Origin of the sequence: Chitinophaga barathri (genome assembly GCF_003807585.1) — a bacterium.
GTDB lineage: Bacteria > Bacteroidota > Bacteroidia > Chitinophagales > Chitinophagaceae > Chitinophaga > Chitinophaga barathri.
The window spans coordinates 57,672-519,044 of record NZ_RMBX01000003.1; the positions used below are offsets into that span (position 1 = coordinate 57,672).

Annotated in this window: 381 protein-coding genes, 4 tRNA genes, 1 pseudogene and 1 riboswitch (2 of these 387 running past the window's edge); of the genes and pseudogenes, 192 read left to right on the top strand and 194 right to left on the bottom strand. The window is 52.9% G+C overall.

The features are described from left to right. Positions 1-14, bottom strand: the 5' portion of a protein-coding gene (locus EG028_RS05980) for a bestrophin family protein (RefSeq protein WP_120514670.1). It extends 904 nt beyond the left edge of the window; the window shows 14 of its 918 coding nt (coding positions 1-14); the start codon lies at positions 12-14; the stop codon falls past the left edge of the window. Positions 15-32: 18 nt separating this feature from the next. Continuing rightward, positions 33-515: a hypothetical protein gene (locus EG028_RS05985; protein WP_120514671.1), complete on the bottom strand. Its 483-nt coding sequence runs from the start codon at positions 513-515 to the stop codon at positions 33-35. Between the two features lie 171 nt (positions 516-686). Here EG028_RS05985 and EG028_RS05990 point away from each other — a divergent pair, with 171 nt between their 5' ends. Continuing rightward, a complete protein-coding gene (locus tag EG028_RS05990; RefSeq protein WP_120514672.1) occupies positions 687-1,388 on the top strand; it encodes a response regulator transcription factor in 702 nt (233 codons plus the stop codon). Next, positions 1,375-2,754, top strand: coding sequence for a sensor histidine kinase (locus EG028_RS05995; protein ID WP_120514673.1), 1,380 nt, complete (start codon positions 1,375-1,377; stop codon positions 2,752-2,754). Before EG028_RS05990 ends, EG028_RS05995 begins: the two co-directional genes overlap by 14 nt. 48 nt (positions 2,755-2,802) lie before the next feature. On the opposite strand, the gene EG028_RS06000 is transcribed toward EG028_RS05995, so the two are convergent. Continuing rightward, positions 2,803-3,555: a YqjF family protein gene (locus tag EG028_RS06000; protein ID WP_123864582.1), complete on the bottom strand. Its 753-nt coding sequence runs from the start codon at positions 3,553-3,555 to the stop codon at positions 2,803-2,805. A gap of 73 nt (positions 3,556-3,628) precedes the next feature. On the opposite strand from EG028_RS06000, the gene EG028_RS06005 reads away from it, so the two are divergent. After that, a complete protein-coding gene (locus tag EG028_RS06005; RefSeq protein ID WP_174235416.1) occupies positions 3,629-4,732 on the top strand; it encodes a glycoside hydrolase family protein in 1,104 nt (367 codons plus the stop codon). Positions 4,733-4,765: 33 nt separating this feature from the next. Here EG028_RS06005 and EG028_RS06010 read toward each other — a convergent pair whose 3' ends face one another. Continuing rightward, positions 4,766-5,365 (bottom strand): hypothetical protein, encoded by a 600-nt coding sequence (locus EG028_RS06010; RefSeq protein WP_120514675.1) that lies wholly within the window; start codon positions 5,363-5,365, stop codon positions 4,766-4,768. A 93-nt stretch (positions 5,366-5,458) separates the two neighbouring features. Here EG028_RS06010 and EG028_RS06015 point away from each other — a divergent pair, with 93 nt between their 5' ends. Next, on the top strand, positions 5,459-6,178 hold the full coding sequence (locus EG028_RS06015) for a hypothetical protein (RefSeq protein ID WP_120514676.1): 720 nt from the start codon (positions 5,459-5,461) through the stop codon (positions 6,176-6,178). 153 nt (positions 6,179-6,331) lie between these two features. Here EG028_RS06015 and EG028_RS06020 read toward each other — a convergent pair whose 3' ends face one another. From EG028_RS06020 to EG028_RS06030, 3 genes are all read right to left on the bottom strand, one after another. After that, positions 6,332-6,796: a glycine zipper domain-containing protein gene (locus tag EG028_RS06020; protein ID WP_120514677.1), complete on the bottom strand. Its 465-nt coding sequence runs from the start codon at positions 6,794-6,796 to the stop codon at positions 6,332-6,334. Between the two features lie 153 nt (positions 6,797-6,949). Further along, on the bottom strand, positions 6,950-8,215 hold the full coding sequence (locus tag EG028_RS06025) for a voltage-gated chloride channel family protein (RefSeq protein WP_120514678.1): 1,266 nt from the start codon (positions 8,213-8,215) through the stop codon (positions 6,950-6,952). Positions 8,216-8,251: 36 nt separating this feature from the next. Continuing rightward, a riboswitch (Fluoride riboswitch) is annotated at positions 8,252-8,318 on the bottom strand. Positions 8,319-8,344: 26 nt separating this feature from the next. Further along, positions 8,345-9,574, bottom strand: a complete 1,230-nt coding sequence (locus EG028_RS06030) for an MFS transporter (RefSeq protein WP_206614346.1) — start codon at positions 9,572-9,574, stop codon at positions 8,345-8,347. A 96-nt stretch (positions 9,575-9,670) separates the two neighbouring features. Here EG028_RS06030 and EG028_RS06035 point away from each other — a divergent pair, with 96 nt between their 5' ends. Next, entirely contained in the window at positions 9,671-10,576 is a 906-nt protein-coding gene (locus EG028_RS06035; RefSeq protein ID WP_120514679.1) for a LysR family transcriptional regulator, read from the top strand. 36 nt (positions 10,577-10,612) lie between these two features. Here EG028_RS06035 and EG028_RS06040 read toward each other — a convergent pair whose 3' ends face one another. The 3 genes from EG028_RS06040 to EG028_RS06050 form a co-directional block, all read right to left on the bottom strand. Beyond that, positions 10,613-11,644 (bottom strand): LLM class flavin-dependent oxidoreductase, encoded by a 1,032-nt coding sequence (locus EG028_RS06040; RefSeq protein ID WP_120514680.1) that lies wholly within the window; start codon positions 11,642-11,644, stop codon positions 10,613-10,615. Between the two features lie 108 nt (positions 11,645-11,752). Then, positions 11,753-12,184 carry a VOC family protein gene (locus tag EG028_RS06045; RefSeq protein ID WP_120514681.1) on the bottom strand — a complete coding sequence of 144 codons (432 nt, stop codon included), beginning with the start codon at positions 12,182-12,184 and terminating at the stop codon, positions 11,753-11,755. Between the two features lie 33 nt (positions 12,185-12,217). After that, positions 12,218-12,493, bottom strand: a complete 276-nt coding sequence (locus EG028_RS06050) for a hypothetical protein (RefSeq protein ID WP_120514682.1) — start codon at positions 12,491-12,493, stop codon at positions 12,218-12,220. Between the two features lie 126 nt (positions 12,494-12,619). Between EG028_RS06050 and EG028_RS06055 the strand changes: the two genes are divergently transcribed. Continuing rightward, on the top strand, positions 12,620-13,606 hold the full coding sequence (locus EG028_RS06055; protein ID WP_120514683.1) for a GlxA family transcriptional regulator: 987 nt from the start codon (positions 12,620-12,622) through the stop codon (positions 13,604-13,606). A 3-nt stretch (positions 13,607-13,609) separates the two neighbouring features. Here the strand turns inward: EG028_RS06055 and EG028_RS06060 are convergent, their stop codons facing one another. Further along, positions 13,610-14,071, bottom strand: coding sequence for a GNAT family N-acetyltransferase (locus tag EG028_RS06060; RefSeq protein WP_120514684.1), 462 nt, complete (start codon positions 14,069-14,071; stop codon positions 13,610-13,612). Between the two features lie 240 nt (positions 14,072-14,311). Here EG028_RS06060 and EG028_RS06065 point away from each other — a divergent pair, with 240 nt between their 5' ends. Further along, a complete protein-coding gene (locus tag EG028_RS06065; RefSeq protein WP_120514685.1) occupies positions 14,312-15,223 on the top strand; it encodes an EamA family transporter in 912 nt (303 codons plus the stop codon). A 934-nt stretch (positions 15,224-16,157) separates the two neighbouring features. Here the strand turns inward: EG028_RS06065 and EG028_RS06070 are convergent. The 4 genes from EG028_RS06070 to EG028_RS06085 all read right to left on the bottom strand — a co-directional run bounded on the left by EG028_RS06070 (position 16,158) and on the right by EG028_RS06085 (position 19,988). Then, positions 16,158-17,186 carry an MlaD family protein gene (locus EG028_RS06070; RefSeq protein ID WP_120514688.1) on the bottom strand — a complete coding sequence of 343 codons (1,029 nt, stop codon included), beginning with the start codon at positions 17,184-17,186 and terminating at the stop codon, positions 16,158-16,160. Positions 17,187-17,189: 3 nt separating this feature from the next. Then, positions 17,190-17,963: an ABC transporter ATP-binding protein gene (locus EG028_RS06075; protein ID WP_120514689.1), complete on the bottom strand. Its 774-nt coding sequence runs from the start codon at positions 17,961-17,963 to the stop codon at positions 17,190-17,192. Between the two features lie 6 nt (positions 17,964-17,969). Beyond that, positions 17,970-18,761: an MlaE family ABC transporter permease gene (locus tag EG028_RS06080; protein ID WP_120514690.1), complete on the bottom strand. Its 792-nt coding sequence runs from the start codon at positions 18,759-18,761 to the stop codon at positions 17,970-17,972. A 144-nt stretch (positions 18,762-18,905) separates the two neighbouring features. Then, positions 18,906-19,988 (bottom strand): Gfo/Idh/MocA family protein, encoded by a 1,083-nt coding sequence (locus tag EG028_RS06085; RefSeq protein WP_120514691.1) that lies wholly within the window; start codon positions 19,986-19,988, stop codon positions 18,906-18,908. A gap of 115 nt (positions 19,989-20,103) precedes the next feature. Between EG028_RS06085 and EG028_RS06090 the strand changes: the two genes are divergently transcribed. The 3 genes from EG028_RS06090 to EG028_RS06100 are packed head-to-tail and all read left to right on the top strand — an operon-like array spanning position 20,104 to position 22,167. Further along, positions 20,104-20,772: a peptidase associated/transthyretin-like domain-containing protein gene (locus tag EG028_RS06090; RefSeq protein ID WP_120514692.1), complete on the top strand. Its 669-nt coding sequence runs from the start codon at positions 20,104-20,106 to the stop codon at positions 20,770-20,772. 18 nt (positions 20,773-20,790) lie between these two features. Further along, the gene (locus tag EG028_RS06095; RefSeq protein ID WP_120514693.1) at positions 20,791-21,456 is read left to right on the top strand and encodes a peptidase associated/transthyretin-like domain-containing protein; all 666 of its coding nucleotides are present in this window, start codon (positions 20,791-20,793) and stop codon (positions 21,454-21,456) included. A gap of 27 nt (positions 21,457-21,483) precedes the next feature. Further along, the gene (locus EG028_RS06100; protein ID WP_120514694.1) at positions 21,484-22,167 is read left to right on the top strand and encodes a hypothetical protein; all 684 of its coding nucleotides are present in this window, start codon (positions 21,484-21,486) and stop codon (positions 22,165-22,167) included. 72 nt (positions 22,168-22,239) lie between these two features. Here EG028_RS06100 and EG028_RS06105 read toward each other — a convergent pair whose 3' ends face one another. Further along, positions 22,240-22,755, bottom strand: coding sequence for a DinB family protein (locus EG028_RS06105; protein ID WP_120514695.1), 516 nt, complete (start codon positions 22,753-22,755; stop codon positions 22,240-22,242). Positions 22,756-23,007: 252 nt separating this feature from the next. Further along, positions 23,008-25,356 carry an ABC transporter permease gene (locus EG028_RS06110; protein ID WP_120514696.1) on the bottom strand — a complete coding sequence of 783 codons (2,349 nt, stop codon included), beginning with the start codon at positions 25,354-25,356 and terminating at the stop codon, positions 23,008-23,010. 369 nt (positions 25,357-25,725) lie between these two features. Here EG028_RS06110 and EG028_RS06115 point away from each other — a divergent pair, with 369 nt between their 5' ends. Next, positions 25,726-26,706 (top strand): GlxA family transcriptional regulator, encoded by a 981-nt coding sequence (locus EG028_RS06115; RefSeq protein ID WP_120514697.1) that lies wholly within the window; start codon positions 25,726-25,728, stop codon positions 26,704-26,706. 75 nt (positions 26,707-26,781) lie between these two features. Here EG028_RS06115 and EG028_RS06120 read toward each other — a convergent pair whose 3' ends face one another. Further along, the gene (locus EG028_RS06120) at positions 26,782-27,429 is read right to left on the bottom strand and encodes an HD domain-containing protein (RefSeq protein ID WP_120515141.1); all 648 of its coding nucleotides are present in this window, start codon (positions 27,427-27,429) and stop codon (positions 26,782-26,784) included. A 126-nt stretch (positions 27,430-27,555) separates the two neighbouring features. Here EG028_RS06120 and EG028_RS06125 point away from each other — a divergent pair, with 126 nt between their 5' ends. The 4 genes from EG028_RS06125 (at position 27,556) to EG028_RS06140 (ending at position 31,262) form a co-directional block, all read left to right on the top strand. After that, the gene (locus tag EG028_RS06125; protein ID WP_120514698.1) at positions 27,556-28,122 is read left to right on the top strand and encodes an adenylate kinase family protein; all 567 of its coding nucleotides are present in this window, start codon (positions 27,556-27,558) and stop codon (positions 28,120-28,122) included. 128 nt (positions 28,123-28,250) lie between these two features. Continuing rightward, the gene (locus tag EG028_RS06130) at positions 28,251-28,586 is read left to right on the top strand and encodes a heavy-metal-associated domain-containing protein (protein WP_120514699.1); all 336 of its coding nucleotides are present in this window, start codon (positions 28,251-28,253) and stop codon (positions 28,584-28,586) included. Positions 28,587-28,715: 129 nt separating this feature from the next. Continuing rightward, entirely contained in the window at positions 28,716-29,126 is a 411-nt protein-coding gene (locus EG028_RS06135) for a hypothetical protein (protein ID WP_120514700.1), read from the top strand. A 60-nt stretch (positions 29,127-29,186) separates the two neighbouring features. Then, complete coding sequence (locus tag EG028_RS06140) at positions 29,187-31,262, top strand: CehA/McbA family metallohydrolase domain-containing protein (protein WP_120514701.1); 2,076 nt, start codon at positions 29,187-29,189, stop codon at positions 31,260-31,262. Between the two features lie 66 nt (positions 31,263-31,328). Here EG028_RS06140 and EG028_RS06145 read toward each other — a convergent pair whose 3' ends face one another. From EG028_RS06145 to EG028_RS06180, 8 genes are all read right to left on the bottom strand, one after another. Then, positions 31,329-31,757 carry an SRPBCC family protein gene (locus EG028_RS06145; protein ID WP_120514702.1) on the bottom strand — a complete coding sequence of 143 codons (429 nt, stop codon included), beginning with the start codon at positions 31,755-31,757 and terminating at the stop codon, positions 31,329-31,331. 24 nt (positions 31,758-31,781) lie between these two features. Continuing rightward, positions 31,782-32,114, bottom strand: coding sequence for an ArsR/SmtB family transcription factor (locus tag EG028_RS06150; protein WP_120515142.1), 333 nt, complete (start codon positions 32,112-32,114; stop codon positions 31,782-31,784). Between the two features lie 72 nt (positions 32,115-32,186). After that, positions 32,187-34,445 (bottom strand): ATP-binding cassette domain-containing protein, encoded by a 2,259-nt coding sequence (locus EG028_RS06155; RefSeq protein ID WP_120514703.1) that lies wholly within the window; start codon positions 34,443-34,445, stop codon positions 32,187-32,189. 62 nt (positions 34,446-34,507) lie between these two features. Beyond that, a complete protein-coding gene (locus tag EG028_RS06160) occupies positions 34,508-34,741 on the bottom strand; it encodes a hypothetical protein (protein WP_120514704.1) in 234 nt (77 codons plus the stop codon). 25 nt (positions 34,742-34,766) lie between these two features. Beyond that, positions 34,767-35,570 (bottom strand): outer membrane beta-barrel protein, encoded by an 804-nt coding sequence (locus tag EG028_RS06165; RefSeq protein WP_162946228.1) that lies wholly within the window; start codon positions 35,568-35,570, stop codon positions 34,767-34,769. 10 nt (positions 35,571-35,580) lie between these two features. After that, entirely contained in the window at positions 35,581-36,636 is a 1,056-nt protein-coding gene (locus tag EG028_RS06170) for a PCMD domain-containing protein (RefSeq protein ID WP_120514706.1), read from the bottom strand. Positions 36,637-36,768: 132 nt separating this feature from the next. After that, complete coding sequence (locus EG028_RS06175; RefSeq protein WP_120514707.1) at positions 36,769-36,963, bottom strand: YwbE family protein; 195 nt, start codon at positions 36,961-36,963, stop codon at positions 36,769-36,771. A 42-nt stretch (positions 36,964-37,005) separates the two neighbouring features. Next, positions 37,006-37,389 (bottom strand): DUF779 domain-containing protein, encoded by a 384-nt coding sequence (locus tag EG028_RS06180; RefSeq protein ID WP_120514708.1) that lies wholly within the window; start codon positions 37,387-37,389, stop codon positions 37,006-37,008. A gap of 234 nt (positions 37,390-37,623) precedes the next feature. Between EG028_RS06180 and EG028_RS06185 the strand changes: the two genes are divergently transcribed. Beyond that, entirely contained in the window at positions 37,624-38,577 is a 954-nt protein-coding gene (locus tag EG028_RS06185) for an AraC family transcriptional regulator (protein WP_120514709.1), read from the top strand. Between the two features lie 103 nt (positions 38,578-38,680). Continuing rightward, complete coding sequence (locus tag EG028_RS06190) at positions 38,681-38,896, top strand: hypothetical protein (RefSeq protein ID WP_120514710.1); 216 nt, start codon at positions 38,681-38,683, stop codon at positions 38,894-38,896. Positions 38,897-38,955: 59 nt separating this feature from the next. Here EG028_RS06190 and EG028_RS06195 read toward each other — a convergent pair whose 3' ends face one another. The 4 genes from EG028_RS06195 to EG028_RS06205 all read right to left on the bottom strand — a co-directional run bounded on the left by EG028_RS06195 (position 38,956) and on the right by EG028_RS06205 (position 40,710). Continuing rightward, positions 38,956-39,174: a hypothetical protein gene (locus EG028_RS06195; protein ID WP_120514711.1), complete on the bottom strand. Its 219-nt coding sequence runs from the start codon at positions 39,172-39,174 to the stop codon at positions 38,956-38,958. A gap of 54 nt (positions 39,175-39,228) precedes the next feature. Beyond that, positions 39,229-39,375, bottom strand: coding sequence for a hypothetical protein (locus EG028_RS27640; RefSeq protein ID WP_162946229.1), 147 nt, complete (start codon positions 39,373-39,375; stop codon positions 39,229-39,231). A 203-nt stretch (positions 39,376-39,578) separates the two neighbouring features. After that, positions 39,579-40,244 (bottom strand): hypothetical protein, encoded by a 666-nt coding sequence (locus tag EG028_RS06200; RefSeq protein ID WP_120514712.1) that lies wholly within the window; start codon positions 40,242-40,244, stop codon positions 39,579-39,581. 1 nt (position 40,245) lies between these two features. Beyond that, on the bottom strand, positions 40,246-40,710 hold the full coding sequence (locus tag EG028_RS06205; protein ID WP_162946230.1) for a LexA family protein: 465 nt from the start codon (positions 40,708-40,710) through the stop codon (positions 40,246-40,248). Between the two features lie 159 nt (positions 40,711-40,869). On the opposite strand from EG028_RS06205, the gene EG028_RS06210 reads away from it, so the two are divergent. The 6 genes from EG028_RS06210 to EG028_RS06235 all read left to right on the top strand — a co-directional run bounded on the left by EG028_RS06210 (position 40,870) and on the right by EG028_RS06235 (position 47,190). Continuing rightward, on the top strand, positions 40,870-41,136 hold the full coding sequence (locus EG028_RS06210; protein WP_120514714.1) for a hypothetical protein: 267 nt from the start codon (positions 40,870-40,872) through the stop codon (positions 41,134-41,136). Positions 41,137-41,188: 52 nt separating this feature from the next. Further along, positions 41,189-42,229, top strand: a complete 1,041-nt coding sequence (gene proB / locus EG028_RS06215; protein ID WP_120514715.1) for a glutamate 5-kinase — start codon at positions 41,189-41,191, stop codon at positions 42,227-42,229. Between the two features lie 12 nt (positions 42,230-42,241). Further along, positions 42,242-43,489, top strand: a complete 1,248-nt coding sequence (locus EG028_RS06220) for a glutamate-5-semialdehyde dehydrogenase (protein ID WP_120514716.1) — start codon at positions 42,242-42,244, stop codon at positions 43,487-43,489. Positions 43,490-44,462: 973 nt separating this feature from the next. Next, on the top strand, positions 44,463-44,765 hold the full coding sequence (locus EG028_RS06225; protein WP_120514718.1) for a hypothetical protein: 303 nt from the start codon (positions 44,463-44,465) through the stop codon (positions 44,763-44,765). 178 nt (positions 44,766-44,943) lie between these two features. After that, entirely contained in the window at positions 44,944-45,612 is a 669-nt protein-coding gene (locus EG028_RS06230) for a hypothetical protein (RefSeq protein WP_120514719.1), read from the top strand. A 111-nt stretch (positions 45,613-45,723) separates the two neighbouring features. Next, positions 45,724-47,190, top strand: a complete 1,467-nt coding sequence (locus EG028_RS06235) for a capsule assembly Wzi family protein (protein ID WP_120514720.1) — start codon at positions 45,724-45,726, stop codon at positions 47,188-47,190. A gap of 93 nt (positions 47,191-47,283) precedes the next feature. On the opposite strand, the gene EG028_RS06240 is transcribed toward EG028_RS06235, so the two are convergent. Both EG028_RS06240 and EG028_RS06245 read right to left on the bottom strand, forming a co-directional pair. Beyond that, entirely contained in the window at positions 47,284-47,649 is a 366-nt protein-coding gene (locus tag EG028_RS06240) for a response regulator (RefSeq protein WP_120514721.1), read from the bottom strand. After that, entirely contained in the window at positions 47,646-48,662 is a 1,017-nt protein-coding gene (locus EG028_RS06245; RefSeq protein WP_120514722.1) for a sensor histidine kinase, read from the bottom strand. Before EG028_RS06245 ends, EG028_RS06240 begins: the two co-directional genes overlap by 4 nt. Before the next feature lie 342 nt (positions 48,663-49,004). Here EG028_RS06245 and EG028_RS06250 point away from each other — a divergent pair, with 342 nt between their 5' ends. The 20 genes and pseudogenes from EG028_RS06250 (at position 49,005) to EG028_RS06345 (ending at position 69,984) form a co-directional block, all read left to right on the top strand. Beyond that, positions 49,005-49,637 carry a response regulator gene (locus tag EG028_RS06250; protein ID WP_120514723.1) on the top strand — a complete coding sequence of 211 codons (633 nt, stop codon included), beginning with the start codon at positions 49,005-49,007 and terminating at the stop codon, positions 49,635-49,637. A 132-nt stretch (positions 49,638-49,769) separates the two neighbouring features. Next, positions 49,770-50,600, top strand: a complete 831-nt coding sequence (locus tag EG028_RS06255; protein WP_120514724.1) for a polysaccharide biosynthesis/export family protein — start codon at positions 49,770-49,772, stop codon at positions 50,598-50,600. Between the two features lie 10 nt (positions 50,601-50,610). Continuing rightward, complete coding sequence (locus EG028_RS06260) at positions 50,611-52,986, top strand: GumC family protein (RefSeq protein WP_120514725.1); 2,376 nt, start codon at positions 50,611-50,613, stop codon at positions 52,984-52,986. Positions 52,987-53,325: 339 nt separating this feature from the next. After that, positions 53,326-53,835: a UpxY family transcription antiterminator gene (locus tag EG028_RS06265; protein ID WP_120514726.1), complete on the top strand. Its 510-nt coding sequence runs from the start codon at positions 53,326-53,328 to the stop codon at positions 53,833-53,835. Between the two features lie 27 nt (positions 53,836-53,862). Continuing rightward, entirely contained in the window at positions 53,863-54,882 is a 1,020-nt protein-coding gene (locus tag EG028_RS06270) for a mannose-1-phosphate guanylyltransferase (protein WP_120514727.1), read from the top strand. Positions 54,883-54,900: 18 nt separating this feature from the next. Beyond that, the gene (gene fcl, locus EG028_RS06275) at positions 54,901-55,848 is read left to right on the top strand and encodes a GDP-L-fucose synthase (protein WP_120514728.1); all 948 of its coding nucleotides are present in this window, start codon (positions 54,901-54,903) and stop codon (positions 55,846-55,848) included. A gap of 21 nt (positions 55,849-55,869) precedes the next feature. After that, the gene (gmd, locus tag EG028_RS06280; RefSeq protein ID WP_120514729.1) at positions 55,870-56,967 is read left to right on the top strand and encodes a GDP-mannose 4,6-dehydratase; all 1,098 of its coding nucleotides are present in this window, start codon (positions 55,870-55,872) and stop codon (positions 56,965-56,967) included. A 2-nt stretch (positions 56,968-56,969) separates the two neighbouring features. Next, on the top strand, positions 56,970-58,520 hold the full coding sequence (locus EG028_RS06285; RefSeq protein WP_120514730.1) for an oligosaccharide flippase family protein: 1,551 nt from the start codon (positions 56,970-56,972) through the stop codon (positions 58,518-58,520). A 2-nt stretch (positions 58,521-58,522) separates the two neighbouring features. Then, a complete protein-coding gene (locus EG028_RS06290) occupies positions 58,523-59,692 on the top strand; it encodes a glycosyltransferase (protein ID WP_120514731.1) in 1,170 nt (389 codons plus the stop codon). Next, the gene (locus EG028_RS06295) at positions 59,689-60,930 is read left to right on the top strand and encodes a hypothetical protein (RefSeq protein ID WP_120514732.1); all 1,242 of its coding nucleotides are present in this window, start codon (positions 59,689-59,691) and stop codon (positions 60,928-60,930) included. The genes EG028_RS06290 and EG028_RS06295 overlap by 4 nt, the downstream gene beginning before the upstream one ends. Positions 60,931-61,405: 475 nt before the next feature. Further along, positions 61,406-61,540, top strand: a pseudogene (locus EG028_RS28055) (DapH/DapD/GlmU-related protein); the annotation flags it as partial. Positions 61,541-61,585: 45 nt separating this feature from the next. Next, the gene (locus EG028_RS06305; RefSeq protein ID WP_120514734.1) at positions 61,586-62,371 is read left to right on the top strand and encodes a glycosyltransferase family 2 protein; all 786 of its coding nucleotides are present in this window, start codon (positions 61,586-61,588) and stop codon (positions 62,369-62,371) included. Between the two features lies 1 nt (position 62,372). Further along, complete coding sequence (locus EG028_RS06310; protein ID WP_120514735.1) at positions 62,373-63,518, top strand: XrtY-associated glycosyltransferase XYAG1; 1,146 nt, start codon at positions 62,373-62,375, stop codon at positions 63,516-63,518. Continuing rightward, positions 63,515-64,414 (top strand): glycosyltransferase family 2 protein, encoded by a 900-nt coding sequence (locus EG028_RS06315; RefSeq protein WP_206614348.1) that lies wholly within the window; start codon positions 63,515-63,517, stop codon positions 64,412-64,414. The genes EG028_RS06310 and EG028_RS06315 overlap by 4 nt, the downstream gene beginning before the upstream one ends. Further along, the gene (locus EG028_RS06320; RefSeq protein WP_206614349.1) at positions 64,414-64,974 is read left to right on the top strand and encodes a WcaF family extracellular polysaccharide biosynthesis acetyltransferase; all 561 of its coding nucleotides are present in this window, start codon (positions 64,414-64,416) and stop codon (positions 64,972-64,974) included. The genes EG028_RS06315 and EG028_RS06320 overlap by 1 nt, the downstream gene beginning before the upstream one ends. After that, complete coding sequence (locus EG028_RS06325) at positions 64,967-66,217, top strand: WcaI family glycosyltransferase (protein WP_120514737.1); 1,251 nt, start codon at positions 64,967-64,969, stop codon at positions 66,215-66,217. The genes EG028_RS06320 and EG028_RS06325 overlap by 8 nt, the downstream gene beginning before the upstream one ends. Then, positions 66,211-67,596 carry an undecaprenyl-phosphate glucose phosphotransferase gene (locus tag EG028_RS06330; RefSeq protein ID WP_120514738.1) on the top strand — a complete coding sequence of 462 codons (1,386 nt, stop codon included), beginning with the start codon at positions 66,211-66,213 and terminating at the stop codon, positions 67,594-67,596. The genes EG028_RS06325 and EG028_RS06330 overlap by 7 nt, the downstream gene beginning before the upstream one ends. After that, a complete protein-coding gene (locus EG028_RS06335; protein ID WP_120514739.1) occupies positions 67,586-68,287 on the top strand; it encodes a tyrosine-protein phosphatase in 702 nt (233 codons plus the stop codon). Before EG028_RS06330 ends, EG028_RS06335 begins: the two co-directional genes overlap by 11 nt. 181 nt (positions 68,288-68,468) lie before the next feature. Beyond that, positions 68,469-69,092, top strand: a complete 624-nt coding sequence (locus EG028_RS06340) for a hypothetical protein (protein WP_123864583.1) — start codon at positions 68,469-68,471, stop codon at positions 69,090-69,092. 22 nt (positions 69,093-69,114) lie between these two features. Continuing rightward, a complete protein-coding gene (locus EG028_RS06345) occupies positions 69,115-69,984 on the top strand; it encodes an MBL fold metallo-hydrolase (protein WP_120514741.1) in 870 nt (289 codons plus the stop codon). 57 nt (positions 69,985-70,041) lie between these two features. Here EG028_RS06345 and EG028_RS06350 read toward each other — a convergent pair whose 3' ends face one another. Further along, positions 70,042-70,509: a YqhA family protein gene (locus tag EG028_RS06350; RefSeq protein ID WP_120514742.1), complete on the bottom strand. Its 468-nt coding sequence runs from the start codon at positions 70,507-70,509 to the stop codon at positions 70,042-70,044. A gap of 192 nt (positions 70,510-70,701) precedes the next feature. Here EG028_RS06350 and EG028_RS06355 point away from each other — a divergent pair, with 192 nt between their 5' ends. Together EG028_RS06355 and EG028_RS06360 are read left to right on the top strand one after the other, a co-directional pair. Continuing rightward, positions 70,702-71,841 (top strand): DUF3472 domain-containing protein, encoded by a 1,140-nt coding sequence (locus EG028_RS06355; RefSeq protein WP_120514743.1) that lies wholly within the window; start codon positions 70,702-70,704, stop codon positions 71,839-71,841. Between the two features lie 360 nt (positions 71,842-72,201). Then, the gene (locus EG028_RS06360; RefSeq protein WP_206614350.1) at positions 72,202-72,741 is read left to right on the top strand and encodes a GNAT family N-acetyltransferase; all 540 of its coding nucleotides are present in this window, start codon (positions 72,202-72,204) and stop codon (positions 72,739-72,741) included. A 6-nt stretch (positions 72,742-72,747) separates the two neighbouring features. Here EG028_RS06360 and EG028_RS06365 read toward each other — a convergent pair whose 3' ends face one another. From EG028_RS06365 to EG028_RS06375, 3 genes are all read right to left on the bottom strand, one after another. Next, a complete protein-coding gene (locus EG028_RS06365) occupies positions 72,748-74,862 on the bottom strand; it encodes a type IA DNA topoisomerase (protein WP_120514745.1) in 2,115 nt (704 codons plus the stop codon). A 103-nt stretch (positions 74,863-74,965) separates the two neighbouring features. Beyond that, positions 74,966-75,532 (bottom strand): DUF4256 domain-containing protein, encoded by a 567-nt coding sequence (locus EG028_RS06370; protein ID WP_120514746.1) that lies wholly within the window; start codon positions 75,530-75,532, stop codon positions 74,966-74,968. Between the two features lie 153 nt (positions 75,533-75,685). Then, positions 75,686-76,402: an EcsC family protein gene (locus tag EG028_RS06375; protein ID WP_120514747.1), complete on the bottom strand. Its 717-nt coding sequence runs from the start codon at positions 76,400-76,402 to the stop codon at positions 75,686-75,688. A 46-nt stretch (positions 76,403-76,448) separates the two neighbouring features. Between EG028_RS06375 and EG028_RS06380 the strand changes: the two genes are divergently transcribed. Continuing rightward, positions 76,449-77,069 carry a murein L,D-transpeptidase catalytic domain-containing protein gene (locus EG028_RS06380; protein WP_120514748.1) on the top strand — a complete coding sequence of 207 codons (621 nt, stop codon included), beginning with the start codon at positions 76,449-76,451 and terminating at the stop codon, positions 77,067-77,069. 9 nt (positions 77,070-77,078) lie between these two features. Here the strand turns inward: EG028_RS06380 and EG028_RS06385 are convergent, their stop codons facing one another. Continuing rightward, complete coding sequence (locus EG028_RS06385; RefSeq protein WP_120514749.1) at positions 77,079-78,119, bottom strand: LacI family DNA-binding transcriptional regulator; 1,041 nt, start codon at positions 78,117-78,119, stop codon at positions 77,079-77,081. A gap of 310 nt (positions 78,120-78,429) precedes the next feature. Here EG028_RS06385 and EG028_RS06390 point away from each other — a divergent pair, with 310 nt between their 5' ends. From EG028_RS06390 to EG028_RS06405, 4 genes are all read left to right on the top strand, one after another. Then, complete coding sequence (locus tag EG028_RS06390; protein ID WP_206614351.1) at positions 78,430-81,588, top strand: SusC/RagA family TonB-linked outer membrane protein; 3,159 nt, start codon at positions 78,430-78,432, stop codon at positions 81,586-81,588. 23 nt (positions 81,589-81,611) lie between these two features. Beyond that, complete coding sequence (locus EG028_RS06395; protein ID WP_241559042.1) at positions 81,612-83,429, top strand: RagB/SusD family nutrient uptake outer membrane protein; 1,818 nt, start codon at positions 81,612-81,614, stop codon at positions 83,427-83,429. Between the two features lie 366 nt (positions 83,430-83,795). Next, a complete protein-coding gene (locus EG028_RS06400) occupies positions 83,796-84,278 on the top strand; it encodes a hypothetical protein (RefSeq protein ID WP_120514751.1) in 483 nt (160 codons plus the stop codon). Between the two features lie 59 nt (positions 84,279-84,337). Beyond that, on the top strand, positions 84,338-85,711 hold the full coding sequence (locus tag EG028_RS06405; protein WP_120514752.1) for a Gfo/Idh/MocA family oxidoreductase: 1,374 nt from the start codon (positions 84,338-84,340) through the stop codon (positions 85,709-85,711). Between the two features lie 493 nt (positions 85,712-86,204). Here the strand turns inward: EG028_RS06405 and EG028_RS06410 are convergent, their stop codons facing one another. From EG028_RS06410 to EG028_RS06420, 3 genes are all read right to left on the bottom strand, one after another. Then, positions 86,205-86,594: a VOC family protein gene (locus EG028_RS06410; RefSeq protein WP_120514753.1), complete on the bottom strand. Its 390-nt coding sequence runs from the start codon at positions 86,592-86,594 to the stop codon at positions 86,205-86,207. 72 nt (positions 86,595-86,666) lie between these two features. Next, positions 86,667-88,223, bottom strand: coding sequence for an arylsulfatase (locus EG028_RS06415; RefSeq protein WP_120514754.1), 1,557 nt, complete (start codon positions 88,221-88,223; stop codon positions 86,667-86,669). A gap of 138 nt (positions 88,224-88,361) precedes the next feature. Continuing rightward, entirely contained in the window at positions 88,362-90,335 is a 1,974-nt protein-coding gene (locus EG028_RS06420) for a lectin-like domain-containing protein (RefSeq protein WP_123864584.1), read from the bottom strand. A gap of 51 nt (positions 90,336-90,386) precedes the next feature. Between EG028_RS06420 and EG028_RS06425 the strand changes: the two genes are divergently transcribed. From EG028_RS06425 to EG028_RS06450, 6 genes are all read left to right on the top strand, one after another. Beyond that, entirely contained in the window at positions 90,387-91,535 is a 1,149-nt protein-coding gene (locus EG028_RS06425; protein WP_174235417.1) for a putative sensor domain DACNV-containing protein, read from the top strand. A gap of 291 nt (positions 91,536-91,826) precedes the next feature. Beyond that, a complete protein-coding gene (locus tag EG028_RS06430) occupies positions 91,827-93,143 on the top strand; it encodes an AAA family ATPase (protein WP_120514756.1) in 1,317 nt (438 codons plus the stop codon). Between the two features lies 1 nt (position 93,144). After that, the gene (locus EG028_RS06435) at positions 93,145-94,395 is read left to right on the top strand and encodes a tetratricopeptide repeat protein (protein ID WP_120514757.1); all 1,251 of its coding nucleotides are present in this window, start codon (positions 93,145-93,147) and stop codon (positions 94,393-94,395) included. Beyond that, positions 94,392-94,715 (top strand): cupin domain-containing protein, encoded by a 324-nt coding sequence (locus EG028_RS06440; protein WP_120514758.1) that lies wholly within the window; start codon positions 94,392-94,394, stop codon positions 94,713-94,715. Before EG028_RS06435 ends, EG028_RS06440 begins: the two co-directional genes overlap by 4 nt. A 116-nt stretch (positions 94,716-94,831) precedes the next feature. Continuing rightward, positions 94,832-96,679: an outer membrane protein assembly factor BamB family protein gene (locus EG028_RS06445; RefSeq protein WP_120514759.1), complete on the top strand. Its 1,848-nt coding sequence runs from the start codon at positions 94,832-94,834 to the stop codon at positions 96,677-96,679. A 39-nt stretch (positions 96,680-96,718) separates the two neighbouring features. Next, a complete protein-coding gene (locus tag EG028_RS06450) occupies positions 96,719-97,312 on the top strand; it encodes a hypothetical protein (protein ID WP_120514760.1) in 594 nt (197 codons plus the stop codon). Positions 97,313-97,394: 82 nt separating this feature from the next. On the opposite strand, the gene EG028_RS06455 is transcribed toward EG028_RS06450, so the two are convergent. Beyond that, positions 97,395-97,907 carry a GNAT family N-acetyltransferase gene (locus EG028_RS06455; RefSeq protein ID WP_244939846.1) on the bottom strand — a complete coding sequence of 171 codons (513 nt, stop codon included), beginning with the start codon at positions 97,905-97,907 and terminating at the stop codon, positions 97,395-97,397. Positions 97,908-97,991: 84 nt separating this feature from the next. Between EG028_RS06455 and EG028_RS06460 the strand changes: the two genes are divergently transcribed. After that, positions 97,992-98,585, top strand: a complete 594-nt coding sequence (locus EG028_RS06460; RefSeq protein ID WP_120514762.1) for a hypothetical protein — start codon at positions 97,992-97,994, stop codon at positions 98,583-98,585. Between the two features lie 33 nt (positions 98,586-98,618). On the opposite strand, the gene EG028_RS06465 is transcribed toward EG028_RS06460, so the two are convergent. Continuing rightward, on the bottom strand, positions 98,619-100,253 hold the full coding sequence (locus EG028_RS06465) for a DUF4139 domain-containing protein (protein WP_120515146.1): 1,635 nt from the start codon (positions 100,251-100,253) through the stop codon (positions 98,619-98,621). Positions 100,254-101,022: 769 nt separating this feature from the next. Between EG028_RS06465 and EG028_RS06470 the strand changes: the two genes are divergently transcribed. Then, positions 101,023-103,113 (top strand): carbohydrate binding family 9 domain-containing protein, encoded by a 2,091-nt coding sequence (locus EG028_RS06470; RefSeq protein WP_120515147.1) that lies wholly within the window; start codon positions 101,023-101,025, stop codon positions 103,111-103,113. A 230-nt stretch (positions 103,114-103,343) separates the two neighbouring features. On the opposite strand, the gene EG028_RS06475 is transcribed toward EG028_RS06470, so the two are convergent. The 7 genes from EG028_RS06475 to EG028_RS06505 form a co-directional block, all read right to left on the bottom strand. Next, positions 103,344-104,777 carry a glycoside hydrolase family 30 protein gene (locus EG028_RS06475; protein ID WP_120514763.1) on the bottom strand — a complete coding sequence of 478 codons (1,434 nt, stop codon included), beginning with the start codon at positions 104,775-104,777 and terminating at the stop codon, positions 103,344-103,346. Then, positions 104,774-105,628 (bottom strand): glycoside hydrolase family 16 protein, encoded by an 855-nt coding sequence (locus EG028_RS06480; protein WP_120514764.1) that lies wholly within the window; start codon positions 105,626-105,628, stop codon positions 104,774-104,776. Before EG028_RS06480 ends, EG028_RS06475 begins: the two co-directional genes overlap by 4 nt. A 49-nt stretch (positions 105,629-105,677) precedes the next feature. Continuing rightward, entirely contained in the window at positions 105,678-106,517 is an 840-nt protein-coding gene (locus tag EG028_RS06485; RefSeq protein ID WP_120514765.1) for a PKD domain-containing protein, read from the bottom strand. Between the two features lie 21 nt (positions 106,518-106,538). Then, positions 106,539-108,086: a RagB/SusD family nutrient uptake outer membrane protein gene (locus EG028_RS06490; protein WP_120515148.1), complete on the bottom strand. Its 1,548-nt coding sequence runs from the start codon at positions 108,084-108,086 to the stop codon at positions 106,539-106,541. A gap of 24 nt (positions 108,087-108,110) precedes the next feature. Continuing rightward, on the bottom strand, positions 108,111-111,479 hold the full coding sequence (locus tag EG028_RS06495) for a TonB-dependent receptor (protein WP_120515149.1): 3,369 nt from the start codon (positions 111,477-111,479) through the stop codon (positions 108,111-108,113). 335 nt (positions 111,480-111,814) lie between these two features. Further along, positions 111,815-112,975 (bottom strand): FecR domain-containing protein, encoded by a 1,161-nt coding sequence (locus EG028_RS06500; protein ID WP_120514766.1) that lies wholly within the window; start codon positions 112,973-112,975, stop codon positions 111,815-111,817. Positions 112,976-113,042: 67 nt separating this feature from the next. After that, positions 113,043-113,633 carry an RNA polymerase sigma factor gene (locus EG028_RS06505; RefSeq protein ID WP_120514767.1) on the bottom strand — a complete coding sequence of 197 codons (591 nt, stop codon included), beginning with the start codon at positions 113,631-113,633 and terminating at the stop codon, positions 113,043-113,045. Between the two features lie 132 nt (positions 113,634-113,765). Here EG028_RS06505 and EG028_RS06510 point away from each other — a divergent pair, with 132 nt between their 5' ends. Together EG028_RS06510 and EG028_RS06515 are read left to right on the top strand one after the other, a co-directional pair. Then, on the top strand, positions 113,766-114,788 hold the full coding sequence (locus EG028_RS06510) for an LLM class flavin-dependent oxidoreductase (RefSeq protein ID WP_120514768.1): 1,023 nt from the start codon (positions 113,766-113,768) through the stop codon (positions 114,786-114,788). Positions 114,789-114,843: 55 nt separating this feature from the next. Continuing rightward, a complete protein-coding gene (locus tag EG028_RS06515) occupies positions 114,844-115,722 on the top strand; it encodes a DUF4349 domain-containing protein (RefSeq protein ID WP_120514769.1) in 879 nt (292 codons plus the stop codon). 60 nt (positions 115,723-115,782) lie between these two features. Here EG028_RS06515 and EG028_RS06520 read toward each other — a convergent pair whose 3' ends face one another. Further along, complete coding sequence (locus EG028_RS06520; RefSeq protein WP_120514770.1) at positions 115,783-118,065, bottom strand: glycosyl hydrolase family 95 catalytic domain-containing protein; 2,283 nt, start codon at positions 118,063-118,065, stop codon at positions 115,783-115,785. A 152-nt stretch (positions 118,066-118,217) separates the two neighbouring features. Here EG028_RS06520 and EG028_RS06525 point away from each other — a divergent pair, with 152 nt between their 5' ends. Together EG028_RS06525 and EG028_RS06530 are read left to right on the top strand one after the other, a co-directional pair. Then, a complete protein-coding gene (locus EG028_RS06525; RefSeq protein ID WP_120514771.1) occupies positions 118,218-119,312 on the top strand; it encodes an aromatic ring-hydroxylating oxygenase subunit alpha in 1,095 nt (364 codons plus the stop codon). Next, positions 119,302-120,723, top strand: coding sequence for an APC family permease (locus EG028_RS06530; protein WP_120514772.1), 1,422 nt, complete (start codon positions 119,302-119,304; stop codon positions 120,721-120,723). Before EG028_RS06525 ends, EG028_RS06530 begins: the two co-directional genes overlap by 11 nt. Positions 120,724-120,743: 20 nt before the next feature. On the opposite strand, the gene EG028_RS06535 is transcribed toward EG028_RS06530, so the two are convergent. Then, positions 120,744-122,453: an OmpA family protein gene (locus EG028_RS06535; RefSeq protein WP_120514773.1), complete on the bottom strand. Its 1,710-nt coding sequence runs from the start codon at positions 122,451-122,453 to the stop codon at positions 120,744-120,746. 10 nt (positions 122,454-122,463) lie between these two features. Further along, a complete protein-coding gene (locus EG028_RS06540) occupies positions 122,464-123,462 on the bottom strand; it encodes a PorP/SprF family type IX secretion system membrane protein (RefSeq protein ID WP_120514774.1) in 999 nt (332 codons plus the stop codon). Positions 123,463-123,713: 251 nt separating this feature from the next. Here EG028_RS06540 and EG028_RS06545 point away from each other — a divergent pair, with 251 nt between their 5' ends. After that, positions 123,714-124,514, top strand: a complete 801-nt coding sequence (locus EG028_RS06545) for a hypothetical protein (RefSeq protein ID WP_120514775.1) — start codon at positions 123,714-123,716, stop codon at positions 124,512-124,514. Between the two features lie 209 nt (positions 124,515-124,723). Here EG028_RS06545 and EG028_RS06550 read toward each other — a convergent pair whose 3' ends face one another. The 5 genes from EG028_RS06550 to EG028_RS06570 form a co-directional block, all read right to left on the bottom strand. Then, complete coding sequence (locus EG028_RS06550; protein ID WP_120514776.1) at positions 124,724-125,719, bottom strand: helix-turn-helix transcriptional regulator; 996 nt, start codon at positions 125,717-125,719, stop codon at positions 124,724-124,726. A gap of 260 nt (positions 125,720-125,979) precedes the next feature. Continuing rightward, positions 125,980-127,953: a hypothetical protein gene (locus EG028_RS06555; RefSeq protein ID WP_206614352.1), complete on the bottom strand. Its 1,974-nt coding sequence runs from the start codon at positions 127,951-127,953 to the stop codon at positions 125,980-125,982. Positions 127,954-127,975: 22 nt separating this feature from the next. Then, positions 127,976-129,814 (bottom strand): 3-keto-disaccharide hydrolase, encoded by a 1,839-nt coding sequence (locus EG028_RS27875; RefSeq protein WP_120514777.1) that lies wholly within the window; start codon positions 129,812-129,814, stop codon positions 127,976-127,978. A 477-nt stretch (positions 129,815-130,291) separates the two neighbouring features. Beyond that, on the bottom strand, positions 130,292-131,383 hold the full coding sequence (locus EG028_RS06565) for a FecR family protein (RefSeq protein WP_162946234.1): 1,092 nt from the start codon (positions 131,381-131,383) through the stop codon (positions 130,292-130,294). 34 nt (positions 131,384-131,417) lie between these two features. Further along, positions 131,418-131,951 carry an RNA polymerase sigma-70 factor gene (locus tag EG028_RS06570; protein ID WP_162946235.1) on the bottom strand — a complete coding sequence of 178 codons (534 nt, stop codon included), beginning with the start codon at positions 131,949-131,951 and terminating at the stop codon, positions 131,418-131,420. 717 nt (positions 131,952-132,668) lie between these two features. On the opposite strand from EG028_RS06570, the gene EG028_RS06575 reads away from it, so the two are divergent. From EG028_RS06575 to EG028_RS06610, 8 genes are all read left to right on the top strand, one after another. After that, positions 132,669-136,052 carry a SusC/RagA family TonB-linked outer membrane protein gene (locus tag EG028_RS06575; RefSeq protein ID WP_120514781.1) on the top strand — a complete coding sequence of 1,128 codons (3,384 nt, stop codon included), beginning with the start codon at positions 132,669-132,671 and terminating at the stop codon, positions 136,050-136,052. An 11-nt stretch (positions 136,053-136,063) separates the two neighbouring features. Next, positions 136,064-137,509 (top strand): RagB/SusD family nutrient uptake outer membrane protein, encoded by a 1,446-nt coding sequence (locus EG028_RS06580; RefSeq protein ID WP_120514782.1) that lies wholly within the window; start codon positions 136,064-136,066, stop codon positions 137,507-137,509. Between the two features lie 17 nt (positions 137,510-137,526). Further along, positions 137,527-140,022 (top strand): metallophosphoesterase, encoded by a 2,496-nt coding sequence (locus tag EG028_RS06585; RefSeq protein ID WP_185096811.1) that lies wholly within the window; start codon positions 137,527-137,529, stop codon positions 140,020-140,022. 132 nt (positions 140,023-140,154) lie between these two features. After that, entirely contained in the window at positions 140,155-140,466 is a 312-nt protein-coding gene (locus tag EG028_RS06590; protein ID WP_123864585.1) for a hypothetical protein, read from the top strand. Between the two features lie 37 nt (positions 140,467-140,503). Continuing rightward, on the top strand, positions 140,504-141,697 hold the full coding sequence (locus EG028_RS06595; protein ID WP_120514785.1) for a DUF4221 family protein: 1,194 nt from the start codon (positions 140,504-140,506) through the stop codon (positions 141,695-141,697). Between the two features lies 1 nt (position 141,698). Beyond that, entirely contained in the window at positions 141,699-142,226 is a 528-nt protein-coding gene (locus tag EG028_RS06600; protein ID WP_123864586.1) for a hypothetical protein, read from the top strand. A gap of 1 nt (position 142,227) precedes the next feature. Then, on the top strand, positions 142,228-143,022 hold the full coding sequence (locus EG028_RS06605; RefSeq protein WP_120514787.1) for a metallophosphoesterase family protein: 795 nt from the start codon (positions 142,228-142,230) through the stop codon (positions 143,020-143,022). A gap of 47 nt (positions 143,023-143,069) precedes the next feature. Then, the gene (locus EG028_RS06610; protein ID WP_123864587.1) at positions 143,070-143,393 is read left to right on the top strand and encodes a hypothetical protein; all 324 of its coding nucleotides are present in this window, start codon (positions 143,070-143,072) and stop codon (positions 143,391-143,393) included. Here the strand turns inward: EG028_RS06610 and EG028_RS06615 are convergent, their stop codons facing one another. From EG028_RS06615 to EG028_RS06625, 3 genes are all read right to left on the bottom strand, one after another. After that, complete coding sequence (locus EG028_RS06615; protein ID WP_120514788.1) at positions 143,394-145,499, bottom strand: protein kinase/lanthionine synthetase C family protein; 2,106 nt, start codon at positions 145,497-145,499, stop codon at positions 143,394-143,396. Between the two features lie 5 nt (positions 145,500-145,504). Beyond that, positions 145,505-145,780 (bottom strand): helix-turn-helix domain-containing protein, encoded by a 276-nt coding sequence (locus EG028_RS06620; protein WP_120514789.1) that lies wholly within the window; start codon positions 145,778-145,780, stop codon positions 145,505-145,507. 185 nt (positions 145,781-145,965) lie between these two features. Beyond that, on the bottom strand, positions 145,966-146,925 hold the full coding sequence (locus EG028_RS06625; protein WP_162946236.1) for a helix-turn-helix domain-containing protein: 960 nt from the start codon (positions 146,923-146,925) through the stop codon (positions 145,966-145,968). Positions 146,926-147,075: 150 nt separating this feature from the next. Here EG028_RS06625 and EG028_RS06630 point away from each other — a divergent pair, with 150 nt between their 5' ends. Further along, positions 147,076-147,693 (top strand): pseudouridine synthase, encoded by a 618-nt coding sequence (locus EG028_RS06630; protein ID WP_120514791.1) that lies wholly within the window; start codon positions 147,076-147,078, stop codon positions 147,691-147,693. On the opposite strand, the gene EG028_RS06635 is transcribed toward EG028_RS06630, so the two are convergent. Together EG028_RS06635 and EG028_RS06640 are read right to left on the bottom strand one after the other, a co-directional pair. After that, positions 147,644-148,786, bottom strand: coding sequence for an MFS transporter (locus tag EG028_RS06635; protein WP_120514792.1), 1,143 nt, complete (start codon positions 148,784-148,786; stop codon positions 147,644-147,646). The two genes, EG028_RS06630 and EG028_RS06635, sit on opposite strands and share 50 nt — an antisense overlap. Before the next feature lie 7 nt (positions 148,787-148,793). After that, the gene (locus EG028_RS06640) at positions 148,794-149,957 is read right to left on the bottom strand and encodes an MFS transporter (protein WP_120514793.1); all 1,164 of its coding nucleotides are present in this window, start codon (positions 149,955-149,957) and stop codon (positions 148,794-148,796) included. A 97-nt stretch (positions 149,958-150,054) separates the two neighbouring features. Between EG028_RS06640 and EG028_RS06645 the strand changes: the two genes are divergently transcribed. After that, a complete protein-coding gene (locus tag EG028_RS06645; RefSeq protein WP_120514794.1) occupies positions 150,055-150,891 on the top strand; it encodes a helix-turn-helix domain-containing protein in 837 nt (278 codons plus the stop codon). Between the two features lie 9 nt (positions 150,892-150,900). Here EG028_RS06645 and EG028_RS06650 read toward each other — a convergent pair whose 3' ends face one another. Both EG028_RS06650 and EG028_RS06655 read right to left on the bottom strand, forming a co-directional pair. Next, positions 150,901-151,761 carry an SDR family oxidoreductase gene (locus EG028_RS06650; RefSeq protein ID WP_206614353.1) on the bottom strand — a complete coding sequence of 287 codons (861 nt, stop codon included), beginning with the start codon at positions 151,759-151,761 and terminating at the stop codon, positions 150,901-150,903. 54 nt (positions 151,762-151,815) lie between these two features. Beyond that, positions 151,816-153,324 carry an arylsulfatase gene (locus EG028_RS06655; RefSeq protein WP_120514796.1) on the bottom strand — a complete coding sequence of 503 codons (1,509 nt, stop codon included), beginning with the start codon at positions 153,322-153,324 and terminating at the stop codon, positions 151,816-151,818. A 302-nt stretch (positions 153,325-153,626) separates the two neighbouring features. Between EG028_RS06655 and EG028_RS06660 the strand changes: the two genes are divergently transcribed. Genes EG028_RS06660 through dusB form a run of 5 tightly spaced genes read left to right on the top strand, consistent with a single transcriptional unit; the run spans position 153,627 to position 157,481 of the window. After that, a complete protein-coding gene (locus tag EG028_RS06660) occupies positions 153,627-154,442 on the top strand; it encodes an AraC family transcriptional regulator (protein ID WP_120514797.1) in 816 nt (271 codons plus the stop codon). 18 nt (positions 154,443-154,460) lie between these two features. Then, on the top strand, positions 154,461-155,015 hold the full coding sequence (locus EG028_RS06665) for a GNAT family N-acetyltransferase (protein ID WP_120514798.1): 555 nt from the start codon (positions 154,461-154,463) through the stop codon (positions 155,013-155,015). Positions 155,016-155,019: 4 nt separating this feature from the next. Beyond that, complete coding sequence (locus EG028_RS06670) at positions 155,020-155,652, top strand: hypothetical protein (RefSeq protein ID WP_120514799.1); 633 nt, start codon at positions 155,020-155,022, stop codon at positions 155,650-155,652. 16 nt (positions 155,653-155,668) lie between these two features. Further along, positions 155,669-156,403, top strand: coding sequence for a metallophosphoesterase family protein (locus tag EG028_RS06675; RefSeq protein ID WP_120514800.1), 735 nt, complete (start codon positions 155,669-155,671; stop codon positions 156,401-156,403). A gap of 40 nt (positions 156,404-156,443) precedes the next feature. Next, positions 156,444-157,481 carry a tRNA dihydrouridine synthase DusB gene (dusB, locus tag EG028_RS06680; protein WP_120514801.1) on the top strand — a complete coding sequence of 346 codons (1,038 nt, stop codon included), beginning with the start codon at positions 156,444-156,446 and terminating at the stop codon, positions 157,479-157,481. A gap of 2 nt (positions 157,482-157,483) precedes the next feature. Here dusB and EG028_RS06685 read toward each other — a convergent pair whose 3' ends face one another. Further along, positions 157,484-157,942, bottom strand: a complete 459-nt coding sequence (locus tag EG028_RS06685; protein ID WP_120514802.1) for a hypothetical protein — start codon at positions 157,940-157,942, stop codon at positions 157,484-157,486. Positions 157,943-158,048: 106 nt separating this feature from the next. Here EG028_RS06685 and EG028_RS06690 point away from each other — a divergent pair, with 106 nt between their 5' ends. Then, entirely contained in the window at positions 158,049-158,561 is a 513-nt protein-coding gene (locus EG028_RS06690; protein ID WP_120514803.1) for a DinB family protein, read from the top strand. Here the strand turns inward: EG028_RS06690 and EG028_RS06695 are convergent. The 6 genes from EG028_RS06695 to EG028_RS06720 all read right to left on the bottom strand — a co-directional run bounded on the left by EG028_RS06695 (position 158,558) and on the right by EG028_RS06720 (position 164,426). Further along, positions 158,558-159,316, bottom strand: coding sequence for an LVIVD repeat-containing protein (locus EG028_RS06695; protein WP_162946237.1), 759 nt, complete (start codon positions 159,314-159,316; stop codon positions 158,558-158,560). The genes EG028_RS06690 and EG028_RS06695 overlap by 4 nt on opposite strands. Beyond that, the gene (locus EG028_RS06700) at positions 159,316-159,885 is read right to left on the bottom strand and encodes an LVIVD repeat-containing protein (protein ID WP_123864588.1); all 570 of its coding nucleotides are present in this window, start codon (positions 159,883-159,885) and stop codon (positions 159,316-159,318) included. Before EG028_RS06700 ends, EG028_RS06695 begins: the two co-directional genes overlap by 1 nt. A 79-nt stretch (positions 159,886-159,964) precedes the next feature. Further along, positions 159,965-160,264, bottom strand: coding sequence for a DUF3817 domain-containing protein (locus EG028_RS06705; RefSeq protein ID WP_120514806.1), 300 nt, complete (start codon positions 160,262-160,264; stop codon positions 159,965-159,967). A 421-nt stretch (positions 160,265-160,685) separates the two neighbouring features. Beyond that, a complete protein-coding gene (locus EG028_RS06710) occupies positions 160,686-161,402 on the bottom strand; it encodes a 3-ketoacyl-ACP reductase (RefSeq protein WP_120514807.1) in 717 nt (238 codons plus the stop codon). Between the two features lie 136 nt (positions 161,403-161,538). Further along, entirely contained in the window at positions 161,539-163,374 is a 1,836-nt protein-coding gene (locus EG028_RS06715; protein ID WP_120514808.1) for an ABC transporter ATP-binding protein, read from the bottom strand. A 287-nt stretch (positions 163,375-163,661) separates the two neighbouring features. Next, a complete protein-coding gene (locus tag EG028_RS06720; protein WP_120514809.1) occupies positions 163,662-164,426 on the bottom strand; it encodes a DeoR/GlpR family DNA-binding transcription regulator in 765 nt (254 codons plus the stop codon). A 221-nt stretch (positions 164,427-164,647) separates the two neighbouring features. On the opposite strand from EG028_RS06720, the gene EG028_RS06725 reads away from it, so the two are divergent. From EG028_RS06725 to EG028_RS06750, 6 genes are all read left to right on the top strand, one after another. Continuing rightward, positions 164,648-165,907, top strand: coding sequence for an MFS transporter (locus EG028_RS06725; protein WP_120514810.1), 1,260 nt, complete (start codon positions 164,648-164,650; stop codon positions 165,905-165,907). Between the two features lies 1 nt (position 165,908). After that, entirely contained in the window at positions 165,909-166,916 is a 1,008-nt protein-coding gene (locus tag EG028_RS06730) for an NAD(P)-dependent oxidoreductase (RefSeq protein ID WP_120514811.1), read from the top strand. Then, complete coding sequence (locus EG028_RS06735) at positions 166,909-168,354, top strand: FGGY-family carbohydrate kinase (RefSeq protein ID WP_120514812.1); 1,446 nt, start codon at positions 166,909-166,911, stop codon at positions 168,352-168,354. The genes EG028_RS06730 and EG028_RS06735 overlap by 8 nt, the downstream gene beginning before the upstream one ends. 130 nt (positions 168,355-168,484) lie before the next feature. Continuing rightward, a complete protein-coding gene (locus tag EG028_RS06740) occupies positions 168,485-169,897 on the top strand; it encodes an FGGY-family carbohydrate kinase (protein WP_120515151.1) in 1,413 nt (470 codons plus the stop codon). After that, a complete protein-coding gene (locus EG028_RS06745) occupies positions 169,890-170,489 on the top strand; it encodes a histidine phosphatase family protein (RefSeq protein ID WP_120514813.1) in 600 nt (199 codons plus the stop codon). The genes EG028_RS06740 and EG028_RS06745 overlap by 8 nt, the downstream gene beginning before the upstream one ends. A gap of 6 nt (positions 170,490-170,495) precedes the next feature. Beyond that, complete coding sequence (locus EG028_RS06750) at positions 170,496-171,425, top strand: glycerophosphodiester phosphodiesterase family protein (RefSeq protein ID WP_120514814.1); 930 nt, start codon at positions 170,496-170,498, stop codon at positions 171,423-171,425. Positions 171,426-171,526: 101 nt separating this feature from the next. Here EG028_RS06750 and EG028_RS06755 read toward each other — a convergent pair whose 3' ends face one another. Beyond that, positions 171,527-173,950, bottom strand: a complete 2,424-nt coding sequence (locus EG028_RS06755) for an ABC transporter permease (protein ID WP_120514815.1) — start codon at positions 173,948-173,950, stop codon at positions 171,527-171,529. A gap of 188 nt (positions 173,951-174,138) precedes the next feature. On the opposite strand from EG028_RS06755, the gene EG028_RS06760 reads away from it, so the two are divergent. Next, positions 174,139-174,501: a DUF1304 domain-containing protein gene (locus tag EG028_RS06760; RefSeq protein WP_120514816.1), complete on the top strand. Its 363-nt coding sequence runs from the start codon at positions 174,139-174,141 to the stop codon at positions 174,499-174,501. Here EG028_RS06760 and EG028_RS06765 read toward each other — a convergent pair. Next, a complete protein-coding gene (locus tag EG028_RS06765; RefSeq protein ID WP_241559044.1) occupies positions 174,478-175,749 on the bottom strand; it encodes a DUF5690 family protein in 1,272 nt (423 codons plus the stop codon). The genes EG028_RS06760 and EG028_RS06765 overlap by 24 nt on opposite strands. A 95-nt stretch (positions 175,750-175,844) precedes the next feature. Further along, on the bottom strand, positions 175,845-178,184 hold the full coding sequence (locus EG028_RS06770) for a family 10 glycosylhydrolase (protein ID WP_120514817.1): 2,340 nt from the start codon (positions 178,182-178,184) through the stop codon (positions 175,845-175,847). Positions 178,185-178,350: 166 nt separating this feature from the next. Between EG028_RS06770 and EG028_RS06775 the strand changes: the two genes are divergently transcribed. The 3 genes from EG028_RS06775 (at position 178,351) to EG028_RS06785 (ending at position 180,693) form a co-directional block, all read left to right on the top strand. After that, positions 178,351-178,704, top strand: a complete 354-nt coding sequence (locus EG028_RS06775; RefSeq protein WP_120514818.1) for a hypothetical protein — start codon at positions 178,351-178,353, stop codon at positions 178,702-178,704. Positions 178,705-178,714: 10 nt separating this feature from the next. Then, complete coding sequence (locus EG028_RS06780; protein WP_120514819.1) at positions 178,715-179,113, top strand: hypothetical protein; 399 nt, start codon at positions 178,715-178,717, stop codon at positions 179,111-179,113. A gap of 296 nt (positions 179,114-179,409) precedes the next feature. Continuing rightward, positions 179,410-180,693 (top strand): DEAD/DEAH box helicase, encoded by a 1,284-nt coding sequence (locus tag EG028_RS06785; RefSeq protein ID WP_120514820.1) that lies wholly within the window; start codon positions 179,410-179,412, stop codon positions 180,691-180,693. 28 nt (positions 180,694-180,721) lie between these two features. Here EG028_RS06785 and EG028_RS06790 read toward each other — a convergent pair whose 3' ends face one another. Further along, on the bottom strand, positions 180,722-180,964 hold the full coding sequence (locus EG028_RS06790) for a hypothetical protein (RefSeq protein WP_120514821.1): 243 nt from the start codon (positions 180,962-180,964) through the stop codon (positions 180,722-180,724). 150 nt (positions 180,965-181,114) lie between these two features. On the opposite strand from EG028_RS06790, the gene EG028_RS06795 reads away from it, so the two are divergent. Both EG028_RS06795 and EG028_RS06800 read left to right on the top strand, forming a co-directional pair. Beyond that, positions 181,115-181,459 carry a YciI family protein gene (locus EG028_RS06795; RefSeq protein WP_162946238.1) on the top strand — a complete coding sequence of 115 codons (345 nt, stop codon included), beginning with the start codon at positions 181,115-181,117 and terminating at the stop codon, positions 181,457-181,459. After that, positions 181,452-182,681 (top strand): RNA polymerase sigma factor, encoded by a 1,230-nt coding sequence (locus EG028_RS06800; RefSeq protein ID WP_120514823.1) that lies wholly within the window; start codon positions 181,452-181,454, stop codon positions 182,679-182,681. The genes EG028_RS06795 and EG028_RS06800 overlap by 8 nt, the downstream gene beginning before the upstream one ends. Positions 182,682-182,696: 15 nt before the next feature. Here EG028_RS06800 and EG028_RS06805 read toward each other — a convergent pair whose 3' ends face one another. Further along, complete coding sequence (locus tag EG028_RS06805; protein ID WP_120514824.1) at positions 182,697-183,134, bottom strand: SRPBCC family protein; 438 nt, start codon at positions 183,132-183,134, stop codon at positions 182,697-182,699. 108 nt (positions 183,135-183,242) lie between these two features. Between EG028_RS06805 and EG028_RS06810 the strand changes: the two genes are divergently transcribed. From EG028_RS06810 to EG028_RS06840, 7 genes are all read left to right on the top strand, one after another. Beyond that, positions 183,243-183,560 (top strand): DUF6660 family protein, encoded by a 318-nt coding sequence (locus tag EG028_RS06810; RefSeq protein WP_120514825.1) that lies wholly within the window; start codon positions 183,243-183,245, stop codon positions 183,558-183,560. 88 nt (positions 183,561-183,648) lie between these two features. Continuing rightward, positions 183,649-188,013, top strand: coding sequence for a CusA/CzcA family heavy metal efflux RND transporter (locus tag EG028_RS06815; protein WP_120514826.1), 4,365 nt, complete (start codon positions 183,649-183,651; stop codon positions 188,011-188,013). A 2-nt stretch (positions 188,014-188,015) separates the two neighbouring features. After that, positions 188,016-189,185 carry an efflux RND transporter periplasmic adaptor subunit gene (locus EG028_RS06820; RefSeq protein WP_120514827.1) on the top strand — a complete coding sequence of 390 codons (1,170 nt, stop codon included), beginning with the start codon at positions 188,016-188,018 and terminating at the stop codon, positions 189,183-189,185. 77 nt (positions 189,186-189,262) lie between these two features. Then, a complete protein-coding gene (locus EG028_RS06825) occupies positions 189,263-190,078 on the top strand; it encodes an SDR family oxidoreductase (protein WP_120514828.1) in 816 nt (271 codons plus the stop codon). Between the two features lie 129 nt (positions 190,079-190,207). Then, on the top strand, positions 190,208-191,032 hold the full coding sequence (locus EG028_RS06830) for an SAM hydrolase/SAM-dependent halogenase family protein (protein WP_120514829.1): 825 nt from the start codon (positions 190,208-190,210) through the stop codon (positions 191,030-191,032). Then, entirely contained in the window at positions 191,032-191,328 is a 297-nt protein-coding gene (locus tag EG028_RS06835) for a putative quinol monooxygenase (protein ID WP_120514830.1), read from the top strand. Before EG028_RS06830 ends, EG028_RS06835 begins: the two co-directional genes overlap by 1 nt. 117 nt (positions 191,329-191,445) lie before the next feature. After that, a complete protein-coding gene (locus EG028_RS06840) occupies positions 191,446-194,691 on the top strand; it encodes a DUF2723 domain-containing protein (protein WP_120514831.1) in 3,246 nt (1,081 codons plus the stop codon). A gap of 490 nt (positions 194,692-195,181) precedes the next feature. On the opposite strand, the gene EG028_RS06845 is transcribed toward EG028_RS06840, so the two are convergent. Then, the gene (locus tag EG028_RS06845; protein ID WP_120514832.1) at positions 195,182-196,024 is read right to left on the bottom strand and encodes a sugar phosphate isomerase/epimerase family protein; all 843 of its coding nucleotides are present in this window, start codon (positions 196,022-196,024) and stop codon (positions 195,182-195,184) included. Between the two features lie 129 nt (positions 196,025-196,153). On the opposite strand from EG028_RS06845, the gene EG028_RS06850 reads away from it, so the two are divergent. The 4 genes from EG028_RS06850 to EG028_RS06865 all read left to right on the top strand — a co-directional run bounded on the left by EG028_RS06850 (position 196,154) and on the right by EG028_RS06865 (position 200,986). After that, complete coding sequence (locus EG028_RS06850; protein WP_120514833.1) at positions 196,154-197,248, top strand: vWA domain-containing protein; 1,095 nt, start codon at positions 196,154-196,156, stop codon at positions 197,246-197,248. Between the two features lie 3 nt (positions 197,249-197,251). Then, positions 197,252-198,754 (top strand): sigma 54-interacting transcriptional regulator, encoded by a 1,503-nt coding sequence (locus EG028_RS06855; RefSeq protein WP_120514834.1) that lies wholly within the window; start codon positions 197,252-197,254, stop codon positions 198,752-198,754. Positions 198,755-198,949: 195 nt separating this feature from the next. Then, positions 198,950-200,233: a Gfo/Idh/MocA family protein gene (locus tag EG028_RS06860; RefSeq protein ID WP_120514835.1), complete on the top strand. Its 1,284-nt coding sequence runs from the start codon at positions 198,950-198,952 to the stop codon at positions 200,231-200,233. Between the two features lie 9 nt (positions 200,234-200,242). Then, on the top strand, positions 200,243-200,986 hold the full coding sequence (locus tag EG028_RS06865) for a 3-keto-disaccharide hydrolase (RefSeq protein WP_120514836.1): 744 nt from the start codon (positions 200,243-200,245) through the stop codon (positions 200,984-200,986). 57 nt (positions 200,987-201,043) lie between these two features. Here the strand turns inward: EG028_RS06865 and EG028_RS06870 are convergent, their stop codons facing one another. Together EG028_RS06870 and EG028_RS06875 are read right to left on the bottom strand one after the other, a co-directional pair. Continuing rightward, positions 201,044-201,298, bottom strand: a complete 255-nt coding sequence (locus tag EG028_RS06870) for a hypothetical protein (RefSeq protein WP_120514837.1) — start codon at positions 201,296-201,298, stop codon at positions 201,044-201,046. 10 nt (positions 201,299-201,308) lie between these two features. After that, complete coding sequence (locus tag EG028_RS06875) at positions 201,309-201,773, bottom strand: hypothetical protein (protein ID WP_120514838.1); 465 nt, start codon at positions 201,771-201,773, stop codon at positions 201,309-201,311. A gap of 106 nt (positions 201,774-201,879) precedes the next feature. Here EG028_RS06875 and EG028_RS06880 point away from each other — a divergent pair, with 106 nt between their 5' ends. Further along, on the top strand, positions 201,880-202,158 hold the full coding sequence (locus tag EG028_RS06880) for a hypothetical protein (RefSeq protein WP_120514839.1): 279 nt from the start codon (positions 201,880-201,882) through the stop codon (positions 202,156-202,158). Here EG028_RS06880 and EG028_RS06885 read toward each other — a convergent pair whose 3' ends face one another. The 3 genes from EG028_RS06885 to EG028_RS06895 all read right to left on the bottom strand — a co-directional run bounded on the left by EG028_RS06885 (position 202,159) and on the right by EG028_RS06895 (position 204,541). Next, entirely contained in the window at positions 202,159-203,559 is a 1,401-nt protein-coding gene (locus tag EG028_RS06885) for an autotransporter outer membrane beta-barrel domain-containing protein (protein WP_162946239.1), read from the bottom strand. Continuing rightward, positions 203,486-204,082: a hypothetical protein gene (locus EG028_RS06890; protein WP_123864590.1), complete on the bottom strand. Its 597-nt coding sequence runs from the start codon at positions 204,080-204,082 to the stop codon at positions 203,486-203,488. Before EG028_RS06890 ends, EG028_RS06885 begins: the two co-directional genes overlap by 74 nt. Before the next feature lie 385 nt (positions 204,083-204,467). Next, positions 204,468-204,541, bottom strand: a tRNA-Cys gene (locus EG028_RS06895). Positions 204,542-204,648: 107 nt separating this feature from the next. Here EG028_RS06895 and EG028_RS06900 point away from each other — a divergent pair. Genes EG028_RS06900 through EG028_RS06910 form a run of 3 tightly spaced genes read left to right on the top strand, consistent with a single transcriptional unit; the run spans position 204,649 to position 207,318 of the window. Continuing rightward, the gene (locus EG028_RS06900; RefSeq protein WP_120514842.1) at positions 204,649-205,524 is read left to right on the top strand and encodes a nucleoside phosphorylase; all 876 of its coding nucleotides are present in this window, start codon (positions 204,649-204,651) and stop codon (positions 205,522-205,524) included. 31 nt (positions 205,525-205,555) lie between these two features. Then, the gene (gene dapF, locus EG028_RS06905) at positions 205,556-206,335 is read left to right on the top strand and encodes a diaminopimelate epimerase (protein WP_120514843.1); all 780 of its coding nucleotides are present in this window, start codon (positions 205,556-205,558) and stop codon (positions 206,333-206,335) included. A 44-nt stretch (positions 206,336-206,379) separates the two neighbouring features. Then, positions 206,380-207,318, top strand: a complete 939-nt coding sequence (locus EG028_RS06910; RefSeq protein WP_120514844.1) for a magnesium transporter CorA family protein — start codon at positions 206,380-206,382, stop codon at positions 207,316-207,318. On the opposite strand, the gene EG028_RS06915 is transcribed toward EG028_RS06910, so the two are convergent. From EG028_RS06915 to EG028_RS06925, 3 genes are all read right to left on the bottom strand, one after another. Further along, positions 207,315-207,764: an NUDIX domain-containing protein gene (locus EG028_RS06915; RefSeq protein WP_120514845.1), complete on the bottom strand. Its 450-nt coding sequence runs from the start codon at positions 207,762-207,764 to the stop codon at positions 207,315-207,317. The genes EG028_RS06910 and EG028_RS06915 overlap by 4 nt on opposite strands. 172 nt (positions 207,765-207,936) lie before the next feature. Next, the gene (locus tag EG028_RS06920; protein WP_120514846.1) at positions 207,937-208,734 is read right to left on the bottom strand and encodes a queuosine precursor transporter; all 798 of its coding nucleotides are present in this window, start codon (positions 208,732-208,734) and stop codon (positions 207,937-207,939) included. Beyond that, complete coding sequence (locus EG028_RS06925) at positions 208,731-209,012, bottom strand: hypothetical protein (protein WP_120514847.1); 282 nt, start codon at positions 209,010-209,012, stop codon at positions 208,731-208,733. Before EG028_RS06925 ends, EG028_RS06920 begins: the two co-directional genes overlap by 4 nt. 63 nt (positions 209,013-209,075) lie before the next feature. Between EG028_RS06925 and EG028_RS06930 the strand changes: the two genes are divergently transcribed. Then, positions 209,076-211,559: a YfhO family protein gene (locus EG028_RS06930; protein WP_120514848.1), complete on the top strand. Its 2,484-nt coding sequence runs from the start codon at positions 209,076-209,078 to the stop codon at positions 211,557-211,559. Between the two features lie 63 nt (positions 211,560-211,622). Here the strand turns inward: EG028_RS06930 and EG028_RS06935 are convergent, their stop codons facing one another. From EG028_RS06935 to EG028_RS06955, 5 genes are read right to left on the bottom strand one after another with little or no spacing between them, the layout of a single operon-like run. Beyond that, positions 211,623-212,534, bottom strand: coding sequence for a glycosyltransferase family 2 protein (locus EG028_RS06935; RefSeq protein WP_120514849.1), 912 nt, complete (start codon positions 212,532-212,534; stop codon positions 211,623-211,625). Next, on the bottom strand, positions 212,531-213,697 hold the full coding sequence (locus tag EG028_RS06940; RefSeq protein ID WP_120514850.1) for a glycosyltransferase family 4 protein: 1,167 nt from the start codon (positions 213,695-213,697) through the stop codon (positions 212,531-212,533). The genes EG028_RS06935 and EG028_RS06940 overlap by 4 nt, the downstream gene beginning before the upstream one ends. Then, the gene (locus EG028_RS06945; protein ID WP_120514851.1) at positions 213,694-214,506 is read right to left on the bottom strand and encodes a glycosyltransferase family 2 protein; all 813 of its coding nucleotides are present in this window, start codon (positions 214,504-214,506) and stop codon (positions 213,694-213,696) included. Before EG028_RS06945 ends, EG028_RS06940 begins: the two co-directional genes overlap by 4 nt. A 12-nt stretch (positions 214,507-214,518) precedes the next feature. Further along, the gene (locus tag EG028_RS06950; RefSeq protein ID WP_123864591.1) at positions 214,519-215,355 is read right to left on the bottom strand and encodes an alpha-1,2-fucosyltransferase; all 837 of its coding nucleotides are present in this window, start codon (positions 215,353-215,355) and stop codon (positions 214,519-214,521) included. A 50-nt stretch (positions 215,356-215,405) separates the two neighbouring features. Continuing rightward, a complete protein-coding gene (locus EG028_RS06955) occupies positions 215,406-217,607 on the bottom strand; it encodes a CshA/CshB family fibrillar adhesin-related protein (RefSeq protein ID WP_120514853.1) in 2,202 nt (733 codons plus the stop codon). A gap of 120 nt (positions 217,608-217,727) precedes the next feature. Between EG028_RS06955 and EG028_RS06960 the strand changes: the two genes are divergently transcribed. Next, positions 217,728-219,212: a lipopolysaccharide biosynthesis protein gene (locus EG028_RS06960; RefSeq protein WP_120514855.1), complete on the top strand. Its 1,485-nt coding sequence runs from the start codon at positions 217,728-217,730 to the stop codon at positions 219,210-219,212. Here the strand turns inward: EG028_RS06960 and EG028_RS06965 are convergent. Then, complete coding sequence (locus EG028_RS06965; RefSeq protein ID WP_120514857.1) at positions 219,198-220,136, bottom strand: glycosyltransferase family 2 protein; 939 nt, start codon at positions 220,134-220,136, stop codon at positions 219,198-219,200. The genes EG028_RS06960 and EG028_RS06965 overlap by 15 nt on opposite strands. A gap of 58 nt (positions 220,137-220,194) precedes the next feature. On the opposite strand from EG028_RS06965, the gene EG028_RS06970 reads away from it, so the two are divergent. After that, complete coding sequence (locus EG028_RS06970; RefSeq protein WP_162946240.1) at positions 220,195-221,013, top strand: FkbM family methyltransferase; 819 nt, start codon at positions 220,195-220,197, stop codon at positions 221,011-221,013. Positions 221,014-221,019: 6 nt separating this feature from the next. Here EG028_RS06970 and EG028_RS06975 read toward each other — a convergent pair whose 3' ends face one another. Then, on the bottom strand, positions 221,020-221,688 hold the full coding sequence (locus EG028_RS06975; protein ID WP_120514861.1) for a C40 family peptidase: 669 nt from the start codon (positions 221,686-221,688) through the stop codon (positions 221,020-221,022). A 90-nt stretch (positions 221,689-221,778) separates the two neighbouring features. Here EG028_RS06975 and dnaE point away from each other — a divergent pair, with 90 nt between their 5' ends. The 6 genes from dnaE (at position 221,779) to EG028_RS07010 (ending at position 231,736) form a co-directional block, all read left to right on the top strand. Continuing rightward, positions 221,779-225,411 carry a DNA polymerase III subunit alpha gene (dnaE, locus tag EG028_RS06980; protein ID WP_120514863.1) on the top strand — a complete coding sequence of 1,211 codons (3,633 nt, stop codon included), beginning with the start codon at positions 221,779-221,781 and terminating at the stop codon, positions 225,409-225,411. 135 nt (positions 225,412-225,546) lie between these two features. Next, complete coding sequence (gene trxA / locus EG028_RS06985) at positions 225,547-225,864, top strand: thioredoxin (protein WP_120514865.1); 318 nt, start codon at positions 225,547-225,549, stop codon at positions 225,862-225,864. 114 nt (positions 225,865-225,978) lie between these two features. After that, a complete protein-coding gene (locus EG028_RS06995; protein ID WP_206614354.1) occupies positions 225,979-227,613 on the top strand; it encodes a NupC/NupG family nucleoside CNT transporter in 1,635 nt (544 codons plus the stop codon). Positions 227,614-227,810: 197 nt separating this feature from the next. Continuing rightward, positions 227,811-229,937 carry a M43 family zinc metalloprotease gene (locus EG028_RS07000; RefSeq protein ID WP_120514867.1) on the top strand — a complete coding sequence of 709 codons (2,127 nt, stop codon included), beginning with the start codon at positions 227,811-227,813 and terminating at the stop codon, positions 229,935-229,937. Then, positions 229,934-231,118: an aminofutalosine synthase MqnE gene (mqnE, locus tag EG028_RS07005; RefSeq protein WP_120514869.1), complete on the top strand. Its 1,185-nt coding sequence runs from the start codon at positions 229,934-229,936 to the stop codon at positions 231,116-231,118. Before EG028_RS07000 ends, mqnE begins: the two co-directional genes overlap by 4 nt. A gap of 90 nt (positions 231,119-231,208) precedes the next feature. Further along, positions 231,209-231,736, top strand: coding sequence for a DUF192 domain-containing protein (locus EG028_RS07010; RefSeq protein WP_206614355.1), 528 nt, complete (start codon positions 231,209-231,211; stop codon positions 231,734-231,736). 228 nt (positions 231,737-231,964) lie between these two features. On the opposite strand, the gene EG028_RS07015 is transcribed toward EG028_RS07010, so the two are convergent. Beyond that, positions 231,965-234,259, bottom strand: a complete 2,295-nt coding sequence (locus EG028_RS07015) for a DUF7133 domain-containing protein (RefSeq protein ID WP_241559045.1) — start codon at positions 234,257-234,259, stop codon at positions 231,965-231,967. 219 nt (positions 234,260-234,478) lie between these two features. Between EG028_RS07015 and EG028_RS07020 the strand changes: the two genes are divergently transcribed. Both EG028_RS07020 and EG028_RS28060 read left to right on the top strand, forming a co-directional pair. After that, on the top strand, positions 234,479-234,709 hold the full coding sequence (locus tag EG028_RS07020; protein ID WP_120514873.1) for a hypothetical protein: 231 nt from the start codon (positions 234,479-234,481) through the stop codon (positions 234,707-234,709). Next, complete coding sequence (locus EG028_RS28060; protein ID WP_120514875.1) at positions 234,703-235,008, top strand: type II toxin-antitoxin system RelE/ParE family toxin; 306 nt, start codon at positions 234,703-234,705, stop codon at positions 235,006-235,008. Before EG028_RS07020 ends, EG028_RS28060 begins: the two co-directional genes overlap by 7 nt. 4 nt (positions 235,009-235,012) lie before the next feature. On the opposite strand, the gene EG028_RS07030 is transcribed toward EG028_RS28060, so the two are convergent. Both EG028_RS07030 and smc read right to left on the bottom strand, forming a co-directional pair. Continuing rightward, on the bottom strand, positions 235,013-236,578 hold the full coding sequence (locus EG028_RS07030; protein ID WP_241559046.1) for an MFS transporter: 1,566 nt from the start codon (positions 236,576-236,578) through the stop codon (positions 235,013-235,015). 81 nt (positions 236,579-236,659) lie between these two features. Beyond that, entirely contained in the window at positions 236,660-240,190 is a 3,531-nt protein-coding gene (gene smc / locus EG028_RS07035) for a chromosome segregation protein SMC (protein ID WP_120514877.1), read from the bottom strand. A 294-nt stretch (positions 240,191-240,484) separates the two neighbouring features. On the opposite strand from smc, the gene EG028_RS07040 reads away from it, so the two are divergent. Continuing rightward, complete coding sequence (locus EG028_RS07040; protein ID WP_120514879.1) at positions 240,485-242,719, top strand: FUSC family protein; 2,235 nt, start codon at positions 240,485-240,487, stop codon at positions 242,717-242,719. Positions 242,720-242,781: 62 nt separating this feature from the next. Here EG028_RS07040 and bshC read toward each other — a convergent pair whose 3' ends face one another. After that, positions 242,782-244,395, bottom strand: coding sequence for a bacillithiol biosynthesis cysteine-adding enzyme BshC (bshC, locus tag EG028_RS07045; protein WP_162946241.1), 1,614 nt, complete (start codon positions 244,393-244,395; stop codon positions 242,782-242,784). Between the two features lie 225 nt (positions 244,396-244,620). On the opposite strand from bshC, the gene EG028_RS07050 reads away from it, so the two are divergent. Beyond that, positions 244,621-246,906, top strand: a complete 2,286-nt coding sequence (locus tag EG028_RS07050) for a glycosyltransferase family 4 protein (RefSeq protein ID WP_120514883.1) — start codon at positions 244,621-244,623, stop codon at positions 246,904-246,906. 5 nt (positions 246,907-246,911) lie between these two features. Continuing rightward, positions 246,912-247,937, top strand: coding sequence for a glycosyltransferase family 4 protein (locus tag EG028_RS07055; protein ID WP_120514885.1), 1,026 nt, complete (start codon positions 246,912-246,914; stop codon positions 247,935-247,937). Between the two features lie 96 nt (positions 247,938-248,033). Here EG028_RS07055 and EG028_RS07060 read toward each other — a convergent pair whose 3' ends face one another. Genes EG028_RS07060 through EG028_RS07070 form a run of 3 tightly spaced genes read right to left on the bottom strand, consistent with a single transcriptional unit; the run spans position 248,034 to position 252,251 of the window. After that, a complete protein-coding gene (locus tag EG028_RS07060; protein ID WP_120514887.1) occupies positions 248,034-249,497 on the bottom strand; it encodes a glycoside hydrolase family 130 protein in 1,464 nt (487 codons plus the stop codon). A gap of 45 nt (positions 249,498-249,542) precedes the next feature. Continuing rightward, positions 249,543-250,820 carry a glucose-1-phosphate adenylyltransferase gene (locus tag EG028_RS07065; RefSeq protein ID WP_120514889.1) on the bottom strand — a complete coding sequence of 426 codons (1,278 nt, stop codon included), beginning with the start codon at positions 250,818-250,820 and terminating at the stop codon, positions 249,543-249,545. 9 nt (positions 250,821-250,829) lie between these two features. Continuing rightward, complete coding sequence (locus tag EG028_RS07070) at positions 250,830-252,251, bottom strand: glycogen synthase (RefSeq protein WP_120514891.1); 1,422 nt, start codon at positions 252,249-252,251, stop codon at positions 250,830-250,832. Positions 252,252-252,575: 324 nt separating this feature from the next. Between EG028_RS07070 and EG028_RS07075 the strand changes: the two genes are divergently transcribed. The 3 genes from EG028_RS07075 (at position 252,576) to EG028_RS07085 (ending at position 257,846) form a co-directional block, all read left to right on the top strand. Then, positions 252,576-253,481, top strand: coding sequence for a DUF72 domain-containing protein (locus tag EG028_RS07075; protein ID WP_120514893.1), 906 nt, complete (start codon positions 252,576-252,578; stop codon positions 253,479-253,481). A gap of 42 nt (positions 253,482-253,523) precedes the next feature. Further along, a complete protein-coding gene (locus EG028_RS07080) occupies positions 253,524-256,445 on the top strand; it encodes an FAD-binding and (Fe-S)-binding domain-containing protein (RefSeq protein ID WP_120514895.1) in 2,922 nt (973 codons plus the stop codon). 123 nt (positions 256,446-256,568) lie between these two features. Beyond that, positions 256,569-257,846 carry a PQQ-dependent sugar dehydrogenase gene (locus EG028_RS07085; protein ID WP_120514896.1) on the top strand — a complete coding sequence of 426 codons (1,278 nt, stop codon included), beginning with the start codon at positions 256,569-256,571 and terminating at the stop codon, positions 257,844-257,846. A gap of 50 nt (positions 257,847-257,896) precedes the next feature. Here the strand turns inward: EG028_RS07085 and EG028_RS07090 are convergent, their stop codons facing one another. Next, positions 257,897-258,325 (bottom strand): hypothetical protein, encoded by a 429-nt coding sequence (locus tag EG028_RS07090; RefSeq protein WP_120514897.1) that lies wholly within the window; start codon positions 258,323-258,325, stop codon positions 257,897-257,899. Positions 258,326-258,435: 110 nt separating this feature from the next. Between EG028_RS07090 and EG028_RS07095 the strand changes: the two genes are divergently transcribed. From EG028_RS07095 to EG028_RS27645, 8 genes are all read left to right on the top strand, one after another. Further along, positions 258,436-259,896, top strand: coding sequence for a TolC family protein (locus EG028_RS07095; protein WP_206614356.1), 1,461 nt, complete (start codon positions 258,436-258,438; stop codon positions 259,894-259,896). Next, positions 259,893-260,882: an HlyD family secretion protein gene (locus tag EG028_RS07100; protein ID WP_120514899.1), complete on the top strand. Its 990-nt coding sequence runs from the start codon at positions 259,893-259,895 to the stop codon at positions 260,880-260,882. Before EG028_RS07095 ends, EG028_RS07100 begins: the two co-directional genes overlap by 4 nt. Next, a complete protein-coding gene (locus EG028_RS07105) occupies positions 260,879-262,084 on the top strand; it encodes an ABC transporter permease (RefSeq protein ID WP_120514901.1) in 1,206 nt (401 codons plus the stop codon). The genes EG028_RS07100 and EG028_RS07105 overlap by 4 nt, the downstream gene beginning before the upstream one ends. Then, positions 262,038-263,201 carry an ABC transporter permease gene (locus tag EG028_RS07110; RefSeq protein WP_120514902.1) on the top strand — a complete coding sequence of 388 codons (1,164 nt, stop codon included), beginning with the start codon at positions 262,038-262,040 and terminating at the stop codon, positions 263,199-263,201. The genes EG028_RS07105 and EG028_RS07110 overlap by 47 nt, the downstream gene beginning before the upstream one ends. Further along, positions 263,188-264,597: a DHA2 family efflux MFS transporter permease subunit gene (locus tag EG028_RS07115; RefSeq protein ID WP_120514904.1), complete on the top strand. Its 1,410-nt coding sequence runs from the start codon at positions 263,188-263,190 to the stop codon at positions 264,595-264,597. Before EG028_RS07110 ends, EG028_RS07115 begins: the two co-directional genes overlap by 14 nt. 93 nt (positions 264,598-264,690) lie before the next feature. Continuing rightward, positions 264,691-265,518 carry a glutamate racemase gene (murI, locus tag EG028_RS07120; protein WP_120514906.1) on the top strand — a complete coding sequence of 276 codons (828 nt, stop codon included), beginning with the start codon at positions 264,691-264,693 and terminating at the stop codon, positions 265,516-265,518. 48 nt (positions 265,519-265,566) lie between these two features. Then, positions 265,567-266,100: a ferritin gene (locus EG028_RS07125; protein ID WP_120514908.1), complete on the top strand. Its 534-nt coding sequence runs from the start codon at positions 265,567-265,569 to the stop codon at positions 266,098-266,100. Positions 266,101-266,196: 96 nt separating this feature from the next. Further along, positions 266,197-266,346, top strand: a complete 150-nt coding sequence (locus tag EG028_RS27645) for a response regulator (protein ID WP_162946242.1) — start codon at positions 266,197-266,199, stop codon at positions 266,344-266,346. A gap of 201 nt (positions 266,347-266,547) precedes the next feature. On the opposite strand, the gene EG028_RS07130 is transcribed toward EG028_RS27645, so the two are convergent. The 6 genes from EG028_RS07130 to EG028_RS07155 form a co-directional block, all read right to left on the bottom strand. Beyond that, a complete protein-coding gene (locus tag EG028_RS07130; RefSeq protein ID WP_120514909.1) occupies positions 266,548-267,774 on the bottom strand; it encodes an MFS transporter in 1,227 nt (408 codons plus the stop codon). A 15-nt stretch (positions 267,775-267,789) separates the two neighbouring features. Further along, entirely contained in the window at positions 267,790-268,551 is a 762-nt protein-coding gene (locus EG028_RS07135) for a 3-ketoacyl-ACP reductase (RefSeq protein ID WP_120514911.1), read from the bottom strand. Then, positions 268,548-269,708, bottom strand: a complete 1,161-nt coding sequence (locus EG028_RS07140; RefSeq protein WP_162946243.1) for a Gfo/Idh/MocA family protein — start codon at positions 269,706-269,708, stop codon at positions 268,548-268,550. Before EG028_RS07140 ends, EG028_RS07135 begins: the two co-directional genes overlap by 4 nt. A gap of 105 nt (positions 269,709-269,813) precedes the next feature. Continuing rightward, positions 269,814-270,623: a sugar phosphate isomerase/epimerase family protein gene (locus tag EG028_RS07145; RefSeq protein ID WP_120514913.1), complete on the bottom strand. Its 810-nt coding sequence runs from the start codon at positions 270,621-270,623 to the stop codon at positions 269,814-269,816. Then, positions 270,620-271,969 carry a glycoside hydrolase family 88 protein gene (locus tag EG028_RS07150; RefSeq protein WP_120514915.1) on the bottom strand — a complete coding sequence of 450 codons (1,350 nt, stop codon included), beginning with the start codon at positions 271,967-271,969 and terminating at the stop codon, positions 270,620-270,622. The genes EG028_RS07145 and EG028_RS07150 overlap by 4 nt, the downstream gene beginning before the upstream one ends. Positions 271,970-272,164: 195 nt before the next feature. Then, positions 272,165-273,016, bottom strand: coding sequence for a chromate resistance protein ChrB domain-containing protein (locus tag EG028_RS07155; protein ID WP_120514917.1), 852 nt, complete (start codon positions 273,014-273,016; stop codon positions 272,165-272,167). 576 nt (positions 273,017-273,592) lie between these two features. Here EG028_RS07155 and EG028_RS07160 point away from each other — a divergent pair. Genes EG028_RS07160 through EG028_RS07175 form a run of 4 tightly spaced genes read left to right on the top strand, consistent with a single transcriptional unit; the run spans position 273,593 to position 283,206 of the window. Then, on the top strand, positions 273,593-276,634 hold the full coding sequence (locus tag EG028_RS07160; protein WP_120514918.1) for a SusC/RagA family TonB-linked outer membrane protein: 3,042 nt from the start codon (positions 273,593-273,595) through the stop codon (positions 276,632-276,634). 11 nt (positions 276,635-276,645) lie between these two features. Next, positions 276,646-278,334, top strand: coding sequence for a RagB/SusD family nutrient uptake outer membrane protein (locus EG028_RS07165; protein WP_162946244.1), 1,689 nt, complete (start codon positions 276,646-276,648; stop codon positions 278,332-278,334). 21 nt (positions 278,335-278,355) lie between these two features. Continuing rightward, complete coding sequence (locus EG028_RS07170; RefSeq protein ID WP_120514922.1) at positions 278,356-281,427, top strand: SusC/RagA family TonB-linked outer membrane protein; 3,072 nt, start codon at positions 278,356-278,358, stop codon at positions 281,425-281,427. A 15-nt stretch (positions 281,428-281,442) separates the two neighbouring features. Then, positions 281,443-283,206 (top strand): RagB/SusD family nutrient uptake outer membrane protein, encoded by a 1,764-nt coding sequence (locus tag EG028_RS07175; protein ID WP_162946245.1) that lies wholly within the window; start codon positions 281,443-281,445, stop codon positions 283,204-283,206. 171 nt (positions 283,207-283,377) lie between these two features. Here EG028_RS07175 and EG028_RS07180 read toward each other — a convergent pair whose 3' ends face one another. Next, positions 283,378-283,815, bottom strand: coding sequence for a nuclear transport factor 2 family protein (locus tag EG028_RS07180; RefSeq protein ID WP_120515158.1), 438 nt, complete (start codon positions 283,813-283,815; stop codon positions 283,378-283,380). Between the two features lie 93 nt (positions 283,816-283,908). Further along, positions 283,909-285,429, bottom strand: a complete 1,521-nt coding sequence (locus EG028_RS07185) for a M60 family metallopeptidase (RefSeq protein ID WP_162946246.1) — start codon at positions 285,427-285,429, stop codon at positions 283,909-283,911. 99 nt (positions 285,430-285,528) lie between these two features. Between EG028_RS07185 and EG028_RS07190 the strand changes: the two genes are divergently transcribed. Then, the gene (locus EG028_RS07190; RefSeq protein WP_120514927.1) at positions 285,529-286,482 is read left to right on the top strand and encodes a nitrilase family protein; all 954 of its coding nucleotides are present in this window, start codon (positions 285,529-285,531) and stop codon (positions 286,480-286,482) included. Here EG028_RS07190 and EG028_RS07195 read toward each other — a convergent pair. The 7 genes from EG028_RS07195 to EG028_RS07225 form a co-directional block, all read right to left on the bottom strand. Further along, positions 286,479-287,090: an RloB family protein gene (locus EG028_RS07195; RefSeq protein ID WP_120514929.1), complete on the bottom strand. Its 612-nt coding sequence runs from the start codon at positions 287,088-287,090 to the stop codon at positions 286,479-286,481. The genes EG028_RS07190 and EG028_RS07195 overlap by 4 nt on opposite strands. Then, positions 287,074-288,402 (bottom strand): AAA family ATPase, encoded by a 1,329-nt coding sequence (locus EG028_RS07200; RefSeq protein WP_120514931.1) that lies wholly within the window; start codon positions 288,400-288,402, stop codon positions 287,074-287,076. The genes EG028_RS07195 and EG028_RS07200 overlap by 17 nt, the downstream gene beginning before the upstream one ends. A gap of 591 nt (positions 288,403-288,993) precedes the next feature. After that, complete coding sequence (locus EG028_RS07205) at positions 288,994-289,470, bottom strand: hypothetical protein (RefSeq protein WP_120514932.1); 477 nt, start codon at positions 289,468-289,470, stop codon at positions 288,994-288,996. A gap of 57 nt (positions 289,471-289,527) precedes the next feature. Further along, positions 289,528-290,127 carry a Crp/Fnr family transcriptional regulator gene (locus EG028_RS07210; protein ID WP_120514933.1) on the bottom strand — a complete coding sequence of 200 codons (600 nt, stop codon included), beginning with the start codon at positions 290,125-290,127 and terminating at the stop codon, positions 289,528-289,530. Positions 290,128-290,376: 249 nt separating this feature from the next. After that, positions 290,377-291,678, bottom strand: a complete 1,302-nt coding sequence (locus EG028_RS07215) for an O-acetylhomoserine aminocarboxypropyltransferase/cysteine synthase family protein (protein ID WP_120514934.1) — start codon at positions 291,676-291,678, stop codon at positions 290,377-290,379. Between the two features lie 206 nt (positions 291,679-291,884). Further along, entirely contained in the window at positions 291,885-292,754 is an 870-nt protein-coding gene (locus EG028_RS07220; RefSeq protein WP_120514935.1) for a polysaccharide lyase, read from the bottom strand. A 54-nt stretch (positions 292,755-292,808) separates the two neighbouring features. Then, positions 292,809-294,029: a family 16 glycosylhydrolase gene (locus EG028_RS07225; protein WP_120514936.1), complete on the bottom strand. Its 1,221-nt coding sequence runs from the start codon at positions 294,027-294,029 to the stop codon at positions 292,809-292,811. Positions 294,030-294,275: 246 nt separating this feature from the next. Between EG028_RS07225 and EG028_RS07230 the strand changes: the two genes are divergently transcribed. The 6 genes from EG028_RS07230 to EG028_RS07255 all read left to right on the top strand — a co-directional run bounded on the left by EG028_RS07230 (position 294,276) and on the right by EG028_RS07255 (position 301,859). After that, entirely contained in the window at positions 294,276-297,326 is a 3,051-nt protein-coding gene (locus EG028_RS07230) for a helix-turn-helix and ligand-binding sensor domain-containing protein (protein WP_120514937.1), read from the top strand. A gap of 111 nt (positions 297,327-297,437) precedes the next feature. Further along, positions 297,438-297,920, top strand: a complete 483-nt coding sequence (locus EG028_RS07235) for a hypothetical protein (RefSeq protein WP_120514938.1) — start codon at positions 297,438-297,440, stop codon at positions 297,918-297,920. 121 nt (positions 297,921-298,041) lie between these two features. After that, entirely contained in the window at positions 298,042-298,518 is a 477-nt protein-coding gene (locus EG028_RS07240; protein WP_120514939.1) for an SRPBCC family protein, read from the top strand. 20 nt (positions 298,519-298,538) lie between these two features. Further along, the gene (locus EG028_RS07245; protein ID WP_120514940.1) at positions 298,539-299,132 is read left to right on the top strand and encodes a hypothetical protein; all 594 of its coding nucleotides are present in this window, start codon (positions 298,539-298,541) and stop codon (positions 299,130-299,132) included. A 6-nt stretch (positions 299,133-299,138) separates the two neighbouring features. Further along, positions 299,139-300,692, top strand: a complete 1,554-nt coding sequence (locus EG028_RS07250; protein ID WP_120514941.1) for a flotillin family protein — start codon at positions 299,139-299,141, stop codon at positions 300,690-300,692. Between the two features lie 78 nt (positions 300,693-300,770). After that, positions 300,771-301,859 (top strand): sialidase family protein, encoded by a 1,089-nt coding sequence (locus EG028_RS07255; protein ID WP_120514942.1) that lies wholly within the window; start codon positions 300,771-300,773, stop codon positions 301,857-301,859. Here EG028_RS07255 and EG028_RS07260 read toward each other — a convergent pair. The 5 genes from EG028_RS07260 to EG028_RS07280 are packed head-to-tail and all read right to left on the bottom strand — an operon-like array spanning position 301,804 to position 304,638. Further along, positions 301,804-302,277 (bottom strand): hypothetical protein, encoded by a 474-nt coding sequence (locus EG028_RS07260; protein ID WP_120514943.1) that lies wholly within the window; start codon positions 302,275-302,277, stop codon positions 301,804-301,806. The genes EG028_RS07255 and EG028_RS07260 overlap by 56 nt on opposite strands. Positions 302,278-302,310: 33 nt before the next feature. Beyond that, complete coding sequence (locus tag EG028_RS07265; protein WP_120514944.1) at positions 302,311-302,823, bottom strand: hypothetical protein; 513 nt, start codon at positions 302,821-302,823, stop codon at positions 302,311-302,313. 24 nt (positions 302,824-302,847) lie between these two features. After that, entirely contained in the window at positions 302,848-303,348 is a 501-nt protein-coding gene (locus EG028_RS07270; RefSeq protein ID WP_120514945.1) for a hypothetical protein, read from the bottom strand. Positions 303,349-303,360: 12 nt separating this feature from the next. Beyond that, complete coding sequence (locus tag EG028_RS07275; protein WP_120514946.1) at positions 303,361-303,843, bottom strand: hypothetical protein; 483 nt, start codon at positions 303,841-303,843, stop codon at positions 303,361-303,363. A 30-nt stretch (positions 303,844-303,873) separates the two neighbouring features. Beyond that, on the bottom strand, positions 303,874-304,638 hold the full coding sequence (locus EG028_RS07280) for a DeoR/GlpR family DNA-binding transcription regulator (RefSeq protein ID WP_120514947.1): 765 nt from the start codon (positions 304,636-304,638) through the stop codon (positions 303,874-303,876). Between the two features lie 571 nt (positions 304,639-305,209). Here EG028_RS07280 and EG028_RS07285 point away from each other — a divergent pair. Both EG028_RS07285 and EG028_RS07290 read left to right on the top strand, forming a co-directional pair. Beyond that, positions 305,210-308,266, top strand: a complete 3,057-nt coding sequence (locus EG028_RS07285) for a SusC/RagA family TonB-linked outer membrane protein (protein WP_206614357.1) — start codon at positions 305,210-305,212, stop codon at positions 308,264-308,266. Positions 308,267-308,284: 18 nt separating this feature from the next. Further along, positions 308,285-309,877: a RagB/SusD family nutrient uptake outer membrane protein gene (locus EG028_RS07290; protein ID WP_120515159.1), complete on the top strand. Its 1,593-nt coding sequence runs from the start codon at positions 308,285-308,287 to the stop codon at positions 309,875-309,877. A gap of 78 nt (positions 309,878-309,955) precedes the next feature. Here the strand turns inward: EG028_RS07290 and EG028_RS07295 are convergent, their stop codons facing one another. Next, positions 309,956-310,777: an N-acetylmuramoyl-L-alanine amidase gene (locus tag EG028_RS07295; protein ID WP_120514949.1), complete on the bottom strand. Its 822-nt coding sequence runs from the start codon at positions 310,775-310,777 to the stop codon at positions 309,956-309,958. Between the two features lie 99 nt (positions 310,778-310,876). On the opposite strand from EG028_RS07295, the gene EG028_RS07300 reads away from it, so the two are divergent. After that, positions 310,877-311,527, top strand: a complete 651-nt coding sequence (locus tag EG028_RS07300) for a hypothetical protein (protein WP_120514950.1) — start codon at positions 310,877-310,879, stop codon at positions 311,525-311,527. 12 nt (positions 311,528-311,539) lie between these two features. Here EG028_RS07300 and EG028_RS07305 read toward each other — a convergent pair whose 3' ends face one another. Beyond that, complete coding sequence (locus EG028_RS07305) at positions 311,540-312,634, bottom strand: Gfo/Idh/MocA family protein (protein WP_120514951.1); 1,095 nt, start codon at positions 312,632-312,634, stop codon at positions 311,540-311,542. A gap of 119 nt (positions 312,635-312,753) precedes the next feature. Between EG028_RS07305 and EG028_RS07310 the strand changes: the two genes are divergently transcribed. Beyond that, positions 312,754-314,304 carry a PAS domain-containing protein gene (locus EG028_RS07310; protein WP_162946247.1) on the top strand — a complete coding sequence of 517 codons (1,551 nt, stop codon included), beginning with the start codon at positions 312,754-312,756 and terminating at the stop codon, positions 314,302-314,304. 74 nt (positions 314,305-314,378) lie between these two features. On the opposite strand, the gene EG028_RS07315 is transcribed toward EG028_RS07310, so the two are convergent. The 5 genes from EG028_RS07315 to EG028_RS27650 form a co-directional block, all read right to left on the bottom strand. Then, a complete protein-coding gene (locus EG028_RS07315) occupies positions 314,379-314,807 on the bottom strand; it encodes a DUF983 domain-containing protein (protein ID WP_120514953.1) in 429 nt (142 codons plus the stop codon). Between the two features lie 6 nt (positions 314,808-314,813). Next, complete coding sequence (locus EG028_RS07320; protein WP_120514954.1) at positions 314,814-315,683, bottom strand: AraC family transcriptional regulator; 870 nt, start codon at positions 315,681-315,683, stop codon at positions 314,814-314,816. Positions 315,684-315,902: 219 nt separating this feature from the next. Next, positions 315,903-316,304 (bottom strand): GreA/GreB family elongation factor, encoded by a 402-nt coding sequence (locus tag EG028_RS07325; protein ID WP_120514955.1) that lies wholly within the window; start codon positions 316,302-316,304, stop codon positions 315,903-315,905. A gap of 162 nt (positions 316,305-316,466) precedes the next feature. Beyond that, on the bottom strand, positions 316,467-316,700 hold the full coding sequence (locus tag EG028_RS07330; RefSeq protein ID WP_120514956.1) for a hypothetical protein: 234 nt from the start codon (positions 316,698-316,700) through the stop codon (positions 316,467-316,469). A 56-nt stretch (positions 316,701-316,756) separates the two neighbouring features. Beyond that, complete coding sequence (locus EG028_RS27650; protein ID WP_162946248.1) at positions 316,757-316,930, bottom strand: hypothetical protein; 174 nt, start codon at positions 316,928-316,930, stop codon at positions 316,757-316,759. 211 nt (positions 316,931-317,141) lie between these two features. Between EG028_RS27650 and EG028_RS07335 the strand changes: the two genes are divergently transcribed. Genes EG028_RS07335 through EG028_RS07350 form a run of 4 tightly spaced genes read left to right on the top strand, consistent with a single transcriptional unit; the run spans position 317,142 to position 321,104 of the window. Beyond that, positions 317,142-317,882, top strand: coding sequence for a ferritin-like domain-containing protein (locus tag EG028_RS07335; protein ID WP_120515160.1), 741 nt, complete (start codon positions 317,142-317,144; stop codon positions 317,880-317,882). A gap of 39 nt (positions 317,883-317,921) precedes the next feature. After that, positions 317,922-318,554 carry a DUF1361 domain-containing protein gene (locus tag EG028_RS07340; protein ID WP_120514957.1) on the top strand — a complete coding sequence of 211 codons (633 nt, stop codon included), beginning with the start codon at positions 317,922-317,924 and terminating at the stop codon, positions 318,552-318,554. Between the two features lie 46 nt (positions 318,555-318,600). After that, positions 318,601-319,155, top strand: coding sequence for a LemA family protein (locus tag EG028_RS07345; RefSeq protein WP_120514958.1), 555 nt, complete (start codon positions 318,601-318,603; stop codon positions 319,153-319,155). Next, positions 319,155-321,104 carry a DUF2207 domain-containing protein gene (locus EG028_RS07350; RefSeq protein WP_120514959.1) on the top strand — a complete coding sequence of 650 codons (1,950 nt, stop codon included), beginning with the start codon at positions 319,155-319,157 and terminating at the stop codon, positions 321,102-321,104. The genes EG028_RS07345 and EG028_RS07350 overlap by 1 nt, the downstream gene beginning before the upstream one ends. Positions 321,105-321,322: 218 nt before the next feature. Here EG028_RS07350 and EG028_RS07355 read toward each other — a convergent pair whose 3' ends face one another. After that, positions 321,323-322,318 (bottom strand): outer membrane beta-barrel protein, encoded by a 996-nt coding sequence (locus EG028_RS07355; RefSeq protein WP_120514960.1) that lies wholly within the window; start codon positions 322,316-322,318, stop codon positions 321,323-321,325. A 102-nt stretch (positions 322,319-322,420) separates the two neighbouring features. Here EG028_RS07355 and EG028_RS27655 point away from each other — a divergent pair, with 102 nt between their 5' ends. Beyond that, positions 322,421-322,558, top strand: a complete 138-nt coding sequence (locus EG028_RS27655; protein WP_162946249.1) for a hypothetical protein — start codon at positions 322,421-322,423, stop codon at positions 322,556-322,558. Positions 322,559-322,576: 18 nt separating this feature from the next. After that, positions 322,577-323,470: an EamA family transporter gene (locus tag EG028_RS07360; protein ID WP_120514961.1), complete on the top strand. Its 894-nt coding sequence runs from the start codon at positions 322,577-322,579 to the stop codon at positions 323,468-323,470. Positions 323,471-323,524: 54 nt separating this feature from the next. On the opposite strand, the gene EG028_RS07365 is transcribed toward EG028_RS07360, so the two are convergent. From EG028_RS07365 to EG028_RS07380, 4 genes are all read right to left on the bottom strand, one after another. Beyond that, positions 323,525-324,694, bottom strand: coding sequence for a glycosyltransferase family 87 protein (locus EG028_RS07365; RefSeq protein ID WP_120514962.1), 1,170 nt, complete (start codon positions 324,692-324,694; stop codon positions 323,525-323,527). A gap of 222 nt (positions 324,695-324,916) precedes the next feature. Beyond that, entirely contained in the window at positions 324,917-326,047 is a 1,131-nt protein-coding gene (locus tag EG028_RS07370; protein ID WP_120514963.1) for a Gfo/Idh/MocA family protein, read from the bottom strand. 6 nt (positions 326,048-326,053) lie between these two features. After that, positions 326,054-326,911 carry a sugar phosphate isomerase/epimerase family protein gene (locus EG028_RS07375; RefSeq protein WP_120514964.1) on the bottom strand — a complete coding sequence of 286 codons (858 nt, stop codon included), beginning with the start codon at positions 326,909-326,911 and terminating at the stop codon, positions 326,054-326,056. 45 nt (positions 326,912-326,956) lie between these two features. Then, positions 326,957-330,400: a PVC-type heme-binding CxxCH protein gene (locus EG028_RS07380; RefSeq protein WP_120514965.1), complete on the bottom strand. Its 3,444-nt coding sequence runs from the start codon at positions 330,398-330,400 to the stop codon at positions 326,957-326,959. A gap of 130 nt (positions 330,401-330,530) precedes the next feature. Between EG028_RS07380 and EG028_RS07385 the strand changes: the two genes are divergently transcribed. The 5 genes from EG028_RS07385 (at position 330,531) to EG028_RS07405 (ending at position 339,576) form a co-directional block, all read left to right on the top strand. Then, positions 330,531-331,412, top strand: a complete 882-nt coding sequence (locus EG028_RS07385) for an AraC family transcriptional regulator (RefSeq protein WP_120514966.1) — start codon at positions 330,531-330,533, stop codon at positions 331,410-331,412. Between the two features lie 399 nt (positions 331,413-331,811). Then, positions 331,812-335,729 (top strand): RICIN domain-containing protein, encoded by a 3,918-nt coding sequence (locus EG028_RS07390; RefSeq protein ID WP_120514967.1) that lies wholly within the window; start codon positions 331,812-331,814, stop codon positions 335,727-335,729. A gap of 117 nt (positions 335,730-335,846) precedes the next feature. Beyond that, the gene (locus tag EG028_RS07395) at positions 335,847-338,042 is read left to right on the top strand and encodes a TonB-dependent receptor (protein WP_123864592.1); all 2,196 of its coding nucleotides are present in this window, start codon (positions 335,847-335,849) and stop codon (positions 338,040-338,042) included. Between the two features lie 27 nt (positions 338,043-338,069). Then, positions 338,070-338,876 carry a helix-turn-helix domain-containing protein gene (locus EG028_RS07400; protein ID WP_120514969.1) on the top strand — a complete coding sequence of 269 codons (807 nt, stop codon included), beginning with the start codon at positions 338,070-338,072 and terminating at the stop codon, positions 338,874-338,876. A 70-nt stretch (positions 338,877-338,946) separates the two neighbouring features. Then, entirely contained in the window at positions 338,947-339,576 is a 630-nt protein-coding gene (locus EG028_RS07405; RefSeq protein WP_120514970.1) for an NAD(P)H-dependent oxidoreductase, read from the top strand. Here the strand turns inward: EG028_RS07405 and EG028_RS07410 are convergent. Next, the gene (locus EG028_RS07410) at positions 339,573-340,508 is read right to left on the bottom strand and encodes a sugar phosphate isomerase/epimerase family protein (RefSeq protein ID WP_120514971.1); all 936 of its coding nucleotides are present in this window, start codon (positions 340,506-340,508) and stop codon (positions 339,573-339,575) included. The genes EG028_RS07405 and EG028_RS07410 overlap by 4 nt on opposite strands. A 108-nt stretch (positions 340,509-340,616) precedes the next feature. Beyond that, the gene (locus EG028_RS07415; RefSeq protein WP_120514972.1) at positions 340,617-341,495 is read right to left on the bottom strand and encodes an NAD(P)-dependent oxidoreductase; all 879 of its coding nucleotides are present in this window, start codon (positions 341,493-341,495) and stop codon (positions 340,617-340,619) included. 138 nt (positions 341,496-341,633) lie between these two features. Here EG028_RS07415 and EG028_RS07420 point away from each other — a divergent pair, with 138 nt between their 5' ends. Further along, a complete protein-coding gene (locus EG028_RS07420; RefSeq protein ID WP_120514973.1) occupies positions 341,634-341,999 on the top strand; it encodes a winged helix-turn-helix transcriptional regulator in 366 nt (121 codons plus the stop codon). A gap of 51 nt (positions 342,000-342,050) precedes the next feature. Here the strand turns inward: EG028_RS07420 and EG028_RS07425 are convergent, their stop codons facing one another. The 9 genes from EG028_RS07425 to sufB form a co-directional block, all read right to left on the bottom strand. Then, the gene (locus EG028_RS07425; RefSeq protein WP_120514974.1) at positions 342,051-343,202 is read right to left on the bottom strand and encodes a hypothetical protein; all 1,152 of its coding nucleotides are present in this window, start codon (positions 343,200-343,202) and stop codon (positions 342,051-342,053) included. Positions 343,203-343,386: 184 nt separating this feature from the next. Further along, a complete protein-coding gene (locus EG028_RS07430; protein ID WP_120514975.1) occupies positions 343,387-343,839 on the bottom strand; it encodes a YciI family protein in 453 nt (150 codons plus the stop codon). Between the two features lie 52 nt (positions 343,840-343,891). Then, complete coding sequence (locus EG028_RS07435; protein ID WP_120514976.1) at positions 343,892-344,362, bottom strand: GAF domain-containing protein; 471 nt, start codon at positions 344,360-344,362, stop codon at positions 343,892-343,894. 44 nt (positions 344,363-344,406) lie between these two features. Further along, complete coding sequence (locus EG028_RS07440) at positions 344,407-344,715, bottom strand: DUF59 domain-containing protein (protein ID WP_120514977.1); 309 nt, start codon at positions 344,713-344,715, stop codon at positions 344,407-344,409. 6 nt (positions 344,716-344,721) lie between these two features. Further along, positions 344,722-345,153 carry a SufE family protein gene (locus EG028_RS07445; protein WP_241559047.1) on the bottom strand — a complete coding sequence of 144 codons (432 nt, stop codon included), beginning with the start codon at positions 345,151-345,153 and terminating at the stop codon, positions 344,722-344,724. A gap of 13 nt (positions 345,154-345,166) precedes the next feature. Next, complete coding sequence (locus tag EG028_RS07450; RefSeq protein ID WP_120514978.1) at positions 345,167-346,411, bottom strand: aminotransferase class V-fold PLP-dependent enzyme; 1,245 nt, start codon at positions 346,409-346,411, stop codon at positions 345,167-345,169. Positions 346,412-346,423: 12 nt separating this feature from the next. Next, on the bottom strand, positions 346,424-347,743 hold the full coding sequence (gene sufD / locus EG028_RS07455) for a Fe-S cluster assembly protein SufD (protein ID WP_120514979.1): 1,320 nt from the start codon (positions 347,741-347,743) through the stop codon (positions 346,424-346,426). Positions 347,744-347,746: 3 nt separating this feature from the next. Then, positions 347,747-348,514 (bottom strand): Fe-S cluster assembly ATPase SufC, encoded by a 768-nt coding sequence (gene sufC / locus EG028_RS07460; RefSeq protein ID WP_120514980.1) that lies wholly within the window; start codon positions 348,512-348,514, stop codon positions 347,747-347,749. 17 nt (positions 348,515-348,531) lie between these two features. After that, positions 348,532-349,977 (bottom strand): Fe-S cluster assembly protein SufB, encoded by a 1,446-nt coding sequence (gene sufB, locus EG028_RS07465; RefSeq protein ID WP_120514981.1) that lies wholly within the window; start codon positions 349,975-349,977, stop codon positions 348,532-348,534. Positions 349,978-350,186: 209 nt separating this feature from the next. Between sufB and EG028_RS07470 the strand changes: the two genes are divergently transcribed. Next, positions 350,187-350,828, top strand: a complete 642-nt coding sequence (locus tag EG028_RS07470; RefSeq protein WP_206614358.1) for a helix-turn-helix transcriptional regulator — start codon at positions 350,187-350,189, stop codon at positions 350,826-350,828. 65 nt (positions 350,829-350,893) lie between these two features. Continuing rightward, positions 350,894-350,967: transfer RNA gene (locus tag EG028_RS07475), tRNA-Lys, on the top strand. A gap of 62 nt (positions 350,968-351,029) precedes the next feature. Here EG028_RS07475 and EG028_RS07480 read toward each other — a convergent pair. The 5 genes from EG028_RS07480 to EG028_RS07510 all read right to left on the bottom strand — a co-directional run bounded on the left by EG028_RS07480 (position 351,030) and on the right by EG028_RS07510 (position 354,068). After that, positions 351,030-352,019, bottom strand: a complete 990-nt coding sequence (locus EG028_RS07480; protein ID WP_120514982.1) for an erythromycin esterase family protein — start codon at positions 352,017-352,019, stop codon at positions 351,030-351,032. 164 nt (positions 352,020-352,183) lie between these two features. Next, positions 352,184-352,256, bottom strand: a tRNA-Ile gene (locus EG028_RS07490). Between the two features lie 173 nt (positions 352,257-352,429). Beyond that, positions 352,430-352,503, bottom strand: a tRNA-Pro gene (locus tag EG028_RS07500). 497 nt (positions 352,504-353,000) lie between these two features. Further along, a complete protein-coding gene (locus EG028_RS07505) occupies positions 353,001-353,555 on the bottom strand; it encodes a hypothetical protein (protein ID WP_120514983.1) in 555 nt (184 codons plus the stop codon). A 6-nt stretch (positions 353,556-353,561) separates the two neighbouring features. Beyond that, positions 353,562-354,068 carry a hypothetical protein gene (locus EG028_RS07510; RefSeq protein ID WP_123864593.1) on the bottom strand — a complete coding sequence of 169 codons (507 nt, stop codon included), beginning with the start codon at positions 354,066-354,068 and terminating at the stop codon, positions 353,562-353,564. Between the two features lie 342 nt (positions 354,069-354,410). Here EG028_RS07510 and EG028_RS07515 point away from each other — a divergent pair, with 342 nt between their 5' ends. Further along, positions 354,411-354,662: a hypothetical protein gene (locus EG028_RS07515; protein WP_120514987.1), complete on the top strand. Its 252-nt coding sequence runs from the start codon at positions 354,411-354,413 to the stop codon at positions 354,660-354,662. Positions 354,663-354,719: 57 nt separating this feature from the next. Here the strand turns inward: EG028_RS07515 and EG028_RS07520 are convergent, their stop codons facing one another. After that, positions 354,720-355,967: a PQQ-dependent sugar dehydrogenase gene (locus EG028_RS07520; protein WP_120514988.1), complete on the bottom strand. Its 1,248-nt coding sequence runs from the start codon at positions 355,965-355,967 to the stop codon at positions 354,720-354,722. Between the two features lie 261 nt (positions 355,968-356,228). Between EG028_RS07520 and EG028_RS07525 the strand changes: the two genes are divergently transcribed. From EG028_RS07525 to EG028_RS07545, 5 genes are all read left to right on the top strand, one after another. Next, a complete protein-coding gene (locus EG028_RS07525) occupies positions 356,229-357,029 on the top strand; it encodes a hypothetical protein (RefSeq protein ID WP_120514989.1) in 801 nt (266 codons plus the stop codon). 203 nt (positions 357,030-357,232) lie between these two features. Beyond that, entirely contained in the window at positions 357,233-357,751 is a 519-nt protein-coding gene (locus EG028_RS07530; protein WP_120514990.1) for a hypothetical protein, read from the top strand. Between the two features lie 81 nt (positions 357,752-357,832). Continuing rightward, positions 357,833-358,345, top strand: a complete 513-nt coding sequence (locus EG028_RS07535; protein ID WP_120514991.1) for a hypothetical protein — start codon at positions 357,833-357,835, stop codon at positions 358,343-358,345. A 210-nt stretch (positions 358,346-358,555) separates the two neighbouring features. Beyond that, positions 358,556-359,599 carry an MBL fold metallo-hydrolase gene (locus EG028_RS07540; protein WP_241559048.1) on the top strand — a complete coding sequence of 348 codons (1,044 nt, stop codon included), beginning with the start codon at positions 358,556-358,558 and terminating at the stop codon, positions 359,597-359,599. A 65-nt stretch (positions 359,600-359,664) separates the two neighbouring features. After that, positions 359,665-360,054 (top strand): DoxX family protein, encoded by a 390-nt coding sequence (locus tag EG028_RS07545; RefSeq protein ID WP_120514992.1) that lies wholly within the window; start codon positions 359,665-359,667, stop codon positions 360,052-360,054. Between the two features lie 136 nt (positions 360,055-360,190). Here EG028_RS07545 and EG028_RS27815 read toward each other — a convergent pair whose 3' ends face one another. The 4 genes from EG028_RS27815 to EG028_RS07560 form a co-directional block, all read right to left on the bottom strand. Next, positions 360,191-360,565 (bottom strand): ABC transporter permease, encoded by a 375-nt coding sequence (locus EG028_RS27815; RefSeq protein ID WP_317127230.1) that lies wholly within the window; start codon positions 360,563-360,565, stop codon positions 360,191-360,193. 21 nt (positions 360,566-360,586) lie between these two features. After that, positions 360,587-362,608, bottom strand: coding sequence for an ABC transporter permease (locus EG028_RS07550; RefSeq protein WP_206614360.1), 2,022 nt, complete (start codon positions 362,606-362,608; stop codon positions 360,587-360,589). A gap of 119 nt (positions 362,609-362,727) precedes the next feature. After that, on the bottom strand, positions 362,728-363,492 hold the full coding sequence (locus EG028_RS07555; RefSeq protein WP_120514993.1) for a nuclear transport factor 2 family protein: 765 nt from the start codon (positions 363,490-363,492) through the stop codon (positions 362,728-362,730). A 450-nt stretch (positions 363,493-363,942) separates the two neighbouring features. Beyond that, a complete protein-coding gene (locus EG028_RS07560; RefSeq protein ID WP_120514994.1) occupies positions 363,943-364,356 on the bottom strand; it encodes a hypothetical protein in 414 nt (137 codons plus the stop codon). Positions 364,357-364,542: 186 nt separating this feature from the next. On the opposite strand from EG028_RS07560, the gene EG028_RS07565 reads away from it, so the two are divergent. The 3 genes from EG028_RS07565 to EG028_RS07575 all read left to right on the top strand — a co-directional run bounded on the left by EG028_RS07565 (position 364,543) and on the right by EG028_RS07575 (position 368,214). Next, a complete protein-coding gene (locus EG028_RS07565; RefSeq protein WP_120514995.1) occupies positions 364,543-366,528 on the top strand; it encodes a sensor histidine kinase in 1,986 nt (661 codons plus the stop codon). Beyond that, positions 366,515-367,153 (top strand): response regulator transcription factor, encoded by a 639-nt coding sequence (locus EG028_RS07570; RefSeq protein WP_120514996.1) that lies wholly within the window; start codon positions 366,515-366,517, stop codon positions 367,151-367,153. Before EG028_RS07565 ends, EG028_RS07570 begins: the two co-directional genes overlap by 14 nt. Before the next feature lie 272 nt (positions 367,154-367,425). Continuing rightward, a complete protein-coding gene (locus EG028_RS07575; protein ID WP_120514997.1) occupies positions 367,426-368,214 on the top strand; it encodes an alpha/beta fold hydrolase in 789 nt (262 codons plus the stop codon). Positions 368,215-368,347: 133 nt separating this feature from the next. Here the strand turns inward: EG028_RS07575 and EG028_RS07580 are convergent, their stop codons facing one another. From EG028_RS07580 to EG028_RS07590, 3 genes are all read right to left on the bottom strand, one after another. Next, positions 368,348-369,580 (bottom strand): multiheme c-type cytochrome, encoded by a 1,233-nt coding sequence (locus EG028_RS07580; RefSeq protein ID WP_120514998.1) that lies wholly within the window; start codon positions 369,578-369,580, stop codon positions 368,348-368,350. 34 nt (positions 369,581-369,614) lie between these two features. Next, positions 369,615-370,382, bottom strand: a complete 768-nt coding sequence (locus tag EG028_RS07585; RefSeq protein WP_123864594.1) for a hypothetical protein — start codon at positions 370,380-370,382, stop codon at positions 369,615-369,617. Positions 370,383-370,459: 77 nt separating this feature from the next. After that, positions 370,460-371,779, bottom strand: coding sequence for a hypothetical protein (locus EG028_RS07590; protein WP_120515000.1), 1,320 nt, complete (start codon positions 371,777-371,779; stop codon positions 370,460-370,462). Positions 371,780-371,913: 134 nt separating this feature from the next. On the opposite strand from EG028_RS07590, the gene EG028_RS07595 reads away from it, so the two are divergent. Next, complete coding sequence (locus EG028_RS07595) at positions 371,914-373,038, top strand: hypothetical protein (RefSeq protein WP_120515001.1); 1,125 nt, start codon at positions 371,914-371,916, stop codon at positions 373,036-373,038. Between the two features lie 87 nt (positions 373,039-373,125). Here EG028_RS07595 and EG028_RS07600 read toward each other — a convergent pair whose 3' ends face one another. The 11 genes from EG028_RS07600 to EG028_RS07650 form a co-directional block, all read right to left on the bottom strand. Then, a complete protein-coding gene (locus EG028_RS07600) occupies positions 373,126-373,527 on the bottom strand; it encodes a RidA family protein (RefSeq protein WP_120515002.1) in 402 nt (133 codons plus the stop codon). A gap of 99 nt (positions 373,528-373,626) precedes the next feature. Continuing rightward, positions 373,627-374,220: a Crp/Fnr family transcriptional regulator gene (locus EG028_RS07605; RefSeq protein WP_120515003.1), complete on the bottom strand. Its 594-nt coding sequence runs from the start codon at positions 374,218-374,220 to the stop codon at positions 373,627-373,629. Between the two features lie 28 nt (positions 374,221-374,248). Beyond that, entirely contained in the window at positions 374,249-375,289 is a 1,041-nt protein-coding gene (locus tag EG028_RS07610) for an adenylate/guanylate cyclase domain-containing protein (RefSeq protein ID WP_120515004.1), read from the bottom strand. A gap of 735 nt (positions 375,290-376,024) precedes the next feature. Further along, a complete protein-coding gene (locus tag EG028_RS07615; RefSeq protein ID WP_120515005.1) occupies positions 376,025-377,773 on the bottom strand; it encodes an alpha-L-arabinofuranosidase in 1,749 nt (582 codons plus the stop codon). A gap of 2 nt (positions 377,774-377,775) precedes the next feature. After that, positions 377,776-378,999 (bottom strand): glycan-binding surface protein, encoded by a 1,224-nt coding sequence (locus EG028_RS07620; RefSeq protein WP_120515006.1) that lies wholly within the window; start codon positions 378,997-378,999, stop codon positions 377,776-377,778. A gap of 17 nt (positions 379,000-379,016) precedes the next feature. Beyond that, entirely contained in the window at positions 379,017-380,660 is a 1,644-nt protein-coding gene (locus EG028_RS07625) for a RagB/SusD family nutrient uptake outer membrane protein (protein WP_120515007.1), read from the bottom strand. An 18-nt stretch (positions 380,661-380,678) separates the two neighbouring features. Beyond that, positions 380,679-383,891 carry a SusC/RagA family TonB-linked outer membrane protein gene (locus EG028_RS07630; RefSeq protein WP_120515008.1) on the bottom strand — a complete coding sequence of 1,071 codons (3,213 nt, stop codon included), beginning with the start codon at positions 383,889-383,891 and terminating at the stop codon, positions 380,679-380,681. A 332-nt stretch (positions 383,892-384,223) separates the two neighbouring features. Further along, entirely contained in the window at positions 384,224-388,276 is a 4,053-nt protein-coding gene (locus tag EG028_RS07635) for a hybrid sensor histidine kinase/response regulator transcription factor (RefSeq protein WP_120515010.1), read from the bottom strand. 124 nt (positions 388,277-388,400) lie between these two features. After that, complete coding sequence (locus EG028_RS07640; RefSeq protein WP_241559049.1) at positions 388,401-390,359, bottom strand: M1 family metallopeptidase; 1,959 nt, start codon at positions 390,357-390,359, stop codon at positions 388,401-388,403. A gap of 82 nt (positions 390,360-390,441) precedes the next feature. Beyond that, complete coding sequence (locus EG028_RS07645; RefSeq protein WP_123864595.1) at positions 390,442-391,023, bottom strand: ASCH domain-containing protein; 582 nt, start codon at positions 391,021-391,023, stop codon at positions 390,442-390,444. A gap of 23 nt (positions 391,024-391,046) precedes the next feature. Then, positions 391,047-393,434 (bottom strand): ABC transporter permease, encoded by a 2,388-nt coding sequence (locus EG028_RS07650; protein WP_120515012.1) that lies wholly within the window; start codon positions 393,432-393,434, stop codon positions 391,047-391,049. 172 nt (positions 393,435-393,606) lie between these two features. On the opposite strand from EG028_RS07650, the gene EG028_RS07655 reads away from it, so the two are divergent. Further along, on the top strand, positions 393,607-394,815 hold the full coding sequence (locus tag EG028_RS07655; protein ID WP_120515013.1) for an NAD(P)/FAD-dependent oxidoreductase: 1,209 nt from the start codon (positions 393,607-393,609) through the stop codon (positions 394,813-394,815). Positions 394,816-394,948: 133 nt separating this feature from the next. Continuing rightward, positions 394,949-395,641, top strand: coding sequence for a DsbA family oxidoreductase (locus EG028_RS07660; RefSeq protein ID WP_120515014.1), 693 nt, complete (start codon positions 394,949-394,951; stop codon positions 395,639-395,641). Between the two features lie 82 nt (positions 395,642-395,723). On the opposite strand, the gene EG028_RS07665 is transcribed toward EG028_RS07660, so the two are convergent. Then, a complete protein-coding gene (locus tag EG028_RS07665; RefSeq protein WP_120515015.1) occupies positions 395,724-396,221 on the bottom strand; it encodes an outer membrane beta-barrel protein in 498 nt (165 codons plus the stop codon). Between the two features lie 237 nt (positions 396,222-396,458). Here EG028_RS07665 and EG028_RS07670 point away from each other — a divergent pair, with 237 nt between their 5' ends. Continuing rightward, positions 396,459-397,622 carry a DUF2341 domain-containing protein gene (locus EG028_RS07670; RefSeq protein ID WP_162946250.1) on the top strand — a complete coding sequence of 388 codons (1,164 nt, stop codon included), beginning with the start codon at positions 396,459-396,461 and terminating at the stop codon, positions 397,620-397,622. Here EG028_RS07670 and kstD read toward each other — a convergent pair whose 3' ends face one another. Both kstD and EG028_RS07680 read right to left on the bottom strand, forming a co-directional pair. Continuing rightward, a complete protein-coding gene (gene kstD, locus EG028_RS07675; RefSeq protein WP_120515017.1) occupies positions 397,623-399,281 on the bottom strand; it encodes a 3-oxosteroid 1-dehydrogenase in 1,659 nt (552 codons plus the stop codon). A 72-nt stretch (positions 399,282-399,353) separates the two neighbouring features. After that, positions 399,354-399,860, bottom strand: a complete 507-nt coding sequence (locus EG028_RS07680; RefSeq protein ID WP_162946251.1) for a DUF4251 domain-containing protein — start codon at positions 399,858-399,860, stop codon at positions 399,354-399,356. Positions 399,861-400,022: 162 nt separating this feature from the next. Between EG028_RS07680 and EG028_RS07685 the strand changes: the two genes are divergently transcribed. Further along, a complete protein-coding gene (locus EG028_RS07685; protein WP_123864596.1) occupies positions 400,023-400,337 on the top strand; it encodes a hypothetical protein in 315 nt (104 codons plus the stop codon). 45 nt (positions 400,338-400,382) lie between these two features. Then, a complete protein-coding gene (dinB, locus tag EG028_RS07690; protein ID WP_120515020.1) occupies positions 400,383-401,453 on the top strand; it encodes a DNA polymerase IV in 1,071 nt (356 codons plus the stop codon). Positions 401,454-401,788: 335 nt separating this feature from the next. Here dinB and EG028_RS07695 read toward each other — a convergent pair whose 3' ends face one another. Beyond that, positions 401,789-403,303 carry a S10 family peptidase gene (locus EG028_RS07695; protein WP_120515021.1) on the bottom strand — a complete coding sequence of 505 codons (1,515 nt, stop codon included), beginning with the start codon at positions 403,301-403,303 and terminating at the stop codon, positions 401,789-401,791. 187 nt (positions 403,304-403,490) lie between these two features. Between EG028_RS07695 and EG028_RS07700 the strand changes: the two genes are divergently transcribed. Next, positions 403,491-403,838, top strand: a complete 348-nt coding sequence (locus tag EG028_RS07700) for a hypothetical protein (RefSeq protein ID WP_120515022.1) — start codon at positions 403,491-403,493, stop codon at positions 403,836-403,838. Between the two features lie 158 nt (positions 403,839-403,996). Here EG028_RS07700 and EG028_RS07705 read toward each other — a convergent pair whose 3' ends face one another. The 5 genes from EG028_RS07705 to EG028_RS07725 are packed head-to-tail and all read right to left on the bottom strand — an operon-like array spanning position 403,997 to position 408,770. Further along, a complete protein-coding gene (locus tag EG028_RS07705) occupies positions 403,997-406,120 on the bottom strand; it encodes a TIM-barrel domain-containing protein (RefSeq protein WP_120515165.1) in 2,124 nt (707 codons plus the stop codon). A gap of 60 nt (positions 406,121-406,180) precedes the next feature. Beyond that, on the bottom strand, positions 406,181-407,038 hold the full coding sequence (locus EG028_RS07710) for a metallophosphoesterase family protein (protein WP_120515023.1): 858 nt from the start codon (positions 407,036-407,038) through the stop codon (positions 406,181-406,183). Positions 407,039-407,051: 13 nt separating this feature from the next. Then, positions 407,052-407,531, bottom strand: coding sequence for a hypothetical protein (locus EG028_RS07715; protein ID WP_120515024.1), 480 nt, complete (start codon positions 407,529-407,531; stop codon positions 407,052-407,054). A 6-nt stretch (positions 407,532-407,537) separates the two neighbouring features. Next, positions 407,538-407,918, bottom strand: a complete 381-nt coding sequence (locus EG028_RS07720) for an SRPBCC domain-containing protein (RefSeq protein WP_120515025.1) — start codon at positions 407,916-407,918, stop codon at positions 407,538-407,540. Between the two features lie 12 nt (positions 407,919-407,930). Next, complete coding sequence (locus tag EG028_RS07725; protein WP_120515026.1) at positions 407,931-408,770, bottom strand: CvfB family protein; 840 nt, start codon at positions 408,768-408,770, stop codon at positions 407,931-407,933. 192 nt (positions 408,771-408,962) lie between these two features. Between EG028_RS07725 and EG028_RS07730 the strand changes: the two genes are divergently transcribed. Then, positions 408,963-409,166, top strand: a complete 204-nt coding sequence (locus EG028_RS07730; RefSeq protein WP_120515027.1) for a cold-shock protein — start codon at positions 408,963-408,965, stop codon at positions 409,164-409,166. A 561-nt stretch (positions 409,167-409,727) separates the two neighbouring features. Here the strand turns inward: EG028_RS07730 and EG028_RS07735 are convergent. Continuing rightward, entirely contained in the window at positions 409,728-410,474 is a 747-nt protein-coding gene (locus tag EG028_RS07735) for a DUF4846 domain-containing protein (protein WP_162946252.1), read from the bottom strand. A 136-nt stretch (positions 410,475-410,610) separates the two neighbouring features. Here EG028_RS07735 and EG028_RS07740 point away from each other — a divergent pair, with 136 nt between their 5' ends. The 4 genes from EG028_RS07740 (at position 410,611) to EG028_RS07755 (ending at position 416,749) form a co-directional block, all read left to right on the top strand. Further along, complete coding sequence (locus tag EG028_RS07740; RefSeq protein ID WP_120515029.1) at positions 410,611-411,504, top strand: LytR/AlgR family response regulator transcription factor; 894 nt, start codon at positions 410,611-410,613, stop codon at positions 411,502-411,504. 207 nt (positions 411,505-411,711) lie between these two features. After that, a complete protein-coding gene (locus EG028_RS07745; protein WP_120515030.1) occupies positions 411,712-414,462 on the top strand; it encodes a carboxypeptidase-like regulatory domain-containing protein in 2,751 nt (916 codons plus the stop codon). A gap of 12 nt (positions 414,463-414,474) precedes the next feature. Then, positions 414,475-415,713, top strand: coding sequence for a parallel beta-helix domain-containing protein (locus tag EG028_RS07750; RefSeq protein WP_162946253.1), 1,239 nt, complete (start codon positions 414,475-414,477; stop codon positions 415,711-415,713). Positions 415,714-415,723: 10 nt separating this feature from the next. Beyond that, positions 415,724-416,749, top strand: coding sequence for an SO2930 family diheme c-type cytochrome (locus tag EG028_RS07755; protein ID WP_120515032.1), 1,026 nt, complete (start codon positions 415,724-415,726; stop codon positions 416,747-416,749). A 299-nt stretch (positions 416,750-417,048) separates the two neighbouring features. Here EG028_RS07755 and EG028_RS07760 read toward each other — a convergent pair whose 3' ends face one another. The 10 genes from EG028_RS07760 to EG028_RS07805 form a co-directional block, all read right to left on the bottom strand. Continuing rightward, positions 417,049-417,339: a GIY-YIG nuclease family protein gene (locus EG028_RS07760; RefSeq protein WP_120515033.1), complete on the bottom strand. Its 291-nt coding sequence runs from the start codon at positions 417,337-417,339 to the stop codon at positions 417,049-417,051. A gap of 249 nt (positions 417,340-417,588) precedes the next feature. After that, on the bottom strand, positions 417,589-420,432 hold the full coding sequence (locus EG028_RS07765; protein ID WP_120515034.1) for a M16 family metallopeptidase: 2,844 nt from the start codon (positions 420,430-420,432) through the stop codon (positions 417,589-417,591). Positions 420,433-420,578: 146 nt separating this feature from the next. Then, the gene (porV, locus tag EG028_RS07770; RefSeq protein WP_123864597.1) at positions 420,579-421,676 is read right to left on the bottom strand and encodes a type IX secretion system outer membrane channel protein PorV; all 1,098 of its coding nucleotides are present in this window, start codon (positions 421,674-421,676) and stop codon (positions 420,579-420,581) included. 73 nt (positions 421,677-421,749) lie between these two features. Beyond that, positions 421,750-425,181: an MBG domain-containing protein gene (locus tag EG028_RS07775; protein WP_120515036.1), complete on the bottom strand. Its 3,432-nt coding sequence runs from the start codon at positions 425,179-425,181 to the stop codon at positions 421,750-421,752. A gap of 82 nt (positions 425,182-425,263) precedes the next feature. Beyond that, the gene (locus tag EG028_RS07780; RefSeq protein ID WP_120515037.1) at positions 425,264-426,184 is read right to left on the bottom strand and encodes a DUF4397 domain-containing protein; all 921 of its coding nucleotides are present in this window, start codon (positions 426,182-426,184) and stop codon (positions 425,264-425,266) included. A gap of 34 nt (positions 426,185-426,218) precedes the next feature. Next, complete coding sequence (locus EG028_RS07785) at positions 426,219-427,787, bottom strand: hypothetical protein (RefSeq protein ID WP_123864598.1); 1,569 nt, start codon at positions 427,785-427,787, stop codon at positions 426,219-426,221. Between the two features lie 17 nt (positions 427,788-427,804). After that, positions 427,805-431,185, bottom strand: a complete 3,381-nt coding sequence (locus EG028_RS07790; protein ID WP_120515039.1) for a TonB-dependent receptor — start codon at positions 431,183-431,185, stop codon at positions 427,805-427,807. Positions 431,186-431,359: 174 nt separating this feature from the next. Further along, on the bottom strand, positions 431,360-432,394 hold the full coding sequence (locus EG028_RS07795; RefSeq protein WP_120515040.1) for a FecR family protein: 1,035 nt from the start codon (positions 432,392-432,394) through the stop codon (positions 431,360-431,362). A gap of 132 nt (positions 432,395-432,526) precedes the next feature. Further along, the gene (locus EG028_RS07800) at positions 432,527-433,123 is read right to left on the bottom strand and encodes an RNA polymerase sigma-70 factor (protein WP_120515041.1); all 597 of its coding nucleotides are present in this window, start codon (positions 433,121-433,123) and stop codon (positions 432,527-432,529) included. 138 nt (positions 433,124-433,261) lie between these two features. Then, positions 433,262-435,094, bottom strand: coding sequence for a glycoside hydrolase family 2 protein (locus EG028_RS07805; RefSeq protein ID WP_120515042.1), 1,833 nt, complete (start codon positions 435,092-435,094; stop codon positions 433,262-433,264). Between the two features lie 69 nt (positions 435,095-435,163). On the opposite strand from EG028_RS07805, the gene EG028_RS07810 reads away from it, so the two are divergent. From EG028_RS07810 to EG028_RS07820, 3 genes are all read left to right on the top strand, one after another. Next, positions 435,164-435,853 (top strand): 3-keto-disaccharide hydrolase, encoded by a 690-nt coding sequence (locus EG028_RS07810; RefSeq protein WP_120515043.1) that lies wholly within the window; start codon positions 435,164-435,166, stop codon positions 435,851-435,853. A gap of 93 nt (positions 435,854-435,946) precedes the next feature. Continuing rightward, positions 435,947-436,417, top strand: coding sequence for an RNA polymerase sigma factor (locus EG028_RS07815; protein WP_120515166.1), 471 nt, complete (start codon positions 435,947-435,949; stop codon positions 436,415-436,417). Continuing rightward, positions 436,405-436,935: a hypothetical protein gene (locus EG028_RS07820; RefSeq protein ID WP_120515044.1), complete on the top strand. Its 531-nt coding sequence runs from the start codon at positions 436,405-436,407 to the stop codon at positions 436,933-436,935. Before EG028_RS07815 ends, EG028_RS07820 begins: the two co-directional genes overlap by 13 nt. 428 nt (positions 436,936-437,363) lie before the next feature. On the opposite strand, the gene EG028_RS07825 is transcribed toward EG028_RS07820, so the two are convergent. Beyond that, the gene (locus EG028_RS07825) at positions 437,364-437,819 is read right to left on the bottom strand and encodes a YhcH/YjgK/YiaL family protein (RefSeq protein ID WP_120515045.1); all 456 of its coding nucleotides are present in this window, start codon (positions 437,817-437,819) and stop codon (positions 437,364-437,366) included. A 148-nt stretch (positions 437,820-437,967) separates the two neighbouring features. Between EG028_RS07825 and EG028_RS07830 the strand changes: the two genes are divergently transcribed. Further along, positions 437,968-438,741 (top strand): hypothetical protein, encoded by a 774-nt coding sequence (locus EG028_RS07830; protein ID WP_120515046.1) that lies wholly within the window; start codon positions 437,968-437,970, stop codon positions 438,739-438,741. A gap of 59 nt (positions 438,742-438,800) precedes the next feature. Here EG028_RS07830 and EG028_RS07835 read toward each other — a convergent pair whose 3' ends face one another. Continuing rightward, positions 438,801-439,685 carry an AraC family transcriptional regulator gene (locus EG028_RS07835; RefSeq protein ID WP_241559050.1) on the bottom strand — a complete coding sequence of 295 codons (885 nt, stop codon included), beginning with the start codon at positions 439,683-439,685 and terminating at the stop codon, positions 438,801-438,803. A gap of 182 nt (positions 439,686-439,867) precedes the next feature. Here EG028_RS07835 and EG028_RS07840 point away from each other — a divergent pair, with 182 nt between their 5' ends. From EG028_RS07840 to EG028_RS07870, 7 genes are read left to right on the top strand one after another with little or no spacing between them, the layout of a single operon-like run. Further along, positions 439,868-442,987 carry a SusC/RagA family TonB-linked outer membrane protein gene (locus EG028_RS07840; RefSeq protein ID WP_120515048.1) on the top strand — a complete coding sequence of 1,040 codons (3,120 nt, stop codon included), beginning with the start codon at positions 439,868-439,870 and terminating at the stop codon, positions 442,985-442,987. 20 nt (positions 442,988-443,007) lie between these two features. Beyond that, the gene (locus EG028_RS07845; RefSeq protein WP_162946254.1) at positions 443,008-444,585 is read left to right on the top strand and encodes a RagB/SusD family nutrient uptake outer membrane protein; all 1,578 of its coding nucleotides are present in this window, start codon (positions 443,008-443,010) and stop codon (positions 444,583-444,585) included. Between the two features lie 10 nt (positions 444,586-444,595). Continuing rightward, the gene (locus EG028_RS07850; RefSeq protein WP_120515050.1) at positions 444,596-446,212 is read left to right on the top strand and encodes a glycoside hydrolase; all 1,617 of its coding nucleotides are present in this window, start codon (positions 444,596-444,598) and stop codon (positions 446,210-446,212) included. A 9-nt stretch (positions 446,213-446,221) separates the two neighbouring features. Then, on the top strand, positions 446,222-446,905 hold the full coding sequence (locus EG028_RS07855) for an SGNH/GDSL hydrolase family protein (protein WP_241559051.1): 684 nt from the start codon (positions 446,222-446,224) through the stop codon (positions 446,903-446,905). After that, positions 446,877-448,259 (top strand): sugar porter family MFS transporter, encoded by a 1,383-nt coding sequence (locus EG028_RS07860; protein ID WP_262707100.1) that lies wholly within the window; start codon positions 446,877-446,879, stop codon positions 448,257-448,259. The genes EG028_RS07855 and EG028_RS07860 overlap by 29 nt, the downstream gene beginning before the upstream one ends. A gap of 11 nt (positions 448,260-448,270) precedes the next feature. Beyond that, entirely contained in the window at positions 448,271-451,621 is a 3,351-nt protein-coding gene (locus EG028_RS07865; RefSeq protein WP_120515052.1) for a tetratricopeptide repeat protein, read from the top strand. A gap of 4 nt (positions 451,622-451,625) precedes the next feature. Further along, positions 451,626-454,337 (top strand): sugar-binding domain-containing protein, encoded by a 2,712-nt coding sequence (locus EG028_RS07870; RefSeq protein WP_206614363.1) that lies wholly within the window; start codon positions 451,626-451,628, stop codon positions 454,335-454,337. A gap of 217 nt (positions 454,338-454,554) precedes the next feature. On the opposite strand, the gene EG028_RS07875 is transcribed toward EG028_RS07870, so the two are convergent. The 5 genes from EG028_RS07875 to EG028_RS07895 form a co-directional block, all read right to left on the bottom strand. After that, on the bottom strand, positions 454,555-455,286 hold the full coding sequence (locus EG028_RS07875) for a flavin reductase family protein (protein WP_120515054.1): 732 nt from the start codon (positions 455,284-455,286) through the stop codon (positions 454,555-454,557). A 112-nt stretch (positions 455,287-455,398) separates the two neighbouring features. After that, complete coding sequence (locus EG028_RS07880; RefSeq protein ID WP_241559052.1) at positions 455,399-456,847, bottom strand: SusD/RagB family nutrient-binding outer membrane lipoprotein; 1,449 nt, start codon at positions 456,845-456,847, stop codon at positions 455,399-455,401. Between the two features lie 41 nt (positions 456,848-456,888). Continuing rightward, entirely contained in the window at positions 456,889-460,092 is a 3,204-nt protein-coding gene (locus EG028_RS07885) for a SusC/RagA family TonB-linked outer membrane protein (RefSeq protein ID WP_120515056.1), read from the bottom strand. A 237-nt stretch (positions 460,093-460,329) separates the two neighbouring features. Further along, positions 460,330-460,608 carry a hypothetical protein gene (locus tag EG028_RS07890; protein ID WP_123864599.1) on the bottom strand — a complete coding sequence of 93 codons (279 nt, stop codon included), beginning with the start codon at positions 460,606-460,608 and terminating at the stop codon, positions 460,330-460,332. A 9-nt stretch (positions 460,609-460,617) separates the two neighbouring features. Further along, a protein-coding gene (locus EG028_RS07895; RefSeq protein ID WP_120515058.1) for a RagB/SusD family nutrient uptake outer membrane protein crosses the window boundary here: on the bottom strand, positions 460,618-461,373 show its end. 921 nt of this gene lie beyond the right edge of the window; the window shows 756 of its 1,677 coding nt (coding positions 922-1,677); its start codon lies off the right edge, out of view — the gene reads right to left on this strand; it ends in the stop codon at positions 460,618-460,620.

Sequence of the window (461,373 nt, forward strand, 5' to 3'; positions counted from 1 at the left end):
TTCTTCAACAACATAAGCGGTACAATTAATGGTTAATAATTCGCGCCGAGCAGCTCCGAAATGGAGGCCGGGGCAGTCACTACACGTCTCGGCAGGGTGATCTTCAGCTGCGTAACCGGCAGCTTGATGTAACGCATCAGCGCGGCGGGGTTATAGCTGCTTTTGCTGGCTTTCTCGCATTCCAGCTGCTCCGGCAGTGCGATGGCGCTGATATTGTGCGCGTGTATGAAATTGCGCAGGGCCGGCACCGTGCTGCCATAGAAAAATTCCACCTGCACAGATTTCACGAGGTTCGCATAACGGTTTTTCATTACCTCGCAGGCCTCGCGGAAATCGTCCGAAATAGCCGCATGATGTTTGCTGCGGGTAAAGGCCCATCCGTCCAGCAGGTTGTCCGGCAGGCGCTGTGCGTGCATGAGCACGATATTGCAGGGGCTTTCCAGCTTTTCAGCCAGGTTGTGCAGATAACTGAGGGAATGAATGGAAAGATCGGTGGGGATCATGATGTTTTGCATATGCTTGTTTTTTTAAAAGCAAAACTACCTGCACACGGTAAAGAACCGGTAAGGGCTGGTTAAGAGAGCTGTACGAAAACAGTAAGAATCCGGACGCAAGCAGGTAAGAATCCGGTTAGAGAATCGGCCCGGCGATCTTTTTCAGGCCCGGAGGCCGTAAATTTGAATGGTATGAGAATATTATTGGTGGAAGATGAGCCGGCCGTAGTGTCGGTAATTTCGCGCGGCCTGGGAGAATCCGGCTACGAAGTGAGCGTGGCCCCTGACGGGTTGCTGGGGCTGGAAATGAGCCGCAGCAATGATTTCAGCCTGCTGATCCTGGACGTAATGTTGCCCGGCATGAATGGCATTGACGTATGCAGGCAATTGCGCGCGGAAAAAAACCGCACGCCCATCCTGATGCTCACCGCCCTTTCCACCACCGAAAATGTAGTGATGGGGCTGGACAGCGGGGCGGACGATTATCTTACCAAACCTTTCAAATTCCAGGAACTGGAAGCCCGCATCCGCTCGCTGATCCGCCGCCAGACCGGCGCCACGCAGCAGCCGCAGAATCACCTGCTCTCCTTCAGCGACCTCCAGCTGAACACCGATACACGCCAGGCCAGCCGCGCCGGGCGGGTATTCGCCCTTACCTCCACGGAATACCGCCTGCTGGAATACCTGCTGGGCAATCCCCGGAGGGTCTTGTCCCGCGCTGATATACTGGAGCAGGTATGGGGCATCGACTTCAACATGAACACCAAGGTGGTGGACGTATACATCAACTATCTCCGCAAAAAGGTTAACAAAGGCGGCTCTCCCGAACTGATACACACCGTGGTGGGCCATGGTTACATGTTAAAAGAAACACAGACCGATGAAGATCAGTAACAAAATCATGCTGCTGTTTTCGGTGATCACGGTGTCCATCATTTTCCTGATGAGCTTCTTTGTGTATTACCTGACCAACCGTTATTCTTTCGGGGATTTTTACAAGCGGCTTGAGATCAGGGCATACCTTACCGCCAGCGCGGCTTTCCCGCCCGTGGGTACCGATACGCTGGCTTACAATTATATCCGCGACCAGCACCTGGAAAAACTTCCCGCCGAAGAAGAATTCGTATTTCCCGTACAATATGCCGCGGGCAGGCTTGTAGTGCCCAAGCCACCCGGCCTGCCGCTGTCTTTTTACGAAGACGTGTTGCAGAAAGGCCAGGAAACTTTCCGCAGGGGCGAACGTTTTTACACCGGCATCGCCTACCCGCGCGAAGGCGGCAAAAGCATCGTGGTGGTATCCGCCGTGAACGAATACCGGGGCCTGTATATGGCCGAGCTGCGCCGCATCCTGTTCATCTGTTTTATCATTGCCGCCGCGGTCATTATCGGCGCGGGACTGTTTTTCTCGCATTACATTCTCCAGCCCGTGCACCAGATCATGCACCAGGTAAAAAATATCAGTTCCAGCAATCTCCACCTCCGTGTGAGCACGGGCGCCGGGCAGGACGAAATGGCTGAACTGGCCGCCACGTTCAACAATATGCTCGACCGGCTGGAAACCGCTTTTGAAACGCAGAACAACTTCGTCAGCAATGCCTCCCACGAGCTGGGCACACCTCTTACCGCCATTATCGGCGAAGGCGAGCTGGCGCTGAGCCGCGAACGCGATGCTGCCAGCTATCGCGCTTCCATCTCCAGCATGCTCCACCAGGCGGAACATCTCAGCCATATCACCCGCAGCCTGCTGCACCTCGCCCAGTTGGGCTTCAACGGCAAAAAACAACATTGGGAAATGGTACGGACGGACGAATTGCTTTTTGCCGTCAAACAAAGCATCGACCGCATTATGCCAGGCAACAAAGTGGAGATAGACCACAGCCTGTTCCCTGAAGAAGAGGAAAAAATGTGCATTACGGGCAACTTCCAGCTGCTGGAACTCGCCATCAGCAATATCGTGAACAATGCCGTGAAATATTCCAGCAACCAACCTGTATCCCTTGCACTCGCAGCTACGGACACCAAAAACATCATCATCGTGAAAGACCACGGCATCGGCATTCCCCAGCGGGACATGCCTTACATCTTCTCTCCTTTTTTCCGCGCGTCGAACACGGAAAGGTTCGAAGGCTATGGCATCGGCCTGCCGCTCACGAATACCGTGATAAGGATGCATAAGGGCGAGATACTGGTGGACAGCCGTATGAACGAAGGCACGGAGATCCGGGTGGTATTGCCGTCTGTGAATCCTTCCGCTGTTTGATATTTTATCCCGGCGCCGCCGGAACATTTACAATACGCACGACGGCCCTTAAAGGCCCGCGGCAAGTTCCGCCCGGGGCCAGGCGATCACTTTCACGCCATCAGAATAATGAACGGCAGCAAGGTTGGTGTGATGGAGATTAAAAGGGCCTGTATTGTAGCTGATCCGCAAAGCACTGAACTCAGGCGCGTACAGGCGCCATTCCGCGTGATGGATCGCGTATTTGTACCATCTTCCTCCTTTGTCAAGGAACAAATAATACCGCTCGGTGAGCCATTTGTCCAGCGGTGTTTTCGCGGCCAGTTCCGGGCCGGTGGTATAATCCGCTTCCAGGATGTTACCGGTGCGTTTGTTCACCGACCGGTAAAAATGCCTTTCGCCATATTTCCTTTCCATCCCGGCCGTTTCATAAGGCAGGCCGGACAATGAGCGGGAAAGTTTTACGGAAAGATATTTCTGTGCTTCGATGGACAGGAAATACACACCTGCCTCCTCTCCTGACTTTACATAAGTCCTTACATTGATCTCATGAAAATCGGATAACATAGCGATGGCCGGGAGATAACGGGGACGGATATTTTCCATGGTGAACGCTACCACCGAGATCCAGGCGTGGCCGTCAAGGATATCCGGTTCAAGGCCGGCGGGGATCAGCTGTTTCATCAGTTCCGCATCCACCTTCCAGTGAAAGAACAGGGCGCGGTTCCACTCCTGGTACCATATCCAGTTCCCTGCAGGCATCTCCGCGGATGCGCGGTGGGCGGTGTGTTGAAGCAACTGGCTGGCCTGGCGGTCGTTCATGGAGGAAGGGATTATGATGATAAAGATATGGATCAATTTGTAAAACCGTTCCTGATGATTATATTGGCATTATATGGAAAGAAGGGATTTTCTCCGCACGTTATCCGCAGGGTTGTTGTTGCCTGCAATATCTACCGCCGCCTCATTTGCGCGGGATGGCGCTTTTGCTGACAAGCTGCTGCCCGCTCCTGTAAAAGGCGGATTTATGATGGATGGGTACTGGGTGTGGGACCCCAGCGTGGTGAAGGGCGAAGACGGGCGTTACCATATGTTCGCCTCCCGCTGGTCCAAAGAACTGGGCTTTGGCAACTGGGTCACTAATTCGCAGATCGTCCGCGCCGTATCCGATACGCCCGCCGGGCCTTACACCTTTGAAGAAGTAGTGCTGCCCGCGCGCGGCAAAGGCTTCTTCGATGGTTATACCACGCACAATCCGAGGATCCTGCAATATGGCAAACAATATCTTTTGTATTACATGGGCACCGTGTACGACTTCCCCGTTCCTGCTAACCTGGACGATGTATGGGCGGACGGCAGGGGCCAGCGGGCATGGATGAATAAACGCGCGGGACTTGCCGTGGCGGATTCTGTATACGGTCCCTGGAAAAGGATGGACCATCCCGTGATTGAGCCCCGCCCCGGCAAGTGGGACGCTTCCATTACCTCCAATCCCTCTCCCGTTGCATTACCGGACGGCAGCATTTACCTCATGTACAAATCCTCTTCAAAGAATTACGAACCGCCGCTATTGCTGGGCGCCGCCATGAGCAGGAAAAGTTACAAAGGCCCCTATGAACGCCTTTCGGACTCGCCCGTGTTTTCATTTCACAGCAGCAATAAGATGGACAATGATGTGGAAGACCCCTTTGTATGGTATGCCGGCGATCATTACGAGCTGATCATGAAAGACCGCTTCGGGCACATCTGCGGTGAAGAAGGCGGCGGCATACACGCTACATCAAAAGACGGCGTGGACTGGAAATTGTCCAACCCCGTGAAGGCCTATTCCCGCATCATCAAATGGGACGATGGCACCACCACCAAACAGGCCAACTTCGAAAGGCCTTTCCTCCTGTTTGAAAACGGCCGGCCCACTCACCTGTTTGCAGCCACCGGCTCAGGCCCGCGGCCTTACCAGGTGGATAAAACATGGAATATGGTCGTACCGCTGAAGTAGCCGCTCTTCTTTAACTTTTGTAGCAGTCCTCTTTTAAGGAAGTTTTTTCCATCCCGCATGGATCGTGAGGTACGTAGCCGCCACCGGCTCATCGGCGGGGTGGATCGTAACGGCGGTGCATAACAGCTGGCCGTCTTTTTTCCTGAAATCAAATGCAATGCCGGAGGCCTCCGCGTCATATACCCAGAGAGTATCGCCGCCGGGGTCGCTCACGTAAGTGGCGGCGGGTTGTAACGCGGGATAACTTTCGCGGATAGTTTCAAGCGGCGTATTGCTGCCGAGGCCGTTCTCCGTGCGGTAACCTTCGCCCGATACGACTATCTGGCGCGCGGTCCGGCGGCTCATCGTGCTGTCCGCATAAGTGGAATAAACAGCGAGGGTATCCTGCCCATGCCAGATGCCCCAGGCTTTTCCCATCGCAGCATCTCCATCGTCGGGTTTGCCCAGGAGAGAGAACACCGAATCCATATCCTGGCCCAGGTGAAACTTGCCGGCGCTTTCCCCGGCTACCAGCAATGCTTCCGGCGGGGTGTGTGCGGCGTTGTCTTCTTCAGCGGCCTTTTGCGTGGCGGGCGGGGCGCAGGCGGCCAGTATACAAAGGCCCAGGGCTATACGGAGGATGGACGTTTTCATAAGCCTGTCCGCAGAAAATAACGTGCCAGAATAATGCTCTATATTGTACGCGTAAATCTACATCCCTGCTTTAACAACGGAATTCAACAACTCATGGAACATTTAGCCCGCCAGGTAAAGATCCTGAAACTCTATGCTGTATTTATCAGTATCCTGCTGACCGTATTCATTTTTATGTCCTTCCGGCCGGACCAGTCCCGCCAGCGTTTTACCGAAATTGATGTGGAGCGTATCAACGTCATCGAAAAAGACGGTACGTTGAAACTGGTGATCAGCAACAAAGAAAGACAACACCCCGGCATGGCCGAAGGCAAAAACTTCCCGCAACGTGAACGCGATGCCGGGATGATCTTTTTTAATTCCTACGGAGACGAATGCGGTGGCCTCGTATATGACGGCGATACCCGCTCCGCCGGGATGGTATATTCCGTAGACCAGTTCCGCAACGACCAGGTAATGCAGCTCCGGTACACGGAAACGCCGGGCAGCAACCCTACCAATCCCAGCTACGGCCTCAAACTCTGGGACCAGCCTTCCCACGAACTGTTTCCCCTGCACGAACGCGCACGTTTCTTCGACTCGCTGAAAAAACTGAACGACCCGGCCGTCATGGACCGTGAAATAAAAAGACTGAACGAAGAAGGCAAACTGTCCAAAGAAAGGATGTTCGCCGGAAAACAGGGCAACGGCGATGTGGGCCTGTTCATCCGCGATGAAAAAGGCAACCCGCGTATAAAGATTTATGTAGGCAAAGACAACCAGGTGCACCTCGAAACAATGGATGAAAAGAGCCAGGCAGCCCCTTTTAAATAACAAAAACGGGCGCTTCATCATGAAGCGCCCGTGGTATTTTTGATGTATAAAACGACCGGTATTAAAGGCCGTTAAGTGTGGCTGGTTATGTAACGGTATACTGCCGGCATCATACCGGGCTTTACCCGGATGTTGGGGTAATTACCCTGTTATTTACTGCGCGGACTGTTTTTTCTTCTTCTGGTGGTCCACAATAGCGCCGGTACCGGCTCCTACGCCGGCCCCGATGATCGTACCGATCGCGGCGCCTTTCAGACGGTCTTTATTCACGATAGCGCCTGTAATGGCGCCAGCGCCCGCACCTACTACCGCGCCTTTGGCGGTATGGCTCCAGCCTTTCTTTTTGGCAGGCGCCGGTGTGGCGGTTGTATTGTTAACCGGAGCTGCGGCTACATCATTTCCCCCGGAGGAAACATTGCGGCCCGCACGGGAAGCTTTGGCGTTTACTGCTTTCATGGAATCAATCACATGCTGCCTGGCTATATTCACCTGGTTCACTGTATTCATGGAATCGATCGCCGCTTTACGGGCGCTCTGGATGGCGGCTGCGTTGTCCGCCCTGCTCTGACAGGCAAAGAGTACTACACTTGTTGCTACTGCTGCTAATAACTGTTTCATGATTCAAAAATTTAGATTGGACTATTTCCGGAGGGGGTATTGCCAAAACTATGCCAGCATGTAGGAAACAGGGCACTATTGAATGATAATCAAATATTTAAGAAATAAGTCAGGGCTTGCAACAGCCGTACCATGGAAGGTAAACAGGAACATTTATGATTCTTTTCCCAGCTTCGAAACAGCTGTACGCTGCGCGGCGTAAATGCCGGAATGCCCGCTGAAATAATACGCCGTAAAACAGGCCACCGCAAAATACAACACATGATCAGGCCCGAAAAGCTCCACGCCCATGAGCGTGCAGGCAATCGGCGTATTGGTGGCGCCCGCGAATACGGCGATAAAGCCAAGACCGGCGAACAGGTCGATGGGAGCACCGGTATACACGGCAATGGTATGCCCCAGGGCGGCGCCTATGAAGAACAGCGGCGTCACCTCTCCGCCTTTGAAGCCCATGCCCAAAGTAACCGCGGTGAATACCAGTTTCCACAGCCAGCTCCAGTCATCGACGCCCTGCGCGTGAAAAGCGTTGACGATGGAAATACCGCCCGGATCTTTGGATGTAACCCCTAAACCAAGATAATCGCCCGTTCCCGCCGCGAAAGTCAGTAAGATGACCGCCAGGCCTCCCGCCACCGGGATCAGCCATTTATGCGTCTTAAAAACGCCGTTCCCCAGTTTTTTCACCTGGTGCGTGGCCGCTGCGAACAAATTGCCCGCCAGCCCGAATGCCACCCCGGCCAGTATCACTTTCAGCAGCAGCCAGTAATCCAGCGCGGCGGTAAGTGAAATAACATACTGCGTATGATGAATGCCCCAGGCGCTGCAAACGATGTCCGCAAACAGGCTCGCCATCAGGCAGGGCAACAATGCGTTGTATTTGATGCGGCCGATGGCCAGTACTTCCAGCGCGAACACGGCCCCGGTAAGCGGTGTGCCGAACACCGCCCCAAAACCCGCTGCTATACCCATCATGAGGATAATACGGATATCTTCCGGCTTCAGCCTGAACCAGCGGCCGAGCAATTGTGCAATGCTCCCGCCCATCTGCACCGCTGTGCCTTCCCTGCCCGCCGAACCTCCGAAAAGATGGGTGATCAGCGTAGTGACCAGCACCAGCGGCGCCATTCTTACCGGCACGCCGCCACCCGGCTGATGGATCTCATCCATGATGAGATTGTTGCCGGCTTCGGCGTTTTTTCCCGCGGACCTATACAGGAAATAAATGCCCACGCCTGCCAGCGGCAGGAAGTACAGCAGCCATTCATGCTGCCAGCGGAACCTTGTGACCACGTCCAGCAGCCAGAGGAATAAAGCAACGGCGGAGCCTGCGGTCAGCGCTACAGGCACGGCTATCAGCGTCCAGAAGAGCAGGTGTTTTGTTACAAAGATTTGTTCGAAGTTGCGGAGGAGATTTTTCATACCTACAAATAACTGTTCACCGGCATTTCACCGTTAGAATTTGCAGGCGCCATCAGCTTGTTCAGAGCGGTTGGGTCAGGAAGACACCATTTCCTGTTTGAGACGGCAAGTTATAAAAAATCTCCCTGCTTACAAATCTCCCCTGTTCCGGCGGTAGCTCCATACGGTAAGGCCCACGCCCAGCAACACGAACAAAGCACCTACCCATGGCGTGGAAACCAGCCCCAGCGGACTGTCCACCACCATACCGCCCACATACGCGCCGATCGCGATGCCCAGGTTAAAAGCGGATATATTCAGCGAGGAAGCAATGCCTTCCGTGCCCGGCAGGTATTTCTGCGCCAGCTGCACCACATACAGCTGAAGCCCCGGCACTGTCGCGAAGGACAATCCGCCGATAAGACACAGCGTGACCACGGCGGGCACCTGGTAATTAGCCGTGAGGGTGAACAAAGCCAGTGCCGCCGCCTGTGCGATGAACATCCTGATCAGGACCTTCGCGGGATTGTGATTGCTTACTTTCCCGCCCCATAGGTTCCCCAAAGCGATCGCCACGCCGTAGACCAGCAACAGCAGGCTCACGGAAGCGGCGGAAAAACCGGTGATGTGTTCCAGCAGGCTGGCGAGATAAGTGAATACCACAAAGGTGCCGCCATAACCAAACGCCGTGATAGCGAGCACCAGCAGCACCTCCGGGTTGCGGATCACTTTCAGCTGTTCTTTCAAAGGCAATATCGGCCCGCTGCTGATCCTGTTCGGGATCAGCGCCCAGGTGGCCGCAAACGCGATCAGCCCCAATATGGCCACGCCGCCGAAAGTGGCCCTCCAGCCGAAATGCTGGCCGATAAACGTGCCCAGCGGCACTCCCACAATAATAGCGACAGTAAGCCCGGCAAACATGATCGCGATAGCGGATGCCTTTTTATCCGGCGCCACCAGCGTGGCGGCAATAGTAGCGCCTACACCAAAGAACACGGCGTGGGCAAAACCGGATATAAACCGCGAGATCAGCAGCGATATAAAGTCCGGCGCCAGCGCGGAAGCGACGTGCCCGGCAATGAATAACAGCATCATACTTACCAGCAGCTGCTTACGCGGCGCTTTGCTGGTGAGCACAGTGAGGATTGGCCCGCCAATGGCCACGCCCAGGGCATAAATGCTGACCAGGAGGCCGGAAACGGACACGCTTACGTGCAGGCTTTCGGCAATGGTGGGTAAAATGCCTACGGCAACAAATTCCGTAGTACCGATGGCGAAGGCGCTGATGGTGAGCGCCCATAATGCCGCCGGCAACCCTTTGCCGGAGCGCGTTTGAGAGGGAAGGGCAATAGCCGCCGCTTCCGTTTGTACTTGTTGCATGATCCGATCTTTAATTTTCTTATGCAAAAGTACCCCGGCTACTACTATTACCATAATAACTTAAATCATACCTTTGTATAATTAAAATGATAGATCATGGCACTTAACCTGGAGTGGTTCCGCACCTTCAAAACCATTTACGAAACCGGCTCGCTCACCACCACGGCGCAACGGCTGTTCATCTCCCAGCCCGGTGTGAGCCTGCATTTAAATTCCTTGGAATCGTATGTGGGTTACAAACTCTTTGACCGGGCGGCACGCAAAATGGTGCCCACGGAGCGGGCCAAGATGCTGTACAACTATATCCTGGAAGCAATCAATAAACTGGAGGCGGCGGAAGAACACTTTTTCAAAAGCTCCGATACACATAAACCCACCGTGAGCATCGGTATGTGCCTGGAAACTTACCAGTTTACGCTGGAGCAGCATATTGCCTCCCTCCCGTTCAACCTCAGCATCAAGTTCGGCGAGTACCCGGATATGCAGCACGACCTGGACAACGGCCTGCTGGACCTGATCATCACACCGCAGAAAGGCAGCCAGCCGAACCTGGAATACCAGCCGTTCTCAAAAGAAAGGATCGTGCTGGTAGGCGGCGGGCGGCAGGACTGTGCGGAGTTCAAACGCCTGCTGAAGAAAAAAGATATGGAGGGAGCGGAAAACTGGTTGAAAGAACAAACCTGGTACAGCACCGCCGCGGATATGGAGAATCTGCGCAAGTTCTGGCATTTGAACTTTAACCGTCACCCCGATTTCAGGCCTAATTATATCGTACCCAATAAATGTTCCATCGTGCGCTGCATGAGCGATGGCACGGGGTTCGCCGTAATACCGGATTTCCTTTGCAGGCAGGAGTTGCAGACCGGCCAGCTGAAACTGGTATGGGAAGGGGAAAACACGATCGAGAATACGTTGTATTTCGGGAAACGCAAAAAGACGATGTTCGCGAAAGAGATCAGTATGATCGAAGGATTTTTTATGGAAGAAGCAGTGGAAGTGTAACCTGCTAACGTAACCGGCTGTACGCATTTTTTTTGTTTACCCTATCGCCTCCCTCACCGCCGGCGCTACCTGCCTGCCAAACAGTTCTATGGCGCGCAACACCTTGTCATGATGGATGTACCCTTTTACGATCTGCGCCAGAAATCGGGTGTGATTAAACAGTTGATGCTGGTAAATGATCTTGTCCGTGATCTCCTGCACGCTGCCTACGAACAGCGGCCCGTCCGGCATACGGAGGTATTCGAACTGTTCGCGCGTCATCGGCTGCCAGCCGCGCTCCCGGCCCACACGGTTCATGAGTATTTCGTAAGAAGGATAAAACTCGTCCGCTGCCTGGTCCGAATCTTCCGCCACGTAAAACTGCGAGTTGATGCCCAGCTGAAGCGTTGAAGGATCGTGCCCTGCTTCGGCGGCGGCTTCGCGGTACAGGTTGATGAAGGGTAAATACTGTGCTGGTTTTCCGCCCAATATCGCCAGGGTGAGCGGGAGGTTCAGCCTGCCCGCGCGTTTGGCGGATGCGGGCGTGCCGCCGGCCGCCAGCCAGATGGGCAGCGTGGGTTGCAAAGGCCTTGGGTAAATGCCCCGGTTGCTGAACGGCGCGCGGTATTTTCCTTTCCAGCTCATGATTTCCTGCCGGTTGATCTCCAGCAGCATGGTGAGTTTTTCTATGAACAGGGCGTCGTAATCGCCCAGGCTGTAGCCGAACAAAGGAAAGGATTCCGTGAAGCTCCCTCGCCCTGCCATGATCTCCGCGCGGCCGTTGCTAAGCAGGTCCAGCGTGGCGAAGTTCTGGAACGTGCGCACAGGGTCCGCCGAACTGAGCACCGTTACGCTGCTGCTGAGGCGGATATTTTTGGTGATGGTGGCAATGCCCGCCAGCGCCACTTCCGGGGCAGATATGATGAAATCAGGGCGATGATGTTCCCCCAGCGCAAACACATCCAGGCCGGTCTCGTCCGCCAGCTTTGCCTCGGCCAGTAATTCCTGCATCCTGAGATGTGATTCAGTCGCTCCGCCCGCCACGCTTTCCGGTCTTACTTCGCCGAAGGTGCTGATACCTAATTCCATAAAAAGCTTGTTTGAATGTTACAACACAATATTAAGCATATAAAATAACAAAGGCTCCCGGGCATGCCGGGAGCCTTGTTGATGAAGGATCATGTTGTAACAGCTTCTTTAGCTCTGGGGTACTGTCTCGTACTGGTAGTTCACCGCCCATGAAATGCCAAACTTGTCTTTCAGCTGGCCATACAGTGCGCCCCAGGGAGCTTTATCCAGCGGCATTTCCACAACGCCGCCTTCGCCCAGTGCGCTGAACAGCTTTTTGGCTTCTGCTTCGGATTCCGCGGCGATGGCCAGGGAGAAATCGTTTCCTTTCTTAAACTCACCAAAGGAATCCGGGAAATCGCTGCCCATGATGGTAGTGCCGCCGGGGATGGTAAGCGCCACGTGCATCACCAGGTTTTCGTCACCGGGCTTGCAATGATCAGGCATGTTGCTGAAACGCATGATGCCGTTCATGAATTCGCCGCCGAACACGGATTTGTAGAAGAGGAAAGCTTCTTCGCAGGTGCGCTGGAAATTCAGATAAGGACTTACTTGTGCCATTTGTTAAGTTTTTATGATGAAGTTAAACGAGCGTTATTGAACCAGGCTACGGGCGTATGCCATGCAGTAAAACCGTTGGGTGATCGGCGCCTGGTCTTCCAGTATCTCCGCCTGGCAGCCGAAACCGGATAATAATTCAATGATGCGGCCGGATTGAACATCTCCCTGGGTGCAAACCACGCGGAGGATGCGGTCACAATCCTCCAGGTCAAAATTGGCCCTGTGCCCGGGCATTTCCCCATTGATCATGCCCACCAGCAGTTTAGCCAGCAGGGGCCTGGTTACATTCGTTTTAAATACTTCCACCATTGTAACAGTTTTTTTCTTTATTTCGGTTTGCTATACAAATGTAATCCTGCCAACATTAAAAGACCGGGTGCAAAAACGGCAAAATGCAGGGGATGTTGCGACAAATTTTTATTATACTTTTGAAACATGAAACACATCTCAATTCTGATACCGCGGGGCGCTGCCGCTTTAGGGTGTATAGAAGGCGCCTACAGGATGTTCACGCAATGTAACGATTTCCTGTTACGCCGGGACAGGCCGGCGCTTTTTAATGTCCAGATGGTGGGTATTTCCGAAGAGGGACAGGTGTACGACAAAGCCTTTACCGTACGCCCCGATACCGTTGTATCGGATGTGCCCAAAACGGACCTGATCATTATCCCCGCTGTGAACGGAGTGATGGAAGAGGTGATCGACATTAACAAAGATTTCCTGCCCTGGATCAGCGGGCAATACCAGAAAGGCTCCGAGGTGGCCAGTTTGTGCGTGGGGGCGTTTATCCTCGCATCCACCGGTTTGTTAAAAGGCCGGCAGATCGCCACCCACTGGCTGTCCGTAAACGACTTCCGGAGAATGTTCCCGGACGTGAACCTGGTGAGCGACCAGATCATTACAGACGAGCAGGGCATCTATTCCAGCGGCGGCGCCAATTCCTTCTGGAACCTGCTGCTGCATCTCGTGGAAAAATATACGGACCGGGAAATGGCCATTCTCTGCGCGAAATATTTCGCTATCGAGATCGACCGAAGCAACCAGTCTTCTTTCCTCATGTTCAAAGGCCAGAAAGACCACGACGATGACCCGATCCGCGAGATACAAACCTTTATCGAAGAAAATTACCAGGAAAAGATCACGGTGGACCAGCTGACGGCCCAGTTTGCCATCAGCCGCCGCAGCCTTGAACGCCGTTTCAAAAAGGCCACCTGCAACACCGTGTCCGAATACATCCAGCGGGTGAAGGTGGAAGCTGCCAAAAAAGGCTTTGAAACCAGCCGTAAGAACATCACGGAGATCATGTACGATGTAGGGTATTCGGACAACAAAGCGTTCCGCACCGTATTCAAAAAAACCACCGGGCTCTCCCCCGTTGAATACCGCAATAAATACAACAAAACGGCCGTGACCGTGGAATAAAAGCTATATCGGCATCCGCATTTCCAGCAGGTGCCTGGTAAAGCCGACCTTTTCATACGCACGCATGGCGGGCTCATTGTCCGCGTACACTTCCAGGCGCATTTCGGTCAGGCCGCGCCCGCGCGCCCATTCCTTCAGGTTCTCCGTGATCAGGCGGTTCACGCCTTTCCCCCTGAACTCCGGCGCTACGTACATAAAGCCGAGATATGCATATTGTGCATGTTTCAGGTACGGTTTCGCGTCATCTATGCGGGCATATCCCGAACCGATGATCTTGCCCCCCAGCTCTGCCACCACCACGGAAATATGCGGCTCATAAATCATGGCTGCGATGTCGTAATAATGTATTTCGCCGTCTTTAAGGGTACTGTCAAACGGCCGCTCCGCCGCCACAATGCCCTGCTCGAACGTGAGCAATATATCCAGGTCGTTTACCGTGGCTTCCCTGATCTTTATCTCTTCCATAATCCTTTTATTTATGACTGTAATATCCTAAATTGTGTGGAATAATCTTTTCGCCATGTATACCATGCTTACCAGCACACCTCCTCCTGCTGTTATCCTGCAAGCCAGATAACCAGCGGATCATTCCCCTCACAGGATAATTTTTTCCCCGGGCCGGCAGCGGCCCCTGGTTGTTTGCGCCTGCATTTCATTGTCTTCAACATCAATGTTTCAAGCGTTTAAAAAACAACCGGACTCTCAATGACCCGATATATTCTCATGGTATTTGCCGGAGCGTGCAGCTACGGCGTGCTTTCTACTATTGTCAAACTTGCCTACCGTGAAGGGTACGGCGCGGCTGAAATCTCTTTTACACAGGCCCTGCTGGGCATGGCCGTACTGTGGCTGCTGGTGCTGTCCCGCGAAAAAGTGCGTTTCCGGGTGAACTGGCCGCTGTTATGGACCGGCGTGGCCATCGGCATGACTTCTTTTGTGTATTATCTATCTGTCCGTTACATCCCCGCATCGCTGGCCATCGTGCTGCTGATGCAGTTTGTATGGATGGGCATCCTGCTGGACTGGCTGCTGTTCCGGCAACGGCCGGGCTGGTTGCAGATCGTGTCCACGGTGCTGATATTGGCGGGATCGGTATTGTCCGGCGGAATACTGAAAGAGGCGCCTGCCGCTACTACTCCTATCCCCGGCACGGACGGGCAAACCATCGGCATATTACTGGCGCTGGCATCTGCCTTCCTGTATGCCATTTACATTGTGGCAAACAGCCGTTATGGCAAAGAGCTGAATCCTCTGCGCAAAAGCGCCGTGATCATGACGGGCTCCACGCTGGGCATCGGCCTGGTGAACCTGCACAGCCTCCTTAGCCAGCCGCATACGGATGCCGGCCTCTGGAAATGGACGGTGTTGCTGGCGCTGTTTGGCACCATCATTCCCCCGGTATTATTTGCGAAAGGAATGCCGCGTATCGGCGCTGGCATCAGCGCGGTGGTAATGACGGTGGAGTTGCCCGTGGCCATGATTGCATCCGGCATATTGCTGGGCGAGCAATTGGATGGTGTACAGTGGTGCGGGGTGGTGCTGATACTGGCGGCCATTGTCTGGCTGAAGGTGGGGAAAGGGGCAAAAGCCAAAGAAGACCTGGAAAGCACAGCTTGAGTAAGGTAACTGTAGGTATCACAGGCAGAAAAAAGCCGCTTCTTTGCTTCAGAAGTCATCTCTTGATGGAAAATAAACAAACTTGCTCTTTAAAGCTAAAAAAATCAGGTTAAAAGTATCAAATACTCCTTCAAAGTGAGCTATTCGACGTAAAAACCATCAAGCTCGATACAAAAAGTATTGGCTTTGTACTTCCGAAGTACCTTTTTGTACTTCAAACACCTAACGTCGATGTAAAAAGTATCGAGCTCGATGTAAAAAGTATCGGCTTTGTACTTCCGAAGTACCTTTTTGTACTTCAAACACCTAACGTCGATGTAAAAAGTATCGAGCTCGATGTAAAAAGTATCGGCTTTGTACTTCCGAAGTACCTTTTTGTACTTCAAACACTCGACGCTGATGTAAAAAGTATCGACTTTGTACTTCGGAAGTACCTTTTTCTCCTTCCGAAGGACCTTTTTGTTTCTTTTGGATTGAAATTGCTCTTCCGAACGAGAACTTTCTCCTTCCGAAGGACCTTTTTGTTTCTTTTGGATTGAAATTGCCCTTCCGAACGAGAACTTTCTCCTTCCGAAGGACCTTTTTGTTTCTTTTCAATTGAAATTGCCCTTCCGAACGAGAACTTTCTCCTTCCGAAGGACCTTTTTGTTTCTTTTGAATTGAAATTGCCCTTCCGAACGAGAACTTTCTCCTTCCGAAGGACCTTTTTCTCGGTTGGAAGTACCTTTTTGATCTTTGAAGAATACAATCACCGTTTTAGGGGAGTATTATTAAACTCCAAATACTCTTCATTGCGCCAAAAGACAACCAACTTCCGGTTTGTGTCCCTGGAAGAGCCGAGGAATTCTAAAATATGGATCAAAGCATCGGCTTAAACAACAAAGACCGCCCCCAAACTGGGACAGCCTTTGTTAATATCCTTCATGCCGGCTGATCAGGGCAATGTTTGTTTCTTCGCTTCTTTCTCCAGCCTCTCCTTTTCTTTCGCCTCCGCTTTTGCTTTCCTTCTGAAATACCCGCGGAAGAGGAAGTTATGTTTCAAGGCTTCCAGGTTCTCGTCCAGCTTCTGGGAACTGGTTTCAAGGTTGCCGATGGTATGTTTGAGGGAATTGGCCGTTTTTTCGTCGTTCAGGATCACGCCTGCGGGCGTATTGCTGCTGCGCAGGTTTTCGCTGATGCCCTGGCTGGCCCCTTTCAGGTTCAGCACCACGCTGTCCATACCCTGCGATACGGTTTCCAGCTGCGTCATGGTCGAACGGAGTTTGGCGAACACGACGGTATCCGTCACCAGGTCGTTCGCCAGCGTGCCTTCATTTTTCAGCTGCGCGGTATATGCGGCAAGCCCTTCCGTGAGGCGCTGGGTATTGGCCGCCGTTTTTTGCAGGGTGGCCAGTGTGCCTTCCAGGTTGTTGTATACGGCGTCATCGGCAATCAGTTTGCCAAGCGTGCCCTGACCATTGCGGATGTTTTTGGTGATCTCTTTCAGGTTGCCCGTGATCTCCACCAGGCTTTTATTGTTCACCTGCAGGGTGTTCATAATTTCATCTGTACTGATAGCGGTTTCTACGATGACAGTATCCCCGTCTTCCACCGCGGGCACACCGGTAGTGCCGCCGCTCAGCGCAATGATCTTGTTGCCTACCAGCCCGTCAGAACTGATCTTGGCACGCACGTCCTTATGAATAAATTCACGGCTCTTTTTATCGATGTCCATTTTTACCGCGATGGCATGGGAACCGCTGAACGTGATGCTTTTGATAGTACCCACCTTTACGCCGGAATACCAAACGTTATCCCCTTTGGCAAGGCCGCCGATATCCTGGAAGATGGCTACTACCTGGAGAGACGACATAAAACTCTTTTTCTGGCCGCCCAGCACCAGTATGCCCGCGGCAAATATGATCATGCCCACGAATACGAAAATGCCCACTATCACGGCTCTTTTGTTGCTTTGATCTTTCATGGTTTACTGAGTAAAGTTATAATCGTAAAATTCCCGGATCAGCTCATCGTTATCCGTAAATACTTCGTCGAATTTCCCCTGTTTGATGAACTTTCCTTCTTTCATTACTGCAATTTCATCGCCGGTGGCCCTTGCACAGGTAAGGTCGTGGGTGATGATGATGGAGCTGGTCTTGAACCTGCGCTGCACTTCATTGATCAGGTTGTTGATCTCCGTGCAGGTAATAGGGTCCAGGCCGGCGGTAGGCTCGTCGTACAGCATGATCTCCGGGCGCAGGATGAGCGTGCGGCCGATGCCGATTCGCTTGCGTTGCCCGCCGGAAAGCTCCGCCGGCATCTGGTCTATGGTATGCGAAAGACCTACCGCATCCAGTACGATATCCACCAGTTTGTTCCTTTGTTCGGCTTTCATATTGGGCTCGTTGCGTTTCAGCGGAAAAGCGAGGTTCTCCCCTACGGTCATGCTGTCGTACAGCGCGCCGTTCTGGAAACAGAAACCTACTTTCATACGCAGTTCGCGCAGGGCTATGGGCCCCAGCTGCGGCACTTCCTCTCCCAGTACGTTCACCGTGCCGGCGTCTGGCTTCAGCAGCCCGGCAATTATCTTGATGAGCACGCTTTTGCCCGTGCCGGAACGGCCGAGCACCACGATATTTTCCCCTTTATGTAGCTTCAGGTCCACACCCCGCAGCACATGGTTGGTGCCAAAGGATTTGTAGAGGTCCCCGATGGAGATCACGGTATTGTCGTAGTCTATTTCCGGTGTAAATGATTTCATAATGTTCTAACGGATCGAATTGACGATCTGCACGATGATGATCTCTTCTATGAATATCAGGAACATGCTTACCACAACGGACACGTTTGCCGCCTTTCCCACGCCGGTAGTGCCTTGTGTGGCATTATACCCGAGGTAACAACTCACCACGCCTATCGTAAAACCATAGGTCAGGGCTTTGGTAAGCGAGGCGAACAGGTCCAGGAAAGCGATATCGTTAAATGCTTTGTTAAAAAATGCCGTAATACTGGTCTGCTCGTTCAGGTGAATGTCCAGGTAAGACCCCATCATGCCCACCAGGGCTGTATAAGCCATCAGCAGCGGCAGGCACACGGTGCAGGCCATAATACGGGTGACCACGAGGTATTTGAAAGGGTTGATGGCGGATACTTCCATTGCGTCTATCTGCTCCGTCACTTTCATGGAGGCCAGCTCCGCACCAATGCCGGAGCCTACCTTACCCGCGCAGATGAGCGCGGTCACCAGCGGCGCCAATGCCCTTATCACGGCAATCGATATGAGGGAAGGCAGCCAGGATGTAGCGCCGAATTCGGCCAGGGAAGGCCTGCTCTGCTTGGTGAATACAAGACCGGTAATGAAGCCCGTGAGGGTTATCAGCGCCAGTGATTTGTAGCCTATCATATAACACTGGCGGATAAACTCCTTTACTTCCAGCGGCGGGCGCAGCACTTCCCTGAAAAAGCGGGCGATAAACCTGAATATGTCGTGAACGCTGATAAAAAAGGCATCTACTCCCTTCGAGATGACGTATTTCTCCGGTTGATCGTTGGATTCCATTGGCTGCATTTTATCCTTAACTATTACAATTTCAGGCGGTGAATTGTTAATATCCGGACATTAGCCTTCAAATCCCGTGCCCTTACAGGACCGGGTTGCCGCATTCCATGCCCGGATATCCTATCCGGCCGTTTTTTTCCTGCTTTATTTGATCTCTACCGTTTTGCCGCTGCGGGCGGATTCACGGGCCGCTTCCAGGATGCGCACTACCATCAGGTTGTTTTCCTGGGAGTACACGCCGTAAGGCGGTATGGTTTCCTTCCCCCGTACTACCGCTGCCAGGTATACGAAAGGGTCTTCAAATACTTTGATGTCCGCCGCGGTCACTTTCCTGGTCTGGGCTTCATTCTTCGTGGAGTTGCGCGTAGTGAGGGTTTTGGCGTCGGGCGCAAAGATATATCCTTTGTCCCCGTACACTTCCATGTCCTTCCTGTTAAAAGGCCAGTTCCATGATGCCTGGATGATACATTGCGCATCCGCGTAATCCACGATAATGGTAGCATCGTCGTCCACCTTTGGGTATACGGAAGGTTTATACTGCCTCGTCACGGCGGTCACCGCCAGTGGTTTCTGGCCTTTCATGAGGGTGGTCATGATATTGGCGCCATAACACCCGAAGTCTATCAGGGCTCCGCCGCCGTTCAGCACGGGGTCGGTAAGCCACGCCAGGAACTCGGGGCTGCAGCCTATTTCTTTCGGGCCCTGGTGGCCGTCGTGTATCACCACTTTGCGGATGGTGCCGGCAAAGGCGCTGTCCTGCACGAGCTGGAAGGTTTTGGCCACGGAAGGGTACCAGCTGGTCTCGTAATTGGTGAGCAGGCGGATGTTATGTTTTGTAGCCAGCGAATCCATGCGCAATGCCTGCGCAAGCGTGGTGGCCATCGGTTTTTCCACCATAACGTGAATACCGCGCGGGGCGCAGGCTTCCACCACTTCAAGGTGGCTGTATACGGAACCGAATGCCAGTACCGCTTCCGGTTTTACGGCATCCAGCATGGTATTAAGGTTGGTGTAGAAGAGTTTTTCCGGCAGCTTGTAACGGCGGACCGTCTGACGTATAAGCGCAGTGTCCGGTTCGTAGATGCCCGCCAGCTCAATGTCCCCTTTATTGGCGCGACCCAGGATCCAGCCTGAATGGCCATGGGAAATACCGGCAACGGCCACTTTCACCGGCTGAGCCTGGATGTGCAGGCTGAGTAAAAGGAATATGGATAATAACAGACGCATAAATTAGTCTTGTTTTATTGGTCAACGGCAGTTAATGTACAACTTAAAACGAAGTTGCACAAGGCTGTAACCTTTGGGGAGGTTTAAACGCTTAATGCAATAAATCTGTTGCCTGATGAAGTTTTTTCCCTTATCCCTTTTAATTGCCTTACTGTTAACTACCGGCTGCAAAAAAGAAAAGAACGTCCCCCATGGTTTGATGATCGCCGTAGAAGGCACGCTGACCAGTGTCAGTACCGGTAAACCCCTTGAGGGAATATACATTGCCATCTCCGGTTCCATGAATGGCGAATTCAACAATTCGGTGATGTACGACAACGATGGGGCGGTCACAGACCGTAACGGTTATTTTTATATTAAATTCAAATCAAAGGGCGATGCGCGGTACTACTACACGCACATTAGCTCACCGGATGGCATGGAAGAAAAGGTGTTCAACGGCACCGCAGTGCGGCTGGATTCACGGAAATTCAATAGCATACAGCTTACTGCCGAACTAAAAAAGGTGCTGAAGCTGCATCTCCAGGTGTTACAAAATCCACTGGACTCGATCCTGGTAAGAACTTCACCCTTCCGGAATCCTTTTGTCATGAGAGGCAGACAGGCGGATACTACCATTTATACCCGTTTTGAACATCAGTCGAGCATTCCCTTTTACATACTGGCGAATGACCGGGCCGCGGGCAAACAAAGGATGTATGGCGAAGTGATCAATTATCCCCAGGGGGATACGCTGGATCACACCATCACCATCAACAATACCGCCGACCTGCCTTTCAGATAGTCCTTTAAATCCTTGTTTATGAAACGATTCCCCCTTATCCTGTTCGTTTACCTGGCTTTGTGTACAAGCTGCGAGAAGAATATTCCCGAAGGCCTGACCGTGTCCGTGGGCGGCACGCTGGTGGATGAGAATACAGGCCGGCCGATCCCTTACATCTGGATGCAGGTCAATGGAAACAATTACCCCGCTCACCCCCCGCTTGATAATAGTATTGTGGCTGTACAGACTGACAAGGACGGTTATTTTTCCGCCAGCTTCAAAACAGACGGGAGATACAGACAGTACACGCTTTCTAAAGGAACCATTGAGAACCGTGTATATAAGGCTGAAAGACTGGCGCTGGACCCGCGTAAGTATAACAATATACTGATCAAGGCCAAAAACTGGAACATTCTGCAGGTGAACCTGAAGGTGCTTCAAAACCCCTATGATACACTCAGCTACGAAGCTCAGATGTTCAATACGAACAATTACGAGTATCTGCTTAAAGGCCGGCAACTGGATACGGTCGTGTATTTCCGTTATGCTGCCGGGCACCCGCTGGAGCTGAGGGCCCGGGTAATCGACCGCGTTGCCGGCCGCCAAAGAGTGCACACGCAGGCGATCGAAACACCCCTTCGTGATACTTTTATCCAGAATATCACTATCAACAACACCGCCGATTTTCCAATATTCAATCCCTGATAATACAATAACCCTCAACCGAATCTAATGACAAGATTCCTGCTTTCACTTTCCGCCATCCTGCTTATAGGTATTTCCTGCCGGAAAGAAAAACTGATACCCGGGCACGTGACCTCCACGGTAGATGGCATTGTGCGGCACACTGTCACCGGCGAACCTTTGCAGGGTGTAACCGTCCGGATCTACGGCTGCCGCGGCCCACGCGGATTCATGCCCCTGGCGACCGTAGGCGAGAAATGCCACCCGATGGAAGATTTCGCCATCACAGACGTCAATGGTTATTTTAATATCCGGTTCAATGCGGACGGAGAGAGCGAATACTTCAGTGCGCAGGTGGACCCCGAAAGCCCCATGTCCTATGAGGGCACCTCGGAAATATTAAATACAGGGAGATATTCCAACGTGGCGCTGAATGCAAAAAATACCAAAGTGCTAAAGCTCCACGTCAGCATACAGCAGAATCCATTCGACACGCTTTTCATAAGTGGCGGATGGAGATCCAACGGGTTCAATGTCTACAAGAGGCAGGTGGACACAACGGTTTATTGCCGGTACACCGATGCCGAAGCGTACATTCATCTTTCTGTTTTTGACAGGTCTGTCGGCCGCAGCCGTACCTTCCGGGAAACGTTCCGGGCACCACAGCCCGCCGCGGATACAGTGGAACATGAAGTACTCGCGGAAAACACCCGGGACTGGCCGACCAACTAAGAACAGGCAGATTTCCCTTCCAATACATAAAAAAGTCCCGGCGCCTGCCGGGACTTTTTTATACATCAGCTATTATTCCCTGTCCCAGAAACCGGGAGGCTCAATGCCCAGCGTACGCAGGTATACGTAACCCTGCCCGCGGTGATGGATATCGTTGTCGATAAAATAATGCAGGATGGCATGGCCCGGCCCGCCCCAGTATTCCACACCGAAGGGCACGATGTGATTTACGAAGTTTTCCGCAGGGATGCCCGGCCAGTAAGTATTCATTTCTTCCGTCACATCGTCCCATGCTTTCAGCAGGTCTTCTTTCGTGGTGATATCACCACCGTCTTCTTCCTTATACCATTTGAAGGGAGCATTCCAGTCCCCTTCCGCAAAACCACGGACGCCGCCGGCCGCCATGCGGAGCATTTCCATTGCCAGGCCCGCAAAAGTGCGCATGCCACCTAAAGAATAGGAAAACAGTTCGTTTTCGGGGAAAGCCTCGATCACTTTACGGGTGAGCCTGCGGTGGCCCTGCCAGTGTTCGAGCATCTGGTCTGCGTTAATAACGGGGATTGCGAAGGTTGAGGTGTTGTTTGCCATGTGATGAAGTTTTTTGTTTTGATATCACAAAGAAACGACCGGGGTTTGACAGCCCTATGTCAGCAGCCCCCGGAAAAATTTATCATCATCTCAAAAAGACAGGATACCGGCATAAAAAGACATTAATAACCGGGGCTGAGCGGCAGTAAATGCCTGTGCCGCTCCTCAGGGGCCATATTAAACGGCACCTGGAAGTTTCCCCTGGCGGAGAAAGGCAAATAAGGGGAAAACGTGTGGCGGGAGGATATGTTTTTATTCTGCTCTCAGCGACTCCACCGGGTTCCTGAAAGCGGCTTTCAGCCCCTGCCAGCTCACCGTGGCCAAGGCCACGATAAAAGCTAAGCCGCCGGCCAGCGCAAACATCCACCAGCTGAGGGTGATGCGGTATTCCATTTGTTGCAGCCCCTGCTGCAGCACCCAGGCCGCAAGCGGCACGGCCAGCAAAAAGGCGGTGATGACCGGTTTCATAAAATCAGTGGAGAGCATGGCCCAGATGCCGGATTCGCTGGCGCCCATTACTTTCCGGATGCCGATCTCACGGGTGCGCCTTTCCACGACGAACATGCTCAGGGCAAACAGGCCCATACAGGCAATGAAGATGGCCATGCCGCCAAACACGCCTGCCAGCTTACCCATCATCCGGAAGCCTTCAAACTTCCGCTGGTATTCTTCTTTTACAAAACTGAATTCGAAGGGGTATCCGGGATGGCTTTTTTTCACGGCCGCTTCTATCCGGGCAAGGCGCTGTTTCCATTCCCCGTCGTCTTTCATACGTACGAGAATATTTGCCATGCTGCCTTTGCTGAGAAAGATGATCATCGGGTCCGGAAGCTCGGAGGGATTGTTGTACACAAAATCTTTCACGACGCCCACCAGTACATGATCGCCCAGTTTGGTGCCGATGAGCGGCTCTTTCAGCCCCATTTTTCTCACGGCGGTTTCGTTCAGCATACAACTGAGGGAATCGCTGCCGAATGAAGGATTAAAGTCGCGGCCGGCCGTGAGCGTAAGACCGGAGGTTTTTACCCAGTCGTACTGCACATTCGTAACGGTAATGCTAAAATCCTGGTCCGCCGTTTTCCCCGGCCATTGTATGCCGGTGCTGTGACTGCCGAACTGCAAAAGATTATTGCCCCCGCCGGATACGGACAATACGCCCGGCACATCCAGCAGGTCGTGTTTTACAATATCAAAATGCTCCGCCAGCGGGCCTTTGGCTGGTATTACCACCAGGTTGTCCGCACTGTAGCCCATAGGCCGCTGCTGCATATGTTTGATCTGCCGGGTGGTCACGATGATGCCCATGATCAGGAAAATAGCGACCAGGAACTGGAAGGTAACAAGACTTTTACGCAGCCATGAACCACCGTGCTGGCTTTTGCCGATACCTTTCAGCACTTTTACCGGCTGGAAACGGCTGAGGAACAAAGCGGGGTAACTGCCGGCCACAATGCCCGTAAACAGGCCCAATGCAAGCATAGACAGCAATATTTTCCAGTTGGACAGGTTAAATGTTACGCTTTTCTGCATGAAGCGGTTGAATCCCGGCAACGCCACTTTGGCCAGCAGTGCGCCCAGCACCAGGGCGATAAAAGCCATCAGCACCGCCTCGAAAAGGAATTGTATCGCGATACGGCCGCGGGATGCGCCCATCGTCTTGCGCACGCCCACTTCTTTCGCGCGTTTTTCGGACTGCGCGGTAGCCAGGTTCATAAAATTGACGCAGGCGATCAGCAATACAAATACCCCGATCACCCCCAGCATAATGAGGGCATAGATCAGGCCGCCTTCCGCCTTTCCGTTCCTGAATTCGGCATACAGCCGTTTGTTCTTTATGGGGAAAGCAAAAAACTCGGCCGTACTGCCGGCCGCTACAGCGGGTGCAAAATGCCTGAGCTTGGCCTGTACCGCCTCTTTATTCACACCCGGCTGAAAGGCCAGCCAGGTTTGCATCCGGCAGGTGTTCCAGGTGGAGATCCAGTCTTTGTTATCCTGTTCATACACGCGGAAAGGCATGACGATATCAAACTGCAGTGAGCTGTTCGGCGGCAGGTCGCGGATAACGGCGCCTACCTTGAAGGAATACTGGTTATTTTGTGAAAAGAGTTTGCCGGTGGCGTCCGCCGTCCCGAACAGTTTGACGGCCGTTCTTTCCGTGATCACCGCCGTGCCGGTGCCGCTGAGCGATGCCACAGGATCACCGGACAGCGCGGGAAAAGTCATGATCCGGAAAAGATCCGGGTCTGCGTACATCCCGTCTTCGTAAGTGCTTTTATTACCGGCGGTCACGATCTGCCGATCCGCGGAAGCAGTGCGGGCGGCATATTTTATCTCCGGCACCTGTTCTTTGAGGGCGCCCGCCATAGGGCCGGGCACGGACTGCGAAGTGACGATCTCCCCGCCCTGCACCTGGTTGCGCATCAGCTGGTGAATATTCTCAAAGTCTGTATGAAAATGGTCAAAGCTCATTTCATAGCCGGTATACAACAAAATAAGCATACCAATGGCCAGCCCGAGGGCCAGCCCGGTAATATTGATGAAAGAGGATACCTTGTTGCGCAACAGGGTACGCCAGGCCATGATAAGATCGCTTTTCAGCATGGGATAAATTTTGGTTGTCAGGTTTCCCGCATAGCCCCAATTGGAATGCCAGAAAGAGACTACCTTATGAATCAATCAATTATGCATTTGGCAGCCCGGGAAGATGTCCGTTTTTAATACAGCCGCTGTCCGCTTGCGCAAATCCACCGCTTACACAAACTTATTTGGCACAATCACCCCCTTCCCAACCAGCCCGCACATCTTCCCTGATGCAGGCCCACAGCGGGAAAAGGCCTCAAAAACCAGCTTTAAAATGCCCGTGGGGGCGGGTTTGCACACCTCCCGCCCGCTGGGAAAACGTGCCACGAAAAGGGGTGTTTTGTGCCAGTGCATTAAGCTATATTTACAGTAATCAATGCACAAACCACCATGAAAGTAGTATCTCTGGTAATTTATGAAGAAGCTATTCTTTCAGCTGTAGCCGGCGTTCTGGATGTATTCGAAGGGGCCAATCAATTGCTCAGGATGGCGGGAAAGGAGCCGGCATTTAAAGTGGAGCTGGTCAGTGAAAAGGTCAAACACATCCAGCTGAATGTCCCCGCGCTGTTTTTCTGTTACAAGTCCATGGACGAAGTAAAACAGACGGACCTCATCATTGTGCCTGCATTCCACGGCCAGCCGGATATGGTACTGCAAAAAAACCGCGGTATCATAGAATGGATCAGCGAAATGCAGCAGATGGGCACCGAAGTGGCCAGTCTTTGCCTGGGCAGCTACTTCCTCGCGGAAGCCGGCATGTTCAACGGTAAAACCTGCACTTCCCACTGGATGGCCATCCCCGACATGCAGCAACGTTACCCCAAGGCCAGCGTGCTTAGCGACAGGGTGATCACGGACGATGACGGTATTTATTCCAGCGGCGGCGCATTTTCCTCCCTGAACCTTGTGCTGTACCTCGTGGAGAAATTCGTGAGCCGCGACATCGGTATCCAGATCAGCAAGATGTTCTCCATAGACATCGACCGGATGAACCAGAGCCACTTCCTGGTATTCCAGGGGCAGCGCCGTCACGAGGACGATGAGATCCTCCGCGCACAGTCCTATATAGAACAGAATTTTCACCTTCCCATATCCATCGAACAGATCGCCGGGCAAACCAGCATGAGCAAGCGGAACTTCATCCGCCGGTTCAAAAACGCGACCCATAATACACCGCTGGAGTACCTCCAGCGCGTGAAGATCGAGTCCGCCAAAAAGGCGCTGGAGCAAAACGCCCAGAACATCAGCACGCTGATGTACGACGTGGGTTACAACGATCTGAAGACCTTCCGAAGCGTGTTCAAAAAAGTGACCGGGCTGACGCCGCAGGAGTACCGTAAAAAGTATTGCCGGCAGATGGCGCAGGCTTAGTAACCGGAAATCATCTTTAACCTGCATATCTTGCCCGTGCTAAAGCCGGTGGCAGGTATGCAGGTTTGTTTTTTATTACACCTCCCCGTTCCACTCCTTGTAAAACTGCGCCAGGTATGCTTCCATAAACGCATGCCGTTCTTCGGCCAGCATTTTGCCCGTTTCTGTGTTCATGCGGTCTTTCAGCAGCAGCAGCTTTTCATAAAAGTGATTGATGGTTGGCGCGGCGGAATGTTTGTATTCCTCCTTCGTCATATTCAGCTGCGGCGTGATCGCGGGGTCGTACAGCGCACGGTTCTTAAAACCGCCGTAGTTAAAAGCGCGTGCGATGCCTACCGCGCCTAACGCGTCCAGCCGGTCCGCATCCTGCACCACCGCCAGCTCCGGGGAATAAAACCCGCCGTTGTTATGGCCGCCTTTGAAGGAAATATGTTTGATGATGCTCACTACATGATCGATAATATGCTGAGGGACCGGCTGGGTTTGCAGGAATGCTTCCGCTTTCGCGGGGCCCACCTGCTCGTCCCCGTTATGGAATTTGGAATCGGCAATGTCGTGCAGCAGGGCGGCCAGCTCTACCACCAGCATGTCCACCTGTTCTTTGGAAGCGATGTGCCTTGACTGCTGCCATACCCGGTATATATGCCACCAGTCGTGGCCGCCTTCCGCGCCTGCAAGTTCCTGTTTTACAAATAATTCCGTAGCGTCTATAATTTCCTGCATGATGAGATGATTTGATGCGGGAAAGCAGGTGTCGCTCCCCGCATAATGTGTTATGTTTTCCGCGACCAGGTCACGGTCTGCAATATTGCACAATTTCCCTTTGAAAATAAAAGGTAAATTTAGCACATGGAAATCCTTCTTATCACCGGCCCTCCCTACTCAGGCAAAGGCACACAATGCGAAATCCTCGAAACCGAACTGGGATACAAACACATCTCCACCGGGGACTGGATCAGGGCGGAAAAAGCACAGCAGACGCACCTGGGCAAACTCATGCAGCAATACGAGGAAAGAGGAGAGCTGGTGCCGGACGAGGTGATGGAAGTTCTGCTGGAACACATTATACAGGATCATAGACAGGAAAAGGGCATCATACTGGACGGTTACCCCCGCACCATCCCGCAGGTGGACACGCTGCTCAGGATACTCCGGCGGAACACCATGCACATTTCCCATATCATCAACATCGACGTGCCACAGGACGTGCTGCTGGAACGCGCCCGGAAAAGAGCGGAAACCTCCGCCCGGCTGGACGATCAGGACATCAACACACATCTCAAAAGGCTCGGAATATTTGAAGAGGAAACCAGGCCCGCCATCAGTTATCTTGAAAAACTGGTGCCCGTAAACCATATAGACGGCCTGGGCTCCATCCCCGAGATCACGGCGAAGATGCTGGATATTGTGCATTAGCCTGCCTGCAAAAGCCTCGAATTGCTGTAAAACAAATACAAAATTATGTAACACTTTATCCGCACCGCCCCCTACTTTTGTATCATCAGTACTGCCAAACAAATCATCTCAACTTAATTCATCATCAAATGAAAAAGATATTCTCTTTTATAGCCCTTTCCATGCCCTTACTCGCCGCCACCGGCGCTTTTGCACAGGCAAAACAGACAGACAACTTTAAAGTATACGGCAACTGCGAGATGTGCAAGGAACGGATAGAACAGGCCGCCACGCTGCCCGGCGTAAGAACAGCCGTGTGGGACGTAAAAACAAAACAGATCAAAGTAACGTACGACCCGGCGAAGGTCAAAAATGAAACCATCCAGCAGAAGATCGCCGCCATAGGTCACGATACCGAAAAACAGAAAGCGCCGGACGCAGTGTACAACAAACTGCCGGAATGCTGCCTGTACGAAAGGAAATAACAGCGGAGAAAACCAACCATCAAAAAAGAACGCTGTTCCGGAACGGTCCGGGGCAGCGTCTTTTTCCTGTTTCCCCCTGCATAGCCGGCACGGAATTATAACGTATACTTACAGTATAATTTAGCTGTCATGATGGACGAAACAGACATCCGCATCGGTAATATGGTATGGTACTATGATTACAACATGATCGAAACGCCTTTCCGCATAGAAGGCATCCTGGATGGGCATATTTACAATTCATTGCTGCCCCGCAGCAGGCTGCCGCTGGAAAAGGTACACCCCATCACGCTGGAAGCGGATCACCTGCTGCAATTCGGATTCCTGCCCGGCGAAAAGGAATATGGAGAAGACCCGGACATTTATACTTACAAATACACCCACAAAGACAGCGTTTATATCCGCGATATGGCCGGCGTTTTCCAGCCGGTGACCGTTTCCGAAAACGGCACAATACCCTACGGCAGGCCACTGCTGCATCTGCATCAACTGCAAAACCTCTTCTACGATCTCACCCGCGACAACGTGTTTACCAATTAAGCCTGAAAAAAACAGAATATTAATATTATTTTCAGCAATCCTATCAGACACAACCACTGTATGAAAAAACACGTCTACCTGCTTTTACTGGTATTCAGCCAGGTACTGCAAGCACAAACCCCGGTGGATCTTAGCGGCTTCAAAAAAAATGGCGCAACGGTCACCGTCAGTAAACAGCTCATTACCATCCACTGGCCCGCCGGTGCCGCCGGTACGGGCAAAATGGTCCTCAACCTGGACGGCGCCCAACCGTTGTTCAACAGTATTCAGCTCAGCCGCACCAACGCATCCGCGGAAGTTGCGGCGAACCTGGACCCGGTATTTATCCTGAGGACCGGCAAAAGAACATTAAGCCCTTCCAGCGGCGGATGGGACGTGTTTTTTGACAGGGTGCCCACCCGGCCATACACCACGGAACTGGTGGAATTCAGCAAACGAAAAGCCGGTGTATCCAGCGAAGGCACGCATACCATCATCAGGGTCGGTGAAATGAAAACGCCACTGTTCACCGGCCACCTTGAAATCACGCTGTACAACGGCAGCCCTTTATTTAACATCGCCGCCGTCCTTTCAACGCAGAAAGACTCTACCGCCATATTGTACGACGCCGGCCTCATCAGCCGGAAAGACAACTGGAAAAACATCGCCTGGTCCGACGTGAAAAATGAAATGCAGCACGTAAAGCCCGCCCCGGACATGGCCGCGAACGATCTTGAAGTAAAGTACAGGACGATCATCGGGGAGAACGAAACCGGCAGCCTGGCTGTGTTTCCCGCTCCGCACCAGTATTTTTACCCGCTGGATGAAGCGTTTAATTTAAAGTTCACCTGGTACGGCAATAACTACCTGAACCTGGTGCCCGGTTTTGCAATCGGCATCCGGCAGGACCCTATCGGCGACAAACGGTATGTACCCTGGTTCAACGCCCCGCCCGGCACCGCGCAGCGCCTGAATTTTTTCTGCCTGCTGAGCGCGGATAAAGCTGCGGGCGCTTTGGCGGAAGTAAAGAAATTTACACACAACGACAGTTATGCTCCCCTGCCGGGATATAAAACCATGGCCAGTCATTTCCACAATGAATTTATTTCCTCGGTGGTGCTCAGCGGCAAACCGGTGCCGGAAAAACCGGAGTTTGTGGACGTGCTCAAAAAAGCAGGGCTGGACATTGTAAAGCTGGCGGAATTCCACGGCCCCGGCCACCCCAAAGGTCCCGACTCGCCGAGGCTGAAAGAGCTGCATGCATTGTTCGATCAAACCCGGCGCCTGTCCGATACCAGTTTCCTGCTGCTTCCCGGGGAAGAAGCCAATAACTTTTATGGCGGGCATTGGCTCGCGTTTTTTCCCAAACCGGTGTACTGGGTCATGTCCAGGAAGCCTGATGAACCCTTTGTGACAGAAACGGCTGAGTATGGCAAGGTGTATCACGTAGGCGATAAACAGGAAATGCTGAAACTGCTGGAGCTGGAAAACGGCCTTGCCTGGGTGGCGCATGCCAGAACGAAGGCTTCCACCGGCTTCCCGGACAAATACCGCAACGAAACGTTCTTTACCTCGGACACCTATTTGGGTGCAGCCTGGAAAGCCATACCGGCGGACCTTTCATGGCAGACCCTGAGCAAAAGGGTTTTAAACTTAATGGATGACATGGCCAATTGGGGATTAAAAAAACATGTCATTGCCGAAGCCGATATTTTTACGATCACCCATCAAAACGAAATGTACGCTCACCTGAATGTGAACTATCTGCAGCTGGACAAACTGCCCGATTACAACGAGGGCTGGCAGCCTGTTTTGGACGCTGTCAGGAAAGGAAAGTTCTTCGTATCCACAGGAGAAGTACTGATCCCCTCGTTTGACGTCAATGGGAAAAAAGCCGGGGAAACGCTGGCAGTACCGGCGTCCGGGAAAACAACCGTTACCATGCAGCTGAACTGGACCTTCCCGCTCAGCTTTGCGGAGATCGTCTCCGGAGATGGCGATAAGGTATACCGCCACCGGATCAACCTGGTGCAGACAAAAGCCTTCGGGGCACAAACGTTCCGCTGGCCTGTGAACCTGGCCGGCAGAAAATGGGTACGGGTGGAAGTGTGGGATATTGCCGCCAATGGGGCGTTTACGCAGATGGTGTGGCTGTAGCAGCAATTTTTTTGCATAAGAAAGGCCGTCCCGGTAAATGGGACGGCCTTTTGTATGTTGCTGTATTTATTTCTCCACGAACTCTTTGAGGTTCTTGCCCAGTATCTCCGTCCAGCCGCCGGTGAAGCTTTCGCGGGAGAAGTTCCGGTCACCCTGCGGGAATGTTTCCAGGCCTGCGTGCGTTAGTTTCACGCGGGTGCCGTTGCCTTCGGGGAACAATTCCCAGGTGAGCACCGATTCGCCGGGGTACTCCTGGTATTTCCAGGTGTGTACCAGCTTTTTGCCCGGCACTACTTCCGTGATCTTGCAGAGATGCAGGAAGTCTTTGCCGTCGTGCCCCTGGCCGGGGAAGGTGAATTCAAAACCCACTTCCGGCCTGAAATCCGACATATCAAAATACCATTCCTTCATTTTTGCATGGTTCGTGATAGCATCCCATACTCTGTCTGGCGGCGCATTATACGTGCGTTCCATTACAAGCGGTTCATGTTTCATATGAGCAAGTTTTAATTAAGCGGATCACTTTTTCTTTTTACGCGGAGCCTGCTCTTCCTTTTCGAGGAAAGCGCCCAGCGCATCCAGTTTTTTGTTCCAGAAGGCGCGGTACTGGTCCGTCCATTCGGATACCTGTTTCAGCGTTTTCAGCTCCGCATGGCAGAAGCGTTCCCTCCCCTGCTGCCTGATCACGACCAGCCCGCATTCCGTGAGTATACGGATGTGTTTGGATACGGCCGGGCGGCTGATGTCAAAGTTCTCAGCCACGGCATTAAGATTCATCGGCTGTGCTGCCAGCAGGTGAATGATCTCCCGCCTCGTGGGGTCCGCGATGGCCTGGAATACGTCCCTTCTCATGATAACATGGGTCATTAAGTAACCCTTCGGTTACAAATGTAATAGAAACCTTTCGGTTACACAAATATATTTCTACTGTTCTTCCATGGCCAGGAACCTACCTGTCAGTGAATGATCCGCCTTCAGCAGTTCCGCCGGCGTGCCCTGGAAAATGACCTGCCCGCCTTTATGCCCCGCTTCCGGCCCCATATCTATCACCCAGTCCGCATTCCGCACCACATCCAGGTTGTGTTCTATCACGATCACCGTATTGCCGGTGTCTACCAGTCGGTTGATCATTTTCAGCAGGTGTTCTATATCCGACATATGCAGGCCGGTGGTAGGCTCGTCCATCACATATACGCTGCCTTTTTTGTGCAGTTCCCCCGCCAGCTTCAGGCGCTGGCATTCACCGCCGGAAAGCGTGCTGAGCGGCTGCCCCAGCGTGAGATATTCCAGGCCCACATCATGCAGCGCCTGCAAAGTGTTCCGCAGTTCTTTTTTGGTAAAGAACGACAGTGCTTCGGCAATGGTCATCATGAGCACATTGCTGATGGTTTTGCCATTGTAGGTGTATTGCAGCACGTCGTCATGAAAGCGCCTGCCTTCGCATTTTTCACAGACGGTTTTGATGCCTTCCATAAAAGCGAGATCGGTGTAGATGACGCCCTGCCCGTTACAGTTCTCGCAGGCCCCTTCGGAGTTGAAACTGAATAGCGATGCGCTTACATTGTTTGCGGCGCTGAACAGTTTCCGGATGGCATCCATCATACCGGAATAAGTGGCGGGGTTCGAACGGGAATTGGCGCCTACGGCGCTCTGGTCTATCATCACCACATCGGGATATTGCCTGGGAAGCAGTTTATTGATCAGTGTGCTTTTGCCGGAGCCCGCCACGCCTGTTACCGCCGTGAGCACACCGGTGGGGATATTCACCGTAAGGTTTTTCACATTATGCAGCGAAGCCGGCCCGATGGTGATATGCCCTGACGGTTTCCTGAATGCCGTTTTCACGGGCAGCTGGTATTTCATAAACCGGCCGGTAAGTGTGGGAGCCTGCAACAGTCCCTCAAAATCGCCTTCGTACATGATCGTGCCGCCATGCGCGCCCGCTTTGGGGCCTACGTCCACGATATGGTCCGCGATGCGGATCACCGAGGGATCATGCTCTACTACTATCACGGTATTGCCTTTGTCGCGCAGCAGGCGCAGCAGGTTGTTCAGCCGGTGCACGTCCCGCGGGTGCAGGCCGATGCTGGGCTCGTCGAAGATATACATCATGTCCACCAGGCTGCTGCTGAGATGGCGGACCATTTTCACACGCTGGCTTTCCCCGCCGGATAAGGTGGCCGTTTCCCGGTCCAGGCTTACGTAATCCAGCCCGATGTCTATCAGGTGCTGCAGGCGCTCCAGCAGGCCGGCCGCCACGGGCATACCCACCGGGTCGTCTATCGTGCGCAGCAGCTCCGCCAGCTCATCTACCTGCATGGAAGCCATTTCGGCAATGTTGTAATCCAGTACTTTCGAGGAAAGCGAGGCCTGGTTCAGCCTTGCGCCTTTACAGGCGGGGCATATCACGTCTGTAATAAAAGGCTGTACACGTTTGGCGGTTATATCCGCCATAGTGCCTTCTTTTTTGATGTAGAGCCGGTCGAACTTCACGGCCAGCCCTTCATAACTCATATTCAGCGGCCCCGAGGCTGTATCCAGTTCCATTTTTTCAGGAAGCGCGTACACCAGCCTGTCCCATTCTTCGGGGCTGTAGTCTTCCAGCTTTTTGTCCACGTCAAAAAATCCCGAGAAGGCATAACTTTTCCAGTACCAGGTGCCTACGGCAAATACGGGAAACAGGATGGCGCCTTCGTTCAGCGATTTCGAGCGGTCCAGGAACTTGTCGAGATCGAGCCCGAGTTTGCGGCCTACGCCCTGGCATTCGGGGCACATGCCGGTGGGATCGTTGAAGGAAAAGACGTTGGAAGCGGTGCCTATTCTGGGCTCTCCGTAGCGGGAGAACAGCAGGCGGAGCAGCGGGCTGATGTCTGTAATAGTACCCAGTGTGGAGCGGGAATTGCCGCCGATCCGTTTCTGATCCACCACAATGGCGGTGGACAGGCCGGTAATGGCGTCCGCGTCCGGCTGGCCGTAATGGGGCAGGAAGTTGCGGATAAAAGCAGTAAAGGTTTCGTGAAGTTGCCGTTTGGCTTCGGTGGCGATGGTTTCGAAAACGATGGAAGATTTCCCGGAGCCGGATACGCCGGTGAAAATAGTGATCTTCCGCTTGGGAATGCGCAGGGAAACATTCTTAAGGTTGTTTTCCCTGGCACCCTCAATGGTGATAAATTCTAAAGGCATATGTGAGTGGATTATCCCGCAAAGATGCCCCCATTCCGGAAAGGCCGGTGGTGCGAAACGGATTATTTTCCGTTCTCAACGGAGCCCATCACGGCCTGCTCAATGGCAATGCCGATTTCCTTTGTTTCGGGCGTTTCGTTGTCGGACCCTTCTTCGAACCAATGAGCGGCTCCTTCGTTATCTTCTCTCCGCAAAAGGTAGAGCGTTTTCCCCGGCAGTGTCACCACGTAAAGGTCTTCCTCCTCCCTGTACACGGGAACGTTCATATTGCTGTATGTGATCTGGAATGTGTTCATAATAATCGTCCTGCAATTGTTGTGCCTAGATGCGGTAGCTGACACCCAATGTCAGGTAAATATTATACATCGGAAAGTCCATGCCTTTGAAATCATCCGGGAACACCGGCCTGAGCCCCCAGTTGAGCGCGCCGAGGATGCTGAGGTGTTTTCCCACGCGCCTTTCGGCACTGCCTTGCAGCCCTGCGTCAAAACGGCGGATTTCGTTGCCAAAGTCGAACGTGGCTTCGTCTATGATCACTTTTTCACCCAGCGGCCCGCCATTCCGGATGTACCCGTCGGACACATTGCCATAGAAGTTTGAGCTGAACAGCCAGGCAGCATAACCACCGAGATTAAACCGCCATTTATTGTTCGGCGTGTACACTGCGCTTAACGGAAAGGTAACATAGGCATTGCGCACGGTTGTTTCATTTTTCCCGGAAAAGGTACCTTCAAACTCTCCTTTGTTCGCCCCATCATTCACCGTGATCATAGTGGGAAAATAGATCACTTCGTCTTTTGTGTACATCCCCTTGTAATCCATTTTCACGGCCAGCGCGGCGCCCCATTTGGGGGTATGCCGGTAAGACAATTCATATCCCAGCACCGGGCAGAATTCAGGCCGGTAGCTCTCTATTTTCCGGATAGTGTTCGGCAAGCCCACCGGCGCCGTGCCGCCGATGTTCAACCCCGCTATGATGCGGTGCTCCAGCTTATGCGTCTGCGCCTGCGAGGTAAACGCGGCTGAGAGGAAAAACAACGTGATGACATACCGGATGTGACAGGTATGCCGCATTCCCCTGAAAGAGGCGCCTGATAAATTCATGGATATATTCCTGGTGCTCATGTTCTTCATTTTACTGTGTGATTTCTAAACTGTCCAGCACCAGCCTGCTACCGATCGCGCCGCGGTACGTATCCCCGTCTTTGCTGGAAGATGCCACAATGGCCATCATCATATCCCCACGCGGGATCTTCCCCGGCAGGAAAGTGAACGGGATATCAAATCGTGTGAAGTTGCCCCGTCCGGAACCATCGGGCAATTTGGCAGTGGCAATGATGCGGTCCGATGTATGGATGTTCGTCGCATCCAGCCTGGTGGTGCCGGAATACAATACCGCATAAATGGCGCAGGAGTCATGCATGCCGGGAATGATATTACCGGCTTTGTCCTGGTAACTGGCGCCAGGCGCATATTTGTACCAGCCGGTGAAGCTGCGGGGCCGCCCCTGGTAAGGCTGCCCGAACTGTGTAGCTTTCAGCGGCTCCAGGAATGCGCTCTGGGAATCGAAGTTGCCGAGGAACAGCGAGCCTGCGAACAATTTGATGCCCACGAGATTTGAAAGCGCCGTGCCGGGCATCGTAAGCAGCTCTGCCGCGTATGTGCCTTCGTATTTATCGGTAGTTGCGCGCAGCGGGTAACCTTCCGGGTTCTTCGGCACGCCGGACAAGGCTACGCCCGGGTTCCCGGAGGACCATACCAGGTTACCATCATTCTCTACCAGGTACTGGTATTTATCTTTATCATTGATCTCCCATTTCTCAAATGCCCATTTCCATTCACCGATCGCGACTACTTCCACCAGGTAAGTTTTTTTGTTCTCACCGCTGGCGGACGTTACCGTGTATTCGGGCACGTTACCATTGTCAAAAAAGATGGAATCGCCCGAAGCCGGCGTCACGCTTGCACCCGCGGACAGTGTGAGCACGGGGGCTACGCCCTTGTCAAATGCATCGGGTTTGAGGTACAGCATTACTTTACGGTTCACCTGGTCTATGAACACATCGCTGGTGAGCTGGGATCTGTCTATGGTAAAAGTTTCGATGTCGGCTTCCGGGTTGAGCGGCGCATCTTTGATGCATCCATACAGGCAGCAGATGGCAATAGTGGAGAGCAGGATTTTTCTAAGCATGACGTGTCAGATTATCAGCGAGTTATATTCTTACAACAGGCTAAGGGCGGAAATGTTTTATATTAATAGAAAAGCCGCCAGCATCCTGACGGCTTTCCGGTCACAGAACAATGAAAGAGAATTAATTTCCGTTTAACCGATAATTTCGGCTACCCTGCCCACCTGCCCGTCTTCCAGCCTCACTTTGATGCCGCGGGAATGATAGGCCGCGGAGGTGAGCAGATCCTTTACAATTCCATACGTCTTTTTGCCGCTACGCTGGTCCTTTTTCAGGATAATGCCCACTTCCAGGCCAGGGTAAATATCTTTACGGTATTGTCCGTCCATTTTGTTCCTTTTTTGCTGAAGGGCGCAATGTACGCAAAATCCTCAGCCCCAGCTTTCCCTGTAACCAAACAGGTAGCTGAACATCCTTACATTCACCGCACTTTCCGATGGCAGCAGTTCCGTGCTCACACGGAAAATCGCTTCTTCCAGCGAAGCCCCCGTGGCGCCTTTCGCGGCGCGGAGAATATAAAGGGAACGGCCGTGATGGTTATCTTCTCCGGGGCTGACGTAACAGGGGCAGCCCTCCACTTCTCCAAGATACACCTCGTCCCCTGGCGGAAACCTGTTGTTGTCCGGAACACACTGCGGGGTAAAACCTACCTCACTATTGCCGTGAATCTGAAATGTAAGGGGTCCATAACGTGCAGACAGTTGCCGGATCAAATCTATAGCGCGCTTTTCTGCTACGATTCGGGATTCTATCATACATTTGATTTACCGGGCAGCAGCTATCACCCCACTGCCCGGATCGTTAACACTTAATTAATCCGAGCGCCTGGTTCCTCATAGGTTTATCACATCGTCGAACATCTTCTTATGCTAAATTCACCAGATTTATATTAACAACTATAAACATTCGTACTTTTTTATAGCACAATTGTACCTGACTTCGTGCCAAAGACAATAGAAATACCTTAATTTGTAATATGTAATCCACTTATGGCCCGTAAAAGTTTCCTGGAACCGATTGAGCTCACGCCTCCGAAGCACCTGCGCACGCTGGTAGAGAACCGTCGCGTATTTAACCTGAACAACTGTGAGCTGAATGTATTTGAATGTTATGAACAGTCCTTTAAAGTGCCGCTTACATTCAATGATTTCCTCATTACAAGTATGGTGCGCGGCAGAAAAGTGATGCATATGCCCGGCAGCCCCGCATTTGATTACCTGCCCGGCGAAACCGTCGTGTTCCCCGCAAACCAGCCCATGGAAATAGACTTCCCCGATGCGAACATGGACAGTCCCACCCAGTGCATCGCCCTGGCCGTGGACGGTCTGTATGTACGGGAAACGGTGAATTATCTCAACAACTTTTACCAGAACCCGGACGAGCACAGCACCTGGAGGCTTCAGTTCAACACTTATCACTTCGAGAACGACGACGAGATATCCAGCCTGATCAACAAACTCATCCGCATCTGCAGCAGCGGGGATACCACCAAGAACATCTTTGCGGACCTCAATCTGAAAGAACTGCTCATCCGTCTCATGCAGAGCCAGCACCTTCAGCAGGTGATCTCAGAGGCCCGCACCAGCAACAACCACAGCCGACAGCATTTTGTGCTGAATTATATCCGCGAGCACCTCACGGAGAAAATAGCCGTGGATACATTAAGCAAACAAGCCTACCTCAGCCGGAACATCTTCTTCAAATGGTTCCGCGAACAATTCGGCATCACCCCGCTGGAATACATCAACCGCGAGCGGGTGAACCTTGCCAAACAACTGCTGAGCCAGACCGGCCACAGCGTGAGCCGCGTGAGCGATATGTGCGGGTTTGCGGATGTGAACTACTTCATCAGGGTGTTCAAAAAAACTGAAGGCATCACGCCCCGCACCTACCAGATCATCAGTTCGGACCACAACCGCATCATTAAAGGCATCACCGGGTAATACCTGTTTTTCCTGTTTGTATACGAAACGGGAGCATTCTCCCCAATTATCCGCAAAACAGCGGTGGCATATTAATTGTCGCTGATAGGGTAAACTTACGCATATGAAAACACTGGGCATTATCCTGATCGTGATCGGTATCATCATGGTATTGATCAGGGGTTTCTCTGTTACGACCGAAAAAGAAGTGCTGGACGTGGGGCCTGTGGAGATCAACAAAAAGGAAAACAAATGGATAGGCTGGCCAACCTATGCGGGAGGTATTATTGCGGTGGTAGGCGTAGTGCTGCTGATATCAGGAAAAAAACAGAACGGATAAACGAAAAGAGGCTGAACGGAATGTTCAGCCTCTTTTAAACTATGTTCAGGCATACATGCCTATTGTTTCTTTTTCTTTAGGAATAAAAAGACCTGCACGCCTATCGCCAGCATGAACCCCGGAAGCAGGAACCAGTCGATACCGGAAAACCGGTGGCCGTTATCGAAAAGATATACCAGGTAGATGATCGCCCCTAAATTTACGAATGTAAAGATCCCCGGCTTCCCCGATTCACCCGGTTTGGGCTCCCTGTATATGATATCCGTGAGTGTTTTCATGTTGAATGCGATTTAGTAAGGCGGACTGCTTACCTAATATACTACAATTTCCGTTTACAGCGACAGCGTAGCCGTGGGTATACCGTCGCTGCTCACCGCCGCCACGTTTTTCCCTTTCTTCAGGTCCACCCTGATGATGGCCCGGCCGTTGTACAGCTGCACATAACGGGAGCCGGAAGAGGTGCCGAGATTGTCGATCAACCTGCCGTCAGTTTCAAGGTCTGGCCTGGCGGCGGTGCCTGTATTTTCTGCTATTCAAGGGCCGCAATGTACCCGAAGCATATCAAAAGCATATCAAGAGCACACCAAAAGCATATCAAAAGCATACTTACCCCCACCCGCTGCCATTTTGATCCTCTTATTAAGCAAAAATGGCAGCCTCTTCCCGGTCTGCGCCCCCTTTCTCATCCCCGCTCCTCCAGGTAACCTTTCAGCCATTTCCCGGCCTTTATCCGCTCTTCCTCGGTAGCTGTGCCGGACAGCAGCGTCAGCCCCCAATTGCGCCCCGCATAGGTGAATAAAGGGCTCTTTTCGTCCACCCGCCACGCCGCCACCTGCCCCGTGCGGAACAGTATCCGGCAGTCCCAGGTGAAATAATAAGGCTGGTCCGATGGCGGCGTGATGGTGGTCTCGTATCTTTTATAGTGCGAAATAGCATGGTCCTTCACCAGCCTGCGGCTGACGTCCGCCTCGGGGATCACATGCCGTTGCCGCACCCTGGCCTGCGGCGGCTGAAACAGGTGCTCCTGGAACAGGTCGAACCAAAGCCGCTGCACCTGGTGGATATATTGTACAAACCCCGCTTTGGGAATGCCCTCAAACTGCACCAGCCATCGGTTCAGCGTAGCCGGCCGCAGGTACAGCCGTACGCCCTGCCAGTCCTTGTAACTCACGCCCGTATTCACATACCGGCTGAACCCCAGCTTCCAGAGCCGCTGCGGGTCTATCGGGATAGGCTCCAGCCGGGGAAGCAACGGCAGCAGGTCGCCGAAATGCTCCTCCCGTATCTGCATCACTTTTTTGTCGCGGTAAAACAAACCGCCCAGTGCGATTTCTTCCAGCTGTATCATATCAGTAACGTTTACGCATTTCGCGCCGGTCTATCACCACCTGCGCTACTACGCCCCATACATAAAAATTATCCCCCTCCTTTACGAGAATAGGGTCATACATCGCGTTTTCAGGATAAAGCATCCAGCCGGCGGTGGCCTTCACCAGGGTCTTTACCGTAAACTCCCCGTTCAGCACGGCTACCACAATGTCGTTCGGCATCGGTTTGAGGGAACGGTCCACCACGAGGTAACTCTTATCCGGCACATGGGCGTCCGTCATGGAATTACCGTCCACCCGCACGACAAACACAGAGGGTTTGTCCATCCCCAGGAGGTATACAAGATCAATGTCTTCTTCGATATAGTCCTGCGCGGGCGACGGGAAGCCCGCTTTTACAGGGGTGGAAATGTAGGGCAGGGTCTTTTCTCCGGTCTCACGAATGGCATAAAACGTAAGGCCATTCTGTTGGTTAACAGCTTTCATTTTACTAATATTTTTAGCAAATCTAACCCTCGCCTTCAGCATAAATGTTGGGTACTAACCCAGCAGCTCCAAAAGTCTTAAAGGAATGTTAATCTATTGCAGTTTCTCACACGAAAGTGTTACCTTTTCGGCTCTTCTTTACGTGAAAAACCAAAAATCATGGCTTCCAGACTTGTGTATTTTACGCCAAAAGGGCCCCTGTGCTTTATTGACTATCTGACCGTCCGGGACGGCCTTGCTGTACTGGAACAGATCAGGAAAACCGTGCGCGGCTCCCGCCTGCCAAGGCTTTATGAGTTCAGGCTGTTTGAAAAGATCAAAAACGGGCTGGTGCGGATAGATGCGCTAGTGTTGCCGAAATTTGACAGCAAAAGCGTTTCCATTTTCCTTGACAGCCTCGAAGGCAGGTCCCTCCAACTCTCCTAGCATATACTTCCCGCTTGCAGAAGCGGTTTGGTTTGAATATTTTTATGGCTGCATGAAACATTCGACCAAACCCATCCTCGTTATAAAATTCGGAACGGCATCTATTACACGTGACAACGGCGAGCTGAACGAAAATGTGATCGCGGAGATCGCACAGCAGGTATCCGCGGTGCATGAGCAATACAACATCGTACTCGTATCCTCCGGCGCCGTAGCCGCCGGCAAACGTTACCTGAAAGATTACAGCGGCACCATCAGCGAACGCAAAGCCGCGGCCGCCATCGGCAACCCGATACTTCTCAACCGTTATTCCCATTACTTCTCAGCATACGGCATCCCCATCGCGCAAAGCCTCTGCGAAAGGCGGCACTTTTCCAGCCGCAACCAGTTCCTGCAACTCAAAAAAACATATGAAGAACTCTGGGAAAGCGGCATCATCCCCATTGCAAATGAAAACGATGTGGTGAGCGACCTGGAACTGAAGTTTTCGGACAACGACGAGCTGGCCACGCTCATCGCCGTGGGTTTTGGCGCCACACAGCTGCTGTTCAGCACTTCCGTGGGCGGCGTGCTGGACAAAGAAGGCAAAATAGTGCCGGAGATACCGGTGATAGATGAAAACGCGCTGGGCCTGGCGGACACCAAAAAGTCATCGCTCGGCCTTGGCGGCATGGTATCCAAACTCACTTTTACACGCCTGGCCACCCGCATGGGCATCGAAGTGGTGATCTTCGGCATCAGCACACCGGACGGTATTGCGCTGGCCACAGCCGGCAAAACCGGCACCCGCTGCCTGCCCCAGCCCTGCAGCATGCCCGCCCGCAAAAAGTGGCTGGCCAGCGGCAGCCTCGTTACCGGCAGGCTGCTGGTGGACGAAGGCGCGCACAAAGCCCTGGAGAAACGGCACAGCCTGCTGGCCGTAGGCGTAAAACAGGTGCTGGAGAAATTTGAATGCGGCGAAGTATTCGAAATTGTAACGGAGAATGAACAGGTGATAGCCGTGGCAAGAGCAAAAGTCTCTTCGGACGCGCTGGGCGGTGGCCGCACCCAAAACCTGGAAGTGGCGCATGCGGACGATATCGTTTTACTCTAAAACAAAGACATTATGAATTCCATCATACCCCTGCTTGAAAAAGCACAGCTGGCCACCCGCTCCGTAAAAGCGCTGGAAGATACCCGCAAACAGGAGCTGCTGCGCACGCTGGGCCGGCGCCTTCTGACCAGTACAGACGAGATCATCCGCGAGAACAAAAAAGACCTGGACCGCATGGCGGATACAGATTCCAAAAAAGACCGCCTGCTGCTCAACGCCGCGCGTATACAGTCGCTGGCGGACAGCCTGGAAGATATCGCCCGCCTCCCGGACCCGGCAAACCAGGTATTATCTGAAAAAACATTGGAGAACGGCCTGCTGGTGCGCAAACAATCCGTGCCCCTGGGCGTGGTGGGCGTCATTTACGAATCCCGCCCCAATGTGACCGTGGACGTTGCCGCGCTGTGCATCCGCTCCGGAAACGCCTGTGTACTCCGCGGCGGCACCGATGCATTTGATACCAACATGATACTCGTGTCGCTCATCCGCGATACCCTGAAGGAATTTGGCGTGGCGGAAGACGCCGTGGTACTGCTTCCCGCGGACCGCGCGCTGATCACCGAAATGCTCACCGCCGTAAAATACATCGACATCATCATCCCCAGGGGCTCACAGCAGCTGATAGACCATGTACGCGAACATTCCCGTGTACCCGTGATCGAAACGGGCGCCGGCGTATGCCACACCTACGTGGAAAGCAGCGCGGACCTCGATAAAGCCGTGCGTATCGTGACCAATGCGAAGGTATCCCGCCCGAGCGTGTGCAACGCGCTGGATACGGTGATCGTGGACAAAGCCGTGGCTGAAAAGTTCCTCACGCAGCTCTCCCCTTCCCTTTCCGCGTACAACGTGGAAGTGTTTGCGGACGAGCTGGCCTATCCCATCCTGCAGGCAGCCGGATACCCGCAGCTGCAACACGCACAGCCGGAAGATTTCGGGCGCGAGTTCCTGGATTTTAAATGTTCCGTAAAAGTGGTGAACAATGCGGAAGAAGCCCTGGATCACATCCTTGAATTTTCTTCCAGACACTCCGAAGCGATCATCAGCCAGAACGAAACCATCAGCGGCCGTTTCCTCCGTGAAGTAGACGCAGCGGCCGTGTATGTGAATGCATCCACGCGGTTCACAGACGGCGGCGTGTTTGGCCTGGGCGCGGAGATCGGCATCTCCACGCAGAAGCTGCACGCACGCGGGCCCTTTGCGCTGGAGAAACTGGTGACGGAGAAATGGGTCGTATACGGGGACGGGCAGGTGAGGTAAACGATCCTCAAAAAGTACAATTTATAAGGCGGTGTTTTGCTTTTCAGCGAATACCGCTTTTTTTATTCATTTCTAATTGTCATACTGGTTCCGGGCCTTATCACAAATCAGCACATCATATTGTTTATCAAACAATTACAAAGATCCATCCCATAACCTGGCATCTTCCCTCCTTTGGTCATTTTTCGCCAATTGTCCGACCATCCTCCGACCGTGTTCGGTCGTGGCAAGGGTTTGAGGTACTTTCATCGGAGGATGGGCGGAGGTTCGTCGGAGGATGGTCGGAGGATGGGTGGAGAAAAGTACAATGCTGAACTTATGGACATTTTGTTGTTCCGGGTTTTGTACCATCCGGGATATCCGCGTTTCTTCCGGAAAAAAGGAGATGCCGTAAAAGGATGATACCGGCAGACACAACCCACTAAAATTTCTCTGGAATCCGGATTGCTTCGTGCTGATCCTCCACATTAGTGCCCCAGGCTGGCGCAAAAGCCGTCATTGAGGAGCAGCAGCGCTAAAGTGGGTGGGGCGACGAAGCAATCTCCTGCGCCGAAGGGATGTACTCCAGGATATGGAGATTGCTTCGTCGCAGCTCCTGCACAGATCCCCCGCGGCTCCTCGCAACGACGGCCTTTTCACAACGACGCCCCGAACAAGGCCAGTTCTGTGTTTGATTTTTCCCATTACTAAAGCCATTCCGCTAAAGTGCATAGTTTTAACTAACGGCCGGGGCCAATAAAAAAGGGTGTATCCGTAGATACACCCTTTGACGCGTCTGCGTCTAAAACAGTTTTCTTGTATGGAGCAACCCGGTTAGGCGATACCAACCGAAGGTTTCCACGAATATCCTGTAGATTGCATGAATACCTCCTTTTTATTTGATGAAGATTAAATTTACCCCCTTATGCCGGAAATAAAATGTTAAAATTAAACGGCTGTAATTACTACCGCAACAATTGAATATTTTTGCCCGATGGATATTTATTTCGACGAAGAACAGCTCTCCGTAAAATACGATGAGGACATTGACAATACCCTGCTATGGGATGATGTGACGCGGATCGCCGCGTACAAAGTATACGCTTATCCCGGTGAGGTCACCTTCCTGGTGTTTGACACCATCGGCGGCGAAACCATCGAAGCTTCCGATGAAATGAGCGGCTGGCTGGAACTGCTGGGCGGGCTTCCGAATATATTCGGGCTGGCGCAGGACTGGCTGGACCAGGTGATAGACGCCGAAGCCGGCGGAGACGATGTAGTATTGTACCAGAAGTAATGTAATGCGGAGCCCCTGATACCTGAGCGTGATTGTTTGCACTATACCTGTAAAACCCAAAATAAAAAAGTTCATGTTATCCTTGTCCCGATCCCTGTGCAGATATGTTTCTGCCCTTACCATACTTACGATCGCCAGTAATGCCTTTTCACAACAAAAACCACCGAGAACCCGCCATATGATCGAGGTCAGCGCCTATGGCCGGCACGATCAGTATTACCAGGGTTATTACACCCTCTACGGCATCGAACGTCCTTATCAATACACCGTGCGTGGCGTGGGCACCGGCATGAGCCTCAGCTACAGGTACCCGGTGATCCGCAATGTCTACCTGAAACTGGGCGGAGGCTTTTTCAAACAGAACTTCAACAAACTGCAAACCATCCCCCCGGACGGCCGGGCACAAAACACGATGGATTACCTGTACCCGGAGCTGCTGGCACCCGTGCAGGCGAGGGAATACCGGACGGATTCATACACCGCCACCATCGGCCTGGAATATGCCTATCCCGCCACGCCGGGCCTCCTGCTGGTGGCGGGCGTGGACTTCAGCAATTATTTCGGGCGGGAAAGCGTGGTGCAGCTGGAACCGGACCGCCGCCTCCCGGAGATCCCCGGCAATCAGCTGAAAAGAGACGTTAGCGGCCTTACCGGCCAGTCGTTTTACCTGCACGCCGGCATCCTGAAGATGCTCGGGCCGGTGGGCGTAGGCCCTTACATCATGCTGCCGGTAATAGATAAATGGGCCATGACGGACCCGAACCTGGCGGGAGACGGCCCGGGGAAACGCCGGTCGAAGGCGCTGGAAGGCATCGGGCTGGGCTTCAGGGTGGCGGTTGCCTTCTGATCTTCGCGCCTTATCCCCCTTTTCAGTAACAAATCCGGGCTTCATGCCCGCATAAGTACTCGTTTAAGTATCCCCGGGCCGTTGCATTCCAGCTAATTTGCAGGGTAACTTATGCGACTTGTCAAAACCATATTCTTTATAGGCCTTTCCATGCCCGTATTTGCCCAACAGAGCCCTGAAAACCCTTTCAGCGGCCCTCCGCGCTTTACGGACTCCCTGCAGGTACAGGCCGGCGTCACGGGCACCGTGGCATCGAAAGACTACCAACCGCTCTGGCTCACCGCCAAACGGTTCGGCACCATCAGCGACCGCAAATCCGATCTGTCTTCGCACATCATGCTGCGCAACAGCCATGCGCTGGACGCTAATGGTGACTTTTATCTCCGTTACGGGTTTAACCTTTACAACAACAATCATTTTTCCGAAACCTTTTTCGAGGAAGGATATGTAAAGGCGGGATACCGCAACTGGGAGCTGCGCGCGGGCCGGTACGAGGAGATCAGCGGAGAAGCGGACCCGGACCTGTCTTCCGGCGCCTGGGGCATCAGCGGCAATGCGCTGCCGATACCCAAAGTGAGCATCGCGCTGAAAGACTACGTGAATGTGCCCTTCACCAACGGCTGGCTGCAGGTCAAGGGCCAGTTCAGCCACGGCTGGATGGGCGACCAGCAATATATCAAAGGATCGTATCTGCATGAAAAGATGCTGTACCTGCGTATCGGGAAAGAACGCCTGCGCGTATACGGCGGCATCCAGCATTATGCGCTCTGGGGCGGCAACCGCTTTGACCTGCCGCCGATCAAGAGCAGTTTTTCCAATTACTGGGATGTGCTCATCGGCAAAGTGTCCGACGACGGCACGGTGATCAATACCGAGATAGCGCCCAACCGCCCCGGCGACCACCGCGGCGTGCTGGAAGGCGGCATCCAGTGGGAAACGGACAATATCAAACTGCTGCTGTACAACCAAAGTATGTTTGAAACCGGCCAGAACATCGATCTTAAAAACACGGACCGCCTGCTGGGCCTCAGTTACGTGAACAAAAAAGAGGAGCCTTTCCTGGAAAAGGCCACCATCGAGTTCATCAACACCAAAAAGATGAACGACTGGCTGCCTTTGCGGGTGCGGGAAAGTTATTATAACAACGGCGTGTACCTCACCGGCTGGGAATACCGCGGCAATATCATTGGCACCCCGCTGTTCATCAACCGGAACCGTGGCAGCAAATATTTTGACAACGTGGAGCCTTTCGACTGGAATGCGCCGAAGGATTCCATCGTCAAAAAGGGTTGGAACATCATCAACAACCGGGTGACCGGCCTGCACCTGGGCGCGAAATACAATATCGCGAACGTGCTGAAAGCCCGTACCCTGGTCACTTTCACGCGCAATTTCGGGAACTACCATACAGAGCCCATTACAACGGCCATGACACAATGGTATACGCTGCAGGAGATCATCTGGCCCACGCCGGTAAAGGGAATAACAGTGAATGCCGGGCTTGCCTTTGACTGGGGAGACTTTGGCGGCAATACCGGCGGTATGTTGGGCATACAATGGGACCTGAACGGATTGTAAGATCAGTTTTACGATCCTGGCGTGCAGATTCCGGAGAAAGAAAGGTTTGGTCATGTAAACACGCCGCGCCTTACTTTACGGAATCTGAACGGGCTATAAGATCAGTTTGATGATCTTGGCGTGCAGGTTCCGGAAAAGAAAAGGTTTGGTCACATAACCCGCCGCGCCCTTTTTCATGGCGAGGTTGATCTCGTCGATGGCCGTTTTGGCCGTGAGCATCAATACGGGGATGTGGCGCAGCTGGCTGTCTTTTTTGAAGATCTCCAGCAATTCGTAGCCGTTAATGACCGGCATAAAAATGTCGCTGATCACAAGATCGGGGCGGTGTTCCCTGGCATGGGCCACGCCCTCTTCGCCGTTGCTGGCAGTGAGTACATTAAATTCGTGCAGTTCCAGCAAGGTTTTCAGCGTGTCGGTTAAAGCGGGTTTGTCTTCAATCAATAGAATGGTTCTGTTCATGCATACCTGAATGTAAGTGAGAATTTCGTGCCTTTGTCCTTTTCGCTGGTAACCTTAATTTCCCCGTCGTTCATTTCTGTAAAGGTTTTGACAATAGCCAGTCCAAGACCCGTGCCATCTATACCGTCCACATTGCTGCCGCGGTAAAATGAGTTGAACAGGTGAGGAATGTCTTTTTGCGGGATGCCGATACCATTGTCCGACACGGAGATTACCAGTTTCTGGGCGTGATAGTGCAGTTTCACCTGCGGGTTTTCATGAGTGGAATACTTAAAGGCATTACTGATCAGGTTAGTCAGTATTTTGTAGAACTGGTCCTTGTCCACCGGTATTTTGCGCGGCTCTCCCACCACCTTCACTTCCAGCTTGCGTTCATCCTTCCTTTCGGAGAAATACTGGAACTTCAGATAGTCGATCACCTTCACCACATTTACCGGTGTCTTTTTTACTTCATAGTTGTTGGAAACGATTTTGCTGAGTGTGAGGATCTCGTCCAGCATGGTATTCAGGTTAAATACCTCGGTGGAGATCTTGGCGATGTTTTTCTGGTAAAACGCGTTCATCATATGGTCCATCTTAATGCGCGTCTCCAGGAGGTCCACAGCCGCTGCGATGGCTGTAAGCGGGGTCCTGAACTCATGTGAGGTCATGGAGATGAAGCTGGTCTTCATTTCCTGGAGGTTCTTCTCCTGCTCCAGGTTCTTCAGCTGCATACGGAGCTGTCGCTCGCCGTCGGAGGTTTTGCCGATGGCCAGTACATATTCTTTTTGTGCAATATTGATACGGCTGGAAGAGAAGTCTATACAGGTTGATTCCGTACCATTATCGGATACGAGCATAAATGTTTCGCTGAACGGCATGTCCAGTGTTTTGCCGGTAACGGAAAGGCCGAGTTTGTCGATCGCCGCTTTGTTTGCCTTCTCAATGATTCCTTCAGTTGGCTCAATGATCAGGACCGGTTCTTTAATCCCGTTGAGCAAATGGGTTACTTTTATATAGTGCTGTGGCTTCATGTCTTTCAATATAGGTTTTCATCAGCCTTCCGGATGTTGCCCTCCGGGGGCCAAGATATGGTAACTGCACACAGGTGTATGGATAAGCAAGATAGGAATTGCTTCCCGCACTTCAACAAGAATACCCCACTTTTATTGAAAGTGTGGAAAAATCCCGATACATAAATCTACAACTAATATGATTTTTATTTATTACTTACTTAAGTAAGTAATGTATAGTACTGTTGTTATTAGATGCTTGTTAATAATTTAATGCTGTTTTTAAATACATCGCAAGAAAATTGGAATTATATTTGATATAGAGACCCTGTTTAGACCATATCGCATAATGTTACCCGTAATATGATATCGATCGGAATTATTGAAGACAACCATTTCCAGCTTAACAACTACAAGGAATTCCTGGAGGATTTCCAGGAGTGCAAAGTCGTTTTTGCGTGCCGTTCCATGGAGGAGTTCAAAGCGCTGCCGTATAAAGACCCGGACGTAAAAGCTATATTACTGGACATTTCACTGCCCGGCGAATCAGGTATTTCAGGAATGGAAGAACTGAAGCGCATTTACCCGGAAGCCAAGATCATCGTGCTTTCCGGGCATGACGGCAAACAATATGTAATAGAGTCCATCATGAAAGGCGCCGCCGGTTATATCATCAAAACGAGCCGCCTGATGGAGATCTATCATTCCATTCTCGACGCCATCAACCAGGGCGGCACGCTTTCACCCAAAGCGGCGCATTTGCTGATAGACCATGTGAGTAAAGACCCGCTGGAATATGTAAAAGACAAACTCACCAAACGCGAATACGAACTGCTGCATCTTCTCAAAGAAGGGTACACTTACAAGGAAATGGCTGAAAAGCTCTTTGTGACTGTATTTACGGTGAACCAGCATCTCAAAAAAATTTACCAGAAACTCAATGTACAATCCAAGAGCGAGCTGATCTCCAAGATATGGAGCAACAGCCTGTATTGATCCACTACTTTAATGAGTAGTGCGATTCACCTGCATTGTTCTATTTATACTATAGTGAGTAGTTCTTAAAAAGCGCATCTGAATTAGTTTTGTAATGTGATCATATCACATGTTTTAACGAAACCCGATCAGATGACAGAGAGACCGAAACCATACTTTAGAAGAACGACCTTTTTATTCGCCCTGCTGGGCTGTTTGTTTGCCTCATGCGTCAGTACGAAAAAAGCCGCCTACTTCAATAACCTGAACGATACAACGTTCACGTCCGCCAAGGTGGACTTTGAACCGGTGATACAAAAGAACGACATCCTCCAGGTGAATGTAAGCGCGGCAAACCCGCAGGAGGCGATGATGTTCAACCTGCCGAACACGTATTCTCCGGGCGCCGCGCCGGCAGCCGCGGGCAACGTAACCGTACAGCCGGGCACCGGCAACCCTGTAGCGGGTTACCTGGTGAACCAGCAGGGCACTATCGAATTTCCGGTGCTGGGCACCATCAAAGCGGAAGGGCTCTCCAAGACCGCCCTTACGGATACTATCCGCGCACAGCTCGTGAACCGCAAGCTGCTGGTAGATCCTGTAGTAAGCATCCGTTTCCTGAACTACCGCGTAACCGTGCTCGGCGAAGTGGCCCGGCCCACCGTTGTGAATGTTTCCAGCGAGAAGATATCTATCCTTGAAGCGCTGGGCATGGCGGGCGATATTACCATTTACGGCAAAAAAGAAAACGTATTGCTGATCCGCGAACAGGACGGCGTAAGAACCACGCGCAGGCTCAATCTGAACGACGCCGGTACGCTGGGCTCCCCCTATTTTTACCTGAAACCTAATGATATCGTATATGTGGAACCTTCCAAATCCAAAGTAGCCACCACCAGCAAAGCAAACACAGTGATCCCGATCGTGCTCAGCGCGCTGAGCCTTGTCGTGATCCTGGTGGACAGGCTTGTAGTGAACAATTAACGCGAGAGACATGAACAACAACGTGCACATTACACGGCCGAACGGCCAGCAACCCGGCATACAGAAACGTATGCAGCCGCAGGAACAGGTGGACCTGCTGGCGCTCATCAGGTACCGTTACCTGTCGCACTGGCCCTTGTTCCTGATCGCGATCATTCTCGCCGTGGGCGCCGCTTTTGCTTACCTGCGTTATGCCACGCCCGTTTATAAGGTATCCGCCACGCTGCTGGTAAAAGAAGAATCCAAACAGCTGGGCGGCGAGCAAAACCTGCTCACTTCACTGGATCTTTTCGGCTCGGAAAAAAACATCGAGAACGAAATGCAGATCCTCAGCTCCCGCACCCTGGCGAACCAGGTGGCGCGCAACCTGCAGCTGTTCGGCGAAGTGTACCAGAAAGGACAACTGCGCGATATACTCGACTACGAATACGCACCGCTGGAATTTGTATTCCTCCAGCCCGAAAAAATAAAAGAAGGCATCCCGGAACAGGTGGACCTGCATTATGATTCAGCCCGCCGCACCGTATTGCTCGACCATACCGCCTACCCGATCTTTGACACGATAAACACCCGCTGGGGCAAAATGGTGATCAAACCGAAGCCCGGCATGCGCATGCCAAGAACGCCGGTGTATCTCCAGATCACCAGCGAAAAACAGATGACGCAGATCGTGCTGAAACGCCTGGCCGTAACGCCCGTTTCAAAAATGGCCACCGTGATCAAACTCGATTACAGTGATGTGAGCCCCGCCCGTGGCGAAGCCATCATCAACGAACTGGTGGGCGTGTACAACCATGCCGCCATTGAAGATAAGAACCGTGTAGCCGCCAGCACCATGAGTTTTGTGGAGGAACGCCTCCGCATCGTGACCCGGGAGCTGAACCAGGTGGAAAAAGAAGTGGAGCAGTTCAAATCCACCGCCGGCATCGTGGACATCGGCGAGCAAAGCAAACTTTTCCTTGCCAGCGTGCAGGAGAACGACGCCAAGATGAACGAGGCCAATATGCAGCTCTCCGTACTGGAGTCCATCGAAAAGTACGTAAGCGGCAGAGCCGAAGGCGAGAATGTAGTGCCCGCCACCCTGGGCCTTACAGACCCGGTGCTGCTGGAACTGATCGGCAGGCTGAACGAGGCGCAGATGGAACGCGAGAAACTGAAAAAGACCACCGCGGAAAACAGTCCCGTGCTCACCGCGCTGGACCGCCAGATAGCCAAGCTGAAGCCCGCTGTGCTCGAAAACATCCAAAGCCTGCGCTCCAACCTGGAAGTGGGCAAGGAAAAACTGGACAATGCGAACAGCCGCTTTATGGGCATGCTGCACAGCGTACCCGGTAAAGAAAGAGCCCTGCTGGAAGTAAGCCGCCAGCAGATCATCAAAAATAACATCTACACCTTCCTGCTGCAAAAGCGGGAGGAAACAGCGCTGGCCTATGCCGCCGCGATATCGGACAGCCGGATAGTGGATGCCGCACAGTCGGCCGCCCTGCCCTTCAGCCCGAAAAGAATGACCGTGCTGGCCCTCGCCATCGGCCTGGGCGTAGCTTTTGTAGCGGCCATGATCACTATCAAAGACCTGATGAACCGCGAGATAGAACAACGCGCGGATATAGAAAAGGTCACAGACGCGCCGATCGTGGCGGAGATCATGCACGACGACAACAAAGAGTCCGTGGTGATCGCCGATGGCAGGCGGAGCTTGGTAGCGGAGCAGTTCCGCTCGCTCAGGACCTCCCTCTCCTACCTTGGCGTGAACGGTGACAATAAAACGCTGCTGGTGACCTCGTCCATTTCAGGGGAAGGCAAAAGTTTTATCTCCATCAACCTGGCCATCAGTCTTTCGCTGATCCGCAAAAAGGTAGTGCTGCTGGAATTTGACCTGCGCAAACCGATGATCAGCAAAATGCTGGGCATTCCCAGGGAGCCGGGCATCACGAACTTCCTGGTAGGCAAAACGGCCTTGCCTGAAATGCTGCGGCCCGTGCCCGGAAACGACCACCTGTTCATCCTCCCGGCCGGCGTAATACCGCCGAACCCGACGGAGCTGATACTGAACGGGCGCCTGCAGGAGATGCTGACCACTTTAAAAACAATGTTCGATTATGTGATCATAGATACCGCCCCCGTGGGCATCGTGACGGACGCAAGGCTGCTGGCCCCGTTCACCGACGCGACGCTGTACGTGGTAAGGCAACAGGTAACGCCAAGGCTGCACCTGAAAATGATAGACGAGCTGTACCGCAACCGCGAAGCCGGCAAGCTGAACATCGTGTTCAACGGCGTGAAACCGCGCGGCGTGAATACCCATGGCTACGGTTATGGTTACGTGGAAGACCTGGACAAACAGCAGAAGAAAAAGAGGTTTATCAAAAGCATATTTAAGGTGTAACATATGATCTGGGCACCGGGAAATGTTTCGTTCATTTCCCGGCTTTTAAAAGGCCCAGGATCCGGACAAAGAGATGTGAAGAGAACCCGGGAATGCGAAACCATAAAAAGCTGAAGGAAAAAAACAAAGCAAAGGTGTGAGAAGAGAATGCAAATGGTGAAAACAGGCATACCTGCGCCCGGATATATTAAATGTGAAAAGAAATTATTGAAAAACCGAATAACACTGGCAGTCCATTATGTGACTGAGCTGGCGAAGCCATGCCAAACTAACCCGCCCGCCTTTAACGTTCCGCGCTATGAAAACCGATTGATTCGTTAACCAGTAAAAATTAACCGTATGCAACACGAAACAAACTCCTGGTATGCCGTTTACACCAGGCCGCGATGGGAAAAGAAAGTAGCCGCCAACCTTGAAAAAAGGCAGATTGAAAGTTACTGCCCGTTGAACCAGGTGGCCCGCCAATGGAGCGACCGGCGTAAAGTGGTGGAAGAGCCGCTCTTCTCCTCTTATGTTTTTGTGCGCGTGCCAGAAAGCAAAAAAAGCCTGGTGCGTGAAACGGAAGGGATCATCAACTTTGTGTACTGGCTGGGCAAACCCGCCCTTATCCCTGATCATGAAATAGAGCTGATCCAGCGTTTCCTCCGTCATTACAAGGACATTGCACTGGAAAAATTCCCGCTGCGGCACAACGCCCTCGTAGAGGTAACCGCCGGCCCGCTGATGAACCAGCGCGGGCGTATTATAGAACTGGGCAAGAACCGTGTAAAAGCGGTGCTGAGCAGCCTGGGGTATAATATGGTGGCGAGTATCGCGGCAGACGAAGTAATGATGGTACCAGCTATCTGACATTAACCCGAACCAATTCAACAAAGAATGCATCATATCCTGTTATGCGGCGGTGCGGGCACACGCCTGTGGCCCCTCTCGAACCGCCGTACGCCCAAACAGCTGCTACCCCTCTTCAATGGCCGGAGCCTGCTGCAAATCACCTGGCTCCGCAATACATTTGCCTGCACGGAAGTTACGGCCATCGTCAATGAAGAACAGTCCGCCGACATTATAACACAACTAACCGGCGCGGGCGCAAGCGGCCCGGCCATACTTGCGGAACCTGTCGGCCGTAACACCGCCGCGGCGATTGCCCTCGCGGCCTTCGTGGCGGACCCGGACGAAATACTACTCATCACCCCGGCCGATCATCTCATCGGTACGCCCGAACGGTACGAGGAAACCATCAAAGCGGCGTATACGCTCGCCGCGCAGAACAACCTCGTTACCATTGGCCTGCAGCCCGCTTACCCCGAGACGGGCTATGGCTACATCCAGTACAAGGGCAACGATGTAGTACGTTTTGTTGAAAAACCGGACGCGGCCAATGCCGAAAAGATGCTGCAAAGCGGCGATTACCTCTGGAACAGCGGCATCTTCTGCGCCCGTGCGGCCGTGATGCTCGAAGAACTGGAGCAATACGCCCCCGACATCTACGCCACCGCCGCTGTAGCCGCCAAAGAATGGCTGGACACCGGCCGCCTCTCCCTGGAAAACATGCAGGCCATCCCCTCCAACAGTATAGACTATGCGGTGATGGAAAAAAGCAGCCGCGTAAAAGTGGTGCCCAGCGATATGGACTGGAGCGACGTAGGCAGCTACGAAGCCCTCACCCAGGCGCTTGCCCAGCATTACCAGTACAGCAACGAGCAGGCCGTGTACATCAACAGCAACCCGGACACCAGCATGGTGATCGGTAAAGAAAAGCTGGTGGCCCTCGTAGGCGTGGAAAATGTAGTAGTGGTGGATACACCCGGCGCCATTCTCGTGATGCAGAAAGGGAAAGGACAGGATGTGAAACAGCTGCACCAGTGGGTTAAAGAAAACCGCCCCGAACTATTGTAAAAGCATAAAATCAAACGGATGCAACTAACCGATAAGATCTATATCGCCGGCCACCGTGGAATGGTAGGTGGCGCCATCAAAAAAAAGCTCATATCCCTCGGATACCAGAACCTGCTGCTGCGCACCTCCGGTGAGCTGGACCTCCGCAACCAGCAGGCCGTGAATGAGTTCTTCAGGACCGAAAAACCCGATTACGTATTCCTGGCCGCCGCCAAAGTGGGCGGCATCCATGCGAACAATACCTACCGCGCGGAATTCCTGTACGACAATCTCATGATCGCCGCCAACATCATTCACGCCGCGCACGAAAACAAAGTGACCAAACTGATGTTCCTCGGCAGCTCCTGCATCTATCCGCGTATGGCCACACAGCCCATCACGGAAGACAGCCTGCTCACCGGCCCGCTGGAAGCCACGAACGAACCGTATGCCATTGCCAAGATCACCGGCATCAAACTCTGTGAGTCTTACCGTCACCAGTACGGCAGCAACTTCATCAGCGTAATGCCCACGAACCTGTACGGTATCGGCGACAATTATCACCCGGAGAACTCACATGTGCTGCCCGCGCTCATCCGCCGCTTCCATGAAGCGCGCACCGCCCGCAAGCCGTCCGTGACCGTCTGGGGCACCGGCACTCCCCGTCGCGAATTCCTGTTTGCGGACGACCTGGCAGACGCCTGCGTGTACCTCATGCATCATTACGACGGCGCGGAAACCGTAAACGTAGGCACCGGCGAAGACCTCAGCATCCGTGAGCTGGCCGAAACCGTAAAAGCGGTAACGAACTACGAAGGGGACATCCTCTTTGACAGTTCCAAACCAGACGGCACGCCCCGCAAACTGCTGGACGTAAGCCGCCTGCACGGCCTCGGCTGGAAACACAGCGTGGACCTGCATACCGGCATCCACCTGGCTTACAGCGATTTTGTAAAAAAACAATTCTCCCTCATCAACGCGATATAAATAACTAAAACAGCATATTATATGAAAGTAGCTTTAATAACAGGTGTGAACGGGCAGGACGGTGCCTACCTGGCAGAACTGCTCCTCGAGAAAGGATACATGGTACACGGCATCAAACGCCGCGCTTCCCTCATCAATACCGAAAGGATCGATCACCTTTACCAGGACCCGCACAACCAGGACGTGCGTCTCCGCCTTCACTACGGCGATATGACGGACAGCACCAACCTCATCCGCATCATCCAGGAAACCCAGCCCGATGAGATCTACAATCTCGCCGCCATGAGCCATGTGCGTGTGAGTTTTGATACACCCGAATACACCGCGAACGCGGACGGCATCGGCACGCTCCGCATCCTGGAAGCGCTGCGCATCCTGAAAATGGAAAACAAATGCCGCGTTTACCAGGCCAGCACCTCCGAGCTGTACGGCCTGGTACAGGAAGTGCCCCAGAAAGAAACCACGCCTTTCTATCCCCGCAGCCCGTATGCGGTAGCCAAACTCTACGCCTACTGGATCACGGTGAACTACCGCGAAGCCTACGGCATGTACGCCTGCAACGGCATCCTCTTCAACCACGAAAGCCCGCTGCGCGGCGAAACCTTCGTGACGCGCAAGATCACCCGCGCGGCAGCAGCCATCGTGCTGGGCCTGCAGGATAAATTATACCTCGGCAACCTGGACGCACGCCGCGACTGGGGCCACGCCAAAGATTACGTAGAAGCCATGTGGCGCATCCTCCAGCAGGACCAGCCGGATGACTACGTGATCGCTACCGGCATCACCACTCCCGTGCGCGACTTCGTACGCATGGCGTTTGACGAGCTGGGCATCGAGCTGGAATTTACCGGCGAAGGCGTGAACGAAACCGCTGTAGTCACTGCCTGCCGCAACAAGGATTACATCCTGCCGATCGGTAAGGAAGTAGTGGCGGTGGATGCGAAATATTTCCGCCCCACGGAAGTGGACCTGCTCATTGGCGACCCGACGAAGTCCAAAACCAAACTGGGCTGGGAACCGAAATACGATCTCCAGGAACTGGTACGCGAAATGGTCGCTTCCGATGTGGAACTTTTCCGTAAAAAAGATATTGCACAATTTGAACACCTGATGGGTTAATAATGCAGGCAGCAAACAGAGTAGTTTTAAATACAGGGTTCCTGTACGGCAAAATGCTGATAACAATGCTGATCGCATTGTATGCAACGCGCCTTGTATTAAATGGCCTGGGAGCCGTGGATTACGGGATATTCAACCTGGTGGCGGGCATTGTGGCCATGCTCAGTTTTCTGAACAGTTCCATGACGCTCAGCACCCAACGGTACATGTCCTTTTTCCTCGGCTCCGGCAACCTGCTGCAACTCCGAAAAGCTTTTAACTCCGGCATCTGGCTGCACATCTTCATAAGCGTAATCGTGGTCGGATTGCTGGAGTTATCAGGTATTTACCTGTTCAATCATGTATTGAACATTCCCGCGGACCGGCTGGCCACCGCCCATACCATTTTTCATTTTATGACGGCCAGCGCGTTTTTCACGATCGTATCCGTGCCTTACGACGCGATGATCAACACCCATGAGAACATGCTGCTGCTGGCGATATTAGGTATCGTAGAGTCCCTGATCAAACTGGCGCTGGCGGTGAGCCTGGCATACCTCGGCGGGGACAAACTGGTGGTCTATTCCGCCGGCCTGGCCCTGCTGCTGGTAGCGCTGCTGCTGTTCAAATGGAGCTACTGCACTGTGCGTTACCCCGAAAGCCGCATCAGCACGAAATACTTTGACCGGGGCCTGCTGAAGGAAATGTTTTCCTACTCAGGCTGGGCCATGGTAGGCGCTTCCGGCGTAATCGCCAAAACGCAGGGCATTGCCATGGTGCTGAATGTATTTTTCGGCACAGTGATCAACGCGGCGTTTGCCATTGCGAACCAGGTGAACGCACAACTGAGTTATTTTGCCGTGACCATGCTGCAGGCGCTGAACCCGCAGCTGGTGAAAAGCGAAGGCAGCGGCAACCGGGAACGTATGATGATGCTGAGCCTTATGGCCTGCAAATTTGCGTTTTACCTGCTGAGCTTCTTCGCCATACCGGCCATTATCGAAATGCCTTATATCCTTCATATCTGGTTAAAAAATTACCCGGAGCATACGGTGGCATTCTGCCGCCTAATCATCGCGGGCTCGCTGGTGTACCAGCTTTCCGGCGGCCTGCAAATGGCCGTGCAGGCGGTAGGCAGGATCAAAACCTTCCAGCTTGTGCTTTTCAGCCTGCTGCTGCTGAACATACCCGGCGCTTATTTCCTGCTGAAAGCCGGCTTCCCTCCCGCCGCCGTGCTCACGCTGAGCCTGTTCATCGAATGTGTGATAGCAGCCTACCGCGCGCTGGCGGCCAAACGGCTCACCGGCATCCCGGTACGCAGCTTTATGGTGAACGTGGTGTGGCATTCGCTGCTGCCCGTATCCGTAGCCACCTGCATCGCGCTCATTCCCTCCTACACCATGCAGGAAGGATTTGTACGCCTGCTGGCCACAGGCTGCCTGGCGGTGGTATCGCTGGGTGTGATGATCCGCTTCTTCGGCCTTTCGCCATATGAGTTACAGAAACTGGTTGAAATGATGAGCAAAGTACTGGCAAAGATCAACCGGAAAAGCCCGGTATTAAACACAAACTGACCATGAACATTCTCTTTTACACCACCATATCTCCCTTCCCGCAAAACGGCGGGGAAAAGATCAGGAGCTGTTACCTGCTCAAAGCGCTGGCCTCTCTCGGGCACAGCGTTCACGCTATTATCGGCAATAAGGAAAAAACAGACCTGGAGGAATACGCCATTCCCGGCGTCACCTTCCACACGCACAACCAGCCGCCGCTCACACTGGCGGAGCGGCTCACGGGAAAGTTCTACTTCCGGCAGGACCCTTCCCTCATCCGCCTGTTCGCCGAAATCTGCGGCACGGTGGACATTGATGTGGCCATCCTCGACTATGGTTTTGTAGGCCAGTACATCCCCTGGTTCAACGCCGGGAGGATACCCGTGATACTCGGCACGCACAACTCACAGGCCCTTCACACCCTGCAAAAGCCCGCCAATGGCATCGTGCAGAAACTGCGCCGCAGCCAGCTGGTGAACCTCGAAAAAACACACGAACAACGTTATTTCCCCCAGGCCGCCGCCGTGATGACCGTCAGCGACCCGGACAAACAATACCACGCCGCCTTCATCGACCCGAAAAAAATATTCGTGGTACCGAACTTCCTGGACGAAACGGACTACAACATCAAAGAAGAAAGAAACCCCCGCCTGCTGGCCATGACGGCGAACTTCTCCATGTATATGAACTTCGAGGGGCTGAAATGGCTGGTGGAACAGGTATGGAACGACGAGCTGGCGGATAAATTCGAGCTGTGGCTCGTGGGCCGTCATTCCATAGAAGCCCTGCAGCAGCTTAAGGGCAGCGCCGAATGGAAAAACATCAAAGCCATCGGCAAGGTGGCGGACATCAAACCTTATATCGCGCAGTCCGCCGGGGTGCTCATCCCCCTGCTGCACGGCAGCGGCACCCGCCTGAAATGCCTGGAAGCCATGGCGCTGGGCACACCGGTGATCGGCACGTCCAAAGGCGTGGAAGGCGTGGTGAGCGATAATTTTATCGTGGCCAATACACCCGAATCGTTCCGCAAAGCAGTGTCTTCCTTCTCGGGGAAAGGCCAGCTGGGCGGGCTGCTGCGGGAAGACTTTATGAAAGAATACAGCGCCGGCGTGAACCGCGACCGGCTGGATCATATACTTCAATTTGCCGCGCGGAAAGCGCCGGTGGTCACCCATCAAATGGCAGCGGAATGAATATAAAAAAGGCAGGCGTGTTCCTGTACACCATGCTCAGCACCATGAAGGTGAACCTCGTGGGGCAGCTCTGGCTCAGCGAACTGCTGGTAGTGATCGCCGCGCCGTTCACCTTCCGGCCGGATGACCTGAAGACCTACCCGTATCTCAAAAAGATACTGGTGGCATTGCTGGTGCTGCTGGTGTTCCAGATGGTGACGGACCTGCTGGCCGTGGGGAACAGCCCGCAGAATTACCTGCGCGGATGGGCCGCGACCGTCATCGCCCTGCTGTCATTCGTCGTGCTCTTCAAAACATTGAACGACACCACCACCATCCTGTTCTTTTTGTTCATGACCATGATCAAAAACATCATTTACACGGATGACATCGTGGATTCCGACATGAGTTATTTTAAATTCAAAATAGCCCCCATCCTCACCATGGCCATGTACCTGGTACTGTACCAGCTGTACAAAAGAGGCGAGTTGAAAATGGCGCTCACCGTGCTGATCGGGTGCAGCCTGCTTTGTTTTGCATTCGACAGCCGGTCCACCGGGGTGATCTTTTTCATCGGCGCGGTGATCACGTATTTTATGAACAACAACGTGCATATTTCCCGGCAGAAGGTGATCCTCTTCTCCGTGATGGCGGCGGTACTGTTCCAGGTGGCGTATGTATTTTATGTACGTTCAGTACTTGCCGGGGAAATAGGCGGGGAACATTCCCGCACGCAGATAGGCAGGCTGGCCAATCCTTACAACCCGCTGGAACTGCTGATCACCGGCCGCGCTGAAACCTTTGCCGCCGGTGCCGCCATTGCGGATGCACCATTGTTCGGCCACGGCAGCTGGGCGGAAGACAAGTCCCTGAAATACTACATGATATTACTGATGTATCACAACGAAGACCTGAACACCCAGCGTGCGAAAGAAGACACCCACCTGGTGCCCAGCCACTCCGTACTGATGGGCGCCTGGGTGAACTGGGGCATCGGCGGTTTCCTCGCTGTGCTGTACCTCTTCTGGATGATCGTCAAAATGGGGCTTTACATTATCCGCAACGGGCAGGAACTGGCTTTGTACCCCGTGCTGGTGCTGATCTTTATCGGGCTGATCTGGACATTCCTTTTCTCCCCCTTCCAGCACCTGCGCCTGTACATACCGGGCCTCGCGGCCATTATCATGAATAACTATTACGCTTTGGTAATGGAGACGGAAGAAGAAGAGCCGCCTTACGGAATACCTATACATGCATAAACTTTTGAAGAACATGACAACAGAACAGTTATTCCAGGAAAAAGTAGACACCAAAACAGGAAAAGTAAAAATGTACCGGGATAACCCGCTGTATTTCCTCCGGCGTTCCAACACCTCCCTGTACAAAAGTTTCCTGCTGTACCTCTACTACAGCGTCGCCAGCTGGCTGCCGGACCCGCCGCGGCCGCTGGGCGTGATAGCCCTGCCTTTGCGCACCTGGCTGGCTTCCAGGATATTCCTCAGCGCGGGCAAAAACATCAAGGTAAGCCGCAACGTGCGCTTCGGCAGCGGCGCAAACGTGGTGATCGGCAATTACACCGGCCTGAACGTAGACTGCTGGATCGGGAACGATACCATCATCGGGGACGATGTGATGTTCGGCCCGGAAGTGACGATCCTTTCCGGCGGGCACAATTTTGAGCGCACGGACATCCCGATGCGCGAGCAGGGCAATACCCCGCGCAGGCCGGTAGTGATCGGCAGCGATGTATGGATCGGCACGAGAGTGATCATCCTCCCCGGCATCCGCATAGGCTCACATTCTATTATCGCGGCGGGATCGGTGGTGACGAAAGACGTGCCGGAATACGCCATCGTGGCGGGCAATCCGGCTACCATCAAAAAATTCAGGACAATTACTCATTAAAGAAAATATATGTCAGGACTGGTTTCAATAGTTATACCGGTATACAACGGGCAGGAATACATCAAAGAAACGCTGGACAGCATCTTTAACCAGAGCTACCGGAACTTCGAAATCATCGTGGTGGACGGCGCAAGCACGGACAGTACCATGGAGATCGTGGCGCAGCACCGCGGGCTGATAGACGTGATCATCTCCGAAAAGGACGAAGGCATGTACGATGCGCTGCGCAAAGGCATGGACAAAGCCACCGGCGAATATCTCTGTTACATCAACGCGGACGACCGGCTGCTGCCTTACACACTCGAAAAAGTAGTGGAGACCTTTGAAAAGAAAAACTGCGACCTCGTATTTGGTGACGTGAATTACATCAACGAAGACGGGGCGGTGATCTTTTCCTACAAAGCGCTCCCGCTCGGCTACCAGGCCATCCGCCAGCTTCGCAGGGTACCATTTGCCCAGCAAAGCTCCTTCTGGACAAGGCGTATCTACGACAAACACCATGGCTTCGATAAAAAACTGAAATACTCGGCCGATTCCAAATTCCTCCTCTCCGTGTGCCTGGACCCTGCCGTGAAAAAGGGTTATGTACCCCGGCCGCTCGGGGAATACCGGCTGCACGGCGGTTCGTTTTCCGTATCGGTGACGGGCAAAATGCAGGCGGAGCACCATAAAATGCTGCAGGAGCTGAACCTTCCCGCCGCCAGTTTCCGCAAATACATGTACGAGCTGTACGCAAAAGCCCGCAATTTTAAAGGCATCTATAAAAAGTTAACCTATAAAGGAAATAAATTCTGACATGAAAATTCTGTTTATCGTCCCTTCTTACAAACCAGCCTATATCTACGGCGGCCCCATCATCAGCGTATCGAAGCTGGCGGAAGGGCTGGCCAACCTGGGCCACCGCGTGATGGTGTACACCACCACGGCAAACGGCGAGCAGGAGCTGGATGTACCGCTCAAAGAAACACAGATGGTGAACGGCGTGGAAGTGAAATACTTTTCCCGCATCACCAAAGACCATACGCATGTGTCCCCCAGCCTGTGGGGCAGCACCTGGGCCACAGCCGGCGATTATGACGTGGTGCACATTCACAGCTGGTGGAACTTCCTGGTGATGGGCGCCTCGCTCATCTGCACCATGAGAGGCATCCGCCCGGTACTGAGCCCCCGCGGCGTGCTCTGCGATTTTGTATTTAACCACCGGAACAAACTCTCCAAAAAGATACTGCACAATGTGCTGGGCAAATACCTGCTGAGCCGCACCTACCTGCATACCACCTCCGACATGGAGCGGGATGACTGCCTGCGCATCAACGGCAAGTGGGACAACGAGATCATTTACAACCTCGTAAGCCTCCCCGAAGGCAGCTACGAACGGAAAAAGAACGAGGTGTTCACCATCAGTTTCTTTTCCCGCATCCACCCCAAAAAAGGGCTGGACATCCTGCTGCTGGCGCTCTCCAAAGTGGAGTTCCCCTTCCGGCTGCAAATTGCCGGTGACGGAGACGCCGCTTACCTCGCAGAACTTCGCGCCCTCATCACCAAACTGGGCCTGGACGATAAAGTGGAATGGGCCGGCTGGAAAGACAAAGAAGAAAAGTTCGTTTTCCTCGCAGGCTCGGACCTGTTCGCCCTCACCTCCCATAACGAAAACTTCGCGATGGTGGTGCTGGAAAGCCTGGCCGTGGGCACGCCCGTGCTGGTGAGCGAACATGTGGGGCTGGCGCCATACGTAAAAAGAAATGACCTGGGATGGGTGACCGGTATAGACGATGTGGAAGAAGTGCGGAACAAACTTATCGCCGCATATAATAACCACGAAGCCCGCACCCGCATCAACGAAGCGGCTATCCTCAAAGTGCAGGAAGACTTTAACGAAACAAGGCTGGCCACAGATTATGTGTCCATGTACCGGCAGTCCGGCAAAAAGAAAGCATCATGAAGATCACGGTGATCATTTTGACATACAACGAACAGAAACACATCACCCGCTGCCTCGAAAGCATGCGCCAGGTGAGCGATGACATCTGCATCATAGACGCGGGGTCCACAGACGGCACCGTGGCCATCGCGGAGTCCTTCGGCGCCCGTGTGTTCCATAACAAATGGGTGAACTACGCCGTGCAATTCCAGTGGGCGCTGGACAACTGCGATATCCGGAATCCCTGGGTAATGCGCATGGACGCGGACGAATACCTGGAGCCCGCGCTTATCAGGGAGATCAACGAAGCCACCATAGCGGACAATATCACCGGCATCTACATCCGCCGCAAGGTATTGTTCAAAGACAAATGGATCCGTTACGGCGGCTTTTACCCGCACACCCTGCTGCGCATCTGGCGAAACGGCGCCGGCAGCATAGAGCAGCGCTGGATGGACGAGCACATCGTGCTTTCCGGCGACGGCACCACCATGCTCCGCGAGCATATCGTGGACCACAACCTGAACTCCATCCACTGGTGGGTGAACAAACATAACAACTACGCCATCCGCGAAATGGTGGACCTGCTGAACATCAAATACCGCTTCCTGGAAAGCGACGGCCGCCTGCTGGAAAACGAAAGCTCGCAGGCAAAGCGCAAACGTTACCTGAAAGAAAAGGTCTACGCTTCGCTGTCTCCCGGCGCCAGGGCCAGCCTGTATTTCTTTTTCCGGTACTTCGTCCGCTTCGGTTTCCTGGACGGCTACAAAGGCTTCATTTTCCACTTTATGCAGGGCTACTGGTACCGCCTGCTGGTGGACGTGAACATGAAAGAATTCGAGGAAAAACTGAAGGGTGACACCCGGAAAGAAACACTCATAGAACTGTTAAGAACCGATTATAACATTGCCATCTGATGGAAATGACGACCGACCTGTCCGCATTTAACACCGGCGCTTACAAAGCCGGCCCGAAATGGAAAGTGCTCAGCTGGTATTTCGTGAACTATTATATCATGAACAGCGCCTTTCCCTGGCCCTATGGCTTTAAGTCCGGCCTGCTGCGCCTCTTTGGCGCAAAGGTGGGCAAAGGCCTCGTGATCAAGACCAAGGTGCGGATCAAAAATCCCTGGCGCCTCACGGTCGGCGATCACTGCTGGATCGGTGAGTCCGTGTGGATAGACAACCTGGAAGACGTGCACATCGGCAGCCACGTATGCGTATCGCAGGGCGCGCTGCTGCTCACGGGCAACCACGACTATACACAGGCGGACTTTCCGTACCGCCTCGGCAAGATCAGGCTGGAAGACGGCGTGTGGATAGGCGCTGAATCCATTGTATGCCCGGGCGTGAGCTGCGGCACGCACTCCATCCTTACTGTAAAATCCGTCGCAACAAAAGACCTGGAGCCCTGGCAGATCTATGCCGGCAACCCGGCTGCTTTTGTGCGAAAAAGAACGATGAAAACAAATGTCTAAAAGAGTATTGCTGATTGGTGGGAACTTTTCCCCGGAGCCCACCGGGATCGGGAAATATAACGGGGAAATGATCCGCTGGCTGGTGGAGAACGGTTACGAATGTACCGTGATCACCTCCTACCCGTACTACCCGCAATGGGAAGTACAGGAACCGTACGGCCGCAGCAAACGCTGGTATAAAAAAGAAGTGAGCCACGGCGGCAAACTGAAAGTGTACCGCTGCCCGCAGTACGTACCGGCGCAGCCTACCGGCAAAAAACGGATGCTGCTGGACCTGTCATTTTCCATGTCCGCATTTTTTAAATTATTACAGATCATCCCCGCCAGGAAACACGACCTGGTGATCACGGTGGCGCCTTCCTTCCAGCTGGGGCTGCTGGCGGTGCTGTACAAAAAACTCCGCGGCGCGCAGTTCCTCTATCACATCCAGGACCTCCAGATAGAAGCCGCCCGCGACCTGCAGATGATCCGTTCAGACCGCCTGATCAAAATGCTGTTTGGCGTGGAGCGCTACATCCTTCGCCGCGCGGACGTGGTGAGCAGTATTTCCGACGGCATGATGCACCGCATCGGCGAAAAAGTTCAGAAACACGTACAGTTTTTCCCGAACTGGGTGGACACTTCGCTGTTTTACCCCGTGGATGAAAAAGAGACGCTGAAACAGGAATACGGGTTCGCGCCCGAAGACAAAGTGATCCTTTACTCCGGCGCCATCGGCGAAAAACAGGGGCTGGAAGCCATCCTGCATACGGCAAAAGCCATGCTGAACCGGCCGGACCTGAAGTTTGTCATATGCGGCTCCGGCCCTTACAAATCCAAACTGGAAGCCATGGCAGCGGAGATGTCTTTGCAGAATATCATCTTTTACCCCATCCAGCCATTTGAAAAATTCAACCGTTTCCTCAATATGGCGGATGTGCATTTAGTGATCCAGAAAGCAGGCGCATCGGACCTGGTGATGCCTTCCAAACTCAGCACCATCCTGGCCGTGGGAGGCCTGGCGCTGGTGACGGCCAACCGGGGATCGGGGCTGCACAGCCTGGTGGATAAATACCAGATGGGCATCCTGGTGAACGCGGAGGACCAGCAGGCGCTGAACGAAGGCGTGGCACAGGCCGTGAGCGAAAGCAGCGCCGGCATCACCGGCAACGCGCGCGCCTATGCCGCGGAGCATCTGGCCATTTCCGGCGTAATGGGCCGGTTCGAAGAAATTGTCGTTAACCGTAATCAGCAACTATGTTAAGCCGTTATCTCAAAATCAGTCTCATACAGATCATCGTGCTGGATTTTATCTGGCTCAACGCTATATTTTTTGTGGCAGGTTTCGGCCTGCGCCAGTACGACCTGCAAATACACACCGGGGCGGATGCCTTCCTCCTTGTGGCCAACGTGGCCTGGGCCATATCGTTGTACACCACCGGCATCTACGGCCTCACGCAGCAGCTGAGTTATGAAAAGATGGCGCGCAAGACCGTGCAGGCCATCGTGTTTTTCCTGCTCATGCTGCTCCTGTTCCTTTTCCTGTACGGGGAACTGTACTCGCGCTTTTTTGTGATCATGTATTGTATCCTCTTTTCCGTGCTGGTGGTGCTGAACAGGCTGGTATTTTTCTGGGTGACCAACTCCATCCTGAAAAGCAAGGACGTGGAAAGGAAAATGGTGATACTCGGGTACAATGAAATGTCCAAGAAACTGGCGGACAACCTGGTGACGGAAAAAAGTAACCTGAAGTTCGAGGGGTATTTTGAAGAATACAACAAAGTGAACGAGCTGTCCTACTACCCCGTTATCGGCAACCTGAAGGAATGTGTGCCGTATGCGAAAGACAACAACATCCGCGAGATATACTCCACCCTTTCACCGGAAGAGAACCCTTATCTCTACACGCTGGCCTACGAAGCGGAGCAGCATTTTATCCATTTCCGTTTTGTGCCGGACTTCAAGATGTTCGTGAACCGGCAGATCTACGTGGATTATTTTAACAATATCCCCATCATCTCCCTGCGTTCCGAACCGCTGGACGACCTGGCGAACCAGATCCGCAAACGCCTGTTCGACCTGGTTTTCAGCGGCCTGGTCGCCATCTTCCTGCTCAGCTGGCTGATACCTTTACTGGCCATCATGATCAAACTGGAATCCAGGGGGCCGGTGTTTTTTGTCCAGCACCGCACGGGGCGGAACAACCAGACTTTCCGCTGCCTGAAACTACGCAGTATGTATGTGAACAAAGATGCGAATGACAAACAGGCCACGCGGAACGACCGCCGGTTTACCCGCATCGGCCGCATCCTGCGCAAGACCAACCTAGATGAGATCCCGCAGTTCCTCAACGTACTGGCGGGCGATATGTCCATCATCGGCCCGCGGCCGCATATGCTGAAACATACCGAGGAATATTCCCGCATCATTCAGCAGTATATGATCCGCCACTACCTGAAACCCGGCATCAGCGGCTGGGCGCAGGTGAACGGGTTCAGGGGGGAGATCACCGAAGACAGTCAGCTGCGCAAACGCGTAGAACACGATATCTGGTACATGGAGCACTGGTCCGTTTACCTGGACCTGCGCATCATATTCTTAACGGTGGCCAACACCATAAAAGGAGAAAAAAATGCATTTTGATCTGAACCGACAGGACATGCATTCGCACCTGCTGCCCGGCCTAGACGACGGCGCCAAAGACATGAACGATTCGATTTCCCTTATCCGGCAGCTGCATGCGCTGGGATATACGAAACTGATCACCACACCGCACATTATGTCCGGCATCTGGTACAACGATGCCGACACCATCCTGCCCGCGCTGGACGCCCTGCGCGCGGAAGTGGAAAAAGAAGGCATCAACGTGGAGCTGGATGCCGCCGCCGAATACCTGATGGACGATTATTTTGAATCGCTCCTGGATGACAAAACGCCGCTGCTCACCATCAACGGCAAATACGTGCTGGTGGAATTCCCGTTCATCGCGTTGCCGGTGAACTACCGTTCCGTGTTCTTCAACATGAAAATGGCGGGATACGAGCCCATACTCGCGCACCCGGAAAGGTATATGTACCAGCACGGCCAGCTGGATTTTTATCATGAGCTACAGGAAGCAGGCGTACTTTTGCAGGTGAATATTTTGTCGCTGCACGGATACTACGGCACACGGGTGCAGAAGATGGCCCTGCAGCTGGTAAACGCAGGGCTGGTACAGTTTACAGGCACGGACGCGCATCATCAGCGCCACCTCGATGTGCTTTGCCGTCCATTGCCGGATGCATCCGTTCTTACTAAATTGGGAGAAGCAGTGATAAAAAATGAACTGTTATAATCAAAATATTGTAATTTTAAAAAACACGTTAACCGCCGTATAATAGCGGCTTATTTAAAAACTGAATACATAAAACAAGGGTTGCATAATGATTTCTTCTACGGGAGCTAGCAAATTTCCTGAAAATAAGGGTCTTATCGAAGATGTATTCCATGAAATCCGATCCATTCTTTCCGGTATTTTGTCCAGCGTTGAATTGATTGAGTTGTATGGATCGGGCCAGTTTAGCCTGGAAAAGAGCGGGGAAAAGATCAACAGACAGGCCGGTGCGATTAAACTGCAGGTGATCGAGCTGGAATTCCTGTTGCAGAATGTGCGCATCATCCAGCACATCCTCAACAAATCCCTCACTTCCAAACGCGCGCCCACACAAATCGTGCGGCTGCTCAAAAACCAGGTGGAAGACGACCGGTACGCTCCCATGTTCGCAAAATGGGTGAACTTCTACACGAACAGCAACCGCGAGGTGGCCTATGTGGATGAATTCCTGGTAAAACAATTACTGCTCAACATGCTTTTCCGCATGCACCGCAATGCGGATATGAAAGAAATGCCCCGGCTGGATATCATTTTTGAGCCGGAGGCCGTGATACTCAAAGGAGTGTACCTTGCCAATGCAAACGACCGATCCCTGTCCTCCTCCATTTCCAGCATCGACCAGGAAAGTCTCCAGGCTTTCCTCGACCAGCGCATCTGCAGCCTGATTGCCTATGTGGCGGAGCTGCACGAAGGCCGGTTTGACCTTACCGCCCTCCCGGAAGGCCGGATAGAAATGCTGGTATCCATCCCCTACGATGTGAATTAAAATCTGTTTCTTTGCAGATCACATGTCGTTGTTCATCACATCATTAAATTCAGGCAGTAACGGTAACTGTTATTATATCGGCAACGCCGAAGAGGCGGTACTGGTAGACGTCGGCATTTCCTGCCGCGAAGTGGAGCGCCGTATGCGCCGCCTCGGCCTGACGATGGACAAGGTAAAAGCTATATTCATCTCCCACGAACATACGGACCACATCAGCGGCGTGCCGGTACTGGCCAAAAAATACCGCCTTCCCGTTTACATCACCGGGCAAACGCTCCAGCACAGCCGGATGCAGCTTTCCGGCATTCCTTTCCGCCCGCAGGAGCCTGTCACCATCGGGCAGCTCCAGGTCACCGCATTTGTAAAATACCACGACGCCTGCGACCCGCATAGTTTCCTTATCAGCGGCAACGGCGTTACCATCGGCGTGTTCACGGACATCGGGCAGTGCTGCGACCAGCTGGTGCTTCATTTCCGCCAGTGCCACGCGGCCTTCCTGGAAGCGAACTATGATACAGATATGCTGGAGAAAGGCAGGTATCCCGTTTTCCTGAAAAACCGTATCCGTGGCGGCCACGGGCACCTTTCCAACCAGCAGGCGCTGGACCTCTTCACGCAGCACAAGCCGGAAGGCATGCAGGTGCTGCTCCTCTCCCATCTTTCCCGCGACAACAACGATCCCACGCTCGTGCAGGAGATCTTCTCCCGGCACGCGGGCGCCGTGGAGGTAGCCGTCGCTTCCCGTTATGTAGAATCGAAAGTATACGAAGTATTCCCGGGGCAGCTAGTGGCCGCCCCCTTCGCGCCCATGCCCATACCCATTGTACACGAAATGCCGAAGAAAAAGAAAAGGTCCGCGATACCTTCAGCAGTGCAGAGTACCTTATTCTGAGGAGACGCCCGCAATCATGTGACGGAAGATCCTTCCGCTAAAGTGGCCGCCGCCGGCTTATTTCTCGGCCCTTTTCATCAGGAAATAACTCAGCGCCACCATCAGGATAATACCGGGCAGTATCAGGAAGTGCCAGCCCAGTTCCAGCCGGTGTGAATTCATATAAGAAATGGAGAATATCAGCATGATCACCAGGATAGCTTCCCAGAGCATCAGTTTCAGGTCACGGAGGGTTTTCACTTCCCGCAGCCAGGCGGGCATATCTTCTTCCAGCCGCATATCCACAAATATCCGGTAAATGCCGAACGCGAAGATCAGCAGCACCAGCGCCATCAGGAAATTGTCGAGCGATTGCAGGAGCAGCATGGCCGGCTCATGCGGCGTTTCGGAGAAAAACTCTTTGGAGAAAGTGATATATGCATGCACGGCTTTCACCACGCCCATCATTACAAACACCAGGGCGTTCAGCGCGCAGAAAACGCTGATGATGATATAAAGGACCCGGTAACGGAGCAGCCTTTTCATACCTGCAATGGTAGAGCATTACAAGATGAGCGGTTAGCCGGAAAGGACTTTATTTTGTCCGGATCGGTTACGATTGACCGGACAATCCCCCGCGTGCCCATTATCCCCTTCATCACCGGACTGTCAAAATACACCGCCGGATTGGAAAAAGCAGGCTTCCGGCTATAGCTTGGAACGCAAATCTCCGAAACGATGCGTTTATTCAACTCTTTATTGTTCCTTGCCTTTACCTTTTGTACCACCGCCGCGCAGGCGCAGAAAAGCAATGCCGCACCCTCGCAGCACCTGCGGTACAACTTCCCGTCAGACGCGCAGCTGAAGATGCAGAAAGTAAAGATCACCCACTCGGCTTACACTACCTACTTCTCTGTATTTAACTGGACCGGCGGGTACGCGGGCCTGCAACAAACGCCGGACAGCTCTTCCGGCGCTTCCAAAATACTGATCGCTTCCCAATGGGATCCGAATACGGCCGGCGGCGTTTTTGCCAAACTGGCTTATGCGGGTGAAAAAACAAAATACAGCCGCTTCGGCGGGGAAGGCGACGGCGCCAAGACCATCAACCCTTTTAACTGGGAGCTGAACACCTGGTACAACTTCGTGATCAAATGCTGGAAACAGGGCAATGAACAATACATCGCCACCTTTGTGCAGAACCTGGGCACCGGCGTATGGTTCCATACCTCCACCCTCCTGATACCCACCCGCGAGATTTACCTGGGCGCGCGCTCCGGCGCGTTCCTGGAAAACTGGGTGGGCGAAGACCCTCGCTGGGACGGCCGCTTTGTACGCAAAGCCTGGTTTAAGGACTGCTGGAACATGAACCCCAAAGGCGAATGGGAAAAATCCACCGCCCGCTGGTTCAGCGCGAACGACAACGACGCCCGCCGCAACGGCCGCTACGACCGTGCCTTCAACGCGGGATACAGTGCAAAAGAAGACGCCTATTTCATGGAACACGGCGGGGACGTACAGCCCGGCCCCGACTTTGGCACCGGCCGCCGTGTGGACCTTCCCGCGCAGGCGGGCCAGGGGGACAAACCCCAGCTCACCATCGGCGCCGTGGCTTCCCGGGAGGCAAAATACGAGGCGGGCGCGGTGAACGTAAGCTGGCTGCCCAACCCGTCCAAAAGCCCGCAATTCGCTTCTAAAGTGGAGATAACCGGCAAAGACGGCGTGGTGATACAGACCACGGAGGAAACGCTCCCGCAGAAACGCAGCGCGCAGATCAAAACTGAGCTGGCGAAAGGGGAATACAGCGCCAGGGTAACCATCACGGATATATTCGGCGGGATTTCCAAACCGCTGGCCGTGAAGTTTTCCGTTAAATAAAATTCTATGCACTGAAAGTACAGAGGATTGGAATCCGGACTGCTTCGGTGCTGATCCTCAACATTAGTGACCCAGGCAGGCGCAAAGCCCGTCATTGCGAGGAGCAGCAGCGCTAAAGTGGGTGGGGCGACGAAGCAATCTCCTCCATCGAATGGATGCACGCCAGGATATGGAGATTGCTTCGTCGCAGCTCCTGCGCAAATCCCCCGCGGCTCCTCGCAATGACGGCCTTTTCACAACGACGCCACAAACAAGGCCGGTTCTGTGGTAGATTTTCCCGCATGACTAAAAGCCCTTGCACTAAAGTGCATCGTTTTACCCCCTCCACGTTCCCGAATCATCCAGACAATCCCTAACTTAGTGACAGGAACAGATCACATGAACCCGGACATCCGCATCACCGCTCTCAACAGCCAGTCGCACGTCATTTCAGCGCTGGCGGACCTTATCATCGAAACAGTCGCCCATGGCGGCTCCGTAAGTTTTATGCACCCGCTTTCGCGAGACAAAGCCGTTGTTTTCTGGGAAGGTTCCCTGGCCGCCGCAACGCGGGGGGAACGCGTAGTACTGGGCGCTTACGAAGGAGATGAACTGACAGGAACGGTCACGCTGCTGCTGGACTGCCCGGACAACCAACCACACCGCGCGGAAATAGCAAAGATGATGACGCGTGTAAACCGCCGTGGCCAGGGGATTGCACGTTCGCTGCTGCAAGCCGCCGAAAAGATCGCCGTTGAGCGCGGTAAAACGCTGCTTACGCTGGATACCGCCGAAGACGAAGGCGCGGCGGGGTTATATGAAAAAATGAATTATCAGAAGGCTGGCCTGATACCTGATTTCGCACTCAAACCGCATGGCGGACTGACGGGGACCATCCTGTATTATAAGCGGATCGGGTAACGGCGGTTACTTCTCCACGACGATATTAAACGTTTCATTCAGCACGATCTTCCCTTCCACATCGCCGCCATCCACCTTCAGGCCTTTGATCTTTCCCGTTTTGCCTTTGGTAAGCAGGTTTGCGAGTTGTTTATCGCTGAGTTTTTTGCCGAACACTTCAAAAGGTACCTTGAATCCGCATACGGAGAAATTGCCGCAGCCATAGGCCGTGTTGCCTTTTTTTACCGGGTGGGTTTTGCATTTGGGGCATAAGAGGCTGTCCAGCTCAACGGCTTTCTTCGGTGCGCGGGGTTTCGGCTCCTCTTCTTTCACAGGCGGGGCCTCCGGGGCGATGGTGATCGATCTGCCGGTATTGTTTTTTACTTCCTGCGTGAGGTCCACCACCATCTGGATCAGCTCCTGCTTGAAGGTCTCCATCGCGTATTCGCCCTTTTCGATCAGGCGCAGCTTTCGTTCCCAGTTGCCGGTCAGCTCCGGACTTTTCAGCAATTCGTTCTGGATCGTATCTATCAGGTCCATGCCCGTCTGCGTGGCAAAGATGTTTTTCTTTTTTTTCTCGATGTATTTCCTGCGGAACAGCGTTTCGATAATATTGGCGCGCGTGGAGGGCCGGCCGATACCGTTGTCTTTCAGCAGCTCCCGCATTTCCTCGTCCTCCACCTGTTTGCCCGCCGTTTCCATGGCGCGCAGCAAAGTGGCTTCCGTGTAGGGTTTGGGCGGGGAGGTTTTGCCTTTGTGGATACGCGGCTCATGCGGGCCGCTTTCCCCCACTTCAAACACCGGCAGTATCTTTTCCGCTTCTTCCTGCTCCTCGCCTTCTTTTTGCGTGGGAGCGTCGTTCGCATACACTTCTTTCCAGCCGGGCTCCAGTATCTGCTTGCCTGTGGCTTTAAATTCCACCTGGCCTACTTTCCCCAGCACGGTGGTATTGGATATTTTACATTCCGGGTAAAAGGCCGCGATAAAACGGCGCGCCACCAGGTCGTAGATTCGTTTTTCGTCCAGGTGCAGGTTTTCCGGGTATATGCCGGTAGGGATGATGGCATGGTGATCCGTTACTTTTTTATCGTCAAATACGGATTTCAATTTGGGGATGGGCTTTTGCAGGATGGGCGCGATCAGGTTCGCGTAAGGCGTCATGTCTTTGAGGATACCTTCGATCTTCGGGTGAAGGTCTTCCGAGAGGTACGTCGTATCCACACGCGGGTAAGTGACCAGTTTTTTTTCGTAGAGGTTCTGGATGTGTTTGAGCGTATCGTCCGCGGAGTAACCGTATTTTTTATTGGCCTCCACCTGCAGGGCGGTAAGGTCGAAGAGGCGGGGATTGCCTTCTTTGCCTTCTTTCCGTTCGAAGGAAGTGATCTCGAAAGGATGTTCCTTCAGGTACACCAGGCCTTTCTCCGCGCGTTCCACCTGCACGATGCGGTCGATGGTGGCGGTGAACTCCACTTTTTTATACAAGGTTTTCAGCTCCCAGTATTCGGCGGACACAAATGCGTTGATCTCTTTCTGCCGTGCCACGATCATGGCCAGCGTGGGCGTTTGCACCCGGCCGATGGACAGCACCACTTTTCCCTGCGCGAATTTTTTGGTGAACAGCCGCGTGGCGTTCATGCCCAGCAGCCAGTCGCCAATGGCCCGGGCGCTGCCGGCGGCATAGAGGTTATCATACTGACTGCTTTCGCGGAGCTGGCTGAAACCATTGCGGATGGCTTCTTCCGTGAGGGAGGATATCCAGAGCCTTTTTACGGGCGCGGCGCATTTGGCTTTGAGCAGTACCCATCGCTGGATAAGCTCGCCTTCCTGCCCGGCGTCCCCGCAATTGATCACTTCTTCTGACTGCCCCACCAGTTGTTCGATCACTTTAAACTGCTTCTGCACTCCTGAGTTGTCTATCAGCTTGATACCGAAGTGCGGCGGGATCATGGGCAGATCTTCCAGCCGCCAGTATTTCCAGTATTCGTAATAATCATGCGGTTCTTTCAGCGTACAGAAATGCCCGAACGTCCAGGTGACCTGGAAGCCGTTACCTTCATAATAGCCGTCTTTTCTTTGTTTAGCGCCCAGCACTTCTGCAATATCCCTTGCCACACTGGGCTTTTCCGCAATACAAACTTTCATACCTGCGCCAAAGGTCGCGCATCCGGGGGAATTTTTAAAACGGGAGGTTGTTTATCGCTGAATTCATTCATACCGCGTCTGTCTGCCGCAACCGGATCTATTCCTAAACACTCAGCACACCCCGGAACCCCCTGACGGCATAATAAGACTGCGCGCCGTTATGATAAGTAAAGACCCTGCCGTAGCGGCGGTCGCAGAAAAGTGCCCCGCCCAGCTCCCTGACATCATCCGGCGTATGCACCCAGCTGGACGTTTTTATATCGAATTCTCCCAGTTCCTGCAACGCACGGTATTGTTCTTCCGTCAGGAGCTCAACACCCATATCAGCGGCCATTTCCGTAGCGGTATTTTCGGGCTTATGTTCTTTCCGGGATTCCTTCCCTTCGTAGTCGTAACAAGTACTTCTGCGGCCTTTGGGGCTTTCCGCCGAACAATCATAGAAGATATATTCTCCCGTCTTTTTATCATGGCCTACCACATCCGGTTCGCCCCCTGTTATCTCCATTTCATTGAGCGACCAGAGTTTTGCGGGATGGGCTTCCAGCCTCGCCTGTACTTTGATCCATTCAATACCTTTATGGCGGCTCTTGTTCTTCTCAAAACGTTTCTGTAATATTTTGAGCAGTTCGTCCCGCAGTTCCGCCGACAGCTTTTTGTTTACTTTGGTCATTTTAGTCGCTTTGAATTACTGAAATGAGTTTTCTATTCGCTGCCCTGAAGCACCAGGATCAGCTATAACATCCACCCTTCGTTCCATTACGCAGCTACATGACTGCAATATAATGCAGTTATCTGACTGCGCAAACTTTTCCCTGGTATTTTACTATTTGTCCAATACCCTCATCCTGTACGCATTCATCGCCGTCACCCCCAGCCTGTCCACCAGCCGGTAATTCACCACCACGCCCACCGCCGCTCCCACCACGGGCAGCAGCTGCCCCAGCTTCGCCAGGTCTATATGGTCGCGGTATTCCTGCTGAAAACTCAGCCAGTCGAATGCGTTGATGTCCTCCGGCATATCTTTGCTTTTCCGGTCCCAGTCCCTGATCTGCTCAAATACTTTCTGGCGGTGCTGCTGGCTGCTGAACGCCAGTTGGAATATATTAAGGATGTACACTCTTTCTTTGTAATCATTCACGTCGAACCCGTAAAAGGCGGCGATATCGAACAGCAGTTTCAGTTTCATACCCAGCAGTATCGGGAAGTCCGCCAGGCCCAGCAGGATGCCGCCCGCGCCGGTAACGCCACCCTCGGCGGCCGCGGTCTTTTTGTAGAAGTCCACCCGCCTGCGCACCGCCTCTTCCAGTTCAAAAAAAGAAGGGAACTCCGGCGCACGGGGTGCCGTATAGGCGGAACCGTACAGCACGCCCCGCACCATCTGTTTGATTGTGGCGGTGATGGCATTGTGCACCTTGTCCGGTATCAGTTTGTTGATGCGGACCTGCACCCGTTTGGACAGCCTGTCTGTGAAAGAGGGCGCTTTCTGCATTTTCCACTGCCAGGTTTCCATTTCCGCTCTTGCCTGTGCTTCGTATAACATGCCTGTTTTTATTTATGGAAAGAAAAGTAATTTGCATCAATAAGCCATGCGCCTCTGCCATTATATTTTCCCTGTATTGCTCATCATGCTCGCCGCCTGTGAAGAAAAAAAGCCGGTGCGGGAGCAGCCTTCCGTTCCCGCCGTGGTAAAAACGCCACCTATGAGCATGCAAAAACTCAGCCGTAAAGTGAAGGAGCTCCGTGAATACGCCCGCCGCAAGGGATATAATACGCGTTATGCCTGTTTTATAGATTTCGGGGTGTTTTCGGGCAATAAACGGTTCGTGTTTTTTGATCTTGAAAAGGACAAACCTGTCAGCTCCGCGCTCGTCTGCCATGGCCAGGGGCCGGACTACCGGATGGAGACGGTGCCTTTTTCCAACACACCGGGCAGCCTGTGTTCCTCTCCCGGCAGGTACCGCATCGGCGGGAAATACAGCGGCCGCTTCGGTACGGCTTATAAGCTGCACGGGCTGGACGAAAGTAATTCCAATGCGTTTGAAAGATTTGTGGTATTACACGGCCATTCCTGCGTGCCGATGGTGGAATCGGAAGGGGGCATCTGCCGCAGCGACGGCTGCCCCACGCTGAACCCGCGTTATTTCAGTACGATACAGCCTTACCTGGATAAAGCATCAAAACCGGTGCTGCTGTGGGTCTACCGCTAACGGCCGTTCCTACGCGTCTTTTTCTTCATCATCCTCATGTACCACCAGCCGGCAAGGTAGCTGGCTGCTGCGGTACACCGTTTCCGCGCCCTCGTCCGCATCTTCCTCCCCGATCCTTTCAAATAATATACGCGCAGCTTCTTCTCCCATTTCAAAGGAACTCTCCTCGATGGAAGCCAGCGGCTTGTGATCCAGGTGGTGCAGGATAGGCAGGTTGCCAAAGCCGGTGAACTGTACCTTGTCTACCAGGGCGGGGTAATATTTTTTCAGGTAATCTATGGCGTCGAGGGTAACGTAGTTTTTGAAAGTGACAATGGCGGTGGGCGGCTCCGGCAGTTGCATGAGACGCTTCATGGCGCTGAAAGTGCCGGCCCGCGTAAGGTCCACGCTCTCTGTAAGCTCCTCCCTGAAAGGAATATGGTGATTGGCCAATGCCTGTTTGTATCCTTCAAAACGCGCCTGGCTGGTGCGCATGCCCGCCGGGCCCATCAGGTGGGCGATATGCCGGTGGCCTTTCCCGATGAGGAATTCTGTGGCCATCACCGCGCCGTCATGGTTGTTGGACGATACGTAGTCGAACTGGCCGGACTTCGGCTCGCGCCCGATACATACCACGGGAATGCCGATGGACAGCAGCTTCTGGAAGGGCAACATGTCCACCCGGTTCTTGGTAATGGATACGATCACGCCGTCCACCCGGTTGCGTATCATCACGTCCACGATCTTTTCTTCCTTCTGTTCGTCTTCATGCGACTGCGTGAGGATCACGTTATAACCGTGTTTTTCAGCCGTTTCCTCCACCCCGTTTGCCGCCACAGCATAATACTGGTCCAGGATGTCCGGGATGATAAGGCCGAGGGTGAAAGACTTATTCAGTTTGAAGTGCCTTGCGGCCTCGTTCGGGATATAGTTCAGCTCTTTTGCGAGCGCTTTTACCCGCTCGCTGGTGTAAATACTGATGGACGCATCATTATTTAATGCCTTCGATACGGTCGAAACCGACATATTCAGCTTTTTGGCAATATCTTTTATAGTGACCCCTCTTTTCATGAAACCTGAATTGTGCCTGGCATGATACGAAATCTATTTCAAACGTTGTAAATCTATTTTTCTCATGATCGCCCGGATTAAATCGATTGCAATTACTAAATTGGTTGCAGGATTTAACAGTTGAACAGTGATCAATTTCTTTTTTCGGGACTAAACTTAACTTAACCACGGGACAGACAATCCTTTTAAAGTAACAGCTAACACAATTATTTCACGTTAAAAATTCACTTAGATTCCGCGTTCTGTAGATTCTCAGATTCCACACACTCACATATCGTTTCCATTTTCTAAATCCACAAACTGATCCACAATGACAATTAGTATCAGGAGCAAGCTTGTATTGCTATCCTCGGGCTGTTGTGCGCTTACCTTTATGCTGTTTATGGCCGGTAATCCCGCTTTTGCCAAAATTCATACCACTCACCGCCTTCTCGATGCCCGCTTCGCCAAAACGGTGAAAGGCACCATCAAAGATCAGACAGGCCGCGCTTTACCGGGCGTCACCGTGCAAGTGGAAGGCACCAGCAAAGGAACATCCTCGGACGAGAACGGGAATTTTGAACTGAAAGACGTGCCGGACAACGGCGTGCTGGTATTTTCCTTCATCGGTTACCAGACCCTCAAAGCGCCCGTGGCATCCACCGCTTCATGGAATATTATTTTAAAGGACAATGCCACCGAGCTGGACCAACTGGTGGTAGTAGGTTATGGTACGCGTAAAAAAGCGGACGTGACCGGCGCCATAGCCCAGGTGAAAGTAACACAACTGGAAAATGAAAATCCTTCCAACGTGCAGGATGCGCTTCGCGGAAACATTCCCGGCCTGAACGTTACGTCTTCCAACTCCGCCAAAGGCGGCGGCGACCTCGTAGTGCGCGGCCGTTCTTCCGTGAGCGCCGGTTATTCCCCGCTCATCGTACTGGACGGGGTGATCTACCCCGGTGCGCTCAGCGACATCAACCCGAATGACATACAGACCATAGACGTACTGAAAGACGCCAGCGCCGCGGCCGTTTACGGCGCCAAGTCCGCCAAAGGCGTAGTGCTCATCAGCACCAAACGCGGTACCAAAGCAAAACCCACCATCACGCTGAACTCAAACATCGGCCTTTCAACCATTGCGATGGACCAGCCGCTGTACGACGGCCCCGGCTTCGTAAAGTGGAGAACGGACGTGATGAAAAGCGTCAACGCCGGCGCGCAGCCCTACCGCTTCGACGATCCGCGCAACCTGCCCTCGAACATCACCATCGATCAGTGGAAGGCGTACGACAACTCGCAGGGCGACCCGGTGGACATCTGGCTGAACCGCCTGAAGATACTCCCCGTGGAAGTACGCAATTACAAAGCGGGTAAACAAACGAACTGGTACGACATGATGTTCCAGGACGGCCTTCGCAACGACCATACCATCAGCGTGGGCGGCCGTGGCGACAGGGTGACCTATTACATCTCCGCCGGGTATACGAACAACGAAGGTTTTATCGTAGGCGATAAATTCTCCACCTTCAGGACCCGCATCAACCTCGAAGCCAAAGCGGCGGACTGGGCTACCGTAGGCATCAATATGCAGTTTGCGGACCGCGACGAAAGCCAGGTGCCGGTAGACTGGGCCCAGATGGTGAACGCATCCCCCTGGGGCGAAGTGTACAAAGACGATGGCGTGACCCTGCGCGACAGCCCGAACGACGACGTGGGCAACAATACCAATCCTTTCCTCAACAACGTATACCAGGACCGTCTTCAGAAGTTCAACACCCTCTTCGGCTCGCTGTACCTGAAGGGCAACCTGGGGTATGGATTTTCCTACCAGGTGAACTTCACGCCCAACTTCGAATTCGCCCGTTATTTCAACGCGAACCTCGCGAAAGACTTCCGCTACGCCGCCCGCAGGGGCTACGCCGTACGCAGGCAGGAGAACCTTTACAACTGGCAGCTGGACAATATCCTCAGCTGGGTAAAATCTTACGGTGAACACGACTTTGACGTAACACTGCTGTTCAACGCCGAGAAGTTCCAGAGCTGGCGCAACCAGATGGAGAACGAAGGTTTTGACCCGAACGACAACCTTACCTGGCACAACATCGGCGCGGGCATCAAACCCGTGATCTCCAGCTTCGACTCCGTGTCCACCGGCGATGCGATGATGGCCCGCCTGAACTATGGCTTTAAACAAAAATACCTGCTCACCGCTTCCATCCGTAGGGACGGTTACTCCGCCTTCGGCGCTTCCAACCCGCGCGCGAACTTCCCCGCGGTTGGTTTAGGCTGGGTATTCTCCAAAGAAAGTTTTGTACAGATACCCTGGATGGATTTTGGTAAACTGCGTATATCCTGGGGCGTGAACGGCAACCGCGAGATCGGCCGCTACCAGGCGCTGGGCGACCTTGCCACCGGCAAATACCAGTACGTAACACCTGCCGGTCAGCTGGTACTCGTATCGCAGCTGTACGGCAACCGCATGCCGAACCCTAACCTGAAATGGGAAAAAAGCACTTCTTATAACCTTGGCCTCGACTTTGGATTACTTAAAAACCGCCTGAGCGGTTCCGTGGATGTGTACGACAAACGCACCAAAGACCTCCTGGTACTGAAGACCATCTCCGACGTAACCGGGTATTTCAACGTAATGGACAACCTCGGCGAGGTGCAGAACAAAGGTTTTGAACTGAGCCTGAACAGTGTGAACATTGACCAGGCCGGCTTCCGCTGGAGAAGCAACCTGAATTTCTCGCTGAACCGCAACAAGATCATCAGCCTCTACGGCCCGGTGGACATCAAAGACGCAAGCGGTAAAGTAATAGACCGCCGCGAGCTGGACGACCGCGCGAACCGCTGGTTCATCGGCCACGAGCTGGACGAGATCTGGGACATGCGCATCCTGGGCGTATGGAAAACCAGTGAGGCCGCCGAAGCCGCGAAGTACGGCGTAAAACCCGGCGACTTCAAACTGGAAGACAAAAACGGCGACGGCAAATTCACGGACGATGACCGCCAGTTCCTCGGCTACCGCACTCCCCGCTTCCAGTGGACATTAAGGAACGAGTTCTCCTATAAGAACTTCGACTTCTCCTTTATGTTCTACTCCAGCTGGGGCCAGCAGGCTTCGTACAACATGGCTAAAAACAACAGCGGATTCATCGACCGTCAAAACTCCTACGTGCTCCCTTACTGGACGCCCGAGAACCAGATCGACAACGCGGCAAGGCTCTTCTCCAACAATGGCAGCCTGAGCTTTGACGTGTACCGCAAAGCGTCATTCATCCGCCTGAGCACCGTAGCCCTGGCATACACCATTCCCCCCAGGCTGATCAACAAATACGGCATTGAAAGCTTCAAGCTGTTCGCCAACGTGAGCAACGCCGGTATTTACAAGCCTAACTGGGGCTTCTGGGATCCTGAATACGTGTATGGCAGCAACAATCCGCCCGCGCGTAACTGGTCATTCGGTTTGAACGTAACGCTTTAATTGATTTCACAAAAACCTGAGTTATGCTTTTTCGATCAAAACATATCACCTTCTTTACGATAATGACCGCCGCCGTGCTGGTAGCCAGCAGCTGCGGTAAGGACTGGCTGAAGCCGGAGCCTTTATCTTTTTACGAGCCTGACCTCACGTATGTGGACGCCGCCGCTATGCGAGCCGCGCTGGTAGCCTGCGCCCGCAATGCCAGGATCGAATATTACGGGGACAATCCGCCCATCCTCACCGAAATGTTGTTTTCCGAAGTAACCGTGGAAGGCGTAACGGACAAGTCCGGCCCGCCGCAGGACCTGAACCTGCTTATCACGCCGGACCTGGCGAATGAGAACAATGCGGACCGCGCGAGGATCTTCCATTACTGGAGCGAAGGCTACAAAGGCATCAAATACGCGAATACGATAATTTCGAGGATAGACAATGCCAAATACGCCAGCGCCGCGGAAAGGAACGCCATTCTCGGCTCCGCCTACTTCCACCGCGCCATGCGTTATTACCGCCTCTGCATGCAGTTTGGTGATGTACCGGCCGTCATGAAAGAACACACCGCGCCCAAAACGGACTTCTTTTCCACCAAACGCGACGTGATCCTCGAATACATCAAAAAAGACCTGGACTCCGCCAAAGGCTGGGTAGGCGACAACGTAAACCGTGGTGAAGTGACCAAAGGCGCCATCCTGCACCTGCTCACCAAAGTGAACCTCGCACTTGGAAAATTCGATGACGCCATCGCCTCCGCTACCGCGGTGATCAACGGCGGGCAGTATTCCCTGATGCGCCAGCCTTTCGGCGCCACCAAAAAGAACGTGATCTGGGACCTTCACCGCCCGGAGAACAAAGCGCTGGGTGAAAACAAAGAAGGCCTGTTCCTCATCATCGACCGCTTCGGCGACGGCGGCTACGACGGCGGTATGCGTATCATGCGCCAGGCAGTACCGTTATGGGGGTCTAACATCAACAGCCCTTCCGGTAAAAAAGGCACGAACGACAATACCAACCAGGAATATGTGCAGAGCAATTTCTACGGAAGGGGCATCGGCCGCTGCCGGCCCACGCCCTACAGCCAGTACGATATCTGGTCGGACACCAGCGATCTGCGTCACAAAAAAGGCAACTGGATGAGCATGGAAGACCTCGTGTACAACGATATAGGCCTGAAAAACTCCAACGACACCTGGTACATGAAGAACCTCCAGCTGCGCAACAGTACCGGCGGCCTGCTGTGCACAGACACGATCCGCTGCTGGTTCGGCTGGCCTCACTACAAGATATTCATCCCGGACACGGAGAACTCACCCATGCAGGGCGGCCACACTGACTGGTACATTTTCCGCCTCGCGGAAACGTACCTGTTGCGCGCCGAAGCATACTATTGGAAAAATGAATTGGGACTGGCCGCCAACGACATCAACGAGGTGAGGACCCGCGCACAGGCCAAGCCCATAGATGGCGCGCAGGTCACCATCGGCACCATCCTGGACGAGCGCGCCCGCGAGCTGTTCTTCGAAGAACCGCGTAAAACAGAGCTGACACGCATCGCACTGCTGTTTGCAAAGACCGGTAAACCGGCCTACAATGGCAAAACCTACCAGCTGGACAACTTCTCCGAGAACAACTTCTGGTACGACCGCGTGATCGAAAACAACGTGTTTTACCGCACCGGCATCGTGACCAACCACGGTGACAAATACACGGTGAGCCCGTACCATGTGTTCTGGCCCGTGCCCTCCCGATCCCTCCAGTCGAACCCGAACGGGGTGATCAACCAAAACAAGGGATACGCCGGCTTTGAGAAAAATGTCCCCGCATCAGATCAGATTGTCGATTAGCATACACTTTAGCACAATGGAAAACAGGGCCGCCCTCTCGCAGGGCGGCCTTTTTTTTATTGATCCCAGCGTTAGCTAAAACTATGCACTTTAGTGCAAGGGCTTTAGTCATGCGGGAAAATCTACCACAGAACTGACCTTGTTTGTGGCGTCGTTGTGAAAAGGTCGTCATTGCGAGGAGCAGCGGGGGATCTGTGCAGGAGCTGCGACGAAGCAATCTCCATATCCTGGAGTACATCCATTCAATGGAGGAGATTGCTTCGTCGCCCCACTCACGTTAGCGCTGCTGCTCCTCGCAATGACGGACTTTGTGGTATTTTAGTTTTGAATATATTGCAGCTATTAATCCTTTTTTCAGCTAAAGCTATGACCCACGCGAACCCACATACGATCATGCGCAGCGTACTGCTGATCATCACCGGTTTCTTTTACATGATGCCGGGGCTCCGCGGCCAGGTAAAAGACACTATAACGGTCAGCCAAGCAGGGGACTTTGATGCAGCCCAATATAAACCCATAGCCGTGTATAAGGGAGACATGAAGGAACTGGCCAAAGCAGTTGAAAAAAAGTATGCTGCAAAGCAGTATCCGCCGGCGGCCGATTCCGCCCTCATATTCAGAGCCTTTGTAGATAAACACCCTTTGAATGCGCTGGAGAAGCTCGAATTACTCGAAGGAAGAAGATCCGCATTTTCGGATCTTATCAGCCAGTCGCTCAGGGAATCCGGAAGGTCCTGGCGGCCCATGCTCCAGGGAGGCCGCAGCGTGAAGAGTTATATCTGGGTGATTGCCCGGTTAAATGGCGACGGGAGTATTACTTTGTCCACCGGTAATGATAATGATATGTAGTAAATAGCATTTTTATTTTCTATTTTTAGACTATCCGAAAACCATCTTATTCCACAGTTATGTCACAGTTCTCCATCAACCGCCGCCACTTCCTGAAAGGCGCCACCGCAACACTCGTATTGTCCGCCCTCGGCGCGGACGCGCTGGATGTGCTGCATCCGCCTAAAACATACCGCGTGGGCCTGATAGGCACAGGCTGGTACGGTAAAAGCGACCTGTTCCGCCTCATCCAGGTAGCTCCTGTGAACGTGGTGGCCCTCTGCGATGCGGACAACCAGCTGCTCACAGAAGCGGGCGCCATGGTGGCCCAACGGCAGAAAAGCGGCGCAGTGCCCAAATTGTACCGGGATTACCGCAAACTGCTGGGGGAAAACGAACTGGACATTGTGCTCATCGGCACACCGGACCACTGGCATGCATTGCAGACCATCGATGCGCTGAAAGCAGGCGCGAATGTGTACGTACAGAAACCCATCAGCGTGGACGTGCTGGAAGGTGAAGCCATGGTGGCCGCCGCCCGGAAATACGGCAAAGTGGTGCAGGTGGGCACGCAGCGCAAAAGCACCCCGCACCTGATAGACGCGAAGAAAAATATCGTAGATGCGGGACTGTTAGGAAAGGTATCGCATGTGGAAATGTGTTGTTATTATCACATGCGGAACAATGGCAACCCGCCGCTGCAGGCCGTGCCGGATTACTTCGACTACGAAATGTGGACCGGCCCCGCTCCCCTCCGCCCCTTTGACGGCATGCCGCACACCCGCTGGTGGCGCACCTTCATGGAATACGGGAACGGTATCATGGGCGACATGTGCATTCATATGCTGGACACCGTGCGCTGGATGCTCCAGCTCGGCTGGCCAAACCGCATAAGCTCCACCGGCGGCATCTATGTACAGAAAGAAGGCAAATCGAACATACCCGATACACAAACCGCCATCTTTGAATACGACGACCTCAACTGCGTATGGCAGCACCGTACCTGGGGCACGCCCGCCGACCCGAAGTATCCCTGGGCCTTTACCCTCTACGGCGAAAAAGGCACGCTCAAAGCCAGCACCATGAGTTACGACTTCATCCCGCAGGGCAAGGGCGAGCCCATTCATAAGGATGTAGTGTACGAAAAAGAAAAGTATCCCGAAGATGTGACCGAAAAAGCGATCGAGCTGAATGCCGCTCCCGCCACGCGCCTGCATATGGTCAACTTCCTGGAAGCGATCGCCAGCAAAGGCAGACCTGTGGCGGACATTGAAGAAGGGCATATTTCCACCGCCAGCTGCATACTCGCCAATATCTCCCTGCAAACCGGCAGGCCCGTCGTATACGACCCGCGCAACCGGATCATCGTAAATGACCGCGAAGCCACCGGGCTGCTGCAAAGGCCTTACCGCCAGCCATGGGAACATCCGGCAGCGGGGCTCTTAAAGGCTTGATACCCCACTCTCATTTTTGCGCACAACTTGTCAATTTTTATATTGACTACCGGCCATCAGGGCCCGGAAATTTCCAGGCCCTGATTTTTTTCGCGGCAAAAATTACCCGCTTTTTCGTTTGTATTTGTTTTTCAATGCTTTAGGAAATCCGCACCGTATGGCAAGGCTACCTCCATCCACCTGCAATCCTTCGGTGATCCTTCGGCCGTGTTCGGTCGCGGTACGGGTTTGAGGGTGTTTCACCGAAGGATGACCGGAGGATGACCGGAGGATCACCGAAGGATCGCCGAAGGAAGACCGTTCAATAAAAACAGGGATACATGCATATGGGTGGAGCGCCCCGATAAAGCCTTTTTTAGCCCCCTGGCTGAATGATTTGCCCTTTCACATACCTACCAGCCGGGCGCCCCGGGATCGCCCGGATCCGGTCAATTTCGCATGGCGGTATTTTTAAAGGATCAGTTTTGTGAAAGGAATATAAACAACTGTTTTTTCAACGCTGGTAAAGCTCCAGCGGCAGCCCGTCAGGGTCTGTGAAGAAAGTGAACTTCTTCCCGGTGAATTCATCGGTGCGGATCGGTTCTGCCACTACGCCCTTTTCCAGCAGAGCGGTGGCCGCTGTTTCCACATCATCCACTTCAAACGCGAGATGCCGTAAGCCGCGGGCTTCGGGGCCGGATGGGCGGGGCGGCGGGGATGGAAAGGAAAACAGTTCGATGAGGTAACTCCCGTTCAGGGCCAGGTCCAGCTTCCAGGAATCGCGGGCGGCGCGGTAGGTTTCCGCCTGGATGGTAAAGCCGAGCACATCTGTGTAAAAGGTTTTGGAGCGTTCGTAATCCGAGCAGATGATGGCGATATGGTGCACTTTGTTGAGTGAAAGCATATCACAAATGTAAAGAGGCTGCATCGTTAATGACGCAGCCTCTCAGGGTTTTCAGGGAATTGCTATATATTTTTAATTTTTTGGGGACATTGATTCCATCTCTTTCAGGCGTTTTAATGCGTCCTGCTGTTTCAGCAGTCCGTAGCCAATGCCGCTCGGGTTGAGCGTACTGCCTGTCTGGTAGGGGTATTTATCAAAGTCGCTGAAGAAAGCTTTGATCCTTCCCTGGATGGGTACCAGCAGCCACATCTGGTCGGCCATAAAACGTATCCATCCACCGGCTTCTTCCTGCGCTCTTTCATATGGGTCCATACGAAGGTTGGTGATTGCCGCCCAGGACGTTACTTTTCTTGAACCGGTGGCAATATTGCCGTCAACAACGGCGAAAGACAGTTTCCAGTCGTTCCAGCGAACGGCATTCAGGTTACCTCCCTGGTCAAAATAAAATAGTTCCTCACGCGGGCCTTTTTTTTCTTTTCCTTCAAAATAAGGCATGAAGTTATAGCCGTCCAGTTTTACCTTGAAACTTTTCCCGGCGCCCGACCATCCGTTAGCCATGCGCTGCTTAATGTCGGGAATGCCTGCTGCCGCGGAAAACGTGGGGAACCAGTCTATGGTGCTGATGATATCGTTGATGACCGTTCCTGGTTTTACGACACCGGGCCAACGCACCATCATCGGCACCCGCAAGCCGCCTTCCCAGGTAGTGCCTTTTTCGCCTTTGAACGGTATCATGCCGCCGTCAGGCCAGCTGCCTACTTCAGCGCCGTTATCTGTCGTATACAGTACGATGGTGTTATCCGCAATGCCAAGGTCATCCAGCTGTTTGAGCAGCTCTCCCACCATCAGGTCATGTTCGGCCATGCCGTCCGCTTCGAGTCCTTTACCTGTAACCCCTACGGACGCAGGTTTCAGGTGCGTCCATACGTGCATGCGGGTGGCGTTGAACCATACAAAGAAAGGCTTGTCCTGTTTCACCTGGTCGCCAATATATTGTTTCGCGGCGGAAAGGAATTCTTCATCGACTGTTTCCATTCTTTTGGTGTTCAGCGGGCCGGTGTCTTCAATTTTGCCGTCGGCAGTAGATTTTATCACACCGCGCGGCCCGTATTTCTTTTTGAATTCGGGGTCTTTCGGATAGAAATATCCTTCGGGTTCTTCTTCAGCATTGAGATGGTAAAGGTTACCGAAGAACATATCAAAGCCGTGCCTGGTGGGCAGGTGCTTATCCTGGTCGCCCAGGTGGTTCTTGCCGAACTGAGCCGTGCCGTATCCCTGCGCCTTCATCACATTGGCGATGGTGGGCATCCAGTCTGCGATCCCGTGTGGGTCTCCGGGCATACCGATGGTAAGCAGTCCGGTGCGGAAGGGCTCCATGCCAAGGATAAACGAAGCACGTCCGGCTGTACAGCTCTGCTGTGCATAGGCGTCTGTGAAAAAGGCACCTTCCCTGGCGATGCGGTCAATATTGGGTGTGCGATATCCCATCATACCATGAGTGTAGGTGCTTATCTGGCTCTGGCCGATATCGTCACCAAAAATGACAAGAATGTTTGGTTTCTTTTGTGCGTACAGGCAACCGGCACCCAGCAACATGCATTGCGTAAAAAATAGGAATTTCCTGATCATACTATTATGATTTAAAAGTTCAGACCGATAACATTGATGAGAGAGCTTGTATGCCAGGAGCTGTACAGGAACTAAAATTAACGCATATAAAAAAGCATGGCAGGCACAAAAGGGCAAATTATTGGCGGGAAAAGTTTTCTAGCGGATGAGGGTGACCGTACCCCTGCGGCTGAACAGGCGGCCGTTGTAATCAGTGCCCTGCACCATCCACACGTAAGTACCAGCGGCGGCGGGATCGCCCTTAATAGTGCCGTCCCAGGGAGCGGACAGGGCGGAGGTTTCAAATACAAGGTGACCCCAGCGGTCCCAGACCTTGAAGAAATCCAGCTTCGGCACGCCCGGCGCGATGACTTTAAAATAATCATTCACCCCGTCGTGGTTCGGCGTGAAGCCGGTGGGCACATAAAACTCCGGCCCTGTATATACTTTTACAAATAGCTGGTCTTCTTCGCGGCAGCCTTCCGGTGAAGTGACCACCAGGTTGAACAGCTGATCTTTTTGCAGCACCGCCACGGGATCGCTGATATAAGGATTATCGAGGCCGGCGGCGGGCGTCCACTGGTAATGAAGGTCCTCTCCGTCCGCCTGCGCGTTCAGCTGTAAAGGCTGGCCTTTGGCGATGAGCGTATCACGGCCGGCGCGTACATTGATGTCCGTTACGCCCACCTGCATGTTCACCGGTTTGGCGGCGCATCCGTCCTGCGAAATGGCATGTACCCTCGCGGAATATTTACCGCCCGCCGGGAAACGGTACGCCACATCTTTCTGCCAGAGCGTATCCTCTCCGATGCTCCAGTACCACCGCGCGATGTTGATCGCCGGGGTGTTATTGGTACCCGTGAAAATATTATCCTGCCCGATGCAGGCGTTCCTGCCGATGCCGCCGATCTCCGGCGTGGGGAATACGGACATCGTTTGCGTCGCATCGCTGGCGCAGCCTTCGGCGCTTACCACTTCGAGATGTATGGGATAACTGCCGGGGGCGGTGTAAGGCGCGATTGGATGTTGTGCGGACGAGGTGCGCCCGCCCCCGAAATCCCACGACCATTTGGCCGCTGTGCCCACTTTTATTGCCGTTTCATCTTTCATCTGCAAAGGATCGCCAAGGCAGAGGGGTTGCGGCCCGAACTTCACCTCCGGGTAAGACCCGATGGTAACGGTATTGCGCAGCGTATCGGAGATGCAACCGCTGTTATCTTCTATCACGAGTTTGACGGCATATTTACCGGCTTCAGCATAGAGGTGCGGCGGAGGCGCGGGCACGGTGAGTTTGGTGCCGTCCCCGAGGTCCCAGTACCAGCGGGTGATGCTGCCGAAGGAGCTGGAATTGTCTTTGAAAGTAACGGGTGTACCGTCGCAGAATATCTGCCCGCCGTTGAAATTAAACGAAGGATGCAATGCGGCGCAGAATTGCTGCACATTCGAGGAACCGCCGGTGGAGCCGGCAAACCCCCAGTACACCATCGGGTTGCTTCCGAATATGTCCGCCACGAGGTCTTTATTGATCGTGATCCGCACATTGTTGTCCACGCTTACCCGCATGGTATGCGTCGCGGCATTCCATTCAATGCGGAAAAGGTGCCAGCCGCAGTCTTCGATATTTTCATTCCCATCCGCCAGCATCACGGGCGGGGCGAGATCGCCGCCGGGCAGCAGGTGATCGCTTACACCGTTCATCTGGATGGCGAGGTGGTCCCAGGGCGGATCGTTCTCCTCTAAGTTCTGGTAGGTATCCACCAGCACGCCCAGCGAGGGGGAAATACCTTTGAACCCCAGCCCCTGACCGGTAGCGCCGAGGTTGGTGCCTTTGGTCTGGAGGATAAAACCGATACCGTCCGCACCCGGCCCGTCCTTACAGCCCAGGTTGATCTCAAAAACGTAATTAAAGGATTGCCTGAGATCGATCAGGTTCTTGTTCCAGATAGTGCCGCTCTGGTTTGGCACGTCTTCCGTAAGCACATAACAATTACAATTCCGCTGTGTAGCGGAGCCGTTCAGGATATACGGCTGCTGCAACTGAGCATAAGCCCCTGTAAACGCGTGGAGTAAGATTATATAGAGAATAAGTGATCTCGTCATGGGCGTGGCACGGCCGTGAACAAGATATAACAAATCCCGTACTTGCGTCGAAAAAGTCTAAATTAGCAACGAAATGAGAAGTACATGGACCTGAAGAACGGAACTACTTATAAAGCCGCCATCAACGTGGCGGGAACGATAGAAGCGCATTTCCAGAAACACCTTGTTGCCGCCAAAGCAAACAGTGAAGATGAGCTGGCCGCCGTGCCATGCAGAGCGGTGGTTGAGAAACTGATAGACGTGTCTTTCTGGGCCAGCCTCCGTCGTGAAGAAGGCGTGGCTACCCGCATATCCCTTGCTTATTTACATCCTTCGCAGGCAATCAAACCTTTACTGTTCGAACAACGCCTTCCCCTCACGCCCAAAGTGCTGGCCAAACTTGCACCGGGGGTGGAACGCGCGGGCGTACACGTGGGCGTGTGGCAGGATGGTGAAGAATTATATATCTGGGGCACCACGATCAATCTGCCGAATTACTGTTTTGTGCTGGACGTGAGCGAGCCGGGCCTGCTGGTCGTAAAACACCGCCGCGTGGCCGGGCTGGGCAAATTCATCAATGTGGCCGTATTGCAGGGAGACAGTGTGAAAGTGGTGGACGAAGCCAGCGGTACGAACGATGACTGCCCGGACATGCTCTCTTCGCTGCTGGGGCTCAATTCTTCGCCGTTGTGGAACGATCCCACCAATGTACTGATACAGATCGCCGTAAGCATGCGGGCGCATAAACGCGGCGGCATATTGCTCGTCACCCCCTCCGGCAACGACCGCTGGAAGGAATCCGTGATACACCCGCTGCAATACCCGGTAAGCCCCGCGTTTTCCGGCGTGGCGGACCTGATAAAGCTGGACAGTAATGTCACCAGCGAGATCTACTGGCAAAACGCGCTGCGCCGCGAAGTGGAAAACATTACCGGCCTCACGGCGGTGGATGGCGCCACGGTGATCAACAACCAGCAGGAGCTGCTGGCTTTCGGCGCGAAGATCAGCCGGGCGGTCCGCTCCACCTCGGTGGAAGAAGTGCTGATGACGGAGCCGGTAGTAGGCGGCACTCCCCTGCTGATGCACCCTTCCCGCATCGGGGGCACGCGGCATCTTTCCGCGGCACAGTTCGTGCACGACCAGCGGGACGCACAGGCACTGGTAGCCTCCCAGGACGGGTACTTTACCGTCTTTTCCTGGTCGGACACCTCGCAGATCGTGATGGCGCACAGGATTGATGTGTTGCTGATCTAACAGTTTGGCTTTCAGTTAATAATAACCGCCAACTATAATTTTTATTACCCACGCGCCAGCTTGTTTTTGCATAGCCTTCACGTCATTGCGAGGAGCCGCGCGGGGAGTGCGCAGGAGCCGCGACGAAGCAATCTCCCAATAATGGAGCACTTCACTTCAATGAAGGAGATTGCTTCGTCGCTCCCTCCCTCTTTGGCCCCGCGCGGCTCCTCGCAATGACGGGGCTTTGCCTTTATCGGGCAGGAGCAAGCGGATAATCATTATAATTAATTTGATATCTTAGTAGTTGCCATGACACAAAGTACTATCGACAGCTTAAGGGAAGCCCTCAGGTTTTCCCCGGAAAACATCCCTTTGAGACTGCATCTCGCGGAAACTCTTTTTAACCTGAACCGGCTGGAAGAAGCGGAAAAAGAATACCTCGCGGCATTGGGCATTGAGCAGAACGAAAAGGCGCTGATCGGACTTGCCAAAGTATATTACCGCAAAGAAGCATACGCCACCTGCAACGTGATACTGGAAGACCTGATGAAGTCCCAGCCGGACAACCTGGACGTGCTGGTGCTCTACACACGCTCTTCCCTGAAAGAAAACGCATGGGATAATGCCCGGGAAACCTACCAACGCCTGCTGGAACATTACCCGAACTTTACCGACGAAGAACTGGACGCACAGCTGCGCGTACGCGGGCAGCAGTCCGCCGGACATGATGAAGATGCGGAGGAAGACGAGATCTCGCTTTTTATGCAAAAGCCGGATATCAACTTCACCGACGTGAGCGGTATGGAACAGGTGAAAAAAGAGATCGAGATAAAGATCATCCAGCCGCTGCGCCATCCTGAGCTATATAAGGCTTACGGCAAAAAGATCGGCGGGAGCATTTTGCTGTACGGCCCTCCGGGTTGCGGCAAGACCATGATTGCCAAAGCCACGGCGGGACAGGTGAACGCCAAGTTCATCAACGTAGGGCTGAACGATATCCTGGACATGTGGCTGGGCAACAGCGAAAAGAACCTGCACCGCATATTTGAATACGCACGCAAAAACACGCCCTGCGTACTTTTCTTCGACGAGATCGATGCGCTGGGCGCCAGCCGCGCGGATATGAAACAGTCGGCCGGCCGCAACCTCATCAACCAGTTCCTCCAGGAGCTGGACGGCGTGGAAAATGACAACACCGGCATCCTGATCCTTGGCGCCACGAATATTCCCTGGCACCTGGACCCGGCCTTCCGGCGTCCCGGCCGCTTTGACCGGATGATCTTTGTGCCGCCGCCGGACCAGGAAGCGCGTACGGCGATGCTCCGTATCAAATTAAAAGATAAACCGACTGAAAATATTGATTACGAGAGTATTAGTAAAGTTACTCCCGAGTTCTCCGGGGCGGATATTGCAGCAGTGATAGACATGGCAATTGAAGAAAAACTGGAAGCCTCTTTCCTGGAAGGCATGCCTTTACCGCTTAAGACAAAAGACCTGCAGAACGCCGCCAAAAAACATAAGGCCAGCACCCGCGAATGGTTTTCCATTGCAAAAAACTTTGCACTGTATGCCAATGACGCCGGCCTGTATGACGACATCCTTCATTACCTGAAAATCAAAAAATAGCATGCACGACCAGTTGCTCCAACGCGCCATCCTCCTGATGCAGCAAAAAAAATACAGGGAGGCGCAAACCATATTAAGCAGCATGCTGGAGCAGGACCCGCAGAACCCGGACATCCTGAGCCTGTTTTGTGAAGTAAAGATCCAGCTGGACGACTTTCAGTCCGCCATGCAGCTGGTGAACCATGCCATCGGTATTTCCCCGGCGGAAGACCGCCTGTTTTACCAGCGCGCCCGCATTTACCTGCAGCAGGGAGAATACGACCTGGCTGAAAAAGACCTTACCCAGGCCATCAACCTCGACCCCTACGACGCCGATTATTTCGCTTTGTTCGCCATGATGCAGAACAGCCGCAAACGTTTTGAACAGGCGCTGGAGCTGTCCGAAAAAGCCCTTGAAATAGACCCGGAGAACATTTACGCGCTGAATGCCCGCAGCACCGCACTGCTGAAGCTCGGCCGCAAGGAAGAATCCTTTGCCGGCATCGAAGGCGCCTTCAGGCACGACCCGGACAATGCCTATACACACGCTAACTACGGCTGGGGCCTGCTGGAAAAAGGTTCGGCCAAAGACGCGCTGAAACACTTCCGCGAAGCGCTCCGCATCGATCCTACGCTGCACCTGGCGCAGGCCGGCATGATGGAGGCGCTGAAAGCCCGTTACTGGGTATACCGGATGTTCCTCAAATACGCCTTTTTTATGGGCAACCTCACGGCCAAGTACCAATGGGGCGTGATCATTGGCCTGTACCTGCTGATCAGGCTGCTGAACACGCTGGGGAACAATAACCCGGCGCTGCAGCCTTACGTGATGCCCATCGTCATCCTGCTCTCCGCCTTTGCGTTCTCCACCTGGATCATTACACCGGTGAGCAACCTCTTCCTTCGTTTTAATCCGTACGGCAAACACCTGCTGGATGAAAATGAAATAGCAGCCTCCAATCATGTGGCTATCAGCCTATTAGTCGGCCTTGCCGGCATCGCCGGATTCCTGCTCACCTGGCAGGAGCCCTGGGTGCTGGTAGCCATTGTGGGCATCACCATGATGATACCGCTGAGCGTGCGGCTGATACCTTCGCGCAATCCCCGGGTGATGAACCTGTATACCCTGGGGCTGGGCATTGCCGCCATCCTGGCCGTCGCCTCCGCGTTTATGGGAGACACCATGAATATGTTTGCGGGCGTGTATGTGGTGGGGCTGCTGATATTCCAGTGGGTAGTGAATTATATGTCCATCAAACAAAACAACAAATGAGCAATCCGCAATCCTTCCAGGACCTGCCCGCCCGCGAAGTGGTGCCCGGTTTTACCGGCCGCTTCCTGCATGGTGAAAAACATACGCTCGGCTACTGGGAAGCCAAAGCCGGCAGCACGGTGCCCGTACATCAGCACCCGCACGAGCAGATGTCTTACGTACTGTCAGGCACCCTCGAAATGGAACTGGACGGGGTGAAACACACCCTCCACGCGCACGACGTGCTGCAGATCCCTTCCAATGCGCCGCACGGAGCCTATGCGGTAACGGATTGCCGGCTGATCGATTCATTCAGCCCGGTAAGGGAAGACTATAAATAATCCCCGGGGCATGGAGCAGGACCTATACCGCCGCGCCGCAGTAGACAATCACCCATCCCGCAACCGTTACCCGTTCCCCCGTTTTATTTCCCGGATGTAACCGGTATCTTGGCCGTATGAAAAAGCTGCCAGCTCTCCTCCCTGCCCTCCTGCTTGTATTACAAAGCCATGCCCAGGACACCCTTTTCCGGTTTGCCCTGGTAACGGACACGCATATAGGTGTACAAACCGCGCAGGAAGACCTCGAAAGGACCGTCAACGATATCAATAACCAGCCGCAGGTGGAGTTTGTCGTATTCTCCGGGGACGTCACCGAGTTTGGCTCGGATGAGGAACTGAAGCTGGCCAAAAGCATCCTCGACAAACTCAACAAACCCTGGCATATCATCCCGGGCAACCACGATACCAAGTGGTCCGAAAGCGGTTGCAATTCTTTCCGCACCGTGTTCGGCAATGAAACTTTCAGCTTTGAACACAAAGGATACCGCTTCCTGGGCACCAACTGCGGCCCCAATATGCGCATGGGCCCGGGGCAGGTACCCAGGGAAAATATCGTATGGCTGGATGAACAACTGAAAAAACAAAAGGACAAACAGCAGCCACTGATCTACATCAATCATTACCCGCAGGACGAAGGGCTGAACAACTGGTACGACGTGCTGGACCGCCTGCGCGGCTACAATGTGAAAGTGATGATCTGCGGGCATGGCCATGCCAACAATAAATATACATGGGAAGGCATCCCCGGTGTGATGTGCCGGTCCAACCTGCGCGCCAAAGCAGCCATTGGCGGCTACAATATCGTCAGCGTGACCGGCCGGTCCATCACCTTCAACGAACGGACGCCCGGCAGGGAAACGCTTCCCGCATGGCATACCGTGGCATTGAACGGACATGCCTGGACCCAAAATCCGCCCCGTCCCTCCTATGCGGTGAATGATTCCTTCCCATCCGTGAAAGTAAAATGGAGCATCCAGGAAACGGGCGATATGGGCAGCGCTGTGGCCGTAGCCAATGACATGGTGATCTACACCACCACAAACGGCGACGTAAAAGCGGCCGCTCTCCACACCGGCAAAAGCCGCTGGAAATTCACTACCGGCGGGAAAATATACGCCACACCCCTCGTGTACGGCGAATACGTGGTAGTCCCATCCACAGACGGATACGTGTACTGCCTGCGCCTGAAAAACGGCAAACAGGCCTGGAAACAACAGACGAATAAAGCCATTGTATCGTCCGCCGCGGTGTATGGCGAGCTGGCCATCATAGCGGGTTCTGACGGGCACTGCCGCGCCTGGCATATCCCCACGGGCAAACAGGTATGGGACTATGCAAAGGTGAAAGGATTTGTGGAAACCAAACCGTTTGTATACGAAGGCAAAGTGTTCTTCGGCTCCTGGGGCAACGAGTTTTACGCACTGGATGCCGCTACCGGCCGGGAAGCCTGGATATGGAACAACGGCGCCAGCAACCGCATGTTCTCCCCCGCCGCCGTGTGGCCGGTGGCATACGATCACAAAGCCTGGATCGTGTCCCCGGATAAATACATGACCGTGCTGGACACAGACAGCGGCAAAGAAATATGGCGCTACCGCGATTCGCTGAACTCCGTGCGCGAGTCCATGGGTATTTCCGCGGACAGCCAGCGCATCTATGCCAAAACCATGCAGGGCAATATCATTGCGCTGAGCACCCGGGGCGGGCAAAGGGAGATCGCCTGGAAGTCGCCGGTGGAGATGGGCTACGAGATCTGCCCCAGCCCGGTGAACGAAAGGAAAAACATACTCTACGCGGCAGGCCAGTCTGGCGTGGTATACGCGCTCAGCGCCGCGGACGGGCGGCTGGTATGGAAACATAAATTCTCCAACTGCCTGGTGAATACGGTACAGCCGGTGGGCGACAAACTCGTGCTGGCCTCGTCCATGGATGGCAAACTCGTATGTATAGAAGCGGTGCAATAAAAATATATCGTATCTTTTTGCGGCCAAACCATACCCTGAATGATGAAAAACATTTTCTGCGCCATGCTGATGGCTGCGATCCTGTATGCCTGTAAGATTCCCGACTGCAAAGAATACCAGTTACTCGGCGAAGAAGCCAAAGCTGCTATCCGCGGCTATGACAGCACTTTCCCCTACACGGTCATCAGCGTACCCGATTCGCTGCTGGAAACCGGCACCCGCGACGTGGAGCCGCTGCTGGACTCTATGGCGCAGATGAGGCTGCTCACCTGGTCGCTGGCGGACAGCGCCGTACATTCCCCGGCAGGCACAGCAACCCCTTACCGTTACACCATCCGCTGGACAGATTCGCTGGACCGCTACCGGGTAACGGCGCAGGTGGCACATGGCGAAGTGTATGTTTTGATGAACCGCAGGTATCCGAAAGGGTTCCATTACAGCAACCGGTATTATCTCGCCGGCAACGTCTCCATCCTGGACGATGATTCGCTGTATGTACGCAGGAGTTGCGTGTGGGTGCAGTATAAATATTTCTACAAACTCGATTCGCTGAATGCGCTGGGTGAACTGACAGGCCTCAAAAGATATGGTAAATTCCTGCGGGCCTCATCCTTTGAGATCAAACCCAAATGACAACCCCGGCTAAGATCATCTTCAAGCCGGCAACCGGCCGTAACAACGAACGTACGGCAGGGCGCGCCGCTAAACCTTCCGGTTATACTTCATCAAACTCCCTGGAATATATCACCGTGCCGGCTCTGCCTTCCAGTGCGCCGGGTTTCAGTTCAATGGCCATAAACGCTTCGTCCGGCACTTCGTAGGTGGTGCGGATGCCCCAGCGCGAGGCGGGCACAAAGCCGAACTTCGGGTAATATTTCGGGTGCCCCAGTACGATCACCGAGCCGTACCCCAGCTCCGCCGCTCGTTTCAAGCCCTCGCGTATCAGCTGCGACCCGATGCCCGACTGTTGTAAAGACGGCAGCACCGCCATGGGCGCAAGCGCAAGGGTGTTGTAGATCACGCCTTCAGGGCCGGCTATTGTCAGTTTTGTAAAAAGGATGTGACCCACCACGCCTGTGTCCGCCCTGGCCACCAGGCTCAGTCCGGGAATAAAATGTTCGCTGTCCCGCAGGAGGTCTATGAGCCTGCTTTCGTTCTCCTGCTCAAATGCGGCCGCGTTCAGGGAATAGATCGCGGATTTGTCTTCCGGTGTTTCCGGAGTGATCATAAGCTTCATCGTGGTTCAAATATGGGGGATTATCGCTAAATCGTCTTAAAATTCTTAATATTGAATACACAATCCTTATTGTCTATGGGAAGAAGAGGCCGGGCAATTAAGGCCAGGCGCCTGGTGATTCAGGCCGAAAAAGAACAGGAAAAAGCAGCCGGTAACAAAGTCCGCAATTACATGACCGCGTGGGCCTTGTTCATAGTCATTATCTTTTACATCGGCCTTTACCTTTTGCAACGAACCATCATCCCGGAATCTGTCCTCTACATTGCCGCCGGCATTGGTTGTCTTTTAGGAGCGGTCATACTGCGCTTCACCATCCGTCTCCCGTTTTGGGCCATATTATTTTTGTCCGCCGTTACCAGCGCCGGCCTCGCCCCCTGCTCCCTTATGGTGGTGAACTATGCCTTTACCAGCAGCACCTTCGAGCGTTTCCAGCTTCCCGTGGCGGACTACCATTTCGAGCGTGCGGCAAGGCACAGCACGCGCAGGCCCATGGGTGAGTTTTACCTGGACGGGATCAAACATTCGCTGTTTATCCCCGAAGGCATGGAAGATAACTATCGTTCCTGCCGCTCTGTTACAGTATGGGTTTACAAGGGATGCCTGGGATATTATGTGGTGAACAGTTACGAGTTCAGCACTACCAACCTGGAGGCAGCGGGAAAAGGATGACCGGATGTCCTTTTAACACCCGGCCATGTATACTTATAAATTCGCGATCACTTTATCTTTCGGGTACTTCACGGTATAACTCAGTCTTACTTTTCTCGTTTCACCAGGCGCCACGCTCAGCTTCCAGGTGAGCACGCCGGTTTCGGTGTTCACTGCGGCGCCGTCGCTTTCTACCAATTCCACTTCCATACTTTTATCCGTAGTGACGGGGTATTGATCTTTCAGCAGCAGGTTCACCGGTTCCTTTTTGGCGTTGCGCACCCTGATCTCGTAGGTGAAGGTTTGGCGTTTCTGGTTGCCCAGGAATTTCACGCCGGACATATCCGTTACCTTCTCCCGTTTGATGATCACTTTTTTATCGCGGCCCACGCTGAGGTTCAGGGTGTCCGAAGTGGCATTCGGGTCGATGAAGGATTTGCCTACGTACATGTCCTCGAAAATGATATTGGCTTCGCCGGGCAGGAGGCTTAGTTTCTCATAATCCGTGATCTCCGCCATCAGGAAAGCGTCCGGGTCTGCTTTGGGCACGGCGTAATATTTATAGAATGCGGGCAGGGAAAACTCTTTCAGTGTAACACTGTGCTGTTTGCCGGTGCTGGCCACATCGTAAGGAATGTCTATCTCGAAAGTGGCGCTGAGCTGGTTTTCGTTCTGGCTGGTGTATTCATCCACACCGGAGGCGTCGGCTTCCATAGCCGGCGGAGCGGGCGGGGCGGCGGCAAGAGGCGCCCTTCTTTCCAGCGTCTGCAACCTGTTCTGCGTGGCGCCATATATTGCAGTTTTGGCGTAATCTGATAGCTGCGGTATTGCGTATGAGAGGAACCATGCACCCAGCACAGGTGCGGTGCCGCTTTGACTGGGATTGCCGGTGCTCAGTGTCAGCTTCACTTTTTTCCAGTCTATGCCGGTGTTCTGCACCACGTTCGCCTTGTACAACAATTGCAGCGGGCTGCTGGTGTTGGTGGCTTTCAGATCGTAATACACTCCCCAGCGCGCAGCGGGGGTAAGGTAGCTGACGGTGAGGTCTGTAGGGCCGCCGGTTTCCGACATTACCTGCAATACCAGCTGGCCGCCGCTCGCATTCGGGTCGTTGCTCATTTCCTGAAGCTGCTTCTCCAGCTTTTGTACGGCCGCCTGCTGCAAGGTTTCTTTTTCCTGCAGGAGGGCGATATTGTTACGTAATTCCACCTGTTGCTTTTTATAATAATCGGCCAGCTTCATGAGTTCGGCTACGCTAGGCCCACCGGCCGTGCCGCCGCTGAGGCTCTGATTTTTGTCCAGCAGCACCAGGGTATTTTCATCTGCCACGCGTGTATTGCGCGTGCGCGTCACTTCCCTGCGGGCGGCTTGCAGGCTGTCTTCCAGTTTGAGATAAGCAGGGCTTTTCAGGTCCGCTTCTTTCAGGAAGTCCTCCGCAAAACCGGCGGACATCACCGTCACCTTATTGCTGGCGCTCACCTGGATGCTGTTTACATCAATGGCGTTGGCCACCTGCTGGATCACTACCTGGCTGCCGCCTTTGGGAAGGGTCACGCGGGCTTTGTGGTTCAGCTCCGCGCCAATGCGGTAAACCGTCACGGATTCAAGCCCGGCGCGGGTATAAACTGGCTGCTGTGCCGCTGCCGCTATCGTAAGGAACATAGCCGCGGACAAACTGATAACTTTCATGGTAACGCTGTTTTGCATCTGGATGCATTTAAATCGGGATTTGCATAATTGCAGAACACGAATTAAGCCCTGAAAGACCTAATAAAATGTTAAAACAACTTTCTCCCCTGATATTAGAAATATGCTATTATGATAGATGTTGCAACACTTAAGCACCCGTACCATTGACAATCAGGCCTCAGTGCAGTGCTTATCATGATAGAAATATTCATAATAATTAATAAAGTGTGTAATTGACACGAAAATATCCGTTTTACCTGCTTTGTTTTTCATATGATGATATTTCACAAAACACAGGGATGATATTTATCATAGATCACCTTTCCGCACCGCATTAAATTTGTGTTATCAAAGAAGGAACAATGACACTTTATATAGAACCATTGATCCGAAGAAGAACCAGGGCAAACAAACTTAAGTATACAGCAATCGGAATTTTAGTAAGGAAAGTAGTGTTGACAGATTGAAATGAGAAGTGGCAGAGAGGTTGTGTGAGTGTTATCAGTAAGGAGCCCGCAAGGGCATGTGAAGTAATGGTCAGGCCGGTAAATTAACAAAGGGAGGTGCGTAAGCATCGTGCGGAGAAGCTCCCCTGTTAGTTGACCGGCCTTTTGTTTTCCCAAAGTATTACAACCGGGCCCATTTTTTTGTATTTTAACCCGCCTAACCCGGAAACTACTCTAAAGTGCGAATTATTCCATGTTTACTTTTATGCCTGTTCACCTTTTCCGTAACGGCACAGAAAAAAAACGATGCTTACCAGCTCCATATGCGCAAAGCCACGTCCGCCATCAAAATAGACGGCATCGTGGACGAACAGGCCTGGCAGGATGCGGACTCCGCTTCTGACTTTTACATGATCCTCCCCATGGATACGAGTTTTGCCAAAGTACGCACAGACGTGAAAATGACGTACGACCAGCAGAACATCTACCTGCTCGTGATCAATTACAACGGCGCCCCCGGCCCTTACATGGTGGAATCGCTGCGCCGGGATTTTGCCTTTCTCAAAAACGACAACTTCCTTCTTTTTATGGACCCCTTCGACGACCAGACGAACGGCTTTTCCTTTGGCGCCAACGCAGCCGGCGCGCAGTGGGACGGGCTGATGTACGATGGCGGGAAGGTGGACCTCAGCTGGGACAACAAATGGCGGTCCGTCGTAAAGAACTACCCGGACCGCTGGGTGTTTGAAGCCGTGATCCCTTTCAAAACCATCCGGTACAAAAAAGGTATTACCAGGTGGGGGATCAACTTTGGGCGGAACGACCTGAAGACCACCGAAAAAAGCAGCTGGGCGCCCGTGCCCCGGCAGTTCCCCTCCGCTTCGCTGGCCTATACCGGTTCGCTGGTATGGGATGTGCCACCGCCGGACCCCGGTACGAATATTTCGCTGATCCCTTATGTACTTGGTGGTCTCAACAAAGATTATACAAACGGCAAACCCGAAAAATGGCGCGGAGACGCAGGCCTGGACGCCAAGATAGCCGTCACCTCCTCGCTGAACCTGGACCTTACCGTAAACCCTGACTTCTCGCAGGTGGACGTAGACAAACAAGTGACGAACCTGGACCGCTTTGAATTGTTTTTCCCGGAGAGAAGACAATTTTTCCTTGAAAACGGCGACCAGTTCACCAACTTCGGGTATGCCACCATCCGCCCGTTCTTCTCGCGGCGTATAGGCCTGGGCGTGCCCATTCATTTCGGGGCGCGGCTCAGCGGCAAACTCGATAAAAACTGGCGGCTGGGGCTGATGAACATGCAGACGGGCAGCCAGTCCGAAACCGCGCTGCCGGCGCAGAACTTCACCGTGGCGGCCCTGCAGCGAAAAGTGTTCGCCCGGTCCAACTTCGGTTTTATTTTTATCAATAAAGAATCCATCAATTACGACCCGGACAAAGTGGAAGCAGGCGATCCCGTGTATTCCCGTTTCAACCGGAATTTCGGGCTGGAATATAACCTCGCTTCCGCGAATAATTTCTGGACCGGGAAAGCCATGCTGCTCAAATCCTTCAGCCCTGGCACCAGCGGCAAGGACTGGGTGCACGCGGCGAACCTGCAATACACCAGCCGCACCTGGAACGTTGGCTGGCAGCACGAATACGTAGGCAGCAACTACAAAGCCGAAGTAGGGTACGTGCCGCGCACGGGGTATATCAAATTCGCGCCGCAGGTCACCCGGCTCTTTTTCCCCAAAAGCGGCCCCCTGCTGAGCCATGGCCCGCAGCTGACCACCACGAACTTCTTCACGGAAAAGATGGACCGCACGGACAATGAGCTGATGCTCAATTACGGCCTCGTGTTCCGCGCCCGCAATACCCTGAACGTATGGGCCAGCACCACGTACATCAAACTCCTCCAGCCCTTCGATCCGCTGAACTACAACGTCCATACCCTGGCCACCGGCACGGAGCACAGCTGGAGCACGGTAGGCGCGGATTATGTGTCCAAACCGCAAAGCCTGTTCACCTACTCGCTTTCTGCCCGTTACGGCGGCTATTATGCGGACGGGCAGCGGCTTACGCTGGGCGGCGAATTCGGTTACCGCTTTCAGCCTTATGTGAGCATTGCGCTAAGCTCCACCTACAATAATCTCCAGCTGCCCAAACCATGGGGCAATGAAGATTTCTGGCTGGTAGGCCCCCGCCTGGACGTGACTATGACCAACACGCTGTTTTTCACGGGGTTTATGCAGTACAACGAACAACTGAAAAACATCAATCTCAATACCCGTTTCCAGTGGCGTTACCGCCCCGCCTCCGATCTTTTTATCGTGTATACGGACAACTACCTGCCTGAGCCTTATTATGTCAAAAACAGGGCCCTGGTTGTGAAGCTGGTATATTGGCTGAACCTTTGATAATAAGTGCGGGCTGGAAACAAAAATGCCGGCCGCAGAAGCAACCGGCCTCGTTACAAAACCATGGTAAAACGATGAAAGCAGGCAAAACCAGGGGTAGCAGCCAACCTGGCATCTGCCCTTTTTTATCAATCAAAGGAAAGTACAGGAGGAGAAAAAACCGGGAGCAGATGCTGCCCGGCTTTCGTTACCATTTATTGAACCTACTAAACACGCATGTTTGTTCAGCATCACCATACAAAGGTGCCTACCGCGCCCGGGGCAAGTTGCGGGGTCACGGTTTTGCCGTTGTATTTGATGTTGAAAGATTGCGCCGCAGTACCGCTATTCAGTACGATCAGCACCTTTTTGCCGTCCGGCGTTTTGAACGCCACATTCTCCAGCGGGGCCTCTATGTTGGAATCGATCCGCACAGAGCCGGGCCTTACGAACTTCGCCGCGTGCGCAATGATGTAATAAGCCACGTTGCGCGAATAATCCGTGCCGATCGTAACGGCGCCCAGGCAGGAAGTGCAGCCGCCTACGGTATGCGGCTTGTAGTCAGCCGTGGCGGCAAGGTTCCACTCAAGTACATTACGGCACCAATTGCGTGTAGCCCCGATGATTAACTGGCTGGTATGCCACGACAGATCTGCCGGGAAATTTCCCGGGCCGCCTACCCATTGCTCCGTGAAATACAGGTGCTTGTCCGGGTAAGCGTTATGCAGGGGCGTTAACGCGGTGATGCTGCCGCCGTACAGGTGGAACGCAGAGCCGTCCACGTATTTGCTGGCTTCAGGATCGTTGAGGATTGTAACGGGATAATCAGGACGGTCCGCATTATGATCGTAGATGATGATCTTCGTGGTAATGTTCGCCGCTTTAAAGGCCGGCCCCAGGTGGTTCTTAATAAAGTCCGCCTGTTCGGCCGCCTGCATTTCCATGCTGGGATTGTTGCCCGGGTGCAGCGGCTCGTTCTGGATAGTGATGGCGTCTATAGTAATGCCTTCGGCCTTCATGGCCTGCACGTATTTCACGAAGTACTGTGCGTAAACGCTGTAATACTCCGGTTTCAGTTTCCCACCTTTTGAGTTGTTGTTTGTCTTCATCCAGGTGGGCGGGCTCCAGGGCGAGCCCATGATCTTGATGGACGGGTTGATGGCCACGATCTTTTTCAACACAGGCACCAGGTCCGTCTTCTCCATATCTATGCTGAACTGTTGCAGCGTAAGATCCGTTTGCCCGTCCGGCAGATCGTTGTAGCTGAAGGGCGCCGCGCTCAGGTCGGACGCGCCGATGCTGATGCGGAGATAACTCACGCCGATGAAGGTACTGTCCCAGCGGAACAGCTCGTTCAGCAAAGCTTCTTTTTTATCCGCCGCCAGCCCGTTGATAAGCGTCGCGCTGCCGCCGGTGAGGGTATAACCGAAGCCGTCTATCCCCTGGAAGGTTTTGGTATCGTCCACCGTGATGGTGGGGAAAGCGTTCAGCGCATCGGAGAACACGAGCGGGGTCTGCTGCTGTTTGAACAGTACGGATTTGTCGCCGTTGGTGAGCCAGAAAGCAACATCGGATTTCACCTGCGGTTTTGGTTCTTCAGGGCCGGGATTGTCCCCGCCGCTGCCTTTGCAACTGATGATCCCCAGCACACAGGCCAGGGCGGTCAATTTTATGCTATGTATCATTTGTCGATCATTTTATACACCCGCACGTAGTCGATCTCGAATTTAGCAGGGAATACGGTTTCGTCTACGCCTTGCACGCCGCCCCAGTTACCGCCCACAGCGATGTTCAGCAGGAAATGGAAACGTTTGTCGAAAGGCCATGCGGGCCCGCCGGTGCCTTCGTTTGTGAAGGTGAACAGCAACAGGCCGTCTATATAACCACGGATGGCATAAGGCGTCCAGTCCACGCGGTAGACGTGGAACTCTTCCATTGCTTTTTCCACGGTGCGTTTCGCGCTTTTCTGGGTGTTGATGGAGTGATTGTAAGATTCGGTATGCACGCTGATATGCACCATGTTCGGGTCGTAGCCCACATGTTCCATGATGTCTATTTCGCCTGATTTGGGCCATCCGCCGTAAGCCCAGTCCGTGGGCAACATCCAGATGGCGGGCCAGGTGCCCCTTCCTTTCGGCAGTTTGGCTTTTACTTCAAAACGGCCGTAGAGGAAGTCGCCCTTGCCTTTGGAAACGAGGCGGGCGCTGGTGTATCCCCTGTTCTGGAAAGTTTCCTTGATGGCTGTAATGGTCAGCAGGCCGTTGCCTACGGAAGCGTTCTCACTGCGGGTGGTGTAGTATTGCAGTTCATTATTGCCCCAGCCGTCCCCGCCGGTATCGTAACCCCATTTGGTATTGTCCGGCAGGCCGGTGTAGCCGAACTCGTCCGCCCATGTGGGATTGGTTTCGAATGTCCAGCCTTTGTCCACCTGCGTGGGCGGAATGTATGGCGGCGGTTGCGGATCGTTGGTTTTCCCGCCACAGGCGAGAATATTGATCCCCATCAGGAGAACCGGGATATAGTGTATTGCTTTCATATCGGAACGAGAAATATGCAGGGCCGAACGGACGGCCCTGCATGGTTAACTATTGTATAGCTTCGACAAATTTCACATCGTCGATAGTGACACCGTTGGGGCCGAAGGTGCCGGCGCCGCCGCATCCGCCTTTGATGAGCAGGTATATTTTTCCTGCCGTGGCAAAGGTGATCTTCCCGTCTTTATGGAGGCCATCGCATCCAACCGCGGCCAGTTCCCCGTCAAAATCCGCAATGCCGCAGCCGGCCCAGGTGTTGATAGAATTCATTTTAGTGCCGGAATAATCGGAGCCTTGCGCAGGGGCCGTGGTGCCGATAATCACTTCAAACCAGGTTTCGTTCGCGCCACCGCCTTTTAAATTGGCGGAAAGTGTGTATCCAACATCCTTTTTTACAGTCAGCTCCTGGTAAATGCCGCCATTGCTGCCACCGGCCTGGTTCACAAATTTCAGCTTGCCGCCAGTGAAGGTGATGGCGGTTTGCGGACCGCCTGTGTTGAGCACCGTCCAGTGCGCTTCGGAGCCTGCTTCCATGTTACCGCCTTTCAGGATGTCTACCCCGGGCATGTCCTGAGCGATGGTTACTTTCTGCGAAACGGAAGAAGAACCGCCGGCGCCGTAAGCCACCAGCGAAACCGTGTACTCTCCCTTTTTAGTAAAGGTAAGGGTATCTGTCTTTTTATATGATACGGGGCTTGCGCCACCGTTGAACCAAGTGTAAGCGAATGCCCCGGTAGTTGTGTTCTGCAATGCCACCTTATTAGGATTGGTGGGAAGCAATGCAGCCGTAAAACTCACGGTGGGTTTGGCTCCCAGCGTCAGGTCCTCTGAATCAGGGCTGCATGCGGCAAATAATACTGAGGCGGCGGCGATATAAACGATTGATTTCATTGGTATAATTTTTTTGATGAATTACTTGTTGCCTCCCCATTCTTTGTTCTGTTCCATTTTGGTGCTTTGCAGCTCGTGGAACGGGATAGGGAACACATAATGCCTGTTCGGATCGAAACCGCGGCCGCCCAATGCGGCAGCTGCCCTTCCGGTGCGGATCAGGTCGAAGAACCTGATGCCTTCGCCGGCGAACTCAAGCCTTCTTTCGTCAAAAATATTATCAATGGTCGCAACTATCGGCCCAAGCCCTACCCTGGCACGCACGGCGTTCAGCAACGCATAAGCGCGCGAGCCTACGGCGCCGCTCTGGCCGGCCATTACGAGCGCTTCTGCTTCCATCAGGTACGTGTCCGCCAGGCGAATGTCGTATTTGTTCTGCGGGAAGTTCAGCTCCATGGTGCCGGTACCGGGCCTGTTAGACTGGCGGCCGGCGAATTTCTCAAGGAAAAAGCCGGTGTTGTCATGACCTTTTTCATAAGTGGCGAAACCGTTCCTTTCAAGGCTGTCCACATCTGCCACGGTGTATTTAAAGCGGGGGTCGAAATGTATGAAATCGTAAAAATCTTTTGTAAACACGAGGAAGCTCCAGCCGGAAACATAATCGGGCGCACCGGGTTTCGGGTTGTAGCCGCGGGGGCCGACGAGAATGTTGAGCACATTGCCTTCCGTGCAGGAGACGCAACCCCATCCGCCGTTTGACTGGGAAGAATACCCGATTTCGAAGACTGATTCGCTGTTGTATTTAAACTCTGGTTTTGACTTGAAGAGGTCCGCGAAATTAGGCAGCAGCTGGTAACCGTAGGTCGGGTTGGGCTGGCCGGGTGTGGTACCGTTTACAAGTGCGAATTCGGCGGCGGCTTCCTGCCATTTTTTCTGGTAGAGGTATACTTTGCCGAGCATCGCATGTGCGGTGCCTTTGGTTACACGGCCTTTGTCATCGGTGGATGAGATGCGGTCCGGCAAATTGGGCTCTGCCAGTGCGGCTTTAATATCGTCTTCGATCTGTTTCCAAACGGATGCCGGATCGGCTTGCGGCACATCGCGCATTTCGGAAGTGGTAAGCGGTTTGGTAACCAGCGGGATGTTTTTGAACATACGCAACAGGTCGAAATAAAAATACCCGCGCAGGAACTTTGCTTCGGCTGCAAAACGAGCTTTATTGACTTCGCTCATGGGCACTTCGGTCAGTTTTTCCAGCAGTTTGTTAGCACGGAAAATACCAGCGTAACCTTTGCGCCAGAGCTCGTTGTGCGGGCCGATCTCGGGCGTGAGTGTCCATTTGGTCACTACCTGCAGATCGTTGATGTCGCTGGGGCCGCCACCGCCGGCGCGCTGGTCGTCGCTTGCTGCGTTGGCCATGCCTTCGCGGGTGACGTAACCATTGCCCTGCCAGCCAACTACGTCGTATATCGCCACCAGACCCTGTCTTGCCTGCGTTTCGTTTTTATAGAAGGCGGATTCGAGGTCGGTACCTTTCAGGTCCGCTTCCAGAAAATCCTCCGAACAGCTGCTGAACAGTGCAATGCCACCAGCCAGCGCAAATATGATCGGGAAATATTTTTGTTTCATTTTCATCAGCTTTTAAATCATTCATTAATAAGTGAAATTCAAACCAACCATGAAGGTGCGCGCCTGTGGATAGATGCCACGGTCGATGCTGAGCACGCCGCCACCGATCTCGGGATCGTAGCCGGTATATTTGGTGAAGGTGATGAGGTTTTCGCTCATAACGTGCACACGTACACGCTCAAACCCTGCTTTGTTCACAAGACTTGCAGGAAGGGTGTAACCGATCTGCAATACTTTCAGGCGCCAGTAGTCACCGTCTTCAAGGTAGAACTCGGAAGGGTTGGTGAAGTTCTTGTTGTCGTCTTTGATGGAAAGACGCGGATAGCTGTTGGTGGAACCTTCGCCGGTCCATCGGCCAAGCGATTTACGCTGCCAGTTGGCATTCATGATGTCAAGCCTGCGCAGGCCCTGGAAGATCTGGTTGCCCGCCGCGCCCTGTGCAAACACCACGATATCAAAACCTTTGTAAGCGGCGTTGAGTGTCATGCCATACGTCCAGTTGGGCGTGGGGTTGCCGATGTAGTCGCGGTCGTCATCGGAAATGACGCCGTCGCCGTTTTTATCGAACCAGCGGAAGTCGCCGGGTTTGGCGTTCGGCTGGATCTTCTGGCCGCTTTTACCTACATACGAGTCGATCTCCGCCTGGTTCTGGAACACGCCCATTTGTTTGAACATATAGAAGGCATTGAACGGCTGGCCAACCTCTGTACGGGTAATGGCATTCATGGTCTGGAAAGAGGCCTGGCCAACTGTGATGAATTTCACGCCATCGCCGATGAAGGTCACTTTGTTTTTGATATAGCTCACGTTACCACCCAGGTTGAATTCAAAGTCCCCGATGTTTTTACGGTAGGTCAGCGCAAGTTCCACACCTTTGTTCTCCATGCTGCCCACGTTGTCTGCCGGGTTGCCCGCAGCGCCCATATACCACGGAATGTCCGGATACATCAGGATGTCTTTGGACAGTTTTTTGAACCAGTCGAACTCAACAGTGAAGTCTTTGAAGAGCAGTGCTTCAAAACCAATGTTTGACTGAACGGTGGTTTCCCATTTCAGATCTGGGTTGGCCGGGGCGTTGGGGCTGGAGCCGGGATATGCGAGATCTGAATTAGTAAGGGTGTAGTTGCGGCCGCTGCCGATGGTGGGCAGGTACGCACCGTCGCCGATGTTGTCGTTACCTACTTCGCCGTATCCGCCACGGAACTTCAGCATGTCCACCACGTTGTTCTGCGGCCAGAATGATTCACGGGAGGGAACCCAGCCGAGTGAGAATGACGGAAAGACGCCGTATTTTTTGTTCGGGCCGAAGCGGCTGGAACCATCGCGACGGATGATCGCTTCCAGGAGATATTTTTCATCGTACGCATAGTTCACACGGGCGAACAGCGAAGCGATCGTGTGTTCTACGCCTTCGCCACCGTCTGAAACGCGGTTGGGAGCAGTCACTTTATAGTTCATGGACGCTTCTTTGAAAGTAACCGCCGGCACGTTCTGGAAAGTTACGGAAGTATTGCGGCTGCGGTTGTCCATGTAAGCGCCCTGGCCGAGCAGCACGGTGAAGCTGTGTGCGTTGATGTCTTTTGAATAAGACAGCGTGTTTTCAAAGTTCCACGCAAAGGTAGAGTTGTTCGTACGCTGGAAGGAATTGTTCGCCGGGTTGTTGGAGCTGTTCAGGAAAAACAGCGGGGTGAAGTTTTCGGAACCCCAGAAAGCTACCTTGGAACCCAGTGTGGAACGTACGCGGAGTCCTTTTATAGGCTCGGCTTCGAGGTATACGTTGCCTACTGCGTTGTGGCTCCAGCCATAGTTGCCCAGGCGGGTGGATATGAAAGCCAGCGGGTTGGTCATTTCCTGCGCCACGATGGTGGAAACGCCGTACGCGCGGCCCTGTGCGTCTCTCCTCAGTTTGGCTTCGTTGCCTGCATAAGGTACAGCGGACAGTTTGGCCGGATCGGTTTCGATCACCGGAGTGATGGGATCGAGGTTGATGGCGGAGCTGAGAGGGCCGCCGAATTCGCTATTGGTATTACCGAGGCCTACCGATCTGTCATAAGCGTAACCGATGTTTTCGCCGAAAGTGAGCCAGGGAGTGATCTTGTAAGTGGAGTTGATGCGGAAGTTGAAACGTTTGTAGCGGGAAATTTCCGTGGCTACGATACCTTCCTGGTCGAGGTAACCGAAGGAAGTATAGAAGGTGGATTTTTCGCCGCCGCCGCTAACGCTCAGTTCATGGTTCATGCGTTTGGCGCTGTTGTTGAAGATGGTAGACTGCCAGTCTGTGCCTTTCCCGTAAGAGGCGGGATCGGCAAACACCGGAGCGCTGCCGCCGTTTACGGCCTGCTCGTTGCGCAGTGTTGCATATTCAGTGGCGTTGAGCATGTCCAGCTTGCGGGCAGGCTGAGAGGTGCCGTAGTAGCCGTTGTAGCTGATGGTCAGTTTGCCGGCCTTGCCTTTTTTAGTAGTTACCAGGATTACGCCGGAAGCTGCGCGGGCGCCGTAGATGGCTTGTGATGCCGCGTCTTTCAGTACCTGGATGGATTCGATGTCGTTCTGGTTCAGGTAACCAATGCCGCCGTTGTCCACTACTACACCGTCCACTACCCAAAGCGGATCGTTGTTGTTGAAGGAAGTGATGCCGCGGACGCGTACGGTAGCCGCGGAACCGGGCTGGCCCGAGTTGGAGGCGATGGTAACGCCGGCAGTGCGGCCCTGCAGCGCCTGCTCAATGCGGTTGATGGGCATGCCTTCGAGGTCTTTGGCGCGAACGCTGGAGATGGCGCCGGTCACAACCGCTTTTTTCTGCGTGCCGTAACCTACCACCACCGTTTCGGTGAGGGCGGTTTCAGACAGCGAGAGCTGTACGTTCAATGAAGAACCGCTGAATGCCAGGGTTTTGGAAGTGTAACCGAGGATGCTGAATACCAGTGTTGAATTTTTGCCGGGCACTTTGAGGCTGTAGCGGCCGTCTCCGTCTGTGGAAGTACCAGTATTGGTGCCGTTGACGCGTACGGTAGCGCCGGGAAGGGCCTCGCCTGTTTCCGTGGTGACGCGGCCCGAGACGGTGATAACGGTATCCGCCGCGACGGGCCTGATATCCGCGGCCATGGGCTGGATCACGATCTTCTGGCCTTCGATGGAGAAAGACACAGGCTGGTTCAGGAGAAGCATATTCATCGCCTGTTTTACCGGCATGTCTTTGATATCAATATTTACCCTGCTTGTTCTGGCCAGCAGGCTTTCGTCGTATACAATGGAGATACCTGCCTGGCGGGCAATTTCTTTCAGCACCTTTTTCAGGGGAGCATTCCTTTCCTTAAGCGTGATCTGCTGCGAGAAGCCTTTTGCGCTGATTTGCAGGCAGGCCACGAGCAGCAAAAAGGTGGTGAGTTTCATAACCAAGTAGAATTTACTGAATGCGTCCCGCTTAGTACCGATCCGGAAAAAATCGATGAAAGCGTGGTAAAACGGGGCTGAGTTCCAGGCAAAGGAATCTCCGCCACTAAAGTTAAATTTCATACTTTTGTAGTGTTTGGGAATTACGAGATATAAGTTCTGAAGACTGATGTCGGATAACCCATCCTATTTCCGGAGGTGTTGCAAGCGCTTCCGGTTTTTTTATGGGTTAAAGCCGGTTAGCTTGTAGTGGATTTTTTCATAACGAGTGTGTTTAGTTTAGTTTATGGTACGTGGATAATCTCTTGTTGTCAAAACGCCTGTCTGCTGCTAATCTATTCTACGATCAGTTTGCGTCCCTGAAGGTTAAACCTGGCCCCGTTGGCCTCAAGCATATGTAAAAGTTCAGAAAGCGGAAGATTGCGGCTGATGCGCCCGCCGAAGGCTTTATCTTTCCCCGTGGTATTCATCACGATATCAATGTCGTACCAGCGGGATGCCTGGCGCATGATTTCAGCCAGGTTTGCATCATCAAATTCAAAGAACCCGGTTTTCCAGGCTATCACCTGCTGTATATCCGCGGGCTCCACGTAAATGCAGCCGGTAGAATATTCCATCCTCGCCTGCTGCCCGGGTTTCAGCATCACGTCCTTTACTCTCACGGCGCCTTCTACCAGGGTGGTATTGATGGACTTCTCGTCCGGGTACGCCATTACGTCGAAACCGGTGCCCAGTACTTCCACGTCCAGGCTTTTTGTTTTCACGATAAAGGGATGTTCCGCGTCTTTTTGCACTTCAAAATACCCCTGCCCTTCCAGTTCCACCAGCCGTTTTTCGCCGGTGAACGCGGTGGGGTAACGGAGTTTCGAAGCGGAATTGAGCCATACGCGACTGCCGTCCGGCAGTACGATGGTGAACTGGCCGCCACGCGGTACGGCCAGCATGTTGTAACCTACAGCCTGGCCAATATTGTCGGTATCATATTCCAGCCGGCCATTGTTCAGCTGCACGAGCGTCTGCCCCTGGTGGATCACCTGGTTTCCCGCGCTGTCCAGCGTGATGGTGCTGCCGTCCGTCAGGGTGAGTACGGCTTTGGAGCTGCCGGGAGCAATATCTTTGGGTGCTGTTATATCGGGTGTGGAAGCCAGTTTGGGAACTTCGGTATTGTCCGCTGTAAACAGGTACAGGCCGCCGGCTGCCAGCAATACCAGTATAGATGCGGCGGCCAGCCAGGTGCGGCGGCGGCGCAAGTGTACTACTTTGGGCGCGCCGATCTGCTGCAGGAGGCGCGCTTCTATGCGGTCGCTGATCTCCTGGTCTATAGCTGGCTGACTGGTAAGGACTTGTGAGAATTCTTCCTGCATTTTCTGCAGGAGTGCTTTGTGATTGCCATTGGCCTGAAGCCAGGCCATCAACGCCTCCGCTTCACCGGGCGTGCATTTGCCGTCCAGGTACTGTTGAAGCAGTTTCTCGTGTGGATCCGTGGAATGTGACATACTAACCGGCACAGTTTCATGTGTACCTGATTATAATATCCCGGAATAATGATTTAGGGTACCCCTGTCAGAAAATATTTTTTCCGAGGAACATAATGGCGAGGGTGACGCCTCCGTAACGGAACACGTAATCGTGGATAAAACGCATGCTGAGCACCATGTGTTTTTTGACGGCATTGCGGGAAATGCCGAGGATCTCCGCGGCTTCGTCATAACTGCGGCCTTCCTGGCGGCAGAGGCGGAATACGTTCAGCCGCTGGGGCGGCATATGGTTGAGAGCTTCGTGGAAAAGACGGTCGTACTCCTTTGTATCCACCCGCTCCTCGGAAAGGGCTTCCCCAACATTCAGCCGGGCCAGCACCTGTTCGCGCAATACGCGGTCCGTGGCGACTTTCTGGAGGGTTTTAAAAACGTGGTTGCGGGCTATTTTGTAAAGGTATGCGGTGAAAGGACGTTCGGGGTCAATTCTCCCCCTGATCTCCCATATTTTGAGAAAGACATCATGCACAAGGTCCTCCGCCAGGGAAGGTATCTTGCAATAACGTAGAATGTAGACATAAAGCGAAGGGTGATACTGACGGTAAACCGAGGTGAATGCGTCTTCGTCTCCCCGTTTCATCCGTTCCAGCAGTTCCTTGCCGGATAGATTACTACCCATAACGATCCTTTGATTTTGGTTTGTCCTGTCTTTTTACAACGTGTGTTATAACTGTAAATCTAATTAAATTCATGAAACCGACAAATCAAGTGGCATTTATACGTTTATTCCCCCTTTAGTATCTTTATAGTGATGAGTAAGATAAAATTAAGTGTGCTGGACCAGTCTGTAGTAAGAACCGGCAGCAACACACGGGAAACCCTGCTGGAAACAAAAGCCCTCGCTCAGCTGGCGGACAGCCTTGGTTATGAGCGCTTCTGGGTATCGGAACACCATAATATCGCCAATATAGCCGGCACCACGCCGGAAGTACTGATGGCCTTCCTGGGTGCGGAAACGCGGCATATACGCCTCGGGGCGGCCGGCATCATGCTCCCGAACCACAGTTCACTCAAAGTGGCGGAGAATTTCAGGATGCTGGAAGCGCTGTTCCCGGGGAGGATAGACCTCGGTATCGGGCGCGCCCCGGGCGGCGACCGCCTCACGGCCCGCCTGCTGAACCCGCAGAATACTTTCAGCGAGCAGGATTTTGTACAGCAGATCGTTGATTTACAACATTTCCTGACGGACGCGGCGCCGCCGGGCAGCATTTATGAAAAAGTAAAAGCCTTTCCGCAGGCCTCTACCGCGCCGCCCATGTGGCTGCTCACTTCCAGCGGCGGCAGCGCGACCATCGCAGCGCATTTTGGCGCGGCGCTGTCTTTCGCCCAGTTCATCAACCCGAACGGCGGCCCTGAAGCCGTAGCGCATTACCGCGAACGTTTCAGGCCATCTCCTACACTGGACGCGCCACTGGCGAACGTCGGCATTTTCGGGTTCTGCTCTGAAAGCGAAGAGATCGTGGACAGGTGGCAGACCATCATGGATTACCGCATTCTCCACATCGAGCGCGGGCGCGATACGCCCCTGCCCTCTTATGAAGAGATCGCGGAAACGGAATACATGCCGGACGAACAGCTGCGCGTGAACTATAACCGCGGAAGGATGATCGCGGGAACACCGGAGCAGATGAAGGAGAAGATCGGGAAGATGTGCGCCGAATACGGTGTGGATGAAATCGTGATCAGTACCATGGCGGAAAACGAGGAAGAAAGAATGGAATCTTTCCGGCTGCTTGCCAAAACATTTGATCTGAAACCGCGCGCCACACTTTAACATTTTGCTAAGGTTACTTTTAAGGGAACTGCGTATAAACAGGAAATCTATTCTTATGCGCAGTTCCTCCATGCTGTGGGTAATCATCCCCATACTGACCCTCTATGCCTGTTCCAACGCAGGTAAATACAGTAATGAAACTTCAACTGTCAACAAAGAAGAAACCACCACGGACAGCACCGGCAGCGCGTTACCGGAGCTTCCCGGCGCACGCAAACGTATTAAGACGGCGGACATCCGATGCCGGGTAAACGATGTGGTGAGCGCCACCTCTGATCTTGAAAGGCTCGTCACTTCCGTGCACGGCATCGTGGTGGAAAGCAATTTCAGGAGCGAACAAAACGCTTCGCACGAGTTCTCCTATTCCATCGATTCGCTGAAACGCGTCACGCGGTACACGCCCGTGGCAAGCCTTACACTGAAGGTGCCTGCCCCTTACCTGGACACCGTCGTGCGCACGCTCACCGGCATGTCCGGCTTCATCAGCCACCGGGTGCTGAAAGACACGGACGTTACACTGGACTATCTCCGCAACCAGCTGCACAACAAGGCCAACGAAACAAACGAACGGAATCTGGCGCACACCAAAAAAGAAAAAGAACTGGACATCACACGTTATGAAGACGCCAGGCAAACACAGGTGATAGACCGGATGATCAACAACTTGAGCATCGATGAACAGGTGGTGTATTCCACTATCGCCGTGGAACTGTTCCAGCCCGAAGTAGCGGACATACAAGTGGTGCTGAACCCCGAACGTTTAGAACGCGCACCGCTGAGCACTGCGGCCGTTTCCGCGCTGCACGGGGGGGCTGAGTTTTTCCGTGCTTTATTCCTTTTCCTGCTGATGGTCTGGCCCGCCTTTGTGATCGGAGCGCTGGCCTGGTTCCTTTACAGGAGACTTAATTTGAAGAAACTGCATACAAAGCAGTAATCAGAAAGGCCGGAATGTTATGTATTCCGGCCTTTCTATTTTCCACAATACTGTCTCCTTCTATCTCACCGCAAGTAACTCAAATGCATCATTTTCTTTCGTGGAGATCCGCAGCACTTTCCCTGAAAGTATTACCGGCACTTCGTTTTTCCTCACCAGCTGTACACTGCGGCCCGGCCATGGATTTTCCATTTCACAGTTCCTTCCTTTTTCGCTGAACACTTTCACATACTGTACTTCATTATTTTTCACTGCGCTGCTCACCAAGAAAGCGCCGTATGCGCGAAGGTTTTCAAAATGCGCATCACGATTGTGATTCCAGTTGGGAAAAATGCGTACGCGGCCTTCGTAACTCTGCATCAGCATTTCATTGATGGTGAGCGGAACGGCCGCCAGCGTCTCTATGCCGCCTCCCGCCTGTGTGATCCAGCCGTTCGGGAAGGTTTGCAGTTTGATGCGGTCCTTCAACTGCCGGATGATCTCATCGCTATCGTACCCTACGCGTACCGCACCGGGGAAACTTGTTTCCAGCCCGTTACCCAGCGTATTACCCCATTCTCCCGGTGCCTGCATCTTGTCTTTCCAATGGCTCACGTCACTGAGCAGGATGGCGTTGAATGCGGAATCTGTCACCGGGCCGCATACTTCGCCCGGCAGTATCAGGCCGTGGATGGATACGCGCGCCAGCCCCCTCGGCTGCATCTGGCCGGCAACGGGACTTTTCTCCACGTTCTTCAGCGCGGTCCTGCCATCCGTTTCGCCCGTCGGGAACCGGCTGAGATGTGTGAGGATATGCTGCCATTTTTCGCGGCGGCTGCTATCCTGTCCCGTAAAACGGGATACTTCCAGCATGCCTTTGAACAACATCTTTACCAGGCCCAGCGAGAGATTTGAATTATAGTCACCGAGCATTTGTTTCCACTGGCCTTTGTTGCGGAGGTTGGGCATCACTTCGTTGAAGTGGTCCATTTTAATTACGTAGCGGCCGTTTTCCCATTCCAGGTAATCTTCCCAGAAATCGGCATTGGCTAACAGGAAAGGATATACTTTTTTTGCATAGGCCATATCGTAGGTGCTGTAAAAACGCATGAACATATTCGCGGCGCCGAATACGGCATTTATTTTCTGGCCGAGGAATTTGTACCCGCTGTCTATGGTGTTATCAGTAGTGCCGTAACGGGCCAGCATTTCCGTTGGCGTAAGCGGCCAGCGCGTGGTGCACAAGCCTTTCGGGCCAATGCCCACCGGGTAATACACACCCCGTTTGTTCAGCAGCTGTTTCGCGTGCACCCGGCCCCGGTCCATGTAATCCAGCAGGGGCTGGTCGTAATTATCGGTGAGGTCTATGTAATTGCTGGAATAAGCTGCCCAGTAAGGGCCCTGGTAGTTATAGTTGAGGTGGTAGTCGCCGCCCCAGGCAGTGGAATCTTTGGTAATAAAAGGCCCCCAGATGCCTGGCGCAAACTTCCCGGGACGTGATGACGCTGCAAAAAGATACTGGGAATTATAATAATACCGCTCCAGCACGCTATCGCCGATTTCCACATGTGAGCGGTCCCAGAATCCACGCCACCACGCCGCGTGGTCTTTCGCCATCCCCGCCAGTTTTTCATTGTTCATGCCTGCTGCTTCGCGGATGGCGGCAGCCTTCCAGTCCGGCCTGTCCTGGTTGGTAAACAGTGTAACCGTGATCGTTGTTTTTTTGCCGGGCTGAAGGGTGATATGATTGTCCGCTGATAGCTCCGCGCCGTTTACATTCAGGGCTATCGCTACATGACAGGGCCATTCCAGCAGCGGGGTGTTTTCAAACGAACGCGTTACCCAGATCACTTTCCCTTCCCGGCCTTTAGCCGTTACGCTGGTATTGCCTTCCGGCGTCCAGAGCTTCAGCTGCATGTCCAGCGGTTTGTTTACGCTCAGCTCCATCACCACAGAATTATTCATGGCTGTTACCCATGAATTCATTTCTACCTTATGGTTGTTCTTTTCGAAAGTGCTGAAGATACCCGCGTTCTGCGGCCGTTGTTCGGCATAATAACTCCCGCCTTCCATCAGTGGCGTGATGATCTCCAGTCCGCCGGGCAAAGCGATCCCTCCGCCGGGGTATACCGGGTAAGCCCGCCACAAATCGTTTTTACCGAAATAAAGCCGCAGATGGCCGGGCGTGCCGCCGAAAGTAAGACCGATATCCCCGTTGCCGCTCAGCGGCGCATCCGGCACCTTGGCGGTGGGCACTTCCTTTGGAGGAGCCGTAAAAACAGAAGTGTAACGGCCCGCATAGATATCCTGTGCAGCCGCCGCATTTGCCAGTAACAGACAGGCAAACAAAGCCGTAATTTTCATACCGTGGGAATTTACAGGAAAATTATACAAAAATCGCAGCGTAGTGTAATAGGAAGATGATCATCCATAATGGCATTTTACCGGGCAGGGCTGCGCAAAATATTCCGGCAACTGAACGGAGAATTTCTTAAATTCCTGTGTAAATAGGCGTTATGTCAATCTTTTTTGTTGATCAGGATATATCACAAGCCAGGACATTACACACGGATTTTTACAATAACCCCGATGTTTTTGAATTCACCCGGGAAAGGATATTCGGGCCTTCCTGGCAATATACGGGCGATGCGGGCCTGCTCCGGGAGCCGGGCCACTGCCACCCTTTCACGTTCATGGAACAGTTCCTCGAAGAGCCACTGGTACTTACGAAAGACCAGGAGTCCGTCATCCGCTGCCTCAGCAATGTATGCACACACCGCGGCGCTATTATCGTCAATGAGCCCTGCAAACTCTCCCAGCTGCGCTGCCGTTACCATGGCCGTGTATTCCGCCTCAACGGCCGGTTCCAGAGTATGCCTGAGTTCAAAGAAGTACAAAACTTCCCGGCATCGCAGGACAACCTTACGGAACTCCCGCTCTTCCGCTGGGGCTCCATGCTGTTCACCTCCCTGCAAACCGGCAACAATCATCTCCCTTATTTCCGCGATATGATGGAAAGGGTGAGCTGGATGCCGCTGGATGAATTTGTGTACCGCCCCGAGCTCACCAAACATTATTTTATCAAGGCAAACTGGGCGCTGTATTGCGAAAATTACCTCGAAGGTTTTCATATTCCTTTTGTGCACGCGGGCTTAAACGCCGTGATCGATTACGGCAATTACACCACGGAGCTGTTCCCCTGGAGCAGTCTCCAGCTGGGTATGGCGAAAGAGGAAGACGATTGTTTCGACCTGCCTCCCTCCTCGCCCGACTACGGTAAAAAGGTCGCGGCTTATTATTTCTACGTCTTTCCAAATATGATGTTCAATTTCTACCCCTGGGGCCTGAGCATCAATATCGTGAAACCGTTGACGATCGGCACCTGCAAGGTGACGTTCCTGACGTATGTGTGGAAAGACAAACTGTACAACACCGGTGCGGGCTCCAACCTGCATACCGTTGAAATGGAGGACGAAGCGGTGGTGGAAGCGGTGCAGAAAGGCGTGCGCTCCAGGTTTTACGGGCATGGAAGATATTCCGTCACCCGCGAGCAGGGCACACATCATTTCCACCGCATGCTGAGCACATTGCTGCAAGACTATGCCGGCTGAACGCCATCAAATAAACTACCTCGCCGCCACGGCTATTGTCGTAGGCAGCATCATCGGTTCCGGGATCTTTATGAAGCCCGCCACCATGGCCGCACAATTGCAATCACCCATCTGGCTGACGCTGGTGTGGATGGTGGGCGGTGTCTTTTCACTTGCCGGGGCGCTCGTATTTGCCGAAATCGGCGCGATGTTCCCCAGCACCGGCGGGCTGTATGTGTATTACCGCCGTATGTTCGGGGACTTTTTTGGTTTCCTGTACGGATGGGCCGGGTTCACCGTGCTGAACACCGCTTCCGTGGCCGCCATCGCTTTTGTATGTGCGCAATACCTGAATTATTTCCTCCGGCTGCCCGGCCTGCCGCCCGAAACGGCCGGTTCGGTCGCGTTGCATATTCCATTCCTCGGCACCCTATATCCTTTGCAGAACGCCGGCGTCAAACTGCTGGCGGTGAGCCTTGTACTGGGCCTTACCCTCCTCAATTACCTCAGCCTGAAAGCGGGCAGCCTGCTCCAGGTGCTCAGCACCGTGCTCAAGATCGTGGTGGTGGCATTGCTGGTGTTCGGGATATTTTTTTCCGGCAAAGGCGACCTGCAAAATTTCGTGACCGGCACACCTGCTCCCGGCACGCTGTTCAGCGGATTTATCGCCGCGCTTACGGGGGCTTTTATGGCATACGACGGGTGGATCAACGTCACGTTCGTAGCCGGGGAAATGAAAGACCCGCAAAGGAACATCCCGCGCAGCCTCTTCACCGGCGTGGTGATCTGTATGTTCGTGTACCTGTTGGTGAACCAGGCTTATCTCTACGTACTGCCCGTCGATGTTATGGCAGGCTCCCCGCTGGTGGCGGCGGATGCCATTGCCGTGGCGCTTGGCGCCACCGGCAGCAGCATTGTGGCAGCGCTGATCGTGATCTGCACTATCGGGGCTATCAACGGCAATACCATGGCGGTATGCAGGGTCACTTACGCGATGGGGAAAGACGGCTTGTTTTTTCACTGGGCGGGCCGGGAGCACCCGAGGTATCTCACACCCGGCAATGCGCTCTGGCTGCATGGCATCTGGGGCTCGCTGCTGGTCATCAGCGGCTCGTTCGATATGCTGGCGGATATGTTCACCTTTATTGCCTGGGTGGCCTATCTATTCGGCGCCCTGGGCCTCTTCCTGCTGCGTTTCAGGATGCCGGAGCATCCCCGGCCCTACAAAGCCTGGGGTTACCCGGTGCTGCCCGCGCTGTTTGTTTGTTTCGCGGGGTTTTATGTAGTGAGCACGGTCTGGAATGATGTAACGGGATATGTGTCCGGAAGGACGCCGGTGATCAATTCATTGCTGGGGCTTGCCATTACGGCATTGGGCGCGCCGGTGTACGGTTATTTTATATGGAAGAAAAAGCGGTATCTACGCCTATAAACAACCCTCTACACGCCTTATCACTTCTGCAAGATTTTCACTTCCGTCCGCCTGTTCGCCTGGTGTTCTTCTTCGGAGCATTTCACACCGTTCACACAATGATTCACCGGGCGGCTTTCCCCGTAACCCTGCGGTACCATTCTGTCTGCGCTGATGCCTTTGCTGACGAGGTAGTTCACCGCCGCTTCGGCGCGTTCTTTGGAAAGGCGCATATTATACGCGTCATTGCCACGGCTGTCCGTATGCGACTGCAATTCTATCCGCATCGTGGGATGCTCCTGCAGGATGACGAACAGTGAATCCAATACGCGGCCGGCATCCGTACGGATGAAATATTTGTTGAAGTCGTAATAAAGATCTTTCAGCACAAAACTCTTCCCGACCTCATACGGACTTTCCGGCTTCACGGGAGGCGGTGGCGGCGGAGGAACCGGCGGTGGCGGCGGTATCATCGCGTAGGTATAAATGTCATCGCTGCCTTTGCCGCCCGGGCGGTTGGAGGCGAAGTAACCGCTTAAAGTATCGCTGGTGACGAGATAAAAATCGTCATGACTGGAATTGTAAGGTACCCGCAGGTTCATGGGCGCAGTCCATTGCGTTTCGGAGCCTGTGGCGGCGAACATATCCAGCCCGCCCATACCCGCATGACCATCGCTGGCGAAATACAGCACACCGTCCGCATCCATTACCGGAAACATTTCATCGTCCGCGGTATTGATCACCGGGCCGCAGTTCACTGGCTGCTGCCAGCTGCCGTCCACATTCCGTTTGCTGAACCAGATGTCTGTATGACCGTGCCCACCGGGCCTGTCCGAAATAAAATACAACACGCTGCCGTCCCCGTTCAGGGCCGCATGACCGGTTGAAAATGCCCGGGCGTCGTTGTAGGCGAAGGGTTTTACGCTGTCTTTCGTCACTTCGTACAGCTCCAGCCGCCAGGTGCGCACGCGGATGGAATGTTTGTACCCATCCTTTTCAAGGCCCGGTTTGTCCCGCTGGCTCACCGTTACGAAGGAAGTGCCTTCCACGGGGCTGTAACATACAGGCCCCGTATGGTAATTACTCAGGTCTATGATCTTCGATAGTTTGTCGATATTCAGCCTGCCGGGAGACGATCCGTCATCGAGCCGGTAAAGGCTGAAATAAGGCTCATTGGTCTGTCTTGAAATGCGTTGGCCGGAATAATCCAGCCGGTTGAAATTAGAGGTGTAAATGAGCATATCCTGCTGTCTGAAAGCACCCCAGTCCGAAAAGGTGGTGTTGATCCGGTCTTCATTATGCAGGATCACCGGAGCAGGATCTTTCAGCCACAGTTCCGCTGAATCGCAGCCCGCCATGCGTTGTTTGATCCTTTCGGCATCCGCTCCGGCGGCGGGGTATTTTGTGTAGGCGGTTTTTGCTTCGCCATACTGCCCGTTCATTTTCTGAAGATCGCCGATGCGTATCCAGAGGCTGTCCGCCTTCGGGTCTTTGCCTATACAGGCGGCGTAAGCCGCAATAGCTTCCGTGGTATTGCCCAGTGCTTCCTGGCTGAAGCCCAGCCTGTAGAGCACCAATGGCCCGGCGTTTTTCTTCCTGCCCAGCCTTTCATATACGGAAGCCGCCTTGTCATAGCGGCCGGTCACGAAGTATTTATCGCCCAGCTGGTCGTACGAAGGCTGTTCCTGTGCCGGCGCGGCGAAGGGAAACAATACGACCAGGTAAAGCAAAAGAAGATGTCGGTTATTCATGCGGGATCATTTAAAAATACCGGGGTGATATCTCTTTCCTGTTTTTAGTGGGGAAGAACAGGCTTACGGAAATTTCGTGTGTACCGTTCTGGTAAGTATTCAGGCCGGACACGGTGAAGTCATAGGCATAACCCAGCCTCAGCCACTTGGTGGCAAACACTTCCAGGATGCCGGACACCGCGTCTTTCCTTTCCAGCCCTGACTGGAGATTGTTTTTATCCCACAGCGCAAAACCCGTCCTGTACGATGCGCCTATCCATACCAGCTCCTGGATGAGCAGGAAGGCATTGAGGTCCAGGTTCGAGGGGCCTTTAAAATCTTCTTTCCATAAAAAAGAAGGTTTCAGTTTCAGTCCCTGGCTGAGGTTAAACACAGCGCCCGCTCCCACGTACATATGCGGCGCGCGAACGATGCTGGTGAAAAATTCGTTGTTCCAGTTGTAGGATTTTACGCTGGTGGTATTCAGCAGGTTCAGCACGGAAGCCGTTACGTAATATTTCGGGGTGTAATAATAAACGCCGAAGCTGGCATCCGGCTCGATGGTGGATGGCCGGCCCACGGGAATGTGATTGTCATTGGCATCCGTATATTCCAGTACGGAACCGTCTATACGGTATTGCGTGACGCCGCCGGCTATACCGAAACAAAGTCTTTTATAACCGTCCGGGTCCAGGGGGATGCGGTAAGAAACGCCGATGTTCCCGGAGATAGTCTTTTGCGCGCCCAGCTCATCCATGAGGAAAGTGGCGCCCAGGGCCAGTCTTTCTTCGCGGGCGTTTGTGAGCCAGTCCACGCTTGCGGCGGTGGTGACCGGGGCGCCGTCTATGCCCGTCCATTGCTGGCGGTGGATGGCGTTGAAGCTGGTGCCTCCCCGGTATCCCGCATAGGCGGGGTTGAGGTTAAGCATGTTAAATACGTACTGGCTGAATTGTACTTCCTGTTGCGCTTTGGCAGGAAGCAGGGCTGCAATACAAACGATCAGAATAACGCCTGTGTATAAAATTCTCATAAACGAGGTTTTACATAGTAATACGCATGAGTTTTATATAGCTTGGACAGTTGGAGTGTTGAACATTCGCCGATTGACTGATATACATACAGTTAAATGCCGCTGATTGTTCAATTTGGCGGAGAAACTATGGCCCTTTATTCTTTCACGTAATCGGAATCATTCATATGATCCAATTAACTCATACCAAGATATTATATGCATTCTCTATTGTTGTTTTGTTTTAAATTCCATGTTCTCAAAAATTTTCTATGGCAAGGAATAAAAACGGGAAAATGAGCGGTAAGCTGGGTGATGAGGTGAAGATCGTGATGAGGAACGGAGAGCAGCGCACGCGCAAATATCAGTCTGAGATCAATCAATCCGAGCGTTCCATCAAAGCACGGGCAGACCTTGGTACGGCTAGCAGGGCCAGTACGCTGATCCGAAAAAGCTTAAAACCGGTATTGATCATCCCGGAATACAGCGAGCTTTACATCCGCCTTAACAAAACGATGATCACGATCGTGCAGGCGGATAAAAAGAGCGACACCGGAAGTAAAAAGATATTACCAGAACATCTTTTTCATCTCCAGGATTTTTATTTCGCGGAACTGGCAAAAGTGGAAGGATTATTGCTGAAAAAACCTACAGTAGAATGGGACGTACGCGGAAACGTAACGGTGACGATCCCGGAGCTGTACGGCGTCAGCCTGTTGTATCCTAAAAAGGTCGCCACCCACATAAAGTTATGCGCCGTCACTTTGTCCGTTAACTTTGATAAAGAGACCGTTGATGCTCGTAAGTCGGAAGAAATAATGCAGCCTGCGGGAGTTGCCAGCAAAGCTTTTTCATTTAAAGTAAAAACCACGCCGGGCCTGCCGGTATTGGTTGTCCTTCAGATCGCCCCGCAGACGCTGGAAGGCAAAAGATACTATCACTCGGTTGATAAAAGATTTAATGCAGCTTCTGTCATCGATGTATTGATTCCCCCGGCCCCGCAGCAGGAAAATGCGGCAGAAGCCAAAAAAACTGCAAAAAAGCCCCAAAAAACACCCCCCAAGTCCGGGTAAAGTCCAAGTAAAGTCCAAGTAAAGTCCAGGTAAAGTCCAGGTATGCCAGTACTATACTGGTAATATACAGTTATCATACTAGCCTCATACCTTATTCATACCTGCGTCATAACCGCTTCATAACCCATTCCATCCCATATGACGGGTACAACAAAGCCCTGTACAACGTACAAGGCTTTGGGTCCATCAACCAATTTTATATCAACTTCTTACTGCGCCCTCACCAGCCATACAGGATCGCACTTATAATACCTCCTGAATGAGATCCGGAAGCTCCGCGCGCTTTTAAATCCTGACAACTCAGCGATCGTTTCAAACGAGGCTTTTGTTTCCATCATTGCTTTATAAGCCAGCCACATCCGCCGGTCGAACTGGAACTGGCCGGGCGTGCAGCCGAATACCGCTTCAAAACCTTCATGCAATACCCGGGCATTGATGCCGAACATGGCAGCCAGTTGTTTTACGGAATGCTGGCCTACATAATACATCTTCAGGAAAGAAAAACATTCATTGATCTTCTGGAGATTGTTTTCGGAAAGGCCATGCGCCGGTTTATCCATCAGTTTGTGAAACACTGCCAGTATATTGACAGATTGCCGGAGGAGATAAAAATGCGCGGCGTCCCCGATGTAACGGCAGGTGATGATATCGCGGATAGCCATCAGGCATACATCGTTGATGAGTTGGGAATCCATATTCACCTGCCCGTTTGTCTGCATGACTTTTTTATCCTTCAGCCAGGCCACTTCCGGGTACATTTTTACCAGTTCCTTTACCTTTTTGGGTTGTATGTTCAGGTGAAAGCTGGTGAAGTCCTGGTCTTTCTGCAGGGGCGCTTCGTTCGGATAACTGGTCAGGTTAAAGAGATCCATAAAGCCGCTGCCCAGCAATACGGGCCTATCTTCTTTGATGAGCGCGATCACGTCACTGCCCATCATAAAGTGAAGGATCAGGTTCCGGAAAGGCGTTTGCGGCCGCAGCTTCATATCTTTTTTCGGATGTACTTTCTGATACCAGACAGAAAGCGGGCCCAGCGGGATCTGCTGGGTGATGATCCGGTGGCACTCATCTTCTTTGTAGTCCACAATAGCGCATTTGAGTAATTCCGCGAGAAATTCGCCGGGTATGGTGGCTACGGGGAGCGCTTCGCTGGTTTCCTCCCTGTCTATCCACATGTCCCGTACGGGCAATGGTTGGTTTTCCATCTTGTTTGATTTAGATGTAAATAATCCTATTCAAATACTGTCTGCCAAGTGGAGAAAAAATCAAAACATGGGTTATCCGGATAAACAAATAAAAGACGTTACATTAAAGACATCGAATCCCTTAAAGAGGGTGAAGTTTTTCAAAATTATTTTACGCTTTTTCAGCAGGCGGAAACGTTGCAACGGAGCGGGATGCGCGGGAATAAAAAAATCCCGGCCGCTGGTACGGCCGGGATTTGTATAAAACGGTCTGCAAAAAACTACTTCAGCGAATTGATCCATCCCGCAATTTTCATGGCGTCGGCTTTCGGCACCTGTGGCATGGGCGGCATTTCTGTCGCATAACCCGGCCAGTTTTCAGGATTGGGGTTATAGATCAGTTTCACCATCATTTCGTTTGTGTATCTCTTTTTGGCGATGTCCTTAAAAGCGGGGCCTACCTGTTTTTTCTCCGCATTATGACAAGCGGCGCAGGTATATTTTGCGAGCAGCGGCTTCACTTCCTCGAAGGTAGCCACTTTGGCTACAGGTTTCACGGTTGCGTCCGCGGGTTTGGCCGCGGCGGTTTTACCGGCAGCGGTCTTTGTTTTGGCGGCAGCTGCTTTGGCCGCGGCTTCTTCCGCTGCTTTTGTTTCAGCGGCGGAATTGCGGGTGCTCACTTCGCTCATGGCCAGCTTTGCCCCTTCGGGGATATTGTTCAGCGTATAATAACCCGTGGGATGTACCAGTGAAAAGAACTGGTCACGCGCGCGCACGCCTTCCAACGTGATATTGTGAATGTAATACTGGCGCAGGTTGTCCACGATGATGCGCACTTTCATGCCATCTTCGGATACTTTCACGCCTTTTACATTGCATTTCTCCATGTTCACGGTAGGGCTGCCGTACACCGGGTGGTATTTGTAAATGAAACTTTCCACGGCATAAGAGGCCAGGTCTTCAGCAGATCTTTTATCGACGGGCAGGGTGAACTCGATCTCAAAACCGTCAGGCATTGCCTTTACCGTCTGCATTTCAAATGGCACGCGGTTGTTCCACACCAGGCGTTGCAAACCTTCGTTCGCGTCACCGGCGGAGCCCCATCCACGATTGGTTTCGCCTACGAACAGGGAACCGTCCTGACCCCAGGCCATGCGCAATACGCCGCTCTGGAAGCCGCCACGGAAGTCGAATGCCACGCCCTGGTATTCACCGTTCACTTTTTCCATCACCACGCGCATGATCTTACTTTGTCCCTGGTCGCCTACCAGCACCTGGCCGGCAAAGGGGCCGAATGCGCCTTCGGGGATAGGCAGTATTTCTGAATTGGAGATACCCAGCACACCGTGCGGCAACCATACCGCGGGCGTTTTCAGCTGCGGGATCGCTTTTTTCACTTCGAACAGGGTTTTGAATTGTTCATCCACCACGTTTTCGGGTTTCACGGCCCGGCCTTCGGCGTTGCGCGTTCTGCGCTGGTCCACCTGGGCGTATATCTGTTCTTCGGTAAGTTTCAGCGGGGAATTGGGCATGTTTGTCCAACGGAGACCTGCCGGGTGGCCCACGAAGTCGCCTTTTTTTACCTGCCATACACCGCCCGAGCCCATCCAGTCACCCTGGTTCTCGGAGTAAAACAATTCTCCGTTTATCATGCCAAGGCCGCAGGGAGAGCGCATACCGGTAGCCCAGGGCTCCATGCTGCTGCCGTCCGCCGCAATGTGCATCATCCATCCGCGCCAGGGCACGCGGCTTTCACCGCGCCACCATTCTTCATTGCCAAAAGCAACGTTGCCGGATACAAAAAACGAACCGTCCGGCGCCAGTTTAGGGCCGAAGCTGTATTCGTGGTAGTGACCGGAGATAGGCCATGCGTATACGGTTTCATATACGTCCGCTTTACCGTCCATGTTAGTATCTTCCAAACGGGTAAGCTCGCCGCGCTGCGCGCAGTAAAGAGAACCGTTCTTGTAAGCAAGGCCGAGTATTTCGTGCAGGCCGCTGGCAAACTTGCGGAAGAAAGGCCTGCGGCTGGTGGGATTTTCCACGATGAACACATCGCCGCGGCGGGTGGCCACGCCCAGGTCGCCGTTTGGCAGGAGGGTAAGCCCTCCTACTTCCAGCAGGGTGCCTTCCGGCGCGCTCATCTTCATGATCCTGAAATAATCTTCTTCCTTGGGCGTTTCCTGTGCCTGTGCGGGTAGTTGTGTGATCAGCGGCAACAGGTACATCGCCGCTTTCCTGATAATATTTTTCATGCTGGTGTCTGTCTAGAGTTGGTTAGAAAAGGATGGAATAGCTCAGCCGGCCCTTTACGGGGATGATCAGCTCTTTTTTGCCTGCTGCATCGCGCACGAAGGGTTTGGCCCCTCCGGCGTCCTGTAATTGCAGATACCAGGCTTTTCCATCCACCAGGTACAGGTCTTTGCCCAGCGCTTCGATCTGCGCGCCTTCGGCGAGTTTGGCATAGAGGTCCGCCGCCGGCGCGGATACGTTCAGCTCGCGGCTGATGCCGTGGCCGTCTTCAGATACGCGGATGGCGTCCGTAACGGTGCTGCCGTGGATCTGGTAACGGAAAGTGGGCCGGTCTTTTTCATCCAGCACATAACCTTTGGGGCGGTAGCCGCTGCCCGTGGTGTCCGCGCTCCAGGCATCCTGCTGGGTAGCCAGCCTGCCGAGGGTAAAGAACGGCAGTCCTAAACGCTGGATGGCACCTTGCGGACGGGCGGTACCATTGCCGCGTTCATGCCACATGGGGGTCGTTTCCAGGAAAGCGCCGCGCCACACCTGTACCAGCATACCACGGTCCATATCGTAGGTATAATGTACGTTCAGGGGGCTGCCTACAGACACTGCGTGTACGATCTTCTGCTGCTGGCCCGGCACATCGATGAAGCTGCGGAGGATCGTGTTCTGATCCGCGTTTACCATGATGGGATCGGTATCGTCCGGTGTGATGGCGTCCCCGATATAGGAATCGCGCAGACCGGGGCCGGAGATCACCAGGCCCAGCGTGGGGGTGCCCCAATCGCCTGAGCGGCTGTAAATGACCTCGATGGGCGTTTCTCCCGCGGGTAATTGTATTTTTTCACGGTTACGGCCGGAACCGGTGATGTCCCTGCCGTTTACGCGGATAAATCCGCCGCCGCCCTGTGAAGCAAGCGCCATGTTATAATCGCCGGCTTCCCGGACGTTCAGTTTGCCGGTATAATGCAGTACATATTCTTTGGATAAAGGGCCGGCGTTTGCGGTCAGTATGGGAGAAGAACCTGTTGCCACCGGTTTGGCGGTGTCCAGGCGTTCTTTTTTAAACTGGCCGTTGAACACGCGGTATTGCAGGCCGGAGAGTACGGGCGCCGGTGTTTTGAATTCGCGTACGGAGATGTTGCGGAAAGCAACCGCTCCATGATCGCCCTGGATACGGAGCGGGCCGGTGGCTTTTTCGTCGCCGCCGATGGCTCCGCGGGTAGGCCCTTGCAGTTCAACGTTTTCGTGAATGAGCACGCCGTTCAGTTCCGCGCGGATGATGCGGGCATTGGCGGTCTTTTTGCCGGATGCGTCGAAGCGGGGCGCCTGGAAAGAAACTTTCAGATGTTGCCACAGGCCGGGCGCCTTGCTGGCGTTCTGGCGGGGGGCGTAGCCCTGGTAGCCTTTCTGGCCTTCGGGTTTGCTGTCGTCCCAGCGTTCGTAGATTCCGCCGTTGTCTCCGGGGCGGGGGCTGGTAGTACCCCAGCTGTCGAGGAGCTGCAATTCATAACGTCCCTGGAGATAGATGCCGGAGTTGGAACCTTCCGCCATCATGTAATCCAGTTCAAGGTCTATGTCCCCGAATTCCTTGTTGGAGAAGAGGTCTTCCCCGTGTTGTTTTTTACCGGGCAGGTTGACGAGGATGCCGGCGCCATTGGAGGTTTCGAGCACATTTGGTTTACCGAGGCGTGCATGAACGTCAGAAGCCAGCTGCCAGCTGCTGCCGGGCTGCCTGAAGGCGGATAAATCCTGCAGGGGCCATTGGGCGGACTGTGCCGCCACGGGCTGGCTGAGAGCCAGGCCTGCGCCGCATGCATACAAAAAGCCGATCCATGACCGGCCGGGTTTACTGTTTTTCGATCTGTGTACCATAGTTGCGGTAAAATATAAAATGTTTTGTTTGCTAAAACGATTTTGTTACGGATGGTAAAAATAAACGGCAGTGCAAACCTTTGCACAGCATCAGTTACAGGCGTTTACGCCGAAAAGTACTTATACAGACGGGATGAATGGCGGGGATTTACCAATAAAAGGACATCTATTTATAAAAAAATGACAACGGACCGGGCGGGCGGGCATGTTTTTTCCGGAGTAACGCTTTGGTTTGCAGGCTTGAAGGAAAAGCGGCCGGGGAAGGGAATTTAACCGGGAAAGCTGGCGGCGGGAATGCCCTGTTCAGGTTTCGCCTGGCCTGTAAGGCTGGCCATGGAATGATGGTGGTTTATCGATTAAGCAGATGGCATTGATTGGGTGCTCACCATCCCGAAGTAAGGCGGCTTAGGGGTAGTTCTTAATATAAAAAGACGGGCCACATCGCTGCGGCCCCGCCAGGAGTTATCATAAGGGAACTTATTTAAAATGAAGGGAGCCTGCGTTATCGAAATAATAATCGATCACCTTGGTGGACTTCAGCTGTTTGAGGAAAACGTCCAGCGCGGTGGTTTTGTCCAGCCGGCCGGTGAACACCTGCCTGGTTACGTTTTCATCGTCCATTTTTACTGTTACGCCATACCAGCGGGTGATGACACCGGCGATTTCAGTAAGATGAGTGTCCTCAAACCAGAACCATCCCTTGCGCCAGCTGAGGGTTTGTTCCTCGGCGAAGGCCGTTTCGCGGATGGCGGCTGTATTGGTCACCACTGCCTGGCGGCCGGGCTTCAGGAGCATGGCCTGTTCTCCCTGATGCACCTGTACGGCGCCGCTAAGGAGGGAAATTTTCACCTGGCTGCTGTCATAACTGTTTACGTTGAAACTGGTGCCCAGTACTTCTACCCTGCCGTTGGGCGTTTCCACGATAAAAGGATGGGTGTGATCCGGGGTTACTTCAAAAAACGCTTCCCCGCTTACGGTCACTTTTCTTTCAGGGCCGGTAAATGCGAAGGGGAAGGTAAGTTTTGACGCCGCGTTCAGCCATACGATAGAGCCGTCGGGCAACACAACGCGGTAGTCCATGCCTGTGGGCACTTCCAGTTCGTTGTAACCACCGGGGGCCGGGGTACCGGCGTCTACGAGGAGACTGTCTTTTTGCAGGCTGAATCCTTTCTGCGGAGAAGCAGCGGGCTGGCCGGGGCTTAGCTGCCGCCCGTCCGCCAGGGTGAGGCGGATACCTTCGGTATGGGCCGACGTGGCGGGGGCGGGTTCCTTACCGGGCAATAAAACGAATATACCGATGGCGATGGCTGCCGCGGCGGCGGCGTATTGCCAGCGGAATATCTTCCTGCGCGGGGGAAGCGGTTTCCAGTTGATCTGGTCTGCCGCGGCGAACTGGTTGTCCAGGTGCTCCTGGGGGAACCGTGAACGGTATTCTTCCCAGGCCGCCCTGGTCTGCGGGTCCGTTTCGATCAGGTTACAAAGATGGGCGTCATCTTCCGGCGAAATAATGCCGGCCAGCTTTTCACTCATCAGTTGGGAGATATATCCTTCTTCCGGAATATTAGTCATAATATAATCTAAACAAGATTTTTGCTGATTCGGGTTAATGCTCATCCCGGTTTTTAAGAGAAAGTCTCAGATCCTTCAGTGCGAGGATCATGTGTTTTTTAACGGTTTCTTCACTGACATTCAATGCGGCCGCTATTTGTTTGCGGGTATAATTGAAGAGGTATCCCATCTTAAAGACGCGGGAGCGGATGGGGGGAAGTTTGTCAATAGCTTCTCTCAGTTGTTGTTGAAGTTCTGAATTTTCCAGCTGGTTGTAAGGCGCCGTAAAATCTGTGAGTTGCAACATCTGTTCATTACGTTTCCGTGTGACTTTGTCGCGTTGCAGTTTATTGAGGCAGCGGTTGCGGACGCTGATAAAGAGATAGTTCTTAAGGTGGTTGACGTCGTTGAACTGCCGTTGTTCCATCCGTTGCCAGAATTCGATAAAAAATTCCTGCACCACTTCTTCGGCATCGGCTTCGTGCTGGAGGATACCGAGGGCGGCGATCCAGAGCCATTTGCGGTAAGAGGTGTAAACGTAGTCGAAAGCCTCGCTATCGCCGGCTTTCAGCCTTTCCAATAAGTCCATTTGTTGATCTGATGATGTCATGCCAAGTATGAATCAACCCTGCCGGCAAAGTAACTTCAACCCGAACATATAAAACGCCGCCAGGAAAATAATAATTATAACTTAATATTTAAATGCTGGAGAAAAAGGTTAGCTAAACCGGGGATGATCTGATGCTGCGACGAAGATAATACTTTAATTGAAAAAACAACCGTCTGTTCTTTCCACTTTTAGTATACCCATGGGCTACTGTAGCATAACAATTTCTTTACCTGGGGGATTCAGCCTGTTTGGGTTATTTTTGTCTTTTAACAGCGGTCTGATTTTCTAATAAGGCTGTGCTTACCTGAAATTACTCTATACCCTGCATGCTCTCTTTTCTAAATTCCCTAAGATGCTATAAAAATGCTTTTCTATGGTAGAAATCGATCCCTTCTCCCGGCTATCCCTTTAAATTCAGGGCATCCCTCCTCTCCCAATCCCCGCATTACGACAACTATCCTGTCTTTTAATACGAGCATCACTTTCATTCTGAGACTTTCTCTAAACCTGATAACAATTCCTTTACATAGGGGATTCACCCATCAGGAAATTTATTGTGTCTTTAAATAGATAAAGCGTTAGCGACATGTGAATGTAATTCTATTCGACCCTGAGTAATGTAATTGTATTTGACTGTAATCGCAATCGTGACTAGCTATAAAAAAACAACCTTAACTAACGTTTAACAAAAAACTTATGAGACAGTCTCCTGTTCTATCATTGCGAGGGCTCGCAATGTTGTGCATGGTGTTATTCCTACACCTGGCCACAAGAGCAAATGTTCATCAATTTGATTTTAAAGTGACATTGAAAGCGGAGCAGGTAGCCTTAAAAAATGTGATGAAGGATATTGAGAAGCAGACGGGGTTGTACTTCATGTACAGCGCAACCGGCGGTCTGAAAATAAATGACCCGGTGAGCATCCATGTGACCAATGCAAAACTGGAAGATGTATTGGAAACATTGCTCGAAGTACGCGGCATCAGCTGGTCTATTATCGACAAGGCGATTGTGCTGAAATCGGGTGCCGTGAAAAATAAAGAAAACAAGGAAACGAAGGAAGCCATGTTCCGAACGGTAAGCGGGTCCGTTCTTGATAAAGACGGGCAGCCGTTGCCGGGAGCGACGGTGCAGATCAAAGGGACGAATATCGGAACGACTACGGCCGTTACCGGTATTTTTTCTTTAGCGAATGTGCCTACGAAGCAGTTGGTTATTCAGGCCAGGTATACGGGGTATGAATCGCAGGAAAAAGTTCTTACTGAGGGGAACATTGTTTTTAATTTAAATCCTAGTGTCAGTAACCTTGATGAGACGGTTGTAGTGGCTTACGGCACTTCGACAAAGCGTTCTGTAACAGGCGCTGTCAGTGTAGTTAAAGGAGAGGAGATCAGGACATTACCTAACCGTTCGTTTGATAAAAGTTTGCAAGGTCTTGTGCCGGGCTTAAGAATATCAAACGGTACAGGTCAGCCTGGTGGCGGTGTTAGCAATATGATTGTCAGAGGAATCTCTACCGGCACAGAAGCACTCGGTGGGTCTACAGTGCGAAATCCGTTAATAGTAATAGATGGCATGCAGGTTACCCAAGACATATTTAACAGAATGGGGCCCAGTGATCCATTTACACCACTGACAAACCCACTCGCACAAATTAACCCAGACGACATTGCTGAGATTTCGGTTCTGAAAGATGCAGCCGCCATAGCATTATACGGATCCAAAGCTAGCAATGGCGTCATAATGGTGACAACAAAAAGAGGACGGTCGGGCAAAACCAAATTCAACTTCAGTCATCAAACTGATGCATCTATGCGACCAGCCTCTATACCTAAAATGCTCAACCAATCACAGTATCTTGAGTTGCTATACGAAACATATCGTAATACAGATCCCACCACCTGGACAGATGAAGCCATCCGCGCAGATCTCTTCAAAAAATTTCCTTACCAGACTATAGGAAATGATACTTCTTTTTACCCTCAGGCTGAATGGGATAATGAGATTTACAACCATCCAGCCATTACCTTATCCAACAACCTCTCTGTTTCCGGCGGCACTCCGAATCAAACCTTCTACCTGAATTTCGAGTATACCAAACAAAATGGAATCATAAAAAGTACGGGATATGAAAGAGCATCACTCCGTGTGAATCTCGACAATAGGATAACAGACTGGCTCAAATTTGGGATCAGTTCGACCTTCTCATATAATCTTCAAAAAGCGGGTTATCAAAGTGAAGGGCCATATGCAGGAGCTCCCTCTACGGATATCCTGTCACCCTTACTTCCTATCAGAACGTCCGACGGCAGCTATATAAAAGAATTCACCTGGGGAACCCTCTTAAATACAGTATACCCCAACCCAATATTCGAAAGAGACTACAATCTGAACAAAACCAGTGCCTTTCGTGGTCTTACAACAATGAATGCCGATGTTTCATTTCTGCGTCATTTCAATTTTACAACGTCACTAGGCGTAGATTATATGCAAACGGAAAATAAACAAAAAATAGATCCGAGGTTATCAAACTCCGGCGGAGGATACATCAGAGACTATGATACAAGAAATGCAAATCTGCTTTGGATGAGTATATTGAAATATCAGACCCAGATAGGTAGACATCATCACATTGATGTACTGGCTGGACAGGAAGCTCAAATTCAGAATAATAAGAATCTATATTTATCTGTTAAAGGAAGTTTTGGACAGCAAACCAATCCATATTATACTGATGTCGTAAATCCAGAGTACGTAATGGATGTTTTTCTAGGAGGGACTTTAAAACGAACCAGCCTATCGCAATTTGTACATCTAAACTACGATTACAGAAAAAAATACAATATATCAGGTAGCTGGCGGCGCGATGGCGCCTCGGTATTTGGTGATTCCAATCCATTTGGCAACTATTGGTCCCTAGGAGGTGCATGGATCATCAGTGAAGAAAACTTTATGCAACCGATAAAAAATGTAATACCATTTCTTAAACTCAGAGGCAGTATAGGCCTTGCAGGGAATGCCGGAGCAGTAAACCACTTATTGCGCTACCATCTGCTATCTAGGCAACTGTTCATGAAAGATCCTGCTGTAATGCCAGGTACTTCACCTGGCAATCCAACTATTAAATGGGAAAAAACTAGTCAGTGGAATGGCGGTCTGCAGGCAGGGCTTCTTAACAATCGTCTTACAGCAGATGTCGATCTCTACTATAAATTCACAAAAAATCTTATCTATCAAACTATTCTACCAAGCTTCACTGGATACGCAAGCGTAATGGACAATATTGGGGATATCCGAAATAGCGGTATTGAACTTAGTTTGTCTGGTGACATTATTCGAAGAAAAGACCTGCGTGTTGCTCTACGTGGTAATTGGAGCAAAAACAGCAACAAACTTTTGAAAGCCAACAAAAATATCTATTCTGTTTCGAACATAATGTCGAATGAAGAGGGCCGCGAAATGAATAGTTACTTCATGCCAGTTTGGGCCGGCGTGAACCCTGCAAATGGAATGCCACAGTGGTTAGATTCCAGTATGAAGCCAACACAACAATACAACTTAGCTCTCAAACAATTTGTAGGTAGATCTCAACCGGATGCATTTGGTAGCATAACCAGTACTGTAACTTGGAAAAATTTAGAATTACAGGCAATGTTTTACTATCAATATGGAGGGCTCTTCTATAATGAAGTCAATAGTCTGCTCTTAACAGACGGATTAAGAGCCTATCATAATGTACCGGTGACGGCCTTAAATAGATGGCAGAAACCAGGAGATATAGCCGAAAACCCAGTCAGACTGTTAAGCAATAATAATTCGGGAGCAGAGAACTCCACCCGATATCTACAGAAATCAGATTATATACGTTTTCAAAACCTGAAACTCACATGGCGTATTCCCAGAAAATGGCTATCGCCTGCCCGGGTTCAAGATTTGAGTATCGACGGACAAGTTAATAATCTCGCTTTATGGGCTACAGCTGATGATGTAGACCCTGATAATGTAAATCTTGGAGGACGAGGAGGTTTTGCCTATCCTAATTCAAGAACATATTCTATCCGGTTGAATGTTTCATTTTAAATGAATTATCCATGAAATCAAGAAATATCTACTCCTTAATAATAGCAGTGGGAATAATAATGACAGCATGCGGAAAATCATTCCTCGATGCCCCACCTCAGAATGTCCTTCCTAAAGAAGCGTATGTCAATAATCTTCAGGCCTGCGAGCAATTAATGAAGAGCTTGTATCTTTCATTGAGCAATGCTTATGGAAGCTATTCTGAAATTTATCCAGAACTGGCTGCTGATAATATAAAGCCTGTAACGGGGGCGACCAACTTCATCCAAATTTATTCTTGGAAACAGATTACCAACAGCAGCACAGAAAATACCGTACCTCAGTCTGTTAATCTCAATGGCCTTTCATATGCCTTTTATAATCTAATACTTTCAAGCAATTTTTTGCTTGAAAGAGCTCCTGATTTCAGGCATGAGAACTCAGCATCTACGGATAACATTATGGGAGTTGCTTATACAATGAGAGCATATGCTTATTTCATGCTGGTAAATTTCTTTGCTCAACCATACGAATATACAAGTGGCGCCCAACACCCGGGAGTTGTATTTATACCAGGGGCTGACTGGACTAAACCAGAAGTAGGAAGAGCCACAGTAAATAAAATCTACCAACATATAACAGAGGATCTTCAACAGGCACTTCGCCTCCTACCAGAAACCTCTTCAAACTTAATGCTGCTCAATAAAAAAGTAGCATCAGCTCTCCTTTCTCGGGTATATCTATTCCAAAGTGACTACGAACAATCATTGCGGCATGCACAATTGAGTATAAAAAATACGCCCTTGCTGAGCATTTCGATGGGTTATCCTGATGAAATATTCAAAAAAACAGATCCCAACGCCAACGAATCCTTTTTTGTCCTGGCACCTAAAAGTGTAAGCCAAATAGGCAATAGTACCGGAGGAATATTTTCAAATAATTACTATCAATATCGCAAGCACTTTATAGCAACGGCCGATATGGCTTCACTGCTTCAAGTGAGCAATACCGACATCAGGAAAAATTGGGTCTCCCAATTAAGCGGAAATTGGGAGGTTCTAAAGTTCCCTTCAGGAGTGATAAGCGATGTCAATCCCAGCCAAGCTGCTTATTATAAGCCGTTGATCCGGTCATCAGAGATGTATCTAAATGCAGCGGAAGCCTGCTTCCAACTTCACAAAGAGGACAGTGCACTATACTACATAAATCAGATCGTACAGCGTGCTGACCCAATGGCTACACCATTACAAGTCACCGGTAATGATATATTTGAGGCTATACAGAAAGAGCGAAGAAAAGAACTCGCCTTCGAGGGCCTACGGCTATTTGACCTACTTCGCTGGAAACAGGATATTGTCAGGACAGATCCCCTCTTCCCGGATGCTGTGAGGCTTTCATATCCTAGCGACAAAGCTATTGCGCCACTACCCCAAATTGACGCCAGCAGGCCTGGTGTAGTGCAAAATCCCGGCTATTAAACCATAATATGACTAAAATGAAGATACCCAAGCTATTAATTTGCTTACTAATTGTCAGCCAGGAGTTACTTGCGTCCGAAACTGCGCCGGCCAAAATACTGGTAAAACTGGAAGCCTTGGCGACGAGTAATGATGATACCTTAAGTATTCAATACTATGACCCTTTTAACTACAATATGTTCCCGGGGCCAACGGGACGAACTGAATACTATGATCTTCCAGCTAAAAGAGATATCGAAATTTCAGCCACCAGCGCAATTGTGGTAGTTATAAATCAAAAAAAGGGAAACCAGACCAGACATATGTTTCTACTACCAGGAAACAATATCACACTTCAGCTTAATCAAAATAAAATTGATGTATCTGGAGACGGTAGTCAAACATATGACTTCCTTTACAAAGACCTATATCCGAAATTCAATCAGCTTCATCCTCCCGGAACAGCGGGAAGTGCCGCCCCAACCGACCTCAAGGACTTCACAGCCTGGAATACATATCTGGATAAAAAATCTGAGATATTACATCATACACTCACAGAATATTCAACACTGTACCCGTCCCCAATATGGAATATAATCAAAGCAACGTTTTTAAGTTCGATTGAAAATACTCGGCAGGGAAAATTTTACCTAATTTGTGTTGATAAAAAAAAATACAGGCTTGATCAGTCGGATATAAGGAACCTTTATGATTCTCTGATACATAACAATAACCTGAAATGGTTACTAAGTCAGACGGAAGAAATGCCTATCCCCGAACAGTATTACCGTTTCCTTGTATTGAAACAACATGTCCTGTATGATGTGAACGATCCCGAAAATATGCGCATCTTTGCTAATCCTAAAAATAAATACCTAAATTATTTCCAGCTGATAGAAGCTAATACGCAAGGAAGATTTAAGGATCAATTGCTCACCTACCTACTGCTTAGCCGGGTAGCCAAAGGTGGTAACACTCCCCTAGCAAACGAGTTGGCGGAGAGTGTTTACCCCAAGTTGGATCATGATGGGTATAAGCAGGTCATTAAGCAGGGGCTATCAGCCTATGCACTTGCAGCCTCCAATAGCGGAGAATTCTGGGATTTTTTGATTCTGGACAAAGATGGCAACCGTGTATCTGATTTCAAGAACAAGGTAATTATCCTTCATCTGAATAAAAGAGGGAATATCAACCAAAACATTTTCTTTCAATCTGCGTATAAAAAATTCTCCAATAATCCAAACATACTGTTCGCAATAGTGTCAGGCGAAAATGAGAAAGCCTCAACAAAACAACAAAAAACAATAATAGAACATCCAAATAACAAAGTCCATCGCTGGTATGCTCCCCACAGCAACGACTATCTTGATTTCAATCTATTAAATCTGGGACCAGATAATGTTCAGACTCTTGTTCTTTGCCCTACTGTAAACTACCATATCAGTATTTATCACCCTTATATCAGAAAAAAGCTACGCATTTCAGACACAGACTCCGCTCGTTTGGACTATATCGAAAAACAAGTCACCAAAACAGATGGACCATTTGTGTACTATAGCGGTGACACATGTTTCGTTCATAACATCAGGAATACGACCCCTTTTACAGATACCATTTACGACAAACACGTAAGTGAACAAAACGTATATACTGATTCACAAGGAAGCCATTTTAAGGTATCCATTATGGGTAAGGCACAGCCAACACCGTCAATATACCCGCAACCGGAAAAAATGCTCGTACTTTCCGACCTTGAAGGAAATTACAAAACTCTTCGTGAATTCTTGTTAAATCATCATGTAATTGATAAAAATTACAATTGGACATTTGGCAAAGCTCATTTAGTCATTGCTGGGGATATTTTTGACAGAGGAACCCAGGTAACCGCATGTCTTTGGTTAATCTATTCTCTTGAAGAAAAGGCTAAAGCTGCTGGCGGATTTGTTCACTTTATACTTGGCAATCATGAAGTAATGAATCTGACCGGAAAGTTATCATATGTTCATAAAGATTATTTCCAGTTCGCAACTATGCTTGGACGCTCCTATGAAGACCTCCTCGGGCTTAATAGCGTATTGGGTCAATGGCTTCGAAGTAAAAACATTATAGAAGTTATTGGGGAAAATCTCGTGACACATGGTGGTATAAGTCCACAGGTAAACCGGTTAAAACTTCCTATCAAAAAAATAAACGACCTCCACTTTTCTTATCTGAATAAGGCGACCATGAATACTAAAGATAGTATCATCTTACAAACTATTATTAATAGTAAAGTATCTCCTTACTGGTACAGAGAGTATTATACTACTGGCAATACCTTTAACCCTAAGGTTATAGATACCACTCTTCAAACCTATAAAGTATCCCGGATTATCACAGGACATACCATAGTGCCGGATGTTATAAGCTACTACGGAGGAAAAGTAATCAATACAGATACTCACCATGCATCAGGAGACAGTGAAGGTCTTATGATTGAAAATGGTCTTTTATACCGAGTTATGTTGAATGGAAATAAAGAGCTACTGCCATAGTTTAGCAGTATAACTATATTTTATTGAGGAAGAGCCCACTGTACGAAATGTACAGTGGGCTCTTCTATTTTCGTATAACAAATAACAATGGCCATTGATTCATAATATTTCCAACACCCAAAACTATTAATCATGAAAAAGTATTCAATCCTCGGGTTGGCACTGATGGCTGTTTCCGCAATCACTGCCGCCTTCGTTCCTTCAAAACAATCACTTGCTGCCGGCCAGGTAGTTGACGACGGCCACATCACTTTGTCATCAGGAGCCGGTCCTGAAAATACCTGTCGTACTGCATTGACTGGAGATGCTATCGATTGTTCTCATACACAAACCGGGAACAATGTAGCTAACAATGCATTGTCATCTACCAGTGCCAATGTACAGTTCAGCAACTCAATCAGTGATGATGCTGGCGCCGAAACCGGAACCAGCACAGAACCTTGATAGGTTTGAACCTTCATAACAGGAATAACGTCTCAATATGAGACGTTATTCCCTATTATTACCGCCATACACCATTACCTCCGATATGAAAAATTATATTATTACTTTGTTTCTGGCTGTGGCGACATTATCATGCCAGCAAGGGAAAAATCCATCTCCAAAGCATCACCATGCTGGAGCAGCCTATAATACCGTGGATATTATTCCAACGTCGGATACGATACGTTTTCTTTTAGATGAGGAATCGTTTAGTGACTTGGAATCATGGAGTGTCCGTGAGATTTCAGGCAAAACATATATAACGTTTTTTGACCAAGTATCTGAAAGTATTAATATCTATAGTTATCCCGACAACAGTCATATCAACAAAATTGAATTACAGCGGTTCTTTAAACCGACAACCGTCAACTCCGCCTATTTTCATAACTACGATAGCATTTTCTTAACCACACGGGAAGCGCTTTATATGATAGATAGTTCGGGAAAAAATGTCAAGAAATTTACATTTGATCGGGAAAGCAGACAAGGACGAGGTCGTATTTCACCTGAAAATCCTCTATACCTCCAACACAACACTGCATTCCTGGCAGTAAGTCCTTCAATAGATAATAGTTCGAAATCGTCTATCCGTTCCTGGAAAATGCTATGGACGGTAAACTTAGAAAACAACAAAACCAGCAGATATTATCATCTGCCAGAAATATATACTGAAAACTATTACGTAGGAAAATTAATAAAATATAGCTATTGTATGAATGATGCTGGACGTTTTGTAGTTAGTTTCGCAGCTGACACGATGTTATATGAAACCGACCTGAAAGACTACCATCATTCATATTTCGCAAAAAGCCAATATCAGTTACAACCTATTAAATACTCAAGCAGGGATAAACTACGGGAGATTAAGGAAGAAGCAAAAGTCTATATGACATCAGACTCGTACGGCTCAGTCTATTATGATCCTTATCATCACCGATATCTACGTGTTGCTAAGCCTCCAATTTCTGAAGACGATTTTGACGCCAAAAGATATCAGCGCCCATACAGGTTGATAATCTTTGATAAACATTTCAAAATTATAGGGGAATCAGATTTTGAAGAGGGCATAGATCTACGAAGGATGTTCTTCACCCCAGATGGAAAGATTTATGCAGAAGTCACTTCTCCTACGGATTATCAATTCAATTTTCTTCGCTTAGAATACAAAACAAACCAGGTAACCGATAAATAACATGAAGTACTTTTTTATATATATGGCATTTATTTTATACGCCTGTAATACCAAAACAACTAATCCATCGAGAGACAGTCTTATTGAGTCCAAACAACAGCAACAAATGTTGTATGAACAACTGGCTCAACTTGTGCCTGGCTCTTTACCTGGCAATGATTCTATCTCATTTATGGTACTTCCTCTTGAAGCATCCTGCCCCTCTTGTAGAGACAAATCTCTAGATAGTATTGTCCGATTTAAAAATAGCATTCCATCAAATCATTATATCATCCTGTCTTTAAAAGGCGGAAGGAAATATGTCCGACAGTACTTTAAAAATGCAGGTCACAAACAAATACCAGATATTCCCGGTGTTTTATTCATAGACAGCATAGACAAAGCCGGTGAATTTCAGTTATATCATAACAATCCTTCGTTTTACTATGCAGTTGCTGGAAATACTTATCGAAAAATTGATGCCTTGCCACACACAGTAAAAGAGGATCTGAGAGAATTTTTTAGAGGATATCGATTAAAATCTGAATAAAATGCCCCCACATGTTAAAATAGCATTGCATACACCCATACCGGAAACCCTAAAACCGACGTTTTCGATCCGGTTGAAAAAAGAACTGGTGAAAGAGATTGGCATCTATTATCCGCAATCCGATATTTTGTTGATTAATAGCCGTTCGGGGAGTTTTGGGGATATGATGGAAACAATGATGCGTTGTGGCATCGTAGATGAATCCTTTAATTGGCTATTCGGTGATGGCCATGTTATAATTACCGGAAATTGTCTTGATGGTTCAGAAGAAAGCGTAAGGCTCCTTTGGCTGATTTATGCACTTGAATCGAAAGCCATACGTCGTGGCGGATATCTTCATTTTCTCCCGGGTTCTTCCGAATTGCGAAATTCTATGGGACCATGGCGTCATAACCAACCTCCATATGCCCCTCGTAGTGCCAGATCCACCCATCGTTATGCAATTTTGTTTGATGGCAATAATGAATTATATCGATGGCTAAAGACTAAAAACGTATTAGAAAAAATAGGTAAAATAGCCATTTTTCAGTGCAACATGCCAGAAAACAGTAACCAATTCCTGCCCAAATTTCCTGGTAAAAAGTTTCCTGACAGTTTAAAAAGATTCCTTCTATGGCGGCTGGATGATTTCTGTCAGAGCGATCTCCAGTGCATGCTCGACACTCTGCAGGTTTCCATATTGATTGTCGTAGACTCGGACAGTGGAAGAATAATTGTATCCGAACTTGGCAAATATCACTTTCGTTATTCCGATATGCCGCTTTTTATTGGAAGAAATGAATACGATAATCTATAGATGAGGAGTCATTGAGCGGATTTCAGAATAACGCTAAGTGCTTACACATGAAAAAAAACTATGCCCTCGATTGGATACTTATGGCCGCATCAATGGGTACGGCTCTTTTTGTCCCCATCAAAAATTCCCTGGCAGGCGGTGGAATTGTATACCAAGGACATCTGACATTGTCAACAAATTGGGAAGGATTTCAACCGGACCAAACCTGCCGAACCGCAATTGGCGGAGATGAGCTCAATTGCCATCACACAGAAACAGCCAATGATAATTACGATTTTTTGTGGTCATCTACCAGTGCCAATGTATTATTTAGCAACTCAGTATCTTATGACAGTCCTCAATATACAGAAACCGGTACTGAACCATATTGATTAAAGTCCCGGAAAACCGAAAAGCTCTACATTTTTATACCGGACCAAAAAATGCAAAATACCAGCATTCCCCAACATAATATTGGCCACAGGTTTTCTTTCTTTCTCGACAAACCAATAGGCTCCTCCTTTCGCCGTCAGTCTACGAGAATGTAGTACTACTTGCAGGCAATCGCCGGCCCTTTTTATGAAATGTTCCTCTTTTAATACTCTTCCTGCCTCTAAGTAAACTTCGCCCAATCCGGATACTCCATGGCACAGACTAAGTCCACCCCAGATGCTCCTTTCATCATGGTATTTCAGGGCCTCCCCAATCCATTGATGGTAAATAGTATCTCCGGTAATCTCATATGCCTTGAGAAACATAAGGGCCATTCCCGGAGTACCTTCGCACCACGAATGATCGAAAAAATGTTTACGACTAATTTTTTTCCATGTAAGTCCTCCTGGGCAATATCCCGCTTTCGATATTAGATACTTAAGGCTTCTTTCTGCACATTCAATTGCTTCATGACGACCCGATTTCGCTCCATAAGACAATAAAAAGTAGGTTATTCCTGCCTGTCCATTGGCAAAATGATATGCCCCTCCCTTTTGCCGGATACTCCAACTGCCGTCGGGGTGCTGCGCATTGATAAGCTGGTTCGCAATATACTCCTCTCTTGTTCCTTCAAGCATATCCGAACAGTGAAGATTTGCAATTCCCTGACCCGCTAAACCATCCATCAATCCTAATTTATCTGAATCACGGGACAGCATGGAAGACCAACTTTCTATAATGGCATTCTCTTTTGTAAGCAATCCCCACCGGCAACATTCCGCCAACGCCAATGCGACCCCATCGGATCCAAAGTGCAATCCTCGGTTCGACAACTCAAAATTGTTTACATATTTGTTGCGGATAAGATCTAGTGCCTGACCAATCGGAACTGCTATATTCGAAACATTATATCCGGCCCCTCTGGCCCTTGAAAGAAAATAAAGCACACCTGCGGCTCCACGGTTAAAACTGGCGTACCAAGCTTTCTTTATATCATTAGTTTGATCAGAAGATTGACTCATATGCTCGGCAAACCAGCCTTTCTCTTTGTCCGCCAGAACGGACTCGCCCAAAGTCTGTATTCCTCTTTCAATAGTCTCTGTGATAAAACTAGAAGACAATGACTGCACCGCCTTCAACGGACGAGGTATGTTATTCGCTTTGTCTCTGTAAGTTTGCTGCAATACTTTCGCAATCATATCAGTGGTTGGTCGTAAATCTGCTTCTTTTTTCAGACATTGTTGAATTATACTAGCAATATTTACCTCTTCCACATAGAAAAGTACAGCTCTTTGCAACTCTTCCTCTGACATTCCCGAAAATTTGTAAGGTGATATTCCTGTCCATGCATGTAGCATAATTGCACCTATAGCATAGATATCCTCCTTAATAGTTGGCAACGCTGTCCTTTCTTGTTCAGGGGACATATATCCATACGTTCCTAACGTAAAAGGAGGGTCAGGATAATGTCCGCTGATAGAATAACTAAGTTCCATATCTATCACTGCTACTTTTCCGTTAGGCATAATCATAAAGTTATTTACAGTTACATCACGATGGACTACATCATTGTGATGCAGGACTTCCAATATCCGGACAATCTGTTCAAGATATTCCAACATACGCATTCCTGAGTTATTACCGTCAAGCAAGGATTGGCGAAGTTCATGATCTTTCCGAATAATACTTTGCAACGGCTTCCCCTTAATATACTCCATCACCAGATAATAATTTCCATTCTCCTGAAAACTCCCTAGCAACTTCGGCATACGTACCTTACCCGCAAGCCGCTCATGCAATTCCCGTTGCCATTTCAGCCGGTCCTGAATATCTCGCCCGTATTTATCCTTTGTATCCCCCTGCGAGCCCTCTTTGATCACACAAAGCCCGAAATTGGTAAGGCCTTTAATGTAAATGCACTTCACCACATCATTCTTCTTACTCTCCTTCAGACTTTTCAAAATAATATAATAATATCCAATCCTCTTCCCACTCTTCTTCTCCGCCTTCTGGGGAATAACGGCTACTGAGCCTTCATGAAGGCTTACACTTTGTTCTGCTGCCATAAGTCTTAAGCATTAAAAATGAAGAAAAACGCGACCACGGAACTGGCCGCTTTTCTGAAAGAAAAATTTACTATGAACGATCCGTCTTCGTCGTAATAATAACTCTGGCGCGCATTCGAAAATTTAATCGGCGCGCCGAAATCCTTCATCAGGTTCAGATATTTATAGATGCAGCGCTCGGAAATTCCAAGTCTCTCTGCCAGCCTGGAGGGGGTTCCGGTGGACTTTGTACGGATGAGGTAGTCAAGGCGCTGCAGGCGCTCCAGCGTGTCTGTGGTCATGGATTGGCAATGGTTTTAAAAGTAAAAAGGGTTGATCAATAGCTCACCCTTTACGCAGCGCGGCAAAACTGCATATCGGGAACGGGATTTGTCACTGCTTTCCGGCTCTTCGGGTTAAACTCTCTGTGTCTTCTCTATAAAATTCCTACAATTAACAATAAGATAAAATAGCGGTTCAGACATTTTTATTGTCTCTTTAGCTCACTTGGAGGATGACCGAAATATGCATGATATCTTCTGGAGAAATTTCCATAGTCAGGATACCCAACCATTTGTGCCACCCGCTGCAAAGGCAGCGCAGTGGTGCTTATCAGCTCCTTCGCTCTTTCAAGCCTGGAACGTTTTACGAACGCCTGCAGCGATTCGTTATAGATTCTTTTGAACCCGTATTTCAGCTTGGAAACGCTGATGCAATAATCTGAAGCCAGCTCCCTGTTGCCTAATTCCTTTCCCAAATTATTCTGTATGTAAGCCCTGATAGCGGCAAACAGCGTATGATCGTCATCACGCTGCTGCGGTATATCTTCAGTTTTTAATGTGCCGGTCAATAATAATGTAATGTACGCGGGAATATCAAAGTCCCTGAAAGGCTCCGCCGGCGGCATTCCGCGGATCTCCTGCACATGTCCGTAAATACGGTTCGTCATAATACAGGGAGATGGCTGAAAGTATCCCGCTTTGTTTTCCTCCGCCCGCAGCAACAGCTCTCCCACCAATGGCGAATCCCCCAGGCGGCCCAGTTGCTCCCCGCTCAGGTAAATATGAAATATCTCATACACCGCCCCTTTCTCCAGCCAGCCCCTGAACTGGTGATTGAGAATATGAAAATAACCAAACTGCCCCGCCCTGAACCAGGCCATGCCTTTGCCCGCCAGCTGCCAGCGGATACTGCCCTTCATCATAAACTGCAAAACTGTAACAGCCTCCGGCACATGCGGCTCAATCACCGTATCTTCCTTCGGGAAAAACACGCTGTTGCATATTACAAACCCGTCCGTCTGTAATATCTGGTATAATATATCCACGCCGGGTGTTTCTTCTAACACAGCCGTGGTAAAGGGATACACATATGTCCGATACTGCGGTGGGATCTCAGTGGTGGTGCGGATGTTTTCCAACGGTTCGCCCGCAACGAGGAACCGCATATGAAATTTAGCCGGCAATGGGTTATTGAGCATAAAATGGAGTTCGCAATGGTTAGTGAAACCGGTTGCAATTAAGCTATATTAACGATACGGCGTTTTTTGTTAATATAGAATTGATAATAAATTAACATTAGTGATTACATTGCGCTTATGAACCGTTATTTTGTGCTTAACAAACCTTACAATATGCTTTCCCAGTTCAAAGGCAACGAACAGGAAATTCGGATGTTGGGCGAACTGGATTTTGATTTCCCGGAAGGTATTCATGCGGTAGGCAGGTTGGATGCGACTTCTGAAGGGCTGCTGCTGCTTACCACCAATAAAAGGGTGACTAACCTCCTTTTCCAGGGCAAGGAGCCACATAGCCGAACATATCACGTAATGGTGAGAAATAACGTCAGTGATGAAAAATTGCAGCAGCTGCGCAACGGCGTACGCATCCGCATCTCAGGAGATGAATACTACACCACCCCGCCCTGCGAGGCGAATATCATTCCCGCGCCGGTTGGATTAGTAAAAAGAGAAGGAGATATCACCCGCGAAGTACCGCACACCTGGCTCAGTATTACCATATTCGAAGGAAAGTTCCGCCAGGTGAGAAAAATGGTGCAGGCCATCGGCCATCCCTGTAAACGGCTGATCCGCGTGTCGATCGAAGATATTCACCTGGGGAGCCTCGAAGCCGGCGGAGTAAAAGAAATGGATGAAACGGAGTTTTTCAGGCTGCTGAAGATTGTGTTTGTTCCGCCCGCAGTATCAGGTAAGTGATCAGTATACCAAAACCCGCCATCAGCCCAAACGCCCACCGAAGGCTCAATGCTTCCGCCAGGAAACCGATCACCGGCGGCACTAGCAGGAAACCTAAATAACCAACCGTGCTTACCGCCGCAATAGCCGGCCCGTTTGCCATCGTTTTGGATTTTCCGGCCATGCTGAACACCAGCGGCACCACGCAGCTAACCCCCACGCCTATCATCATAAACCCGATCCCCGCGGCTACCGGCTGCGGCCATAGCGCGGCCAGCAGCAGGCCACAGCAGATCAGCATCCCGCTGTATTTGATCATGTTCATCACGCCGAACTTATGCACTACCCTGTCCCCGCTGAACCGCCCGGCCGCCATCGCCACCATATACGCCACAAAACCCGCCGTCACCACTTCCCGCGACGCCTGCACCGCTTTCTGGAAATAGATACCGCTCCAGTCGTACATCGTACCCTCGCAACTCATCACCGCAAAACAGATCAGGCCGTATTTCAGGAGATGTTTGTCCGGCAGCGCAAACCTTCTGCCCGTAGGCGCGGGCGGCTGCTCCAGCACACCGGGATAAGCAAAAAAACCGAGTATCACCAGCAGTACTCCCACCACCAGGAAGTGCCAGGACGTGCCCACCTGGAAATACACCATCACCCCGCCCAGCGCCGCGCCGCTGAATCCCGCCACGCTCCATATGCCGTGAAAGGTGGTGATAATGGACCGTTCGTATAAAGCCTGTACACCTACAGATTGCGCATTCATGGAAATATTGAGCAGGTTGCGCGAAGCGCCGAAACAGAACAACCCGATCACCAGCTGCCATACCGCCGTTACAAAACCAAGACAGCTCAGCATGCCATTAAACGCCAGCGCGCCGATGAACATGATCCGGCTGCTGCTGTACCGTTGTAAAAGAAAACCGGTAATGGGCATGGTCACCATCAACCCCAGCGGCAATGCAAACAATACGCTGCCCAGCTCCGCTTCGTTCAGCCGCAGGCGGTGTTGTATATCCGGAATACGGGAAGCCCATGTGGAAAATCCAAAACCTGAAATGAAGAAAAATAATGCAATAGCAATTCGTGCTCTCCTGGCCTGGTTCATGTGTCTTTTATTCTTCTGTTTTAATCCTGCCGGCCAGCAATGTGGTACCCAGCCCTAAAATAGCGATCACGGCAAATGACCACCGCAGCCCGAACGCTTCCGCGATAAACCCGATCAGCGGCGGCCCCAGCAGGAATCCGAAGAACCCGATGGACGATACCATGGCCAGCGCCACACCGGGCGGGATGGTCCTGGACCTGCCGGCAAGACTGAAAGATAAGGGAACTACCGCCGCAACTCCAAGCCCCGTGATCAAAAATCCTATGGTGGAAGGGATCAGCATGGGAAGGATCACCGCCGTCATCAGGCCGGTGAGGATGATCACGCCGCTGGCCTGCAGCATCCGTTTTACGCCGAACTTCGTGATAAAATAATCCGCCGTGAACCTTCCGCCCGCCATCGTGCTCATAAATGCTATAAACCCAAGCCTGCTGTACTCCACCGGCGCATGTACCACCTGGTTGAAATAAACGCCCGTCCATTCGAACATCGTGCCTTCGCAGATCATACAGGCAAATGTGATCATGCCGAGCAGGATGATATTCCTGTCCGGCTTCACCCAGATATTGTTTTTGCCGGTTTTGCGGGGCGCATCGCGCGGCAGCAGGAATGAACCGGTCAGTATCGCCAGGATGATCGCAAGGCTGAAAATGACGCAGAAATGCACGAAAGGGCTCTGCTCCTGCGCCACCATCCAGCCGCCGATAAGCCCGCCGGCAAAACCCGCCAGGCTCCACAAACCGTGAAAACTCGCCATAATACTGCGCCTGTAAAGCATTTCAACGCCCACGGCCTGCGTGTTCGCCGAAATATTCATCAGGTTCGCGCATAGTCCGAATATGACCAGCGCAGCCGCCAGCAACATAATACCGGGCGCAAGCCCCAACAGCAGTAAGGAGGAAGGATACAGGAAAGCCGCGACCATCAGTACACCCCGGCTGCCGAAACGGCTCACGAGGTAACCGGAAAGCGCCATCCCGGCCAGTTGCCCCGCCGGCAGCGCAAATAAAAGCCCGCCCAGCTGGGCATCGCTCAGTTGTAATTTGATCTTGACGTCCGGGATACGGCTGGCCCAGCTCGCAAATACGATGCCCTGGATGAAAAAAAAGATGCTCAGTGCAATACGGTAAACTCTTTGCGGCCGCAGCGGAATGGAATAAGCTATCTGCATGGCATGCAAAATTATTATATCCCCATACACCCTTTTTGGTCTGGAATGATCAATATTTGTACTGTATTGATCCGGATTACTGTAATTTTGTACCGTCATGAACAATCTGCAACTGGAAGAGATCCACCCGGACTCGGGTAAATCCTTCAAACTGAACGCCTCCTGTTTTAAGAAAAACTTCTACTGGCACTTCCACCCGGAATACGAGATCGTATACGTGGAAGGCGGCTCCGGTACACGCCACGTAGGCCAGCATATCTCCAACTACATAGACAGCGACCTGATATTTATCGGCCCCGATGTGCCGCATCTGAACTTCGACTACGGCCTCGGCCATGAGATCAACCAGATAGTTGTACAGTTGAAGGAGGATTTCCTGGGAGACGCATTCCTCAACGCCCCCGAACTCTCCGCCATACGGGAACTGTTCGGCCGCGCCAGATTCGGACTCTCCTTCTCCGGGCAAACGAAAAATATTATTGCCGGCAAACTTAAGCAGATGCAGCAGATGGAACATTTTGCACAACTGATATGCCTGCTGGAAGTATTCCAGATCATGGCCACCAGCCAGGACGTGGTGCAGCTGAACAACCGGGTGGACCTCCAGCACAAGGACAGCCGCATGGAAACGATCTACCGCTACATCGACGCGAACTTCCATCTCAAACCGGATGTGAACGAGATTGCCCGGCAGGTGCACATGACCACCGCCGCCTTCTGCCGTTACTTTAAAAAACAGACCGGCATGACGTTCACCGATTTCGTCAATCACTGCCGCATCAACCAGGCGAAGAACCTGCTGCTGCAGGACAGGTCCGTGAGCGAAGCATGTTTTGCCACGGGGTTTGAACAACTGTCTTACTTCACGAAACTGTTCACAAAAATGAACGGGGAAAATCCCCGCGAGTTCAAGAAAAGATATCTTACGAACTAAAACTGCTGATCATTTCCCGTACACACCCCGCAGATATTCTTCCGCGCTCACAGGCGCGTGCCCCAGCAGCTTTTCCAGCTCTGTACCCGGTGTGTCGAACTCGCCCGCTTTAATGGCCAGGGCAAAGGCCGCGGCTGAATCCACCACTTCATCGGGCAGGCCCTCGTGCAGCATCGAAGTTTTAAACTCCGCCGCAGTGGGCGATACATGGGTGATCTTTTTACCGGATACCTCGGTTAGTATCTTTGCAATGTCGCTGTAAGACCAGGACCGTGTGTTGGAAAAATCATAGGTTTTATTTTCATGTCCCGGAGAGGTAAGGACGTTCACCCCGGCTTCTGCCATGTCGTTCCGGGCCGCATACGCTACTTTCCCTTTGCCCGCCGGCTGGTAGATCACGCCTCTTTCGATCACATGTTCGCCGATATAGATGGGTACATAATCCAGGTAAAGATTGTGGCGGAGAATGGTATACAGAAAGCCCGCGTTGATGATCGCAGCTTCTGTATCAATGTGGGCTTTGGTGACAAATGCTATCGGAGAATCGGGGTTATCTTTTTTCCGCTGGAAGCTGGTATAGATCACATGCCTTACGCCCGCTTCCGCGGCGGCTTTCACTACATTCATATGTTGTAGCTCCCTGCGTGTTACATCGGAGGCGGATATAAAATACAACTGGTCCACGCCTTTAAAAGCGGTCAGCAGCGAGCCATATTCGTTGTAATCACCCGGGCGTATAGCCACATGCAGTTCTTTTGCTCTCCCGGGATCCCTCGCCATCACGGAGATGCCCGCCGCATGCCTTCTTTTTAAAAGAAAATCCACTACCAGTCCGCCTAAATGTCCCGTTGCGCCAGTGATCAGTATCATATTGATGGTTTTAACTGATACAACAACCGTTCCGGGGAAAGAGTTGCGGCGGCTTTACATCTTCTCCTTTTCCGTCAGTTTTGAATCCAGGAATTCCCATTCTTTGATATGCGCGGGCCGGTGTTCTTTTTTGACGATCGCATCCAGCTGTCGCAGTATATCCGGATGTTGCGCGGCGAGATCTTTGCTTTCGGAAGGGTCCGCGGAGAGATCGTACAGCTCCCAGGTTTTGTGCAGGTTTTGTTTCAGACCGGTTTTTACGCCTTTCCATTTCCCCATGCGGATAGCCAGCTGGCCGCCCTTTTCGGGGTATTCAAAATAAATGTAAGGTCTTTGCGCCTGGCTTCCGCGATTGCCGGTCATTTCAGGAAGCAGCGAAATACCGTCGTTCTCCGGCGCGGCGATGCCCGCAATGGCGGCAAAGGTGGCCATCATATCGTATTGCACCGCTACGAGGGCGGATTGTGTATTAGCGGGAATTTTGCCCGGCCAGCGCGCGATAAAAGGCTCGCGGATACCGCCTTCGTACACATCCATTTTCAGGCCGCGCAGGCCGCTTACGCTGTTAAAGAACTTTGCATCTACCCCGCCGTTGAACGTGGCGCCATTGTCCGAAGAAAACATGATCACGGTGTTCTCATCCAGCCCCAACTTTTTGACCTGCTCCATGATAATACCCACCTGCGCATCCAGGTAAGTGATCATTGCGGCGTAGGTGGATAAAGGATATTTGGCGGCGGCATAAGACTGCTGCCCGTAATAAGGTTTCTCAGGGAATTGCCCGATATATTGTTGCACCGCCGCATCGGGCACCTGCAGCGATACGTGCGGGATGGTGTAAGGGAGGTACAGGAAAAAAGGCTGCGCCTGGTTCTCTTTGATAAAGTTCACCGCTTTGCCGGTCATGGCATCCACGGCATATTCTTTTCCTTTGAAGTAGTTAAAATCCTCGTCTGTGGCGGTAGCGGGGTCCAGGCGTTTGTGCACGTACATGGGCGGATTGTTCAGCGTGTCCCAGCGGGAATTTTCCCAGAGATGCGAGGGGTAAAAGTTATGCGCCTGTTTCTGGTCCAGGTAACCGTAGAAATAATCGAACCCCTGTTTGTTCGGGCTGCCGGTGGAATAATACATCCCCAGCCCCCATTTGCCGATAGCGCCCGTTTTATAACCCGCCTGTTTCAGCATTCGCGCAACGGTCATGGTGCCTTCCGGCAGCGGCATCTGCCCGGCTTCCAGCGAATCGGAAAAACCACCCAGCTCATAATTCCCCCGGATATAGGAATGCCCGCCATGACGGCCGGTCATCAGCATACAACGCGCGGGCGCGCATACCGGGGTACTGGTATAAAACTGGTTGAACTTCACGCCTTCCCTGGCAAGTTTGTCCAGGTGCGGGGTTTTGATCTTCTGCTGGCCATAGGCGCCCAACTCTCCCACCCCCAGGTCATCCGCATAAATGAAGATGATATTCGGGCGGCGCTGTTTCGCCTTCTGTTGTGCGGATGCGGTGCCGGCGCCCACCGTGGCGGCCAGCAAACCAAAGAGCATAAAAACGTTCTTCATGTTACAAATAAACAGTCCGGGCTATGATTATTCTCCATACCAGGACAATAACTGACTGAAAGATGACAGCCGGGCGCTGATCAATCGTTTGCGCAGCAAACAAAGCGGCATCCGGGGTTCCTCCTCTCGCGAAAACCCTGCCCGATTCCCGTCATTTCGTTGCTAACCCCGAAATATCGTTGTTTTTCCGTGGGGCCCGGGCATCCCCTGATCCCCGCTTTATCTTGCCTGTATTGAATTACAGCTGCTCCGGCGCGGTATGGCATGCGGATAGCATGGTATAGGGCATAAAAACCAGTATTATGTACCAGATGAACAATGTACCATTCCGGATCCAGTCCATCCGCTCCGCTTACGCCGTGCCCCAGAAGGATCACGAGCTGAGGATCATTTACCTCGCCAATGGCACGGGAGCGTTTTACGAACAGAACAAACTCGTGGAGACCAGCGGCGACAGCCTGTTTTTCCTCCACAATGCCCTGGCCGGCAGGGTGGAGATCTCCCGGGAGTCGCAGGGCCAGGTCTACTCCTTCACCCATGAATTTATCCAGCACATTCCGCTCGTGCACGAACTGTCCATGTTCGAGGCGGAGCACACAACGTCTGCCATTCTCGTCAAAAACCCGGTGAAACAGGAAGTGGAGATGATCCTGCAAAAGATCAGCAGCGAATACGAATCCGCCAAACATTACAGCCTGGACAACATCCGCGATTATCTGAAGATCATCGTGCGGCAGATCAGCCGTTCCGTGAGCAACCACCAGCAGAGCTGGTCCTCTTCCCGTAAAACAGGCCTGGTGCGCCAGTTTCTCCAGCTGCTGGACCAGCAATATACCGCTCTTAAAAAAGTAACGCACTACGCTGAAAAACTGCACGTTACGGCAAACCACCTGAACACCACGCTGAAGGACATCACCGGCATCACCGCCAGTGAGCACATCCGCCAGCGCGTGATCTCCGAAGCCAAACTGCTGGCCATCCGCCGGGAAAATTATTCGATGAAGGAAATCGCTTATCACCTTGGATTTGAAGACAAATCACACTTCTCCAAGTACTTCAAAAACGCTTCCGGGAAAAACTTTACCAACTATAAAAAAGAGCTTGCCATGGACGCATGATTACGTTATTTTCGGTACATGCTTACATTTCAGTTTTCCCCTTTCCCGGAGATAACGACCAACCGGCTGGTATTAAGACAATTGCGTACATCAGACGCCGAAGACATGCGATACCTCCGCTCCCATCCGGAGCTGATGCGGTACATCCCCCGCCCGCGGGCAGGTTCACTTGAGGAAGCTGTATCCCTCATCAAACGTTACAATGCCTCCATTGAGCGCAACGAGTCCATTAACTGGGCGATGGCCGATAAGGAAACAGATAAACAGATCGGCGCGATCGGCTTCGTGCGTTTCAAACCGGAGCATTACCGCGGCGAAGTAGGTTACCTGCTGCACGATGGCTGGCATGGGAAGGGCATTATGTCCGAAGCGCTGGCTGCGGTGTTGCATTACGGCTTTCATACGCTGGGGCTGCATTCTGTGGAAGCGGTCATAGACCCGGAGAATATTGCTTCGGAAAAGCTCCTGCAAAAACTGGACTTTGTGAAAGAGGCGCACTTCCGCGAAGCGGAGTATTATGAAGGCAGCTGGCTGGATTCCATCGTGTATTCATTACTCACTCCCTTAAAATAAACCTATGTTGCTCCGCATCCTGTTCCTTTGCTGCCTCTCCCTGCCTGCACTGGCAGAGGATTCCACGACCATCAAAGTTTTATTCCTCTATGGCTCCAAACCCTCGCCCGCTTACAAAAAGACAGAGCCTAAATGGTTTGGCGGCATCCTGGGCGGTCATGTAGGCATCGAGATCGCGCCGGACCGCGTGCTGAGTTTTATGCCGCAGGGCCAGCTGCATATCGTGGACAAAGGCCCGAACCGCCACAGCCGCTTTGGCCTGCACACCGAACGCCAGTTCTGGGGCATCATGGGCTATCCCGGCGAAGAAGTAAAAAAGATGACCATCGAAATACCTATCGCCAGCTGGCAGAAACAGCGGCTGGACAGTCTTGCCGCCGAATACCTGCGCCAGACGCCTTATGATTATGCGGTAGTGGGCATGCGCTGCGGGTCCGCCGCGCACGAGATACTGTCGCGCATCGGTGTGGTGGAAAAGGGTTATGAGGGAAGGAATTCCAAGATCGATGTGTTCTACCCCAAGATACTGCGCACCTCCCTGCTGCGGTATGCCGAAAAAAGGAACTGGGCCGTGCGGGAATATCCCGGTACTGAAAGAAGGATTTGGGAAGGAGATGAGACTTCTTTCATTAAATGATTAATTTCACGCCGTCATGGCAAGAACATATGTGATCGGCGATATTCACGGCGCACTGCTTGCGCTGCAACAGATAATTGCGAAGATAAAACCACAGCCGGAAGACAGGCTGATATTCCTGGGAGACTACGTGGACGGATGGAGCCAGTCCTCCGCTGTGATCAGCTACCTGATGGAGCTGGAACAACAATGCCGCTGCCTGTTCCTGAAAGGCAATCACGACGCCTGGTGCGAATCCTGGCTGGCCGGTGAAAAACCGGACAGTGTCTGGCTCTTTCACGGCGGCATTTCCACCGTGGAAAGTTACGAACCGCTGAGCGAACCGGAAAAAAAACAACACCTCGCGTTTTACCAGCGCATGCTCCACTATCATACCGACGCGGAGAACAGGCTTTTTATCCACGCGGGCTTCGCGTCGCTGCATGGCCCTGACTTTGACCGGTACGAAAAGAACTTCATGTGGGACCGTACCCTTTGGGAAATGGCCCTGTCACTGAACCCCCGCATCCGGCAAAACGATCTCCGTTACCCCAAAAGGCTCCGCCTTTTTTCCGAAATATTCATCGGCCACACGCCTACCATCAACTACGGCGTGTCCGAACCCATGAAAGCCGCCAACGTGTGGAATGTGGACACCGGGGCCGCCTTCACCGGCAGGCTGTCCGCGCTGAACATAGACACCAAAAAGTACTTCCAGAGCGACGTGGTGCGCACCCTTTACCCCCGGGAAAAAGGCCGGAACCAGTACTAGGCCCCGATCCTGCCAATTTTCCGTACCTTTGCCACCGCAAATGGTAAAAATCGATCAGATATCACTGCCGGACTTCCCGCTGCTGCTGGCGCCCATGGAGGATGTAAGCGATCCCCCGTTCAGGGTCGTGTGTAAAGCAAACGGGGCGGACCTCATGTATACGGAATTCATTTCCAGCGAGGGCCTGATCCGCGATGCCATCAAATGCCGCAAAAAACTGGACATCTTCGACGAAGAAAGACCGGTAGGCATCCAGATATTCGGCGGCGATGAAGAACGTATGGCCATGGCCGCTAAAATCGTGGACGTCACCCAGCCGGAACTGCTGGATATCAACTTTGGCTGCCCCGTAAAAGGCATCGTAGCCAAAGGCGCCGGCTCCGGCGTGCTGAAAAACATACAGCTGATGACGCGCCTCACGGATGCCTGCGTAAAAAGCACCAGCCTGCCCGTAACGGTCAAAACCCGTCTGGGCTGGGACGAGGATACCAAAAACATCGAAGAAGTAGCGGAAAGGCTGCAGGACGTAGGCGTAAAAGCCCTCACCATCCATGGCCGCACCCGCTGCCAGATGTACAAGGGTGAAGCGGACTGGAGCCTCATCGCCAAAGTGAAGAACAATCCCCGCATACATATTCCCATCTTCGGGAACGGCGATATAGACAGCCCGCAAAAGGCGCTGGAATACAAAAACAGGTATGGTGTGGACGGTATTATGATCGGCCGCGCCGCTATCGGTTACCCCTGGATATTCCGCGAGATCCGTCACTTCCTCGAAACCGGCGAAATGATGGCGGCTCCCACCGTGGCGGAACGGGTGGAAGTGTGCAAACAGCACCTGCAAAAGTCCCTGCAATGGAAAGGCCCGCATGGCGGCATTTACGCGATGCGCAGGCATTACCTGAATTACCTGAAAGGATTACCGGGCATCAAAGAGTTCCGCTCCCGGCTGGTGACACTGGATGTGCCTGATGAGATCAATGCGGTACTGGATGAAGTACTGCGCACCTATGATGGTTTTGAAATGGAATATACTCCCATCCATCTCGTGAATTATCATGAAAACTGCCCGCTGTAAGGCTATTTACAATCTACTTTATTATACGGCTGCAATTCGAATTTCAACCTGCTGTTATCGGCGTTGAACACCGGCACGCCGTTCGTATCAATGCTGTCCGCCAGGGCTTCGTACACCTGGTCGTTCATTACCTTGAACACCACCGGCCGGTCACTGTTCTGCCCCTCGCTCTGGAAATGATACGTGGCGCGCAGGATGTTGTCGCTGATGGAGCCGTCTATCAGTCCCGTGTTCTTATCTTTCTCAAAAAAATTATAATCCAGTACCCCGTTCGCTTTGTCTTTCTCTACGATCAGCTGTAACAGAAAAGTATCCTTTCCCACCACTTTGCGGTAACAGGCCGCGCCCTCCTGTGCTTCCGCCTTCTTCAGGCTGTCCTCCTGCTGTTTGTTCGTACTGGAAGAATTACAGGCCGTTACCAGTGCCGCTCCGGCTAAAAAAACAAAGGCGATGGTTCTCATTGTCAGGTATTTCTTTAAATCTACGGAATATTTTCTAACCCTGCTGACATAAGGCTGTCAAACCCCGCTCCCATCTTTGTACCGTCAAACCAAAAAACTTACTATCATGGCAACTATCACTGAATTACTCAAAGAAATGGAATTCGAAGCGCAAACCACCCGCAAGATGCTGGCGCAGATACCGGACGACAAGCTGGACTTCCGCCCGCACCCCAAAAGCATGGACATCAGGGCCCTGGCAATACATATTGCCGAGATACCGGGATGGATATCCATTATCGTTGAAAAAGACGAGCTCGACTTTGCCGGAGAACCTTATGTGGCACCCCCGGTGAACAGTTCCAAAGACCTCCTGGAGCTGTTCGAAAAATCTTACCAGGAAGGTTATAACGCCCTCAGGAACGCAGATGAGAAGCAGTTCTCCAAACCCTGGACCATGCGCGCCGGCGACCAGATCTTCAGCACGCTTCCCAAGTCAGAGAACATCAGGCATACCTATTGCCAGACCGTTCACCACCGCGCGCAACTGGGCGTGTTCCTCCGCCTGCTGGATGTGCCCATCCCGGGCAGCTACGGCCCCAGCGCGGATGAAATGGAACAGTTTAACCAGGCTAACTAGTTGAGCATTTCAGATAACAATACAGGATTTTGCGGCGTGCTGATATCAAAAAATCGCACGCCGCCCTTTACGTATACGATCAGTACATCGTTGTACGGGATCACGTCCAGGAAGGTGCTGCCATCTTTGATCGTTTTTACCGTTTTCGGGTACAGCGGGATGGTCACATCATACACCACCAGGCCGTCCGCACCGTCGCATACATACAATGCATTGCTATGAACGCCCAGGCCATAAGGGCCTTTCAGGTTCAGCTGGTTTTTTAGTATCGGCTGGGTCGGGTTGGTGACGTCGTACACCATCAGTGAATTGTTCGGGCTGCCGCAGGTGCCGTTGCCTCTTAAAGTAAGGTAGGCGGTATTGCCCTGCGTAACCACCGGGTCGCAGGCGCGGAAGTGCTGCACGGCGCCCAGCCTGTTAGGATGCTCCGGGTCTTTTAATTCAAAAATAAAAAGGCCGGTGGTGGAGCCGATGAAGAGCTTATCGTCATAAGGGAATATCGTTTCGATCTCCCAGCCTACGGCCACGGTGGATTTCGGAACGGCCATCGCGGGATCGCTGATATCATATACCAGCAGGCTGTTGCTGTTCACCACATACAGGTAATTGCCCGATATGGCGAAGCGAGCCATGGAGCCGCCTTTACCGGAACCACTGTTTTCACTGGCGTAGTTATTGTTGCTGCCATCCTGCTTTGAGCAGCCGGCAAACAGTACGGCTACCAGGCCGCATATAAGGAGTATACGTGTTTTCATTAGTTCGCGCATTGGGGGTTAAGAACGGTTTCCTGTTTCCAGCGGATTACCCTGCCCTTCGAAACGTCCGGGCAAACGTAATATCCGCCTCTGCCGGGCGGACGGGGATACTTCAGTTCGGGGAATACATTGGGCAGCGTGGCTTTGACCTTTACGTCAGGGAAAGCGGAGAGGTCCAGTACCAGCATGTTCTCAAAAGAGTTCGTGTACACGGCGCTGCCTTTCAGCGCTACTTCCTGGCATCCGGGCACGTTCAGGAAACCTACCTTCACGGGTTTCGTTTTGTCCGAATAATCGATGATGTGAAGGCCCACGCCGGTTTCCACCTGGAAAAGTTTGTTGCCCAGCGCGAATATCTTTCCGCCTTCCTGGGTGGGGCGTTTGTCTTTCAGGGCTACGCCCGAAACGTCGTCCGGCTCCGCATATACAGGCACCCAGGCCTGCACTTCGCCTGTTTCGCGGTAACCCACGCGGTCCGCATTACGGCCGGAAAAACCAAAATCAAAAAGGTCGCCGCAGGAGGTACATACAGTGACGACAAGTAGCAAGAGGGTAGACAGTCGCAGCATAAGGATTACAGTTTAGGGTATGGGAGTTAAACGGCGCTGCGCGGCCGGAAGTTACAAGGGGTTAAAAAAAACTGATATATTATTTACGGGTGATCCATTTATCGTTAATGTAAAAGGTACCGAAAGGCACCAGGGATGCGGCTAATGCAATGGCCGTCTTGCGGAAAGACCAGTCCAGCACGATCTTCACTTCAATAACCAGTATCACGTACAGTACAAACAGCAGGCCATGGGCCATCCCTACCTGTTTGGTCATCCAGGGCAGGTCCGCGAAATATTTCAGCGGCATGGCGATGAACAGCAGCACCAGGAAGGAAATGCCTTCCAGCAGGGCGATGATCTTCAGTCTTTTGATGGCGGGCGCAGGATTTTTTTCCATGGTGCAATACTACGGCGGAAAAATCTTCCGCAAAATGATCCTCGTCAGGCAACGGGATTTTACCGGCCAGTGACAGAAACGGACAATCGTACTGCCGGGAAGAGTTTTGCCAGGCGCACTAAACCCGTCATTGCGAGGAGCAGCAGCGCTAAAGTGGGTGGGGCGACGAAGCAATCTCCTCCATCGAATGGAGGTACGTCAGGATATGGAGATTGCTTCGTCGCGGCTCCCGCACAGATCCCCCGCTGCTCCTCAATGACGACCTTTTCACAACGACGCCCCAAACAAGGCCAGTTCTGTAGTAGATTTCCCCCATTACTAAGCCCTCGCGCTAAAGTGCATCATTTTAACTAACGGCCAGGGCCATAAAAAAGCCGTTCCGGTTTACGGAACGGCCTATATCCTGGCAAAATAACCTGTATTAAGGATTGGTGGACCAGAGCCCGGCGGACTTTATCACCACTCTCCTGTTCAGCTTCAGCTGCGCTACTACAAATTCGGCGATGTCTTCCGATTGCATCACCTTTTCGGGATTGCCGTCCGTCAGTTTCAGCTCGATCGCCATATCCGTGGCCACGGTGCTGGGTGCAAGGGCGCTCACGCGGATGTTGTGCTTGCGCACTTCCAGCATCAGCGATTCCGTAAGCCCCAGCAGGCCAAACTTGGAGGCGCTGTACGCACTGGTGAGCGGGGCGCCGCGCTGGCCGGCGGTGGAAGAGATATTGATGATATCGCCGGTCTTTCTTTCGATCATACCGGGCAATACGGCGCGGGTCACGTAATAAACACCCAGCAGGTTCACCCGGATCATTTCCTCCCACACAGAAGGGTCCAGCTCCAGGAAACCGCCGAATGAGGCGACGCCCGCGTTGTTGATCAGGATGTCTATCTCCCCGAAAGCGGCCAGTATTTCTTCCACGGCGGCATTCACTTCAAATATATTGCCCACATCCGCGGTGGCGAAAGCAGTTTTTACGCCCAGCGGGCTGATCTCTTTCACCACCGCTTCCAGCGAAGCGGCGGTACGGCCTATCAGCGCCACATCCGCCCCTTCTTTGGCCAGCGCAACCGCCAGCGCCTGGCCGATGCCTTTACCGCCACCGGTGATCAGCACTTTTTTTCCTTTGATCGATTCCATCTTATATCGTTTTTTATGGTTCTTGTTCAATAAGCAAAGTAACCGGTTCTTCCCGGGATTTCGCCCGGTACTGCTTTTGCATTTCCTGTTTTATGATGCAAATTATCGCTCCGGCGGTTATATCCGGCTGCTTAACTTACCGGTAACCCTGCGCCTGTAAATGGAACAGTTCGGCATACCGGCCGTTTTTCGCCAGCAGTTCTTCATGGCTGCCGATCTCCAGCAGTTCCCCTTTTTCCAGCACCAGTATGCGGTCCGCCATCCTCACCGTGGAAAAACGGTGGGATATGAGCACGGCGGATTTACCGCGGGTGAGGTCGGCAAAACGCAGGAACACTTCATATTCCGCCCGGGCGTCCAGCGCGGCGGTGGGCTCGTCCAGGATCAGGAGCTGCGCGTTTTTCATATAAGCGCGTGCCAGCGCGATCTTCTGCCATTCGCCGCCAGAAAGTTCTATCCCGTTGTTGAAGCGGCGGCCCAGCATCTGCTCGTACCTGCCGGGCAGGCGGTCCGTCAGCTCATCCGCCATGCTTTTCCGTGCGGCATTTTCGATGAGCGTGGGATTGCTGATCTCCCCGATATTTCCCACGGCAATGTTCTGGCTCAACGTCATCTGGTAACGCTGGAAGTCCTGGAAAATAACACCCACCTGCATTCTCAGCTCGGCCAGGTCGTATTCCCGCAGGTCGTGCCCATCCAGCAGGATGCGGCCTTCCGTGGGGTCGTACAGGCGGGCCAGGAGTTTTACCAGCGTGGTTTTACCGGCCCCGTTCTCCCCTACCAGCGCAAGTTTTTCTCCGGCGTGCAGGGTGAAGTTGAGGTGCCGGTTGGCCCATCTTTCCGCGTGTAAATATTTAAACCCGACATTCTCGAATGTAAACCCTTCGCGGATCGGCTTAGGGAAAGGCCTTGCCTTTTCCGGCTGCGTGATGCGCGGTTCTATTTCAAAAAACTCGAACAGGTCGCGGAGATAGATAGCGCCCTGCGTGACGCTGGTGAAACGCATCAGCACGCCTTCCAGCAGGCCGCGCAGCTGGCGGAAAGAACCGCCCAGGAAAGCGAGGTCGCCGATGGACAGCTGGCCCTGTACCGTGCGCAGGATGATGATCACATAAGCGGCGTAATAACCGGCGCTGCCAACGATGGCAAACAGTACCGCCCAGCTGTTGTAGCGAATGGAAAGGTCGCGTTTGTCTTTATAGAATTTATCCGAAAGGCGTTTGAACCTTTCCACGAGGTAATTGCTGAGGTTGAATATTTTCACCTCTTTCACGGATTCGTCGGAAGCGCCAAGGAAACGGATGTAATCCAGTTCCCGCCTGTCCGAGGTCTGGCCCCAGGCCAGGGCGTAGAACTTATCGTTGAAGTGTGTTTCTGATAAAAATGCGGGGATGACCGCTACCAGCAGCAGGAGTATCAGCCAGGGGCTGAAAGTGAGCAGGCCGGCGGCGAGGAAAATCATGGTCACGATGTCCTGCACCTGCGTCATTACCTGGCTGAGCAGTATAGTACGGCCAACGGTCTGCGTGCGGGCCCTTTCCAGCTTGTCGTAAAAATTAGAATCCTCGAACTGGTCCAGGTCCAGGGTGGCGGCGTGCTGCATGATGCGGACGGAGGTATGGTTCGCCACCTGTTCGCCCAGCATATTGTCCAGCAGGGAAATGGCGCGGCCCAATGCGCCGGAAATGATCACCAGGCCAAATTCCAGGCCTACCAGTTCCCAGAGGTACTGGTAACTGAGGTCGCCTTTCTGCTGGGTCATTTTCACCACTTCGTCTATGATCAGTTTGCTCACGTACAGCAGTGCCAGGGGCGTGGCGGATTGTGCGGCGCGGAGGAAGATATTCGACACGGCCAGCCAGGGGCTCGTTTGCCATACCAGTTTAAAAAAAGCGGGCAGGTTGCGGAGGGCGGCCATCCGTTCTTTAAAACTCACATCTGGCTCTCCGGGTTTTCTGTTGGGTCGTTTCATACTCATACGGGTCATGAAGGTACAGAATGTTGGGATACGGATGGAGGGGGCCGGAATGGCGCAAATACCCGGATGAAATGACGGTATACTTGCCCAAAACCCACCTTATACGATCGCTATAGGATCGCTATGAGATCGCTATAGGATCGGTATAGGAGAAGAAATGGTAAAATAGTACAAAAGTGATGGTATATTCTCCCTACGCCTGGTCGAACGATAGAGCAAGGATCGTCGAAGGAGAGAGCAAGGAGAGAGCAAGGAGAAGAGTGGGTAAAATAGTACCAGGATCACTCCGCGATGATCACCTTCACCCCTCTTTCGGTCAGCATTTTAACCGTATCGGCATTGATAAGATTGTCCGTAATGATATAATCCACCTGTTCGAGGCTGCAGATGCGGCCGATGCCCCGGCGGTCGAATTTGGAGCTGTCTGCCATCACCACCACCGTCTGCGCAAGGCTGATCATTTTCATGTTCAGGCTGGCTTCCGCAAGATTCGTGATAGAAAGGCCGAATTCCGGGTCTATGCCGTCCACCCCTACAAAGAGTACCCCGCAGGAGATATCGTCCAGCAAACGCTCTGCAAACGAGCCTGCTGCGGCAGATGAACTCTGGTGTATAAGCCCGCCGATCTGGAGCACGTCTATATGCGGACGGTTGCACAGCTCCAGCGCTACCTTCAGTGCGGGGGTGATCACCGTAAGGTGTTTGTTCGGGTGCAGTACGCGGGTAAGCTCAAAAACCGTGGTACCGGAGCCGATAATAATGGAATCGTTGTGCCCGATGAGCTCCACGGCCGCTTTGGCGATCCGCTTTTTCTCCTCCATTTTAATGAACTCCTTTTCATTGATAGGGCGCTCAATGGTATAGGGGTTCTGGGTGCTGCCACCGCCTTTGGTACGGTACAGGAGCTTTTTTTCTTCCAGCAGCTTCAGATCTTTCCGGATAGTAACCCCCGAAACCTGCAGGGAATCACTCAGCTCCTGTATATCCACCTTTCCGTTCTCCTGCAGCTTCTGCAGGATCAATTGGTGCCTCTCTGTAATATTCATGTGGAATTAACTTTACTATTGTTTAAATACCTTTCATCAAAAGTAGTACTTTATGCCGGAGAACCTATGCCCTGGAAAGCAAAAAACAGCGTTTAAGGCCTTGGCAGGCAAGTTTAACACTAAATTAATACTGACTTAACTTTAATTAAATTTTGTTTAATAAAGTTTAATTTCTACTTTTATTTCAGCTTCATTTCATTCCACGAATTAACAATTTCAACATGACCACCTTCGAAAAAGCAGGAATTCCACGCCAGTTATTATGGGGATACATCGGCGTTATGATCTTTATGATGGGCGATGGGATTGAACAAGGCTGGCTCAGCCCTTACCTCGTAGATCACGGCATGACCGTGCAACAATCCGCAACCTTATTTACCGTTTACGGTATCACCATCGCCATCTCCGCCTGGTTTTCCGGTGTGCTCGCGGAAGGCCTTGGCGTAAAACGCACCATGGCCCTGGGCCTCCTCCTCTATTGCCTCGGCACCGTGGGTTTTGTAGGCTTCGGCATGCCGGAGCTGAACGTACCCGTGATGCTGGCTACTTATGCGCTCCGCGGCTTCGGGTATCCTTTGTTCGCCTACACCTTCCTTGTATGGATTGCCTACAGCAGCCCGCAGCAGCAGCTCGGCCGCGCCGTGGGATGGTTCTGGTTCGTATTCACCGGCGGGCTCAATGTACTGGGCGCTTATTATTCCAGCTGGGCCATTACGGAATTCGGGCACCTCAATACATTATGGACCTCGCTGTTCTGGGCCCTGCTGGGCGCAGTGTTCGCCCTCCTGCTGAACCGCAGCAAGGCGGAAAGTCAAAGTACCGGCGGGTCTAAAGTGCAGGAACTGGTCAAAGGCCTCACGATCGTAAAGGAAGAACCGAAGGTATTGCTCGGCGGCATCGTGCGCATCATCAACACCACCGCACAGTTCGCCTTTCCCGTGTTCCTGCCTATGTACATGGCCAGCCACGGCTTCGACACCACGGAGTGGCTCACCATCTGGGGCACCATCTTCACCTCGAACATCATCTTTAACCTCATCTTCGGTTTTGTAGGCGACCGCTTCGGCTGGCGCAATACCATTATGTGGTTCGGCGGCGTGGGCTGTGCACTCAGCACCCTGTTGTTTTATTACGCCCCGCAGATCTGGCCGGACAGCTATTGGATGGTGATGAGCGCGGGCATCCTCTGGGGCGCCCTGCTGGCAGGTTATGTACCGCTCACGGCGCTCGTGCCCTCACTGGTGAAAAAAGATAAAGGGGCGGCCATGGCCATCCTCAACCTGGGCGCAGGCCTGCCTGTATTTGTTGGCCCGGCCATCGTGGGCCTGTTCATCGGCGCGGTGGGAGACGAAGGCGTGATCTGGATACTGGCGGTATTGTATGTAATCAGCGCCATCATCACGAAGTTCATCACGCTGCCGGACAATGCAAAAACCTTACACCACCATACCCAATCCACAGAGAAATTACAAACCATTTAGCATGAGAATATTGATCACAGCTCCCTACAACGAGAAAGGGATCAGGGAAATTGAAAAATTGTTTGGAGAGGTCATTTACAGGCCTTGGAAGCCGCATGGCAGGGCTTATTTCGAAAGCGAGCTGGTAGCCCTGCTGGAAGAATCCGCGGCGGAAGCGCTCATCACGGAGCATGACCACGTAACAGCGAAAGTGATTGAAACCTGCCCGCAACTGCAATTCATCGGCGTATGCCGCGGCACGCCGTCGAACGTAGCATTGAGCAAAGCGACGGAACTGGGCATCCCCGTATTTTTTACGCCCGCCCGCAACGCCCAGGCAGTCGCTGAAATGTTCATCTCCACCGTCATCATGCTGCTGCGCAACACCATCCCTGGCATCAACTGGCTGAAAGGCCGCAACTGGCAGGAAGGCGCGCATGATTCTTACCTGCATTTCAAAGGCGGCGAACTGGCCGGCAAAACCATCGGCATGGTGGGCTTTGGCGCCATCGGGCAGCTGATCGCGGGCATGGTGCGCAACTATCCCTGTGAGATCCGTTTTTATGACCCGTATGTACAGGAGCACGACCCGGCTTATAAACAATGCAGCATCGAAGAGATATTTTCCGAATGTGATATCGTATCCGTTCACCTCCCCGTGACGCCGGAAACGACCGGTATGGTAAACAGCGGTCTTTTGAAAAAGATGAAAAAAGACGCCATCTTCGTAAATACGGCACGCGCGGCGGTGGTGAAGCGGGAAGACCTGCTGGAAGTACTGGAAACAAACGCCATCCGCGGCGCCATCCTGGACGTATTTGACCATGAGCCGCCCGATGAAGTGGATTACCGCATCATAGACCAGCCGCATGTGATCGCCACGCCGCATATCGCGGGCGCTACATTTGAAGTGGAAGACCACCATGTGGAGATCATGAACAAAGCGCTCCACGCATGGTTTGCCGAAGGAGATAAAAAAGTCAGGGAACTGGCCAACAGGGACATACTCACAATGCATGTAAATGACTGATCAACACGCTTATATTATAGTGGACATTGGCACGGGAAACGTACGCGTGGCCGCTGCTTCCACCCATGGACAGGTGCTGGGCGTGGCCCGGGAAGACATCCTCTACCACAAAGACACACTTTACCCGGACGCCCTGTATTTTGATCCCGCCCAGCTCTGGCAACAGGTGCTGCGCCTCGCGCGGGAAGTGCTCGGGAAAGTACCCGCCGCTTCCATCAAAGCCGTGACCGCCACCAGCCAACGCGAAGGGATCGTATTGCTGGGCAAGAATGGTGAATCGCTCATCGGCCTGCCAAACATTGACCATCGCGGAAGAGAATGGGAACACATCATGCAGGACAAAAGCCGCATTTACCAGCTCACCGGACGGTATCCCACCTCGCTGTTCTCCGCCATGAAACTCGTGGGCATCCGCGAGCGCAGGCCGGACGTATGGGCGCAGACCGCATCCTTCCTCAGCATCAGCAACTGGATAGAATATCAATTCAGCGGCGTGGCCCGTTATGAGCATTCGCAGGCTTCGGAAACGTTGCTGTACGATGTGGACAGCATGGCCTGGTCCGAAGAACTGTGCGCCGCATTTGACCTGCCCGCTTCCCTCCTGCCGCCCGTCGCGGCATCCGGCACGGTGCTGGGCAATGTGAGCGTGGAAACGGCCGGCGGGCTGGGCATCCCCGCGGACGCCAAAGTGATCGTGGGCGGCGGCGATACACAGCTGGCCATCAAAAGCACCCGCCCCGCCGTGGACGATATGGTGATCGTATCAGGCACCACCACGCCGATCGTAAAACTAACCGGCACATATACACTCGATGGTGAGGAAAGAACATGGACCAGCCGAGACATTGAGCCCGGACGGTTTGTATTTGAAGCGAACGCGGGCGTGACGGGCCTCAATTACCAGCGCCTCAAGGAAATATTTTACCCGAACGAAGGATACGATATCATTGAAAAAGAGCTGGCCGAAAACAAACATACTTTCTGTATGGCTTCGCTGGGCTCGCTGCTGGCGGATGAAGAAGTGTCCCTTACAAGGGGCGGCTTCATTTTCCCCGCGCCTGTGTCCCACCTGCTCACGCGTGGCTCGTTCGTATGGGCCACCATCCTGGACATAGCCTGCTCTATCGCGAAAAACTACCGTATACTGGCTGAAGTGGCCGGCCATAAGCCGGATTACATCTGGGGTTGCGGCGGCGGCCTTCAAAGCAGGGTATTGCGACAGCTCATTGCGAACCTCACCGGCAAAAAGGTGAAGCTGCGGCATGAGTTCCAGCAATCCTCCGCCGTGGGCGGCGCGCTCATCTGCAACCAGGCTTTACAGCTGGAGGTACAGATGAACGACGATACGGAAACCGTATACCCGCAGGATGAAGAACATTTTGCGGCGCTCTATGCGGAATGGGAGAAAACGCGGAGTTATTTCCGCAATATGAACTGACCATCGAACCACCGGGCTTTATACCACGGGCATTTGTAATATGCCCCGCATACAAACTGAACGCCGCGCCACCGGTATACACCGGCCGGCACAAACGCTGCATTACCGGAATATGAGCCAAACAAACCACATGCATACTTTTATAGGCCTGGACGTAGGCACACAAGGCGCACGCGCCGTGCTGGCGGACGCTTCGGGCAATGTACTGGCCTCCGCAGAAGAACACTTCCCGCTCAGTGCGCATTCCCGCGAAGAGCAGTCGCCGGATACCTGGTGGCTGGCCTGCACCCGCGTGCTGGAGCAGGTACTGGAAAACGGTGCGGCGGCAAACCTGCGCGCTATATCCGTCACCTCCACCTCCGGCACCGTCATCCCCATCAACAAAAACAATGAACCGCTCCACCCCGCCATCATGTACAGCGACGGCAGGCAGGCGGAAGAAGGGGCCCTCTGCAAAACCACCGCATCCATTTATAACCCGGAAGGGTACACGGCCTTCAACACTACCAGCGGCCTGCCCAAAATGCTCTGGTACCTGCGGCAGTTCCCGGAAAAGGCGGGTGACATACACCTGTTTATCCACGCGGCGGACTATATTATCGGGAAACTTTCAGGGCGATACGACGTCACCGACTTTACCAATGTGTTAAAATCCGGTTACGATGTACGAACGGAACGCTGGCCGGGATATATTTGGGAAAAGTTACCGCTCCGCAGGGAGTGGCTACAGGCCGTAGTGCCTTCCGGTACGCCCATCGGACCTGTGACGGCAGAGATCAGGGGCCTGGGTAAACAGGTGACCGTAGTAGCGGGCATGACGGACGGATGCGCTTCGCAGATAGCTTCCGGCGCTGTGAGCCCCGGCACCTGGAACACTACCATCGGCACCACCCTTGTGATCAAGGGCGTTACACAAAATGCAGTGAAAGACCCACAGGGGCGGCTTTATAACCACCGCCACCCGGAAGGTTTCTGGATGCCCGGCGGCGCCAGCAATACAGGGGCGGACTGGGTAACCCGGCTGTTTGGCAACGATCTTGCAGCGCTCAATGAAGCCGCGGCAAAGCTCCTTCCCACACAGCACCTGTTTTATCCCCTGATGCAGCAGGGCGAACGTTTTCCTTTTATCGCGCCGCAGGCAGAGCGGTTTGAATCACCCGGCCTCACGGACGCGGAGCGGTTCACCGCCGGAATGGAAGGCGTAGCGTATGTGGAGCGGCTGGCTTACGAAGTAATAGAACAGCTCTCCGGCGAAACAGTAACAGCCGTATACACCGCCGGCGGCGCCAGCAACAGCGATGCCTGGCTCACCATCCGGGCAAACGTGCTGAACAGGCCGGTGCATAAAATGAAAGAAGTAACGGGCGCCACCGGCGCGGCTATACTCGCTGCTTCCGGCACGCACTTTACATCGCTGCGCGAAGCGGCCGCGGCCATGACGCAGATAGAAAAGACCATATCGCCGCAACCCATGCTGGTTGCAGCCTATGAGAACAATTACCACCGTTTCATCCATGCATTGAAAGAAAAAGGATATGCTTAATATTTATTTACTCCGCCACGGACAAACCGCCTGGAATGCAGATAACAACCGCTATTGCGGCCGCTCGGACATTCCTTTGACCGCCAAAGGCATCCAGCAGGCAGAGCTGGTAAAAGACCAGTTGCAGAGCATTACTTTCGACGGGGTGTACTCCTCCCCGCTCGAGCGCGCTTTTATGACGGCCAATATTGCTTCAGGCGTGCACGTGATAAAAGACCAGCGGCTCATCGAAGCGGATTTCGGCAGCTGGGAAAAGAAAACAAAAGAAGAATTTATCGCGGAGAATGCGCAGCTCTGGAACAACTGGATGAACGATCCCTCCGCGCACAAAGCCGGCGGCACCGGCGAGTCCGGCAAAGAGATCGTCACCCGCGTGGACGCATTTTTTTCCGACATCGCCCGCAAACACCGCAACGGCAATATACTCGTAGCCGCGCATAACGGCGTGAACAGGCTGTACCTCGCCTACAAGCTGGGGATGCCGTTGAAAAACTACCGGATGCTCGTGCAGGACAACGCCGCCATCACCATGTTCACCATCGACGAACAAGGTGGCCAATTCACCTTACAACACCTGAACTCAAAATTCTGATCCACGATGAAAAAGATATTCCTCTGCGGCGCCCTGCTCGGTGGCGCCTTGCTCGCTAATGCACAAAACACTATCAACGTACTGAACATCAAAAGCGCCAAAGACCTGCGCGGCTTTTTTGCCTGGACCGGCAAGGACATGCCTTTCATCAGCGGCCACCGCGGCGGGGTGAACAAAGGTTTTCCCGAAAACAGTATCGAAGCCTTTGAGAACACGCTGCGCCATACACCCGCCACGTTCGAGATAGACCCGAGGCTTACCAAAGACAGCGCCATCGTGCTGATGCACGACGCCACCCTGGAGCGCACCACCACCGGCAAAGGCAAAGTAGGCGATTACACCCTCGCCGAACTGAAACAACTGTACCTCAAAGACGTGGAAGGCAAGGTGACCAGCTTCCGCATTCCCACCCTGGAAGAAGCCATCCGGTGGGCGAAAGGCAAAACCGTGCTGATACTGGATAAAAAAGACGTGCCTTTTGAAATGACCGCCGCCATCATCAAAAAACATAAAGCGGAAAGCCATGTGATGGTGACCGTACACAGCGCCAAAGAAGCGAAATGGTACCACGACCGCAATCCCGAGATCGTGTTTGAAGCCTTTGTAAAAACGCAGCAGGCGCTGGAAGAATACGAAGCGGCGAACATCCCCTGGACGCACATCATGGCGTACGTGGGCCCGGACAACAAACCGGAGCTGGCCCCGCTGTATGCGAACCTGAACAAACGCGGCGTGATGTGTATGATATCCACCGCGCCTACTTACGACAAACTGCCGGGCGCCGAAGAAAGAGCCGCCGCCTATAGATCCATCATCGAAAAAGGCGCGAGCCTGATTGAAGCGGACCGGTCCATAGAAGCGGCGGACGCCATTGCTTCGCTGGTGCCGGCGGAGAGTCCGAAGAAAAAGTTTTTTGGTAAAAAAGCGATAAAGTAACCCCTGTACCTGTGACTGAGTATCGTCAAATGAGCGGCCGGCCCTGAACAGGGCCGGCCTTTTTTATTCGTTATGGTTCATCCAAAAAATCTGATCTGTAGTTATTCCGAGCGGAGGCTTTTCACCGGGTTCGCCAGGGCCGCGCGAAGCGCTTTGTACCCCACCGAAGTCCATGCAATGACGATGGAAAACGCCACCGCCAGTGCAAATACTCCCCAGCTTATCGTAATGTGATAGTGAAACCCTTCGAGCCAGGCATTCATAAAATAATACCCCAGCGGCGCAGCGATGAGGAATGCGATGCCGATCAGCAGCGTAAATTCTTTCGAGAACAATATCAAAATACTTTGTACGGAGGCGCCCAGTACTTTGCGGATGCCTACTTCTTTTTGTTTCTGCACCGCCATAAAAGACACGAGGCCGTACAACCCAAGGCAGGATATAAAAATGGCGAGTATGGCGAAGATGCGGAACAGCAGGGCCGTCTGGGCTTCCGCTGCATAATAGTTGCCGATGCGCTGGTCCAGGAACCGGGCGTCGTACAGGTAGGTAGGGTAAATGTCCGCAAATTCCTTTTCTATACGTGACAGCGTTTGCTGCATATTGGCGGCGTTCAGCCGCATTGCGAGGAAAGCGACCATTTTATTTTCCGGTGTGATCACTACGGGGAGAATGGCGTCCCGGAGGGTTTGATTGGAGTAGTCTTTTACGACGCCTACTATTTCAAGATCCTTTTGCTGATGAAAGGAAAGCCGTTTGCCCAGTACCGCCTCGTTCCCGGGCAGCCCGAGCTTCTTCACGAACATTTCATTCACCAGCACTTCCCTGACCGTATCGCTTGCAAAAGGCTTCCGTCCCGCGGCCATCCTGATGCCGAAAGTGGAAACAAATCCTGTATCGCCAAACTGGCGGGCTACCGTAAAAGGCTGTATTTCCGGCTTATTGTCGAAGAAAAACTCCGCGTCCCAGTTCCATGAAGCAGAAGGCGCTTCAAGGCAGAACGCTGCCGCATCCACGCCGGGAATACCCGTCATGCGCGTGCGCAGCATCGGGTATCTTACAGCGAGAGAACTGTCGCTGGGTAGCTCCACCATCAGCAAAGCGTCCTTATCAAATCCCATAGGCATTTCACGGAATAATTTCATTTGCTGCAACGCCACGAGCGTACCGATCACCAGCAGTTGCGCAATAACGAACTGGAACACCACCAGGCCCCTGCGCAGGGATATACCGCCCACGGATCGGCTGCTGACCCTGTTCTTCAGCGCTGCCAGGGGATTAAAGCCGGCCACTACCATAGCGGGATAAAATCCTGCCAGCAGCGTTACCACTACGGCCAGCAAAAACAGGAACGCTAATGTCGTCCACACAGGCACTACCAGCTGTTTCCCTGTCAGGTTTTCCAGCCCCGGCAGCAGGAGGGCCGCCAGCCCCACGCCCAGTATCACGGAGAAGAGGGTGATGAATGCCGTTTCGTTCAGGAACTGGCGCATCAGCTGCCAGCGGTTGCTGCCCATTACCTTGCGTACCCCTATTTCCTTCGCCCTGTTCACAGACAAAGCGGTGGCCAGGTTGATAAAATTGATACAGGCCACGATCAGCAGGAACAGGCCCACCATCCCCAGCGTGATCAATTCCCTGGCATTGAACTTATTGCCATAGAAAGGCCCGAAGTCTTTGCTGAGATGAATATCCCTTAACGGTTGCAATACCAGCGAAGTCGTATTGGGTGTATTCCTGGCGTCTTCATTATAATATTTTTTCACAAATGCGGGCAATTGTTTTTCCAGCGCCGATGCCTGTATATCTTTCCGCAGCTGTACATAAAACGCGGTGCTGACGCTGAGGTTCTTCCAGTCTTCGGAAGTAAATTGTACCCGCCGGATGAAGGTCGGGTAAGAAAACGCGATCTTCATGGACATGTCCGAGTTACCGGGCTGGTCTTTGTAAACCCCCACCACTTCAAAAGGTATGCGGAAAGAAAACAGCTGGATGGTTTTCCCGATGGCCTCCTGCGCATTCCCGAAATATTTCGCCGCAATACTGGCTGCCAACACAGCGGTATTGGGCTTTGTCATCCCTTCCGCGCTGCCTGCCAGCCATGTGTAATCAAATACACTGAAAATACCGGCATCCACCCATGCCAGGTCGCGCGGTTCCAGGAAACGTTTTTCTTTTTCATTGCCTTTGCCCGGGATATAGATCTGCCCCTGCCCGAGGTGGAACATTACCCCCATCTTTTCTATCTGCGGAAAGTCCGCCCTGAACGTTTCCGGCAAGATCAGCGGCACCCCTCCGCTCCTGGACACCGTCTCGCCGTTACTGCGGCTGATGGCTTTGGAAGCCACGCGGTAGATGCGGTCTTTATTCCGGTGAAAATTATCATAACTCAGCTCATGCCTGATGACCACAAATATCAGCAACGCAGCGGCTATGCCCACGGCCAGCCCGGTAACGTTGAGGATTGTGAAGGAGGGTTTCCTCCGGAGGGAACGTAAGGCGATCTTCAGATAGTTATAGAACATACGCGGAAGGATTTTATACAGTCAGTTCTACTTATCAAAAAACAGGTCAGAAATATAAATGATTGATATTGAAGGAAAATAAGGATTAACAGGAGGCCGGTTTGTCCGTTTACAATACAGCCCGTGTCCGGTTTTGAACAATTACGGCCAGTTTCCATTATATTTCAGGAAAGATTAAACCTCAGACTATGGCCGCCATTAACCTTGCCCTTATCGGGCTCATCGCCCTGCTGCATTTTTACTTTTTATACCTTGAGATGTTCGCCTGGACCACCCGCGCGCCGAAGGTTTTTAAGACCATCCCCCCGGAGATGTTCAAACCTACCAAAGTACTGGCGGCCAACCAGGGCCTTTACAACGGCTTCCTGGCGGCAGGCCTGGTATGGAGCCTCCTTATCGGCAATCCCGCCTGGCAGGAACATGTAGCGGTGTTTTTCCTGGCATGTGTGGCCATTGCCGGTATTTACGGAGCTTTTACCGCCAGCAAAAAGATCTTCATTGTGCAGGCCTTGCCCGCGCTGATCGTTTTATTGCTGATCTGGGTGTTGTAAAAAGCCCCGGTGTTTCCTCCTGAAGTAGATCATGCTCAGGATGGTGCCTGCCAGACCCGTAAAGCCTGTTATCAGCACCAGTTGCATATAGAAGTCCAGCCAGTTCGTTTTCACCTGGAAAACGGATTTGGCGAGCATAACGCCCACACTGCCCAGGTAACCGAATGAATCCGCAAGATATATCAGGAAACCTACGTTGCCCGCAAAACGGAACGCGGCGATAAACCGGTCGAACAGTATGCTGTTGAAAGGAATGTATACCATGTACAGGCCAAGGCCGGTGAGCAGCATCCAGGTGAACATTTCAGTTTGCCCCCGGCCATGTAATATCGTAACGGTCAACGCCAGCGCAAACCCCGCCAGCATGATCCACTGCGTGAGCATAAATGCCGTGAAGTTATGCTGCAGCCAGATCATGGCGGCTATCACCACCAGTATCACCAGCGAAATGATCGTCTCCGTCTGTGCAAATACGCCCGGCTCAAATACCGCTCCTGAATCCCGCCACATATCCGCCATAAAACTGTCCCGCACTTCGCGCAGGATGGTGACGAGGATGTAGATCAGCACCAGCATGGAAAGGCCCGGCCAGAAACGTTTCAGCAAGGCGCGGCGCTCCACGCCCGTCATCGGCTGCCGGTCCATACGCTGTAGTTTGTCCGCTTCCGTGGGCGGCGGTATTTTTTCAAGGAGGAATACAAAAATGAGCAACGCGGGCATAAACACACAGCCTACCACAAAAGGCATCTGGTACTCGCTCACGCCCCAGGCGTTCATCACCCATTGCGCGGTGGTCTTGGCCAGGCCGGAGGCGAATATAAAACTCACCGCCAGCGCCGCGCTGATCAGGTCGGTGGTCCTGCGGCCCTCTACGTATGAGAACACCACGCCCCACAACATGCCCAGCGGGAAGCCGTTCAGGAACAGGCACCAGAAATTATAAGGAGGAGGAACCAAAGCGAATAAAAGCCACGCGACCCAGGAAACACCTACCAGCGCCAGTATCAGCCAGTGCCTGTTCACCCGTTTCATGCCGGAGATAAACCGGATGCCGTAGAACTTACTGAGCATATACCCGAATACCTGCGTGGCTACCAGCACCGTCTTATAATCCAGCCCGAAAAGCGTATGCCCTCCAAAAGCCCCTACGTTGAAGGCTTTGCGGAAGGCAAAGATGGCGGTATAAGCGGAGAAACTGGTGAAGGCGGCAAACAGGGCCACGCCTATTTCACGACGGGTAAAGCGCATACTTCGGAAGATACGTTGTTAAATCCGTAATTAAAACAGGGCCGCCGCATACGCGGACAGCCCTGTGGTGTTGAGTTGGCAAATGGTCTTTGTTTTTAGTGCCCTACTTTCATCACTTTCAGTATCTGCCGTTTGTTGCCCTGTATGATTTCCAGGTAGTAGATACCGGCGTTGTAGCTGCCGCCCAGCAGTATCGTGCTGTTCGGTGTAATATTGTTGCGGGTTTCCACGAGCGCGCCGCTGTTGTTGTACACTCTCAGCATGATCGGCTGCGGGTCTTTGCTGGCCATTACGACCACGAACTGGTGGAAGGTCGGGTTCGGCAATGCGGTAACCGCGAGGCCGTCTCCATGCGTCCAGGGTTTGTTGCCCGGCACGAGTACCTGCGCAACCGCGGTGCTGGTATTGCCGGATGCGTCTGTGGAAGTAACGGTAATGGTGTAGAACCTGCCGTTGCCCAGCGGGTTACGTGTAGCGCGCAGTTTCACGGTATGATCGTTTACGATCTCCCAGTCCGGCGCCCCGTAATCAGGTTCGTTGCTGGTGATGCTGATCACATTGCTCACGGCGCTGCAATCCGTTACGCTGTATTGCAGGTTCACGGTATGCAGCCTGTTGTCCGGCACGGTAAGGATGGCCGGGCTCAGTGCGATATCCGATATCTGCGGCGCGATGGTGTCGCGCAGTTGTATGCTGAAGGTGCAAGTATCTGATTTGCCGCCTGCATTAAACGCGACGATATGTACCAGGCTGTTGTGCTGCACCCTGCTGCCCGGCGCCGGGTGTTGTACCATCGTCACACCTGTTGGGTTGCTGATGATGGCCAGGGAGCGGTAATCCGGTATCTGGGCGGAGCAGTCCGCATCCCCGTTCAGCTGCTGATCGCCGGGGCACAGTATTTCCGGGGGCAGGTTTGCGGAGAGGTTGGAAACCATGCTTTCGTTGTGAAACCGGTCCAATGCGGTCACCGTGTAGTAGTAAGTAGTATTGGGCAAAGCGGAAGTATCGGTGAATGTATTCGCCGCTGTATCCGTCAGCGCCAGGATGTTTTCCACGGCTTCCGTATTTATCAGGGGGTCTTCCGAGCGATAGATCACGTATTGCCTGGCGCGGTTCATCTGGTCCGCCGGGTCGCCGGGGTGCGACCAGCTCAGCTGTACGTGTTCTCCGAGAGGCGCCGCATTAACACCTTCCGGCGCCAGGGGCGCGATGCTGTCCCTCCATTGCATCACCGGCAGCAGCGCGGGGCGTGCGTAAAAGTGCCGGCGCAGGGAGTCTCGGAAGTTTTTGCGGTTGCTGCGCAGGCTGTTTGTATTATAAACGGCCTGGCCGAAAATATTCTGATGTACGCTGTCACGGTTCATCCTCACCTGCCGGGGTATCTGCGTGGAATCCTGCCAGGCGGCGCCCTGGGCGAGGTCACCTACTTTATAACCGGCCATGCCGATATAGATATGCCTGCCGTTCGCCTGGTTGTTCCACCAGGGCACGATAGCGCCGTAGTTCGCACCGGGCTGGCCTATCCACCAGTATACCTGCGGCATGATATAATCCACCCATCCTTCCTGGAGCCACCTGCGCGTGTCCGCAAACAATGTGGTGTAATGTTCCAGCCCGGATGTGGGCGTACCGATGGCGGGGTTGGTGCTGTTCCGGTAGATGCCGGAAGGGCTTACGCCAAACTTCACCCACGGTTTGATGGTTTTGATGCTGTCGTACACGCGCCGGATGAGCAGGTTCACATTGTCCCTGCGCCAGTCCGCCTTTACGGTAAAGCCGCGCGGGTAAGCCGCAAAAGTGGTGTCGTCGTTATAAGGCGTAGTGCCCGCGGGAGCACTGGGCGGGTAAAAATAATCGTCGAAGTGAATGCCGTCCACATCATACCGGTGCACAATATCCGTGATCACGCTCATGATATGATCGCGGACTTCAGGCAGGCCGGGGTCCAGCACGCGCAGGATGCCCTGGCTCAGCAGCCATTCGGGATGCGCCCGGGTCACATGATTTTCAGCGAAGTTGGGAATATTCGCGCTGTTGCTGGTGGCGCGGTAAGGGTTCAGCCAGGCGTGGAATTCCATGCCGCGTTTATGGCATTCTTCGATGGCAAAGGCCATGGGGTCCCAGGGTGTGGAAGGCGCGGTGCCCTGTCTGCCCGTGAGGTCCGCGCTCCAGGGCTCTATATCACTGGGATACATGGCGTCGCACTGGCTGCGCATCTGTACGAACAAGACGTTCATGCCGGTGGCCTTGTGATGGTCCGCTATGGTGATAAAGGCGGCCCTTTGCTGGGCGGGGGTTTGTGTTCTGTTGGGCCAGTCTATGCCGGTGAAAGTGGCTATCCATGCGCCGCGCAGTTCTCTTTTCAGGGTCTTCTGCGCGAAGCCGGCCATTGGTAAAAAGCTGCAAAGCAGCAGGATACGTAGAATTCGAGGCATCGGGGTAAGGATTTTGGTTGAATAAACAGGATTGTTATTAGTATAAGAGCAATTCACGGGCGCTTACCGTTATCCTGCCGGAGAGTATTATTTAGAATATTTATCTTTCAGAATGTTTTGAAAATTCAAAACTTCAGAATAACTTTGTACTATCAAACAGCAGCCTATGAACACGCTGGCTTATCTCATCTATTTTATCATCACCGGTTTTATTACCATCTGGGTGGGCCGGCGTTTTTTCCGCAACGGCAGGCTGTTTATCCTCGGTCTCCTGCGGCAGGACGAATCCCTGACGGACGCCATCAACCGCATCCTGCTCATCGGGTATTACCTGCTCAACCTCGGGTATGCCGCGCTCATGATCAGCACCTGGGAAACCATCACTACCTACACGGAACTACTGGAAAGCATCACCGAAATGACGGCCAGGATCATCCTCACGCTTTCGCTGATCCATTATTGCAACATGGCCGGCATTTACGTGATCAGTAAAAGGAAAAATACATTCACTCATTCATAAATGCAGTATTATGCAAACCACATTCAATTTCCTCGCCTATCTCATTTACCTCCCCGTTGTCATTGTGCTCACCTGGTATGTAGCGCATATCCTTTTTCGGAACAGCAAGGTGTTCATGCTGGACATTTTCGGTGGCAAAACCGATATAGCCGGGGCTACCAACCGGCTGTTCGAAACAGGGTTTTACCTGCTCAATCTCGGTTGTGCGTTTTATATCATGGAGATCAGTACAGACATCACAGAAACGCGTACCATGCTGGAGCTGCTGAGCACCAAGATCGGCGGCTTTTGTATATACCTCGGCATCATGCTTTTCCTGAACCTGTATCTCTTTTTCCGGGGAAGAAGGATCGCAAAACAGAAAAGCAGGCTGGCTGAAGCAGCTGCCCAACTGAGGCCACAGGCTTAAAAAAGAAGCCGGCCGCGGGTGTGCGCGGCCGGCTTTATCATTTCTTTAACAGTTTGCGGGACCCTGTTACGATGGTTTTCCCGCTTCTTCCGCCCGGCCCCTCCATTGGCCCCATTCTATCAAACCCCTTCCCCTGAAGGGTTACAAGCCTCCGGTACAACCATTCGCTGTAGCCGTTTTATCACGTAAAAGCCTACACGAACACCGTTCATCCCTGAAAATCAAGGAAACCTCCCCGCAGTGCGAGATTATCGTTATCTTTACATATTACCTATATTAACAAAAGTATATATACATTGTATTTTCACGAATTTGACTTTGACGACGATTTACTGGATGGTATAGATGCGATGGGTTATACAACCGCCACACCGGTCCAGGAGCAAGTAATCCCCATAATTTTATCCGGCAGGGACCTCATAGCCTCGGCGCAAACGGGCACCGGCAAAACTGCCGCTTTCCTGCTCCCCACCATTCAGAACCTCCTCACGCATACGCACGACGCGCACCAGATCAATTCCATGATCATCGTTCCCACCAGGGAGCTGGCCGTACAGATCGCACAGGCGCTGGAAGGCATGTCCTACTTCACCAATATCAGCTCCATAGCTGTTTATGGCGGTGGGGACGGCGCTTCTTTCGCCGCCGAGAAAAAGGCGCTCTCTTCCGGGGCGGACATTGTGATATGCACGCCCGGCCGCATGATAGCCCATCTGAACATGGGTTATGTAAAGCTGGAAGGCCTTAAATACCTCGTGCTGGACGAAGCGGACCGTATGCTGGACATGGGTTTCCATGATGACATAGAAAAGATCATCTCCTTCCTTCCCAAAGACCGCCAGACGCTCCTCTTTTCGGCCACCATGCCGGACAAGATGCGCAAGCTGGCCCTCAAGATCCTCAACAACCCGGAACAGGTGAACATCGCCATTTCCAAACCGCCTGAGAAGATCAAACAGGAAGCATTTGTGGTGCATGAGGACCAGAAAGTGCCGCTGGCCAAATACATCCTGACCAGCAGGCAGAAAGAAAGCGTGATCATTTTCTGTTCCCGCAAGCAGAACGTAAAGCAGCTCACCCATGTGTTGAAACGCGCCAGGTTCTCCGTGGACGAGATCCACTCTGACCTGGAGCAGGCCGAGCGCGAGCAGACGCTGCTGAACTTCAAGAATAAAAAACTGAACTGCCTGGTGGCTACGGACATCCTGAGCCGCGGTATCGATATCGAGGACATTGACCTGGTGATCAACTACGACGTGCCGAACGACGGGGAAGATTATATCCACCGCATCGGGCGTACCGCAAGGGCCGCCACGGACGGTACGGCCTACACCTTCATCAGCCCGAAAGAACAGGGCCGTTTTGCCCGCATCGAACAGCTGCTGGGCCATGCGGTAACCAAAGCGCCCGTGCCAGAAGAACTGGGCCCGGCACCGGAATACCAGCCGAAATTCCGCGGCGGCGGCGGTGGCAATGGCCACGGCGGTCACGGCGGCGGTGGTGGTAGAAAAGGGAAGCCGAAGAACGGGAGCAGCAGGAATTACAGACCGAATCCAAACAAACAGAATAAAAGGCCATAAGATCATCTCTTATGGTTTTTTTTATGCCCTAATGCCCGAATATGCGGTACAGGCCCCATACCAGCCAGAAGGTGAACAGGTAATAGATGAGCGGGATAATCAGTTCATAGCGCACCGCCTTCCACTTCGGGAAGTCAGGAAACAGCCCCCACATCACCAGCACAGTATATACAAAGGAAATCACAAACTGTATCAGCCCCGTGATATTGTAAGGCATGCCAAATGCCCGGGCCAGCGCATGCATAAAGATGAAAAAGAAAACCACCATCATGGACAATAGCTACCTTCGAAAGGGGTCTGGCAGTTCTTACAATGGGTCATATTAGAGAAATATACAGAATATTGGCAACGGAAAAAAAATTGGGCCCCGCTGTCCGGATTTATGAAGCGGATGGTACTATATTTAAAAAACAGACACACCATGAAAAAATTCCTGTTATTGATCCGGGAAGACCTGGAACGCGTGAAGAACATGACCGAAGCCGAACTGCAGGCGGATATTGTCAAGATGACCAGCTGGGCTGAGCAGCTGGCCGGCTCCGGCAACCTGTTGGGCGGCGAGCCGCTGGATGCGGACGTGCGGTATGTAAAAAAGGCGCACATCGCTACAGACGGGCCTTTTGCTGAATCCCGCGAGAGCGTGACCGGTTATATGCTGATACAGGCGGAGAGCCTGGACGAAGCCGCGGCGCTGGCTGCCGGCTGCCCTTCTGTAATTGACAACGAAATAGGGATAGAAGTAAGACCTTTGCTGGTACATGAGTGATCGTGACGTTATGCAATTGACCGGGCTCCTGCAAAAGCTCTACCGCGCACATTTCGGGAAAATGGTGAGCCACCTGCTGCTGCGCTACACCAGCCTGCAATTGTCAGACGCGGAAGACCTGGTGCAGGAAGCCTTTACCGCCGCCGCTGCCGCCTGGCCCAAAAACCTGCCGGACAAACCGGATGCATGGCTGTACGCCACCATCCGCAACCAGGCCTCCCGTTTCAGGGTACGCAGGCAGTTCCACGTACCCCTCGAACACCTGCCCGCCGATCCTGTAATGCCTGTAAACAGTGAGGACGGCGACCTTCATCTGCTCCGGCTTCTTTTTGCCTGCATGCACACCCGTTTTGCCGCAAAGGTGCAGCTGGTGACCGCGCTGCGTTATGTGTTCGGCCTCCAGGTGCAGCAGATCGCTGAGCTGCTGGGCTCGGAAGCGGATAGCATCTCCAAGATCATCTACCGCCAGCGGCAGCAGCTGAAAAGCGGCGACATTGCTTTCAGGAGCGGGTTTGTATGGTGGAGCGAAGGCAAGGTGGACCTTGCGTTGAAAGTACTCTACGTGGTGTTCACCGAAGGATGGAAAATAAGAGAGGAACGTTTGTGCGAGGATGCGCTGAGCCTCACCCGCGAAGTGATCCGCCGCGCAAGGGTGTCCGTGCCTGATGCAAAGGCCCTGTATGCCCTCATGCTGTTCCAGCTTTCACGCTGGGAAACGCGGATGAACGAAGCCGGGGAATTGCTGGAGCTGGAAAAACAACAAAGGAACCTCTGGAACCGCGATATGATCAGGGTGGCTACGGATTACCTGAAGCAGGCCAGCACCGTGCCCGCACCTTCCACCTACATCCTGGAGGCATCCATCGCTTACCTGCACGCCACCGCGCCGGGCTTTGCGGAAACGCCCTGGCAGCAGATAGCCAACTTGTATGAACAGTTAAACACGATGGCCCCCTCTCCTTTTGTGCAGCTGAACCAGGCTGTGGCGCTGCATTTCGCGGGGCAGTCCAGGAGGGCGCTGCATATGCTGGAAGAGCTGGAGCGGCAACCGTTTATGGAACATCATCACCTGCTGCATTGCAGCATGGCGAGAATATATGCGGACGGGGATAATAATCATCTCGCCCTGCGGCATTACCGCAAAGCATTGTGGGGCAAGCCTTCGCCGGAAGAAGAAACATTTATCCACGGGAAGATCAAAGCCTGCCTGCAGGCGCCGTGACGCCGCACCGGGTGTTTATGTATGCTCCGCTTCGGTTTTATCCTTGATGATGTCCAGCGCCAGGTCCCAGTGTTTTTCATTATTCTGGTAGGCCGTTTCCGAGGGGAAGTTGCTGTGTTTTACCGACAGGCGCGTACCCGTTTCTATCGGTTCCAGCTCCATACGCACCAGCGTATAATTCTCCGCCTGGTCCGGCACCCCGCTGAAGGAGCTGTAATAGGTATACTCAAATACCTTTTCATTTTCTAATACTTCTATCGTGCCTTTGTCTTCATAAGGTTTTCCTTCCCACTCCCCTGTAAACCGGATGAGGCTGCCCACTTTCCAGTCGCTGTGGGCATGGGTGCCAAAAAGGTATTCTTTCATACCTGCGGGTGTGGTGATGAATTTCCACACTTTATTGACCGGGGCGGCAATGTCAATGGTCTGATTCACAACAAAGTCCTGTAACATATTGTTTTGGTTTTATACCCTTACACTCCAACAAAAACCGCTCCTTTTTGCAACCACCTTGTAAAAATACTTTATGCCACACCCGGCGGTTTACCTACTTTTGTCATCATGAAAGCGCTCTGCTTCCTGTTAAGCATATGGATCATTTTCTGCTCAGCCTCGCCCTGCGCAGATGCCTACGCCCGCGGCTCCGCCGGGGACGCGGCAGTCGTTTTCCATGAGCACGGGGAAGAAGATCACCAGGACGTTGCCGATCTTTGTTCCCCCTTCTGCGCCTGTTATTGCTGCGCGGTGACCACCACCCTTCCCGCTTCCACCGCATTCTTTTCCCGGCCCCAGCCGCTGGCTGTGATCCCGGATAGTTATATCTGCCCGCCCGTGCACGACTTCACCGGCGTACCCTGGCAGCCTCCCCGATTTTCCTGATCATTATTAACGCGGACCAACCCTTTTTAACGTATAGGCCATACGCCGTATTCCCGTGCGTATGCGCCGTTAAACCCAGCTTTGAATAATGCTCAATAAGATTATCCGGTTTTCAATACAAAATAAATTGATCATCGGGCTGATGACCCTGGCATTGATCGCCTGGGGTGTGTATTCCCTCAGCCGTCTGCCGGTAGACGCTGTGCCTGACATTACGAACAACCAGGTGCAGGTGATCACACAAAGCCCGTCCCTGGCGCCCCAGGAAGTAGAGCGGCTCATCACCTTTCCCGTGGAGCAGACCATGGCGGTGATCCCCAAACTGAAAGAGATACGCTCTATCTCCCGCTTCGGCCTGTCCGTAGTCACCATCATCTTTCACGACGATGTGGACATTTACTGGGCCCGCCAGCAGGTGAACGAAAAACTGGGCGAAGCCCTCGCCCGCATCCCCGCCGGCATTGGCAATCCCGAGATCTCGCCGATATCCACCGGCCTGGGTGAAATATACCAGTATGTATTGCATCCGAAGCCCGGCTATGAATCGAAATACGATGCCATGGAGCTGCGCAGCATACAGGACTGGCTGGTACGCCAGCAGTTGCTGGGCACGCCCGGCGTGGCGGAGGTGAACAGTTTTGGCGGCAAACTCAAACAATACGAAATAGCGCTCGACCCGGACAAACTATCCAGCTACCGCATCGGCATCAACGATGTGTTCACCGCGCTGGAAAACAATAACCAGAACACCGGCGGCGCTTACATCGACAAAAAGCCCAACGCTTATTTTATCCGCAGCGAAGGCCTCATCGGCTCGCTGGAAGACATCGGCGCCATCGTCGTATCCCGTACCTCGCAGGGGTTCCCGGTACTGGTACGCGATATTGCGGAAGTACGTTACGGCGAAGCGATAAGGTATGGCGCGCTCACGCATGCGGACGGCAAAAAGTTCGGGGAAGCCGTAGGAGGCATCGTGATGATGCTCAAAAATGAAAACGCCAGCGTGGTGGTGAAAAGCGTGGAAAAAAGGATAGACCAGATCCGGAAGTCCCTGCCCGAAGGCGTGGAGCTGGAAGTGTACCTGAACCGCAGCGACCTGGTAGGCCGCGCGCTGGGCACCGTGAGTAAAAACCTCATCGAAGGAGCGCTGATCGTGATCTTTGTGCTGGTACTGTTCCTCGGCAACCTGCGCGCCGGGCTGATCGTAGCCTCCGTGATCCCGCTGGCCATGCTTTTTGCCATCAGCCTGATGAACGTATTCGGCGTATCGGGCAACCTGATGAGCCTCGGCGCAATCGACTTCGGGCTGATCGTGGACGGCGCGGTGATCATCGTGGAAGCCACCATGCATCACCTCGGGCTAAGCCCGCTGAAACGGCTCACGCGGCCGCAGATGGATGAAGAAGTATATACCTCAGCGAGTAAGATCAGGAATGCCGCGGCTTTCGGCGAGATCATCATTCTCATCGTATACCTGCCCATCCTGGCGCTGACAGGCATCGAAGGAAAAATGTTCAGGCCCATGGCGCAAACCGTGAGCTTCGCCATCCTTGGCGCGTTCATTCTTTCACTGACCTATGTGCCTATGATGAGCGCCTTATTCCTCAGCAGGAACGTGGAGCACAAAAGGAATTTCTCCGACAGGATGATGGACTGGTTTCAGCGGATGTACAGCCCGGTGATCAACAGCGCATTAAAACATAAAGTGATCGTGACCGTTATTGCCGTATTGCTTTTCGCGGCCAGCCTCATCACTTTCCTGCGCCTGGGCGGGGAGTTTATCCCCACGCTGGAAGAAGGAGACCTGGCCATTGAAATGCGGCTGAGCACCGGCCGCTCTTTATCAGAATCCATCGATAAGATCAATCTCGCTTCCAAACTGCTGATGAAAGAATACCCCGAGGTAAAAGAGGTGGTGGGTAGGATCGGCTCCGCTGAAATACCCACAGACCCCATGCCGATGGAAGCGGTGGACGTAATGGTGCTGATGAAGAACAAAAAAGAATGGACGTCCGCTTCCACCCGCGAAGAGATGGTGAATAAAATGCAGGAAACGCTGGAAACCATCCCCGGCGTCAGTTTTGGTTTCTCCCAGCCGATCCAGCTGCGTTTTAATGAACTGATATCAGGGGTAAGACAGGATGTGGGCGTGAAAATATTCGGCGAAGACCTGCAAACCCTTACCACGCTCAGCGAGCAGGTAGGCAGGATCGTGAGCGGCACGGAAGGCGCCAAAGACCTGTATCTCGAAAAGATCACCGGCCTGCCGCAGATCGTGGTGCGCCTGAACCGCGACCAGCTGGCCAAACACGGCCTCAGCATCGCCACTGCGAACCAGGCGCTGAACGCCGCATTTGCCGGGCAAAGCGCGGGACTGGTGTACGAAGGCGAAAAAAGATACGACCTGGTGGTACGGTTTAACCAGGCCAGCCGCGAAAATATCAGCGATGTAAAAAACATATTCGTCAGCACACCGGACGGCCACCAGGTGCCGCTGGACCAGCTGGCGGAGATCACCTATTCCCCCGGCCCCAACCAGATACAGCGCGAGGCCGCCAAACGCAGGATCATTACCGGCTTCAACGTGCGCGGCAGGGATATCGCCAGCGTGGTAGAAGAAGTGCAGGAAAAGATAGAACGGGACATCAAACTTCCGCCCGGTTATTTTATCACTTACGGCGGGCAGTTCGAGAACCTGCGGGAAGCGCAGCAACGTTTGTCCGTAGCCGTACCCATCGCGCTGGCGCTCATTTTCCTGCTGCTTTATTTCACCTTCCGCTCCGTCAAACATTCCCTGCTCATATTCACCGCCATCCCCATGGCGGCCATCGGCGGGGTGTTTGCCCTGGTGCTGAGAGGCATGCCTTTCAGCATATCGGCGGGCGTGGGTTTTATCGCGCTGTTTGGCGTGGCGGTGCTGAACGGGATCGTGCTCATCGCGGAGTTCAACCGGTTGAAGAACGACGGCATGACGGACCTCCGGCAGATCGTGCTGGAAGGCACCAGGCTCAGGCTGCGGCCCGTGCTCATGACGGCTTCCGTGGCCTCGCTGGGTTTCCTGCCCATGGCGCTTTCCGGAAGCGCGGGCGCCGAAGTGCAGAAGCCGCTGGCCACCGTCGTGATCGGCGGGCTGCTGACCTCCACCCTGTTAACCTTACTGGTGCTGCCGGTGTTTTATATCTACTTTGAAAAGATCAGGACAAAAACAGGAACTATGAACAAGTTAATGTTATTGCCGCTGCTGGTGTTGCCATTCACCGCGGGAGCACAGGAAAAACCGCTGAGCCTGCCCGAATGCATCAGCACGGCGGTACAGCAAAACCGCGGCATACAGGCCGCGCAGATGGACGTGAACGCAGGCAGGCACCTGCGCGCCGCCGCCCCGGAGATCGGGAAGGCGGACGTGACGCTGCAATACGGCCAGTACAACAGCTACGTTAAAAACGATAACAACATCAGCATCTCGCAGAAGATACCCTTCCCCACCCTCCTGGGCGCGCAAAGCAGCCTGGCCGGCGAAGGCATCAAAAGCAGTGAGCTGCAGCTGGCATCCGATAAAAACAATCTCGTGTTCCAGGTAAAAAGCACCTGGTATCAATTGCAATATTTGCTGGCGCTGCAACATCAGCTGGAAGCGCAGGACACGGTGTACGCCCGGTTCGTAAAAGCCGCGGGCGTAAAACTCCGCACCGGCGAAAGCAACCTGCTGGAGCAGACCGCCGCGCAGAACCAGCAGCAGCAGCTTCGTACAAAATTGCAGCAAACCAAAGCGGACATCCGGCTGTACCTCACCCGCCTGCAAACGCTGATGAACAGCGGCCCATCCGTGGCCGTACAGGAAGAGCCGCTGCGCGCGCTGGATATGACGGCCGCGGACTCCGCCGCCGTGGCGCAAAACCCCGGTCTGCTCTGGTACCACCAGCAAGCCGTGATAGCGGACAAACAGCAGAAAGTAGAAAAGAACCGCCTGCTGCCCGATATCACGCTCGGATTTTTCACGCAAACGCTCAACGGCACGCCATTGAATGCATCAGGCACACCGCTCGCCACTTCCGGCAACCGCTTCAACGGGCTGGAGGCCGGCCTTTCCATTCCATTGTGGTTCAAACCCCAGGCCGCGAAGATCAAAGCAGCCGGCCTGCACCGGCAGGCAGCGTCCTTCCGCTACGAGCAGCAGCAGAAGAACTACTCCGGCATGTACAACGAAAGCCTGCAGGAAACCCTCAAATACCAGGAATCCCTCCAGTACTACGAAACCTCCCTGCTGCCGCAGACGGACCTGATGATCAGTCATGCCGGCAAAGCATACAACAACGGGGAGATCGGCTACGTGGAATATCTCCAGAACCTGCGCACTTCCATGGACGTGCAGCAGACGCACCTGGAAACGATCAACAATTACAACCAGCGTATCCTGCACCTGCAATATCTCGCTGGCAACAAACCTGAATAAACATGCAAAAATTACTGATCATATTTTTCGCCGCCGCGCTTATATCCTGCGGCAATTCCTCCAAACCTTCCGGGAAAGACAGCACCGGGAAGGAAGAACATACGGACGGACACGGGCATGAAGAAGACATAGTGGAGATTACCGCAGCGCAGGCCCGCACCATCGGCCTGCAAACGGCGGAGGTGCAGAAACGCTCCCTCAGCGGCGCCATCAAGGTGAACGGTATGCTGGACGTACCCCCGCAGCAGATGCTCAGCATTTCCACGCCGTTTGGCGGCATCCTGCGCAATACCCAATTGCTCGAGGGGTACTGGGTGCGCAAAGGCCAGGTGATCGCGGAAATGGAGCATCCCGATTATATCCAGCTGCAACAGGATTACCTGGAAACAAAAGCCCAGTACGGCTTCCTGGAGCAGGAGCTGGAAAGGCAGCAGGAGCTTAGCAAAGAAAACGTGACCGCCCGGAAGACCCTTCAGAAAACAGAAGCGGACCACCGCACCCTGAAAGTGCGGATGGAAGGCCTGCGTCAAAAACTGATCCTGATGAACATCAGCATACCGAACCTGGAAAAAGGCACGATCATCCGGGCTATACCGGTGGTGGCGCCTATCAGCGGCTACGTCACGAAGGTGAACGCGAACATCGGGAAGTTTGTGAACGCGAACGAGCCCATGTTCGAGATCGTGGACACGGAGCACCTGCACGCGGAGCTTACCGTGTTTGAAAAAGACATTCCCCGCCTGAAGATCGGGCGTAAGGTACGGTTCGTACTCTCCAACGAAACAGAAGAGCGCACCGCTACCGTCCATCTCATTGGCCGGGAAATAGACGCGGACCGCACCATCCGAGTACATTGCCACCTGGACCGGGAAGACCGGGAAATGATGCCCGGCACTTACCTGAAGGCCTGGGTGGAAACCGGCGCCATGGAAGTGCCTTCCCTTCCCGATGAGGCCATTGTGATGGAAGGCGACAAATACTACGTGTTCATCGCGGAGGAAGAAGCCAATCATTTTAAAAGACAGGAAATCACCACCGGGGTGAGCGGCAACGGATATACGGAAGTGCGGCTGCCGGACGGCACGCCCGCCAATGCAAGGTTTGCCGTAAAAGGCGCCGGCGATCTGATGGCCGCGATGATGAACAGTGGCGAGGCCGGGCATGCTCATTGATACACTTTATTGCGGGCGAACAGGCGTTCGCCCGCAATAAATTTTTCTTTTGGGGTGCTACCCATTATTTTTGCTGGATGCAAAGCGTATTCCAGCATAACTCTGTCGTAATCACCGGCGCTTCTTCCGGCATAGGAAGAGCCCTTGCCGTTGCCTTCCTGCAGGCGGGCGCCAACGTTTCCGTTTGCGCGCGCAACCGGGAGGCCCTCGAGGCCCTGGTGGCGGAGACAGGCACCGATGCGCTGCATATCTTCCCGGCGGACGTAAGCCGCGAGGAGGAATGCAAAGCCTTCATAAACAGTGCGCTGAACCGCTTTGGCAAGATCGATATACTGGTGAACAATGCCGGGATCAGCATGCGCGCGCTTTTTAAGGATACCGGCCCCGATGTGCTCAAATCCCTGATGGACATCAATTTCTGGGGCACCGTCTATTGCACGAAATACGCCCTTCCTTCCATTACCGAAAACCAGGGCACCATCGTAGGCGTTTCTTCCATAGCGGGTTACCGCGGCCTGCCGGGCCGTACCGGGTATTCCGCTTCCAAGTTCGCCATGCAGGGTTTCCTGGAAGCTCTCCGCACCGAAAATCTCCATACAGGCGTCAACGTGATGTGGGTATGCCCCGGCTTCACCGCCTCCAATATCCGTAATACCGCGCTGGACAAATCCGGGCAATCACAAAAAGAAACCCCGCTGAAAGAAGACCAGCTCATGAGCGCCGAAGATGTGGCCCGCCACACGCTGCGCGCCATTATCCAGCGGAAACGCACGCTGATACTCACTACACAGGGCAGGCTCACCGTATTGCTCAGCAGGCTGGTGCCCGCCTGGGCGGACCGCCTGGTGTTCAACCATTTCAGGAAAGAGCCCGGCTCCCCCCTCGAAGCCTGAAAACTGGTCCTCATTTTGTTATACATCCTTTTTTTATCGCTCTTTTGAACGTTTGCACTGAATAATTGATTTTCTTTGCACAGGATTTTACAACACCCCTGTGTTTCATAAGCCACGGCTTTATTACATATGCCCATCATCACACTGACATCTGACATTGGTTTGCAGGATTACCTGACAGGCGCCATCAAAGGGCTGTTGCTGCAACACTGCGCGGATGCACAGGTAGTGGACATTTCCCATCACATTTCCCCCTTCAACCTGCCGCAGGCCACCTATATCTGCCGCAGCGCCTTCCGTTATTTCCCGGACGGCACTTATCACCTCGTGCTGAACAACCTGTTCGACCGCAAAACGGATTACCTCCTGCTGGGCCGTCACAACAACCAGTTTATCCTTTGCGCGGACAATGGCCTGCTCACCATGATCGCCGGGGAAATGCCCGCGGAAGTATACCGCATCCCGCTGGACCCCGGGGAAAACCGCAATACGCTGAATATGGTGGCCGTCATGGCCAAAGCGCTTTCCAGGCTCACCAAAGGCGCCTCCCTCGCGGATACCGGCACCCTCACCAGCGAGATCACCGTCAAAAACAACCTGCAGCCCCTCACCGGGGAAGATTATATCGAAGGACAGATCCTTCACATCGATAATTTTGAGAACGTAGTGGTGAACATCACCCGCGAACAGTTTGAGGAACAGCGCAAAAGCCGCAAATTTGCCATTATGTTCCGCCGGGATGAAATGATCACCCAGATCAGCGAAACGTATGCGGACGTACCCGAAGGGCAGAAACTGGCCCTTTTTAACTCCGCCGGGTACCTGGAGATAGCTGTGAACAAAGGAAACGCCGCCGGCCTCTTCGGCCTGCAGGGCTTCAAAAGGGACCAGTTGCAACAGGGCACCTACCAGCAGCTTTCTTTCTATCAAACCGTCAGAATCCTGTTCGAATAATGATCCGTATCGTGAAACTAACCATGGACCCCGCGCGGTCCGCCGAATTTGAAGCCCTTTTTGCCACCAGGCAGGAAGCCATCCGCCATTACCCCGGCTGCAGCCACCTGGAACTATGGAAAGACCGCAGCCACATCGGCGTGTATTTCACCTACAGCATCTGGGACGGGCAGGATTCCCTGGACGATTACCGCCACTCTCCCCTGTTTGCGGACGTATGGGCCGCCATCAAAGGCTGGTTCACCGGCAAACCCGAAGCCTGGAGCCTGGATGACCGGACGCCCCACCTGCCGTAAATGCGCAGTTCAAAAGTTAAAATATTTGTAAATATTTATAAAAAGTTAAAACTGTTGCACACATTAGCTTAATTGGTTACTTTTTCTATTTTTGTCGGAATTATCTAAAACAACCTTATGAAGTTTAACCGGATGAATAACATTACGGGCTGGATTGTGTGTATTGTAGCCTGTACTGTTTATTTAATGACCATGGAAGCCACGGGAAGCCTGTGGGATTGCGGGGAGTTTATCTCCGCGGCCTATAAAGTACAGGTGCCCCACCCCCCCGGAGCCCCCCTCTTCGTGTTGCTGGGCCGCATCTTTACCCTGCCTTTCAGCCCCTCCGAAGCATCCCTGGGCATCAATATCATGAGCGCCCTGGCCAGCGGTTTCACTATCCTGTTCTTATTCTGGACAATTACCCACTTCGCCCGCCGCATTTATAGCAAAAACGGCGAAGAGCCCACCCAAAAACAGATACATGTTGTAATGGGCGCCGGCGTTGTTGGCGCGCTTGCTTATACTTTCTCCGATTCTTTCTGGTTCTCCGCTGTGGAAGGCGAGGTGTACGCCATGTCGTCCCTCTTTACTGCCCTCGTATTCTGGGCAATGCTGAAGTGGGAACACGAAGCGGATACCAAATACGGCGACCGCTGGATCATTTTCATCGCTTACATGATGGGCCTCTCCATCGGCGTCCATCTGCTGAACCTGCTCACCATCCCCGCGATGGTGCTTATCTATTACTTCAAACGCGGTAAAAACGTGACCGGCAAAAGCGCCTTCTGGGTGTTTATCCTCGGCTGCGTGATCACCGGGCTGGTACAGAAGTTCATCATCCAGGACACCATCAAGGTATCCGGCATGATGGACGTGTTCTTCGTGAACAGCCTCGGCCTGCCTTTCTTCAGCGGCTTCACTTTCTACTTCCTGGCCATCATCGGCCTGCTGATATACGGATACTTCAAACCCGGCAAGATCGGTCTTTACGCGCCGCTCATTATCGTGGCTTCGCTGATCATCTTCCCCGCCTTTGCGGACGGCGACAGCGGCGGCATGCGCGTGCTGCGTTTTGTACTCGGCGCCGGCGTGCTGTTCATCCCCTACTTCCTGAAACTATTCGGCGTAGAACTGGCGGGCGCAGGCATGAAACGTGCGGTGCAGCTGATCAACTCCTGTATCTTTTTCCTGCTGATGGGTTATTCCACCTACGTGACCACCATGATCCGTTCCTCCGCGAACCCCACCGTGGATATGTACAATGTGGACAACCCGGTATCACTCGTAGGTTACCTCGGCCGTGAACAATACGGCGACTTCCCGCTCATTTACGGCCAGGTGTTCACCGCCCGCCCGGAGCGTTATGAAGAAAAAGGCAACATCTACGCCCGCGGCAACAAAGAATATATCGTGGTAGGCAAAAAACAGGTGCCTGTTTATGCCCCGAAAGACATGATGCTGTTCCCCCGCGTGTGGGACGCCAGCAACGACCAGGGCCACGCGGATTATTATAAAGCCCGCCTGGGCCTGAGGGACGGCGAAGCGCCCACCTTTGGCGACAATATCCGTTTCTTCGTCGATTACCAGGTATGGTACATGTACATCCGTTATTTCGGCTGGAACTTCTGGGGCCGTCAGAACGATACCCAGGGCTTCGGAAACCCCAGGGACGGCAACACCATTTCCGGTATTCCCTTCATCGACAATCTCTTTTACGGCGACCAGAGCATGATGCCGGACAGCCTGAAGAACAACAAGGCGCACAACACCTTCTTCTTCCTGCCGTTTATCCTCGGCCTCTTTGGTTTCTTCTTCCATTACAACCGCCACAAAAAAGACGCCCTCATCGTAGGCCTGCTGTTTTTCTTTACCGGTTTTGCCATCGTATTATACCTCAACCAGGCCGGCAACCAGCCGCGTGAACGTGACTACGCTTATGTAGGCTCCTTCTACGCCTTCGCTATCTGGATCGGCCTCGGCGCACTCAGCCTGTTTGAATTTTTCAAGAAACGCGCTCCCAAACTTCCCAAACCGGGCGTGATAGCCGTGGCGCTGGCCCTGCTGGGCGGCCCCGTACTGATGGCGCAGCAAGGCTGGGATGACCACGACCGTTCCAAAAAGGTACTGGCAAGGGACGTGGCCCGCGACTACCTGGAATCCTGCGCGCCGAACGCCATCCTGTTCACCGTGGGTGACAACGATACTTACCCGCTCTGGTACGCCCAGGAAGTGGAAGGCATCCGCCCGGACATCAGGGTGATCAACCTCAGCCTGCTGGGTGTGGACTGGTATATCGAACAGCAGACCAAAGCCACCAACCAGAGCCCGGCCGTTGCCATGACGCTGAGCGCGGACAAATACCGCGGCGAGAACCGCAACTACGTGATGCACTACGACAATGGTAAAGTGCCGCAGGACCGCTTCTACAACCTGAAAGAAGTGATCAACTTCCTCGGTGAAGACAACCCGGCCGCCAAAGTACAGCTGCAGAACGGCGAAATGGTGAACTACCTGCCTTCCAAACGCCTCTTTATACCGGTAGACGCCGCTGAAGCGGTGAAAACCGGCACGGTGGACATCCGGGACAGCGGCCGCATTGCGCTCCAGGTAGCGTTTGAGATCAACAAAGACGTGATCTACAAAAACGACCTGGCGGTATATGACATCATCGCCACCAATGCGTTCAAACGCCCGATATACTTTACCGGACCGGTGGACCTCGGCTTCAACGAATTCCTTTCCATGGAAGGCCTCACCTACCGCCTGGTGCCTACCCGCAGGCTGCCTTCAGACGAAATGCTGCCCGGCCTGAACGACCAGGTGAACACCCGCCGCATGTATGAGAACCTGATGAACAAGTTCGTATACGGCAGCGTGAACATCGAAGGCGTGTACTTCGACGAGCCTAACCGCCGCATGCTGCAGACCGTGCGCAACGCTTACACCAAAGCGAGCGTGGCGCTGGTAAAAGAAGGCGACAAAGAAAAGGCGCTGAAACTGCTCCACCGCCAGGATTCCGTATTCCTGCCCGGCAATATGCCTTACGCCATGACCTCTCCGGGCAATATGCACAACCTCTGGAGCATGGAACTGGTATATGCCTATTACATCGCGGGCGATTCCAAAAAAGCGAACGAGATCTCCGACCAGATCACCAAAGACCTGGAGCAGCAGATGCGTTATTACCGCGCCCTGCCTGCGAACAAGTTCACCAACGATCTGCAGGACGATGCACAACGCGCGGAACGTTTCTCCATGATGCTGAAACAGTGGAAAACAGACCTTGGCGGTGATTCCAGCCGCCGCGGCGAAGTAGGCAACGGTCAGTTCAACAACATACCGCCTCCGCCTCCCCCGGCAGACAGCAACAAAAAACCATAAGCTTCAGGCTTACAGTATATAAAAAGCTCCCGGTCATTCCGGGAGCTTTTTTTGATCAAATCCTTTCCTGGCGCGGAAATTGCGTTATTAAAGTATCTCTCACACATTTCCCCCACCATGGTAATCTCCGGTTCAAAACGAGGAAATATCCCTTTCTAAGTCCAAGGTAAGTCCAAGGTAAGTCCAGGGTAAGTCCGGGTATACTCCTATGACCACCCTATGATACTTCCCTTATGCTTCCCTCATACTTCCCTCATACCGGCCTGATATGGCCTCTAATCCCATGATCCTCTACCTGTATTCACCGCTCTCCCCTCTCCTTATTTTCCCGGCAGATGGCAGCATATGCACGAGGATATAAACAATGAAGGGTATAGTAAGCCTGTCATGGATTTTGAAGCAAACCTGATCCAATTATGAAGTAACACTGATACTCCATAAAAAAAACGCCGGAAGTTTCCTCCCGGCGTTTTTTACCATGTTAAGTTTCTTATAACTTTTCGATCATCGCCCGCACGTTTTTCACGCTTTCGGTGATTTCAGGCACGCTGTTGAGCCAGTTGTGCTCGTACTCAGCGGAGATCATGCCCTGGAATTTCTGGGCTTTCATTTCCTTCAGCACCCCTTCCACGTTGCTGACGCCGGTACCCCAGATCACGTCGTGCGCCCTGGGGCTCTTTTCGTTCAGGTCTTTGAAGTGCATGCTGTAAATACGGCCGTCCAGCATTTTCATACACTCCACAGGATCGAGGCCGGAACGCACCCAGTGGCCGATGTCCGCGCAGGCGCCCAGGTACTTGCTACGGCCTTTGATAGCCGCAAGAACGCTGTCAGGGTGCCAGTAATGGCTCGGTTTCGGGTGGTCGTGGATGGCCACCTTGATCTTGTACTCGTCCGCCAGGCGGGACACGATGTCCAGGTCCTGCACGCGCGGCTCTGACGTAATGATCTTGATACCCATGGCTTTGGCGAACTCAAACAGCTGTTTCCAATCCTCTTCCGAGCGGCCGCTCACCACGCCAAAGGCTACGAGGGTCTTTTTCTTGGATTTCAGCAGGTCCAGCACCTGTTTTTGTTTGGCGGCATCCATTTTGAAGTCCATAGTGCCTTCAATTCCACCCCCGATCTTTTGCCCCGGGTAGCATTCCACATACTGCAAGCCGCATGAATCCAGCTTGTCCAGCGCTTCCGCCAGGGTAAAACGATTGAATGAATAGGCCTGTGCGCCCAGCTTCCAGCCGAGTTTTACTTCCTTTTGCTGCGCCGTGGCAGGCATTGCGTACACCAACGCAGCCATGCCCAGTGACAGCAGGCCTTTCCGTAATGTTCTCATAGACGTGATATTTTAAGATTTGCTTTAGAATGTATTTCTGACACGAAAAATAACAGCCTTTTCCGGATTTTGCAACACAGTCGTGACAAACGGTGCTGTATTTACTTTTTACGTAATTTCGAAGAAGATATGAAAGGCTTTATTTTCTCCAGGTATGATCCTTCCGAAAACAGTCAGTCGCCGTTTGACAAGTTACTGGACATTTTCACACAATTGCTCACATATACCAGCGGTGATGTGGCGGAAGCGCTGCAGTGGCTTACCGAGCTGGACAAAGAGTACCAGCTTAGCAACAACGAATATGGCATCGGGGATTTTATACAGGACCTGAAAGACAAGGGATACATCCGTGAAAACGAGGAAAAGGGCAGCTTCGCCATTACTTCCAAAACGGAACAATCCATCCGCAAACGCGCGCTGGAAGAGATCTTCGGCAAACTCAAAAAATCCGGCGTGGGCGACCACAACATCCGAAAATCCGGGCAGGGAGACGAACTGAACGCTGAAACGCGGCCGTACGCATTTGGGGACGCGCTGGAGCAGATCGATATGACCGCTTCCATCCGCAACGCCCAGATCAACCACGGCATCGATTCGTTCAGCATGCAGCAGGATGACCTGGAAATCCGGGAAACGGATTATAAAACACAGACCTCCACCGCCCTGATGATAGACATCTCGCATTCCATGATCCTCTACGGGGAAGACCGCATCACGCCCGCCAAAAAAGTGGCCATGGCGCTCAGCGAGCTCATCACCACCCGTTACCCCAAGGATACGCTGGATATCATCGTGTTCGGCAACGATGCCTGGCAGATCGAGATCAAAGACCTGCCCTATCTCCAGGTGGGACCTTTCCACACCAATACGGTGGCGGGGCTGGAACTGGCGATGGACCTCCTCCGGAGACGCCGCAACCCGAACAAACAGATCTTTATGATCACGGACGGCAAACCCACCTGCCTCAAACAGGGCAAACAATATTACAAGAACAGCTTCGGGCTGGACAGGAAGATACTCAGCCGTACGCTGAACCTGGCCGCGCAATGCAAAAAGCTGAAAATACCCATCACCACTTTTATGGTTGCGACAGACCCATGGCTGCAGCAATTTGTCAACGAATTCACAGAAACCAATAACGGTAAAGCATTTTTTTCAGGCACGGATAATCTGGGACAATTCCTGTTCCATGATTTTGAAAGCGGAAAAAGGAAAAAGTTATAAGTAATGGAAAAGATCAGGACGCTCGGCGAACTTAAGAAAAGCGGTTATGTACACAGGTCTGTAAAGGAAGAGCTCCGGCAGAACCTTATTGCCAAACTGAAAAAGAAAGAAACCACCTTCCCCGGTATTATCGGCTACGACGATACCGTGATCCCGGATACGGAGAGGGCGCTGCTCTCCCGTCATAATATCCTCTTCCTGGGCCTCCGCGGCCAGGCCAAAACGCGGATGGCCCGGCAGATGACCGATCTGCTGGATGAATTTATCCCCATCGTGGCGGGCTCCGAAGTGAATGACAATCCTTTTGCGCCGCTCAGCCGCTACGGGCGTGACCTGGTGGAGCAGATGGGAGATGAAACACCTATTGAATGGATCAACCGCGAAGCGCGGTACGGCGAAAAACTCGCCACACCCGATGTGTCCGTGGCAGACCTGATCGGCGACGTGGACCCGATCAAAGCGGCAAATGAAAAACTGAGTTATGCGGACGAAAGGGTGATCCACTTCGGCATCATCCCACGATCCAACCGCGGCATATTCGTGATCAACGAGCTGCCTGACCTCCAGGCGCGCATCCAGGTGGCGCTGTTTAATATTTTGCAGGAAGGAGACATACAAATACGCGGGTTTAAAGTGAGGATGCCGCTGGATATGCTGTTCGTATTCACCGCAAACCCCGAAGACTACACCAACCGCGGCGCGATCGTAACACCGCTGAAGGACCGTATAGAAAGCCAGATCATCACCCACTATCCCAAGACGCTGGAAAACTCCCTGCTCATCACCGAACAGGAAGCCGCCATCCACGCGGAGCAGCAGGATGCGGTGAAAATGCCCGATATCGTTAAACGGATCATCGAGCAGGTGGCTTTTGAAGCCAGGACCAGCGAATACGTGGACAAAAAGAGCGGCGTATCCGCCCGTCTCACCATCGCCGCGTTCGAGAACGCCGTGAGCGCCGCGGAGCGCAGGGCTATCCTCAACAAGGAGAAGAGCACCTTTGTACGCATCAACGACTTGCAGGGCATTATTCCCGGCATTACGGGCAAAATAGAGCTGGTATACGAAGGCGAGCAGGAAGGGCCGCTGCAGGTAGCGGTGAACCTGCTGGAAAAAAGCCTCCGCACCCTCTTCGCACAATATTTCCCGAACCCGGATACCTTCAAAAAACGCAAGGTGGGCGCGGCGGACACCAATCCCTACCGCCCCGTGATCCAGTGGTTCGACGCGGGCAATTCCCTCCAGCTTTTGCAGGACACGACGGACAAACAATACGAAGCCGCGCTCACCAAAGTGACCGGCCTGCCTGAGCTGGTAAAGCAGCTTTTCCCCAAAGGGAACAAACAGGAGCAGCTGCTGATGATGGAAATGGTGCTGCACGGGCTTTCCGCCTACAGCCTGCTCAGCAAAAAGACGCTGGAAAAAGAAACCCGTTTTTCAGACCTGCTGGGCACCATGATGAATTTCACTTCCAGCCCGGACCCGGAGGAGGAAGATGAACTGTAAACATTGATAAACAAGGACTTTATCATAAAAGGGAGCGGGCCGTCCGCTCCCTTTCCGTTTTTGAAGCACCCGCCACCGAAGGACGTTTCGTTCGCCCCTTTCCTTTTTCCGTAAAGGAGTTGCACTATAACAAGAATTTTTTATCTTGTCAGAGTAACACTTATTACTCCACGTCTCAAAAACTGATGAAAACTTATGCACAGAAGGAACTTCCTCCAAAACACCTCCGCCTTCCTGGCCGGTTCCGCCCTGTTTCCCTCCGCGCTACGCGCCATGGCTCCCAGCGACCGGGTGAATGTAGCCGTGATCGGTGTGAATGGAATGGGTTTCAGTGACCTGAACGGGCTGCTGAACCACCCGGAAACCAATTGCGTTGCCCTCTGCGACGTAGACGAAAACGTACTGAACAAACGCGCCGCGGAGCTGGCCAAAAAGAACATCAAGGTGCAGCTGTATTCCGATTACCGGAAACTGCTGGAAAATAAAGATATAGACGCCGTGGTGATCGGTACGCCGGACCACTGGCATTGCCTCCAGATGACGGACGCCTGCTCCGCCGGGAAGGATGTATATGTTGAAAAACCCATCGGCAATTCCATCGCGGAATGCCGTGCCATGATGGAAGCGCAGCAGCGCCACAACCGCGTGGTACAGGTAGGCCAGTGGCAGCGCAGTATGCAGCACTTCAACGACGCGATCGCCTTCGTGCATTCCGGCAAACTAGGGAACGTGCGGCTGGTAAAAGTTTGGGCATATATGGGCTGGATGAAACCTGTTGAAAAACAAAACATCACCACCCCTCCCGCCGGCGTGAATTACGATGCCTGGCTCGGCCCCGCCACCAAACGCCCCTTTGACCCGAACCGCTTCCACTTCAATTTCCGCTGGTACTGGGATTATGCAGGCGGCCTGATGACAGACTGGGGCGTGCACCTGATCGACTACGCACTCTACGGCATGAAAGCTTCCAATCCTGTGTCTGTAGTAGCCTCCGGCGGCAAATTCGCCTATCCTGACGATGCAGCCGAAACACCAGATACCCTTACGGCCATTTACCAGTTCGAGGGTTTCAACATGCAGTGGGAACACGCTACCGGCATAGACGGCGGACCCTACGGGCGTACGCACGGCATTGCTTTCATCGGCAACAACGGCACGCTGGTGCTGGATCGCGGCGGATGGGAGGTGATTCCCGAAAAAGGCAAGATGGAAGCCATCCCCTACACCAAAGCATCGGACAACGGGCTGGTGAAACATACCAGGAACTTCCTGGACGTGATCAAAAGCAGGAACATGGCCGATCTCAAATGCGATATCAAAACAGGCGCGAACGTGGCCATCAACGCACAGATGGGCAACATCGCGTTCCGCACGGGAGAAAAAGTGTACTGGAATGCGGGAGAGGGTAAGTTCACCAGCAAAGACGCGAACAAATACATCACACCGGAGTATCACAATAACTATAAACTACCAAAATAAAACTGAAACATGCATCGCATCAAATCACTGCTGATCTGCACGGCACTGGCCGCGCCCACATTCCACGCATCCGCCCAGCAAGCCAAACCCGCAGACACTGAAGTATGGGAACCCGTACCCGCCGTGATCACACCCGGCACCGCGACGAACACCGCACCCTCAGACGCCATCGTACTGTTCGACGGCCAGAGCCTTTCCGGCTGGGTGTCTGACAAAGACGGCAGCGCCGCCCCCTGGGTGATCAAAGACGGCGCTATGACCGTTGCCCCCGGCAAAGGCGGCATCAAAACGAAAGAATCCTTCGAAGACTTCCAGCTGCACATCGAATGGAGATCGCCGGAAGTAGTGAAAGGCGAAAGCCAGGGCCGTGGCAACAGCGGCATCTTCCTGCAATCAAATTATGAATTGCAGGTGCTGGACAACTACAACAACAAAACGTACGTGAACGGCCAGGCCGGCAGCCTTTACAAACAGGCCATCCCGCTCGTGAACGCCTGCAAAAAGCCCGGAGAATGGCAGGCCTACGACGTGATCTGGACTGCGCCCCGTTTTAACGAAGACGGCAGCGTGAAATCTCCCGCGCACATCACCGTGCTGCACAACGGCGTGCTGGTACAGAACAATACCGAACTGAAAGGCAAAACCCTGTATATCGGAAAGCCGTTTTATGAAAAACATGGCGCATTGCCGCTGGCTTTACAGGATCATGGGGACCTGGTGAGTTATAGGAATATTTGGATCAGGAAACTGTAACAAATAACACAGGACTAAAATAAAAAAGGGAGCAATTTTGTATTGCTCCCTTTTTTATTATTCTGCCATTTTCTTTAATTCATCGACCGTTTCCTGGTCCGCGCAGGCATGTTTCAGCTCCTCCCACACTCTCACAGCATATGCTTCGGATGCAAGTCCTTTACTGACCAGCATGATATCCTGTAAGAGGTTGCCGATGACGAACCAGTCATGGGCGGTAATAGTATCTTTTTCAGTGCTGTTCGTCTGCCGCAGGGCATTCAGGTCGCCGGAGTAGTGTTTGAAGATTTTCAGTTTTTCCTGCGTAATCATTACTTGCAATTTAGATATCAACAGGCGCTTGATCCATCAGAAAAAACAGCAGCAGGTAAAAATTTATGTCTTCCTCTGCCTGGAAGAATACATTAAATGTATATGGAAGTTTCATCGAAAAAGTAGCTGTATTGACATAACCTTTAACCTCATCATTTGACAGAAAGGTATAGCAAGGGTTTTTTAAAAACGCTCGCTTTATTGATAATACTTTGTCTGCAATATGAAGACTGTATTTTCCTTTCTTACTACGGACCAGTTCGATATGTTCGGGTAAATCCTGGTTATCAATTCTTAAGGACAACCCAATAGTAACCCGGCGCCTCGTATTTAATATTTCTTTTCCCTTATAGAAGTAGGATGCCAACAGCCAGCCTCCCCAATTAAATTTTCGTTTGACCCTAATGTATTCCACGCCATTACGATATACAATCAGATCGTCCGAATACTGTTCTACCAAATATTCCACCACCATATGTCGTCAAAGTTTGATCCCGGATAAATTACAGCGGTTATTCTTTTTTTGGGCCGCTTATCACCTTACGTTACTGGTCCACTTATATTTCCCTAAATTGTGCGCTATGGCAACTTTTTTGGGTATCGTTTTGTTTATCACCTTCATCGTCCATATCCTTCTGAATCTTATCATCCAGAACAACGTGCTTAAAGACGAGATCGAATATGCGGAATCACTGCCAAGGGGCAGTATCTTCGCCTTGTTCACTGCTATCATCACCCTGTGGTGGAAACCCTCGGGGCACCCGGAGGAAGATAAAAAGACGCTGAAACTCATGAAAGTCAGCAACTATATACGTCTTGGAGCCATAGCGGTTATACTGCTGTATGTGTTTACAGGATAATCAATCTTTTTTATCTTTCAACTCCTTCACTTCTTTCTTCAACTCCTTCATCTCCTTATTCATCTCGATGATATACAACATCTGCTCTTCGATCTTTTGCAACAGCAGTTTGTTCATCTCCCCTACGTCTATCCCGTCTTTTATTATTTCTTTTTCAGAGGGAATACCGGGCAGGTGTTTGTTCGCCTGGATAAACGCTTCCGTTTCCGCGATCGTGGGCATTTTGTAACCTGCTTTGAACACATAATCCGCCCAGGTTTCCTGGGTGACTTTTACTTTACGCGCACCAACGGTTCCATTCACAGATAATTTATATGCAGCCTGGGGGTTCACGCCCATGCCGATGTTTCCGGAGCCGTTTACAGAGAAGGCATTTGCAGAAACGATAGTGCCGGCGGTGTTATATACAAGCAGATCCAGCCTGTCTGAACCGGGTGTAGTGGATGAAGTGTGATTGAACTGGTAAGCGTGGCCGGTAGCGGAGAAAATTGCACCGGTATTTACATCCCTGTTAAAGCTGAGGGCATTGGACTTCGCCGCCAGCCGCTCGGATCCCGTGGCGGGCCCTACGCGAAATGAATTGATGGTTTCAAAGTTGCCAACGCCATCCAGCCGGGCTACCTGTGTAGTGCCGCCGTACCATTTAAAACCGTATATGGTGCCTGAAACAGCTACACTATTCCAGATATTGCCATCTTCGATACCCGTAGCGTAATCTGCCTGCGTGGCTGTCACTGAGGGAAACCAGACTGCCTTGGTGCCAAGGCTTCTTGTGGTCATGGAAGGAGCTGCCATACCAACGTTTCTGTACAGCAGCATATTGGAAGTATTACCATAAATACTCACCACACCATTCGCAGGCGTCAATGTAACGCCTCCCACGTCGGCAGTAATGTAAATATCACTATTACCACTGGCGGCATCTCCGATATACCCGACCCGGGTAGTATTATCAAGCTCATAAAAGCTTATTCCGCCACCGTTCGTTATGCCCGATGCGGTTCCTTTAATTCTTAAATTACTCGCTACAGTGGAATTTCCACCCATGTTCACAATACCTGGCATAGTGATATCGCCGGTTGCGCGGGCAATCGAAAATGGTAAATCAATGCTGATCCCCGCATCGTTACGCCGGTTGATAACAAAGTCAAATCCACTATTACTACCAGCTTCAGTGTTATTTCCCCGGATAAGCCACCTCAGTGTCCCGGAATTGTTCAGGAGGTGAAAACCACCCAGCCCCGGCGCCGCATTGCTTTCCAGGCTCGTATTCGCTCTCAGGCGGCCGGTTACCCAGGCTTCGGCGGTCTGGGCAGATGTAAACTGGTTAAGAATCTGGGAAAACGCACTGCCGGAGATCATCAACATCGGCAGGGATAACAGAATGTGCCTTAATTTCATAGATAAGAGGGATATGTGTGTTATTTCGCCGTAAATGTATTGGCATTTTTTTAAAATTCCGTCCCTTTTTCTTCACCTTATCATCATTAATTTCCATCCTGCCCCGTTCATTCACATAAAAAACCGCGGCTACTGATCGCTGTGTATGCGGAACCGGTGTTTCCTTCACATCGGGCGGTACAATCTCCGCCGCCGCAGGCAGGAATATCTCCCTCAATGCCTCTTCCAGCTGCTCTTCCGCACACCCCGCCTTCAGCAGGCGCAGGCCTTCGCTCACCATTTTGCGGTAAAAGGTGACATCCTGCTCTCCTATCCGCAGGGAACGGTAAATTCTACCCGCCGCACCGGACGCGCAGGCCATCCGCCGGGAATACACCCTTAAACGCGCGAACTCCGGCGCTGTCTTCACCCGTTTGCGGCTGAGCGAACTTTTGCCACGGGCGTAATATTCTCCTTTCATTTTGTAAAATGTGATGTTACCGATCGTGCCGGTTATTTTAATCACGCTCATTTGTTTTGCCATAAAAAGATTGTTTTGGTGAATACATCTGTTTTTTATGGCAATTTAACCGGGCAGGCCGCTCCTTCCAAACCAACGTGCCGCTTTTGTATGTTTTCGCCGTTTTTGTTGTTTTAACGGTTTTTACCTGTTTTTGTCGTTTTCCGTCATTTAGGTATGTTTGGGTATATTCAGGAAGATATTGGTACATTCAGGCAGCTTACTGTAGCCGTACCGTAGTGTAAGTGCAGTGATACAGTAGTAATAAAGTAACCGCGCAGTAGTGATGAAGCAGGGTTAAAGCGTTCCTGAAGCTGGGTTAAAGCGTTCCCGGAGTAAGGTAAAAGCGTTGGAACAGTATCAGCGGAGCAGCGTCAAAGCAAAAAAGGACCACGAATGTGATCCTTTTTGGAGGTACCGAGCGGATTCGAACCGCTGTACGAGGTTTTGCAGACCTCTGCCTAGCCACTCGGCCACGGTACCCTTTGTAAAACCATCAAATTTTGATGGACTGCAAAAGTAGTAAATTTTAGATATTTGCCAAATCTGATTACAAGATATTCGATTACGGATTAAAAAAAAAGCAAGGTATGACCACTCCAATAGCCGAATCAGAACTGATACTCAATGCCCGCGGCGCCATTTACCACCTGGACCTCCGGCCGGAAGACCTGGCCCCCACCATCATCACCGTGGGCGATCCGGACCGCGTAAAAGCCGTCAGCAAACACTTCGACGAAATCGAAGGCCGCTTCCAGCACCGGGAATTTGTGACCCACACCGGCAGGATCGGCCAGAAACGGCTGTCTGTCGTGTCCACCGGCATTGGTACGGACAATATAGACATCGTGCTGAACGAACTGGACGCCCTGGCCAATATCGATTTTGAGACCCGCCTTGCCAAAGAAGAGCCCGTGAGCCTGCGCATCATCCGCCTGGGCACTGCCGGCTCGCTGCAGGAAAATATCCCGGTGGACAGCTTTGTAGTGTCTTCCCACGGGCTGGGGCTGGATAACCTTCTGCCTTTTTACACCTATCACAATACCCCCGAAGAACTGCTGCTGCTGGAAGCCTTCAGGGGCCAGATACGCATGCAGCCCAGCGCGGCACGGCCGTACCTCATCGAGGCCTCCGCGGAACTGGCGGGGATGTTCACAGACGGTTTTCATACCGGCATCACCGTCACCTGCCCCGGCTTTTACGCCCCGCAGGGCCGCCACCTGAGAGGCCACCTCTCCCACCCGGAACTGATCGACCAGCTCACCGGTTTCAGTTATGAAAACAGGCATATCACCAACTTCGAGATGGAAACAGCCGGTATTTACGGGCTGGGCCGCGTGCTGGGGCACGAATGCCTTTCCATCAGCGCCATCGTGGCAAACCGGATCAGGAAAGAATTCAGCAAAGACGGCAATGCCGCCGTGGAAAGCCTGATCAGCAAAGCGCTGGGCATCATCGCCGCATAATCATCAAAACAATTTTTACCTTTGCGTACACATGGACATTCATTTTTATAAATACCAGGGAACAGGAAACGACTTTGTGATTGTAGACAACCGGGACGGCGCCTACAGCGGCATCACCACGGAACAGGTGGCGCATCTCTGCGACAGGCGCTTCGGCATCGGCGCGGATGGCTTTATGATGCTGGAAAACCGCGAAGGGTACGATTTCGCCATGAAATATTATAATTCCGACGGCCGTGAAGGCAGCATGTGCGGCAACGGGGGCAGGTGCCTCACCGCATTTGCCCGCCAGATGGGTATAGATGGCGCAGAATTGAAGTTCATCGCCGTAGATGGTGACCACGAAGCCAGCTTCCGGGAAAACGGCTGGGTGAACCTGAAAATGCAGGATGTGGACTGGGTGGAAAAAGGCAATATGTATTTTTATCTCAATACCGGCTCACCCCATTTCGTAAAGTTCGTGACGGACGTACAGGAAGTGGACGTATACCAGCAGGGCCGGGAAATACGTTATAATGAGCGGTTCGCCGCGGAAGGCACGAATGTGAATTTTGTGCAGGAGCTGGACAACGGCATTTTTGTACGCACCTACGAACGCGGTGTGGAAGACGAGACCTACTCCTGCGGCACAGGCGTGACCGCTTCCGCCCTTACCGCGTCCCCTGCCGAGCCTGGCGATTACGCCATCCCCGTGGAAACACTGGGCGGCCACCTGGAGATCCGCTTTTCCCGCACAGGCGAGCGCAACTTCTCCAACATATGGCTCTGTGGCCCCGCAACGCTGGTGTTTGAAGGAAATATTAATATTTAGCCCCCCGGCTATTGGTAAATTAATTCCCCTACCTTTGCGCCCGGATGATCCAGTACTTCAAAAATATAGATGCACGCACTGTTGCTATTGAAGAGCCGGAAAACGGCTCATGGGTGAATGTTGCCCCGCCACTCAAACAGGCGGAATTCGAACAGTTATCCGAAGCATTGGATATCCCCCTGGACTTTTTGACGGACTCCCTGGACATCGATGAAAAAAGCCGCTTCGAACTGGAGGATAACGTGAAACTGATCGTTATCAAAACCCCCACGGAAAACAACTCCATCAACGAAAGCGACGCTTATTACATCACCATCCCCATCGTGATCATCCTCACCCACAACCAGATCGTAACCGTCAATTCATTCGACAACGCCGCGATCAAAAAATTCCTCAACACCTTCCACAACCGCCATCCCGAAAAAAGGAACATGATGGTGCTGAAGATATTTGAGAAAGTGGTCATGAACTTCCTGGACTACCTGAAGGAGATCAACCAGCGCCGCAACCTGCTGGAGCAAAAACTCTATGATGCCAACCGGAACGAAGAGCTGCTTTACCTGATGCGGATACAGAAAAGTTTAGTGTATTTCGTAACGGCCCTGCGCAGTAACGAACTGCTGCTCATGAAGCTGGAACGTACTAATTTTATGGGCCTGAACGACGATGAGAAGGAATTCCTGCATGACCTTATCGTAGATACCAGCCAGGCGCTTGAAATGGCGAATATTTATACAAACATCCTCAGCAGCACCATGGATGCTTTTGCCAGCATCATTTCCAACAACCTGAACTTCGTGATGAAACGCCTCACCTCCATCACGATCGTGCTCACGCTGCCGGTACTGGTAGCCAGCATTTACGGGATGAACGTAGAGATACCCTACGCGCATTCCACCTACGCTTTCTATATACCTGTCACCATCGCCATCGTTACCGCGGTGATCATGAGCTGGTATTTTATGAAGAAAAAGTGGTTCTAAAACTTCGCCTTTACAATATCTGACACTCTTTTATCGGTCGGGAGCGTAACCGCTTCTGAAGAAAATGCGTCCCATTCCACCCAGCGCACGCCTTCCACCTGCGTGGCCCCTTCGGGCACTTCAAACGCAAAAGGTTTTTCCAGGATGGGCGCTACAAAGGGAGACACCGCCCTGACGAGGTAATATATCGCGATGATCTGCTGTACGTTGTTAAATGCATTCATCTGGAAGAAGTCCGTCGTATAAAGATGCTCCACCACTTCCACTTCCTGGTTCACTTCTTCTTTCCATTCGCGCACGATACATTCCAGCGTGCCTTCGCCAAATTCGAGGCCGCCGCCGGGGAACTTCGTGTAATAACCGCCACGGATATACTCGTCGCTCACCAGCACCTGCTTATTTTCATTGATCATGATACCGTATACACGGACTGTAAATTGAGACATTAGAAAGAATATTTTTAGTGATTCAGGAAAGCCCGTCATTGCGAGGAGCAGGAAAGCCAAGTGGGAGGAGCGACGAAGCAATCTCCTTCATTGAGGTGACGTACTCCAATATATGGAGATTGCTTCGTCGCGGCTCCTGCACAAATCCCACGCTGCTCCTCGCAATGACGGCCTACCGGTTCATGGCCGTTCTTTTCATTTCTCCGGCCGTCTCATGGCCCAGGTACCGTTCTATGATACCATGCACCCAATAGATTACCGGCGTGAGCACAATGGCCACTGTGAATTTATAAATGTAATTAACGATACAAACCGCCAGCACCTGGCTCATGGGCCATACCGGGTTATTGTCAGGGTTATACAGCAGCGGCCCGAGATAAAACGCCACGAACAGCACCACAAAACTATCTATCAGCTGTGAAATGAGCGTGGAACCGGTAGCGCGCAGCCATATCTTTTTTTCCCCTGTTACTTTTTTGATCCTGTGAAAGGCGAACACATCCACCAGCTGCCCGAGCAGGAACGCGATCAGCGAACCGACGATGATCAGTGAGCCCTGGCCCAGTATCTGCTGATAGGCTTTGTCCATATCCGGTACACCGGAATTGACCTTCATGGTCACAAAAAATGCGGCGGGTGAAAGGTGTATGGCCCAGAAGAAGATCACAAAAGCGAACAGGATCAGCCCGGCGGCCAGGTATGAGAGGAAACGCACGCCTTTTACGCCGTAATATTCGTTGATGATGTCCGTCATGAGGAACACCACGGGCCACAGCAGTACACCGGCCGTCATGTTGAAGTTATAAGTCTCCCCGAGTATCTTCATATTCACCGGGTTGAAGCCTAACGTGGCTTCCAGGGAAAATATCTTCACCCCGATGATCTCCGCGATGAGCGCGTTCGCTACAAAAATGCCGCTTAATATGATGAAGAGCCGGGTAGGTTTATCCCTGAGTATATTGGTGATCATAAGAACAGTTCCAATTGAAGGAGCAAGATAATAACATTCAAAATAAATATGACAGGATGGATGTCCGCAAACCGGGCTTTCTTTCTTAACAGCATGATAACGGCCAGCAGGCAGGTGACGATATTGAGGGGCGCAGCCACCAGGCCGCCCAGCACCATGACAGTTTTTGTGATATGCTCCCAGGTGTCTGTATTGTCCAGCATACGGATGATAAAGCCGATGAGATAACAGATATTACAGATAAAGCTCACTTTTATCAGGAAACGGAGCCAGCTCATATTGAAATTTCCGATAAAATACAGTTATTTTGGATTCTTTAAAAACTAAACAGGAAAAACCCGATGAAGCAAAACTGGCAAAAAGCCGTCCTAAAGCATGTGTATGCCGTCCTCATCTTCCTGGGGCTGTCCTTCTTATTTTGCAGCCCCGTACTGGAAGGATTGGAGATCAGGCAGACCGATACCGTTTCATGGCAGGCCATGAGCCAGGAAGCGCGCGCGTATCATGACAGTACCGGCATCGCACCGATATGGACCAATGCCATGTTTGGCGGTATGCCCACGTACCAGATCTATATGTCGCAGGACAACTACACGTATCACCTTCACCAGATACTGACGCTGGGCCTTCCCAAACCGGTGAATTTCTTTTTCCTGGCCATGATCGGGTTTTATATCCTGCTGTCTGTCATGGGGTTCCGGCAATGGGTCAATATTCTCGGCGCGATCGCATTCGGTTTTGCTTCGTATAATCCCATGATCATATCGGCCGGGCACGATACTAAAATGTTCACCATCGCCTATATGGCGCCGCTGCTGGCGGGCATATTGCTCACTTACCGCGGCAAATACCTCATCGGCGGCATCATCACCTGTATCACGCTCTGCCTGATGGTCACCAACGGCCATTACCAGATCGTGTTTTATATGCTGCTCCTTTGCCTGTGCATCGGCGTGGGGTATCTTGTACAGGCCATCAAAACAAAACAACTGCCGCAATACATCAAAGCCACGCTGGTGCTGCTGGGCTTCGGCTTGCTGTCCGTACTGCCGTCCACCGTCAGCTTATGGACCACCTCCGAATTCAGCAAATACACCATGCGCGGCGGCCATTCCGAGCTTACGGCCGAAGCCGGGCAGGAAGGCGATAAAACAAAAGGCGGCCTCGATAAAAGTTATGCTTTCAACTGGAGCGAAGGAAGGATGGAAACGCTTACCACCCTCGTTCCGAACCTGTATGGCGGCAGCAGCTACGCTCCCCTTTCCGGTAGCAGCGCCACCGCTAAACAGTTCACCTCCATGGGCGTACCGCCCGCGCAGCAGGACCAGTTCCTTCCGCAGATGCCGCTGTACTGGGGCCCTCAGCCTATGACGGACGGGCCTGTTTATTGGGGCGCGGCCATCATCTTCTTTTTTGTACTGGCGTTTTTTATCGTAAAAGACTTCAACAAATGGTGGATACTGGCGGGATGCCTCCTGGGCCTTTTCCTGGCCTGGGGCAGCAACTTCGCGTTCTTTAACTACTTCCTGTTCGACCATCTGCCGCTGTTCAGCAAGTTCCGCGCGCCCGCACAGGCGCTGGTGCTTTGCCAGCTGCTAGTGCCGTTCCTCGCCTGCTGGGCGCTGAACGATATCGTGAGCAAAGAATGGGACAAAACGGCGCTGCTGAAAGAAGTGAAAAAAGCGCTGTATATCACCGGCGGCCTCGTACTGCTGCTGCTGATCGCCTCCTTCGGTATGCTCAGCTTCATGGCGGACGAAGATGCGGGTGTACGTTTTTACCAAAACCTCACCGGCGGCAACCAGCAGATGGTAGACCAGCTGATGAGCGCACTGCGGGACGACAGGGCTTCGCTGATGCGTATAGACGCCATCCGCTCCCTCGCGTTTATCCTCATAGCCGCCGGCCTTGTATGGGCTTATGCGCAAAAGAAACTCCAGGCCGGGTATATGCTCGCCATCCTCACGCTCAGCGTGGCGATAGACCAGATGCTGGTAGCGCACCGCATCCTCAATTCCAAAAACTACGTAACTCCGCAGGATTACAGCGCCGCATTTGCGCCTTCCCCGATAGACCAGGCCATCAAACAGGACAAAGACCCGTATTACCGTGTATTCAATACCGTGAGTTTTATGGACGCCATCAGTTCCTACCATCACAGGAGCGTGGGCGGTTACAGCCCGGTGAAACTCGCCCTGTACGATGACCTCATCAAATACCAGATCAGCAAAAACAACCCGAATGTGCTGAACATGCTGAACGCCAAATACGTGATCGTACAGCAGCAGGGACAACAAGGCCAGCAGGGACAGCTTCAATACTTCCAGAACCCGGACGCACTGGGCAATGCCTGGTTTGTGGACAGCCTGGTATGGGCTAAAAACGCGGATGTGGAAATGAAAACGCTGGACAGCCTGCCTACAGGCCGCGCCGCGGTGATAGACGAAAGGTTCAAAACCGCGCTGAACGGATTTACGCCCGGTAAAGACTCCGCCAGCAAAATACAACTCACCAGGTACGGCCTGAACGAACTGCAATACCGCAGCAACAACAGTAAGCCGGGCTTTGCCGTGTTCTCCGAAATATATTATCCCGCGGGCTGGAACCTGTACGTGGATGGTAAAAAAGAAGATATCGTAAGAGTGGATTACCTGCTGCGCGGCGCCAAAATACCCGCGGGCGATCACCAGGTGGTGATGAAATTTGAGCCGCGGAGTTATTATCTCGGCAATACCATCACCCGCTGGAGCTCCATCGTTATGCTGATCCTGCTGGCGCTCGCCGTTGCTTTTGAAGTAAGGCGCGGGATGAAAACACAACAATAGACCTTACTGTTATACACGAAAAAGGGAGCGGATGATCCGCTCCCTTTTTTATTGTTGTAATGTTTAATACCATAACCGCGCCTCTACACTTTTTAAATAACGCCCCGCGGCATCGTCCAGGGGCTGGCGCTTTTCTTTCCCCGGTATCCGCCGTATCTCCCCCCATCCTTTCCACCATTCTTTCCAGTTCCAGCCGGTCTTTTGCAGGAATTCCAGCGACCACATAAAGGCCGTGGTCATAAAGTGCAGGAAAGACAGGTAACGGTATGCCACCTTGCTTTTGTTGATCCACAACATCTTCATTTTTGCCAGATGCGGCGTGCGGCCCAGCGGGCTTTCGTTGTGCAGTATCACAATGTCTGAAGTATAGGCGATGGTATACCCCGCCCGGATCACGCGGTAGGTAAGGTCGTATTCTTCCATGCCGTAGAAAAAGTCTGCCGGATAGGTGCCCGCTTTTTCGTATACCTCTTTGAGAATGGCATGGCCCGCACCGATGAAATAAGGCGCGAGGAACCAGGTTTTATCTTTGTATTTCTCGAATTTTTTATGGGGAAAAGCATTCACCTGCATCTGCTCCGTGCTGGCGTACAGGACCTTAAAACAGAGGATGCCCGCATAGTTGCGCTGCATAAACGTATTGCCGAACGCGGCTTTGATCTTTACCAGTGCATCCGTATCCCTGAACCAGGCATCATCGTCGATGGTGACCAGGATGGGCGCCGTTGCCATGGAGATACCGAGGTTACGGCCACGGGCTACGCCCAGGTTTTCGTCCGAATAATGATACCGGAAGTACGGAAACCCCGCAATAAACTCCGTCACGGGTGTATAATCCGCTGTGGAGGCATTGTTGATGATAATCACTTCTTCCAGCAGCTCCGCGGCGCCCTGCTGCGCGCTGAGGTTGCGCAGGAGCACCAGCAGGTCGTCCGGCCGGTTGTAAGTGATGATGATGACGGATAATGACTTCATGCTTTAAAAAATAAGCTGCGGTAGGCTTCCGCGAATGCCTCCATGCTGAAATGACTGCGGGCGTATGCGATATTGTTCTCCCGCATGGCCTCCAGTTTTTCAGGCGCCCAGTTCTTTACCAGTTGCGCCCCGGCGGTGATAATATTTTCTTCTGTATCAAGATGTTTCAGCAAAAAGCCATTCTCCCCCTCGCGCACGTGAAAAGGGATATCTCCCGCATCGGTGGCCAGCACGGCCAGCCCTCTGGCCATACCTTCCATGATCACCATGGGGAAACCTTCGCGGATGGACGTGATCACGATCACACGGTGACGGCGGTATATCTCGTCTATCCTGGCGGCGTCCGTCAGTTCGCCGTAAAAACGGCAATGCGCCCGCAGCGCCTCTGGGATGGCCGCTTCCACGTTGCCGATGAAACCGGCGGTGACGCCCGCTTCTTTTGCGATAGCCGCTACCAGGTGCGCGCGTTTTTCCGGTGTGCCCCGGCCCACATACAGGAGCATATCCGTTCCTTCCAGCGGCGCCGTGTCCTTTGGCAGCGGGATGCCGTTCATGATCAGCCTGATCCTTTCCGCATACCCCGCCGGAACGCCGTACTGCCGGTATAATTCCAGGTGGCGTTGTATACTTTCCCGGCTGATCATCACCGTGGCTTCGTAAAAACGGATAAAGGGCAGGCGGATGTAGGAGAAGCTGCAAAAAGAATGGATCAGCTCTATCTGCCTGATGTGCGCCGGCAGGTGCGGGCTCAGCTTGTAAGCAAAGTTGCACTGCCCGTTGAACACCACCGGCGGCTTCTGCTGCCGGCTAATATACGCGGCCATGATGCCGCGCCAGATAAGATTATTGAAGTATAAAAACTTGTTGTCCGTATATACCGAAATATCCCGGATCGTATTGCCGGGCGCTTCAAAAGCGGGCAGCATGGCGTCGTTCACGGATCTTTTGGTGAAAAAGATCATGACCTTTTTTCCGGGAAACAGCTTCGCGATTTCACTATGCACTTTTTCCGCCCCGCCCACATGGTAAAAGGGGAAAAACAGGAATATGTCATACTCCTCCCGCAAGGGCTTCCACGAAGCGATCAACCGCCCCAGGCCAATCCAGGGAGCGAGCAGCACCGCTTCTATCGAGCGTTTTATGAGGAGCAGGGAGTATATCACAGTTTTTGTTTAATGTTTTTGCCGGTTGCGGTTACCAGGTCTTTGCACATACCGAAGAACACCCGCAGGTCAAACCCGTTCAGCTTCCCCGCCGAAAGCCGCGCCGCCAGGTACCGCCGTTTACAATGGAAATGCCGGGAGAACACGTTTTTCTTTTTGATGATGCTCACCGTCATGGACGCAGTGTGTACGCGGTACAGCAGCAGCATTTCAGGCACTTTTTCCATCACCAGCCCCGCTCCCGCCAGCCTCAGCCACATATCGTAGTCTTCCAGGTATTTCTGGGAATCAAGGTACGGAAACCTGCGGAACACTTCCGCGCGCACCATCACGCCGGGATGCGCGATGCAGTTCACAAAAGGCAGGGCCTTCCTGATCTGCGCATTCGTATGGTTCGCCCGGTCTTCCGGCCAGTCGCCCTGTATCTCTCCTTTTTCATTGATAAAAGTGATAAAACACCCCACCAGCGCGGTATCCGGCCTTTCCTCCAGCCATGCGGCCTGTTTACGGAAACGCTCCGGCTGGCAAATATCATCCGCATCGATGCGGGCGATGTATTTGCCGCGCGCTTCGCCGATGCCGCGGTTCAGCGTGTAGGCAAAACCTTTGTTGGGATGATGGAAATAACGGATACGGCTGTCCGTATACGATTGAATGATGGCCTCGCTCTGATCGGTAGAGCCATCGTTGATCACCAGCAGTTCAAAGTCAGCCTGTGTCTGTACAAGAATGGCGTCCAGCGTTTCCCGGAGGAAATCCGCGCCGTTGTACACGGGTAACACAACTGATATAAGCGGTGACTGCTGCATAACTCATCTGTTTTATATCCGCTGCCAGTCGGACGGCACCAGGTTATGAACGTTTAATTCTTCTGTTGCGTACCATTTCAGCGGGGCAACGACCTGCCTTCCTTCATAATCATTCAGCCACGCGGCCCACCAGCTGAAGCTGCTGTTTGCAATGACCTGGTGGCGGCATTGGCTCATCAGGAATAGGTCTTCATATTGCGTATGGGTAAGGCTGCCGCTGAGTATTTCGTATGAAATGCCGGCGGGCAGGTTGTCTTTCACCCATGCCGGGTCGTTGGTAAAAATGCAGAAGGTGGCGCCGGGAAAACGTTTTACCGCTTCTTCGTAATAAGCTGGCCCGCAGGCGCCGTGGAAGGAGGCCGCTTCGGAATTTGTATAATCCCCACGCCTGAAATGCACCGCCACGCTTTCTTTGGAGCGAAGCTCCGCCGCTTTGGCCATGATGTTTTCACTGAAACGGATGGAGAATTGGAAGTCCTGCCGGATGAGGTGTTTTACCGGTTCAAAATATTTCCAGCTTTGCCAGTATCCTTTCAGGTATACGGGCGGCTTTACTTTAAAAAACAGCGGATCAAATTCGAGGGAAGATTCTTTGAAGATGCGCCGCATGGGCACGGGTGCCAGCCGGTTGATCACTTTGCCAATAAAACCCGGCTGCGGGATCATTTCCGGGGTTGCTTCCAGGGCGTCCACATTCAGGCCGCCCAACCCATACATATCTGCCTGGCGGGGCTCGTAACTGCCTTTGTCCAAAGCCAGCGGAACTTTATTCATCACGGAAAGGCAGCGGCCCGCAGCGTATTGGAACATCTGGTTGCCCAGCCCCCCTTTCAATTGAACAACGATCAAATCCGGTAATTTTTAGGCACGAAAATATTCATTTCCGCCCAATTAACCCATCATCGCAGCAAAGTAACGGTGCCCTTCCTGTCCACATTCCCACATTCGGATTCTATCCTGAGCACATATACGAAAGTAGCCACATCGCAGGGCACGCCTTTGTAGGTGCCGTCCCAGCAATCCGTCACCTTGTTCGTATGAAATACCACATTGCCCCAGCGGTCGTAGATGGTGAACTCCACTTTGCCTACCAGCCCGGGGAGTTTCACGCCAAAACAATCGTTCCTGCCGTCGCCGTTGGGCGTGAAGGCCGTTGGCATCTCGTAATGCGCCGAGGCGCCTGTTTTTACGACGTTTACCGTGATGGAATCCATGCTTCCGCAACCGTAATTGTCCAGCACGTACACATAGTATTTCGTGGTCTGTGCCGGGCTTACCGTCATCGCGCGACCGGAATGCACGATTGAGCCCTGCGCGTCCATCCACTGGTACTCCGTACCGCCGGAAGCCAGCAGCACCGCTCTGCCCGTGCGGCAGTCGAGGTCGTTGCTTTTGGTGACGTAGGTGATGGGCGGGTCTATCACGGTGACGGGCACGTCCACCGTCTGCTGTGTGTTGCAGCGGCTTTCGCTGAGCGTGGCGCGGATGAGCGTGCTGTACAGCGGCGTGAAGCTGAACTGGTTGCCAGTGCCGATCGTCATCCCGTTGATGTCCGTCCAAACGGTCTGATCCGCGCCGGTGGTGGTCAGTTCTATGTTCGTGCCTTTGCAGACAGGCGGCACGACAGGGGCTTCCAGCTGCGGGAGCGGGTCTACGGCTACTACCACGGTGTCTTTGCTGGTACAGCCGTTTGCATGGGTGGCTAAAACGTAAAATTCTTTTGTCGTGGAAGGCGTGGCTACCGGGTCGCTGATACCCGGATCGCTGAGATCAAGATCCGTATTCCAGATATAACTCTGCGCGCCGCTGGCGTTCAGCTGCGCGGTCTGGCCGGTGCAGATACGCTGGTCCGGCCCGGCGGATACTTTCATATTCAGACAGGCCTGGACAATAGGCCGGTAATAATCTTCCACTTCCCCATCCGGCGCATAACCACCGGGGTCCTGCACGGCGGCCTGGCTTGACGATACCCGGAAACGGAAAGCAAAGTTCGGCGTCGCGCCGGCGGGTAATGTCGCGGGGAGGTTCGTCCAGGTAAAGCGGATGCTGCCGGGGTTTACGGCCGCCACGTTCTGCGCAATGCCTTCCGAGGGGCTGAATACCCCGTCGTTGTTATAATCAAACCACGCTTTGATATAAGCGGGGTTGCCGGTAAGATTGGTGACGGGCACGTCCAGGGAATAAGTACCGTCGTTGCCGTTGTATTCCGGCCATACGGTTACGGCATCTTCATCGGCTCCTACCAGGTTATCGTCCTGGTGCAGGAGAATGTCCGCATCGGGCGTGGCGTTGCCCAGGTAAAGGCCGGATTGCAGCATCAGGGCGGGCGCCGGCGTGGGGTACGCACATTCGTTCACATTGGTGAAAGTGAGCGCATGCTGGGGAACGCCGAAAGCCGGCTGGAGATCGCCGCCGTCGAACGGGGCCAGTAACCCGAAGGCAATGGCCATACCGCCCACCACCGTGGTCCTGTCCATCGTGGCGGACACCCTCAGCGGCGCCATGCCGTTGGAAGTGGTGGCCATGATCGGGTTCTGCCCAAGCCGCACCGTGCCTCCGTAGGTATCAGCAATAACAATAGACTGGGTATTGCAACCGGCGACCGGGTTGGTATTCTGCGTCGAATTTTTAAACAATTCAATAGTTTTCCAGTTGCCACCCGTGGTGGTCAGCAAGGTACGCTCCGCGTCCACGGATGCTTCCGCATCAGCGGCGATGAAAGTAAAAGCGACCGGCACGCCGTTCCGCTGCGCGGTTATCTCCATGTCAAACCTCATCGGGGTGGAGCTTGCCTGGCTGTGCAGGGATGGTTTTATTGCTACGTCGGTGAAATTGTAAAGGGAATGCAGCACGGCTCCGTACCAGGTATTCATGACATCAGGCACCACGCCGTCCCCGGAAACATTGCTGAACCGGATGGTGACCACGAGGCCGTCCGTGGTGGTAAAGGTCCTGCTGAACCCGTTCCCGATAGTAGCATTCGCCCAGTCGAACCACCAGATGTAATTACGCAGCGTACCACTGCCCTGGTTAGCATACTGGGCACGTAATCCGGTATTTATGAATACAAAAAGGAAGATCAGGAGGTAAAACTTCTTCATGGTCTCTTAGGGATAAAAACTTTAGTCCTATTTATTTCAAAGGTATTTTCGGCCGTTAAAGATAATGTTTGGGAATTAAAGTTTAAAAACATTATATATTCGCCTCCAAGTCAGGCATATATGGGTATCATCAGGAACCAGAGCATCAAATCGTCACTTCTTACCTACATCGGCTTCGGCATCGGTGCTATCAACACGCTGCTGCTGGCCAAGCTCATCGATCCCAATATTGCCGGGCTTTTCCGTTTTTTCGTGAGTGTGGCCACCATTGTGTTCGCCCTGTCCAACCTGGGGTCCATTTCGGTGATGAACAAGTTTTACCCGTATTACCGCGACCTGCTGCCCCCTCCCCGGCGGGACATCCTCGGGCTGGTGCTGATGTTTTGCATCACCGGGTTTATTCTCTGCACGGCGGGCTTTTTTATATTCGAAGACCTGGTGATCCGCAAGTTCGGCACCAAAAGCACCCTGGTGGTGGAATATTATTATTTCCTCATTCCCTTCAGCTTTTTCTACCTGTTCTTCGTTACGTTTGAAAACTATTCCTACAACCAGTTCAAATCGCTGATGCCCATTGCGCTCAAGGAAGTGGGGCTGCGTGTGCTGAACCTGGGGCTGGGGCTGCTGTTCATCACCGGCATATTGCGGCTCAGCGGGTTTGTATGGGCGTACTCCATGATCTATGGCGTACTGCTGCTCACTTTGCTCGTATATCTATACCGGCAGCGCGATCTTGTGTTCACTTTCAAAATAAGCAGCGTCACCCGGCGCCTTGCCAGTAAAATGATCACATTCAACGCCACGCTGTATCTCGGCGCGGTGATGGGCGTGATCGCGCAGAATATCGACAATCTTTCCATTTCCAGCACACAGGGCCTGGGCATGGGCTTCGTATTCGAATTTTCGACGTATGTAGCCACGCTGATCCTTATCCCGCAACGCAGTATCATCGCCATTTCCATCCCTGTGCTGGCCAAAGCCTGGAAAGACCGCGACCGCAGCGCCATCCAAAGCATCTACCGCCGTAGCTCCAATACGATGTTCTCCTACGCATTACTGGTGTTTCTGCTGATCTGGATGAATATAGACGCAGGTTTCAGCATTCTCGCGCTGGACGAGATATACAACCAGGGCAAACCGGTTATTTTTATTCTTGGCGCCATGCGGGTAATAGAGATGAGCTTTGGGGTGAATTCGCAGATCATCGGCACTTCCAATTACTGGCGGGTGCAGTTCTTTTCGGAGCTGGTACAGTTTGGCCTTGCGATCCCGCTGAATATTTACCTGATGCGCCTCTTCGGCATACAGGGCAATGCACTGGCCAACCTGCTGTCGCTGACCGTATTCGGCATTATCCGTTATTCTTTCCTCTGGTTCAAATTCCGCTTCCAGCCCTGGACGCTGCATACTTTCTATATTCTCTGCATCGCGGTGTCTGGCTACTTTATCTGCGCCAGCATTAATATCCCCAACCCGTATGTAAGCCTGATCTTCCGCAGCATTGTGTTTGTGGCATGGTACATTGGCCTGATACTCATCTTTAAACTGAGCAACGACGTGACCGAAGGCTGGAATATGGTGTGGAAGCGGTTAAAAAGACAATAAGGAACGAAGATAAGCGAGGGTCATCAGGGATTTGGAGATAATGCCTTTTTTCAGCAGCGAAGCCGGCAGCAGCCCCAGGAAGTCCGCCATGACGCAAAGCACCGGCGGCAGGTTCAGGTTCCCCGCCACCTGCCGGAGCTCTTTTACACTGCGGATGTTAAAGTTCCGCAGCATCCGCCAGCTGTGATCAAAATACCTGATCTCTTTGAACACGGGCCGTTCCAGCTTATGCAGCAGGCGGATGTGCTCGGGTATCACCACGTCCCTGTCGTGCTGCACCGCGGCGGTCACCTGCCCTTCGTGGATGCCGATGTTCAGCAGCGGCTGATCGATGAACAGCGCCTTCCCTTTATAACAAAGCCGGATATAAAAATCATAATCCACCACCCACTTCATATGCGGGTCGTACAGCAGCCCGGTGTCTTTCCTGAAGGTGACGGTGCTGGGCGCGCCAATAAAATTACCCAGCAGCAGGCATTCGGGTTCTTCGTGCAGGCGTTGCAGCTGCGCTTCCGAAGGTTTGTGCAATACTTCCTTTCCGTCCGGGTGAATATCGTAGCAGGAAGAAAATACGAAACTGGCGCCTGGGTTCTCATCCAACGCCTTTACGCAAAGCTCCAGCGCATCGGGCGACCGCAGCCAGTCATCCTGGTGCAGGGTTTTGATATACCTGCCGGTGGCTTTGGCCAGCCCGGCGTTCCAGTTTTTGGGGGAGCCGAGGGAAGGTTCGTTCTTTGAATAGATCAGGGGAAAATCCGCGGCGAATTTCTCCACCAGCAGCTGCACACCGTCATCCGGCGAATCGTCCGTAATGATCACTTCCATGTCGCGGAACCGCTGCCCGCGCACGCTTTCAAGGCAGCGCAACAATAGCTGCGGCTGGCGGTAGGCTGGTATACAGATGGAAATCGTGGGTTTTCTCATTTAATCTTAATAATTTGCAAAGATATATTTATCTGATTATCTATCAATGTATACACTCATGGCATCCCGGTCAGTATTTTCCATTGCCGCAGAAGGCATTTTGAAAAAGTTCAGGAAACCTTCGGCTACCGGGGAGCGCCTTTCCTTCTGGACGGAAAAGTATCTCAAACACCTGCCCCAGGGCCCGTTGAAAAGCATTCCCTGGCGGGGCGGCCAGCTCTGGTTCACCAAATCATGGGAGCTGATGCATTCCTTCGACGAGATCGTGACCGGCGAGATCTACCGCTTCAAGGCGGACACGGATACCCCGCGCATCCTGGACTGCGGCGCCAATATCGGCCTCAGCGTGCTGTATTTCGCGCAGCTGTACCCCCAGGCGAGGATCACCGCGTTTGAGCCGGATGAGCACAATTTCGGGCTGCTGAAGCGGAATATGCAGAGTTATGACGTGCAGAACGTGGAGATACTGCAAAAAGCCATCTGGATACACAACGATTCCATCACATTCGAATCCACGGGCGGGCAGGGCAGCAAAATAGGCGAAGGTGGCAGCATTACCGTAGCCAGCGCGCGCCTGGCGGACCTTTTACAGGAGCCCGCAGATTTTCTTAAAATAGATATCGAAGGAGCGGAATTTTCGGTGATCAAAGACTGTGCGCCGGTATTGCGCAACGTCAAACACCTTTTCCTGGAATACCACGGCGCCATCAGCCAGAGCCATGAGCTTACAGAGATGCTGGAGATATTGCACCAGAACGGTTTTGATTATTATATCAGGGAAGCGGCGGATAATGTGAAATATCCTTTCATCAGGAGCAGATCCGCCGGGGGTTTCGAGCAGCAGCTGAATATCTTTGCTGTAAGGCGTGGAGAATAACAGGGCTTAGTTGATCCTCCCCGCTCCCGCGTAATACCTCACCCAGTAAGGCTCACGGAGATCGCTGATCATCACCCCGTTGCTGCTGGACGCATGTACAAAACGTTCGTTTTCCAGGTAGATGCCCACATGGGAGATCCTCTTTTTACGGTTAATCGCAAAAAACACGAGATCGCCGGGCTTCAGCTCCGCGCGTTTGCCGAGCCTGGCCACCTGGTTGTATAACTGGATGGAATTGCCCGCAAGCGAGATCTGGTAAACCGCCGAGAATAAGGTATTGACAAAATTGGAGCAATCGATGCCGTTTTTGGTGTTGCCGCCCATGCGGTACGGCGTTCCCCACCATTCTTCTATAAAGTTGTACAGCTTTTCGTTCACCACATTTTCCACCGGCAGATCCAGCAGCTGGGCGTACTTGAACTGCCAGGGGCGGGCTTCTTCAATGCTGTTGACCGTCGTGGGGGCATTGCCGATACGGGTGTTCCGGCTTTTGTGCTGATTCTCTCCGCCTTTAGCATCGCGTTTCACCGCAATGCCGTCTATAAACTCCATCTGCTGCTGCTTTACCGGCGTTTCTTTCTGTTTGGCCGATTCTTTCGGCTTCAGTATCGCGCAACTTCCCAATAAAAGCGCTCCCGCCGGTATCAGGTATAATTTCCCCTTTCTTCTGTTCATGCCCCTGTTTTAAAATTGCTGCAATATAAAAAAAATCCGATTTTTGCTGCTTGCTTTGCCCGATCTTTACGATGTAATCTTGAACCGACGATGAAGTTTTCTCACCTGCACGTACATACACAGTTTTCTTTGCTCGACGGAGCCGCAGACATCAAGCAGCTTTACAAAAAAGCCATGGCGGACAATATGCCCGCCCTTGCGATTACCGACCACGGTAATATGTTCGGCGCATTCCAGTTTGTGGCGGAAGCTTATAATAACAAGCTCAACCCCGAAGATCCAAAAGATAAACGCCTCAAAGTGAAGCCTATTGTGGGTTGTGAATTTTATCTCGTGGAAAACCGTCACAAGCGCCAGTTTACACGCGAAGAAAAAGATCAGCGCTACCACCAGGTGCTGCTCGCAAAAGACGAACAGGGCTATAAAAATCTCATCAAACTTTGCTCTCTCGGTTATATGGAAGGCCTTTACGGCAAATATCCGCGTATCGACAAAGAGCTGATCCTTCAATATCACAAGGGCCTCATTGCCACCACCTGCTGCCTCGGCGCTTCCGTGCCAAAAACTATCCTCAAAAAAGGAGAAGATGAAGGCGAAAAGGAATTTAAATGGTGGCTGGACATCTTCGGTGAGGACTTCTACGTGGAAATGCAACGCCACGGCATACCCGAACAGGAAAAAGTAAACGTATCCCTCGTCAAATTCGCAGAGAAATATAATGTGAAGATCATCGCGTCCAACGACAGCCATTACGTGGACCAGGCGGATGCGAACGCGCACGACATCCTGCTTTGCATCAACACCGGCGAAAAGAAAAGCACCCCTTCCATGAAGGAGTTCTCCGACGATGATGCCATTGTGAAAAACAAACGTTTTGCTTTTTATAATGACCAGTTCTATTTTAAGAACACGCAGGAAATGAGCAAACTGTTTGCGGACCTTCCGCAGGCAATCGACAATACGAACGAGATCGTGGATAAAGTGCAGCTGCTGGACCTCAAAAGAGATATCCTGCTGCCCAACTTCCCCATCCCGCCGGACTTTATCACGCAGGACCAGTACCTGCGCCATCTCACTTACGAAGGCGCGCGCCAGCGTTATGCGGAGATGACGCCCGAAGTGGAAGAACGCCTGAACTTTGAGCTGAACGTAATTGAAAACATGGGTTTTGCCGGTTACTTCCTCATCGTGGGCGATTTTATCAAAGCAGGGCGCGAGCTGGGCGTGTTCATCGGCCCGGGGCGCGGTTCCGCCGCAGGTTCCGCGGTGGCGTACTGCATCGGCATCACGAATATTGACCCGATCAAATACGATCTCCTGTTCGAACGTTTCCTGAACCCGGAACGTAAGAGCATGCCCGATATTGATACGGACTTCGATGACGAAGGCCGTCAGAAAGTGATCGATTATGTAGTGCAGAAATATGGCAAACAGCAGGTAGCGCAGATCATTACCTACGGTACCATGGCCGCCAAAATGAGTATCAAGGACGTGGCCCGTGTGATGGACCTGCCGCTGCAGGATTCCAACGGCCTCGCCAAACTCGTGCCGGACAAACCAGGCATCCAGCTGTCCCGCATCTTCAACGCCCCGATGGAAGGCGATAAAAGCCTGGTTGAAAAAGAAGGCCTGGCGGCGGAAGACCTTGAAAACGTAAGAAAACTCCGCGAGCTGATCAAAGGCAACGACCTGCAGGGCGAAGTGCTGCGTGAAGCCTGCGTGCTGGAAGGTTCCGTGCGGAACACCGGTATACATGCCGCTGGTATCATCATTGCACCCACGGACCTCTCCGAGCTTATACCCGTTACCACCGCGAAGGACTCCGACCTGCTGGTGACGCAGTTTGAAGGGAACGTGATCGAAAGCGCCGGCGTAATCAAGATGGACTTTTTGGGTCTCAAGACCCTCACCATCATCAAAGGCGCACTGCAGATGATCAAAAGGAACCATGGCGTGGAAATCGTGATAGACGACATCCCGCTGGACGATGCCAAAACATTTGAGCTGTACCAGAAAGCGGAAACCAACGCCACGTTCCAGTTTGAAAGCCCTGGTATGCAGAAGTACCTGCGCGAACTGAAGCCGGATAAATTCGCTGACCTTATCGCGATGAACGCCTTGTACCGTCCGGGCCCGCTGGAGTATATCCCCACCTTCATCCGCCGTAAACATGGATTAGAACCCGTTACTTATGACGTGCCCGTGATGGAGGAATATCTCGCGGAAACCTATGGCATCAACGTTTACCAGGAACAGGTAATGCTGCTCAGCCAGAAAATGGCCGGCTTTTCCAAGGGCGATGCGGACATCCTCCGTAAAGCCATGGGTAAAAAACAGAAGGCCGTTCTGGATAAAATGAAGGCACAGTTCATGGAAGGCTGTAAAACCAACGGCCACGACCTGAAAATGTGTGATAAAGTATGGACGGACTGGGAAGCGTTCGCCTCCTATGCGTTCAACAAATCCCACTCCACCTGTTACGCTTTCGTGGCGTACCAGACGGCTTACCTCAAAGCCCACTACCCTGCCGAATACATGGCCGCGGTGCTGAACAACGCCAGCAACCTGGAAAAGATCACTTTCTTTATGGAAGAGTGTAAACGCATGGGGCTGGATGTATTGCCGCCCGATGTGAACGAGTCTTTCAAAGGTTTTGCCGTGAACAAAAGAGGCCAGGTACGTTTCGGACTGGCAGGCCTGAAGGGCGTGGGTGAGGCCGCTATCGAGAATATCATTGAGGAACGTGAAAAAGGCGGTGCCTACGCCAATATATTCGACATGATCAAACGGGTGAACCAGCGCGCGGTGAACAAAAAATCACTGGAAGCCCTCGCCATGAGCGGCGCACTGGACTGTTTCCCCGCATTGCACCGCGCACAGTATTTCCATTCGGCGGACAACAGTACCGGACTGGAAAAGATCATCAAATTCGGCCAGCAGGTGACGGCGGGCAGCCAAAGCACCGGCGGCCTGTTCGGCGATTCTTTCATGAACGAGATACAGCCCCCGAAGATCCCGCCCTGCGATCAATGGCCGCTGTCCATCAAACTGAACAACGAAAGGGACGTGACCGGCATTTACATTTCCGGCCACCCGCTGGACGATTACAAGTTCGAGCTGAAACATTACAACATGAACACGCTGGCGGAAGTGACGGAATACCAGAACCTGATCAGCACGCCTTCCGATAACAATAAAGGAAAACAGAAAGACTTCCGGATGGCGGTGTACGTCACCGGCGCCGTGGAGCGCATCTCGCGGAACAACAAACAGTTCGGCATCATGACGCTGGAGGATTATACCGGCAAATTTGAATTTGCGCTCTGGAGCGAGGACTTCCTGAAGTTCACCACCCACTTCAAAACCGGGCTTTGCCTGTACGTAAACGGCGGTTTTAAGGCGCGGAGGTTCAACGACAATGAATACGAGTTCAAGATCAACAGTATGCAGCTGCTCCAAGAGGTAAAACGGACGCAGACCCGCAAGGTGGGCATTATCACCATGCCGCAGTTCATCACCCCTGAGGTGATCGACTTCCTCTCGGATAACATCCAGAAAAACCCCGGTAAGGCGGAAGTGTATTGCCAGCTGATAGACCGTGACGAGGAATTGATGGTGAAGCTGCACACGTTTACCAAACATGTCGAAATGAATGACGAACTGGCACAGTTTTTAGACTCGCAGCCTGATTTTGATGTCTGGATAGATACTTTCAATAAGTAGCGATGCCAAAAAAGCAGTAGTTTTACACCGGTTTAGTTTTTGTATATATTGCAGGACGATTTGAAGAAACTGAACCAGTAAACAATCTGGAAACCAATCATTTAATAAAAATTATAAACTTTTAAATCTATAAAAATGGCTTTAGAATTCACAGATGCGAACTTTCAAACCACCGTTTTAAACTCAGACAAGCTGACTGTGGTAGACTTTTGGGCAGAATGGTGCGGTCCCTGTCGCGCAATCGGTCCCGTGATTGAGGAACTGTCTAAAGATTACGATGGTAAAGTGAACGTTGGTAAGGTGAATGTGGACAACAACCCGCAGATCTCCATGAACTACGGCATCACCAGTATCCCCGCGATCCTTTTCATTAAGGACGGTAAAGTGGTGGACAAACAGGTGGGCGCGGTTCCCAAATCTGTTCTTGAAAAGAAGATCCAGGCTAACCTCTAGTACCGGATTTCGCATAAAATTGAAAGGGCGGCTTTAATGCTGCCCTTTTTTTGTGCCCGGATGGCCTCATATGAACATATTCCCTTATTTTGCCTGCTAAATCAATCTCTGAGAATGCTACAATGGGAAAATGTTGCCCGCGGCATGCTGGGTATGTTCTTTCTTGTGATGGTTTGTTACCTCCTGAGCAACAACCGCCGTGCTATTAACTGGAAACTGGTGGGTATCGGGATCTGCGCACAGATCATGTTCGCCATGGGCGTGCTCAATACGCAGCTGGGCGGGCAGCCGGTTTTCTGGGTACTGTTCGGCGTCATGATCCTCCTGTATTGTGTGAACCGTTTCAGGCGAAAACAAACCGAAGGTTTTGGCCTTCCGAAAGATATACTGAGCTGGCTGGTGGCCGTGGCCGCGTTAGCCGGCTTTTTTTTCGGCATCATCCGCAGCACGCAGTTCCCCCTCCCCGCCGTGGCGTTTTTCATCGGCCTGGTGCCGATCGTGGCCATGATCAAAGTATTGCAGAAAAAAAACCTCGAGCTGCTGAAATGGACCATTCTCGCGGGCTGCCTGGTACTGACCCTTTCCGTGTATATGCGCTGGTGCTCTCCCCAGGTATTCAGCAGTGTGCTTTCCGCCGTTTCCAGCGCTTTTGTGGACCTCATCAATATCAGTCATAAGGGCACCGAATTTATGTTCCAGGGGCTGGCGGATTACAAGGGCGCCTGGGGATACATTTTTGCCGTGCAGGTGCTGCCGAACATCATTTTCTTCGCCGCGCTGAGCTCCGTGCTGTATTACCTGGGCGTGCTCCAGAAGATCGTATACGTTTTTGCCTATCTCCTCAATAAATTAAGCATTTCCGGCGCTGAGAGCCTTTCCACGGCGGCGAACATCTTCCTGGGGCAAACGGAGGCCCCGCTGATGATCCGGCCTTACCTGGAAAAAATGACCCGCTCCGAGATACTCTGCATCATGGTGGGCGGCTTTGCCAATACCGCCGGCAGCGTACTGGCCGCTTATGTGGGCATGCTGGGCGGCGCGGACGTGGGGCAACAGGAATATTTTGCCCTCCATATGCTCAGCCAGAGCATCATGAGCGCCCCGGCCGCCATCGTGTGCGCCAAGCTCCTTTTCCCCGAAACACAGGCGCACCTGATCCAGAAAGACCTGTACGTGCCTAAAGAAAAACTGGGCGACAACTTCCTGGACGCGCTTTCCATAGGCACCACGGACGGCCTGAAGCTTGCCGTGAACGTAGGCGCCATGCTCATCGTATTCACCGCCCTGATGTATGTGGTGAACGCCATGCTGGGATGGGTGGGCAACCAGACGGCCATCAACCCGCAGATAGCGGCCATGAGCGGCGGGCAGTACAAAGAGCTGAGCCTGGAAATGCTCCTGGGTTACCTCTTCAGCCCCGTAGCCTGGATGATAGGCGTGGCGCAGCAGGATATGCTGGCCGTGGGGCAGCTGCTGGGCCAGAAGACCGTGCTGAATGAATTTATCGCGTACCAGTCGCTGGCGGTGATGAAAGACGCGAATATGATACACGATCCGAAATCGCTGCTGATCGTGACCTATGCGCTCTGCGGCTTTGCCAACTTTGCCTCCATCGGTATCCAGATCGGGGGGATCAGCCAGCTGGCGCCGAACCAGCGCCGCAACCTGACGGAACTGGGCGTTAAAGCGCTTATCGGCGGCACCATTGCCTGCCTGATGTGCGGGTGCATTGCGGGGGCGCTGAGTTAGGTCTTTATCCATGTGGATAAAATACCGCACCCTCCTACCGCCTTGCCACCCAATCGACTATACGGCCGGTTGCCCGGTATTTTCAGGCGGTTGACCGATTATTCCGCTTTAATCTCAGCCGCTGTAAGTACATTTACAAAGCGAACCGTGACGGACCGGCTTTTGATCATATCACTATCACCTATAACGGATATCTCTTGCGTAATTTTACCCTGCTCGCCCTGCTCCTGTTCTCTTTCGCAGGCGCGTCAGCCCAACGGAAATGCGGAACGGAAACAGCCCTGGCCCAAAAGCTCAAAGACCAGCCCAAACTGGTGGCGAAAATGCAGGCCGTGGAAACCACCCTCCGGAAAATAAGGCCCCCGCGTAACCTTCAACGGGTGAATCCCCGCGTGACCATCCCCGTGGTGGTGCATATTGTGCTGCCGGACCCTTCGGTGGTGACGGACCAGCAGATACTCAGCCAGATCGCCTCCCTGAACCTGGACTATATCGCCCAGAACCCCGATATCGTGAATGTGCCGGCCGCCTGGCAGGCCATTATCGGCAATTCCGAGCTCCAATTCTGCCTTGCCGCCCGCACGCCGGACGGCGACCCCTCCGGCGGCATTACCCGCACGGTAACGCAGCGCAGCGGCTTTTCCATCAACGGCGCCGCCGCCGATGTAAAATACACTTCCACAGGCGGCACCCCCGGCTGGGATAATACCCGCTTTCTCAACATCTGGGTTTGCGTGCTGGACGACAACTTCCTGGGCGTGGCCACCCCTCCCGGCAACGTGTTTCCCGCGGAAGAAGATGGCGTGGTGGTGAATTACCGCGCTTTCGGCACTAACGGCTCCGCCCGCGCACCCTTTAACCTCGGCCGCACCCTCACCCATGAAATTGGCCATTACTTCGGCCTCCGCCACATCTGGGGAGACGATAACGGCAATTGCTCCGGCGACGACGGCGTAGGCGACACCCCCCTCCAGGGAAGCGAGACCTATGGCTGCCCTGCCGGCGTACAGACGGATATGTGCTCCCCCATCGCCCCCGGTTACATGTACATGAATTACATGGATTATGTGAACGATGCCTGCATGATACTCTTCAGCACCGGGCAAACGGACCGCATGCGCAACGCGCTGGACGCCCAACGCGCTTCCCTGCTCAATTCCGACGGCTGCATCCCGGTGAACCTCCGCAATGTGGACGCCGGCATCGCCGAAGTGCAGCAACCCACTGGCTACCGCTGCGAAGCAGGCCAAACGCCGCTGGTACTGCTGAAAAACCGTGGTTTTGACGCCCTCACCTCCGCAACGATCCGGTACACCGTCAACGACGGCCCGCCGGTAGATTATAACTGGACCGGCAACCTCGCCACCCTCCAGCAAACGCCCGTGACTTTGCCCATATTCCAGGCGGGCCAGGGTACTTTTACCCTTAAAGCCTGGACCCTGAACCCGAATGGCGGGGCGGACGAGCAGCCGGAGAACGATACGGCCTCCGTGAGCTTCAATTACCGCAGCCCTTCCGTCATGCCTTTCACCGAAACCTTCGAAGGGGCCGCCTTCCCCCCGGACGCTTTCAGCATCCGCAACCCGGACCGCAGTTTTACCTGGGAAAGAGCCTCCGTGGGCAGCCGTGGCAGCAGCCGCAGCGCCTTCATCCGCAACCTCGGCTACGCCACGAACAATGAGGTGGATGACCTGATAGGACCCGTGGTGGACGGATCCGTCGCGGATTCCGTGTTCGTGAGCTTTGACCTGGCCGCCGCCGTGGCTACCCTCCCCGGCACGCCCGGCAACGCCTGGGATACCCTGGAAGTGATGGTGACGCTCGATTGCGGCCAGACCTTCATCCCCACCGGCTACAAAAAATGGGGCGCCACGCTGATGACCCGCAGGACGCCCACGGATGTGGAGTTTGTGCCCACCGCCAGCGAATGGCGGACAGACACCGTGGATCTCACGCCCTTCGTGAAAAAACAACCCTTCCGCGTGGTATTCCGTAATACGACGAACTACGAGAACAACGTGTACATAGACCAGGTGAACATCTTTAAAAAAGACGCCAATCCGGATCTCGTGAGCCGCGGCATCCTCATATGGCCCAACGCCTTCCGCAGGCAGTTCTATATCGAGTTCAGCAGCTGGCCGGAAGACCTGAAAGCCATCGCCGTGTACGACGCCGCGGGAAGGCAGGTATACCGCCAGCAGCCTGTGATCCGCAGCGGCAACCGGACTACAATTGATTTGGTAAATGCCTCAAATGGTGTTTACTTTGTAACGTTATTTTACAGCCAACAGGTGAGGACATATAAAATAGTGAAAGCAAAATGACGACGACGACCACAGCACCAAAGCCCGGATTACTGACCATTCTCTCTTCGCCCGCCCTGGACAAGGATTTAAAAAGGATCGCAGATAAAGTGCTGAACCGGGAAAGGCTTACGCAGGAAGACGGCATAATGCTGTTTGAAAAAGGAGAGATCGGGTACCTGGGAGCACTTGCCAATTACGTGCGCGAAAGACTGCACGGGAACAAAACTTACTTCAACCGCAATTTTCATATTGAGCCTACCAACGTTTGCGTGTTCACCTGCAAATTCTGCTCTTATTCAAGGCTCTACAAAAACCGCGAAGAAGGCTGGGAACTCAGCATAGACGAGATGCTGGACATCGTAAAAAAATACGACGGCCAGCCCGTTACCGAAGTGCACATCGTAGGCGGCGTGCACCCGAAAATGAACCTGGACTTCTTCACCGAACTGATGCGCCGCATCAAAGCACACCGCCCCGATCTGCACATCAAAGGTTTTACGCCCGTTGAGCTGGATTACATGTTCCGGAAAGCGAAAGTAAGCGCGGAAGAAGGTATGCGCATGATGAAGGAAGCCGGCCTGCAATCCCTTCCCGGGGGCGGCGCGGAGATCTTCCACCCGGACATCCGTGTGCAGATATGCCACGACAAAGTGGATGCGGACGGCTGGCTGAACATTCACCGCACGGCCCACAACATGGGTATGGTTACAAACGCTACCATGCTGTACGGCCACATCGAGGAGTACTGGCACCGCGTGGACCATATGGAGCGCCTGCGCAGCCTCCAGGATGAAACGCACGGTTTCAACACCTTCATCCCGCTCAAATTCCGCAATAAGGACAACGACATGGCGCATGTGCCCGAATCCACCATTGTGGAGGATCTCAGGATGTACGCCATCGCCCGCCTGTATATGGATAATTTCCAGCACCTGAAAGCCTACTGGCCCATGCTGGGAAGGAACAGCGCGCAGCTCACGCTTTCCTTCGGCGTAAACGACCTGGACGGCACGATCGACGATACCACGAAGATCTACTCCATGGCCGGCTCCGAAGAACAGTCCCCTTCCATGAACACCGCGCAGCTCGCCATGCTCATCAAACAGGCCGGCAGAACGCCCGTGGAAAGAGATACCGTGTACAACGAAGTGAAAGACTACTCCGAAGTGGAATTCACCGAAGAAGAATTGCTGAATTAAGACACCTGATAATATTTACAAAAAGAGGAATGGCCCCTGCTTTTCCTCTTTTTGTTTTTTAATTACCTTCAGTCCTCAAATTGCGTAATCATGAAGAATTTTATGTGGATCATGGCGATCTCCGGCTTTGCACTGGCCGCGTCCTGCCAAAACCAGCCCACACAGGACAGCGGCGCAGACACTGCTACCGCTCCCACCACCGCCACCACGCCCGCGCCTGATGGCCCCGTATTCAAAAAAGAAGGCCAGCTGTCCTTTATCGGTAAAGAAAAAGGCGATACGATCAAAACGATTGATATTGAAATAGCGGAGACGGACGAAGAAAGGGCCAAAGGCCTGATGGACCGCAAATCCATGGAAGATACACAAGGCATGCTGTTCATCTTCTCAGCGCCCGAAGAACAGTCTTTCTGGATGAAAAACACCTACATCTCCCTGGACATCATGTATGTGAACGAAAAGTTCGAGATCGTATCCATCCAGAAATACGCGACTCCCCTTTCAGAAGAAAGCCTGCCCTCCTATAAAAAAGCACAGTACGTGGTGGAAACCAATGCCGGTTTTGCGGACAAATACAAGATCGCATTCGGGGACAAGATCGCGTACACTAAAAAATAATATTTATAGCAGACCGCTTTTATAAGCTTCTTTGATCAGCCCTGCGGCGTTTTTTACCTGCTTTTCCCTAGTGATGTTGAAACGGCGGGTATCTGCGGGCCGCAGGCTGACAAATGGCTTAACCGCCATCCCGCGGCGGCCTCCCAATTCCTGCACTTCCCTTTCCCTCCGCGTATTTTCACTGTTGCCCATATGGCTCAAACGATGAAATCATAGGTTTGCACCGCGTTATTTCAGCTCCTCCATCGTAAATGATTTCTGGCGGCCTTTATATTGCTGCCGTACTGCCTGAACGTCTTTTTCCGTCACCTTTTCAGCCTTATTGCTCCATGCATTGCGCACGAAGCTGAGCAGTTGTGCAATGTCCGCGTCGGAGAACTCGTCGTTGCTCGCGATGCCCGGCATATCCGCATTGATCTCCGGCGCTTTGTAGACCTTTCCGTTCACCTCCACGGGGCCGGTAAGGCCGTAGAGCACGATGGCGATCAGGCGTTCTTTTTTGCCGGTCACGATCTCGGAATGGTTCAGCGGCGGTGCAAGGGACTGGATGCCGTCACCGTCTGTGCCGTGGCAGGTCTGGCAGACGGTTTTGAAAATGAGGCTGCCGCGCGGGTATTGTTTGGCCAACGCCCCATCCATATTAGCCTGGCGGTTATTTTTGACGTCTTTGATCACTTTTTCCAGCCGGCGGCGGATGATGAGATTGGTATCCGGGTTCCAGGCGGTGATGTCCGCCAGCAACTTGGTTTCTTTATCCTGCGCGCTGCTGATCACTGCATCGGCCACATACCGATCGTTAGGGTAATATTCGTACAGCATTTTAAACAACTCTTTATCAGCCGCAGGATGCTGTTTAGCCAGGGCTGGCAACAGGTATCCCGTAACAGCCGCATCTTCCTTATGGGTGACTAATTCTGCCAGCAGGTAGGTCACTGTCTCAAAATTCCTGCTGTTCAAAATAGAGGGGATCGCCGCGAGCGCACTGTGATTTAATGCAATATTTCCTTCGGCTCTGTAAACCGACGCAATATCGTCGAAAGTGAGCGCGTGCAGGCCTTCCAGCACCCACAATGCATGCAGGTCCGCCAGCGACTGTACGGAATCTTCCAGCAATGCCCTCAGCAGGGGCACCGCCGCTTTATCCTGTGCGTCCACCAGCATCTGCTGCGCTTTGTCCCTGATCCAGCCGTTCTTTGAGCCGAGGGCTTTAACAAGATCCGCGGTATTGCGCGTCAGTACTTCGGTCACCGGCTTCGACCCCTTCGGGACGATGCGGTAGATGCGCCCGCAGTTCAGCGGCTGCGTCAGGCTGCGTGTGCCGATCTCGTTTTTCAGGTAAGGCGTGAGGTAGGTTTTATGCTGGATGATGCCGCGGTACATGTCCAGCACGTAGATGGCGCCGTCAGGCCCCGGGTGGAGGTTCACCGGGCGGAAACGTTCGTCCGTGCTGGCCAGGAATTCTTTGCCGGCGTAAGCCTGACGGCCGATGACGAAATACAGGCTGTCTTTGAGGATGTTCCTTTTGATAAGATTGGCGGAAGGCTCGGCCACAAATGCATTTCCTTCATATCCTTCGCCAAATGCGCCGCCGCGGTAGATGAGCGGGCCGCAGGCCGCGGTGAAGTTCACCAGGCGGAGGCTGTCATCCAGCACACCTTTAATATAGCCCCTGTTCACGCCCGGTGTGGGGCGGATGGGGTACGTGCGGTTGTCCGGCACGATGTTCTCATTAAAGCCCGCTACGCGGCGCTGGTTCGTATTGGCGGAGCCCAGGCCGGGAGAAAAGTAATCACCCAGCAGATTCTCGGAATTGTTATTGTAAAACAGGCGGCCGTAGTTATCCTGCGAGATGCCCCATTGCCCGCGGAAATGTGTTTCTTCTTTTAGCCAGCGGTTCCCTTCTTTGCGGTAGCGTTTGGATGATTTGGCGTTGTAGATCCAGTTATCCATGGCGCGGTACAGGCCGTTCGGCTGGTGCTCCACGTTGCCGCCTTCGGTAAAGGCGGAATCCACGAGTGTTTTTTTACCGGCTTTGTCCCCGTTGATCTCCACGAACCAGAGCCTGGGCGGCTCCGCAACCAGCAGGCCGTTGCCCACGATACAAAGCGCGCGGGGCAATATGAGCGAGTCGAGGAATACGGTGCGTGTGTCCGCGGCGCCGTCCCCGTTCGTATCTTCCAATATCACGATCTTGCCGTTCATGGCTTCTTCGCCGGTGCCGACAGTATCGGGCATATAACCGGTCATTTCCGCCACCCACATGCGGCCGCGTTCGTCGAAGGTCATGGCCACGGGCACTACCACCTGGGGCTCCGCGGCTACCAGTTGGGCAGTGAATCCTTCTTCGGTCTGTAAATGCTCAAGGGACTGCGCGGGTGTCAGAACGGGTGATTCGGCAAACTGGCGTCGCATGGCGATCGAATCCGCTTTTGCGTCTTTCTCCCCGCTGTTGCAGGAAGCTGCTGTTAATCCCGCCAATAAAAAGCTCATCCATATCCTGCCTTTGATCATAACGTCTGGCATATCTAGAAATCGATTGAAAATTACCTTTAAAATAATACCTGGCTAAGGAATTTCAAATTCCGAAGGGGCTAAAATAAGGCAGGAAACGGCAAAATACAGGGAAATATTGACGGACGGCGGGTAGGTAGACGGGAACGCAGGCATTTATGAATTAAAGTCGTAATCTGTCTGTTTTGACTGAATCTCTTTTTAAAGTAAATTTGTATAAATCGAATAATTATGGGAAAGGCACTAGAGCAAGAAATGTATACTTATTTTGTCCAACTTAATGAGGCGGAGAAAAAGTCTGTTGTGCAGATGTTAAAGACCTTTTTAAAAAGCCGTAAACAACAACCAGAAGTATATACTATTGAGCAATATAACAAGGAACTTGAAGAAGCGGAAAAAAGGATAGAAGCAGGAGATTTTATAACACAGGAGGATTTAGAAAAAGAAATGGAAAAATGGTAATATCAAAAAAGATCATTGTTTGGAGCCCTGAAGCCAAAAGGCAAATAAAAGAAGCATATAAATACATATCAAAAGACTCGCCCAAAAACGCCATCAGAGTACGGTCAGATATTGTTACTTTGACACGAATGTTATCTCCCAACCCTGAACATTACCCCGTTGATAAATATAAATTAAATAATGACGGCACCTTCCGTGCTTTTGAAAAACATAGTTATCGTATCTCCTACAGGATATTAGATAAAGAAATCCGAATCCTAAAGGTTCGGCATACCAAGATGGAACCTCTGCCGCATTAACCCATCAGAAAAACTTCCTCCTGAAAACATTCCTGATCTGCGAATACCCGTTCATCAGGTTGCCGATCAGGAAACTTTCCTTCAGGTTGTGTCGCAGGGTGCTCCGCATGATGCGTACCACCACATCCTTTTCCACTTCGCCTGTTTCCTTCACCCTGCCCAGCCGGTTCACCGCTATCAGCGCCAGCAATGCCCCGAAAAGGAACAGGAAGCTGAAGTCCTGCAGTTCGATGAGATGCAGCGCCTTTGTCCACCGGGGGCCGCCCCATTCCGCATCTACTTTCAGGTGCCTGCCCGTGAAATAATCAGCCAGCACACCGCCAGCCAGCGGCGCCAGCGCGGAGAATACGGCGGTAACGATGTTCTTCGTGGAAAGGTAAACAATGGAGTCCGCCGTAGGCGCCAGCTTCAACCCGATGTTCGTCAGCGAGAGATTGATGCCGGCATTCGCAAAACCCATCAGCAGATGGATAACAGCCAGCAGCAGGAGATTGGCCCACAATTGCGTATAAATGCCCACAAAACACCAGCCTATCAGGCAAAGGATATAAATGGGCGCCCCGATGGCGATGATCGTTTTGTTGCTATACCGGTCCGCAAACAGCCCCCATACCCTGATCGTGAAAATGCTGCTCACCTGGCTGAGAATGTTCAGCCCGATGATGTAGGACAATCCCAGCCCCATGCTTCTCATCATAAACACGGTAAAGAACGGCGCGGCGATGTTCACGGCAAAGACCCAGGCGGAATTGAATACCAGCAGCCGCCGGAAATTCGGGTCTTTTAACGGGCGGCTGAGCATCACGAAAAGGTTTTCCTTGGGGAAGATCGTTTTGGGCTCCGGCGTACTGGCCAGCGCGAGCGTGCCGGTGAGCCCCGCAATGCCCGCAACGATAAACATATAACCATATAAATTCAGCTCAAAGGCCGGGTAATGTTTCCGGATATAATCCACCCCCAATGCTACCAGCAGGCTCAGCGCCACGTTCAGCGACTGCATCAGGCTGCTCCTTTTGGCAAAAAAAGCTCCCAGCTGTTTTTCCGGCACCAGGTCCTTCATCCAGGAATTCCAGCTGGCCCCCGCAACGGCGCCCGAGAGATAATAAAAGAACAGGATGGGGATGATCAGGTCTATGGTCACGATACCGGGCATCAGCAGGGGCAGCATACCGATGAAGATCAGCGGCAGCCTGGCCAGCAACGAACAGATCACCGTGATGCCCCGCCGGTTGTTGAACCGCCTTACCAGCCATATGGAGATCAGCTGGAACACGTTCACCATCGTGGGCAAAGCTGCTATCAGGCCCAGCTGCACGTTGTTTGCCCCCAACAGAATGGCCATGGCAATGATAAATGCCCCGCCGGTTAAAGTGGTCATGGTTTCAGAGGCCAGCCCGTCCCCTATCACCATTTTTAGCCCCCGCCTTACGTCCTGCTCCGTGAGTAGTTCTTTCGGCTGTAAATTCATCTGCTCCCGTTTGGGTGTTTGGGGAGCAATCTTTGTACCATTTACCTGCCCGGGCAGCGCATTCCGCGCATATGCACGATGGCCGTGTGATTCATTTTTCAACCGCCTGATTTTAGTCTGCTGCCGACCAATAAAAAAGCCGGCCCGTAATCCCGGCCGGCTTTCAAAGTATGACAAGTGCTATTAATTCAGGCTTCTGAAGTCCACCGGCACCAGCTTGCTCACCCCGGGCTCCTGCATGGTCACCCCGTAGATCACATCCACCGCCGCCATCGTCTGTTTGTTATGCGTTACGATGATGAACTGTGAATTGTCGGAGAACTTGCGGATCATGTTGGTAAACTTACCCACGTTCGCATCATCCAGCGGCGCGTCCACCTCATCGAGGATACAGAACGGCGCAGGTTTGATCAGGTAGATGGCGAACAGCAGCGCGGTGGCCGTCAGCGTTTTTTCACCGCCGGATAGCTGCGTGATGGCCGCGGGGCGTTTGCCTTTCGGCTTCGCGATGATCTCTATGCCGGTATCCGCCAGGTTGGACGGGTCGTTCAGGATCATGTCGCACTGGTCTTCTTCGGTGAACAGGGCTTTGAACACGCGGATGAAGTTTTCCTTCACCTGGTTAAACGTGTCCAGGAACTTCTGGTTCGCCGTGGACTCCACTTCCTGGATGGTGGCCAGCAGGGATTCTTTGGCGTTCACCAGGTCATTTTTCTGCTCAAGGATGAACTCGTACCGTTTTTTCATTTCGGTATAAGCCTCTATCGCGGTCGGGTTGATCTCGCCCATGTTTTCCAGGCGTTTCTTCAGTCTTTCCGCATTGCTTTGCAGGTCTTCCAGCGCGGCGGTGCCGGTGCGGTCCTCGTCCAGTATCTCGTCCAGGTTCACTTTGAATTCCACGCTCAGCCTTTCTTTCATGGAGGCCAATTGCAGCTTCAGTTCGTTCACTTTGTCTTTGATCTGGTTCAGGTTCTGCTCCAGCATATCCCTCGTTTTCTGTTTGCTGCGAAGGGCGCTTTCCAGTTCCTGGAGGTGGTTACGGAAGTTGTAGTATTCCTGGTCCTTTTCGTTCAGTCCTTTTTCGTCTTCTTCGCGGCGGCGGAACAGCTCCACCAGGCCGTCTTCGGACTGGGTAAGCCGGTCTTCGGCAGCGGCGATATTGCCCGCTGTGTCTTCCAGCTGCGCTTTATTGCTTATTACCTGCGCGTGCAGGTCGCTTAATTGTTTGCGTTTGAAGTCCAGCTCCTGTTTCAGCCCCTGCACTTTGCTCTGCTGGCGGGTATGCTGAAGGTTCTGGTTGTTGAACTGGATGTTTGCCTGGTTGAACTGCTGCTCGGCTTCCTGCGCGGCGCGGTCCGCCTCCACGATGTTGTCGTGCAACTGGTGCACGCGGTCGTTCAGGCTGTCCAGTTCGTCGCGCACGCTGGAGATGCTTTGTTCGTTCGCGGCCAGCGAGCCTTCCATTTCAGCAAGGCGTTTATTGCCCTGCTCGATGAGGTGATGGAAATTCTCGATGCGGTTTTGCAGGCCAAACAGCTGGTTGTTCAGCTGGTTCACCTTTTCGCGGGTGGCGTTGATCTTATTTTCATTGAGCTGGCTATTGTAGCCCAATACTTCGTCATGTTTGGCCTGGAGGCGGGTTTTGAGGTCCGCTACGTTGGTTTCCAGTTCGCGGATCTCCGCGTCCAGCTTCTCGAGGTTTTTGGCGCGTCCGAGTTTTTTACCTTCAAACAGGCCTACGGAACCGCCGTTCATGCTGTATTTACCACGATGCATACGGCCGCTTTGCTCGGTGATCAGCACATCCTGCTCGGGCAGCTCTGAAAAGTTCAGGGCGGCCAGGTCTTCGGCGATGAAGACTTTACCCAGCAGGTAATTGCCGAGGCCCTTGTATTTCTCGTCTATCTCCACCACGTCCAGCGCCGGGATGGTACCGGGAGGGGTGAAAAGATGGCCGGCCTGGTGGTTGAACTGGTCCAGGATAAAGAAGTTCGCTTTGCCCTTCTTATGCAGGTCCAGCAGGCGGATGGCTGTGATAGCCTCCTCCGTGTTGTTCACCACGTAAAAGTTCAGGTAAGGCTCCAGGAGGTTTTCTATACAGGTGCGGTAGGCTTCCTTACAGAAAAATATATCGCTGAGGATGGGCGCTTTGTTGTTCCAGTCGCTGTTCTTTTTGAGGAACTTGATACTCTCGGGGTACCCTTCCAGGCTGTCCACGAGGGATTTCAGCAGGTCGTATTCGTTCTTTTTGGAATCGAGGGTACGGTTTTCGTCCACCAGCTTGTCGCGCAGGCCTTCGATCTCCCCTTGTGTGGCGAGGATCTTGCCTTTGGTCTCTTCCTGGAAGGCTACCATGTCTTCCAGCTCTTCCTTACCGGTTTCCAGTGTTTCCTGGAGAATGCCTTTTTCATCTTCCAGCTGCTGTATCTGTACCTGGCGGTTGGTCTTTTCTTCCTGCAGCTGCTGGATGCCGCGCTGAAGGTTCTGTACGGAGGTATCGGCTACGGCCACTTTCTTTTCCGCTTCAAACTGCTGGCGCTGCCATTGCTGCTGGTCTTTGCGGTAGTTTTCAAGGGCCAGTTTCTTTTCGGAGAAATGGTTCTTTTTCTCGTCCACCATTTCGTGGAGGGTTTCCAGTTCGTCCTGCATGGAGTCGAACACTTCCTGTTCGTCCGCCACCTGCGTTTCGGTGAAGGTGATAGAATCCGTGAGGCCGGAGACGGTGCCTTCCGCGTTGTTCAGGAAGTCCGACAGGCTTTTTTCGCGTTCGCGCAGGTAAGTAAGCTGCTGGCTGGCGAGGTTCTTATCGTTTTCTTTGGTACGGATGGTGGACACCAGTTCGTTGAAGGAACGCTGCATCACCTGCAGTTCGCGTTCTTTGGCCACGAAATGGAGTTTATCCTGCTCCACGGCCGCCTCGTCGGTGGATATCTCCGCCTCGAGGGCCATTTTGCGGTCCGTCTCCTGCTGCTGCTGCTCGGTAAGGTCGCGGAAGGTGATGTTAAACCCTTCCAGGGCGGCTTTGGCGAGTTCTATACTGGCTTCTTTGTATTCCTTTTTGATCTCGTAATAACGTTCCGCCTTTTTGGCCTGGCTTTCCAGGGTTTTGAGGTTGTTATTGATCTCGAACAGGAGGTCCTCGATGCGGTTCAGATCGCCTTCTGTAGCGTCCAGCTTGGATTTGGCTTCCTTTTTCCTTGTTTTATAGATGGAAATGCCGGCAGCCTGTTCCAGCATGCGGCGGCGGGAGTTTTCTTTGTCTTTGATGATATCGTCCACCATACCCAGCTCGATGATCGCGTAGGAATCGGTGCTAACGCCGGTGTCCATGAAGAGGTTATGGATATCTTTGAGGCGGCAGGCCACGTCATTGAGGCGGTATTCGCTATCCCCGTTCTTATAGAATTTCCGTGTAATCGTAACCGTGGTGAACTCGGTGGGCAGTACATTTTTGGTATTCTCGAAGGTGAGGCTCACTTCGGCCATACCGCTGGCGGAGCGGGTACGGGAGCCGTTGAACACGAGGCCGGCCTGGTTCTCGGAACGCAGGTTGCTGATCTTGTGCTCGCCGATCACCCAGCGGATGGAATCGATGATATTACTCTTTCCGCAGCCATTGGGTCCAATTACGCCTGTCACTCCTTCATCGAAGTGCAGCACGGTCTTGTCCGCAAAACTTTTAAAACCTTTGATCTCTAGTGTTTTTAAACGCACATTCTTCGGATTACGAATTAATGATTTGGCCGCCAAAGATAGTTGAATTCTGCTGATTCCCGCATCCGGAAAGGGCGGTAAGGAGGGGCCAGCGGTTTTCTGATATGGCAACTACCGGTAATTTAGTTCCACTGACATAAATAACGGCGTTTATTTATACACACATGGGGATAATTTATACACCTCAACCCTGCACCAGATGTAGTATATTACTGATAATGAACAGAATGAGGGGGATATATGTATTAAATCCACATCGCATAAATACAGCCTGATATTTGTAATTTTGCCGCAATGCTAGAACGTTGGACCAAAGAAGCGAAAGCCTTTATTTTCAGTTATCATTTCAGCAACGGGCTTCGCACCACGCTGAGTGTTGTTGTACCCTCCGTCATTTTCTCCGCCATCGGTCACCTGGAAACCGGTATCGCCATTTCCATGGGTGCGCTGTGTACCGCGCTGGCGGACGTTCCCGGCACTATCATCCATAAGCGGAACGGCCTCATCATCAGCACCATCCTCATCTTTATCACCGCCCTGGGCACCGGCCTGTTACTGCCCTACTGGCCCGTACTCACCCTCTGGGTGGGCGTTTGCAGCTTTTTTTACAGCATGCTGCTCATTTACGGGAACCGTGGCGGCAACATCGGCCTGGGCTGCCTCCTGGTCATGGTCAGCCTCATGGCGGAATCCTATTCCTCGCGCGAAGCCATACAGGTGAGTTTCCTCATCCTCAGCGGCAGCATCTGGTACGCCCTGCTCGCGCTCCTCCTCTGGCAGATCAGGCCTTACCTTACCGTACAGCAGACGCTCGGGGACTGCATACAGCAGACCGCCAAATACCTGCGCCTCCGCGCGGACTTCTACCGCCCCGAAAACGATATTACCGACACCTACCGCGAAGTGCTCGCCCAGCAGGTGATCGTAAACGAAAAACAGGAAGCCGTGCGCGAGCTGCTGCTCAAAATGCGCTCCGCCCAGCAAGGCACCACCAGCATCAGCAAAAGCATGGTGCTCATTTTCCTGGACCTCGTGGACATGTACGAGCAGATCATGGCTTCGCAGATAGACTATACCAGCCTCCAGGAACGGTTTGCCGGCACACAGGTGATCTCCGAGCTGCATCATACCATCCTTCAATATGCCGAAGAGCTGGACAATATCGGCATTGCCGTGAGCGCCAGCCAGCGTTCCATGCCCAAAGTGAACCTGAAACTGGAACTGGAAAAAAGCAAACGCGCTTTCAAAACTTACCAGGCCACCCTGCCCACACTCAAAGAACGCGCGGACCTCATTCACTTCGAAAGCATTTTCGACAACCTGCAACATATCACGCAGCGCATCTACAACATGCACCGACTCACAAGGCTGGAACGTGTAAAAGACGCCAGCTTCGACCATCAGCTGGAGCTGAGCAGGTTCACCACCCGCCAGCAGTACGACCTCACCACTTTCATGAACAACCTCACGTTCGACTCCCACATCTTCCGCCACGGCATACGTACCGCGCTGGCGATGATGTCCGGTTTCCTGCTGGGGCAGGCGCTGCACCTGAGCCGTACCTACTGGATACTGCTCACCATCGTCGTGATCATGAAACCCGGCTTCAGCCTCACCAAAACGCGCAGCTACCAGCGCATCACAGGCACGCTTATCGGGGCGTTTTTTGCGGCGGGCATCCTCTGGCTCACCAATGATAATACGGTCATCTTTATCACCATGCTGGTCTGCATCCTGGGCGCCTACAGTTTCCAGACCTACCATTATATTACAAGCGTTGTATTCATGACGCCGTTTATCGTATTCCTGCTGCATTTCCTGCACCCGGCGGATTTCCAGAACGTGACGCAGCGCGTGCTGGACACGGTTATCGGCGGGGGCATCGCCTTTGTGTTCAATTACATTTTCTGGCCCAGCTGGGAGTTCCGCTTTTTGCCGGATTATATGGTGAAGACGATCTCATCGAACAAACAATACCTCACCCAGGTGATGAACCTGTACACCGATAAACCTTTCAGCCTGATCGCCTACAAACTGGCGCGCAAAGACGTGCACGTAACCACGGCGAACCTCACGGCGGCTTTCCAGCGGATGCTGAGCGAGCCGAAAAGCAAACAGAAACATGGCTCTGAACTGTATCACTTCGTGGTGCTGAGCCATTCATTGTCTTCTCATATCGCGCAGCTCTCCGCCTATGCGCTGCAGCACCGGCTGAAATACAAGCGGCCGGAGTACAAAGACATCCTGCTGTTCCTGCTTACCATCATGGACCAGATAGAACAATATGTAAACGTCGGCGCCCGGATGGCGGACCCTGACACGCCGGCCGCCTTCCACAGCCTGGAAGACAGGCTGGAGCACCTGCTGAAGCTGCGCCAGGAGCAGATCAACCAGGGCCAGGGCCATACGGATGAAAGAGAAGAAATGCTGGAGATCAAACATGTGCGGGACCAGTTCCAGGCACTGTTCACCGTGCTGAAAGACATGAAAAAAGCAGCGGTTCATGGAGCGGAGATCATCAACAATTAATGCTTACAATACGAAACGCCCCGGGATCCGGGGCGTTTCGCAAAATATAATACCGTCCGCACTTACAGCTCGGAAATGATTATGAGCTGGTCCGTCACCGGGTTGATCGCTTTCAGGATATCGTCAAAGTAAGAAGGCCCGTACTGGGCGTAATAAGAAATGAAGTTTTCCTTCCGTTCCTGCAGGGAGTTACCTGGAAACAGGCGGTCTTTGATACCCCTGATCTGGTCCGTCTGCCACTGGAATTTCTTTTTCTCCGCCCGCAGGAATTTATGCTCCAGCTTGCCGATGGATTTGATGGCGCGGGTGCGTTCGGAGTTCACGGCGGCTACCAGCGTCACGTCTATGGAGCGGGCTTTTTCTTCCAATTCGTTATACAGCTTTTCCACCGCCGCGTATTCTTCGCGCAATACGAGGGCGGCATTGGTATGTTCGTGCACAAAGCGGTTCACCAGCAGCTCCGTGTCTTCAAACAGCGCCACGGGTGCAATACCGAGCTTTTTGAGACGGCTGTTTTCTTCCCGTCTGATCCACAGGAATGAGTTGCGCAGCAGCACGACCGGGTACGGCACTTTATGATGCCTGAACAGGTCCTGCAGCTCCAGCCAGTACGCCACCTCGCCGCCGCCGCCGATAAAAGCGATGTTCGGCAGGATGGTCTCCTGCAGGATGCCGCGGAGGATCACATTGGGGCTGAAACGCTCCGGATGGGCGTGCAGTTCGGCCCGCAATTCGTCCCAGGTGAACGACAACGATGTGTGTAATATCTTCCACACATCTCCCTCTTTCACAATGCGTTCGCGGCTGTTTTCCGTTAAATAAAAAAGATTTATTTCGCGCGGTGTGGCCTGTACTTTATAATGTTCCGCCAGGCGGCCGATAGTCTTGCTCACAATGGCTTCGGAGCTTTGTTCTTTCAGCTCTTCTTCCATTACGGGGATCAATTGCTGTTTAAACGCCGGGTTGTCCGGAATGAGCACTACTACGCCATAACAGCCAAAAAGCTCGTTTACGAGGTACAGCGTGGCTTCCTGGACGGTTTTATGTTCCAGGTATGCTTTGCGCAGCATTTCCAGCAGCAGCGGCGCATGAGGCAGATTACCCGTCACCGCTTCGATCTCGCTGATCAGGTGATCAAGCCCCTTCGTGTTCATGCGGCCCACGGCGCCCGTCTGGTCCGTTTCCCAGGTGAGCTTGCGGCCTTCCAGGAAGATGGAGCCCAGCTCTTCCAGGTCCGCGTCTTCACTGCCCATGTAATACACGGGCACAAAATGATTTTTCGGGTATTGTCGCTGCAGGTCCTGTGCTAGTTTGACAGCCTGAAGTATTTTATATACGAAATACAGGTAACCTGTAAATACGTTCGGCTGGTGCGCCGTGCAGATGGTAAAAGTATTGGTAGCCTGCAAAAGGCCGATATTCGCGCGCACTTCTTCCCGCAGCGCTATGTGCCTGTACTGGGCGTACAGTGCCTCTGCCAATATGTCCCTCCTCACAGGCTGCGTGGCCTTTAACAGCATTGCTTTGTGGAAGTCCGGATTAATAGGGTTATATTCGTAGAAATTGCTCAATGGACTACGTGCAGCGAGAAAATCCGCTATCAGCGGGCTGCAATAACCTGTTCCGGCAAAAGGCAAAGTATGATAATTCACTGCTGGCAGTATCTGTTGAGTCACAAGGTCGTATTTTGAGGACACGAAGATAACTCGAAACTACATTATTCCGCCCTGTTGATATTACCATTTATCACAATTCATAGGGTGGCTACGAACGGACTGTTACACTCCCTCCACAATTTTCCACGGCATCAGATTTGCAAATGATTAATGTCCCTGCGGATGTTCGTCCCGCTATCTCCTATACCCCGCCGATAACTAAACAAAACAGAAAATTTACATCTTATGAAGATTGCGTATATAGCATCGTATTTTCCCCGTGAGTGTGGAATTGCAACATTTACCGAGCATTTGATAAAAGCGGTTTGCCGTGATACGGAAGACGTACCCGAAGTATCTGTGATCGCCATGAATGATGAAGGACAGGTGTATGATTATCCTCCCGAAGTGACCTTCACTATCCGGCAGAATCATATGGAAGACTACCTGGACGCCGCCGCGCATGTGAACAACAGCGATGTGGACCTTGTAGTGGTACAGCATGAGTTTGGCATTTTTGGCGGAGAGAGCGGCATCTACCTGCTTCCGTTCCTTCACCAGATCAAAGTACCCTATATCGTTACTTTCCACACTGTGCTGAAAGAACCCTCCTTTATGCAGAAAAGCGTGGTGAGAGAGATCTCCCGTCATGCTTCCCGCGTGATCGTGATGAGCAGGCTTGCTATTTCTTTCCTCGAAGATATTTACGAAGTGCAGGCGGATAAAATGATGCTGATCCCGCACGGCGTTCCCGATTTCGAAAAACTCTCCATCCGCTCGGATATATTACCGGAAGCCCTCCGCCACCGCAAAGTGATCTTTACGTTCGGCCTGCTGAGCAGGAACAAGGGCATTGAAACGGTGATCAAAGCATTGCCGGATGTGATCAGCCAGCACCCTGACGTACTGTACGTAGTGGCCGGCAAAACGCATCCTGCGGTGATCCGCCATGCGGGAGAAGAATACAGGCAAAGCCTTCATACGCTGGTAACTGAACTGAAGCTGGAAGATCATGTGCTGTTCGTAGACAAGTTCCTGACGGAAGACGACCTGTTCGCCTATCTCACTCACAGCGACATTTACGTAACACCATATCTTAGTGAAACCCAAATTACCAGCGGCACCCTCACATATGCACTGGGTGCAGGGGCCGCTGTTCTTTCCACGCCTTACTGGTATGCGAAAGAATTGCTGGAAGACGGCCGCGGCCAACTGTTTGGTTTTGCGCAGCACGAAGAGCTGGGCGCGCTCATCCACAACCTGCTGGACGATCATGAAGCGCTGGAAACCCTCCGTACCAAAGCCAGCGAATACGGCCGCGAACTGCAATGGAGCAAGATGGGCGCGCGTTACCGCCAGCTGGCCCGCAAGATACTGAGCACGCCAAGGCCAGCGTCCGTAAACAACCGCCCGCTGCCCGACGTATCCGCACTGCCCCCGCTAAACCTCACGCACATACGCCGTTTAACGGACGATACCGGCATCGTACAACACGCCAAATACGGCATCCCCAACCTCAAGGAAGGGTATTGCCTGGATGATAATTCCCGCGCGCTGATGATGATGCTCATGGCGCAGCCGCACCGGAAAAGCAAAGACAGCCCGGACCTGCTGCCCATCTACCTGAGCTTTATCCATTACATGCAAACGCCGGACGGCAATTTCAGGAACTTCCTGAGCTTCAGCCGTCAGTACCTGGACGAAGTAGGCTCCGAAGATTCATTCGGCCGCACCGTATGGGCGCTGGGTTACCTTGTGCGTTACGCGCCGAATAATTCATACCGCGAGTTCGCCACCGAACTGTTCCATAAATCCACGCAACACTTTGCGGCCCTGGGCCACCTGCGTGGCCGTGCGAACGCGATCATCGGCGTATGTCATTACCTGCATTACCATCCTTCGGATGAAGGGATGTTCGCCGTGCTGGACAACATGATGCTGCCCATGCTCGAAGCGTGGAAAAACAACGCCACGGACAAATGGCGCTGGTTTGAAAAAACGATGACGTACGACAATGGTATATTACCGCTCGCACTCTTCCATGTAGCAGAGCTGACCGGTAATGAGACGATACAGAACATTGCGCTGGAAAGCCTTTCCTTCCTGGAAAACCTCACCATGAACCGTGGATACTTCGCGCCGGTGGGCAATGAAGGCTGGCTGTGCGAAGGCGGCAACTGCCCGCTGTTTGACCAGCAGGCGATCGAGACAATGGCGATGGTATTGCTTTACCAGCAGGCGCACGCCGTAACCGGCAACCGCTCTTACCTGCAAAAGATGTTCACCTGCTACAATTGGTTCCTCGGCGAAAATGCGCTGCGCATCCCGCTGTACGACCATGAAACGCATGGCTGCTGCGACGGCTTGTCCCCCGCGGGCGTGAACAGGAACCAGGGCGCTGAAAGTACGGTGGCTTATTTCATCTCGCACCTGGCCGTACTGAAGAGCCTGGAGATGATACCAAGACAGGAAAAACCAATCAAAACCGCCATTATCACGACCTCCGCCGGCATGGTCAGTAAAATCAGCTGAAGGAAATGAAGATAGCGGTGCTTTCCCCCGTAGCATGGCGCACGCCGCCTGTGCATTACGGTCCCTGGGAACAAATGGCTTCCAATATAACTGAAGGGCTGGTGGCAAAAGGCTGGGATGTAACGCTTTTTGCCACCGGCAATTCACAAACGGCCGGAAAACTGCAGTCCATCTGCGAAAGCGGTTATGAAGAAGACCGCAGTCAGGACGCGAAGGTGCTGGAATGCCTCCACATCAGCCACCTGATGGAGCAGGCGGACCGTTTCGACATCATACACAATCACTTCGATTTCCTGCCCCTCACCTACTCCGGGCTGATACGCACCCCGATGGTGACCACCATCCACGGCTTTTCCTCCCCGCGCATCATTCCCGTATACAAAAAATACAATGACACCGGGCACTACGTGTCCATCAGCAATTCGGACCGCAGCCCGCTGCTCCGTTATGCCGCCACGGTATACAACGGCATCGATCCTTCGGGTTTCGATTATGTGGAAACGCCGGAAGATTACCTGTTGTTCTTTGGCCGCATACACCCGCACAAAGGCACCCGCGATGCGATAGATATTGCGTTGCAAACGGGCCACCGGCTCATCATTGCCGGCATTGTGCAGGACGCGGATTATTTCCGGGAACAGGTGGAGCCGCTGATAGACGGGGAACAAATAAAGTTTGTGGGCCAGGCTGGTCCTGAACAGCGGAACCAGTTGCTGGGCTACGCAAAAGCATTGTTACATCCCATTCACTTCAATGAACCTTTCGGGCTGAGCGTGGCGGAAGCCATGATGTGCGGCACGCCGGTGGTCGCTTATAACAGGGGTTCGATGCCCGAACTGATCAGTCATAAAAAGACGGGCTACCTCGTAAAAGACATACACGAAGCGGCCGAACATATCAGCGGCATCGGCAACATACAACGCAATATGTGCCGGGAACAGGCCCTGGCGCGGTTCAGCATGCGGAAGATGGTAGATGATTACGTGAAAGTGTATGAGAAAGTGTTGTTGCAGACAACCATCTTTCCCTGAGCGGGTCTGATGATTCTAGAGCGTACCCGCCATCACGCGGGCACAAAAAAGGGCGCAGATGTAAACATCCGCGCCCTTCATATTTTTCAGATGACCTCAGCCTTCTCTTACCTTCTCCAGCAGATCGTTCAGGTGAACGGTGGCAAAAGAAGAAGCATAGTCAGATAAACCGTAGGGAATGATCAGCTCATTGTTATGTATCAGCGAGCCGCAGCTGTAAAGTACATTCGGCACATACCCTTCTCTTTCATCTTTGTTCGGCACTACCAGCGGCTCTTTCAGCCTGCCGATCTCTATCTTGGGATTTTCCAGGTCCAGCAGGGTGGCACCGAGGCAATACGTGCGCATCGGGCCTACGCCGTGGGTGATCACCAGCCAGCCTTCCGGCGTTTCTATCGGTGAGCCGCAGTTGCCGATCTGTACAAATTCCCAGGGGTATTTCGGGGTTTGCAGTATCTCGGGGTTCTCCCAGATATTGATCTTGTCCGAATACATGATGTAATTGTTGATCCCGTCTATACGGCTCATCATCGCATATTTTCCGTTGATCTTGCGGGGAAACAGCGCCAGGTTTTTGTTCTGCGCGCCTTCGCCGTACAGCGGCATGATCTTAAAATGATAGAAGTCGCGCGTCTGGAGCAGCTTGGGCTGTATGGTCACACCGTCAAACGCGGTGTAGGTGGCGTAATAGGTGACGCCACTGGTATCGCCGGTGTATTTTACAAAACGCGCATCTTCAATTCCGCGGCTTTCCGCTTCGGAGTAAGGGAAGATCACGCGGTCTGAAATATCGGTATCCAGTGAAAAGTTGATCTCGTAATAAGAGTCCGCCAGCCAGAGAAGGCGTTCCAGGTTACGTTTCAGCAGGTGGTCCACCTGGTAGCGCTGCTGCATGTCGCGGATCAGTTTTTTGAGCGCCACGTATTCGAACGTATCCGGCAGCGAACTGCTGATCTCGCGGATCACGGAGTCCGGCAGCTTGATGGATACGGCGTTCTGGAAAAAGACATTTTTGTGGTAAACAGTGTTGCGGATGATGTCCGGTTCGTCCACATAATTCCCGGCGGGCACGATGGTGATCTCATTAAAACGGTTGATGACGGCCTGCCTGAACACGATGGAACTGACGTGGCCTTCCCCTACCGCCCTGAAGCTGAGTATCACCCGTTTTTCTCCCTCTTCAAGCCCGCTCTGGTCCACATCGTCCACGATGGAGGGATTAAAGAACGCGGCGGACTCGATGGAAAACTCGTTGGTAAAAAAAGAACCTATCAGCAGCTTGCGCCGCTGGCTCAGCTCATCATAATCGATCTTTAATGCAATGAAAAGATTTTTCAGTTTATCTGCATGTCTTTCAAATATGCGGGTAATGTTGCGGTGCCGCCGCGAGAAGTTGCGGAGCAATGGGGTGAGTTCCCTTTCCACATCCTCTTCCGACATTTCCATTACTTTGAGGATGATACCCTTTGCCCGGGCATCCCCGTTGAAAAAAAACCTTGCTACCACCCGTTTAAGATCCGGGGTGATCTTAGCCATTTGCCGCTCTATAGGAATTCTCATATACCAACAGTTTTAAAGACGATAAACATTCACCGGATGCCCCGGTCACTCCAGGCAATGGAAGCCGTCGGGCAGTACCGCCCCTTTCTTCACAACAACAATGCCATCCTTCACGGTGTACTTTTCAAAATCCCCGTCTTCCAGGTGCCTGCCGCCATTAATACGTACGTCATTTCCGATGCAGGCGTTTTTGTCGATGATCGCATTGTTGATATAACAGCGGTCGCCGATGCCGATGGGCGGGCGGCCTTTGCTGCGCGCACTGTTGATCTCGTCCAGCGTCTGGTAGATGTCGTTGCCCATCAGGTAGCTGTTGCTGATGGTGGTGCCTTTGCCGATTCGGGTGCGGATGCCTACCACGCAGCGTTCCAGGCGGCTGGCGTTGATGATACAGCCGTCCGCGATCACCGTCTTTTCCAGCGTGGTGCCGGATATCTTCGCCGGCGGCAGCATACGGGCGCGGGAGAAGATGGTGGTGGCATCGTCGAAAAGGTTGAACTGGGGGATATCGTCTGTGAGGCCGAGGTTGGCCTCAAAGAAGGAAGAGATGTTCCCGATGTCCGTCCAGTAGCCCTCGTACTGGAAGCTCAGCACTTTGTATTTGTCAATGTTGTTCGGGATGATCTCCTTGCCAAAGTCCGTCGCTTCGGGGCTGTTGGTAAGCAGGTCGAACAAAAGCTGTTTGTTGAAGATATAAATACCCATGGACGCCAGGTAGATACGTCCTTCCCTTTCCATTTCGGGGCTCACATCGGAGTTCCAGTCCGGCAGCAGCTCTTTCTTCGGTTTTTCGATGAAAGAGGAAATAAAACTGTCCTCATCCGTTTTGAGGATGCCGAACTCCGTCGCCTCGCGGGCGTGAACGGGAATGGTGGCAATGGAGATATCCGCCCCTTTGTCGATATGATGTTTGATCATCTCCCGGAAATCCATCTGGTACAGCTGGTCGCCCGAGAGTATCAGCGCATATTCGAACTCGAAGTTTTCCAGGTGCCGGAGGGTTTGCCTTACGGCGTCCGCGGTGCCCTGGAACCAGGTGGGGTTATCCGGCGTCTGCTCAGCCGCCAGTATGTCCACAAACGCTTTGCTGAAGTGGCTGAAGTGGTAAGTGTTTTTGATATGTTTGTTCAGCGATGCGGAGTTGAACTGCGTGAGCACGAAAATACGGTGCAGGTCCGCGTTGAGACAGTTTGATATGGGGATATCTACCAAGCGGTATTTACCCGCCACTGGCACGGCAGGCTTGGAGCGGCTGCGGGTCAGGGGATAGAGCCTTGTTCCGGCTCCCCCGCCAAGAATAATGGAGATCACTGCATTAGACATAACGTAAACTTATTTTAGGCTGGTGTATAGATCAATGTATTGTTCTGCTGCTTTATCCCAGGAGTGGTCCTGCTGCATGGCGGCCTTCCTGATCTTTGAAAATTTTGTTTTGGTGGCGGACAGTTCCAGCGCGCGGCCGATGGCGTGCAGCACGTCGCCCGCCGTGGCGTGGAAAAACCGGATACCGGTGCCGCCTTCGTCCCCGAAATCGGTCACGGTGTCTATGAGGCCGCCGGTGGTACGCACGATGGGTATGGTGCCGTACCGCATGGCGTACATCTGGTTCAGGCCGCATGGCTCCACCCGTGAAGGCATGAGCAGGTAGTCCGCCCCGGCGTACAGCTGGTGGCTGAGCGTTTCGTTATAACCGATATACACATTAAAGTGTTCATCGGCATACGCCCTGGTTTGCTGCAGCATCCATTCGGTGTGCGCATCGCCGCTGCCCAGCACGAGGAAATTCAGTTTCCCGTGATGCTCCGCCAGCGCCCTGCCGATGATCTCCGGCAGCAGGTCCGCGCCTTTGTCCACCACCAGCCGGCCGATGAATACGAACAGCGGCAGTTCGGGGTCCAGCTCGAAGGTTTCGCAGAGGGCTTCTTTGTTGGCCTTTTTGCCTTTCGCCACGTCTTTGATGCCGTAGCGGGTATTGATCATGGGGTCTTTCGCGGGGTTCCAGACCTTATCGTCTATGCCGTTCAGTATTCCCCTTGCTTTACTTCTTTCAGCGCTCAGCAACAATTCCAGGCCATTCGCGCTGTGGAACAGTTCTTCCATGTAACTGGGAGACACGGTATTGAACCGCCAGCAGCATTTGATGGCCGAGGCCAGCGGGTTGATGGCGCCGTTCCAGTCCAGCATACCGCTTTTCCAGAGGTCGAAGGTCGGGATGAGGTACAATTTGTTCCATCCGAACTGCCCCTGGTACTGGGCGTTGTGAATGGTGACCACGGTGGAAATATCCTTCAGGCGTTTGTACTTGTAGGCATACTGCACCAGGAAAGGGATGAGGCCGGTGTGATGGTCGTGGCAGTGAATGACGTCCGGCTGGTGCTGCCATTCGTTCAGCCAGTCCAGCACCGCCACCTGGAAGGCCAGGAAACGTTCGGTGTCATTCATATAACCATACACGCCGGCAGTATCCAGCAGGCCAGGGATGTCCACCTGGTAAAGGTCGAAGCCCAGCACATTGTTGCTTTCTTTCCAGACGTTGAAGTGATACCAGTCGTGCCCGAGCCACAATCCGCCCTGGTGCACGAGTTCAAAACTGTTCTGCCCGTTTTCCCTGAAAGGGGTCCGATAGGCCGGCATCACCACCTTTGCGATGGCTCCCGCTTCATACTGGTATTTGGGCAAAGCCCCTACCACATCTCCAAGGCCGCCTACCTTGGCGACCGGGTAACATTCCGCGCTGACGTGTAATATTTCCATACTGCATATAATTTAAACCGATAAAGCCAGAATTCAAAGAATCGTTAATAAAATTAAAAAAGAATTATCCACCTGTTTAAGCCGATACAGGAAAAAGGAGCGGCAGGGCTAAAGCGGGAGGAGCATACCTGTCATTGCGAGGAGCAGCGGGGACAAAGTGGGAGGAGCGACGAAGCAATCTCCTGCATTGAATGGAGATGCCCGAGTATTATGAGATTGCTTCGTCGCCGCTCCTGCACAAAATCCGCGCTGCTCCTCGCAATGACGTGGCTTCTCCCAATGCGCAGATATCTCCCCTGTTATAAAAAAATAATACATTGCAATATGCAGTTCGGACGGCAGGACCTCAGCGTCCTTAACAATATCGATTTCAAATTGCCCGCGGAGCCGGTCTTTAACGGCGGCGTCCTTCGCGGCAAACCCGCTGCCTCGCCCGCGATCAGGCTGGGCGCTACCAGCTGGAACCGGAAAGACTGGCTGGGCGGTGTGTTTCCCAAAGGCACCAAAGAAAAGGACTTCCTGTCCGAATATGCCAAACACTTCAACAGCGTGGAGCTGAACGCCACCCATTATAAGATCTACCCGCCGGAGACGATCCGCGGCTGGGCGGAGAAAGTGAGTAATCCTGACTTCCGTTTCAGCCCGAAGGTGCCCCAGAGCATCAGTCATTACAGCAACCTGGTGAACGCCAAAGACCAGACGGACGCCTTCCTGGAAGGCTTGCTGGCCTTTGAGGACAAGCTCGGCCCCATCTTCATGCAGATGAGCGAAAGCTACAGCCCTGCGCGCAAAGACCTGCTGTTCACTTACCTGGCCTCCCTCCCAAAGGATCTGAACTTTTTCCTGGAGCTGCGGCACCCGGACTGGTTCACCGATCCCCATCACAGTACCACCCTTTATCATAATCTCCGCAACCTGGGCATCGGCCTGATCATTACGGACACGGCCGGCCGCCGGGATGTGGTGCATATGCACCTGCCGGTGCCCCGGGCCATGATCCGCTTCGTGGGCAACAGCCTGCACCCCACGGACTACCAGCGGGCGGACGATTGGGTGAACCGGCTGGCCTTCTGGCTGGCAAACGGGCTGGAAGAAGCCTATATTTTCATGCATATGCATGACGATACGGCGGTTCCTGAAATGGCGATTTACCTTGCCGAAAAGCTGGAAGCCGCCACAGGCCTGACAATCAGGAAACCATACATCCACCGGGAAAATACTCTCTTTTAGGGCCTGTTTTAACAGTCTGGTGAATGTATTATTTTCGCCCTCATGATCAAGCGAGAATTGCTGGAAAAGCTCGGCCAAGACCTGAAAGGCGAATTGTATACAGATGATATCATGCGCACCCTGTACGCCACGGACGCTTCCGCATACCGGGAAATGCCCCTGGCGGTAGCCATCCCTGAAAATGAACAGGACATCAAAACCCTTATCCGGTTTGCCCGGGAGCACAAGACCTCGCTGATCCCCCGGACCGCCGGCACTTCGCTGGCAGGCCAGGTGGTAGGGAACGGCATTATCGTGGACGTTTCCAAAAAATTCACCCGCATCCTGGAGATCAATACAGACGAGCACTGGGTACGCGTACAACCCGGCGTGATCCGCGACGAGCTGAACCTGTTCCTTACTTCCCACGGTTTCTATTTCGGCCCCGAGACCTCCACGGCCAACCGAGCGATGATCGGCGGCATGGTGGGAAACAACTCCTGCGGCTCCAATTCCGTGGTATATGGCAGCACCCGCGAACACCTGCTGTCTGTGAACGCCATCCTCAGCGACGGCAGCGACGCCACTTTTGGCGCCCTTACAACGGATGAATTCCATGCCAAATGCGAGGCAAACGACGAAAGGCTTGAAACAACCGTATATAAACAGATCCGCACCCTGCTGGGCAATGCGGACAACCAGCGGGAAATACGGAAAGAATTCCCCAAACCGGAGATCCTGCGCCGCAATACCGGCTACGCGGTAGATATGCTGCTGGAAACGGCGCCGTTCACCGCCGGGAAAGAAGACTTCAACTTCTGTAAGCTCATTGCCGGCTCCGAAGGCACCCTGGCTTTCCTGACGGAGATCAAACTGAACATTTCGCCGCTGCCGCCCAAAGAAGGCGGCCTGCTGTGCGTACATTTTAATACGATCGACGAGTCCCTGCGGGCGAACATCATCGCCATGCGCTACAAACCCAGCGCCAGCGAACTGATCGATCATTTTATCCTGGAATGCACGAAGGACAATATCGAACAGCGTAAAAACCGCTTTTTCGTGGAAGGGGACCCGGGAGCCATCCTGGTCGTAGAATTCCTGCGCAACACCCGTGAAGAGATCATTGAAGTGGCGGACAGGCTGAAGGCGGACCTGCAGGCTGCCGGGCTGGGATACCACTTCCCCCTCCTGTTCGGCGACGACACCAAAAAGATATGGACGCTCCGCAAAGCGGGCCTGGGCCTGCTGAGCAACCTCCCCGGCGATGAAAAGGCCGTACCCGTGATAGAAGACACGGCCGTGGCCGTGGAAGACCTCCCGGCCTACATCGCGGAATTCAACCGGATACTGGAGAAATACGACCTGTTTTCCGTCCACTACGCCCACGCCGGCAGCGGTGAGATCCACCTCCGCCCTATCCTCAACCTGAAGACCGAAGAAGGCAACCAGCTGTTCCGCACCATCGCGGAAGAGATCGCTACCCTCGTTAAAAAATACAATGGTTCCCTGAGCGGCGAGCATGGAGACGGGCGCCTGAGAGGCGAGTTCATCCAGCAGATGATAGGCCCGAAAAACTACCAGCTGCTGCGCCAGGTGAAATATACCTGGGACCCGGAGAACATCTTCAACCCGCATAAGATCGTGGACACGCCGTCTATGAACAGCAACCTGCGGTACGAGCCAGGGAAAAAAGCCCCGGACCTGAAGACCATTTTTCACTTCCCGTACCAGACCATCCTCCAGCACGCGGAGCAGTGCAACGGCTCCGGGGACTGCCGCAAAACACAACTCAGCGGCGGCACCATGTGCCCCAGCTACATGGCCACCCGCAGCGAAAAAGATACTACCCGCGCCCGGGCGAACATCCTGCGCGAAGTACTCACGAACTCCACCAAAGAAAACAAGTTCGATTCCAAAGAAATATACGACGTACTGGACCTTTGCCTTGCGTGCAAGGGCTGTAAGTCCGAATGCCCCTCCAACGTGGATGTGGCGAAGATGAAAATGGAATTCCTGCAACACTATTACGATGCAAACGGCGTAAGCATGCGCACCTGGATGATCGCGAATTTCAGGATGCTCACCAGCCTGGCCGCTATCGCACCGGGCATTTACAACTGGCTCGTAAAAGGCGACCTGTCCAGCAGGCTCATCAAACGGTTCTCCGGCTTTGCGGCAGACCGTTCCATGCCCACGCTGGAAAAGAAGACGCTGCGCAAATGGCTGAAACAAAACCCGCAGCCCGTTACACAGGCGCGGAAAGTATACCTCTTCTGCGACGAGTTCACCAACTACAACGATACGCATGTGGGCATCAAAGCTGTGAGCCTGCTGCGCAAACTGGGTTACGAAGTAATACCGGTGGAGCACCCGGAAAGCGCGCGCGCCCTCCTGTCCAAAGGTTTCCTGCGTAAAGCGAAAACGATCGCGGAAAAAAATGTACAACTCTTCAGCAAACTCATCAGCGAACAAACTCCGCTGGTAGGTATAGAACCCTCCGCCATACTGGGTTTCAGGGATGAATACCCGGATCTGGTGAGCGATGAGCTGCGCAACACGGCGAAACAGCTCGCCAAAAATGTATACATGGTGGATGAGTTCCTGTCCATGGAAGCGGACCTGGGACATATCCGCAGTGATATGTTCAAAGGCGCGGATAAAAAGATCAAACTGCACGGGCATTGCCAGCAGAAGGCGCTCAGCAGCGTGCTGCACAGCAAAAAGATACTGAGCCTCCCGCAGGGTTACGCCGTGGAGGTGATCCCTTCCGGATGCTGCGGCATGGCCGGTTCATTCGGTTATGAGAAAGAACACTACGATGTGTCCATGAAAATCGGCGAACTGGTATTGTTCCCCGCCGTGCGCAATGCCACGGAAGGAACGCTGATAGCCGCGCCGGGCACCAGCTGCCGCCACCAGATCAAAGACGGCACAGGCGCAAAGGCGCAGCATCCCGTGGAGATATTGTTCGACGCGCTGGCGTAATTTACAGCTGTAAATCACCGTCAGAAAGATATTCAACCATTCCGGGAGCGCTTTATACAGCGCTCCCTTTTTGTTATGGCAGTATAATTGCTGGACCAGTGGCAACACCAATATTCCTGCATTATGAAGCCCATACTCCAAACCCTGTTCATTTCAGTTATAACGATGGCCGCCTGTAACAACGCGGCCAAAAAACCGGCTACTGACAGCACCGCCATAGAGCCGCCCGCCGCCGTAGCCACAGGGGACAGCCTGCCCGCCCCCTACGCCACGGACACCGTGCGGAACAACAGCACAGTGATAGGCTGGCCCGAAGGCAAAACGCCGAAAGCACCCGCCGGATTCACCGTACAAAAGTTCGCCAAAGACCTGAAGAACCCGCGCTGGATCTATGTGCTCCCGAACGGGGACATCCTCGTGTCCGAAGCCAATAAAAAGCCCCGCAGCCCCAGCGCGGACCGCATCACGATCTTCCGGGACACCAATGGCGACGGCCTCCCGGACCAGCAGCATATCTTCATGAGCAAACTCAATTCCCCCTTTGGCATGGCGCTGATAGGCGACCAGTTTTACGTAGCCAATACGGATGCCCTGATGGTATACCCTTACAAAACCGGCGCAACAGAAATAAAAGACAAAGGCAAAAAACTGCTGGACCTCCCCGTTGGCGGCTATAACAATCACTGGACGCGGAACATCCTCGCATCCAAAGACGGGAAAAAGATCTATATCTCCATCGGCTCCGGCAGCAATGTGGCGGAGCATGGCATGGCGAATGAAATACGCCGCGCAAACATCCTGGAAGTAAATGCGGACGGGAGCGGCGAGGTGGTATATGCGGCCGGCCTTCGCAATCCCGTAGGGATGGACTGGGCGCCGGGCACCAATACCCTGTATACCGTCGTGAATGAACGTGATATGCTCGGGGATGATCTTGTACCGGATTACCTCACCAGCGTTCAATCCGGCGGCTTTTACGGCTGGCCTTACTCTTACTTCGGGCAACATGAAGACCCGCGTATACAGGGTGCGGATAAAAAGCCGGACCTGGTGGCGAAGTCCATTGTACCCGAGCTGGGCCTGGGTGCGCATACCGCTTCGCTGGGCCTTGTTTTTTACACGGGCAATACTTTTCCGGATAAGTACAAAGGCGGTGCGTTCATCGGCCAGCGCGGCTCCTGGAACCGTTCCGTATTGTCAGGGTATAAGGTGGGATATGTGCCTTTCAGCAATGGTAAACCCTCCGGTAAGATGGAAGACTTCCTGACCGGGTTCATTTCCGATATCGATAAATCGGAAGTATATGGAAGACCGGTATGTGTGGCCGTTGCCAAAGACGGCGCGCTGCTGGTGACGGACGATGCGGCCAATACCATCTGGCGGGTGTCGCCTTCAAAATAAAAAAGGAACGGCTGGCCATAACAGTCAGCCGTTCCCAGGTATGCACATTGTCAGAATTGCCTGGTGAGATAAAACTTCCCGCCGGTATGCTCATACAAACCGATGAGCCACTTCCCGTCCAGCTTACCCGGCTCCGTGAGCGTAGCCCGGAGTGAAAAGCTCCCCGATCCTCCGCGTATATAGTGATATTCAGCCGTTAATTCCCTGCTGCGGATCCCGTATCTGCCCACCCCTTTGAGGGCCGCGTCTTCATTGCCGTCATACACCGTCATCGTGCTATCCTTTTCAAAGATCACGGTGTAGAAATGATCGGGTTGATGAAACATGGTGTCCCCCGGTGCGGGCGACTGGTAAAAGCCGTACTGTCCTTTCCACGTGCCGGTGAGCTGCGTGGGGAACTGGTCTTTGGGTATCCGCTCTTTTTTGCAGGCGAAAAGGCTGACCGTCAACAGCACCAGCATGTATGGTTTCAGTTTCATTTTCCGGGGTTTATCATGCTAAGTTACGCTCCATCCACATGGCCTTTTACCACATAAATGTGTGAAATACACGAACAAATGGCGGCGGAAAGCTGTTAGTTATCCTGAATATGAACCCATCAGCAAGAACCCTCATATGCCTCCTATGTATGCTGGCCGGCATCCCCGGAAACGCCCCTGCACAAACGGGCGAACTCTCGCTGGCAGAATGTTTTCGCCTCGCCCGGCACAAAAACCTGGCGGTGGAGCAGGCCCGCGTTTCGCTGAACGCGCGGCAATACCAGCTGAAGGCCGAACAGACCAGTTACTTCCCGAAAATAGACCTGCTGGCCGGTTATAATTACCTCAGCCGCCCGCTGGAGATCAACCTCCAGCAGGTAAAGGACGGTATCGTGGAAGGCTCATCCCGGCAAAGCCTTTCCGCGGCGAACAATGTGTTCAAAGAGATCACCGGCAACGATCTGCCGCAATCCGTGCAGGACCGCATCTACAATACTTCAAAAGATATCATCGGCGCGGTATACCCGAATTACAACCCGCCGCTCAGCAAACAAAGTTATTTCACCGCGGCGCTCGGCCTGCGGCAGCCTATTTACCTCGGTGGCAAACTCTCCACCGCCAGGGACATTGCGAAGGCCGAATACGAATCCGGCATCATCAACGTGGAGCTGGTGGAAAAACAAATGGACTTTGCACTGGCCGCGGCATACATCCGTGTATTGTATTTTAATACGATGATCAGCTCGCAGGACCGTGTGATCACCGCCATGGAAAAAAACGAACGGTATGCCACCTCGCTGGTGAACAACGAGATCATTCCACCCTACCAGCGCAACTGGGCCACGGTGGCGCTTACCTTCGCACAGTCCCGCAGGAGGAACCTGGAGCTGGAAAAACTCAACGGGCTCACCGAACTGAAACGTTTATTGCAGGTACCGCAGGATACAACCATCACGATCACGGATACACTCCGTTACCGCGAGCTGGCCGGCACCGCTCCCCCAGAGGATTTCTGGAAAGGCAACCCGGCTTACAAAGCAGTGGAAAGCAAAACCGCCCTGGCGGAGAGTACTGTAAAAGCCAGCCGCTCGCTGAACCTGCCGAACATCTTCGGCATCGCCAGCCTGAACCTCTACCAGCGCGACCTGCCCGTGATCACGCCGCCATGGCTGGTAGGCGTTGAAATGCAATGGACATTGTTCAGCGGCTTCAGCAATCAGAAACGCGTGAAAGCCACGCAGCTGTATGTACAGGAAGCAAAGATCGCGGCGGACAACACACAGGCGCTGCTGGAAGCGGGCGCCACGGTAGTGCGCAACAAAGTAACGGTGCTGGAGCGGGATATGCTGTCCCTCGCGCAGGCGCGCGACCAGGCGCAACTCACCACCACACAGGTGCAGGAACGGCTGGCGGAGCAGCTTTCTTCGGTAAAAGACGTAAATGAAGCGCTGCTGGTGGAAGAAGAGCTTGGAAAAGCTTATTATACCGCGCTATTCGCATACCTGCTCACGGCCGCGGAATATTATAATCTCATTGGTAGTCCTCAACAAATCACCACGCTGTTACAATGAAAAGATTCCTGTCTCAATACTGGGCTTTGCTGATCCCCGTCATCATCCTGCTGATAGCGGTACTGTTCCTGATGCGCAACCCCGCCTCAAAGGACAATACGGTCATTGGCATGGTGGACGCTTCTTATGTGGACGTGGCCGCTGAATTCCCCGGCAGGCTGGACTCGCTGCTGGTGGAGCAGGGCGATACCGTGCGGGAAGGGCAGCTGCTGGGCGTGCTGCGCACCACGGAAATAAACGCCATCCGCAAACAGGCGGAAGCCGCCATCGAAGCCGCTTCCTCCCAGGTGAAGCTGCTGGAAAAAGGCGCAAGGCCGGAAGTGATCAGAAACGCGGGCAACCTGTACAAGATCGCGCAGGACCAGTACGACCTGGCGCAGAAGACCTATCATCGCATGGAGCGGCTGTATAACGACAGCGTAGTATCCGGCACCGAAAAAGACATCATCTACTTCAAATACCAGGCGGCCAAAAAAGAAATGGAAATCGCAAAGCTGAACCAGGAGATGCTGGAAAAAGGCACCCAGCCCGAAATTATCCAAACGGCCACCGCCATCCTGAAGCAGGCGGAGCAGGGTTACGAGCTCACCAAGGCGCTCACGGACAATACCCGCATTTATGCGCCTGCAAACGGTATTATCTCCTCGCTGGTGATCCACCAGGGCGAGATTGTGAGCATCGGTTACCCGATGATGACGCTGCAAAAGAACATGTCTTATTTTATGCGGTTCAACATCCGGCAGGACAGGGCGGCCGCGCTGCCGCTGGGCGCCAAGGCCCGTGTGCGGGTGCCGGGCTGCGATCCGGAAGTGTTTGAAGTAGCGGTGTCCGCCGTGGCGCCTTCCCTGGAGTTTGCAAACTGGGTGCCGGTGAAAGACAAAGGGTCTTTTGAGCTGCGCACCTTTACGATAGAGCTGAAACCTGTAAATGTGACCGCCATCCGGGGCCTGCGGCCGGGCATGACGGCCTCCTTGCAAATGCCATGATCAGGGCCATCCTACACATTACCCTCCGGGAATGGAAACGCATTCTCACCCGGCCGGACCATTGCCTGGTGCTGCTGGTGATGCCTGCGTTCCTCTTTTTCTTTTATGCATACATTTATGAGAAACAACAGGCGGAAGACCTGCCGGTGGCGATCTGGGACGAGGACCACTCTCCCGTTTCCCGGCAGATCACCTTCCTCCTCGAACAAACGCCCAGCATCCACATCACACATGCCGTGAGCAGCCAAGCGGAGCTGGAGCAGCTGATGCAGTCGCAGCAGATCACCGGCGCCGTTCATTTCCCTAAAAACCTGGAGAAAGATATCAAAAGCAGGCACCCCGTGAAAGTCTCCATCTTCACCAACGCCGCGTCGCTGGTGCCCGGCAAACTGATCTATAAAGACGCTACTACCGTGATCGTCACCGCCGGCTCGGGCGTGAACCTCCAGAAGTTCATGAAAACGGGGATGACCGAAGAAAAGGCCATGGCCCTGATCATGCCGGTGAGCCTCACCACCTATCCTTTGTACAATCCCACCTACAATTACCAGCATTACCTGGTGCCCGGGCTTATCACCGTGGCGCTGCAAATGATGATCATCATGGTGGCGGTATTGCTGCTGAATAAAGAGTGGAGCGAAGGAACCATGGACGAACTGCGGCACATGGCGCGCAACAGCGCGGGAAACATCATTGCCGGGAAAACGCTGGCGCATCTGGGCGTATCCTGGGTGAACTTCGTGCTGATCACCGGCATCATTTTCCCCTTCTTTGCGCTGGATCATCCCGGCACTACGTTTCATCTTTTTATCCTGTTCAATTTCCTGGCCCTGGCCTGTATCGGTATCGGGCTGATGATCTCCGCGCTGGCCGGGGATGCCATGCTGGCGCTGGACGTAGGCCTGTTCTATACCTCGCCGGCATTTGTATTCAGCGGCTTCACCTTCCCGCGCTGGGGCATGCCCTGGTATGATCAGTACTACGCTAACCTGATGCCCTACACGCCGTTCCTCGATGCGTTTTTTAAAGTGTATTTTATGGAGCTGCCGCTCAGGTACGCCATGCCCGAGGTCATCAAACTCCTGTTGTTTATTGGTTTTACATTCTTTATCGCCGTATTCTTTTTGCAACTGCGGCTCAATAAAACAGTAACCCATGTTATTCCGCTTACTGCTCCGGGAAGTGAAAATGGTGGCGCATGATCACAGCCTGCTGCTGACTCTGCTGATAGCTCCGCTGCTGTATGCTTTTTTTTACGGCAGCATTTACTCTTACAAAACGGAGGAAGAAGTGCCTATTGCCGTGGTGGACGAAGACGGCAGCGGTCTTTCCCAAACCCTCATCCGCCAGATAGACAACACGCAGATGGTGGATGTGGCGGCCGTCACCACCCTCGAAAAAGCAAAAGAGAGCATGTACTACGGGCATACACAAGGTTTCCTTTACATCGAAAAAGGCATGGAGAAAAAAGTGTTGAGCCTGCAACAGGCCAATATGGTACTGGCCGTGAATGCCGCGCGTTTCCTGCCTTCCAGCGATGTGATGGGCGCCATCACGCAGGTGGGCCTCACCGTGGGCGCAGGCGTGAGGCTGCAATATCTTCAGAAGCAGGGTATGAACACAGAAGCATCCATGCAGGAAGTAATGCCCGTGACGCCGGACTTCCGCCCGATGTTCAACACCCGGACGGACTACGGCACCTTCCTGCTACCGGGCCTCCTGGCCATGATCCTCCAGCAGACGCTGCTGCTGGGCCTGGCGGGCGGCACGGCGGCGGAAAAACAAAAACAGACCTTTGGCGCGTGGATGGAAATGGCGGGCAATAACCTTTCCGTGGCCCTATGGGGCAAAGGGATGTTTTATTTTATCCTGTTTTGCTGTTACGCGTTTTTCTTCCTCACGGTCAATTTCCGGGTGCTGCACTTACAGCTGCTGGGCAATGCCTGGGAACTGGCGCTGGTCACCGCACTGTTCCTGCTCAGCCTCATACCGATGGGCATATTCACCGGCCTGCTGTTCCGCTCGCAGCTGCTCTGCACGCAACTGCTCGCATTTTCCACTTATCCTATCTTCCTCATTACAGGCTATACCTGGCCCATTGCACAGCTGCCGGAGGGGCTGAAGTTTGTATCCGCCTTATTGCCCATTACGCCGTTCCTGGGGCTGTACCAGGGCATCGTGCAGCAGGGGGCGCATATCACAGACCGCCTGCCGGACCTGTATCACCTCTGTATCCTCTGGGTATTTTACACCTTTATATGCCTGCTGAAAATGAAATATACCGCTCACAAATCCCCAAGGCCTTATGCAGCAGTCTAAAGCCGGCATACTGATCACCCTCATGCTGGGCACGCTCATGGCCAGCCTCGATTCCAGCATTGTGAACATTTCCCTCCCCGTGATGCAGGAGCAGTTCGGCGTGCGGATGGATGAAGTGCAATGGGTGGTCACCGCGTATATGATCGCATTTTCCGTATTTATGCCGCTTACCAACTGGCTGAAGAACCGCATCGGATTTTTTAACCTGTATGTGATCAGCCTGAGCGTATTCACTTTCGGCTCCCTGCTTTGCAGCATGTCCAAAAGCCTGGAATGGCTGGTAGTGAGCCGTGTGATACAGGCGGTTGGCGGCGGCGCCCTGCAACCCACGGTACTGGCGATGCTCACTTACATTTTTCCGCCTGAAGTAAGAGGGAAAATGCTGGGATGGTGGGGATTTGGCGTGGTGCTGGGCCCCGCCCTCGGGCCTACGCTCGGCGGGATACTCACGGAGCACCTGGGCTGGCCTTCCATTTTCTACATCAATGTGCCCATCGGGGCAATCGCTTTTTCCATGAGCTTTTATTTCCTCGGTTTTATGCGGAGGCAGGAAAAGGTCCGTCAAAAATTCGACACGCCGGGGTTCCTGTTGCTCACTACCTTTCTCATTTCCTTACAGCTGGGCATTTCGCGGCTGGAAAAAGACAGCATCACGCTGTACGGCATCATCATCTACTTCGCCGTTTCCCTGCTGGCGCTGCTTTTTTTTATACTCTGGGAGCGCAGCCGTGTGGATGGTATTTACGATATCCGCATCTTCCGCAACATTAAGTTCGTTTCCGCGCTGATGGTCACCGCCGTGCGGTCCGCCGCTCTTTTTGGCGGCGTGTTCCTGCTGCCTTTTCTTTTGCAGCGGCACATGCATTTCTCCGAAATGAACGCAGGGTTGCTGCTGCTGCCCGGCTCCGTGTCGCTGGCCATCCTCATGCCCATTTCCGGCAGCTGGGTGGACCATCACAGCCCGCGCGGCATCGTGGTCATTGGCCTGTTGCTGCTGGCCCTCACCATGGTACTGTTCGGCCGGGTGGACGTTGGCACCGGCGTGGGGATGATCATACTTGCTATGTTTATCCGCGGCGTGGGCCTTGGTTGTCTCACAACGCCCATCACGGTGGCCACCGTCAACTCGGTAAAACCTTCGCTGATCACGCAGGCTTCCTCGCTGAATAACCTGGTGCTGCAGGTAGCAGGCGCTTCGGGCGTTGCTTTGCTCTCTGTTGTACACCAGCAGACGAGGAATCATTACCTCCGGCAGCATTTCACAGAAGCCGAGGCGGAACATATGGGCCTTCAATACGGGTTCACCGTTTCCGCCGTGCTGCTGGTCTGCGCCATTATCCCCGCCCTCTTCATTTCGTCCAAAAAAAGCGCGAAAGTGCAGGCCGTGACCGAATAAACATCCCCGGGTATGGCGGATCGCCTTCACATAAAAATTCAGGGCGTGCGCCGCGCCCCGATCACATGCCTTAAAAATTTGTACTTTTACATCATGGGTAAAAAGACCGGACCGATAGGCGTTTTTGATTCAGGTTATGGCGGGCTCACCGTACTGAAAGAGATCGTAAAGGAATTGCCGCAATATGACTACATCTATCTTGGCGACAACGGGCGCGCGCCATATGGCATCCGCTCCTTCGAAACCGTTTACCATTACACGCTCGAATGCGTGCAGCACCTCTTCAGGATGGGCTGCCACCTCGTGGTACTCGCCTGCAACACCGCTTCCGCAAAGGCTTTGCGTACTATCCAGCAGAACGATCTGCCGGGGATAGACCCTGAAAAAAGAGTACTGGGCATCATCAGGCCCACCACGGAAATTGTGGGGGATTACTCTAAAAGCAGGCAGGTGGGCATTTTCGGCACTTCGGGCACCGTCAATTCACAGAGTTATCCCATCGAGATAGAAAAATTTTTCCCGGACATCACCGTATACCAGCAGGCCTGCCCCATGTGGGTGCCGCTGGTGGAGAACAATGAATACAGCAGCGAAGGCGCGGATTATTTTATCAATAAATACATCCGCCAGCTGATGGTGCAAAGCGGGGATATTGACACGATCGTGCTGGGCTGCACCCATTACCCCCTGTTGGCGGATAAAATACAAGCGCATTTGCCGCCGGATGTGACGCTGCTTTCACAAGGTACCATCGCGGCGAAGAGCCTGGCGGACTATCTCGAAAGGCACCCCGAAATGGCCGCCAAATGCAGCACCGGAGGCACGCGGGAGTTCTACACCACGGACGATACCGAAACCTTCGACAGGCAGGCCGGCATCTTTTTTGAAGAACCGGTGAGCAGCAAACATCTCAACCTTTAAGGACATTCTTTCAAAATAATTCGTAATTTGATGTAAAGACAACTATTTATGCTGAGTAAAACCATACAGGAAGCGCTGAACGCGCAAATCGGGCTGGAAGCCGCTTCATCACAGGCATACCTCGCCATGGCATCATGGGCGGATATTCAACCCGGCCTCCAGGGCGTTTCTGAATTCTTCTATAAGCAATCGGACGAAGAAAGGGTGCATATGCTTAAACTGATCAAGTTTGTGAACGAACGCGGCGGCTTTGGCATCGTGCCTCACCTGGGCCAGCCGATTATCACTTTCCAGTCCATCAAACGTGTGTTCGAAGAATTCCTCGCGCATGAGATCAAAGTGTCCGAAAGCATCAATGACCTCGTGCATATGGCGCTCCAGGAAAAAGACTACGCGACCCACAATTTCCTGCAATGGTACGTGTCCGAGCAGATCGAAGAAGAAAGACTCGCCCGCACCCTGAACGAAAAGCTGGAAATGATCGGCGAAGATAAAAGCGGCCTCTACCTTTTCGACCGCGACATCCTCAACTTCCGCCTGCAGATCAGCGGCGGCGGCGGTGGCGGCAGAGGCGGCCATTAAACCTTACTGTAAAGATCCTTATGAAACGCCTGGCCTGTACGCCGGGCGTTTTAATTTCCCTCCATTCCGCGCGCCCTCAGCGACCCGAAAAAATTGATGCTGCCGATACCCGTCATTACAGGAAATGTGGTGAAAGAAGATACTAAAATGTATATGGCTGCCGGTATAGACGGGTATGTGCTGAAACCTTTCAAAGAAGCGGAAATGCCTGAAAAACCCGGGGCCTTCCGGCAGGTGGGAAAATAAAACCACGCCCGAAGCGTGGTTTCCGTGAGTTATCCCGGCTGGTAGCAATCATTTGGGGTAGCCGGGGTTTAATAATTTCGCTAACAATGTATGAACCGGCAGGCAAGATTAATGCCATGCTATAACTCATTCATTTTCATACATGCGCTACCGTTTATCTTGTTCGATTCTGCACAAATCTGTCCGCTACCGGACAGATTCTCATTCCACATAATCGAGGTCTTTTTCGAATGTTTCATCCAGCCCGCGCAGCGCGAGCAGTGCAATGATCATGGTAAGCAGGCCAACGGCCCCGGCGCTGTAAAGCACGCCCCACGAGGGTTTCAGGAAAAGGAACAAAGTAGTGAGCGGGATCACCGCGCCCCTTACAAAATTGGGAACGGTGGTGGCCACCGTCGCGCGAAGGTTCGTGCCGAACATTTCCGCGGCTACGGTTACGAACAATGCCCAGTAACCATTGGTGAAACCGAGCAATACACAGAAGATATAAAACGTGTTGATGTCTTTGAAAGGGAGGAATAAATACACCGCTACCATCGCGGCGGACAGCAGCAGGAACAGCAGGATGATCTTCTTACGGCTGCGCACCAGCTGGCTCAGCAAGCCGCTGGCAATATCGCCGAACACCTGCCCCGCAAAAGCCAGCATCACCGCTTTGCCGGCCACTACGGGCGCATTCAGCTGCATCGCTTTGCCAAACTCCGGTGAAAACGTAATGAGAATACCTACCGCAAACCAGATCGGTAAACCGATGGCGATACATTGCAGGTAACGCAATGCGCGGCGGCCGTTTGTGAACAAAGAGATAAAACTTCCTCTCGATATCTGCATCGCTTTTGTTTTCGCGTAAATGCCGGACTCGAACACCCGCACGCGCAGCAGCAGTAAAAGTAAACCAAGGCCGCCGCCGATAAAATACGAGATACGCCATTCAAAAAGGTCCGCCATAAAATATGCCATGATAGCGCCGATCACGCCCAGCGTGGCCACCAGCGTGGTACCGTAGCCCCGTATTTTGCGCGGCAGCACTTCGGCAACGAGCGTCACTCCCGCGCCTAGTTCCCCCGCCAGGCCGATGCCCGCAATAAAACGCATAAAAGCATATTGCGGCACCGTCTCCACAAAACCATTCGCGAGGTTCGCCAGGGAATAGATCAGGATAGAACCGAACAGCACGGACAGTCTTCCTTTTTTATCGCCCAGCACACCCCAGATAATGCCGCCGATGAGCAGGCCGAACATCTGCATATTAAGCAGCATCGCGCCGGTGTGCAGCAGGGCATCGTCCCGCAGGCCGAGGGATTGCAGGCTGGGCACCCGTACTACGCTGAAAAGAAAAAGGTCGTACATATCTACCAGGTAACCGAATGCCGCCACCAGTACAGGCAGGCGCAGCAGTTCCCTGGCCGTGGAATTTGAATTGCTCATGAGTCGGGTTTAAGGTTATAATCTGGAAATGGTCAGGCCGCCGTCCACCATCAATACCTGCCCGGTGGAATAAGGCAATGCGCCGGAAGCCAGCATGGCCGCGGCTTTGCCCACATCGTCCGGGTATCCCCAGCGGGGCTGCACCAGCAGGCCGTTCTCTATCAGCCTGTCATATTTTTCCTGTACGCCGGCGGTCATGTCCGTTGCGATCACACCGGGCCGCACTTCGTATACCGGTATGCCGTGCGCGCCCAGGCGGACGGCGAACAGCTGCGTCATCATACTAAGACCCGCTTTTGCGATGCAATATTCGCCCCTGTTTACAGAAGCCACGGTGGCGGAAATGGACGAGATGTTGATGATACATCCATTCAGCCCCGGCGTTTCTATCATGCGGCCGGCCACGGCCTGGGTGAGAAAAAACGCGCCTTTGAGATTGGTATCCAGCAGGCGGTCGTAGCTTTCTTCCGTGGTTTCAAGGATGTCTTTTCTTTCTTTCGGCGCCACGCCCGCATTGTTCACCAGCACATGCAGCACCCCGAAATGCCCATAGGCTTTTTGCAGCACCCTTGCGCGCTGCGCTGCGTCGGATACATCGCCGGGACAGTAGATGACATCCGTGCCGGCGGCCCGCAGGGATTGTAAGGTCTCCTGTACCGCTTCTTCGGGGCGCACGCCGTTGATGGCAAGATCAAAACCATGCTGCGCGAGGTGCTGCGCAATGCCTAAACCGATGCCCCGGCTGCCGCCGGTAATAAGCGCTGTTCTTCTTTTCATAACGGATCGATGTTTACCCAGCAGCGTTTAGCCCAGCTTTCCAGGCCTTTTTCCGCCAGTTGTACGCCTTTGGCGCCTTCCCGCAGGTTCCAGGGAAAGGGCTCGTTTTTGACCACGTGACGCAGGAATAACTCCCATTGTACCTTAAATGCATTATCGTACGTTTCCTGGTCCGGCACTTTGGCCCAGCCTTCGAAAAATTTAATGGGCTGCTCCACATCCGGGTTCCATACCGGCTTCGGGGTGTGGCCGTAGTGTTGTACATAACAGTCGCGGAGGCCGGCAACGGCCGAGCCGTGTGTGCCGTCCACTTGTAACGTGAGCAGATCGTCCCGCCGCACACGGGTGGTCCATGATGAATTGAAGTGTGCGATGACGCCGTTTTCCAGTTCAAAGGTGGCGTAAGCCGCATCGTCCGCCGTGCAGGCGTAGGGCCGGCCTTTTTCATCGATCCTTTCGGGGATGTGCGTAGCGCCCAGGCAGGATACGGCTTTTACTTCGCCGAAAAGATTATCCAGCACATACCGCCAGTGACACAACATATCGAGGATAATACCGCCTTCCTCCTCTTTCCTGTAATTCCAGCTGGGGCGCTGCGCCGGGATGGAATGGCCTTCGAACACCCAGTAGCCGAACTCTCCTTTCACAGACAATATGCGGCCGAAGAATCCCTGCTGTATCAGCCGTTTCAGGCGCAGCAGGCCGGGCAGCCAGAGTTTGTCCTGCACCACGCCGTGTTTCAGGCCGGCGGCTTCGCAGAGGTGGTATAGTTCCATGGCTACGGCGGTGCCGGAGGCAATAGGTTTTTCGCAATAGATATGTTTGCCGGCGGCTACCGCTTTGCGGATACATTCCGCGCGTTTGCCGGTGGTCTGCGCGTCAAAATAAATGCTGTAACGCGCGTCCTGCAATACGGCGTCCAGGTCCGTGGAATAAGCGGTGATGCCGCTCTTTTCCGCCAGGGCCTTCAGCTTCGCCATGTTGCGGCCTACCAGCACCGGCTCCGGGAGAATGTATTCCGTATCGCTGAGCTTTACGCCGCCCTGCTGGATGATGGGCACCATGGAGCGCAGGAGATGCTGGTTCGTGCCCATCCTGCCGGTCACGCCGTTCATAATGATGCCGATGCGGTGTACTGTCTTTTGTGTATCTGCCATGTGATTTTGTTTTCGAAGCATGTTGATGATGTTCCCCGGATCAGCACCGTACGATGCGAAGAACTGTTCTTTGTGTTCCCGGCATTTTGACGATGCGTCATTCCATCAGCAATGATCCAGGTACGCCCGTTTGATCTTATCGAGGAATACCAGCTGGTCGCCCGCCCAGTATTCAGTGGAAAATATCTCTACTTCATGATATCCTTTAAAGCCCGTCGCTTCCACCCATTGCCGTATCTGTTTCACCGGGATGCAGCCCTCTCCCATCAGCGCACGGTCCAGCAGCAGGTCGCGGGTGGGCACGCGCCAGTCGCAGATGTGAAAGGCAAACAGCTTGCCGTTGCTGCCGCAGCGGTTTATTTCCTGGTGCAGCGCGGGGTCCCACCAGAGGTGGTATACATCCACCGCCACACCTACAAAAGGAGAGTTTAACTGCTGGGCGAGGTCATTCGCCTGCGCCAGCGTATTGATGGCTGAGCGGGTGTCCGCGTACATCGGGTGCAGCGGCTCTATCGCCAGCCTGACGCCGGCGGCTTTCGCGTAAGGTTCTATCGCGGCGATTCCTTCAGCGATCTGTTTGCGCGAGGTTTCCAGCGGCTGGCCGGCGGCCGCGCCGCATACCAGCACGATCATGGGGGCGCCCAGGGCCTCCGCCTCTTCGATGGCGCGGAGATTGTCTTCGATAGCGAGCTTTCGCGCCGCGGCATCTGTATGCGGGAAAAAACCGCCCCTGCAAAGAGATACCACATCCAGCCCCGCTTCCCGGAGCATACGGCCCGTGGCGGCAACGTCCCGCCCCTCCAGCGCGTCGCGCCAAACGGTGATGCCGCTTACCCCCGCCCTGGGATATGCTTCCGCAATTTGCTCTATAGATAGCGGTTTCGTGGTGATCGTATGTACACAAAGCCTGTTCATTTCACACAGTTGAAGAACGTATAATAAGATTCCCCGGTGATGAAGCCCTGTACGGTGAGCGCCAGCTCCCGCATATGATAATCGCCCCACATGCAGGACTCACCATAGGGCGCCTGGCCTTCCTTCGGCGTATAGTCCCAGCCGTTAGGCCGGTGATAGATCGTGTGCAGCAATAATCCCTGGTGCGCGGGGTCCGTACTGAGATAAGGCTCCTCCAGCAGGGTTTGGAGGATGGTGAGGCCGGCCTGGAAATATTTGCCGCCTTCTTCGCCGCCAAGGAATTTCCCCAGGCGGATGAGCCCCTGCGCGGCAATGGCCGCGGCGGAGCTGTCCACCGGCTCATGCGGATTAAAAGGGTCCGCTGGTTTGGCGAGGTAATCGCCCATCCGCGCCAGCCCTGGCGCGCCGGTATCCCAGTAAGGCACGCCATCTGTGGGCGTATGCTGTATATAAAAATCGCAGGTGGCGCGGGCGGCCTTTTCCATCCAGGGCAGGTGTTCATTTGCCCCGGGTACAGATGCCAGGAATTCCAGTTCTTCCGCAAAACCCAGCATGGCCCAGGCCAGGCCGCGCGTCCAGGTGGTGAAGCCGGAGAAGCCCTGTTGCGCATTGGGTGCGCGGAAGTTGCCGTCGTTTGTGTTGAAGATACATTCATGCGCGGTACGGCCTCTTTCATCGTAATTATCACGGCCTTCGCCGTACCAGATATTATACGTGGCGGTGGTCTTCATATGCTGCAACGCGCGCTCCAGCAGGCTGATGCGCACATCATTCTCTGCCTGGAGCACATGGCCCAGCTGGTGGCTGAGCATCAGGATGCGGCAGCTGCGGATGGTATCCACAAAAAGCGAATGCGGGCCGTTAAAAGAATAGATGAACCCCCCGCCGTTGCGGATGGGCGTAAAACGTGAAGCCTGCACGGCGCCCGATACTTTCAGCGCCAGTTCATAAAAATTGGCTTCCCATTCATTGAAGGGTATCCGTTCTTCCCGCATCAGCCGCAGCAGGTTACCATAGGTGCTTACATTATTAAAGCCATGATCGTGCACGCCGGTATGGCTCAGGTGCGGCGCCATCACGCGCAGGGTGCTTTGCCGGCCGATATCGAGGAACTGATCGTCATCTGTGGCGTCGAACTGGAGGATGGCGGAGCCGTACTGGAAACCCTGTGTCCATTCGGTCCAGCCGCGGGTGGTGTATTTCCCCTGGCGGGTGAATACGGGCGCTCCCTGCGCGGTGTCATAATGTCTTTCGATGTCGAGTATCTTTTGGGCGGAGAGCCGCCAGAATTGCTGCAGCCGGGCAGCCAGTTGTTTGGGTTGTAATGATCCGTTGATCTGTATCATGGGCCGGTGCTTTGGATAACGCAGGAAATGGCCGGCAATGCCGCTCCGGTTCTCATACGTGGTGTTGGGAATATCTACAGCTCCTGTACCGGGCGCGCGGGCCTGACTGGTGGATTATCTAACGTGAAATTCTGAAAAGCGCCCGGTATCAATGCAAACGTTTACGCACATATCAAGATAATACAAATCCCGGAACTATTCTTCCTCCTCTTTATTCTTTTGGGCGCGGATGGTCTTGAGGTGACCGGTGGGTGTTTTGCCGTAATGCTCACTAAATATGCGGGAGAAATGCCCCAGGTCCGAAAACCCGGTGATATAGGCGACCTCCGTGAGGGAATATTTATCCTCTTCCATTAGTTGCATCGCTTTTTCTATCCGCCGCCGGCGGATCTCTTCCCCGAAAGTATGAAAATCCGGGTATGGGATCAGGCTGCCGGGGTTGGCGGGTAGTTTTTCCGAAAGCGCGGCAAGGTCCAGCGAAAGGCTGGTGTCTATCTCGTCCTGGACGATGGCGGCGATCTCTTTTACCCAGACCGGTTTTTTTGCGCGGTCTCCATATTTCTGGGTGATGAACCGGTGAAAAACTTCCATCAGTTTGTACTCCGAATACTTATGCAAAGGTTTGCGAAACCGCGTTTCCCAGGTAAGGAGCCCGTCGAAAACGGCGAGGCTTTGCTGAAGGAACTCCGCATCACTGTGTACATTATACGCGATCCCCATTACAACGGCCCAGAGCCCGGCGGATTGCGGGGCGAAGTGAAAACTGCCTGTGACGGCGCCTCTTACGATGTGCGCGATCTCTTCAAGGGCGGGATTTTCCGGCTGATGTTTGCGGACGAACACGTCAAACATGCATCCATCATTATTAAGGGTAGTATATTCCGCGCCTTTGATATCAAAAAGCATCACATCATCCCGGCCGATGAAATCATTTACCTCTTCATAGGAGACAAATAATATTTCCGCGTTGGGATTTATGAAGCGAAGGATGAACCAGGAGCAGGCGATGTGGTCTATTTTAGGACGGTGGAGAGTAACCCATTTCATATGATTCTGATTCTTATTACTTATACGATTTTAAGATGCGATTTTAACCTAAAATCATGCTTTTTTCACAAATCAACTGTTAACAGCTTCCTAATCCAGCGAAATTGTGCCGCGGGAATTAGCAGAATTTAGCAGATGACCGCAAGTTGTCACACTTATTGGTACCGAAATACCCTGCCACACGACAACACGCAAAATAATATTTTCATGAAAATTTGTTTTTCCGGGGAATTCTTTCTTACTTGTAATCGAAATGCAAACGATTGCACTTTGTATGTGCAAACGATTGCCGAACACGAAAAGTCAACCAAACTCACGATCGCAAAAGAGGATAAAATAACACCAGATTAGAACAATTCCATACCATGTTGTGAATAATTCTCTATCACCGGACTATTAATAGGCAGGACTTTCATGCTAATTGTCAAACATTCCCTTTGTTATAAAAGACTATGATCACAGCTGCCTGTGCCGCTGATACAAATATGTTTAAACAAAAATAAACGCCGGGCTCCCGTCCCGGTTGAATCACGTTATAATAATGCTAATCACAATCACTGTACAAAACTGATCTTGATGAGAAAATTTCACGTAAGAAAGCTGCTGCTCTTACCAGGAGCAGGTTTCCTGCTTGCCGGTCTCTGGGCCCTTCCCGCAAGGGCAAAGCCGGCAGGTAACCTGGAAACATACTTCTACCTGCATGCCGCGGATGAAGTAAAAGGCACCGTGGTGGATGCCTTCGGCAAACCGCTCCCGCTGGTGGAGATACGCGTAAAATCCTCTTCCGCTACCGCGGTTACCAACACAGATGGCGAATTTTCCATTAAAGCGCAAAAAGGCGATGTGCTGATCCTTTCGCTGAAAGATTTCAACAGCACCGAATTTACCGTACGGGATGCCGACAACTTCACTGTCAGGCTGAGCCATAAATTCCGTCCCAACGATTCCACTTACCAGATCCTTTACGGCACACAGAAAAGATCGACCAACATCCAGTCCATCTCTGAAGTGTACACGCAGGAACTGAACAAAACCTATTCGACCAACCTCTACGGTATGCTTACCGGCAGAATGGCCGGCCTCGCTATTTCCCAGCAGGGCGGCCTCCCGGGCTTCATTGACGAGAACACCGCCAGCCTGCGCGACCGCGCACCGATGGTCATGATAGACGGCAGCCCCGGCAGGAACGTGCTCAGCATCAACCCCGAGCAGATCGAATCCGTCACGCTGCTGAAAGACGCCCTCAGCACCGCCATGTACGGCATGCGCGCGGCCAACGGCATCCTGATGATCACCACCCGCAAAGGTGACGCGGGCCCGCAGCGTATAGACTTCACCGCTACCGCCGGCGTTACGCAGCCTACCAAATCTTATACGCCCACCAGCGCATACGATTTCGCGCGCTTATATAATGAAGCGCTCGCCAACGAAAACAAACCGGCCGCCTACTCCGACGCCGACCTGGAAGCTTACCGCACGCACTCCGATCCCTACGGGCATCCCGATGTGGACTGGCGTGATGAAGTGCTGCGTAAAAACGCGCTCTTCCAGCGTTACAACCTCAATGTATCCGGCGGCAGGGAAAACGCCCGTTACTTTGTAAGCCTGGATTATACCAACCAGAATGGCCTGTACAAAACGGAATCCTTCAATAAGTATAACACCAATGCGGATGTAAAACGTTACCAGGTACGCTCGAACATAGACGTAAAGGTGAACCGCAGCATCTCCGCATCGCTCAATATCATGGGCCGCATCCAGACGAACAACGAGCCCGGCGCGCTGGGCCTCGGTATCATGCGCTCCATCCTCACTACACCGCGCAATGCTTACCCCGTAAAGAACCCCGACGGTTCCCTCGGCGGCAACGGCAGCTATTCGCAGAACATCTACGGCGAAACGGTCATGAGCGGTTACACCAATCTCTACACACGCGACCTCAATGCGGACCTTAACCTCCGTGGCGACCTCAGCGACCTGGTGAAAGGCTTGTGGGCAAAAGGAACTGCTTCCTTTTATACCAACTTCACGGAGCTGATCGTACGCAGTAAAGACAACGCCGTGTACAGCATGCGTGTGGAACCCGGCGGGGACACCACCTACCAGAAATTTGGCGAAAGCACGGACATGAGCAACAGCACCGGCAGCAACACCACCGAACGTTTCCTGTTCACCGAAGCACAGCTGGGTTACACCCGCCAGTTCGGCAAACACGGTGTGAACGCCATCCTGACCGGCAACAACGATACCCGTACCCTCGGCAGCCAGCTGCCCCAGACGTTTATCGGCGTAGGAGGCCGCTTCCAGTATAACTTCGACGAAAGATATATGGCTGAAGTAGCAGTGGGTTACAATGGTACCAACCGCTACCACCCCGACCGCCGTTACGACTGGTTCCCCGCATTCGGCCTCGGCTGGAATATTGCCAAAGAAGATTTTATGCAATCCGCTTCCTGGCTGAGCGCCCTGAAGCTCCGCGCTTCTTATGGCAAAGTGGGCAACTCCTTTAACAGCAACCGTACTTTCGGTACCGGCGAATCTTACTTCATTTACAACCAGTATTATGTAACCGGTACCAGCTACAGCTTCGGCACCACCCACACTTCGCTGACCGGCGTAAGGGAAGGTGCGCTGAACAACGAGTTCGTAACCTGGGAGAAAGCGAAAAAAGCGAACATCGGGCTGGATATCGCCATCCTGAAAAACAAACTGTCTTTCACCGCGGACTATTATAATAACAAATTCTACGACGTGCTGATGACGCGCGGCAGCAACACCGCCCTGCTGGGCGTGGCTTATCCGCAGGAAAACATCGGGGTAACGCGTTACACCGGCGTGGAATTTACCGCAAACTACCAGAACACCATCAACAACAAGCTGAACTACTGGGTGAATGCCAACCTGAGCTTCAACAAAGGCGTGTCCGAGTTCATCGACGAGCCGAACAAACCTTACTCCTGGCTGATCAGGACCGGCAGGTACACGGGTATGTCTTACGGCTACCTGTCCGACGGCCTCTTCAAAACAGACGAGGAAGCGCAGAAAGCGGCCCAGCTCCCGGGAGCAGTTCCGAGGGCGGGTGACATCAAATACAAAGACCTGAATGATGACGGTGTGATCAACGCATTTGACGAAACCCTCATCACGCCGGAAAAACCGGATATCTATTATGGCCTGAACATGGGGCTGTCCTGCCACGGCATCGACCTCGCCGTACTCTTCCAGGGTGTGGCCAACCGCTACAGCAACGTGAGAATGGTAGAGTTTGGCGAAGAAGGCAAAAACACCATCTACGCCCATCACCTGAACAGGTGGACGCCGCAGACCGCCGAAACCGCCACCTACCCCAGGCTGACGATCGGCGGCAGCTTCAACAACACCCAGAACTCAGACTACTGGATACAAAACACCAGCTACCTCCGCCTGAAGAACATAGAACTGGGTTACACCCTCCCCTATGCGCTTACGCACAGGATCAGGATCGCTTCCACCCGGATATTCGTGAACGGCACCAACCTTCTCACCTTCACCAAGGTGAAAGACACCGATCCCGAGAACCTGGCAGGTAATTATCCTATCCTGAAAGTGCTGTACGCTGGTATCAATATTAAATTCTAATGCATTTTCCCATGAAGAAATTAATTATATCCATTCCGGTTTTTGCACTGCTCACACTGGGCGGCTGTATGAAAAAGGGTGAACAAGGGCCGCTGGAAAACCTGGACGAGAGTTTCATCTTCGACCCGGTGGACAAAAACGGCGCCTATGCGGAACAATTCCTGACTGACATTTACGGCAATATGCCCAACGGCTGGAACCGCATCAACAACTCCATGCTGGACGTTGCCACGGACGATGCGGTGCCTTCCATGAACGGCAGCACCATTGAAGAACTGATATTCGGCCGTGTGAGCCCCTTTATCAATCCTGAAGATGCCTGGGCCAAAAGTTACACCGGCATCCGCAAATGCAATGTGTTCCTCGCTAAAATAGACAGGGTGCCGAAGATTGAAGAGACTAAGAACTTCTGGAAAGCGGAAGCCCGCTTCCTTCGTATCCTCTCCTACTTCGAACTGGTGAAACGTTATGGCGGCGTCCCGCTGATGGGCGACAAGATCCCCTCTTTACAGGATGATCTTTCCTACCCCCGCTCTTCTTTCGAAGAGTGTGTGAACTATATGGTGACCGAGCTGGACGCGATCAGGGGCCTTGTACGTAAAGAGCCGCTGCCGGATTCGGAATACGGCCGCATCAGCGAAGGCGTGGTACTGGCGCTCAAAGCCAGGATACTCCTTTATGCCGCCAGCCCCCTGTACAACGAAGGCAATATCGGCCTCACCGCCGCCCAGAAAGCCGTTTGCGGATATACAGACGCAAGCCCCGCCGCTGTGAAAGCACGCTGGGAAAAAGCCGCGCTGGCCGCCGACGACCTGATCAAACTGGGTGTGTACGGGCTTGAAACCTCCGCCAATTACCTGAACATCTTTATTACGCGCAAACACAAAGAGATCATCTTCTCTTATCTCCGCGCCAATACCAATGACGTTGAAACGAACAACGGACCGGTAGGCCACACCAAATTCGGGTTCAAAGGGTATACCAGCCCCACCGAAGAACTGGCCGAGGCATTCCTGATGAAAAACGGCAAAGCCATCACCGAAACAGGTTCCGGCTTCAACCCGAACAATCCGGCTACCAACCGCGACAACCGTTTCGGCATCGTGTTCTTCTACCACAATGTGAAATACATGAACCGCAACACCGAGCTGTGGGAAGGCGGGCTGGACAATCCGACCGGCACCACCGTTGTAAAGACCAAAACCGGTTATTACCTGAAGAAGTTCATGTACAACGCCACCACCTCCACCTCCCTGGCTACCCAGGCGCATAACTTCCCCCTGTTCCGCTACTCCGATGTACTGCTGAGCTATGCCGAAGCCGCCAACGAGGCAAACGGCCCCACAGCGGACGCTATCGACAAGCTGAACCAGGTAAGGAGCCGTGGCGGTTTTACCACGCCGATAGCTGTGGGCGTTACCAAAGAAGAACTGCGTGAGCTGATCCGCCGTGAGCGCCGCGTGGAGCTGTGCTTTGAAGAGCAGCGCTACTGGGACCTCCGCCGCTGGAAAATTGCGGAGACGGTGCTGAACAAATCGCTGAGCGGGAACAAGATCACGAAGAACCCGGACAATTCTTTCTCTTTCGAGAAAGTAACGGTGGGCAACATCAGCTTCCAGGCTCCGAAGATGTACTTCTATCCCATCCAGCAAAATGAATTGTACAGGAACCGGAACCTCATTCAGAATCCGGGTTGGTAAACACTCTAAAGGCATTTCGTTATGAAAAGAATTATAATTACGCTGCTCCTGCTTTGCTCGCTTGCAAATGTATTTGCACAACAGGCAGGGAGAACCATTACGGGAACCGTGAGGGACGCCAGCGGCCCTATTCCCGGCGTCATCCTGTTTGAAAAGGATGTGACCAATAACGGCACCACCACCAACGAGAACGGCCAGTTCACCATGGTCCCCCGTGGTAAGGCACAGGTGCTGGTCGTGAAATATATCGGCTACCTTCAGAAAGAAGTGAGCATTGCCGGCAAGAACAATATTGCCATCACTATCGAGCAGGACGTGAAAGGTCTGGAAGAGGTGCAGATCGTGGGGTATGGTCAGACTACCAAACTCAGCAAGACCATCGCATCCAGCTCCGTTACCGGCGACGAGATCCGCCGCGTGCCTACCGCCAGCCTGCAGAACGCACTGGTGGGCAAGCTGCCCGGTTTCTTTTCCATGCAGCGTTCCGGCCAGCCGGGTGCTGACGGGGCGGTATTCATGATCCGCGGTATCACCACCTTTTCCGCGAACAGGGACGTGTCGCCCCTGATCATCGTGGACGATGTGGAGTTCACCGGTAATTTCTCCGATATCGACGCCGAGCAGGTGGCCAGCGTTACCATCCTGAAAGATGCCGCTTCCGCCTCCGTGTACGGTATCAAAGGCGCCAACGGCGTAATCGTGGTAACCACCATCCGTGGCGCCAGCGGCAAGGCTTCTGTAAGGCTCACCTCCAACACAGGCTGGCAGCAGAACTCCATCCGCCCACACTTCCTCAGCGCATACGACATGGCGCGCCTGCGTAATGATGCGCTGGAAAGCGACGGCCTGCCCCTGGAATACACCAATGAGGACCTCGAAGCCTGGAGAACCGGCTCCGATCCTTTCGGTCACCCGGACATCGACTGGTGGGACGTGCTGATCCGCAAATCCGCCCTGCAGACCAAAAACAACCTGAGCATCAACGGCGGTACCGACAAAATGAAATACTTCGTATCCATCGGCCACCTGTGGCAGAATGGTATCCTGAACAGCTTCCAGGACCCGGATTCCGACGTAAATCCCAACTACTACCTGAAACGTTACAACTACCGCTCCAACCTGGACTTCCAGGTAACCCCCACGCTGGACCTCAGCATGGACCTGGCGGGTTATTTCACCGAGCAGAACGAGCCCAACACACGCGGCCGGGCGAACAGGAACAAGATCTGGTTCGAGATATTCGATTATAAAGCCCTGCCTCCTTTCGCGTATCCTATCCGCAATCCTGACGGCACTTACGGCGCGGCGCCCGAAACAGTGGTGACCGGCGGCGGCGCGGGCAACAACATTGTGGCCCGTCTCGAAAAAGGCGGTTACCGCCGTAATTATGAAAGCGATATCCAGCTGAACCTCCGGGCAACGCAGAAACTGAATTTCATTGCCCGCGGGCTGAAACTCAGCGGCCTGCTGTCTTACTCCAGCAACCAGGACTTCAACAGGGGCCTGGGTCGTACCAATATCCTTTCGTATATCTACAATTCCAAAACCGACACCTATACTCCCCTCCTGGCTAATAACTACAGGGATGAGAAATACTCACTGGATGCGGATGAGACAACCACTAAAAAACGTCTCAACGTCCAGTTGAACCTGAGCTACGATACGACCTTCAACGACCGCCACCACGTATACGGCCTGGCGTTGCTGAACCAGTTCAACTCCAGCGACGGAGCGGACATCCCCGAAAAATTCAAAGGGTATACTTTCCGCCTGGGTTATGATTTCAAGAAAAAGTACCTGGTAGAGCTGAGCGGCGCGTACAATGGTACGGACCGTTTTAAATCCAGCGAACGTTACGGTTTCTTCCCCGCCATTTCCGGTGGCTGGAACATTGCCGAAGAGCCTTTCTTCAGGAATAACGTGACCTTTATGGACCTCTTCAAGATCCGCGGTTCTATCGGTATGACCGGTTCAGACAACCTGAACAACACGTACCAGTACCTCTACGAACACGTATATAACACGGGGGCAAACTACAATTTCGGCGTAAGCCAGAAAGGGTACAGCGGTATCATTGAAGGCACTCTTGGCAACGATGATATCAGCTGGGAAAAAGAAACCCAGTGGAATATCGGTACGGACATGAACTTCTTCAAGAACAGGCTGTCCTTCACCGCTGAATACTTCCACAAACGCCGTACGGACATCATGATGGAGCGCGGCAGCTTGTCCAACATCATCGGTATCGGCCTGCCTCCTTCCAACCTTGGCAGGATCAGGAACACCGGTTTTGAATTCAACGTCGATTACAAAAACCGCATCGGTACCTTCAATTACCGTATAAATGCGAACATGGCCCGCGCCAAGAACTATATCGAGTTCATGGACGAAGGCGCGCCTCCCTACGCCTGGATGAAACAGACCGGCGGCCAGGCAGACCGTGAGAAAGGATATGAGTTCGTAGGGTTTTACAGGGACGAAGCGGACATCGACAAAAGCCCGCTGCCTGTGGGCGCCCGTCCTAAACCGGGAGACATCAAATACAAAGACCTGAACGGCGACAACAAGATCGATTCTTACGACCAGAAGTATTATGACTTTGCCAACACCCCCACGAACAACTACGCGCTGACGCTGGCCGGTGACTGGAAAGGCTTCAACTTCAGCTTCACTTTCCAGAGCGCTACGAACTTCAGGATCGGCGCATTTGCGGAAGCGGTAACGCCGTTCTTCGGTAACCTGCGCCAGGTGCACCTGGATGCGTGGAGACCGGACAACCAGGATGCCTCCTTCCCGAGGATCTCCACGATGGACAACATCAGCAACGCTCTTTCCAACAAATCTGATTTCTGGACCGTTAAAGGCGACTATATCAAGCTGCGTAATGCGGAAATCGGTTATACCCTGCCCCGCGAATGGGTAAGGAAGCTGCGCCTGCAGCAGGTAAGACTGTATGCTAACGGTTCCAACCTGATCACCTGGATGCTGGGCCCGAACCTGTACGACCTGGACCCCGAGGTAACTTCCAATACCGAAGGCGGTGTGTATCCGAACCAGAAAGTGTACAACCTGGGCTTAAACGTTAACTTCTAAACCATGGGCAGAAACATGAAAAAGATTGAGAAATATATCCTCTTTGGTTTGCTGACTGCCGGCGTTTATACCGCCTGCAAACCCAAAGACCTCCTGGATAAAACAGAGACCACTACCCTGAACGAGCAGGTGGTATTTTCAGACAGTGTGCGCACGTTCAACTTCGTGACGGCTATCTACAGCGATGTGGGCCTTTACAACTTCCAGAAAAGATGGGGCAACGGCGGCAGTCTTGCAGAATGTGCGGACGAAGGCACCTCGCGCCTCTTCGGCGGCACGCAGCCTTATGTGGTAGTGGCGCTCAGCACCACTTCCGCCAACTCCACCGGCCCCTACAGCAACGTGTATGACGGAGGATGGAAAAACATCCGCAGGGTGAACACTTTCCTCAAGAACATTGGCAAAACGCCGATGGCTGAAGAAATGAAAACCCAGCTGAAAGGCGAAGTGAGATATCTCAGGGCATGGTATTACTGGCAGATGCTGCAATACTTCGGCGGCCTGCCGCTGATCAAAGACAGCATTTATTCGAACACCGACAACATCACCCAGCCCCGCGCTACTTACGAGGCCTGCGTAGATTACCTGGTGAGCGAGCTGGACGAAGCGAAAGCGATGCTGGTGGAAACGCCGATGCAGCAGGAACAGGATTACGGCAGGGCGAACCAGGGTATGTGTATGGCGCTGAAAGCCCGCATCCTCCTGTATGCCGCCAGCCCGCTGATCAACAGCAAACCGGTATACAATACGGTTTCCCTGAACCCCGCGGTAGAAAAAGTGATCAGCTACGGCAACTTTGATGCTGCCCGCTGGCAACGTGCGCTGGATGCCTGTAACGATGTGATCAACTCCGGCTGGTATTCGCTCGTGGAAGATAATTCCAACGCACAAAGACCCGGCGACGGCTTCTATAAGCTGTTCATCACCCGCTTCAACAGCGAATTTATTTTCCCGGCGATGTTCGGCACCAACCGCGCCATGGAGTCCAACTACCTGCCCGCTTCCAGGAATGGCAGCGTGAACTCCTCCCCGACCTACAACTATTCCAAAAAGTTCGGGACGATCACCGGTAAACCCATCGCCACAGCGCCCATTTCGGAGTACGATCCCGCCAAACCTTTTGTTGGCCGCGATCCCCGCTTTGGTTACACCTACATCTTCAACGGTGCCCTCTGGCGCACCAGCAACAGCAGTACCCGTACACCGGTATGGACGCACGTAGGCGCCCCCATGGATGGGTTTGATGTAAGCCTTGTATATACCGGCATGTTCTGGCGGAAATTCTGCAACGAAACCTCCACGGGCAACGCGGGCACCAATACAGACCGCGTAATGCCGCTGATCCGCTTCGGCGATATCCTGCTGATGGCCGCGGAGGCTCTCATTGAGCTGAACCGCGTGGAAGAAGGCATCGACCACATCATCGCCATCCGCAAAAGGGCCGGTATCAAACCGGGCGGCGATGACCGTTACGGCATTCCCTCCGGTATCTCCCAGGCCGACGCCCGCGAGCTGCTGAGGAATGAAAGAGCGGTAGAGCTTTCTTACGAAGATTCCCGCTTCTGGGACGTGCGCCGCTGGAAAACGGCCATGCAGGAACTGAACGCCACCATGACGCGTATCAAGATCACCAAGGAGACGAATGGCTCGTTCACTTACGAAGAAGTGTCCCTGAACAAAAACCCTGTTCACTACTTCTTCGAGCAGAACTACTTCTTCCCGCTCCCGGTATCGGAGATCATGAAGAACCCGAATATGATCCAGAACCCCGGTTACTAAACACGGTCAGGGAAAAAACTGGTTGCCATCCGGCAGCCCGGTTTCTGAAAATACGTTTAAAGCATAAAGGTTGCCATCCGGCAACCTTTATGCTTTTTTACAGGCCCGCCGCCCATGAAAAAAGGAGATACGTTGCCGCATCTCCTTTTCGTAACCTGAGGAGTATCTTTTTTATTGAGCCGGGGGTATCTTCACCGCCTGCCTGGCTACCAGTTTCCACTGGCCGCCTTCTTTTCCGAATACCAGCATTACATAAAGATTCACCGTGCCGGCTTTGCCGTTATCGTTTGTCTGTGCACCGAGCGTATGTCGCACGATCGCCGTTTGCCCGGTCACCGCGATGGTTTGCGCGGAAAGGTCCATGGTCAGGAAATCCGACTGGCCGCCTGCGATATTACTGATGAACGTTGCGCGGTCTTCAATCCTGCCGTTGGAATGACCGTAGCTGAGCTTCGGGGCGGTGATTTTTTCAAGACCGGCCTTGTCCGCATCTATCATCGCTTTGCGGAGGGATTCCACCGCGGCGGCTACCGCCGTTTCGTCTTTTGACTGCGCGGATGCGAACTGGAAAATGGTACTGAATACCAATAGTGAAAAGAACTGTTTCATGTTTTCATTTTTGTGGAACAGCAACCAAAATACGAAAAAAAGCGGATGCCTCATTGCTGAAGCACCCGCACGCTATGGTACAGAAAAAAAATACTAATTCCCGGGCGGGAAATTATACGGCATCCAGCCCGGCAGGCTGTTCAGCTCCTGCTTCACGTTCGCGCTGATGGGGATGCCCCATTTTTCGAAGAAAGGCGCAACGTTCCGGCCGCTGATCCGGGAGAAAGTGCGGGCCCAGAGGTCGCGTTTCTGCTCATCGCTTTTGGCGTAAGAGCCATCCTGATCTTTTGCCGCCAGGGCCTGGTATTCGCGGAAGAATGTTTTAAAGGTTTCCCAGCCAAATGCCTCCTGCAGCTGGCGGAACATGATCAGGCCCAGGAAAGGATTGCCTTTCCATTTTTCGTAGGAAACCCCTTCCTTAAAGTATTTCTTCATTGCATCCTGCGTCTCTTTGTTGGACACGCCGGTATGCGCATCGTCGCGGCCGCCCAGCAGCCTGTCGAACATATACAGTGAAAAGAAATTACAGCTTACTTCCGTGGTACCGCCAAACACCCAGTCCAGGTTCTGCATGTTGTGACCGATCTCGTGGAAGAAACCCCAGTTGGCGCCACCTTTGCTGCCGATCATGAGTTTCAGCGGGTCCGCGATCACGTCTGCGCTCAGCAGCCTGCGGCTGGGTGAGTGGTGTATCATGATGGGATAACCGCTATGCATAAAACCGCCGCCGATATGCTCGTCTATCACCATCCGCTGGGGACGGTAAAAAGGCTGCGGGATCTGTGCCAGCTCCATTTCGCCGCCCACGATCAGGTCCCAGAGCTGCATGACATAAGCGGGGTCCGCCACCTTTTGCAGGATGGAGTCCGGCACGGTGAGGATTACTTTGCCGGTAGCCAGCTCGCCCCAGGGCGCTTTATTGTTTTTCAACTGTTCCTGCCATTGCTCAGGCGTGGTTTTGCCCGCGATATACAGGGGCGCTTCCACGGCACGGCTGATCTTCAGCTGTCCTGTCCAGGAAGCGGCCTTGGGGGCGGCAGTAACGTATATAAGGCCGCCGAAGGGGCTGCTGATGCGTGTGGTGGTTTTGGTGAGCACGTCCGCCCGCACAATGCGCGGCATCCTGCGCCAGTCTTCTTTACCTGCCACCCATTGGTTCAGGTTGTCCGAATGGCTGCCGATCTGGATGCCAATGCCTTTGTCCAGGAGTTCTTTCGGGAGCGTCACCTCTATGTATTCGCCCGGCGCTGCATATAGGCCGGTGCTGTAAAGGTTTTCCCTCCAGGGCTGGGAATAGTTCAGGCGGCTTACCACGGGCACCAGCGATTCGCTGATTTGCTGGTGACTGATATCTACCGTGCGCGACACACGGGCCGCGCCTTCTTTGACAGCACCGGGGAAAACAGCCGCCGAAGGATGCGCCTTGATCTTCGCATAATCGGTGGATTCCAGCTGGGCCTTGCTCCATTGGGCAATTTCACGGCGGAAGGCAGTGTCTTTGGCAGATAATCGGTTTTCGGGCGTAATGAGTACGGTGGCCGGGGAAAGAGCCTGCGCGCCTGCGCACAGGTACGCAAGTGCCGCGGCACAGGTGAGAGTAGCTTGCTTTATCATACAATAAAAAGATGTTAAGAGTGAGCCCAAGATAAAACACGCCCGCATTATCTGCAACGATTTGTGATGACCGGCAGATTTTTTACCTAGATTAGCCGCATGAAACCGATTAAAATAGCTACCGCCCAATTTGAGAACAGCAGCGGGGACAAAAACTATAATCTTTCCATGATCAAAACCCTCGCCGCCGCCGCTAAAGCCGATGGCGCCGATGTGATCGCCTTCCACGAATGCTCCGTGACCGGCTACACCTTTGCCCGCCACCTGGACCGGCAGCAGATGCTGGATATTGCCGAGCTCATCCCCTCTGGCCCGAGCATCGCCAGGCTCCGGGAAACCGCCGCCGAACTGGACATCGTGATACTGGCCGGCCTGTTTGAAAAAGACGAAGCCGGCAACCTCTTCAAAGCCTATGTATGCGTGGATAAAAACGGCCTCGTGGCGAAGTACCGCAAGCTGCATCCTTTCATCAATCCCTACCTCAGCAAAGGCGACCAATACGTCGTGTTTGAACTCCTGGGCTGGAAATGCGGCATCCTGATCTGTTATGACAACAACGTTATCGAAAACGTACGGGCCACCGCACTGCTGGGTGCGGATATCATCTTTATGCCGCATGTGACCATGTGCACACCCAGCACCCGACCCGGCGCAGGTTTCGTGGACCCGAAGCTCTGGGAAAACCGCCATGCGGACCCTACTTCGCTCCGCCAGGAATTTGACGGGCTGAAAGGCCGCGCATGGCTGATGAAATGGCTGCCCGCAAGAGCTTATGACAATGCTATTTATGCCGTATTCAGCAATCCCATCGGGATGGACGATGACCAGTTAAAAAACGGTTGCAGTATGATCCTGGACCCTTTCGGGGATATCGTAGCGGAGTGCCGCAAACTGGATAACGATTATGCCATTGCGCTCATTACCCCGGAAAAATTGCAGCTGGCGGGCGGTTACCGTTATCGCAAGGCAAGGAACCCGACGTTGTACAGGGATATTATCGGGCAGGAGAATGTACCGGAGCAGAAAGTGGTGTGGATGGATGGGAAGGGTTAATCTTTTATCTCAATTCCGAGTATAGAAAACAATTTATATATCTCAGCCTTGGCCGTTTGAGGGTTCTGAATGTCGAAATGCCCTCTCCTCCCTGCATTCTGAATGGCTACATTTAAATGCGGCCTTAGTCTGTTGTATATATCCGGAGTACCTGATACAAAATACCTTTTCGACTTTTCATATTGTTTTAAAGGCTCACATTTCTTCAACTCATTGGTCACAGCCACACCGTCCGGAAAGTATCTGCCAGTGTCCTGAACATGCTGCAGAAACCAAAATTCAAGACAAGGCGTATTAATTAGAATGCGGATTCTTTTATTTTCGGCTGCTTCCTCAATATATTTTCCCAACTCATCAATATTTTCTTCTCTTAGAACAACATCCAGGTCAATTATCCAAACAGAAACATCATAAATCTCCGCATTTTTCTTTACAGATCTGAATTGATCAGCAAGTTTGGTTTTATCGGGAAGATCCGGCTTAATGGTAATACCCGCCGGGTTTTCATACTGGCGCAGCTTTTCGAGATACCACTTTTCGGTTTCTCCATCTACAAGAATTGCATAGGTTGTTCTCCCTGTGCCTTTACGTTTATTGTTGCTTCTCATCCTTGAAATCCAGATAATAGTCGCTTAATACAGGTACAGCACCCAATTTCCCTGATTTATACGCGTTAAATACAGATGTGGTATCGCGCACAACGGAAGAATCAAAATCACTTAGTGAAAAGAGATCGGTACTACCATCTTCTTTTTGCTCTGTAAACCAGATGGCATCATTCCGTAAAATATCCTTTTCCATGAGCAACTCCCGGTAGTGAGTGGTAGCAATTAATTGAGACTTTTTTGCATTTACCAAAAAGAGCAGGAGAAAATGTTTCACCAGATCAGGGTGTAGAGAGGATTCTAACTCATCTATAGGAAAAACGGATCCGTGACCAATCATTATATCCAGTATCCCGCTAAATTGATAATACCGTTGGGTTCCATCTGATACCTCATCATATGGCAACATATAGGTGGAAATCTGATCTCCGCTTTTTATCGAATGCTGGAAATACAACTCATTTTTTTCCAGCTTGTCCATATCTATATCGCCCTCTATACCTGACTTTTGTACCTGCCGCATGAACATCTTTACTAATTCCTTCATTTCCTCATTGACATGAAGTTCCTTTTTCTTAACTATAAGATCGCTGATCTTAAAATCTGCTTTTTTCAGGAATTGCAAGATGTGATGTTTATTAATCTTCTTTTTCCCCAGTTGAGGTGTTATAAATTTGCTTAGATCTAATTCCGGAGTTATGGTGGTAGCTAAAACTTTTTCAAACCAGTCCGTAACATTTTTCAACTCCGTCGAATCGATATTAGTTTTTAGGAACCCACTTAAAACTGTCGTGTTCCACAACGTATTTGCCTCAAGGGCATCCACCGCCGTCTTTTTCACCTTGATCTTTCCACCAAATTTGATACTGGAAAGCTGCTTTTCCCTATCCGTTGTTCTTTCGTACACTAAAGCCTTATTTGGTTCGTAAAACTCCAACTTTTCGTATAGTATCGCCTCCCTGGTAAAATTGACCAGGTAATTGTATTTCACCCCACCATGAACAAAACTTATTTCGAAGCCAGATTCTTCGTTTGGCGTCTTTTCATCAAATAAAAAAGGACTAAAATCCAATTGCGTATTCTTTTGCTGCAAAGGACGCTTTACCAACATCATAAGAAAATCCAGGCCTTTAAGAATGGTGCTTTTACCTGAGCCATTGGGGCCGTATATAAGTCCCAGCTTCAAGAGTTTCAGACCAGGAACGGGCTCTATGATGTAATAGTCCTCCAGCGCACCAGAATTTTCAGGCTCAAACGAGAGCGTGATCTTATCCTTGATGCTGCGGAAATTCTTAATGGAAAAGTTAATTATCATTTGTTTTTACTACTAAATTTGTAAGCCTTTTACAAATATACAGACAAAATACAGAAATATAGTATTTTCTTCCTTCCTCCAATCTGAACGAGTAACCAAACCACGGGATTACATATTAAAAAATAAGCGATGGAATAGGAGTTGAGCATCTAATTTTCTCCCTCCACCCACCTTTTCGCGCCTTAAAACATCTAATTTCTCCCTCAGAAGTACCTTTTTGTACTTCAAAGCATCGAATTTGTACTTCTGAAGTACCTTTTTGTTGTAAAAAGTATCGACTTTGTACTTCTGAAGTACCTTTTTGTACTTCAGAACATCGAACTTGTACTTCCGAGGTACCTTTTTGTTATAAAAAGTATCGACTTTGTACTTCTGAAGTACCTTTTTGTACTGCTGAACATCGAGCTTGTACTTCAGAAGTACCTTTTTGAATCGGAAAACATCAAACTCAATTTTTCAGACTGATTGTAAATGTCCCGAAACGTCTACCCAGCAGTCCCAAGTAATGCATTTGACTAATGCGAAACAAAAAACCTGGCCAGAAAATACATCTCTATGATTCTCCGCCAGGTTTTCCTACTGCAGTCTGGATTAAACCGTAGTAGATACTGCAGCTTTCCGTACGCGTCCCGGAAAACGCTTCCGGAGATCCTCATAAATCTCCTTAGCCGCCGGAACGTTGTTCTTGGCCGCGTGCCGAACAGAATTGTAATACCCCAGCGCTGCAATGTATGCATCACTACCACTCAACATGGACGTATCATCCAGGTTGCTGGTGAGCTGCTCCGAACTTCGCAGCAGTGTAGTAAGTGTTTCGGCCGCCTTTACATCTACCTCCATTCCAGTAACGTCCATGTAAGGAGGTGCAAACGATGGATTACTTTTACTGTACTCCAGTACTTTCGAGACGAAAGGAATCGTTTTGTCTCCCATTTTGGCGGTTGTTTTGCGCTGCTCATTTGTCAGCGCCACAAGAAATGGAGCAAGCATCTGCCTTGCCTCCGTCAGCTTTTGTTCAACCTGCTGTGCTATCTCAGCAGGAATTTCAAGTGCAATCAAATTTTTCATAAGACGAATTTCCACAAAATTATTGCCGCGCTTTCACTATGACAGTGACATTTGCAACTATTTTCCGCGGGCGCTTTTTTTCTTTTCACGGCACAGGGTCGCTTTGTCCATACCGAGATATGATGCCAGGTCTTCATTTCGGGCATGTTGAAAAAGTAGCGGGTATTGCTGCATTAGAAGGTTGTATCGTTCTTTGGCGGAGTAATTCACCCATCTGTTTCTTTCCATCGACCGGATGTAATATTCCTCCGTCAGCCTGCGGCCGATCACATTAAATTCCAGGTGCTCCTTATATATCTGCTGCAATGCATCATTGTCCATGCAGATAAAAACCGTATCAATCAACGCTACCAGTTTTTCATCACTGGCCTTCTGCCTGAAGAAACTCGCCACCGAAATAATGATATCGCCAGCTCCCATAAACCAGCTGACCTTTTCTCTTCCATTGTGAATAAAACGGGAGATCACCAGGCCCTGCACCGCGAAGTAACACGCTTTGCATGTTTTGTCGTAATCCAGTATAACACTGCCTTTCGGGAAATACAGGAGCTTGCAGTGCTCCCTTATCTTTTGTTGTAGTTCAGGAGAAAGTTCAGGATAAATTTTCTTCAGTTCGCTGAACATCTTTTCATAACAGGTCTCTACATTAATTTCCATTGGCTAACAAGTTTGAGGTTGAGAATTAACAAAAACAATGTTGTTTATGTATAAAGACATCGTTCTCCTCAAATAGGGTTAAGCGCGCTGTAAATTTTTATCAATAAAAAAGAACCGGGGAATGCCCGGTTCTTTCAATAATTAAATGTAAGAGGAAATTACAGCCAGATTATATTAACTGGTTTGGAGGATGCGGTCACGCATGTTGTCCTCACTAAAATATGGTAGTGTGTTCAAATAACACATGTGTTAAATCTTATCAAACGCCTGCTGCAAATCGCCTTTGATATCCTCGATATGTTCAATACCCAACGATATCCTCAGCAGCCCCGGCTCCACTCCCGCCGCGCGTTGTTCTTCTTCGCTCAGTTGCTGGTGCGTGGTAGTGGCCGGGTGGATGATCAGCGTTTTGGAATCGCCCACGTTCGCCAGGTGATAGATCAGTTCGAGGCCCGCCACCAGTTTATCCGCCGCTTCGCGCCCGCCTTTTATCTTAAAGCTCAGCACACCGCCAAAACCATGTTTCAGGTACTTTTTACCCAGCTCATGATACGGGTTGCCGGGCAGGCCGGGATAGTTCACGCGCTCCACCCTGGGATGTTTCTCCAGCCACTCCGCGAGCGCCTGGGCATTTTCAACGGTCCGCTGTACACGCAAGCTCAGGGTTTCCAGGCCCTGCAGGAACAGGAAAGCGTTCTGCGGCGCCAGCGCCGGGCCCCAGCTGCGCAATCCGGTCACCCTTGCGCGGATGATGTAAGCGATATTGCCAAAGGGACTGTCCGCGCCGAATACATCCCAGAATACCATGCCGTGATAGGCTTCATCCGGGGAGGTGAATTGGGAGAACTTACCGTTACCCCAGTTGTAATTCCCGCCGTCCACGATCACGCCGCCGATACTGTTGCCGTGCCCGCCGATCCATTTGGTGGCGGCCTCCACCACGATGTTCGCCCCATGTTCAAGTGGACGGAACAGGTAACCTGCCGCGCCGAAGGTATTGTCCACCACCAGCGGCAGATCATATTTCCGGGCAATGGCGGCTATCTTTTCAAAATCCGGGATAGCAAACCCGGGGTTCCCGATCGTTTCCAGGTAAATGGCTTTGGTACGGTCGTCGATCTTTGATTCAAAGCTCGCGGGATCGTCCAGGTCTGCAAAACGAGCCTCCACGCCAATTCTTTTGAAGCTCACCTTAAACTGGTTGTAGGTGCCGCCGTAGAGATAGCCGGAGGTCACAAAGTTGTCTCCCGGCAATAGGATATTATGCAGCGCAATAAACTGCGAAGCCTGGCCTGAAGCCACGGCCAACGCCGCCACTCCGCCTTCCAGCGCGGCCACCCGCTTTTCGAATACATCATTGGTGGGATTCATGATGCGGCTGTAGATGTTCCCGAACTGCTTCAACTGAAACAGGTCCGCCGCATGATCTGCACTGTCGAATGTATAAGAAGTGGTCTGGTAAATAGGTACTGCGGCGGCCTTGGTAGTGGGGTCTGAATGATAGCCGGCATGTACCTGGAGCGTTTCGAAACGTAAGGGGTTGTTAGACATGATGTATGATTTAAAATGAATACGAATAGTCTACAAATTAACTAGACTTATTGTGAATTCAAAATAAATTCATGAGTGGGAAATAAAATAGAACCGGGAACATTCAAAGCCGATGAAGCTTGTAAAACGAATGCCCGGTTCTATGAATTTGCGAAAAAGCGGTGGGAGAAGTTCCGGCTGGATGATTTCATCCAGTTTGAGGACTTTTAGTTGATCTTGGTCACTACCAGGTCGTCATAATATACATACCCTACGGTGGGGCTCATCCAGTAGCTCTGGCTTCCGCCACGGAAGGTATGGAAGCTCACGTTGCGGATCAGGCGTTTGGCATCGTTCGTGGTCCAGCGCATCGCCCTGTCCAGCACGGTAGTGCCGTTGATGATCATCCTTGCGCGGCCGTTGGTACTGGAGCCGGTGTTGCTCTTTGCGTACAGGGTCACGCTGTAGGTCTGGCCTTTTACGAGGCTGCCGGAGGAAGGATAACTTACGCCGAAATTGTCCCCGTACTGGCCCGCCTGGTCGCGGTGATATACGTAGGGATGGAAATAGATCCTGCCGTTGTTGTTATACCACATCAGCCTGAAGCTGCCCCCGTTGCCATCCCAGGCGGGGTCTCCGCCCGCATTGCCATCGCCGATGAACAGCCCGAAGCCCAGTTTGCCGCCCCTGCTCCAGTCGAAAGCGCTGTGGAAGCGGATGGTGAAACTTACCTGGTATTCGGAGCCGTCGCTCACGTCGATGTTCGACACCACGCCGCCCGCGCCCGAAAGAGCGTTCGGCTCAAGCGTGATGCGCAGGTTGCCATTGGAGATCATGGAACGGCCGGCATTCCAGCCGCTGATATTCCCGAAGTCTGCCGCCGCCTGCGATTGTGTGTACTGGGAGCCATTTGCATAGCTGTTCCAGTTTTCCGAAAAAGAGGCGTTGATCGCCATTATCCCCACGTCTGTGGCGGATGTTTCGTTGTCCAGTGATACGGGTTGATCCTGTTCCTCTACGGTGGGTTTGGAACATGAAGTAATGAAAAGCGCGAACGCAAGGATTGCTGCGCCCGAAGCGTGGAAGTGGAATTTCATTTTTCTCATTTTTGTACTTAACGTGAATAATAGACAGATATGCCCAAAGGGGGCTTAATAGGTGAACTTCTCCCATCCGCCTATGGCCGCACGGTTGCAGGTCATCGCCTGTGTACCGTTTTCGCTGGATATGTAAGAACCATTGTTGCCTCGTAATGAAAAGGTGCCGTCGCTGTTGGACACCCAGTCGAATTTCTCCCAGTCACCGATCGTCGTACGGCTGCAGGTGATGGGCTGCGTACCGTTTTCGGAAGACACGTATTTGCTCATGCTCCGCAACGCTACTTTGCCGCCGCCGGCGTCTACTACCGTGAATTGTTCCCATGCCTGTACCGTCGGCCTGTTGCAACGCATGGCCTGCGTACCGTTTTCGCCGCTGGCGTACTGGTTGTTGCTGCCCCTCAGCGATATCACGGAGCCGATGGGCGCGCCACCGGGGGTGTTCACGATATCATACACACGCACGTAGTCCACCAGCATAGTAGCGGGCAGTGCATTGTCGTTGATCACCTGGCCAGGGAGATTGCCGCCTACCGCCAGGTTGAGGAGGATAAAAAAGTTGTTGTGAAATTCCTCCGTGCCGTTGATGTTGTTCTGAATGTTCGCGGAGTGGAACTGTACACCGTCCACGTACCAGCGGATACCGGCAGGGTCCCATTCAATGGCGTACACGTGGAAATTGGTGGGCGAAGTGGTGGTGTTGCCGCCATAGTAGCTGTAGGAAGTGTTCCACCAATGGATGGTACCCAGCACGCTGCTGCCGGTGTTCACATGTTCCATGATGTCTATTTCCCCGCAGCGCGGCCAGCCTACGCCCGGTGTGCCGATGTTTGTGCCCAGCATCCAGAAGGCGGGCCAGAGGCCTTGCACGGCCGGCAGTTTGATGTTTGCTTCAATGCGGCCGTAACGTTTGGAAAACTTGCCGTTCGTGTTGATACGGCCGGAAGTGTAGGGTTTACCCCCCACGCTTTGTTTACGCGCGGTGATCACCAGGTTGCCGCCGGTCACGGCTACGTTCGCCGTCTGGTAAAATTGCTGTTCGTTGTTTACGCCCAGGTCGCCGTTTTCATAGCTCCATTTGGACATATCGAGGCCGGAGCCGTTAAATTCGTCCTGCCATACCATCTGGAGCGCCAGCGCCTGAACGGCTGACTTTTTATCCTCCAGGGGTACTTTTTCTGAGGGGGCTTCCATGTTTTTCGTGCAGGAGGCCGTAAAGAAAAGGAAAGTTACCAGCACAGCAGATGCCGGTAGAAAAAAGGATTGCAGTTTCATAGTTTTTCTGTTAACGTGTGAATAATTCCGGGTTTAACTAAAGTGCTCTCTTCCGTTTGGATGGGTTTGCGGAAGTGTTTTCTGTAACGTGGCTATCAGGGTCAAATATCTTTAATTAATAGGAGGATGTATTTCGGAGCGGTACGTCAATTCTACTACAGATTTTACTAATTCACTGAAAATCAATTGTAGCCAAATACGCCTGCCCTACTTCACGGGGATTTATTATATTTTTATTCAAACGTTATGAAAATGAGAAGCCTGTTGTTTGTGCTGCCCATCCTATGGGCGGCCGTTGCCCAAGCGCGCCAGCTGGTAGGCGCCCCCTCAGTTCTTCATTTCAGCAAACAGCAATACGCCGGCGGCGGCCAGACCTGGGACGCGGATATGGACCCGCAGGGTATCCTTTATTTTGCCAACAATGAAGGGTTGCTGACATTTAACGGCCATAGCTGGAAGATGCTGCCTGTGCCCAATCATACCCGCCTGCGGTCCGTAAAGGCGGGGGAGAACGGCCGGATCTACGCCGGGGCCCAGGATGACTTCGGGTATTATCTCGCCGATGCGGACGGCGTGCTGCGGTACACGTCGCTCAAACCCCTGATCCCCGCCGGGGAAAGGGAATTTGCGGACATCTGGAACATCGTGCCGTATGAAGGCACCGTATTTTTCCGAAGCAACAACAAGATATTCGCCTACCGGGAAGACCGGGTGCGGGTCTACCACGCCCCCGGCGAATGGCGCCTGCTTTGCCGTTCCGGCCAGGGACTTTATGCGCAGGATGCCCGGCAGGGCCTGCTGCAATTCACCGGCAATGGCTGGAAGCCCATAGGCCCGGCGGTGGCGGACAAACAATTACTGGTGACCGCCGTACTGGATCACCCGCAGGATACCCTGCTGCTCTTCACCTACAAACACGGCATTTTTAAGCTCCACGGCGGCCGGCTTTATCCATACCTCACGCCTGCGGCGGAAGCGCTGCAAAAGGCCCGTATACAGTGCGCCATGGAATGGGGGAACAGCCAGCTGCTCGTCGGCACCGCCGAAGCGGGGTGTTATATCCTGAACCGGCAAACGGGCGCCGTCATCCAGCAATTCGGTTTACAGGAAGGCCTGCAGCACAACAGCATCCGGAAAATTTTCCCGGACCCCGGCCAGAACATCTGGCTGGCGCTGGACAACGGGATAGATATGATCCGCTACAATACCGCCATCAAACAGATACACCCGGACAAACATCAATACCTCAGCACCTACGCCGCAAAAGTGTTTAACCGGCAGCTGTACATCGGCACCTCGGACGGGCTTTATGTAACCCCGCTGGCCGGCAATGCGGGACCGGGGAAATCCGGCAATACCAACAGCAAATTATCTCCCGGGACAGGCGGGGCGGTCCATCCCGATCCCTCCGGCGGCCCGTTGCCATCCGGCAACAATGGACAAGACGGGGCTTTTAACCCGGCCGGCACCGATAATTACAATGATCTGAGCTTCCAGGAAAACCGCTTCCGCAAAGTAGAGCAGAGCGGCGGACAGGTATGGAGCCTGGCCATGACGGGTGGGCAATTGCTGATGGGGCATCACGAGGGCGCTTTCAGGATCGGCGAAGCGGCGGCCGAGCCTTTGCTGAAAGGCACCGGCTGCTGGCTGTTCCTCCCGCAGGCCGCCCGTACCCTCATTGGCTGCTACAATGGCCTGCGCACCATGGGGCAGCAGGATGGCCGGTTTGATAAGGCCCGGCAGGTGAACGTATTGTTTGAATCCCTGCGTTTTCTCACGGCTGAGCAGGACAGTGTTATCTGGGCCTCACACCCTTACCGTGGGGTGTACCGCATCGTTACGGACAAAGACACTACCCTCCGTTTCACTCTCTTCACCAGCCGTCACGGCCTGCCTTCTGATAACAACAACTTCGTATTCCGCATACGCGGACGGATGGTGGTGGCTACACAGGCGGGCATCTATGAATTTGACCCCGTCCGGCAAACGTTTGCGCCCTCACCCTGGCTTTTTCCCGTGCTGGGCGCGGTGCCCATCCAGTTTCTGACAGAAGATACCGGCGGGAACATCTGGTTCGTGTCCAACAAAATGCCCGGCGTGGTGGACTTCCACCGGAAACAGGGCGACAAACCTTACCGCACCATGTATTTCCCTGAGTTAAAAGGCATGATCGTCACCGGTTTTGAAAACATTTATCCGTACAATGATGAAAATATATTTGTAGGCGGCGAAAAAGGGATGTACCATATCAATTACCAAAAATACAGGCAACCCAAAAAAGAACCACGGGTAATGATCAGCCAGGTGAATGCGCGCGGGGAAAAAGACAGCCTGCTTTTCGGCGGCTTTCTTCCCGCCGGTAAGGCATCTTTCAAAACCCTCCCCGCAGCTTATGCCGGTTTCCATTTTGAATACGCCTCCCCCGCCTGCGGGCATGGCGGCAACATGGAGTTCAGCTACCGGCTGGAAGGTTTTGACCCCGCCTGGAGCGAATGGGCCGCGCGCACGGAAAAAGATTATACAAACCTCCCCCACGGCCGCTACACCTTCTCCGTAAAAGCCCGCGACCACCTCGGCAACGTCTCTTCCGCGGCTACTTACGCCTTCCGCATCCTGCCGCCCTGGCATCTCACCCTGCTGGCCAAAGGCATTTACGCGGCGCTGGCGCTGGCTTTTATCTGGATTTGTTACCTGTTGCAAAAGCGGAAGTTTGCCACGGAACAATTACGGCACAAACGCGAGCAGGAGCAGTTGATCCTCCATCATGAATATGAAAAGGAACAGCGTGAAAAACAACTGATCAGCCTGCAACACGACAAACTCGCCACCGACATACAATTTAAGAACAAAGAACTGGCCACCGCCACCATGCACCTGCTGCAACGCGGCAAGCTGCTGTTCAACATCCGTGAAGAGCTGCTGCTCGCCATCAAAAAAATAGAGCCTCTACCCTATTACCCTTTCAAAAAAGTATTGCGCCTGTTTGAAGAAGCGGAGCAGGACACGGAAGACTGGGAACAGTTTTCCCGCCACTTCGACGAGGTGCACAACAACTTCCTGTCCATCCTCAAAAAACATTACCCGGACCTGAGCACCACGGATATGAAACTCTGCGCTTACCTGCGCATCAATCTTACCACGAAGGAGATCGCGCAGTCGCTGGGCATATCCGTAAGAGGCGTGGAGACCAGCAGGTACCGGCTGCGGAGAAAGCTGGAAGTGCCGGGAGAAACGCCCCTGTACGACTTCCTGCTGGCCGTTACCGCGGCGGCGCCCGGCGTGGCGCAAAACAGCTGAAGGTTATCCGCCCTTACGTCAAGCAAACTGTTCCTGTCGTCAAAGCTATTACGCCGGGTGATGGCGTTTGCGTTGTTTTGTACTGTCAACATTCACCAAAAATCACAGTATATGCAACGCACATCCTTTTTAACGAAAACAGCCGCCTTCCTCTCCTTCTGCCTTTTCGCCATTGCAACGCAGGCCTGGGCCGGCGGTGATCACCTGAAAGTGTACCTCAACAACAAACTCATTCACGAACAGTATGTAGGCGAGCCCGTAAAACTCTCCAACCTCCAGCTGGACAAAGCCAATGTAAACGACCAGCTGACTTTTCACTACAGTCATTGCGGCAAGATAGGCACCGGCCGTAAACTGAGCATAAGAGACGATAAAGGCGGCGTCATCCGCGAATGGAAATTTGCGGACGCTTCCGGCAAACAATCCGGTATGGTGATAGCCGTGAAAGAACTGCTGCAGCTGAAGCAGGAAAACCTCCGGTTTTTCTATACCGCCACCGAATTACCCAAAGGCCAGCTGATGGCCTCTTTCCAGGTAACTGATAAAACCACTTCCTGGGTTCCGGGCAGCAGTGTTTTACAGTTTTTGTGTTAGCATTAAATGACATTCCCGGATTCTTCCGGACAATGCGCCCGCCTGCCCGTAGGTCCGCTATTCTCATCAGCGTACCACAGGGCAGGCGGTTTTTTTATGATTATTGTGGTAGATTTATGACATGTCGCGCACCTATCGCATCCGGGAAACACAAATATTACCCGTCTCACTGGCGCAGGCCTGGGATTATTTCAGCAATCCGGACAACCTGCAGCATATCACCCCGCCCGCCCTCGGGTTCCGCACCACCAGCATCCCGCAGGCAGGGCGCATTTACCCCGGGCAGGTCATCGAATACACCATCAGGCCGGTGATGGGCATCCCGCTTTACTGGATGACGGAGATCACACATGTGGATGACCAGCGTTATTTTGTGGATGAGCAGCGTTTTGGTCCCTACAGCCTCTGGCATCATCAGCATCATTTCAGGGAAGTGAGCGGTGGCGTGGAAATGACGGACATTATTCACTACCGCATCCCGCTGGGCTGGCTGGGAGACCTGGCGAACACCATTTTTGTGGGCCGCCAGCTGAAGGAATTGTTCCGCTACCGGCAGCAAATAATCCCTTCCTGCCTTACCGGAATTTTATTAACTTGACGGCTCAACATCCCTTGCTTATGAGCCGCTTATTAAACATCATGGACTGGTTCGGGCCACTCCCTGTATTCGAGAAAACGTTCTGGTGCATCACCATTTTCTTTTCACTGTTATTCCTTCTGCAGAATATCCTCAGCATGGCCGGCGGGGACCACGATCACGCCACCGGAGATGTGGACGATATGCTGGATGCGGATGACGGCATCGGTTTCCAGTTCTTTACCATCCGGAACATGTTCGGCTTCTTTACCATCTTTGGATGGACGGGGCTGGCCTGCATACACAGCGGCCTTTCCGGCACGCTCACCGTCATTATCAGCTGCGCGGCGGGCCTGGCCATGATGCTGTTGATGGCTTCCATCTTTTATTACACCGGCAAACTGGCCTACAACGGCACCCTCCGCATGGAGAACGCCCTTCGGGCCACGGCCACCGTATACCTCAGCGTGCCTCCCTCACGCAGCGGCATGGGCAAAATAAACCTCCAGGTGCAGGGCGCCTTCCGCGAGCTGGACGCCATGACGGACGACGTAGAGCCCATCCCCACGGGCGCGCTCGTAACCGTTACCAAAGTGGTGAACAACCAGATCCTTATCGTAACCAAACAAAACTAAATACCTATGGACTATTTACTGATTGCCATAGTGGTGGCGGTTGTATTCGTGTTTTCGCTACTCTATGCCTTATTCAAACGTTACAAACGCTGCCCTTCGGACCAGATCCTGGTAGTGTACGGTAAAGTGGGCAAAGGCCCGGACGGCAGCCACAGCGCCAGGTGTATCCACGGCGGCGCCGCGTTCATCTGGCCCGTGATCCAGGATTATTCCTTCATCGACCTCACGCCGATATCCATCGAAGTGAACCTGACCAATGCCCTCAGCCGGCAGAACATCCGCGTGGACGTACCCAGCCGCTTCACCGTGGCCATTTCCACCGAGCCCGGCATCATGACCAATGCCGCGGAAAGGCTGCTGGGCCTGCAACGCCCCGCCATTCACGACCTTGCGAAAGACATCATTTTCGGCCAGCTGCGCCTCGTAGTGGCCACCATGGATATAGAAGAGATCAACAACAACCGCGACAAGTTCCTGGCAAACGTTGCCTCCAACGTAGAAGCGGAGATCAAAAAAATCGGCATGAAGCTGATCAACGTGAACGTAACGGACATCAAAGACGAATCCGGCTACATCGAAGCATTGGGTAAAGAAGCCGCCGCGAAAGCGATCAACGAAGCGAAAAAGAGCGTGGCGGAGCAGGAGAAAATCGGGGAAACCGGTAAAGCCGAAGCGGACAGGGAAAAAGACATCACTATCCAGCAAACCCTGAAGAACAGGGACGTAAGCATTGCCGAAACCCAGCGTGACCGCGACACCCAGATCGCCACCGCGAACAAAGACAAATCCATCCTCATTGCCGCCGCCAACAGGGACGAGGCCATCGGTAAAGCGGAAGCGGAAAGAGATACCCGCATCCGCGCCTCCCAGGCCAACGCACTCGCCGTGGAGGGCGAAAACACCGCGCGCATCCAGATCGCGCAGTCCGAAGCCAGCCGCCGCGAAAGAGAAGCGGAAGCCGCCAAACGCGCCATTGCCGCCGAGAAGATCCAATCCGCAAAAGCGCTTGAAGAAGCTTACGTGGCGGAAAGAAAAGCGGAAGATGCCCGCGCGGACAAAGAACGTGCCTCGCAGAATGCGAACGTGGTGGTGACCGCCGAGATACAAAAACAAAAAGCCATCATCGAAGCACAGGCCGAAGCTGAAAAGATCCGTGAAAAGGCCCGTGGTGAAGCAGATGCGATCTTTGCCAAAATGCAGGCCGAAGCGAAAGGTATGTTTGAGATCCTCACCAAACAGGCGGAAGGCCTTGACCGCATCGTGCAGGCCGCCGGCAACAGCTCCAAAGACGCAGTACTGCTGCTGATCGCGGACAAACTGCCGGAGCTGGTGAAAATGCAGACCGAAGCCATCAAAAATATCAAGATCGACAAGGTGACCGTATGGGAAGGCGCGGGCGGCCAGAACGGCACCTCATCCACCGCCAACTTTATCAGCGGCCTGTACAAAGCCGTTCCGCCCCTGCAGGACATGTTCAATATGGCCGGCATGGACCTGCCCAACTACCTGGGCAAACAGCAGAACGGGGACAACATCCTCCCCCTGCAGGATAAAGAATAACGGTAAAATTATTATCTTCATCGGGCAACCTTGTGCGGGCACTCCTTCACAAGGTTGCCTTTTTAATTCCATGCCTTTATGAGCCGTAGCCTTTTTTTCCTCTGCATCGCCTGTTTCACCGTCTTTGCCCGCGGATATGCACAGCCCATCGTGCCCCAGCTGGACAAAAGAGTGATGATCATGGAGAACCCTCCCATGGCCGCCTGCCACGCCTCCACTATTGTGGACCTTGGCAAGGGGAAACTGATGGCGGCATGGTTTGGCGGCAGCCGCGAAGGCAATAAAGACGTGACCATCTGGACAGCGCTCAATGAAAACGGCAAATGGAGCGAAATAAAAGAGATAACCAACGGCGTGATCAACGACACGCTCCGTTATCCCTGCTGGAATCCCGTGCTGTTCAAAACCAAAGCAGGCAAACTTTTCCTTTATTACAAAGTAGGCCCCAACCCACGGCAATGGTGGGGAATGATGATGAGTTCCACGAACAACGGCAAGACCTGGAGCGCCCCGGAAAAGCTGCCCGAAGGCATGCTGGGCCCGATCAAAAACAAACCCCTGCAACTTTCCAACGGAGATATCCTCTACCCTTCCAGTACGGAAAGCCATGACAACCAAAAATGGCACATCCACCTCGAAAGATCGGACCGCAATGGCCGCAACTGGTCGCGCGTGGAGATCAACAACGATACTTTCGGCGTAATACAGCCCAGCATACTCCGTTACCCGCACGACTCCCTGCAACTGCTCTGCCGCAGCCGCAATAATGTGGTGGTACAGGCCTGGTCCGGGGACAACGGGAATACCTGGGGACCGCTGAGCCCTACAGACCTGCCCAATCCCAATGCGGGAACAGACGCGCTCACGCTGGCCAACGGCCTGAAAGTGATCGTATACAATCCCCTGCTCCCCGGCGTCCAGTGGTGGGAAGGCAGGAGCCGCCTGTATGTGGCCGTGTCCGAAGACGGGGCCGCCTGGCAGAATGTATTTGCGCTGGAAGACGAAAAAACGGGAGAATACAGCTATCCCGCGGTGATACAGTCACCCGACGGCCGCGTGCATATCACCTATACCGCGGACAGGAAAAATATCCGCCACGTAGTGCTGCTGATCAATCGTCCTGAGAAACCCGCGAAGCCTGCCGAAACTCCTCCTGAGGAGGAGTAGACCAATACTGGTAGACACGGAGCAGCCGGATGACGTAGAACGTGTTGAGGAGTATCACCGGCACCATCCACCAGCCGTAGGAAGGGGCAACAAATTTCCTAAGGATGGAATACACCAGCCACATGGCATACAGGAGATAGAAAATCTCCAGCGCCACCAGCAGGCTCACAGCGCAAAGCGACAAGAGCACTCCCCACTTTTTCTCCAGCACCACCCCGAAGCCGCCGATACCGCAGATAATGTACAGCACGCTCGTGGCGAAAGTTGCGCCCGTCTGCGTGACCGCGGTACTTACGTGGAACAGGGAATCAGAAGACCGGGAGAAATCGAGGTTGATAAGGCCGTAAAAAGAGACAAGACCAAAGATCATGGTGATAACGGCGATGGCTTTCAGCCAGATAGGAATACGGTAGTCCATAGATTAAGATTTGGTATCAGTTAGTTTTTCCATTTAGCGGCCGGTTATTTTTGATATACGGTTCTTCCATTCCCTGCGTATGAACAGCATCCTGATCACGCAGGCCAGGAGCAAAAACAGCGGGACAATCAGTGTGATATTGTCTAGATTCAAACGGGGCAAATTTCCATAACTAAGACTGGTCTGCATCAATTCTATGAAAAAGAACCCCATCGGCAATATAGCGAGGCTAAAAACGATCAGGGCGAACAGCACAGCGGAGCGTTTTTCCCGGAACAACATCCACCCGGCGGGTAATACCAGGAATACATCCAGTATAAACAGCATGGCCGTTGCTCTCCTAAAGTTGCTCAGGCTCTCCGTGACGATCATCAGTCCCCGCTCCGCCAATACTTCTTTCAAAAATAAATAGGATACCGCACCGGCGCCAATCATCAGGAGGATCACGGATACTTTCATCCAGAGCGGGAAAAGCTCCCGCCTGAATTTCGGGGCGGCGAATTCTTCTTCTGCGAGGAGGTCTTCATGAGGTACAGGGATACTCATCAGTACTGCTTTTTGTATGACCGTTTATTTGCCCGCCACTCCCTTTACCCAGGCACGGCGGATCTTAAACAGGCGGATCAGAATGGTAATCAATATTGCCAGTGACGCCAGCGTAATCAGTGACTGGATAATCAGCCCGGCAGGCGTATTATATTCAGCACTCCCGTAGAAGAACAGAAAACGGGCAAAATATAGCAGCACACTCAGCACGGAAAGGCACAATACGACGATCCCGGCCGGGGCAGCAGGTTTCCATTGCCGCAGCAGCCCGATGAATACAAAGGCTTCCAGTAAGTCCAACAACACAAAAACGATCAGCGAGACGGTCTGGCTTTCCGGCACAGCGAGGCTGTTTTTCCATACCACCAGGTAAAACTGGACACTGCGGAGGATGGAATACAGTTTATAAAAGATCAGCACCAGCAGCAGCTTGCTCATCCACGACGGGATGAGGTCTTTGCGGATGGCGGGCTCTTCAAGCCCGGGACCGTTCAGTAAATCTTCTGTATTTGAATTATCCATCATGACGATATTGGATTATCTCTTACGCATCCCGGAGGGTTGATACTCCAGCCACCTTTTGAAGATGAGGATGAGTTTCACCAGGAAAACCAGCAGCAATATCATTATAATTACAACAGGAACTATCAGGATTTCTCCTCCCCTGCCGATTATTGCCGGAAATACGAATAAAGATACTATGCATATAAACAGATGAAACACTACACTGCCAATCATGCCAAAGATCGCCCATTTTTTTTCTTTCAGCAGTTGGATACCCGCAACGCCTCCAATAACAAATATAACTCCCAAAATCGCCGCTGTAATAATTGTGAATGTCGGTACATCTTTCGTCTGCCCCGATAACGGTACCATCATAAAAACCGCGAGGGAAAAGCCGGAAAAAGTCAGCACTCCTGCGAACAGCTGCACCCATACTGGCATCAGCTCGTTCCGGGAAATGGCCGCTTTGAGTGTTTCTTCGTGGAGAATGTTGTCCTGCATGGAATCTGTACGCATAGGTATAAAGGAACTGTTATTCAGGCGGCACTAAACGATCACCACCTCGATGCCCATATCTTCCAGCAGCTTCACCATGTGTTCGGAAATGCCTTTGTCGGTAATGATCTGGTCCACTTCTTCCAGCCTGCAGATCCTGCCGAAGCCGCGTTTGCCGAACTTGGAGGAATCCGCCAGTACAATGGTCTTTTGCGCGGCGGCTATCATCTGCTGGTTCAGGTGGGCTTCCGCGATGCTGGTAGTGGTGAGGCCAAATTCAACGTCGATGCCGTCCACCCCGAGGAACAACTTGCTGCAGGAGAAATCCTCCAGGATCTTTTCCGCGTAGGGTCCGGCTACGGACGAGGAATTGTTCCTGATCACGCCGCCCAGCTGCACCACTTCTATTTCATGATAGCGGTTCAGCTCCAGCGCAACGTTGAGCGCAGAGGTAATGATCATCAGCGGGCCGCGCGGCTGGATATGTTTGGCCAGGGCCAGCACGGTAGTGCCGGAGGCTATAATAATGGCGTCTCCCGGGAAAATAAGGGAGGCCGCCGTTTTACCAATATTGTTCTTTTCTTCCCGGCGGATCTTTTCCTTTTCGTTTACCGGCTTGTCGTTCGTATAGGGGTTCTGCACAGTGGCGCCGCCATGGGAGCGGTACAGCAGCGATTTATCCTCCAGCAGCTTCAGATCCTTACGGATCGTTACGCCGGACACATCCAGTTCTTTGCACAACTCCACCACATTCACATAACCTTTCTCATATAACCTGCTTAGGATAAACTTGTGCCGCTCCGCGATATTGATCATTGACATGGGTTGAAAAATTATAACTATTTAACGTAGAAACTTCGTTATGCATATTGAAAATCACCCACTTGGATTTCCCTGGGGCTTCAATTTCCTGTAAAATACGGAGGATTTTCCTAAAAATAGGCAATTCCCTGATTCCCCACGCACGGCTTAAACATTGTTTAACATTGATAACGTAATCATTTTCAACAATATCGATCCGCCCTCCCTGGTTTTACCTTCAGTCTTCCCCTCCCGCCGGGAATTTCGGGATATTTTATAAATAAGTTTCATTTTATTTACTTTTGTTTTCAATTTTTATATTTTTGACCTGAAACGAAAGAACATAAAAGCCAGAATCGATATATAAAATAATACTGATACAATTTGCAGAGGAGAAGGGCCACGTTTAAAAAGCAAACTTCCGGGTCAAAAGCCGGAACTGGAAACTGATAACATGCTACTCACGGGATCCGCCGGGCAAACCCGGCTCCATCGCTACTCAGCTTTATTATGCCATCGCTTCGTGGCCGCTTTTGACGGACCAATTCAGATAACTGAGCTATTCAAACAAGTAAAATCAAAGATTATGGAGCTTTTTAAGCGATCACTCCTCATCCGCTTCCTGGCGGTTTGTACCGGAGTCATTTGCCTGTCTTCCCTTACCCTCCGCGCGCAGGATCTGCCCATCTCGGGGAAGGTAACCTCCGCCACGGACGGCAGCCCGCTCATGGGCGTCAGCATCCAGGTGGCGGGCACTTCCAGGGGAGTAGGCACAGACGCGAACGGCCTGTTCAAGATCAACGCCCCTACCGGCGCCGTCCTGAAGTTCTCCTTCATCGGCTATCTCGCGCAGGAAATCAAAATAACCAAAGCCGCCAACCTGGACGTCAAACTCCAGGAAGACGTGCAGAAGCTGAATGAAACCGTGGTGATCGGTTATGGCACCCGCAAAAAAGCCACCCTCACGGGCGCCGTTGCCACCATCGACATGTCCGAAAAGGAAGGCCAGCCCATCACGAACGTCAGCAATGCCCTGCACGGCACGCCCGGCCTTTTTGTGAACCTGAGCAACAGCCAGCCCGGCATCGACCGCTCCACCATCCGCATCCGCGGCGTGGGCACGCTCAATAACAACAACCCGCTGGTACTGGTAGACGGTATCGAATACTCCATGGACGAGCTGAACCCGAACGATATCGAGAACATCTCCGTGCTGAAAGACGCTGCCGCCGCCATTTACGGTTCCCGTGGCGCAAACGGCGTTATCCTCGTGACAACCAAAAAAGGTAAAGGCTCCCCCAAAGTAAATTACAGCTACTACCGCGGCTTCCACAAAGCCACCTACCTGCCGGACGCCATCAACGACCCGATCACTTACATGCGCACCAAAAACCAGGCGCTTAAAAACGAAAACAAAGCAGCCGAATATTCCGATGCCGAAATCGCGGAATACGAACAGGGCATGCTCACCGATAACATCACCTACCCGAAAAGCGACTGGTACAAGATCGCCGTTGACAATGGCTCCATTCAGAAACACGACCTGAGCATCGCCGCCAGCACAGACCAGTACCAGTACCGTCTTTCCCTCGGTTACCTGGACCGTGACGGTATCCAGTTCGGCCCCACCAATCACGCGAAAAACTATTCCCTCGGCCTGAACGCTTCCATGAACGTCACCAAGCGGCTGAAAGCGGGCATTTCCATCGACGGCTATTACCGCAATTACACCCAGCCCACTTACAACACCTTCTGGCAGGCCATGAGCCGTACGCTCCCCATCCTCACGGATACCCTGGCGGACGGCCGTTATGGCAACTCCTGGCTGAAGACCGCGGGCAGGAACAACTGGGAGCATCCCCGCCTGTTCGCCTACGGCGCCATCACCACCAAACTGGTGCAGCGTTTCCTGGCAACGGTGAATGCAGAATATAAACTTCCCTTCGACATCACTTACAACATCAAGTTCGGCGTGGATAAATATGACGGCCTGCTCACGGAAAATACGCCGAGGCTGCAGACCTTCAACCCGAAAACAGGCGCCGCCATCAACTGGAACAGCCCGGCCACCGCGCCCCGCTTCGGCAAAACGGATGAAAACGACATCTCGCTGCACTTCTACAATACCCTCGACTGGAGAAAGACCTTCGGCACCAAACACAACGTGTCCGCCATGATCGGTTCCAGTTACGACAACTTTGACAAAGACCAGTTCAACGCCACCATGACCGGCTACATGGACATCGGCGAAGCCACGCTCACCGCGCTGAACAGCGGCATCACCTTCAACGACATCGGCGGCAACACCACCCGCGATGTGATCATGTCATACTTCGGCCGCGCGAACTATGATTACGACGATAAATACCTTTTTGAATTCACCATGCGGGCGGATGGTTCCAGCCGCTTCGCCAAAAACAACCGCTGGGGTTATTTCCCCGCTGCATCGGCGGGCTGGCGCATAGACCGTGAGAAATTCTGGAACGTGAAGTTCATAGACCAGCTCAAGGTCCGCGCTTCCATTGGCCAGCTGGGCAACCAGGCTGTAGACCTTTACAGCTACGACCCCACCGTGAGCACCGGGCAGGATTACAGCTTCGGCGGTACGCTCCAGCAGGGCACCGCGGTAACGGCGTATACAGACCCGGGTATTCACTGGGAAACCACCACCACTTATAACGGCGGCGTAGACCTGAACATGTGGAAGAACCGCATCGGCCTCACCGTGGACGTGTATAAAAAACGGACAGACGGCATCCTCCGCCCCGTAAACCTTGCCGCACAGGTAGGTAACCTCACCGGCCCGCAAAGGAACGTAGGCACCGTGGACAACACCGGTTACGAGATCACCCTCCAGTACCGCGATAATATCAGCGCCGTAAACTATGGCGTATGGGGCAACGTGGCCTATAACAAAAACGAAGTGGTGGACCTGGACGGCGAAATCATCTACAGCGGCGCCACCATCACCAAAGAAGGTTACCCGCTCAACTCCTATTACATCCTGCAATCAAACGGATTTTACCAGAATGCGGATGAGGTGACAAGAGGCCCCAAACAGGGTACCGACACCCGCCCCGGTTATATCCGTTACAAAGACGTGAAAGGCGACGGCATTATCAACGGCGATGACCGTGTGATCATGAATGCATCTTCCATCATGCCTAAATACACCTTTGGTTTTGGTTTTAATGTAGACTGGAAAGGCATCTCCCTCACCACCGCCTGGCAGGGCGTGGCCGGCGTGAAAGTATATCCCAGGGCAAACCTCGCCTACCCGTTCGTGAACGGCGCAAATGCCACATGGGAATGGACCCGTGATACCTGGACGCCTGAAAACCCCGGTGCCCGCCTGCCGGTGCTGACCACGGGCGGTACGGGCAACTTCACCAACCTCTCCGATTTCTGGCTGAGGGACGGGAGTTACCTGCGTATGAAAAACGTACAGCTGGCGTATGCGCTGCCTGCTTCGCTGCTGCAAAAGGTGAAGATCAGCCGCGTATCCGTGTATGTAAATGCGGAGAACCTGCTGACTATTTCCAGATACAAAGATCTCGACCCGGAATCATTGCTTAACAGGAACGACCTGTATACCTACCCGATGCTGAAAACATTCACCGGCGGCATCAACGTTACTTTCTAATTCTCATAACTCATGCATATGCAAAAGATACTCATAGCGGCCGGAAGTGCATTGTTGCTGATAGCAACCGGCTGTAACACCAGTTTACTCGATACCAAACCCAACGACCGATTCCAGGAGTCCACTTACTGGACCTCTCCCGCCGCTGCAAGCGCGGGGCTGGTAGGTTGTTATTCCATCCTGAGAAACGACGGCATCTACGGCGGAAAAGGCTCCAACAACGCGACCGCGCTCTGGGACGAAACGCTGTCACCCAACGCATGGAACTACAGCAATTCCGCCAGCTTCAATTCCGTGGCCATGGGCGAGCACAACGCATCTACCGGCGGTATCGTGACCGCCCGCTGGGGTGACTGTTACGGCGGCATCGGCCGTTGCAACACTTTCCTGGCCAAAATAGAAGGCGTGCCCGATATGAGCGAGGCGGACAAAACAAAAATGAAGGGCGAAGCATATTTCCTGCGCGGCCTCTATTATTTCACGCTGGCCACCTATTACGGCGCCGCGCCGCTCATCCTGACGCAGCCGAACGAGGAAACAGATTCCGACCTGCCGCGCACACCCCGGGCGGAAGTAATTGCACAGGTGATCAAAGACCTGGATGATGCGATCAGCAGCCTGCCCGCCAAGTACACCAGCGCCGCCGACAAAGGCCGCGCCACCAAAGGCGCCGCAATGGCCCTGAAAGCAAGAGTGCTGCTGTACGAAGCCAGCCCGCTGATGACCGGCGGCGTGAGCGACCCCGCCAAATGGAGAGCCGCCGCCGATGCGGCCAAAGCCGTGATCACGGACGCCAATACATTCGGTTACAAACTGTATCCGAACTACCGCACCATGTTCCTGCCGCAAAACGAAAACAACACCGAGGTGATCTTTGACGTGCAGTACATCTTTCCCCTGCAGGGCAGCTCCTTCGACCTAATCTGCCGCCAGTACAATACCAATGCGCCCCTCCAGGACCTCGTGGACGCTTACCTGATGAAAAACGGCCTGCCCCGCACTGATCCCGCGTCCGGCTACGATCCCGCAAAACAGTGGAACAACCGTGACCCGCGCATGTACGCCACTTTCACCTATCCCGGCGATACTTACATGGGCGCCGTGGTGGCCAACAACCGTTTTGCCTTCACCGGTTACGGCATGAAAAAGTTCAGCATCTACGATAAAGAAAAAGCGCCTTCGGACAAGGAATCCCTCGTGGGCGGCCAGTCCGAAACCAACTTCATCGTGCTGCGCTACGCCGATATATTGCTGATGTACGCCGAAGCGCAAAATGAAGCGAACGGCGGCCCGGACAATACCGTGTACGCAGCCCTGGATTCCATCCGCAGCCGCGCAGGCATGCCTTTTATCAAGCCGGGTCTCGGCCAGGCAGACATGCGGAACGTGATCCGCCTGGAAAGAAGGATAGAGCTGGCCGGCGAAGGTTTATACTACAACGACATCCGCCGCTGGAAAACAGCGGAAACGGTGATGAACACCGACATATATAACTACAAGAGGGAAAGACAGGCTACCCGTTCTTTTGACAAGAACCGCGATTACTGGTGGCCGATTCCCACGGGAGAGAGGGACCTCAATCCTAATCTTGAACAAAATCCGTTCTATTAATATAGAATTGAGTAACGTGGAAAAATGAAAGCGGAAAGTTCTCTTTCCGCTTATTTTTTTTATGCCTGTATGTTCTATTTATTGCGCCTGCTGCATCACGCCCAGCAGAATCTTTTTGGCCGCATCGTCCATCGCCCCCGGCGCGCTGAGTGAATCACCGGGAATGAAGTGGCGTTTAAACGCCTGGATGGCGGCAGCGGTATCTTTCAGGTCATATCCCACCAATCTCAAACCCTGGAGCGTATTAAAGTTCTCCGGCACCTGGATGGCCGCCGTATCTCCGTACCATAGCCCGAAACCCTTTGCCGCCAGCCTGTCCCAGGGGAACAGTACGCTGGGGTCCACTTTCCGCTTCGGTGCTATATCGCCGTGACCGATAAAATTGGCGGCGGGGATATTGTACCGGCGTTTCAGCGTATCCAGCACTACCATCAGGCTGTTGATCTGCAGGGAATCGAATGGTTCGCTACCGTTGTTGTCCAGCTCTATGCCGATGGAAGAGGAATTGATATCCGTGACGCTGCCCCATTTGGACAAACCGCCGTGCCAGGCCCGCAGGTAGTCGTTCAGCATATGATGCACGGTGCCGTTGCGGCAGATCACGTAGTGCGCGCTCACCTGTGTACGCTCCAGCGTGAACGTTTTGAGGGTCTGCTCACAGGAGTTCTGCGCCGTGTGGTGAATAATTACGTAATTGGGTTTGCGGAGATTGAAGTTCGTAGTGCCAACCCATTCGGGGGCGGCTACGGCCGCTACGGGCACATTCCCCGGCTGCTGTTTCAAAACGTCCGCCCAGTGTTTGCTCTGGTGGCGGTATACCTTATTGGTGGCTTTGTACGGTTTGGGCGCGCAGGCGCTGAAGAAAACAACCGTAGCCAGGATCGTCAGTTTTTTCAACATCCCTAAATCTACAAAAAAGCCGTCGCGGAAACAACCGTAGTGAAATACCCGGAGCTAGGTATTGTAAAGATGAGTTATTCTTTATTTATTTGAATAATTATGCAACTATTCCTGTACACGCTGAAGGTTTGGCTCCCCTCTGTATTTCTTGCATTGATCTACCAGATGTTTTTCATCGGGGATGAAACATGGAGCTGGACGGGGTTTGGGTCAGTATTCCTCTTCAGCCTGGTGTTTAGTATACCCTTTGCCCTGGTATGCTGGTTTATCGCCGGAGCTTTGTACAAAAGGGATATACCGCTACAAAAGAAAAAAATCATTCTCGCCTGCGCCAGCCTTACAACATTCTTCGTCTCTACATTTTTTATCACCGGTAACATCCGGCCCACGCCGGATATCACCTTTCCATTCAGCGGAATGTTTATCATTGCCCTGCTCATATTCAGATTACCCTCCCGCACCCCGCTCACTGTCTCCGACTATCTCAAAGGCCGTCACATCCTGTTACGCGTACCGGAAAACAACCTGATGCTTCGCGGCATCGTATTATCAGAACTGAACATCTGGCCGATCAAAATAAAACTACAGGATAATGCACCGCATATGCTGCTGGACCTCCACTCGATGCAGGAAGATGAAGTTTTCACTTCTCTCAGCGACCAGACTACCGTGCAGGTAAAAGCTTTCACGGCGGGCCGGAAAGAATTCCTGTTCACCGGCACCCTGGAGCTGGATCATACATTGAACTGATGTTATCTGCGGTTAGCCGATCTGGATCTTTTTACCGCCTGCTTTGATGGAAGCGTAGATCGCTTCTATCACCTTCATATCACGGAGCCCTTCCTCTCCCGGTACGATATTGGGCGTATTGTTGATAATGGACATCGCCACACCGTCCATATGCGCGGCCTGCTGGTTGATATGCTTGATCTCCATCGGGCCTTTGCTGGTTCGGCCCACCTGGCCGCCGTACCCGAATGCGTTGTTCACCTCATACCAGCCTTTTTCCGCAGCCGCATACAGGCGGTTCACCCCCGCGGCATAAGTGGAGAAAGAGCTGGCGATGGCGCCGCTGGGGAAATATAACTGCCATGAAAGCGATTCTTCCACATCCACGAACTTCTCAGGCATCGTTTTGGGGAACTCCTGCGCGGTAACCGCCAGGGGCTCTTCCCCCACGGTATACCTTGCGCCCTGGATGGCGTATATACCAACGTCCATCAGCGGCCCGCCGCCGGACAGCGCATGTTTCAGCCTCCACTGCGCCGGATCGCCCGCCCTGAAGCCGTCGCTGGCCTCCACTATCTTCACGGCGCCAAATACCTTTTCGCGGGTGAGGCGCATCATTTCAAGATGGAAGGGGTCGTAGTGTAATCTATAGCCGATAGCGAGCTGTTTGCCCGCCTGCTTGCAGGCGTCTATCATCGCCTGGCCTTCTTTTACGCTCACCGCCATCGGTTTTTCGCAGATCACATGTTTGCCGGCCTTTGCCCCGCGGATGGTAAATTCCGCGTGCATGGAGTTCGGCAGCACGATGTACACCACATCAATGTCTTTGTTATCGGCAATGCGGTCGAACGTCTCGTAATTATAGATGTTCTTTTCGGGGATCTTGTATTTCTCCACCCATACCGGGATCTTGGATGGCGTGCCGGTCACAATCCCTCTCAGCTCAATATTGCGGGTTTGCAGCAGGGCTGGCGCCAGTTGGTTTGTGGCGTAGCCGCCGAGACCGACGAGGGCGATGCCCAGCTTTTTGTCACCCGGGGGGATGGCCAGCCCGGCGAGCGGAGAAGCAAGCGCTGAGGCGCCGAATAAAGCGGAATATTGCAGGAAACTACGGCGGGTATGTGTCATAAAGAAAGGTTTTAGGAAGAGCATAAAAGATACAATTCTCCCTCCGTAAATGCAATCCCCTTTCCGAAATTTCGTTATCTTGGATGTACCTGCACCTGTCACTGAAATTAACTGAGCTTATGATCAACCTCCTGTCCCCGGCAAGAACGGTACTGATATTTCTTCTATTCGGCATTACCTGGGTGTTGTCCACAGACTCCCTGCTGCGGTGGTTGGCGGATAACACACCCGGTCTCATATGGGAAGGACAGCATAGCAAAGGCATCCTTTTTGTTCTTATTTCCTCCGCATTGTTATACTGGCTGCTGAAAAAATACAAACGTTCCCTGCAATCGTCCGAAACGGCATACATCCGCATCTTCCGCGAAAGCCCGCAGCCCATGTGGATCTACGACCGCAAAACTTTGTACTTCGTGGATGTGAACGATGCCGCACTGGACCTCTACGGTTACAGGCTGGAGGAGTTCCTTCAATTGTCCATCCTCCAGATACGCCCGCCCGAAGAGGTGTACAAGGTGCTGGAAGCAGTGAAAAACACCGGCACCGGCTTCCGTGATTTTGGTACCTGGAAACATCTCAAAAAAGACGGCACACTTCTGTATGTGGAAGTACACACCTTTGGTACGGTATACAAGGGCCGTGAAGTGGAGATCGTCAGTGCCTGGAATGTGACGGACAAACACGAGGCCTTCGAAGCCCTCTCCCGCCACGAAGTACTGCTGGACTCCATGATCAACAGTACGGAAGACCTTATCTGGGCGGTGGATGACGCGCAGCGTTTCACCGCGTTCAACAAGGCATACCATCATACTATCCAACAATTCACCGGCGTAAACATCGAGGCCGGCACCAGGCCGCAGCTGGCTCGGGATGAAGCGGAATACCTGAAATGGCAGGGATATTACGAAAAAAGCCTGCGGGGAGAAAAACAGACGATCGAAGAATCCGTTGAAATGGCAAACTACGGTCTATCCACCGCTGAGATCACCTTCAACCCGATCATCAACGACGACAAGATCGTAGGCGTGGCCTGCTTCGCCCGCGACATTTCCGAACGTAAAAAACAGGAGCTGCGCATACGGCGGGCATTGGAACGGTACGACATCGTAACCCTCGCCACCCACAACGTGATATGGGACTGGGACCTCAAAGCGGACAAGGTGCTCTGGAACAACAACCTGTTCACCCTCTTCGGCCATAAGAACGAAAGCACCGCGGGCGAATGGTGGAAAGATCATGTCCACCCGGACGATGTGGATGAAGCGGTAAAGGCCCTCAACGGGGCCATTGCGCAACACGGGGAAAAATGGGCCGTGGAATACCGCTTCCGCTGCGCCAATGGTCACTACCGTTATGTGTCAGACCGTGGCTATGTGCTGTACAACGACGACGGCAAACCCTACAGGGTGATCGGCGCCATGGAAGATATCGACGTTAAAAAAACCTATATAGAAGAGCTGAAAAAACTGGCGCACATGAGCTCCCACAGCCTGCGCAGGCCCGTAGCCTCCATGCTGGGTGTGGTAGCGGCGCTGAACAAAGAAGACCTGGGCCACCGGGACAATCTCCCGCTGCTGGTTTACGTGGAAAAGATCGCGCTGGAAATGGATACGATCATTCACGACGTGGCTGAAAAGTGCAATCATATTTTCATGGAAGTGGAGCAATAGTTCCAGGCCGGCCGGGAGCCGCCAGTACGGCTCGGAATAATAGCGCATTTTTTCCCCTCCGCCGTTTTAGGCTGCTACACTTCCAGCATTCTCCTTGCCCGCCAGTTTTTATCGTAGTACACAAAAAAGGCCAGCCAGATGCTCCGGGAGAGCCGCATCAGCAGCGGTTGTATCAGTATCAGTAAAAAGCCGTTCACGCCCAGCCACCAGTACACGCTGTTGTCTTCCAGGGAAAAGCCAAGTAATACCCACCAGGCCACAAACGTGGCCACGCTGGTAGCAATGGCCAGTGCATAACTCACATAACCCGTCCCGAAATAAAAGCCGGTCTCAGGCTCTGTAAGCTGGCCGCATTCGGGGCAGCGTTCGTTCATTTTCATGAACCGGAAAAGGTTGTAAGGATTGGTATCTTCGAAAAGCCTGCCCTTTCTGCAACGCGGGCATTTGTTGCCCAATACGCTCAGTAAAAGGTTGGGCTTACGGTCTGTTCTTTCGGCACACATGGTATTTCAGATTAAGCTGTTTCTAAATTCTTCGGGGGTAATTCCTTCGTATTTTTTAAAGAAGCGGGAGAAGTAGGAATTATCTTCGAAGTTGAGGTCCGTGGCGATCTGCGTAACGGTCAGGTCTTCGTTTGTAAGCATCCGTTTGGCCTCCAGCAGCACGCGTTCCCTGATCAGTTCACCGGCCGTTTTGCCCAGCAGGTCCTGGCAGAGCGCGTTCAGGTGATTCGGCGTGATATACATAAGCTCCGCATATTCCTTCGGGAGGCGCAGCCTGCGGTAATGTTTGTTGATCAGCTGCCTGAAGTTCCGCAGCACCAGTTGTTTTTGCTGGGGCACTGCTTTTTTGGGCTCTTTCACGGTCACACGATTCACCAGCAGGAATAATTGCAGCAGCAACACGCGTATCATGTCCGCCTCATTCGCACCTGCCGCTTCTTTCAGCACCTGTTCAAACACAGCTTTCACTTCTTCCCTGCCGTTTGCCGGGATGTTGAGCACCTGCTCCTTACTGTTGCCGCTGAAAAAAGGAAAATGTTCCAGGTACTGGTGCTGCATGAGGAAAGCATGAAAAAAAGAAGCGGAGAAGTGGATCACATAACCGTCCGTGCCTTCCTTAAAATGCCAGCTGTGCACCTGGCCCGGCGTCATGAAATAGATCTGCCAGGGTTGCACGGTGTACCGGGTGAAGTCCAGCGTATGTTCACCATTGCCTTTGGTAAAAAGTACCAGGTGGTAGAAATTGTGCCCGTGCTGCTGGTGGACGCGCTGGTAGTTCTTTTTAAGGTAACCCTCCAGCCGCTCGGCCAGCAGGTCCTGGTGCTGGTGACCCGCGCTGATGGTGCAAATATCATATACCGGGATGGTCTGTTTCATGACAGTGTAAAGGTACGACGGAAGCTGCGGGTGGCAAACGAAGATTCAGGGGTTTTGTGGGACTTTTTACTGATTAGCTGTAAAAAGAGGGTTTTCATAATTACCGGTCCTGTGTAAAAAAGAATGCCTGTGCCTTACCGGTTTGCATCAAAAAAGACCGGCGCCAATAAAAGCGCCGGTTGTTACTTATCCTATCTTGAGCTATTACGATCTTATATATTATTCATTGTCATTGATCACTGTTTTGATCCGGAACTTTTTCTGCCCGCCGGGCACGGGCCACATCACTTCCTGTCCCTCCCTGAAACCTATCAGGGCCACGCCCACCGGGGCCATCACGGAGATCTTCCTTTGTTTGATATCAGCTTCTTCCGGCATTACGACGGTCAGTTCCATTTCTTTGCTTTTGTTGGTTTCCTGTACGATCACACGGGAATTCAGGCGCACCACGTCCGCCGGGAATTCGTCCTTGCTCACCAGTTTCGCCTTCCTGAAGTCCGCCAGCAGCGATTCCACCACTTCGGGCGTAAACGCGCTGACGCGTTCATCTTCCTGGAGGCAGGCCTGTAATATTTCAAAGTCGTCTTTTCTGAATACGAGCTGATGTTTTGTCTTTTGCATCGGTTATAATTTTTTATATGAATGAAAATTCCGGCCCGCGTGCAATGGCGGCTCCGAAATATAAATATGTCTGGATGGAATTCCCGGGCTTCCTTATTCCCGGTCAGGCAGATGGAGAAGTATTATATTGTCCTGGTGTACAAACATCATGCCTTCCGCGGCCTACCAGACCCTCAGCAGCCAGCGGAGCTGACCTGAAAGATTGGCTTTGGCGGTTCCGGGTTGTTTTTTTCTTGCGTTTTTTGTCACGATCAGTAGTAATGGAATGGTCAGGCACAATGCCCAATACCAGCCGGAATGCCTCGTTAAGCCGGCGCGCAATACGACCGCGTTCAGCGTTACAAGTAAAACCAGCACCATGCCGCTGACCGGAACAATTTCTTTGTTCTCAGTCATAGCAATTCGCCTTAAAATGTTTTAATGAATAAGCAGGAAGCCCCTGAACCCTGGCATTACGATAATCGGTTCAGGGCAAGCGTATTGAAGTCCTTAAAATTTGAGAAGTAATATAACTTCTTGCAGAATGTGCGGAATTGTTTGCTGATGCAGGTATACAGCGGCATCACGTCCTGTGCGGGACGGTTTGCGGTGATGCGCGGATGCTGATATAATATTGTACCTGACATTATGCGAATATAAGAAATTTATGTCGAAATACCCGTTTTAACGCTTCTTTAGCATTTACAGCCGGTAATTAATTTGGAATTTCTACTGCCGTTCACTTACTTTGTATTTCAAAGTGCTTTCAATCTAATATTTTCCGACATCAACGGGCTGCTCATCCAGCCTTATTTTTCACCCTTTTACTTTGTAGTACAAAGTAATAACAAGATTCCCATGCATACTACGCACGACTGGGTCCGGTTCTTCCGCCACAACGCCACACACCACCGCGTGAACTGGGACCTTATGCCCGGCATCACTCCTTCGCAGACCAAAACTATTCTCCGCCACCTCCAGGCCTGGCAGCTCGGCGAAACCTCCGATGGCCGCCATCTCCTGCGCGCCGCATTCCTGCACGCACGCAAGACCGGTGACGAACATTTTGTGGAAGCGATGCAGCTTTTTATTAAAGAAGAACAAAAACATGGCGAGAACCTCGGCCGTTATCTCGATATGATCGGGCAGCCCAGGGTGGGCCACAACTGGGGCGATACGCTCTTCCGCAAAGCCCGCCACTTCAACACCAGCATGGAAGCCTGGACGCTCGCCGTACTCACCGTGGAAAGTGGCGCACAGGTGTTTTACCAGTCGCTGAAAGATGCCACTTCATGCGTGCTCCTGAAACAGATCTGCCGCGAAATACTCATCGACGAAGCGTATCATATCGAATTCCAGCGGGAACGGATGGAACAGATCTTCCGGGCAAAATCCTCTTTATCCAGGCTGGTGTGCAAAATAGTGTACCGGGTGTTTTATTTCTCCACCATTCACGTAATGTGGTTTGCCCACCGCGAACTGTTCAAAGCAGGCGGGAACACCTACGGCAGCTTCCTGCGCAAGATGCGGTACAAGTATCATAAAACGCTGCACCGGATCACTTCCGCCGAACCGGCGCCCCAACTGTCTTATTCGTAAAACGCTGATGAAGGAAAACGTATCTCAACTATCCTACTCATGAAACAAATCGAAAAAATGCTCCTGCTGAGCATATCGTTCATGTGCCTGCTACTGGCCGGGCGCATGCTTTATACGCAAAGCCTTACCTATGTTTTCCTGGCATGGAACACTTTCCTGGCCCTGATCCCGCTGATGATGAGCAGGAGATTAAAGCCCGGCGAAAAACTTCACTGGCGGAACATTCTCAAACTGGCGGGCTGGCTCCTGTTTTTCCCCAACGCCCCTTACCTGCTCACCGACCTGTTCCACTTCCATTCGGCACCGCCCGTGCCGGTATGGTACGACCTTTTCCTGTTGTCCACCGCGGCGTGGAACGGGCTCTGGCTGGGGATGATCTCGCTGATGCGCGTGGAACAGTTCCTCGCGGGATGCCTGACGTCACGCCCCGTGTATCTCTGCCTGGGGGCGGCTTCACTCCTTTGTGGTTACGGCATTTATATCGGCCGGTTCCTGCGGTTCAACAGCTGGGATGTGTTCACCGCGCCCTATGCTTTGCTGCAAAACATGGCGGGGCATTTTATTCATCCCTTTCATCATGCGGAAGTATGGGCTTTCACGGCTTTGTTCGCCATGATGTTCGGGCTTTTTTACTACACGCTCAAGATGCTCCGCTCCTCCGCATTATGCTGATCCGATATTTATAATTAATTTCCCTCTTCCTAAAACCTACGGAACTATGGGAATTACCATTGGAATCATTGTTGTTGCCGCCATCCTGTTGATCTGGGCCGTGTCCGGCTACAACAGGCTGGTGAGCAAACGGAACCTCATGAAAGAAGGCTGGAGCGGGATAGACGTGAGCCTCAACAAACGTTATGACCTCATCCCGAACCTCGTTGAAACCGTGAAAGGCTATGCCGCGCACGAGAAACAAACGCTGGAACAGGTCACCAGTTACCGCACGGCGTCCATGAACGCCGCTACACCGCACGACAAGATGCAGGCGGAAGCCGGCCTTACGCGCGCCCTCGGCTCGCTGTTCGCCGTTGCCGAAAACTATCCCGACCTGAAGGCCAGCGCCAACTTTATTGAGCTGCAAACCGAACTGTCCGGCATAGAAAACAACCTGGAATCCGCCCGCCGGTACTATAATGGCACCGTACGCGAAAACAATACGCTCGTTGAAAGTTTTCCCACCAATATCATCGCCGGCATGTTCGGCTTCCGCACCGGGGAGTTCTTCGAAATCGATAACCCCGCGCACCGCGAAAGACCCAATGTGAAGTTCTGATGAAACATTTCTTTTTTGCCCTTGTCCTCCTGCTGCTCCACGGGCATACGCAGGCGCAGGAAACGGCTGCCACCACTTACATCCAGGACGGCGAGGAACACACCCTGTATTCCGACGGCATCCTGGACTTCCATTCGGACATACGCCTCTACCCCACCGGGGAAGCGCGCATCACCGAGCACATCAAAGTATTTACCGCCAGGTTCTACATCAAAAAAGGCATCTTCCGCAACATCCCGCTTTACCGCAGGGACAAAAACGGCAAGCGCAAACGTGTAGACATCCACGTTACAGAGGTACTGAAAGACGGCGTGCCCGAACCTTACACCGATACCGAGAATGACGGTGACCTCATGATCCGCATCGGCAGCGCGGATGTGGAGCTGGAGCCGGGCGTGTACGAATACGCCATCAGTTATTCCACTACCGGCCACGTCGGGTTCTTTGACAACTTCGACGAGTTTTACTGGAACGTGACCGGCTCCGGCTGGGACTTCCCGATCGTAAAAGCAAGCGCCACCGTGGAGCTTCCGAGGGGTGCCAAAACGGTGCAGGCAGCCTGCTACACCGGCCCGGACGGCTCCACCGCCAGCAACTGCACGGTATCCTACAACGCGGAAGGGTATCCCACCTTCACCGCCAGCCAGCTGCTGGAACCGGGCAGCGGTTTTACGATCTCGCCGGCCTTTACCCCCGGCGTCATCACCCGTCCCCCGCCACCCGGCTTCCGGGATAAGCTAAAAGAATGGTATGAGAACTACCGGGCTGTGCTTCTCGCCCTCATCGGCAGCGCGGGCCTGTTCTTTTATTTCTTTACCAGCTGGAAAAAACATGGCGTGGACCCTGTACAGCCGGTGGCCGTGCCCGCCTTTGAACCGCCGGACGGCCTTTCTCCCGCCGCCCTGCGTTATATCTTCAAACGCACCACGGACAATAAAGGGAACGCCGCCGCGCTGGTGAGCCTGGCCGTAAAAAAGGTGCTCCGTATTAAAGAAACAGACCGGGAAGAATATACGGTCGAGAAGCTGATTGACGCACCCAAAGACCTTCCGAAGGAAGAACAGAAGCTGTTCTCCGGCCTGCTTAGTTCCCGCAAACAGATTGCGCTGGACAATAAACAGTTTAAGATATTTGAGGCGGCGAACAATGCGTTCAACGCTTCTTTGTCCGAACAATACAGGATCAAGGATTATTTCCTGCCCAATACCAAACAGATATTGATCGGCGGCCTGCTTACGGGGCTGATCGTGTTTATTTATATGCTGTTGATCAATGCGGGTGTGTTTGTCCTGCTCCTGTTCGTCACGCCATTCCTGGGCGTGGGCGTGGCCATGCTGGTTAATGGTTTTAAAAAACTGCGCGAAGGTTGCGCCGGCATTCTTTACCTGGCCTTTGGCCTCCCGTTCACCATCGCGCCGGTCGTGGTCATGTTCTCCTTTATGGATGAAGTGCCTTTTGTGGCGCTGCTGTTCATGCTCGCGGCCAGCCTTGGATATGTCCTTTACATCAAGCTGATCAAAGCGCCCACACCGCTGGGTGCCGCCATGGACGCCAAGATCGAAGGGTTCAGGATGTACCTTGAGACTGCCGAAGAACACAGGCTGGACATGCTCACGCCGCCCGAACATACCCCCGCGCTTTTTGAAAGGCTCCTGCCCTACGCCATTGCCCTGGACCTGGAGAATCAATGGGCGGACAAGTTCAGCAGCGTGCTGGAGCAGGCGAACTACGATCCCACCTGGTATGCGGGGGACTACATGAACTACACACGTTTCTCATCCTCGTTCTCCAACCGCCTTACTTCTTCCGTGATGACCGCCCGTATGGACCCCACACCTCCGCGCAGCTCCGGCAGCAGTTCAAGCGGCAGCTCCAGCTGGAGCTCCGGCAGCAGCGGCGGCGGTTCTTCCGGCGGTGGCGGCGGCGGCGGCGGCGGTGGCGGCTGGTAACCCTTTGTAAAAGATCATTTCATCATAAAGACAGCGCCGGAAGGAATACTTCCGGCGCTGTTATTTTTATGGCGCTCAATGCCCGCTTATATTTTTTGCTGCGCTGACGTATCAGGGTTCTCCACGGCATTTTATCCTGCTTTCAGAAGCGGATATCTTTATCCGTTCAGTGCGGAACTATCTGGCGGCTGTACCATTCCGTGCTTCCGTTTTATGCTTTAAAAGCGGAACCTCACGCCTGCATTCAACCCCAGCCCGCCGATGTTGATATAAGACTTCAGATCATTGGCGGGGGCGTTGTCGTTTTTATAGTTTGTTTTGGTACCGGTGGTGCCGGTGGGTGTGTTCGAGTTCTGGTCCAGCACTGTTACATATTCTGTTTCGCGTTCGGCGGTGCTCAGGTCGTTCACGCCGCGCGTTTGCCGCGCAATCTCCGCGCCGGTGGTGGTATTTACGATGCGTGTTACTTCATCGTACTCTGTCACTTCCTTGCTTTTGCTTCTTACCGGTACGTTGCGGTATTCAGCTTCGGCAAATATATCCAGCTTGCGGGCCACTGCATAGTTGAAACCCAATGCACCCTGGAAACCAAAAGTGGGATTGGGTTTGATCTCTTCCTTACGATGAATGGTGGTTTGCGCCACTACCACCGCGGGCTGGCCCGGCACACTGCTCGTGCGGGTAGCATCCGTTTCGATGATCAGCCTTCCCCACAGCGGCACGACGAATCCGAAACGGACATACGGATTAAACTTTTCATACCCCGGGCTCACTACCAGGCTCGGGGCGAAATCAATAGCATTCACATGCCCGTGCGATTCGATACTGCCCACCACGGTATTGGTACCCTGTACGGTGGTCAGGTTCTTCGTCATCAGGTTCTTTTTGCTGTGGAAATAGTTGAACGTGCCCTCGATGGCAAAATGTTTATTGAGCGTATACCCGAAGGATAAGCCGCCGCGCACGCCCTCGCCGTAAGACCCGGTGAGCACCCGCTCTGAAAGGGTGGTCGTGGCCCCGGTGGTGGGATTTACGGCCACATGTTCGTCTCTCGGCGGGTATGGGCCCACGTCAGGGAACTGGCCGGGTGATACGCTGAAAAAATATCCGCCGGCTACTTTCATGTAAAATTTTCCTGGGGTGGACTGTGCATGTGCTCCGTGTGTAAATGCCATTGCCAACAATGCAAGGCAAAGCAGGGTTTTGCGATTCATACTTCAACTGTTTTGGTTACTGAATATGGTTCCGTATCAATATGGTTATATGAAAGTTAACGATTTTCAGGCGATTACGGCAAGTTTATCTGATTTTCAGGCATGGAATCGCTCAGGCGATTGCTGAGCACCAAACAGGAAATCGCACTACTGACGCCGGCCATCACGCAGATCAATACCCGGAACCATATTGTTCGTTCATCCGGTACCGGGGCGGGTCATTACCAGGTAAAACGATAACCGTACATTTACACCGCGATGAAAGGAAACACATTAAAAGGGATACTGCTGGTAGGCATTGGCGCAGCCAGTTACGGAATACTGGCCACCTTCGTGAAGATGGCGAACAACGAGGGTTTCACCACTGCGGAGGTCACCTTTGCACAGGCATTCCTGGGATTTGCGATACTTGCGGTGATGAACCTGGCTACCAAAAGCCGCCGCCTGCCGCAGGCGCGGGCGAATACCAAAGATAAACTGAAACTGATGCTGGCGGGCACCTCTATGGGGCTCACCAGCGTCTTTTATTACCTCTCCGTGCGGTACGTGTCCGTATCCATCTGTATTGTGTTGCTGATGCAGGCCGTATGGATGGGCGTGCTGCTGGAAAGCATACTGGAAAAAAAGCGGCCCTCCGCACAAAAGGTCATCGCCGTGGTGATCGTGCTCGCCGGCACGCTGCTGGCCACAGACCTGCTGCGTTCGCAGGTGGTGCTGGACTGGCGGGGCATCGGCTTCGGGCTGCTGGCCGCTGTGGCGTATTCCGTATCTATCTACGCCTCGCAACATATAGCCACGGAACGTTCCCCGCTGCAGCGCAGCCTGTTCCTGCTATGCGGCGCCGTGATCATAGTGACGCTGATATGGGGGCCTTCGCTGCTGCAACAATTTAATCCCGTGGTGCTGTGGAGATGGGGCATCATCCTGTCCGTATTCGGTACCGTATTGCCGCCGCTGATGTTCACCAAAGGTATGCCTATTACAGGTGTTGGATTGGGCAGCATTATCGCTTCGGTGGAAATACCCGTGTCCGTCCTGATGGCGCATTTCCTGCTGCATGAAACGGTGAATACCTGGCAATGGACCGGCATCGCGATGATACTGATGGCCATTGCGCTGATGAACCTGCGGTTCCGGGCGCAGCTGGAATAATGTATTGTGAAGAAATCAAAAAAGGCTGCCCTTTATTTGAGCAGCCTTTTCTATTTAAACAGTTCTTAAAAATCTTCGCGTCAGTATCTGGTACACGATCACCAGCCACATCACCAAACAGGGGAATGCCTTGAACGCATAGGGCACCACGATGTTTTTCTTCACCCAGGGCGTCACCAGGTCCGAATGCGAGAAGCTGCAACCGATGAGTACAAATATAAAGAACGCATTGTTCTGCCAGGTCTTGGGCTGCAATACATACCATACGCAAGGCCCGATAAACGCAATAATATAGGTAGGCGATTCCGAACTGCTGCTGAACAATACGGTGAACAGCAGTGCGGAAGCCAGGATATACAGCTGGTAGCTGGTATACTCGCGGTATTTCAGTCTTAAATATTGTGCGGCGAACAGCACCAGTGCGGGCACTATCACCCAGAGCACGCTCATGTAAGGCAGTCTGAACACACGCCTGATAAAGCCCATGGCGGAGATGTCCTGTAGGAGGATGCCTTTGTCGAACCGGGCGTTCTGGTCATTCTTCACCACCAGCGCTTCATACCATTCCCTGTAGCTCTGTACTATGTACGAAGGCGAAGAGAGGATCATGGGCAGGGCAAAGAGCACCACGCCCCAGATGACCATACTGTAGATCAGCCGCCATTTGTTGTTGGTGAAAAAGAAAAACGACAGGCCTACGATGCCGTACAGCTTGGTGTACGCGCCAAACATAATAAAAAACGCGGCCCAGAACTCCTTTCCTTTCCGGATCATTACAAAGCTGAACACCAGGCAGGCGGCAATGATAGGATTGAACTGGAAATAACCGCTGGCGGCCATCAGTTCGTGGCTGGCGAATATCAGCACGAGGTTCTGCTGGATGCGCGTAAGCGGCAGCTGGCGGATGGCCAGGAAAAGAACAGTAGCGTTGAACAGCACCCAGAGGATGGAGCCGATCATATCCGGCATGAGGGCGAACGGCGTAATGAGCACGCTGAACAGCGGACCGTAATTATTCACGTCGAAGTACTCGGGATAGGGGCCATACAAGGTTTTGCCCTGGGTAGCGTGCAGGAATACGTGTTTGAAGATCGTGTAGTTGTTGTAGTTGCCGCTGAAAAACTCCTTGCAGGCGGCAATCATGGACAACCCGAACCACAATAAGGGGGCCAGCCATTCTTTTTCGCCAAGCCAGGATAGTAGATTCTTCTGTTCTTTCAACATGATAATAATTGCTTATGCGGCGCAAAATAGCAATTATTCGGTCATGTAGTGCGCAAATGACCCTACGGGCACAAAGCATGGGTGAAAGGCCAGCCGGGCGGTGCGTTCGGCCGCGCGGAGGCCCGGTTAAGGATTTGTTGTTTTTTCAGGCGGGCCGGCAAGGCGGATCAGCACCGCCAAAACAAGCTGTCACTACTTTCACGGCCCGCCCGGACGATGTGTTTATTCCGCCAGCGTAAATGCAGGCAGGTAAATGATCTTCCCGCCCTGTTTAGCGGACTCATGCGCCAGGATGCCCACACAGGTGATATTGGCGGACTGCACCGCATCCGGGTACGGAGCCGTGCCCTCCTGCAACGCTTTCACGAACGCATGCACCAGGTGCGGATGCGAGCCGCCATGGCCACCGCCCTGTGCAAACGATAAGTGCTGGTGCTCATCCGCATCATATACGCCTTTGGTGGTAAAACGTCTTATTTCTTCCGGCAGCAGTTTCGCGAAATCAGGGCATTCCACTTCACCGGGTATCTCAGGCTCCGGCTTTTTGGCGGTATGCACCACCAGCGGTTTCCCTTCTATCAGCGGCCATTCCACGGACTTCAGCGAACCGTATACTTCAAAACTTTCCCGGTACTGCCGCGCCACGTCAAACAAAGAACGGTACACATGCGCGCTCAGGTCCGAGTTGCGCAGTTTGATCTGCGTGGTTTCCACCGCATACGGCGAGCCGTAAAAACCGTGCATGTCCTCCCGGATCGTGCCGGAGCCAAAACAGGACACGTACTCCGCCTCGCTGCGCAGCAGCCCCAATACCGGCCCCACGCAATGCGTGGCATAATACATTGGCGGAAGGCCCGGCCAGTAACCCGGCCAGCCGTCCATATCCTGCTGGTGACTGGCTTTCAGGAACTGTACTTTGCCCAGCTCTCCATTGTCATATAGTTCTTTCATGAACAGGAATTCCCGGCTGTACACAACCGTTTCCATCATCATATAGGTGAGCCCTTTTTCTTTGCAAAGGCGCACGATCTCTTCGCATTCTTCCACCGTGGTAGCCATGGGCACCGTGCAGGCCACGTGTTTGCCGGCCTTCAGCGCTTTGATGCTCTGGATGCCATGATCAGGGATGGGCGTATTGATATGCACCGCGTCGATCTCCGGGTCCAGCAGCATTTCGTCATAATCCGTGTAACGTTTCTGAATGCCGGCAGCATCCCCGATCTCATCCAGGCGGGAGCGGGTACGCTGGCAGATGGCCACGAGGTTTGCCCCGGGATGCTGCTGGTAGATAGGAATAAACTCCGCGCCAAACCCCAGCCCGGCAATAGCTACATTGATCCTCCGTTGTTCCATGTCTCGTTATTTTAGTAATGTTTTCAGGAATTGATAACCGTTCTCCGCGAAGCCATCCTGGCTGTCCGCAAGGTTTTTCCAGATGCAGACGGCCCCGGCCAGTTCTTTTATTTCCGGCGTAAAACTTTCTATAGACACCACCCCCTTATACCCTACCCGCTCCAGTCCCCGCCGGAGGCTATCCCAGGGCGTCTGCCCCGTGCCCGGTACACCACGGTAGTTTTCGGAAACCTGTACATGCAGCAGCCTGTCTCCCGCGGTCACGATGGCCTCTTCCATATTTTTTTCCTCTATCGACATATGAAACCCGTCCAGCAGGATGCCCGCCGCGGGGTGACCGATATCTGTCACGAGCCGTTTTACATCTTCGGCCGTGTTCACCAGGTCCGATTCAAACCGGTTCAATGGCTCCAGCGCCAGCGCCAGCCCGGCCGCTTCCGCTTCCAGGCATATCTTGCGCAGGTTGCGCACCGCGCGGTCCCATTCTGTTTTCCTTTGTTCGGGCGGCACCATGCGTGCTTTGCCTACGGCGGAATACATCGGCCCCGCTACAAATCCCGCGCCCCATGCATGGCAGAGGTCAAAACACTGGCGGATGTAATTAAAACAATGTTCATGCACAGCGGGGTCCTCATGTGTAAGATCGCGCGTGGGGCCAAATGCGCCGCATACTACAGGCTCCAACCCGTTGTCTTCCAGCGCCTGCCGCACCGTCCGCGCGTCGATCTGCTCCGGGTATTCCACGGGTATTTCCACGGCTTCGTATCCCATCGCCCTGATCTTCGGGAAGAGCGACACGGTAGCGGTGGTAAAAGGCGAGGTCCAGAGCCAGGTGCTCACGCCCAGGCGGATATTGTTCATCATATGGTCAGTCTTTCATATTAAAATGTGTATGTGTCTCCTGCTCCTTTATGGTTCCACTACTTTCATCACCCCGTTCATAATACGCCAATGGCCGGGGAAGGTGCATACGTAAGGATAATCGCCGGCTTTGGCGGGAGCGGTGAATTGCAGCGTTACGCTCTCCTGCGGGTTCACCAGCCGCGTGGAATGCAGCACCTCCGTCATGGACGGCACATATTGCATTTCGGCTCCGTTCGGGTCCGCGGCCAGTTTGTCCGCCGAGCGGCCCACCGTTTCCAGTGCGCCCTGCTGCGCGATCACCAGGTTGTGCTGCATAAAGTCCGGGTTTTCGAATACGATCTCTACCGGCGTGCCCGCTACTACTGTAAAACTTTTCAGGTCATACTTCATTTCGTTTTTGATCACTTTGATATGAATTACAGTAGCCGGGACGCCTGTAGACGAATTATTTCCAGCCACGGGCTCCTGTTTGTTCAGGTAAGTGCGTACAAACACCTCGCCCAGCGGCATATCTTTAAATAACTGGCGGCTTCCTCCCCTGGCGACTTTTTCAACGTCATATTTCCAGGGGCCTTTAAGTGCGATCTTCGTACCGCCCGTCTCCAGGAAAAGGTCTTCCGCCTTGCCGTAGATGCCCCCGCCGTTGCCGGTGTCTTCCACCTTCACGGCAATTACGTTCCTGCCCGCCTTCAGTACACCGGCGGGAATAGTGTAGCTCCTCGGCTTCGACCATGCTTTTTCCGTTTTGCCGATGGAGACGCCGTTCACAAATGTTTCATCGGAGTCATCCACGGGGCCGAGCGACAGTACTGCTTTTTTGCCGGCGGCGGCAGCGGGCACGTCTATCACGCGGCGGAACCAGATCACCCCGTCAATGTCCAGCCCGGCGTCTTCGATGAGCGTGGGAAGGGCCATTTCCTTCCATCCTGCGTCATCCAGTACGGCGGCCGAGCGGTTTGCCGCCACGGGCGGCTTGATGCTGAAATCGGGGCTCGCGGCGAGGAATGCGCTGATAAATCCTTTGCGGTGACGGCTGGCCGCTGCGTAAACGGCTTTGGAAAGCCATTCGTCCTGCTTTACGGCGTCTTCCAGGCTCATGTTGTATAGTTCACGGCCGATGGCTTCAGATGGCGCGGCCTCGGTGAGGGACACGATGGCGGCCAGCCGGGTGTTTGCATCCGCATCTTTGAGGATGCCTGAAGCGAGTATTTCCTGTTCACTGCGCGGGTATTTACCCAATATCTGGATGGCTGCTTTTCTTACAGCCGGGTCTTTGTGTTTTAATGCGCCCTGGATCGTATTGCGTGAACCGGCGGAAGCGCCCAGCCCGTCTATGGTCCAGAGGGCATGTAAAGCCGCTGCCGGCTCGTCGCCAGAGGCAAGTTTTTCCAGGTCCGGCACCACTGCGGTGTCCTTACGCTCTACCAGCAGGCGTTGCGCAGTGAGGCGCCAGAAGAGATTGTCGCTCTCCAGCGCTTTCAGCAGCCCTTCCGGTTTGTCCTTTGATAATTCAACCTTCGCCGGTTTTTTCCCTTTCCTGTATACCACGCGCCAGATGCGGCCGTGGGTCTTATCACGCAGCGGGTTTTCGTAAGCGTTGCCTTTACCGTTCACAGCCGCATAACCGCCGCGCTCGGGTGTGGGGGTTGGATTGTGCTGCACAATGAAATTGTACCAGTCCAGTATCCACACCGCGCCGTCAGGCCCGGCTTTGGCTTCCACGGGGGATACCCATTCGTCCGCACTGGCAAATAAATTCCAACCGTCTTTTTCTTTAAAGCCTGCCCCTTGTTTTTCGATCTTCGCGATATGCACCAGGTGACCAGTGGGCTCGCATACAAAAGCGGCCTGGCGGTATTGTTCAGGATAACTATCCGCCGTATAAAAGTAATGCCCCGCCGCGGCGGTAAAACCGCCGAACACGTCCACCTGGCGTACGTGCTGCGTGATGGGATGCATGGCGTAATGCCCGTCTATCTTCACACTGCCGGTGATGGCCGCGCCTTCCACGCCCTGCAATGCATTTTGCGGGATGCCCATGAACACGCTGTGTGTATTGTTTGCCGTGGAGCCAAACACATCGTTCTGCTCCGTGAATGCCATGCCCCAGGTGTTGTTGCTCGTGCCGGTCATAAACTCGAAATATTTTGCATCGGGCGAAAATCGGTAGAGCCCCTGGCCGAATTCCCGGAAAGAACCGCCCACCGTGCCTTTGAAACCGGAATAACCTACCGCGCCCCAGATGTGATTGTCCATGCCGTATTGCAGGTTGCTCGGGCCGGCGTGGGTGTCAAACGTCCCCCACCCGTCTATCAGTACTTTACGCTCGTCCGCTTTGCCATCGCCATTCGTATCTTTCAGGTAGAGGAAATGCGGCGCTTGTGAAACGATGACTCCTCCGTTGTAGAACACCAGGCTGGTCGGGATATTGAGGTTGTCCGCAAAGATGGTGAACTTGTCCGCTTTGCCGTCCCTGTCTGTATCCTCGCAGATCTTGATACGGTCATCGCCCACACCTTTATCGTCGCGCACAGAGTTCGGATAGTCCACTGTTTCGATCACCCACAGCCTTCCTTTTTCGTCCCAGGCCATGGAGATGGGATTGATGATGTCCGGTTCGGAAGCGAACAGTTCGAGGTCGAAACCCGGCGGTACCTGTATAAGTTTTGCGGAGGCTTCCGGTGATAACGGCAGCTGGTATTTTGGCGCGGGGTCGCGTTTTTCGTAGTTGGGTATGTTCGCTTCATCGCGGTAGGCCAGCTTGGGAAGGTCTTTGCGTTGTTTTTCCCAGTTGCTCCTTACTTTATCACCCACCGCCCAGAGGATGCCGTTTTCCACCAGTTTGTGAAACCCGGGATTGCTCCAGGTGCGTTCGTCGTGGCCGTAAGCGGTGTAAAACACCCGTCCACTGCCGTATTCCTTTACCCAGGTCCAGGGCTCGCGGTGAACACCCTCTACTCTTTCCATGAGCACGGTGCGGTCCTCGCTGAGGCGGGTATGCACATAGGTTTCATCCCAGGTAGGGAATTCTTCAAGGCCTTTGGTGACGGGGTGTTCCTTATTAATGATCGTGGCGGTGAAGGTGCCGGTATCGTGGTTTTGAAATTGCCCTCCCACCATATCTATATAAGCCGGGGAGTTGCGGAAACAATAGCTGGCGCAATGCAAAGGCACCAGGCCTTTGCCGGACTTCACATAGTCCACCAGCGCCTTTTCCTGTCCGGGTGTTATGCTATCATGATTTGCATAGATCATCAGCGCATCAAACTGTTCCAGGTTTTCTTTATTAAGCGATGCGGGATCGTCCGTATAAGTGAAATGAATCCCTTCCGTGGCCAGCGCGGAGGCCAGCATGGGCATATACTTTTCGGAATGATGGTGTTCGCTGGCGTGCCCGAGGAACAGCACTTCGATGGAGCCGCTGCGGGGCTTGCCGCAGGATGCCAGTACGATCAGCAAAAGAACAAAAACGTGGAAACGGATAGTCATGGGTCTTTAGATTCTATTCCCAATTTCCAAATAAATAAAAGCAAACCTTTCCTGAATATTATCGATTTTCGACTGTATTTTGTCATGCAATTACAGGAAACAGGGATGTTTATGACAAATAAAGGGTAATATGAGAGCCGCCTTACAGAAATCACGCATCTCGCCGGACAGGGCTTTTGAAGTAAAATTCCTCAAAGCCCCGCACTTCGATCCCAACTGGCATTTCCATTCGGAGTACCAGTTGTTCATCGTGTTGCGCGGCACGGGCACCCGTTTTATCGGGGATCACGTCACGCCGTTCACACAGGGCGACATGGTATTCACCGGGCCTAACCTGCCGCATCTCTGGCAAAGCGGGCACGAATATTTTGAAGGGAACAAAGACGTATGGACGGAAGGGATCGTGGTATATTTTCACGAAGACTTCCTGGGCCACGAGTTCCTGCAGAAAAAAGAAGCGTACCAGCTGCGGCAGCTGTTCGGCCGCTCGCAGCAAGGCGTCCGCTTCATTGGCGGCACACAGGAAAAGGCGGCGAAGCTGATGGAAGAGCTGCTGCAAACAAAAGACTTTGATGGCATCCTGGCGCTCCTCCGCTTATTAAATTTCCTGGCCGGCTCGCAGGAGTACAAGCTGCTGAGCAGCGCGGATTATACGAACCTGCTAAAAGCTTCGGATACAGAGCGGATGAATAAAGTGCATGCTTACGTAATGAAAAACTTCCGCGAAAAGATCACGCTGGATGAAGTAGCGGAGATCGCGAACATGACGCCTTCTTCGTTCAGCCGGTATTTTAAGACGCATGCGAACAAAACGTTTTCAGATTTCCTTTCGGAGATAAGAATAGGCCACAGCTGTAAACTGTTGCTGGAAAAGAAAATGGACATTGCGGAGATCTGTTACGAAAGCGGGTTCCAGACGTTGTCCAACTTCAACCGGCAGTTCAAAAGCGTGACCGCATACAGCCCGCTGGCTTACCGGAAGAAGTATGCGGATGCGGGGTATCATCCTTAAAATAGCGGAGCCGATAAGTTATAACCGCTCCATAACCGCGGCCATACCGCAGCCGGGTGAATGTTAATGCAGGTGGCAGTTCCGTCCGCCGGAACGTTAATGCAGGTGAACGCTGACAATCGCGGCGTGTGCCCGGAGCTGAATTGTAACATAATTGTAAAACTGAATATGTTCAATGAGCAATGAACAATATAATAAAGTAATTTCCTTCAGTTAAGTGTGATAAGCCCTCATGTTATTGATCCATATGCAGATTCTACGTTGATAACCTAACGTACGCCCGTCGAGCAGTCCTGAGCAGTATTTACAGCCCGCGCATTCTATCTATTACATGAAATAGCCCTGACCGTTTGTAATTAAATCTGATAAGCATTTTTCAACCAATTAAATCGAACCCACATGCGCAACTTTGCTGCCTGCCGTTCCCTGCGAACGCGCCACCCGATCTTTATTTCCTTGCGAACTTTTATCCTGGCTATTGCCCTTAGCCTTGCTGATGGATTTGAAACCGCATCAGCCCAGCAGCTTGAAATGAAAAGCAACACCGGTAACCCGAACATGCCCAACTGGGTTAAACTGATGTACGGAGATAATCCCGATCCGGAAAAAGTAACCGAAGAATTTGAGAAGTACTATGAAACCCATCCTTTTGAAAAAAACGAGTACACCCAGTATTACAAACGCTGGATCCGCGAGATCAGGCGAAACCCTTACAGTACGCCTCCCGGCAAAAAACTCAGCACTTATGACGTACAGCAGGCCCGGAATTATTTAGCCCGGTCCGACCAGGCGCGCAGCCTCCGCGCATTGAGCGGCGTAGCGGCATGGACAGGCATCGGCCCGGTCAACTTCGACAATGGCGCCGCCGGCACCAGCTACGCTTCAGGCGCGGCGCATGTGTACACCGTGGAACAATCGCTCAGCAATACCAATGTACTGTATGCGGGCACCGCCACGGCGGGGCTTTACAAGTCTACAGACAAAGGCATGAACTGGACGCCGCTCACGGACAATATGCTCGTGCAAAGCATCCTTTCCGTTGAAATAGACCAGGGCAATCACAACACCATGTATTTCGGCGGGAACAACAAACTTTACAAAACCACCGACGGCGGCACCACCTTCAACCAGGCCGGGGACGCCACGTTCAACAGCGTGAACCATTCGATCAACGACATCGTTTCGCGCCCGGGGTTTGCCAGCACCCTTTTTGTAGCATCCAGCCAGGGACTGTACCGCTCCTCCGATGCAGGCGCCACCTTCACACAGGTGATGACCGGCGCCTTCCAGGAAATAGAATTTAAACCCGGCAGCAACACCACCATTTACGCCATCCGGCAGACAGGCGTAAAAACGGAATTCTACAAAAGCACGGATGCCGGGACCAGCTTCACCCTCAAGACCACCGGCTGGCCCAATCCCACGGCAGCCGGAGAAGAACAGAAACGAACTGAAATATCCGTAACACCCGCCAATGCGAACATTGTTTATGCACTGGCTACAGGCGCCGCCAACGGCGGTAGCGGCCTTTACGGTATTTACAAAAGCACTGACTCAGGGGAATCCTGGTCGTTCGCCTGCTGCGGCACCGGCCCCGGAGGCCCGCCTTCCGCTACGAACAAAAACCTCATGGCCTGGGCGGATGATGGTACAGACGACGGCGGCCAGTATTACTACGACCTCGCGCTGGATGTGAACCACAGCGATGCAAACAAAATACAGCTGGGGGCCGTGAACCGCTGGCAAAGCACCGATGGCGGCGTCACCTGGACCTGCCCGGCCAAATGGAGCCATTCCAACAAAGTAGATTACGTACATGCAGACATACACGACATCCGCTTTTACGGCAGCGATCTCTGGATCGCCTGCGACGGCGGCATCTTTTATTCCGCTGATGGCGGCGCCACTTTCCAGATACGGATGAAAGGGATCATGGGAACAGACTTCTGGGGCTTTGGCGCAGGCAACTGGGAAGGCAACCGCGTAATGCTCGGCGGCACCTATCACAACGGCACCCTGCTGAAGGACAACAACACCTATACAGACGGATGGATCAGCACCGGCGGCGGAGACAACTACCTGGGCGCGGTATCTTATGCCAACGACCGCATCGTGGTATTTGACTACGGCCGCAAACAACTGACCGGCAACCGCACGCTGGCGCCCATCAACCTTACGAACGGAAAACTTCCCAACCGCTCCTACACCATCGGCCAGAGCAGCGATATTATCTGGGATGCGCAGAACTACAACATTGTATATCTCGGCGAAGGCAACCAGTTGTGGAAGTCCATAGACGGCGGCGCAAATTACACCTCCCTTTACGACTTCACCGAAAAAGTGGGGAACATCGCCGTGGGTTATAAGAACCCCGCCATCATGTACGCCACCACGCTCGGCACCGTCAAAAAAGTATACCGCTCAGCGGACGGCGGCGCCAGCTGGACGCTGGTGACGCCCACCGGCCTTTCCAGCACCGGCGTGGCTTTTGACGTAGCGGTAAGCTCCGCCAATCCGGACCACGTATGGCTCGCCCGAGTGAACTCCACGGTAGACGGGCAGAAAGTCTACAAAAGCACGGACGGCGGCACTACCTGGACGAACCTGAGCACCACCATCCTGAATGGCGAACAGGTGACCAATATCGTGTACCAGCGCGGTACCAACGGCGGCGTGTACATCGGCACCAAACGCGCCGTGTATTACAGGAACAACAGCATGGCGGATTGGGTGCTGTACAACACCGGTCTGCCCGCGCTGAGTTTCTCCACACGCCTGCACATCGACTACAAAGACGCCAAAATACTCAATGCCACCAGCCGCAGCGTGTACATGAGCGACCTGTATGAAGCCACACCGCCCGAAGCCATGATAGCCGTGGATGGCACCACCAAAACAGTGGGCGACACCGCGCGTTTTTACAACAACTCCGCTCATCAGGTCACGAGCGTGTCCTATTCCTGGAGCTTCCCCGGCGGCACGCCGTCCACCAGTACGCAACGAAACCCCAAAGTAGTGTACGGCGCGCCCGGCGTCTACTCCGTATCCATGACCGTCACGGACGACCAGGGGAACAACAGCGTGACGAATACCAACTTCATCACCGTCACCGGCGGCCTGAACCTCATCAACGACGCCATTTACGAACTGAAACCCGCGCATGCGCTCACCCGCAACCTGCAGGTGTACCAGGGCGGCACTACAGACGGCACTAACGTGAACATCTATACGGACAACAACAGTTCTCACCACCGCTGGAAACTGGTGAACCTGGGCGGCGGGTATTACAAACTCCAGCCGCAGCATACCACCGGCAAAGCCCTGGATGTGAACGGCGGTTTTACGGCCAACGGCACCAATGTGCATATGTGGACGGACAACAGCGGCAATGCGCAGAAGTGGAAGATCGTGGACGTTGGCGGCGGATATTTTAAACTACAGGTATACAACGACCTCAGCAAAGTACTGGACGTACAGAACGCCGCGGACAGCAACAACACGAATGTGCAGATCTACACAGACAACGCGAGCAACGCCCAGAAATGGCGCTTCGACCTTATCTCCGCCCCTTCCTGCTCCAGCGGCGGCGCGGTACCCGCGAAGAGCAGCTGGACGGTGAAATATTTTGATTCCGAAGAGCCCACCGGCGAAGGCACGAACAACGGCCGCGCCATCCATGCCATAGACGGCAACACCGCCACTTACTGGCATACCGCCTGGAGCACCGGCTCGCCCGCACACCCGCACGAGATACAGATCGATCTCGGGGCCTGTACCTCCATTGGCCGCATCGGTTACCTGCCACGGCAGGACGCGGGCACGAACGGCACCATCGCCCAGTATGAGATCTACACCAGCAGCGACGGCGTGAACTGGGGCACAGCGGCCGCCACCGGTACCTGGAGCACCAGCGGCAAAACGGAGCGCATCGTGACCTTCACGGCCCGCAATGCCCGTTATGTACGCCTCCGCAGCCTGAGCAGCATCGGAAGCGGCGCGTGGGCCAGCGCGGCTGAGATCAATGTATACGAACCGCTGCCCATGACCGTAAAAGCAGCGCCGGAAGAAACCGTCGTGAGCAGCACCGTAGTATATCCGAACCCCGCACAGCAGTTCCTGAACATCCAGCTGCCCGGCACGGCCAAGCTGCCGCTCCGCTACTGGATCCACAACATGGACGGCAGGCTGCGCCAGTTTGGTATGATACCGAACAGCATCCACCAGCTGAATATCGCCCCGCTCGCCAATGGCATCTACATCCTGACCATCGAAGGGATGGAGGGAAGGCAGACCATAAGGTTTGTAGTGCAGCGATAAAGCGCTGAATGTATTGCGCCACGGAGATAAACGGTGCCGGTAAGGCACGATGACAATTACCCAACAAGGGGCCGCTTCCAGGAAGAAGGCGGCGGCCTCTTGTTTTTAAACCTTGTTATGATGACCCGATATATACTTCCTGTATTGTTGTTCGCCTCCGCTCCGGCGCTCGGCCAGCAGCAGAAAACAGACAGCATACACCCGCTGGCGGAGGTGATCGTCACCGCCAATAAATTCGAGGAAAAGAGCCGGTATGTGGCGCAGAAAGTGGACGTAATATCCACGCATACGATCGGCAATTCCCTGTCCAATAACACCGGCGGACTGCTGGAACAGACCGGCAAAGTGTTTGTACAGCGCAGCCAGATGGGCGGCGGAAGCCCCGTATTGAGAGGATTTGAAGCCAGCCGTATACTGCTGGTTGTGGATGGCGTAAGGATGAATAACGCCATTTACCGGACAGGCCACCTGCAAAACGTGATCACGATAGACGATGACATCACGGAAAAGGTAGAGATCATTTACGGCCCCGCGAGCACCATTTACGGCTCCGATGCCCTCGGCGGGGTCATTCACTTCCAGACTAAAAAGCCGGCCTTAAATGCCCTTAAAACCACCCTTTCCACCCGTTTCAGCAGCGGCAACAATGAGATCACCGGCCATGCCGACATAAATATCGGCGGCAAACGGTTCGCATCGCTCACGTCGTTCAGCTACAGCAGTTTTGGCGACCAGCGCCAGGGCGCCCGGCGGAATAAGGACGACGGCGACTGGGGCCTGCGGAACGAATATATCACCACGATCGGCGGCCGGGATTCCATTGTAAAAAATAACAACCCGAATGTTCAGCGTTACAGCAGTTACAAACAGTACGACCTGTTGCAGAAGTTCCTCTGGCAACCGCGTGAAGGCAGCAGCCATACGCTGAACCTGCAATATTCCACCAGCTCGGACATTCCCCGTTACGACCGCCTGACGGACACCCGCAATGGCGCGCTCCGGTGGGCGGAATGGTATTACGGGCCGCAGGAAAGACTGATGGCCAGCTACCAGTTCAGGAGCACACGGCTGAACGGCTTTTTTGACCAGCTGCTGATCGGCGCCAGCTACCAGGCCATTGAGGAAAGCCGTATGCAACGCGCCTACCGCAACCCGGAGCTGGAATCGCGGGTGGAGAATATCAGCGTAGCGGCATTTAACGCGGACCTCCGGAAAAGCAAGGGCAGGAACGAACTGAACATAGGTATAGACGGGCAGTTCAATTTCCTCACCTCCACCGCCTTTTTCACCCACACCGGCACCCGGGCGGAAACAGGCGGCCTGGACACCCGTTACCCGGACGGCGACAACACCATGCATTATACCGGCGCTTACGTGCAGCACCTTTACAAGATCATCCCCGGTAAGCTGATCCTGAACGACGGTGCGCGCATCAACTACGTGACGCTGAACAGCCGGTTCGTGGACACTTCCCTCCTGCACCTGCCCTTCACCGGCGCTTCGCAGCGGAACGTTACCTACAGCGCAAACGCAGGCATCATTTACCTGCCCGACGTCAAAAGCAAACTGTCGCTGGACTTCTCCACCGGCTTCCGCGCACCGAACATAGACGACATCGCGAAAGTATTCGAATCAGCCGGCGGCACACAGCTGGTAGTACCTAACCCCGGTCTTAAACCCGAGCAGACCTTCAACTTCGATCTCGGGCTGAGCCGCCTTTTCGGCAACATGCTGTACGCTGAAGTGAACGGCTTTTACAGCATCTTCCGCGATGCGATCGTGATGGACAAATTCACGTTTAACGGGAAAACCGAAATGCTGTACAATGAGGAACTGACGCCCATAGTAGCCAGCCAGAACAAAGCGAAGGCCCGCATCATGGGTTTCCAGGCGGCGGTGTCCCTGCAGCCGGTACAGGCCCTGCGCGTATACAGTCATATCACGTATACCTACGGCCGCTATACCGGCGCGGACGGTAAGGAAGTGCCCATGGACCATATTCCTCCCGTATTTGGCAAAACAGGCGTGATCTACCGCTGGAAATGGCTGGAAAGCGAGGCATACGCCCTTTATAACGGCTGGAAAAAAGAAAAGGACTATAACCCCGGCGGAGAAGACAACCTGCAATACGCCACGCCCCAGGGCATGCCATCGTGGTGCACCCTGAACCTGGCCGCCACCTTTACGCTGAACACCCGGCTGAAAGCGCAGGCCGGGCTGGAAAATGTGCTGGATGAACATTACCGGGTTTTTGCCTCCGGCATCGGTAGCCCCGGGCGGAATCTTGTTCTGAAACTCCGCGTTTCCTTCTGAGGAAGAAGATGTACTTTTATATCCTGTATGGAACAACAGGAAAAATATTTGAATGGGAGAATACCCGTGCCCGCCAACTGGGAAGAGGTATTCTCCCCTTTTTATTTCGCCGCGAACACAGGCAGCACGCCCATCCGCAAAACGCTCGTGCCCTCGTTTCAGACCATCCTCGTGTTCAGCTTCGGCAGCCCCGCCATTGTGCACCTGCCGGACAGGGATGTGAGCGTATCCACCAGCATCGCCATCGGCCCGTTAAAAACAGCGCTGGAATACACCCTGCCGCCCGGCAATGAAATACTGGTGGCCAATTTCAAACTGGATTCTTTTTACCGCCTCTTCGGGCAAAGCCTCCAGGGCCGTGGTCAATACCTCAAAGACCCCGACGCGCTCGTCAAAGGGCACTGCTTTTCTTCCCTCTGGACTACGCTGAACAGTACGCCGGACAACGAAAAAAGAGTGGAGCTGATCCTCGATATGACCGCCAGTTACCTCCGCGAAAGAGAAAACGCCTCGGAAGACATCATCCGCAACCAGGATACGCCGCTGAACCCCATAAAAGTGATCGCGGGCGAATCCGGGCAAAGCGAAAGGAACGTACAGCTCAATTACCAGAAATATCTTGGCTTCAGCGCGAAGGAAGCCCACCGCCACCGCCGCTTCCTGCGGGCCGTGGAGCTGCTGAACAATATGGGCACGCCGGACTGGTTCGAGATCATAGACGAATGCGGGTTCTATGACCAAAGCCACCTTATCCGCGATTTTAACCACTACCTGGGCATCTCCCCGACGGAATACCTCCGGCTGCGGGAAGACGTATGCCTCGCAGGCGGCTGAGCCGTTTCGTTTTCTTACAATACCGCTCCACCGTGCCGGCCTAGTTTTGTGACAGTAAAAACTACTGATCATGAAACATCTCATCATTTACGCACATCCTAACGCACAAAGCGTGAACCATCACCTGAAAGAAACCGCCGCCGCAGCCATCCGCAATGCGGGGCATGAAGTGGAGGTAAGAGACCTGTATGCCCTCGGCTTCGATCCTGTATTGTCGCTGGAGGATATGCAGGGGCAGATGACAGGGCAGCACAAAAAAAGTATCGCCGAAGAACAGGCGTATCTCAATTGGGCGGACGCCGTTACGTTTATTTATCCTATCTGGTGGACCGGTATGCCGGCTATCATGAAAGGTTATATAGACCGGGTGATGACGTACGGCTTTGCCTACCGCTACGACAAAGGCGTACAGAAAGGGCTGCTGAAAGGTAAAACGGCGTATATCTTCAACACCCATGGCAAAAGTCATGAAGAATACCAGTCCATCGGTATGGATAAGGCGCTGAAGCTTACTTCAGACACGGGTATTTACACCTATTGCGGGTTTGAGGTAAAACAGCACCTGTTCTTCGACCGCGCGGACAAAACCAATGCGGAGATCATCGCAGGCTGGGCAAAAGAAGTAGCCGGCGCATATGCGGAAACGCCCTCGCTTCAAGGAACGGCACATTTGGAAACAGCGGCCTGCGCCATCGTTTAGCCCATTGCTTTGCGGAGCATCTCCACGCTTTTCTGCACACCGCTTTCCGCGGCTTCTTTGCCTTCAAACTCAATGGCGATATAACCGCGGTAATCTGCTTTGCGAAGTATCTGGATGATGCGGGGATAATCGAGGTCGAGGGTATACCACTCACCGCCGCCGTAATACGTCTTGGCCTGCACAAAATTAGCGTAGGGCGCTACCTGCTCCAGCTTGTCATAAGGGTTCTCAAGGAAGTTGCCCGTGTCCATCAGCACACCCAGCCAGGGACTGTCTATCGCCTTGCGGATGCGCAGCAGGCCTTCCGGTGTGCTGGTGAGGCCCCAGTGATTCTCCAGCGCCAGCAATACGCCGCATTCCGCCGCTTTGGGCAGGCACTTTTCGATACTGTCTATACACCATTTAAAAGCATCGTCCTCCGTATACCCGGGGATAGGGCTTTCCACGCCACGGGCTTTCATCAGGTCATCGAACGACTTGATAGTGCCCCAGCGGCCGGAGTTGAGCCTGATGGCGGGGATGCCCATTTTGTAGGCCAGTTCTATGCAGCGGATGGTATGATCGATATCCTTTTGGCGTTCGGCAGCGTCCGGGGACACGAAGTCCTGGTGGATGGAAAGGCTGATAAGGTCCACACCGTTGAGGAAGGCATGCCGTTTCAGCTTTTGCAGGTAGGCGTTGTCTTCGTTGTCCATCTGCCGGTGCAGTACGTCCACTCCTTCCACGCCCAGCCTCGCGGCTTCGTCTATCACTTTTTCGATGGGCACTTTGGGCGTTCTGAAATGCCAGTACGAATAGCTGGAAATAGCCAGTTTAAACGGGTTTGTTTTGGCGGGAGCGGCCGCGGTGGCCTGTACCGCGGCAGAAGGCAGGCCCAGCAGGGCTGCGCCGCCCAGGCTGTTTTTCATAAAGGAGCGTCGGGTTAAGCTCATAGGAATTTGATTTTGGTGGTAAGGAAAATACATCTTTTACATCAAAGATGGTAGCATAAAAAAAGGCGGTATGGGAAATACCGCCTGTACACAACTGTTTCTAATCGTTTAGCTGGCACGCAAAACTTTCATCACGGCGGCGATTTCTTCCGAGCCATACCCCGCAGCGTCCGCCCTTCTCAGCAGGGAAGCCGCCAATGCGGGAAATTCCGTATTGATACCCGCCTCGATGGCTGCCTGCTCTATTCTCGCGGTGGCTTCCACGGAAATGCGCAGCGGGCTCTCCCCGATCGTATAGTCGTTCGTATGGATCTTGTTGCCTTCATATTTCAGGAACTCGCCGAAGGTAGGTGTGATGCCCGCCACGATATCCCCGAATTCATTCACCGGCAGGCCTTCCGCCTCCATCACTCTCGCTCCGTGGAAAAACCCGATGGACGAACCGTAGATGTAGGATAAAGTAGCAAGGTCCACCGTAGGCGCGGCCGCTATATTTTCACCGAGATTGCTGATGCCTCCGCCAAACACTTCCAGGAGGCTGTATACGGATTGCAGCACCTGTTTGTTCCCCGACACAAGGATCGGGGTATCGGGCCTGCCCATCTGGCTGGGAGCGGCCTGTATGGCCCCGTTGACATAGCCTGCGCCATTTACGGTAGCCCATTCGAGTGAGCTGCGGGCTTCTGCGGGGCTGATGGTGGTAAGTTGCAGCAGCGTGCGGCCTTCCAGCACGGCTTCTACTTCGGGTGTATGGAGAATGGCCACAGTGGCTTTGTAGTCATATACGCAAATGACGGTCACGGGGCTGGCGGCAATGGCGGCGGCGGCGCTTTCGGCCAGTACCACGCCCGCTTCCACGAGTTCTTTCGCTTTGTCCGCGCTGCGGTTCCATACGGTTACGGTATAACCCGCCTGGAGCAATAATTTGGCCAGGGTCACACCCATTGCGCCTAAACCGATAACGGTGATTTTTCCTTTCGTTGTCATGATCTTTGTTGTTTTTGTTGACACAAACTTCCAACGAAAGGAGCAGGAAAAAAATAAGGGAAGAATTATTCCCACAGGGAAAATTTCTTCCCCGTCATATATTATTTCGGTAACATTGTGTGATAAAAACCATGCAAAATGTACGAGCGTAAAATACCGGAAGACCTTGACTGCGGCATCAATGTGACCATGAAAGTGCTGAGCGGGAAATGGAAACCGTGTATCATAGACAGCATTCACCGCGGCATCCGCAGGCCCGTGGAGTTGCACGCGGCTATTCCCGCGGCCGCTCCCCGTGTGATCAATATGCAGCTGCGGGAGCTGGAAGAATTCGGCATCGTTACCAAAAAAGTATACCCGGACAGCGTGCCGCTGAAAGTGGAGTATTATCTCACGCCCATGGGCGAAAGCGTCATGCCCGTTGTCACCGCGATAGACAAATGGGGCACGGCGAATAAGGATTATGTGGTGGGAGTTTGCAGGGCGATGGAATCGGTGGAATGATCCTTACGGCAGGGCCTGCCATAAGGATCATTGTGTTTATTGGTTACCTGGTTATTTTTTCTTGAGTGCTTCTACTTCTTTTTTCAACTCGATGATATAGAGCGTCAGCTCTTCTACTTTTTCAAGCAGCTTCGCATTCATTTCCACCACATCGATCCCGTCTCTTTTTACTTCTGCTTCCGTAGGAATGCCGGGGAGATGTTTGTGCTGGTGGATGTATTGCTCCAACTCCAGCAGGCCCGGGCGCTGATGGGCCGCAGAAAATACGTGGTCCGCCCAATTGGGTACGCTCGTCACTTTTATTTTACGTGCGCCGACAGTACCTTCCACTGCGAGTTTGTAATCCCCTGTAACGGTCGTGCCGATGCCCACGCTGCCGGAAGTGACGCGCAGGCCATCACCTGTAATGTTTACAAAACTTTTTGTGTAGCCTGTACCAGGCTCCAGTAAAATACCGGTTTTCCAACCAAGGCGCAACTGCTGATAGGCTGGCGCGGCCCATGCCCCGGCGGTTCTGTGAATGCCATATTCTGTGGGATTCGCGGTAGCATTGTACCAGGAAATACCAACCGGAAGATCATTGAGCGATACATCCGGAAGACTGAGGTTGTTAGAGGTAGTATAAGTACCGAGGCCCAGCTGCCCCGCAATTACGCTTCTTCCTGCGTCCCGCACCACCAGCCTTCCGCCGATAGAAGGGCCCTGGTTATTTACGTATCCGTCTACCCCTGTTTTATGCCCATAACTGGCACCGATCGTTGTCACATATGGGCCTGGGACATATACGGTTGCCGAAATCTGGTAATTGCTTTTTATGTAATAGGAAAGTCCTCCTCCTCTCAACCAGACTACCATCACCAATGCGCCATTACCGGTGGTCGCGTCCGCGTAACCCGCAATGAAATCCGCGTAGGTAGCACCAGGAGCAGCAGACCTGATATCCGCATCAATGAAATTGGAGCCGTGCCCCCAGTTGGACATGTGGAAGCGGAATTTCGCAATAATGGAGCCTGCATTGGTAAAATTCGTATGCATAACTGAACGGCCAATCTCCAATTCTGTCGCTGTATTTGCGGCCCATCCCCAGTCACGGAAAGTAACAGGATAGAACTTGTCGGCATCACCGCCAACCATAAAAGATGTATCCTGTGCAAACAGCACCAGCGGGCAGCAGCATAAAAGAATAGCAATGATCTTTTTCATCTGTAAAGGGATATGTAGCCGCCGGGAAGGCGGCAGATTAACAATATTGGCCGTAAATATAGATGCTTGCAATGGGATAACAAAATAACTGCAAACCAGTATTCTGCACACGCCGCTTATGCTGCTTAAGCGGAGGAGTTATGCCAGCCTTTGCATTGCTTAACGCTGAAAGAATAATATTTTATTAAGGTTTCGTCTGCTCGATCTGCGCGTGGTATTCAAGGTATTTCGGCAATGCCGCGGAGCCATACCAGGGATATATTTCAGCTTCCAGCATCTTTGAGCTGATCGCCGGATCGGTTTCCAGCAGAGCTTCTGCTTCTTCTTTTGTTTTAACGGAGAGCACAAAAATGCCACGGTATTGTTTGTCGTTTTTGCCAAGAGGGCCCGCTATGACCAGCTTTCCGTCTTTCACCAGTTTATCGATATTGGCCATATGGCCCTTAAATAGTTCAGTCACTTTCTCTTTGTCCGTCAACTGGTTGCTGCCGGTTTTGAGGATCACCAACTGGTACATCTTCATGCCGTACTGGTCCGCGCCCAGGCTGTCCGCCAGCGCTTTGTTGAAGGTGGCCGTCTGTGCCTGCGTGGAAATACCACAGGCGATCATCAGCAGTGATAACAGGAGTAGTTTCATGATGCGGGATTTGAGGTTGATAATATGAAGGTATATAAAATCGGGATATGCATTATTCGATCCAGCTCACTATTTCTTCGAGGAACTTTTTATCCGTTTCGTCAAACCCATTCAACTCCACACTGTCCACATCCAGCACGCCAAATACTTCGCCGTTCCTGATCAGCGGTATTACGATCTCCGAGCGTGACAGGCTGCTGCAGGCGATGTGCCCGGGGAATTTCTCTACATCCGGCACGATGAGTGTCGCGGCCTGCTCCCAGCTGGCGCCGCACACGCCGCGTCCTTTGCGGATGCGCGTACAGGCCACAGGGCCCTGGAAGGGGCCTAAAACGAGCTCGTTTTCCTTCACGAGGTAAAACCCCGTCCACAGCCATCCGAACTGCTCTTTCAGCGCGGCGGCGATATTGGCGAGGTTCGCCACCTGGTCCGGCTCACCGGTGATGAGCGCCTTGATCTGCGGGAGCAGCGAGGCGTATTGTTCTTCTTTGTTTCCTTTGATAATGCTGAGATCTTCCGCCATATCCGTATAAATAAAAAGACGCCTGGGAGCGTCTTCAGTGGTTATTATAAAAATCCTAATTCAAGTTTTGCTTCTTCGCTCATCATGTCTTTGGTCCAGGGAGGGTCAAAGGTGAGCCTTACGTCCGCGCTGCTTACGCCGGGGATGGCGGATATCTTGGTGTTCACTTCCTCCATGATACTGCCGGCTACGGGGCAGCCGGGGGCGGTGAGGGTCATGATCACCAGTACTTTGTTGTCGTCTCCTATTTCTATTTTATATACAAGACCGAGGTCGTAGATATTCACCGGGATCTCCGGGTCATGTACGGTACGGAGCGTTTCCTCCACCTGATCTCTGAGTGTTGTTTCCATTGTTCGTCAGTTTTGCAATGATTTCGCCTGGTAACCGATAGCGTACAGTTTGATCTGTTTCAGCATGCTGAGAAGACCGTTGGAGCGTGTGGGCGAAAGATGGCTGGTGAGGCCGATGGCATCTATGAAGTAAATTTCCGCCTCCGCAATATCCTTCGGGGTCTGACCGCTGAGCACCTGTATCACGAGGCCCACAAGGCCTTTGGTGATCACGGCGTCGCTGTCCGCGGTAAATACCAGTTTGCCGTCCGTCAGTTCCGCATGCAGCCATACTTTACTCTGGCAGCCTCGGATGAGGTTATCGTCTGTTTTGTATTTCGGGTCTATCAGCGGCAGGTCCTTCCCAAGCTGGATGATGTATTCGTACTTCTCCATCCAGTCCCCAAACACCTCAAAGTCTTCTATGATCCTGTCCTGTTGCTCTTTGATAGTCATCATCCTTAGGTTTTGTTTATCCCAGCAAAGTTACGGCTTTATGCACACCTTCCACGAGGCGGTCTATATCCTCCGTATTGTTGTATACCGCCAGGGAGGCGCGTACGGTGCCGGGTATGCCGAACCGGTCGCAGAGCGGCTGGGTGCAGTGGTGGCCGGTGCGTACGGCAATGCCCTGCTGGTCCAGCAGTACGCCCACATCGGAGGGATGCGTGTCTCCCACAAGGAAAGAAATAGCGCCGCTGCGATGTTCGGCTTCGCCAATAAAACGCAGGCCGGGTATAGCTTTCAGCTGGGCGATAGCATACTCCGTAAGCTGGTGTTCGTAGGCGCCGATGCGGTGAATGCCGAGCTTTGACGCCCAGGCAACGGCCGCGCCGAGGCCGATGGCTTCACAGATGGCGGGAGTGCCGGCTTCGAACTTCAGCGGAGGTTCGCTATAAGTGGTCTTTTCGAAAGTCACATGTTTGATCATATCGCCGCCGCCCTGGTACGGGGGCAGTTTGTCCAGCCAGCTTTCCTTGCCGTAGAGGATGCCGATGCCGGTGGGGCCGAACAGTTTGTGGCCTGAAAGCGCCAGGAAGTCCACATCCAGCTCATGTACGCGGATAGGGATGTGCGCGGCTGCCTGCGCGGCGTCCAGCATTACGGGAATGCCCTGTTCATGCGCCAGTTCGATGATCTCTTTTACCGGGTTCACTGTGCCCATGGTGTTGCTCACCCAGGCAACAGATACCAGTTTCACTCGCGGGTTCAGCATGGAGCGGAACACGTCCATTTCCAGCTCACCCTTATCGGTGATGGGAATTACTTTCAGCTTTGCATTTTTCTCTTCACAGGCCAGCTGCCAGGGCACGATGTTCGAGTGATGCTCCATGGCGGAGATGATCACCTCGTCCCCTTCTTTCAGGATATCTTTCCGGAAACCGTTGGCTACTAGATTGATGGCATCGGTGGTGCCTTTGGTGAACACCACTTCGTGATGATGCGCGCCAATAAAAGCGGCCACCTGGTGGCGGGCTGCTTCATAGGCCGCGGTGGCCTGCTGGCTGAGGGTATGGACGCCACGGTGCACATTGCTGTTGTACATGGTATAATACTCCTGCATGGAACGGATCACGGATACGGGCTTCTGCGTGGTGGCCCCGTTGTCCAGGTACACGAGCGGGCGGCCGTTCACCGTTTGTTTCAGGATCGGAAATTCGTTCCTGATCAGGTCTTGCTCCTGCCAGATGATATGTTCGGCTGTAGTGGTTTCCATGTTATTCCGTTTTTAGTTGTTGGTCGCAACAGACAGGTATCTTGAAGCGATCTGCTCCACCTGTTTGCGCACGGCCGGAATTTTAACCTGGGCGGTCACGTCGAATGCGAATGCTTTCACCAGCATGTTGCGGGCTTCCGCATCGCCAATGCCGCGGGCTTTGAGGTAGAACAGCGCGTCCTCGCTCACCTGCCCGATGGTAGTGCCGTGAGAACATTTCACGTCGTCCGCAAATATTTCCAGTTGCGGTTTGGTGTAAATGTTGGCTTGTGGGGAGATGACCAGGTTGTTGTTCTGCTGGAAAGCGTTGGTTTTCTGTGCGTCTTCATGCACATAGATCTTCCCGTTAAACACGCCGGTGGCCTTGTCCATCATCACGCCGCGGTACAGCTCATTGCTTTCGCAATGGGGCATACGGTGATCCACGGAAGAGTGATTATCCACCAGCTGGCTGCCTGAGGCGATGTAGAAACCATACAGATGGGTTTCGGTACGTTCGGCGTCCAGGGAGATGTTCAGGTTATTACGCACCAGGTCGGATTCCGACAGGGTGAATGTATAGTTGTTGTAAAGGCTTTTGCCCAGTTGCTCCACCATCGTCTGGTTGATGAACCTGAGCTTGCTGCCGCCGGTCTGGAGCTGGTAATGGCTCAGCTGTGCGCGTTCGGCCACTACGGCTTCGGTCACGCTGTTCACCAGTACGGTGCCTTCCAGGTCAAACGCCGCCGCCGATTCGATCAGCTGGGCGTAAGAACCTTCGTTTGCCACCCAGAGATGACGGGGGTTCACGAGCAGGTTGCCGTTGTTGTGATACAGGTGGATGATGTGGATCGGTTGTTCCACCTGTGCTTTTGTTTTTACTTCAATAAAAAGACCGTCATTGAACAGGGCTGTGTTCAGCTGTGCAAAATGATGTTCTTCCAGTTTTTTGCTGTTGTTGAAGTACTGCGTATAGGCCGGTAAAGCAGCTGCTTCGCTCATTTTGGAAACAGTCACCTGTGCGGCGGGGGGCAGTATGGACAGCGGTTGCTGCAATACACCGTTCACCAGCACGAGGCGGTAGGTATCGGGCAGCAGCAGGCCGGTGGCTTCCAGCTGGGCGGCGGTGATGGAAGGCGTTGCGGGGAGGGCGATGCTCAGGCCGTTTTTGAAGTAAGGAACCACGTTGGTGTATTTCCAGTCTTCGGTTTTAACGGTCGGTATGCCACCCAGCGCCTGGAAACGGTCCAGGGCTGCTTTCCTGCCGGGCCAGCCAGCATTGCCGAACTGTGCGGTGAACAGGGCGGGCAATGTTTCGGCGAATGATATATTATTACTAGTAGTAGTGGTCATGGTTTATTGTACGGGTTCTTCTAAACGGATGTCTTCTTTCAGCCAGTCGTATCCTTTTTCTTCCAGTTCCAGCGCCAGTTCTTTGGTGCCTGATTTCACGATACGGCCGTTGTAGAGTACGTGTACAAAATCCGGAACGATATACTCCAGCAGGCGCTGGTAGTGCGTGATAATGATGAATGCATTGTCTTTGCCACGCAGTTTGTTCACGCCGGCGGATACGATGCGGAGGGCGTCGATGTCCAGGCCTGAATCCGTTTCGTCCATGATAGCCAGTTTGGGTTCCAGCATGGCCATCTGGAAGACGTCGTTACGTTTCTTTTCACCACCGGAAAAACCTTCGTTCAGGGATCGGTTCATGAGGTTTGCGTCAAATTCCATGAGTTTCTGTTTGGATTTGAGCATGTCCAGGAACGCTTTGGCCTGCATCGGGGGCTGGCCATGATAAGCGCGGATCTCGTTCACCGCGGTTTTCAGGAAGTTGATGTTGGAAACACCGGGTATTTCTACCGGGTACTGGAAGGCAAGGAAGAGGCCTTCGCGGGCACGAACTTCAGGGCTCATGTCCAGGAGGTCTTTTCCATCGAAATCCACGGAGCCTTCTGTCACTTCATACGCTTCCCTTCCGGCCAGTACGGAGGCCAGGGAACTTTTACCGGAACCGTTTGGCCCCATGATGGCGTGTACTTCGCCCGCTTTCACATTCAGATTAATGCCTTTCAGAATAGCATTTCCTTCTACTGCAGCATGCAGGTTCTTGATATTGAGCATTTCTTTGTTTGTTTATGTTATCCAACACTGCCTTCCAGCGTAATGGATAATAATTTTTGCGCTTCCACGGCAAATTCCATGGGCAGCTGGTTAAGTACTTCTTTTGCGTATCCGTTCACGATCATGTTCACCGCCTGTTCATTATCTATACCGCGCTGGTTGAGATAAAACACCTGGTCTTCCCCGATCTTGGAGGTGGTGGCTTCGTGCTCCACCATCGCCGTGTTGTTTTTGGATTCGATGTAAGGGAAAGTGTGCGCGCCGCAACGATCGCCGATCAGCAGGGAGTCGCACTGCGTGAAGTTACGGGCGTTGGTTGCGTTCGGGCCTACTTTTACCTGGCCGCGGTATGTATTGTGACCGTGACCGGCGGATATGCCTTTGGAAATAATACGGCTCTTCGTATTTTTCCCGATGTGGATCATTTTGGTACCGGTATCCGCCACCTGTTTGTTCGCGGTAACGGCTACGGAATAGAACTCACCGATGGAATTGTCGCCCTGGAGGATCACGCCGGGGTATTTCCAGGTGATGGCGGAGCCGGTTTCCACCTGCGTCCAGCTGATCTTGGAGTTCTTGCCTTTACAGATGCCGCGTTTGGTCACGAAGTTGTAGATACCGCCTTTACCGTCCTTGTCGCCGGGGTACCAGTTCTGAACGGTGGAGTATTTGATCTCGGAATCGTCCAGTGCGATCAGTTCCACCACTGCTGCGTGCAGCTGGTTTTCGTCGCGCATGGGGGCGGTACAGCCTTCGAGATAACTTACGTAACTGCCTTCATCGGCAATAATGAGCGTGCGCTCAAACTGGCCGGTGTTTTTGGCGTTGATGCGGAAATAAGTGGATAATTCCATGGGGCAGCGTACGCCTTTTGGAATATATACAAAGGAGCCGTCTGAAAACACAGCGGAGTTCAGTGCGGCGTAGATATTATCTGCCTGGGGCACCACGGTGCCGAGGTATTTTTTTACCAGCTCGGGGTGTTCCTGCACGGCTTCACCGAAAGAGCAGAAGATGATACCCAGCTCGTGCAGTTGCGTTTTGAAGGTGGTGGCTACGGAGATACTGTCAAATACAGCGTCTACCGCTACGCCGGAAAGCATTTTCTGCTCTTCGAGGGGGATGCCGAGTTTGGCGAAGGTGGCCAGCAGTTCGGGATCTACTTCATCGAGACTGTTATACTTTACTTTGTTCTTAGGTGCGGCATAGTAGGAAACGCCCTGGAAATCTACTTCCGGGAGTTTAAAGTTCTGCCAGGTGGGCATAGACAGTTTCTGGAAAAGCTGATATCCTTTCAACCGCCATTCCAGCAGCCACTCGGGCTCCTGTTTTTTAGCGGAAATGAAGCGGATAATATCTTCATTCAGCCCGGGAGGTGCAATATCCATTTCGATCTGCGTCTCAAATCCGAACTCATACTCGCGGCCTGCCAGTTCCTGCAATATGTCTTGTTCTGCGCTCATATATTTATATACTTCTCTATCAGTGAATTGGGTCTTAAAAGCTGAAAATGACCGGTAATTTGCTTCCTGTTTACGAAATCAGGGTACAAAGATAACGTGTCAGGAGCGGGAAACCTTCATTGTCAGCGGGAATTTCAGGAATGGATGATAAATTCATTGCTTGAAATCCCGACAAAGTTACGATATTTGCGAATAAAGCAAGTAAAAACTTGGAAAACTACAAGGCATATCATACCTCTTCATCAGACCGTATGCTGCTGCTGTTAAAAACCAAAGGACCGTTGAGTACCAATGGGATAGCACAGGAGCTGGGCATTACGGGCGAGGGTGCGCGGCAGCAGCTGCAGCGCCTGGCGGAAGAGGGCTGGGTGCTTTTTGAAAGTATTTCCAAAGGTGTGGGCCGCCCTTCCCTTGTCTGGAGTTTGTCAGAACGGGGCAACCGCCGTTTCCCGGACACGCATGCCGAATTGACGGTACAGCTGATCAACACCATCCGCGACGTACTCGGGGATGAGGCGCTGGGCAATGTGATCTCCGCCCGGGAACATAAAGCGCTTTTGCGTTATTACGACATTATTAAAGAAGAAGAAAGCCTGGAAGCGAAAGTGAAGAAGTTCACCGAGCTTCGCAGCCGCGACGGCTACCTGGCCGAATACCGCCGTGAAGGCGAGGGATTTGTGATGATAGAGAACCACTGCCCTATCTGCGCCGCAGCCAATGCCTGCCATGATATCTGTAAAGTGGAACTGCAAACGTTCCAGCAGATATTCAGGGAATGGGGCACGATAGAGCGGATGGACCATGTGCTGGAAGGTGCAAGGCATTGCGCTTACAGGATACTCCCGGTATAGATTTACTTTTTGAAATTTTGAATTTTTATTTACTTTTGTGCCCTTCCGTAAAACGAAGGATAGATGACTCCCTAGCTCAGTTGGTTAGAGCTACTGACTCTTAATCAGTAGGTCCTGGGTTCGAGCCCCAGGGGGGTCACCGGAAAAACAAAAGACCTGCGCATTGTGCAGGTCTTTTGTTTTAGGTCTATTGGCTGGTCCTTACTTGTCTCCTCCCATTATCTCTGACGCAGTGGTTGTTTTTATAAATAAGATCGCATCAAAATCCACACCCGGTATGATAGGCAAGGCCCTGTCTGCCGTCCAGTTTGCGTATATATTTGTGATCTTGTTTGTTACCCCTGAAAAAGGGTTCGGCTTTATATTAAACGGGATGAACACCGTATAATGATCTGCTTTTGCAAACACCTCCGAAAACGATCCCTTTTCTGTTTCAAAGTCTTGTTTGACCAATCCATCCTCCGTTATTACAGTTACCGACCCTTTAAAAGTATCAAAACCCAATACATAAAAACCTTCGCCGAATTTTTGTTTAAGATGATACCCCATTCCCTTGAATTGAGCCATAGTTGTATCTTTGGCAATATGGACATTATGCGCCCATATGATTGTCCTGCGTTTGAGAGACGACTGTTCAGCAATGATGTTTTCAGCCATAAATTTATCCCGCTGAAACGGGTCAGATGCATATTCTTCCCGGTCAAACCCAAACACGCTGACCTTTTCAGATGGAGGCTGTTTACTATTGTACAGTTTTATAAACTGGAAAAGGTGGTAGATCTCTTCTGTATTATAAAGCACCATATCCTTCATCAGGGTTTTCAGATCACCGGTTCCATTCATTACGTATTGATTGAGCGGCCTTATGTACGATTCACTAAACTCGAAGCCTAGGCGTTTATAACCGAGGTTAAAGACCAGGTATTCAATAATCCTGCGCTTTTGGTTAAAAAACTCTTTTGTTCCATGGGATGCTTCGCCTAATCCAAATACGATGTTGTTTTTTAACTCAGCTGTAAGAAAGTGGAGGTCCGCGGTTGATACGGCCGTATCAGCTTCTATTACATATGCATTTTCATTGATCCATTTTGTACCTGCATCCTGGGAATAACCTGTTACGATACTGACGAGCAGGAGAACACAAATAGTCACACTTCTTATTATTAACATAATCTTTGGCTGATCTGGCATTTTTAAATATTATGATACTTTCACAGGTAGATGCAGATGTGTACGATCTCCATAAAAAACTGAAATACACATGAACTTCTACCCGCTGTTTTCCCGCATGGACTCGAACCACGATCTTCTGAACCAAAATCAGACGTGCTGCCATTACACCACGGGAAAATAAGTGGAAATAAAAGGGCTCGAACCTTTAACCATTACCGTATAAGGGTACTGCTCTAACCATTGAGCTATATTTCCATTTGATAGAAACCGATGTTTTCCTGCATGGACTTGAACCACGATCTTCTGAACCAAAATCAGACGTGCTGCCATTACACCACAGGAAAATAAGCGGAAATATAAGAGCCCGAACCCGGACCTGCTGATTAAGAGTCAGCAGGCCCATTATTGAGCAATAATTTCCGTATTCGTAGAGTAACCCGGGCTCGAACCGGGAACCTCCTGCTCCCAAAGCAGGTAATCTGACCAATTGATATATTACTCTAAAAACAAAGAACCCTCTCAGGCAATCCAAGAGGGTTCTTTGTTTGAAATGTTTTTATTCAATACATAGTTATCCCTCCCGACAAATCGGTTGCGGTATAAAGTTTTGTATGAATACTGTTTTCATGTTACAATGATATATTTCCACCTGCTTCTGTAGCAGGAAATGTGATCAAATGAATTATTAATCAATGAATTATCGCTAAAACAAAAAATCCCCTTAGACTTATCTAAGAGGATCTCTGTTTAAATATTATTATTCAATACATAGCTATCCTCTCCGACAAATCGGTTGCGGTATGCAGCTTTGTATGGATGTCATTTTCATGGTGCAATGATACATAACTTTTCTATTATGTGAAAATATTTTTTGCCTACCGTTCCGAACAAACGATATCATTCCCCTTCTATTAAGCCCAAACCACCCTGCTCCCGTCATCATAAAATACCTTGTATTTGACAGGCATGCCTGGAAGCGGCCGCCTGTAGTTTAGCCGTTCATTTCCCCGGCACCAATTCCACCCGATTGAGGGTATAACTGAAATTTTCATTCCCCGTCCTGAATCCTTTATTTTCATCGAGTACAAAAAGCACATTATTGTCTCCTTTAAGCAGGTACAACTTCGCCTGTATCGCAGCGGGTTCCAGTACGTATATTTCCGCTTCCTGGTCCGACGGCATACCTTTTTCCTTACTCCATTTGCCTTCCAGGTTTGTGAGCCGGTAAGAATGTCCATCCTGCCACTGTACCTCGCCGCCGCCTACAATGCGGAATTCGAAGTTAGCCGGCTGCATGGTAGACGGGTCGTGAAATAATACAAGGCGGCACTTCAGTTTTTCACAATCAGCTGCTGTTTTGAGTTTCAGCTGCGGCACTATTCCCACGCAGGGAATCCTTCCTTCAAAAGCCCCTAAAAATGAAGGCCCTTTCGGAATGGGCTGGAAAGTAATGGCCTGCCAGGGTTTATTGTCGGCTGCAGCTGTCTGTGCGATGGAAAGATGCCCCTGCAAAAGGCCGAAAGCCGTTATCGTTATGATCAGGCTAGATTTCATGGTAAATTATTTATGGGTGATCTTGCTAAGGGTATAACTCCATGCCCCGTTGCCCACCATCAGGCGCTGTTCATCGTCCAGCAGATGCAGCAGGGTGTTGTTAAGTTTTAAAAAGGAAATGATTTTGCCGGTTTGATGGTCGTGCAGCTGGTAGACAACATCACGTGGGCCGGGGCTGCCTTTTATGATGACCCAGTTGCCAGAAAGGTCTACAGACTTCTTTTTGCTGTCAAGCCCGGGAGTGCCCTGCTGAGGCAGGCCGTAGTCACAATGCAATTGGAATGTGGCAGGGGCACGCCTTTTGTCTTCATAAAGCGTCAGTTTCCATTGCATCAGTTCGCAATCTGTGCTGGTATCCATACCGGGCAAAGGCCTTGTACCCTGGCTGCAGGGCGTATTACCCACAAATACGCCCACGATGGAAGTAGATTCCGGGCTGCTCTTTTGCGAGCACGCGTTTGTGACGGTGAATAACAACAGCAAAACCGTAAGAATGGTGCCGAGTGGTTTCATGAGCCGTTTTTTTAAGTAAGCTACAATCTGTGGGTGGGCCGGTATATAAATTTACACCTGTTGACGCAAAATCTTGACAAATGGCAGGCTTCATAGTATATTCGCCCGGGGTAATTTACAAATACCCCTGCGAATACGTTGCCTATACCACCAAAACCAATTATCATCAGGGAGAAGAATACCCTTGCCGCCGTTGTTAGTTTTCTCTTTTGTAGTGTTTCCGGCATTGGTGCAACACAGATCAAAGAGACCTTTGGCAGGTGGTTGCTTTTCGGCTTTTCCGCATTTCTTCTATATGCTACCATCATTACCGGCTACAGAATATACACAAAGCCTATATGAATGATCTTCAGTGCCGAAGGTATTTTCTATAAAAAAAAGTGGATCAGATGGCGGGATATCAGCAGCTTCCATACCGAATATGATGATCGTATCGGAGATAACGGCATCTATTATATGTTAGTCTCCTTTTCAGATGGCAGAGAATACATAACCATTGATTTACCCCCGTACCTTGAAAATGCAGATATAAGAAAATACATCGCCATGTTCTCCGATAATCCCAATATCACGGATTTCGGACATTTGACCTGAAAACAAAAAGCCCCCGGGCCTATGACCTGGAGGCTTTTTTATTTAAATGAATGTAAACTACTTCTTAAATATCCGGTACAGCTTACCGCCATCCGTTACGGCGTATAAAGCACCGTCTTTCCCTTCGGTAATATCGCGGAAACGTTCTTTTTCGCCTTCCAGCAGCCTTTCCTCTCCTACTACTTTGTTATTCTCGATCACGAGGCGCGCGATGTGCGTACTGCTGAGACCGGAGATGAACAGGTTGTTCTTCCACTCAGGAATAGCGTCGCCGCTGTAGAAAGTGATACCGCTGGGAGATAACACCGGATCCCAGTAGTACACAGGCTGTTCCAGCCCGGCTTTCTGCTGGATGCTGTCTCCTACTTTTTTGCCGCTGTACTCAATACCATAAGTAATAGTGGGCCAGCCGTAGTTTTTCCCTGCTTCGACCCTGTTCAGCTCATCGCCGCCTCTCGGGCCGAATTCGGTTTCCCAGAGATCGCCGGTGGCGGGGTTAAATGCCAGTCCCTGTACGTTGCGGTGGCCGTAGGAAAAAAGTTCGGGTCTTGCATCCGCTTTGCCTTCAAAGGGATTGCCGGCAGCGGGCGCGCCATCTTTGGTAATACGTACGATCTTGCCCAAAGCAGACTTCAGGTCCTGCGCCTGCGGCCTGGTTTCCAGGTCGGAGCGCTCGCCGGTGCTTACCACCAGGTTGCCGTTATTGTCTATCAGGATGCGGCCGCCGTAGTGGAGCGTGCCTTTATAAGCGGGCGTAGCGCGATATATTACCGTGGCGCCTTCTATCGTTTTTTCGTCGGCGGAAAGTTTCCCTTTGGCTACCGATGTCAGGTTGCCTTCAGGCAGTGCTTCGGAGAATACCCAGTATACGGTCCTGTTGCTCGCGAAATCAGGGTCTACCCTGAGGCCCAGCAGACCGCCCTGGCCGGCGGAGTTCACTTTAGGAATACCGGTGATGGAATCGCTCAGTTTACCGTCCACCGTGGCGATGCGCATGGTGCCTTTTTTCTCGGTGATCAGGAAGCGGCCGTCCGGCAGGCTGGTGATGCCCCAGGGATTTTTCAAATCGCTGGTGAGCACTTTGCCTTCGTAAGCGGTGGTGCTTTTTACGCTGCCGATCCTGGTTTGACCGGGAAATGCGGGTTTATAATCGCTGTTGGCCGCTTTGGTTTCCACGGGAGCGCCGGCGCCTGTGCTGTCGGCGGACGCATCTGTGGTATTTTTAGGTGCGCTTTGACCGCAGGAGGCCAGTGCAAATACGCCTCCAAGGCAGATTACTGTCAGAAACTTGGGTTTCGGATACATATTCGTAAGAATTTTGAAATGAGATTTGACCGTTTAAATATAATCCAAGTTTCCTGAAATTTCTCCTTCCCGGCTCCGGTAACACCGGCAATTACATAAACGGCAACCGGCGGCAGTTGGCCGATGGATTTTACGTAACTTGAATCAGACAATAACCTCATAACAGCAAGCCGTTGACCCTGACCTGTATGCAATGATGGATGCCTATGATATGAAGATTGTTATCTCAACCATTCTTTTTTAAACCATAAAAACATAGTTATGAAAATCCATTCATCCCTTTTGCGGAAATCGCGGTATTTCCTGCCGGCAGCCATTTTCCTCGCCTTATGCCTGTTAATTCAATGTAAAAAATCAGAACAGCCAGCGGACGTTCCTGCCTTTGATGCGGAGAAAGCGAAAGAACACATTATCAGCGGAAGACAGGCAAATGCTTTCACCACGGAGCTGCGCACCAGCCTGGCGAGACTCGAAGCAAACAATGCCCGTCTTGCGAACAAAACCCTGTACCTCACGCCCTCCGTCCTGTTCAGCCGCGAAACGCTGGCTGGCCTCCTGCGGCAGCCCGGTGTTACAGGTGTCCGTATTTATGCGGGAAGGCTAAACAATGGGAAAACTACTTTGCTGGCTGTTGCTACAAATAACAGGGGGCAAGACATTCCCAGCCTGATCGTAAGCCCGGAAAAAACACTGGACATTACCGAAGCCAGCGCGCTGGTACACAGCTTCCGCACGAGCATCGAATCCGTCAACCCGCTGAACCTCCCGCGCTCGGAACTGTTCAACCGGGATGCCATCGCAGTATTGCTGAACAAAAAACAGGCGGCATCCGTACGGATCTATTGGGGCAGTGAAAACGGCGCAGCCTGTATGATCCTCGTGCCGGTGAATGCCGCCGGAAACGATATACACACGCGGTTGCTGGCCCGGGACGGTGAAGAAGGTGGTGATGACCCCGGAGATGAAAAAGAGCCGGGTGATGATGATGAAGCGATTGAAAGAGGCCACCGCTGCCCGCATAGCTGCGATGTGGGAGGCCCGATAGATGACGGTAACCCATAGTAGGTGGCTTAACCTGGAAAAGATTGATTTTTAACCGGTGGAATGACCTGCGCGTTAAGCGCGGGTCATTTTTATTCAAACGTTTGCATAAACAGAAAGTTCTTGTTATCTTTTTAATGCCTTAAAAAACGGCAACCCAAAGAACCCTAAGCCGGAGCCCCCGGCAATTGTCTAACTGTTAATCATTTAAAAATTCCACTCACATGAAAAAAGCCCTTTTCTTAGCAGGTTTACTGCTAACACTGGTGTTCAGCCAGGCCTTTGCCACACCCGCGCCCGTAGCCTCCCCTGTCAATCCGAAAAATCTTATCGAATCCAGCGTCAACAGGCTCTATCATCCCAGGCTGGTGCCCGTGGCCAAAATGGCCAATGGTATGTTAAAAGCCACGGTAACCAGAGGTACTGAAAAATTGATTGATGTGTATGTATGGCTCGGTTACATCAACGAGTACTCCAGCTGGCCAGGCTATTATGCGGATGTGCAGATGAGGTTCTATGAAGACCTCAATGCCACCATCCCCTATTCCACCAGCGGCCTGGAAGTAAATTACCAGATCACAGGCTTCAACGGCTGGAACAGCTACAGCGAACCAATGACGCTGTATGCTTACGGCACAGACCTGATGGTGGCCTACAACCAGGAGCTTGATTATGACGACGGTACGGTTTTCAGATGGAGGGGCTATTCCCTTCGCCCCGGTGGTTATATCCCGCTTTCCTGACTTTGTTCAAAAGACCTGTGCCCGCACGGGTCTTTTTTGTTCAAACCCGTCTCATTGTTGATCATTTAAAATTCCACCCACATGAAAAAAGCCCTTTTCTTAGCAGGTTTGCTGCTAACACTGGCATTCAGCCAGGTCTTTGCCACCTCCGCAGGCCCCTGCACCGTCAATCCAAAAAATCTCATCGAATCCAGCGTCAACAGGCTGTACCATCCCAAACTTGTACCGGTGGCCCAAATGGCTAACGGCATGCTGAAAGCCACGGTGACAAGAGGAAGCGAAAAAGTGACCGACGTGTATATATGGTTCGGTTACGTGAATGAGTACACCAGCTGGCCGGGCTATTATGCCGATGTGGAGGTGAGGTTCTATGAAGACTTCGAAGCCACCATCCCCTATTTTGCCAATAACCTCCAGGTGAACTACGAGATCATGGGGTTTGACGGCTGGGCCAGTTACAACGATCCAAGGTCGTTTTTTGCCTATGGCACCTACGTGACGGTGGCCTATAACCAGGAGCTGGATTATGATGACGGTACAGATTTCAGGTGGAAGGGGTATGCCCTCCGGCCCGGGGCTTATGTCCAGATTTAGTTAAATTCTTAAAAAGGACCTGCGCACACGCGCGGGTCTTTTTTTATGCCTTCTTTCCCTTCCGTAAAATATTCCCCCGCCCCGTTCGTCTACTGAGATAACAGCCCTAACCTGTTCCAAATGATAAAAACAATCTTAAAAGTCTTAAAACGCCTGCTGATAGGAATACTGGGCCTTCTCGTACTCCTCGCTGTCATAACTTTTATATACATGAAACAAAGCAAATTCGGTAAAGCTCCGTCCGGCGAAAGGCTGGAAATGATAAAAAGATCGCCTAACTATAAAGACGGCAAGTTCCAGAACCTCCATCTCACCCCTTCGCTGACGGAAGGTTACAATATTTTTGAAGTGACCTGGGAAGTGCTCTTTAAAAAGTCTCCCCGGCGCAGACCGGTGGACAGCCTGCCTTCCATCAAAACCAACCTGCGGAACATCCCGGCGGACAAAGACGTGCTGGTCTGGTTCGGGCATTCCTCCTACTTCATGCAGATCGATGGCAAACGTATTCTCGTGGATCCCGTTCTGAGTGGAAATGCTTCCCCCATTCCGGGAACCACTACATCTTTTAACGGATCGGATATCTATACCGTGGCGGACCTGCCCGATATCGACTATCTCTTCATTTCCCATGATCATTACGATCACCTGGATTATGAAACCCTCACCAAACTAAGGCCCCGGGTCAGGAAAGTGATCTGCGGCCTGGGCGTGGGCGCTCATTTTGAACATTGGGGGTATACCAAAGACCAGCTGGCGGAAAGGGACTGGCACCAGACCCTGGAGCCGGACAGCGGATTTATCATCCACACCACCCCCGCGCGGCACTTCTCCGGCAGGGGTTTCACCCGGAACAACACGCTATGGATGTCTTACGTGCTGCAAACGCCCACCATGAAAATATACATCGGCGGTGACAGTGGTTATGATACCCACTTTGCGGACATCGGGAACAAGTTCGGCCCTTTCGACCTGGTGATGATAGACAACGGGCAGTACGACATCAAATGGAAATACATCCACACCCAGCCCGCAGAAGCCCTCCAGGCCGCCCACGACCTGAAAGCCAAACGCCTCTTCCCCGTACACTCCTCCAAGTTCATGCTGGCCAATCACCCCTGGGATGAGCCGCTGGCCAAAATATCCGAGCTGAACAAAACCATCGGCATCCCCCTGGTAACGCCCTTTATCGGCGAACAGGTGAACCTGGATGACCCCGGCCAGCAGTTCACACAATGGTGGGTGGGTTTACGCTAAATACCAGTTTACCGGTATTGACGGGCCTGCGGGGATGGTCTACATTCGTGTGAGAAGCACCAAACATGACCAGACCATTCCCTTTCCTGTCGCAGGCACAATCGCTGGTGCTCTTGCGCGTATGCCTGGCGGGCATCTTTCTCGCCCACTCCATCGTGAGAGTAAGCAATGGCACCATCCCCCGGTTTGCCGGCTACCTTGAGAACAAAGGACTGCCGCAGGGCATGGCCCTGGTATGGGGTATTACGGTATTTGAGGTGACCGGCGGCGTGTTGCTGCTGCTGGGGTATTTCACCAGGATCATTTCAGCGGGTTTTATCCTGATGCTCATCGGCGGCATCATCCTGATCCATGCTGAAAAGGGCTGGTTTACCGGCGAACATGGCAGCGGCGGCATCGAATACAGTTTTGTGCTGATCATCGCCTTCCTGGTGACGGCGGCGGCTAAAAAATAAACGCTGACGCAAAGCCCTTACACCAAAGTCCATGTTTTTACTAACGACTGGGACAAATAAATTCCCCGGGCTGTCCTGCATAAAAAAATCCCCGGGCGTTCATTCACCCGGGGATTTCAATATTTTCTCTTTTCTGCTAATCTGCTTTCAGGACTTTCACCGGGTCCGCCAGCGCGGCCTTTATAGCCTGGGCGCTCACGGTCAGCAATGCGATGAACACCGCCAGCAGTCCCGCCAGTGCAAACATCCACCACTGGATGCTGATGTGATACGGGAAGCCGTTCAGCCAGCGGTTCATACCCCACCATGCCAGCGGCGTGGCGATCAGCACGGAAATGAGTACCAGTTTCACGAAGTCCGAAGACAGCAGGCGTACAATGCTCGTAACAGAGCCGCCCAGCACTTTGCGGATACCGATCTCTTTCTGGCGCTGTCCCGCCGCGTATGTTGCCAGGCCAAACAGGCCCAGGCAGGCAATGAGGATCGTGAGCCCGGCAAAGGCGCCGAATATTTTACCAAAACGGTTGTCTTCCTAGTACTGCATGTTAAACGACTGGTCCAGGAAGTTGTAGATAAAAGGCCTGTGCGGCGCCAGGGTGCCCCATATTTTTTCGATTTCGCTCACGGTCCGGCGCACATTATTGCTTTTGATGTGCACGGACAATTTATTCAGGCTTTCACGCGGCGCCAGCCGCATAGCCAGCGGCACTACCTTTTTATGTAAGGATTCGTAGTTAAAATCAGTGACCACGCCCACTACTTTCCCTTTCCGTCCCCACTGGTCGAACTTTTTGCCGATCACTTCTTCAGGGTTCGCATACCCCAATTCACGGGCGGCGGCTTCGTTGATCACCATCGCTTCCTCCGGGTCCGAAGCATAATCGCGGGAATAAGCCCTGCCGGCGGCCATTTTGATATTGTATGCAGGGATGAAGTCCACATCCACTTCATATAGTGAAGGGCTGAAAGATTTCATCGCACCCTCTTTTGATTCTATTTGTGTGCCGGCGTTCGGGAAAAAGTCACCCGGCACCGCGCGTGACGCTGTAACGGAGATCACCGCGGGGTTTTCTTTCAGCGCGGCTTTGGTGGATTTTATCTTTGTCTGCATCACTTCATCCCCACCGAAATCTATTACGAGCACCTGGTCCTGGTTAAATCCAAGATCGCGCGAACGCATGTGTTTCAGTTGCGAATACACGATGGCCGTACCGGCGATAAGCGCCACAGACAAGCTGAACTGTGCTATCACCAATCCTTTCCGCAAAACGATGCCCCTGCCCGAAGGCTTAAAACGGCCCCTGAGCACTTCCACAGGTTTGAACCGCGCCAGCGCCCATGCGGGATAACTTCCCGCCAGCATACCCAGCAGCAAAGGCAGCAGGAAAAGCGCCGCTGTCATACCGGGCGTAAACAGCATGGACAGCCCCATTGCTTTGCCGGACACATTCCGCACCACCGGCAGGAACAGTACAGCCAGGGTTATGCCCGCCAGCACCGCCACCACGGAGATCAGCACAGATTCCGTCAGGAACTGGAACACCAGCCCTTTCTGGTTTGCACCGATCGCTTTCCGTACCCCCACTTCCTTTGCGCGCTCCATCGAACGGGCAGTGGAAAGGTTCATGAAGTTGATACAGGCAATAAGCAATATAAATATCCCGATCACGGAGAAAATATACACGTTGGAAAGGCTGCCGGTTACACCCGGCTGGCGCATGGCTCCGGAATGCAGGTATGCGTCGGCCATCGGTTCGAACATAATGCTGTAGCCTGGTTCATTGGGCGCCTTACGTTTTACAAAAGATGCGGTCCTGGCCTGCATGGCAGCAATGTCCGTTCCTTTATCCACGAGGAAATAAGTATAAAAATCGACATAACCCCAGTTGGAAAACACTTCCGGCCCCCCGAAGCCCCTGAATGTACTCATGGACATCAGGCCGTTGAAATTGAAGTGGGAGTTTTCCGGCACGTCTTCGATCACGCCGGTAACGTTAAAGGTGAATTTGTTTTCCACCTTCAGCTCCTGCCCTACAGGGTTTGTGTCCCCAAAATATTTCCTGGCGGTACTCTGCGTGAGTACGATGCTGAAAGGTGCTTCCAGCGCCGTTTCCCGGTTGCCGTACAACATCTTCCAGGAAAAGATCTGCAGTAAGATGGAATCCGCGAAAGGGATATTGTTTTCCTGGAAACGGTAACCCTGGTGCTGTAACAACAAAGTGAGGGGACTGGTGAACTGCGCCAGTTTTTTGATCTGCGGAAATTCCTGCATCAGCGCGGGCCCGACAGGTGCGTTGCCCCATACCTGGTATTCGGCCGGTTTGGGCGGCGGCAGGGGTTTACCTTCCGGGGCAGGCTGGCGGTAAGCCTGCAGCACGCGGTAGATCTCATTTTTATGCTCATGATACCCGTCATACGACAATTCTCCTTTCACATACAGGGCGATCAGGATACAACAGGCTACTCCCGCCGTAAGGCCGGTCACATTGATGAGCGTATACACCTTGTTACGGGTTAAGCTCCTCCATGCGGTTTTGAAGTAATTTTTAAGCATGCCCGTATGCAGCAAATTAATTGCCATAAAAAGGAACCCGCCGTGGTGGCGGGTTCAAATATTTATGAGGTTCGTGATTGTTCATAACCGGACATATTCCCGTTCGCTAGCGGACGGGGTTATTCCTTCACCAGCTCTTCCGCCAGCTTCCCTTTTTCCATTACGAGCAGTTTGCCGTCTTTGGTGAACTCAAAAACCAGGTCCCGCTCTTTCATAAAAAACGAGCCTTCTTTTTCCGGGTACAAGGTGAACTGCTTGCCATTGGAAGTCATCAGTAGCACGCCCTGCCCTGCCTCTATCACTGATGTGCCGGTTTGTGCGCCTTTATATTTGCCCGCATATGTTTTGAGCGTTTCCTGCGGCAGGGTGATGATTTTGCGGGCGCTCAGGTAGGGTGCCGGTTTGTGATCATAACTGAGTACGCGGGTCATTTTCCATACGCCATCCTGTTTCAGCCAGAGGTGTGTGAACTTTGCCCAGCCGTCGCGGAACTCGGGTTTGTCTTTTTGTTTGACATAAAAATAATGCTCCCCGCTGATGATGGCGCCGTATATGACATTGGACCCGGACATCGGGAATACTGTTACCGTACCGGGTACGGCTTCCCGCCTCAGCCTGTATTCATCCGGTTGTTTGCAGAGGCCGTCTGTCATGGATTTTGCCAGGGCGTCCAGGCCGAGGGTGATGCCGCCTTTGTCGTGGTAGAACTCCACGCTGTCTGAGAAAAAGCCGGTGAAAGTTTTGATATCGCAGGTATTGTAGGATTGCCAGAAGAGGCTGTCCTTTTCGAGGATAAGCGCGGTGAGCTGCTGATTATTGTCCTGCGCTGATAAACTTCCGGCGGAGATGACCGACAGAAAAACGGGAAATAAATACTTCTTCATGAGAATGACGGATTAATTCGCCACAATATAATCCGAAACATAGTACTATTTATTACATAGTACTATAAAACATACACCTGACTGATGATCGGCAATATGGATGGATGAGCGGAATGACAATGCCATTTAAACCAAAAAATAAGGCTATTAATCCGCCTCTTTTGCCCAAAATAAGCGCGAGGTGCATCCGCAAAATTTCAACCCCTTAAATCGCCTGTAATGAGAGAAAAAAGTCTAACCGGCCTCTAACCTACGTCTAACCTAGGTAAAAACCCGGTCTAACCGGCCTCTAACCTACCTCTAACCGGCCTTGAACCTACGTCCCCTTTTTTTCATACAATCCCGGGCATTTTACCGGAAAAATACCCGTTAACCATGCAGAAATGTCATAAAAAAAATGCCTTGAAGAGATCAAGGCATTCTGTTTTTACTGTGGATTGGGGTTTCCGTTTACTGAAAAACATATGCGGTAGCGCCTGTAACCAAAGTAGTTCCCTGGAAGGTCTGGCTGCTTACAACCTTATCATCTACGCGTATTTCCAGCTCCATCGTTCCTCCCACGTCTGCATATCCTGAAATTGCGATATCATCCCGGAGATTGACTGTTCGTTTGAACTTCACGCTGAAAGGCAGGGTGGCGTCCTCCAGCGTGGTTCTCCCGCCTGTTGCGTTGTTGTATATAATGTCGGCTTTTATCATCGCCGCCGTCGGCGTTTTTACCCTGAATTCGATGTTCACTTCTTTGGGCCATCCGGCCCTGGGATCGGCCGGATTGTCTTTACAGGATGAGGTTAACAATGTAACAGTCGCAAAAATGGTGAAAAGGCCGGCAAGGCGTTTCCTTTTAAGTAAAAGGTGCTTCATCGATGTATGTTTAGGATTAATTTCTCTGCAACCAGGTGGGGATAGTTAGGACTATTTACTATTGCAAAGGTATCCGCGACCACAGCTTCCATCAATACCGCCAAACGTGGAATTTCATCTACCGGTTTTCCGGTATATTCGCCGTACCGGAAACTATTATTGAACATTTATTGTTTATTTGCCCTTATGAAACGAACTATATGCCTGGCCTGCTTCGTCGTATGTGCTTCCCTGTGGGGCAGTGCGCAGGCCCAGAAGAGCAGCAGGTATGCAGACAGTCTCCTGCTCATCACGCGGCAATCCTCATCGGACAGCAGCAAGGCGGCCGCCCACCTGCTTCTTTCATACTTTTATGTTTTCCGCGATCCCGCACAGGCCCGCCAGCACCTGGACCAGGGGCGCAAAACCGGCGCGGCTTATCCTTTACTCCATGCCCTTTCCTATTATTACGGCGGCGTACTGTTCTATGGCGCATCGGACCCCGTAAAAAGCGAAGCCTCTTTTCTGAAGGCAGACAGCCTGCTCAGCAGGATCAACACCAAAGAATCCATCAGCTTCCGTTCCAAATCATGGCGGAACATCGGTATACTCAGGCAGGCCTCCGGCGATGAAGAAGGCTTTGCCGATATCCTTATCCACAAAGCCATCCCCCTGGCCCAACAGGCCGGGGACAGTATGGCCGTGGGTAAAAACTACCTGGACCTTTCCCTCGTGTTCAAAAACACCATGCAATACAGCAAAGCCACAGGTTACATATTGCAGTCCATCAACGTGTTCCGGCCAAACCAGGCTATAGGCGACCTGATCGTGGCGTACAACACCGGCGCGGAAAACTATGTGCTGGACAAAAAATACCCCGAAGCCAGAACGATGCTGGACAGCGCCTGGAAACTCCTGAAAGACTACCCGGCCAAAGAAATGTACATCGATTATTACACCGCCGAAAGCATGTATTACGATGAAACAAAGGACTTCAAAAAGTCGCTGGCGAGTATAGACAAAGGTGTCGCACTCGCCAAAGAGTACAACAAACGTTACGAGGAACAGCGCCTGCTGTTACAGAAATTTTACACGCATTACAACCAGAACGATTATACAAATGCCCGGCAGGTGCTCATCTACCTGGCAGAGCAGCCTGAAATGATGGGCACGATCACCAACCGGCTGCAGGTGTTCAACGGCCTCGCCGAAACCAACGCGGGCCTGGGCAATATGCCACTGGCCTACAGCTGGCTGAAACGTTACAGCCAGCTCAGCGACAGCGTGAATGAAAGCAAACTCACCAACGACATCCATGCGCTGGAGATCAAATTCAATTCACAGGAAAAACAAAAGGAGATCGCCGCGCTGAAAATAGAACGGGAAAGGGCCGCGCTCTCCGCCAAAAACAACCGCCTGATCAATTGGCTGCTGGGCACGGCCAGTATGCTCCTGCTGGTGGTAGCCGCATTCTCCTACCTGTTTTACCGCAACAATAAAAAACTCTCCGAGCAGCAGCGGCTCAATCACCGCCAGCAGCTCAAGGAAATAGAACAGCAGCAGCAGATCCATTTCAGCCAGGCCATGCTGCAGGGCGAGGAACGCGAGCGCCGGAGAGTGGCCGGGGACCTGCACGACGGCCTTGGCGGCATGCTGGCAGGGGTAAAGATGAACCTCACGGGCCTGAGCACTTCCACCGCCGGCAACGGTTCCGAGCTGCATAAAGTGATCGGCCAGCTGGACTCCTCCATTAGCGAACTGCGCCGCATAGCGCGGAACATGATGCCCGAAGCGCTCCTGAAGTTCGGGCTGGACATTGCGCTGAAAGACCTTTGCGGCTCCATGATGAGCGAAGCGGTCAAAATAGATTTCCAGTCGTTCGGCATCGAAGACGATATTCCGCAGGACACGCAGGTGACCATTTACCGCATCGTGCAGGAGCTGCTCTCTAATGCCATCCGCCACGCACAGGCCACTCATATACTCGTGCAATGCAGTCAGAACAGCGGCACTTTCCTGGTGACCATCGAAGACAACGGCAAAGGTTTTGACACGTCACTGGTATCACAGGCCAAAGGCATCGGGCTGGGGAATGTAAAAAGACGCGTGGATTATCTTCATGGGAACATGGAAATTGTATCCGCTGAAAACGAAGGCACCACTATAAATATTGAACTGAATGTTGGAGAATGATAAAATTACGCTCGCCATCGTGGACGATCACCCGGTGGTTATTGAGGGCCTGCAGAAGCTGCTCGAAAATAAAGAAGTGATCCGCATTGCGGGGAGCTTTACTTCGGGCAACGGTTTTCTTGGTTTTTTAAGATCGAACCGGGTGGACATTGTATTGCTCGATATCACCCTGCCTGACGCGAACGGCCTGGACCTCTGCAAGGAGATCAAACAGCTCTCCCCTTCCACCTGTGTGCTGGCGCTCAGCAACCACAGCGAGCGCAGCATCATTATGCAGATGCTGCAAAACGGCGCCAGCGGTTACCTGCTGAAAAACGCTTCCGGCGAGGAACTGATGAACTGCATCAACGAGGCGCTTAGCGGTCAGGTAACGTTCAGCCGGGAAGTAAAAGAGATCATCGCGCGGCCGGGCGTAAGCGAACTGAAACAGCTGCCGCAGCTCACCCGCCGGGAAAAGGAAATACTGCACCTGATCTCCGATGGCAAAACCACGGCCGGCATTGCGGAAGAGCTGTCCCTGAGCCCGCTCACGGTGGAAACGCACCGGCGGAACCTGTTACAGAAGTTTGAAGTAAAAAATGTGGCGGCGCTGATCAAAATGGCGGCGCAGCAGGGGTTGTTGTGAGGCCAGGTATTCTATGCCGAAATATCGTTATTTTCTTTCGCGTAGAATGCCCTGGTTGAAATTATATCCTCCATCAGTCTCTCATTGTTGAATTGCCAATAGTTTTATTGGCACAAATACATACCACTAACTTTATTGGCAAGTGTATTTCCCAACTTTTTTATTGATAACCCCATTTCACCATCATTACACACGATCCGGATATTGATGCCCCATGGCAAGCAACCTAGCTTTGTCATTCACCCGGCTACGGCCTGAAAAAATTCATCACAATGAAAAAAAGAACCCTTTTCCGGAACAGCGCGCTGATCTCCAGATGCCTCGCCGTGCTGCTTCTTCTCGTCCTGCAAACCGGCCTTGCCATGGGCCAAAGCCACCTCAAAGACATCGTGCTGGTACACGGCGCATTTGCCGACGGCTCCGGCTGGGAGGCTGTATACCAGATCCTCTCCAAAAAAGGTTACAAAGTACACGTGGTGGGCAATCCCAACACCGGCCTGCCGGATGATGTGGCAGCTGTAAACCGTGTGCTGGACAAAATCACGGAACCCGTAGTGCTGGTAGGCCACTCCTATGGCGGCGCCATCATCACCGAAGCCGGCAATCACCCGCGCGTGGCCGGCCTCGTGTACATCTCCGCTTTTGCGCCCGATGCGAACGAACCGCTGCTCAAGCTCCTGGAAGCCGCGCCTCCCACTCCCAAATCAGGCTTCCTGCCCCCGGACAAGGATGGTTACATCTGGTACGACAAAGCCAAGTACCACGCTGGTTTCTGCGGAGATCTCCCGAAGGACAAAGCCGCCTTCCTGGCGGACTCCCAGGTGCCTGTATCAGCTACCGTATTTGGCGCCGTGATCGCCAACCCCGCCTGGAAATCAAAAAAGAGCTGGTATGTGGTAGCCACGCAGGATGAAACGATCCACCCGGACGGGCAGCGTTTTATGGCCAAACGTATCGGCGCTACGGTTACCGAGATAAAAGCCAGTCACCTGGTGTTTATGAGCCAGCCCAAAGCCACCACCGAGGTAATTGAAACCGCTGCGGCGGCCCTCGCCAAATGATCTTCATAGTGTGAATCCATTGTAAACCCTGTTCTATGCCTGTGTTTCTTCACGGGCATAGAACTTCTTATTTACAGCCGGTCTTGTTATTAACCAACCGAAGCTCCTTGCTGTTTTCCCGGTAGTTTTTGTCTTATTGTTTTTTCAGCATACTGATGATCCGCTCCGTTTCTTCCGGGTAGATCGTGATCAGGTGAGTACGGATGGAATCGGGCGTGGGATTGGCGGCGCCGTTCGTCAGTAAGGTGATGGCATTGCTGGGGAGCGCCGGCATGTGGCAATCGACGCAGTTCTGCGAAAGCGTGGCCACGGGAAGGGTTTTCAGCGTGCAGAAGTTTGCGCCGCCCGCCTGGTGACAGTTCATACAACGCTGTGAGAACATCTGCATATTACCTGTTTCACGGGTATGCGGATTATGACAATTGGAGCAGTTCATCTCCCTGCTTTGTATAAAACATTTGCTGGCGGTGAACAGCTGGTATTGATTCCCGTGAACGTCCAGCGAAGTGGCTTTGGCAGGTGTGCCTATTTCAGGTAAAAAATAATCCGTGAGGTCGTCTCCCGGTTTAAAATCAAATACAGATTGCTGCGCCGTACTCAACCCGGAATGGCACAATGCGCACTGGTCCAGCCGCTGCTGGTTTGCCAGGGCCCTGATGCGCGTGATATGCCTCGCCTGTTTTTCCCGGGGATGCTCCGTATGATAATCCACATGCGCGGCGGCGGGGCCATGGCAGCGCTGGCAGTCTATACCGTACACCGTCTGGTTTTTATGAAAGGTTTCCGTTACCTGCAAGCCTTTGATCTCCGCTTCTTTGATGCCTACCGACGAGGTATGACAGCCGAAACAGGCGCTGGGTATCACCCTGTCAAACTTGGGATGGGTGGGCGGGAAACCCGGGCTGTTTGCCCATTGATGTGCCCCGACAAGATAGGATACCGGCAGCTGGAAAAACTTACCATCGTTCCAGTACAAAAACGTCTGCGCCTTTTTACCGGAGCCGATGGCAATATCAAAACGATGTGTTTCCCGCAATGTATCTTTATCGTAGCCGGACTGGTAGAGCCCGCTGTCCCGTTTCTCCATTACTACGGTCTTATCGTCCGTATAATGATAGATGTTGCCGGGCGCTGTAAAGCTGCCCATGACGGTTTGCGCGTTTGCTTCTGCGGATGTGTTGTGGTGGGCTGTGTTGAGATAAGCGTCATACACCGTCTTATGACAGGTCGCGCAGGAGGCCTGGCTGGCATATTGTTCCCCGCGTAAGTCCGTTTCTTTTTTTTCGGGGCCGGTGCCGATGCACCGGGAGAGGACTATCACGCAGGAAATGATAAAGCCGCAAACAAAGGCCTGGCGCTTGTTCATAGACGTTGGAATTATCCTTAAATATACAAATCTATTATTGCTTCCCTTCCAGCATTTGTTCGATCTTCTCCAGCTTCTTTTTCAGCAGTTCGTTTTCTTTTTTCAGTGCTATCATATACAAAGTAAGCTCCTCGATCTTCTCCATGTGTATCTTCTGCATATCCCCAAGGTCGATGCCGTTCTGTTCTATTTCTTCAGCGGAAGGCACGCCTGGCAGGTGTTTGTGCTTGCTGATAAACTGTTCCAGTTCCTGCATGGTGGGCAGGCGGTAATCTTTTTCAAATACATAATCCGCCCAGGAAGCCTGCGTCACCACTACTTTACGGGCGCCGATGGTGCCTTCCACGGCCAGTTTGTACAGCGAGGTATTAACAGTGCCGATGCCTACATTGCCGCTTTTGATGGTATTGCGCGGGGAAGCCAGCAGTACATCCCCGGTGTTCTTAAACACCAGCGGAGCTAAATACCCTGTTCCCTGCAATATGCTGTAAAACTCCAGTGTGGAAGAACCTGCAGTACCGGAAAAGAAACCATCGTTCCTGTGGGAAATATTCCATTGCACAGGCGTATAGGTAGCGAAGCCGTTGGTTGACTTAACTTTAAATTGGACATCTGAATAAGCACCGACAGCATCACCCATTATCAGGATACCATCACGAATACCACCGGCGTCAATCGTCAGTTTAGTGGTAGGCGTTAGTGTGCCGAGGCCCATGGCTCCGTTTGGTGGGAAAGTGTTGGTTTGCGCAAAACTCAAAGCCGCCATGCACGTCATGGCCGAAAACAATACAATAAACTTCATACAATAGGTTTAGGGAATATGGGTTACATTTTTGCCATTACTCCGGTTAACGATGGGCCTAAAATAATTCTCTTTTCCTATTTTCCCAACTTCACATTCCGCACCCGCCCCGTTCCCTTGAACCGGAACGTGACGCCCACGATCTCCATATCTTCCGCCACCGTAGCCTGGTATGCCGGCCGGTTGTCCACCCGTATGGTCACCAGCCCGTCTTTCGCATCGCAGCTTACTTTTGTCCAGCGGGAAAGATCGGTGCCCAGGCCGGACAGGTCGTGTTCTTTGCCGGAAACAAAGCGGTCCACCATCAGCATGTTCAGATCGGACACGCAGCCTACCCCCGCCAGCGGGATGGTGATGGCGCTGCCCTCGCAGAGGATATTTATCTCTGTATGGCGGCATACGGCTGAGCCTTCGCCGTAATCGTTCACCACTTCGGCTTCAAACGAAAAGTTCTTAACACCCAGGGAATCCCAGCCGCCTACCTTGCTATACCTTACCCAGGGCGCCTCCGGCTGCATGGGAATATTTTTTTCTTTGATCTGCGCTTCGCTGATGCCCATCTCATTCCCGTTCCGGGTTTCTTTTTCATCGAAATACACCGGCACTTCCGGTTGCTCGATCATCGGCAGCCAGCCTTTGGTGGTGATCAGGAGGCGGTGTTTTTTTACTACTGTGCCGTTCACCACCAGCCGGGCATTGTAGTTGCCCGGATAATAATACACGGACGTCGCCTTGTGCTGAGACCTGGATACCCTGAACCGTTTGGTGGGGTCCCAGTTCTGCTGGATAAAGATGGAATCGTCCGGGGCGGCGGATGCGTCGTAATCAAAGATCACTGAATTCGGAACGCCTTCTGTCACGGTCTTACGGCTGGAGAATTGATATACTTCCGCGGACGGCTCATCGGCCACCGCTACCGCCTTTTTATTGCGGATGGAGTTAAACCCGAGAATAGCGATGATACCCACCGCGCCGAGGCCGAGCACAGCCCATACATACCTGCCCTTCGGCACCCGTGCGTTCATTGCGGGAATATTCATAGCACTTCCGGCAGCGGGTTCATTTTCCTCCAGGGAAACTCCGACCGTATCATTCTCCCGGTCTTTCAAACCGCCCTTCTTCTCTTCATGTTGCCTGAATGCCCTCCAATGTTCAAACCCCAGGTATTGCACCAACGTATTGAGCGTGGTGACGGTAGGCGCGCTGTCATATTTCACCCTCCCCCAGATGCGTTTGAGCGTGGTGCTGCTGAGCGTCACACCGGTGGCTTCGAGGATGGTTTCGGAGAGGTTTTCAAAGTCCTGGTTCGACCATATGGCACCGGCGCCCCAGCCCAACTTATCTTCTATCGCCGCGCAACAGGCTGCCAGGTAAAGCGCATCACTATTGTTTTTCATTGATATTCAATTTATTATCTCCGTGTATGAAGTTGCACGAAGTTGAAACGGGTTTGGAATGCCACCCTTCTTCAATCTTTCAACCTTTGGCCTGGTCGTTTCCGTCCGCATTCAAAGTTTAAAAAAATATCGATATGAAAAAAGTTATGCTCGCACTGGCCCTCTTTCCTTCCGCCCTTTCTTTACAAGCCCAGAAAAAAACACCCGCCGAAGTGCGAATTCCCATGACGCCCGAGCGCTGGGAAGTGAAACCCGGCACGGCTACTTTTACGGAATTTAAAGCCAAACCGGCCATCCAGCTGCTCACGCAATCCGATCCGGTCGTGGTAAAAGATCTTACTTTCACCAGTGGTACCATTGAGTTTGACTGGGCCCCGGACGGCCCCTTTTTCGCCGGTCTTTATTTCCGCCGCAAAGACACGCTCGAACTGGAATGTTTTTACCTCCGCATGCACGTTGAAGGCGTGGCCAATGCCATGCAGGCCGTACAATACGCTCCTTTTATAGACGGGGTAAACCTTTGGGACCTGCTGCCGGGCTACCAGGGCCCCGCCGCCTGCAAAAAGAACGAATGGAACCACATCAAACTGGTAATATCCGGCGCGCGGATGATCGCTTATGTGAACGATATGGAACATCCCGCCATCCATGTGCCGCAGCTGCAGGGCAATACCCGCTCAGGGGGCCTGGCATTTGACGGCGCAGGCAAGATCGCCAATCTCGTGATCAGGCCGGACCAGGTGGACGGCCTCAACCCCGAGCCGGAACCAGACCCTGTGTACAACGATCCGCGTTATCTCCGCAAATGGCAGATCACCCAACCAAAAGACCTTCCCGTGGGCCAGGAACCATTTGATGCCAAAGCGCCGGAACTGAAGGAAACATGGACGCCCATAGCGGCGGAACGCCTGGGACTGGTGAACATCACGCGGCTGTATGGCAAAAGCGCCAGCCGCCGGCTGGTATGGCTGAAGGTGAAACTGAAATCCCCGCAGGCGCAGATCCGCCACGTAGACCTGGGCTTCAGCGACGAAATATGGATCTATCTCAACGGCCGCCCTTTGTACACAGATAAAAACATCTTTAGCACACCGGCCGGTAAACAGCCCCTTGGCCGCCTTTCCCTGGAAAACGCACGTTTTGACCTTCCGCTGATACAGGGCGAAAACGAAATCCTGGTAGGCATCGCCAATAGCTTCTATGGCTGGGGACTGGTAGCCCGGCTGGACATGATGGAAGGTATTGAAGTGCTGCAATAAATAATAAGGCCCGCTATGACAAAGCCCTGCCCTCAAACCGGGCAGGGCTTTACGTTTCTTATTACCGCTCCCCAGCCCGGATACAGCCTATCGCTCTGCTGCTTCGTCAGCTACCGCAATTGCTTCTATTTCGATCAGGGCATCGGGGGAATACAGGGAAGACACTTCCACGATCGTGTCCGCCGGGTACGGCGCGGTGAAATATCTGCCGCGCAGCTCCACTATTTTGTTGAAATTCTCCATGCTGCGCAAAAAGATCGTCACCTTGATGACGTTCTTCAGGCTGGAGCCGCCGGCTTCCAGTACCTTTTGAAGGTTCTCGAATGTTTTTTCCGCCTGGATATCGAAGTTGCCGATCCCGGCCAGCTGCCCGCTGCCATCTATGGCAGTCTGCCCTGAAATAAACAGCAGGTCGCCGGCGCGGTAGCCCTGTGCGAGACGGTAAGGTTTATACGGATCGGGTGTAATGGCGATGTTTGTGATTTTCATGATGCTGAATTTTATACCACAAAATTATCGCGGGCTGCGCTGCCGGAAGTTCAGGCAGTTGAAGAAACGGCGTTAAACTGGTTTAATTTCCCGCCCGTTTTACCTTTCCATCCGTTTTTTGCGGAGCTGGCTCATGAACACGGGCGTCATGCCGAGGTAGGAAGCGAGATGTTTCTGCGGCACCCTCGCCGCGATAGCAGGATAACGTTTCAGGAAGGCTTCGTACCGCTCCATGGCCGTACGGCTGATGCCGCTGAGGATACGTTCGTTCTGCGCGAGGTACGCGTTCTGGTGCAGTATCCTGAAAAAGCGCTCAAAGGCGGGTATTTCGCGGTAAAGCCGTTCGAGGGACGCAAGGTCCAGCTGGAGCGTTTCCACCGGTTCAAGGGCTTCTATGTTCGTTTGTGAGGGGGTATGATGAAGGAAGCTGCCGAAGTCAGAGATCCACCAGTCTTCGATGGCAAAATGCAGCACATGTTCCTGGCCGTCGGCGTCCGTAATGTAGGAGCGCAGGCAGCCGGACACGATAAAACTTTCGTAGCGGCATATATCCCCGGCCTGTACCAGGAACTGGCGGCGTAATAGTTTCCTGGGCTTCAGCAGGCTGGTGAACAGCTGTTGCTCCTCCTGCGTAAGGCTGATATGTTTTGCCACATGTGCCAGTATTTTGTCGAACATCCGCGCGGTATCCATAGGCCCGAAAATAAAGGATTTCCGGCAATCACGCCAGGGCGGACGGCCGCAGCGCCACCAGCAGCATTTCTTTTTCTTTACCCCGCAGTTTGATGCTGCCCAGCGTCCGCGCCTCAAAATGCCCGTTGATCCGCAGCTCCGCCATCAGGTCGCCGGAAGCGATCACCTCCGCATTATATTCCTTACACAGGCCCTGTATACGCGAAGTGGTATTCAGCACATCGCCGGAATAGGTAATATCTCTTTTGATAATACCTACCTCACCCGCCACTACTTTGCCGGAGTGAATGCCCGCCTTAAATACCGGCATCACGCCATAACGGGCCAGGTACTTTTCCCGCATGCCCTCCAGCCGCAGTTTGATGTCAAAAAAACACTGGATGCATTGGCTGTTCTCCACCCCTTCTTCATACTTCCAGGCGACGATCACTTCGTCGCCCACGTACTGGTAGATCTCCCCCCGGTTGTCCAGGATGGGATTGGTGATATCGGTGAACAGGTCTTTCAGGAAAGCGTGATATTTTTTATCCCCCAGCTTCTCCGCAATGGTGGTGGAAGAGTTCAGGTCGAGGAACATAAAGATGCGGCGTTCTTCCCGCGGGGTATTGTAACGGCCGCGGACGATGTTCCAGAACACGCCGGGCCCGAATTTACTGTTGATCTGCAGCAGCAGTTGCGTAACGGCCACCACCACGCCCCATACCACCGCGCTTTTGAACATCCGGGCTTTGTCCGGGCTGGCCACGGCGCTCAGGATAATGGTAATAACGCCGATCACCAGCAAAAACCCGATGGTCACCACGAGAATGGTATACCCGTAGGACTTGTCCTGGAACTTTTCATGCACATAAAACACGAGGATGCTGCCGCCGAGCAGCGCGCCGATCAGGCCCGCCATCATGCTGACAATAACGGCTTTCATAAAGGAATAGTCCGCTGCCGGGCCGGCGGAATTGCCGGTATGCAACACAAGATAGTCGTACACCGCTATCAGGAACCCGATAACCAGCCAGGTGACCACTATCATGCCCAACTGCCGCAGTTTGATGTGGGTTCTTCGGTTAAGCATAGCACAGGTAGTTGATGCTTTCCAATTTATTGATTTCCCGCTGATTTGGGGAGCGGGACGAGAATGTTGGCCCAATCCACCCGGTTGACGGATTTGCTGCACGAACTAAGCCGGCCTACTGACATCCTGCTGACATTCCCTACTAATCCACTATACTACTCCTTCCCTTTCAAACGGCCATGGTCCTGCATTTGGCCGGCCACCCTACTGACATCCTCCTGCCATCCTTCGGTGATCCTTCGGTTGGCTTCGGTCGTGGTACGGGTTTGAGGGTGTTTCACCGAAGGATCACCGAAGGATCACCGAAGGATCACCGAAGCATCACCGAAGGATGACCGAAGGTTCATACCAGTACGAAAATGCGAAAAACCCGCCTTCTACCCATTATCTGACAATATTCCAACAGTAGCTATCCTGCTATATAAACAGCAGGATATTATATTCTCAAAGCATTCATAAAGTATAGATGAGGCATAGATAAGGCATATCTTATAGATATGCCTTATCTATGGGATATATATACCTTATATATGGGACATATATGCTTTATCCCTACCGTAAGGCAGTACCAGTAAGGCTTTACGATGACTGCTAGATACAGGTTTCAAAGGAGCAGGTAGAAAGGGAAGTTCCGTTTTATCGTAATAAATTGATAGTCAACGCATTTCTAAGGAAGCGTAAAAAAGCCAGCCCCCGGGGAGGGACTGGCCGTTTATCTTCTGAACAAAAAACAGTTTAATCAGCCTCGATGACCATACACACTACGGACATCGGCGGCAGGCTCACTTTCACACCCTGGGCGGCTGTGGCGCTGAAAGCCTTCAGCGTCGCGTAGTCCGCGGGGCCGCCTGCCTGCCCTGTGGGGCCGGAGCCGTTCACAAACACCTTGCGCGAAAAGCTGCTTACGCCTTCCCCGCCTGTGAGCACGTACCAGTAGTAGCGGCTGCCCGGCCTGAAGTTTTTGAAAGCCAGCTGCACATCCCGCGCGGAAGATGATCTGTTCACCAGCGTTACGCCCGCTTCGCCGGAGCTGAAAGTGGAGGCATAGGCGTTGATGCCGCTGTTGGAGCCGGATACCTCCGCGTTGATGAACCGGTCGCCCAGGCAATGCCTGAAATAGTAGAGATAATAAAACGCCGGCCTGGGGTCCCATTTCTGCTCGCCGGAAGCGGCTTCGCCCTGGCTGAAAAGCCCGTGGTCGTTCCCGTTTTCCCAGCCATTGGCAAGGTCCCAGCGGCAGGCGAGGCCGTAGCGGTTGCGCATCAGTTCGCCTATCACCATCACGGCATGCATGCCTGCCACCTGCGACACCATCTGCTGGGAGCCCACCGCGAAAATATTCCACTCGGTGAGCGCCAGCGGTTTTACGGGTGCGCCGGCGGCGCTGGTAGCGGCGGTGATATGATCCGCCATGGCTTTGGTGACCGCTTCGGCGGAAGCCAGCACTTCGGGCGGATTGGAGTTTGTGTTGAACGGCGTATAATAGCTGTGGATGATGTAATAATCCGCCGGTAGGCCCGCCTGTTTCAGCACGCCGGTATTCCATTCCCTGTCTGTGGGTGTGGCCCAGTTAGCCGGCTCATGTTCCAGCAGCTGCGCTCCGATAAAAATGGGTTTGCCGTTTTCGGCGGCGGCTTTGCGCATGGAGTCCGCAAACACTTTGAAGTGTTTACCATACAGTTCGCCGGTAATGATCCCGGGCTGCCCGTCTTTATTCTGCGCGGGATCTATGCGGTAACCCGCCTGCCATACGCCGTTGCTTTCATTGCCCACTTCCCAGTAACGCGTACGCCCTTTGTCCGCCCGTACCCAGTCCGCCGCCAGATGCGCGGCCGCGGCCACAGGATCGGCGCCGGTGCCGTACCGTGCATACCCGTAATTGACGGTGATGATGCCTTCGTTGCCCGTGAGCTGGAGCATACGGTAGTAGTTATCCACGCTCAGCGTCCAGTCGTCCGTATTGCCGCCGAACCAGTAACCCGCATCTATCAGCGCGCCGTTCGCGTCCGTCAGTTTGGCGGGTGCGTCCGCCGGAGCCTGGCCCGGGGCTTTGTTCCAGAAATACACGCTGCTGTTGTTCCCCCCGGGGAAGCGGAGGATGCCAGGTTGTAGTTTGGACAGGTGATTGATCAGTTTGGGCTGGTTGACCACCTGGCTCATCCAGATGTTCGTATTGTTGCCAAACAATACGGGGGAGATTTTAGTGAGCACGGTGGATGCATCCACCGTTACCGTATAACCGGCGGCGGAAGGCGGCGCCTTTTCCGTAAAGGCGGGCGCCGCAAACCTCCGTTGCATCCATCCATCCATGAAGAAGCCGATAGTGCCGGCAGTGGCAGGGTCCGCAGGGGTGACGATGACAGTTCCACTTGTATCCGCCCCCTGCTCTCCGCCATTGTAATTTCCTCCCCCGTTCTTTTTATTACATGCTCCCGCGGTTGTACATACCAGGCTAAGCAACCAGATTCCTCTTGCAATTTTCATCTTTAATTAACCTTTATGATCCTGAAATTATCAAACGCGGTATTAAACACGTCTATGGGTTTCGATTCTGAAATAATGCGGAAACCAAACGGTACTATACCGCCCGCTTTCAGCAGCTGGCCCATGGAAGAAGCGCCGGTGCCGGTGCCTTCCACGCCGTCCGCCGCGGTTTTGAATTCGCTGAGAAAGATCGTTACCGTGGTCCATTTATTGCCCGTATCGAACGATGAGTTCGTGGTAAGGGTGTGTGGCGTAAAACGGAAAGCGTATTGTTCGCCGAAACGGATCACGCAGATGGCGCTCGTCCAGGGCTCGCGGGTATTCATTTCAAACTTGAGGGCATAATTCGATGCCTGCTGCGTCATGACCGCGTCGGTGAACATGGGTACTTCATTGAAGTTGCCGGAGCGCCCGCCGTTCCACCAGGCGGGATCGTTTGCACCCACGCCGCCGAATACGCATTGCAGGTACTGGCCGCGTGTGCCGGGGAACAACGTGGCGTCGCTCTTACGCTCAGCGCCCCACCATGCCCAGTTGAATCGCGGCAGTTCGCCCGTTTCGCCGTCGTTCGTAAAGTTGCTGATCACATTCCCGCTCTGGTGATCGTTCAGCGGCCCCATGGACGTAGTGCTGCCGTATTTGGCCACGATGGTGATGCGGCCGGTGTCATTACCGAGGTCCGGCATAATAAGGCCAATGCGGGTGCCTGCAATATCCGCGTTGAAGTCCGTCACTTCGCGGCCGCCCGGGAACTGTATCTTTTCGATGAGCCAGAGCGCGGAGCCGACGATGATCAGCGAATCACCCGCCAGTGCATTTTCGTTGGAAATAGCGAAGATGGATGGTGGCGGAATATCCACCACGAATGAATAATGCGTTTCACCGTGCGTGGTCACAATGTGGATCTGGTTGGGCACATCGGGGTTGGTAGCCTCGGTGGGCGCCTCCTCAGGAATGGTAATGATAAGGTGGGTATTGGTGTTGTATGCCGGGTTAAAATATGCGCTCAACCCGTTGAAGGTGACGTCTGTAATACCGCCGAGGTTTTCGCCGGTAATAAGCACCTGCGTGCCGGGAAGGGCGCGGGTAAAGGCGCTGTCCTGGCTGGCGGAATCCAGCAGCGTTACGGAACGCACTGACGGCGGGCCGCCGAGGCTGTTATCTTTTGAGCATGCCCACAGCAGGCTCAGCATAAGGATACATATGATGGATTGCAGTTTGTTCATGTCGGTGTTTTTTGGCGTTAGAATTTATAAGGCACCGGCGGCTTGCGCAGGTTCGGCGCGGCGGACATTTCCACTGCCGGGTAAGGCAGGAAAAAATTGCTCTCCGTTACTGGATAAAATGCCGGCGTATCCGACGTGATGGTCCAGCTGGTGGCATTGATGGGAGCATTCGGCACAATGCGGTAAGTACCCCTGTCCTGCGCCCCGATCAGCTGAAGTGCTTTCGCCGGGGAGTGGTAATGCATCCGCACGATGTCGTACCATATCTGCCCTTCCATCGCCAGCTCCAGCCTTCTTTCGTTGAAGATATCGTTCGCCGTGATGACAGCCCTTTCCGGCACGCCCGCGCGTTTGCGTACTTCGTTGTAGTATTTCAGCGCCGTGGCGTCTGTGGTAGACGGAGCCGCACCCAGCGCAGCTTCCGCATACACGAGGTATATATCCGCCAAACGGAGCATATAGGTATTGATCTCCGTATGCTGCTGTGTTACTTTGCCTTCATTGTCTTCCGGCCTGCCCACTACATATTTTTTCACCCATGCGCGGGTATTGTAACGTTCCGTACCTACCCAGTTCCAGGGCACCTGCAATTCCTGTATGATCTTTTTGCCGGGATTGGCGGGATCGTCCACCGACTGGTGGATGTAGGGATAATGATCGCCGGGGAACATAAAGGTGGCTTTGCGGCGTTTGTCCAGCGTGGAATAAAGACGCAGCTGGTCCAGCGAACCGCCGAGGTCTCCGCCCCATCCGTCGCCAAAACCGGTGATCTCGGATCCGTACGCCAGGAAAGCCTGCACGCTGTTTTGTGTGCCCCAGTCGCCATCATATTTCCATTGCAATGAAAAAAGGCTTTCGGAGTTGTTGTTGTTCTTCATGAGGAAGAGGTCCTCGTAGTTCGTCATCAGCCTCGAGCCGCTGTTCAGGATCACATCGAGCGCATGTTTTTTGGCTTCGGCCAGGTCCGCCTGGTTCAGCGTGCCGGTGATGCCCGCGCGGGTGAGATACGCTTTGGCCAGCATGCCTTTGGCGCTCCAGCTGGTGATGCGGCCGCGTAATGCGGGAGATGCCGGGAGATTGTCCACGGCAAATTGCAGATCGCGGATGATGAACTCCCAGATGGACTCCACGGTGTTCCGGGTGATGGAAGTATCCGTCAGCAATACATTGTTGTCCACGATGATGGGCACGGGGCCCCAGTTCTGCACGAGATAGCTGTACGCCACCGCGCGCATAAAACGGCCTTCCGCGATACCGGCCTGTTTCACGTTGTCGGGAACGGACGGCGCGGTGTATTTGGTGATGTTGTTGATCGCCATGTTCGACTGTGCGATCACGTTGAAAAAGGAAGTCCAGGAAGTGTACACCTCACCGGTAACATCCGTGGTCTGCATCCGGATGTTCTCCACCTGGTAGGATCCGGACATGAGCGCCCCGCCCCTGCCGTCGCCGATGCCATGGGATGATTTGTCGTTGTAGGCAAACCATACGATGTTGTACAAAGGCGCGGTGCCGGCCAGTACCTGTTCGGGGGTTTTGTAGAAGTTGGCGTCCACGATCGCGTCTTCGGGCGGGCGGTTGAGGAAGTCTTTGCTGCAACCGGCGAGCAGGCTACACCAGAGCAACAGGAGAAATATTTTTGTATGATGGAACTTGTTCATGTTGTAATGGTTTATGCTTTAAAAATCAACACCGATGCTGGCGGAATACATCCGGGTGAGCGGGTAACGGCCTGCGTCCACCGCTATCAGCTGGCTGTTCAGCTGCACTTCCTTACCGAGATAAGCGCCCACTTCGGGATCAAATCCTTTGTATTTGGTGAAGGTGTGCAGGTTCTGCGCGCCGACGGTGAGGCGTACGGCCTTGAGCACGTTCTGACCACGAAGCACCGAGCTGGGGAGATTGTATCCCAGCTGTATGTTTTTGATGCGGATGTAAGAGCCGTCTTCCACGAAGCGGTCGGTAAAGCGGTTGCCGTTGCCGTTCAGGTCGCTGCCGGTGATGCGCGGTACGGTAGTGCCGGGGTTTACCAGCACGTCCTTCCCGCCTTCTGATTTGATGCGGGCATAATCGAATGCTTCCACGAGCAGGTTGCGGCCCAGGTTGATGTTGTTCGGATTGGTATTGTCAAAGCTGAGGTAGTTATAGATTTCGTTGCCCTGTGCGCCGGTGAGCAGGATGCTCAGATCGAAGCCCTTGTACGAAAAGGTGTTCGTAAGCCCGAAAGTGAGCTCAGGCCATGGATTACCGATGTAGGTCTGGTCCCTGGAGTCGATGATATTATCGCCGTTCAGGTCGCGGTATTTGATGTCTCCCACCCACACGCCGCCGTCCCTGGACACGGGCAGGCGCGTACCGTCCGCCTGCGCGGGGATGGCGCTTTTGGCGATCTCTTCTTCAGACTGGAAAATACCGTCCATGATATAGCCCCAGAACATCCACGGCGCCTGCCCGATGGCGGAGCGGCTCGTAAAGTTGTTCATATACCAGGCGGAGCGGGACAGGAAAGCCGCGTCTGAATAGAACTTGGTGATCTTTGTTTTAAAAGAGGAGATGTTGAAATTCGTACGCCAGGTGAACCCGTTCTTATTGTCGATGTTCACCGTGTTGATGGTGATGCCGAAACCTTTGTTCTCCATCGCCCCGATGTTCACGATAGGCGGGTTGATGGCGCCTTCGCCGGCGGTGCCCATATACGCTGGCAGCGGGTTGGGCATCAGCAGGTTGTCCGTTTTGCGGATATAATAATCGCCTTCGATCTGTATCCTTTGTTTAAACAGGCTCAGGTTGAGGCCGATGTTTTGGGTTTCGGTGGATTCCCATTTGAGGCCCGCGTTGCCGTACTGCCCGGTGCGGAAACCGGCGCCCCAGGGTGTGGTCACGGAGTTGAGCGCAGAGTATTGTGCGCCTCCGCTGCCGTTGTTGCCGGTCATGCCGTATTCGGCGCGTATTTTTAAGTCACTGATAAACTCCAGCCCGCGCATAAAGGGTTCTTCGCTCACGCGCCATGCGGCGGATACGGAAGGGAAATAACCCCATTTGTTCTCCGCCCCGAAGTTGGACGAACCGTCCGCGCGGCCGGCAAGCTGCACAATGTATTTGTTGTCGTATGTATAGTTCACACGGCCCAGCCAGGATTCCAGCGCGCCGGAGCCTTTGAAGCTGCCGGTGGTCTGGCCCAGTGCATCGCCGAGGTTGATACTGGGGATCTCGTTGCTGGCAAAACCGGTACGGGTGGCGCTGAAACCCTGGTAACTCCAGGCCTGCGCTTCGTGGCTCGCCATTACGCCGATGCTGTGTTTTTTGATCGTGGTATTGTATTGCAGCAGTTCGTTCAGGTTCCAGTAGAAGTTGCGGTTCGTGGATACGCTCAGGCTGGCCTTTTCATTGGCATTGTACCCCAGGCGGTAAGTGGGTGTGAACTTGCTGCCGTCCGCATAATCAAAACTGCCGTTGAAGCTCGTGCGGAACACCAGTCCTTTAATGATCCCCACTTCCGCCGTAATGCCGCCCAGACCGCCTGTTTTTTTCAGGTTGTTGTCTATAAGGTTGGCGATAGCCACGGGGTTCAGCGGGGCAAATTTGGCGTTGCTGCCGTATTCGTTTTCAGTAGCGCCGCCCCAGCTGCCGTCCGGGTTCTTCACCGCGATGTTCGGAGCAAGGTTGATGGCGTTGCGGATCACATCTTCGCTGGTGGAGGCCAGTTTTTCCTTCGTCTGGAAGAAGTTGAGCGAAGTGCTCAGCTTCAGCCATTTGAACGCCTGGTTGTCCAGGTTCAGCCGGAAGGAATAACGGTTAAAATTGGAGCCGATGGCTACCCCTTCCTGGTCGAAATATTCGCCGGACATATAATAGCTGGTATTGTTCACGCCGCCGCTGACGGTCACCTGGTGTTTTTGCAGGGGCGCGGTCTGGAACAGTTCTTTCTGCCATTGCGTGCCGTCTCCCAACACGGAAGGATTGACGAATTCAGGCGTAGGTGTGCGGCCCAGGAGGCGTGCTATTTCATTGTTCATGATGGCGAACTGCTGGAGGTTCATCACGGGCAAAGCGTCCGGTTTGTCCTGCAGGGAATAGAGGTAATTATAACTTACTTTGAAAGCACCGGCTTTGCCGCGTTTGGTGGTGACCAGCACTACGCCGTTCGTGGCGCGGGACCCGTATACCGCGGTGGCGGACGGCCCCTGCAATATCTCGAAGGATTCGATGTCCGAGGGGTTGATGCCGGCTAAAGGATTTACCGAGCTGGTGTTGCCATAACTTACGGTTGCGGGCTGCATCTGCACACCGTCGATGACGTACAGCGGCTCGTTCGTACCGCTCAGGGTGTTCACCCCGCGGATCACAACGGATACGCCGCCGCCGGGCTGCCCGGTGTTCTGTGTAACGTACACGCCGGCTGCCCTGCCCTGGAGGGCCTGGTCCATAGTAGTATTGATGGTCCTGTTGATATCCGCGGAAGAAACGGATACCTGCGCGCTGCTCTGGTCCGTTTTTTTCATGGTACCGTACCCTACCACCACTACGTCTTTCAGTAGGCGCTGGTCTGTTTCGAGCGTGGTATTCATCACGTTGGAAGAGGCGCCTACACGCAGCTCCCTCGTGGCCAGCCCGATAAAGGAGATGCCAATCACCTGGCCGGTGGAGGCGTTGATGCTGAAGCGGCCTTCGCCGTCGGTCACTACGGCATTGGTGGTGCCTCTTACCGCCACGGTAGCGCCGGGTACCGGTCTGCCGGTTTCAGCGTCTGTAACCGTGCCCGTGATCTTGCGGGGAGCGGATTGCCCGGCCGGCGGGGTGTTTTGTGCATGTGCCGGTAAGGCAAGCAGCCAGATGCAGATCATAGCCCATAGTGCCAGGCATGACCGTACTGTAATGCTGTTTTTTTTCATACGTGCAATTAGTTTTGTGGATTGGGAATTGAGCGTTTTAGTTTGGTTGTTCGTTTTACGTGGTTGTTATGTCAATTTCATAAGTGGACCTGTTCACTGGAATCGTCAGGTTAAAAATAAACAGGGCCTTCCAGAGAGGGGTGCCTGCCTTGTTTAAAATAGAGGGTGGGAATGTTGCCAGCCCCCGGCGGGATGTTAATTTGAGGGGTATGATTTGTAGCCTGCCGGTTCTGAAACAATTGGATATCATGCGGTTATTTCACAGGTCAGGGAAAAGGTTCCCGCTGCCGGGAAATGATTCCCGGCCGGCCAGCCTGTAATGATAAACGCTGTTATTTCCTCATAGCGGTGGCATAGGCGGACGGCAGCATGTGATACGCCATCTTAAAATACCGCGCAAAGTACTTGGGATTGTTGAAGCCCACTTCGTACGCCACTTCGGTGATGTTCATTTCGGTTTTGGTGAGCAGCATAGCCGCCTTTTGCAGGCGTACCGTGCGGATGAACTCTATGGGAGGATGCCCCGTAAGGGCGAAAATGCGTTTGTATACGGATACCCGGTTCATACACAGCTCCCGGCTCAGCGCTTCCACCGAAAACGCGGGGTCGGAAAGATGTTTCTCCACGATCTCCAGCGCCCGCTGCATGAACTTCTCGTCGCCGGACAGGCCGTTGGCCCCTTCCGGTTCTTTCTGGGGGATCACCAGCTGTACAGGCGCCTGCCGTGCCAGCAGGTTACGCACGCGGGACAGCATGATCTCAAAGTTGAACGGTTTGATCAGGTAATCCGCCGCTCCGGTCTCCAGCCCTTTCAGCTGCTCCTCTTCCGCCGTCTGCGCGGTGAGCAGGATCACGGGGATGTTCCGGGTACGGGCGTCCCCGGCCATTTTGCGGCAAAGCTCCACCCCGTCCATCACCGGCATGGTAATGTCGCTTACCACCAGGTCCGGCAGCTGGGCCAGGGCTTGCTGCCAGCCCGCGGCACCGTCCGGAGCTTCTATGATATCGTAATATTCCCGGAGGTTGTCTTTCAGGTAAAACCGGAAATCCTCATTGTCTTCCACAATTAATATGGTCTGCCGCTTTTTGTTTTTCTTTTTACCGTTGGACAGGAACACCTGTTTCTGCGGTAAGGCCGGCACTTCCGCCTCAGCCTGGCCGGCGGGTGTGAAGGGCAGCCTGACGGTAAAACTGGTGCCTTTGTCCGCCTCGCTTTCCACGGCGATAGTGCCGTTGTGCAGTTTTACAAACTCCCTGGTGATGGCAAGCCCGATGCCACTGCCCTGGTTCACATACTGCCCCGGCTGGTCGCTTTGGAAAAACCGCTCGAATATTTTCTCCAGCTGTTCCGCCGGCATACCGATGCCGGTGTCTTTTACTTTCAGTTCCAGGATGGCCTGGTCCGGCTCCGGCGTTACCTCCGCCGTGACGGATACTTTTCCGCCCTGCGGGGTGAATTTAAATGCATTGGACAGGAGGTTGAACAGGATGCGCTCTACTTTGTCATGGTCAAAAAACACGTTCAGCTGGGGGCAGTTCGCGGTGTAGGAAAACTCCACGCCTTTTCTTTCCGCCAGGTCCGAGAAGGACTGGGCCACTTCTTCCAGGAACCCCATCAGCTCGCCTTTTACGGGCACGGGCTTCAGTTCCTGCATTTCCATTTTACGGAAGTCCATCAGCTGGTTCACGAGGTTCAGCAGGCGTTTGGCATTGCGGCGGATCAGCTGGAACTGCTGCTTTTCTTCCGGGTTGCCGCTTTTGCGGATCATGTCTTCTATCGGCGAAAGTATCAGCGCTACCGGCGTTCTGAACTCGTGGCTCACGTTCGTCAGCAGCTTGATCTTCATCATATCGAGGTCGTGCAGGCGCTGGGCTTCCTTGCGTTCCTGCTGTAAAGCAAAACGCCGGTGCGCGCGCGTGATCACCATCTTCCTGGAGAAATACAGCAGCGCAATGGCCGCCAGGATATACAGCGCATAGGCCCAGGGCGTTTTCCAGAATGGCGGCAGGATGCGGATCTGGAGCGATATGCCCTGGCTGTTCCACTGCCCGTCTTCGTCCGCGGATTTCAGATGCAGGGTGTACTCCCCGGGATTGATATTTGTATAAGTGATACGGCGGGAACGCCCGTCCGTCACCATCCATTCCTTGTTAAACCCTTCCAGGAAATAGGTATACCGGTTCTTATCCGAATGGATAAAATTGAGCGAAGCAAAGTCTATGGAAAAGTCATTTTCGTTGTAACGCAGCCGGAGTGCCTGCGTTTCCGGCAGTGCCGCCGGCAGCACCACGTGATTGCGGAACTTTTCATTTACACCCACGGGTTTATTGAAAAGCTGCAGGCTGGTGAATACCAGTGACGGTGCTGTGCGGTACTGATGTATCTCTTCCGGTTTAAAAATATTAAACCCGTCCGCCCCGCCAAAGACCAGCTCCCCGCTCCGCAGGCTGAGCGATGCATTTACGTTGAACACCTTGCCTTGTAATCCATCGTCATCGTCATAATTGCGGCATTTGATCCGCACGCCTCCCTCCCCCTGCTCCACCGCAATCTTGCTGAGGCCGCGGGTGGTGCTTACCCAGATAAATCCCTGCCGGTCTTCCAGGATGCTGATGATATTATCATCCGGCAGTCCCTGTTCAGCACGGAAGGTGCGGAAAGTGCGCGTGGCAGGGTCAAAAAGGTTCAGCCCTTCGCGTGTGCCCGCCCACATGAGGCCACGGCTGTCGCAGAGTAAAGAACTTACGTTGTCATTACTGAGCCCGTGCGTGCCGTGCCGCAGGTGAATGAAGATGCCTTTTGATTTGTCCAGCACGTCTATACCATAAGCGGTGGATATCCATAGATCGCCCGAAGGTGTTTCCGCAAAAGCGGTGATATAGTTGGAATGGACGGAGTTGGATTGTTCGGCGTTGTTGTGATAAAAGATGCCGTTGCCGGGGTCGAAGCGGTCCAGGCCGCCGCCCAGCGTGCCTATCCAGAAAGTGTTCCGGCGGTCGCGGTAGATCTTCCAGACGGTTTTATTGGCGAGACTGTTCGGGTCCTGCGGGTTGTGCCGGTAGTGTGAAAAGCGGTGATGATTGTAATAATCCATCCCCCCGAAATAATAACCGATCCAGAGATTATCGTACCGGTCCGTGTAAAGGCTTACGATCACATCGTTGCTGATGCTGTTATCGTCCGCGGGGTCGTGTTTGTATTGTTTGAAGGAATTGGTTTTGCGGTCGAAATAAATGAGGCCGCCGCCGTTTGTACCGATCCATACATTGCCTTTGCTGTCTTCGGCGAAGCAGTTCACATCATTGTAGGGCAGGCTGTTCGGGACGCCGTGTTTGTGTTCATAGAGGCGGAACTTCATTTTGTTTTCCGCGTAATAACTCACCCCGCGTTTGTAGGTGCCGCACCAGATGATGCCCTGGTCGTCTTTGTACAGCGCGTAAATGGCATTCTCCGCGATGCTTTTGGTGTCTTCTATCCGGTTCGTGATATAAGTGGTGCTGAAATCTTTTTTATCCACCACGTTCACACCGCCATGATCCGTACCGATCCACATGCGGCCGTGCGCGTCCTGTATGATGCTGTTCACGATGTCGTTGTTCAGCGCCATATTCCTTTTCGAAAGGCGGCGTACAGCGCGGTCCCGCGGGTTGTAATACAATGCGCCGAAATCACTGCCGGGCATATAGATCCACAGTTCCTGCTGCGCATCGATAAAAAGCTGGAGGGAAATGGGCGGTTTGGGCACGTATCCGAGCAGGGTATCCGTCTGCATAAGACTACGCCCGGTGCCCGCATCCAGGCGTACGAGACCGCCGTCCATGTACAGCAGCATAATGTGCCGGTTATTTTCTTTTTTGATATCAGCGATCCTTGCGCGGCGCGGGTTGTTCAATGGTATACGGACGCCCTTTTTCCCGCCGGTGATGCGGTACAATCCTGAATCCGCATACGCGATCCAGCAGGTATCGCCGGATTGCAGCACGCTGTTCACACCGGTTTGCGGCAGGCCCAGGCTTTTGAGCCAGCCGGCGGCGGGCGTAAATTGTTCCAGCACGGGGTCGTACAGGTTATCGCCATTGCGGGTTTTCACGTACATGCGGTTGCCCGGCGCGGCAAAAATGCCCATGATATAGTCATCGCTGAGGGAAAGGGAATCGGCTATGCTGTGGCGGAAGTTGCGGAAGCTGCTGCCGTCATAACGGTTCAGCCCACCCATGGTGCCAAACCAGAGAAACCCCTTTGCATCTTTGTAAATGCAGTTCACCTGGTTATTGGACAGGCCATGATGGATATTCAGCGTACTAAATTCTTGCGATAGCTGTTGCGCATGACTGCGGCTCAGCAGCATGCAGGAAAGCAGTAACAGGTAATATTTCTGTAACATGGAACTCGTGGAACTGTGTTTGTAATATAACGATTTAGATCGGATTTTCCCTGCCTCAGGCTTCCCTGGAAACGAAAAGGGCGCCCTGTAAGGACGCCCTTTTTTATGACAATTCAAATAAATTTTATTTGGTCCAGCTGTTGTTCGCGCTGTTCACGTCAGGCAAACGTTTGTCAGGATCAATGGTCACACTTTCGATCTTGCCGGAAACCGGTTGGCGGAAGCGGAAAGTGGGGCCGCTTTGCCAGATCTCCACGGGGAACTTCAGTCTTTTTACATTCCCGTCCGCCATTTTAAGATCGACAGTTACCGGCATGGGCGCCTGTTCCAGGCATTCCAGGGTTACGATGGCGGTGGTATCGTTCTGGTAGGTAACGGGGCCTACAGCCATGTCCACCTTCCAGTTGTTCAGTATCCAGCCGCGCCAGAACCAGTCCAGGCTTTCGCCGCTGCTGTTTTCGATCGCGCGGAAAAAGTCCCATTGCGTGGGGTGTTTAAACGCCCAGTTGTCTATATAATAACGGAATGCTTTATCAAAACGTTCTTCACCCAGTACCTCTTCCCTCAGCAGTTCCAATCCCACGGCGGGTTTGTAATAAGCGAGGATGCCAAGGCTGCCCTGGCGCACTACGTCCGCGCGGTGGAGGATGCCGGCGCTGTCCATGAACATGGCACGGCTGAGATTATGACGGTCGCGGCCTTTGTTGCCGTATTCGCCGTTGTTAAATGCCTTGTCCGCAATACCGTTGATGAAGGTGTTAAAACCTTCGTCCATCCAGGCAAAACGCCTTTCGTTGCTGCCCACGATCATGGGGAACCAGTTGTGGCCGAACTCGTGGTTCGTAACGCCCCAGAGGCCCGCGCGCTGAGAGCGGGAAGAGCAGAACACGATGCCGGGGTACTCCATACCGCCTACGATACCGGCTACGTTCACCGCAACGGGATACGTGTAGGGATACCATTTTTCGGAATAATGTTCGATGCAGCCTTTTACGTATTCGGTGGAGCGGCTCCAGGCGGTATCGCCGGCGCTTTCGTCAGGGTACACGCTCATGGCCAGCGCCTTTTTGCCACCGGGCAGGTTCATACGTGCGGCATCCCAGATGAACGCGGGGGAAGAAGCCCAGGCTACGTCCCTTGTATTGTTGCATTTGAATTTCCAGGTAAGGCGCTGTTTGGCGGGGCGTGAAGCCGGGTCCGTCACTTCGTTCCTTTCGCGCAGCATGACGGTCTTATCACTCTGCTGCGCTTTCTGGTAACGTTGCAGCTGAACGGGGGTGAGCACTTCAGCCGGGTTCAGCAGCTGGCCCGAGCCCACCACGATGTGGCTGGCCGGTGCATTGATGTTGTATTCGATGTTGCCGTATTCCAGGTAGAACTCACCCTGGCCAAGGTATGGAAGAGTGTTCCAGCCCAGCACGTTGTCAAACACGCACATACGGGGGTACCATTGTGCTATTTCGTAGATCTTGCCGTTTTTGGTTTTAAGTATGCCCATACGGTCCGTTCCATATTCCGGGATGGGGAAAGAGAACTGCACTTTTACCTGTACGGTGCCCCCGTTTGCTTTCAGGGCCTGCGGCAGGTCCACACGCATACGGGTATCGCTGATCTGGGGCGTTACTTTCTGTTCTTTGCCTGCGCTGACGATGGATACATTACCGATGGTATTACCGCCGTCGAAATTGCGGTTGCCCCAGCGGCCCGCGCCGCCGGTGGAAATGGAGCCGCGTGACTGCTTGTCGTAAATGTTCTGATCAAGCTGCAGCCACAAAAAAGGTAAAGATTCCGGGCTGTTGTTTTTGTACGTGATGAGCACGCTGCCGGAGATGGTTTCTTTCTGGTCGTCGAAGGTCACGTCGATCTTATAATCCGCCGCGTTCTGCCAGTATTTATTGCCGGGGCGGCCGCTGGCGGTGCGTTCTTCGGTTCCGTCGGATAGATAAAAAACCGGTTTAAAAGCCTCATACTGGCTGAATTTGGATGTGCTCTGTGCGCTTTGTTGGGCGGATACCATGGCGGGAACGCATAACATTCCTAAGAAGGCTGCGAGCCGGCTGGTCTTTTGCTGAAATGCAGGCATAATTTTGTTGATAATATTACGGGGGGTAATCTAGGGATAATATTTTGTTAAAAAAAGCAAATGCGGGATGAGCGGATACACATTACTGCCGCTTCATCGCAGCCAGTACTTCTTCACCCCTGGGACTGAGGCGGTAACCCAGTGTAAGGCTTTCCGTCAGCCCGAGGTTCTTCAGTTTCCGGACATTGAGCTTTAGCCATTCTTTGTCCATCCGGAGCGGTACCGCCAGGTCACCGGCCTTTTCCGCGGGGTGGCGGTCTATGGCGGTGAGTACTTTTTTGGTCCAGGGGCCGATAGAACTGTGTTTGTCCAGGGAGCTGAGTTTTTTGAGGATGCCGGCCATTTCTTCCGATGTAATCTCGCTGTTCTCCCGCAGGGCGATGCGCGGGTCTTCGCCGAGGTAATGGAACCGGATGCGGTAAAGCTGCCCGGGCCGTTTGGCCAGCTCTGCCAGCAGCGCCGCTTTCGTCGGGTAGCCGGATTCCCTGGCACTGGCTTCCGTGATATCCGATTCGGGTACTTCCGTGACCTCATCTATCATCAGCTGGCCGTAGGCCGTCAGCTGCGTGCTGCCTGCTTTCAGGCTCACTTTGCGCCAGGTGCGGTAAGCCAGCGTGATCTTTCCTTCCCTGATCGCTTTCAGGTGATTCATTCTGAACAACATTCCCTAAATATAAGAAAAAGCCCTTACTCGGTTTTGAGCGTATCGGCAGGATTCGCCATGGCGGCCCGCACAGCCTGATACCCCACGGTCAGGAAAGCGATCAGTAAAGCGGAAGCGCCCGCGGCGGCAAACATCCACCAGCTGAGGTTTACCCGGTAAGCAAAATCATTCAGCCAATATTGCATGGCCCACCAGGCCAGCGGGATGGCGATCACTACTGAAATGAGCACCAGCCGCAGGAAATCGGTGGTGAGCAAAGCGGTGATATGTGCCACTGAAGCGCCCAATACCTTGCGCACGCCTATTTCTTTCGTGCGCTGCTCGGCGGTAAAAGCCGCCAGGCCAAACAAACCCATGCAGGCGATAAAGATGGCCAGGCCGGTGAATGCCAGGAATATCCTGCGCTGGGTATGTTCCATTTTATATTGCTGCGAGAAGTTTTCGTCCAGGAAATGATACTCCAGCGGGTAGTTCTTCTCGAAGGATGCGTATACTTTTTCGATATGCCGCAGGGCTTCGGGGAGATGTGTTTTGTCCAGGCGCAGGTAGAGATTATCTTCCATAGACGGCACAGGCGCCATCATCATGGCCGCGGGGGCTATTTTGTGTTGCAGGGAATAGATGTGAAAGTCTTTCACGATACCGATGATGCGTCTTTCGCGGATCGTGTCCACGGCGGTATACTGCAACACCTGGCCCAGGGGGTCTTCGGGGCCTAATTCTTTCGCCATCGTTTCGTTGATCAGGATGGTGGTGTATCTTTCCCCGGGCCGGTCCTTACTGAAGTTGCGGCCTCTCACCAGGGGTATGTCCATGGTGGAAAGAAAATGTTCGTCCACCTGGAATTCCTGCGTCATCAGGGATGGCTGCGGCACGCCGTTCTTTACTATTTTAAACCCGTTGGAGCCGAAGTAATTCGTACCGATCACATTGCTCACCGCTGCTACATCCTGCACCCAGGGGCTTTTTTTCAGTTCTTCCCGGATGGCGGGAATGCGTTCACGCAGCGCGCGGTCGTGTAGGTGAAAGGTAATTACCTGGTCTTTGGCGAAACCTAGGTTTTTCCCGTTTACAAACTGCATCTGCCGCCAGGTAACGATGGACGCCGCTATCAGCACTATGGCCACGGCAAACTGAAAAGTCACCAGCCCCTTGCGGAACGCCGCATTGCCAAACCGCAGGTTCAGCCTTCCTTTTAAAGCGGTGATCGTATGGAAGCCAGCCATAAACAGCGCGGGATACGCACCGGCCAGCAGCCCCACCAATATGGCAAAAACAAAAAGCGCCAGCAGCGTATAACCTATCCCGTAATTCCACAGGCCGAGGGACATGCCGGAAACATTGTTGAACACCGGCAGCGCCACGGAAGTGAGGATAGCGGCCAGTATGGCGGCAATCAGGGTGATCAGGACAGATTCCGTGAGGAAAAGCCTGGCGATCTGCCCCCGGCCTGAGCCAAGGGATTTGCGCACACCCACTTCCCGTACCCGCACCGAAGCTCGTGCGGTGGAAATATTCATGTAGTTGATGCAGGCGATGAACAGGATAAGGGCCGCAATGAGGGAAAAAATATACACAGTGCGGGCGTTGCTGTTCGGCCCCATTTCATAATCCAATTGCGAGTGAAGATGGATATCGTTTAAGGGCTGCAGCTCCAGTGAAAAACTCACGCCTTCGCCCATATGTGTTTTGAGATATTTAGGGTAAAACGCCGGGAGCTTTGCCTCCAGCTGCTTTACATCCGCGCCGGGGCGGAGTGCCAGGTAGGTATACACGCTGAAGTCCTGCCAGCCGCCGGTGAAGCCGGCGGGCATGGAGCGCAGGGCTTCAAATTTAAGATGCGACTGCTTCGGAATGTCTTTCAGTACGCCGGTCACCGTTTCGGGATAATCCTTATTCCAGGTCAGCTGTTTGCCCATAGCACTGAGCGGGTCATTAAAGAACTTGCGGGCAAGGGTTTCGGTGATCACCACGGAGTTCGGCGCTTTGAGCGCGGTAGCCGCGTCTCCCGCCAGCAGCGGGAAGGAGAACATTTGCAGGAAGGTACTGTCCACATACATCGCCGCACCCACTTCCACCTTCCGGGTGCCGTTGGTCAGCAGGCCGCCGCCTTCAACGTCTATCCTTGTATACATTTCGATCTCCTGGTTGTCCTGCTGCAAAGCAGGGCCGAACGGCACGGAGGTTTTGGCCATGTTCAGCGTGTTGCCGGGCCAGCTGGCATGACTGGCTACGCGGTAGATCCTGCCCCCTTTTTCGTGAAACCGCTCATAACTGAGCTCATGCCCTACATACAGGAGTAATATCCAGCAGGCGGCCAGGCCGATGGCGAGGCCTGCCAGGTTGATACCCGTATATGTGCGGTATTTCCAGCAATTACGGAGTGCTATTTTGAAGTGGTTGCGGAACATGCGGTATAGATTTTGTGTGACTGTACTGTAGTACTATAAAACCGTACCATCGTTACATACTCTGGGTATCAATGTTTTAGGAAATCAGGATTGTCCGTTTCAGCACAGGGGACGTCCGCTTCCGGACAACTCAAATGTACCGGTAATTCCGAAGTTTTTAAACAGACTGCTTGTGGACCTCAGTTCCGGTTATCCTTTTTCGTTAGTCAAAAACGGCCTGCCGCATGTGTATCCTAAACTGCAACAGGATATCCGTACGCCGGTGACCGTGATAGGCGCCGGTATTTCCGGTGCGCTCACCGCGTATGCGCTGGTGAATGCCGGGCTGGAATGTACCGTGGTGGATGCCCGTACGGTAGGCCTGGGCAGCACCTGCGCCAGCACTTCCCTGCTGCAATACGAGATAGATGTACCATTGACCGAACTGACAGGTAAGATCGGGAAGGCGGGCGCACAGCGTGCTTACGAGCTTTGCGCCGCATCCATCGGTGCATTGGAAAAGATATGCGACAAACTGGATGATTCGTTGTTCCAGTCCAAAGAAAGCCTGCTGCTCGCTTCTTACAAAAAAGACCAGCCCATGCTGGAAGCTGAATTCAAAGCCCGCCGAGCCACAGGGCTGGAGGTGGAATGGTGGGACGCGGCTACGGTGAAAAACAACATGGGTTTTACCAATCCGGCCGCCATCTGGTCCGCCACCGCCGCGCAGACGGATGCTTACATGCTCTCGCACGCCCTGCATCAGCACAATATCCGCAAAGGCGCGAAGGTTTATGACCGCACGCTCGTGAAAGATATCCGGTTTCATAAAAACGGTGCAGAACTGCTTACCGAAGGCGGCCCGGTGATCCGCACCCGGCACATAGTGATCGCCACTGGATATGAAGCGCTCCAATACGTGCCCGCGAAAGTGGTAAAACTGCACTCTACTTATGCCGTGGCCGGCGAACATACGGAAAACGACACCGCCTGGTACCGCAACTGCCTTATCTGGGAAACAAAAGACCCTTACCTGTACATGCGCACCACGCCCGACTGCCGCGTGATCGTAGGCGGGCGGGATGAAGAATACTACAACCCGCAACGGCGGGATAAACTCCTCAAACTCAAAACCCGCCAGCTGCAAAAGGACATGCAGGCGCGTTTCCCCGATATGGATTTCCAGCCGGAGTTTGCCTGGACGGGTACGTTTGGTAGCACGCAGGACGGGCTTCCCTACATCGGGGAATACCGTAAAATGCCGCACACCTTTTTTGCCCTGGGCTTCGGGGGCAACGGCATTACCTTCAGCCAGATCGCAGCGGAGATCGTTTGCAGCCTCATACAGGGCAAAAAACACCCGGATGCGGACTTGTTCTCATTCGACAGGTTTAAAGGTTAAAACAGGCCGGTATAAGGTCTTCTTTTTATGACAAGGCGCTTTCCTTAGGTAACCGCCGCAGCCCCCCACATGACAGGTCCCTGACAACCATGCCCCGGATATTCCGTAAATTTGTGCCTTAAATTTTGAGCGTATGAAGATCGATATCTGGTCGGATGTGGCCTGCCCGTTTTGTTACATCGGCAAGCGCCACCTGGAGGCAGCACTGGAGCAGTTCCCCCACAATAAGGACGTACAGGTTACCTGGCACAGTTTTGAGCTGGACCCTTCCGCAAAAACAGACAGCGACGAGGACCATTACCAGTTGCTGGCCAATAAATACGGCATGAGCCGCGAACAGGCGGTGGCCAACACCGAACGTGTAGCCGCTTCCGGCAAAGCCGCCGGGCTTGAGTTTGACTTTGACAACGTAAAACACACCAATACCTTCAATGCGCACCGGCTCATACAGCTGGCCCACAAAGAAGGCAAACAGGATGAAATGGAAGAACGCCTGTTCAAGGCTTACTTCACCGAAGGCAAACACATCGGCGACGCGGCTACTTTACAGGCCCTTGCCGCCGAAGCCGGGCTGGACGCCTCTCCCCTGCTGAACAGCAGCGTATTCACAGACGAAGTGCGTAAAGACGAAGCGGAAGCGCGCAGCCTGAACATCCGTGGCGTTCCGTTTTTTGTATTCGACATGAAATATGCCGTATCCGGCGCACAGCCGGTGGAGGTATTCACCCAGACGCTGGAAAAGGTATGGGAAGAAAACCACCCGAAAAATATTACCCCGCTGGGCAACGAGGGCGGCGTATGCGAAGATGGTTCCTGCACCGTTTAAGGCATGCCATAAAAGCGAAAACCTTCTGTGGCAGACAATGCTGTCCGCCGCAGAAGGTTTTTTTATTGAACCGAAAATACTATTAGAAATTATATCCGGCCTTCAGCCCGAAGAAACCCATGGTGCCTTCGCGGAACCAGGCTTCGTATTTGGCGGCCACATCCAGGCCCAGTACCCTGATGCCCACGCCCGGCGCAACGATGAACGCGGCGCCCGTGATATCGCTGTCCACGAAATTGGCGGAGCCGCTTTCCAGTTTCACGTACAGGATGGATACCAGTTTATACTTTAACCCGATCCTTACCGGTATGGCCGCTCTTTTATTGAACGTAAAGTTGTTCACCGTAGCGCCGCCGAAATGCATATAGCCTACAGATCCTGTTACACCAAAGCCGGCAACGAGTTTAATGTCCGCGTTCAGCCCGGCGCCCCAGCCGGTATTATGTGTGTCCTGGAAATCCCCAACGGGGAAACCCGCTTCCACGTATGGGCCGATGCTGAAACGTTTTAACTGCGCCTGTGTGGCAACGCTGCAAACAAGCAGCAGAAAAGCGATGAGCAGAGAACTTTTGTTTTTCATATTCAGGATATTTGGGAGTTATTCTTGTGCTACGAAAGTATCATTTATTTCGCACACAAACCAAAATAAACCAAACGATTACACGCCTTATTGCCTGCTACGCCCCTTCTCATTTCCGACCACGCTTTTTCTTGTCTTGTTTGTTTTTACACGGCTGTTACTCAAACGCCGGGTGACGGTGAAAGTGATAACCCGCGCCGTTACAGTTTTTTTGTATCTTCCGGTATGCCCGCTGTTATGAAACATCTGCTGTTACCCTTCTTTTTCTTTTGCCTTCCGACGGATGCCCGCGTCCAGCAAACTGCGCAATGGCCCTGGTTCTGCGAGATCAGGCTCGACACCACCCCTTCCGGCGCTAATGTTTCCGGCGATGTATCCAACTACCCTTTAGCCGTACAGCTAAGCGCCAACATTTTCGACTTTTCCAAAGCACGGGCCAACGGTGCGGATATACGTTTTTCCACTACGCCAGGCGGCCCTTTCCTCCCGCACAGCATTGAATGGTGGGACCCTGTGAATAAAAAAGCGCTCGTATGGGTGAAAGTGCCACTCATCAAAGGCAATACAGTTCAACAGGTGATCTATATGCACTGGGGCAATGAGAATGCACAGGCGGAAGACCATTCCACCGAAGTATTCCCGGTCCAAGAAGGATTCACCGGCGTATGGCATCTCAATGAACCAGGCAATACACTCCCGGACGGCTACAAAGACGCCACCGCCAATGCGGCCCATGCCACCGGCGTGAATATGCGCCCCGTCTGCACCGTAGATGGCCCGTTGGGCAAAGCCCAGCAATTCCATTACGAAGACGCGCAATGGATCAAAATAGACAATGAAAAACGCAAACTCTTCGACCTCACCAACCAGCTTACTTTTTCCATCTGGGCCATCGCTGATTCTTATTCCAATAAAGGCGATGAAAACAAACGTGTATTGCCGGGTTATGAAACCATGTTCGCCAAAGGAGACAACAGCTGGCGCCTGCAAAAATTCGGCATCCGCAACTGGCACCAGCCCGAAGCGGAACTGATAGAAATATGCGTGGAGCGCCTCAGCCCCCGCGGCGACCTCTGCGTGGTAGGCCGCACAGATATGAAAACGCAGCAATGGTATCATATCACCGGCGTGCATGACTATCCCTACGTAAAACTTTACGTGAACGGCGTGCTGGACAAAACCGAAAAGTTCGACACTGAATGGAAAACAGACGATCATCCCGTTGGCATCGGCAACCAGAGCCAGTTCCCTGAAAAAGGCGGCCGCAACTGGGATGGTGTACTGGACGAGGCCCGCGTGATCGGCCAGGCCAAAGATGAACACTGGATCAAACTGGATTATGAAAGCCAGCGGCCGGGAAGCCGCCTCCTGTGGTTCGGGAAAACACAGCAACGGAAATAATCATCCCCCATTCGCCATCTTCAACGCCGCAATGTATCCAAACGTCATCGCAGGCCCGATCGTAGCGCCGGCCCCTGCATAACTGTGGCCCATCACGGACGCCGAGTTGTTCCCCGCAGCATACAACCCTTCTATCACCGACCCGTCCGCCCGTAATACCCGCGCATGTTCATCCGTAACAAGACCGCCTTTGGTACCAAGGTCGCCCGGCACCATTTCAACGGCATAAAAAGGCGGTTTGTCTATCGGCGCCAGGCAAGGGTTCGGCGTAATGCGCGGATCGCCGTAATAGCGGTCGTACGCTGATTCCCCGCGATGAAAATCTTCATCTTTCCCACTACGCGCCATCTCGTTGAAACGCCGCAGCGTATTCACCAGGTTTTCTTCGGGAATATTGATGCGGCGGGCCAGTTCGTCCACCGTATCGGCTTTGAAGATGATCTTTTCCCGGTAGTAAGCCTTGGGGATGGGCTGCCGGGGAAACATACCGAGGAAAAGATACCTGTTGCGGAACCGCTGGTCCATGATAAAAAAACACGGAATATGCTGTATGCCCTCTGCATTGCGGCGATACATTTCATGCACTACATCCACGTATGCGGCAGCTTCGTTGGTGAACCTTTCTCCGGCATGATTGATCATAATGGAGCCGGGCTGCGACCGTTCTGCCACGCAGAAAAAAGGCGCGGCGCCGGGCGTCCTTACCGAAGGGCCCCACCAGGCATCGTCCATCAGGGAAAATGCGGCGCCAGCTTCAGCGCCGGCACGGTGACCGTCTCCCGTATTGGCGGGCGAGCCCTGCGTCCAGTCCGTGGTTTCGGGGGCGGGCATAAATTCGCGGCGCATGTGCAGGTTATGTTCAAAACCACCCGCGGCCAGCAGCACACCACGTTTCGCATGAAGCGTTATTTCTTCGCCATCCTTTTCCACGAGCAGGCCGGTTACTTTTCCTTCTTCCACCAGCAGGCGTTTCATGGGCGTATTGAGCCACAGCGGGATGCCCGCTTCTTTCATGCTCATCCGCAGGCGCCCGGCGAGCGCCTGGCCGAGGCTGAGCATTTTTTTGCCGGTGAGTCTGGCGCCGATCGCGCGTAATGTTACGATGGCGGATGTGCCAAAACCCTTCCAGGTACGGAAGGCCATATTCATCCTGTTAAATTCGGCTGAGTTGAAGGAAAGGCCCATGGGAATGGGCACCACGGGCGGGTTCAGCAAAGAAAGGTCTTCTTCCAGTTCCGCTCCGTTGAACAACAGGGGCTCTATGGTACGGCCCACGGCAAGTCCGCCGGGCTTTTCAGGATAATAATCAGCGTAACCGCGGGCGTAGGAAAAACGCATATGTTGCGTATGCGCACGGAGAAAAGCAAGCATGGCCGGGCCATGAAAGAGGAAGGATGCTTTTTTGGCGTCGGGCACTTCTTTCCCGGCAACGGCATCGAGGTAAGTACGGGCTTTTTCGGGATCGTCGTGTATCCCTTCCCGTTGCAACACGTAATTATTCGGCACCCAGATGCCGCCGCCGGAGCGGGCGGTGGAGCCTCCGTAATACGCGTCCTTTTCCACCACGAGCACCTTCAGGCCATCATGATGCGCCTTCAGCGCGGCCGTCATGCCCGCAGCGCCTGAACCAACAATAATTACATCAAATGCCTGTTCCATGCCTGTATAACAATGTCCTTTGAGTTTGGTTGGGGATATACAGGACGGAAACGGAATGCGGGTGAGGTACGGTTACTTCTTTTTGCTTTTACGCGGCCGCCTTTCCGTAACAATGCCGTTAAATGAGATCGGCTGGCGGTTGGTACTGGTCACCTGGAGGTTGGCGTACCCGTCTTCGGACACGCTCAGCATAAGCTGCTGCACATCCTGCACGTCTTTCGGCTTGATGGTAATGTTCCACCCGCCTTTATTACCCGGCTGCACATCGTAATCGAACTGCTGGGAGATAAACTGGATACCGCCTTTAGAAGGGTCCATCGGCGCGGAATAAGCACGCCCGAAATAAGGCAGGAAAGAGTTCACCGTATCCTTCGACACCGTTACGTCCCATCCGTCCCCCGACACCTGCCGCGTGCGGCCGCTCATAGGCAGCACCGTCTGCACCTGGAACACATAATTCTGATCTTCGATCAGCTGCTTTGTTTTCCCGGAGCCGGACTGCGCCGCCTGCTGCGAGGTAGTGCATTGAAAGCCGGCAAACACTAAAACGAGTACTGGTATAGTCTTCAACCATTTCATATGCGGAAGTTTACTGTCATTAAAGAACAAAACGCAGGCCATAAAAGTTGAGAGCTACTGCAGCATCTCACAATCAGGCACTTACAATAAATAACGCGAAACCACCGCATCTTATGATATTTTGATTATATTGTTAAACATATCCTTAAAACACCATACACTATGACTCCACTTACGTTGCTCGCCATTGGAGCTGCCATCTTTTTCGTAGCCCATGTTCTTTTGTTATTCACCTCTTTTGGAAAAGCTGACTACAACCGGAAAAAGTATCTCTGGTCTCACCTCACCCTCTGGATCTGCGGTATCCTGCTTTTTTCCGCTGCCCTGTTGTATGCCGGGAAAGGCGTATCCCCCATCATCGATGTGTTTGACACACCGGTGAAACAATGGCTGATACTGGTAGTGGTGCTGGTCTTATCCGCGGCCGCGCATACGATCGTGAAACTGCTGGTGATGCCGAAATACCAGGGCCGGTAAAACTCCTTTGCTCCCGCTGCTCCGATTGTTACGTATATTGCACACATGTCCGTCCGCAAGATTATTCATATAGACATGGATGCTTTTTATGCGTCGGTGGAGCAGCGGGACAATCCTGATTACCGCGGCAAACCCATAGCGGTAGGCGGCTCCCCCGAAGGACGCGGAGGAGTGGTGGCCACCGCCAGCTACGAAGCCCGCAAATACGGCGTACGCTCCGCCATGCCCTCCAAAAGAGCGTTACAGCTTTGCCCGCAGATCATCTTCGTATCCCCCCGCTTTGCCGCTTACCGGGAAGTGAGCCAGCATGTACGCGAAATATTCCGCCGCTACACCGATCTCATCGAACCCCTCTCCCTGGACGAAGCATACCTGGACGTTACCGAAGACAAGCTGAACATCGGCTCCGCTATCGCCATCGCGCAGCAGATCAAACAGGCCATCCGCGATGAGTTGCGGCTGACGGCCTCGGCCGGGGTATCCGTGAACAAGTTCGTGGCCAAGATCGCATCGGACATGCAGAAGCCGGACGGCCTTACATTTATAGCGCCCTCGCAGGTGGAATCGTTTATGGAAAACCTGCCGGTGGAGAAATTCTTCGGGGTGGGGAAAGTAACGGCGGATAAAATGAAACGGATGAACCTGCATACCGGCGCGGACCTGAAGAAACTCACGGAAAACGACCTGGTGCAGCACTTCGGGAAAACCGGCCGTTTCTATTTCAAGATCGTGCGCGGCCAGGACGACCGGCCCGTGCAGCCTCACCGGGAAACAAAGTCTGTAGGCGCGGAAGACACCTTTCCCCACGACCTTACCACCCTCGAAGAAATGTACCCGGAGCTGGACAAAATAGCCCTTACCGTAGCCAACCGCCTGCAAAAACACCAACTCAAAGGCAAGACGGTCACCCTCAAGATCAAATACAGCGACTTCCGGCAGATCACGCGCAACCAGTCGCTTCCCCATGGCATCAACGATCTTGAAACCATCGTTGTCACGGCCAGGCAGCTGCTTGTCAAAACAGACCCGGCGGATGTCAGGATCAGGCTGCTGGGTATCACCCTTTCCAATTTCGGGGAAGAAAAGCCCGAAACCGGGCAGTTGTCGCTGTTCTGAGAGCACCCTTTTATCTATATCCGGATATCAAACAGGTTTGGAATCCGGGCTAAAGTCCTGCTTCGGCGTTGACCCTCAACATTAATGACCCAAGCTGGCGCAAAGCCCGTCATTGCGAGGAGCAGCAGCGCTAAAGTGGGTGGGGCGACGAAGCAATCTCCTCCATCGGATGGAGGTACGCCGGGATAAGGAGATTGCTTCGTCGCGGCTCTTGCACAAATCCCCCGCTGCTCCTCGCAATGACGATCTTTTCACAACGACCCCATAAACAAGGACCAATAAAAACGGGGCCGGATGATCATCCGGCCCCGTTTGTTATGTGAAGATGTCTGATACTAATATTTGGCAGCCTGTCCTGCTTTGGGAATGGCTTTCAGGATGAATTCACGCAGGTGTTCGTTGCTGGTGGCCAGGTCATCTTTGCGGAGGTACATCATGTGCCCGCTGCGGTATCCTTCCCACGACATACGGCCTTTCAGCTTACCGCTGGGATCCATCTGCCACATGTTATATTTCGCATTGAAATAATCGCAGGCGCCATCGTAATAACCGCTCTGCACCAGCACATGCAGGTAAGGGTTCTGCGCCATTGCCTGCCGCAGGTTTTCGCCGGTCCGGTTGCCGGTATTGTCCCAGGGGAATACAGGGCCGAACATGAAATATTTCAGGTCTGTTTTGTATTTCAGTTCGTCGCGCAGGTACATGTTGATAGCTGGCGTAAATGAATGAAGCCAGGAAGTAAGCTCAGCATTAAAGTCCACCCTTTCGCCGCCGTCCTTGCGGTCTACGCCGAGGTAACGGGAATCGAGGCGGCCTACGGTGAAGCCGCGGTCGCGGAGCAGCTCTTTCCAGAACAGGTTCGTGGAAATATCCAGGTTGTTCTGCAACACTACTTTTTCAGGAAGACCGGCGTAACGGGCCACTTTGGCGGCTATTTCCTTTTTCTTCGCGTCGCTGATGAAGCCGCCTTCCGCCAGTGCGGGCAGGTATTCCTTAATCGTGAAGTTTTCCACTTCAGGCAGCATGGCGGTGAGGTCTTTCTGCTGGAGATCGGAAGCAAGGGCTTTGTGATACCAGGCGGTAGCCGCGTAATACGGCAGTCTTAAAGCCGCTTCGGCAGGGCCGCTGCGTTCTATGCCCAGGTCCGTGGGCGATACCAGCACCACGCCGTTCACATAGATCCACTGTGAATTCATCAGTTCCAGTGCGAGGCCGGATACGCGGGTGGTACCATAACTTTCGCCCACGAGGTATTTCGGGCAGGACCAGCGTTTATAACGGGTCAGGAATGTATTGATCCATTCGGCGAGGTACCGGATGTCCTGGTTTACACCGAAGAATTTCGTGCCGGGCACATCTTTACCGGTAGTGCGGGAGAAGCCTGTATTCACGGGGTCTACGTACACGATGTCCGCCACGTCCAGGATGGAGTTCGGGTTGTCTTTGAGGCCGTAGGGCTGCACGGGATATCCTTCATCGTCGATCTTCAGCACACGGGGCCCGGTATACCCGATCTGCATCCACACGGAAGCTGTTCCGGGGCCGCCGTTGAAGGAAAATACAAGGGGGCGGGCGGCCTGGTCCACACCTGTTCTTTCAAAATAAGTATAAAAAACACCGGCGATGGTTTTGCCTTCCTCATCCCATACCGGCAGCGAGCCCGCGGTCACTTTGTAGGGAACGCGCTGCCCTTTGATGGTCACTTCGTGGCTGGTGGTTACGGCGGCATCGATCTTCAGGGCGCGTGTGGCGCTGGACTGGCTGTAAAACTTTCCGTCTGAAGTATCTGATTTCTGGGCAAATAGGCTGGTGCAGCTAAGCAGGAGCGCTGCGGTAAAGATGTGTCTCATATTTTAAACATATCAATAAAATTTAAATCCGCATAAAATTTATGATGCGGTTAATAAAGTTCGCTCATTCATAAACATATTATAAATAACTACATCCACATTATTTTTATGACATACATCTATAATTAGATCAAAACTGGCTAAATAATCATCATATTTCATTAATTCAAGTCATTATCTTGTATGAATGAAAACAATACTCCTATTTTTAGCACTACACACCTCAGATTCAACTGTCAAAAAACAGCGCCCTTTTACCGCCGGCCTGGAAGGTGCGGCATCGGTAACCGTCGGTAACAACATTGTATCCGTAAACGTGGGCGGCCCTAATCTCCGCTTCAAACTCACCCCGAAATGGGCGGTGGGTGTAGCCGCGGTGCCCTCATTGTTTATCTTTAAAGGTAAAGCCGAACCCAAACTGGGGCTGGCGCCCCGGATCGACTATGGTAAATGGCTGCTGCAGGCCCCCGGCTTCTACATGGCCAAAACCGAAAAGTGGGCCTGGACCTTCGGCCTGGGGTACAAGTTCCTGTAACCTCATTATAAATTCCCGGAAAACGTTATGGAGGAGTATACAAAAAACGGGTGCGGCAATTGTTTGCCACACCCGTAAGAAGATTGTTTTGTCCCGGATGGCCCGTGTTACAACAGGCCGCCGGGCAAACAGCATCGTATTGTCCCGGATGATCCGACTTATTTCGTCATAAACGTCCAGCTCACATTCTTCTGGTAACCAAAAGGTTTGCCCGCCTGCGGCTTGCTCATAGTACCTTTACCTGCCGCTGTTTTGAGCGTCACACGGCTGAAGGCGCCTTTTTCGAAGTCGAAGGACACACCATCATCGTCGTACAGGTCAAATGAGCCGGGCGCAGTGCCGTACACACGCACTTCCAGCGGCAGCACTTCTCCCGCTTTGGGAGCCTGCCTGCGCGCCGGTATCATGGGTATGATGCCGCCATCGCGGACGTACAGGGGGATCTTGTCCAGCTCCGCATTCACGGTGATCACCTGGTCTTCTCCCGCCAGTTTACCCGTGTAGAAGTCGTACCATTTGCCTTTGGGCAGGTATACCTTCCGGCTTTTCTGCTCCGCGAAAAAGGGCGCTACGATCAGGTTGTCCCCCATCATATACTGATCCTTCAGTTCGGAGCGGGTTTTGGCTTCGTAAGGGTTCAGCGTGGCATCCAGCTTGCCGCCGCTCACCTGCGCGGTGTAAGCGAACCCGTCCACGAGGTTCATGGAGCGGAAAGGAGGTTTGCCTTCGAAATGATATTGCGCAAAAGTGGAATACAGGTAAGGCAGCAGGCGCATACGCAGCATGGCCACGTCCTGCACGGCTTTTTCCACTTCGGGGAAAGACCAGGGTTTGGTCCCGTCCGCCCAGGCGTTCAGCATGGCCATAGGAGAAAAACATACGCTCTGCATCCTTCTCACCCACTCTTCCGCGCTTTTGGAAGCGCGCACTTCAGGCGTCCACAGCACACCGATAAAGCTGCTGTTCACCAGTGCCGTGATGAAATCCGGGTGGGAATAATAATCGTTGTAGATCACGTAGGGGAAATTGCTGGCGCCGGCGTTGGAAGCCCTTACCAGCCCGTAGGTACGGAGGTTCTGCTCACGGTACCATTCATCCGTCATCTTCTGCATTGCAAGGCCGTATATCTGGCGCATCTGCTCCGCGCTGGTGCCGGATGGGAAAGTAGCTACATCAGGCCAGAGCCATTTGTCGTACCCATCGTTTTCATCCATCTTGTAACCGCTAACGCCGAGGGATATATGATTTTTGATGAAATGTTCTTTAAACAACTGCCGCGCTTCCGGCATCGTAAAATCCGTGACCAGCCCGTTCCATACGGTATGGCTGCCAGACAGCGGTTTTACCTTCGGGTACAGCGAGCTTTTGGGCGATACATACGGGTTCAGCCAGAGGTTTGCACGCACGCCTTTTGCCATCAGCCCGTCTATGAACCCTTTCGGATCGGGGAACCGTTTGCTGTCCCATTCGAACGTACAGGGATAAGACATAGAGTGCCAGCCCGGCTCCACGCCGATAAAGTCCAGCGGGAAGTTGTGCTGTTCAAACTCGGTAGCTTCGCGCAGGATGTCCGCCTGGGAATAAAGGGTAGGCACCCGCTGTGTAAAACCAAGGCCCCATTTGGGCGGCAGGTAACCGCCGCCGTTGAACAGGTTGTAACGCTGCACGGCGTTCATGGCAGTAGGGCCGCCAAAGATGTAAATGTCCGTACCGGCCGCGGGCACCAGTATTTCCACCGCATCGGAATAAGGTTGTGAATCCCAGTCTTTGTTTGTGTTACGGTCCTGCAGCTCCGGCGGATGTTTTGCATCCACACGCACCGCTGTGCCTGCATATACCGTGAGGTAACGCGCTGCGTCGATGAGGATGCCGTAGCCACGGCTGGATACATAAAAAGGAACCGGCGCGTGCGTACGCCCGTCATCTTTCCCGCCGTAGTGGTCCATATGCAGCTGGCTTACCCGGCCGCGCTGGTTGACGGTCTTGAAGTTCAGCCCCAGGCCAAAGATCTGTTCTTCTTTTTCCAGGGGAAAACGGAGATACACTTTCCCGTCGCGGTAAGTGACGGAGATATCTGCTTCAGCCAATGGGAATGTTGCGGCCGGAAGGGCCTGTAAAGAGGTTTTGCTGGCTTTGTTATCAGCCACGCTCAGGAGGGCCACCTTTTCAGGCTGGCCGGCAGTGGCTTTCCAGATACCGGGCTCTACCTCCTTCCATTGTAATTGCGCCTGTGCGCCTGCGCTGAGCAGCAGGCATATGAGCACGAGGCGTAGTGTGCGCATGTTATTCATATGTCGTGGAAACTTCTGCGCATAAGGTATAAAGGAAATCCTTTACACACTTTATTTTGTCAAAATTGAGCCAGTTTCCGCTAAAATATTACTGTTAACAGGCTCCTTCAGCTCGGGGTTCACCTGGTAACACAATACTTCGCCGTCTTCCAGCACTTCCACCACGCGGTATCCGTAATAAGGCGTGCCCCAGTTGCCGGCGATATGACTGTCAAAGAAATAATGTTTGCCGTTTTTTTCCTTCATGCCGTCTTCCGCATGGTCGTGGCCATGGAATACCGCTTTCAGGTTCGCCTGTTTGGAGAACATCTCCACCAGCTCCGGGCAGTCGATGCCATGCTCCGTCCATTTCACGGGCGTGATGTGCATGATCACGAACAGGTGTTTTTTGTCTTTGTACATCTCCAGCCGGGCTTTGGTCCAGGCGAGATCGGGACAGATATATTTTCCTTCCACGTCCGCGGTGTTCAGCACAATGAAACCGGAATCCCCTTTTTCGAAATCGTGGTGCCAGGCGGTGCCGAAGGTCTTGAGCCATTCCGGCTCGGCGATCTTGTCGTGGTTGCCGTGAGATACGATGTAAGGCATGGCGAGTTTGTCCCAGGCGCTTTTTACATCCGGCAGGAACTTAGCATCATCATGAAAGAGGTCCCCGTTGATCACCGCCATATCCAGGCCACGGCCCTTTTTTTCCTTGTTCAGCCACTTTACCATCTGCTGGTGGTTTTCATAATATTTGGTTTGCGGCTGGCCGTAATGCCCGTCTGACGCCAGTGCAAAACGGAGTTTCACCTTTTTGCGGGCGGGCAGGGTGAAACCTGCGGGAGCAAAGGATTGCAGCGTGTTGCCTGCACCAATGAGCACGATGCCCTTCAGGGTCATCTCAAGGAAATTTCTGCGGGAGATCATACGTTGTTGTAGATTAAATAAATGTTAACGCATCCAGCTGTTTGCGGTAGTCGAACTGCAGGTCTTCGTGCTGACTGTCTATCGCTTTTTCGATCTTGCGCAGCTGCTGCTGGTAAAGATTGGTCAGCTGTACGCTGGCATTGATCTTTATGCCGCTGCGGCGCATTTTTTCACAGAAGAACAGCAGGAGTTCCGTTTCAGCCTGTTTTGATCCGGTAAATCTAATATGTTTGTTCGTGATGCGGAGAATTTTCCGCAAAGTTTTCTTCGAGTGGTACAGGTGGCTGGTGGACAGGGAATCGAACTCCAGGGCGATAAACTCTTTCACGGAGGCGATGTACCCGTCCAGGCTGTGCGATTCGAATAAAAGATAAGTGAGCAGCTCCTTACTTTCTTTTTTGTATTTGGCCAGCCTGAGGCAAAGCTCCACCAGCTGCGTAAGCGGCACGGCGCTGAGCTCTTTTTTTAACTCCGTGATGGTGGCAGTCTTCATTCCTTCCTATTCTTCGTAAAAGTCAATCAACGCGCCAAAATACGCATCTTTCCAGCCATCCGTAATATCATCAAAATCCTCATCGGGGATATTGCTGTGTTTCAGCTCGGCGGAAGTGCCTTTTTTGTGCGGATGCAGGATGATGGTCACGATGGAAGGCGTTTCCTGCTCGCCGAAATACCATTCCTGCACGATCTTGCGGCCATCTTCAAACTCCAGGTTGCGGCCGGCAATGCTGCCGTCCCAGAGAGAGAACTCGGAATCCGGCTCGGTGCTCATTTCAGCCTTTTCTCCCGTCCACAGCTGGATGGTGGGCGCATAGGTGAGCGCCCGGTACACTTCTTCCGGCGGGGCCGGTATCACAAAATGCTGTTTAAAATCTTTCATATTTCGGTATTATTATGCGCCTTCCAACAGCTGGATGCCCGTTTTGGTGAAAGCGATCTTTTGTTGTTTGTACAGGCTGCCGGTGGTCATCTTGAAGGTCTTTTTACTCATGCCGAAAAAAGCATAGATCTCCTCCGGGTCGGACTTGTCGTGGTAAGGCAGGTAACCGTCGTTTTCCTGCAGCAGGCGCATGATCTTCTCCCCTTCGTCTTCCACTTTTTTGTACCCGGCCTGCCCCGGCACCACATCTACGAGATTGCCTTCTTTGACGGCTTTAACAAAACCTTTGAAGCGGTCGCCGATGTCCATGGGTTTGAACTGGTCGCTGTAATGCAGGATGCCGGTGTGTATATTATTGATGATGGTCACAAAACCGATATCCGTGCGGCGGTATATCACGAGGTCCACCACATCCTTTTCTTTGACGGTAAGGTTTTCGTTGCTCAGGTACTGATCGATCTTTTCGGTAGCGGCTACGCGGCCGGTAAGTTCGTCCAGGTAAATGCGCACGAGGTATTCCTGGCCTTTCACCATGGTGGAGAACTGCTGGGATTTAGGCACAAAGAGGTCTTTCATCAGGCCCCAGTCCAGGAAAGCGCCCTGTGCGGTGCTATCCACGGCTTTGAGGTTCACGATATCGCCCACTACTCCAAAAGGCTTGTCTGTAGTAGCAATAAGCCGGTTCTCCGAATCATGATAAAGAAATACTTCCAGCTCATCGCCGGGTTTGGTGCCGCGGGGCACATAACGTTTGGGGAGCAGTATTTCCAGATCGTCCCCTCCGTCGAGAAATACGCCGAAGTCCGTTTCTTTTTTAACCTTTAATGTATTGTAAGCACCTGTTCTGATCATGATATGTATAGTATAACTGGCGCAAAGGTACAATAAAATAAATGGCGGAATCGGGGCCGAAAAGCACACATTATTCTATTTACCCATCCGTAAATGACTATTCGACAATGAAAGGCAGGTTTTATTTGCAATATTTAGGTGTAACAGATTATTAATCATACCTTCGTGGCCATTTATTTTTAATATTTACACATGGAACAAAAATTCACCGGAACTGTAAAGTTCTTCAATGAAACCAAAGGTTTTGGTTTTATTAAACACGACGAGTCTTCTAAAGAGACCTTCGTTCACGTTAACGGTCTCATTCACGAGATCCAGCAAGATGACCGCGTAGAGTTTGAACTGCAGGAAGGTAGGAAAGGTATGAATGCTGTTAATGTTAGACGCATCGATTAAGCTTGCTTAATATATCGTTTACCTGGCCGGTCATCAATGACCGGCCTTTTTTGTGCCCCTGATGGTAATTTTCTATAAGCCCTCCCCTGCAAACTACCGTAACCTGCCACATTCCCTACTAAACCACTAGGAAATAAGCCTCACCTGGATCGGCCATGGTGGGGCATCTGAGCACCCACCCTCCTGACATCCTACTGACATCCTTCGGTGATCCTTCGGTCGTGTTCGCTCGCAGTCCGGGTTTGAGGGTGTTTAACCGAAGGATGACCGAAGGATCACCGAACGATCACCGAAGGATCAGCGATCTGGTGCTGATGCTATATTAACCTAAATGAGTGCCCACTTGTCCATACCCGATACAGGCAAAGCCGTCATTGCGAGGAGCCGCGGGGCTAAAGAGGGAGGGGGCGACGAAGCAATCTCCTTCATTGAGGGGTAGTACTCCATTATTGGGAGATTGCTTCGTCGCGGCTCCCGCACACTCCCCGCGCTGCTTCTCGCAATGACGCGAAAAGGGTTGGTATAACTAAGCGGATAATCGTATTAACCTAAATGGGAGATCTATTTAAATGACCGCAATGACCCCGCCGGGAAATCCCACTCCGGCGTCTGCAAAGCCTGCTGCGGCGTGTTGTGATACCAGGGAGAGGAAGATGCGGGATTTTTGAGGATATGAATGTCCTGCGCGGGCATATAACTCTGGGCCAACAGGAAGACCCGTTCCCCTTTATTGTTTTGCGCCACATCCATCACGATCACCACATGCCCGGGTGAGCCGCCCTGGATAAACACATCACCGGGATTAACGGCATTGCCCCCGGGCGCCAGTTCGCGCTGGAGGGACAAAGTGCCGGCGTATGAGAACACCGTCTGTAAATACTGTTCGAAACAGGCCCGTGTATCGCAGGGCCGGGCGCTGCGTTTGCGCACCAGGCGGCTGCCGGACAATACAAAACGGTCGCCTTTGCGCCAGCCTTCATAGTCCATCTTAGTACCGTCCGTGGCATGAAAAACGATCCGGTTATATTGCCCATTGGCGAAGCGGTATTCCGCATACAGCCGCATTACCGCGTCCGCGCATTGCTGGAGGTCGCGCTTGCCCACGGGAATGTCCAGCACGGCATATTGTGCGGACTGGTTGGATTTGGGCCGGCCGTTGTAGAGATACACCGTATTGTCCTGTTTGAGAGTGGTTTTGCGCAGCCATTCCCCGAAAGAGCCTACCGGCTGGGGGATGCGCTGGTATCCCTGTGGGGTAGCGATAGCGCCGGTGCTGAGCGAAATAATGTACAGTGCGGTCAGGAACATGGATGAGGGTTTTGAAAAGAGATGCAGAAAAAAGGAAAATGCATAAAAACAAATACGTTGGTATTCCCCCGCCATATGCGCTCCGAATTCCTCAATTCAAAAAAGAATTCTATCTTAATTGTACAATCCACGCAACATGAAAAATACGCTCACTATTCCATTGAACGGAAGCGCAGCATTGCCCGGTTGGTTCAAAGCCCCTTTCCTGCTGCTGGACCCGGTGGGGAACAGGGTTTTCCTGATCCTGTTCTGCGGGGTGTTCAGTTTTCTTTTCATGTACATCTTCTCCCCCTTTAATATGAACCAGTGGTATGAAGGCGGTCCGCAATCTGTGGCCGGTGTGTTCTGCGCGTTTTCGCTCAGCGGCATCATCGGGATGTCTGTTTCCCAGTTCGGCCTGATACGGCTGAAGGGCAAAAAACCCCTCACACATTTGCAATTCCTGGGCTGGTTTATCGGTGAAGTGATGCTGGTGGCGCTGATCGTGAACGTCGTGAACGTATCCATGCACGATTACCTGGAGTATTCCTGGCTGGAGTATACGGATACCTTAAAGTATGGTTTTGGCGTGATGGCATTGCCTTATTCCATGGCGCTCCTCTGGTTCCAGAGCAGGGCTGCCGCCGGAAGGCTGAAAAACCTTGCCCAGGCGCCCGCAGCTGCTCCCATAGCCGCCCCCGAAGAACTGTTCATCCGCGACGAATACGATAAGCTGGCCATGACCCTTCATCCTTCCAACCTGCTCCTGCTCAAGGCCGAGGATAACTATGTGCATGTATATTACCGCAATGGCAACGCCGTGAAAAAGGAACTGATCCGCAGCTCGCTCAAAAAGCTGGAACCGCAGCTGTCCGGTCATGGTTTTACCCGCGCGCACCGTTCTTATATGGTGAACCTGTCCAAAGTGCTTTTGTTCAAAAAGAACACAAAAGGCCACTTCCTGCTCATGGACGGGCTGGACGAAGTGACCGTGCCCGTATCTACCTCCTATCTCCCGGAATTCCTGCAACGGTTCACGCCCGCCTGCTGATTTCCTTTCTTGTATTTCCCTTGGGACAAGACCGCCCGCTGCACTCATCCCGCAGGGGCACAACCTGTTACACCCGCCCGGCTCACCCCGGACCGCTGAATTCACCCCGTAAACTCCCCCGTTCACCCCAAAGCGGCCGTTAACCTCCCTTGGCAGCCCCCTTTTACCTAATATCGCTACTACCATTCCAACCAAAATACCCTGACCATGATCAAACTGATGCTACTGTCAGCCTTAAGCTTTTTTACCGCGCTTACCACCCTGGAAGCACAGCACGTTATTTCCGGGAACATACGGAGCAGCACCACCGGCGAAGTGATTCCGGCGGTATCCGTCAAAGCGAAAAATACTCCTTACGGGGATTATACGAACGACCAGGGCAATTTCCGCTTCACCGTCCGCACGCCCCTGCCTGTCACCCTCGTGATCAGCTCCATCGGTTATGCCGGCCAGGAAATAGAAGTGACCGGCACGCAACCGCTGAAAATCGTGCTGGCCCCCGCTTCCATCCTCGGCAATGAAGTGGTCGTGTCCGCCAGCAGGCATGTGCAGCGGAAGATCGAATCCCCCGTCACGATCGAAAGGATCGACAACAAAGACATCATCAACTCCGCGCAGACCAATTATTACAATATGCTGCAGGGCCTGAAAGGCGTGGACATCACCACTTCCAGCCTCACCTTCACCACGGTGACCACCCGGGGTTTTAATACCAGCGGCAATACCAATTTCACGCAGATCGTGGACGGGATGGACAACCAGGCGCCGGGGCTGAACTTTCCGCTGGGCGCCTCCATCGGGCTTACAGAGCTGGATGTGGACAACCTGGAAGTGCTCTCCGGCGCTTCCTCCGCCTTGTACGGTTCACGCGGGCTGAACGGCACGCTGGTGATGACGGGCAAAGACCCTTTTAAATACCAGGGGCTCAGTTTCCAGATCACCCAAGGCGTGAACCACGTTAAAAAAGGCGCGGGCAACGACCCGATGGGGCCTTCGCCGTATTACGACTGGACCATCCGCTGGGCGAAAAAGATCAACGACAAACTGGCCTTTAAGATCAATGCGCAATACACCCTCGCCAAAGACTGGCTGGCCTGCGACACCAGCAATACCAACAGTACCGGCACAAAATATACAGACCCGAATTACAATGGCGTGAACTCCTACGGCAGCAAAACCTCCGTGGACATCAACCCTTTCCTGCAGGCCGCCCTCGCGCAGGACCCTTCGCTGGCACCCATCATAGACCCGCTGCTGGCCAAGCCCTCCAACTACGTAGCCCGCACTGGCTACCCTGAATACGGTTACCTCAGCAACGAGGCCAAACTGCTCAAACTCAACGCGGAAATACGTTACAAGATCAGGCCCAAACTGGAAGCCATCGTATCCGGCACTTACGGCAGCGGCAACGCGGTGTACAGCAACGATACCCGTTACGCCCTCACCGGTTACAAGATCAGCCAGTACAGGGCAGAGCTGCGAAGCGAACAATGGTTCCTCCGCGCTTATACCTCCCAGGAAAACTCCGGCAACACGATCATCGCCAGCCCCACCATGCAGTTGCTGAACGAAGCCTGGAAACCCAGCTTCAACCCCGCCACGATGGACGGCTGGTATCCGCAATACACCGGCGCGCTGCTGCAGGCACTGGCCACTGGCAGCAGCCTGGACGATGCCCATTGGGCCGCCCGCAACTTCGCGGACCAGGGAAGACCCGAAGCAGGCAGCGAACAATTTAACCGTTTAAAAGACAGCATCGCCGGCCTCCCGACATCACAGGGCGGCACGCTGTTCCTTGACCGCAGCAGGCTTTACAATGCGGAATTCCAGTACAACTTCACCCAACTCATCCCCTGGGTGGAACTGATCGCGGGGCTGAACTACCGCCTCTACCGCCTCGATTCCAAAGGCACCCTGTTCCCCGACAAAAACGGGCCGATAGATGTAGCCGAATACAGCGCCTATGCACACCTATCCAAAAAACTGATAGAGAACAAACTACGGCTGGGCGCGGCTTTCAGGTATGATAAAAACACCCTGTTCGACAAACCGCGCATCACCACCCGCGTGTCCGCCGTACTGGAAGTAGCGAAAGAACATTTTATGCGTTTCTCTTACCAGAACGCCTATAGTTTCCCCTCGAACATACAAAGCCTGCAAAGCACGCTGGTGGATTATAACTCTTACGCCTCAGGAGGCTCCGCAAGGTTGTTGTACGGCGAATACCAGTTCAACCAATACCCGCCTTACCTGCTGAACAGCGTGACGGAATACCAGCAGACAAACGACCCGTCCAAACTGGAACGTTTCCAGCCCAGGGATATCGAACCGCAGTCTGTGGATGCCTTTGAGCTGGGATATTCCGGCCTCTTCGGCAATTGTGTGCTGGTGGACGTGCTGGGTTATTATTCCACCTGGAAAAACTTCATCGGGTATGTGAACGTGGCCAATACGCCGGGTATAGACGACATTACGGCCTTTAAAGAGCGCAGTAAGTATATTTCCTATAATATTGCATATAACGGCGCGGAAAAGGTAAATACATACGGATATGCCGCCAGCGTGAGCGTGGACCTGAGCCGCAACTTCATGGCCAAAGCCAATTACTCTTCAGACTTTCTCAAAAACAGGAACAACAGCCAGATCAATAATTTCAACACACCGAACTGGAAATTCAACGTGGAATTCGGCAATACCGGATTCGGGAAAAACCAGATATTCTCCTTCAATACCAGCCTCCGCTACCGCCCGGCGTACTTCTACTCGATCGGTTTTGCGAGCGGCACGATAGACGCCAATGTAGTGCTGGACGCACAGGTAAGTGTTAAATTGATAAAAGCCCATTCCCGGATCAAGATCGGCGCCACGAACCTGACGAACAAATATTATTACACCGGCTTTGGCAGCCCCGGCATCGGCGGGGTGTATTATGCAACATTCGCTTACAATGTTTTTTAAAAATATATGACCATGAGATATTCCATCCTATTGCTGGCCCTGCTGGCCGGATGTGCCGCCCCGGAGAAACAGTCCGAAGGCGGTTACAAAACCCAATTGTCCTTCGGCCCCGGCGAAGAAACAAAGATCACCGAAGCTTTCCTGACCATGACGGACAGCAGCAGCCTGGAGCTGAAAGAAGGCAAGTACAAGTTTAACAATCTCAGCCTCGTACAGCTGAAACATATCCGCATCACCGGCGCCGGGCCGGACAAAACCCTGCTGGACTTCTCCGGCCAGGCACAGGGTGGCGAAGGCATCCGCGTAGCGGAGGTAGACGGCTTTGAGATCAGCGGCATGACCATCAAAGATTCCAAAGGCGACCTGCTGAAAGTAAATAAAAGCAAAAACATCACCATCACTAACCTGCACGCCATCTGGTCCGTGTCCGACTCCACCAGCGGTGGATATGGCATTTATCCCGTGCTGTGCACGAACGTACTGGTGGAAAACTGTTACGCACAAGGCGCATCTGATGCGGGCATCTACGTAGGGCAATCCAATAACGCCGTGGTAAGGAAAAGCAAGGCATTTAAGAACGTGGCGGGCTGTGAGATCGAGAACACGACCAATGCAGAAGTATACGACAACGAATTTTACGGCAACACCGCCGGCTTCCTCATCTTCGACCTGCCGGACCTGAGCCAGCGCGGCGGGCGTGTGAAGGCGTACAACAACTTCATCCACGACAACAACGAACGGAATTTCGCCAAATCCGGCAGCTTCGGTACCACCTGGGGCGTGGGCAACGCAGCGCCCGGCAGCGGCGTGATCATCCAGGCTACGTCGGACATTGAGCTGTACAACAACCGGATCATCAACAACAACTCCAGCGCGATCATCCTCGTATCCGGTTTTTTTGTGGACGCAAAGGCGGGCGAAAAGATCAACGCGAACTATTTCCCCGTGTCAAAGAACGTGCTGATACATGACAACACGCTGGAAATGGGCGCCGTTTTCCCGGAACCGGTGTACTCTCACCATACCGGCAAAATACTGGTAGCCATTGAGCAGGCCATGAAACAGCGCATTCCCCTGATTGTGTACGACGGCATTTCCACCAATGTGCTCACGCAGGGAAAAAAGCTCAACCCGGATTCCATTTGTATCAAACAAACCGGCAACAACTTATTCGTGAACGTGGACGCGCTGAACATGGGCAAACCGCAATGGGCCCCAGGCACGGACATGACAGCTTTTACCTGTAAATAATTCTATCGAGATGAGATTTGTGATTGTATTGATCCTGACTATGATGACCCTTTACAGTTGCGGGCCCAAAAAGCCCGCAACCTCTTCCGGCTTCAAAGAAAAGTTGTCGGACTATGGTTTCTTTAAAGGAACACTCAACGAACTAAACCCGGAGGCCCATGTACACCACTACGATCTGGCCACGCCGCTGTTCACGGACTACGCGCTGAAAGACCGTTTTATTGCGCTGCCCGAAGGCACGGCCATGCAATACCGCGACAGCGGCTCCCTGGACTTCCCCACCGGTACCTACATCATCAAAAACTTCGCTTACCGCGATACCGCGGGCAGGAAAGTCCTGATCGAAACGCGCCTGCTGCACAAAGACCCGCAGGACGGCAAGTGGAAAGTGATGAATTATCTCTGGAACGAAAAGCAGACCGAAGCGGACAAATGGATCGCGGGCAAACAGCTCCCCATCACCCTCATGGACGATCACAACCAACGTGTAAGCACCGTATACCAGATGCCGAATACGAACGACTGCAAACGCTGCCATTCCAGCAACGGCACACTGCTGCCCATTGGCCCGAAAGCCAGGAACCTGCATTACGGTAAAGGCGAACAACTGCTGGGCTGGGCCAGCGCAGGCATCTTACAAGGCATGCCGGTCATCAGCCAGGTGCCCGCCCTCCCCGTATGGACAGACAGCGTGCACTACACCATCCCGCAGCGCGCCCGCGCCTACCTGGATGTGAACTGCGCCCATTGCCACACCAAAGGCGGCGATGCCGACAATACCGGGCTTTTCCTCGAATACGACCAGCAGGCATCCGCCCACCTCGGCATTCTCAAAGGCCCTGTATCCGCCGGCAACGGCGCCGGGGGCCTGAACTTCGATATCGTACCCGGCAATGCATCCGCTTCTATCCTCGCCTACCGTATGAACAGCACGGAGCCGGGCACAGCCATGCCCGAACTGGCCAGGACGCTGGTGCATAAAGAAGGCGTTCAGTTGATCGTGCAGTGGATCAACCAGATGGAGAAGGTAAAATAATAAGCCTATGTTGGTCAGCAAAAGGTCATTGCCAAGTTGCCCGTCATTGCGAGAAGCAGCAGGGATTTTGTGCAGGAGGCGCGACGAAGCAATCTCCTCTGCCTGAAGTACCTCCTGGCTGCAATTCTCCGGAAAGATAAAGATCGTGCAGTGGATCAACCAGATGGAGAAGGTAAAATAATAAGCCTATGCTGGTCAGCAAAAGGTCATTGCGAAGGAACCCGTCATTGCGAGGAGCGGCGAGGATTTTGTGCAGGAGGTGCGACGAAGCAATCTCCTCTGCCTGAAGTACCTCCAGACTACAATTCTTCCGAAAGTTCCTTCCATGAAGGGTTTACACTATTTATCAGTGCAATTTTTTTTGCCCTGCTACCGCCTTTAATTCTTTTTTCTTCCATAATTGCTTCTTCAATAGAGGTGAAAGTGCGATAGTACACAAGTTTATTGACATTGAATTTTGCTGTAAAACTTTGAGGGTAATATTTCTCATGATGCTCAATCACACGGCTGACAATATCTGAAGTTACACCAGTGTAAAGCACTGTATGATGCTTATTAGTCATTATATATACTGTTCCTCCTCTTTCCATTAAATGAATTTACGGAATATCGGGTCATATCCATTCAATGTAGGAGATTGCTTCGTCGCCCCTCCCACTTAGCTCCGCTGCTCCTCGCAATGACGGATGCCGGTATACCATTCAATGCAGGAGATTGCTTCGTCGCCCCTCCCACTTTAGCTCCGCTGCTCCTCGCAATGACGACTGCCGCATTAATCAAAAAGGGCTGTCCCTTTTAACGAGACAGCCCTTTTCACCGGAATATAACCAGTTCAGTCATTATTTTTCAGGTACCAGCACCGCTTTGAAGTAGTTCGCGTTGCTCAGGTATTTGTTCGCGGCTTCTTTCACGCTGTCGGGCGTAACCTTTTCCAGGCGCTCGTTCTGCTTGAGGATGCTCAGCGGGTCTTCGTTGGTCTTGAGCTTGCCGGTGAGATAGTTCAGCCAGAAGTTATTCTCACGAAGGCTCACTTCCATGGCCCTTTTGCTTTCTGCTTTGAATTTCTCCACGTCCACCGCGGTAGCGCCTTCTTTTTTGATCTTTTCGATCTCATCCAGCGTGGCGTTTACCAGCTTGTCCACGTTCGCGGAAGCGCAGCTGAAGGAAATAGTCAGGCTGTAGTTGGCATAAGGCAGTTTTTCGTAACCGATGCCAACGTTCGGGCTGTATACGCCGCTTTCTTTCTCACGCAGGCGCTCCAGTACCTTAAATTCAAGGATGTCGCTGAGGGCGCTGAGCTGCAGATTGGTGGCCGGTGCAAAATCGTAATTGCCGTAGAAGAACAGTTTCACCTGTGCTTTGTCTTCAATGCCTTTTTTCACGATGCGGGTCACATTGCCGGTGAGCGGCCTGATGCCGCGGTCAACGTATTTGCTGCCGCTGTTCGTGGAAGGCAGGCCGCCGAGATAGGTTTCCAGCAGCGGGGTGATCTGCGCTACGTCGAAGTTGCCGACGAACACGAAGGTCTGGCCGCTGGCGTCCGCAAAGCGGCTTTTGTAGAAGTCCAGGGAACGGTCCAGGTTGATCTGGTCCAGCTCGGCGAGTGTAGGTTTACGGTCGCGGAGGCTGTTGGAGGTCAGTACGGAAGTGATGGTATCACCATACACATTGTCCGGTGCGTCGTCCGCATTCTGGAGGTATACCTTAAAGTCTTCCATGTTCTTTTTGAAGGCCACGGGATCTTTGCGGGGATTGGTAGCGTAGGAATATACCAGCTGCAAGGCCATTTCGATATCCTTGGGCGATGCGCCGCCGCTGAAACCTTCGTACAGGTCCGCGATGTAAGACGAGGCGCTGGCGGTGGTACCGGCCAGTATCTTACGCAGCTGCGTGTTTTCGAACTCGCCGATACCATCGCCGGGGATGTTGCCCGCGTAGTTCGTTGCCATGTAGTCTTTGTCGTCTATCAGTGAAGTACCGCCTTCACGGAAGGAGGAGAACATGATCTGGTCGTTCTTGAAATCGGTGGGTTTCAGGTACACCTGTACACCGTTGCTCAGCGTAAGTTTGGTCACGCCGATCCCTTCGATCTTTTCGGTTTTCACCACTTTGCCGGCGGTGGGTTTCTTTTCCAGCAAAGGTTTTTTAACGGTATTGTCCACGTAAGCGGTAAGCCCTTTACCGGCGTTGCGTATGTTTTCCAGCAGTTGCGCGCTGGTGGGTAGTTTGTCTTTATCTTTCTCAGGAGCCTGTACCAGTACGGTCACATTCTCTTCCGCCATCATCTTTTTCGCCGCTTTATTCACATCATCCAGCGTGATCTCCGCCAGGTATTTTTTGGCGAGATTGTAACGCACATCAGGGCTGATGATCGGTGAGCCGGACATGAAGTTTTTCAGGTAAGCCTGTACAAAAGTGGCGGAAGCGATCTTGTCTTTTTCCTTGTATGCCTTTTCGTTGCCTGCCTCCATGTTCTTTTTCACCACTTCCAGCTCTGACTGGTTAAAGCCGAACTGTGCCATACGCTCGGCTTCCGCCATTACGCCGGCCAGGCCTTTGCTGATCTCAGACGCATCTTTGGTCACCGCAACGACCGTCATGGCATTCAGCCCTTCGATCATGCCACCCTGCCAGGGGCCGTAAGAGGCTTGTCCTTCCACGAAAGGCGCGGTGCCTTTCTGTTTCAGTTCCTGGATACGGGCGCCGAGCATGGAGTTTACCATGGTGATGATCATGCCGCTTTTGAGGTCCGCCGTGGTATTGGTCGGCTTGGAGCGGTGGCGGATGGTGAGGAGCGCTACATTGTAAGGAAATTCCTTGTCGGTGATGTTTTTTACGATCGGCTCTTTATTGTCAGGCAGATCGTAATTCTGGTGCGGTTTGGCATTGGCGGGGTTCTTCAGTGTGCTGAAGTTCTCTTTGATGAGTGTTTCCACCTGTGCCACATCAAAATCGCCTACTGCGATCACCGCCTGCAGGTTCGGGCGGTACCAGTCTTTATAGAAGTTTTTGATCTCTTCATGTTTGAAGTTCTGGATAATATCCAGTTTACCGATAGGGATACGCTCCGCATAACGGGAACCGTAAAGGATCACGGGCAGCGCTTCCTTCTGCATGCGCGACTGGGCGTTTTTCCCGCGCTGGCGCTCTTCTTCCACGATGATGCCTCTTTCTTCGTCTATATCCGTGTTCTCCATGCTGATATGCCCGGCCCAGTTAGCCAGGATCTTAAAGCCGTTTTTGAACAGCGCGGCGCTGTCCGTAGGGATCGGCAACTGGTAAACGGTCTGGTCGAAGCCGGTATAGGCGTTCAGGTCCGCCCCGAACTTCACCCCTGCTTTTTGCAGGTAATTGATCAGTTCGTTTTTAGGGAAATCCTTGGTACCGTTAAAGGCCATGTGCTCCGTGAAATGCGCAAGCCCCTGCTGAGCGTCGGTTTCCATCAGCGAGCCGGCTTTGAGGGCCATATACAGCACCGCGCGGTTGCGGGGCTCGGTATTGCGGCGGATGTAATAAGTAAGGCCGTTTGCCAGCTTCCCGATCTTCACATCGGGGTCCGCGGGAAACTTCTCCCCCGGCGCGGCTTTGGCGGCTGCCTGTTTCGGCTGCGCGACGGCAGGGTTCTCATACAGGGAAAAGACGCCTGTAACCGCAAGCGCCAGTAACAAAATTTTACGTTTCATAAACAGTTTTGATTTTTTATTCGGTTGGTTTAGGCCTAAATATAAACAGATTCGCCCATTTTGCCCGCCTGTTGTTACACGACCGGTACGAATCGGCTGGCGGAAGGGTATTTAGGCCCAAAGTACCGGGTCTTCACCCGTCCCTCCTAAAAACCTAACCGTAAACCAAACTGCAGGGAATTGCCCAGCGGGTTCGCCTGCGCCTTTGTGCCGCTGGGGGCCAGATAGGACAGGTTAACCGAAAAAATGTCGTAATGAAATCCAAGGCCGGCTGTCAGCCCTTTACGATTGCCCTGCTTTTCCGATTCGCCGAAATAACCGGCCCGCAGCTGGAAGATGTTCCTGTAGCTGAATTCCACCCCCGCGCCATACTGCCAGGCCTTATTGCCAAACCCCTTGCCCAGGCCGGACAAAGAACTTTGTTCATAATAATCTTTCCTTCCTTCTTCCGTAGCGGGCATTTCAGGCACCAGCAGCTTGTTGACGTCCAGGCCAAAAGTGATCCTGTTATCTTCATTCAGCACTGCGGTGTAAGCCCCGCCCACACCCAGATTAGCCGGCAGAAATTCTTTCTCCGCGGCATCCTCCGTATAGCCGATCCTGGAGCCTATATTACTCAGCGTCAGCCCTGCCGAAAAGCCCTGTCCTTCTTCATTCTTACCTGTGTAAAATAAGGACACATCACCTGCAACAGCCTCGCCCGGTTTGTATTGAGTACCGCCATAAGTGCCGCTGGCCAGGCTGGAATTAATATAACGCAGGGCGATGCCTACAGCAAACTTTTCCGACAGCTTACGGGCATACCCAAGATCGATACTAAGTTCATAAGGGCGGGTTGTTTGCAGCACGCTGCCGTTAATATCCTTCAGCTTAAAATCGCCTAAGTTAAAATACCGGATGGAGCCCGTAATGGCTTGCAGGGAATCAAAGCGGTGATAGCCGGACAGACCGAGCAGGTACATATCATCGGCCACTTCCCGCATCCAGGGAGCGTAATTAACGCCGATAGCTGTGCGTTTTTCCGCAAACGGCGCTTTTGCCAGGTTCCAGAAACCGCTGTTTGCATCGGGCGAGGTAGCCAGCCCGATATTACCCATGCCGCCCGCGCGGGCATCGGCGGGGATGCGCAAAGAAGGAGCGGCCGTAGTAATGGCTTCCGTCGGCTGAATCTGTGCCTGCGCCTGTTGTACACCGGCTGTAATCAGCACGGCCAAAGCCCAGGATCTATAATAGTTTCGTTGCATTGTATCTTTTTTTATGTTCCCCGGAATGTTTTTGCAACATTCCGGGGAACAGTATGAATAGTTTTGTGACCAGTTATTTAATGATCTTATCGCTTAGTTTTAAGCCTTCCCCTCTCACCAGCACGATGTATGCGCCGCCGGCGATATTGAATACCGGTAACTGGTAAGTATTGAGGCCATTGACCAGCGAAAGGTCTTGCGTCAGTAATACCCGTCCCGTTATATCCGCCAGTTGCAGTACGGCTTTTTGTACTTTGGCGGAGTACACGTTTACCCGTAAGCTGCTGCCGATGAATACCGCATCCACCTTATCTTCTGAAACAGGCAGCGCTTTTACCGTAAAGGTCCCTTCCGTATAGGTGATGACGTAGTTATCAGCCGTTGCGCCGCTTACAGTAATTGGATAAGTACCTGGCGCCGAACCCATGGCCGCTGTGGTTATAATGGCGGGTTGTGTTGACAGGGAAGTAAATGCTTCTCCGTTTACAAAACCTGTATAGGTTACCGCCAGCGATGGATTGGGCTCATCCTGGAACCTGCTTTTATCTTCAGCGCGTATGTTCAGAACGGCTTTGTTGACGGTGAGCACCCTCGTTATCCCGTCCGCCGGGCTATAGGTATCATTTCCACTTTGGCTGGCCGTGATATTGGCCGTACCGGTGCCCGCGATATGGATCTGCCCGTTAACGACCGTAGCAACAGCCGGATTATCGCTGGTATAGGTCACTGACAATCCTGAACTGGCCGTGGCGCCCGGGTCAAAATCCGCGTTGCCATACGTCTTTATGATGTCGCCGAACGTAATGCTCTGCGCAATCCTGGCATTAACGGTGAGTATCCCGTTTACATAAGCAATGGTATAATTGGCCGCGGCCGCCCCTGATGCCGTTATCGGGTATGTGCCGGCAAGCGAGCTTTGCGTGGCCGTTGTGGACACTGAAGCTGACGCTGTTAATACGGCGGCAGTTTCACCGTTTACAAACCCGCTGTATGTAACGGTTAACGGGGGATTGGCGCTCCCTTCGGCTTTGCTCTTATCTTCAGCGGTAATGGTCAATGCCGCTTTATTGACGGTCAGGATTACCGTTACATCCGTGGCCGGGAACCAAAAGTCATTGCCGGGCTGAGACGCCGTGATGTTAGCCATGCCGGCGCCTGCAATATGGATATTGCCGTTCACGACCGTAGCGACTGACGGGTTATCGCTGGTGTAGGTAACCGGGAGGCCGGAAGTAACCGTGGCGCCGGGTGCGAAGTCCGCCTCGCCGTATGTTTTGGTAATAGCGGCAAAGGTGATGGTTTGCGGTTGCTGTACCGGAGGGGTTACAGTAAGCGTGCCATTCACATAGGTAATAGTATAGTTCTCCGCTGCAGCGCCGCTTGCTGTAACAGGATAAGTACCGGCAACCGATGCCTGCGTAGCCGTAGTGGTAAAGGCAGGCTGCATAATAAGCACGGTCGTGGTGTCCCCATTTACAAATCCGCTGAAGCTGGCAGTGAATACCGGGTTAGGGTCACCCTGTGCTTTGGTCTTATCATCGGCAGTGATCGTTAATGCCGCTTTATTGATAGTTAAAGTTGCCGTTACATCCGCGGCAGGCAGCCATGAAGAGCCGTTGCCCGGCTGGCTGGCGGTAATGGTGGTGGTTCCCGATTTCAGAATATGTAATGTGCCATTCGTGATCGTGGCAACAGTGGGATCGGCTACCTGGTACGTGATATCCAGGCCCGAATTGACCGTGGCGCCTACAAGAAAGTCTGCATCACCGTAGGTTACGGTCGTGTCCGAAAAGGTAATGGTCTGCGGTTGCGGCTGGAAAGCAGGGCCGCCGGCAAACAGGTCAACATTGGCGTTACTGGTCCCTGTTGACAATTTAGCCGTTACCACCAGTTTATTGGTGGTAGGATAAATGCCTGTAGGACGCACCCCGGCAACAGTTGCCGCCGAGCCGAGCGGCATGTTTATCACCGTATCGCCGTTGGTGGTCCATACGCTGTCTGTACTGGTAAAATAATAATAAGTGCCGTCTGTGCCCGCAGCCGCTACCTGGTTAGGAAAGATACGGTCGGCCACTTTTTTTGTGCCTTCCGTAGTGCCGTCGCTTTTCCAGATATTAAAAGCGGTAGTGCCGGCGACATTTATATCCACTGCCCTGAAATAAATTGCGTTGCCCACTTTGGTCATCAGGCTCGGGATCTTTGTTGCGTTTGAGACTAAAGTAGTGCCTTCGGCTGTGCCATTGGTACGCCAGAGGTTATACACAGAAGGGCCAACGCGCGCAACATAATAATAGTACCCATTGAGGGGGTAAAATGTGTTGGCGGGATCGATACTCTGGGGATAAGCGCCCAACTGCAACAGCACAGTATCCCTACGCGAACGGCCGCCTGCATAAAATCTTCTTGTAGCGTACGCTATATCCGCATCCGAGAAGTATAGTTTCCCATCCATCATTTGAATTAAAGACACCGTATTGACCTGTGCTTCATAATATATAGAATCAGGATTGGAGGGGTCAGGTGTTAATTTCCATATCTGCCTGGAGTGTGTGGGAGAACCATAAGGCGTTGCGATGTACAGCGTATCATTATGCGCGATAGTAGTGGCGCTGATAGAGCCGTTGTTGAAACCGCCAAAATGAGTGATCTGGTATGTTCCCGCCGGTGTGCCATTGCTTATCCACCATTCTTTTCCCTGCGCCTGGGTGCCGCTGCTGTTGGCTTTGAAATAAAGATACCTGCCTGCGGCGTATAGGTCGGACGCAGTCAGGTTAGTATCCACGGTATTAATATCTTTTACCAATACCGTACCTGCCGTAGTGCCATCGCTTTTGTACAATGCATAACCAATGCCATCGGCTGCGGCGCCTGCTATGAAAAATGCAGTGCCGTTTACGTTCGTTATGTTTTTAACCTGGAAAGAAGCACGGCTGTTGCCGTTGCCGCCGTCAAATGCTTTTAGCCGCTGGGTGCCCGCAGTGGTGCCGTCTGTTTTCCAAAGGCTTACCGTGGCGGGTAAAGAGCCTGCATCTTCTATATTCTTGAAATAAACAATATTCCCAGATGCCGTTAATTCGGATACCTGGCTTGCCGAGGCGGTTAAAAGCCGCAGCGTGTTGCCACTGCTGCAAAAAAGGTGTGTGCCGTCGATTACAAAGTACAATTCATCATTCAGGATCAACCAATTTTTACCGGTTGTAAAAGTGGGACTGGGCAAACCTATACTTGAGAACCCGGCCGAATATGGGGCCGGCGCCTGCAATTGCACAGTACCTGCTGTAGTCCCATCAGTTTTCCAAAGATGCAGGCCATTGGTGCCGTCTGTGGCAAAGAAAAAATAACTGCCGTCTGACCGTTTAAAGAAGTTCGTTGCCTGCGCGCCGCTGTAAAAAGGATTTACCGGCAGCACCTCTAAGGCCTGCGCTGTTGCAGTGGTAATACCCGCCGTATGTATACAGACGGCAAGCAACAGGTGAAATAAAAATTTTAGCCGTTTCGTTTTCATTTACTTTCTTTGTTTTACTCCTCCCCTGAAGGAAAGCGGGATTGATTATTTGATAAAACAGTACGTTCTTAATTCCCGATCTTCACGACACTCTTCTTACGTTTACGCGCAAATCGGGGGTTACCTGCCAGGTAACTGTCGTATAGCCGTTGGCATTTACGATAATGCGCCTTGCGGTAGCATTTGCAAAACCCTGGATAACCGTAATAAAAGAAGCTTTGGATGTGGCGGGTACCCCTACACTGTATAACTTGTTGGCGGTGCCGGCTTTGTAAAATCCGAACACCAGGTTGCCATAGGTAGCGGATGCCCCGGTGGTGTCTATATCCGCATACTCGTTATGATTACCGAAAGCAAGATCCCGGACAATCGCATTTCCCTGCCTGTTACCGTCTTTGTCCATACGGTACACGTCTACAGTGCCCGCATCGGGCGACAGGTGCACTACCTGCAGTCTCACTTTTCCAGCCGCCGCGTACGGGTAAGCCGGCATGCTGACCACACGATAGGCACTGTCGCTTGCCGGGTCTTCCGTCAGGTATTGGGTTGTATAGGTCTTAGGCTCCAGTTGAACACCTTCTCTTACCAGGTAATTTTTATACACCGCTGTATAAATAAACCTGTAAAACCCCGACGCCAAAGGCATCCAGTAAACATTATTTTCCGCTCTGCCAATATCATCCACTATTGAAATGGATCCCGAACTGTAGCTGGGGTACTGTCTCATATCGTCATTACCTATGGCAAATGCGGGCCAGGAGTTATTAGTATGGAAGCCGAAAAGCGGGGGGCGGGGTATGCTGTCGTTCACATATATCATATTCTGTTCCGACAGGCCAAATTTTGTAATACCGCCTACAGGAACTGGTAAGTCAAAATTGCCCTGCCTCAACACTTCAGATGCATTATAAAAATTGACGTAGGCCTCTGTACCATTACCGGCTATTACGGCTTCCTTCCGGCAGGAAACCTGTAACAGTATCGCCGCTATAAGGAAGGCCATGACACAGCTTGTCTTGCAAATATTATTCATACGCTTATTGACTGATTGTTTTTAAAATGTATTGCCTGGAATTGCCGGTCATGTACAGCATGCCATTCGCATCATAATTCAATATTTCATCGCCTGCTGTCAAAGTAACGGTCGTAGTGGTGATATCCCTTTCCACTTTACCGGGTGCATATCGTTCGCCCCTGTGCTGTGCAAAATTCAACACGCCAAAGGCAGGGAAATTTCCGGCCGATGTGACCTGGTAAAACAAAAGCAGCTTTTGACCGGGCATGGCCATATATCCAAACAAGGGAGCGGCCGGGCCATTCACATTTTGCGGATACCCCGTAAGAAGGCTGAATGAACCGGATATGTAGGGAGTACCCGTTACCAGCTTAGGTTCGAAAGTAAATAGCCGCACCTGGTTGGCAAGGTCGTATTGAGCCAGGTCATGCACGCTGGGGTAGACAATACAATACAACAACCCGTCATCAGGAGCAACAGCCCGTAAATAGCCTGCTACTGAGTTGTTTTTAAACTTAAACTGCACATCATCCGCTGTATAATATCGATTGGCGCTGGTATCCCATATTTGCGGCACAAAGGCTGCCGGCGTTTCCCAGGAGGGATAGTTTCTAAACCTGAACAGGTAACTGTAATTACCGGCAGCATCGAGCCTGGCCAACAGGAAATTGCTCTTATTGATATATACATTACCTGAACTGTCAGGGTATACGCCCGTAGCGTTAAAGATCTTCACGTTATTTATATTGCCTTCAAAAGGTGTAAGAGCGGATAACGTACGCTGACTGGCTGTTTTGGGATATAAAGTACGGTTGAGGGTAGTGAGTTGCAGCGTGGTCAGGTCAACCTTGCAAAACCTGTAAATTTCGTTCGCTGCATTGTCTGCGCTGTTATCGGTAGTGACGGCCGAGAAATACAGGTAGCGTTCCTGCGGGTCCACTCCTCCCCCGTTAAAAGCCGTAATGGTGAAAGCGCCGTGGCCATCCACATAATTTGCGGCTGAAAGGATCGCCACAAGCGTACCATCGGGCGATAACCTGCTGATGGAACGGGCAGGCGACAACTGCGTCCACAGGTATATATTCCCGTTTCCGCTACGGCAATACAGTATTTTACTGCCGCCCGTAAGGGTATACATCCTGGTTATTTTCATCGGCTGCACCAGGCCGGCCGTTTCATTTTCTAATATCTCAATGGGCTGGGCCGGGATAGTGTTGCCCGCGGAAGTGACTGCCACCGTCCTGTTTGGCCCGATGCCCATTTGCTGGGTGATGACAATTTTTATCCTGTCCATCCATACGGTATCATATACGGGGATATTCGTTGAATACACTATTTTTTCCTTTGCCAGTATACTTACGCTGTCCACATCCCCGATCCTGATACGCAGGCCGTATTCGGGGTTCAGCCGTCCCTGCATGACCAGCGTGTCACCTACCATGTAGGCATCATTATACGCCAGTATTTCAGGTTGTTTGTGCAGGGTATCGTATTGCTGGTCGGCCTTTTTACACCCCGCCATCATCATCCCCGCAAGGATAACTATAGCACCGATAAACCGGGTATGATACAGTCTTGTACTTTTTATCATTGCGCTTATACTTTTTGTCATAAAGAATAGGAAAGGGTTACAATGAATAACCTGCCTGGTTTGTATTCCCTGGAAATATTGTCCCCCTGCTCGATATGTTTACCAGGGCCAAACTCGGGGTTTGGGTCCGGATGAGGATTCTGCGGCTCGTATTTATTACTGTAATTGTAGTCCTCAGCAAACCTGACAGGCTCGTCCAGTAAATTCTGGATGCTGAACTTTAATTGCAGGCTCCTGATTATCCTTTGTGTAAAGGACAGATCCAGCAGATGCCGTTGCAGTTGCAGGATGCTGCTCCTGAACTCGCTGCCGCCCGCAACAAATGAATTGTAGGAATATGCCCGGCCGATCGCATAAATGCTGGTTCCCGAAATATTATAAATGGCGCTTACTTTTGTTCCTGTTGAGGCATTATCGTAATACAAACCGGCATTGACGATATAAGGCGCCTGCCCCTGCAGCGGCCTGTCGGACGTAGTAGGTACCACTACAGCTCCGAGGGTGGTATCGTTCCTGGTATTGCTCCTCATAATGGACACACTGCCGATCGTGCTGAAAGACCGGAAAAACCTGCCCGGAATAAAATCAAGCTTTTTTCTTACTTCCAGTTCCAGCCCCTGAATGGTAGCGGAAGTAGCATTTTGGAAGCCCATGGACGGTATCGTGCTGATCACCCTGTTGGAAGTATTCACCCGTTCGATAGGATTGAGCAGCTTTTTATAAAACACTCCCACACTGATGGCTTCTCCCTTTGAACCTTTTGCGGGATAATATTCAAGGCGCAGATCGTAGTTGTCAACCGTAGCGGATTTCAAAGAGGGGTTACCTCCTATCGTCACATTATTCTCAAAGTCCACTTCGCGGTAAGGCGCCGCTTCCCTGAACTCGTAACGGTTCAGCGTTTTTCCATAGCCAGCCCTCATTACAAAACTTTCCCCGGGGCGCCAGGACGCATTGATGGACGGCAGCCAGTTGCTGGTGGGATTATCGATCAATATCGGGACATTGAGCTCCCCCGCTCTTTCCGGCGGTACGGCGGCGGCGATCTTCTGCCGGTTGTATTCAAAACGAAGACCTCCATATACTTCAAACAGCCTGTTTGCCGGCATAAACTGGAATGACACATAACCGCTGTTGTTCTGCTCGGTACCGGTATAAACGTCGCTGCCTGATGTACGGTCATATACTCTTAAACCCTGGTAGTCATCACGGAAATATTCTTCGCTCCATACCTTATCCAGGTCCTGCTCCCGGAAACGCACCAGCCTGGGGTCCACATACCAGTTTTCACCCGGATATACGTAATAATTATCCGGATTGGTAACATCGCCTTCCATCACTGTGTATACTCTTCTCGCCAGTTTCCGCTCTTTCCACTGATGAAATGTTCCTGCCCTGAAATGAAGCCAGGGGCTCGCCTTGAAGGTGTAATCCAGGGAACCGTTATATACGCCTTCCTGGTTGCGTATCCACATCCGGGAAATAATGCCCATTTTAACGGGCACCTCATCCGGGTTATCAGGATGAAAAATATGTCCCCTTGCCCTCCACTGGAGACTGGTATCGCCAACGGCCAATTCGGATGAAGGCACAGTGAGCCGTATCACTTTCTGATCGGGCGTTTCCTGCTTGCTGAAAATATACCCCGCATTCCATTGCAGGTTATGCCGTTTGTTCTTCAATACATGGGTGCCGCCCACATTGCCCGCATACAAAAAACGCTGGCTGAAGGACAGGATGTTGTCTTTTTTGTAGGAACCATTGGATGCGTCAAATCCCCAGCTGGGCTGGCTTATCCTGACAATGGCGGATTTCTGTCCTTGTTGCAGCAGGAAGTTTTTGAACGTAATGGAACTGCTGTCACCCAGGCGATAGGTAAAGTTCTGCAACAGGTTCAATTGGGCTGTTTGCGTATTGATGTTGTCGTTGCTGATCTTATCGGTGGTTCCCCAGGCGTATTCTTTAATGCCGTTCTGCTGGTATACATCAGACCGCAGCAGATCATTTTTATAACTTAATGAACTGAGAATGGATAAATTTTTACCGGCTATCTTAAAGGAATTGTAATAGTTGGCGGTAAGCTGGATATTAGGAGATGCCAGCCGCGATTGAAAAGTCAATACGTTGTTAAAAGTGTTGGCATATTGGCCGGGTGTCAACTTTGCCTGTTTAAGATCTCCATACCCGGGCACGACGGAGGGCAGCCTGCGGGTGCCGTCATCGAAGCCCAGCCAGTCGGTTTTGCCGCCCTGGTAGGTCAGGAATGGAGAAAAGGTGGTATTGGGACGATAGGTTGTCTGAAATTCGATATCAAAATGTTTTACATTTTTGGCGTCCTTCGTATATATTTTAACGACCCCGCCGGTGGCGTCTGCCTGGTTCTCGGGGGAAGGTGATTTATATACCAGTATCTTGTCGATGATCCGGCTGGGTATCAGGTCCAATGCAAAGGCACGGCTGTATACTTCTGTGCTGGGAGCAACGTTATCGTTAAGATAGGTGAGGTTATAACGCTGGTTCATACCGCGCACCACTACAAACTTGTCATCCATGACCGTGATGCCTGAAATACGCTGTACCACCTCCGCCGCGTTTCGGTCAGCGCTCATACTGATCTGCTGCGAGGAAATACCGCTTACAACCGACCGCGCGTTTTTTATTTCCGCTATGAGCGCTTTTTCTGTAGTATGGGTGACATTGGTTACTTTTCTGCCGGCGTTGCTCACTACAAACTCACCCAGCGTACTGCCGCTTCCCACCTGCATCCGTACATCGAAGGTCTCATTACCTTTTATTCTGACTAATTCCGTAAAAGGGGAATAACCGGTGTAAGTAACAGATAACACATACTCACCGGGCCTGACGCCGTTAAGTGTGTAATAGCCTTTTTCATTGCTGATAGTTCCCCTGCCGGTCCCCTCCAGTTTAACCGTTGCGCCGGGTAAGGGAACAGTGGTTTCAAAATCCACTATACGCCCTTTAACACTGCCGGTTTCCTGCCCGGCCGCGGCGTTTGGGACGGGCTGGCGGACGGCCGGTTTTTCGCTGATCATCACATGCCCGTCTTCCCACACGTATTGCAGGTTCGTGCCTTTTAACACCAATTCGGTAGCTTTCTTAACAGTCATGCCTTTTTCCGAATGGGTAATCTTCAGTGCAGTGTATTTATTAATGTCCTGATCGTAGATAAAACGGACACCGCTTTGTTTCTGTATTTCAGCTAATGCTTCCTTCAGGGACGAGCCTTTGAGATCAAGGCTCACCTTGCCGTTCTGGAAATCCTGGCTGCTGGCCCGGAATGAAAAAAAGAAAGTGAGTATGAAAAGAATATACGCCGGAGATGACGTTTTTCGTGTTACAGATCGCCGGAAGCGAAGTAGTTGTACTACTTTTTGCATATGTTTGTAAGAATTACGAGTTATCTGTTTTTTGGGTAATTCGCTCCCGATCCCCGTAGTTACAGGGACATAGGGATGTTGGCATTAGCCGCCCTGATCGTCAAATCGTACGGCTTTTTGTTTTTAGCGGCCTGTTACCAGCAGGCCGCTATTTCATGTATAATGAGGCCTGATCTATTTTGTTTTATACAAATGATAAGTAGAATCCCCGCGCGCTTCATAGCGGAATTTCCCAAGGATACTCAGCATCTTCAGGACTTTCTCCACGGGCTCGGTTGCCGCGAACGTGCCGCTCACGCGGTAGGCCGCCGCTTCGGGATCTTTGCAGACCACCGTAATACCGAATCGCCGTTGCAATTCATGTGCTACTAAACCCAGCGGTTGTTCATCAAACACCATTTCACCCGATTTCCATTGATCCAGTCCGCCAATGTCCACTTTCCCGGTGATGGCTTTTGCCGTTGCCCGGTCATAGCTCATTTTCAGGCCGGGTGTGAGTACAGCCAGTTCATGCTGTGCTTTTCCCGCCTGCGCGCTGACGCCCACCTTTCCGGTGGCCACTGCTACTTCCAGCGGTTCGCCCTCGAAATTGGATACCCTGAATGATGTTCCCAATACCCTCGTTTGCACGTCACCGGTATGGATGATGAACGGATGCGCTTCATCCTGTTTCACGTCAAAGAATGCGGCTCCCTGCAACTCTACGTCGCGCCCTGATTGCGGATAATCTTCAGGATACCTTAACGTACTTCCCGCAGCCAGGTACACGCTGGTGCTGTCTGGCAGTATATACCGCACGGGAATGCCCCGCTGGTTTTCTTTTTTGATATAGACCGTGGCCTGTTCCGTGAAAATTGTTTCCCTGACCTTCCACGCTGCAACGCCGCCCGCAAAGAGAATACCGGCCCATACCGCCGCATTCCGCAGGAAACGTAGTTTCCGGACAACCGGGTGGGCTCCTTTTTTCTCATCGGCTACGATCCGTTCATGCACCTGGTTTTTCCAATCCTCCACTTTACGGTCCAGGTCGCGCTCGTCGGCGCCTGGCAATGCGTATAGCCCGGCCCGCAGATCCTGCTCTTCCATCAGCTCCTGCATGATGGACTTTCCTTCCGGCGTATCCAGCAACGCCTTTACCTGTTGCTGTTCGGAGTCGGTACATTGTCCCTCCAGGAATTTTCTTAATAGTTTCCCTTGTTCGATATCCATATGCGAAAAATTGCCGTTCTATTTAAATAAACAGGGAAAAGGATGGGCGACCACCTATGGAGTGAATAATATTTTATTTTATTTTTTTGAATCCCGGGTATTGAGAATAAACCGGTGGGGAAGAGCGGATGATTACCGTATAAAAACGAACAGGAAAAGAGAGATCAGGGGATGATATTCTTTAGTCTGCTCACGCAGCGTGCTTAATGCCGATACCATGTAATTTTCCACTGTATTGACGGAAAGGTTCATTTGCTGTGCGATCTCCGCATAGCTCAGGTTTTGTTCACGGCTCAACTTAAACACTTCCCGGCGCCGGGGGCTTAGCTTATCCACGTTCGACCGGTAAACGGTCTCCATGTCCTTTGAGATGATGCTGTAATCGGCCTGGCGGCTTTCTACCAGCGTATTTTCCGCGAGTATTTCTATGGAGTTGGCGGCGGCGGGAATGTTTTTTTGCAGGTAATTGATGATGCGGTTGCGCATAGCGTGCATCAGGTAAGCCCTGACGTTGTTGCCCGCATCCGGTTGCAGATGCCCGCGTTTTTGCCACAGGTTGAAGAGCAGGTCCATGACCAGTTCCTCCGCATCCATTGTATCCTTCACATAACCGGTGGCCTGTCTGTATAACAGCTTCGCATAACGGTCAAACAACGCATTATAAGCGCGGATGTCATCCTGACGACAACATTGCCACAATTCAATATCAGATGCATGCTTATAATCCATAGGTATGCCTTATACCACTGCAAAATTGCCTGTTTAAATGTTACTACAGTATTAAGTTTTTATAAACAGGCAATAGCGGATCGTTCTTCATCATCCTTCAACAGGAAGGGGAAGCCTTTGCTTCCCCTTCCGATAAACTTATGGCATTTTCACCAGCCCTGCGTGGTATAGTTTTTCATGCACCTGGTTAAACGACTCCACCGGGTTTTTGAACACGCGGCGGTCGTAGGTCATCAGCCCGTTCGTCTCCACTTCCACATCCGTAGTCTGGGTGTATACAGCAGCTGACAGGCCGGCCCTGATCAGCGTTTCCATCTTGATCATATATTCGGAATAACGGGTGAACAGCTCCTGTGCGGTTTTGAAGGTCTGGTAGCCCCAGTTGTCCTTCTGCTGCCACACATGCCCGTCCACCGGCAGGCCCAGCCCGCCGAACTCTCCCAGCACGATGGCCTGGTCTGTTTTACCATAGATCTCAGGATCGGGCATTACAGGATCGGGATAATTATGCAGGTCGATGATATGGCCGGTATGCACAAAGTTCCCGCCGCTGGCACTGTTCACCAGGCGCGAAGGGTCTTTTTTTATCGTCCATTCCGTGATCTCTTTTGTTTTGAACTGGCCCCATGCTTCGTTGAACGGCACCCATACCACAATGGAAGGCGTGTTGTGCAGCGCATCCATGATCACATTCCATTCCTCGCGGTAACTTCTTTCCGATTCCGCATTGCGCTTCTGATCTGTGCCGCGTCCGATGATGCCGGGGCGCGGTTCCCAACGGTTGCCCAGGTCGCCGCTCGGCATATCCTGCCATACGAGCACGCCCAGTTTGTCGCAATGATGATACCAGCGCGCGGGCTCCACCTTGATATGTTTGCGGATCATGTTAAAGCCCATGGCTTTTGTTTTCTCCACGTCAAACTTCAGCGCCTCGTCCGAGGGGGCGGTGTATAAGCCATCAGGCCACCAGCCCTGGTCCAGCGGGCCGTACTGGAAAAGGAATTTATTATTGAGCAGCATCCGCTGGATGCCCGTGGCGTCTTTGCCGAGGGAGATCTTGCGCATCGCGAAATAACTCTGTACTTCGTCCACCGCTTTGCCTTTCCGCATGATGCTCATTTTGAGATCGTAGAGGAAAGGATGGGAAGGGTCCCATAATTCAGGATTGCTGATCGTCAGAACAGCCGTAGCGCCCGGTTCTGCTTCCGCTTCAGCCACCTTTTCCCCGCCTTTCCAGGCGGAGAGCAGCACCTTATCGCCCTGCCCGGGGTTTACCACCGTGGTGGACACGGTGAGCGTCTGTGCGTCTATATCAGGCGTCTGGCGCACGGAAGCGAGGTAAGTACCGGGAACTGTTTCCAGCCAAACGGTCTGCCAGATTCCGGTCACCGGCGTGTACCAGATACCTTCCGGCTTGCGCACCTGTTTGCCGCGCGGCTGCGTGCCTTCGTCCGTCGGGTCCCAGACCTTTACGGTGAGCTCCTGTTTTTTGCCTTTTTTGAGGAACCGCGTAATGTCGAAAGAGAATGGGTCGAAGCCGCCGCTGTGGCTGCCGGCCAACTGACCGTTCACATATACGTCCGTTTTCCAGTCCACCGCCCCAAAGTGCAGCAGCGTTTTACGGCCTTTGGCATCTTTGGGCAGTTCAAAAGTTTGCTGGTACCAGAGCAGCTGGTCTTTGCCGACGGTTTTGCCCACGCCCGAGAGCGAGGATTCTATGGCAAAAGGCACCAGTATTTTCCCCTGCCAGGCAGCGGGCCACGACGAGTTCCGTGGAGTAAGCGCGTAATTCCATAAGCCGTTCAGGTTCTTCCAGCTGTCCCGTACAAACTGCGGGCGGGGGTATTCCGCCAGCGTGTTCGCCGGGCTCAGTGTGTCCGCCCATGGCGTGCTGATCTTACCCGGTACCGGTTTCCATTCCTGTGCATTCGCAACCGATGCCGCGAATAATAAAATAAGTAGTTTCTTCATAGACCATTTAAATATGACGTGGTGTGCTGAGCGAAACAAAATAGACATAAAATTTTATATCTTTCATACATGAAAACATTTGTCTTTTCCGCTATGCTGCTATGCAGCGCCACGTTATGTACTGCGCAAAGCCGCAGCCTCTTCAATGGCAAGGACCTCACCGGCTGGCATGTGGATGTGCCCGCGCTGGATAAGGATACCGGCGCCATCAATCCTTTTATCGTCCGCAACGGCATGCTGGTAAGCCTCGGCAGGCCGAACGGCCACCTTATCACCGATGCGTCCTACCACGACTACCGCCTCGAAACAGAATACCGCTTCGCGGGCAAACCCGGCAACTGCGGCGTACTGGTGCATGCCACCACTCCCCGCGTACTGTACGATATGTTCCCCAAATCGCTGGAAGTGCAGATGATGCATAAGAACGCCGGCGACTTCTGGTGTATCGGCGAGGACGTGACGGTGGACAGCATGGAAGTATACCGTGGCCCCAAAGACAAATGGGGCGTGGTGGACGGCACCACCCGCAGGGTGAAGAACCGTACCGACGACTCCGAAAAGCCGCTCGGCGAATGGAATACCATGGTGATAGAATGTGTGGGGAACAAGATCATGGTATGGGTGAACGGGGACCTGGTGAACAGCGGCTACGACATCACCACTTCCAAAGGCAGCATTGCCATACAGGCGGAAGGCGCGGAAGTCGAGTTCAGAAAAGTGATGCTCACCCCTATAAAAAAGCTTACCGCTAAGAAATAATCACCATCCCGGCGCTCCGCCGGGATTTTTTTTGCGCGCCGTGTAAGTTTTCTCCCTTTCCCGCAACTAACAGGGAAACGAATACAGATGATCATGGACGAAAGGCAATTTCTGCAACAGCTGGCCGAGCACGAGGGCATACTCTTCAAGATATGCCGCCTGTACCGGGATACGCCCGAGGACCGGGAAGACCTGTTCCAGGAGATCATGTACCAGCTGTGGAAGAGCCTGCCCGGCTACGAAGCCCGCTCAAAGTTTTCCACCTGGCTTTACAAGATCGCATTAAGCACCGCCCTGGTACATTTCAGGCGCAGGCGGCCGGCCATTGTATATATGCCCGCCCTGCCCGAAGTGCCCGCCCAGGCGGACGAAAACAGGCTACTGGAACTGCTGGCCCCGCTGGACGCGGCGGATAAGGCACTGATGGCCCTGTACCTGGAAGACCTGAGTTATGCCGAAATAGCCGAGATCACCGGTATCACAGAAAACAACGTTGGCGTACGGCTCAACAGGATCCGCGCCAGGATTAAAAAACACATAAACGCATCCTCATGGAAGAATTAAAAGCCGCATGGCAGAATATGGGCGCCGGTCACAAAAGCCCTGAAGACCTGAAAACATACCTCCGTAAAATGCCCGTACGCCGGGGCGTACTGTTCCAGATGATCCTGGAAACGACTTTGTTCGCGCTTTTCCTGGTATTCTACTACGACGCCTTCGACGGGCATAAAAAACCGCTGTACCTGAACCTCCTGCTGGCAGGAGCGGTAGGTTTCGTAGTACTCCACAACCTGACGGGCATCGTGCAGGCAATGAATGTACTGAAAGGGAAACACCTGCGCGATGTGCTTACGGCCTATTCGGCTCACCTGAAAGTGTTCGCCGCCATCTCCGTGGCCAGCCGGCTGGCCATGTATATCTGCCTGATGTTGTTTTTTACCTATGCCATAGAGCTGAATACTTTCAAAGTATGGGTGCTGATCGGCGCGGCATTTATATTTATCGCGCAGATGGTAGTACTGGTGAGGACCTGGCTGAAACGTATAGACGCCGCGGACCCGGGCCGTTTTGCGGGGCAATAAAAAACCTTCCCGTGAATACAGGAAGGTATTTTCTCCAGATTTTATCAGTTAAGAAATGTCAATGTATGCATACATCCGGAGGGCAGCCTATGAATAAGCACAGGTCTCAGATCATGCGGGACTGCTGATTAATTATGATGCATTAAACATGCTGGTTTGGCGGAAAGAGCCCCGGAAAAGGGCGGAAATAGCTTAAGTATTGTAAATACGGTTATATCCTGAGCTATGGAGAAATGAATAACACTCCGAATATAACTCAATTAACAAATATTAACGCGTTAAACGCTTGTTAAGTTGAGGCATTAACAAAGCGGGCCGCACCACCAGGTACAGCCCGCTTTTGTATTTTACGCGGTCAAAGATCACATGAGGATGCCCCTTTGTGAAAAATTTGCACAAATAAACACTTTGACAATAAAAGCCAGTAATTAATTTACACTCACCTTCATCACTACTTTTTTCACCTGTTCAGGCCCGTCAGCCCTCAGGTTTGGCATATGCAGGTCCGTCGGGAAAAAGATGGCGAAATACCCCGCTTCCAGCTTTGAGAAAAAAGACGGTTTTTCAGCAAACAGCATGTAATCGGATGCCTCGTCATAAGCCTTGCTGGGTTTCTTTTCCAGCATAAAATCGTGCCCGATAAGCTCCTTTCCTTTATGAATATATTGCACGTCAATATACTTTTTGTGGGATTCCATTTGTTCCCCGCTGGGGTCGATGGTTTCGTATTCATTCACGATGGCGATGATGTCTGTGCCATCCACTTCGTATTTCCCTTTTTCCAGCGTGGAGAAGTCCGTTTGGGTTAAGTATTCGAAGGTCTTGATGAATTTAGGTCCAAGTCCGTAGTAGAGCGCGGCGTTAGCCAGTGTATCAATGATCATAACAAAAAATTAATCGGGGATTAATATACGGAGTTTTTGATATCTCCACCGGAAAATCCGTTCGTCGTGCCATAATGCAGTTTATCGGCATTAGCAGCGGTTAGCAGGAAACCTCCCGGTAAAATGGTTCTGACCGCTAATTTGCGGCATGACGCGATATTTCCTGATAACCATGCTGGTGCTGGCTGCGGCCTGCTCAGACAAAGACAAATCTTCCCCCCTGCCTTTCGAGTCCATTGGCAGCTCCAAAAATCAGCCCGGTATAGGGCCTAACGACGGCGAGCCACTGGGCACCGCATTCACGCTTCCTGCCGGCACCCGTTTCGTACAGCGCCCTAACCACCGGTTTGATCCCGATCTGGACAAATTGTTCGGTAATGCCAATACGTTTTATGTAGATGTTCACCTGGTGAACGACGATACCGTGAAAGGAGACCGGATGATCGAATTCCAGCCGGGACTGGTCATGATGGATGTGGCGCCCGGCCGCATACAGAATGGAATGCTGATGGACCGGGTACTGATCAATATGCCGCCTACAGGCTCCGGGCCGGGCGGGGTCAACGATACGGTGACCGTATACCTCGGCGTGGTGTGCCTGAATGAAGACCGGGGCGTGCCCTGGGGAGACAACCAGGAGGACGACACCCGTGATTACCCCATTGCAAAAGGCATGTACCTGCCATCCGTGGTCACCAGCGACCCGAACCTCCTGCGGCTCATTTCCTTGCTGGATGGGAAAGACCTGCGGCTGAAACGGCATTACAACCCGCGGGAAATATTTGACGAACACTACATAGAGCCTGAATGGATGCAGATCTACTCCATGATACAGAAAATGGTATGGAAGATCACCGAAGAAAACGGGCTGGGCAAAGAAGATATACGCGAGCTGACCAATGCGCTCAATGCTTATCAGTAAACATACTCGATTTATATTGACATCATGAACCGCGGGGCCTCTTCAGGCCCCGTTTCTATTTACGCCCCGCGCCTTGCCCGGTAATGGTTCGGGCTTACGCCCATGAGTTTATTGAACATCCGGGAAAAATAATACGGGTCCGCCATGCCCAGTTTATACGCGATCTCCTTCACCCGCATATCCGTAAAAATGAGGTACTGGCAGGCCTTCTGGATCTTGAGGTGATTAAAATACTCCATCGGCGAAAAACCTGTTCGCTTGCGGAAAATATGGGAATAATGAGAAGCGGAAAGATTCACCGCCTGCGCCAGCCCGCTGAGGGTAAGCGCCTGCGCCAGCTGCTCCTGCATATAACTGATGGAAAGCTCCACCGCATCCTTGCGCCGGTTCTTTTCCGAAAGGCTGAACTGGTCGTCGTACAGGAAAGAAGACAGGAAATGCCATAAACACATATTGGCATAACAGAGATTATCGCTGCCATAGCCCCTTTCAAGACTGGCATACATATCCTCGAACAGCGCAATCCTTTTCTGCTGGAACGTGATACCTCCCATGTGCCCGCCATGCCTGCGTATCATAGCATCCGTGATCTCCTTTGCCATCGGGCCTTTGAAGTGCGTCCAGTAAATGGTCCAGGAGTCCGATTCGTCCGCGGCATAACTATGCGCGCTGCCCGCCGGGATGATCACAAAAGAATCCGGCCCCAGCGCATACTTTTTTTTACCTATCTGCGCCTGCCCCTTTCCTTCGCGGCAGTAGATAAGAATATGCTGGTCGATGCCATGCAGCCGCTGCCGGAAATGATACCTCGCTTTCGGGTAATAGCCGATGTCCGTTACGTACGCCCCGCCGATCACAGGATCGCCGGCACAGCCTTCCGCCACGATCTTTCGCGGTAAAATGACGGCCCGCTGGCCTTCAAAACCTTCTTTTTTGCGGATCATACCCAAATGTAAGGAATAATAAAAAAATCCATGAATCCCCGCTATGGATCAAAATTTCCTGCATGTCAAACATATCGGACCGTAAGATAATCCATCATATCCGTAATAATGACTATTGAACCGGCGGCCGGGATGTATAATATTTGTATCAATTCTTTCCACGGCGTTAAAAACGTAATGTTATGAAAAAACGACTACTGCTCTTATGGGCTTTCCTCCTATGCCTGTACCAGCTCTCATTTTCGCAGAGCACGCCCATTACCGGTAAAATATCCGGGATGGACGGCGCACCGCTTCCCAACGTATCCGTACAGGTAAAAGGCACTTCCACAGGCGCCATTACCAACGCCCAGGGCACATTCTCCCTGCAGGCCGGTACAGATGCCATTCTTATCATTTCCTCCATCGGCTACCTGCCGCAGCAAGTGGCTTTAAAAGGCCGCTCATTCATTGCTTTAACCCTGGAAACGGACAACAAAACCCTCAATGACGTGGTGGTGATCGGCTACCAAAGCACCGCGCGCAAAAACGTGACCACTTCCATCTCTTCCGTTTCCGCAAAAGATATTGAGCCGTACACCAGCGGCACCGTAGCCACCGCCATCCAGGGCAAGCTGGCCGGCGTGCAGATCATGGCGGCAGACGGCAGCGTGGGCTCGCAGCCCCGCATTCTCGTACGTGGCCTCAGCAGCATCACGGCAAACACCAATCCCCTCGTGATCGTGGACGGGATGGAGATCGGGTACAATTTTATGAACACCATCAACCCGCTGGACATCCTCAGCATCGATGTGCTCAAAGATGCATCCGCCGCATCCATCTACGGTGCGCGCTCCGGCCAGGGTGTCATCCTTATCACCACAAAAAAAGGAAAAGGCGCGCCCACCATCAATTTCTCCGCCGTCTATGGCATCACGCAGTCTCCCAATGTAAAACTGGCCGGCGCACAGGAATATGCGGGCCTGATGAACCAGATCGCCACGAACAGCGGCGCCACGCTACCTTTCCCCGACGTAAAAAGCCTGAGCAACACCAATTACTGGGATGAAACCTTCGGGCAGGGCAACCGCCAGAATTATAACCTGAGCATTTCAGGCGGCGGCAACGGGCTTTCCGTATTCGGCAGCCTCGGTTATTATTCGGAAGAATCGTATGCGGGCAAACAGGCGGGCCAGTGGAAAAAGATCACCGGAAGGCTGAATGTGGACTGGGATATCAACAAAGTGGTGAAGACCGGTATCAATATTTCGCCGCGTTATGAGAATTATCCCTTTGCGCCGCTGAACCTTACCTGGGGCGCTTTTGCCATGGACCCTACCGTGGCGCCGTTTCGCAGCGAAGCGGATGTGATCGCGTCGCTGCCGCCGCTCACCGGTGTGTTCGCCGACTTTATGACCGCGTTTAACCCGGCCTACAGCGTGCCCGGCAGGTCGTTATTTAACGGGCTGATCAACCCGGAATTCAACAAACGCACGAACTTCGATAAAAGAGAATATTTCGGCGGCCAGTTCAGCACCTATCTCGAGATCAAACCTTTTAAAGGCCTCGTGCTCAAATCCGTGCTGGACGCTACCGCCAACTTCTCCCAGCAGAACAATTATGCTCCCAAATATTATTTCGCGCCCAACAGCTACAACGCCAAAACGGCCGTAACTTCAGCCACCGCGCAGAACAGCCGCGTGAAGATCACCAGCACGGCAGATTACACGCTGCCGCTGCCCGAGGAACATTCCGTGAACGTACTGCTGGGTCATAGCTACGACAGCTATTCCACCAAAGGCACAAACGCTTCCCGCGAAAATATTCCTTTCGATAGCGAACCATTCCGTTACATCAACGCGGGCAACCTCGTAACCGGCGCCAGCGGCGGCTACCAGCCAGGAGCAGCGCCCTTTGGCAAAATGCTTTCTTTTTTCGGATCGCTCCGTTACAACTACAAAGAAAAATATTACCTGACCGGCACCATGCGCGCGGACGCTTCCAGCCTGGTAAACCCGCTTTACCGCTGGGGTTATTTCCCTTCCGTATCCGGTGCATGGGTGATCTCGCAGGAAAGTTTCTTTGATCCCTTAAAAGATCATGTAAGTTTCCTGAAACTCAGGGCCAGCTGGGGTAAAAGCGGGGGCAACCTGCCAGGCTCCGTGGGCGATTATATGTCTTATGTTAACATGATCACCTACGTGGACGCCACCGGCAAAGTGATCAACGGTTACACGCCCGGCTCCATCAACAATCCCGAGCTGAAATGGGAAATACAGCAGGACTTCACCGTGGGCCTTGATGCAGCGCTGTTCAACGACAAGCTGAACATCTCCATCGACCGCTACACCCGCAACCCGAAAAACCTGCTGCTGCCTGTGCGTGTAGACCCTTCGCTAGGTTACCCGCAAGGTTACATCCCCACCCAGTACGCGAACGTAGGAGAAATGACCACCAAAGGCTGGGACGTGGCCGTTGGTTATAAAGACAATATCACCCGAAAACTGAGCTACGGCGTAAACCTCACGCTTACACAATTCAAATCGGAAGTGGATTACCTCTCCAGTTCTGACCCCATCATCGGCGGCGAGAACAATGAAGTGATCAGCACCTTCCGCTCCCGCACCACCGTAGGCCATGCACCCGGGGCATGGTGGGGTTTTACCGTGGACGGCGTGTTCCAGACGGACCAGGAAGCCAGCAGCTACGTGAACAAAAACGGCGAAAGACTGCAACCGCAAGCCACCGCGGGCGACCTTAAGTTCCGCGACTTCAATAATGACGGCAAGATCGACAACAACGATATGTCCGACCTGGGCTCCCCCTACCCCAAGTTTTCCGCGGGCCTCGCGCTGACGCTGGCTTATGGCAACTTCGATTTCAGGACGGAACTGTACGGTGTATTTGGCCAGCAGAACTTCAACCAGTACCGCAGGAATATGATAGCAGGCGGTAACTACAACTTTATTTCCGGCTTCCAGGACCAGTACTGGCATGGTGAAGGCACCAGCAACAGCTTCCCCGTACTGCGCAAAACCGATTTAAACGGCAACTTCACGAAGATGTCCACCTTCTTCCTCGAAAAAGGGAACTTCCTGCGGGCGAACCTGATGCAGATCGGGTATAAAGTGCCGGAGGGGCTGATCAAAGGCATCAAAAACCTACGTGTGTATGTATCCGCGCAAAACCTGTTCACCATCAGCAATTATTCAGGGCTGAACCCGGATATTCCCTGGTATTCCACTATTTCCTACGCAGGGAATGACAACTACCAGATGGTGCCGCCACGCTTATATACGTTCGGGTTAAACCTTGCTTTATAAACTTATTTCAATTCATGTACATGAAACATCTTTTTCCATATATCCTCGGCGGCGCGATGCTGGTTTCGGCGGCGGGCTGCAACAAACTCGACCAGGCGCCATACGGCTCCGCCATCGTGGAAGACCAGTATTATACCACGCTGGACCAATGCAATACCTCCACGATGGTCGCTTACCGCTACATCAATTACAGCACCTGGTGGGAAATACTCAACTGGCGTTACCTCGCCGGCGAAGCGGCTTCGGACAACGGATGGGTAGGCAACACTTATCAGCCCCACCCCACCTACGACGCGGCGGCCCACTTCACGCTGGATGCCGGCAATGACCGGAACGAAGCACAATGGATCGATCTTTACAAAAGCATCGGCCGTTTTAACAGTACGATCGCGGGCATTACCGACGCGCCTATCCCGGAAGCCAATAAAAAACAGTTCATCGCCGAACTGAAGTTCCTGCGCGCCTGGTGTTATTTCGACCTGATCCGCAACTGGGGCCCTGTGCCCCTGGTGCTGGAGATCTATCCGCCTAATACACACCTGCCGCGCTCTTCCGTGCAGGATGTATATAACCAGATCGATAAAGACCTGAACGAATGCATTGCCGTATTGCCGAAGAAAGGCGCATATCCCGCCGCGGACCGCTTCCGCGCATCCCGCGGGGCCGCGCTTACGCTGCTGGCAAAAGCAAGCCTGTACATGGAAAACTGGCCCAAAGCCGAATCATTGTCGAAACTGGTGATAGACGAAGGCGATTACAACCTGGAGCAGCAATTTTCCACGCTCTGGCAATACACTTACAAAAACGGTATTGAATCCATCTTTGAAATACAGAACGGCTCTTCACAGGTGCCCGCGCTGCCTTTCAACCAGTTCCAGGTGGTGCTGAACTCACCGGGGGACGCCGGCTGGGGGTATTACTCCGTATCCAGCGACCTGGAAAATGCATACAAATCAGAAGGCGACAGCATCCGCCTGCAATGGACCATCAACCGTCACGGCCTCCCCGTGGCCGGCGATCCCAACGCGCCTTCGTTTGACGGCAGGCCCTGGCCCGCTTCCAGTTCTTCCAAGTCCGCGCGTTTCAGCCGCAAACATTATACGCCAAAGGCGGAACGCCCGGCCAACGGCCTTTCCAGCCTGAACGACAAGATCCTTCGTTTTGCGGACGTACTGCTGATCCACGCGGAAGCCTGCGCCATGCAGCAGAAATCGGGCGAAGCACTGGGCTCATTGAAAAAAGTACGCGACAGGGTGAATCTCCTTACAGACATGAACCTCACCGGCTGGAACCTGATCAATGCCGTGCGTAAAGAACGCCGTCTTGAAATGGCCTACGAAGGTGACCGCCTGTATGATATCCGCCGCTGGAAAGACCAGAACGGCAAACCGGTGATCAGCGGCATCATGGGCCCGCAGGGCAGTTTTGTGTTGTACAATACCACTATCAGCACCGATCCTTTTGAAACAAAAAACACCACTGAATTACAGAATAAAGGCACCAGCTTCAGGGAAAACACGCATATGCTCTGGCCCATACCCGCCAGCCAGATATTGCTTTCCGAAGGAGCCATGCAGCAAAACCCAGGTTATTTCTAAACAAACACGGATGAAGACACTCTCGATCATAGGTTTCGCGTTTTTCGCGGCCTTCTGTGGCAAAGGTTCCAACCCGGGCCCCGGCCCGGGCGGTTCCTCCTGCATCTATCTCGGCAGGGATACCTGCGCACAGAAAGCCGTACAGAAAGTGACCATACTTCTGCAGAATACACGGCAGACCATTCACAGCTTCGGCGCCTCCGACTGCTGGACCACCAAGTACATCGGCACCTGGGGCAATACCGGCAAAAAGAACCAGGTAGCGGATTACCTCTTCAGCATGGACACTGCCACGGATGGCTCACCCAAAGGAATCGGCCTTTCACTCTGGCGTTTTAACATCGGTGCGGGCAGCCGCGAGCAGGGCGTGAACAGTAATATCACCGACGAATGGAGAAGGGAAGAATGTTTCCTGAATGCTGACGGCAGCTACGACTGGAGCAAATCACAAGGCCAGCAATGGTTCCTGCAGGCGGCCAAACAAAGAGGCGTGAAATACACCCTTGGTTTTTCCCTCTCCGCCCCTGTGCATTTTTCACTGAACGGCAAAGCCTTCAACGGCTCCGGCGGCACCATGATGAATATACAGGCCGGCAAAATGGACACCTATGCGGACTTCCTCGCCAACGTCACCAAACACTTCGGGTTCGATTACCTGAGCCCCGTCAACGAGCCACAATGGGCCTGGGGTAATGGTAACACGGCAAACCAGGAAGGTACACAGGCCACAAACGACCAGGTGGCGGAGCTAAGCCGCCTCACCGCGCAAAAGCTGGCCGGCACTAATTCCCGCATCGTGGTAGGCGAAGCCGGTACGCTGGAATTCCTGTACGGCAAAAATACGGACAACCGCGGCGATCAGATCACGCAGTTCTTCTCTCCTTCCGCACCATACTACCTCGGTGATCTGCCGAACGTAGCGAAAATAATCTCAGGGCACAGCTATTTCACCACATGCCCGGACAACACGCTTATAAACACCCGCACACAGCTGCTGAACAAAGCCCGGCAAGTGGACGCGAATCTTGAACTGTGGCAGACCGAATTTGGAATCCTCGGTGACATCTGCGGCCAGTACAACGGTTCACCCCGCAACACCGGCATTGAATACGGGCTGTATGTGGCAAAGGTTTTGCATCACGACCTCGTGATCGCGGGCGTTACCTCCTGGCAGTGGTGGCTGGCCGTGAGTCCCTACAATTACAGCGATGCGCTGGTATACATCAACGATGCCTCGGGGCAGATGAACGTCCCCAATTGTAAAACAGACGGCATTGTACTGGATTCCAAACAGCTCTGGGCTTTCGGTAACTTCGCAAGGTTCATCAGGCCAGGCATGAAACGCGTGGAAACAAGCATAGAAGGCAACAACGACCCCGCCATCGCGGCAGGCACGCTCATGATCTCCGCTTATAAAAACGAAACAACCAAACAACTGGTAGCCGTTTTGGTAAACCCGGAGAACAAAGAAAAATACATACAACTGAACGGCATAACCATCGCCGGCAACAAACTCGATCAGTATACAACGGACGCTTCCAGCAATTGTAAACGCTCCGTAGCGGATGCAAACAGGATAGTGATCCCGGCAAAATCAGTGGTAACAGTAAGCGGCCAATACCCATAATTGAAACGCATGAAAAGACAGTTCATCGTAGTACTCTTTATTATGTTCAACATAACCGCCCTGCGAGCGCAGGACACTACGTTCCTGCGGCAGGTGCGGTCTGAATTACAAAAGACCTGGCCGCACAACCGGGCGGTCAATCTTGTATTTCACGGCCATTCCGTGCCCGCGGGATATTTTGCCACACCGGTGGTGAACACGCTGGAAGCCTACCCCCAGCAGGTATTAAAAGGCCTGAAGGAAAAATACCCGAACGCGGTGATCAACGTGATCGTAACGGCCATCGGCGGGGAAAATTCGGTGAAAGGCGCGGAACGTTTCAGCAGTACCGTGCTCATTCACCAACCGGACGTGTTGTTTATAGACTATGCGCTGAACGACCGGGCAATAGGCCTTGAAAAAGCCCGCGCCGCCACGGAACAGATGATCCGCGAAGCGCAGGCGCAACACATTCCCGTGATACTGCTCACCCCTTCACCGGATATCTCCACGGACTGGAAATCGGCCGGCAATCCGCTACGCCTGCTCCGGGACCAGATCGTAACATTGGCAAAACAATATAAAACCGGGCTGTTGGACACCTATGACATCTTCCTCCGGCAAGCCGACGTAAAGCCGCTGATGGCGCAAAACAACCATCCAAATGAAAAGGGGCATAGGCTGATTGCGGAAGGAATATTACATTGGTTCTGATAAAATACACTACAGCATGCAGCAAAGATTCAACCACGCGTATATCATCGGCATTTCATTCATATCCGCGCTCGGCGGCTACCTGTTCGGTTTCGACTTTGCAGTGATCTCCGGCGCACTGCCCTTCCTCCGTACCACCTTTGCGCTGAACGCATGGTGGGAAGGGTTCCTCACAGGCTCTCTGGCCCTGGGCTGTATGGTAGGCTGCCTGGCCGCCGGTGCACTGGCGGACCGCTACGGGCGCAAACCCGGGCTGATCCTCGCAGCGTTCATCTTCACGCTTTCTTCGCTGGGCATGGCCTTTTCCGAAGGGCTCACTATGTTCGTGACCATGCGTTTTGCCGCGGGCATCGGTGTGGGCATGGCTTCCATCCTCAGCCCCTTGTACATCGCCGAGATCTCCCCGGCACACCTGCGCGGTCGGAATGTTTCCATCAATCAACTTACGATCGTGATCGGCATCCTGGTCACCAATCTCGTGAACTATACACTTGCCTCTAAAGGCGATGAAGCCTGGCGCTGGATGTTTGGCCTGGGCGCCTTGCCCAGCCTCGTCTTCCTGTTTGGCGTACTGCTGCTGCCCGAAAGTCCCAGATGGCTCATGGGCAAAGGCAAAACGGAACAGGCACGGAAAACGCTCGCCCGCATCGGCGATGCCGCCTTTGTGGAAGAAACCGCGCGGGACATCCGTACATCCCTCCAGGGCCACACGCGCACCAGTCTGAAAGCCGTATTTGAAAAAGCAGTAAGGCCGGCTGTAGTAGTGGGCATTACACTCGCGGTATTCCAGCAGTTGTGCGGTATCAACATCGTATTCAATTATACCTCCACCATCTTCGCATCCGTGGGCGCCGACCTGGACAGCCAGCTGTTCGAAACGATCTCTATCGGCATTGTGAACCTGGTATTCACACTGGTGGCCATGTGGCAGGTGGATAAACTGGGCAGACGGCCGCTGATGCTGATCGGTTCACTCGGGCTTTCCGTGGTCTATATCGTTTTAGCCTTACTGCTGCGCAACCAGGCGGATGTGAAGTTCGTTTCGTTCTTCGTGCTGCTGGCCATTGCGATGTACGCCACTTCGCTGGCGCCGGTCACCTGGGTGCTCATTTCGGAAATATTCCCCAACAAGATCAGGGGCCTGGCGTCTTCCATCGCCATCGTTTCTCTCTGGGGCGCCTATTTTATCCTTGTATTTACTTTCCCCATACTGGCCGAAAACCTGGGAACATATGGCCCCTTCTATTTGTACGCGGGTATCTGTTTCCTCGGTTTCCTTTTTATCCGCGCCAAAGTGCGTGAAACAAAAGGCCAGACGCTGGAACAACTGGAGCAACATTTAATAAGACACTAAATAAACAGGCAATGAGCGATTTTTCTGTGCAGGTCTGGGAGGAAAAGATCAGTATCCCGACGTACGGCATTGGCAAGCCGGATAAAAACCCGATGTTCTTCGAAAAACGTGTGTACCAGGGCAGCAGCGGTGTTGTATACCCGCATCCCGTCATAGAAAAAATACTGGACGAAAAAAAGGACGAGATATGGAACGCGGTTTTCCTCGAAAACCAATACCTGAAGATCATGATCCTGCCGCAGCTGGGCGGCCGTGTGCAGATGGCGTACGACAAAGTGGGCAAAAGACATTTCATCTATTATAACCAGGTGATAAAACCAGCGCTGGTAGGCCTCTGCGGGCCGTGGATATCCGGCGGCATAGAGTTCAACTGGCCGCAGCATCACCGCCCCAGCACCTACGAACCCATTGATTTTACCATAGAAGAAAATGCGGACGGCAGCAAAACCGTATGGGTGAATGAAGTGGAACGTATGTTCAGAACCAAGGGTATGGCCGGCTTCACCCTGCACCCGGACAAAGCGTACCTCGAAATAAAAGGCAAACTCTACAACCGCACTCCCCTGCCCCAGACCTTCCTCTGGTGGGCAAACCCCGCCGTGAAAGTGAACGATCATTACCAATCCGTATTCCCGCCGGACGTACATGCGGTATTTGATCACGGCAAACGGGATGTGAGCGATTTCCCCATCGCCACCGGCGTGTATTACAAAGTGGATTACGCCCCGGGAACGGATATTTCCCGTTACAAAAATATTCCTGTCCCCACTTCGTATATGGCGATCCGTTCGGATTATGATTTTGTGGGAGGATATGAAAACGATACCCAGGCCGGCGTACTGCATGTGGCCAATCACCATATTTCCCCCGGTAAAAAACAATGGACCTGGGGCCACAGCGACTTCGGAAGGGCATGGGACAAAAACCTCACGGACGAAGACGGGCCGTACATAGAACTGATGACCGGCGTTTATACCGACAACCAGCCCGATTTCAGCTGGCTGATGCCTTACGAGGAAAAGTCCTTCACACAATATTTCATGCCCTACAGGGAGCTGGGAGTGGTCAAAAACGCGACGAAAGACTTCCTGCTGTACACTTCTATGCAAGGGAACACGCTGGAGATAAAGATATTCGCCACCGGGGAACAGGTGATGCATACGCTGGAACTGTTTGCGGACGGGCAGCCCGTGTTCAGGGACGTTTTTAACGTTTCTCCCGCACAGGTCTTCACCCGCGGCATCCCGTTACCTGCGGGCACCCGGGAAGAATCGCTGCTGGTGATCGTAAACGGCGAAGACGGTAAAGAAAAGATCCGTTACCAGCACAGGCCGAACGGCGAAACAACACCGCCCTCCCCCGCATCCGCCGCTTTGGCGCCGGAAGCCGTGGAGAACAACGAACAGCTGTACCTCACCGGCCTGCATCTGGAACAATACCGTCACGCTACTTACAATCCCGTGGACTATTACACGGAAGCGCTCCGCCGCGACCCGAAGGATGTACGCAATAACAACGCGCTGGGCGCATGGTATCTTCGCAGGGGACAATTTGCCAGGGCAGAACCTTATTTCAGAACAGCGGTGGAAACGCTCACCAGCCGTAATCCCAATCCCTATGACGGTGAGCCCTTGTACAACCTGGGCCTTTGCCTGGACATGCAGGGCCGCAGAGATGAAGCCTATGATCAATATTACAAAGCCGTATGGAACAGCGCCTGGCAGGACAGCGGGTATTTCTCCCTCGCCCGCATCAGCGCTCACCGCGGTCAATATACGGAAGCGCTGGAGCAGGTGAACTGGTCCCTGGACAGGAATGCACGCAACAACAAGGCATGGGCTTTAAAAGCCGCCATCCTGCGCAAAACCGGCCGTTATGAAGAAGCCCTGGACGTCTGTAAAGACGGGCTGCGCCGCGACCTGTTCAACCTCACGCTTTATTTCGAGCAGCAGCTGAGCCTTGAAGCCTCCGGTGATATAAAAGCCGCCGCGGTGGCCAGCAGCACGCTCGTCCGGCTGGGCAGGGACGATGACCATAACTTCCTGGAATATGCCGGGGACTATGCGGCGGCGGGCCTGTACGAAGAGGCGATCGGCCTGATGAGCCTGCAATCGCGGGAAAGATCGCCGATGCATTATTATTATCTTGGCTGGTTTTACCAGCAGGGCGGTCATACAGATACCGCGCTTAGGTTCTTCAAACAAGCCGCGGCAGCCGATCCTGCATTGTGTTTCCCCAACAGGATGGAAGATGTGCCCGTGCTGCAGCTGGCCATGGAAATGAACCCGCAGGATGCAAAGGCGCCTTATTACCTGGGCTGCCTCTGGTACGACAAAAGACAATACAACGAAGCCATCGCCATGTGGGAGGAATCTCTCCGCCGCGACGATACCTTCCCCACCGTTCACCGCAACCTCGGCATCGCGCTGTTCAACAAGCGACACAATGCATCCGCCGCCCTCCGGCATTTCGAAAAAGCGTTTGAGCTGGATACATCGGACGCGCGCGTGCTCATGGAGCTGGATCAGCTGCGCAAACGCCTGAACGCGGATCCTGAACAACGCCTTGCTTTCCTGGAAACACATATAACGCCGGTGAACTGGCGCGATGACCTGTACCTCGAAAGAGCCGCGCTGCACAACTTTCTCGGCCGTCATGAACATGCTTTCGGGCTGATCATGCAGCGCCGGTTCCATCCCTGGGAAGGCGGCGAAGGCAAGGTATCCGGCCAGTACTGTTATAGTCTTGCGGCACTGGCGCGGCAGGACATACAGCAGGGGCAATTCGAAGCCGCTATCACCAAACTGCAAATGGCGCAGGTATTCCCGGATTCGCTCGGGGAAGGCAAGCTGTACGGCGCACAGGAAAACGATATATTTTACTGGCTGGGTAAAGCGTACGAAGGTTTGCACGATGCGGAAAACGCCGCCGTTTATTTCCGTAAAGCCACCGAAGGCCTCAGCGAACCGGCCGCCGCAATGTATTACAACGATCAGCCGCCTGAAAAAATATTCTACCAGGGCCTGGCCTGGGAAGCACTGGACCAGAAAAACAAAGCAGAAGCCATTTTCCGCAGGCTGATCGCCTATGGCGAAGCACATGGCAATGATGAAGTGAAGATCGATTATTTCGCCGTGTCGCTGCCGGACCTGCTGATCTTCGAAGACAACCTGGACGTGCGCAACGCCATGCACTGTGAATTTATGAAAGGGCTGGGGTATCTTGGCCTGAAGGAAACCGCTTCCGCAGTGGCCTGTTTCCGGAAAGTACTGGTGCAGGGTTTTCATGCGGGAGCAAAAGCACATTTAATATTGGCCCGCGAAATGCAGGCCCCTGCCGCGGCAGGTAATGAAAAAAAATAGTTCCATGTTTCGCAGACTCGTTATCATATTCCTCCTCAGCAGCACCGGCGCCACCGCGCAAACATTACCGCTCGCGGGCAAATGGCAGTACCGGCTGGACCCGGAGGATAAAGGAATAAAAGAAGAATGGTTCAACCGGCAGTTCAGCCAGTCGCTTCAACTACCCGGCACGCTGGACGATGCGGGCATCGGGAAAGCCAGCACGCTGACGCCCGACTCGCTCAATAAAGAAATACTGCTGATGCTCACCCGTAAACATTCCTATACCGGCCCCGCCTGGTATGCGAAGGAAGTGACGATACCGGCATCATGGCGTAATAAAAGCATTCAACTTACGCTGGAACGCGTATTGTGGAATACCCGTGTGTGGGTGGATGGCGTGGAGTGCGGTGCGGATGAGAGCTTGATAGCTCCGCATCGTTTCTCCGCCACCACCGTTTTTACACCCGGCAAACATAAATTGGTGATCCGTGTGGACAACCGGAAACGGTACGATATGAGCGTGCGCGACATGGCGCATGCCTATACGGACGGCACGCAGATCATCTGGAACGGCATGATCGGGAAAATGCAGCTGCAGGCAAAAGACAAAATTCATATCCTGCAAACGCAGGTGTATCCTGACATCAGCCACCGCTCCGCTCTTGTGCGTGTGAAGGTTCAAAATGAAAACGGCGCCACTGCAAAAGGACAGATCACTATACAAGCCGGCGGAAAAACGCAGATGCTGAACGCGGAGTTGCCCGCAGGTGTTTCCTCGCATGAACTGACCTTACAACTGGGCGCTGAAATGAAAACATGGGACGAATTCCATCCCTACCTCTATACACTCAAAACCACCCTGGCCGCCGGAGCCGCGAAAGACGCCGCCAGCACCACCTTTGGGATGCGAGAGGTAACGAATAAAAACGCGCTCCTCCAGGTGAACGGCAAACGTATCTTCCTGCGGGGAACACTGGAATGCAATATCTTCCCCCTCACCGGCCACCCGCCGATGGACCGGAAAGGATGGCTGAAAGTATTCAGTTCCGCCAAAGCATACGGCCTGAACCACCTGCGGTTCCACTCCTGGTGCCCGCCATCCGCTGCTTTTGAAGTCGCGGACTCCGTGGGATTTTATTTGCAGGTGGAGCTTCCTTTCTGGAATAAAAACGCCGGAAAAGACACCGCGATGAATACATGGCTGGAATCAGAAGCGGCGCGCATCAGCCAGGAATATGGCAATCATCCATCCTTCTGTTTCTGGTCTATGGGCAATGAACTGGAAGGGAATTTCCAGTGGCTGGAAGATATGGTGGCAAGCCTGAAAAAGTCCGACCCGCGGCATTTGTATACCACCACCACATTCACTTTCCAGCGCGATCACGGCAAATGGCCGGAACCGGGGGATGAATTTTTTATCACCCAGTACACCCGTAAAGGATGGGTACGCGGGCAGGGAATTTTTAACACCATCCCTCCCTCCTTCGCCACCGACTATACGAAAGAAACAGACAGCCTGACCGTACCGCTGATCACCCATGAAATAGGCCAGTATTCCGTATTTCCGAATATGGAAGAGATAAAAAAATACACCGGCGTACTGGACCCGCTGAACTTTAAGGCCATCCGGAAAGATATGGAACGGAAAGGCCTGTTGTCATTAGCTCCGCAATACCTCCAGGCCAGCGGTAAATTCGCGGCTAACCTGTATAAAGAAGAAATAGAACGCGCGCTGAAGACCCGCAACTTCAGCGGTTTCCAGCTGCTGGACCTGCACGACTTCCCCGGCCAGGGCACCGCGCTCATCGGCATACTGGATGCTTTCTGGGACAGCAAAGGGCTGGTAACGCCCGCGCAGCACCGGATGTACTGCTCCGCTGTAGTCCCCCTGCTCCGTTTTGAAAAAGCCGCTTATACCAGCAACGAAACGTTCACCGCCACCGCGGAAGCCGCCAACTTCAGCGAAAACGCCCTCTCCGGCATTACGCCGGAATGGACCATCAAAACCAGCGCCGGTAAGGTGATTGCATCGGGCAGGCTCGCAGCGGGACAGATCCCGTTGGGCAACGGGCATACGCTGGGCGATATCCGCGTCCCGCTAAATAAGATCAGCGCCGCATCGGAACTGACCATTACACTGCGCATCGGGCAACATCACAATGAATGGAGGATCTGGGTATACCCTGATACACGCAGCGAAACATTCCCTTCCGTTCATTACACCCGCTCATTCCCCGAGGCCATGCAATGGCTGAATGAAGGAAAAACAGTACTGCTCAACCCGGACACCGCTTCGCTGAACGGCGTGGAAGGCCGCTTTGCACCAGTGTTCTGGAGCCCGGTACATTTCCCCGCGCAACCCGGCACCATGGGCATCCTATGCAATCCGAAACATCCCGCGCTGGCAGACTTCCCTACCGCCGCATATAGCGACTGGCAATGGTGGGACCTGATCACCTCCTCCAAAACCATGGTGACAGACAGTCTCCCCACCCTCACGCCCATCGTGCGCGTCATGGACAACTTCTTCAAAAACCGTAAAATGGCTAATGTCCTGGAAGCCAGGGTGGGAAAAGGAAAACTCATCTTCACTTCCCTCGATCTTTACCGCGACCTGGACAAACGCCCGGCAGCTAAACAGCTGCGGTACAGCCTGGAAAAATATATGCAGGGGGCAACGTTTAAACCTTCGGTGACATTGACGGAGCAACAATTGAAAAAACTTCTGAAATAATTGTTTGTGTTTGGGCCGCCAAAAGGATCAATAAAAAGAAATCGAACATACGTATCCACCTGGAAATAGCTTGTTTGGAACTAACAAAAGCGCCGACTCATACTATATTATCAAGACAGGGGTAAGTATGGGAAAGATATAGGAAAGCTATACCCATGGCGAAGGATAAGCGCAGGTGATGCGGAGATGAGGCGGACCTGATCCGGAGTTGAGCGGGTTAATATGATATCAGGAGCCCTGCAAATAACAGGCAGCTGCCACGCTCAGGGCAGCTGTCTGTTATTTGCACCTGTCTCGTCTTTTCCATATCCGGCGAAGCATACAGTGCCTCCGGTATTTCGGCCAGCGTGGAATAATGCAGCTGCGGCCCCAGCCCGTAAAACTCCTGGAAACTCATGATCAACGGGCGCCATTTGCCGGGGTCCACGCGGTTCGGATGGCCGTCCATCAGGATGTGCTGATGCAAATGCACTTTTGTGATACGAAGCTCCAGGGTGGTGATCTTCCCGCGCATGTGCGGGTCATGGTCCGCCAGGCCGTGCACTTCCTCCAGCACCGCTTCCTGTTGTACGGGGCACTCCAGCACACGCGGCGGCTTTACCGTCAGGGAGCCAAGCGGGCTCAGCCCCGCCGCTCCGAATTTATCCGGTTCATAACGGTATCCTTTTTTCTGTTTGCCTTCCGGAACGGGATTACTGCCTGTGAGCTTCGCCAGCCGGTTCACAGCCGCCGCTTCATTTTCAGAAGGCAGGTTCAGCACACATTCGCCGGTGCGGATAATGTTCTCCGTGGTCTTCGACAGGGCGGACAGACCGATCATACAACGCCAGCCCAACCAGAAAATGGAGGACATTGGAGCTAGATTGGCCGTACCGTCTGTATTCATGGTGCTGATCAATACCACCGGCGTACCGAAGTACAGGATGGCAGGTTCTGATACCTGGTGCATGTTCGTAGTTTATTCCCCAAAGCTATCTCCTGCCACCCGTCCTGAAAACCCGGAACTTGCTGTTTTTGTGTTGAAAGAAGTGAAAACTCGTTATCTCATTACCGGGGGAAATCTATTTCAGATACCACATCAGCGTCCCCGCCCGGTCTTCCCCGAACTGTACCAGCGCCTGCTGGTATTGTTTTTCATTGTAAGCCCGTTCTGTATCAGGGAAAATAAACCGTTTCGGGATTACAGCAGACGCAGCCAGCGGCCCCAAAGTAAACTGCGGGAATCCCGTACGCCGGTGATCGAACCAGCCTTCCGGCCCTTTCAGGAACAGGGCGATCCATTTTTGTGTGATCAGTTGTTCGCGGGTGCCATCATATTGCACGCCGGGGAGATTATAATAATCCCTGATATCGGCTACCCCTTCCACATTGTAATACCGCATGCTGGAGCGGATGGCCTCGTAATAAAGGCTTTCAGCCGTTTTGCCCGCCACCGTTACCCTGCCGGCCTGCACGGCTTCCGCCAGTATAAAACATAATTCCGTGTAGGTCATCAATGAAGCCTTCAGCATCGGGTGGCTGTTGCTGTTGAACATCGGCGAAAGCCTTGAGATATGCGGTGAGCCTCCGTTGTAGTCATAAGGCGCCGGTATGGCGTTGGGCACGCCCACATAATCGTCCATATACATCCTTCCCCCGTTGGGATCGTCCACAGGTGCGATCCATACTTCCATCCTAGGATCATCGCGCTCTGCCAGGGCATCCACGATCTCCTTACTGGGCTTTCGTTTGTCAAACTCAGCGAACGCATTCGCCAAAGGCCCGCCCGGCCAGCTGTTCACGCCGATATCACCAGGATACCCGATCTCCGCATTGTCTTCGTTGTTTTCAAAGACGGGATACTTCAGGGGCTCGTTCAGTATTTCCTGCATGACTGAGAACGCGGGCGCATAGTTTTTGGAAATACGCAGCAGCATACGAAGGCGAAGTGAATTGGCCAGTTTCCGCCATTTTAAAGCATCTCCTTTGTACATCGGGTCCGCTGTGGCATCTACCGTTCTACTGAGCAGGGAAAGCTCGTTATTGGCTTCTTTCAGCGTATTCAGCAAGGCGGGATAGATGTCCTGCTGCCGGTCGTACCGGGGATGCACAATACCTTCGTTTTTGGAAAGCAACGCTTCGCTGTAGGGAATATCCCCGTACAGGTCTGTGATATAGGCAAAATTAAATGCCTCCAGTACTTTGCCCACGGCGATATACTCCGGCTGGTTCATTGTGCCGGCTATCTCCATCATTTCACGGTTAGCGGACAGCCGGGCGTAATAACTATCCCAGCCGCGCGGCCCCCAGTCAAATTTGTCGTTGTCCTCATTACGCACCAGCGTGATGTATCGGCCCGCGGATGCCGGTTCTTCCCAATAGGCCTCCCGCTGGTAATCGTAAGCGGTATTGATCAGCACGCTGCTGAGCAGGAACTCCGGGCTTACGGATTCCGAAGCGTTCGGGTTGCGGTTGATCTCTTCCAGTCCTTTATCACAAGCTGAAAGGGCCATCCCCAGCGGGAGCAACATATATTTTAAAGGTATGCGCGGCATTACCGTGTTTGTTGTTATTAAAAATTAAACCCTACGCTCGCTCCGAATGAACGGGTATACGGCAGCGACCAGCTGGCCACGCCCGGCGAGAAACTTCCATTGGCAATGGTCATGGCCGTTTCAGGGTCGTAACCCTGATCCGCGGCCGTCCAGGTGAACAGGTTGCGGGCAATGAGGGAAATACTCAGGTTGTGAACAGGTAATTTGCTCAATGCCTTTTGTGTAAAGCTGTACTTCAGCGATGCTTCCCGCAGCTTTACATAGGTAGCGTCGAAGGTGGAGCGGCCGTTGAAAGACCAGTAATATTCCCCGTAATAATTTTCCGGGTCGGTGATCTTATCGTTCAGCACATAATTACCGGACGCCTGCCCGATATAACCCTGCAATATCATCCCGTCCGTACGTTGATTACCCGCTGCATCCGTCCAGGGAAGGCCGCCGGTGGCGGGGTCGCGGCCGGGCAGCGTGGTGACGGTACGTCCGTCGCTGAGGAGATTTTTGGCAACGTAGGAAAAGAACTCGCCGCCCTGGCGCCAGTCCAGCAGCAGGCTGAGTGTGAATTTTTTATAGCTGAAAGTATTGGTGAACCCAAGCATGAAGTCCGGGTTGTAATTGCCGATCTTTACGTAATTGTTGATCTGCTGGTAGCTGCCGTCAGCATTCAGCAGCGGCTGCCCTTTGTATTTTCCATCCGGAACCGTGGCCCAGCCGAGTGCGTAGAAGTCACCCATTTCCGTTCCTTCCCGTACTTCATACCGCACGCCTTCCGCACCGCCCAGCAGGAAACTGTTCAGCCCCTCCGTGAGTTTCAGCACCTTGTTCCTGTTCCGCGTAAAGTTCGCCTGGAAGTCCCAGCGAAACGTTCCGGCAAGCGGCACCGCATGTAAACTGATCTCTACCCCACGGTTCCGTATACTGCCCGCGTTGATGAGTTTATGGCCGTAGCCCGAAGCCATCGTAGTGGGCACGTTGAGTATCTGGTTGCGGTTGATCGTGTTATAATAAGTAAAGTCCAGCCCGAGCCTGCCGTTAAAAAAACGCAGGTCTGTACCCAGCTCATACGAAGTGGCAATGAGCGGTTTGAGGCTGCTGTTTTTCATCACGTCATCCAGGTAGGCTCGTTTTACATTTCCCCAATCCTGCCCGAAAGTATAGGTATTGTACAGCTCGTACGGCCCGGTGTCACCGCCTACCTGCGCCCAGCTGGCTCTCACTTTGGCGTAGGACAAAGCGCCCTGTTGTATGTTCAGCATATCGGACAGTACGAGGCTGGTGGATACGGAAGGATAAAAATAGGAATTGTGCGCCGCGGGAAGTGTGCTGCTCCAGTCGTTGCGTGCCGTGAGGTCCAGGAAAGCATAATTGCGGAACGCCAGCTGTCCCATGCCATACAGGCTGTTGATGCGTTTGCGGAAGCGGTAGGTATTGTCGTACACCGTTCCGGCCCGCGCATTATTGATACTGTACACGCCGGGCGAGATAAGGCTTTCCGTGCTTTGCAGCGTGGTGCGGCCATGCTGATCCATGCGGTTGCCTCCGCCGGATACGGAAATAAAAAAATCTGAGGAAAGGGCCTTTTTATAGGTCAGCAGGAAGTCTGTATTCTGTTCCCTGAAATACTCCGTTTCGATGGCGTACGCGCCTAAGGGGTTGCGGATAGAACTGAAAGGGCGTTTGTTTTCCCTTGTTTCGGTGAACATATCCATCGCGGTACGGCCTGTGAGGCTCAGGTCTTTGGTGAGCTGAAGGCTCAGCTCCACGTTGCCGGTGAGCCGGTTGCGGTCGTAACTGTTGATGAACTCGTAGGCCACAAAATATGGATTGTCCATAGAGCCAGGCACATGCGAGAATTGCTGTACGCCTTCCCGGCCTGGCATCCAGTAGTCACGCAGCTGCTTTATATCAACGTTCGGCGTAGTGGTATATACGATGTTCCCGACGCTGCCGCGATTGTATGCGGGGCGGTTATCGCTGCTGCTTTTCGCATAGCCGATATTGGTAGCGAGTTTTACTTTCGGATGAAGTTTGTATGTCGCAGCGAGGTTCAGTGTATTCCTGTCCAGGTCCGTATTGGGCACCATGCCTTTGTTGGCGAGATTGGTGTAGGACAGGCGGAAGTTGCCGTCTTCGTTGCCCGCCGTCATCGCGATATTGTTGGTAAGCGTATGTCCTGTTTCAAAAAAGTCTTTGTGACGGTCCGGGAAAGAGACCCAGTCTGTGGGAATGGGATCGCCGGCGGCGTCCGTCGGGCTGTTCCACTGCACATGTTTCGTCCCTACATTGATCCTCGGCCCCCAGGAAGCTTCAGAAACGGTTTCTTCCGTACCCGGCCTGTCTCCCGCGCCGAACTGGTCCTGGAAATGAGGGAAAAGCCAGGGCTGATCGAACATCACGCTGGAATTGACGGTGATGCCCAGTCCTTTTTTCAGGCCGGATCCGGCTTTGGTGGTGATAAGGATCACGCCGTTGATGGCACGGTTGCCATAGAGGGCGGAGGCGCTGGCACCTTTTAATACGGTAATGCTGGCCACATCGTCCGGGTTGATGTCTGAGATAGTACTGCCAAAGTCCACGGCAGACTCCCCGACGGGCTGTACGGGCATACGGATAGCGGACGCAAGGGGCACGCCGTCCACCACATACAAAGGCTGGTTATATCCCTGGAAGCTGCCCTGCCCGCGGATTACGACCAGCGTAGTAGCGCCAGGGTCCGCGCTGCCGCCGCGTACGTTCACACCGGCTACCTTGCCGGCCAGGGCATTGGTGATGTTCACTTCTTTCACGGTATTCACCTGGCTGCCGTCAAGGGTGGCAATGGAATAACCCAGCGCCTTTTCCTCCCGCCGGATGCCCAGGGCGGTTACCACCACGCTGTTCAGGTTGCGTACATCCTGCTCCAGCTGTACATTTAAAATACCGCTGCCTGCCGCCAGTTCTTTTGCCTGGAAACCGATGGAGCGGAATACCAATACGGCGGCGGCTCCGGTCACGGTGATGGTGAACCGGCCGTTGATATCGGTGGCGGTGCCGTTTGATGTACCTTTTTCGCTCACGCTCACACCCGGGAGGGCTTCCTGGCGTGCGTCCGTAACGATCCCTGTAACCTGTACTGCTTCGGTGTGCCTTTTACCTGCTTCCCGGGCCGACGCGTCTGCCAGCAGCAGACAAAAGAGCGCTACTACCGGTAATGATGCGCAAAGCTTCGTAAAGCTCTCATGCATAAAGTATATTTTAGTCGACTATAGTATTATATGGTATTGGTCTGCCTGATATGGTAGTTTGGTTGAAATTTTCTCTGCCGGAATAAGGATTCAGTTGCGAAACTACGCATTGCCGGGATTGTTCCATAATCCGGAACGGAAAATAATTGAGAATTAATGGACTGAAGCAGAAATGCTATCGGTTGCGGAGGGACGGATGTAAAATAAAGTCAACTCGTATGTTCATTATTTAATATTTCAATCTGCCGAAAAAGGGGCCATATATTCCCGGTTGCTGTTGCCCCATTTGTCCATAGCGGCGATGACGGGCAGCAGGCGGGTTATGGAAAAGAAGAAGTGGGCGCCGTCATCAAAGTGATCCGCGGGGTGGTGTAAACATCCAACCAGGCGCCGGGCAATACCTTGTAGCGGGGCGGCTGTCAACCGACTATATGCGATGTGGCATTTATCCCCGGGCTCCGCATAAAAAAAGCGGCCGCCAAAACTGGCGGCCGCTTCCATTTCTGCTAACTCCAATTCCGGATCTTACTTTCCATACCCGGTATTTTGCTTAAGGTTATTGTTTCCTGAAATAGCCCGCGTCGGGACAGGGAAACGGCTACGGTAAGCTTCAGTGGGCTGATGGTCCCACCAGGTTTCCGTTGTGAATTTCTTAAAGCGGATGAGATCCGTCCTGCGGCGGCCTTCACCCAGGAATTCGATGCCCCACTCGTCCAGCATGCGGTATTCATCGAGATTGGCGACAGTTGCAGGATCGGGGTCAGTACCGGTGAAGTTGCGCTTCCGCACTTCATTGATCAGCGTTGCCGCGCCGCCGGGATCGGCCGCGCGCATTTTGCATTCGGCCAGCATAAAATAAATCTCAGACAGCCTGATGGCCGGATTGTCTGCACCCCAACGTAAGCTGTTGTCCGACTTATTCGGGATAGGCACTTTCACCAGGCGTACCCCAGTATTTTCTTCGCCATCTGCCATACGGGAAGGCAGCACAGCGACCGTTGCGTATTTTTTCCCCGGGCCAACCTCGGTAAAGCGGCCTACCTGGTCCACAAATACAAGCGGCTTGTCCTTGTACTCCTCGCCACCGTTGATGACCGCGCCGCCGGGCGTAAGATGCGGGCCGATGATGAACATGCCTTCATAACGGCCGCCGCCGTTGTATTTGTAGGGGTGTTTACGCAGGTCTGCGTCGTTAAATTTTTCATACGGGGAGCCGAGCCTGAAGGAAGCTTTGTACAATTCCCCGGTAGGCTTGCGGGAAGGCTGAAGATGCCCGCCGTT

What these genes read in the sequence shown, in the direction of transcription:
- EG028_RS06745 (WP_120514813.1), top strand. Translation starts at nt 169,890, where the DNA reads ATGCTTAATATTTATTTACTCCGCCACGGACAAACCGCCTGGAATGCA.
- EG028_RS06910 (WP_120514844.1), top strand. Translation starts at nt 206,380, where the DNA reads ATGATCCAGTACTTCAAAAATATAGATGCACGCACTGTTGCTATTGAA.
- EG028_RS07015 (WP_241559045.1), bottom strand. Translation starts at nt 234,259, where the DNA reads ATGCCAGACGTTATGATCAAAGGCAGGATATGGATGAGCTTTTTATTG.
- EG028_RS06395 (WP_241559042.1), top strand. Translation starts at nt 81,612, where the DNA reads ATGCTTTTTCGATCAAAACATATCACCTTCTTTACGATAATGACCGCC.
- EG028_RS07590 (WP_120515000.1), bottom strand. Translation starts at nt 371,779, where the DNA reads ATGAAAAACAATAGTGATGCGCTTTACCTGGCAGCCTGTTGCGCGGCG.
- EG028_RS06410 (WP_120514753.1), bottom strand. Translation starts at nt 86,594, where the DNA reads ATGCTTTCACTCAACAAAGTGCACCATATCGCCATCATCTGCTCGGAT.
- EG028_RS06695 (WP_162946237.1), bottom strand. Translation starts at nt 159,316, where the DNA reads ATGAAAACACGTATACTCCTTATATGCGGCCTGGTAGCCGTACTGTTT.
- EG028_RS07420 (WP_120514973.1), top strand. Translation starts at nt 341,634, where the DNA reads ATGTACGAGCGTAAAATACCGGAAGACCTTGACTGCGGCATCAATGTG.
- EG028_RS06790 (WP_120514821.1), bottom strand. Translation starts at nt 180,964, where the DNA reads ATGATGGTGGTTTTCTTTTTCATCTTTATGCATGCGCTGGCCCGGGCA.
- EG028_RS07105 (WP_120514901.1), top strand. Translation starts at nt 260,879, where the DNA reads ATGATCAGGGCCATCCTACACATTACCCTCCGGGAATGGAAACGCATT.
- EG028_RS07585 (WP_123864594.1), bottom strand. Translation starts at nt 370,382, where the DNA reads ATGAAGTTTATTGTATTGTTTTCGGCCATGACGTGCATGGCGGCTTTG.
- EG028_RS07790 (WP_120515039.1), bottom strand. Translation starts at nt 431,185, where the DNA reads ATGCAAAAAGTAGTACAACTACTTCGCTTCCGGCGATCTGTAACACGA.
- EG028_RS06230 (WP_120514719.1), top strand. Translation starts at nt 44,944, where the DNA reads ATGATCGAGGTCAGCGCCTATGGCCGGCACGATCAGTATTACCAGGGT.
- EG028_RS07175 (WP_162946245.1), top strand. Translation starts at nt 281,443, where the DNA reads ATGAAAAAGATTGAGAAATATATCCTCTTTGGTTTGCTGACTGCCGGC.
- EG028_RS06650 (WP_206614353.1), bottom strand. Translation starts at nt 151,761, where the DNA reads ATGATACTGATCACTGGCGCAACGGGACATTTAGGCGGACTGGTAGTG.
- EG028_RS07155 (WP_120514917.1), bottom strand. Translation starts at nt 273,016, where the DNA reads ATGAAATGGGTTACTCTCCACCGTCCTAAAATAGACCACATCGCCTGC.
- EG028_RS07855 (WP_241559051.1), top strand. Translation starts at nt 446,222, where the DNA reads ATGAAAAGACAGTTCATCGTAGTACTCTTTATTATGTTCAACATAACC.
- porV (WP_123864597.1), bottom strand. Translation starts at nt 421,676, where the DNA reads ATGCAACGAAACTATTATAGATCCTGGGCTTTGGCCGTGCTGATTACA.
- EG028_RS06185 (WP_120514709.1), top strand. Translation starts at nt 37,624, where the DNA reads ATGGCCCGTAAAAGTTTCCTGGAACCGATTGAGCTCACGCCTCCGAAG.
- EG028_RS06720 (WP_120514809.1), bottom strand. Translation starts at nt 164,426, where the DNA reads ATGAATATTACAGAGAGGCACCAATTGATCCTGCAGAAGCTGCAGGAG.
- EG028_RS06105 (WP_120514695.1), bottom strand. Translation starts at nt 22,755, where the DNA reads ATGGCAAACAACACCTCAACCTTCGCAATCCCCGTTATTAACGCAGAC.
- EG028_RS07310 (WP_162946247.1), top strand. Translation starts at nt 312,754, where the DNA reads ATGATCAACCTCCTGTCCCCGGCAAGAACGGTACTGATATTTCTTCTA.
- EG028_RS06825 (WP_120514828.1), top strand. Translation starts at nt 189,263, where the DNA reads ATGCAAAGCGTATTCCAGCATAACTCTGTCGTAATCACCGGCGCTTCT.
- dusB (WP_120514801.1), top strand. Translation starts at nt 156,444, where the DNA reads ATGGTAAAAATCGATCAGATATCACTGCCGGACTTCCCGCTGCTGCTG.
- EG028_RS06955 (WP_120514853.1), bottom strand. Translation starts at nt 217,607, where the DNA reads ATGAAGAAGTTTTACCTCCTGATCTTCCTTTTTGTATTCATAAATACC.
- EG028_RS06250 (WP_120514723.1), top strand. Translation starts at nt 49,005, where the DNA reads ATGATATCGATCGGAATTATTGAAGACAACCATTTCCAGCTTAACAAC.
- EG028_RS06710 (WP_120514807.1), bottom strand. Translation starts at nt 161,402, where the DNA reads ATGGAATCGATCAAAGGAAAAAAAGTGCTGATCACCGGTGGCGGTAAA.
- EG028_RS06290 (WP_120514731.1), top strand. Translation starts at nt 58,523, where the DNA reads ATGAACATTCTCTTTTACACCACCATATCTCCCTTCCCGCAAAACGGC.
- EG028_RS07570 (WP_120514996.1), top strand. Translation starts at nt 366,515, where the DNA reads ATGTTGGAGAATGATAAAATTACGCTCGCCATCGTGGACGATCACCCG.
- EG028_RS27655 (WP_162946249.1), top strand. Translation starts at nt 322,421, where the DNA reads ATGGAATCGCTCAGGCGATTGCTGAGCACCAAACAGGAAATCGCACTA.
- EG028_RS07340 (WP_120514957.1), top strand. Translation starts at nt 317,922, where the DNA reads ATGAAACAAATCGAAAAAATGCTCCTGCTGAGCATATCGTTCATGTGC.
- EG028_RS06110 (WP_120514696.1), bottom strand. Translation starts at nt 25,356, where the DNA reads ATGCTGAAAAGCGATCTTATCATGGCCTGGCGTACCCTGTTGCGCAAC.
- EG028_RS07540 (WP_241559048.1), top strand. Translation starts at nt 358,556, where the DNA reads ATGAAACAAAGCAAATTCGGTAAAGCTCCGTCCGGCGAAAGGCTGGAA.
- EG028_RS07275 (WP_120514946.1), bottom strand. Translation starts at nt 303,843, where the DNA reads ATGCGTACAGATTCCATGCAGGACAACATTCTCCACGAAGAAACACTC.
- dinB (WP_120515020.1), top strand. Translation starts at nt 400,383, where the DNA reads ATGTCCGTCCGCAAGATTATTCATATAGACATGGATGCTTTTTATGCG.
- EG028_RS07160 (WP_120514918.1), top strand. Translation starts at nt 273,593, where the DNA reads ATGAGAAAATTTCACGTAAGAAAGCTGCTGCTCTTACCAGGAGCAGGT.
- EG028_RS07630 (WP_120515008.1), bottom strand. Translation starts at nt 383,891, where the DNA reads ATGAAAAAAAACAGCATTACAGTACGGTCATGCCTGGCACTATGGGCT.
- EG028_RS06860 (WP_120514835.1), top strand. Translation starts at nt 198,950, where the DNA reads ATGCACAGAAGGAACTTCCTCCAAAACACCTCCGCCTTCCTGGCCGGT.
- EG028_RS07405 (WP_120514970.1), top strand. Translation starts at nt 338,947, where the DNA reads ATGAAACATCTCATCATTTACGCACATCCTAACGCACAAAGCGTGAAC.
- EG028_RS07220 (WP_120514935.1), bottom strand. Translation starts at nt 292,754, where the DNA reads ATGAAATTCCACTTCCACGCTTCGGGCGCAGCAATCCTTGCGTTCGCG.
- EG028_RS06245 (WP_120514722.1), bottom strand. Translation starts at nt 48,662, where the DNA reads ATGAAGCCACAGCACTATATAAAAGTAACCCATTTGCTCAACGGGATT.
- EG028_RS07785 (WP_123864598.1), bottom strand. Translation starts at nt 427,787, where the DNA reads ATGATAAAAAGTACAAGACTGTATCATACCCGGTTTATCGGTGCTATA.
- EG028_RS07580 (WP_120514998.1), bottom strand. Translation starts at nt 369,580, where the DNA reads ATGAACAAGCGCCAGGCCTTTGTTTGCGGCTTTATCATTTCCTGCGTG.
- EG028_RS06305 (WP_120514734.1), top strand. Translation starts at nt 61,586, where the DNA reads ATGTCAGGACTGGTTTCAATAGTTATACCGGTATACAACGGGCAGGAA.
- EG028_RS06240 (WP_120514721.1), bottom strand. Translation starts at nt 47,649, where the DNA reads ATGAACAGAACCATTCTATTGATTGAAGACAAACCCGCTTTAACCGAC.
- dnaE (WP_120514863.1), top strand. Translation starts at nt 221,779, where the DNA reads ATGAAGTTTTCTCACCTGCACGTACATACACAGTTTTCTTTGCTCGAC.
- EG028_RS07600 (WP_120515002.1), bottom strand. Translation starts at nt 373,527, where the DNA reads ATGAAAATCACAAACATCGCCATTACACCCGATCCGTATAAACCTTAC.
- EG028_RS06580 (WP_120514782.1), top strand. Translation starts at nt 136,064, where the DNA reads ATGAAATCAAGAAATATCTACTCCTTAATAATAGCAGTGGGAATAATA.
- EG028_RS06045 (WP_120514681.1), bottom strand. Translation starts at nt 12,184, where the DNA reads ATGGCACAAGTAAGTCCTTATCTGAATTTCCAGCGCACCTGCGAAGAA.
- EG028_RS07725 (WP_120515026.1), bottom strand. Translation starts at nt 408,770, where the DNA reads ATGATCAGAACAGGTGCTTACAATACATTAAAGGTTAAAAAAGAAACG.
- EG028_RS06200 (WP_120514712.1), bottom strand. Translation starts at nt 40,244, where the DNA reads ATGATACAGCTGGAAGAAATCGCACTGGGCGGTTTGTTTTACCGCGAC.
- EG028_RS06595 (WP_120514785.1), top strand. Translation starts at nt 140,504, where the DNA reads ATGAGACGTTATTCCCTATTATTACCGCCATACACCATTACCTCCGAT.
- EG028_RS06930 (WP_120514848.1), top strand. Translation starts at nt 209,076, where the DNA reads ATGAAGCAAAACTGGCAAAAAGCCGTCCTAAAGCATGTGTATGCCGTC.
- EG028_RS06355 (WP_120514743.1), top strand. Translation starts at nt 70,702, where the DNA reads ATGCGTTTATTCAACTCTTTATTGTTCCTTGCCTTTACCTTTTGTACC.
- EG028_RS06970 (WP_162946240.1), top strand. Translation starts at nt 220,195, where the DNA reads ATGGCATCCCGGTCAGTATTTTCCATTGCCGCAGAAGGCATTTTGAAA.
- EG028_RS06285 (WP_120514730.1), top strand. Translation starts at nt 56,970, where the DNA reads ATGCAGGCAGCAAACAGAGTAGTTTTAAATACAGGGTTCCTGTACGGC.
- EG028_RS06235 (WP_120514720.1), top strand. Translation starts at nt 45,724, where the DNA reads ATGCGACTTGTCAAAACCATATTCTTTATAGGCCTTTCCATGCCCGTA.
- EG028_RS07780 (WP_120515037.1), bottom strand. Translation starts at nt 426,184, where the DNA reads ATGGCCTTCCTTATAGCGGCGATACTGTTACAGGTTTCCTGCCGGAAG.
- EG028_RS07055 (WP_120514885.1), top strand. Translation starts at nt 246,912, where the DNA reads ATGAAGATAGCGGTGCTTTCCCCCGTAGCATGGCGCACGCCGCCTGTG.
- EG028_RS06780 (WP_120514819.1), top strand. Translation starts at nt 178,715, where the DNA reads ATGCAAACCACATTCAATTTCCTCGCCTATCTCATTTACCTCCCCGTT.
- EG028_RS06210 (WP_120514714.1), top strand. Translation starts at nt 40,870, where the DNA reads ATGGCTTCCAGACTTGTGTATTTTACGCCAAAAGGGCCCCTGTGCTTT.
- EG028_RS07270 (WP_120514945.1), bottom strand. Translation starts at nt 303,348, where the DNA reads ATGATGGATAATTCAAATACAGAAGATTTACTGAACGGTCCCGGGCTT.
- EG028_RS07720 (WP_120515025.1), bottom strand. Translation starts at nt 407,918, where the DNA reads ATGAAAGATTTTAAACAGCATTTTGTGATACCGGCCCCGCCGGAAGAA.
- EG028_RS07800 (WP_120515041.1), bottom strand. Translation starts at nt 433,123, where the DNA reads ATGGATTATAAGCATGCATCTGATATTGAATTGTGGCAATGTTGTCGT.
- EG028_RS06135 (WP_120514700.1), top strand. Translation starts at nt 28,716, where the DNA reads ATGATGGACGAAACAGACATCCGCATCGGTAATATGGTATGGTACTAT.
- EG028_RS07555 (WP_120514993.1), bottom strand. Translation starts at nt 363,492, where the DNA reads ATGAAGAAGTATTTATTTCCCGTTTTTCTGTCGGTCATCTCCGCCGGA.
- EG028_RS06635 (WP_120514792.1), bottom strand. Translation starts at nt 148,786, where the DNA reads ATGAACCAGGCCAGGAGAGCACGAATTGCTATTGCATTATTTTTCTTC.
- EG028_RS06995 (WP_206614354.1), top strand. Translation starts at nt 225,979, where the DNA reads ATGCTACAATGGGAAAATGTTGCCCGCGGCATGCTGGGTATGTTCTTT.
- EG028_RS06130 (WP_120514699.1), top strand. Translation starts at nt 28,251, where the DNA reads ATGAAAAAGATATTCTCTTTTATAGCCCTTTCCATGCCCTTACTCGCC.
- EG028_RS06225 (WP_120514718.1), top strand. Translation starts at nt 44,463, where the DNA reads ATGGATATTTATTTCGACGAAGAACAGCTCTCCGTAAAATACGATGAG.
- EG028_RS07615 (WP_120515005.1), bottom strand. Translation starts at nt 377,773, where the DNA reads ATGAAAATTGCAAGAGGAATCTGGTTGCTTAGCCTGGTATGTACAACC.
- EG028_RS06615 (WP_120514788.1), bottom strand. Translation starts at nt 145,499, where the DNA reads ATGGCAGCAGAACAAAGTGTAAGCCTTCATGAAGGCTCAGTAGCCGTT.
- EG028_RS07775 (WP_120515036.1), bottom strand. Translation starts at nt 425,181, where the DNA reads ATGAAAACGAAACGGCTAAAATTTTTATTTCACCTGTTGCTTGCCGTC.
- EG028_RS07215 (WP_120514934.1), bottom strand. Translation starts at nt 291,678, where the DNA reads ATGTCTAACAACCCCTTACGTTTCGAAACGCTCCAGGTACATGCCGGC.
- EG028_RS06125 (WP_120514698.1), top strand. Translation starts at nt 27,556, where the DNA reads ATGGAAATCCTTCTTATCACCGGCCCTCCCTACTCAGGCAAAGGCACA.
- EG028_RS06775 (WP_120514818.1), top strand. Translation starts at nt 178,351, where the DNA reads ATGAACACGCTGGCTTATCTCATCTATTTTATCATCACCGGTTTTATT.
- EG028_RS06590 (WP_123864585.1), top strand. Translation starts at nt 140,155, where the DNA reads ATGAAAAAGTATTCAATCCTCGGGTTGGCACTGATGGCTGTTTCCGCA.
- EG028_RS06630 (WP_120514791.1), top strand. Translation starts at nt 147,076, where the DNA reads ATGAACCGTTATTTTGTGCTTAACAAACCTTACAATATGCTTTCCCAG.
- EG028_RS07700 (WP_120515022.1), top strand. Translation starts at nt 403,491, where the DNA reads ATGAAAACAATACTCCTATTTTTAGCACTACACACCTCAGATTCAACT.
- sufD (WP_120514979.1), bottom strand. Translation starts at nt 347,743, where the DNA reads ATGACCACTACTACTAGTAATAATATATCATTCGCCGAAACATTGCCC.
- EG028_RS07380 (WP_120514965.1), bottom strand. Translation starts at nt 330,400, where the DNA reads ATGACTATCCGTTTCCACGTTTTTGTTCTTTTGCTGATCGTACTGGCA.
- EG028_RS07665 (WP_120515015.1), bottom strand. Translation starts at nt 396,221, where the DNA reads ATGAAAAACAAAAGTTCTCTGCTCATCGCTTTTCTGCTGCTTGTTTGC.
- EG028_RS06115 (WP_120514697.1), top strand. Translation starts at nt 25,726, where the DNA reads ATGAAAGTAGTATCTCTGGTAATTTATGAAGAAGCTATTCTTTCAGCT.
- EG028_RS07815 (WP_120515166.1), top strand. Translation starts at nt 435,947, where the DNA reads ATGGACGAAAGGCAATTTCTGCAACAGCTGGCCGAGCACGAGGGCATA.
- EG028_RS06520 (WP_120514770.1), bottom strand. Translation starts at nt 118,065, where the DNA reads ATGAAAATTACGGCTTTGTTTGCCTGTCTGTTACTGGCAAATGCGGCG.
- EG028_RS07395 (WP_123864592.1), top strand. Translation starts at nt 335,847, where the DNA reads ATGATGACCCGATATATACTTCCTGTATTGTTGTTCGCCTCCGCTCCG.
- EG028_RS07575 (WP_120514997.1), top strand. Translation starts at nt 367,426, where the DNA reads ATGAAAAAAAGAACCCTTTTCCGGAACAGCGCGCTGATCTCCAGATGC.
- EG028_RS06625 (WP_162946236.1), bottom strand. Translation starts at nt 146,925, where the DNA reads ATGCGGTTCCTCGTTGCGGGCGAACCGTTGGAAAACATCCGCACCACC.
- EG028_RS06935 (WP_120514849.1), bottom strand. Translation starts at nt 212,534, where the DNA reads ATGAAGTCATTATCCGTCATCATCATCACTTACAACCGGCCGGACGAC.
- EG028_RS06500 (WP_120514766.1), bottom strand. Translation starts at nt 112,975, where the DNA reads ATGTCACATTCCACGGATCCACACGAGAAACTGCTTCAACAGTACCTG.
- proB (WP_120514715.1), top strand. Translation starts at nt 41,189, where the DNA reads ATGAAACATTCGACCAAACCCATCCTCGTTATAAAATTCGGAACGGCA.
- EG028_RS06530 (WP_120514772.1), top strand. Translation starts at nt 119,302, where the DNA reads ATGCCGGCTGAACGCCATCAAATAAACTACCTCGCCGCCACGGCTATT.
- EG028_RS07010 (WP_206614355.1), top strand. Translation starts at nt 231,209, where the DNA reads ATGAAGAATTTTATGTGGATCATGGCGATCTCCGGCTTTGCACTGGCC.
- EG028_RS07400 (WP_120514969.1), top strand. Translation starts at nt 338,070, where the DNA reads ATGGAACAACAGGAAAAATATTTGAATGGGAGAATACCCGTGCCCGCC.
- EG028_RS06100 (WP_120514694.1), top strand. Translation starts at nt 21,484, where the DNA reads ATGACAAGATTCCTGCTTTCACTTTCCGCCATCCTGCTTATAGGTATT.
- EG028_RS06150 (WP_120515142.1), bottom strand. Translation starts at nt 32,114, where the DNA reads ATGAGAAGGGACGTATTCCAGGCCATCGCGGACCCCACGAGGCGGGAG.
- EG028_RS07795 (WP_120515040.1), bottom strand. Translation starts at nt 432,394, where the DNA reads ATGGATATCGAACAAGGGAAACTATTAAGAAAATTCCTGGAGGGACAA.
- EG028_RS07845 (WP_162946254.1), top strand. Translation starts at nt 443,008, where the DNA reads ATGAAACATCTTTTTCCATATATCCTCGGCGGCGCGATGCTGGTTTCG.
- EG028_RS06575 (WP_120514781.1), top strand. Translation starts at nt 132,669, where the DNA reads ATGAGACAGTCTCCTGTTCTATCATTGCGAGGGCTCGCAATGTTGTGC.
- EG028_RS06920 (WP_120514846.1), bottom strand. Translation starts at nt 208,734, where the DNA reads ATGATCACCAATATACTCAGGGATAAACCTACCCGGCTCTTCATCATA.
- EG028_RS07865 (WP_120515052.1), top strand. Translation starts at nt 448,271, where the DNA reads ATGAGCGATTTTTCTGTGCAGGTCTGGGAGGAAAAGATCAGTATCCCG.
- EG028_RS06965 (WP_120514857.1), bottom strand. Translation starts at nt 220,136, where the DNA reads ATGAGAAAACCCACGATTTCCATCTGTATACCAGCCTACCGCCAGCCG.
- EG028_RS07525 (WP_120514989.1), top strand. Translation starts at nt 356,229, where the DNA reads ATGAAAATCCATTCATCCCTTTTGCGGAAATCGCGGTATTTCCTGCCG.
- EG028_RS06885 (WP_162946239.1), bottom strand. Translation starts at nt 203,559, where the DNA reads ATGAAATTAAGGCACATTCTGTTATCCCTGCCGATGTTGATGATCTCC.
- EG028_RS07300 (WP_120514950.1), top strand. Translation starts at nt 310,877, where the DNA reads ATGCAACTATTCCTGTACACGCTGAAGGTTTGGCTCCCCTCTGTATTT.
- EG028_RS07805 (WP_120515042.1), bottom strand. Translation starts at nt 435,094, where the DNA reads ATGAAGAAACTACTTATTTTATTATTCGCGGCATCGGTTGCGAATGCA.
- EG028_RS06040 (WP_120514680.1), bottom strand. Translation starts at nt 11,644, where the DNA reads ATGGAATTAGGTATCAGCACCTTCGGCGAAGTAAGACCGGAAAGCGTG.
- EG028_RS06565 (WP_162946234.1), bottom strand. Translation starts at nt 131,383, where the DNA reads ATGACTAATATTCCGGAAGAAGGATATATCTCCCAACTGATGAGTGAA.
- EG028_RS07415 (WP_120514972.1), bottom strand. Translation starts at nt 341,495, where the DNA reads ATGACAACGAAAGGAAAAATCACCGTTATCGGTTTAGGCGCAATGGGT.
- EG028_RS07060 (WP_120514887.1), bottom strand. Translation starts at nt 249,497, where the DNA reads ATGAGAATTCCTATAGAGCGGCAAATGGCTAAGATCACCCCGGATCTT.
- EG028_RS06755 (WP_120514815.1), bottom strand. Translation starts at nt 173,950, where the DNA reads ATGTTCTATAACTATCTGAAGATCGCCTTACGTTCCCTCCGGAGGAAA.
- EG028_RS06845 (WP_120514832.1), bottom strand. Translation starts at nt 196,024, where the DNA reads ATGAGAACATTACGGAAAGGCCTGCTGTCACTGGGCATGGCTGCGTTG.
- EG028_RS07150 (WP_120514915.1), bottom strand. Translation starts at nt 271,969, where the DNA reads ATGATACAGATCAACGGATCATTACAACCCAAACAACTGGCTGCCCGG.
- EG028_RS07410 (WP_120514971.1), bottom strand. Translation starts at nt 340,508, where the DNA reads ATGAGCTTAACCCGACGCTCCTTTATGAAAAACAGCCTGGGCGGCGCA.
- EG028_RS07750 (WP_162946253.1), top strand. Translation starts at nt 414,475, where the DNA reads ATGAGATATTCCATCCTATTGCTGGCCCTGCTGGCCGGATGTGCCGCC.
- EG028_RS06620 (WP_120514789.1), bottom strand. Translation starts at nt 145,780, where the DNA reads ATGACCACAGACACGCTGGAGCGCCTGCAGCGCCTTGACTACCTCATC.
- EG028_RS07360 (WP_120514961.1), top strand. Translation starts at nt 322,577, where the DNA reads ATGAAAGGAAACACATTAAAAGGGATACTGCTGGTAGGCATTGGCGCA.
- sufB (WP_120514981.1), bottom strand. Translation starts at nt 349,977, where the DNA reads ATGAGCGCAGAACAAGACATATTGCAGGAACTGGCAGGCCGCGAGTAT.
- EG028_RS06850 (WP_120514833.1), top strand. Translation starts at nt 196,154, where the DNA reads ATGAAAGGCTTTATTTTCTCCAGGTATGATCCTTCCGAAAACAGTCAG.
- EG028_RS07290 (WP_120515159.1), top strand. Translation starts at nt 308,285, where the DNA reads ATGCAAAAGATACTCATAGCGGCCGGAAGTGCATTGTTGCTGATAGCA.
- EG028_RS07195 (WP_120514929.1), bottom strand. Translation starts at nt 287,090, where the DNA reads ATGAGAAGCAACAATAAACGTAAAGGCACAGGGAGAACAACCTATGCA.
- EG028_RS06255 (WP_120514724.1), top strand. Translation starts at nt 49,770, where the DNA reads ATGACAGAGAGACCGAAACCATACTTTAGAAGAACGACCTTTTTATTC.
- EG028_RS07535 (WP_120514991.1), top strand. Translation starts at nt 357,833, where the DNA reads ATGAAAAAAGCCCTTTTCTTAGCAGGTTTGCTGCTAACACTGGCATTC.
- EG028_RS06385 (WP_120514749.1), bottom strand. Translation starts at nt 78,119, where the DNA reads ATGAAAAGAGGGGTCACTATAAAAGATATTGCCAAAAAGCTGAATATG.
- EG028_RS07520 (WP_120514988.1), bottom strand. Translation starts at nt 355,967, where the DNA reads ATGTATCCGAAACCCAAGTTTCTGACAGTAATCTGCCTTGGAGGCGTA.
- EG028_RS06310 (WP_120514735.1), top strand. Translation starts at nt 62,373, where the DNA reads ATGAAAATTCTGTTTATCGTCCCTTCTTACAAACCAGCCTATATCTAC.
- EG028_RS06180 (WP_120514708.1), bottom strand. Translation starts at nt 37,389, where the DNA reads ATGATAGAATCCCGAATCGTAGCAGAAAAGCGCGCTATAGATTTGATC.
- EG028_RS06175 (WP_120514707.1), bottom strand. Translation starts at nt 36,963, where the DNA reads ATGGACGGACAATACCGTAAAGATATTTACCCTGGCCTGGAAGTGGGC.
- EG028_RS07240 (WP_120514939.1), top strand. Translation starts at nt 298,042, where the DNA reads ATGTCGCGCACCTATCGCATCCGGGAAACACAAATATTACCCGTCTCA.
- EG028_RS07635 (WP_120515010.1), bottom strand. Translation starts at nt 388,276, where the DNA reads ATGTTACAGAAATATTACCTGTTACTGCTTTCCTGCATGCTGCTGAGC.
- EG028_RS07170 (WP_120514922.1), top strand. Translation starts at nt 278,356, where the DNA reads ATGAAAAGAATTATAATTACGCTGCTCCTGCTTTGCTCGCTTGCAAAT.
- EG028_RS07250 (WP_120514941.1), top strand. Translation starts at nt 299,139, where the DNA reads ATGGACTATTTACTGATTGCCATAGTGGTGGCGGTTGTATTCGTGTTT.
- EG028_RS07660 (WP_120515014.1), top strand. Translation starts at nt 394,949, where the DNA reads ATGAAGATCGATATCTGGTCGGATGTGGCCTGCCCGTTTTGTTACATC.
- EG028_RS07820 (WP_120515044.1), top strand. Translation starts at nt 436,405, where the DNA reads ATGGAAGAATTAAAAGCCGCATGGCAGAATATGGGCGCCGGTCACAAA.
- EG028_RS06660 (WP_120514797.1), top strand. Translation starts at nt 153,627, where the DNA reads ATGTACCAGATGAACAATGTACCATTCCGGATCCAGTCCATCCGCTCC.
- EG028_RS06475 (WP_120514763.1), bottom strand. Translation starts at nt 104,777, where the DNA reads ATGATACATAGCATAAAATTGACCGCCCTGGCCTGTGTGCTGGGGATC.
- EG028_RS06685 (WP_120514802.1), bottom strand. Translation starts at nt 157,942, where the DNA reads ATGAGAACCATCGCCTTTGTTTTTTTAGCCGGAGCGGCACTGGTAACG.
- EG028_RS07200 (WP_120514931.1), bottom strand. Translation starts at nt 288,402, where the DNA reads ATGATAATTAACTTTTCCATTAAGAATTTCCGCAGCATCAAGGATAAG.
- EG028_RS06505 (WP_120514767.1), bottom strand. Translation starts at nt 113,633, where the DNA reads ATGGGTAGTAATCTATCCGGCAAGGAACTGCTGGAACGGATGAAACGG.
- EG028_RS07140 (WP_162946243.1), bottom strand. Translation starts at nt 269,708, where the DNA reads ATGGCAGATACACAAAAGACAGTACACCGCATCGGCATCATTATGAAC.
- EG028_RS06480 (WP_120514764.1), bottom strand. Translation starts at nt 105,628, where the DNA reads ATGAAAGCAATACACTATATCCCGGTTCTCCTGATGGGGATCAATATT.
- EG028_RS06425 (WP_174235417.1), top strand. Translation starts at nt 90,387, where the DNA reads ATGGACCTGAAGAACGGAACTACTTATAAAGCCGCCATCAACGTGGCG.
- EG028_RS06960 (WP_120514855.1), top strand. Translation starts at nt 217,728, where the DNA reads ATGGGTATCATCAGGAACCAGAGCATCAAATCGTCACTTCTTACCTAC.
- EG028_RS07425 (WP_120514974.1), bottom strand. Translation starts at nt 343,202, where the DNA reads ATGAAAAAGATCATTGCTATTCTTTTATGCTGCTGCCCGCTGGTGCTG.
- EG028_RS06945 (WP_120514851.1), bottom strand. Translation starts at nt 214,506, where the DNA reads ATGCAGCAGTCACCGCTTATATCAGTTGTGTTACCCGTGTACAACGGC.
- EG028_RS07165 (WP_162946244.1), top strand. Translation starts at nt 276,646, where the DNA reads ATGAAGAAATTAATTATATCCATTCCGGTTTTTGCACTGCTCACACTG.
- EG028_RS06120 (WP_120515141.1), bottom strand. Translation starts at nt 27,429, where the DNA reads ATGCAGGAAATTATAGACGCTACGGAATTATTTGTAAAACAGGAACTT.
- EG028_RS06645 (WP_120514794.1), top strand. Translation starts at nt 150,055, where the DNA reads ATGAACAATCTGCAACTGGAAGAGATCCACCCGGACTCGGGTAAATCC.
- EG028_RS06405 (WP_120514752.1), top strand. Translation starts at nt 84,338, where the DNA reads ATGTCACAGTTCTCCATCAACCGCCGCCACTTCCTGAAAGGCGCCACC.
- EG028_RS06435 (WP_120514757.1), top strand. Translation starts at nt 93,145, where the DNA reads ATGCACGACCAGTTGCTCCAACGCGCCATCCTCCTGATGCAGCAAAAA.
- EG028_RS06810 (WP_120514825.1), top strand. Translation starts at nt 183,243, where the DNA reads ATGAAAGCGCTCTGCTTCCTGTTAAGCATATGGATCATTTTCTGCTCA.
- EG028_RS06670 (WP_120514799.1), top strand. Translation starts at nt 155,020, where the DNA reads ATGTTGCTCCGCATCCTGTTCCTTTGCTGCCTCTCCCTGCCTGCACTG.
- EG028_RS06080 (WP_120514690.1), bottom strand. Translation starts at nt 18,761, where the DNA reads ATGGAATCCAACGATCAACCGGAGAAATACGTCATCTCGAAGGGAGTA.
- EG028_RS06640 (WP_120514793.1), bottom strand. Translation starts at nt 149,957, where the DNA reads ATGCAGATAGCTTATTCCATTCCGCTGCGGCCGCAAAGAGTTTACCGT.
- EG028_RS06740 (WP_120515151.1), top strand. Translation starts at nt 168,485, where the DNA reads ATGCATACTTTTATAGGCCTGGACGTAGGCACACAAGGCGCACGCGCC.
- EG028_RS06585 (WP_185096811.1), top strand. Translation starts at nt 137,527, where the DNA reads ATGAAGATACCCAAGCTATTAATTTGCTTACTAATTGTCAGCCAGGAG.
- EG028_RS07095 (WP_206614356.1), top strand. Translation starts at nt 258,436, where the DNA reads ATGAACCCATCAGCAAGAACCCTCATATGCCTCCTATGTATGCTGGCC.
- EG028_RS07375 (WP_120514964.1), bottom strand. Translation starts at nt 326,911, where the DNA reads ATGATGAACAATATCCGCCTGGGCGTGAGCACCTGGCTCTGGACCTCG.
- EG028_RS06525 (WP_120514771.1), top strand. Translation starts at nt 118,218, where the DNA reads ATGTCAATCTTTTTTGTTGATCAGGATATATCACAAGCCAGGACATTA.
- EG028_RS06205 (WP_162946230.1), bottom strand. Translation starts at nt 40,710, where the DNA reads ATGAAAGCTGTTAACCAACAGAATGGCCTTACGTTTTATGCCATTCGT.
- EG028_RS06220 (WP_120514716.1), top strand. Translation starts at nt 42,242, where the DNA reads ATGAATTCCATCATACCCCTGCTTGAAAAAGCACAGCTGGCCACCCGC.
- EG028_RS07070 (WP_120514891.1), bottom strand. Translation starts at nt 252,251, where the DNA reads ATGGAAATATTACACGTCAGCGCGGAATGTTACCCGGTCGCCAAGGTA.
- EG028_RS06470 (WP_120515147.1), top strand. Translation starts at nt 101,023, where the DNA reads ATGCGCAAAGCCACGTCCGCCATCAAAATAGACGGCATCGTGGACGAA.
- EG028_RS07265 (WP_120514944.1), bottom strand. Translation starts at nt 302,823, where the DNA reads ATGAGTATCCCTGTACCTCATGAAGACCTCCTCGCAGAAGAAGAATTC.
- EG028_RS06870 (WP_120514837.1), bottom strand. Translation starts at nt 201,298, where the DNA reads ATGATTACGCAGGAAAAACTGAAAATCTTCAAACACTACTCCGGCGAC.
- EG028_RS06170 (WP_120514706.1), bottom strand. Translation starts at nt 36,636, where the DNA reads ATGCTTAGAAAAATCCTGCTCTCCACTATTGCCATCTGCTGCCTGTAT.
- EG028_RS07040 (WP_120514879.1), top strand. Translation starts at nt 240,485, where the DNA reads ATGCTAGAACGTTGGACCAAAGAAGCGAAAGCCTTTATTTTCAGTTAT.
- EG028_RS07205 (WP_120514932.1), bottom strand. Translation starts at nt 289,470, where the DNA reads ATGAAAAATTTGATTGCACTTGAAATTCCTGCTGAGATAGCACAGCAG.
- EG028_RS06550 (WP_120514776.1), bottom strand. Translation starts at nt 125,719, where the DNA reads ATGGAAAACCAACCATTGCCCGTACGGGACATGTGGATAGACAGGGAG.
- EG028_RS07210 (WP_120514933.1), bottom strand. Translation starts at nt 290,127, where the DNA reads ATGGAAATTAATGTAGAGACCTGTTATGAAAAGATGTTCAGCGAACTG.
- EG028_RS07595 (WP_120515001.1), top strand. Translation starts at nt 371,914, where the DNA reads ATGAAAAAAGTTATGCTCGCACTGGCCCTCTTTCCTTCCGCCCTTTCT.
- EG028_RS07515 (WP_120514987.1), top strand. Translation starts at nt 354,411, where the DNA reads ATGATCTTCAGTGCCGAAGGTATTTTCTATAAAAAAAAGTGGATCAGA.
- EG028_RS06140 (WP_120514701.1), top strand. Translation starts at nt 29,187, where the DNA reads ATGAAAAAACACGTCTACCTGCTTTTACTGGTATTCAGCCAGGTACTG.
- EG028_RS06050 (WP_120514682.1), bottom strand. Translation starts at nt 12,493, where the DNA reads ATGGTGGAAGTATTTAAAACGAATGTAACCAGGCCCCTGCTGGCTAAA.
- EG028_RS06035 (WP_120514679.1), top strand. Translation starts at nt 9,671, where the DNA reads ATGGCACTTAACCTGGAGTGGTTCCGCACCTTCAAAACCATTTACGAA.
- EG028_RS07260 (WP_120514943.1), bottom strand. Translation starts at nt 302,277, where the DNA reads ATGGACTACCGTATTCCTATCTGGCTGAAAGCCATCGCCGTTATCACC.
- EG028_RS07335 (WP_120515160.1), top strand. Translation starts at nt 317,142, where the DNA reads ATGCATACTACGCACGACTGGGTCCGGTTCTTCCGCCACAACGCCACA.
- EG028_RS05995 (WP_120514673.1), top strand. Translation starts at nt 1,375, where the DNA reads ATGAAGATCAGTAACAAAATCATGCTGCTGTTTTCGGTGATCACGGTG.
- EG028_RS06060 (WP_120514684.1), bottom strand. Translation starts at nt 14,071, where the DNA reads ATGGAAGAGATAAAGATCAGGGAAGCCACGGTAAACGACCTGGATATA.
- EG028_RS07435 (WP_120514976.1), bottom strand. Translation starts at nt 344,362, where the DNA reads ATGGCGGAAGATCTCAGCATTATCAAAGGAAACAAAGAAGAACAATAC.
- EG028_RS05985 (WP_120514671.1), bottom strand. Translation starts at nt 515, where the DNA reads ATGCAAAACATCATGATCCCCACCGATCTTTCCATTCATTCCCTCAGT.
- EG028_RS06365 (WP_120514745.1), bottom strand. Translation starts at nt 74,862, where the DNA reads ATGAAAGTTTGTATTGCGGAAAAGCCCAGTGTGGCAAGGGATATTGCA.
- EG028_RS06490 (WP_120515148.1), bottom strand. Translation starts at nt 108,086, where the DNA reads ATGAAACAAAAATATTTCCCGATCATATTTGCGCTGGCTGGTGGCATT.
- EG028_RS07880 (WP_241559052.1), bottom strand. Translation starts at nt 456,847, where the DNA reads ATGTTGCTCCCGCTGGGGATGGCCCTTTCAGCTTGTGATAAAGGACTG.
- EG028_RS07315 (WP_120514953.1), bottom strand. Translation starts at nt 314,807, where the DNA reads ATGTGTGCCGAAAGAACAGACCGTAAGCCCAACCTTTTACTGAGCGTA.
- EG028_RS06415 (WP_120514754.1), bottom strand. Translation starts at nt 88,223, where the DNA reads ATGATCAGGAAATTCCTATTTTTTACGCAATGCATGTTGCTGGGTGCC.
- EG028_RS07875 (WP_120515054.1), bottom strand. Translation starts at nt 455,286, where the DNA reads ATGCACCAGGTATCAGAACCTGCCATCCTGTACTTCGGTACGCCGGTG.
- EG028_RS07745 (WP_120515030.1), top strand. Translation starts at nt 411,712, where the DNA reads ATGATCAAACTGATGCTACTGTCAGCCTTAAGCTTTTTTACCGCGCTT.
- EG028_RS06690 (WP_120514803.1), top strand. Translation starts at nt 158,049, where the DNA reads ATGGCAACTATCACTGAATTACTCAAAGAAATGGAATTCGAAGCGCAA.
- EG028_RS07295 (WP_120514949.1), bottom strand. Translation starts at nt 310,777, where the DNA reads ATGTTGAAAAAACTGACGATCCTGGCTACGGTTGTTTTCTTCAGCGCC.
- EG028_RS06020 (WP_120514677.1), bottom strand. Translation starts at nt 6,796, where the DNA reads ATGAAACAGTTATTAGCAGCAGTAGCAACAAGTGTAGTACTCTTTGCC.
- EG028_RS06605 (WP_120514787.1), top strand. Translation starts at nt 142,228, where the DNA reads ATGCCCCCACATGTTAAAATAGCATTGCATACACCCATACCGGAAACC.
- EG028_RS06535 (WP_120514773.1), bottom strand. Translation starts at nt 122,453, where the DNA reads ATGAATAACCGACATCTTCTTTTGCTTTACCTGGTCGTATTGTTTCCC.
- EG028_RS07685 (WP_123864596.1), top strand. Translation starts at nt 400,023, where the DNA reads ATGACTCCACTTACGTTGCTCGCCATTGGAGCTGCCATCTTTTTCGTA.
- EG028_RS06295 (WP_120514732.1), top strand. Translation starts at nt 59,689, where the DNA reads ATGAATATAAAAAAGGCAGGCGTGTTCCTGTACACCATGCTCAGCACC.
- EG028_RS06380 (WP_120514748.1), top strand. Translation starts at nt 76,449, where the DNA reads ATGCGCCTCTGCCATTATATTTTCCCTGTATTGCTCATCATGCTCGCC.
- EG028_RS07255 (WP_120514942.1), top strand. Translation starts at nt 300,771, where the DNA reads ATGAGCCGTAGCCTTTTTTTCCTCTGCATCGCCTGTTTCACCGTCTTT.
- trxA (WP_120514865.1), top strand. Translation starts at nt 225,547, where the DNA reads ATGGCTTTAGAATTCACAGATGCGAACTTTCAAACCACCGTTTTAAAC.
- EG028_RS06800 (WP_120514823.1), top strand. Translation starts at nt 181,452, where the DNA reads ATGAGTGATCGTGACGTTATGCAATTGACCGGGCTCCTGCAAAAGCTC.
- EG028_RS06155 (WP_120514703.1), bottom strand. Translation starts at nt 34,445, where the DNA reads ATGCCTTTAGAATTTATCACCATTGAGGGTGCCAGGGAAAACAACCTT.
- EG028_RS06030 (WP_206614346.1), bottom strand. Translation starts at nt 9,574, where the DNA reads ATGCAACAAGTACAAACGGAAGCGGCGGCTATTGCCCTTCCCTCTCAA.
- EG028_RS07100 (WP_120514899.1), top strand. Translation starts at nt 259,893, where the DNA reads ATGAAAAGATTCCTGTCTCAATACTGGGCTTTGCTGATCCCCGTCATC.
- EG028_RS07550 (WP_206614360.1), bottom strand. Translation starts at nt 362,608, where the DNA reads ATGCTTAAAAATTACTTCAAAACCGCATGGAGGAGCTTAACCCGTAAC.
- EG028_RS06190 (WP_120514710.1), top strand. Translation starts at nt 38,681, where the DNA reads ATGAAAACACTGGGCATTATCCTGATCGTGATCGGTATCATCATGGTA.
- EG028_RS06065 (WP_120514685.1), top strand. Translation starts at nt 14,312, where the DNA reads ATGACCCGATATATTCTCATGGTATTTGCCGGAGCGTGCAGCTACGGC.
- EG028_RS07135 (WP_120514911.1), bottom strand. Translation starts at nt 268,551, where the DNA reads ATGAAAAGAAGAACAGCGCTTATTACCGGCGGCAGCCGGGGCATCGGT.
- EG028_RS06265 (WP_120514726.1), top strand. Translation starts at nt 53,326, where the DNA reads ATGCAACACGAAACAAACTCCTGGTATGCCGTTTACACCAGGCCGCGA.
- EG028_RS06160 (WP_120514704.1), bottom strand. Translation starts at nt 34,741, where the DNA reads ATGAACACATTCCAGATCACATACAGCAATATGAACGTTCCCGTGTAC.
- EG028_RS07565 (WP_120514995.1), top strand. Translation starts at nt 364,543, where the DNA reads ATGAAACGAACTATATGCCTGGCCTGCTTCGTCGTATGTGCTTCCCTG.
- EG028_RS07730 (WP_120515027.1), top strand. Translation starts at nt 408,963, where the DNA reads ATGGAACAAAAATTCACCGGAACTGTAAAGTTCTTCAATGAAACCAAA.
- sufC (WP_120514980.1), bottom strand. Translation starts at nt 348,514, where the DNA reads ATGCTCAATATCAAGAACCTGCATGCTGCAGTAGAAGGAAATGCTATT.
- EG028_RS07680 (WP_162946251.1), bottom strand. Translation starts at nt 399,860, where the DNA reads ATGAAATGGTTGAAGACTATACCAGTACTCGTTTTAGTGTTTGCCGGC.
- EG028_RS07440 (WP_120514977.1), bottom strand. Translation starts at nt 344,715, where the DNA reads ATGGAAACAACACTCAGAGATCAGGTGGAGGAAACGCTCCGTACCGTA.
- EG028_RS27645 (WP_162946242.1), top strand. Translation starts at nt 266,197, where the DNA reads ATGCTGCCGATACCCGTCATTACAGGAAATGTGGTGAAAGAAGATACT.
- EG028_RS07545 (WP_120514992.1), top strand. Translation starts at nt 359,665, where the DNA reads ATGACCAGACCATTCCCTTTCCTGTCGCAGGCACAATCGCTGGTGCTC.
- EG028_RS06510 (WP_120514768.1), top strand. Translation starts at nt 113,766, where the DNA reads ATGAGTAAGATAAAATTAAGTGTGCTGGACCAGTCTGTAGTAAGAACC.
- EG028_RS07810 (WP_120515043.1), top strand. Translation starts at nt 435,164, where the DNA reads ATGAAAACATTTGTCTTTTCCGCTATGCTGCTATGCAGCGCCACGTTA.
- EG028_RS06195 (WP_120514711.1), bottom strand. Translation starts at nt 39,174, where the DNA reads ATGAAAACACTCACGGATATCATATACAGGGAGCCCAAACCGGGTGAA.
- EG028_RS07480 (WP_120514982.1), bottom strand. Translation starts at nt 352,019, where the DNA reads ATGCCAGATCAGCCAAAGATTATGTTAATAATAAGAAGTGTGACTATT.
- EG028_RS06820 (WP_120514827.1), top strand. Translation starts at nt 188,016, where the DNA reads ATGCAAAAATTACTGATCATATTTTTCGCCGCCGCGCTTATATCCTGC.
- EG028_RS06875 (WP_120514838.1), bottom strand. Translation starts at nt 201,773, where the DNA reads ATGGTGGTGGAATATTTGGTAGAACAGTATTCGGACGATCTGATTGTA.
- EG028_RS06375 (WP_120514747.1), bottom strand. Translation starts at nt 76,402, where the DNA reads ATGTTATACGAAGCACAGGCAAGAGCGGAAATGGAAACCTGGCAGTGG.
- EG028_RS06260 (WP_120514725.1), top strand. Translation starts at nt 50,611, where the DNA reads ATGAACAACAACGTGCACATTACACGGCCGAACGGCCAGCAACCCGGC.
- EG028_RS07850 (WP_120515050.1), top strand. Translation starts at nt 444,596, where the DNA reads ATGAAGACACTCTCGATCATAGGTTTCGCGTTTTTCGCGGCCTTCTGT.
- EG028_RS06750 (WP_120514814.1), top strand. Translation starts at nt 170,496, where the DNA reads ATGAAAAAGATATTCCTCTGCGGCGCCCTGCTCGGTGGCGCCTTGCTC.
- EG028_RS07225 (WP_120514936.1), bottom strand. Translation starts at nt 294,029, where the DNA reads ATGAAACTGCAATCCTTTTTTCTACCGGCATCTGCTGTGCTGGTAACT.
- EG028_RS07080 (WP_120514895.1), top strand. Translation starts at nt 253,524, where the DNA reads ATGATCAAGCGAGAATTGCTGGAAAAGCTCGGCCAAGACCTGAAAGGC.
- EG028_RS06455 (WP_244939846.1), bottom strand. Translation starts at nt 97,907, where the DNA reads ATGATCACTCCGGAAACACCGGAAGACAAATCCGCGATCTATTCCCTG.
- EG028_RS07825 (WP_120515045.1), bottom strand. Translation starts at nt 437,819, where the DNA reads ATGATCATTGATACACTGGCTAACGCCGCGCTCTACTACGGACTTGGA.
- EG028_RS07370 (WP_120514963.1), bottom strand. Translation starts at nt 326,047, where the DNA reads ATGGAACAACGGAGGATCAATGTAGCTATTGCCGGGCTGGGGTTTGGC.
- EG028_RS07670 (WP_162946250.1), top strand. Translation starts at nt 396,459, where the DNA reads ATGAAACATCTGCTGTTACCCTTCTTTTTCTTTTGCCTTCCGACGGAT.
- EG028_RS05990 (WP_120514672.1), top strand. Translation starts at nt 687, where the DNA reads ATGAGAATATTATTGGTGGAAGATGAGCCGGCCGTAGTGTCGGTAATT.
- EG028_RS06000 (WP_123864582.1), bottom strand. Translation starts at nt 3,555, where the DNA reads ATGAACGACCGCCAGGCCAGCCAGTTGCTTCAACACACCGCCCACCGC.
- EG028_RS07050 (WP_120514883.1), top strand. Translation starts at nt 244,621, where the DNA reads ATGAAGATTGCGTATATAGCATCGTATTTTCCCCGTGAGTGTGGAATT.
- EG028_RS06865 (WP_120514836.1), top strand. Translation starts at nt 200,243, where the DNA reads ATGCATCGCATCAAATCACTGCTGATCTGCACGGCACTGGCCGCGCCC.
- EG028_RS06015 (WP_120514676.1), top strand. Translation starts at nt 5,459, where the DNA reads ATGGAACATTTAGCCCGCCAGGTAAAGATCCTGAAACTCTATGCTGTA.
- gmd (WP_120514729.1), top strand. Translation starts at nt 55,870, where the DNA reads ATGAAAGTAGCTTTAATAACAGGTGTGAACGGGCAGGACGGTGCCTAC.
- EG028_RS07755 (WP_120515032.1), top strand. Translation starts at nt 415,724, where the DNA reads ATGAGATTTGTGATTGTATTGATCCTGACTATGATGACCCTTTACAGT.
- EG028_RS06925 (WP_120514847.1), bottom strand. Translation starts at nt 209,012, where the DNA reads ATGAGCTGGCTCCGTTTCCTGATAAAAGTGAGCTTTATCTGTAATATC.
- EG028_RS06075 (WP_120514689.1), bottom strand. Translation starts at nt 17,963, where the DNA reads ATGAAATCATTTACACCGGAAATAGACTACGACAATACCGTGATCTCC.
- EG028_RS06330 (WP_120514738.1), top strand. Translation starts at nt 66,211, where the DNA reads ATGTTAAGCCGTTATCTCAAAATCAGTCTCATACAGATCATCGTGCTG.
- EG028_RS06700 (WP_123864588.1), bottom strand. Translation starts at nt 159,885, where the DNA reads ATGCTGCGACTGTCTACCCTCTTGCTACTTGTCGTCACTGTATGTACC.
- EG028_RS07390 (WP_120514967.1), top strand. Translation starts at nt 331,812, where the DNA reads ATGCGCAACTTTGCTGCCTGCCGTTCCCTGCGAACGCGCCACCCGATC.
- EG028_RS06975 (WP_120514861.1), bottom strand. Translation starts at nt 221,688, where the DNA reads ATGAACAGAAGAAAGGGGAAATTATACCTGATACCGGCGGGAGCGCTT.
- EG028_RS06665 (WP_120514798.1), top strand. Translation starts at nt 154,461, where the DNA reads ATGCTTACATTTCAGTTTTCCCCTTTCCCGGAGATAACGACCAACCGG.
- EG028_RS28060 (WP_120514875.1), top strand. Translation starts at nt 234,703, where the DNA reads ATGGTAATATCAAAAAAGATCATTGTTTGGAGCCCTGAAGCCAAAAGG.
- EG028_RS07710 (WP_120515023.1), bottom strand. Translation starts at nt 407,038, where the DNA reads ATGATCTCCCGCAGAAATTTCCTTGAGATGACCCTGAAGGGCATCGTG.
- EG028_RS06390 (WP_206614351.1), top strand. Translation starts at nt 78,430, where the DNA reads ATGACAATTAGTATCAGGAGCAAGCTTGTATTGCTATCCTCGGGCTGT.
- EG028_RS06730 (WP_120514811.1), top strand. Translation starts at nt 165,909, where the DNA reads ATGAGAATATTGATCACAGCTCCCTACAACGAGAAAGGGATCAGGGAA.
- EG028_RS07560 (WP_120514994.1), bottom strand. Translation starts at nt 364,356, where the DNA reads ATGAAGCACCTTTTACTTAAAAGGAAACGCCTTGCCGGCCTTTTCACC.
- EG028_RS07365 (WP_120514962.1), bottom strand. Translation starts at nt 324,694, where the DNA reads ATGTTGAAAGAACAGAAGAATCTACTATCCTGGCTTGGCGAAAAAGAA.
- EG028_RS07510 (WP_123864593.1), bottom strand. Translation starts at nt 354,068, where the DNA reads ATGAAACCACTCGGCACCATTCTTACGGTTTTGCTGTTGTTATTCACC.
- EG028_RS07180 (WP_120515158.1), bottom strand. Translation starts at nt 283,815, where the DNA reads ATGAAACAGTTCTTTTCACTATTGGTATTCAGTACCATTTTCCAGTTC.
- EG028_RS06540 (WP_120514774.1), bottom strand. Translation starts at nt 123,462, where the DNA reads ATGAGAATTTTATACACAGGCGTTATTCTGATCGTTTGTATTGCAGCC.
- EG028_RS06345 (WP_120514741.1), top strand. Translation starts at nt 69,115, where the DNA reads ATGTCGTTGTTCATCACATCATTAAATTCAGGCAGTAACGGTAACTGT.
- EG028_RS07230 (WP_120514937.1), top strand. Translation starts at nt 294,276, where the DNA reads ATGAAAATGAGAAGCCTGTTGTTTGTGCTGCCCATCCTATGGGCGGCC.
- EG028_RS07605 (WP_120515003.1), bottom strand. Translation starts at nt 374,220, where the DNA reads ATGGATACCGCGCGGATGTTCGACAAAATACTGGCACATGTGGCAAAA.
- EG028_RS07345 (WP_120514958.1), top strand. Translation starts at nt 318,601, where the DNA reads ATGGGAATTACCATTGGAATCATTGTTGTTGCCGCCATCCTGTTGATC.
- EG028_RS06830 (WP_120514829.1), top strand. Translation starts at nt 190,208, where the DNA reads ATGCCCATCATCACACTGACATCTGACATTGGTTTGCAGGATTACCTG.
- EG028_RS06370 (WP_120514746.1), bottom strand. Translation starts at nt 75,532, where the DNA reads ATGACCAAAGTAAACAAAAAGCTGTCGGCGGAACTGCGGGACGAACTG.
- EG028_RS27875 (WP_120514777.1), bottom strand. Translation starts at nt 129,814, where the DNA reads ATGGTACACAGATCGAAAAACAGTAAACCCGGCCGGTCATGGATCGGC.
- EG028_RS06715 (WP_120514808.1), bottom strand. Translation starts at nt 163,374, where the DNA reads ATGAAACGACCCAACAGAAAACCCGGAGAGCCAGATGTGAGTTTTAAA.
- dapF (WP_120514843.1), top strand. Translation starts at nt 205,556, where the DNA reads ATGGACATTCATTTTTATAAATACCAGGGAACAGGAAACGACTTTGTG.
- EG028_RS06445 (WP_120514759.1), top strand. Translation starts at nt 94,832, where the DNA reads ATGAAAAAGCTGCCAGCTCTCCTCCCTGCCCTCCTGCTTGTATTACAA.
- mqnE (WP_120514869.1), top strand. Translation starts at nt 229,934, where the DNA reads ATGACGACGACGACCACAGCACCAAAGCCCGGATTACTGACCATTCTC.
- EG028_RS27650 (WP_162946248.1), bottom strand. Translation starts at nt 316,930, where the DNA reads ATGTCAGGTACAATATTATATCAGCATCCGCGCATCACCGCAAACCGT.
- EG028_RS07835 (WP_241559050.1), bottom strand. Translation starts at nt 439,685, where the DNA reads ATGATCCGCAAAAAAGAAGGTTTTGAAGGCCAGCGGGCCGTCATTTTA.
- EG028_RS06890 (WP_123864590.1), bottom strand. Translation starts at nt 204,082, where the DNA reads ATGGCAAAACAAATGAGCGTGATTAAAATAACCGGCACGATCGGTAAC.
- EG028_RS07650 (WP_120515012.1), bottom strand. Translation starts at nt 393,434, where the DNA reads ATGTTCCGCAACCACTTCAAAATAGCACTCCGTAATTGCTGGAAATAC.
- EG028_RS06055 (WP_120514683.1), top strand. Translation starts at nt 12,620, where the DNA reads ATGAAACACATCTCAATTCTGATACCGCGGGGCGCTGCCGCTTTAGGG.
- EG028_RS07610 (WP_120515004.1), bottom strand. Translation starts at nt 375,289, where the DNA reads ATGCTTAACCGAAGAACCCACATCAAACTGCGGCAGTTGGGCATGATA.
- EG028_RS06770 (WP_120514817.1), bottom strand. Translation starts at nt 178,184, where the DNA reads ATGCCTCGAATTCTACGTATCCTGCTGCTTTGCAGCTTTTTACCAATG.
- EG028_RS07190 (WP_120514927.1), top strand. Translation starts at nt 285,529, where the DNA reads ATGAAACCGATTAAAATAGCTACCGCCCAATTTGAGAACAGCAGCGGG.
- EG028_RS06705 (WP_120514806.1), bottom strand. Translation starts at nt 160,264, where the DNA reads ATGGAAAAAAATCCTGCGCCCGCCATCAAAAGACTGAAGATCATCGCC.
- EG028_RS06760 (WP_120514816.1), top strand. Translation starts at nt 174,139, where the DNA reads ATGGCCGCCATTAACCTTGCCCTTATCGGGCTCATCGCCCTGCTGCAT.
- EG028_RS07715 (WP_120515024.1), bottom strand. Translation starts at nt 407,531, where the DNA reads ATGAAGACTGCCACCATCACGGAGTTAAAAAAAGAGCTCAGCGCCGTG.
- EG028_RS06675 (WP_120514800.1), top strand. Translation starts at nt 155,669, where the DNA reads ATGGCAAGAACATATGTGATCGGCGATATTCACGGCGCACTGCTTGCG.
- EG028_RS07870 (WP_206614363.1), top strand. Translation starts at nt 451,626, where the DNA reads ATGTTTCGCAGACTCGTTATCATATTCCTCCTCAGCAGCACCGGCGCC.
- EG028_RS06350 (WP_120514742.1), bottom strand. Translation starts at nt 70,509, where the DNA reads ATGAAAAGGCTGCTCCGTTACCGGGTCCTTTATATCATCATCAGCGTT.
- EG028_RS06725 (WP_120514810.1), top strand. Translation starts at nt 164,648, where the DNA reads ATGACCACCTTCGAAAAAGCAGGAATTCCACGCCAGTTATTATGGGGA.
- kstD (WP_120515017.1), bottom strand. Translation starts at nt 399,281, where the DNA reads ATGGAACAGGCATTTGATGTAATTATTGTTGGTTCAGGCGCTGCGGGC.
- EG028_RS07145 (WP_120514913.1), bottom strand. Translation starts at nt 270,623, where the DNA reads ATGAACAGGCTTTGTGTACATACGATCACCACGAAACCGCTATCTATA.
- EG028_RS06430 (WP_120514756.1), top strand. Translation starts at nt 91,827, where the DNA reads ATGACACAAAGTACTATCGACAGCTTAAGGGAAGCCCTCAGGTTTTCC.
- EG028_RS06025 (WP_120514678.1), bottom strand. Translation starts at nt 8,215, where the DNA reads ATGAAAAATCTCCTCCGCAACTTCGAACAAATCTTTGTAACAAAACAC.
- EG028_RS06655 (WP_120514796.1), bottom strand. Translation starts at nt 153,324, where the DNA reads ATGAAGAACGTTTTTATGCTCTTTGGTTTGCTGGCCGCCACGGTGGGC.
- EG028_RS07110 (WP_120514902.1), top strand. Translation starts at nt 262,038, where the DNA reads ATGTTATTCCGCTTACTGCTCCGGGAAGTGAAAATGGTGGCGCATGAT.
- EG028_RS06805 (WP_120514824.1), bottom strand. Translation starts at nt 183,134, where the DNA reads ATGTTACAGGACTTTGTTGTGAATCAGACCATTGACATTGCCGCCCCG.
- murI (WP_120514906.1), top strand. Translation starts at nt 264,691, where the DNA reads ATGGGTAAAAAGACCGGACCGATAGGCGTTTTTGATTCAGGTTATGGC.
- EG028_RS06460 (WP_120514762.1), top strand. Translation starts at nt 97,992, where the DNA reads ATGGGAAGAAGAGGCCGGGCAATTAAGGCCAGGCGCCTGGTGATTCAG.
- EG028_RS07450 (WP_120514978.1), bottom strand. Translation starts at nt 346,411, where the DNA reads ATGGAAACCACTACAGCCGAACATATCATCTGGCAGGAGCAAGACCTG.
- EG028_RS07735 (WP_162946252.1), bottom strand. Translation starts at nt 410,474, where the DNA reads ATGTTCCTGACCGCACTGTACATTATTTCGCTCAGCACCGGCGCTATC.
- EG028_RS07320 (WP_120514954.1), bottom strand. Translation starts at nt 315,683, where the DNA reads ATGAAACAGACCATCCCGGTATATGATATTTGCACCATCAGCGCGGGT.
- EG028_RS07645 (WP_123864595.1), bottom strand. Translation starts at nt 391,023, where the DNA reads ATGTTGTTCAGAATGAATCACCTGAAAGCGATCAGGGAAGGAAAGATC.
- EG028_RS06145 (WP_120514702.1), bottom strand. Translation starts at nt 31,757, where the DNA reads ATGAAACATGAACCGCTTGTAATGGAACGCACGTATAATGCGCCGCCA.
- EG028_RS06085 (WP_120514691.1), bottom strand. Translation starts at nt 19,988, where the DNA reads ATGCGTCTGTTATTATCCATATTCCTTTTACTCAGCCTGCACATCCAG.
- EG028_RS06610 (WP_123864587.1), top strand. Translation starts at nt 143,070, where the DNA reads ATGAAAAAAAACTATGCCCTCGATTGGATACTTATGGCCGCATCAATG.
- EG028_RS07760 (WP_120515033.1), bottom strand. Translation starts at nt 417,339, where the DNA reads ATGGAAAGAGGAGGAACAGTATATATAATGACTAATAAGCATCATACA.
- EG028_RS07020 (WP_120514873.1), top strand. Translation starts at nt 234,479, where the DNA reads ATGGGAAAGGCACTAGAGCAAGAAATGTATACTTATTTTGTCCAACTT.
- EG028_RS06440 (WP_120514758.1), top strand. Translation starts at nt 94,392, where the DNA reads ATGAGCAATCCGCAATCCTTCCAGGACCTGCCCGCCCGCGAAGTGGTG.
- EG028_RS06090 (WP_120514692.1), top strand. Translation starts at nt 20,104, where the DNA reads ATGAAGTTTTTTCCCTTATCCCTTTTAATTGCCTTACTGTTAACTACC.
- EG028_RS07125 (WP_120514908.1), top strand. Translation starts at nt 265,567, where the DNA reads ATGCTGAGTAAAACCATACAGGAAGCGCTGAACGCGCAAATCGGGCTG.
- EG028_RS07640 (WP_241559049.1), bottom strand. Translation starts at nt 390,359, where the DNA reads ATGCCTGCATTTCAGCAAAAGACCAGCCGGCTCGCAGCCTTCTTAGGA.
- EG028_RS07280 (WP_120514947.1), bottom strand. Translation starts at nt 304,638, where the DNA reads ATGATCAATATCGCGGAGCGGCACAAGTTTATCCTAAGCAGGTTATAT.
- EG028_RS06485 (WP_120514765.1), bottom strand. Translation starts at nt 106,517, where the DNA reads ATGAAATCAATCGTTTATATCGCCGCCGCCTCAGTATTATTTGCCGCA.
- EG028_RS06735 (WP_120514812.1), top strand. Translation starts at nt 166,909, where the DNA reads ATGACTGATCAACACGCTTATATTATAGTGGACATTGGCACGGGAAAC.
- EG028_RS07065 (WP_120514889.1), bottom strand. Translation starts at nt 250,820, where the DNA reads ATGTCTAATGCAGTGATCTCCATTATTCTTGGCGGGGGAGCCGGAACA.
- EG028_RS06005 (WP_174235416.1), top strand. Translation starts at nt 3,629, where the DNA reads ATGGAAAGAAGGGATTTTCTCCGCACGTTATCCGCAGGGTTGTTGTTG.
- EG028_RS06915 (WP_120514845.1), bottom strand. Translation starts at nt 207,764, where the DNA reads ATGTCTCAATTTACAGTCCGTGTATACGGTATCATGATCAATGAAAAT.
- EG028_RS07305 (WP_120514951.1), bottom strand. Translation starts at nt 312,634, where the DNA reads ATGACACATACCCGCCGTAGTTTCCTGCAATATTCCGCTTTATTCGGC.
- EG028_RS07840 (WP_120515048.1), top strand. Translation starts at nt 439,868, where the DNA reads ATGAAAAAACGACTACTGCTCTTATGGGCTTTCCTCCTATGCCTGTAC.
- EG028_RS07705 (WP_120515165.1), bottom strand. Translation starts at nt 406,120, where the DNA reads ATGCGCACACTACGCCTCGTGCTCATATGCCTGCTGCTCAGCGCAGGC.
- EG028_RS06270 (WP_120514727.1), top strand. Translation starts at nt 53,863, where the DNA reads ATGCATCATATCCTGTTATGCGGCGGTGCGGGCACACGCCTGTGGCCC.
- EG028_RS07350 (WP_120514959.1), top strand. Translation starts at nt 319,155, where the DNA reads ATGAAACATTTCTTTTTTGCCCTTGTCCTCCTGCTGCTCCACGGGCAT.
- EG028_RS06315 (WP_206614348.1), top strand. Translation starts at nt 63,515, where the DNA reads ATGAAGATCACGGTGATCATTTTGACATACAACGAACAGAAACACATC.
- EG028_RS07085 (WP_120514896.1), top strand. Translation starts at nt 256,569, where the DNA reads ATGAAGCCCATACTCCAAACCCTGTTCATTTCAGTTATAACGATGGCC.
- EG028_RS07695 (WP_120515021.1), bottom strand. Translation starts at nt 403,303, where the DNA reads ATGAGACACATCTTTACCGCAGCGCTCCTGCTTAGCTGCACCAGCCTA.
- EG028_RS06325 (WP_120514737.1), top strand. Translation starts at nt 64,967, where the DNA reads ATGTCTAAAAGAGTATTGCTGATTGGTGGGAACTTTTCCCCGGAGCCC.
- EG028_RS06570 (WP_162946235.1), bottom strand. Translation starts at nt 131,951, where the DNA reads ATGGACTTATTGGAAAGGCTGAAAGCCGGCGATAGCGAGGCTTTCGAC.
- EG028_RS06880 (WP_120514839.1), top strand. Translation starts at nt 201,880, where the DNA reads ATGGCAACTTTTTTGGGTATCGTTTTGTTTATCACCTTCATCGTCCAT.
- EG028_RS07830 (WP_120515046.1), top strand. Translation starts at nt 437,968, where the DNA reads ATGACGCGATATTTCCTGATAACCATGCTGGTGCTGGCTGCGGCCTGC.
- EG028_RS07115 (WP_120514904.1), top strand. Translation starts at nt 263,188, where the DNA reads ATGCAGCAGTCTAAAGCCGGCATACTGATCACCCTCATGCTGGGCACG.
- EG028_RS07430 (WP_120514975.1), bottom strand. Translation starts at nt 343,839, where the DNA reads ATGAAACTACTCCTGTTATCACTGCTGATGATCGCCTGTGGTATTTCC.
- EG028_RS06320 (WP_206614349.1), top strand. Translation starts at nt 64,414, where the DNA reads ATGGAAATGACGACCGACCTGTCCGCATTTAACACCGGCGCTTACAAA.
- EG028_RS06555 (WP_206614352.1), bottom strand. Translation starts at nt 127,953, where the DNA reads ATGAAAAATATTATCAGGAAAGCGGCGATGTACCTGTTGCCGCTGATC.
- EG028_RS07075 (WP_120514893.1), top strand. Translation starts at nt 252,576, where the DNA reads ATGCAGTTCGGACGGCAGGACCTCAGCGTCCTTAACAATATCGATTTC.
- EG028_RS06465 (WP_120515146.1), bottom strand. Translation starts at nt 100,253, where the DNA reads ATGAAAGTTATCAGTTTGTCCGCGGCTATGTTCCTTACGATAGCGGCA.
- fcl (WP_120514728.1), top strand. Translation starts at nt 54,901, where the DNA reads ATGCAACTAACCGATAAGATCTATATCGCCGGCCACCGTGGAATGGTA.
- EG028_RS07765 (WP_120515034.1), bottom strand. Translation starts at nt 420,432, where the DNA reads ATGAAACGTAAAATTTTGTTACTGGCGCTTGCGGTTACAGGCGTCTTT.
- EG028_RS07505 (WP_120514983.1), bottom strand. Translation starts at nt 353,555, where the DNA reads ATGAAATCTAGCCTGATCATAACGATAACGGCTTTCGGCCTTTTGCAG.
- EG028_RS07355 (WP_120514960.1), bottom strand. Translation starts at nt 322,318, where the DNA reads ATGAATCGCAAAACCCTGCTTTGCCTTGCATTGTTGGCAATGGCATTT.
- EG028_RS07090 (WP_120514897.1), bottom strand. Translation starts at nt 258,325, where the DNA reads ATGAAACTGAAACCATACATGCTGGTGCTGTTGACGGTCAGCCTTTTC.
- EG028_RS07330 (WP_120514956.1), bottom strand. Translation starts at nt 316,700, where the DNA reads ATGACTGAGAACAAAGAAATTGTTCCGGTCAGCGGCATGGTGCTGGTT.
- EG028_RS07445 (WP_241559047.1), bottom strand. Translation starts at nt 345,153, where the DNA reads ATGATGACTATCAAAGAGCAACAGGACAGGATCATAGAAGACTTTGAG.
- EG028_RS06835 (WP_120514830.1), top strand. Translation starts at nt 191,032, where the DNA reads ATGATCCGTATCGTGAAACTAACCATGGACCCCGCGCGGTCCGCCGAA.
- EG028_RS07885 (WP_120515056.1), bottom strand. Translation starts at nt 460,092, where the DNA reads ATGCATGAGAGCTTTACGAAGCTTTGCGCATCATTACCGGTAGTAGCG.
- EG028_RS06815 (WP_120514826.1), top strand. Translation starts at nt 183,649, where the DNA reads ATGCTCAATAAGATTATCCGGTTTTCAATACAAAATAAATTGATCATC.
- EG028_RS06840 (WP_120514831.1), top strand. Translation starts at nt 191,446, where the DNA reads ATGAAGTTTAACCGGATGAATAACATTACGGGCTGGATTGTGTGTATT.
- EG028_RS06070 (WP_120514688.1), bottom strand. Translation starts at nt 17,186, where the DNA reads ATGAAAGATCAAAGCAACAAAAGAGCCGTGATAGTGGGCATTTTCGTA.
- EG028_RS06765 (WP_241559044.1), bottom strand. Translation starts at nt 175,749, where the DNA reads ATGCGCTTTACCCGTCGTGAAATAGGCGTGGCCCTGTTTGCCGCCTTC.
- EG028_RS06165 (WP_162946228.1), bottom strand. Translation starts at nt 35,570, where the DNA reads ATGAGCACCAGGAATATATCCATGAATTTATCAGGCGCCTCTTTCAGG.
- EG028_RS06600 (WP_123864586.1), top strand. Translation starts at nt 141,699, where the DNA reads ATGAAGTACTTTTTTATATATATGGCATTTATTTTATACGCCTGTAAT.
- EG028_RS07625 (WP_120515007.1), bottom strand. Translation starts at nt 380,660, where the DNA reads ATGAACAAGTTCCATCATACAAAAATATTTCTCCTGTTGCTCTGGTGT.
- EG028_RS07285 (WP_206614357.1), top strand. Translation starts at nt 305,210, where the DNA reads ATGGAGCTTTTTAAGCGATCACTCCTCATCCGCTTCCTGGCGGTTTGT.
- EG028_RS07620 (WP_120515006.1), bottom strand. Translation starts at nt 378,999, where the DNA reads ATGAACAAACTGCAATCCATCATATGTATCCTTATGCTGAGCCTGCTG.
- EG028_RS07185 (WP_162946246.1), bottom strand. Translation starts at nt 285,429, where the DNA reads ATGATAAAGCAAGCTACTCTCACCTGTGCCGCGGCACTTGCGTACCTG.
- EG028_RS07235 (WP_120514938.1), top strand. Translation starts at nt 297,438, where the DNA reads ATGCAACGCACATCCTTTTTAACGAAAACAGCCGCCTTCCTCTCCTTC.
- EG028_RS07130 (WP_120514909.1), bottom strand. Translation starts at nt 267,774, where the DNA reads ATGAGCAATTCAAATTCCACGGCCAGGGAACTGCTGCGCCTGCCTGTA.
- EG028_RS07245 (WP_120514940.1), top strand. Translation starts at nt 298,539, where the DNA reads ATGAGCCGCTTATTAAACATCATGGACTGGTTCGGGCCACTCCCTGTA.
- EG028_RS07385 (WP_120514966.1), top strand. Translation starts at nt 330,531, where the DNA reads ATGAGAGCCGCCTTACAGAAATCACGCATCTCGCCGGACAGGGCTTTT.
- EG028_RS06335 (WP_120514739.1), top strand. Translation starts at nt 67,586, where the DNA reads ATGCATTTTGATCTGAACCGACAGGACATGCATTCGCACCTGCTGCCC.
- EG028_RS06900 (WP_120514842.1), top strand. Translation starts at nt 204,649, where the DNA reads ATGACCACTCCAATAGCCGAATCAGAACTGATACTCAATGCCCGCGGC.
- EG028_RS07530 (WP_120514990.1), top strand. Translation starts at nt 357,233, where the DNA reads ATGAAAAAAGCCCTTTTCTTAGCAGGTTTACTGCTAACACTGGTGTTC.
- EG028_RS06545 (WP_120514775.1), top strand. Translation starts at nt 123,714, where the DNA reads ATGGCAAGGAATAAAAACGGGAAAATGAGCGGTAAGCTGGGTGATGAG.
- EG028_RS06400 (WP_120514751.1), top strand. Translation starts at nt 83,796, where the DNA reads ATGACCCACGCGAACCCACATACGATCATGCGCAGCGTACTGCTGATC.
- EG028_RS07325 (WP_120514955.1), bottom strand. Translation starts at nt 316,304, where the DNA reads ATGCAAAAGACAAAACATCAGCTCGTATTCAGAAAAGACGACTTTGAA.
- EG028_RS06450 (WP_120514760.1), top strand. Translation starts at nt 96,719, where the DNA reads ATGATGAAAAACATTTTCTGCGCCATGCTGATGGCTGCGATCCTGTAT.
- EG028_RS06095 (WP_120514693.1), top strand. Translation starts at nt 20,791, where the DNA reads ATGAAACGATTCCCCCTTATCCTGTTCGTTTACCTGGCTTTGTGTACA.
- EG028_RS06855 (WP_120514834.1), top strand. Translation starts at nt 197,252, where the DNA reads ATGGAAAAGATCAGGACGCTCGGCGAACTTAAGAAAAGCGGTTATGTA.
- EG028_RS06795 (WP_162946238.1), top strand. Translation starts at nt 181,115, where the DNA reads ATGAAAAAATTCCTGTTATTGATCCGGGAAGACCTGGAACGCGTGAAG.
- EG028_RS06010 (WP_120514675.1), bottom strand. Translation starts at nt 5,365, where the DNA reads ATGAAAACGTCCATCCTCCGTATAGCCCTGGGCCTTTGTATACTGGCC.
- EG028_RS07740 (WP_120515029.1), top strand. Translation starts at nt 410,611, where the DNA reads ATGAAAAATACGCTCACTATTCCATTGAACGGAAGCGCAGCATTGCCC.
- EG028_RS06515 (WP_120514769.1), top strand. Translation starts at nt 114,844, where the DNA reads ATGCGCAGTTCCTCCATGCTGTGGGTAATCATCCCCATACTGACCCTC.
- EG028_RS06495 (WP_120515149.1), bottom strand. Translation starts at nt 111,479, where the DNA reads ATGAAACTCACCACCTTTTTGCTGCTCGTGGCCTGCCTGCAAATCAGC.